Below are 455,363 nucleotides of genomic sequence, written 5' to 3'. Positions count from 1 at the left end.
ACGATCCAGGAGATGAGCCTGCAGATCTCGGCCGCTGCCGAGCAGCAAAGTGCCGTGGCCGACGAAATCAATCGCAGCATCGTCAGCGTACGGGATGTGGCTGACCAGTCGGCGGTTGCCAGTGAAGAGAGTGCAGCTGCGACGGTTGAGTTGGCGTCACTGGGGCAGGACTTGCAGCGAATGACGGCGCATTTTCGCACTTGATTTTTGGAACGATGAATCTGCAGCGATTTCGAATATTCAAGCGTCGCAGGGCTAGCGTTGGGGCGTGGTGAGCAGGTGACTCGGTTCAACAGCAGTTTTTTACCTATAGTCAGGGAAGGTTACAACCCGTTATCAGGGGGTGTCATGACCGAATTTCCAGAATCATTCACGTCACGCGGAGGCTGCGAGGGCTGTAAGGACAAAAGCGTGCCGGACATGGATTTCGCCTTCGCTTTTCAGCCCATTGTGGATGTGCGTGATCAAACGATTTTTGCCCATGAGGCCTTGGTTCGCGGCCTGAAAGGCGAGGGCGCCTTGTCAGTGCTGGAGCAGGTCGACGATCAAAACCGTTACCGATTTGATCAACTGTGTCGAGTACGGGCGATTTCCACGGCGGCTGAGTTAGGGATGACGCAGTTCTTGTCGATCAACTTTTTGCCGAATGCCGTTTACCGTCCGGAAATGTGCATTCGCAGCACGCTGGAAGCGGCGCGTGCTCACGGCTTCCCACTGGAGCGGCTGATCTTCGAGGCGGTGGAGGGCGAGCACGTTGAGAGCAACAAGCATTTGATGAATATCTTGCGCGAGTATCGTGAGTTTGGTTTCAAGACGGCGATCGACGACTTTGGCGCAGGCTATTCCGGCCTTAACTTATTGGCGGATTTCCAGCCGGATCTGATCAAGCTGGATATGGCGCTGATCCGCGATATTCACCGTGACCGAGTTCGCCAGACCATTGTGCGTAACGTGGTGAACATGTGTACCGAGTTGGGCGTGGAGGTGATCGCCGAGGGCATAGAAGTTGCCGAGGAACGAGATTTTCTCGCCGACTGCGGCATCTATTTGATGCAGGGGTACTGGTTCGCCAAGCCCGCTTTCAAATCGCTGGCGCAGATCCCGACAAGTGCGTGGCAGAAGAGATGATCGCTTTCAGCTCGCACTGATCCGCTCGATAACGGGGACCAGCGTTGGACGTTTGTTGCGCCATTCAGCGTTGGTAATCCCCAACAACACCACATCGACCCGAACCCCATCCTTCACCACGTTCTGCCGCCGAACACCTTCAATCTCAAACCCGAACTTCTGGTGCATCTTCACCACTGCCGCATTCATCGCCAACACTTCGCAATTCAGCTTTTCCAGCCCCGCCACGCCAAACGCGTAATCGAGCATCCAGAACTCGACCACACTGCCCAGGCCCTTACCCTGCAACCCGACGTCCAGATAAAACGCCCAATCCGCGCTCTTGTGCAAAACGTTGATCGCATTCAACGAAACAACCCCGACGGCCTGCTCATCCCTGATCACCACAAACACTTGCTGGCGTGGGTTGCCCTGCAACGAGTCCAGCCAGTTGGCATGTTCCGCTTCGCTGATTTCATGCGAGGTGTACATGAATTTGCGCACGTCCGGCTGGTTGCGCAGGGTGCGCACGTGGGCCTGGATGGCGGGACTGGCGTCGGTGAGGGGCAGGAATTGCATGGGGATGTCCTTGTCGGCGGGTAGCGATTCTGAACCGGCGCTGTCGATCAGCAAAGTTTCATCTTGCCGCGTGCGGTGCAGGCCTAGGATGTTGGCACAAGATCGTCGCTGTTCATCCCGAGGGGAATCGTGCCATGAGCGCCAATGTCGTCAAAGTGCTGTTGATTGTTGCTGTGTCGGTGTTGAGTGCCTGTTCGGGCGCGGGTGGCTTGACCACCACCAGTTGTTTCTCCAGCGACTGTCAGTCGCCGGAGGGGCGCAACGCCAATACGTTGAAGTTTGGTGGCAACAGTATCGGCAGCAGTCTCAATCAGTACAGCTCCGGGATGTTGCATGACGATTGAGGATTACTGCGCGGCAGGTACGGCAATCCACTCGCTCAGGGTTTGCTGATATTTGCCGGTGACTTTGCTCAAGTGCAGCCACTGATCGACATACAGTTTCCAGCTGATGTCATCGCGCGGCAGCAAGTAAGCCTTTTCGCCATATTGCATGTACTGATGCGGATTCACCGCGCACAAGCCCGGTTTGAGTTTCTGCTGATACAGCGCTTCCGAGGCGTCGGTGATCATCACGTCGGCCTGGTTGTCGAGCAGTTGCTGGAAGATCGTCACGTTGTCGTGCAGGGCCAGTTGCGCTTTGGGCAGGAAGGCGTGGACGAAGGCTTCGTTGGTGCCGCCGGCGGGTTCGACCAGGCGCACGTTGGGCTGGTTGATCTGTTCGACCGTCTGGTACTTGCTGACATCAGCGCAGCGCACCAGCGGGATCTTGCCGTCGGTGTCGAGGGTGTTGCTGAAGTAGGCTTTTTTCTGCCGTTCGAGCGTCACCGAGATGCCGCCCATGCCGATGTCGCACTTGCCGGCCTGCATGTCCGGCATCAGGGTTTTCCAGGTGGTTTGCACCCATTGCACTTTGACCCCGAGGCTGTCGGCCAGCGAACGGGCCATGGCGATGTCGATGCCTTCGAAGTCGCCGTCGGGGCGTTTGAAGGTGTAGGGCTTATAGTCGCCGGTGGTGCACACGCGCAACTGGCCTTGTTGCTGGATGCTGTCGAGGTGCGACGTGTTTTCCTGCGCTTGAACGGCGGAGGCGAATGTGAGCGCACCGCAAAGGATCATCGTGCTTTTTAGAATTGTCATTGAGATCGGGTTTCCGACAAGGAAGGTGGCCCAGTGTAGTGAAACGCTTTCGTCGGTGTCACCCAGCTCGCACCAGGCGATCTGCCAGATCCCGCGCCTGTTGTGAGGCCAGCAGCCGCGAGTTGCGGTCGAGGTCTTCCCCGAGAATGGTCTTTTCGACGATCAGCGCGTGCACATCAGTGATCCCGACAAATTCGAGCCACGCTTGCATGTAGGGTTTCTGAAAGTCGAACCGCCCGGCGGGCGTGGTCGATTGCGCAGAAAAATCCAGGCCGCGGGCATAGGCAACCACAGCGGTTTTTCCGTGCAGCAACCCTTGCGGGCCAAGCTGCGGGTCGAAGCTGAAGAGGATGTCCTTCTGTGACACCAGGTCGATGTAGTGCTTGAGTTTGTAAGGAATGCTGTAATTCCACAGCGGTACTGACATCACCAGAATGTCGGCACGGTGCAGGTGGGCGGCGAGTGCCTCGAGTTCTTCCCAGACCGTTTGTTGGGCTGGTGTTCGCGCTATTCCGTTGAGTCCTGCGTACTTGGCGTTCATCGCCTCTTCGCCGAACTCCGGCAGTGGCATGCCCCACAGGTCGAGGGTTTCGACGTGTGTCTGCGGATGATGCTGCAGATAGCGATCGATAAAGCTGCGGGCCACTTGCAGTGACGCGGAGCGTTGTTTGCGCGGTGAGCATTCAATGTGCAGAAGGGTGGTCACGATAAGCCTCGGCAGTCGGGGGGAATGCGAGGCATTGCAACATAGCGCGCTTCAAACTATAAATCGTGAATAAATCGGTCATTGATCACGTATCTCACTATGTTTGACGCCCTGTTGCTCAAGACCTTTGTCACCGTTGTCGATGAGGACGGCTTCAGTCGTGCGGCGGAAAAACTGCATCTGACCCAGTCGGCGGTCAGCGGTCATCTGCGCCGACTCGAAGAACAAGTCGGCAAACCGCTGCTCAAGCGCACCACTCGTTCTCAGCAACTCACCGCTGATGGCGAACGCCTGATCGCCTATGCGCGGACGATTCTGGCGTTGAATCGCGATGCCTGGGCGCAGCTCACGGGCACACCGTTTCAGGGGCGGATGCGGATTGGCCTGTCCGAGGATTTTGTCGAGGCGCGTTTGTTGCGCGCGTTGCAGGATTGCGCGGCGCAGCATCCAGGCATGGAGCTCGATGTGCAGGTGAATATTCCGGGAACGCTGCTGGGCCAGATGCAGCAGGGCGATCTGGAGATGGTCATCGGCTCGCAGTGCGAAACCGGCGCATCGGGGCGTTTACTTTGGCAAGAACCGCTGGTGTGGGCGTGGGCCGCACAACCCGTGATTCAACTGCCGACGCCATTGCCGCTGGCGCTGTTTCCTGAGCCGTGTCCGTATCGTGAGGCGGCGCTGACGCGTTTGGCTCAGGCGGGCATTGCTCAGCGTACCGCGATGCTGTGTTCGAGCACCGCCGGGTTGCGCGCGGCGGCATTGTCCGGATTTGCCGTGGCGCCGGTGCCGGCGAGTCAGTTGGGGCAGGGGTTGACGGCGCTCGGCGCGGAACAGGGCTTGCCGGTGTTACCGGATGCGCAGTTCCGCTTGTTTGTCGCGCCTCACGTTGAGCCGCAGATGATCGATGCGCTATCGCAGGTGATCGTCGAGTTTTGCTCGGCGCGGCGGCAGTAATCGCGGCTAGAGGCCGAGGCCTTCCTGCACCGCGAGCAAAAGATTGTTTTCGGTCAGCGCGATGGCATCCAGTTGCTGGCCTGTTTCAATCGACTGCACCCACCAATGGCTTTCACCATGCTCATCCACGGTACGCAGCAGATAGGTGTCCGTGGCTGACGGGATGATTTGCACGCGTCCGGCGCCATCCTCGGTAAACCGCGCAATGGGATCGAATGTCAGGGTTTGATGATTGGCTTCGATCACCAGTTGGTCGATGGCGTAATCGTGGGATTCACCATCGGGTGAGGTTTCGCAAACGTGGGTCGGATTGCGGCGAATCTTCAGGCCGACTTCGATCACCGGTTTCAGCCACTCTTCGATACGGTGGAACAGGCTGTCTACCTGCTTCGGCCAGCAATCGATCTCCAGCGCGGCATCCGCATGCGTGTGCCGGGTTTGCTTGAGTTTGGCGGCGAGTTCGTCTGCTTTACTCATTTCGGATCCCTTGGTTTGATGTCTGCCTGATAATCGTAGACCTTTCAACGGCGTACGGTGTTGCCTTGCGTCATGCGCTTGCAACACAAGCGTGTCGAAATCAGCGCTGGCCAAGTCTGGTCAGGATCGAAAACCACGGACGCAGGCGTCCCAAGGAGCGGGTAGATGAAAAAGCTGTTTACAATTTTGGCAGTGATTGCGCTGACGGTCGGTAGCATCGGTTTGAGTTCGGCGCGCCAATCGCAGTCGAGCAAAGCGCAGGCGGAATCGGTGGCGGGGGTGTTCGATTACTACCTGCTGGCGTTGTCCTGGTCGCCGACCTTTTGCCTTACGCATAAAGATGACTCGCAGTGCACGGGCAAGGGCTATGGCTTCGTGCTGCACGGTTTGTGGCCGCAATACGCCAAGGGTGGCTGGCCGGAATCCTGCCCACCGCTGACCACGCTGAACGCGGCGCAAACCAGCCAGGGCCTGATGCTGTTCCCGACCAAAAAACTGCTCGACCACGAATGGTCCAAGCACGGCACCTGCAGCGGCCTCGGCGCAATGGGCTATCTGGATGAAGCGGACAAAGCCGTGGCGGCGGTGAAAATCCCCGATGAGCTGCAACCGTTCAGCAGTTCCTATTACTTCGAAGCCCAGGAAATTGCCGACCTGTTCCGCAAGGCCAACCCGGGGATTCCGGCCGATGGCATCGCGGTCATTTGCAGCGGCCCGGAGTTGTCGGAAGTGCGCGTGTGCATGGGCAAGGATTTGCAGTTCGGCGCCTGTGGCAAGGGCGTGAAAACCCAATGCCGCGCGGGGGATATCCGGGTGCCGCCGTCGCGCTAACCTGAGCGGTTTCCACGTATCAAAAAGGCGCCCGATCGGGCGCCTTTTTTGGTCTGAAGGTTTGAAGTACCCGGCGAACTCCCGCATGCTTGCGCCCCCGAAAGGATGACCACGTAACATCGCAAGGAGCTGTTCATGAGCGGAAAACCCGCCGCCCGCGTCACCGATCCAACCGCCTGCCCATTGCCGGGACATGGCACCAATCCCATTGTCAGTGGCTCCCCGAATGTGAATTTCGACGGCTTGGCGGCTGCGCGGATGACTGACAAATCCGCCTGCGGCAGCCCGATTACCGGCGCTGTTGCGTCGACGGTGTTCATCAACGGTTTGAACGCCGCGACACTGGACAGCACCGGTGGGCACGGCAACGTCGTCATCGGCGGTTCAGGCACGGTCATCATCGGTGACACGGTGACGTCGGCTCCCTTCAGTGGTTTGCTGCCGATGCCGGTGCATTTCACTGACAGGTTGAAACTGGTCAATGACGTGACCGGCGAGCCCATGCCTGATCATCCTTACGTTATTCAGCGCGCTGACGGGCGTCTGGAACATGGGGTGTCTGACGCGAACGGATTTACTCACCAAGTCAGCTCGCATCTGCCTGAAACCATCAAGTTGTTTTTGGAGGAGTGAGGCATGGCTGCTGAAACGGTAACGTGCGCGAAGGGCAACAATTACAAGCTGCACAAGGAACATGCGCTGACGGACAAGAAGGATGTCAGTGACAAGCCTGTGCCGGTGGAGAGTACCAAGGCGATTGTTCTATTTGTTGGTGGGGCTGGCGACAAAGAGAGTTATTACTTTTCCGGACCGTATAAAAATATCCGAGAGGCATGGGTGACATTTGATGACCGCACCCGAAAGTTGCAAGAGCAGGGTAGATATAAGTCAGATTGGTTGGGCTACAACGAGGTCAGAGGTAAACAGGATATTCAGCGTCATGTCTTGAGCCTTATTCCTTACAAGAGTTGTCCTGTTTATATCGTCGGACATAGCCTCGGTGGATGGAATGGCGCTCATCTGACAAAAATCATGTCGGAATGGGGCTACCGGGTTCAGATGCTGATCACTCTTGATCCGGTAGGAGAGGGGGCTTTGGTTTGGCTGGGGTCGGATATTTATCGCGAGCGACCTGAGCCAATTACCAATGACTGGATAAATATCAAGGCTGCACCCACTCAGAGAGACCCGTCAGATGGGGTGGCTGACTTTGGCGAGAAATGGCTTGTTTCATGCGGTCCCTCGGTGAATGTCAGTGTTGATACGAACCATGCCAATGCATTCGGGCTATTCAATGCGCCCATAGCAGGCAGGAAATCGGCGAGCGACTTCTTGTTTGAATCCATCATGAAGGAGTTTCCGGGTGAATAAGTTTTTACTTTGCGTATTTCTATGTATTTGTTCCGGGTGTGCTAAAGATCATATAAAACCACCTGCGAACTTGGTCTTCCGTTCTGTTGAGAGGGATGATAGTTCGCTTTTGTATGTCATTCGGTATCACTCGGATGTCGATGTCCTTAATCTTTTTGATCGAGGAGAAAGGGTGGGTATGGCTTCAGGCATGCTCGAGTGCGCTTTGTCGGATGACCAAGATTTTTCTATTAAGAAATTTATGCGATTTACTGCATTTGGTGTAATACAACCCGAAAAAGACGTCAGCAGTAAAATGGGGTTCTCCTACTTGACCCGTACATTCATGAGTGAACTTTCAAACGGTGGGGGTTCGCAGCGAGACTTGTCAGCGTCAGAACTAAACCAGCTCCTATCCAACAAACAACAAATCCCCTGCAAAGTCGTCGTCACCGCCTACGGCTACAAACCCTACTACTCCAACACCATGAACATACCCGTCGCGGATCTGCTGCGGGAAATCAACACACCCCGATAACAGAACCAAGGGGGATTTCAGGCAAATCCCCCCGCATCCACGCCCAACTCCCCACGCAAAAACTCCACCAGACCGCGCTGCAACCCGCTCAAAACCCCCTCACGGCTAACCAACGCCAATTCCGTCGGCGCCAGTTCCGGCAAATCCATACACACCTGATGCTCAGGCAACACCGCCGACACTGGCAGCACCGACACCCCCAACCCCGACGCCACTGCCGCTTGAATCCCGGTCAGGCTGTGGCTGCCGAACGCCACCCGCCAAGGTCGCTGAGCAACATCGAGCAAACGAATGGCGCGCTGCCGATACAGGCAGCCTTGCGGAAACAACGCCAACGGCAACACGTCAGTGGAAGAATCAAACTCCGCACCTTTGACCCACACCAGTCGTTCCGGCCAGGTCGCCCACGCCGGGCCGCTGTCGGGTTCGCGTTTGATCAGGGCGATGTCGATGTCGCCGGCATCGAGGCGCTGGCGCAGATCGAGGCTCATGCCGCTGAGGGTTTCCAGCCGCGCTTGCGGATGGCTGCGGGTGAAGCCGGCGAGAATCAGCGCCATGCGCCGCGCGTCGAAGTCTTCCGGCATGCCGATACGGAGGATTTCCAGGTCGAGGTCGCTGGCCAAGGCTTCAGTGGCTTCGGCGGACAGCGCGAGCAAACGGCGCGCGTAGTGAATCAACAATTCGCCGTGCTCGGTGACGGCGACATTCAGCCCGGTACGGTCGCGCAGCAGCAGGGCATGGCCGACCAACTCCTCGAGTTTGCGCACCTGCTGGCTGACCGTCGATTGGGTGCGGTGCACGCGCTCGGCGGCGCGGGTGAAGCTGCCTTCGTCGACCACGCAGACAAAGGTTTTCAGCAATTCCAGGTCCAGCATGGCGATGCTCTCGATAGTGTTTTTTCAACTGACGATTGGCTATTTATTTAATTTCACACTATCACCGGGTGCTCATAAGCTGAAGTCCTCACGACGGAGGATTCGACCAATGACACTCATCCACACTCCGCGCCCGCAGTGGCTGACCTTCGATTGCTACGGCACGTTGATTCAATGGGACGAAGGCCTGAAAGCTGTGGTCGGCGAAATCCTCAGCGAGAAGGGCGAGCATCAGGTCGACGTCGGGCACCTGATTGACGTCTATGACCGCCATGAACATCGCCTCGAACAGACCCCACCGCACCGTTCGTTCCGCGAGCTAAGCACCCTCGGCCTGCAATTGGCCCTGGAAGAATTGGGCTTGCCCAGCCTGCCCGAAGACAGCCAGCGTCTGGCCGCCGCGATCCCGAAAATGCCGCCGTTTGCCGAGGTGATCGAGACCCTGCGTGAATTGAAAGCCATGGGTTTCAAACTGTGCATCGTCTCCAACACCGACGACGACATCATTGCCGGCAACGTCGCGCAACTCGGCGGCCACATCGACCGGGTGATCACCGCGCAACAGGCCGGCGCCTACAAACCGGCACCACGGCTGTTCGACTACGCTCATGAGCAGTTGGGCGTCAGCCGCGCAGATGTGGTGCACATCTGCGCCAGCCCGATGCTCGACCACACGGCGGCGCGGGACATGGGCTTTCGCTGCGTGTGGATCGATCGCGGCACCGGCCGCCAGTTGCTGGCGGACTATCGCCCCGACGCGATCCTCAACCGCCTCGGTCAAGTGTTGCCGCTGTTCAAATCCCTTGGTTGGTAACGGAGAATCGTCATGGCTCACACCCTGACTGCCAGTGCGCCGGCCGCACGCCCGACAGCGCTGAACCTCGACACCGAAGCGATCATCACCGCGCGCAACGAACTCGCAGCGTGCTTTCAACTGGCCGCGCTGCATGGGTTGGAGGAGGGCATCTGCAATCATTTTTCGGCGATGCTGCCGGGGCATGATGATCTGTTTCTGGTCAATCCCTATGGCTACGCCTTCGCCGAAGTCACCGCGCAGAATCTGCTGGTTTGCGACTTCGACGGCAATGTGGTTGAAGGCGAAGGCCATCCGGAAGCCACGGCATCCTATATCCACGCGCGCCTGCACAAACAACTGCCGCGAGTGAAAGTCGCGTTCCACACCCACATGCCTCACGCCACGGCGTTGTGCCTGCTGCAAGGGTCGCCGCTGTTGTGGCTGGGGCAGACCGCGCTGAAGTTCTACGGGCGCACGGCGGTGGACGAGGACTACAACGGCCTGGCGTTGGACGCGTCCGAAGGCGACCGTATCGCCGGGGTCATGGGCGACGCCGACATTCTGTTCCTGAAAAACCACGGCGTGATCGTCGCCGCGCCGACCATCGCCGAAGCCTGGGACGACCTCTATTACCTGGAGCGCGCCGCCCACGTGCAACTGCTTGCGATGGCCACGCAACGCGAGCTGAAACCGGTACCCCACGCCATCGCGCAACTGGCCTATGAGCAGATGCGCGAGGGCGATGCGCAAAGTGCGCAGGCCCACTTGCACAGTGCGATGCGGCGCCTGGCCCTTCACAACTGACTAACCCTAAAGAGGCAATCGAAAATAAATCGGCGAACAGCGATCATCCAAACTCGTTGTGCGCCGATATACCTGGGCGGGACCGGGGCGTTTGCCCCGTAGATTCCGGTGGGCTACGCTCACAAACATAAGGGCTTCCCCGCTGGCGCCCTTGTCGTACCTGCCCAGGACTTGCTTTTGCCTATCCCTATTCACGATCCGCATCAGGCCCCCGGAGGCACCCTTAAACGCCTGCCGCTGCGCAAAGCGGCGGTGCTGTTTATCGTTGCGGTGGGGTTGTGTCTGTCCGGTTTGCTGTACCTGCAACTGGAGCAGTCGCGACGGCAGGATCTGGCGGTGGCGAAAGTGGCGTCGAGCAACCTGACCCGGGCCATGGCGCAGCAGGCCGAGGACACCTTTCTGGCGGCGGACCTGGTGATAACCAGCCTGGTTGACTGGATTCAGGACGACGGTTACGGCGCAGCGCAAAGACCACGGCTGCAGAAAACCTTCGCCCGGCGCGTGCAGCAACTTGATCAGTTGCACGGCATGTTTCTCTTCGACACGCAGGGCCAGTGGGTGATTACCTCGTTCGCCGATCTGCCCCGTGGTCATGGCGTGGCCGATCGCGAGTACTTCAAGTTTCACCAGCAGAACGCCTCGACGCTGGCGCACATCGGCCCGGCGATTCGCAGCCGCGAGAACGGTGAGTGGATCATCCCGATCTCCAAGCGCATCAATGATCACGCCGGCAATTTCCAGGGTGTGCTGCTGGCCGGGATCAAGATGTCGTACTTTGATCGCTTCTTCGAAAGTTTCAGTCTCGATGACCAAGGCATCATGTTTCTCGGCCTGAGCGACGGCACGTTGCTCGCCCGCCGTCCGTTTGATGAAAACCTGATCGGAACGTCGCTGGCGCAAGGGCGGATTTATCGCACGTTGCTGCCTGAGGCGGCGGCCGGCACTGCAATGATCGATTCGGTGGTCGATGGCGTCGTGCGTTTGTACGGTTATCGACGTTTGTCGGCGTATCCGTTAGTGGTGTCGGCGGCGACCTCGCGCGACACGATTCTCGAGGGCTGGTACGCACGCGCATTCCAGTCGAGTGTGATCGTCGCCTTGGTGATTCTCGGCATCGGCCTGTTTGGCTGGGTGTTCATTCATCAGGTGCGCGACGGCGAACGGATCGAGAAAAACCTGCGCAAGGCACAGCGCACGCTGGAGCAGATTGCGACCCACGATAGCCTGACCGGGTTGGCCAATCGACGCTTGTTCGAGCGTTCGCTGGAGGTCGAATTTGCCCGTGGCGCGCGGCAGGTCAGTCCAGTCAGCCTGATCATGCTCGATATCGATTTTTTCAAGCGCTACAACGATGCTTATGGGCATGTGGCGGGGGATCATTGCCTGACTCAGGTTGCTCAGGTGCTGAGGGCCTGCTGCCAGCGCAAGTCTGATCTGGCGGTGCGCTACGGCGGTGAGGAATTTGCAGTGCTGCTGCCGGACACCGATATCAACGGTGCGCTGGCAATTGCCGGGCAGATCCGCCGCAGCGTGATCGACAAGCACATCACCCACAGCGGCTCGCCGACCGGGTATCTGACGGTGAGTCTGGGCTGTTACTCGTTTATTCCGAGCGGCAATGACAGCCTGGAAGTGTTTATCCAGCGCGCCGATGCGGCGTTGTATCAGGCGAAAAATGCCGGGCGCAATCGCGCAGCGGTGTTGTCACTGGACAGCGGTCTGGCCGAGTTGATGCGCTCGGACCGCTAACTCAAACGCTGACACCAACCCTGTGGGAGCGAGCTTGCTCGCGAAAGCGCAGTGTCAGGCGATGAAGATGTTGACCGATCTAACGCCTTCGCGAGCAAGCTCGCTCCCACAGGGATTTTCATTAAGCCAAGATTATGTGAATACCCATACAACCGAGGGTTTTCACCATGGATGGCTCTTGTTCGTTCAGCCGCCAGTGCCACCGCCCGCGCCGCCAGTCCCGCCACCCGCCGAACCGGTGCCGCCGCCAGCCCCGGAACCGGAACCGCTGGCCCCGCCATTGGTGCCAGTTCCGGATCCCATACCCGAAGAACCGCTACCACCCGACGGCGCGCCCGGGGTGTTGTCTGGCGGCGTGGTTGTGCTGGTCGGGCCACCGGATTTGGTGCCGGTGGCGTCAGCGCCATCATTGGCGGCGAAGCTGGCGGCCGATGCCGTGGCCAGCAGGCCGGCGAGCAATAACGAGGTGAGTTTGCGCGTGATCATGATCCGTCTCCAGAAATGGGATGTACCTGATATTGGTCTGACGCGCAGAACCCTTGGTGCCGATTGACTGACGAGTGGTCAGCCGTGAAAACCGAAGTGGCCTCCTGATCTTCTGGAATATTGGCTATTTGCCGAACCGGGTGCGGGGACTAACGTAGCCACACATTCACTTGCTGCCCGGAGCTACCATGAAACCTCGTACCGATTTCTACACCGCATCGCCAGACGCACTGAAAGCGATGATCGCCCTGGAGACTGCGGTTTCGAAGCTGCCGCTGGAAAAGACCCTGATCGAGCTGGTCAAACTGCGCGCTTCGCAGATCAATGGCTGCGCGTTCTGCATCGACATGCACACCACTGATGCGATCAAGGGCGGCGAAACCCCGCGCCGTTTGTTCGCGGTCACCGCTTGGCGTGAAGCGCCGTTCTTCAGCGACCGTGAACGCGCCGCGCTGCTGTGGACTGAATCGCTGACCCAACTGAGCCTGACCCACGCCCCGGACGAAGATTACGACGTGGTCGCCGCGCAGTTCACACCGAAAGAAATGGTCGATTTGACCGTGGCGATCAGCACCATCAACAGCTGGAATCGTTTGGCCGTAGGTTTCCGCAAAATCCCACAAGCCTGAGTAAACACACACAAATCCCTGTAGGAGTGAGCCTGCTCGCGATGGCGATGTGTCAGTCGACATTTGCTTCGCTAACACACCGCTATCGCGAGCAGGCTCACTCCTACAGGAGGAAGTGGATGTCTGCAAAAATAGGCATCAATGCCCATCCGCGCTCGGCGCTGCCGGTGGTTGCACCTTGCGCATCAAGGGCACCATCGCGGTGGCGATGACGAAGCACGCCCCGATCATCAGAAAGGTGTCGCCGTAGGTCTGCGTCTGCGCCTCACGGTAAGTGAGCAGCCACAACTGGCGCAGGCTGGCGGTGACGCCGACGTCGCCGCTCTGGCCCAGCGTTGCAAGGTTGCCACCGACCTGCGCCAGCCACTGATTCATCGCCTCATTGCTGCTGTTCAGATGCTCGGCCAACCGGGTGAAGTGCAGATTGGTGCGGTCATTGAGAATGGTCGCGCACGCCGCAATACCAATCGCCCCGCCGAGATTGCGCATCAGATTGAACAGCCCCGACGCATGCTTGAGGCGTGCCGGTGCCAACCCTCCCAAGGTCAACGTCACCGCTGGCGGCACCGCCAGTTGCTGGGCAATCCCGCGCAACGCTTGCGGCAGCATCAACTCGCCGGCGCCCCAGTCGTGGGTGATCGGGCTGAACTCCCACATCGATATCGCGAACAGACCCAGACCGATCATCATGATCCAGCGCAGGTCCATGCGATTGGCCAGAAAGGCATACAGCGGAATCGCCATGATCTGGAACACGCCGGTGGAGAAAACCGCCAGACCAATGTCCAGCGCGCTGTAGCCGCGTACGCGGCCGAGGAACAGCGGCGTCAGGTAAATCGTCGCGAACAGGCCGATGCCAGTGACGAACGAGAAGAAGCAGCCGAGGGCAAAATTGCGATCCTTGAGTGCGCGCAGATCAACGATCGGATTGGCCACATGCAAGGTGCGGCCAATGAACGCCAATCCTGCCAATCCACTGATCCACGCGGTGGTCAGAATGGTCTGGTCGCTGAACCAGTTCCAGCGCGGACCTTCTTCGAGGGTGTATTCCAGGCAGCCGAGAAACAGCGCAAGAAACACCATGCTCAGATAGTCCGCGCCTTTGAGCAGGGACAATTCCGGCTGGTCGATTTTCACCAGCATCGGCACCGCTACGGCAACGAAAATCCCCGGTACCAGGTTGATGTAGAACAACCAGTGCCACGAGGAAATATCAGTGATCCAGCCACCGATCACCGGCCCCAGTGTCGGCGCCAATGACGCGACCGCGCCGATGGTCGCGGCGGCGATTACCCGTTGTTTGCCGGTGAAGAAAAAGAACGCCGTGGTGAACACCAGCGGGATCATCGAACCACCGAGAAAACCTTGCAGCGCGCGAAAGGCAATCATGCTCTGGATATTCCAGGCAATGCCGCAGAGTAAGCTCGCCAAGGTAAAACCGACCGCCGAAGCGCAGAACAACCAGCGCGTGGAGAACACTCGCGACAGCCAGCCGGACAGCGGAATCACGATGATTTCGGCGATCAGGTAACTGGTCTGCACCCAAGCGGTTTCGTCGGTGCCGGCAGACAGTCCGCCGCCGATATCGCGCAGCGACGCCGAGACGATCTGGATGTCGAGCAACGCGATGAACATGCCGATGCACATGGTCGCGAAGGCGAATACCTTGGTCGCGGTCGCCATGTCCGCCGCGTTGAACGGTTGCGCTGGGGCGGCAACGGTGGTGCTCATGGCGCGACGGCCACGGCGCTGGTTTCCGGTTGCACGCGGGTGTCGACTTCCGCTGTTACCGACAGGCCCGGGCGCAAGTGACCGAGCACGCCGTCAGCTGGATCAAGGAGGATGCGCACTGGCACGCGCTGGACGATTTTGGTGAAGTTGCCAGTGGCGTTTTCCGGCGGCAGCACACTGAATAGCGAGCCGGTGGCGGGGGCGAGGCTGTCGAGGCGACCGTGGAATTCCTGACCGGAAAGCACGTCAGCACGGATGCTAACGCGCTGCCCGGGTTTCATCCGCGCCAGTTGGTCTTCCTTGAAGTTGGCGTCGACCCACAAACCGCTGGCCGGTACCACCGACAACTGTTGCGAACCGGCCTGAGCGTAGGCGCCAACCCGTGCGCGCCGGTTGCCGATCACCCCATCGACCGGTGCGCGCAGTTCGGTGTAGCCGAGGTTCAGTTGCGCCAGATCACGTTCGGCGCGGGCTTGTTGAAGGGCGGCGCGGGCCTGTTGTTTCTGGGTGTCGATCACCGCCAGTTGGCGTTGCGCGGCCAGCAGTTCGGCCTGCGCGCGGGCGCTGAGGGCTTGCGCAGTTTTGAAGGTGGCGTCGGCACGTTGTGCGCTTTCCACGGACACGGCGTTGGTGGTCACCAAGCGTTTGTAGCGTGCGTTGTCATCCCGTGAGCGCGCGGTTTCCGCACCGGCGGCATCGATGCCGGCGCGGGCTTGGCCGATCACCGCTTGTTGCAGTTGTTCGGTGGCGTCGAGGTTGGCCAGCAGCGCTTCTTCGGCGGCAACGGCGCCTTCAGCTTTGGCGAGGTTGGCGCGATAGTCGCGGGCGTCGAGGCGGATCAACACATCGCCGGCCTTCACATGCTGATTGTCGCTGACCAGCACTTCGTCGATGTAACCGGCGACTTTCGGCCCGATCACCGTGACATCACCACCAATATAGGCATCGTCGGTTTCTTCGAGAAAACGCCCGGCGCCCCACCAATGCACGGCGTAGACCCCGGCGAAGATCAACGCGAGCAATCCGGCGCCGGGAAGCAGCAAGCGTTTAAGCAGGGGCGGCTTGGTCTTCACCACAACAGGTTCGAGGGTGGGCATGCTGGTCATGGCGGGTTACCTGCGCAAACGGGCCGTTATTACGGCTGTAATATGACGCAGGTAATATTTAGTCGCAAATGATTTCTGGCGCCGATCGTCAGTTGCTCACTTGAGCCAATGGCCCGGTGTACTGCCGGTCATGGATTTGAAGAAGGCGATGAAGGCGCTGTCGCTGGCAAAACCCGTTTCGAAAGCGCAGTAACTCAGGCTGCGCCCTGTGGCGAGCAATTCCATCGCGCGCATCAAGCGCCACTGCTGGCGCCATTGCTGATAACTCATGCCGGTTTCGCGCTGGAAGATCCGCCCGATGGTACGGTTGCTGGCGCCGATCTGCTGTTCCAGCACTTGCAGTTCCGGAGGCAGTTGTTCGGGCGTTTTCAGCAGTGGCGCCAGGCGCTTGTCCTGAGGTAACGGTAACAGCATCGGTTGCTGCGCCGCTTCGGCGATTTCGCTCAGGCACAGGCCGAGCAGATGGACGAATTTGCCTTGCTGCCAATCGCTGGCGAAATCGGCCAGCGCCATCGGTTCCAGCACCGCACGCAACAACGGGCTGACTTCAATCACGCAGACCTGCTGCGGCAGTGCAGCGCACAGTTCGGGGATCAAGTAGATGGAGCGGTAATCGACACTCTGCTGCATCACCGCGCGATGGCTGACACCCGGCGGAATCCACGCCGCCCGCGACGGCGGCAGCAGACACAATTGCTGCGCCAGGGTGATCCGCGTGCAGCCTTGTCGCGTGTACAGCAGTTGCCCGCGTTGATGACGGTGCAGGCCGGAATCGTGATCACCCAAAGTCGAGGCGAGGCCAATCACCGGTGCCTGAAAGCGATCAGCGTCGAAGGTTGCGTGGGCGTCGAGCCAGGCCATGGGTTGTACGATTTCATCGATAAATTGGCAGGATTCGGATAATACGCCACTCACCGATTCTTAAACTCCTCGGCGGCTTAATGCGAGGAGTGATGAAAAATGAACAACAGACATTTCCTGTGGCTAGCGATTGCGCTGCTGATGTTTCCGCAGATCGCACAAACCCTTTACAGCCCGGCGCTCGGTGATATCGGGCGGGTGTTTAATGTTGGCCCGCAAGCGGCGGCGCAGACGTTGTCGGTGTATTTCCTCGCGTTTGCCGTCGGGGTGGTGGTGTGGGGGCGTTTGTGTGATCGCATTGGTCGGCGCCCGGCAATGCTCGCGGGCTTGGCAATCTATGCAATTGCCACGCTTTTCGGCCTGCGGGTCAGCAGTTTCAACGGCTTGTTACTGGCGCAGATGTTGGCGGCGTTCGGTGCGGCGGTGGGCTCGGTGGTCACGCAAACCGTGTTGCGCGACCGCTTCAAAGGCGCCGAACTTGCGCAGGTGTTTTCGTTGGTGGGCATCGCGCTGGCGGCCAGTCCGGCGATTGGTTTGTTCAGCGGCGCCAGTCTGGTTCAGGTTTTCGGTTATCGCGGTGTGCTTGGCGCGTTGCTGTTGCTGGCAACGCTGCTGTGGCTGTGGAGTTGGTACACCCTGGTGGAAACCCGGACAGCGCCAACCGGCCATGTCGGTTTGTTCGAAACCCTTGGGCGCATGTTGCGTGACTTGGGTATCTGGCGTTCGGCGCTGTGGATCGCGTCGTTCAACGTGGCGCTGTTCAGCTATTACAGCCTCGCTCCGTTCATGTTTCAGCGGCTGGGGGTGGACGCCAGTGTGTTCGGTTACAGCGGCGTGATCCTCGCGCTGGGCTCAGGTTTTGGAGCATGGCTCAACCGGCGTTTATTGACGGCAGGGTTCAAGGTATTGCAGTTGATTCGCCTCGCGGGTGGCATCGCGTTGCTCGGTGGTGTGGGCGTGTGGTCGCTGCAGAACAGTGTCGCGTTCGTCCTGCCGATGTTGCTGGTGGTGTTGGCGTTTGGCTTGGCGATCCCCAATGTTCTCGGTTCGGCACTGGCCGATTACGCTGATCGATTGGGCACCGCCGGGGCGTTATTGGGCTTGCTGTATTACCTGCTGATCGGCACAGGGCTGATGCTTGCGGGCTGGTTTCAAGCTCTCGGGGAAACCCTGATAGTGTGCAGCGCCGTGGCCTTGCTGCTGACAATAAAGCCAGGCAAAGCAATTGTTTAAGAAATGTAAGCGCTGTAGGAAGCGTCTTGCATTTGTGTAGGAGGGCTCCGACTATCACGATCATTGATGACATGGCATTACGCCATTTTATGATCGCAAGGATGTTGCGTGCCGTATCCGTTTCACGCTGTTTTTCGTCGTCGTTCCGCGCTTTGCCCGCTGCTGTCGGCCTTTGTGTTGAGTGTCTGTGCCTCCTCGACTGAAGCGGCCGAACCTGTTGCACCGGGTCAGGAAGTGCTGCGCCAGCAACAACAGCAACAGCGCGATCTGCAACAACTGCAGCTTGAGCAAAGAAAGCGGCAATTGGAGCGCGGCGCATTCGGTCCGGCGCCGGTCACCCCGGCGCTCCCGCAAACGGTCGCCCCCGATGAACGTTGCTGGCCGCTGAGCGGCACGCGCATCGGCGGTGTCACGCTGATCGACAGCGACAAACTCAACGCACGGATCAAACCGCTGCTGGCGCCGTGCATGGGTGTCGGCCAGATCAATCATCTGCTCGCGACTATCACTTCGAGCTACGTCGACAAGGGCTACATCGCCAGCCGCCCGTATCTGCTCAGCGCACCGGCAGCGGGGCAGTCGCTGGATATCCGCGTTGACGAAGGCTACATCGAGTCGATTGAACTGGCCGATCAAAGTCTGCCGGTTTCGTTGGGTGGCGCTTTCCCGGGAATGCTCGGCGAGCCGTTGAACCTGCGTGATCTGGAGCAGGGCCTCGATCAACTCAATCGCTTGCGCTCGATCGATCTCACCGCCGACATCGCCCCCGGCAGCCAGCCCGGCGCCTCGCGAATCATCCTGCGCTCGCGCAGCGCTGCGCCGTCACGCTGGGCCTTGAACGCCGGGATCGACAACCTCGGCAGCGCCAGCACCGGACGCGACCGCGACACCGTCAGCCTGAGTCTCGACAGCCCGCTGCAACTCAACGATTTGTTGAGCATCAGTGCCAGCGACACCCTCAATCAGGGCGACCGCTACAGCCGCAACGCCAGCCTGTATTACGCGATTCCCTACGGCTACTGGACTTACAGCGTGTTCGCCAGCCACGCCGAATATCGCGCGCCATTCAAACTGCCGAGCGTGACCTTGCACAGCACCGGCATCACCGACCAAGTCAGCCTGCGCGCCGACCGTGTGCTATGGCGCGACCAGAGCCGTCAGCTCAGTGCCAACCTGCAACTGGCGCACAAGGATGTCGACAGCTATCTGCAAGACGTTCGCCTCGGTATTCAGAGCCCGACCCTGACGGTGGCCGAGGCCGGGCTCAATCTGTTCTGGCTCGACCGCGCGGTGTGGAACCTCGACGTCAATTACGCCCAGGGCCTGCGCTGGTTTGGCGCCGACGACGATTCTCAGCAGCAGATCAACAATCTGCCCAAGGCGCAGTTCCGCAAGTACCGCGCCGGCCTCAGCCAATGGCGCAACGGTCAACTCGGTGCGCAGGCCTGGCAGTGGCAGAGCCAACTCAATTTGCAGTACAGCCCGGACCCGTTGCCGGCCATCGAACAATTGCTCGGCACCGACGATTCGGCGGTGCGTGGCTATCGCGTCAGCAGTGCCTCCGGCGCCAGCGGCGCGATCTGGCGCAACACCTTGCGCCTGCCGCTGCGCAGTGAGTGGCCGCTGCAGATCACCCCGCGAGTGGGCCTCGACCACGGCTGGATCAAGGCCGATCACGGCGCGCAGGGCCAACGCCTGAGTGGCGCCAGTGTCGGCCTGAATCTGGGCTGGAAGAATCTGCAAGTCGACATCGATTACCAGCGCGCCCTCAACACCCCGAACGGTCTGCAGCACGAGCCTGAAACCTGGCTGATGCGCGTGGGCCTGCAAATCTGAGCAACGCAGTGAACAAACAGCCGTCGGATCTGAGCGCGTCAGCCACGGCCAAGACTAAACGCGCAACGTGATGCCGTACTCACATGGAGACGTTTTTATGCCAGCACACACCTTTGCATTTCATCTTTCGCCTCGGGGCAAATTGCGCTGGGCGATTGCCAGCCTGTTCTTCGCCGTGCACCTGCCGAGCGCGCTCGCCGGTGGTGTAGTGGTCGCACCGGGACCCGGCGGCACCGCGCAATTGCAGACCCAGGGCGGTGTGCCCATCGTCAACATCGTCGCGCCCAACGGTTCGGGCCTGTCGCACAACCAGTTCCTCGACTACAACGTCGACCGTCAGGGCCTGGTGCTGAACAACGCCTTGCAGGCCGGGCAATCGCAACTGGCCGGGCAACTGGCGGCCAACCCGCAACTGCAAGGCCAGGCGGCGAGCGTGATCCTCAATGAAGTGATCAGCCGCAATCCTTCCGCGATCAATGGCGCGCAGGAAATTTTCGGCCGGTCCGCCGATTATGTGCTGGCCAACCCTAACGGCATCTCGGTCAATGGCGGCAGTTTCATCAACACGCCGAACGCCAATCTGCTGGTCGGTCGCCCGGAATTGAATGACGGCAAACTGCAAAGCCTGAATACCCGCGACGCCAGTGGTCAGTTGCAGATTCAAAGCGGTGGGCTGCGCAACGGCGAGGGCTCGATCAACCTGATTGCGCCGCGCATCGACAGCCAGGGCGCGATCAATGCGCGCGATCAATTGAACCTTACGGTCGGGCGCAATCAGGTCGATTACACCAGTGGTCAGGTGAAAACCGTCGACCCCGCCGGCAACACCGGCGATCAACGCATTGATGCCAGCCTGTTCGGCGCGATGCAGGCCGGACGCATCAATATTGTCAGCACCGCCGAAGGCGCAGGCGTGCGGGTGGGCGCGGTGCAAGTGGCCGGGCGTGACGGCGTGCAGATTCGTTCCGCCGGTGACCTCAGTGTCAGCGGTGAAGCCGTGGCCAACAGCCTCGACGTGACCCGCGCCGGTATTCGCAGCAGTCAGGGCGATGTCGCTTTGCACAGCGGCAAGGACCTTACGTTGGCCGCGACTGATGTCAGTGCTCGCGACGTCGCCGTTGACGCGAAACGCAACCTGACCCTATCCACGGTCGAAAGCCGCAAGCTTCAGGAAAAGCGCGAAAACTGGAACAACAGCACCATCGGCATCACTTGGGAAACCTACGACCGCACCCAGACCGACAGTGAATCGCGCCAGCACGGCAGCCAGATTATCGCTAGCCGCGATGCCAAGTTGTCGTCCGGTAAAGACACCGAGCTGAAAGCCGCCAAGGTCGAAGCGGCGAAGACTCTCGATGTGCAAAGCGGCGGTGATCTGCGCTTGACCGCCGCCACTGAAAGCCATACGCAAACCGATCAGGGCAACCACCGCAAACACCTGTGGAAAGCCGATTGGAACAGCAGCAGCGAAGAGCAGCGCAGCGTCACCAGCCAATTGAAGGCCGGTAACATTGCGCTGCAAACCGCCGCGCTGTTGCGCTCCGAAGGCGCAGAGTTGAGCAGCGCCGGCGACGTGCAACTGGCCGGCAAACAGGTGGAAATCACCACTGCCACACGGACCAATCGCAGCAGCGACAACCGTTACTCCGGTGATTTGGTTGGCGGTGGTTTCTTCGGCAAGACCGGCGATGCCGACAAGGGCAAGACCCAGCATCAGGGCAGCAAGGTCAACGCCAGCGGCAAACTGATCGTCAAGGCTGACGACGTGCGCATCAGCGGCAGCCAAGTGCGTGGCGGCACCGACGCCAGCGTGATTAGCGACAAGGGTTCGCTGGTGATCGACGGTGTGCAGGACACCTCGCACAGCAACAACCACGACAAGGACAGCAAGTTCTTTGGCATCAGCAAGGACGAGTCGCGGCAGAACAGCAAAGACAGCAGCACTGTGCGCAGCGAACTGGTGTCCGACAGCAACCTCAAGCTCAAAAGCGCCAAGGACATTGCAGTGGCCGGCTCGACGGTCAAGGCTGACGGGGCGCTGACGGCCGACGCGGCGGGTGACGTCAATGTGCATTCGGCGCAGAACACTCACGACAGCACTGACACCACGCAAACCCGTGGCTTCGAGGCGTACGCCAAAGAGCAAACGCCAGAGCAGTATCGCGCCGGGATTCATTACGAGGACAAACAGCAAACGGTTACTCGCAACGACGTCACCCAGCAGGGCTCCAGCCTCAGCGGTGGCAGTGTGCAGGTGAAGGCGGGCGGTGACGTTACGCTCAAAGGCGCAGAGGTGAAATCCACCGCTGGCGACACGACGTTGAGCGGCCAAAACGTGTCGTTGCTGGCCGAAGCTGACAGTCACAAAACCACCACCGACACCTCCGGCACCGGCGGCGGTTTCTACTACACCGGCGGCCTCGACCGTGCCGGCAGTGGCGTCGATTTCGCCCACAGCACGGCGCAGGATTCGACCAGTAAAACCACCGCGCAAACCAGCAACGTACAGAGCAGCGGCAGCCTGACGATCAATGCCGACAAACTCGCCACTGAAGGCGCGCAACTCAAGGCTGGCACCGGCCTGAATATTGCCGCCAGCGAAGTCGACAATCGCGCGGCCAGCAACACTGACAGCAGCACGCATAGCGAGAGCAACTGGTCGGCGGACATCGGCGCCAACGTCGAGTACAAGGATATCGCCCGGCCGATCGCGGGCGCGGTCAAAGACGTGCTCAACGGCAAGGTGCCGGACAAGGACGCACTGGCCAATCTCGGTCAGCCGAATGTCGGTATCGACGTTGCAGTCGGCCATGGCAGTGCCAGCAAAACCGAGCAAAACAACAACGCTGTGGTCAGCCGTTTTGATGGCGGCACTGTCGATGTGAATACCACCGGCACGCTGCACGACCAAGGCACGCAATACAGCGCCAGCGCCGGCCAAGTGAACATCAGCGCTGACCAACTGCTTGCCGATGCCGCGAGCAACACGCACAACAGCAGCGCTAACGCGGTGGATGCCAAGGTCGACGTGCGCGTCTACACCAAGACCGGCGAAGACGTGAACGTTGCCGGCAGCGGCGCGGGAGGCAGCAGTGCTTCGAGCAAGGACAGTTCCACCGCCGTGGTCGGCGCCTATGCCGGCAGCCAGGGTGTGAACATCAAGGTCGGCGGCGATGCGCAGTTCGCAGGCAGTCGTTTCGATGGCGGGCAGGGCGGTGTGAGCATCAAGACGGGTGGTGATCTGGCGCTGAATCAGGCCAACGACCGGCAGACCAGCAATGACAGCAGCCTGCGCGGCAATGGCTCGCTGACGGTTGGCACCTTGCCGGGCACCGATGGCACCAACGTCGATCTCGGCGCCGGTTTCCAACTCGATCACACCGGCAAGCAAAGCACTGACACGCAGGCCCACGTCGCGAGCATCACTGGTAACGGTCCGGTGCAGTTGAGCAGCGGCGGCAACCAAGTGCAGCAAGGCACGAAGATCGACAGCGCTGGCGCCATCGATTTGCACGCCGACGGCAAGCTCGATCTGCAAGCCGCCACAGACACCCACACCACCACCGGCAGCAACCTCGGCGGCGGCTTGAAGGGTGGCGGCAGCAAAACCAGCAGCGAGAAGAGCCGTGATCAGGGCGGCAATCTGAGCGGCAATTTCAATATCGGTCGGGTCAATGAGGATTCGAAAACCCTCAGCGGTGGCCAGCTCAACAGTCAGAGCGGCATTGTCGTGAGCGGTGATTCGATTCATCTGCAAGGCACGCAAGTCAGCGCACCGAACGTCAGCATTGATGCGCAGAAGGGCGGTTACGTGCAGGAGTCGGCGCAGTCCACTGACCACCGCAATAACTGGAATGTCGCGCTGAATGCCGGTGGCAACCTGAGCAGCAAAACCCCGACCGCCGCTGATGAGAAGGCCAGCAGCGATCACGGTTTCAATGCTGGGGCGAAAGTCGGTGTCGATTACCTGCAAGGCAGCACGCAGCAGAACAGCCAGATCAAGGCTGACAGTGTGGTGTTGAACAGCGCTGGTGATGCACAACTGGCGGGCGCGCGGATCGACGCTAAAGATGTCAGCGGCAAAGTCGCAGGTGATCTGACCGTGGAGAGCCGTCAGGACTCGAGCAACCACGCCAAGGTCGATGTCGATCTGGGCCTGACCGCTAAGAAGAATCCACCGAACGACAAAGATAAGCTCGCCGGCACTGATTACAAACCGACACTGAAAGCGCAGGGTGAGTACGCACACAAGGACAGCGTTGTGCAGGCGTCCGGGATCAGTGCCAGCCAAGGTGTAAACCTTACCGTTGGCGGCGCGACACAACTGACCGGTGCGCGGATTTCGGCGACACAAGGGAAGGTCGATCTGGGTGGTTCGAAGGTCAGCAGCACTGATTTGAGCAACCGGGACTACGGCGTGAACGCGGGCCTTGATCTGCCGCATAAAGCCGAGGAAAACGCACCGAAGGTTTCCCTGGAAAACGGCAACCTGAAAGTCGGCCCTGTCACCCTGAGCGGGCATCTGGACACCCAGACCCTGCAAGCCGGGATGGACGAAAAAGGCTGATCCAATGGCCAGTGGTGGATGCACTTGAACCTGCATTCACCACCCAACCCTGTGGGAGCGAGCCTGCTCGCGAAAGCGTCCGATCAGTCAATGCATTAAGTGACTGATGTACCGCCTTCGCGAGCAAGCTCGCTCCCACATTGTTTTGCGCCAGGCGCTAAATCTCGCGCATCATGCGCGACCTTAAAAACGCCAGGGAGGCAAACAATGAAAACAACATTCATCGCTGTACTCGGTGCTTTGTTGATCACTCAACCATCCGTGTCCTTCGCGGATAACAGCAACGGCAAAAACCTCTATGTGCAGCGCTGCGCTGTATGCCACGGCGCCGATATAAAGGGCACCGGGCCACTGGCGCACAAAAGCAATCCGCCCACACCTGACCTGACAACGTCCGCGTTCAAAAAACGCCTGAATGAATATCCGGGCGTGATTGTGTCGTCGATCATCCTTCGGCCGAACGGCAACCTGATTCCGAAAACGTTGCAGGAGAACGGGGTAAAAATACCGCCGCATGCCTGGAGCGTTAAGGATCTGCGCGATCTGCATGAATACATGAGCGGTGTGATTTCGATAAAACGCTGAGCTGCAGAGGTGACCCGGACAGTCGGTCGAGGAATCCATTGCTTCGGCTTAATGGTAACCATTACTATTCACGCCCCTTTCCTCAGCACGCCACCCATACCCCCATGCGTCCCCGCAGACCCGGCTTTTTCGAGCATTACGAAGAGTTGATCGGCACCTGGACTCGTCGCCTGCGCAATCGCGCGCAGGCCGAGGATCTGGCGCACGACACCTTTGTGCGGGTGCTTGAGTCCGATTCGGCGGCGGTGCAGCAGCCACGGGCGTATTTGCACCAGACCGCGCGCAATATTGCGGTCGACGGTTATCGGCGTGAGGACCGGCGCGGCGCCATGGAGTCGCAGGCCATCGATCACAGTGAGTCGTCGATTGGCGACCCGGAGCATTACATGCAGGCGATCCAGTTGGCCGACTCCATCGAACGGGCGCTCGCCGAGTTGCCGGTCAATTGCCGGAAGATTTTTGTCTGGCAGAAAATCGAAGGCCTGACCCAGGCCGAAATCGCCGAGCGCCTGGGCCTGTCCAAGAACATGGTCGAAAAGTATATGATCCGCACCCTGCGGCATCTGCGCGATCGCCTCGACGGGTTGCAATCGTGAACGTGCGGCATGGCAAAAAGATCGCAGCCTTCGGCAGCTCCTACAGAGGGCTGTGTGTCTTTATATTCCCGGCCAAACAGGACATTCCATGATGGATACGCGTGATTGCGCGTGCGGGCAAACAACGGTGCGCGATGACGCGGCTCGCTGGTTTGTGCGTTTGCAGGAGCCGGCCATTGATGCCGACGAACAGCAGCGCTTCGATGCCTGGCTGAATCAACATCCGCAGCATCGTGACGAATTTCAGTTGCTGCAAGGCTTGTGGTCGGCGGCCGATCTGCTCCCGACGCCACGTCTCAAAGCCCTCGTTGAAACACCGCCAACCCGCCGCGAGCGCCGTCCGATGTTGCGTTATGCCGTGGCCGCCAGTGTGCTGGCGGTGGCGCTCGGGCTGGGACTGTTCAGCGGTTTGAATCATCCGGGCGGTTACCGTGCCGAATTCGCCACAGCGTTGGGCGAGCGTAAACATGTGGCGCTGCCGGACGGTTCGGTGATCGATCTGAACAGCCGCAGCCGTTTGCAGGTGCGCTATGAAAAGGATCGTCGGCTCATCGAGTTGAGCGAAGGCGAGGCGATGTTCAGCGTCGCGCACGATGCCGCGCGACCGTTCGTGGTCGAGGCGGGCAGCGGCAAAGTCACAGTCACCGGCACGCGTTTCGATGTGCGCCGCGATGTCACGCAAACCCGTGTGGCAGTTGAGCAGGGCACAGTGAAAGTGCAGGGGCGTGATGCAGCGGATAATCAGTTCATCAGCCTGACCGCGGGCCTCGGCACTCATGTCGATGCGCAAGGCAAAGTCGCCGCAGCCTATGCAGTCAACCCGACGGAACTGACGGCGTGGCGCAGCGGCAAACTGGTCTTCAATAATGCCAGCCTCAGTGAAGTAGCAGCCGAAGTGTCGCGCTATCGCGATAAACCGCTGACCGTTGCCAACCCTGCCGTGGCCAGTCTGCGCCTGACCAGCGTGTTCAAATCCGACAACACCGACGCCTTGCTCAAAGCCTTGCCGAGCATCCTGCCGGTGGCCGTTCGCAGCCTCGCCGATGGCAGTCAGGAAATAATCGCAAAATAAAATTCAGGTTTTTTTCGAGTTCATCGTCTTCCTGTTCAACTGCAACTGGTTTGCATTAACAGCCGCACACTCTTGCGATCCACAGGAATACGTACGACGTGAAAAACACCCCTGCCAACAACAAAAAATCCCCTTGGTTGCCGCTGGCTCTCGCGTTGGCGGTCAATGCTGCCGTGCCGCTGGCGTTTGCCGGTGAAGCCATTCATATCCGTGCGCAGCCGTTGGGTCAGGCCCTGAGTGAACTGGGCCAGCAAACTGCGCTGCAAGTGTTTTTCAGCCCGGACCTGGTCGCCGGCAAACAGGCCCCGGCGGTCGACGGTGATATCTCCCCGGAGCAGGCCTTGCGCCAATTGCTGCAAGGCAGTGGTCTGGATTATCAGATCAACGAAGGCTCGGTGACGCTGTCGCCGGCCGCAACTTCCGCCGCCGGAAACGGCCCGCTGGAACTGGGCGTGACCGACATCAAGGTGGTCGGCGACTGGCTCGGTGATGCCAACGCCGCCGTGGTGCAGAACCATCCGGGCGCACGTACGGTGATCCGCCGCGAAGCGATGGTCGAGCAGGGCGCGATGAACGTCAGCGACGTGCTCAAGCGTGTGCCGGGTGTGCAGGTGCAGGATTCCAACGGCACCGGCGGCAGCGATATTTCCCTCAACGTCGGCGTACGCGGTCTGACCTCGCGTCTGTCGCCGCGCTCCACCGTGTTGATCGATGGTGTACCGGCAGCGTTCGCCCCGTACGGTCAGCCGCAACTGTCGATGGCGCCGATTTCCTCGGGCAACCTCGACAGCATCGACGTGGTGCGCGGCGCCGGTTCGGTGCGTTATGGGCCGCAGAACGTTGGCGGGGTGATCAACTTCGTCACCCGCGCGATCCCGGAAAAAGCCACCGGTGAAATCGGCACTACGCTGGAAACCACCCGGTACGGTGGCTGGAAGCACATCGACACCGCGTTCCTCGGCGGCACCGCCGACAACGGCATGGGCGTGGCGTTGCTGTATTCCGGCGTCAATGGCAACGGCTACCGCGAGCGCAACAACGGCAACGACATCGACGACGTGCTGCTCAAGACGCACTGGGCGCCGACCGATCAGGACGATTTCAGTCTCAACTTCCACTACTACGACGCCACAGCCGACATGCCCGGCGGCCTGACGCAAAAGCAGTACGACGACAAACCGTATGACTCGGTGCGTGACTACGATCAGTTCACCGGTCGGCGCAAAGACGTGTCGTTCAAGTGGATCCGCCAGATCGACGAGCGCACTCAAGCGGAAATTCTGACGTATTACACCGACAGCTTCCGTGGCAGCACCATCGCCGCTCGCGACCAGAAAACCCTCAGCTCCTACCCGCGCTCGTATTACACGTTGGGCATCGAGCCACGGGTGTCGCGGGTTTTCGATGTCGGCCCGACCACGCAGGAAGTCAGCGTCGGTTATCGCTACCTGAAAGAGGCGATGCACGAGTCGTCGAGCCGTGTGGCGCTGGTCAACAACCAGCCAGTGCTCACGCCGACCTCCGACGGCCATGTGTTTCAGGATCGCACGGGCGGCACCGAGGCCAACTCGGTCTACATCGACAACAAAGTCGACGTCGGCAACTGGACCATCACCCCGGGCATTCGCTTCGAACACATCAGCACCGACTGGCATGACCGCGCTGTGCTCGACACGGCCGGCAAACCGGTGCAGGCGAAAAACCGCAGCATCGAGAGCAACGAACCGTTGCCGGCGCTGAGCGTGATGTATCACCTGTCGGACGCATGGAAACTGTTCGCCAACTACGAAACCTCGTTCGGCAGCCTGCAGTATTTCCAGCTCGGCCAGGGCGGCTCGGGTGATCAGACCGCCAACGGTCTGGAGCCGGAAAAGGCCAAGACCTACGAGATCGGCACGCGCTACAACGATGACGTGTGGGGCGGTGAAGTGACGCTGTTCTACATCGACTTCGACGACGAGCTGCAATACATCAGCAATGACGTGGGCTGGACCAACCTTGGCGCGACCAAGCACCAGGGCATCGAAGCCTCGGTGCACTACGACATGGCGGCACTGGATCCGCGTCTCGATGGCTTGACCGCCAACGCCGGTTTCACTTACACCCGCGCGACTTATGAAGGCGAGATTCCGGGCTTCAAGGGCCGTGATCTGCCGTTCTATTCGCGACAGGTGGCAACCGTCGGTTTGCGTTACGACATTAACCGCTGGACCTACAACCTCGACGGTTTCGCCCAGTCCAAACAGCGCTCGCCGGGTACCGGTGTGAATGCCGACGGCAGTTTCAACGGCAACTACATCACCGAAGGCACAGCGGACGGGCAGTATGGCGACATTCCGGGTTACGTGACCTGGAACGTGCGTGGGGGTTATGACTTCGGGCCGCAGGTGTCGAATTTGAAACTGGGCGCCGGGGTGAAGAACGTCTTCGACAAGCAGTACTTCACCCGCTCCAGCGACAACAACTCGGGGATGTATGTCGGCGCACCGCGTACGTTCTTTGTGCAGGCTAGCGTTGGTTTCTGATAGACCGCATCAACTTCTTCGCGAGCAGGCTCGCTCCCACATGGATCACTGAGATCCTGTGGGAGCGAGCCTGCTCGCGAAGCTTTTAGACTTTAAGAACTTTCCCGCCAATGGCCACCGCCACCAGCAGCACCGCCATCAAGCCAAAAGCAAAACTCAGACTGCTGGCATGCGCGACAAAGCCGATCACCGCCGGACCGGCCAGAATCCCTGCATACCCCAAAGTGGTAATCGCCGGCACCGCGATGCTTTCCGGCATGACGGTCTGCTTGCCCACCGCCGTGTACAGCACCGGCACGATATTCGAGCAGCCAGCGCCGACCAGCGCATAACCGACCAGCGCCGCTTCCCAGCTCGGTGCAAATGTCGCCAGAAACAAACCGGCCGCCGCCAGCAGACCACCAAACAAAATGATCCGCGTGGCACCGACAATCCGCACAATGCGGTCACCCATCAAGCGTCCAGCCGTCATGGTCAATGCAAACGCCGCATAACCCAACCCCGCGTACGCCGTGTCGATCCCGCGTTCCTGCGCCAGAAACACTGCACTCCAGTCCAGCGCCGCGCCTTCAGTGAGAAACACGATGAAGCACATCCCGCCGATAAACAGCACGATGCCGTGCGGGATAGCAAATGCCGGGCCCGAGCTTTCACTGCCGTAGGGCAACATGTGCGGCACGCATTTGAACAATGCCGCGATCAGCACGACGACGACCACCAGCATGGCGGCCAGTGGCGTCAAACCCAGTCCGAGCAAGGCACTGACCCCCGCCGCGCCGACAATCCCGCCCAGACTGAACAAACCGTGGAAGCCCGACATCATGTTCTTGCCGCTGGCGCGTTCGACAATCACCGCTTGCAGGTTCACGGTCGAATCTACCGTGCCCAGGCCGGCACCGAACATGAACAGCGTGGCGATCAGCGCCGGTATCGACGACACCGTCGCCAGTAACGGCAACGCCGCGCAGATCAATAACGTGCCACCGGTGGCGACGCGCCGACAACCGAAGCGCGTGGCCAGAATCCCCGCCAGCGGCATCGCCAGAATCGAACCGACGCCGAGGCACAACAGCAACAACCCCAACGTGCCTTCATCAAGCCCGGCGCGGGCCTTGGCGTACGGCACCAAGGGTGCCCACGCGGCGATGCCGAGCCCGGCGATGAAAAAGGCGATGCGCGTGGACATCTGTTGCAGGCGTCCGGGGACGAAGGTGTCTTGGGGGTTGAGGCTGGTCATATCGATCCTTGGCAAAAAACATCGCGTCCCCGAAGGACAGTGATTCAGCGACGAGGTTCGATCGCCGGCCATTCGGGGAAGTACAGACAACATCCTACCCTGTGGGAACGGAGACTCACCATTAAGCGGTCACGCACATCCCCTGTGGGAGCGAGCCTGCTCGCGAAGGCGCAGTGTCAGCTGAAAAATATATCGACTGACACACTGCATTCGCGAGCAGGCTCGCTCCCACAAGGGATTGCGTTTTACAGTGGCCTTCTTCGGCAACAGGGGACAAACACTGATGACGCAGTTTTACGATGCACGGGGCAATATTTACGGGGTGATTGCGCCGCAGGCACTGCGCGACGCGGGCCTTGCCTTGCCTGCCAGCGCCACCGAATGCGCCTCTTCGCGTCAGTCGTGGAGCGAAGCAGCAATCAAACTTTGCTGCGACTGGCCCGAAGGCCAGCGCCCGGTGAACAGCAAATCCCACCGCAGCGACGGTCTGCTGATCGGTCCGTTCCAGGCGTCGCCGCCGTTCGACGTATTAATCGTCAACACCGACGGCACACTCGCCGAGCGCAGTGGCAACGGCCTGACGATTTTCTCGCAGGCACTGACCGAGCAAGGATTGATGCCGGAGGAGGGTGCGTTGTTGCGCGTGCATCACGACAAGGGTGACGCGGTAGAGACTTCGGTGAAACCGGCCGAAGTCGAAGGTGTTCAAGGCTTTTGGCTTGATCTTGGCCAACCCGGTTTCGGGCCGCGCGCGGTGGCTGCGCAGAACGTCGAAAACGTCGACTTCAATGGGCGAGACGTGAGTCTGGTGAAGCCACTGGCGACACTCGATCCGGCATGGTCACACAGCCAGTTTGTGCGTATCGGCAATCCGCATTGCGTGACGCTGCTGGATGACAGGGCGGCATTGCCGAGCAATCAACAGATGCGTGAGTCACCGCTGAACGAGGGGTTGACCGAAATCGCTTACGCGATCCCCGCCGGCGCCGGTGATCCATGCCCGGCAGGCGTCAATCTGCAATGGGCGGTGCTGGAATCAGCACAGAAAATCCTCGCCCGCGTGTTCGAACGCGGCGAGGGGCCGACGGCGTCTTCTGGCACCAGTGCCAGTGCCGTGGCCTGCGCGGCCTGGCGTGTGGGGTGGGTGGCGGCCGGTGAAGTGCAGGTGGTGATGCCCGGCGGCACGGCGCCGATCCTGCTTGACGCAGAACATGGTCAATTGCGCGGCGTCAGACTGTTTGGCACCGCGCGACGGATGGCGCACTGAAGCACGGAGAACAACTGCCATGCGGTGACTACAGCGGTCCCTGGTGGCGGATCGCTGCAGGCGCGCTGTTTACAGGAAGAACTATTGCGAGCGAATGCTCTGCGTCAGTTGCAGAAACTTGGGAATCACCGCTTCGGGCGCAGGTGTGAAGTCTTTCAGGCCGTCGGTACCTTTCTGGAACGTGAACATCTGCGCCGCGACCAAGGGACTGGCCAGGCCGCCGACATGGGCGATGGCGAACCAGGCGCGATCCTGTTCCTTGGATTCAGGTCGCGGGTCCAGGCGCCAGCCTTCGAGGGTGGTCATGCGCTCGCCGATGTAAAACTTCTCCATGATTTTCGACTTCTTCCAGATTTCGGCGTCATAGCCGGGGCGGTAGTCGGTGTCGTAGGTTCCACGGGTCGGTTTGGTCGGATCGTTTTGTGAGGCATTGATCAAACTCATGATCACGTTTGGTGTACTCGTAAACCGCAAGCTGTTCTTGACGCTGAAACCGGTTTTGCCATCGTCATGGATAAAGCCGTAAGGCATACAGACGCCGGGTCCTTCGGGTACTTGATAGAGGTCGCGGGCTTCGAAGCGGGCGGCGAGATCCTTGATACGTTGCGCGGAGTTTTCGGCGGGTTTGTTCATGTTGAAGTAGAACACCCGGTTGTTGCGCCAGAGCAGGAATTCGTAGGGCGTTTCCTTACTGCCCAGGACATGGGAGTCGGGGATGCCCAGGTCGTGTTCATAGGTTTTGGTCTGTCGTATCTGGTCTTCCAGTTTGCTGATTTCGGATTCCTGGTTTTTGACGATGTCGGCGCTGTATTTCATTCTCTTGATCGTTTCCAGCAGACGCTCGTTGGTTTTGAGATCGTCCTGAAGGATTTTTTTATAGGCTTCGGTTTCGTGAATGATTGCGTTCCGTTGTCGATCAAAGTTTTCGAGTGTAGTGACATCGCTGACTCTGATCGTCATTTCGTCATAGTTGTAGCTGACGTAGTCCCCCACAGCGTGAACGTTCTTCGAAAAAACATGGCCTCCCGCCGATGCAATCTTACTGCGTTCAACCGCGAAGGTTGCCCATTCGAATGATTCTGGCGACTCGAATCTGGTGCGTCCCAGGCATTCCTTGAAGGCGGGCTCAGCAAGGGCTGATTGGTTGCATAGCAGCAGGCTGGCAAAAGAGAAGATGATACGTTTCATGAACTGTGCTCATTTCGATGGGACGTCTCGCTCACACTTGCGATTTGCACGTCGTTCTTTTTGTCTTGGGTGTGAGCAATGATTGTCAGGTTCAAGCCCGAGTCATTGTTTTCGCCCTTGGTCCAGTAAATGGGTAGAGCAGTGATAAACCCTTCAACCCCGATAGGTGCTGGATATGCCTTTACGCCAGCCAAGGTTTTACTTTCCCAAAAGCCTTGCTCATGGGGCAGTGGATCTGAAATCTGACCACCAAGATTCAAATCGCGAGTTGAGCGGTAGGTCCAGGTAGGCCATATGGATGCTGGAAAACCATTCTTGAATTTGCTGGCAGTGGACGATTCGATCACTTGTGAGCGATTGAAATTCCGGGGAATGAAATTGAATGACTTTTCATAGGCCTTCGAATTGTTCGTGGCTTGCTCCTGAATTTTCTTCCACGTTTTTTCTGACGCAGGCTCATCCAGCAAGTCTTTCAAACCTGTAAAGGCTGGCACAGAGCCTTTTTTGGTCTGGCCCATACCAAAATGCTTTTTCCATAAGTCTTTACGTAGCTGATTTATGGTTTTTCCAACTTTTTGAAAGTGTTTGCCATCCAGTTTTGCGTCAGTTGATTCACTGTCCCGAATAATCACCGCCAGCTCTGAATCGCGCGTACCGCACTGGCTGCGGTCGTTGATATTGGCGCTGCCCAGAATCGCCACCCTGTCGTCTGCGATCAACAGTTTGCTATGTACATAAATCTGTTCCGTGACGACTCTATCATCAAGGGTATCCCAGGTTCGAAGGTTCAGCAGGGTCAAATATTTCGACCAGTCCTGCTGTACGTAAACGGGATCTCCATTCGTATCCACCCGCTCAATAATTTTCCCGGCCTCTTCCTTGCTCGCACCCCGATCCATCATGTCCTTCATCGCCATGTGCCGTTGAATGCGTTTGACCAGACTCTGCTCGCCAAACACCAGACTCTGCATGGTCAGGTGAACCTGGTGCATGAGGTTCAGCACATTCAGCGCGCCTTCCGGGTGCACCGGCAAAATCAGGTACACGTGAAACGGACGGTTTTCTGCAATCGCCCGGCCTATGCGGTCGGCCAGCGCCTTGCCGATGCTGTTGGTGAGCTTCTGTTCTTTCCCCAGTTTCTGCGTCAGCCAGCCCTGTGCGTTGGTCTGCCAGATCGTCAGGAAACTTTTGAGAAAGGTGCGGGCCTCTTCGCCGGGCTCCTTGCTAATGGCATTGACTTCTTTCCAGTCGATTTGGGTGAAGTCCTCGTCTTCCAGCGCTTCACGCAATTTGATCCGGGCGACGAAATTCTCGTTCAAAGTGGACGGGTCGCGCAGGCTGGCCATCGGGCCGGACAGTGGCCGGCCTTCCGCCAGTTCGCCCTCATCACCGAAATCGGTCTGGAAGAACTGGTTCTCGATGTAGATGAAGTGCTGGGCGCTGGAAATGGTCTGCAGCATGGCGCGCAGGCAGTTGTCCTGAACGCCGCCAACGTTGAAGCCTTCGGGCAGCGGCAGGTTCACCTTGGCCAGGTTTCGACCCTTGGCTTCCTGAGTGGTCATGGTGGCTGAAGCGCTGCGCAACACCTGCACGCTGACCCCGCCTTGCGCAGTTTGTGGTGGTGTCGGCAGGGTCGGGGCCTGATCGATCCAGACCGGTTTGGGCATTGGCAGCTTCAGGTTGATCTGATTGTTGACGTCTAGGTGGTGGGGCAGGCCGGCGTCCCGGACCAGGGTGTTGACCCACTCCATCAGGGCGACGATGACGGTGGTTTTTTCCAGGCTTTTGATTTCGGCTATGTAGGCCTGTTGTCCGTTCCAGCGGTCGATGAAATTGCGCGACAGGTCGTACACCGACGGCCCTTCGATGCGACTGTGAACGTCCTGCCACGGCATGCGCGGCTGATCCTTGTCCAGCCGGCTGTAATCTGCAGACGCCAGCGGTTGCGGTTCGTGTTTGAGATAGACAAAGGGCTCCCGGTGATTTGCCAGACGGTCTTGCAGCAACGCGTAAAAGTGCCCGAGCAACGAAGTGGTCAATTGGCCGATGTTGTTCAGCCAACCCATTTTCTCCGCCGGCATGGCGTCGTAACCCTTGTCGCAGAACATCGCGACAAGGCGGCCGAGATCGGTCGAATTCGTCCAGTTGTTGATCAGTTCGTAACTCTTCAGGCGCAGCGCGGCTTGCAAGTTGCCGGCGCTGGTTTCCACTTCACGAATCCACACTTGAACCCGACCTTTGAGCGGTTCGGCAAGCGGCAGGCGCGTCCAGTTGTGCTTAATCAGCGCGGTGATATTGCGGATGGCCGCGTCGGTCAGATATTCCTTGGGTCTGGCCAAAGGATCGATGGAGGACGCGTACTCCTTCAGGCTGGCGCCAGCCTTCATCATCCGATCCAGAACGGGCAGGGGAGGGCTGGCGAAGAAGTTCTGAATCGCCGCGCCGACGTTGATCAGGGTATCGCGACGCGGCAACGCTAGTGTGACGTGGGTGCTTTCTGTGCCAATGGTCGTTTCGGCCAGCGGCTTGGACAGGTCGAACAGTGTGCCCAACAGCAGGCCGGCTCGACTGACGTGCTTGTTCATGTCCATCCAGCCCAGATGCGGAATCCCCGGGTTGTACGCGTCATTGCCCTGGCGGTCGCTGGCATCCAGGCTGAAGTTGTTGTCGTCGCGACGCCCATACGCCAGGTCGATACCGCCGACATAACCGATCTTGTTGTCGATCACTACGCACTTCTGGTGGTGGGAAAACGTCGAGCCCAGGCCCTTCATGTCGCTTTGCTGGATGGCCGGTGTACAGAAGGCGCGCGGCACCTTCAGCCCGGCGTTGAGCTGGAAAACCGCGAGCATGGTTTCGAAGTCATGGGTGCCGACGCTTGCCGCCGGACTCAGCCATGGCATGACAAACACTTTCAGTGACGAGTGCGCTTTGAGGGCGTTGTACAAGCACTCCCACAAGGTCTGCTTGCCGTCCAGGGTCACGTCATAGTTTACCTGCCAACCGGTAATGAAAATCGAGGTTTCAGCCTTGGCAATTTCCTTGGCCAGATCCTTGTAGTAGTCCTCGCCAGTGGTGAAAAAACGCACCTTGTTGCCACTGCGTTTGGGGGCGAAGGCGGACGTGTCCTGAATGAAAAAGTCTGGCGCATTGACGGCGGGCAGGGCTTTGCCGGCGGCCGTGTTGATCTGGCTGATTTCTTTGTGGCGAATGCCGTTATAAGGCGTTGCGGAGTCCGTCATGCTCATTCGTCCCTGGTTTGCAACTGGCTGTACAGATCGCCGTCGGCGAGCAGATCCTGTTTGCTGCGTTCACTGTTCGCGGTGCTGATCCGGCCTTTTTTGGCGCTGTCGTGGAAGTCGAGGGCGGCGAGGGCAAAGCGTTCCTTGTCGGCATCCGATGGTTCGTCGTGCAGCGCCACCGGCACCCGTTGCCCGGGATAACACAGCCACAAGGCTCCCTTGGTTGCGTAGGCTTTGGACAATTTCAAGCGCTGCGCATCATCGATATTGACCCGTCCGTCATCGTCAGTCCGACCTTCGAGCAGCGGGGCATCTTCGCCGTCCTGCACGATAGACCAGGCTGTGTGCGCCAACGGGAAACCGTCGTCACCCGGAACATCGGTCAACTTGATGTCGAAGAAATACTCCCTGGGTTCCGGCGGGGGGGCGAGCACGCCGGGTTGGGCGCTGCCGAGCAGGTTGCCGGGCTTGGCTGACGGCGGAGGTACCGGCAGTTTTGGCAGCAGTATCGCAATCCCCGAACCACTTCCCGCCGCGCCCCCGGCATTGATTTTCACCACTGGCCCGATCACGGTGATGCCGCCGCCATCGAGTTTGATGAAGCTGCCGCCGGCCTTGATCGTCAGTTCCGTACCGGCCTCGATGACCATTTTTTCGCCGGCCCTGAGGTGTATTTCCTGGCCGGCGCTGGTCAGTTGGGCGGTGCCGAGTTTGACGTGCTGGTTCTGGCCGACGGTCAGGTGATCGTTGGCTTTGACCTCAACCTTGCGATCGGAAATCGTGGTGCGGTGTTCCTCGGCCTTGAGCTCGGTGTAAGTGTTCTTCACCACCGTGTCGTGGCGTTCATTCCCGACCCGAATCTTCTGGTCATGCTCAACGTTCTCATCCCAATCACGCTGGGCATGAATGTAGATCTGCTCCGCACCTTTCTTGTCTTCAATGCGCAGTTCGTTGTAGCCGCCGCCACCCGGTGAGCTGAGGGTTTTGAACACGCTGCGAGTCTTGTTCGCCGGCAAGGCGTACGGCACCGGGTTTTCCTTGTGGTACAGGCAACCGGTCACCAGCGGTTGGTCGGGGTCGCCTTCGAGAAAGGTGACGAGGACTTCCATGCCGATGCGCGGGATGGAGATGGCGCCGTAGCGGTCGCCGGCCCAGGAGCTGGAGACGCGCAGCCAGCAGCTGGTTTTGTCGTCGGCCTGGCCTTCGCGGTCCCAGTGGAACTGGACTTTGATGCGGCCGTATTGGTCGCAGTGGATTTCTTCGCCTTTGGGGCCGGTGACCATGGCGGTCTGGCTGCCGAGCACGCGCGGTTTCGGGTGTTCGAGGGCCGGACGGTAGAACACGTCCCACGGGGTGGCGAGGAAGGTGTTGCGGTAGCCTTGGTGGAAGTCGTCTTTGTTGTCGGTGGTGTCGCTGGTCACGCCTTCTTCGAGGACTTGCGGCTGTTTGCCTTCGTGGAAGAGTTCAGTGAGCAGCCACAGGTCGTTCCACTCGGTGCGCGGGTGGTCGGACATTTCCATGAAGTGGCCGCTGACCAGTTTGGTCTGGTCGCCGCGACCTTCGGCCTGACGGTAGTCGGCGCGGTGGCGTTCGAGGGCGCGCTGGCTGAGGAACTTGCCACGGGCGCGGTCGATGAAACGGCCCGGGTAGTCGTAGTCTTCGAGGTCCGGTTCGGTGCTCTCGCCATCGGGCTTATAAGCCGCTTCCATTTGCAGACGCGGCTTTTCGAAGTCGTAGTCGCGGCGTGTGGTGCGGCTGGTGCGGGTTTCCAGGCGCAGCTTGAAGCCTTTGATCACCGGTTCTTCGGCGACCATGCCGCTGCCCTGCACGTACGCAGTTGGCTGGCCGAGGTCGGGGAACACGGTCTGGTCGTCACCGAATACCAGCAGGTGGCCTTTGTCGCTGTGCTGGAAGTGGTAGTGAATGCCTTCCTCTTCGCACAGGCGCTGAACGAAATGCAGGTCGGTTTCGTCGTACTGCACGCAGTAGTCGCGATCCGGGCACGGCTGGCTGAGCTGGAAGCTGTAGGCGTTGCCCTTGATGCCGTGTTCTTCGAGGATCAGCGCGATGATTTTCGGCGCCGACATCTGCTGGTAGATGCGCTGGTTGGTGCGGTGATGCAGGTATTGCAGTTGCGGCACCATCGACACTTTGTAGCGGGTCAGGCGCTTGCCGGCATCGCCTTGGGCGACGCGGTAAATCTGGCCGTGGATGCCCGAGCCTTGTGGATCGAATGCGAGAAACGCCTGCTTGTGCAGCAGTTGTTCGAGGTCCAGATCCGGGTTTTCGCTGACCAGTTCGAGGTCGAAACGAAACGGCTGGCTGATGCCTTCGGTGCCGGTGAACGACAGCACTTGCAGGTCGCCGACGTAGTCTTCCACTTTGAGGCTGAAGTGGGTTTCGTTTGCGGGGTTGAACATCTCAGGCTCCTTGAGATTTACGCCGGTCATCCACGGGCGTTTTGCATCGGTCTGGAGAACGCAGACAGGAGCTGGATGTTAAAGGGAAAAAGTTGCGCAAAAAGTTGCGCACATGGGAGGAGGCCCCCGGTCTATAAGGGTAAAAAGGAAGTGATTCAGAATGTTTCTTGGCGATGTGCCATCAGTCAAGCCCGAAAAGAGGTGGTTTTCGGGCTTATTTTGTAGGTTCGTTCAGATCAGTTGCGGGGCAAATTCCACCACCGGCATCTGTCGCTTCATCAAAACCTTGCCGCCGCGAATCGAATACAGCGGCAAGCCCTGACTGCGAATGACCTCGTAATCACTGTCCGCCGACAGAATCAGCAGATTCGCCGGACGCCCCTGTTCCAGGCCATAGCGCTCACCCAGATGCATGGCTTTGGCGCTGTTGTCGGTGACCAGATCCAGCGCACTTTGCAGGTTGCGATAACCGAGCATGTGGCAGATGTGCAGCCCCGCTTCGAGCACCCGCAGGATATTGCCGTTGCCCAGCGGATACCACGGATCGACGATCGAGTCCTGACCGAAACACACGTTCATCCCAGCTTCTAGCAGTTCATTGACGCGAGTGACGCCCCGGCGTTTCGGGAAGTTGTCGAAGCGTCCTTGCAGGTGAATGCTCTCGGTCGGGCAGGAGACAAAACTGATCCCGGAATGGCCCAGCAAACGGAACAGTTTCGCGCAGTAGGCATTGTCGTAAGAACCCATCGCCGTGGTGTGGCTGGCGGTGACGAGGGCGCCCATGTCGCGACTGCGCGCTTCTTCGGCGAGCACTTCGAGGAAGCGCGAATGCGGGTCGTCGGTCTCGTCGCAATGCACGTCGACCAGGCAACCGGTGCGCTCGGCCAGGTCCATCAGGAACTTCACTGAGCTGACGCCCTGATCGCGGGTGTACTCGAAATGCGGAATGCCGCCAACCACGTCCGCGCCCATGCGAATCGCCTCTTCCATCAGTTCGCGACCGTTGCGGAACGACTCGATGCCTTCCTGCGGAAACGCGACGATTTGCAGATCGATGAGGTGGCGGCTTTCCTCGCGCACTTCGAGCATGGCTTTGAGCGCAGTGAGTTGCGGGTCGGTGACGTCGACGTGGGTGCGCACATGCTGAATGCCGTGAGCGGCCAGCGCTTGAATGGTTTTTTTGGCGCGGGCCTTGGTGTCTTCTTCGGTGATGGTGACCTTGCGCTCGCCCCAGCACTCGATGCCTTCGAACAGCGTGCCGCTCATGTTCCAGCGCGGCTCGCCAGCGGTCAGCGTGGCGTCGAGGTGAATGTGCGGTTCGACGAAGGGCGGTACCACCAGATTGCCGCCGGCGTCGAGGTCGTCCGGGCCGAGAGTGGGCGCTTCGGTCTGGCGGGCGATGCTGCGGATCAGACCGTCTTCAAGATGCAATTCGTGCAAACCTTCCTGGTTGCGCAAACGGGCGTTGATGATGTGCATCAGGCGAATCCTTTTTTATAGGTCTTGTAGTGGCGCGGTCGCGCTGCGAGCGCCGAGCACGCCGGTAACGATGACATACGTTAGCGCGGCAGCAGCGATGCCTACCAGCGGCGCGACCCACGGCGAACTGAACGCGGCGACGGTGCCGACCGCGTAAGCCCCGAGCCCCGGCCAGTTGAACGCAGGCAACCGTGCGTCGGCCAGACGTGGATAGTGCCCGCGCCAGCGGTAGAAAAAGTCCGCCATGATCACCCCGCCAATCGGCGGGATCACCGTGCCGAGCAGAATCAGATAGGGCACCAGCATGTCGTACATACCGAGCAGGGCGAGCAGGGTGCCGATCACTGCACCGGCGAGGGTCACGGTTTTGCGTCGGCCGGTGCGCAGCAGGTTGCAACCAGCGACAGCGAAGTTGTAGATGGTGTTGTCCTGGGTGCTCCAGATGTTCAGCAACAGCATGGCCATCGCGGCCATGGCGAAACCTTGCAACAGCAGCACTTCAACCACGTCCGGTTGCTGATAGACGATCGCGCCGTACGCGCCGATCAGCACCATCAGGCCGTTGCCGATGAAAAAACCGATCAGGCTGGCTAGCACCGCGACCCGCGCCGAACGCGAGAAACGTGTCCAGTTGGTCGCTTGCGTCGCGCCACTGACGAAGGTACCGAACACCAGAGTAATCGCCGTCGACCAGTCCAGCGAACCGCTTGGTACGACGCTGAGCAAACCCTCGAAACCGCCAACTTTCACCGTCGCCACCCACATCGACAGCATGAGCAACAACATCATCGCTGGCACGGCGATGTACGAAAGGATTTCCAGCCCGCGATAACCGACGTAAGCGGTGGCGCAGAACATCAGGCCGAACAGCACCATCAAGCCGAGCACCGTGCCTTCGTCGAGATCGAAATATTTACCGATCACGACGGCAGCCGTCGCCGTGCCCCAGGCGTACCAGCCGATCTGGGTGAAACCGAGAATCAGGTCGCTGAGCTTGCTGCCGACTTCGCCGAAGCAGAAACGGCCCATCAGCACTGAGTTGAGGCCGCTTTTGAAGGCGATATAACCCAGGCCCGCTGCATACAGGCCGAGCAGCAGGTTGCCGACGACGATCACCGCCATCATCTCGCCGAAACTGAACGCCACACCGAGCTTGCCGCCGGCGAACATGGTCGCGGTGAAAAACGTGAAGCCCAGTAACACCATCGCCGTGGAGGCGAGGCCTTTACGTGCATGCATCGGCACTTCGCTGAGGGGGTAATCGTTGCCGGGATCGTTCTGCGTCATGGGGCGGTCCTTGCTGGAAGAGAGGAGACGCGGGGGAGGGTTGCAGTGGTCGTGCCAAATGCCGGGTGGCGCGGGTTATGTATAGACGAGCCGCGTCGTTCGGCACGAAAACAGTGCACCTGAATACACCGGAGCCCCAATGTAGGAGCTGCCGAAGGCTGCGATCTTTTGATCTTGTTTTAAAAAGCAAAATCAAAAGATCGCAGCCTTCGGCAGCTCTTACAGGTGGATAGGTGTTGGCTCAGAGGAAGCGCAGCAGGGCGGCAACGATGGCTTCGGGGGCGTCTTCCTGCACGAGGTGGCCGGCGTTGACGATGGCGTGGAATTGCGCGCCGGGGATCATTTGGTGCAATGCGCGGCCACGCTCGATGGGAATCCACTGATCGTCTTCACCCCAGAGAATCTGCACCGGGCAGCGGATCGTCGGGTACAGCGGTTGCGCTTCCAGCGTGTAGCGTTCGTCCATCTGCGCGATCTGCCGATAGAACGCCGCCTGCCCCGGATCACCGAACCACGGTTGCACGTAGGGTGCCAGTTCGTGATCGGCAATCTCTCGGTGGATCGCCCCGCGAATATAGGTCGGTACGATGGCGCGCTGGATGTAATCGGGCAGGCCACTGAACGCTGCTTCATGCTGGCGGACGTGCTGCACGAACGGCGAACCCCATGGCGTCAGCGCCACCGGATCGATCAGCGTGAGGCTGCGGTAGTCCTTGCCGTTGAGCAGGTGTGCACGCAGTACGGTGGCGCCGCCGAAGTCGTGGGCGACAACGTCGGGGTTTGCAATATTCCAATGGTCGAGTAGCTGCGCCAGCAGTTGATTTTGCACGCCGAGGGAGACGTCGGCGTCGGGTTGTTCGGAGCGCCCGTAGCCGAGCAGGTCGAAGTAATGCACACGATGCGTGGCAAAAAAATGCGGCGCGATCCGGTGCCATACGTACGACGAAAACGGCGTGCCATGCACGAACACCAGCGGCGGGCCGTCGCCGTGTACGGCGTAGCGCACCTGTCGGCCGTTGAAGTCAAAGACCTGATCCAGCAGCCAGTTCGTCATGGGCCTGTCCTCTTGGCGGGTGGGAGCCAAAAAGCATAGGCGTAAAAAAACAGCCGCGAAGGCTGTTCTCTATTTCCCAGACAAAACACCAATCCCCCTTCGGCAGCTCCTACGAGGGAGATCTACGTCAGGTTACTCACCGCGATAGATGCAACCGCTGGTGCAGGTCTCGTGAATGCGGATCGCGCTCAGTTCCGGCAGCAACGGCTTCATTTCATTCCAGATGAATTTGGCCAGCACTTCACTGGTCGGGTTTTCCAGACCGGGAATGTCGTTCAGGTAGTTGTGATCGAGACGCTCGTACAGCGGCTTGAAGATTGCTTTTATCTCGGAGAAATCGCGAATCCAGCCAGTGTGCGGATCGAGGTCGCCGCTGAGGTGAAGCGCCACTTTGAACGAGTGACCGTGCAGACGCCCGCACTTGTGGCCGTCCGGGACGTGCGGCAGGCGGTGGGCGGATTCGAAAGTAAATTCCTTGAAGATTTCCACAGTATTTTCGGCTCTGTTCAGATGGCGTTCGCCGCAGCGATTCGGGCAGGCGGCGAGTTTACCAGCTTGTCTTTGGCCGTGCTGACTAAAGGGTCAGCAAGCGCTCGGCGAGGCGACCATTGGCAGTCAGTTCAAGGAATTCGTCACCGAGGCGGCGGCTTTCGTCCATTGCCGCGTGCCAGTATTTCTGCCGGCTCGGCGCATCGCCCATAAAGCGTTTGAAGTCGTTGCGGTCGGGCAGTTTGCCGTAGGGCAGGCGCGCCAGATATTCCTTCGAGGGGGCGAGCAACAGCACGTCCTGCAGGCGCTCCACCGAGGCCTTGCGCCACGGCAGGGTCTTGTCGAACCAGCCGGGAATCACCCGATCAGTGAAGTGCGGATAGAGGACGATGCCGTCACCGCTGTAGGGCAGGTCGAGGTGATAGTCGAGCAGGCCGCCGTCGCGGAAAGTGCCGGCACCGGCGCCGGGCAGATCGCGCACGCCTTCCATGACCATCGGGATCGAACCCGAAGCCAGCAGCGCTTGGCGCAGATTACCGGCATTCAGCGCGACGAAGCGCGACGGGAAGTCGTTCAGCGCATTCACCGGTGGGGCGAGGCGCGGGTCGTGGATGATCAGCCGTTCGAAGTGTCGCGACAGCCGCGCGCGGCCGCGCAAGTTGTCGGCGATCACCGAGCCCAATGCCAGACCGAGGCGACCGCGATGGTCATCGGCCAGACGTCCCTGACTTTTCACCACCATGATGTTCAAGCGGTAATGCGCGTTGTCGAGGATGCTCGCGTCGCGGCCGTCGAGCAGGTCATTGAGCATGCGCTGCGAGCTCTGACTGATCTCGGCCATGGTCACGCCTTTGTTGAAGTTCTGCTCGGCATACAGATGGCCGAGGCGGCGGATGCCTTCGGCGGCGTCCGGCAGGCAAGCGCTGGCGAAACGCCAAGAGCCGACCGAGGCGCCGATCAGCGAACGCTCACGCGGTGCGCTCGGCAGCCATTCGCCGAACAACGCCAGATCCAGCCCCTGAATGCCCAACGCCTTCGGCCCACCGGCGGCACCGGGCAGGGTACCGACGTCGGCGGCGTTCAGGCCTTGCGCACGAATACGCGCCATGGCACGCGGGCCGGCCTTGAGGGTGAGGGCGGGGAATTTGATGTGGATGGCGGTCATACCGGTCTCGATCGTTAGCAAGCGAACAATTATAAGCACATGTTACAAAACCTTGTAGGAGTGAGCCTGCTCGCGATAGCGGTGTGTCATTGAATAATGATCTGTCTGATACACCGCTATCGCGAGCAGGCTCACTCCTACAAGGGGATATGTATTGAGCGGGAGCAATGATGGCAATTCAGTTTCAGTTAAGTTCATCCCGTTAAGGTGCCCACCGTTAAGCAACACATAAAAATACGGAGACACCATGAAAACCCTGACTGCCCTGTCCATTGCCGCGATCATCGGCCTCACTGCCAACACTGTTCACGCCCGCGATCTCGGCCCTGACGAAGCCCTGCGCCTGCGCGACGCTGGTACTATCGTCTCCTTCGAGAAGCTCAACGCCACTGCGCTGGCCAAACACCCGGGTTCGACGATCACCGACACTGAGCTGGAAGAGCAGTACGGCAAGTACATCTACCAGATCGAAATGCGCGATCCGCAGGGGCTGGAGTGGGATCTGGAATTAGACGCGGTGACTGGGCAGGTTCTCAAGGATCATCAGGATACGTAATGAAGGTTAATGTTCGCGCCACCTGCCGCACGGCGTTGGCGCTGGTGATGTGTTGCTCGACGGCCATGGCCCGCGACCTCGGTCCGGACGAAGCCCTGAATCTGCGCAAGCAGGGCGTGATCCTGCCGCTGGAGCAAGTGCTGCAGCAGGCGATGGATCGCTATCCCGGCGCCAAACTGCTGGAAGTCGAGCTGGAAGAAAAACACGACGTCTACATTTATGAAGTCGAGTTGCTCACCGTCGAAGGTGTCGCCCGTGAGCTGCACTTGAAGGCCGATACCGGTGAACTTGTGAAAGACAAGGAAGATTGATCGATGCGTTTGCTATTGGTGGAAGACCACGTACCGTTGGCCGACGAATTGCTCGCCAGCCTGCAGCGACAAGGTTACGCGGTGGATTGGCTGGCCGACGGTCGTGATGCACTGTATCAGGGCAGCAGCGAGCCATATGACCTGATCATTCTCGACCTCGGCCTGCCAGGCGTGCCGGGGCTTGAAGTGCTGGCGCAGTGGCGCGCCGGTGGTTTGGCGATACCGGTGTTGATCCTCACGGCGCGCGATTCCTGGGCCGAGCGCATCGAAGGTCTGAAGGCCGGTGCCGACGATTACCTGACCAAACCGTTCCACCCCGAAGAACTGCAGTTGCGCATTCAGTCGTTGTTGCGCCGCTCCAAAGGCCAGGCCAACCAGCCGACCTTGCAGGCGGCCGGTCTGCATCTGGACGAGGGTCGGCAATGCGTGGTGCGCGACGGCGCCGACATTCAACTGACCGCTGCCGAATTCCGCCTGCTGCGCTATTTCATGCTGCACCCGGAACAGATCCTTTCCAAAAGCCACCTCGCCGAACACCTCTACGACGGTGAGACCGAGCGCGATTCCAACGTCCTCGAAGTGCATGTCAATCACCTGCGTCGCAAGCTCGGCAAAAGCGTGATCGAAACCCGTCGCGGTCAGGGTTACCTGTTCGGCGGAAAAGCTTCGTGAGGTCGATCCAGCGCCGCTTGAGCCTGGGTTTGATCAGCGTAATGGTGGTCGTCGGTGTGGTGGTCGCGCAAACCAGCCTGTGGTTGTTCGAAGTGGGTTTACAGCGTTATCTCGAAGCCGGTCTGCGCAACGACAGCGAAAGTCTGCTAGTGGCATTGGTGCGGGGCCCGCAAGGCCTGCAACTGGATGAGCGGCATCTGTCGCCGGCCTATCAGCGACCGTTTTCCGGGCATTATTTCCGGATCGACTTTGCCGACAGCCATTGGCGTTCGCGCTCGTTGTGGGATCAGGATCTGCCGCTGCTCGACCATCCCGGTCTGCACAGCAATCTGCAACTGGGCCCGGACGGTCAGCAATTGCTGGTGCTGCGTTCAGATTATCGACGCCTGGGCCAATCGATTTCGATCAGCGTCGCGCAGGATTACACGCCGGTGCGCGAGAGTTTTCAGCGCATGCGCCAGATCGGTCTGGGCTTGGGGCTGGCGGCGTTGCTTCTGATTCTGTTCTTGCAGCGCTTGACCGTGCGCCGCGCGTTGAAACCGCTGGAGAAGGCTCGCGAGCAGATCGCGCAATTGCAGCAGGGCCAGCGTTCACAACTCGATGAGCAGGTGCCGGTGGAGCTGGAACCGCTGGTGGCGCAGATCAACCATTTGCTCGCGCACACCGAAGACAGCCTCAAGCGTTCACGCAATGCCCTGGGCAACCTAGGGCATGCGTTGAAAACGCCGTTGGCGGTGTTGTTGAGCCTGGCCTCCAGCGAAAAACTCGATGCCCATCCCGAGTTGCGCAAGGTGCTCAAGGAACAGCTGGAGCAGGTGCAGCAGCGGCTCAATCGCGAGCTCAATCGGGCACGGTTGTCTGGTGATGCGCTGCCCGGTGCGTTGTTCGATTGTGATGCAGAACTGCCAGGGTTGCTGGCGACGTTAAACATGATTCACGGCGAGCATTTGGCGTTGAGTTATGTTGCGCCGGCGGGGTTGCAACTGCCGTGGGATCGGGAGGATTTGCTCGAGTTGCTCGGCAATCTGCTGGACAACGCCTGCAAGTGGGCGGATGCCGAGGTGCGTTTGAGTGTGATCGAACGTACGGATGGCTTTGCGCTGAGCGTGGAAGATGACGGCCCGGGGATTCCCGAAGAACAGCGCGCTCAGGTATTCAGTCGTGGCACGCGGCTGGATGAACAGACCCATGGGCATGGCCTGGGGCTAGGGATTGTCCGCGATATTGTCGAGACCTGGGGCGGGTTGCTGGTGTTGGGCGAGAGTGAGTGGGGTGGGTTGAAGGTGGTGATCGAGTTGCCTCGGCGGTGAGTCTTTGAGAAGCCCCTCACCCTAACCCTCTCCCGGAGGGAGAGGGGACTGACCGAGGTGTATGTTCGAGTTACACCGACCTGAAACACCGAGCCGAACTCAGGTTTTTGAAAGCATCAACGTGACCTGAAAATATCGAGTCGAACTCAGGTTTTGAATGACATGAAGATCAGCTCCCTTTCCCCCTCGCCCCCTTGGGGGAGAGGGCTGGGGTGAGGGGGTAATCCAGCTGACACCCCACAACCTTCAAATCAAACCCGAAACTGATCCATCAAACTCTGCTGCTGATTCGCCAGGCTATTGAGCGACTGACTCACCCGCGCCGACTCATTCGCCTGCCCGGACAACGACTCCGTCACGTCACGAATCGTCGCCACGTTGTTATTGATCTCCTCGGCCACCGCACTCTGCTCTTCAGCGGCACTGGCAATCTGCAGGTTCATGTCGCTGATCACCGTCACCGCATCGCCGATCTGGCGCAGCGCGGTCACGGCTTGGCCAACCTGTTCGACACTGCCCTGAGCCTGACGATGGCTGTTGCCCATCGCCCCGACCACATCCTGTGTACCGCTCTGCAACTGCTCGATGACCTGACGGGTTTCTTCCACGGATTCTTGTGTGCGGCGAGCGAGGTTGCGTACCTCGTCAGCGACCACGGCAAAACCACGGCCAGCCTCACCGGCACGGGCCGCTTCGATCGCGGCGTTGAGCGCCAACAGGTTGGTCTGCTCGGCGATGGCGCGGATTGTTTCCAGCACCGCGCCGATTTTCTCGCTGTTGGCGGAAAGGCCTTCGACCTGCACCATCGCTGCGCTCATGTCAGCGGCGAGGGTGTCGATGCTCGCGGTAGTGCGGTCGATCACCGTCAGGCCCTGACGGGTAGCGCGATCAGCATCCTTGGCCGCTTCGGCAGCTTGTGCAGCGCTGCGGGCGACGTCTTGCGCAGTGGCGCTCATTTCGTGGGACGCAGTGGCGACCTGATCAACCTGACGGTATTGCTGTTCCATACCGGCGCTGGTCTGGGTCGCAATCGCTGAGGACTGATCGGCGGTGTTGCGCGCATCCTGCACCGAGCGTTTCACTTCCGCGATGATCGGCTGCAACTTGTCGAGGAACTTGTTGAACCAACCGGCCAACTGACCGAGTTCGTCCTTTTTGTCATAGGCCAGACGGCGGGTCAGGTCGCCTTCGCCGCTGGCGATGTCTTCGAGCATGTGTGCCACACCGAGGATCGGTTTGGTCACACTGCGCGCCATCAGCCACACCAGCAGCAAGCCGATCAACGCCGCCAGCACGCCAAGGCTCAGTTCGATCAATGTGCCGGAATTATTGCTCGCGTCCAGTTGTTGCTTGAGCGCTTCGGCGCGGCTGACCAGGACCTTTTCCGGTACGTCGAGCAACACGCCCCACGACGGGCCGCCGGGAATCGGCGGGAACGGTGACAGCACTTTCAACTGGCCGTTGCTGTGCAGGCTGCTGACGCTGCTGGTGGAGGCAAGTTTGCTCAGCAGTTCGGCGCCGCTGATTTTGTCGACGGCATCCAGACGCTGACTGAGTTTGCCGGCATCCGGGCTGTAACCGGCGAGCAGGCCGGCGGGGCTGATGATGCTCACGGCGGTCTGGCCGTCATAGAGCTTTTTGCTGGCGCCCTGGCTGATCGCTTGCAGGCTGTTGAGGTTGATGTCGACCGACAGCGAGGCGATGACTTTACCGTTGACCATCAGCGGGAAGACGATGCTGGTCATCAGCACGTTCTGGCCGTCGATCACATAGAAGTAGGGTTCGATCACGCACGGTTTGAGCGTAGCGCGCGGGCAGGTGAACCAGGCGTTCGCGGCTTGACCGCTGGGGCCGGTGCTGGTGTCGGCCATGTCGCTTTCCGGCAGGGCCATCGAGGTGACTTTGCCTGGCGTTGGTTGCGACCAGTACAGGGCGAAACGGCCCTTGTCGTTGCTGCCCAGTTCAGCCTGACCGGCGAACAGTTCATCCTTGCCGTCCAGCGCGTTGGCTTCGAACACCAGCGACAGGCCGAGCAGCTCCGGGTTGGCTTGTAGCGCCGATTTGACCTGGCGAGTCATGTCTTCGCGCAGGTCGAAGGCATCAAGAAAACGCTTCTCGGCCTGCTCGCGCAGGAACAGCACCTGCCGCGAGAAGCCGTGGCCGTATTGATAGGCGTCCATGAACTGCTGGCGAATGCCAGCAGCCTGCACTTCACCTTGCGACTCGATGCGCGCTTGCGCCGACTCGGTGAGCATTTCCATGCTCGAAGCTTTCACCAGTGCAGAACTGTGCTCCATGCGATACAGCGAAAGACCGACCAACAGGGTCACGATACCGGCCAGGCAGAGGCCGGCGAGCAAAGTGATTTTCCATTGGATGGAAAGTTGTCTGAGCGACATGGAGACGTCCTTATTCGATAAATATCTGAGACTTTGCACTGTAACGGCCCAAGAGCAGCTTTCTTGAGCTTCCAGCCGCAAGCTGCAAGTGAAAAAACGCAAAAGCTTGCCGCTTGTGACTTGCAGCTTGCCGCTGCTTCATTCACAGTGCGCGCCCTTCTAATAAGACCCTCTTTGCAAATCCGCCGGTTAAGCTTTGGCGGACTCATTCTGTCTGGCGGTCGGTTTTCCACCGCAGTGTTTTTCGAGGAAGTGAAATGAATGCAGTCATAGCGGCAGTCGGCGTCATGCTGGTGCTCAGCCTGTCCCGCGTGCATGTGGTGATCGCTTTGATCGTTGGCGCGCTGGTTGGCGGCCTGACCGGTGGTCTGGGCATCGAGGCCACGCTCAAGGCGTTCAACAGCGGCCTTGGCGGCGGCGCAACGGTGGCGTTGTCCTACGCGTTGCTCGGCGCTTTCGCTGTGGCGATTGCCAAGTCCGGCCTGGCCCATGCGCTGGCCGACAAGGCGTTGGCGATGGTCGACCGTCAGCACGCAACCGGCGGTGGCAGCGTCAAATGGCTGCTGATCGGCCTGTTGTGGGTGGTGGCGATTGCCTCGCAGAACATTCTGCCGATCCACATTGCGTTCATTCCGCTGCTGGTGCCGCCGCTTCTTTATGTACTGACCAAGCTGCAACTCGACCGCCGCTTGATCGCCTGCGTGATGACGTTCGGTCTGATCACGCCGTACATGTTCCTGCCGGTGGGCTTCGGTAACATCTTCCTTAATGAAATTCTGCTGGCGAATGTTGCGCGCAGCGGCGTCGACATCAGCGGCATCAACGTTACCCACGCCATGGGCATTCCGGCGCTGGGCATGGTCTTCGGCCTGGCGATGGCGTTCATCACTTATCGCAAACGGCGCGTGTACGACCTGGCGAAGATCGAGCAGGTCGAGCAAGTGGCGGTGCAGTACAACCCGCTGAGTCTGATGATTGCCGGTGTGGCGATTGCCGCCGCGTTCATTGTGCAGTTGCTGCTGGACTCGATGATTATCGGGGCGCTGGTCGGTTTTCTGATCTTCTCGGCATCGGGCATCGTCAAGTGGCGTGAGACCGATGACCTCTTCACCGAGGGCATGAAGATGATGGCGATGATCGGTTTCATCATGATCGCCGCGTCCGGATTTGCTGAAGTGATGAAAGCCACCGGAGAGGTGCAGACGCTGGTTGAATCCTCGGCGTCGTGGATCAATCACAGCAAGGGCATCGGTGCACTATTGATGCTGCTGGTCGGGTTGCTGGTGACCATGGGCATCGGTTCGTCGTTTTCCACCGTGCCGATTCTGGCGGCGATTTTCGTGCCGCTGTGCGTGCAACTGGGCTTCAGCCCGATTGCGATCGTGTGCATCGTCGGCACCGCTGGCGCATTGGGTGACGCCGGTTCGCCGGCTTCGGATTCGACGCTGGGCCCGACCTCGGGCCTGAATATCGACGGTCAGCATCATCACATCTGGGACACCGTGGTGCCGACGTTCCTGCACTACAACCTGCCTTTGCTGGCGTTCGGCTGGGTGGCCGCGATGGTTCTTTAAACCCCACGTCTCCCCTGTAGGAGTGAGCCTGCTCGCGATAGCGGTGTATCAGTTGGCAGATGTACTGACAGATACACCGCTATCGCGAGCAGGCTCACTCCTACAGGGGATGGGGTGACCACGGACTCAACTTTTGCTTGCGCGTGCCGTTAAAGCCTTTAACCACGCCAATAAAACCAAAAGAGTGAGCTCCCACAATGCGCCTGAGCCTCAAGGCTAAAGTCCTGTCCCTCGCCGTTCTCCCGGTGTTGCTCTTTGCGCTGGTCATCAGCCTGACCACGCTGTTCATCCTCCAGGAACAGGCGCACAAAGAGGTCGAACAGACCCGCGAGCGCCTGCTCGGCGATGCCAAAGCCACCCTGCAAAGTTATGTCGCCGTGGCCATGACCACGATCAAACCGTTGTACGACGCCGCCGCTGCCGGTGACGTTGATGCGCGGGCGCAGGCGATCAAACTGCTGTCGGGCATTCGCTATGGCAAGGACGGCTACTTCTTCGGCTACGACTCCGAGACCGTGCGCCTGTTCAAGGCCAATGACCCTGAAGGCGTGGGCAAAAGTTTCAAGGACAACCGTGACCCGAACGGCGTTTACGTCAACCGTGGCCTGGTAAGTGTGGCGAAGGACGGCACGCATTATCTGCAATACAGCTCGCCGTTGCCGGGCAATGCGCAGGTGTTGGTGCCGAAACTCGGCTACACCGAATACCTGGCGAAGTGGGACATGGCCGTCGGTACCTCGGTCAACCTCGACGGCATCGAAGCGCAAGTCGCGTTGGTCGAAGCGCAGGTGCAGGAACGCATGCAAGGCGTGGTGCTGAGCATCGTTGGCGTGGCGGTGGTGGTGCTGTTGGTGATCGCGGTGGCGGGAATGCTGCTGGCCAATACCATTTTGCGTCCGTTGACCCTGATGAAAGCCAACCTCGATGACATCGCGGCAGGCGAGGGCGATCTGACCCGTCGACTGAATATCACCAGCCAGGATGAACTGGGTGAACTGGCCGGTTCGTTCAACCGCTTCGTCGACAAGATCCATGGCCTAGTGCGACAGATCACCGAGATGACCACGCAACTCACCGGGCTGGTGACGCAGGTATCCGATCAGGCCCAGCGTTCCGATCAGGCGATGGAGCGTCAGCGCCATGAGACCGATCAGGTCGCCACGGCGATCAACGAGATGTCTGCCGCCGCGCAGGAAGTCGCCAAGAGCGCGCAGAACGCCGCCGTCGCCGCTCAGCAGACCGATGAAGAAGGCCAGAGCGCCAAGCGTGTGGTGGCCGGCAGCATCAAGCAGATTCATGCGTTGGTCGATGACATTCGCAGCAGCGGCGTGTCGCTCGACAGCCTGCAGCAGGACGTGACGTCGATTGTCGGCGTGCTCGGGGTGATTCGTTCGATCGCCGAGCAGACCAACCTGCTGGCGCTGAACGCGGCGATCGAAGCGGCGCGCGCTGGCGAGGCCGGACGCGGCTTTGCCGTGGTGGCGGATGAGGTGCGTGCATTGGCCAGTCGCACGCAGATCAGTACCCAGGAAATTCAGGGCATGATCGATCGTTTGCAGGCGGGTACGCAGCAGGCGGTGGAAGCGATGCGCCGATCCAGCGAGGCGGGTGACGGCACTTCACAGCAAGCCAATCAGGCCGGCGCTTCTCTCGACGCGATGGCATCGTTGATTGCGACGATCAACTCGATGAACGCGCAGATTGCCAGCGCGGCGGAAGAGCAGACGGCGGTGGCCGAAGAGATCAACCGCAGCGTGCATCAGATTGCGGTGGCGGTGGACAGCGTGGCCGATGAAACGCAGTTGGGTGCGCAGACTTCGCGTAGTTTGGCGGAGCTTGGGCAGCGGCTGGGCAAACTCGTCGGCCAGTTCCGGATCTGACAGCCTGAAAAGCCCCTCACCCTAGCCCTCTCCCGGAGGGAGAGGGGACTGATTGGGGGATGCTGTGGAACTCCGCCGACCTGAAGCAGCTTTACCGAATCCATAATCGACTCAATCTTTCAGGTCGATGGATGACCCGAGACACCTCGGTCAGTCCCCTCTCCCCCCGGGAGAGGGCTAGGGTGAGGGGCTCTTGATCTTCAGATTTCAGGGACGATCCCAGTACGGCACTTCACCAAAGCATTCGACAAAGAAATCAATCACCGTCCGCACCTTCACCGACAACCTCCGGCTCCCCGGCCACAACACCGCAATCTGCTGCGGCTCCAGGCTGTTCGACACCTGATAGTCCCCCAGCACCGGCACCAGCGTGCCATCGCGCACCGCTTCACCAATCAACCACGACGGAAACATCACCAGCCCCAAACCCTGTTCAGAGGCCTGGGTGAGGGTGTCGGCGTGGTTGCCGGTGATCTGGCCTTTCACCGAATAGGGCGTCCAGTCCTCACCATCGCGGCGGAAAAACCAGCGCTGCTGGCCGGTCGCGCCTTTGTAGGCCAGGCACTGGTGTTGCGCGAGATCTTCAGGTTTCTGCGGGGAGCCATGAAGTTTGAGATACGCCGGGCTGGCCGCGACCTGAAAGCGATGCGGCGCCAGAATCCGCGCCTGCATGCTCGAGTCGTGCAGCGGGCCGATGCGGAACAGTAAATCCGCACCCTCCTGAAGCGGGTCGACGTAACGGTCAGTCTGCTGGATATCCAGTTGCAGCTTCGGATAACGCGCACATAACTTGCCCAGCCACGGCGTCAGATGGCGCTGGCCGAACACCACGGGGGCGTTGATGCGCACCAGGCCTGTGGGTTCGCTTTGCTGTTCTTGCAACGCCTGTTCGGCTTCCTCCAGTTGCACCAGTACCAACCGCGCGTGGTGACCGAGCATGCGCCCGGCTTCGGTGGGCGTCACTGCGCGAGTGTGGCGGTAGAGCAATTGCTGGTTCAGCGCCTGCTCCATCAATTGAATCTGCCGCGAGATAGAGGAGGGCGCCACGCCTTCACGGCGAGCGACTTCGGAAAAACTGCCGTGATCGAGCACGGCCACAAATAGCCTGAGTGCCTTGAATCCGAGTTCGTTGAGCCCGTGCATGATGCGTCCTGCTGTGCGAATTGCGCAAAAGTGTTGTCCGGATGCTCCCATTTATCGCAAAGCTTCGCCAGCCGATAATCCGCGCCATCGTTTACTTGAGTGGAATGTTGTTTATGCAAACGTTGGATGAGGTGAGCGTTAGCGCGCCGGCGACGAAATCCGGATTGCGCTTGTTGTTGCTGCCGCTGGTGATTCTCGCGGGCATGGGTTTGTCGGTGGAGGCGGGATTGCTCGGGCCGTTGGGTGTTCAGGTGGGGCATCTTTGGGCGACCTTGAGCATCTTTGGTGTGGGCTCGGCGATTCTGTTTTTGCTGCTGTTGTTTGCGGGGCCGCAGAAGGGGCCGGCGCTGACGGATCTGCCGCGCTGGCAGTTGATTGGCGGGTTTCTGGGGCCGATGTATGTGGTGGTGCTGACCCTGGCGACGCCGCATATCGGTATTGCCATGACCATGATCGCGATTCTGTCGGGTCAGGTGGGCAAGAGTGTGTTGATTGACCATTTCGGCTGGTTCGGGGCGACGCGCAAGAAGGTCAATGCCGAGCGGTGGCTGGCGTTGGGGTTGATTGTGGTGGCTTTGGTTTTGATTGCGCGGGGGTGAGTGATGAGTCTGGTTATTTTGTTGGCGGTGGTGGTGTTGGCCGGTGCGGTGTTGAGTGTACAAGCGGCGATCAATGGGCGTTTGGGTGAGAGCGTCGGGGTGTTGCGCAGTAGTCTGCTGACATTCGTTGTCGGTGCGGTTTCGACCGGGTTGTTGATTTTGTTTTTTGAGCCGGCGCATGCGGTGAGTTTGTTGGATGTGCCGAAGTGGCAGTTGACCGGGGCGTTGTTTGGCGTGGTGTACATGATGGTGATGGTCGGGGCGGTGCCGGTGGTGGGGACGGCTGTGGCGACGGTGGCGGTGATTGTCGGGCAGTTGGGGATGGGGATGTTGATTGATAATTTTGGCTGGTTGGGGAATCCGGCGATTGAGCTGTCTGGTTCGCGGATTTTGGCGATGGTGTGTTTGGGGGTGGCTTTGGTGTTTATGTACAGGAGTTCGCGTCAGGCTGGGTGAGTTGAGTGCATATCCGTTGCTGCGGGTGTTGCTGATTAGGGTTCCGCCCTTACGGCGGGTCACTTTTTCCAGACGCCGAAAAAGTAACCAAAAAGGCTTGCTCCTACGTGCGGCCCGCTCGCTGGGGCTCGGGGTTCCTTCGCTGCGGGATCGATCCGGGCGCAGCGTCTCCGGTTTGCTTCGCTGCACCTACTCCCGCTGTGTTTGGCTGCGCCAAACGGTCGCTGCGCTCCCACGCCCGGATCAATCCCTCCACTCAGCCTTCCGATGTCGCCTTACAGATCAAGAGCAGGCGAGCTGACACTCGGCCTATTGAGTGGTGAGGAGCGGGGCGCGTTCGGCTTTTGATTTGCGTTGTTGCTGAGCCTCACCCCAGCCCTCTCCCGAGGGAGAGGGAGCCGATTTTCGGGCGTTTCAAAACCTGAGTTCAACGCGGTATTGCACGTCGGCGTACCTCTACCAAACACCTCTATCAGTCCCCTCTCCCTCTGGGAGAGGGCTAGGGTGAGGGGCTCTTGATCTGGCTCTTGATCTTGCTTCGGCTTTTGATCTTTTGCCCCATCGGCAGGCCGAGCGGAGGTGTTCATCCCGGGGGTTAGGCGCGCAGCGCCGTGCGGCGCAGCCGCACACATCGAGAGGAGGTGCAGCGAAGCAAACCGTAGGCGATGCCCCCGGATGGACACCGTAGCGAGGGAACACTGAGCCTAAGCGAAGTGCCGTACGCCAGGGGCAAAGCCTTTTGCTTACTTTTCGGCGTTTGGAAAAGTGAGTCGCTGTAAGAGCGAAACCGCCAGTGGCAACACCCGCAGCAACGGATATGCCCCCAATCCCCAATCCCCAATCCCCAACAAAATCAAAAGATCGCCGCCTGCGGCAGCTCCTACACTGGATATTACGGCTTGCCCTTCAAGCCCCAGACAACCACCACCCAAGGAGTCTGTCCCATGCCTGATAAAACCTGTGACTGCCCTAAATGCAATTGCAAGCTCGGCGAGCATCCGGTCGTGCGTCATGGCAAGCATTTTTGCTGCGAGGCTTGCGCCCATCATCATGAGAACGGTGCGGAATGTTCAACCAAGGGCTGTAAATGCGCCCACGGATGACGAACGACGCATAAAAAAGTGGAGCCTAATCAGGCTCCACTTCCAGTTTCAGACTTTCATCGTCCATCCGTTCGGTATGACGCACCGTGCCCTGCAGCCTTCGCCCCTCAACCCTGACCACCACGGTTTTCGCCTGATCAAGGTCTTCCGGCAGCGGTGCCGGCACTCGCAACGCGAAGCGAAACGGATCATCTTCGACCGCCTCCAGCCCAACGCGGCAGTCCACGCTTTTGGTGATCCGCCCGAACAGCGTATCGAGGCCGTAGTCCAGATGCGCCGGGCTGATGATGTTGCTCATGGTGCATTCCCCCGAATGATGCCGATCGCCAGGCCGAGCTTAGCTGGTCGGTCGCCACACAACGTTTTCCACGCCGAATTTTTCCGCCATCGGCTTGCTGGTCTTCTGCACCTTTTCCCGACCAAAGCGCGGAATGCGACCGACCCCGGCGTCGCAGCTCGCCCAGTGCCACGCCTCGGCGTTGTCCATCTTGTCCGAGCGGATAATGAACGACTTGGGCGTGCCGTGAAGGGTGTAGTCGATGACATAGAGTTTTGCGTTGTTCATAAAGCCCGTATTCCTCCCTGTGGTAATAGAGGGATCGCGGCGCACCGGGAAAATTCACTCGGATTGTCCGACGGTATCTATCCTTGGCGACGCCGTTTCGCACTGGTTACCATGGCGCTTCCACCAAGCCCAATGAATGCTCGCCATGGCCCTTGCCGCACCGCCCGATCTCAGCGATACCGATGTGCCCGTGCAACCGCTGGCACGCACGTATCCGCGTGGGCTGTTTATCGAGCCGCACGAGCATGTCTGGGGACAGTTGCTGTATGCGATGAGCGGGGTGATGTGGGTCGAGACGCCGCACGAAGCGCTGGTGGTACCGCCGCAGCGCGCGGTGTGGTTGCCGCCGGGGGTGCCGCACGGGATTCGGGTGGTGTCGGATTTGCAGATGCGCAATATCTACCTGCGCCCGGCGCTGGCGGCGACGCTGGATCAGACGGTGCAGGTGATCGAGGTCGGCGGGTTGCTGCGCGAGTTGATTGTCGGGCTGGTGGAGCAGGGCGACAGTGGTGATCCGGCGTATTACGAGGCACTGGTCGGGTTGGCGTTGCTGGAGCTGAAACGCGCAAGGCGTTCGCAGTTGAAGATCCCGATGCCGGACGACTCCGACCGGCGCTTGATGAATCTGTGTCAGGCGGTGATGGCGGCGCCGTCGCTGGAGATTCCATTCGAGCAGCATGCGGAAAATGCCGGGGCCAGCGTGCGCACGCTGGCGCGGTTGTTCAAGGACAGCCTCGGCATGGGCTTCGCCGAGTGGCGGCGGCAGGTGCAACTGGCGACGGCGGTGGCGGAACTGATTCAGGGCGTGGCGGTGAGTGTGATTGCCCGGGAGCTCGGCTACTCGCCCAGCAGTTTCAGTGACATGTTTCGTCGCGAATTGGGTGTCGCCCCCTCGCAATTCATAGTGGAACAGGATTAATCAAACCAGCGCAGATCCAATGTGTGCGAGCCTGCTCGCGAGTGCCGTAGATCAGCTTACTCATCCTTCACTGACACACCGCTTTCGCGAGCAGGCTCGCTCCCACAAGGTTCTGTGGTGTGCATTCGATACTTGTCCGAAATTCAGAAGTCCTTGGCCGATGCTATCCCCGCCGGTTCCCTAAACTCTGCCCATTCCCTTCAAGCGGCGGAGTTACTCCCATGAACTACCTGATTTCGCTGGCCATCGGTCTGGGCGTCGGCCTGTTGTACGGCGCGCTGGATTTCCGTTCTCCGGCGCCCCCGGCCATCGCCCTGGTCGGTTTGCTCGGCATGCTCGCCGGTGAGCAGTTGTGGCCGATGGGCCGGCAACTGGTCGCGGGTTGGTTGTCCTGAATTTCCTCTTTTCCTTCGGTGGATGTCCTCATGAAAGCACTGCAATTCGATAAAACCGGCGACCTGTCTGCCCTGCGCTATATCGAGGTGCCGACCCCGGTGCCCGGCGCTGACGAAGTGCTGGTGCAGATCAAGGCGGCTGGCCTCAACCCCAGCGATGTGAAAAACGTCCTCGGCCGTTTTCCGTACACCACGCTGCCACGGATTCCTGGCCGCGATTTCGCCGGTGTCGTCGTCGAAGGGCCGCAGGGGTTGATCGGTCAGGAAGTCTGGGGCACTGGCCGTGAGCTGGGCTTTTTTGCCGATGGCTCGCACGCCGAGTTCGTCAAACTGCCGGCCAATGGTGTGGCACACAAACCCTCGCACCTGAGTTTCACCCAGGCCGCCAGCCTCGGCGTGCCGTACACGACGGCGTGGGATGCTTTGGAACGCAGTCTGGTAACGGCTGAAACGCGTTTGCTGGTGATCGGCGGTGGGGCGGTAGCGACCGCAGCATTGGCCCTGGCGAAAGTGCGTGGCGCGCAGTTGCTGGCGGCGGCGCGGCGCCCGGAGCAGGTGGCGGATTTGCAGGCTCAGGGTTATCAGACGATTCAGCTGGATAAGCCCGAAGACCTCGGTGCACAGGTCAACGCGGTGTATCGCGGAGGCGCCGATGTGATCTTCGACACCACTGGTTTCTGGCTGCCGGCGTCGGTGGCGGCATTGGCTACCTTCGGCCGGATCGCGATCATCGCGGCTCCGGTGGATGGGCATGTGCAACTGCCGGCGCTGGCCCTGTATCGCAAGGGCGGCTCGGTGGTCGGGATCAATTCGCTGCTGTATGGCGTTGCAGCCTGTGCGGCGATGCTGGAGCAGTTCGGGCGGTTCTTTGATGAAGCCTTGTTGCCGTTGCCGCAAGGGTTGGTCGAGGCGCCGTTGGCCGAAGGCTTGGCGCGCTACGCCGAAGTCAATCAGGGCAGCGGCGACAAGGTCATCCTAATTCCCTGACCCACCGCAAACCCGTGTAGGAGTGAGCCTGCTCGCGATAGCGGTGTATCAGTCACTCATGATTAAACTGACACACCGCTATCGCGAGCAGGCTCACTCCTACAGTAGATCGGTGTGTAGCTCAGGATTGCGGGACGCCGTTTTCCCATGCCGACCAGTTTTTCAAGATGTCCTGCACCAGCGGATTACCCGCGCGATAGAGGTTCTCCAGCGCCGGTACGAAGCCGCCCTGATCGGCGTACTTGAGCAGGTTGTCCACTTCACTGCCGCCCGGCTCAGGACGGTCAAAGTCGGAGCCTGCACGCACCACGGCGAGGCGTTGCACGTCGACCAGACCTTCACGGCTTGCACGCAGCAAGGCCTCATAGGTCGAGTTGTCTTCCTGCTGCGTCGTGCAGTATTCGCCCTTGTTGTCGGTCAGCAGTTTGGTCCAGACCTCGGCCCGTTCGCTCAGGCGCGTGCCGGAAAACCAGGTGTTGCCGGCCAACGTGTCGCAGCGCGTCACCACCGGTGGTTGATTGGCCGGGGCCGACGGATATTTCAGGCGCCACGCCGCCGATTCCTTGCTCTCGCTCAGCTCGACTTTATGGCTCAGGGCGAAGGCCTTGGCCTGCAGTTTCGGGTTGAGTTCAAAGACTTCGGTCTTGTAGTCCAGCGGCGGTTTTTCGTTCGGCCCTTTGGTGTTGATGCCCAGATACCCGGTCGGCCAGCTCGATGGCGCATCGCGCGAATCGATCTCCCATTGCGTGCCGAATTCCACCAGATAATGCGCCCACGCAGCGGTGCCGATGGTCCCGTGTTTCGGGCTGATCCCGGCAATGCCAGCGATCAGGAAGTAACTTTTGCGCAGGTCGAATTTCGGCGACAGCGCCAACGCCAATGTCGAAGCGGCGGCGTTGGTTTGACCCATGCCGGTGGTCAACAGGCAGACCTGCTGCGCGTTGCAGCGGATGCTCGGGTACTCGGCGGACAGGCCCGGCACGCGGATTTCCTGCTTCAACTCCAGGCGATCAATCCAGTTTTGTGCCTCGGGGGCGAACATGGTGATCAGCATGACTTTCGGTTGAATCGGTGCTTCGGCGGCCCACGCGGTAGAGGAGAGCAGGGCCGCGCCGGCCAGGGTCAAACGCATCATTGCTTGCATGGAAAACTCCTTGATTCAGAACTGATAACCGACGCCGGCGTAGTAACCCCAGCCGTTGGAACGCGCACGGAAATTGCCGTCGCCAAAATTCAGCTCGCTGCCGTCTTCCCAGTTGCCGCCGTTGTGGAAATAACGGCCGACCAGGGTGAAGCGCAAGTGGGTGAACGAGTAGAGCAACACGTTGGTCGCCACCGTCGCGTTGGCCGTGCGAGCGGGGTTGTCCTTGTGGATGTCCGAACCGAAATCGAAGTTGGTGAAACCGATGTAGGTCAGTGAGGCACCGTTGCTGAATTTGTCGATCGGCACGATGTACTTGAGCTGCGCGCGGTAGCCGTCCCAGGAATATTCATTGCTGGCGCCGTAGTTTTCCCACTGATAGCGACCGTAGAGGTTGGCCGAAAGGTTGACCCGCGAGTGCGTATCGATGTCGGTGCCGAAACCGCTGTAGAGGGTGTTGGCGCGGTTCTCTTTGCGGCTGCCGTGGTCGTAGATCCAGTCGAACGCTACATACCATTCCTTGAACGGGCCGATGGCCAGGCTGCGGCCGGCGAGGTAATCGATGGAGATGCGCGGTTCGTGCTCCATGAACACCGGTGAGCCGTGATCCCACACGCCTTTGTCATGGCTGTTGCCGATGTTGAAGATCTTCGGGATGTCAACGTAGCCGTACAGTTCGAACGGACCTTTGCGGCCGAAGTACTCGTATTCCAGATAGATGTCATCGGCCGGTTGCGGGCCGAAGCTGATGTCTTTGCTGCCAATCAACATCAAGTCCTGGTTGTACCAGTCAGACAGATAGGCACCTTTTTTCGGCGGGCTGGCTTCCGGGCTGAGCGCTTCGCCCTGGGCGGATTCTTCCTTGGCCGGCGGTTGCGCCAAAGCGCTGTGGCTGAGAACTCCGGTAACGCCGGTCAGTAGCAGGGAAACAGCAAGCGTGCGCGCAAAAGGTGCGCGAAAAGGCGAGGCGGCGTGCATTCAAAGTCCTTTTTTGCGGATTCGAGGCCCGTGTTCCGTGGGCTTGTACGGTTTTGTTACGAAAACCTTGGGATTGACGTTACGCAAACGTTTGCATAAGGCGTACCAAAACCTTCAATGGGCTGAAAAATCTGTCCTTTTTCAGTATTTCCTGATGGATCGGTCAGGCGCGGGTTTGCAGACCCTACAGTTCCCTGTGGGAGCGAGCTTGCTCGCGAAGGCGGGGTATCAGAAAAGTATCCGCAAGCTGACACAACGCATTCGCGAGCAAGCTCGCTCCCACAGTTTTTAACCTCTTCACAGTCAATGACTGCGGGCTGAAACGCCGATTCCAGACCCCTCTAGTATTAAAGTATTAACACCATTTAATCCGTGCCCCATTGCCGGGCGTCTACTAGCGTTGTCCCCAATAACGCGGTTTTGTGATGACCGTCGCAGTCTTGATTCGCGTGTGGAATAAGCACGGTTCTGCGCGCCCTCAAGGAAGAAATTGGCCACGACAAGGAGTAGCCCGTGGAAGCAAGGTTTGGTGTCGCCCTCGTTTCGCGCTTTTCCCCTCTTTCCCTTGCTGTGCACTTGAGCGTTGCCGGGCTGTTGTTCGGCGGGGTCAGCGCACCTGCGTTGGCCACGTGCTCCACGGCGGGTTCAACGGTGACCTGTACCGGTGTGCCCAGCCTGCCGCTGTTTCTCAATAATTTTTCCAGCGCCACCAGTGGCCTGACGGTCAACGTCAACAGTGGGGCGCAGATGAACGCGACCCTCGGCGGCCATGTGATGGACCTGACCGGGGTGAACATCTCCCTGAACAACTCCGGCACTATCGACCCGGCGCTGCTCGGCCTGGTCTCGGTATTGAGCGGCGGTGCATTCATCGGCACTGGCGCGACGAGCACGGTCAGTGTGCTCAACAACGCCAGCGGGATCATCCGTGGTACGGGGATGCTGCTCGGGCTCAACCTGACCAGCATCGACGGCCTGGCCATTGGCGTGAACAACGCCGCGGCCGGCACCACCAGCATCACCAACAACGGCACCATCACCTCGACCGGACTCTCGATCGGCGGCATCACCCTGGCCGACACCCCGGTGATCGGCGTTTACGGCGGCTCGCAGGTCAACATGACCAACAGCAGCACCGGTGTCATCAATGGCCGGATCGCCTTCGAGACCTCGGCGGCAGGCAACACCTTCACCAACGCCGGTGCGATTACCGGCGGCGTGTCGATGGGCGCGGCGAGCACCAACACCTTCACCGCGGTGACCGGCTCCAGCGTCAACGTCGGTGACGGTGTACAGATCAGCGTCGGCCTTGGCGGTTTGATCGGCATCAACCTGACCTTCGCCCCAACCGGTACGGTGGATGGCGGTGCGGGCGGCACCAACAGCCTGATCCTGCAAAACCCGGCTGGCGTCGGCGGCGGTATCACCGGGACTGGCACGGCATCGAGCGCCACCTACATCAACTTCAACAACCTGACCCTCAACAGCGGCACCTGGACCTTGCAGGGGCCACTGGTCAGCGGCGCGACCACGCTCAATGGCGGTATCGCGAATTTCAACAACAACGCCACCTTCGGCAGCGGCGTCATCACCTCCAACGGCGGGATTCTGCAAGCCAGCAATGCCGGGTTGAACATCAGCAATCTGATTTCCCTCGGTGCCGGCGGCGTTACGGTACAAGGCGGCAACGCCACCACCCTGAGCGGGGTGATTTCCGGCAGCGGCGGTTTCACCAAGGCCGGTACCGGTCAGCTAAACCTTAGCGCCGCCAACACCTATCTGGGTAACACCACGCTCAATGGCGGCACGGTGCAGTTGGGCAACAATCAGGCGTTCAGCACCGGCACGCTCAATGTGACCGGCGCGACAACGCTGAGCGCACCGGGCACGATCAGCCTGGCCAACGCCATCAGCCTCGGCGGCACCTTGACCGCCGGCGGCACTGGCGCACTGACCCTCGGCGGTTTGATCAGCGGCAGCAGCGGCCTGACCAAAACCGGTACTGGCAGCCTGACCGTCAGTGGCGCCAATACAGGTTTCACTGGCACCACCACTCTCAGCGCCGGCAGCCTGCTGGTGACCAATAACAACTCGCTCGGTAGCGGCGCGCTGAACACGGCCGCCGGTACCAGTCTCGATAGCACCGCCAACGTAACGCTGGCGAATAACATCGGCATGACCGGCGCGCTCAACGTGCTCGGCAGCAATGCCCTGACCCTTGGCGGCGTATTGTCCGGCACCGGCGGCATCACCAAGTCCGGCAGTGCCAGCCTGACGTTGACCGGCAACAACAGCAACAGCGGCAACACGTTGCTCAATGCCGGCAGCCTGTTGGTGGGCAGCAACACCGCGCTGGGGACCGGCGCGCTGAATGCGGCGGCGGGCACCACGCTGGATGCGACCACGGCGGTGACCCTGGCCAATGCCGTCGCGCTCGCGGGGGGGCTGACCGTTGGTGGCACGCAAGCATTGGGCCTGAGTGGTGTCGTCAGTGGCGCCGGCAATCTAATCAAAAACGGCACCGCCAACCTGAGTCTCAGCGGCAACAACACCTTCTCCGGCGGTACTGCGCTGAATGCCGGCACGTTGATTGTCGGTTCCAATACTGCGCTGGGCACTGGCGCCTTGGCCACGGCGGCGGGTACTACGCTCGACGCCAGCACGGCAGTGGCGCTGACCAACGCGGTCTCCCTCGGCGGCAACCTCAATGTCGGCGGCAGCGCCAACCTGACCCTGGGCGGAATTGTCAGCGGCAGCGGCGGGCTGACCAAGAACGGCGCGGCCAACCTGGTTCTCAACGGCGCCAACACCTTCCTCGGTGCGGTCGCGTTGAACGCGGGCACGATTACGGCGGGTGCCAACGCGGCGCTCGGCAGCGGCAATATCACCGTTGGCGGCGTGGCCACCCTCGACAGCAATGCGGCGGTGACGCTGAACAACGCGGTCATTCTCAACAACAGCCTGGGGATCGGTGGTAGTAACGCGCTGACCCTCGGCGGGGTGATCAGTGGCGCCAGCCAACTGGTGAAAAACGGCGCCGCCAATCTCACTCTTAACGGCACCAACACCTACAGCGGCGGCACCACGCTGAATGCTGGCAGCCTCACCGTCGGCAACGGCGCCGCACTGGGCACTGGCGCGTTGTCGGTGGAAGGTGCGGGCACGCTCAACAGCAGTTCGGCCGTGACCCTGAACAACAACGTGATTCTCAACGCCAACCTCACCGCTGGCGGCGCCAACGCACTGACCCTCGGCGGGGTGATCAGTGGCGGCAACGGTTTGATCAAGACCGGCGCATCGAGCCTGACCCTCAACGGCAACAACACCTACACCGGCACCACCGCGCTGAATGCCGGTTCGCTGGTGGTCGGCTCCAGCACGGCCCTCGGCACCGGCACACTGAACGCCTCGAACGGCACCACCCTTGATGCCAGCACTGCGGCAACGCTGGCCAACAACGTCAACCTCGGCGGCACCCTGACCTTGGGCGGCAGCAATGCGCTGACCTTGGGCGGCGTGGTCGCCGGTATCGGTGGGCTGACCAAGAACGGCGCTGCCGACCTCACCCTCAATGGCGCCAACACTTATTTTGGCAACACCGCGTTGAACACCGGCAAACTGATTGTCGGTAGCAACACCGCGCTGGGTTCCGGTACGTTGAACGCGGCCGCCAACACCACGCTGGACGCCAACACCGCCGTCAGTCTGAACAATGCCGTGGCACTCGCCGGTGCCTTGAATATCGGCGGCACGGCGAATATGACCCTGACCGGTCTGGTCAGCGGCGCCGGCAGTCTGGTGAAAGACGGCGCGGCCAATCTGATTCTCAATGCGGCCAACAATTACCTCGGCGGCACCACGCTGAACGCCGGCACCCTGACCGTCGGCAACAGTTCGGCGCTCGGTTCCGGTGCGCTGACCGTCGCTGGCGCGGCAACGCTGGACAGCAATTCTCCACTGGTCAGCCTCAACAACGCCGTCGCCCTGAATGCGGCGCTTAGCGTTGGCGGCACGCAGAACCTCACCCTCGGCGGTGTCACCAGCGGCACTGGCCAGTTGATCAAGGACGGCGCGGCCAATCTCACCCTCAATGGCAACAACACCTTCAGCGGCGGCACCACGCTCAATGCCGGTACGCTGACCTTGGGCAATGCCAACGGCCTCGGCAGTGGCGGATTGATCGTCGGCGGTGCGGCGACGCTGGATAACAGCGCCTCGTTCGGCATCGGCAACGCCATTACGCTGAATGCCGGACTGACCGTCGCCGGCAACAACGATCTGAGCTTGAACGGCATCATCGACGGCGCTGGCAGCCTGACCAAAAACGGTCTGTCGGATCTGACCCTCGCCGGCAATAACACTTTTACCGGCGCACTGAACATCATCTCGGGCAGCGTCACCACCCTCAACAGCAATGCGCTGGGCAGCACTTCCGGGGTCAACATCAGCGCCGGCGCCGGGCTCAATCTGGGCAGCGACGCCAGCCTCGGCGCGCTGACCGGCAGCGGCAGTGTGCAACTGACCGGCAGCAACACCCTGACCGTCGGCGGTGGCAACGTCACCAGTACCTTTGACGGTGATCTCAGCGGCAGCGGCGGCCTGGTCAAAGTCGGCACCGGCACCTTGAACCTCACTGGCATCAACGGCATTACCGGCAACACCGCGATCAATGGCGGCACCGTCGATCTCAGCGGTTCGCTGGCCAGTGCACAGGTCAACGTCAATACCGGCGGTACGCTGACCGGCACCGGTTCGGCGCTTGGTAGCGTCAACGTCAACAGCGGCGGGCATCTGGCGTTGGCGTCGGGCAATCAACTGTCCGCCGGTGCGCTGACCCTCGCGGCCGGCAGCAATGTCGATGTGGCGTTGGGCACGCCGTCGACCACTTCGCTGATGAACGTCGGCGGCAACCTCACCCTCGACGGCAATCTCAACGTCACCGATGCCGGCGGTTTTGGCGTCGGCGTGTATCGCCTGTTCAACTACACCGGCGCCCTGACCAATCTGGGCCTCGATGTCGCCAGCGTGCCGGTCGGTTATGGTCTCGGCGATCTGCTGGTACAGACCGGCGTGGCCAATCAGATCAACATTCAAGTCTCCGCGCCGAACAGCAACATCCGTTACTGGGACGGCAGCCAGACCATCGCCAACGGTGTGGTCGATGGCGGTAGCGGCACGTGGAATGCGGTCGGCACCAACTGGACCGATGCCAACGGTCTGGTCAACCAGCCGTGGGCGGGTGATTTCGCGGTGTTCCAGGGCACCGCCGGCACGGTGACGGTAAACGGCACGCAGGCATTCACTGGCATGCAGTTCCTCACCGACGGCTACAACGTAATCAACGGTGCAGCGGGGCAACTCACAGCGGTCAACGGCACCGGCGGCACTACTTCGTTGCGCGTTGATCCGGGCGTGACGGCGACCATCAATGCCAATATCGATGGCAGCGGCATCCTTAATAAACTCGACGCCGGCACCCTGGTGCTGGGTGGTGCCAACACTTATACCGGCGGCACGCAACTGGACGGCGGCAAGATCATCGTCGGCAGTAACACCGCGCTCGGCACCGGCACGTTGACGGCGAATGCCGGCACGCAACTGGACAGCAACGCGGCGGTGACACTGGCCAACGCCGCGACGCTGAACGGCAACCTCACCGTGGTCGGCAGCAATGCACTGACCCTCAACGGCGTGATTGGCGGCACGGGTGGTCTGATCAAAACCGGCACGGCGAACCTGACCCTCGGCGGTAACAATGCCTTCCTTGGCCCGGTTGCCTTGAACGCCGGCGGACTGATTCTGGCGTCGAACTCGGCGCTGGGTTCTGGCACGTTGAACGCGGCGGGCGGCACCACGCTGGATGCGAGCACAGCGGTTTCGCTGAACAATGCGGTGAATCTGGCCGGCAACCTCGGCATCGGTGGTACGGCGGATCTGACCCTGGCCGGCACGGTCAACGGCGCTGGCAGCCTGAGCAAAAACGGCGCAGCCAACCTGACCCTCAGCGGCAATAACAACTTCCTCGGCGGCACCACCCTGAACGCCGGCACCCTGACCGCTGGCAGCAACTCGGCACTGGGTCTGGGCAATCTCACCGTAGCTGGCGCCTCGGCGCTCGACAGCAACAGCGCGCTGAGCCTGGGCAACAACGTGGTGCTCAACGCCAACCTGAGCAACACCGGCAGCAACAACCTGACCCTCGCCGGCGTTGTCAGCGGCGCGGGTGGCTTGATCAAGAACGGCGCGTCGAACCTGACACTCAACGGCATCAATACTTACTCCGGCGGTACCACGCTGAATGCCGGCACGCTGACCCTTGGTACGGGCAGCTCTCTGGGCAGCGGCGCGCTGACCGTGGCCGGCGCTTCGACCCTCGACAATTCCGCGCCACTGGTGCTGGCCAACAACCTCAACGTCAATGCCAATCTGGCCCTGGCCGGCAACAACAACCTGACACTCGGCGGTGTCATCGCTGGCGCCGGTACGCTGAGCAAAAACGGTCTGGCCGACGTGACACTGAGTGGCAGCAACACCTTCAGCGGCACCTTCGATGTGCTCGCCGGCAGCCTGACCACGTTGAGTGGCGCGGCACTGGGCAACAACGCCACGGTTAATCTCGCGAGCGGCGCGGCGCTGAATCTCGGTGCTTCGGGCAGCCTTGCCAGCCTCACTGGCAGCGGCACTGCGCTGATCGGCACGGGCAATACGTTGAGCCTTGGCGGCAACAATGTCAGCAGCACCTTCGCCGGCATCCTCAGCGGTGACGGCAGCCTGAGCAAACTCGGCAGCGGCACCCTGACCCTCAGCGGCATCAGCGACCTCACCGGCGATACCAACGTCAACGCCGGCACCCTGCAGGTCAACGGTTCGCTGGCCAGTGGTAACGTGCTGGTCAATAACGGCGGCACGCTCGGTGGCAGCGGCACCTTGAGCGGTGCCGTGACGGTGGCCGATGGCGGTCATCTGGCGGGCGTCACCGGCAGTACGCTGAACGTGAGTTCGCTGCTGTTCAACGGCAATTCAAACTTCGACGTCGGCCTCGGCACCCCGGTGTCCGGTGGCGGCAATGCGCTGGTCAGCGTCGGCGGTAATCTGACACTCGACGGCACCCTCAATGTCAGCGACATCGGTGGTTTCGGCAGCGGTGTCTATCGCCTGATCGACTACACCGGCGGCCTGACCGACAACGGCATGCTCTTCGGCACACTGCCGGGCAGCGTCAGCCCGGGCGATCTGACCCTGCAAACCGCTCTGGCCAATCAGATCAACCTGCTGGTCACCGCACCGGGCGTCACCGTGCAGTTCTGGGACGGCAACCAACTGCTGGCCAACGGTTCGGTCGAAGGCGGCAGCGGCACTTGGAACACTGGCACCACCAACTGGACCGACGTCAACGGCACCACCAATCAGGCCTGGACCAACAACTTTGCGGTGTTTCAGGGCGCGGCCGGTACGGTGACCGTCAATGGCGCGCAAACCATCACCGGCATGCAGTTCGTCACCGATGGCTACAGCCTGGTGAACGGCACGGCGGGCTCGCTGAATCTGGTCAACGGTTCGCTGGGCAATGCCACGGTGCGGGTTGACCCGAACGCCACGGCAACCCTCGGTGTGGCGCTCAATGGCAGCGGCACGCTGGGCAAATACGACAGCGGTACGCTGGTGCTCAACGCGGCCAACGGCTACACCGGCGGCACGGCGCTCAATGGCGGCAAAATCGTGGTTGGCAACAACGCGGCGCTCGGCACTGGTGTGTTGACCGCTGCTGACGGCACGGCGCTGGACAGCAACGCGGCCGTCAGTCTGGGCAACGACGTGGTCGTCAATGGTGGTTTGACCGTTGCCGGCTCCAACGCCTTGACCCTCGGCGGCGTGGTCAGCGGCAGCGGCAGCCTGATCAAGGCCGGCGCATCGAGCCTGACCCTCAACGGCAGCAACACTTACAGCGGTGGTACTCAATTCGCCGGCGGTACGCTGATCCTCGGCAACAACAGTGCACTCAGCAGCGCCGCGCTCAACGTGACCGGCAACGGCACCCTCGACAGCACCTCGGCGCTGCAACTGGCCAACGCCGTCAACCTTGGCGCTCAACTGACCCTGGCCGGTAATCAGAACACCACGTTGATCGGTGCGGTGACCGGCACCGGCAGTCTGCTGAAAAACGGTAGCGGCGATCTCGTCCTCAGTGGCGCCAACACCTACAGCGGCGGCACCACACTGAACGGCGGCACGACGCGCGGTGACACCAGCAGCCTGCAAGGGGCGATCGTCAACAACGCAACGCTGACCTTCGAGCAGAACGCTGACGGCAGCTACACCGGCAACCTCACCGGCGCCGGTACGCTGAACAAAGCCGGCACCGGTGAGCTTCTGCTGGCCGGCAACAACACCTTCACCGGCAACACCTCGGTGCAGGCTGGCAACCTGATCGTCAACGGTGTGCTCAACAGCGCCAGCGTCAACGTTGCCAGCGGCGCGAGCATCGGCGGTGGCGGCCAACTCGGCGGCGCCGTGCAACTGGCCAGCGGTGCGACGCTGGCTGGCGGTGGCACGGCGACGCCGTTGTCGGTCGGTTCGCTGGCGTTGTCCTCGGGAACCAATCTGGACTTCAGTCTCGGCTCGGCGGCCAGTTCGACCACCGTGGTCAACGTCGCCGGCAACCTGACCCTCGACGGTACGCTGAACATCAGCAACGCCGGCGGTTTCGGCACTGGGGTTTATCAACTGTTCAGCTACGGCGGCAGCCTCACCGACAACGGTCTGGTGTATGGCAGCCTGCCGGTGTCGGCGGCCAATCTGACCCTGCAAACCGCCATCGCCAATCAGATCAATCTGCTGGTGCAAGGCACGCCGGGTGAGGTGCAGTTCTGGAACGGTGGCACCACCAATCCCGATGGCAGCATCGGCGGCGGTAGCGGTGTATGGGGCCCAGGCACTAACTGGACCGATCCGAGCGGTACCCAGGCCTTGGCTTCAAATGGTCAGTTCGCGGTGTTCGGTGGCCAGGCCGGTACGGTGACCGTGCAGGGCAATCAGAACTTTACCGGTCTGCAATTTCTCTCCGGCGGCTATAGCCTGGTTCCGGGGGCTGGCGGTACGCTGACGCCGGTCAACGGCACGGACGGCAGCCTCGCGCCAGTGCGGGTCAATGCCGGTGGGAGTGCGGAAATCTCTACGCCACTGGTGGGCACGGGCGGCATCGAGAAACTTGATTCCGGCACGTTGGTATTGAGCGGCGCCAACACTTACAGCGGAGGCACCACCGTCAGCGGCGGTACGTTGATCGGTAATACCACCAGCTTGCAGGGCAACATTCTCAACAACGCTTCGCTGGTGTTCCAACAGAACGTCAATGGTCTGTTCAACGGATCGCTGAGCGGACTTGGCGCGATGCTCAAAAGCGGTACTGGCACCTTGCTGTTGGCCGGTGATAACCCCTTCAGCGGCACGGTCGCGGTCGATCAAGGCGTGCTGCAAGTCGGCAGCCGTGCGGCGCGGGCTTCGCTGGGCGGGCAAGTCACCGTGGCCAATGGGGCGGGGTTGAGCGGTAACGGCAGCGTCGGCTCGGTGGTCAACCACGGTGTGGTGGCTTCTGGCGCCGAGGCTGGAACCCTGAGCGTGGCCGGTAACCTGACCAACGCATCCGACGGTGTGCTGGCACTGACGGTCAGCTCGCCAACCGCAACACCATTGGCAGTCGGGGGCACCGCGGCGTTGGGCGGCGCCTTGCAAGTCAATTCGCTGGCACCGTTCACCGGCAACACCATGTATTCGCTGATCACGGCGGGCGGTGGCGTGAACGGCACCTTCAGCGCTGCGGACCTGCCGCAATACGCGTTCCTTAACAGCGCGCTGGTGTATGACGCTAATGCGGTGAACCTGGTGGTCAGCCGCAACGGCAATTCCTTCGCCGATGTCGCTGCCACCGGCAACCAGTTCCGAACCGCCACCGCGCTGTCGAACAACGGCCCGGCGGGCGCGGCGTTGCAGAACGAGATCGTCAACCTCAGTGTCGCCGGTGCGCGTAATGCCTTCGACAGTCTGTCGGGTGAGATCCACGCCAGCACCGCCAGTGCGATCCTCGAGGATTCGCGTTATGTGCGTGACGCGGTCAACGATCGCATGCGCCAACCGTCATGCAGCGCGGCGGATGATCCACGCCGAGCCCTGGCGCCAAGTGACAACCAATTGAGCAGCAACGGTTGCCACGGCGAAATGGTCGGCTGGGCGCGGGCACTCGGCGCCTGGGGCGAGTCGGATGGCGACAGCAATGCGGCGAAACTTGATCGCAACCTCAGCGGCTTCATGCTCGGCACCGACAAGCAACTCGATGACCAGTGGCGCGTGGGTATGGCCGCCGGTTACACCCGCAGCGATCTCGATGCGCATGATCGTCGCTCGGATGCCACCGTCGAAAGCTACCACCTGGCGGCGTACCTCAACTCGCAGTTCGATGCCCTGGCGGTGCGCCTCGGCGCGGCTTACAGCTGGCACGACATCGAAACCAAACGCAACGTCAGCGTCGGCAGCTACAACGATCGTCTGAAAGCCAACTACGACGCACGCAGCGCCCAGGTGTTCGGTGAAGTCGGTTACGCCATCGACGCGGGCGGCATTGCCCTTGAGCCGTTCGCAGGGCTCGCCTACGTCAACTACGACACTGACAAAGCCAAGGAGAAAGGCGGAGTAGGGCGCCTGGAAGCGGATGCCGATCAAGACATCACCTTCTCGACCCTCGGTGTACGCGCCGGCAAAGTCATCACCCTGGCCAACGGCGGGCAATTCACCCCGCGCGCGGCCATCGGCTGGCGCCATGCCTTTGGTGACACCAAGCCTGACGCTGATCTGACCTTCATCGACGGCGGCGCGTCGTTCAGCACCCAAGGCGTGCCGATCGCCAAGGACAGCGCGATTGTTGAAGCGGGAGTCGACTTCCAGATCAGCCCGACCGGCAAACTCGGGGTTGGCTACTCGGGGCAACTGTCGAACGACAGCAATGACCATGCGATGACCATCAGCTTCAGCCTGGGCTTCTGATTTAGGGTCGAAGCACTTTTAGCCGCCCGTAAGGGCGGTTTTTTTTGCCTGTAAATTCTTTGGCAACCCGATGCGTGTGGTGACTGTTCGATTGCCTTCGCGAGCAGGCTCGCACACAGGGGAATGCGGTGCAAATGTGGGAGCGAGCCTACTCGCGAAGGGGCCGCTCAGTCAGTGCAAAAAACTGCTGGGCCGTGCTCTGCTAGAATCCGCCCCATCAACAGCCTGAGACTCCCCCATGAGCGAGCCGATTCGTCTGACCCAATACAGCCACGGCGCCGGTTGCGGCTGCAAGATTTCCCCGCAGGTGCTGGAAGTGATTCTGGCCGGCAGCGGTGCGCAGAACCTTGATCCGAAACTGTGGGTCGGCAACGCCTCGCGGGATGACGCGGCGGTATACGAGATCGATGCCGAGCGCGGTGTGGTCTCGACCACGGACTTTTTCATGCCGATCGTCGATGACCCGTTCGACTTCGGCCGCATCGCCGCGACCAACGCGATCAGCGACATCTATGCGATGGGCGGTGATCCATTGATGGCGATCGCCATTCTCGGCTGGCCGGTCAATGTGCTGGCCCCGGAAGTGGCGCGTGAAGTGATTCGCGGTGGCCGTGCGGTTTGCGACGCGGCGGGCATTCCACTGGCGGGCGGGCATTCGATCGATGCGCCGGAGCCGATCTTCGGCCTCGCGGTCACCGGTCTGGTCGAGAAGCGCCACATGAAGCGCAACGACACCGCCACCGCCGGTTGCCTGTTGTACCTGACCAAACCGCTGGGCATCGGCATCCTCACCACCGCCGAGAAAAAGGGCAAATTGCGCGCCGCCGACGTCGGCGTGGCCCGCGACTGGATGTGCACCTTGAACAAACCCGGCAGCCGCTTCGGCAAACTCGCCGGCGTTACGGCGATGACCGACGTCACCGGTTTTGGTCTGCTCGGGCATCTGGTGGAAATGGCCGATGGCAGCAAGCTCACCGCGCGCATCGCCTACGACCGGGTGCCGCGTCTGGACAGCGTCGAGTACTACCTCGATCAGGGCTGTGTGCCCGGCGGTACGCTGCGTAATTTCGACAGCTATGCCAGCAAGGTCGGCCGCGTGCAGGAGCTGCATAAGCGCGTGCTCTGCGACCCACAAACCAGCGGTGGTCTGTTGATCGCGGTGACGCCTGAAGGCAATGAAGAATTCCTCGCCGTCGCCGCCGAACTGGGTCTGAACCTGGCGCCAATCGGCGAACTGGTTGAGCGACAGACGAACGCAGTCGAGGTGATTTGATGCTCCGCGACTGCACTGACTACCGAGACATTTTCCTCAACGACCGGCCGCTGATGGATGCCCGCGCGCCGGTCGAGTTTCACAAGGGCGCGTTCCCCGGTGTGATCAACCTGCCGCTGATGAACGACGTCGAACGGCAGAAGATCGGCACCTGCTATAAACAGCACGGTCAGCAGGCTGCCATCGAGTTGGGCCATCAATTGGTGTCGGGCGCGGTGAAAGCCGAGCGTATCGAGGCTTGGGCCGATTTTGCCCGCGCCCATCCTGACGGTTATCTCTATTGTTTTCGTGGTGGCCTGCGCTCGCAGATCACCCAGCAGTGGCTGCGTGACGAAGCCGGCATTGACTATCCGCGTGTCGGCGGCGGCTACAAGGCAATGCGCAACTTCCTTATCGACACCCTTGAGCAGGCCATCGCGCAATGTGATTTCGTACTGCTCGGCGGCATGACCGGCACCGGCAAGACCGAAGTGCTGGTGCAACTGCAAAACGGCCTAGACCTTGAAGGGCACGCCAATCATCGCGGCTCCAGCTTCGGCAAGCGCGCCACCGGGCAGCCGTCGAACATCGACTTTGAAAACCGTCTGGCCATCGACATTCTCAAGAAGCGCGACGCGGGTATCACGCAGTTTGTGCTGGAGGACGAGAGCCGGGTGGTCGGCAGTTGCGCCTTGCCGCTGCCGTTGTATCAGGGCATGCAGCAGTACCCGATGGTCTGGCTGGAAGACAGTTTTGAGGATCGTGTGGAGCGGATCCTGCGCGATTATGTGGTCGATCTGTCGGCGGAGTTCTCTACGGTGCATGGCGAGGAGGGCTTTACGCTGTTTTCTGAACGTCTGCTGGAAAGCCTCAACAACGTGCAGAAGCGCTTGGGTGGCGAGCGCCATCGACGCTTGCTGATTTTGATGGAAGACGCGTTGGCGGCGCAGGGGCGTAGCGGGGCGGTGGACTTGCATCGCGGCTGGATCGAAGGGTTGCTGCGTGAGTATTACGACCCGATGTATGTGTTTCAGCGCGAGAAGAAGGGCGGGCGGATCGAGTTTGCCGGGGAGCGTGGGGCGGTGCTTGAGTATTTGCGTGAGCGGCTGAGCCAGAAAGGTTGAGTTTGTAGCGGCTGGCCTCTTCGCGAGCAGGCTCGCTCCCACAGGGGATTTGTATTTCACGCAGATCCAATGTGGGAGCGAGCCTGCTCGCGAAGGGGCCGGGTCAGGCCACACAAGAATCAGGTCGGGCAGGTTTCCTTGCCATGATCCAGCCCCTGCTTGTAGCTGTGGCTCTGCAGACTGGCCTTGCCGTTGTGCCAGGTCAGGGTCAGTACATACAGCGAGTCAAAATCGTTGCCCGCCCAGTCCTCAGTGATGTTCTGTTTCTCGCCGACCGCTTTGCCAGCCACCTTGTTGATCAACTCCGGCAGATAGCCGTGGGACCACGCGGTGTAAATCGTCGAGTTGTGATACTTGTCTTCCAGCAGCTCGCGGGCCAGATCGCTGGTGTCGTTGGCCGAGAACTCGATGTTCACCGGCAGACCGAGCTTGATCGCGGCAGGGCTGATGGTCATCAGCGGGCGAATGTAGCTGTAGGAGTTGTCCAGCTCACCTTCCTCGACATTGCGTGTCGGGTTGGCGGCGAACACGTAATCGGCCTTGCCGAATTTTTCCGGCAGCAGCGTCGACAGGTCGATGGCGCGGTTCAGGCCCTGGCAGTTGAGCTGGCCGAGACCGCCCTCGGGTTTTTCTGCGTGGCGCAGGAACACCAGGGTCTGGGTGCCATCCGCCGGTTGCGCGCGGCTTTCGCTGGACTCAAGCGACAGAAACAGCGCACTGACGGCCAGCAGGGAAGGCAGGGCCACATACGCACGGTGTTTGAAGCGTTTGGCGAATCGCATAAGGTTCGTCATGAAATAGAAAGTTCTTCAGCAGATTCAATTAAGGCTGACAAACCTTTACACCACGGGCTCCCAGCACCGGGTGTTTTCCCTGTCATGAACGGCTTCCTCTGCAACAAAGGCATAGCTCAGAGTCCCCTGAGGGCCGTTTGGTTCGATCGTCCGAGTGCGCAGCACTCTAACGGCTCCGTTTAGCGGCCTGGTGGCAGGTTAGCGACAGGATGTTGCGGATTTAAGTAGGTGCAACGACGCTGGCAAAAAGAACCCGCGCTAGAGCGTGTGATCCTGGATTATGCTCAGGACTTTAATTTGTGACTGGATGCTTCCCATGACCGATCTGTCCGCGTTCCCGATCACCCAGAAGTGGCCGGCGCAGTACCCTGACTGGATTCAGCTCTATTCCTTGCCGACGCCCAACGGCGTCAAAGTCTCGATCATGCTCGAAGAAATCGGCCTGCCGTACGAGCCGCACAAGGTTGCTTTCGACAGCAATGATCAGCTGTCCGCCGAGTTCCTGTCGCTGAACCCGAACAACAAGATCCCGGCGATCCTCGATCCCCATGGTCCCGAAGATAAGCCGCTGCCGCTGTTCGAGTCCGGTGCGATCCTGATTTACCTGGCCGACAAAAGCGGCCAGTTGCTCGCCCAGGAAGGCGCGCAGCGTTACGAAACCATCCAGTGGTTGATGTTCCAGATGGGCGGCATCGGCCCGATGTTCGGCCAGCTCGGCTTCTTCAACAAATTTGCCGGCAAGGACTACGAAGACAAGCGTCCGCGTGATCGTTATGTCGACGAAAGCAAACGTCTGCTCAAAGTGCTCGACGGTCGGCTCGAGGGCCGTGACTGGATCATGGGCGAGCGCTACACCATCGCCGATATCGCCACGTTCCCATGGGTGCGTAATTTGATCGGGTTTTACGAGGCCGGTGATCTGGTTGGCATCAGCAACTTCCCGAATGTCACCCGGGTGCTTGAGCGATTCCTCGCGCGTCCGGCGGTCATTCGCGGCCTGACCATCCCTTCCTGACACCACACATCCCCCTGTAGGAGCTGCCGAAGGCTGCGACCTTTTGATGTTGATTTTTAAAAGCAAGATCAAAAGATCGCAGCCTTCGGCAGCTCCTACAGGGGATTTGTTGTGTCACAGCGATTATTACACCCCCAGTAATGCACTCTTGATTGATCCAGGTTTGTACCCCAACCCCCGCAAGGCATAAGCTTCGCCCCCTACGACTTTCGTCTCATCTGCCGTTTTCAGGAAAGGCCCCCATGTCCAGTCAGTTCCCCGAAGCACGTCCCCGCCGTCTGCGCCGCAATGCGAGCCTGCGCAGCCTGTTCCAGGAAACCGAATTCAGCCTGAACGATCTGGTCCTGCCGATTTTCGTCGAGGAAGAAATCGATGACTTCGTGCCGATCAAGAGCATGCCCGGGGTGATGCGCATTCCCGAGCGCAAACTGGCCAGCGAAATCGAGCGTTATGCCCGTGCCGGCGTCAAGTCGGTGATGACCTTCGGCGTGTCCCACCATCTGGACAGCAACGGCAGCGACACCTGGCGCGACGACGGTCTGGTCTCGCGCATGTCGCGCATTGCCAAGGATGCCGTGCCGGAGATGATCGTGATGTCCGACACCTGCTTCTGCGAATACACCGATCACGGCCACTGCGGCGTGATGCACAACCATGAAGTCGACAATGACCAGACCCTGATCAACCTCGGCAAACAAGCCGTGGCAGCGGCGCGTGCCGGTGCTGATGTGATCGCGCCGTCGGCGGCGATGGACGGTCAGGTGCGGGCGATTCGCCAGGCACTGGACGCGGCCGGCTTCACCCAGATTCCGATCATGGCCTACTCGACCAAATTTGCTTCGGCACTGTACGGCCCGTTCCGCGAAGCCGGTGGCAGCGCGCTGAAAGGCGACCGCAAAAGCTATCAGATGAACCCGATGAACCGCCGCGAAGCCTTGCGCGAATCACTGCTCGACGAGCAAGAAGGTGCCGACGCGCTGATGGTCAAACCGGCTGGCGCGTACCTCGACATCATCCGCGACATCCGCGAAGCCTCGAACCTGCCGCTGGCGGCGTATCAGGTCAGTGGTGAGTACGCGATGATCAAGTTCGGCGCACAGGCCGGGGCGATCGATGAGGATCGCGTGGTCCGTGAAAGCCTCGGCGCGATCAAGCGCGCGGGTGCGGATCTGATCTTCACTTACTTTGCGATGGATCTGGCGCTGGCCGGGATCTAGATAGCCCGCCGCCAGCACCTAGCGGGCTGGCTTGAGGTTGAAGTTTGTCGGTAGTGTCTGCTCCCCGGCTGCATAAATCCCTGAGTAGGTAGTGCGGCTGGGGGAGCGTTGCTGATGCACACGCAGGTGACAGAGCTTGACACCGGGATACAGGCGAATGTTATCTCGCGACAGATTAATGATCTCGAGTGTCAATCTCGAGGGCTCGCGCTCGCCGAAGGTCGCGGCGATAAAGTTGGAGCCAAAGTTCAGATTCATGCCAATGCGTGCATAGCAGGACAACAGACCCATCTCGGCACATACGTTGTTCCCCAGCCGCAGTCTTTCCACGGACGAGGCGAGGTAAAGCACCCCCGGCTCGAGTACATACCCTTCTGGCGGTATTTGGACTTCGGTGAATAACGCGGCGGTGTCAGTCGAACGGCTATCGATGGTGACAGCGGTCGATTGTCGAACCAGCATTCGGTCGTGCAAGCGCAACAGATAGCTGGAAGAGCGCAGACAATCAGGATTGAAGTCAACTATCTGCAAATCTTCACCATTATGCCCGTTGAGGATGTCGGTATCGCTCCAGACACTCATAGCACTATCTCCGTGGCACTCTCGCACTGCTCGGGATCAAACAGGGCTATATAGTTATCCGGGGCAAGCAGCCAGGTCGAAATTCCAGCGCTGCGGATGATCTGCACCGATGCGCTGTCCATGATGTAATGCCCAGGGTTCTGTGCTTCGAATGATTCTGCGCGCGCTCCGAGATCGGCTATCGGCCATTTTTCGATGCGAGTCGGAGTGGGGAACCCGGCTGAGAAAACCGGAACCTTGGCTTTGAAGACGATCAACTTGTCTGCCGCGATGGCTTGAGCTGCTGCGGCTGCCAAAGTATCGGTGGAGGCATAACGAATGTCTGGATCGACAAAGAAGATCGTTGCGCGGCTGTCCGCCATAACAGCATTCAGCTCGGTGACGGGCACCAGTACTTCATGCACGCTGGCGCCAGATCTGCTGCAGTACGAGAGGAAGACTTTCTGCAGCGTTCGCACGTGATCGGTACCAATCGCTTTCAGCTCGTCAGCGCTGGCATGCATTTCTCTGGCGAAGTTGGTCTGCAGGTGCGAGCCCACTCCGCCGGAAACGATCACCCATTGTTGAGTGTTATCCTGAGATGAAATCAGTTTGAGAAGATCACGGTAAAAGTCGGCGTCGATCCGATAATCGCGGTAGCTTAGCCAGTCGATACTCGAGGTCGACGGCCCCTTCTTGATCATGCCTGCACCGGGCAATTTGATGACGATCGTCATGGCATATAACTCAATTTCTTCATTACGCCAAGTGCACCTGGGGTCAGAAGGTCTGCCTTGAGGTCGGCTATAGGGACAAGTTTGGTCTTGCTGATTTCGCTGCTGTCGAGTTGATAGTCACCATCCGGTAAATCGGCCTTGAAGACAAACCAGAGGTGTCGGTCCGCGTTATGACGGCAGGCATCGTTGAGTTCGAAGGCTGGCGTGATCAGTCGCGGGTTACTCAGGGTTAATCCCAGCTCTTCATAAACTTCCCGTTTGATCGCTTCTACAGGCGTCTCATGGCGGTTCACGTGTCCGGCGACAATGCTGTATTTTTCTTTGTAGAAGGGGTCAGCCTTTTTTATCAGCAGCAACTTGTCGTCTTTTTCAATGATCAATCCTGTGGAGAAATGAGTCACCGAACCATCGGGCGCAAGCACTTCACAGACCTGATCACCTTGCGCAAGAACGTCGGTTACCTTTTCAAGCCTGAGAAAGATGTCGTTGATGATCTTGTCCGAGTCAGCGTCTTTGGCAATGTCCTTGATTCGCGAATGCATTGCTTGCAGTTTCTTCTCCGTCATGCCCCGGCTGCAAAGCCATTGGCACATTTCTTTGACGGCTTGCTCGCCAACGGGTTTGCCTGACGAAGCCTTCAACTCAATGGTCTCGATCTTGCCACTCTGGCGGAAGGCTGCCAGGTCTTTTTGCAGTAACTGGTTATGTTCAGACTCCTTCACATCAACGGCAAACCGATAAAGGTTGTTGGCGTAGGAAAGAGGACCTGGTTGTATCTGCGCGTAGCCTTTTTGCTCCAGTGCCTTGATCTTGACGCCCGGATAACGCTGAGTGAAGAAGTGTAGTTCGATGTTGACTTGGTTCGTCAGCCTGGCAAGTTCGCGAATCGCGCCGAGAATCTTGATCATGCGGCGAACCATATCGGCTTCGACATGAACGCTGTCATCGTCGTTGCATACGAATTGTCCCTTCTGCCGGGTGAAGGCAGGATTTTCATATTCTTGCGTCAGGTCGAGCAGAGACTTATGACTCTGGATATAAGGACTGCAAATATAAAAGTGCAGGGTTTTTATATCTTTCTTGTGATTGGCAACGGTGGTGATGAAGTCCGAGGAGAGCTGCGACGTTGTGGTGAATATGTGCACGACCTCTTTACTGGTTGTTGCCAGTCTCTTGAGGAAATCGTTGTCGGAGGTGAGTTTAAGGTCGTCGCCGGTCACGTATTCTGAGGGAGGAGCAAGTGTGTCGGCAATTTTGTGTATTAGTGGGAAGTCCACGGTGGCCTCCCTGAGAAGATACTTGCGATAAGCCTGCCATTTGGCGGCTTTTTGCGCGAGGACTTTGAAATGTTGAAAGCCAAGAGTCGCGGCCTGCTTGACGTTCTTTTCACCCTGCAGCGTGACTATCATGGCTGCAGAAGATTTAACGGAGAGCTTCTCGATATAGACAGGTGTGATTTCGTCGTTTCTTTTACGTCGAAAAAGCTTCAGCTTTGTCAGTTTCGTTTCGCTGGGGGCGCAGAAAAACTGCTCGGTTTGCCGTTCCCATTGGATGGCGAAGATTCTGCTGATTTTTAGCAGGTATCGCTTGGTGGTCATGTCCCAGACCAGAAGACTAACAATCAACGCGCCAATCAGTTGATAGAAGAAGTCCTGTGTTGGAAATACCAGAACGTAGAAAAATAAAATCAATACTGCAGCGACGAGATATACCAAAATCCCTAGCATGTATCAGTCCTTATAAGGATGTATTTTGCGGTTCTACGATTTTTCAATCAGGCAACATCGCGGGAGTGAACGGCGGTAGACGGTAGCATAATGCTGGCATGCTGAAGTGTCATGCTGAATACGCCATCGAGTTCAAGGAAAGTAAGGTCGGACACCATGCTCCCGAAAGTAGCGTTCGATCACCTTCGGATCCGCACTGTTATCGGCAATCGCCACATAGGTATCCGGGCGCAGCAGGTAAAAACCGTTTCGCCCCAACCCCGCCGTGTCAAACGCCGGCCGCCAGTCGAACACATGCAGCGGCAAGTGATGTTCGTGGCACCAGGCAATCATTTCGTCGCTGGTGTCGCCGTAGACATGCACCTGCCAGCACGGCTGTCTGAGCGATTCGTAATTATCCCCCTCACCATCATGCGCCCACGGCAAACGGTCACCGCCGTGCACGTGGCCGGCTGCGCCCTGGCTCAGCGGCATACCGCGATAGTTGAGGGTGACTTGCGACACAGTGCGAAAAAGGAACTCGCGACTGGCCTCGAACGAGGCCATTTTCGGGATCAGAAACGGTGCCACGCGCATGCGCAGCAAGTCAGCCATGCGCCCCTCGGCGGTGACGAAGCTGAAGACTTTATCGGTGGTCGACACTAATCGGCGGGCGAAGGCAATGCGTTCGGTTTCGTAGCTGTCGAGCAGGCTCGGCTCGGCGGCGCCGCTGAGCACAGCGGCAAGTTTCCACGCCAGATTGATCGCGTCGCCGATGCCGGTGTTCATGCCCTGACCACCCGCCGGGCTGTGCACATGCGCGGCATCGCCGAGCAGAAACGCGCGACCACTGCGAAAATGCTCGGCCACGCGGTGATGCACGCGGTAGGTCGAGAACCAGTGCACATCTTCGATATGCACTTTCAAGTGATCGATGGCACGGCTGCTGACATCGGAAAATTCCAGGGTTTCGGCGCGATCCGCACGTTCATCACGCACGGTGCCGATTAGCCTTGCGCGGCCTTCGCCGGCGAGAGGAAACACGGCGAGAAAGTCCGCTTCATCCAGATCCAGGTGCAATTCGCCGTTCATTGCCGGGCCGCTGGCCTTGACGTCGGCCACGTAGAAAATCTGCTGATAAGTGCCGCCGGGGAAACCGGTGTCGAGGGTTTTGCGCACGACTGAGCGGGCGCCGTCACAGCCGGCCAGATAACAGGCCTGGCAGATTTCCTGCTCGCCATCGGGCAGGCGCAAATGCGCGGTGAGGCCGTCGCCGGTTTCTTCGAAGCTTTCCAGTGTGGTGTCGCGCTCGACCGTGACGCCGTAGTCCTCGAGACGCTCGATCAGCAGCCGTTCGTGTTGATCCTGCGGGAAGATTTCGACGAACGCGTAGGGCGTCAGGCCTGCGCCGATGCGGTTCAGTGGCAACTGCGCGACCGGTTTGCCGTTGACCCAGAAAGTCGCCGCCGCGACCCGATGGCCGTTGCGCACCACTGTGTCGGCGAGGTCCAGTTGCCGGTACAACTCGAGGGTGCGCGCCTGCACCGCCAGGGCCCGCGATGTGGTGCCGGGTGCGGAGGTTTTATCGATGATGCGCACGCGCACGCCGAGTTTGCTCAGCCACAGGGCCAGTACCAGCCCGGTCGGGCCGGCGCCGATGATCAGGACGTCGCTGCGGTTCATGGGCCTGTCCTCCGTTTGCTGTGCAGCAAGTATGGATCAGCAGGCGAGGGTGGCCAGTGGATCGGCCAGACGGAAAAAGGCCCCGTAGTAGTGAGGCCTGTTTTCAGGTGTTCGGCGGGAAGGTTTTGGCGGTAGTGAAATTTACCCCCTCACCCCAGCCCTCCCGAAACGTCGGACCGCCCCCAAGGGGGCGAGGGGGAAAGGTAGCCGATTTGGGGGCTTTTCAGAACCTGAGTTCGACTCGATGGCACACGTCGGTGTACTTCGAAAGAACACCGCAATCAGTCCCCTCTCCCTCCGGGAGAGGGTTAGGCGGGCGGCGTTCCGATGAGGGGCTTTTCAGCCTTAGAAATCAATAGTGCCGGACAACTTCGCCACTCGTGGCTCACCCTGAGTCAGATACCCACCCTGAGCCGATTCCCAATACTTCTTGTTCGCCAGATTCTCTACACCCAGCCGCACGGTCACGTTCTTCTCCGACACCTTGAACGCATAACGCGCACCCGCATCGAAGCGGTTCCAGGTCGGCAGGCTCAGATTGTTCGCCGCATCGGCGTATTGACCGCCGGTGCGCAGCATCCGCGCATTCAGCGCTACGCCTTGCAGGCCCGGCACGTCCCAATCCGCACCAGCGTTGAACTGGAAGGTCGGCACCCCGATCGCACGGTTGCCGTCGTTGGCGCCGTTGAGGGTGTTCTTCAGTTCGGTGTCCATCAGGGTCAGGCCGCTGATCAGGCGCAGGCCCTGGATCGGCTCGCCGAACACGTTCATTTCCACGCCTTTGTTGACCTGCTCGCCTTCACGCACGTAGGTGCAGGTGGTGGGGCTGTTGATTTCGCAGTAACCATCGCTTGGTTGCTCGATGCGATAGACACCCAGGCTCGCGCCGTAAGTGCCCATGTCGACTTTCACCCCGACTTCGGTCTGCTTGGAGCGTTTCGGCGCATAGACTTCGTTGCCGTTGGTCACGCGGAAGCCGCCGGTGCTGGTCGGCGAGGTCGGGCCCTGAGCCAGGCCTTCGATGTGGTTGGCGTAGAACGACACATGTTCCCATGGCTTGAACACCACGCCATACACCGGCGTGGTGATCGACTCGTCGTAGCTCGACTTGCGATCGCCGCTGCCCCAGCTGGCGTAGTTGTAGCCTTGCACCACCAGTTGCTGGCGACGCAGGCCGGCGGTGACCAGCAGGCGATCATCGAAGAAACCGAGGGTGTCGGAAAGCGCGATGCTGCGGTTGAAGGTCTTTCCGGTGATGCCCGGATCATTCAAGTCGCCACCGGCAAAGTTGCCCACAGGCGACGGCGTCTGCACCGGGTGGTAGATGTTGTTGGCGTATTGGGTCAGGTCGAAATCATAGGCGCTGCGCTGCTCGGCCCAGATTCCGGTCAGGCCGAAGTTGAGCTTGTGGCTGATCGCGCCGGTATTGAATTTGCCGTTGAGGCCGGCCATGACGCTGGTGTTGTCTTCATCGTGGGGGACGAACGAACCCGTGGTAAACGACGCGCCGCTGTTGCCAACCAAAGTGGTCGAGTTGTAACGCCCGACTTCGCGGGTGTGCTTGGCGCCGCCGGCCGCGTAGGCGGTCCAGTTGTCGTTCAGGTCGTACTCGGCGCGAAGCATGCCGAAGGTGTCTTCGATGTCGGTGTAGCCCCACTTCGGCGCGTAGTTGGTGTCGGCCGATGGCGCATCCGGAATGTGTGTGGCGGTGCCGAGGTTGACCGAGCTGCGGCCACCGTTGACGCGCTCTTTCTGGTAGGCGAAGTCGCCGGAGACGCGCAGGGCGTCGCCGCGATAGTCGAGGCCGATGGCGAACAGTTTCGAGCGTTGATTCTCGTGATCGATACCGGTGTCACCTTCACGCTGGGCCAGGTTGATCCGGGCGCCAAAGCGGTTGTCTTCACCGAAGCGCTGGCCGATGTCGAAGTGATGACCGATACGGCCTTCGCTGTTGATGTCGGTGGTGTAACGCCGCAGCGGCACGTCGCCGGCGCGCTTCGGTTGCAGGTTGACGCCACCGCCGATGCCGGAACCGGTCGGGGTCACGCCATTGATAAAGGCGTTCGGGCCTTTGAACACTTCCACGCGCTCCAAGGCGTCGGTGGAAATGATCTGCCGTGGCAGCACACCGTAGAGACCGTTATAGGAAATATCGTCGCCGTTGAGCGGCAGTCCGCGAATCATGAAGACCTGCGCCTGGTTGGAGAAACCGGAGGCCTGACGCACCGACGAATCGTTGAGCAGCACGTCGGCGACGTTTTCGGCCTGCTGATCCTGGATCAGTTGTTCGGTATAAGAGGCGGCGCTGAATGGTACGTCCATCATGTCCTGATTGCCGAGCACGCCGAGCTGGCCACCCCGGGCAACCTGACCACCCGCGTAAACCGGGGGCAAGGCGTTGGGCGTCGGGGCTTGAGCATTGACGTTGACGTCGTCCAGCACCAGCGCTTTGGCATCGCCTTCAGCGGCGTGAGCGGTGACAGTCAGGGAGCACAGCAGGGCGAGAAACGTCGGGCGAAACGGGACGGCGAGTCGAGCTGGAGCGGGCATGTATGTACCTGGAGGCGCACGGCCGGTGAGAAAAATAAGGGCGGCGCGGGAACTCCTTGCGCAAATGCGACTCCAGGTGCAAATGATAGGTTTTCTCAGTAACGGTTTGCAATCGGTTTGTCATCACCTCTTCAAAACCCATATTCCTCTGTAGGAGCTGCCGGAGGCTGCGATCTTTTGATCTTGTTTTTTAAAGTCAAAAGATCGCAGCCTGCGGCAGCTCCTACACGGATTGTGTATGGTGGTTCTGGCTTATTGGACTGGATGGAGCAACATGCACAACCCTCGATTACCGATCACGCTCGCCGCATTGCTGGTGCTCGCCGGTTGCGCAGGGCAACGCAGTACCGAGCCGGTACCTCGTGCGCCTGCTGAAGTGAAGGCCGAGATCGTGCGGCTGATGCCGGCCAAGACTGCTGACCGGCAAGGCTGGGCCACCGATATCTACGCCGCGTTTGCCGCGCAGAGCATCAGCCCGACCACGCAAAACCTGTGCTCGGTGCTGGCCGTTGCCGAACAGGAATCCACCTTCCAGGCCGACCCCACCGTGCCCGGCCTGGGCAAGATCGCCCGCGACGAAATCGACCGTCGCGCCGCGAAAGTGCATATCCCCAGCCTGTTGGTCAGCGGCGCATTGCAAGTGCGTTCAACCAACGGCAAGACCTACAGCGAACGCCTGAATGCGGCGCGCAGTGAAAAAGAACTCAGTGGTATTTTCGACGACTTCATCGGCCGGGTGCCGATGGGCCGCACGCTGTTCGGCGGCTTCAACCCGGTGCACACCGGCGGGCCGATGCAGGTCAGCATCGAATTTGCCGAACAGCACGCGAAAGATTATCCGTACCCGGTGGACGGCACGATCCGCCGTGAGGTGTTCAGTCGCCGTGGTGGCATGTATTTCGGTATCGCGCATCTGCTCGGTTATCCGGTGAGTTATCGCGAGCCGCTGTATCGGTTTGCTGATTTCAATGCCGGTTGGTACGCGAGCCGCAATGCTGCGTTTCAGAATGCCGTGAGTCGCGCCTCGGGCATTCCGCTGGCGCTGGATGGCGATCTGATCCGCTACGACTCGATCATGCCCGGCGGCACGGAACTGGCGGTGCGCACCCTCGGCAAGTCATTGGGCATGCGCAACCCGACCATTCGCGATCAACTGGAGAAGGGCAAAACCCTGGAGTTCGAAGAGACCAAGCTCTATCAGCGGGTGTTCGAACTGGCAGAGCAAGCGGAGGGGAAGAAGCTGCCGCGTGCGGTGTTGCCGGGGATCGTGCTGCAGAGTCCGAAGATCACTCGCAAACTCACCACAGCGTGGTTCGCCAAGCGTGTGGACGAGCGCTACAAACGCTGCATGGCCAAGGCGGGATAAAACACACAGACATAAAAAACCCGGCTGAGGGAGCCGGGTTTCTCTGGGGTGTTGCGCTTACAGCCAATCATCAGGCAACGCGACGTTCGATCAGACGATCCGAGCCACCTTCGGCAACGCGACGTTCGATCAGACGATCCGAACCACCTTCGGCAACGCGACGTTCGATCAGACGATCCGAACCACCTTCAGCAACGCGACGTTCCAGCAGACGATCCGAACCACCTTCAGCCACGCGACGTTCGATCAGACGATCCGAACCACCTTCAGCAACGCGACGTTCGATCAGACGATCCGAACCACCTTCAGCAACGCGACGTTCGATCAGACGATCCGAACCACCTTCAGCAACGCGACGTTCGAGCAGACGATCCGAGCCACCTTCAGCCACACGGCTTTCGATCAGTTTGTCCGAGCCGCCTTCGGCGATCATGGTGTGGGCCGGGGTAGCGGCGAAAGCGTTGATAGCGAAGACCGAGAAAGCGATACCGAGAAGAGTCTGGCGTTTCATGATGGTGTGCTCCGGGGTGTTGTTGGTTGGTATGGAGCAGATGTTACGCCCGGGATTTTTTATGAGAACTTCATTGCCGTGATGGTGAACATCGATGCCGATGATGGTAGCCAGGAGCCGCAGAGCAGAGCCTTACAGCACCTTCACAGCGCGCCCGATCGCCTGAATCGGCCCGGTCGGTTTGCCAATCGGCGAGCCATTGGCGCCCTCAAGTGTCAGCTCGAACAGCTGATTGGGTTGCAGCGGCGGCAACTTGTCCAGCGGCACCGATAAAGCCTCGCCTGGCTTGACCAGCCCCAGCGACACCGGCCCCTGCCAGCCGTCAGCCTTGGTCCAGAATTCCAGCGCCTTGTCCGCCGGTACTTCGACCACACCGAGCGGAATCAACTGAATCTCCCGCGAATTGCTCGCCTGAATCACCCAGCCCGGGGCCTTGTCCTGCGGCGCGACCAGCACCACCAGAAAGCTTGGTTTCGGCGTGGTCTGGGTCAGCAGGATCGAGCCCAAAATCAATGTGGCGGCCAGTCCAGCCGCACTCAGCCCGCGCCAGAGCGGCAGCAGATTCCACCATGAGGTCGACGGCGCTTTTAGCGTGAGCCGTTCGAGGCTGCGTTCGATCCGTGGCCACAACAGCGCCGAGGGTTGTTGCGCGGGCGCCAGATCGGTCAACTCCAGCAGACGCCGTTCCCAGGCATCCACCGCTGCACGCAATTCGGGCTCATTCGGCAAGCGCCGTTGCACCTCGATGCGCTGCTCGGCAGTCAATGTGCCGAGCACATATTCGCCAGCCAGTTCATCACGTTCCTGCGCCGATTCGCTGGTCATCCCATGCACTCCCGCAACGCATTGAGGCTGCGCTTGATCCACGCCTTGACCGTGCCCAGCGGCGTGTCGAGGCGCGCGGCAATTTGCGCGTGGCTGTAGCCGTCGACATAGGCATGCAGGATGCAGTGGCGGCGTTGTGGCTCGAGTTGTTCGAGGCAACGATGAATGCGTGCCGAATGCGCATGGGCATCGAATTCGTCAGCATCCCCGACTGTTTCGTGTTCAACGCCGAGCGACGTTTCACGACGGTGATCACGCAGCAGATTCAGCGCCAGATGCCGGGTCACGCTGAATATCCAGCCACGCGCCGAACCGCGCGCAGGGTCAAACCCTGCCGCACCGTTCCAGATCTTGATAAATGCTTCATGGACAACGTCCTCCGCCAGCGCCGTGTCGCGCACCAGGCGCTTGGCCACACCGAGCAGACGCGGGCCTTCCTGCACATACAAATCGCGCAGGGCCGACCGCTCGCCACGGGCACAGGCAGCGAGGCGGGCTTCGTAATCGAATGTGGATTCGGCTAAAGGCATGTCGTGCAATCTAGCTTACATTCCGCAAACATCCAGAACACATAATTCCCCTTGTAGGAGTGAGCCTGCTCGCGATAGCGGTGTGTCAGCAGCATATTCTTCACTGATACACCGCTATCGCGAGCAGGCTCACTCCTACAGGGGATTTGTGGTGTTCCGGAGATCAGTTCGCCGCCCAGAAAATGTAATCAGCCTGATACTTCACCACTTCCTGCTTGCCCTTGTTCGCCGCTGTGCATTCGCTGCCCGGCGCCACGCCGCCCTTGAGTGCGACGCGCTGGATGTAGCTCACGCCGCTCATAGCGCCTTTACCCTCGGCCGGATTGGCCTTGACCAGTTGATAGGGCAGGTTGCCCGGAGTCGACGGCGCGACGGCCAATTGTGTGCCGGTGACCTTCGAACCGTCCTTGGCCTGCCAGGTGGCCGGCGGGCCGAAGTAAGTGCCGACCTGTTTGCCGCTGCGATCATTGAGCACCGCTTTCGGGCCGACGAAGGTCCACTCGGTCTGTCCTGGAGTATTGGCTTTGTCACGGCATTCGTAGGTGATCTCGCCGACCCCGGTGGTCTCCATAGCGATCTTGTGGCCGTCCGGGACTTTGATCGCGTCGGGATAGCTGCTTTGGGCGAAGGTTGAGGCGCTGGCGGTGAGCAAACCGGTGAGGCAGATCAACTGGGTGATGTTCATCAGTATGTTTCTCCGAAAAGGGTAGATCGCTGGCAGCCGAAGAGGGCTGTTACAGGGACTACCCGTGGCGGAGGCGTTTGGATGCAGTGCCTATGAAAAATATTTCAATGACCCACCCCAATCCCTTGTAGGAGTGAGCCTGCTCGCGATGGCGGTGGGTCAGTCAAAACTTATGTCACTGGAATACCGCTATCGCGAGCAGGCTCACTCCTACAGGGTTTTGTGTCGGGCTTGAGGCGGGAGGCGTTCAGGAGTTCCTGGGTGTATGGGTGTTTGGGCGCGGCAAAGATTTCCCGCGACGAACCCTGTTCAACCACCTTGCCATCCTTGATCACCATCAAGTCATGCGCCAACGCATGCACCACCGCCAGATCATGGCTGATAAACAAATAGGTCAGCCCATGTTTGATTTGTAGTTGCCGCAACAACTCCACCACCTGCTTCTGCACTGTGCGATCCAGCGCCGAAGTCGGCTCATCGAGCAGAATCAGCGCCGGTTCCAGCACCAGTGCGCGGGCGATGGAAATGCGTTGGCGCTGGCCACCGGAAAACTCGTGGGGATAACGATGCCGGCTCTGCGGGTCGAGGCCGACTTCCTCCAGCACCCGGATCACCGCCACCTCACGCTCAGCCTCGGTGCCGATACCGTGAGTCAGTAAACCTTCGGCAATGATCTGTTGCACTGACATCCGAGGGCTGAGGCTGCCGAACGGATCCTGGAACACCACTTGAATCTGCCGCCGCAACGGGCGCATCAAGCGCTGATTGAGCAGGCTCAGTTGCTTGTTGCCAAAACGGATATTGCCCTCAGACTCGACCAACCGCAGGATCGCCTGACCCAGCGTCGATTTACCCGAACCCGACTCGCCAACAATCCCCAAAGTCTTGCCCCGTTGCAGGGTGAAACTCACGCCGTCCACCGCTTTGATGTAATCCTGCTGGCGACTGAACAACGCGTTGGGCAACGGGAACCACACCTTTAAATCATCGACTTCAAGCAGGTTGTGATCGTACTCACTGGGCACCGGCGCGCCGCTGGGTTCCGCTTCGATCAACAAACGACTGTAAGGATGCTGCGGCGTCCGAAACAACGCTTCGCAATCGGCCTCCTCGACGATCTCGCCCTGACGCATCACGCACACCCGTTGCGCGATACGTCGCACCAGATTGAGGTCATGGCTGATCAGCAACAGCGACATGCCAAGGCGTTGCTGCAACTCGATCAGCAGCTCAAGAATCTTCTGCTGAACCGTCACATCCAGCGCCGTGGTCGGCTCATCGGCGATCAACAGTTCCGGCTCGTTGGCCAGCGCCATGGCGATCATCACCCGTTGCCGCTGACCGCCGGAGAGCTGATGCGGATAGGCTTTCAAACGCTGCAAAGGTTGGCGAATGCCGACCAGTTCCAGCAGCTCCAATGTCCGTTCGCGTGCGGCGCGGCCCTTCAGACCTTTGTGAATCTCCAGCACTTCGCTGACCTGCTTTTCCACCGTGTGCAACGGATTGAGCGAGGTCATCGGCTCCTGAAAAATCATCGCAATGCGGTTGCCACGCAAGCCGCGCATTTGCTGTTCGCTGGCGTGCAGCAAGTCGACGCCGTTGTAGCGGATCGTGCCGCTGCTGCTGACGTTCTTGCCCGGCAACAAACGCAGAATCGAATGCGCCGTCACCGACTTGCCCGAGCCGGATTCACCGACCAGTGCCAGACATTCGCCACGGCGAATATCGAGGTTCAAACCGTGCACCACTTCCTGCCCGGCGAAGGCCACGCGCAGATCGCGAATTTCAATCAGGTTGTCGTTCATCTCAGCTCCTTGGATCAAACGCATCACGGCAAGCCTCACCGATGAAAACCAACAAAGACAAAATCAGCGCCAAGGCGAAAAACGCCGTCAGCCCCAGCCACGGCGCTTGCAGATTGCGCTTGGCCTGACCGATCAGTTCGCCCAGCGATGCGGTGCCTGCGGGCATGCCGAAACCAAGAAAATCCAGCGCAGTCAGGGTGGCGATGGCGCCGGTGAGAATGAACGGCAGGTAGGTGAGGGTGGAGGTCATCGCGTTGGGCAGGATGTGCCGACACATCAGCTCGTTGTCGGTCAGGCCCAGCGCCCGCGCGGCTTTGACGTATTCCAGATTGCGCCCACGGAGAAACTCGGCGCGCACCACATCGACCAGCGCCAGCCAGGAAAACAGCGCCATGATCCCCAACAACCACCAGAAACTCGGCGAGACAAACCCGGACAGAATGATCAGCAGGTACAGCACCGGCAGCCCCGACCAGATCTCCAGCACCCGTTGCCCGAGCAGGTCGACCCAACCGCCGTAATAACCCTGCAACGCCCCGGCAACGATGCCGATAAACGCACTGATGCCGGTGAGGATCAGCGCGAACAGAATCGAAATTCGCGTGCCGAAAATCACCCGCGCCAGCACATCGCGCGCCTGATCATCGGTGCCCAGCCAATTGCTCGATGACGGCGGACTCGGCGCCGGTTCGCTGAGGTCGTAATTGACTGTGTCGTAGCTGAACGGGATCGGCGGAAACAGCATCCAGCCGCCCTGATCCTCGATCAATTTGTGTACGTAATTGCTGGCGTAATCCGGCTGAAACGGCAGCTCGCCGCCGAAATCGGTTTCCAGGTAATCGCTGAGGATCGGGAAGTAGAAAGCGTCGTGATAACGGATCACCAGCGGCTTGTCGTTGGCGATCAACTCACCGCCAAGGCAAATCAGGCACAGACCGATAAACAGCCACAACGACCAGCGCCCACGCCGATTGGCCTTGAACTGCGCCACACGGCGCTGACCGAGAGGAGAAAGATTGAACATCAGGCAGTCCTCGCCGAGAAGTCGATGCGCGGGTCGAGCAGGGTGTAGCAGAGGTCGCCGATCAGCTTGATCAACAGGCCGAAGAGGGTGAACAGAAACAGCGCGCCGAATACCACCGGATAGTCGCGCGACACCGCCGCTTCGTAGCTCATGCGCCCCAAACCATCGAGGTTGAAGATGGTTTCGATCAGCAGGGAACCGGCAAAAAACACCTCGATCAGCGCCGACGGCACACCGGCCACCACCAACAACATGGCGTTGCGAAACACGTGGCCGTAGAGCACGCGCCTCTCGGTCAGACCCTTGGCCCGGGCGGTGATCACGTACTGGCGGCTGATCTCGTTGAGGAAGCTGTTTTTGGTCAGGATCGTTAGCGTGGCAAAGCCGCCGATCACCAGCGCCGTCACCGGCAACACCAGGTGCCAGAGGTAGTCGCCGACCTTGCCCAGCGTGCTCAGGCTGTCGAAGTTATCCGACACCAGCCCCTGCACCGGAAACCAGTTAACGTAGCTGCCACCGGCAAACACCACGATCAACAGAATCGCGAAGAGGAACGCTGGCATCGCGTAGCCGATGATGATCGCCGTGCTGCTCCAGACATCAAACGCACTGCCGTTCTTGATCGCTTTGCGAATGCCCAGCGGGATCGAAATCAGGTAGGTGATCAACGTCGCCCACAAACCCAGCGACAGCGACACCGGCAACTTCTGCACAATCAGATCGGTGACCTTGGCGCCGCGAAAGAAACTGCTGCCCAGATCCAGCTGCGCGTAGTTTTTCAGCATCAGCCACAGGCGTTCGTGCAGCGGTTTGTCGAAGCCGTAATGGTGTTTGATTTCCTCGATCAGCGCTGGGTCGAGGCCACGGCTGCTACGGCCTGCGCCACCAATCGCGGCCACCTCGCCACCGCCACCCATGCTGGGCCCGCCGAAGCCTTGCAGGCGCGCGATGGCTTGCTCCACCGGCCCACCCGGCGCGGCCTGCACGATGAGGAAATTGACCACCAGAATGCACAGCAGCGTCGGGATGATCAGCAGCAAACGTCGACTCAGATAACGCAGCATGTCACTGGCCCCCCGCGAGCTGAGTGTGCATCTGCTGGGTGGTCAACGCCTTGGCCGATACCTCCCACCAGGTGTTGAGGCCTTCGTCGTAGGCCGGTTGCACCGGCGGCATGCCGAAGCGGTTCTGATACACCGTCGGCGTGCCTTTGGAGTAATAGTTGGGAATCATGTAGTAACCCCATTGCAGCACCCGGTCGAGGGCTCGGGCGTAATGCACCATGGCTTCGCGGCTGTTGGCCTGGACCAGCCCGTCGATCAGTTGATCCACCGCCGGATTGGCCAGCACCATCGAGTTGGAGCTGCCGACTTGCGTGGCACTTTGCGAGGCGTACAGGCTGTACAACTCGCGGCCAGGGGAGACGATCGGATCGCCGCTGCGCGGGAAACTGGTGACGATCATGTCGTAGTCGCGGGCGTTGAGACGGTTGACGTATTGCGCCGAATCGATCCGCCGCAGATTGAGGGTGATGCCGATCTGCGCGAGGGTGCGTTTGAACGGCAACAGCATGCGGTCGAAACCGCCTTGGCCGTCGAGAAAAGTGAAATCCAGCGGCTCACCGGCAGCGTTGACCAGACGATTGTGTTGCGGCGTCCAGCCGGCTTCGGCGAGCAGCTTCAGTGCTTGTAGTTGCTTGTCGCGGATGTAGCCGCTGCCATCGGTTTTCGGTGCCTGATAAACCTCGGTGAAGACCTCGTTGGGAATCTGCCCACGCAAAGGTTCGAGGATCTTCAATTCCTCGGCGTCGGGCAGCGCGGTGGCGGCCATTTCGCTCTTTGGCCAGAAGCTGTTCTGACGCACGTAGAAGCCGCGCATCATCTGTTTGTTGGTCCACTCGAAATCCCACAGCAGGCTGATCGCCTGACGCACGCGGCGATCCTGGAAGATCGGGTTCTGCAGGTTGAACACGAAGCCCTGAGCGGCGGTGGGTTTGTCCGGGGCGAGGATCGACTGTTGCAAGCGACCGTCGCGCAACGCTGGGCTGTCGTAACCGACCACGTAACCGGACGAGGAAAATTCGCGGTTGTAGTCGAACGCACCGGCCTGCAGCAGTTGCCGGGCGACGTCGGTGTCACCGTAGAAATTCACCGTGAGCGTGTCGAAGTTGTACATCCCGCGACTGACCGGCAGGTCCTTGCCCCACCAGTCCGGATCGCGCTGGAAACTGATGCTGCGCCCGGCGTCGACTTTGCTCACCCGGTACGGGCCGCTGCCCAGCGGCGGCTCGAAACCGCCGCCATTGGCGAAGTCGCGGGTTTTCCACCAGTGCTCGGGGACGATGCGCATCGTCGCCAAGTCCAGCGCGAGGGTGCGGTTGAGGTTGTTCTTGAAGGTGAAGCGCACCTGCCGTGGGCCTTCGATTTGCACGTCCTGCACGTCGGCGTATTGCTGGCGATAACTCAGGCTGCCCTTGCTCATCAGCAGGTTGAAGGTGTAGCGCACGTCTTCGGCGGTGATCGGCGTGCCGTCAGCGAAACGTGCTTTTGGATTGAGGGTGAAACGCACCCAGAGTCCATCGGGATCGCGCTCGATCTGTTGCGCGACCAACGCGTAAACGGTGTACGGCTCGTCGAGCGAGCGGAACGCCAGCGGCGAATACACCCAGTCGTTGACCTGCACCACGGAAATACCCTGATCGGCATACGGACTGATGTAGTTGTACTGACCGATCTCCATCGACGCGCGACTGAGCGAACCGCCCTTGGGCGCCTTGGGATCGACGAAATCGAAATGCTCGAAGTTAGCCGGATACTTCGGTGCCTCGCCGTACACCGTCAGCGCATAACTGCCAGCGGCCAGCGCCGAGGTGCCGGTGCACAGCAGCGCACTGCCCAGAAGCAGGCCCGCCATGTTGCGCAAAAAACTCATGCAATCACTCCTCAATTCCTGAATGCACACAGATCAAAACTGTAGGAGTGAGCCTGCTCGCGATGAGGCCAAGTCAGACCCTGCAAGGTTGACTGAAAAAACGCTATCGCGAGCAGGCTCACTCCTACAGGAGTTGCGGTGCTCTTGGTTAGAAGTGGTAAGTCATGCGCGCAAACAAGGTACGCCCCAGCGGATCGGTATAGCGCGGGTCATAGCCGCTCTGGAAGTTATAAGCCTGGTTGGAAAACGGCGGGTTGCGGTCGAACACGTTCTTCATCCCGGCATCGACGTCCAGCACCTTGTTGAAGGTATAGCCGGCCGACAGGTCCCACACCGAATACGACGCCACGCGTGCGTGGGTGTCGCGGTCGTAGTCGTTGTAACCGGTGGTGAAGCGGTTGGTCAGCGCCGCCCGCGCCGCGCCGAAGGTCCAGCTGCCGGTGAGGTTGTGCTTCCAGCGCGCGATCACGCCGTCACCCTGAAAGTCGCCGACCTTGTCGGTGAATGGGCCTTTGATGGTGCTCTGGAAGTCGTACTCGTCAACGTAAGTGCCTTGCAGGCCCAGACCGAACTGACCGTAAGGCGTGTTCGGGAAGCGATAGTCGAGCGACACGTCGACACCGTTGGTTTCGACGATGCCGAGGTTGGCGTTGCCGGTGACGATGTAGTTGAGCGTGCCATCGGCATTGCGCACGAAGCGGTCCGGGTAGGAACCGGCCTGATCAAACACGGTGGACTCCGGGAACGGCTGGATCTGGTTGGAGATGTGAATCCACCAGAAATCCAGACCTACTGACAGGTTGTTGATCGGCTGATAGACGAAGCCGAGGGTCACGTTGCGTGCCTTCTCCGGGGCCAGGTCTTCGTTGCCGCCAATCTGGTTGAGGAACTGCTGACCGCAATCGCGGCCGCCGTTGCCGCCCGGTTGCACCACACCGCCGGTACATAGCACCGGGTCGTTGTAGTAGCCCTGAGTGAAGGTGATGCTGCGCGGCGAATACAGCTCGTACAGCGACGGCGCACGGAAACCTTCGCTATAGGCGCCACGTACCACCAGCTCTTTCAATGGCTGATAACGGAACGAATATTTCGGGTTGGTGGTGCTGCCGAAGTCGCTGTATTTGTCGTGACGCACGGCGGCGGACAGTTCGAGGCTGTCGAGCACCGGCACGTTGATTTCTGCGTAGGCGGCTTTCACGCTGCGGTCGCCTTCGACGCTGCCGGCCGGGTCGATGCCGAGGCTCTGGATGTCGCCGGCGAACGACTCGAAGTCCTGATGGAATTTCTCCTTGCGGTACTCGCCACCCAGCGCCAGACCGGACGGGCCGGCACCGAACCAGTCGCCGATTTCACGACTGATACGACCATCGAAACCGGCTACACGGCCCACAGCAGTCGAATAGGCGCCGTGATATGCCGCGTTGTCGATGTACTGCTGACCAGCGGCCGACTGCGGGCCGAACGGGTTGAGCAAACCGCTGGCCAGACCGTCGATCATTGCCTGATCGCTGACATAGCCACTGGTGACGCTGGAGACGATTTTGTTCTGGTTGTACGAGGCGCCGACGTTGTAATCCCAACCGCCGACCAGACCATCGAAACTGAGCAGGAAGCGCTGGCTGGTATTCTGGTCTTTCGATTCACGCGGGCCGGCAGCGGTTTCGCGCCAGTTCACATCGACCGGTTGCGTCGGGTCGAGGGCGAAATCGGTCGGCGCCGGGGTGATGCCGTTGCCGGGGTAGTAGGGTGACGAGGAATCGAGACTCAGCCCGGTCAGCGGCGCAGGGCCGACGGCGACGGCGTTGTTGTTGCGCGACCAGAAGTATTCGAGGTTGACGTTGTGATCGTCGCCGAGCTTGCCGGTGGTTTTGCCAAAGAACGAAGTCTTCTCGGTTTGCGGCACCAGGTCGATGTATTCGCGGGTGCTGAAACGGCACAAGCCATCGCGGGCGATCAGGTTGGGGCCGTTGCAATTGCTGTTGGCCAACGGGTTGGTGGCGTTGCCGTTCTGGCTGTAGTTACCGGGGAACGCGGTGCCGGAGGTCTGATCGAGGCCGCGACCGGGGGCGTAGTCGGTGGCGAACGAGCGGTCGTTGGCGTCGAGGTTCTGCTGCTTGTTGTAGTTGAACACGCCGAGCACGTTGAAGCGGTCCTCCTCCAGATCGCCGTAGCCCCAACTGGCACTCATGTCTTTGGTTGCACCGCCACCGCTGTGGGTCGGGGTTTCGCCGCCGAGGGTCAACTGGCCGTCGGTCAGGGATTTCTTGGTGATGAAGTTGATCACGCCGCCGATGGCGTCGGTGCCGTACAGGGCCGAGGCGCCGTCGCGCAGCACTTCGACGCGCTCGATGGCGGCAAACGGGATCATGTTCAGATCCACCGCGCCGCCGGCGGAGTTGGTCCCCGACAAGGCGTTGTTGGCCAGACGTCGACCGTTGAGCAGCACCAGCGTCTTGTTCGCGCCGATGCCGCGCATGTCAGCGAACGAGGCGCCGCCAGTCGCCGCGCCGACCGAGCCTGCGCTGTTGTTGATCGACTGGCTGCCAGTGATGCGCTGCACCAGTTCGGCGGTGGTGGTCACGCCTTGTTTGCGCAGCTCATCGGCCTTGAGAATGGTGATCGGCACCGCCGTTTCCGCATCGACCCGGCGAATCGCCGAACCCGTCACTTCCACCCGTTGCAGTTGCGTGGTCGGCGCAACCACCGCCGCAGCCGCCGGGACGCCGGTGTTGTCGTCCTCGGCCGCCTGCACATTCCCGGCGCCCATCCCCATGGCCACCAGATACAACGGAACAAAACGGTGACGAGAAATCGTTGCCACCAAAGGTTTGAGCGTGAAGCGTGGAGTGTTCATCAGCATGGTTATTTCCGACTTTTTAGACGTTATCGAATTGGCCTTGTGAGCCCCTCATTGCTCCGCTATCGGTGATACCGCGTGCGGAAAACCACTTTCTTCAAGCAAGCCGATCCCCTCCGAAGACGCATGGCGTTTTTTCGGTCGGCTGATTGCGACGGGAGTCAGCGAGCGGTGCCGGGTGCGTCTCTCAAGGCGCGCCCGGCACCGCACTCAGTGGGTGGTCATCACCGATATTTTGGTGATGCCCGAGCGTTCGATCGACGCCATGGCCTTGGCCACCTGGCCATAATTGACGGCGGAGTCGGCCTGCAACTGCACGCGGACTTCGGCGTCCTTGGCCTTGACCTCCTTGAGGCTGGCTTCGAGGGACTCCGGGGCCAGCTCGGTTTTCGCCAGATAGAACTTGCCGTCCTGATCGACGCTGACCACCACCGGATCCTTCTTTTCGGCGGGAGCGACGGCGTCGGTTTTCGGCAGGTTGACCTTGATCGCGTTGGTCATCAGCGGTGCGGTGACGATGAACACCACCAGCAGCACGAGCATCACGTCGACCAGCGGCGTGACGTTCATTTCGCTGAGCACTTCATCGCTGTCCTGAGTAGAAAAAGACATCAGCTGGCCTCCCGCACGGCGGCTGTGGTTTTGCTGGCGATCGCCTGACGGCTGATGGAAAACGCACTGCGCGAGGCGAGGGCGTCGAAGTCGTGGGCGAAGTCATCCATGTCTGCCGAAGCGAGTTTCAGGCGGCGCAGGAAGAAGTTGTAAATCAGCACCGCCGGCACCGCGACGGCGATGCCGACACCGGTGGCGATCAGCGCGTGGCCGATCGGCCCGGCGACCGCTTCAAGGCTGGCCGAACCGGTTTCGCCGATGCTTTTCAGCGCTTCCATGATTCCCCACACGGTGCCGAACAGGCCAATGAACGGCGCGGTGCTGCCGATACTGGCGAGGATTGCCTGGCCGTTTTCCAGCGAGCGGCGTTCCTTCTGGATCTGTTGGCGCAGGTTGCGCTCGAGGCGATCCGAACGGTTGATGGTGTGCGCCAATTGCTGCGTGGTGCGCGGCGAATCTTCCACCAGCAGCGCCTCGAAACCGCTGCTGGCGATGCGCGCCAGCGAACCCGGATATTGACTGGCGTGCTCGGCGGCGGTGAGCAGATCCGGCGCGCCCCAGAAGGCTTTTGTGAATTGTTTGTTCTGCGCTTTCTGCCGCAGGTACTGCGCCGACTTGACCAGCAGGATCGCCCAGCTGACCACGGAAAACAGCACCAGACCCCAGAGCACGCCGGGGACAATCATCGAAGACAAATCGTTCATGGTGACACCTCGCTTGCGTTATTCGGTTGTGCGTTGATTGAGCGTTCGGTTATTGCGGCAATTTGAAATCGATGGTCTGCGTGGCGAAGCCGTCGATCGGCGTGTCACCGCGTTTGGCCGGAATGAATTTCCAGTTCTTCACCGCAGCGACGGCGGCGTCATCCAGTTGCGGCTTGCCGCTGGACTTGGTCACCGTCACCGAGCCGGCGCGACCGTTGGCCAGCACCTGAATGCGCAGCACCACGCTGCCTTCCCAGTTGCGCCGCAGCGCCAGCGACGGGTATTCCGGCGGCGGATTGCCAAGGCTGGCGAGACCGGAAATCGCTGCCGACTCCTTGACCGGACCCGGCGCGGCGGCAGGAGCCGGTGGCGCGCTCGGGGTGGCCGGGGCAGCAGGCGCGGCGGGTTGTGCCGGAGCGGGTGGAGCTTTCGGCTGCTCGACCTTTTTCACCGGTTTCGGCTTCTCGACCGGTTTCGGTTTTTCGATCGGCTTGGGTTTCTCCACCGGTTTTGGCGGTGGCTTGACCGCGTCCTCGTCTTCCACCGGTTGTTCAGGCTCCGGCGGTGGTGGCGGAGGAGGCGGAGGCGGCGGTTCTGGGGTGGGTGGTGCCGGTGGCGTCGGGCTGGTCAGCTCGACGGTCATTTCCGGAATCTGCGGTGGCGTTGGCAATGGCTCTGTTTTGGATTGCTGGAGAAACCACCAAGCGCCGCCATGTATCAGCGCCGACACAGCCACCAGCAACACCATCTGCTGTTTGTTCAGCCCGCCAGGTTGCGACGTATTGGCTTTAAACGCCGGCCTGCCCGGTGGCGGCGGAATTGGCGCTTCCCGCAACGGCCCCGGCAGGGTTCTGTGCTTTACCGCATCGTTCATTAAAGCTCCCTCGGGTTGATGAAGGGCAATAAGGTGCCGTCCGAACATCCAGGAGATGTTCGAGTGGGTGGGTGCAACTTTCTTCAAGGTGAGCAGAAGCCGATAGTTGAACTATCCGGTAACAAGGCTTTTGCAAACTTACTGGCTTAGCGCCATCGACTTCGAGTGTTCATTAGCCATTCCCTGGTTGTTCTTCTATTGCTTAAGACAACGTTCGGTGTCTCATGCTTGTTACACATAGCAACCGCTGTGCCATATGTTGCTGAAATGTAGAGTGCGTATTTCATGAGTGTTACCCATGTCGCATTTATATAAGTTTTACCCTTGTCGTGGTTTTTCCATGGCGCGCAGATTGCCGTTACTCCAGTCGAGGGAGCTTTTTCACAGGCGAGTCAGGCTGTGCGCCACATCACGCTGATCGGCGGGATAGAGCGGCGGCTTGGCTTGCGGCCAGGGCACTTGCTGGTGCGCGGCGGACTGAATTGGTGCGGGTCAATGTTTTAGCGGCTCACGGGGCATGTTCCTTGTTGTTGGTTAAATTAAATCAGTGTTTGAAGTACTGAATAGTTCAAACCCGTGGAGCAGTTTTGGTGCACTTGCAATGGCGTTGAAAGTTATTGTTCGACAATCCTGCTATCGCTCAATGCGTACTGCGTTTGCGTAGTAAATGTCCGAGTCTTATTTAAAAAATAAATAGCACGATGCCGTCGGCCAATAACTCATTGCCGAACGCAGTGCGCTGTCTAGGTGTCAGGTAATAAAGTAAGTGTGAAGGCAGCCGGGACTGTTCGGATGAACTCGGCGGCGAACGGATAAATGCAAAGAGGCTGTGATGCGGCAGAGCGTTTGAAGATTCACGCGGTGAACTCCTGTTGCCAGCTCGGATACGCGAACTTTTGGTTCGGTATCGCACCTTACAAGAACGCGGATAACGTTCGATGATTGCTCTTGGTGCGGGATGGGCACCGCAAGCGCTGTTTTGCGAGGTTTGAATTCGCAAGTCGCGAGTGCATGGGAAAACCGTGCCAAAACCGATACACAGGCAGATTTTTTCTACACCCACGCTACAGCCATCTACCCTGTGGCAATGGTCTTTTCGGGGGGATTGGATATGTACCAGCTCTACGGGCACAGGAATTCAGGCGCAGCCGCCATCGAAGCGGCGCTGGAGCTGTGCCAGATCGCTTACCGTTTCATCGATATCGAAGCCAGCAGCGAAGCCGCCGAGGCGCTGGCCCAGCTCAATCCACTCAAGCAGATACCGACCTTGCAACTGCCCGACGGCAGCGCCATCACCGAAAGCGCGGCAATCCTGATTCATCTGGGCCTGACGTTTCCCAAGTCCGGCCTGCTGCCAGCCAAGGCGAATGATCGTGATCAGGCGATTCGCGGTCTGGTCTACATCGTCAGCAACTGTTACGCGGCGATCGGCGTCATCGATTATCCGGAGCGCTGGCTGCTGATGCCCGATGACGCCTCGCGGCAGAATCTGGTCGCCGGCGCGCGTGAGCGTTTGCACTGGAATTGGGAGGTGTTTGCCGACCAGTTTTCCGCCGAGTTGTATCTGGATGACGAAACGCCGGGGGCGCTGGATGTGCTGGCGGCGGTGGTGACGCGCTGGGCGGGCAGCCGCGAGCATTTGCGCCAGACGCGGCCGGGGTTTTATGCGTGGTTGCAACGGATTGACCGGCATCCGGTGCTGGCACCGGTGTTTGCCCGGCACTGGCCGTCCTGAACACACCACAGATTCAAATGTAGGAGTGAGCCTGCTCGCGATAGCGGTTTGTCAGCCACCTTGTTTTTAGCTGACAGAACGCCATCGCGAGCAGGCTCACTCCTACAGGGGGGCGGTGGTGTCTTTGGGATTTATTCCCCGCGAATGTACTGCTCCAGCTGTTTGATCAGCTCCGCCTGTTCGGCAATCGCTTCCTTGACCAGGTCACCGATCGACAGCAAGCCGATCAGCTTGCCGTTCTCCACCACCGGCAAGTGCCGCAGGCGTTTGTCGGACATGATGCCCAGGCAGGTGTCGACGGTTTGATGAGTGTCCACGGTGATCACGTTCGCCACCATGATGTCGCGCACCGGTGTGCCCACGGATGAGCGGCCATGCAGCACTAGTTTGCGCGCGTAGTCGCGTTCGCTGATGATGCCGACCACTTTATCGTCTTCGACCACCAGCAAGGCGCCGACGTTTTTCTCGGCCATCTTCATCAGCGCTTCGAGCACCATGTGATCAGGTTTGATCTGGTGCACTTCCTGATTTTTCTGATCTTTGAGCTTGAGCAGTTGGGCGACGGTCTTCATGGCGGTTACTCAGGTGTTGTCGTTGTTCTCCAAGCATCGTAGACGCAAGCGCGCAGGGCAAGGTGGCAAAGCGGCAGATAACACGCAAAAAACGTCATTCGCCGGTTTTTTCCGTGGTTGGCGCCGATTTATCGTCAGGGTCATCCCGGGCAATGCCGCGTAGAATGCCTCTCTGATTCAATTCCTGAGGTTGCAGTGGTGGATTTACCGCAGGGCTTCGTCCTGACCCGACATTGGCGCGATACCCCGGCCGGCACCGAAGTCGAGTTCTGGCTGGCGACCGACGCCGGGCCGCGCCGTGTGCGCCTGCCGCATCAGCCGTCGGTGGCGTTTATCCCCGCCGAGCAGCGCGCAGCGGCCGAATGCCTGCTGCACGACGAAAAGAACGTCGAACTGCGCCCGCTGGCCCTGCAGGATTTCGAGCATCGCCCGGTGCTCGGTCTGTATTGTCAGCAACACGGCCAATTGATGCGCCTGGAAACCGCGCTCAACCGCAACAGTGTCGACGTCTTCGAAGCCGACGTGCGCCCGCCGGAGCGCTACCTGATGGAGCGCTTTATCACCGCGCCGGTGCGGTTCAGTGGCACGCCCGATGCCGACGGCGTATTGCTCAACGCCCAGCTCAAACCTGACCCCGATTATCGACCGAAACTACGGCTGGTTTCGCTGGACATCGAAACCACCGAAACCGGCGAGCTGTACTCCATCGCCCTCGAAGGCTGCGGCGAGCGTCAGGTGTACATGCTCGGTGCGCCGAACGGCGACGCCAGCATCGTCGACTTCGACCTCGAATACTGCGACTCACGCACGGTCATTCTGAAGAAGCTCAACGACTGGTTTGCCCGGCACGACCCCGACGCGATCATCGGCTGGAACGTCGTGCAGTTCGATCTGCGCATCCTCCACGAACACGCGCGGCGCCTCGGCGTGCCGCTGAAGATCGGCCGTGGCGGCGAGGAGATGCAATGGCGCGAACACGGCAGCCGCAATCACTACTTCGCCTCGGCGGCGGGGCGGCTGATCATCGATGGCATCGAATCCCTGCGTTCGGCGACCTGGAGTTTCCCCTCGTTCAGTCTGGAAAACGTCGCCCAGACCCTGCTCGGCGAAGGCAAAGCCATCGACAACCCGTACCAGCGCATGGACGAAATCAACCGCATGTTCGCCGAGGACAAACCGGCGCTGGCCAAGTACAACCTCAAGGACTGCGAACTGGTCACGCGGATCTTCGCCAAGACCCAATTGCTGACCTTCCTGCTGGAGCGCGCCAGCGTCACCGGATTGCCGGCGGACAGAAGCGGCGGCTCGGTCGCCGCGTTCACACATTTGTACATGCCGTTGATGCATCGCCAGGGTTTTGTTGCGCCGAACCTCGGCACCAATCCGCCACAGGCCAGTCCCGGCGGTTTCGTCATGGACTCGCAGCCGGGCCTGTATGAGTCGGTGCTGGTGCTCGATTACAAGAGTCTGTATCCGTCGATCATCCGCACCTTTCTGATCGACCCGGTCGGCCTGATCGAAGGTTTGCAGCACCCTGATGACGCTGACTCGGTGCCGGGCTTCCGTGGCGCGCGGTTCTCGCGCACTCGCCATTGTTTGCCGTCGATTGTCTCGCGCGTTGCCGAGGGTCGTGAGACCGCCAAGCGCGAACACAACGCACCTTTGTCGCAAGCGCTGAAAATCATCATGAACGCCTTCTACGGCGTGCTCGGTTCCAGTGGTTGCCGCTTTTTCGATACGCGGCTGGCGTCATCGATCACCCTGCGCGGTCACGAGATCATGCTGCGCACGCGCAAGCTGATCGAAGAGCAGGGCCACGCGGTGATCTACGGCGACACCGACTCGACCTTCGTGTGGCTGCGTCGTCCGCACGGGCAGGAAGAAGCGGCGGCCATTGGTCATGCGTTGGTCCAACACGTCAACGATTGGTGGCGCGCGCATGTGCGTGATGAATATGGCCTGGAGAGCGCCCTCGAACTGCAGTTCGAAATTCACTACAAACGCTTTCTGATGCCGACCATTCGCGGCGCGGAGGAGGGCAGCAAGAAACGTTATGCCGGGCTCGTCACCCGTGCCGATGGCAGCGATGAAATGGTCTACAAAGGCCTGGAAACCGTACGCACCGATTGGTCGCTGTTGGCCCGGCAATTCCAGCAGGAACTCTACGAACGGATTTTCCAGCGCAAGCCTTATCAGGATTATGTGCGCGACTACGTGCGCAAAACCCTCGCCGGTGAATTCGATGATCGCCTGGTCTACCGCAAACGCCTGCGCCGCACCCTTGACGACTACGAACGCAATGTCCCGCCGCACGTGCGCGCGGCGCGGTTGGCCGACGACTACAACGCGCAACACGGGCGGCCACGGCAATACCAGAACGGTGGCTGGATCAGCTATGTCATCACCCTGGCCGGCCCGGAACCGCTGGAAGTGCGCCGTGCGGCCATCGACTACGACCACTACATCACCCGGCAACTGCAACCCGTCGCGGATGCGATTCTGCCGTTTGTCGACGACGATTTCTCAACCCTGATCGGTGGGCAACTGGGCCTGTTTTGAGTCGAGCAACTGCAGTGTCCATTCATCGAGAATACCGTGGAAGTAGCGTTCCAACGCCTGATTGAACACGCTGTCTTCCGCGCAAAACTGAGCGAACAGCGTCATCGAGGAATGAAATTTCAGGTCATCGGGATGGCCGAAAATCTCCGCGATCGAGCGCTGTTGCACCTTCAGCACTAACTGCGTGCAGGTACGCAGGCGCGCGCCGAGCAGCTCGTGGGCCAGATAGGCCCGGGCTTCCTCGGCTGAACCGATGGCGAAGCGCCGGGACATTTCGCTGCCGCCCAGACCGGCTAATTGCGGGAAGACAAACCACATCCAGTGGCTGCGTTTGCGGCCCTCATCGAGTTCGCGTTGCACGCGTTCGAACACCGGGTCCTGGGCCTGGACAAAACGTTGCAGGTTGAACGGGTCGTACTGATCAGTGCTTCTCATCGCGAAGCCCTCGCCAGCCGCTGGCTCAAACCATGGCCAGCCGCTGCTTGCGTTGTGGCGCTTGAAACGCCTGGTCCAGCGCCGCCAGATCCCCGGCCTCCAGTTGCAGTTGCGGGGCTTGTGCATTGAGTTGCACGTGCTCCGGTCGCACAGCCTTGGGAATCGCAATCACACCATCCTGACGCAGAATCCACGCCAGCGAAACCTGCGCGGGGGTTACACCGTGACGAGCGGCAATGTCTTTCAATACAGGCTCGGCGAGCATGGCACCGCCTTGGCCGATTGGACAGTAGGCCATCAGCGGCATGCGTTGGTGTTGGCACCACGGCAGCAGATCGAATTCGATGCCGCGCTCTTCGAGGTTGTAGAGCACCTGATTGGTCGCGCAGGCTGAACTGGAGAGCTCTTCGAGATCGTCGACATCGAAATTCGACACACCCCAACGGCCGATCTTGCCGTCCTCGCGCAGGCGTTCGAAGGCCTCGACGGTTTCTTCCAGCGGATACTGGCCGCGCCAATGCAACAGATAGAGGTCGATGTAATCGGTGTCGAGCCGCCGCAGACTGCGCTCGCAGGCCTGCGGGATGCCTTTGCGGCTGGCGTTGTGCGGGTAGACCTTGCTCACCAGAAATACCTGATCGCGCAGGCCGGCAATGGCTTCGCCGACCACGGTTTCGGCACCGCCCTCGGCGTACATTTCGGCGCTGTCGATCAGGGTCATGCCCAGCTCTATCCCCGTGCGCAGCGCCGCCACTTCACGCTTGTGCGCCGAGCGATCTTCACCCATGCGCCAAGTGCCTTGGCCAATGATCGGAACCTGGACGCCGGCCAGTTCGAGGGTACGCATGCAAACCTCCTTGCTGAATGTGTCTATACCTTTTAGTGGGCAGCAGGATAGCTCAGGGGTTCAAAAAGCAAAGAGATCGCCGCGTGCCGCAGCTACAGGGGAACGATCAACTGTAGGAGCTGCGGCACGCTGCGATCTTTTGATCTTCGTTTTTACTTGGCGGAGAACTTCAACACCACGGCGTGGCTGTAAGTCTGCCCCGGATCAAGCCGAGTACTCGGGAAGTCCGGCTGATTCGGCGAATCCGGATAGTGCTGAGTCTCCAGGGTAAACGCGCCCCAATGCGGATACACCTTGCCACCCTTGCCCTTGACCGTGCCGTCGAGGAAGTTGCTGGTATAGAACTGCACACCCGGCTCCGTGGTGAACAACTGCAGCACACGACCGGACTGCGGGTCACTCACCTCAGTCGCTACTTTGCCGATATCGCCCTTGGTATCCAGCGCCCAGTTGAAATCAAACCCACCCTGTTTCGGCTCGGCGAATTTCAATTGCGGATGATCAGCCTTGATGTGCGTACCGATCGCGGTCGGTTTACTGAAGTCCATCGGCGTGCCGGCCACGGGCGCCAGTTCGCCGGTCGGGATCAGTTTGGCGGTGACCGGGGTGTAATGGCTGGCGTGCAGGGTGGCGACCTGTTTGAGGATGTCGCCATTGCCGGCGCCGGCGAGGTTGAAGTAGCTGTGGTTGGTCAGGTTGAGCACGGTCGGTTTGTCGGTGCTGGCCTTGTAGTCGATGCGCAGTTCGTTGTTGTCGGTGAGGCGATAGGTCACCTCAGTGGTGAGGTTGCCGGGGAAGCCCATTTCACCGTCGGCCGAGAGATAGGTCAGGGTCACCCCGACTGAATCCTTGTCCTTGGTTTCCTGGGCTTTCCAGACTTTCTTGTCGAAGCCCAGCGTGCCGCCGTGCAGCGCGTTGGTCTTGTCGTTCTGCGGCACTTGATAGCGCTTGCCGTCGAGTTCGAACGCGCCTTCGGCGAGGCGATTGCCGAAGCGGCCGATGGTCGCGCCGAAATAGGCGGTGCCTTTCTGGTAGCCCTGCACATCATCGAAGCCGAGCACGACGTCGTCGAACTTGCCGTGCTTGTCCGCGACTTTCAACGATTGCAGGGTCGCGCCGTAGGTGATGACGGTGGCTTGCATGCCGTGGCTGTTGCGCAGGATGTATTGCTCGACGGGCGTGCCGTCATTGGTTTTGCCGAAGGCTTTGTGTTCGGCGCTGAGGCCGGCCGCGTTCGCGGAGAGGGTGGCGATCATCAGGGACAGTCCGAGGCCGGAGAGCAGGTGACGGGATTGAAGCATGGTTGACCTTCCTTTTTGTTGTTGTTTTCAAATTGCTGCTGATGCTGTGTAGGAGCTGCCGAAGGCTCGGGCCGCGTTCGGACGATCTGTTGATCTTGGCTCTAAAAACAAAGTCAAAAGATCGCAGCCTGCGGCAGCTCCTACAGAATAACTAGTCATGCTATTTGTATGCGCAGTGAAGATTTATAGTCGATTAATCGTTTATTTCAACAATAAAGACAGACTAATTGGTTGGGCAGGCATTGCCGAAGGTCGGCTGGTCGTGCGCACCACTGCACTTTTTCGCAATCAGCGGCTCTATCCATGGCCAGGATGCGGTGACTCCCGCCGCACAGGAATGTGCCTGTTCGAGATTTATGCCGAGAGTTTTTGCCCTGATCACTGCTTTTTTCCGCCGCCCGTGCCTGTTGCTGGCGTGTTTGTCGTCGCTGCTGTTCAGCGGTTGCAGCCACCAGGACGGCAACGGCTTCTTCAATCAGATGCGTGAAGGGAAGCCGCAGGAGTTCCTGCAGACCAGCGTCGACCGCATGGCCACGCTGGCGATGCGCGACAACCTCAGCAGCCTCTATCGCTTGCAAGCCAAGCTGTACCTGCGCAACCCGGACGAGCTGCGCAAGTCAGGCTTTCTCAACATCCATGCGGCCGTGAAACAGGTACGCCAGGCCATTGAGCAGCAACAACCGCTGCCGGTGCTTGGCGGGCGCAAGGATCTGGCCGCGCTCAGCTATGCGATGAGCCCGGAGTTTCTCGGTGACCGCGTCGGCGCGTTCATCTATGCCATCGGCAGCATGCTGGTCACCGCCCATGGCAATCGCACCGAGTTCTATATGACGGACGCGATCAACCCGACGTTCGTTCACAACGCCGCACGCAATATCGAAAAAGCCACGTGGATCTTGTCCCAGCGACAGAACAAGGAAGGTCAGCCGCTGCTGTTTTCCAATGAGATCTCGGAGGAGGGCAGCAACCTGAGCTTCGCCACCGAGTTCGGCAAAATCGTTGCGCGACTGGACCTGATCACGCAGATGCTTGATGAGCGTTACCGGCGGATCGGCCTTAACTACGCGCAGAGTTTGCTGTTCCTGAATTTCTTGCCGGTGCAATAACCACCGCGATGGTCTGCAAACACCTTTCCCCTGTAGGAGCTGTCGAAGGCTGCGATCTTTTGATCTCGCTGTTTATAAGGTCAAAAGATCGCAGCCTTCGGCAGCTCCACAGGGATTTGGTGTTGTGTCAGTCCTTACGGTGTGGGTGGCGTGGCACGGGGATAAGTTGTATACAATCATCCGCCATAGTTGAGTCAAAAGGAGCAGCCCCCGTCATGACCGACCCCGCCAGCGCCGATTTCAGCCGCGTCGACCGCACCGTCCGCGCGGACAAACTGCCCTATGCCGCGTTGCTGGCGTTTGCCATGACCGGGTTCATCGCCATCCTCACCGAAACCCTGCCCGCCGGGCTGCTGCCGCAAATAGGTGCCGGCCTCAATGTCAGCGAAGTGCTCGCCGGGCAATTGGTGACGCTGTATGCATTGGGTTCGATTGTCGCGGCGATTCCGCTGACCGTCGCCACGCGTGGCTGGCCTCGGCGCCGGGTTTTATTGATGACGGTCGGCGGGTTTCTGCTGTTCAACACCGTCACCACGTTCTCCAGCCATTACGGCCTGACCCTGGTCTCGCGCTTCCTCGCCGGGATGGCGGCGGGGTTGTCGTGGGGGATCATGGCCGGTTATGCGCGCGGCATCGTGCCGGTGCATCAACAGGGGCGGGCGCTGGCGATTGCCATGCTCGGTACGCCGGTGGCGCTGTCACTGGGCACGCCGGCAGGGACGTGGCTGGGCAATCTGATCGGCTGGCGTGCGTCGTTCGGGATCATGTCGGCGCTGGCTCTGGTGCTGGCGGCGTGGATTTTCATTGCGGTGCCGGATCGTCCGGGGCAAACCAGCGAGGAGCGTCTGCCGCTGCTTGAATCGCTGCGCCTGCCGGGGGTGCGGCCGGTGTTATTTGTTGTGCTGACGTGGATGCTCGGACACAACATTCTCTACACCTACATCGCACCGTTTCTGATGCAGGCCGGGCTGGCTGACCGGGTCGATCTGGTGCTGCTGGTGTTTGGCCTGTGTTCGCTGGTGGGAATCTGGATTATTGGCATGCTGGTGGATCGCTGGTTGCGCTGGCTGACGTTGATCAGCCTTGCGGTGTTTGCGTTGACCGCACTGGTGTTGGCGTTGGCAGCGCCGTCGCCGCTGGTCATTTACGCCTGCATGGCGGTGTGGGGCTTGTCGTTTGGCGGCTCGGCAACCTTATTGCTCACCTCTGCGGCCGACTCTGCTGGCGATCACGTTGACGTGGTGCAGGCGATGCTCACCACTTCGTGGAACGTGGCGATCGCCGGGGGTGGGTTGTTTGGTGGCTTGTTGCTCGATCGGGCCGGGGCGATGTCGTTCCCGTGGGCGCTGCTGATTCTGTCGCTGATTGCCCTGGCCACGGTGTGGATCAACAAAAACCACAGCTTCAAGCCAGGCCGGCGAGTGCATTGATCTAAGGCTCACCAAAAATCCCCTGTAGGAGTGAGCCTGCTCGCGATAGCGGTCTATCAGTGACGAACTCAGTGACTGAAACACCGCTATCGCGAGCAGGCTCACTCCTACAGTAAAGCGGTGGTGAGTTCGATATGGCATAACGATAGACCGCATCGATATATGTGGTTATAAGAAAAATCGCTATGCTGCGGGCCAGATTTTTCCTGTCGTTTTTCTGGACGGTTTAATGGAATTGGCAAATTTCGGCCTGGTGATTGCCGGGCTGGTGGTGGGTTTTATTGTCGGCATGACCGGTGTCGGCGGTGGTTCGTTGATGACGCCGATCCTGCTGTGGTTCGGCATCAACCCGGCAACGGCGGTGGGCACTGACCTGTTGTACGCCGCCATTACCAAATCCAGCGGCGTCCTCGTTCACCGCAAGAACAAAAACATCGACTGGGCCATCACCGGTTGGCTGACCCTCGGCAGCGTGCCGGCGGTGGCCATGACCTTGTGGTTCCTCAGCACCCTGCACACCGCGCCGGACGCGATGAACGCCATCATCAAACAGGCGCTGGGCTTCGTCCTGTTCGCCACGGCGCTGGCGATCTTCTTCAAGAAGCGCTTGCTCGAATTCGCCCACAAACGCGCCGGCGGCAATTACAACCCGAGTGGTTCACGGTTGAACATGATGACCGTCATCACCGGTCTGATCCTCGGCACCATGGTCGCCCTGACCTCGATCGGTGCGGGCGCCCTCGGTACTGTTGCGCTGTTTATCCTCTATCCGTTGCTGCCAACCCGCCGTCTGGTCGGCACCGAAATCGCTCACGCCGTGCCGCTGACCCTGGTCGCAGGTCTCGGTCACGCGAGCATGGGCAATATGGATTGGGGTGTGCTGGGCTTCTTGCTGGTCGGCTCGCTGCCAGGCATCTGGCTCGGCAGCCACCTTACCGGTCGTATCTCCGATGAAGTGCTGCGCCCGTGCCTGGCGACGATGCTGGTGCTGATCGGTTACAAACTGGCGTTCTGATCCGACTTCAATTTCTGCAACGGAACATCAAGCTGTGGCGAGGGAGTAAGCGCCCTCGCCATACGGGTCAGCGTTGGAAGGTGTATTTCATCACCGTCACCGGCAAATCGTCGTAGACCAGCTCTTCAACCACCTCCCAACCCAGTCGTGCATACAGCGACTGCGATGTGTCGGTGTACAGATGCAACTCCCGCACACCCAACGCCGCCGCTTCTGCAACCACTCGATTAACCAGTTGCGAAGCAATCCCGCGACCGCGTTCCTCAGCCTTGACGTAAACCCCCGCCAGCCATGGCGTCAGATTTGGGCGCAGCTTCAGATCACTTTCGATCAACAGCGCGCCGCCCAGCAGTCGCGAACCCTCTAGCGCTACCACAACACTCGGCACTGCACCTTTGCCGCAAGACTCGCGCATGTGTTCGATACGGTCCTCGACGGTTTGCCCGGGACGAAACTCGCCCCATTCCTGAAAGTTGAGCGTGGCCAGTTCTTCGATCAATTCGGGGTGATCGCACAGGTAATCGATGTGCATGCGGGTGAACTCCATTTCATGGGCAGAACCGCCACCCTAATGCGGTCATAAAAGGTAATCAAATCCGCGTTGCGATCACCTCGGATATGTTGCGCAATGTCGCGCCTGTCCTAAGCTTCTGACTAGGCGGAAGATATTTGCCGGGTTGTCCCGGAACAATCGCCACGATGCGCAATCATTAGAGCGTGGATATCAAAAGGAGATGCGCATGCTCATCAGGTCATTGACCCTGACACTCTTGCTGGCGATTGCCGGCCCCTTGTTCGCCGCTGACAACGATTCGCCCATCGCCGGGGACATGGGCCGCGCCCGACCGCTGATCGTGATCGCACAAAGCACCGTCGACCCCGTGTGGGTAGCCCTGAAAAAGTCGCTGGAGGATCCCGCCAACAAAAAGGGCGTCACCGACCGCAACATCAAGGTCTACACCATCCTCAACATGTCCGGCCAGCTCGACGGCAAGGACATGGGTCAGCAAGACACCATGGCGCTGCTGCGCTCGCTGAAGCTCGGTGCCGGGGCATACCCGAAGGTGTTCCTAGTGGGCAAGGACGGCGAGACCAAACTCTCGGCGTCGGGGGATGAAGCGAAAGCGGTGGATTTGAAGAAGATCTTCGACACCATCGATGCCATGCCGATGGCTGAGAAGGAAGCGGCCGCTGCGGCTCAAGCGCCAGTTGCTGCTACGCCGGAACCAGCAAAAGGCGCGAAGAACGCCAAACCCACCAAGCCTGCAAAACCAGCCAAGCCGCCAGAAATGCCGGATGACTGATCGCACACTCACTGAATAAAACGCGTCCCCTGTAGGAGTGAGCCTGCTCGCGATAGCGGTGTATCAGTCACCATCAGCGTTGACTGATACACCGCTATCGCGAGCAGGCTCACTCCTACAATGTTTATTGCGTTGCCAGCAGATTTGCGGACACCGACGCCCTCACCGCAACTTGTCTACCCACGGCTATCGCCCTCATCAAGCAGGTAAACCAGCACACCTTTGGTATCACCTACGACCAGTGGAGAATGCGTGGTCAACACGAACTGGCAATTGGGAAAGGTCGTGCTTAATTGCGCAATCAGACCGAGCTGCCATTGCGGATCCATGCGCAATTCCACCTCGTCGATCAGAACAATGCCGTCACCATGCAGCGGGTTGTCCATCGATGGATTCATCATCGCCAGACGCCTGGCCATGTCACCCACCAACGCAATCATCGACTTTTCGCCAAGCGAGAGCTGAGTGACATTGAATGTCGCGCCATGCTTTTCGATTGCCATATGCAGATGCGGCTTGCGTTGCACGCGCAGGTTAGTGAAATCCGGCATGAACGCAGTCAGAGCCGAACGAACGGCAGTCAATTGGCGATCGCGAGTGGAGGCTTTCACATTGGCCAGGGTTTTCCATACGTCGCTGTCAGTACCGAATTTTTCCGCCATTTCGGCCAGTGCGGTATCGGAAATCCCGCCTTCGTTTTCGCTGTCCTCGCGTTCACGGAACCATTCGAAAAAACTGCGAAAATCGGCACCCCCGTGAAAATTGGTGTCGTAGCCGTCGAGTTGATCGACGGCTTGTTTGCTGCTGATTTTCAGCGGGACTTCTACAACGCAACGTTCGGCCGGGTAATAAGCGATCAGCGGGAGTGAGGCGCTATCGTCGGCGGTGAGTTGAGTGCGGTAGTGGTCTGCAAGCAGTCTGACGTCGTTTAAATATTCACGGCCCGAGACAGCACCTTCCTGGCGACTTCGGGCAGCGCCCCATACGAACAATTCGTTTTCGGAACCCGCATCACTGTCAACAGCGCGCGGGTGCGAAACGTCGTTGATGCCAATCGAAAGGACGGCTCCTGAGGCGCCGTTGCGAATATCTTCATCGACAAGGTATTTGCCATTGCCTTTATTGGAGCGAATTTTTGCGATCAGCCAGCTCAGACAAATATTCAGGGATTTCAGAATGGTGGTTTTTCCGCTGCCGTTGTTTCCCACCAGCACCGTGATGTTCGAGCGGTGTGTCAGGGTAGGGGCAAACTGAATATCCATGTCGCCAAAGTGTCCGACATCCGCAAGCTTCAAACTTTTGATTTCCATCATTGCGCCCTTCGAATGGCTGTTTTTTGCCCGACGCCATCCTCGTCCAAAGATTGACTCGATGCAGTGTAGATACAACAAATTCATTCGCTAGCACAAAGTCGTTGCAGCATATGCCGGCCGAAATGTCTTACACAAAGCTCCTTCAGACCCCGCAGATTTTTCCTGCAAGTCGCGGCGGCGGTGGTGAACTGGTGGGTTTGGGGGAGGAGGGATAGTCTTCTTTGGCCGCTGCAAAACACAGTGGTCGGGTGTGGAAGTCCGGTGTTGGTCGTGAGCGCATGTGCGCCTGTGAACACATGTTGGCGGTTTTTATGCCAACATTGTTTGCTTATGGCAGCTATGCGCAGGAGCACTCTCGAGTGCACCGGGTCTCTCGACCTCCCCGGACTTCCACCCCTGCGCAAAGCTGCCACCCTCTCGTGGAAGTGAGTTTGGCAGTTTTTTCTCCCATGTTTAGAGGTCATTTACTTATGAAAAAACCAACGCCAAACCCTCCCGAATCCCCTATGGATTCAGGATCCTTCGACGCCAACAACCCCCGCTTACGCAATCCGCATCACCCCGATCCCATCAGCCATCTCTTCACCATCCTCCCCGATATCGATACGCCCACGCTGCTCTGCCACGCTTGTGAAACCCTCGCTTCACTGAACGTTCTGACCACTGACCTGGCCGATGAGCTCCAAGGCTCGCCGCGCAGTCTCGCCTTGTCGATTCAGCAGTTGGCAATCCTCGGCGAGTTGCTGGTCAACCGCGCGCTGGACAATCTCGACCCACCAGCGGCGACGCAACATTAAACAGGGAGGTTCAAACATGGCTCGATACATACCCATAACCGGCATCGACTGCACCATTCCCTGCCTGCTGATCGACCGCGAAGCACCGGTGGATGTGCTGCATGGCACGGCGGCTTACCGTTTGCGCTGTGTGACGCAGTTGATGGAGACACTGACGTTGGGTGACGGCAAGGGACATGATGCCTTGCTGCTACAGGATTTCGCCCGGGTGATGGCGATCCCGTTGCGTGACAGTTGCGACTTGATGGATGTCATCGGCTGGAAGTTGCAGGCACAGCTTTAAAGACAAAAGATCGCAGCCTGCGGCAGCTCCTACAGGATCGGATTTTCACTCGGTCAATGTAGGAGCTGCCGCAGGCTGCGATCTTTTGATTTTCAGTCAGCAACAGCGCTAAGAATGTTGTGGGCGATCTTCACCCGCTCAGGAATCGGGAAGTTCTTGTTGGCCATGATCACGATGCCAATGTCTTGGCTCGGCACAAACGCCACGTAAGTCCCGAAACCACCGGTAGAGCCAGTCTTGTTGATCAACACGTCATGCGGTTGCGGTTGCGGCGGATTCAGCCACTGCACCTTGTGTGCCTGCATGGCCATTTCCGTCGAGTTGCCCGCCAGCAAACGATCGAGGCTGATCGGGTAGCGGTACATTTCCCAACCCAGGCCTTGGGTCATGTCGCCGACGGTGTAGTAACCGGTGTGGGTGTTGGCGATGGTTTTTTGCAGGGACGCTTCAAGCGTTTCAGGTTTCAGGTTGGCCTGTACGTAACGCAGCATGTCCACCGCGCTGGTTTTCACGCCATAGGCTTGTGCATCCAGCGCGCCGGGCGTGACGCGCACCGGTTTGCCGTTTTTGTCATAGCCCTGCGCATACAGCTCCATTTGCGCGGCAGGCACGCTGAGGTAGGTGTGCTGCAAACCGAGTTTAGGCAGCAGAGTTTGTGTCATCGCCTGATCAAACGGTTGGCCGAGGCTTTTCGCGGCCAGATAACCGAACAGGCCCAGACTCGGGTTGGAGTACTGGCGATGGCTGCCGGCGGGATATACCAGTTTCCACTGTTGGAAATAGCCGAGCATCTTGTCAGACGAATCCGAGTCGTCCGGGAATTGCAGCGGCAAACCGCCGGCACTGTAGGTGCCCAATTGCAGCACGCTGATGTTGTCGAAGGCGCTGCCTTTCAGATCAGGCCAGAGTTGGCTGGCCTTGGCCGACAGATCGAGTTTGCCAGTCGCCTGGGCGTACCCGGCGAGGGTAGCGGTGAAGGTTTTGCTCACCGAGCCGATTTCGAACAGTGTGTTTTCGCTGACTTTTTGCCCGGTGTCTTGGCTGGCGACGCCGTAGTTAAAGTAATGCGCCTTGCCGTTGATGGTCAGCGCAACGCTCAGGCCGGGAATGTTCTGCTGCTGCATCACGGGCGTTACCGCGTTGTTGACCAATGCTTGCAGCTGCACAGCGTCGGGCGCAGCGGCTAGGCAGGATGTGGCACCGAAAAACAGGCCGAAAGCGGCGCAGGAAATGACTTTGCTCGATTGAATGGATGGCATGAATGAACCACTCTCCATGAGTGTTGATAGCGTTATCCCGCTACACTACGGGCGATTTCTGTGTTGGGCGACTGATCAGCGCCGCCAATTTAGTCAGCTCGATGCCAATCGACAAACGACGAAAACTCGCACGAGCCATTAGAAAAATTTTGGACTGGGCATGATTCGACCGCAATTGCCGCTCAACGCACTGCGCGCCTTTGAAGCCTCCGCGCGCCATTTGAGCTTCACTCGCGCGGCCGTGGAGCTGTGCGTCACCCAGGCTGCCGTCAGCCATCAGGTCAAAAGCCTGGAAGCGCAACTCAACGTCACCCTGTTCAAACGCCTGCCCCGTGGGCTGATGCTGACCAGCGAGGGCGAAACTTTGTTGCCGGTACTGAGCACGTCGTTCGATCACATCGCGCAGATCCTCGAACGCCTCGCTGGCGGACAGTATCGCGAAATGCTGACCGTTGGCGCGGTGGGTACGTTCGCCGTGGGCTGGCTGTTGCCGAGGCTGGCGGACTTCCGTTCGAAACATCCGCTCATAGATTTGCGCCTGTCGACCAACAACAATCGCGTGGATGTCGCGGCAGAAGGGCTGGATTACGCGATCCGCTTTGGCGCCGGGGCGTGGCATGGCATTGAGGCGACGCGTTTGCTTGATGCGCCGCTGTCGGTGTTGTGTGTGCCGGAGATCGCTCGGCAATTGCATTCGCCGGGGGATTTGTTGCAGCAGACGTTGTTGCGTTCCTATCGCACCGATGAATGGCCGGAGTGGTTTCAGGCTGCCGGGTTGGCGACTCAGGCTGCACCGCCGCAGAGCATCGTTTTTGATTCGTCGCTGGCGATGATGGAGGTCGCTTTGCAGGGTAGCGGGGTGGCATTGGCGCCGCCGCTGATGTTCGCCCGGCAACTGGCGGCAGAGGCGATATGTCAGCCGTTTGCGATTGAGATTACGACGGGGAGTTACTGGTTGACGCGGTTGCAGTCGCGCCCTGAAACGACGGCGATGACAGCGTTCAAAACCTGGCTGCTGCAAATCTCTGGTTAATGCAAAACCCTTGTAGGAGTGAGCCTGCTCACGATAGCGATGCGTCAGTCAACATTTACATCAACTGACACACCGCTATCGCGAGCAGGCTCACTCCTACAGGGACCGTGGTGGATTGGAGATCAGGTTCAGCGCACCAGACACGGCCGCTTGTTATCGAACTTCCACCCAGGAATCAGAAACTGCATCGCCACGCTGTCATCGCGTGCGCCGAGGCCCATGCCTTTATATAGCTCGTGAGCCTTGGCCACCTGATCCATATCCAGCTCGACACCCAGCCCCGGTTTTTTCGGCACTTGGACCAGACCGTCGACAATTTGCAGCGGTGCTTTGGTCAGGCGCTGTCCGTCCTGCCAGATCCAATGAGTGTCGATCGCGGTGATCTCCCCCGGCGCAGCAGCGGCGACATGGGTGAACATCGCCAAGGAAATATCGAAGTGATTGTTGGAATGCGAACCCCAGGTCAGGCCCCATTCATGGCACATCTGCGCCACGCGCACCGAACCCTGCATGGTCCAGAAGTGCGGGTCGGCCAGTGGAATGTCCACCGACTGCAACTGGATCGCATGACCCATTTCGCGCCAGTCCGTGGCGATCATGTTGGTGGCGGTTTTCAGCCCGGTGGCGCGGCGGAACTCAGCCATCACTTCGCGACCGGAATAACCGTTTTCCGCACCACACGGGTCTTCGGCGTAGGCGAGCACCTGATGCTGATCGCGGCACAAACGAATAGCTTCTTTGAGTGACCACGCACCGTTCGGATCAAGGGTGATGCGCGCCTCGGGAAAGCGTTCGGCCAGCGCTGTGACGGCTTCGATTTCGGCATCGCCGCTGAGCACGCCGCCCTTGAGTTTGAAGTCCTTGAAACCGTATTTCGCGTGGGCCGCTTCGGCGAGGCGCACCACGGCTTCGGCGGTCATGGCCTTCTCGTGACGTACGCGGAACCAGTCGTTGTCGGCGTCTGGTTCGCTGCGGTAGGCGAGGTCGGTTTCGCGCTGATCACCGACGTAAAACAGATAACCGAGCATCTTCACTTCATCGCGTTGCAGACCTTCGCCAAGCAATGCCGCCACCGGTACATCGAGATGCTGACCGAGCAGATCGAGCAGGGCGGCTTCGAGACCGGTAACGGCGTGAATGGTGATGCGCAAATCGAAGGTTTGCAGACCACGACCGCCGGCATCGCGGTCGGCGAAGGTCTGGCGCACTTGGTTGAGGATTTTCTGCCAGGTGCCGATCGGGCTGCCGACTACCAGACTGCGTGCATCTTCGAGGGTCTGGCGAATGCGCTCGCCACCGGGCACCTCGCCGACGCCGGTGTGGCCGGCGTTGTCCTTGAGGATAACGATGTTGCGGGTGAAAAACGGCCCGTGGGCGCCGCTCAGGTTGAGCAGCATGCCGTCGTGACCGGCCACCGGGATGACTTGCATATCGGTGATGATCGGGGCTTTGGCGATGTCGTGTGCAGTCATGGTTTTTATCCTTCTTATTCGCAATCTTTAAAATGGACGTCAGGCGTGCTTTGGCGCGGCATCGGCCACGGCGATATCAGCAGCAGGTTTCGGTGTGGTGCGTGCGAAGAAGACGATGATCGCGGCGATGATTGAGGTCGCGGCCAGGCCATAGAGGCCGCCCTGAATCGAGCCGGTGTGTTCTTCGAGCAGACCAAACGTGGTCGGCGCGACGAAGCCGCCTAGGTTGCCCACCGAGTTGATCAGCGCGATCACCGCCGCAGCGATGCGCGCATCCAGATAGGCCTGCGGAATCGGCCAGAACAGTGACGAAGCGGATTTGAAGCCCAGCGCGGCAAAACAGATCGCGACGAAAGCGAAGATCGGCCCGCCGGTGGTCGACATGAACATCCCCGCAGCGGCGATCAACAGGGCGGTGGCGACCCACGCCTGCTGGTGTTTCCACTTGGCCGAGAACGAGGCGAAGGCGTACATGCCGATGATCGACAGCAACCACGGAATCGAGTTGAACAAACCGACCTGGAAGTCGCTCATCTCACCCATTTTTTTGATGATGCTCGGCAGCCAGAATGTAGCGGCGTAGATGGTCAGTTGAATGAAGAAGTAGATCAGGCAGAACAGGATGATCTGGCGATCTTTGAGCAGTTTGCCCATCGATGGCCGGATCGGTGTCGCGGCTTCGCGGGCTTTCTGTTCCGCGTCGATGGCATTGACCAGTGCGTCCTGCTCGGCGCGGCTCAGCCATTTCGCGTCGTGGGGTTTGGCGTCGAGCCAGAACCAGACGAACACGCACAGGCCCACCGAGAACATCCCTTCAATGAAGTACATCCATTGCCAGCCGTGCATGCCCAGCCCGTTGATCTGCAGGAGCAGGCCGGACAACGGGCCGGAGATCAACGAAGCCACGGCGGAGCCGCTGAGGAAGATCGCAATCGCTTTGCCGCGTTCGGCGCCGGGCAGCCAACGGGTGAAGTAGTAGATCACCCCAGGAAAGAACCCGGCCTCGGCCACGCCGAGCAAAAAGCGCAATACGTAGAAGTGGGTTTCGTTCTGGATGAACGCCATGCCGGCGGCGACCAGGCCCCAGGTGAACATGATGCGGGTCAGCCAGATGCGTGCGCCGACTTTCTGCAGCAGCATGTTGGAGGGTACTTCGAACAGTGCGTAACCGATGAAGAACAGACCGGCGCCGAAGCCGTATGCGGCGGCACCGATGCCGAGGTCGTGTTCCATGTGGGTGCGGACGAAACCGATGTTCACCCGGTCAATGTAATTGACGATGAACATGATCACAAAGAGCGGCAGGACGTGGCGTTTCACTTTCGAGATGGCCGACGCGAGTGTCGAATCGACGCCCTCGTTCATCCCGGAGACGGAGGTTTTCACTTGGTTTTCTCCCACTGATTATTTTTATGCGGGGTAGGGCGGGTGCTGCGTTGTTGATAGACATCATACAACTGAGATTTTTTGTCCTACAAGTGGGGAGGGCCGATTAATTTTATCTGGAAGGTCGGTTTCTTATGCTTTTTGGTATTCTAGCCTTGCGCTTATTGGGTTTTATACTTTGGGGAGCGCGATAAATTTCCCCTGCTGCGCACGAGTAATTTTCAAGGAATCCTGATCTTCTCCGATTTATTTGAATGTTGTCATACAAGTTGAGGCGCTAGAATCAATCCCGTCAGCCAGCCTCGCAATGCTACGATCGGCAAGCCCCGATCACCGGAACCGACCATGCAAGAAGATATCGACGCTCCTGCTCGCAAACGTGCGCACAACCTCGCCCATGACTTGGTGGAGAAGCTCACCCAGAGCATCCTGCTCGGTCAGCTGACGCCCGGCGATAAACTGCCCTCGGAAAACTCCATCGTTCAGGAACACGGCGTCAGCCGCACGGTGGTGCGTGAGGCGATTTCCAAATTGCAGGCTTCGGGACTGGTGGAGACGCGCCACGGCATCGGCACGTTCGTCATCGAGCGCGCGCCGGAGCAGGGCTTGCGCCTGAATGTCGATACCGCGCTCGGCGTGCGCAGCATTCTGGAATTGCGTCTGGGCCTGGAAACCCAAGCGGCGGCGTTGGCAGCGCAACGTCGCACGGAGCCGCAATTGCTGCAAATGCGTCAGGCGCTCGACGACTATCAAAGTCTGCTGGATAACAACGACAGTTGTGTCGAGGCGGATCGACGCTTTCATCTGCTGATTGCAGAAGCCACGGGTAACGTCTGTTTCAGCGAGATCATGCAGCACCTGGGCAGTGCGATGATCCCGCGTAACCGGATCAATGCTGCTGAACGTGGCGCGGCGGATTTGAGCAAGCTCGGGCAACTGGCCCATCTGGAGCACGAGGCGATTCTGAACGCGATCAAGCGTCAGGATGCGGATGCCGCGCGCGCTGCAATGTGGCTGCACCTGACCAACAGCCGCGACCGCTTTTCCGCGCGGGGTTGAGCGCCGCTCGTCTGTTCGATAGCACGCCGCCAACCGGCCTGATTCCAAGTTGTACGGCCCGGGTTTTCCGGACCTCCTTGGTGAGGTGTGTCATGGCTAATGATTTGCTGTTTCAGGGCGGTGTGCTGCCGACCGATCCGACCCGGCCGCTGCCTGGTACCGATGAACCGACCTTGGCCGATCACGATGCACCGATGGGAATGCCCCCCGGGCGTGATCCGCTGAGCGATGCTGATCGTCCCGAAGACTGGCAGGATCCGGCGGCTGATGACGATGTACCGCCGGCGGATGAGCCGACGCCGTTGTCCGATGATCGGCGCTGAACCTTGGTTTTGCGCTGGATTTACCGGCCCTTTCGCGAGCAGGCTCGCTCCCACATTGGAACGCATTTCCCTGTGGGAGCGAGCCTGCTCGCGAAGACGGCATACGCTTCAGAACAGATTTCAGATCAGACCCCGGCAGCCCTAACCACCCCAACCCGCCGCTCCAGATTCAACGCCAACACACTGATCAACACCACCACCGATCCCGCCAGCACCAGTAACGTCGGCCGCTCAGCCAAACCAACCGACGCAATCGCCATCGCCGTCGGCGGTATCAGATACAACGTCATTGTCGCCCGACTCAGATCCACATGCTTGAGCACAAAGCCCCAGGCCAGATAGGCCAGCGCACTGGGAAATACGCCCAATGCCAACACCGCCCCTTGCGCCCGCAGCGGCGCATTCAGCACAGCTTGACCCAGCCCAGGCAGATAGATCAGCAGCATCAACGTCCCCGACCACACCGCATAACAGGCCAGGCTGAAGCCGTCGTATCGCCGCGCATGATGTTTTTGCAGGGCGAAGTAAACGCTCCATGACACCGCCGCCAACAGGATCAGCAGGGCATGCGCATCAATGTCGCCCAAGCCCTTGTCGCCGCTGACTACGATCACCACGCCAACAAAACCGAGCAACACACAACCCCAACGCCAGGCGCTGACCTGATCCTTGAACACGAACCGCGCCAGCAGCGTGCTGAACAGCGGACTCGATTGCGCCAACACACTGGAAGCCCCGGCACTGACGCTTTGCTGGCCGATGTTCAGCGCGACATGATGCAGGCTCACGGCGAAGAAACCCAAAGCGAACAACAGCGGCACATCACGCAGGTGTGGCAGGCGAACGCCTTTGAAGGCAGCAATCAGCGCCATGAACAGCGAGGCCAACAGAAACCGCAGCAACGCCAGATGTCCGGGAACGTAGGCTTGCAGACCAATGTGAATGCCGGTCGGTGAATAGGCCCAGCAACCGACGACAAATGCCATCGCCAGGAGGATTTTCAACGGGGAAGGGTGCGGCATGATCGGGCGCTCGGTGGTGTTGATACGCCGAGTATCCGGGTGCCCGATCATTCGCCACAACTGACTTATACTGCGCTGAATGCTCACTCAGAGTGATTGGTATGGAACTGGCACAAATCCGTATGTTCAAGACTGTGGCCGAGGTCGGCAGCATCGCCCGGGCGGCGGAAAAGCTGTTCTGCGTGCCGTCGAACATCACCGCGCGGATCAAGGCACTTGAGGCCGAGTTGGGCGTTGCACTGTTTCTGCGTGAGGGTCGCGGGTTGCGCATCAGCCCGGCGGGGCAGACGTTTCTGGTCTATGCGGAAAAGATTCTGGCGCTGACCGTCGAGGCCAAACGCGCAGTCGATCCTTCGGCCGAGCCGTCCGGGCCGTTGCGTATCGGCGCGATCGAATCCTCGGCGACCGGGCGCTTGCCGCGCTTGCTGGCGAAATTTCACCAGCGCTATCCGCAGGTGGCGCTGGAACTCACCACGGGCACTTGGGGGCAATTGCTCGACGACACCGTCAGCCATCGTCTCGACGGGGCGATTGTCGCGGTGGATGTCGAGCGTTCGCAGCTCAAGCGCACGCCGATGTATCGCGAAGAGCTGTTGTTGATCGCGTCGACCTCGTTTGGGCCGGTACGCGGCATCGATGATCTGCAGGACAAAACCGTGTTCATGTGGCCGCAGGGTTGTCCGTATCGCGCGGCGCTGGAGCATTGGTTGTTGCGTCAGGGCCAGGCGTTGCCGATTGTCAGTCTGGCCAGTTATGGCGCGATTGTCGGGTGTGTGAGTGCCGGGGCGGGGGTGGCACTGGTGCCCAAGGGCGTGTTTGAGCAGTACGCGAAAGGGGCCGGGTGTGTGGGGTATGAATTCCCGGAGCTGACGGCCGTCGACAACTTGTTTTACTGGCATGAAAACGCCGGGGTGCATCCGGCGCGGGAGGCGTTTGTGGCGATGTTGCGGGAGGAGTTTGTTGCTTGACAAAGGCTACCCTCATCGGAACGCCGCCCGCCCAGCCCTCTCCCAAAGGGAGAGGGGGCCGACCGAGGTGTCTCGGGTTATACGCCGACCTGAACAATCGAGTCGATTATGGATTCAGCCAAGCTGTACGACCGAGTCGATTATGGATTCAGCCAAGTCCAGTGTGCTTGATCGGAAGAGTTCATTATGGATTCGGCGCAGTACGTTCAGGTCGGTGGATCTCTCCAATATCCCCCAATCAGTCCCCTCTCCCTCTGGGAGAGGGCTAGGGTGAGGGGCTTCTCAGGCACCCCGCAGATCCCGCATCAACAACCCAAACCGCAAATCCACCCCCTCCGGAATCGGCACATAAACCGTATGCCCATCCCCCGGCGCCACCTCGATCGCCTCACCCTTGAGGCTCTGCAACTCATGCAAATCAAAATGAAAATTGCCTGCGGGCGTCATCAATTCCAGATGATCACCCAGTGCAAAGCGATTCTTCACCTTGACCTCAGCCAGCCGATCCCGTCGCTCCCCCGTCAGCTCACCCACGAACTGCTGACGCTCCGAAACCGAGCTGCCATTCTGATAATTCTGATACTCGTCATGCACATGCCGACGCAGAAAACCCTCGGTGTAGCCACGCTGCGCAAGTGACTCCAAGTCCGTCATCAGGCTGCGATCAAACTCACGCCCGGCCACAGCATCATCTATCGCCCTTCGATACACCTGCGTGGTGCGTGCGCAATAGAAGTGCGATTTGGTTCGGCCCTCGATCTTCAATGAATGCACGCCCATGCGCGTCAGGCGCTCGACGTGTTGCACCGCGCGCAGGTCCTTGGCGTTCATGATGTAGGTGCCGTGCTCGTCTTCGAAAGCGGGCATCAATTCATCGGGGCGGTTGGCTTCCTGTAACAGGAACACCTGATCGGTCGGCGCGCCGAGGCCCAGGGTCGGCTCGGGCTGAAAGGTCTGAACGATTTCGCCTAGCTGATTTTCCGTGGCCTCTTGCGCCGAGTATTTCCAGCGACAGGCGTTGGTGCAGGTGCCCTGATTGGCATCGCGCTTGTTCATATAGCCCGAGAGCAGACAGCGCCCGGAATAGGCCATGCACAGCGCGCCGTGAACGAACACTTCCAGCTCCATGTCCGGCACCTGTTCGCGGATCTCGCCGATTTCTTCCAGCGACAATTCCCGCGACAGGATGATCCGGCTCACACCCTGCTGCTGCCAGAACTCGACACTCGCCCAGTTCACCGTATTGGCCTGCACCGAGAGGTGAATCGGCATCTGCGGAAAGTGCCGACGCACCAGCATGATCAGCCCCGGGTCGGACATGATCAGCGCATCCGGCGCCATCCCGATGACCGGCGCCAGATCCTTGAGGAAAGTCTTCAGCTTGGCGTTGTGCGGCGCGATGTTGACCACCACGTAGAAGCGCTTGCCCTTTGCCTGGGCCTCACCAATGCCCAGCGCGAGGTTGGCGTGATCGAACTCGTTGTTGCGCACCCGCAGGCTATAACGCGGCTGGCCCGCGTAGACCGCATCGGCGCCATAGGCGAAGGCGTAGCGCATGTTTTTCAGGGTACCGGCGGGGGCGAGCAGTTCGGGTGCGGCGAGGATCGAGGTCATGGCGGTGTCGGTCGCAAAAGCGCGGCAAGGTAAGTCAGATGCGGCGAGGGTTTGTTGATCTGGATCTATGCTCCATGAATAAAGATGGCACTCGTGCACGCCGCGGCTGACTAAGGAGCGGGGCGTGCATGACGCCTGACTGACATGGACCGGACATGAACGAAAAGAGTCTTCAATTCAAATCCCTGACCGTGCTGCTGGTGCTGGTCACGGTGGCCTTCATCTGGATCCTGTTGCCGTTCTACGGTGCGGTGTTCTGGGCGGTGATCCTCGGCATCCTGTTTGCGCCGATGCAACGCAAGTTGCAGGCGAAATTCGGCTGGCAACGCAACCTGACCTCGCTGTGCACGTTGAGCATCTGTCTGGTCATCGCGATTCTGCCGGTGATCATCGTCAGCGTGTTGCTGGTGCAGGAAGGGGCGACGGTTTACAAGAATATCGAAAGTGGTGAGCTGGACATTGCCGCGTACCTGGCGCAATTCAAGCACAGCTTGCCGCCGTACTTTCAGCACTTGCTTGACCGCTTCGGCATGGGCGAACTCAATGGCCTGCGCGAGAAAATCGTCAAATCGGCAATGCAGGGCAGCCAGGTGCTGGCCAGCCAGGCATTCAGTTTTGGTCAGGGCACATTCGAATTCGTGGTGAGTTTTTTCATCATGCTGTATTTGCTGTTTTTCTTTCTGCGTGACGGCGCCGAACTGGCGCGCAAGGTGCGCACTGCCGTGCCACTGGAGGAAGGTCACAAGCGGCGCTTGCAGTTGAAGTTCAACCGCGTGGTACGGGCGACGGTGAAGGGCAATCTCGTAGTCGCGGTGACTCAAGGCGCGCTGGGCGGAGCGATTTTCTGGTTTCTCGACATCCCCAGCGCATTGCTGTGGGCGGTCTTGATGGGGTTTCTGTCGTTGCTGCCAGCGGTCGGCGCGGGGATCGTCTGGGCGCCGGTGGCGGTGTATTTCCTGCTCAGCGGGATGATCTGGCAAGGCGTGGTGCTGGGCCTGTTCGGGGTATTTGTGATTGGGCTGGTGGACAACGTGCTACGGCCGATTCTGGTGGGCAAGGACACCAAAATGCCCGATTACCTGATTCTGATCTCGACCCTGGGTGGTCTGGCGGTATTCGGCCTGAATGGCTTTGTGATCGGGCCGCTGATCGCCGCGCTGTTCATGTCGAGTTGGGCGCTGTTCGCCGAGACCAAGCCCAAGGTGCAACTGCCTTAAGCGTGAAAAGGCTCGCTGACGAGTTTTTGCGACAGTGCCTGCGCGGCGGGCAATGAGGTCAGCGGGCCGCTGATGGCTTCGCCGTCGCGCATCAGATACCAGCAGGCGAGCAAGCCCGATGCCCTGAGCGAGGCGGGAACAGCGCTACCGATAACGGACATGATTTGAACCTGAGCCATGACGAGTACCTCCATCTAACAATGGAGCTACCTTAGAGATTCGTCGCTTCTACGGACAATCAACGCTTTCGATAGTGGTCATTGATGCCATTGAGGCTTCAGTCGACCACTTGATCGAGCATGTGCATGACTTCGCGTTCGTTGAGCAAACCTTTGTGCACCAGATTCTCCGCCAGCAGCGAAAGAAACTTGGCGCAGCGATGGCCTTCCAGGTGCTTGAGTTCGGTCAGCGCGCTGTACACCTTGCTGGAGGTGCACAGACCGACAATGCGGTGCGGGTTTTGTGTTGGCATACAGTCGTCCTTGTTGTTATCAACCTGTTGTTTACGGACGGATTCAGATTGCGGTTCCGTCATGACAAATAAATGACCGTTTTATGGAAAAGTACATTACGGTCAATCAATCATGCCGACTTTAGCCGGTGAAACTGTCCTCACAGCGACCTTGGCGAGATTTTTTCAGACGTTGGCCGACCAACGGTCATAAAAAAGCCCCGCTATAAAAGCGGGGCTCTGTGTTTCGGTTACCAGCGTGGGCCACCGTAGTAGCCATGTGGCCGGCCGTAATAACCGCGAGGCGGGCCGTAGTAGACGGGGGCCTGTTGAATGTAAACCGGTTGCTGCACATACACCGGTGCCGGCTGATAGTAGACCGGTGGTGGCGGCTGCTGCACGTAGACCGGTTGCGGCTGAACATAAACCGGCTGTTGTTGCACATACACCGGCCGATCCTGATTGATCAGTGCCGAGCCGATGATGGCCGAGCCGACGATCGCGCCAAACACCGCAGGGCCTTGCCAGCCGTGGCCACCACCGGCTTCTGCCTGACCTGTGACAGCGAGTGCGCCAATCAACAAGGCCAGAATGGGGAGTTTACGAATCATGATAAGTCCTCGGTTCTTCGACCCGGCGGCAGGGCCTGCACCAGGCCCACAGTTGTCGCGGGGATACTTCTAAGACAGCGAAATTCTGAAAATCAGCACAGCCGCTGGGTAAATTTTGTGTAAGGTCTGTACCGGCTTCTTTACCGGGCCGTGCAAGGGCCACAGAACACGTTTAAAACAGGCCTCTATGATCGTTCAGAACCCGATGGGCTGGCTAATCCCGTCTATCCGAAAGTGCGTTTGAAGGAGAAGTTTCATGCAGATGAACCCGAACAAAGACACCCAGCTGTGCATGTCCCTGTCAGGGCGGCCAGGCAATTTCGGTCTGCGTTTTCATAACCATTTGTATGAGCAGTTGGGCCTGAATTTCTACTACAAGGCGTTCAGCAGCCAGGACCTGACCGGCGCAGTCGGCGGCATTCGCGCCTTGGGCATTCGCGGTTGCGGCGTGTCGATGCCGTTCAAGGAAGCGTGCATTGCGCTGGTCGATGAACTGGGTGCGTCGGCGGCGGCGATCCAGTCGATCAACACCATCGTCAACACCAACGGCCATCTCAAGGCTTACAACACCGATTACATTGCTATCGAGCAGTTGCTGAAAACCCACGCGGTGCCCAAGGAGTCGACCTTCGCCCTGCGTGGCAGCGGCGGCATGGCCAAAGCGGTGGCCAGCGCCTTGCGCGATGGCGGTTATAAAAACGGTTCGATCGTCGCCCGTAACGAGCGCGCCGGGCGTGCATTGGCGGATTCGCTGGGTTATCGCTGGCAGGCGGAACTGGGCGAGGAGCGCCCGCAGATGCTGATCAATGTGACGCCGGTGGGTATGGACGGGGGGCCGGAGGCGGGGCAGTTGGCGTTTGCGCCTGAAGTTATTGCAGCGGCCGAGACGGTTTTTGATGTGGTGGCGATTCCGTCGGAAACTCCGCTGATCGTGCGCGCTCGGGCCGAAGGTAAAAAGGTGATTACCGGGCTGGAAGTCATCGCGATCCAGGCGCTGGAGCAGTTTGTGCTGTACACAGGCGTTCGGCCGAATGAAGAGCAGTTTGCGGCGGCGGTAGCGTTTGCCCGGAGCTGATTCTTTGTTTTTGCGTTGATCTGGCGGGCCTCTTCGCGAGCAAGCTCGCTCCCACAGTTGAATTTTTGTCATACACAGATTGTGTGTTCGCTGTAGATTCCCTGTGGGAGCGAGCCTGCTCGCGAAGGATGCGACGCGGTTTCACGCCGGCCATCAATGCCTATACTGCCTCCCCAGCAAGCACAGACTTGCCCACCACAAAAACCGTGACCGAGGCTCCCCATGCACCCACCTATTCTCAACCTGCATCAGGTCGAACTCGAACCCCTGCCCGAAGCCCTGGCCCCGGAAGGCGAAACCGCCGGGCGCTATCAGCAGCGCATGGCCCGTATCGGCCAGCAATTGGGATCGCAAAAACTCGGTTATCGCCTATATGCGCTACCACCGGGCATGCGTGGCAGCCCGTTTCACAGCCATCGGGTCAATGAGGAGATGTTCTACGTGGTGGCCGGGGAGGGCGAGGTGCGTCTTGGCGCCGAGCGTTTTCCGATTCGCCAAGGTGATGTGATCGCCTGTCCGCCGGGTGGGCCGGAGCAGGCGCATCAGATCATCAATACCAGCTCGGGCGAATTGCGATATCTGGCCGTGAGTACACAGCAGCAGCCGGAAATTTGCGAATACCCGGATTCGAACAAGTACGCGGTGATGGATAACTTTCAGGTGGATGCCGAAGGTAATACTTCAGGCTTTGTCGCTGTGGCGCGGCAGAAGGATGGCGTTGATTACTGGGATGGTGAATAACCCCAGGATCTGAAACCTGATGAATAACCCCTGTGGGGGCGAGCTTGCTCGCGAATAGGCCGTGTCAGTTACATCATCGTTGGATGACACACCGCATTCGCGAGCAAGCTCGCTCCCACAATAAAACGGTGGTGGCTATTCCAGACGGGCCAGGCGTTCTTCCAGTGCCGCGATCCGCGCCTCCAGCTCTTCGATGCGTTCAACCGAAACGCCACTGCTTGCACCGCGATCCGAAGGATTCTGCCGCGCCGCCATGATCACCTCGATATCCGCTGGATCACCCAGCGCATGGGTGTAACGATCTTCACGTTGCCCGGCCTGGCGCGGAATCAACACGGCCAACCCCCGCGCAATCAAACGCTCAAGCTGATGCACCACCTGCTCGGTGTCTTCAAATTCATGCATGCGCCCACTGCGGGTCAGCAGTTCATTGATGGTCTGCGGGCCGCGCAGAAACATCAATCCGCTGAGAATCACCTGCGCCGGCACCAGCTCCAGCGCCTTGTCGACCTTGTGCTCCCAGCGGTCGGCGCGACTGCCCATCACCAGCTTGGCGAAACCGCGACCTTCGAGCGCGCGCAAACTCTGGCCGACCTGACCCTGAGTCAGGTTCATCACCGGTTCGCGGCTGGTTTTCTGATTGCACGCCGTGACCAGTGCATTTAGGGTCAGCGGATAGGTTTCCGGGCTGGTCGCCTGTTTCTCGATCAACGAGCCGAGGATGCGGATTTCCGCGGCGTTGAGCCGTGGCTCGTCGAAGGTGGATTCTGGTTCTGTGGTCATCGCGCGTTCCCTCTGCAGTCGAAGGCGCCTAGCCTAATCCTTGCCAAACAAAAGGCAAGCCGTGTGGTCATCAAGCATGGCTATAATCGCCTCCTTGTTCCACCCAGCCACCACACGAGACTGCCATGACCATTTCCCTGTACGCCGCATCCGTCCCGGTTTTTCAACAAATGCTCAACGCTTTGAGCGATGTACTGAAAAAGGCTGAAGCCCACGCCACCGAGAAAAACATCGACCCGAACGCGTTCCTGCAGGCTCGTCTGTACCCGGACATGTTCCCGCTGACCCGTCAGGTACAGATCGCCGTGGACTTCGCTAAAGGCGTTTCCTCGCGTCTGGCTGAAGTCGAAGTGCCGAAGTACGACGATACCGAAACCACCTTCGCCGAGCTGCAAGCCCTGATTGCCAAGGTGCTGGCCTACATTGGCGAGATCAAGCCAGAGCAGATCGATGGCAAGGAAGGCATCGAAATCGTTACTCGTCCGGGCACCCCAAAGGAAAAACGCTTCAGCGGTCAGGCTTACCTGCTGACTTACGGTCTGCCGCAGTTCTTCTTCCACGTCACCACCACTTATGCGTTGCTGCGTCATAACGGTGTTGAAGTGGGCAAGCGTGATTACATGGGCGCGTTCTAAAAAGTCAAAGCCCTCACCCTAGCCCTCTCCCAGAGGGAGAGGGGACTGACCGCGTTGTTGGTTCGGGATACGCTGACCTGATCTATCGAGTCGAACTCAAGACTTGAAGGCGACGAAGATCGGCTCCCTTTCCCCCTCGCCCCCCTTGGGGGGAGAGGGTTGGGGTGAGGGGGGAAAGATCTCAGCCACAAAAAAGCCCGCCCGGGTTCACACCTCGGCGGGCTTTTCATTGCGGCAATTGTTACGCAGTGCGCTGGGCTTTTGCTTCTTCCCCCAGGCACGCCGCTGCGGTAAACAACACATCAGTCGACGAGTTCAGCGCCGTCTCTGCCGAATCCTGCAGCACCCCAATAATGAAACCGACCGCCACCACCTGCATGGCAATCTCGCTCGGAATGCCAAACAGGCTGCACGCCAACGGAATCAACAGCAACGAACCACCGGCCACACCCGAAGCGCCACAGGCACAAATCGCGGCGACAACGCTGAGCAGAATCGCGGTAGGAATGTCCACGGCAATACCCAATGTGTGCACGGCAGCCAGCGTCAATACGGTAATGGTGATCGCCGCACCGGCCATGTTGATGGTCGCGCCCAGCGGGATCGACACCGAATAGGTGTCTTCATGCAGACCTAGGCGTTTGCTCAATTCCAGATTCACCGGAATATTCGCTGCCGAACTGCGGGTGAAGAACGCGGTGATGCCGCTTTCACGCAGGCACTTGAGGGTCAGCGGGTACGGGTTGCGACGCAGCTTCCAGAACACGATCAGCGGGTTCATCACCAGCGCCACGAACAGCATGCAACCGAGCAGCACGGCCAGCAGGTGCGCATAACCGATCAGCGCGCCGAAGCCCGAAGTCGCCAGCGTCGAAGCGACCAGACCGAAAATACCCAGCGGTGCAAAGCGAATCACCACACGCACGATCAAGGTCACGCCGTTGGACAGATCACCGAGCACTTCGCGGGTGGTGTCGCCAGCATGGCGAATCGCGACGCCCATGCCGATTGCCCACGCCAGAATGCCAATGAAGTTGGCGTTGATGAGTGCATTCACCGGGTTATCCACGACGCTCAGCAACAGGCTCTGCAACACTTCGGCAATGCCACCTGGCGCGGTCACCGCGACGTTATCGGTGGACAGCACCAGATGCGACGGGAACGCCATGCTCGCGACCACGGCCACCACTGCTGCGGCGAAGGTGCCCAGCAGATAGAGGAACAGAATCGGGCGGATGTGGGTTTCCTGGCCGTGTTTGTGGTTGGCAATGGAAGCCATCACCAGCACGAACACCAGGATCGGTGCGACAGCTTTCAACGCCGACACGAACACTTTGCCGATGAACGCGGTGTCTTTTGCCAGTTGCGGGGCAAACATCGCCAAGGCAATACCGGCGATCAGGCCGATGAGGATCTGTGTGACCAGGCTCAGGTTCTTGAGGCGGTGCAGTAGAGAAGGGGATGAAGCAGTCATAGCGGCATCTCTGATTTTTTATAGGGTGCAGGGGTTGCGTGATAGCGATGGCAAAACGGGGGCAGACCACCGCCACGCACCGAAAGTGTTGAGGCGACATCAACGCCATTAAACCGGCCGCTGAACAGGTTGTACGTTTTTCAGGGCGCGGACTTTATCACAGCGTAGGCCTTATCCTTCAGGCCTGTGACGATCTGCCACCGGAGTTGTCGGCAAGATAGACAGGTTTGGGCAAGTCAGCCCGGACACACTCTGTTAAGATTGCGCATCCTTATTTTCAAATTTCGCCAGCGGGCCTCCGGGTCAACGCTGGTGTCGTCGTTTTGCTGGAGTTGCGCATGCTGTTGCCCATTCTTCTGTTGTCCGCCGCCGGGTTCACGGTGCTGACCACGGAATTCGTCATCGTCGGCCTGTTGCCGGCGATTGCCCGAGACCTTGAAGTCACCATCCCACAGGCCGGGTTGCTGGTGACGCTGTTCGCTTTTACCGTGGCCATGTTCGGGCCTTTCCTGACCGCATATTTCGCCCGCTTCGAGCGGCGCAAGCTGTTTATCAGCATCCTGATCATGTTTGGTCTGGCCAATACCGTGGCGGCGCTGGCGCCAAACATCTGGGTGATGGCGATTGCCCGGTTGATCCCGGCGCTCGGTCTGCCGGTGTTCTGGGCTTTGGCCAGTGAAACGGCAGTGGACATCGTCGGTCCGGATTTCGCCGGCCGCGCGATCGCCAAAATCGGTTTCGGCATCGTCTGTGCGACGGTGTTTGGCATCCCGGTCGGCACGCTGATTTCTGACGCGTTCGGCTGGCGCAGTGCCTTTGGCATTCTTGCGGTCATCGCTTTTGCCAAAGCCTTGCTGCTATTTGTTTACCTGCCGAAAACCAGTCTGCACCAGCATCAGGTCAGCTTCCGTTCGCAATTCAAGATCCTGCGCAGCCCGTTGATGATTGGCCATATCCTGCTGTCGATTCTGGTGTTCAGCGGTATGTTCACCGCTTACACCTATCTGGCCGACATTCTTGAGCGCCTCGCCGGTTTCAACGGCACTGTGGTGGGTTGGTGCCTGATGGCCTTCGGTGCGGTCGGGCTGATCGGCAACTCGCTGGGCGGTCGTGCGGTGGACCGCCATCCGCTGGGGGCGTCGGTGTTGTTCTGTGCGTTCATGATTGCCGGCATGGTCTCGCTGGTACCGAATATTCACTCACCGCTGGGGCTGGCAGTGGCGATGGGGATCTGGGGCATTACCCAGGCTGCGTTGTTCCTGGTCAGCCACGTGCGGCTGATGAAAGCCGCGCCAGAAGCGCCGGCGTTTGCCGCCTCGTTGAACATCGCTGGGGCCAATCTGGGCATCGGTCTGGGCGCTATCGTCGGAGGCCGGGTCATCGACAGCGCGGGTCTGGGCTTCCTCGGCTTTGCCGCCGCCGGATTCATCTTGCTCTCGGTGTTCCTCGCCATGGTGCTGATGACGCTCAAGCCGCGCGAAATGTGCGCCGAGGCCTCATAACGCGGTAAACAGCTCGCGTCGGGCACCTTCGGTAATCGCAACGATGCCGGGGTGCTTGACCTTGCGCTCCACCGAAATGGCATAGAACGACTCGGTCACCGCATCGGTCTGACCAATCAGCTCGACGCCGTACTGGCGCCTCACCTCATCGGCAATCACGCTCGGGCCAATAAAAATCCCGCTGCCGGATTGGCCGAAGGCCTGCATCAACGCACTGTCATCAAACTCGCCGACGATTTGCGGCTGAATCTGCTGTTCGGCAAACCAGCGCTGCAAGCGACTGCGTACCACGGTTTCCGCGCCGGGAATCAATAGTGGCGCGCCGTGCAGGCTGCGCGGGAAATCCTGACCGTATCTGGCTGCCAGTTCCGGGGTGGCGAAGAAACTGATCCCGCATTCGCCGAGCTTCTGGCTGTAGCCTTTGATGTCGAGGTGCGAGGGCATCGGGCTGTCGGAGATCACCAGGTCCAGACGCTGGATGGCCAGATCGGCGAGCAACCGTTCCAGTTTGTCTTCGCGGCAGGTGATGCGCAGCGGTTCATTCAGCTCCATGGTCGGCGCGATCAGGCGATAGACGATGGATTTCGGCACTACGTCGGCGACGCCGACGCGGAACAGGATCTGCTGTTCATTGGGTTGTGCGCGCAGCATCAGTTCCAGTTCGCCGCCGAGCTGGAACATCTGCTCGGCGTAGGGTAGGGCTTGTCGGCCAGCCTCGGTCAATTCCAGTTGCCGGCCGACTCGTCTGAATAACTCGATGCCATACGTCTGTTCGAGCAGAGAAATCTGCCCGCTGATGGTTTGTGGGGTCAGATTCAGTTGCTCGCAGGCGCGCACGATGCTGCCGGTCTTGGCTACGACCCAGAAGTAATGCAGTTGTCGGTAATTGAGCATGACGGTCTACAGTTCGTGAAAACCGAAGTATAGCCGCTAAAAATACGAATTTTCCTGAAGTGTTGATCTCCCTAGAATGCCCAGCCATCGACGGCCGGTCTGTGAGCCTGTCTGTTCATTCGAAGGAAACCTTATGAAATACACAATCCCAGCATTGATGTTTACGTCTTTACTGCTTTTGGCCGGTTGCGATCAGGCCGAGAAAAGCGCCCAGCAATTGATGGGCAAAGCGGCCGAAAGCGCCAAGCAAGCTATCGACGACACGCACAAGGCCGCCGAACAAGCCCTGAGTGATGCCACTGGCGGACTGATCGAGAAAAAAGAAACACCGGAAAAAGACTCGGAACAATCCGAATCTTCCTCCAAGACCATCTAATTCGTCTTACACAGAGTCAGGACTGACCCATGGAATATCTGTTACAGCTCGCCGCCAGCCCCACCGCTTGGGTTGCTTTGGCCACATTGGTGGTGATGGAAATCGTGCTCGGCATCGATAACCTGATCTTTATCTCGATCCTGACCAACAAGCTGCCTAAGCAATATCAGCAGAAGGCGCGCCGCATCGGTATCGGCATGGCGTTGATCCTGCGTCTAGCGCTGTTGAGCACCATCGCCTTCATCGTGCAACTGACTGCGCCGGTGATCGAAATCCTGGGTCAGGCGTTCTCCTGGAAGGACATGATCCTGATTGCCGGTGGTCTGTTCCTGGTCTGGAAAGCCACGACCGAGATCCATCACAGCATGGATCCGGCACCGGAAGATCCAAAGTCGGCGACCTCGACGGTTACCCTCGGTTTTGCCGCTGCCATTGGCCAGATCCTGATGCTCGACATGGTGTTCTCGATCGACAGCATCATTACCGCGGTCGGCATGACTGAACACTTGCCGATCATGATCATCGCGGTGGTGGTGTCGGTACTGGTGATGCTGTTCGCTGCTGAGCCGCTCGCCAAGTTCATCAACGACAACCCGACTGTGGTGATGCTGGCCCTGGGCTTCCTGATCATGATTGGTATGACCTTGATCGCTGAAGGCTTTGGCGCCCACGTACCGAAAGGTTATGTGTATGCGGCGATGGCGTTCTCGGCTTCGATTGAAGTCCTGAACATGATGTCGCGTCGGGCGAAGCAGAAGAAGCTGGCTGAGCAGGTGTAACCGCCAGTAAGCCAAAACGGCCGCTTGAACTCAGTTCAAGCGGCCTTTTTTCATTTCGGGTTTTCTATATCCGGTAAAACCAGCCCCTCACCCCAGCCCTCTCCCGAGGGAGAGGGAGCCGATCTGTGTAGTTTTCGAACCTGAGTTCGGCTCGATATTTCAGGTCGGCGTAACTCGAAAAGACAACCTGATCAGTCCCCTCTCCCTCTGGGAGAGGGCTAGGGTGAGGGGCTTTTCGCTTTTGACGTTAATCCTCAATGCGAATGCGCAGTCGCGTGGCGTACCCGGTGCTCCTCGGCTTTCTCAACCGCAGCAGGCTGCACCGAATGGTGATGGTGGCGCCGCGAAATCCGCAGCACCCCCCACAACATGGCGGCAGCCACGGCCAGCCAGCCGGCAATCAACATCACAATAGTCATGGTCAGGCTCATCAGTGCCTCCTCTTCGCCCTGCATCGGGCGCCCACTTTTTCAATTCGCTCTGTTTCAGTGACAGTCTAGACAATGGGGTGTTTCAGGCTATTGACCAAAGGTCGCTGGTGACCAATCAGTTTGCTCTATGCAATTGATGGGTCTGCCGCTTAAGGCTATACCGCAGCCTGGCGCGGCCCTATGATCGCAGGCGTTGCCGGAACACGATGACCGGCGTCTGAACAGAGAGTAACGATGGTGCAGGTATTTTCTCGAATTCGTGTGGCGCTGCTGCTGGCCGGGTGCGCGGCCATGTTGGCCGGGTGTGCAGGCAGTGTCGCGCCTGAGGTCAAGCGTCTGCCGGAGCGGGTCGAACTCAGCGGCACGTTCTATCGCGGAGAAGCCAACCAGAGCGGACCGCAAGTACTGGCCAGCCTGCTTTCGCAGCAGGGCATCGTGATCACCCCGGGCTTGCTGGAAAAACCACTGCATCTGCCGGGTGCCGAAGACAAATTGCAGCAGAACCTGCAGAACCTTGCCCGTGAGTACGGCATGGTGGTTTATCCGCTGGACAGCAACCTGCCAGCGCTGTTGACCCAAGTGGCGGCGGGTTATCCGGTGATGGTCCGGTTCAGCGAGGGCTCGGCATTCTGGGCCGAGCCGCGTTACGCGATCCTGTCCGGTTATGACCGCAACAAACAGAAGGTTCTGCTGCGCGCCGGCATGAACCGCCGCGAATTGATGAGTTTCAGTTCCTTTGAGTCGGCGCTGGAAAAGTCTGGTGGCTGGGCCGTGCTGATTCAGAAACCGTCGCAGATTCCTGCTGCCGTCGACCGGCAACGCTGGCTCAAAGCGGCCGATGAACTGGCCCAGGCCGGTCAGGAAAACGAAGCGGCGCAGGCGAAGAAAGCGCTGGCCGCCCACTGAGTCTCCGTTCGTCATTTGCCGGGCACGACTTCGCCCGGCACGCCTCTTACCTTTATAGCCCGTCGTTTGCGGGTGAATCAGGAGGCGAACATGACAGATCCCCAATCCCCGAAAGGCCCACATTCTTCCGAGCACTCTTCGGGTCATGATCTGGGCTTTGATCCGGATTCGCCGGATCTTGATGATCCGCAAGTCGATCCCGTCGGCCCTGCGAAAGCCCCCAAAGACGTGAAGCCCGGCGAAGACGACAAGCAACCGGCCAAGCCGTATGACCCGTTAGCCAATCTGAAACCTTGATGTGAGGTGCGTATGAGTACCGATTCAAGCTTCGATGACCAAAAACCGGACAGCGTACCTACGACGGCGGAGCCAGAGGTTGATCCGGTGCTGGACCCGGACAGCCCGCTGCGTGACCCGATGGCTCGGCCTAATGTGCTGACACCCGAGCCTGCACGGGATCCGAGTGCAGGCGATGGCATTCCCGATGACGACAAGATGCCGCTGCCCAATGACTGATCCGCAGATGAAAAAAAGCCCCGAGGATTCGGGGCTTTTTCTTGTGCGACGGGTTACTTGGAGGCTTCAACCACGCCGCTCTGGCGCGACTTGAGGTTTTTCTCGGCCTTGTATTGCTGAGCCACTGCAGGAACGTTGGCACTCCTGCCAGTTTCCACCCAGCTGCGAATACGGCTGGCATCGGCAAAGTGGGTGTACTTGCCGAACGCGTCGAGAATCACCAAAGCAACCGGGCGATTGCCCATTTTCGTCACCAGCACCAGGCAATGCCCGGCGGGGTTGGTGAAGCCGGTTTTGGTGATCTTGATGTCCCAGTCGGCTTTATTGACCAAGTGATCGGTATTACGGAAACCCAGGGTGTAGTTGGGTTTGCGGAACGACACGGTCTTTTCCTTGGTGGTGGTGAGTTCGCTGAGAAGCGGATACTTATGCGCGGCCACCAGCAGCTTGCTCAGGTCGCGGGCGGTGGAAACGTTACGCTCCGACAGGCCTGTCGGCTCAACGAAGTGCGTACTGGTCATGCCCAATGCCTTGGCCTTGGCGTTCATCGCTGCGATAAACGCGGCGTAGCCCCCCGGGTAGTGATGCGCGAGGCTGGCGGCGGCGCGGTTTTCCGAGGACATCAGGGCGATCAGCAGCATCTCGCGGCGCGGCAGCTCACTTTTCAGTTTGACTCGGGAGAACACACCGCGCATTTCCGGTGTGTTACTGATATCGACATTGATCCATTCGTCCATGTTCTGCCGGGCTTCAACCACTACCAGTCCGGTCATCAACTTGCTGACAGAAGCGATCGGCACGATCACGTCAGGGTTGCTGGAGTAGATGACTTTGTTGGTCTGCATATCCATGAGCAGGGCGCTGCCGGAGGCGATCTTCAGGCTCGAAGCGTCACGTGGGGCAGCGGTGGTTTCCGCAGCGTTGATCGTTGGCGTGATGAAAGTGCCTGAAACTGCAAAAAACAGGCTCAGAATCGAAAGACGAATTTTCACGCGGGCGAACTCATAAAAGTTGGATATTCCGTTAGTTTGTAACGGGTTATTTCTTCAAAGCGTCGCATTCTAGAAGTATGGCTGAAGATCTGTCGATGGTTGTTTGAGTGACCTGAAAATCTCGTGAAAAGGCCTGTAAAAAGAGGGGTTTCCGGCGAACGGTTACAGTTTTTTCTCAGGCATGAAAAAACCCGCGCAAGGCGGGTTTTTCTTATTGCTGAAAGTACCGATCAGGCGTGCAGGGTTTCCGCCGCATACAGGGTGTTTTCCAGCAGGCAAGCGCGGGTCATCGGACCGACGCCACCCGGCACTGGAGTGATCCAGCCAGCGCGGGGCAGGGCGGTTTCGTAAACAACGTCACCGACCAGTTTGCCGTCGTCCTGACGGTTGATACCGACGTCGATCACGATCGCGCCTTCTTTGATCCACTCGCCTTTGACCAGACCCGGCTTGCCGGCGGCCACCACCACCAGATCGGCACGACCGACATGTCCGGCCAGATCTTTGGTGAAACGGTGAGTCACGGTCACGGTGCAACCGGCCAACAACAACTCCATCGCCATCGGGCGACCGACGATGTTGGAGGCGCCGACAACCACTGCGTCCATACCGTAAAGATCAGCGCCAGTGCTTTCCAGCAGCGTCATGATGCCTTTGGGGGTGCATGGACGCAGTAGCGGAATGCGCTGGGCCAGGCGGCCGACGTTATAAGGGTGGAAACCGTCGACATCTTTGTCCGGGCGGATACGCTCCAGCAGTTTGGAGGCGTCCAGATGCTCGGGCAACGGCAGTTGAAGCAGGATGCCGTCGATTGCAGGGTCGTCGTTGAGGCGATCGATCAGATCGGTCAGCGCGTCTTGCGTGGTGTCGGAGGGCAGGTCGTAGGCTTGAGAGAGGAAGCCAACCTCTTCACAGTCTTTACGCTTGTGCGAGACATAAACCTGAGAGGCAGGATCGCTGCCGACCAGGATCACCGCGAGGCCGGGAGTGCGCAGGCCTTGCTGGCGACGCTCGGCAACTCGTTGGGCGATCTGCTGGCGCAGGCTGGCGGCGATCGATTTGCCGTCGATTAGTTGTGCAGTCATTGCGCGTGATTAACCATCGAGAGGGGAAAAAATGAGAACGCATTCTCGCATGTCGAGCGGTGAGGGCAAAGGCGCTTGGTCAGCAAATTCCTCTAACTCCTTTAATTAAATGAATTTTTTTCAAAAAGGATTTGACGACCTTTGGAGCGCTCTATACTATTCGTCGCACTTGTCGGGCACAGCCTAGCACTGGTTAAGAAGGTGAAGCGGAATCAAGGTTCTGCAACACTGGAAAGCACTTAGTTTGTAGTCCTTTAAGAGTACAGATTAATAAGGCGCCCGTAGCTCAGCTGGATAGAGCATCCGCCTTCTAAGCGGATGGTCGCAGGTTCGAGTCCTGCCGGGTGCGCCATTAGGCAGCTTTGGCACAAGTAACGCGATATGGTGGGCGTAGCTCAGTTGGTAGAGCACGGGATTGTGACTCCCGTTGTCGTGGGTTCGATCCCCATCGTCCACCCCATATTTCGAAAGGCGCCAGATGTAACAGTCTGGCGCCTTTGCTTTAAAGCTTCACCTGCGGATGTGGTGGAATTGGTAGACACACTGGATTTAGGTTCCAGCGCCGCGAGGCGTAAGAGTTCGAGTCTCTTCATCCGCACCAATTAAAGCTTCATTCATGTCTTCGGGCTGGTGAGGTTTCAACAAAGAAGTTGTTTGGCTTTTTTGTTACGCAATATGGTGGGCGTAGCTCAGTTGGTAGAGCACGGGATTGTGACTCCCGTTGTCGTGGGTTCGATCCCCATCGTCCACCCCATATTTCGAAAGGCGCCAGATTTAACAGTCTGGCGCCTTTTTTGTTTTGCGGTTTTGAAAACCGGCATGGCCGGTTTCCGGACGCAGGAGTAGGGCGCTTCGTCGTATTTATGTTGCTCGATGATGCTGCACTGCTCGCCGGGCTTGCTTGCAAGAACGGCCGTCAGGGAGTGATTGGCAGTCTCTTCTATATATAGAAGCGGTTGGCGCAGAGCCCTGGCGTGATTGGTTGTATTCGCCTGTGGGGCGCGCTGCATTGGTGTAGCGGCCCCGATAAAATGCCTGCTGTTTTTTTACCCGTTTTCAGTAGGGTGACTTCTTGAGTTTGACCCACTAGAATGCATGCCCTTGATTCTGGGGTCGGAAACGGCCGGCTAACGTCTGTGCAACGAGGAATATCCATGCAAGTTTCTGTTGAAAATACTACTGCTCTCGAGCGCCGCATGAGCGTCACCGTGCCGGCTGAGCGCATCGAGACTCAGGTCAACAAGCGTCTGCAGCAGACCGCCCAAAAGGCCAAGATTGCTGGCTTCCGTCCAGGCAAAGTGCCAATGAGCGAAATCAAGCGCCGTTTCGGTGCTGATGCTCGTCAGGAAGCTGTAGGCGACGTGATCCAGTCCTCCTTCTACGAAGCTGTGGTTGAGCAGAAGCTGAACCCGGCTGGTTCGCCTTCGATCGAGCCTAAGTCGCTCGAAGCTGGCAAAGACCTGGAATATGTTGCCGTATTCGAAGTGTTCCCTGAGTTCACCGTTGCCGGTTTCGACGGCATCACCGTTGAGCGCCTGAGCGCTGACGTGGCTGACGCTGACCTGGATAAAATGCTCGACATCCTGCGCAAGCAGAACACCCGTTTTGAAGTGGCCGATCGCGCTGCCCAGAACGAAGACCAACTGAACATCGATTTCGTTGGCAAGGTTGACGGCGAAGTATTCGCTGGCGGCTCCGCCAAAGGCACTCAGCTGGTACTGGGTTCCGGCCGCATGATCCCGGGCTTCGAAGAAGGCCTGGTTGGCGCTAAAGCCGGTGAAGAGCGCGTTCTGAACCTGACCTTCCCAGAGGACTATCAGAACCTGGACCTGGCTGGCAAAACCGCTGAGTTCACCGTGACCGTCAACACTGTTTCCGAGCCTAAGCTGCCAGAGCTGAACGAAGAGTTCTTCGCTCAATTCGGTATCAAGGAAAGCGGCATCGACGGTTTCCGCACCGAAGTTCGCAAGAACATGGAGCGTGAACTGCGTCAGGCGATCAAATCCAAGGTCAAGAATCAGGTAATGGACGGTCTGCTGGCCACCAACCCGATCGAAGTGCCTAAGGCCCTGCTGTCCAACGAAGTTGACCGTCTGCGCGTGCAGGCTGTTCAGCAGTTCGGCGGCAACATCAAGCCTGATCAACTGCCGGCCGAGCTGTTCGAAGAGCAAGCCAAGCGCCGCGTTGTGCTGGGTCTGATCGTTGCTGAAGTGGTCAAGCAATTCGACCTGAAGCCTGACGAAGCTCGCGTTCGCGAAATGATTCAGGAAATGGCTTCGGCTTATCAAGAGCCTGAGCAGGTTGTGTCGTGGTACTACAAAAACGAGCAGCAACTGAACGAAGTGCGTTCGGTTGTGCTGGAAGAACAAGTTGTGGATACTGTTCTGCAGAAAGCTAGTGTGACCGACAAAGCGGTCTCTTACGAAGAAGCAGTCAAGCCGGTAGAAGCACCAACAGCCGACTGATTGATTTTGCGTTAAGAAGTACACACCATAAGCCAGCTCTCGAGCTGGCTTATGCGTATTCAAGACATAACTATTTGGGAGCGACTGCAGAGCATGTTCCGTAATTCTTATATTCAGCAGAACTCTGATATCCAGGCCGCCGGCGGCCTGGTCCCGATGGTTGTCGAGCAATCTGCTCGTGGCGAACGCGCCTATGACATCTATTCGCGCCTGCTCAAGGAGCGAGTGATCTTTCTGGTTGGTCCGGTAGAGGACTACATGGCCAACCTGATCTGCGCGCAACTGCTGTTCCTTGAAGCGGAAAACCCGGACAAGGACATCCATCTCTATATCAACTCTCCGGGCGGTTCGGTGACTGCAGGCATGTCGATCTACGACACCATGCAGTTCATCAAACCGAACGTGTCGACCACCTGCATCGGCCAGGCCTGCAGCATGGGTGCATTCCTGCTGACCGCAGGTGCCCCGGGCAAGCGTTTCTGCCTGCCGAACTCGCGCGTGATGATTCACCAGCCACTGGGCGGTTTTCAGGGCCAGGCGTCGGACATCGAAATCCACGCCAAGGAAATCCTCTTCATTCGCGAGCGTCTGAACACGCTGATGGCCAAGCACAGCGGGCGTACTCTGGAAGAAATCGAGCGCGATACCAATCGCGACAACTTCATGAGTGCAGAAGCTGCGAAGGAATATGGCCTGATCGACGAAGTGATCAACCAGCGCCCAGCTTAAAATAAGCAGCTCAAAATAGGCTTGGTCGGCTTGTCTGATCAGCGGCGGGCTTGAAAAAGCCCGCAATAGCCTTCATCTTGTGTTGCAAGCCTATCGGATTTGGATCGAACGAATGACTGACACCCGCAACGGCGAGGACAACGGCAAGCTGCTCTATTGCTCCTTCTGTGGCAAAAGCCAGCATGAAGTGCGCAAATTGATTGCCGGCCCCTCGGTCTTTATCTGCGACGAGTGCGTCGACCTGTGCAATGACATCATCCGTGAGGAGGTGCAGGAAGCCCAGGCCGAAAGCAGCGCGCATAAATTGCCTTCGCCTAAAGAAATCAGCGGCATCCTTGACCAGTACGTGATTGGTCAGGAGCGTGCGAAAAAGGTTTTGGCCGTAGCGGTGTACAACCACTACAAACGCCTGAACCAGCGTGACAAAAAGGCTGACGACGTCGAACTCGGCAAAAGCAACATCCTGCTGATCGGCCCGACAGGCTCCGGTAAAACCCTGCTGGCCGAAACACTGGCCCGCTTGCTGAACGTTCCGTTCACCATTGCCGACGCAACCACCCTCACCGAGGCAGGTTACGTGGGTGAAGATGTCGAGAACATCATTCAGAAGCTGCTGCAGAAGTGCGATTACGACGTAGAAAAAGCCCAGATGGGTATTGTCTACATCGATGAAATCGACAAGATTTCCCGCAAGTCCGACAACCCGTCGATCACCCGGGACGTTTCCGGTGAAGGCGTGCAACAGGCCTTGCTGAAGTTGATCGAAGGCACGGTCGCTTCCGTACCGCCGCAAGGTGGTCGCAAGCACCCGCAGCAGGAATTCCTGCAGGTCGACACCCGTAACATCCTGTTCATCTGCGGTGGTGCGTTCTCCGGTCTGGAAAAGGTTATTCAAAACCGTTCCACCAAGGGCGGCATCGGCTTCAACGCAGAAGTGCGCAGCAAGGAAGAAGGCAAGAAAGTCGGTGAATCCCTGCGTGAAGTCGAGCCTGACGATCTGGTCAAGTTCGGTCTGATCCCGGAATTCGTCGGTCGTTTGCCGGTCCTGGCGACACTGGACGAGCTCGACGAGGCTGCGCTGATGCAGATTCTCACCGAGCCGAAAAATGCTCTGACCAAACAGTATGCCAAGCTGTTCGAGATGGAAGGCGTGGATCTGGAGTTCCGCACAGACGCGCTGAAATCGGTCGCCAAGCGTGCCCTGGAACGTAAAACCGGTGCCCGTGGCCTGCGCTCGATTCTCGAAGGTGTGCTGCTCGATACGATGTATGAAATCCCCTCGCAGTCCGAGGTGAGCAAAGTCGTGATCGATGAAAGCGTGATCGAAGGCAAGTCCAAGCCACTGTATATCTACGAAAACAGTGAGCCGACAGCCAAGGCAGCGCCGGACGCGTAAGTGTCTAGTCTGCTGGAATAAAGAAGGGGCCTTCGGGCCTCTTTTTTTTTATGTCATTTTTTACATCCGCTTTGCGCTTGTTTTTTTTCAAGGCAGCCCCCATCTTGGTTTCAAGCTCAATTCCATCTGATTACGGCCATATGGCCGCCGTAGAGGCGAAATCATGAAGACAACCATCGAATTGCCTCTCCTGCCATTGCGTGATGTCGTGGTTTATCCGCACATGGTTATCCCGCTGTTCGTGGGGCGCGAGAAATCCATCGAAGCCCTCGAGGCCGCGATGACGGGCGACAAGCAGATCTTGCTGCTGGCCCAGAGAAACCCGGCTGACGATGATCCCGGTGAAGACGCTCTCTATCGCGTAGGTACCATCGCTACTGTTCTACAGCTTCTGAAGCTGCCTGACGGCACCGTCAAGGTTCTGGTCGAGGGTGAGCAGCGCGGCACCGTCGAGCGCTTCAGCGAAGTTGACGGCCACTGCCGTGCCGAAGTGTCGCTGATCGAAGAAGTCGATGCCGCCGAGCGCGAATCTGAAGTGTTCGTGCGCACACTGCTGTCGCAATTCGAACAATATGTACAGCTGGGCAAAAAAGTCCCGGCTGAAGTCCTGTCGTCGCTCAACAGCATCGATGAGCCGGGCCGCCTGGTCGACACCATGGCGGCGCACATGGCGCTGAAAATCGAGCAGAAGCAGGAAATTCTCGAAATCATCGACCTGTCGGCTCGTGTCGAGCACGTTCTGGCGTTGCTGGATGCCGAGATCGACCTGCTGCAAGTTGAAAAACGCATTCGTGGTCGTGTCAAAAAGCAAATGGAGCGCAGTCAGCGCGAGTACTACCTGAATGAGCAGATGAAGGCCATTCAGAAAGAACTCGGCGACAGCGACGAAGGCCACAACGAAATCGAAGACCTGAAAAAGCGTATCGACGCTGCCGGTCTGCCGAAAGACGCGTTGGCCAAAGCCACGGCCGAGCTGAACAAGCTCAAGCAAATGTCGCCGATGTCCGCTGAGGCCACCGTGGTGCGCTCGTACATCGACTGGCTGGTGCAGGTGCCGTGGAAGGCGCAGAGCAAGGTACGTCTGGACCTGGCGCGTGCAGAAGACATTCTCGATGCCGATCACTACGGTCTCGAAGAGGTCAAGGAACGTATCCTTGAATACCTCGCCGTGCAAAAACGCGTGAAGAAAATCCGTGGCCCGGTGTTGTGCCTGGTCGGTCCTCCGGGCGTAGGTAAAACCTCGCTGGCAGAGTCGATCGCACATGCTACCAACCGCAAATTCGTGCGCATGGCCCTCGGTGGCGTGCGTGATGAAGCGGAAATTCGCGGTCACCGTCGGACTTACATCGGTTCGATGCCGGGAAGATTGATTCAAAAGATGACAAAAGTGGGTGTGCGCAACCCGCTGTTCCTGCTCGATGAAATCGACAAAATGGGCAGCGACATGCGTGGTGACCCGGCGTCGGCGTTGCTGGAAGTGCTCGATCCAGAGCAGAACCACAACTTCAACGACCACTATCTGGAAGTCGATTACGACCTTTCCGATGTGATGTTCCTGTGCACCTCGAACTCGATGAACATTCCGCCGGCACTGCTCGACCGGATGGAAGTCATCCGTCTGCCGGGCTACACCGAAGACGAGAAGATCAACATCGCCGTCAAATACCTCTCGCCAAAACAGATCGCCGCCAATGGTCTGAAGAAAGGCGAGCTGGAATTCGACGCTGAAGCGATCCGCGACATCATCCGTTACTACACCCGTGAAGCCGGTGTGCGTGGCCTCGAACGTCAGATCGCCAAGGTCTGCCGCAAGGCCGTTAAAGAGCATGCGCTGGAAAAACGCTTCTCGGTGAAAGTGACAGCTGACTTGCTGGAACACTTCCTCGGTGTGCGCAAATTCCGCTACGGTCTGGCCGAGCAACAGGATCAGATCGGTCAGGTGACCGGCCTTGCCTGGACTCAGGTTGGTGGTGAATTGCTGACCATCGAAGCCGCTGTTGTGCCGGGCAAAGGGCAATTGATCAAGACCGGTTCGCTGGGCGACGTGATGGTCGAATCGATCACTGCCGCACTGACCGTTGTCCGCAGTCGTGCCAAGAGCCTGGGTATTCCCCTGGACTTCCACGAGAAGCGCGACACGCACATCCACATGCCGGAAGGGGCGACCCCGAAGGACGGCCCTAGCGCTGGTGTGGGCATGTGCACGGCGCTAGTGTCGGCATTGACCGGTATTCCGGTGCGCGCTGATGTGGCCATGACTGGCGAAATTACTTTGCGTGGTCAGGTGCTGGCGATTGGTGGTCTGAAGGAAAAACTGCTGGCGGCTCACCGCGGCGGAATCAAGATCGTGATTATTCCGGAAGAGAACGTGCGTGATCTGAAGGAGATTCCTGACAATATCAAGCAGGATCTGCAGATTAAACCGGTTAAATGGATTGACGAGGTCCTGCAAATTGCGCTGCAATACGCGCCGGAGCCCTTGCCGGATGTGGCTCCGGAGATAGTTGCCAAGGAAGAAAAACGTGAGTCTGACTCTAAGGAAAGAATTAGCACGCATTAATACGCTTTTGCCTGGGGGGCTTCCTTGACAGTTTTTTAGAGCCCTTGTTATAAAGCGGCTCTTAAGTGTCTGTAGGCCATTCAGCACTCGTTTTTGCTTTCACCAAAAAACTTAGAATCATCTCAAAATAGATATAAGGGGACTTAGAGTGAACAAGTCGGAACTGATTGATGCTATCGCTGCATCCGCTGATATCCCGAAAGCTGCTGCTGGCCGTGCGCTGGACGCTGTAATCGAATCCGTCACTGGCGCTCTGAAGGCTGGCGACTCCGTTGTTCTGGTTGGTTTCGGTACTTTCTCCGTGACGGATCGTCCGGCTCGTACTGGTCGTAACCCGCAGACCGGCAAGACTCTGGAAATCCCGGCTGCCAAGAAGCCAGGTTTCAAAGCCGGTAAAGCACTGAAAGAAGCTGTTAACTAAGTTTTCAGGTTTTTACCCATCCGGGTCGGGGTCATGCCTGACTTGGCAGCGGAGCGGTAGAGCAGGTCGCTGAAACAGTGGCCTGTAACGCCGGGATCGAGGGTTCGAGCCCTGTCCGCTCCGCCAGTTACGAGAAGGCGCATCCTCGGATGCGCCTTTCTTCTATCCGGATTCTACCCACGCTCCACGGTTGCCTAATTTTGAAGTTCAACCGTTTCTGGGGGACGCATGCTGCAGAATATCAGGGACAATTCACAAGGCTGGATTGCCAAGACCATTATCGGGGTCATCGTTGCACTGATGGCTCTGACCGGTTTCGACGCCATTTTCCAGGCCACGACTCACAAGAATGAGGCGGCCAAGGTCAACGGTGATGAAATCAGCCAGAACGAGCTGAGCCAGGCCGTTGACATGCAACGCCGTCAGCTGATGCAACAGCTGGGCAAGGACTTCGATGCTTCCTTGCTCGACGAGAAAATGCTGCGCGAATCGGCCCTCAAGGGTCTGATCGATCGCAAGCTGCTGCTGCAAGGCGCCGAACAAGCGAAGTTCGCTTTCTCCGAAGGTGCACTGGATCAAGTGATCCTGCAGACTCCTGAATTCCAGGTGGACGGCAAGTTCAGCTCCGAGCGTTTCGACCAGGTAATCCGTCAACTGGGTTACAGCCGTATGCAATTCCGCCAGATGCTGGTTCAGGAAATGCTCATCGGCCAACTGCGCGCCGGTGTGGCGGGCAGCGGTTTCGTCACCGACGCCGAAGTGCTGGCATTTGCCCGTCTGGAAAAACAGACCCGCGATTTCGCCACCTTGAACGTCAAGGCTGATCCGGCTGCGGTCAAACTGACCGACGAAGAGGTCAAGGCTTACTACGACGAACACGCCAAGGAGTTCATGACTCCGGACCAAGTGATCATCGATTACGTAGAGCTGAAGAAGTCTTCGTTCTTCGATCAGGTTGCCGTGAAAGACGAAGACCTGCAGGCGGCGTATCAGAAAGAGATCGCCAATCTGTCGGAACAGCGTCGTGCCGCGCACATTCTGATCGAAGTGAACGACAAGACCACCGAGGCTCAGGCCAAAGCGAAGATCGACGAAGTCCAGGCGCGTCTGGCCAAGGGCGAGAAGTTCGAAGCGCTGGCCAAAGAGTTCTCGCAGGATCCGGGTTCGGCCAACAATGGCGGTGATCTCGGTTACGCAGGTCCTGGCGTTTACGACCCTGCGTTCGAAAAAGCCCTGTACTCGCTGTCGAAAGACCAGGTGTCCGAGCCGATTCGTACTGACTTCGGTTACCACTTGATCAAGCTGTTGGGTGTCGAAGCGCCTGAAGTGCCGACCCTGGCCAGCCTGAAAGACAAGCTCACCCGCGAGCTGAAAGCCGCGCAGGTCGAGCAGCGTTTTGTCGAGGCGACCAAGCAACTGGAAGACTCGGCGTTCGAAGCGTCTGACCTGGCTCAGCCAGCGGCGGATCTGAAACTGACCGTGCACACTTCCAAGCCGTTCGGCCGTGAAGGTGGCGAAGGTGTTGCGGCCAACCGTGCCGTTGTGACCGCTGCGTTCAGCACTGAAGTGATCGACGAAGGTGCCAACAGCACCGCCATCGAGCTGGATCCGGAAACCGTGATCGTGCTGCGTTCCAAGGAGCACCTGAAACCTGCGCAACTGCCGCTGGAAAGCGTGAATGCGGCGATCCGCACTCAGCTGACCAAAGAGCACGCCAGCGCGGCTGCCAAGACCAAGGCGGAGAAGCTGATTGCTGATCTGCGTGATGGCAAGGCGCCGTTGGACAAGGCAGTTGAGGGTCAGAACTGGAAAACCACTGAAGCGGCCACCCGTGGTCAGGAAGGTGTTGATCCGGCGGTGCTGCAAGCGTTGTTCCGTATGCCGAAGCCGGCTGCCAAGGACAAGCCGACGTTCACCAGCGTGACCCTGCCGGACGGTAGTTTGATGATCGTGCGTCTGAACGGCGTTAACGAAGCGGCTGCGCCGACGGATGAAGAGAAGGTTCAGTACCGTCGCTTCCTTGCTTCGCGTGAGGGGCAGCAGGACTTTGCGGCGTATCGCAAGCAGTTGGAAGCTCAGGCTGAGATCAAGCGTTTTTGATGTCTGATTGAGTTGTCATGTGAAAGCCCCGGCCTGTATAGGTCGGGGCTTTTTTTTTGGCGTTGGGCGCCGGGGCGTGGCGGCCTTTGGGCCGACCATGTGCTTGGGGTTTTGGGGGGATATCCGTTGCTGCGGGTGTTGCTGATCAGGGTTCCGCCCTTACGGCGGGTCACTTTTTCCAGACGCCGAAAAAGTAACCAAAAAGGCTTGCCCTGACGTTCGGCCCGCTCGCTGGGGCTCGGGGTTCCTTCGCTCCGGGATTGATCCGGGGGGGCATCGCCTACGGTTTGCTTCGCTGCACCTCCTCTCGATGTGTTCGACTTCGTCGAACGGTCGCTGCGCTCCCACCCCCGGATCAATCCCTCCACTCAGCCTGCCGACGGGCCTTCAGATCAAGATCAAGAGCTGCAGCCGAGCTAACGCTCATCCTGTTGAGTGGGGCGGCTTTGCCGCGTGGGCCGCACACAAATTAAAACGTGGGAGCGAGCCTTCTCGCGAAGGCGGCCTGACAGCCGACCAACCTTCTGTCAGATGTACTCAATCCAACTGTAGGAGCGAGCCTGCTCGCGAAGGCGGCCTGAAAGCCAACCAATTTTCTATCTGATGTAATCAATCCAACTGTGGGAGCGAGCCTGCTCGCGATGGCGGCCTGTCAATCGACCGGTCTCATTCGGCTCTTGGAAAACCATGTCTCCGAGCTTTGATCGCTACTGACAGGGTCAGTCCCAGCAATCCTGCAACAATCCACGGAAAAGCTCCCACCCCAAGGTTCCCCAGCAACAAACCTCCCACCAATCCACCACCTGCAATCCCGACATTCCACAGCGTAACCAACATCGATTGCGCCGTATCGGCAGCCTCTTTCGCGGTTTTCGCCGAGGCGGTTTGCAGCAGCGATGGCATTGCACCAAACGCGAGTCCCCACACAGCGGTGGCGATGTACACCACGCTCGGCGATTCGCGCCACAGGCCCAGTGCTATTGCGGACAGCAGGAACAGTCCGGCACTGATCAACACCAGTTCGCGCAGCCAGCGGTCAATCAGGCTGCCGACGATCCACAGGCTCAGCACTGAAGCGAGGCCGAATACCAGCAGCACGCGGTCGACGTTGGCATCAAGTCCGGAAGGCTGCAGGAACGGCGCGATGTAGGTGTACAGCAAGTTGTGCGCAATGACGTAGGTGAGGGTGACGAACAATACCGATCGCACGCCAGGCAAGGTAAACACCTGACGCAGTGGTATGCGTTTTCCCACGCGTTCACCGGCGAAGTCTGGTACTTGCCAGCGTACCCAGATCACCAGCACAACGGTCAGCGCGGTCATGATGGCGAAGCTCAGGCGCCAGCCGACCAGGGTGCCGAGCAGGGTGCCTGCGGGTATTCCCAGCGACAGCGCCAGTGGCGCGCCGAGCATGGCTACGGTGATGGCGCGGCCCTGCAGGTGCGGGGCGACCATACGGCTTGCGTATCCCGCCAGCAGAGCCCAAAGCAAACCAGCAAATATCCCGGCGATAAAGCGTGCGATCAGGGTGAGCCAGTACCACTCCGACAGGGCGGTGATGCTGTTGGCGATGGCAAAGCCGCCGATAGCGGAAAGCAACAGCGGTCGGCGTCGCCAGCCTCGAGTGGCGATTGTCAGCGGTATCGCCGCGAGGATCGAGCCGATCGCATACAGCGTGACCAATTGCCCGATCAGTGCCTGGGACACATTCAGGCCGCTGCTCATCTGCGGTAACAGGCCGGCGGGCATGGCTTCGGTCATGACCGTAATGAATCCGGCGGTGGCCAGTGCCAGCAGCGCACCGAGGGGTAACTGTTCGCGGTGAGAGACGGGGTGTTCAACTGTGAGGCAACTGAGTTGTGTGTCATTCATGAGCCGGCATCCATGTGCAATGTTGACGAAGAGCACAGGATATGGCGCTGCACATCGGTGAAAAACGGGTTAAGGTTCCGAACATATCGGACACGGATGTCAGCAATGGGAGGTTGGTATGGATAGCCTTGGCAGTATTTCGGTGTTTGTGCAGGTGGCCGAGACGCGCAGTTTCACTGAGGCTGGCCGACTGCAAGGGGTGTCATCGTCGGCGGTGGGCAAAAGTATTGCGCGGCTGGAAGCGCGACTCGGCGTGCGCCTGTTTCAGCGCACCACTCGCAGTGTCACGCTGACCAGTGAAGGGGCGCTGTTTCTGGAGCGCTGTCGCAAAATTCTCGCGGAGGTCGAGGCGGCAGAGTTCGAGTTATGTGACGCGGCTGCGAAACCCCATGGTAAGTTGCGTATCAGTCTGCCGCAGGTGCATGGCCTGGTGATGCCGGTCATGAACGAGTTCATGGCCTTGTACCCGCAGATCGAGCTGGATCTGGATTTGACCGATCGCATGGTCGACGTGGTTGAAGAAGGTTTCGACGCGGTGATCCGCACCGGCAAGCCACGGGATTCGCGACTGATGGCGCGAGCGTTGGGCGAGTTTCACATGGTGCTGGTAGCCAGTCCGGCTTATCTGGCGCAACGCGGTGTGCCGCAGACGCCCGCCGATCTGGCGGATCATGCGTGCCTTCGGCATACGTTTCATGCCACCGGCAAACTGGAAACCTGGCCGCTGATTCGCGCGGAGAGTGCCGCAGAGCCGACGTTGCCGACGCGGTTGGTCAGTACGTCGATTGAGGCGGTAAGCCACGCGGCGCTGGCCGGCATGGGCATTGCCTGTCTGCCGGATTTCATGACCCGTGAGGCCGAGGCGCAAGGCCGCTTGCGTCGCGTGCTTGATACACATCTTGAACACACCGGTCAGTTCTGGGTCCTATGGCCATCGAGTCGTCACGCCACGGCGAAATTGCGGGTGTTCATCGATCATCTGGCGTTGCGACTTTTTCCCGCAACTGACGGTCGATAGAGTTGTAACTGCTTTAAGACACTAATCCATGCGCAGCGCGGCAGCGATCTGTTGCACAATACGCCCCGGACTGTTTTCTCTCAGGATGTTCAATGTTGATTTCCACTCCCATGCGTGTAGTCGGGTTGGCGCTGTTGTTGACCGCTGTTGCCGGCTGTTCGAAAGACAAGCCGATGTATGAGCATGAGAACTTCGATGACTCCGGTACGTTTTCGCGCAATTACCCGGTGACCGACTCGGTCAGTTGCGAAGCGGCTCGCCGTGCGTTGCTCAGCCAAGGCTACATCATTACCAGCAGCGACCCGAAACTGGTCAGCGGCCACAAGAGTTTCCAGCAAACCGGCGACACCCACATGGAGATCAGCTTCAACGTGGTTTGCGCCGATGACGGCAGCGCCGGGCACCATGCGACGATGTTTGCCAACGCCTTGCAGGATCGTTACGCGCTGAAGAAGACCAACAACTCGGCCAGCCTCGGCGTGGGTGTATTGGGTTCGGTGTCGATGCCGATCGGCTCGTCGGACGATTCGATGGTCAAGGTGGCCAGCGAGACGGTGACCGCGCAGAAGTTCTATGAGCGTTTCTTTACCCTGGTCGAGCAGTTCCTGCCGGCAGATGCGAAGAAAGCCGCGCATATCGAAGAGAAACCGAAAGCTGACCTGGGTGTGCCTGAGGTGAAGGCTGCGCCGGCAGCGCTGGCGCCAACGCCGACTCCGGCGGCCGAACCTGCAGCAACGCCGGCCCCGGCTGCAGAACCGGCGCCAGCACCTGCCGAGACCGCGCCAGTAACGTCGGAACCGGTCGCTCCACCGGCAGAGGCCGCGCCGATCACCCCGGCGCCGAGCGCAGAACCTGCACCCGCGACCGAAACCATCACGCCACCGGCCAATCCGGACATCCCGCCGCCATCCGAGCCGATTCCGGCGATGCCAGCGTCCGGCCAGTAAACCAGCCTCAACGCCGCCCCTGTGGGAGCGAGCCTGCTCGCGAAGACGGACTTTCAGTCACCTGTGTGCTGAATGGTCCGACGCCTTCGCGAGCCGGCTCGCTCCCACAGTGGTTTATGGGTTGCCTCAAATTTCGTTACATTCCCCGGACAAAAGTCCCGCGATAAATTCCTGACCGTCTGCTACGTTTTATTCATGAAGGCCGGGTTTCACTTTTCCTTCACACGAGCACGTTAAGCTCGAGGCACTGGGCATTTGCTCAGGCCCATTCAAGAGAGCAGCAGGGGGATTACGCGATGGATGAATATCAAGAAGAGCTGCTCGAATACCACGCCTTTGAGCTGGATCCTCTGGAGCCCGCCGAAGACGCCACCGAGCTGTAAGCGTCAGGCGGATTTACGATGGCTGCGACGGAATTCGCCGGGCGTCTGACCGCTCCAGCGTTTGAAGGCTCGCTGGAACGCTTCGGCTGAAGCAAAGCCCAGCAAGTAGGCGATTTCGCCGAAGGCCAGTTCAGTATCGCGGATGTAGGTCATCGCCAAGTCCCGACGCGTGTCGTTGAGGATCGCGCGAAATTGCGTGCCTTCCTCGGCCAGTTTGCGCCGCAACGTCCAGGTCGGCAGCTTCAGACGTGCCGCCACTTCTTCCAGGTCGGGTTCCCGGCCACCATTGAGCAACGGCCCCAACAGCTGAGTGATGCGTTCACGCAGGCTGCGGGTTCGGGTCAATTGTTCCAGCTCCCGTTCACACAGTTGCAGCAGATGCCGCCAGGTACTCGGGCAATGCTCGGGATTACGCTGTGCGAGGCTGTCGAGGTTCAGGCGCAGCTGATTGCGTTCGGCGCCGAACTGGATCGGGCAATCCCCCAGTACGCTGTAAGCCTCACGGTAATCCGGCGCTTCGAATTCGATATCGATGCGTTCGGCGCGCAACGGCTCGCGGCTGACACTGGAGAGCTGATGCAGCCACCCGGCGATGATCGAGTCCACGACGAAGCGGTTATAGGCGTTGTACGGGCTGATCGAATAGAACCGCAGCCACGCGCCATTGGCATCTTCGTGAAAACTGGACTGGCCACGGTAGTTGGAGCCGTACAGCGCCTCGAAACGGATCAGACAGCGCGCGGCTTCGCGCACGGTCGGCGCTTGTGCTGCAGTGACACCGGCCAGCCCGGCCTGGCTCAGGCGGCTGAGCTGGCCCATGCGCAAGCCCAGCGCCGAATTGCCGGTCAACTGAATCGCCGCGTGGCCCAGACGCATGTAGCGCGGAATCGACAAGCGTGCCCCGGCCTCAGCCAACCGTGCAGCGTCCAGGCCATATTGCTCCAGCAGTGGCTGCGGATCGGCGGCATGACTGCGCACCGCATCGGCGAGGCTGTGCACAAAGCCCACCGACAAATCCCCAAGGCGCATCGGCAGCGGCTTCATGGCTTACAACCAGATGTTCAGCAAACGCGCGCCACGGGCCTCGCCATCGGCGAACTGCTGACCGTTGCTGCTGAGGAAACTCTGACCGGAACTGGCCTTGTCCCAGAACTGCCCGCGCAAGAACACACTGACGCCGGCAATCGCTCGACTGCTCGGCGGTTGTGCAGTCAGCGTCAGCCGATGCCAGGCCTGTCCTTCGGTGACTTCACCGGGTTTGAGGCTGATCGAGCCCGGTGTACTTGAACCTTTATAGCCGCGCCACGGTTGATTCCACGCACCCTGGCCGAACACTTGCGCCGGCACCGCGACCAATTGGGCGTCTTGCTCGTCGAGTGTGCGGTAGTTGTCCGGATACCAACTGTCACTGCCAATCAGCACGCCGAGGCGTCCGGCCGGGGTGTCGACCACGTTGATCTGGTGTTTATCCGCGCCTTCGATCACTTCACGCTGATCAAACACCGGGTGCATCTGCCGCTGCGGCTGGCCAAGCGGCACGCCGTCACGGCCAAACACCACGCTGCTGTTGAACAGCGCACCGCTGCCGGGTTTGAGTTGGCCATCGCGGATGCTCGGCTCCGGCAGCACGATTGAGCCGGCCACCAGCGTCACGTGAAACTCCTTGGCCAGACCACCGAACAGTGTCTGGTAATCCTTGGCCATCGCCTTGGATTTCATGCGCAGGTACGCGTCGTTGAGGCGGTCGCTGCCGTTGGCGCTGAGCCAGGCACGGGCGAACAACAACGGATTGCTCGCCGCCAGCCAGTTCATCGCCTCGGCGAGGGACGGCGCCTGGTACAACTCGTCTTTCTCGCCGCTGAGCAGCAACCAGGTGCCGACGTTCTCTGGCAACACCACCACGGTTTTCTCACTCAGCAGACCTTGATCCTGGGCCTGCTGCAAATACGCCGCGAGTTTGCGGTGCAAGCGTTCGGGGCTTTGATAGTCAGTGGGGAACAGTTCGGGCTGGATGCCCAGCAGATTGCCACGGTCGCCGGGCGTGCCCTGATCAACTGCCACGTTTATACGTAAGTCTGACAGGTAATGCCCCGCCGGCCGGTCCGCCGCCCACATGGCGTAGGTGGTCAGGGCGGCGACGAGGGCCATGGAAAAGAACAGGTACAAAAGTTTGCGCATGAAAACCAACAACTACCGGGTACAGGGTATGGCGACTAGGGTAGGGCCCATGGACCGGGTTGCCAAGGGGCACTGCGCATTTGGATCAATAAGTTGTCAGTTACGGTCATTGAGTGACAGCGATGCGACTCTTAGTCTGTGGCACATGACTGACGGGGGCCGCAGAGCGCCCGCAACTTTTCCGTGATTGCTCGTTGTGGAGTTACCGATGACCGCCGCTCATTACCCGCACCTGTTGGCCCCGCTGGACCTGGGTTTCACCACGCTGCGCAACCGTACCCTGATGGGCTCGATGCACACGGGCCTGGAAGAAAAACCGGGCGGTTTCGAGCGGATGGCGGCGTACTTCGCCGAACGTGCGCTTGGTGGTGTCGGTCTGATGGTCACCGGCGGTATCGGCCCGAATGACGAGGGTGGCGTGTACTCTGGCGCGGCCAAGCTGACCACCGAGGAAGAGGCGCTCAAGCACCGCATCGTTACCCGCGCGGTGCACGAGGCGGGCGGCAAGATTTGCATGCAGATCCTTCACGCCGGGCGTTATGCCTACAGCCCGAAACAGGTCGCACCGAGTGCGATTCAGGCACCGATCAATCCGTTCAAGCCCAAAGAGCTGGACGAGGAAGGCATCGAGAAGCAGATCAGCGATTTCGTTACCTGTTCGGTACTGGCGCAGACCGCCGAGTATGACGGCGTCGAGATCATGGGGTCGGAAGGTTATTTCATTAACCAGTTCCTCGCTGCGCACACCAACCACCGCACCGACCGTTGGGGCGGCAGCTACGAAAACCGCATGCGCCTGCCGGTGGAAATCGTTCGTCGCGTTCGCGAAGCGGTCGGCCCGAACTTCATCATCATTTTCCGTCTGTCGATGCTCGATCTGGTCGAGGGCGGCAGCACCTGGGACGAGATCGTCACCCTGGCCAAAGCCATCGAGCAGGCCGGTGCGACTATCATCAACACCGGTATCGGCTGGCACGAAGCGCGAATTCCAACCATCGCCACCAAAGTACCGCGCGCGGCGTTCAGCAAGGTCACGGCCAAGTTGCGTGGCTCGGTGAAGATCCCGTTGATCACCACCAACCGCATCAACACCCCGGAAATCGCCGAGCAGATTCTTGCCGAAGGCGATGCCGACATGGTTTCGATGGCGCGGCCGTTCCTCGCCGACCCGGACTTCGTCAACAAGGCTGCCGAAGGTCGCGCTGACGAAATCAACACCTGCATCGGTTGCAATCAGGCGTGCCTCGATCACACCTTCGGCGGCAAGCTGACCAGTTGCCTGGTCAACCCGCGTGCCTGCCACGAAACCGAACTCAATTATCTGCCGGTGCAGCAGATCAAGAAAATCGCTGTGGTTGGCGCCGGCCCTGCCGGTTTGTCTGCTGCGACCGTGGCTGCCGAACGTGGCCATCAGGTGACGTTGTTCGATTCGGCCAGCGAAATCGGCGGTCAGTTCAACATCGCCAAACGCGTGCCTGGCAAGGAAGAATTCTTCGAAACCCTGCGTTACTTCAAACGCAAACTGCAGACCACTCACGTTGAGGTGTGCCTGAACACCCGCGTCGATGTGGCGAAACTGGTTGACGGCGGTTACGACGAAATCATCCTCGCCACCGGCATTGCGCCGCGTCTGCCGGCGATTCCGGGCGTAGAGAACGCCAAGGTGTTGAGCTACATCGACGTGATCCTTGAGCGCAAACCGGTTGGCAAACGCGTGGCGGTAATCGGCGCCGGCGGCATCGGTTTCGACGTCTCGGAATTCCTCGTTCACCAAGGCGTAGCGACCAGTCAGGATCGTGCCGCGTTCTGGAAAGAGTGGGGCATCGATACGCAACTGGAAGCACGCGGTGGCGTTGCCGGGATCAAAGCCGCACCGCATGCACCGGCCCGCGAAGTATTCCTGTTGCAGCGCAAGAAAACCAAGGTTGGCGATGGCTTGGGCAAAACCACCGGCTGGATTCATCGGACCGGTCTGAAGAACAAGCAGGTGCAGATGCTCAACAGCGTCGAATATCTGAGCATCGATGACCAAGGCCTGCACATCCGCATCGGCGAAACCGGCGAGCCGCAAGTGCTGGTGGTGGACAACATCGTGATTTGTGCGGGGCAGGATCCGCTGCGCGAACTGCATGATGGTCTGGTTGAAGCGGGGCAGAATGTGCACCTGATCGGTGGTGCCGATGTCGCGGCCGAACTGGATGCCAAGCGTGCGATCAACCAAGGCTCGCGCTTGGCGGCTGAGCTATAAAAAACGCCGCTTAACCTGTGGGAGCGAGCCTGCTCGCGAAAGCGCAGTGTCAGCCAATACACATGTCGACTGACACGACGCCTTCGCGAGCAGGCTCGCTCCCACAAGGGTTGTGTTGTTCACAGATTCGGTGAGCACCACAAACCAATGTAGGAGTGAGCCTGCTCGCGATGGCGGCTTGTGAGCGACTAGAATGCTGGCTCTGTCCAGATCGAATCGCCGCCCATGCTTTTGTCTCCCTCCGATTGGCTACCCCAGGCCCCCCTCGAATACCTCCATCTGGACTGGCTGACCGCCGCCGGTATTGAAGTCGCCATCCTGCGCCTCGATCAGATCGACCCGCTGATCAGTGGCAACAAATGGTTCAAACTCGTCGAACACCTCAAAGCCGCCGATCGTGCGGGTGCCGAAGGCATCATCAGCCTCGGCGGTGCGCATTCCAATCATCTGCACGCGTTGGCGGCAGCGGGGAAACGGTTGGGGTTCAAAACCGTGGGCCTGTTGCGCGGACATGCGCTGGACACACCGACGGTGCGGGATCTGCAGGCGTTCGGCATGCAATTGCACTGGTTGGGTTATGGCGGTTATCGCGCGCGAAACGAGCCGGGGTTCTGGGAGCCATGGCACGAGTTGTATCCGCAACTGCATGCCGTGCCCGAGGGCGGTGGTGGTTTACCGGGTGCGCTCGGCTGTGCCGCGATCAAGGAACAGGTGCAAGCGCAATTGCCCACGCTCGGTTGGAGCGACTATCACGGATGGTGGCTGGCTTGTGGCACCGGAACGACACTCGCCGGGCTGGTTCTCGCCGAGGCCGGTGCGCATCCGGTCTATGGCGCGTTGGCGGTACCAGAGGATCACGGCGTGGCGACGCAGGTCGAGTCGATTGTTCAGGAAGCCGGACTGGCCACTGCCGACTATGAGCTGATCGACGCCAGCCGTGGCGGTTTTGCCAAGGTTGATCCGACGTTGCTTGAATTCATCGAACAAACCGAGCAGACCAGCGGCATTCCTCTGGAGCCGCTGTACACCGGCAAAGCGTTGCTGGCGCTCAAACAGCAGGTCGAGGCAGGCAAGTTCACATCCGGCACGCGGCTGATCGTCATTCATACCGGTGGCTTGCAGGGCCGACGCGGTTTTATCGCCAGCCCCTGACGATCAACCGCGCTTGGGCATCATCCGCAGCAGCGTGTTATCGCGCACAACATAATGGTGATAGATCCCCGCCAGCGCATGCAGGCCGATCAACCAGTAGCCGATCGTGGCAATGAGCACATGCCAGCCCTCAACCTGTTTGGCGAAATCCTTGTTCTCCGCAACCAGCAGCGGCAGATCAAAGCCATAGAACATCACCTGATGCCCTTCGGCACTGGTAATCAGCCAGCCGAGAATCGGCATGCTGATCATGAACAGGTACAACGCCCAGTGCATCAGCCGCGCCAGTACGGTTTGCCATTGCGGTGAGGCGGGAAAGATTTTCGGCGCCGGGCCAATGCTGCGCGCGAGCAGGCGAAACCATACCAGCACAAACACGGTCAGGCCGAGCATGTAGTGCACTTCGCGGATCAGCGTGCGCCCGCCACTGCCTTTGGGAAAGAGGCCGCGCAACTCCATGCTGGCGTAGACCAGTACCAGCAGGACCAGCATCAGCCAGTGCAACAGGACCGACACGGTGCTGTAGCGGGATTCGGAACTTGTCCACGGCATACGGTGTTTCCTCACAGATCAGGGTCAAAACGGCCGTTCTTGTGCGACGGCATGCTTTAACTGTAATCCGCTTTGGCAGATTTGCCTGAGGCTGATCGGATTTTCAATGCCCTGAATCAGGGCTTTGCCAATAAAAAACGCCAGCGTCGTGCAGACGCTGGCGTTTTTGTTGGCAGCAAGCGGCAGGGATCAGCTCGATTGCGGCATCTCACCGTTGGCCAAGCGCTTGTTGATGTCGGCGATCACTTCCGGCAAATCGGTGATGGTGTCGATCATGTAGTGCGGGCGCGAGCCTTCGAACAGTGCGTGAATGCGCTTGCGCTCGCTGGCCAGTTCATCGCTGCCCAAAGCGCGGAAACCGGCGTAATCCAGACCCAGCGCATTGCCCGAGCAAATCAGCGCCACCGTCCACATCCCGGCGCGGCGACCTTCAAGGATGCCTGGCACGGTGTCGTCGATCTTCACGCAGGCGCCGACGTCGTCGATGCCCAGCGCGATCACGTTGGCCAATGCCTGGGCCGGCCATGGACGGCCGTTCGGCACTTCGTCGGTGGCGACCACATGGTCAGCGACGTAGCCGTTGGTGGCGGCCAGCTCGACGACCTTGTCCATCACCTGTTTCGGATAACCGGAGCAGGAACCGATCTTGATCCCTTGCTGGCGCAGGTTGGCGATGGTTTCCAAGGCGCCGGGAATCAGCGCCGAATGCTCAGCGATCTTCTCGATCTGCAGCGGCATGAAGCGGTTGTAGATCGCGGTGACGTCGTCATCGGTCGGCGTGCGGCCGAACGCCTTGCGATAACGCTCGGCCACTTGTGGCTGATCGCAGAGGGTGCGGATGTGGTCCCACTTGCCCATGCCCATCGGGCCACGGGCTTCTTCGATAGAGACCTGCACGTCGAATTCGGCGAAGGCTTCGACGAAAATCTGCGTCGGCGCGAACGAGCCGAAATCGACCACGGTGCCGGCCCAGTCGAGGATCGCGGCTTGCAGCTTGTTTGGATTGATGTAGTTCATGGCAATCAAATTCCTGAGTTGAAATGCAATTCAAACTGTAGGAGTGAGCCTGCTCGCGATAGCGGTTGATCATTCAACATCTTTGTTGACTGGCACGGCCTCATCGCGAGCAGGCTCACTCCTACAGGGGATTTGTGTTTGGGCTTAGATTTCGAGGACTTCCATCTCGCGCAGCACTTCGCCGACCGCCGCCACGGCCTGGCGCATTTCGTCCGGGCTGACATGGCCGATGCAGCCGACACGGAAGGTTTCGACCTGAGTCAATTTGCCGGGATAGAGGATGTAACCCTTAGCCTTGACCCGTTCGTAGAAATCCTTGAACTGATAACGCGGATCTTGCGGCGCATGGAACGTGGCAATGATCGGTGCCTGAATCGCTGCCGGCAGGAAGCTGCGCAACCCGAGTTTGCCCATCTCTTCCATCAACGCCTGACAGTTGGCGGCATAACGCGCATGCCGCGCGGGCAGGCCACCTTCTTCGTTGTATTGCAGCAGCGCTTCGTGCAGCGCCGCGACCACGTGGGTCGGCGGGGTGAAGCGCCATTGCCCGGTTTTCATCATATAGGCGTGCTGGTCGAACAGGTCCATTGCCAACGAATGCGAATTACCGGCGGCAGCGGCCAATGACTCTTTGCGAGCAAACACGAAGCCCATCCCCGGTACGCCTTCCAGACACTTGCCGGAAGCGGCGATCAGTGCGTCGAACGGCACTTTCTGCGCATCCACTGGCAAGGCGCCGAAGGAACTCATGGCGTCGATGATCAAGCGTTTTCCGTGTTGCTCAACGACCTGAGCAATCTCCGCCAGCGGGTTAAGAATGCCGGTGCTGGTCTCGCAATGAATCAACGCAACGTGGGTAATGTTGCTATCGGCGCGCAACAAACGATCGACGTCAGCGGCGGTGGTCGGTTCGTCTTCAGCGGTTTCGAAGGTGCTGAACGAGCGGCCGAGTACTTCGCAGATCTTCGCCAGACGCTTGCCGTAGGCGCCGTTGATCAGCACCAGCACTTTGCCGTCACGTGGCACCAAGGTGCCGATCGCCGCTTCAACGGCGAAGGTGCCGCTGCCCTGCAATGGCACGCAGTGGTGAGTGGCGGCGCCGTTGAGGATCGCCAGCAATTGTTCGCAAAGGTTGGCGGTCAGTTGATTGAAACGGTCATCCCATGACCCCCAGTCGACCATCATCGCCTGGCGGGTGCGGGCCGAAGTGGTCAACGGGCCGGGAGTGAGCAGGATGGGTTCGGCGATACTCATTCGTTTGTCCTCGGATTGCGCTGTGGGATGAAGCTACGAGGCATACGTTGCAATTCGCCGTTGCATCAATCAAATTGTTTGTTGTTATGCCAGCCATCAGTGAGAGTTATTCATGAACCTGTTTCAGCTCCGCGCGTTCGACGCCGTGGCCCGTGAAGGCAGCTTCACCCGCGCCGCCGCGCGCTTGTTCATCAGTCAGCCGGCAGTCACCGGGCATATCAAGTCGTTGGAAGAGCACTACCAGATCACCCTGTTGCGGCGCACCGCACGACGGGTGGAACTGACCGAGGAGGGCACCAGACTCGCGGCGATCACCCGCGCGATGTTTGGCCTGGCGGAAGAGGCGCAGACGATGCTCGAGGCCAACCGGCAACTGTTGACCGGACGGCTGGAAGTGGCGGCGGACGGGCCGCACATGGTCATGCCGATGCTCGCCAGCCTGCGCGTGCGGTATCCGGGGATCACGGTGAATCTGCGCTTGGGCAATGCCCAGGAAACCCTGGCGGCGTTGTTGTCGGAACACGCGGATGTGGCGGTGTTGACCGAAGTGGAGCCGCGCAAAGGCCTGCATCTGCAAGCACTGAGCGAATCGCGGATCTGCGCGTTGGTGCCGGCGGGGCACCCTTGGGCAGTGCGTGCCGGGGAAGTGAAGCTCAAGGAGCTCGATCAAGTGATCATGGTCTTGCGTGAGCCGAGTTCGATCACCCGGCGTACGTTTGATGACGCCTGTGAGCAGGCGTCGATCCATCCGCGCGTGTTGCTGGAACTGGACAGCCGTGAGGCGGTGACCGAGGCCGTCGCGGCCGAGTTGGGTGTTGGTGTGGTGTCATCGGTTGAGGTCAGCCATGACCCGCGGGTGGTGGCAATTCCGATCGCCGGGGCAGGGTTGGTCAATCGGCACATGATCGGCTGCATGGAGCGGCGTCGGGAGTTGCGCTTGATTCAGGCATTCTTTGGCCTGGCGCCGGTCTGATACACCGTGGCGCTCCATTCGCGAGCAGGCTCGCTCCCACAGGGGATATGCATTCCAAATGTGGGAGCGAGCTTGCTCGCGAAGGGGCCATCACGGTTCACACAAGACTCTGGCGAACCATATCGAGAAACGTCGCCACCACCCGCCGCGAACTCTGTTCACGCAAACACACCAGCGTCTCCGTCAGCCGTCGTGTGCAGTCGACAATCGGCAACGCACACACCCGTGAATCCGCGCCAAACTCTGCTGCCGAAACAACACCGACACCAATCCCGACCACCACCGCCTCACGCGCCGCTTCCCGGCCCTCGACCTGAATCGCCGGGCGAATGCGAAATCCGGCCCGGGCCATTTCCTCTTCCAGCGTCTGCCTTGTCACCGAGCCGTGTTCACGCAACACCAGCGGCGTGTCATCCAGGTCTTGCAGGCAAATCGATTCACGCTTGGCCCATGGATGATTGCGCGAAACGAACGCCACCATCGGATCATTGCGCAGCGGCACACAGAGCAAGCGTTCATCACTGACATCACGCCCGAGCAGGGCCAAATCCGCCTGATAGTTGAACAGGCGAAACAGCGATTCATCGGTATTACCGGTTTCGATCTTCACGCTGATCCCCGGATAGCGCTCGCAGAACCGCGCGATCTGCGGCAGCACGTGCACTGGCGCATCCACTGCCAGAATCAGGCTGCCGGTCTGCAAGGCCTGAGATTCCTGCAGCAACTCCTGCGCTTCGGCTTCAATCACAAACAGACGCTGGGTGATCGCCAGCAAGCGCTCGCCCAAGTCAGTCAGGCGCACGGAACGTTTATTGCGGTGAAACAGCAAAACGCCGAAACGCTCTTCGAGTTTGCGCACTTGGTCGGATATCGCCGGTTGCGTGAGAAAAAGGCGCTCGGCGGCTTTGGTGAAGCTTCCATGCACGGCCACGGCGTGGAAGGCTTTGAGTTGGGCGTGAGACACCGACATGAAGTCACCTGATCGATAAGTCAGTAACAAGCTGAGCTTATGTGTGAAATACGATAAATCGATTTTATTTATTAAACAGTAATTGCTTTGATCGGCTCACGCCATCGCTGACTGCCCGCTCGGGCAGCACGGTGGCCATGAGCCTGAGCGTGCAACAACAGGACTCATCTGACCGATATCGCCGTAGGGACGGGGTGATATCGCAGTGCTCAACAATAAAAACACAGGCGTTTTGCTTAACGATTCTGCCGGCACACTCACACCCTGAGGTCAGAACCACCATGAACAAGCACATCGGCACCATTGCGCGTTGGCGCGTGCAGATTTTCGCGATTACCTGGCTGGCGTACGCCGCTTTCTACTTCACCCGCAAAGCGTTTTCGGTGGCCAAACTGGGCATCGCCGAAGATCCCACCTTCATGCTCGACAAGATGGCCATGGCCAACCTCGATGCGATCTATCTGGCGGCTTATGCCCTCGGTCAATTCACCTGGGGCATGCTTGCCGACCGCTTTGGCCCGCGAGTTGTAGTGCTCGGTGGTTTGTTGATTTCCGCAGCCGCGGCGTTGGTGATGGGCAGTTACGCCACGTTGCCGATCTTCGCTACGTGCATGTTGATTCAGGGCCTGGCGCAGTCCACCGGATGGTCGGGATTGTGCAAAAACCTTGGCAGTTTCTTCCCCTCCCAGCAGCGCGGGCGGGTGCTTGGCCTATGGAGTTCCTGCTACGCGTTTGGTGGTCTGGTGGCGTCGCCATTTGCCGGCTGGTGGGCGTATACCTTGATGGGAACCTGGCACGCGGCGTTCATTTCCAGCGCCGTGGTGGTTGCCGTGGTCGCGGTGTTGTTCTTTATCTTCCAGCGCAACAAGCCGGAAGACGTCGGCTTGCCGGCGGTCGAGCCGGAACCTGAATTGACGGCGGAAGAAACCGAAGCCAACAGCAAGCTCAGCGTCTGGGAGCCCTTGAAGGAAATCCTGCGTAACCGCACGGTGCTGGTGTTGGGCCTGGCGTATTTCATGTTGAAACCGGCGCGTTACGCGATTCTGTTGTGGGGGCCGGTGATTGTCTTTGAACAGATGCCGAGTGTCGGCAAGGTCGGCGCGGCGATCATTCCCACGTCCTTCGAACTGGCCGGGTTGCTCGGGCCGATCCTGATTGGCCTGGCCTCGGACAAACTCTTCGGTGCCCGGCGCATGCCGGCCTGCGTATTGAGCCTGTTGGCGCTGACCGTGACGCTGGCGCTGTTCATGGCGGCGTTGCAGAGCGGCAGTGTGTTGCTGGTGGTCGCATTGTTGTTTGTCATGGGCCTGACCCTGTACGGCCCGGATTCAATGATCAGCGGTGCCGCCGCGATCGACTTCGGCAAAGCCAAGGCCGGTGCCACGGCGGCTGGTTTCGTCAACGGCTGTGGCTCGGTCGGCGCGGTACTCGGTGGTTTGCTGCCGGGTTACTTCGATTCGGTGACGGTGTTCATCGTCTTCGCCGGTTGCGCGCTGTTCTCGGCGCTGGTGCTGATTCCGCACTGGAACAGCCGTCCGGTTGGCGTGATGGAACCGCGTGCCTCGATCCCCAATTGCCCGCTGACGATCAAACCCCTGCGTTCCTGAAACCCTTTGCCTCGCGGCCTGCTGCGGCGCTCGCGGCAGGCTGGGTCGTGGCCATCTGACTTGGAGAAACCCCATGAGACCGTTTTGGCTGGAGCAGGCCTTGCAGGCCGACAACTCGCAAACCTGCCCGCCGCTGCACGGCGAAATCCGCACCGACGTGTGCATCGTTGGCGGCGGCTACACCGGGTTGTGGACGGCAATCATGCTCAAGCAACAGAACCCCGAACTTGATGTGTTGCTGATCGAGGCGGACATCTGCGGCGCCGGCGCCAGTGGGCGCAACGGTGGTTGTGCGCTGTCGTGGTCGGCGAAGTATTTCACCCTTGAGCGCCTGTTTGGCGTCGAGGAAGCGGTACGTCTGGTCAAGGAGTCGGAGCGCAGCATCCATGCGATCGGCGAGTTCTGTGAGCAGTACGGCGTCGACGCCGACTACCGCCTCGACGGCACGCTGTACACCGCGACCAACCGCGCGCAAGTCGGCTCGACCGATGCGGTGATTGCCGCACTGGAACGTAATGGCATCAACTCGTTCACTCAGCGTCCAGTCGCTGATGTACAGCGCATGGCTGGTTCGAGCAAGCATCTGGAAGGCTGGTTCTCGCCGGCAGCGGCGAGTGTGCAGCCGGGCAAACTGGTGCGTGGCCTGCGTCGGGTGGCGCTGCAACTGGGTGTGAACATTCACGAAAACACCGCGATGACCGGGCTGGAAGAAGGGCGTCCGGCACGCTTGCAGACGCCGACTGGCACGGTGATCGCCGATCGCGTGGTGCTGGCGATGAATGCCTGGATGGCCCGTGCTTTTCCGCAGTTCGAACGCAGCGTGGCGATTGTCTCCAGCGACATGCTGATCACCGAACCGCGCCCGGAGCTGTTGCAGGAAATCGGTTTGACCAGCGGCGTGACAGTGCTCGATTCGCGGATTTTCGTGCACTACTACCACAACACCCCGGACGGTCGGATCATGCTCGGAAAAGGTGGCAATACCTTCGCGTTTGGCGGGCGCATGCTGCCGGTGTTCGATCAGCCATCGCCGTATGCCGGCCTGCTGAAAAACAGCCTCGCGGACTTTTTTCCGGCGTTTGCCGATGTGAAAGTCGATGCCACCTGGAACGGGCCGTCGGATCGTTCGGTCACCGGCTTGCCGTTCTTTGGCCAGATGAGCAGCGCCGGCAATGTGTTTTACGGTTTCGGCTATTCGGGCAGCGGCGTCGGCCCGTGCCACATGGGCGGGCAGATTCTCGCTTCACTGGTGCAAGGCCTGGACAACCCGTGGACGCGCTCGCCGCTGGTCAACGGGCCGCTGGGCTATTTCCCGCCGGAGCCGATCCGCTACCTCGGTTCACTGATGGTGCGCAACGCTATCCGCCGCAAGGAGCGCGCCGAGGATCATGGGCGACGACCTCGGCATCTCGACGTGCGCCTGGCCAAATTCGCCGCCGCGGCGGGTAAGGCCGACAAAGCCTGAGCGCTTTTTGCTGATGTACAAAGGGATCAGCGGGCGTCGCTGTTGAGCAGCCAGTCGAGCAACAAGCTGCTATCGCGTGCAGGCGGTGGTTCGCGAGGCGTGGGGTTGCGCGAGTTGCCCAGACACAGGATCGGTCGATCCGGGTCGCTGTCGAGGAAACTCACCCACACTTCGCTGCCGGCGCAGGGCAGTTCATCCAGTGCGATTCGACCATTGGCTCGCGTCATGGCGATGGGTAACCAGATCGCGTCGTCATCAAGTGTTTGCGGGTGTTCCGAAGGCCACAGCCTGACGGCGACTCGACCCTGCTCATCGAGTTGTGCCGGTTGCCCGGCAGGCCCGAACACCTGCGCCAGGTGATATCCGGCAATGCCGGGGCGGGTTTGTCTAAGCGCGGGACGAAAATCGGTTGACCAGGGCTGGGCAGTGAAATCGTTGTGGTAGCGGTGCAGGGCAGGGTTCGGGTCAAGAATCGACGGATGCTCGCCGTGATGGCGGATCGACGTGAGCCGCCATTGTTCGTTGAAGTGGCTGATCGGATGCGCCGACACTTGCAGCAGATGGCCACTGAGCAAACCGACCCGATCACTGCGGCCATTTATCGTGCGGTGCTGGCAGCGTTGCCGTTCCAAATGCCGACGGCTGCGTTGTTCGTGGTGACGTTGCTCGAGAGAAGGTATTGGCGGCAGGGGATTTACCGTGATGTGGTTGGCGGCATCGACGCTGATCGCCTGTTGCCCTCGATTACGCACGGCATGCAGCGTGGCGATGGGGGCTGCGTGGTGATGCTGGTACAGCGCACTGACGCTGGGTGAGGGCGTTTGTTCGCCGGCCTTGAACGCAAGTAGCACCGGCACTTGTGGCAGGCTCAGGCTGTCATCGGCAAACACGACAACGTGGCCGTCCATTCGGTGTTCGAAGTGATAGTGGATGCCTTCCTCCTCGCAAAGCCTGTGCAGCAGCGCCAGATCACTTTCTTCGTACTGAATGCAAAACGGCCGGATCGGGTATTGCCCGACGCTCATTTCAATCCGGTAGCTATCAACGGGCAGGGCATTTCCCTTGAGCAATTGCTGGAGAATCTGCGGCACGCTGCGTTGCACAAACACGCGGCGCTTGTTCGGCTGGGCGAGCTTTTGCAGACGTGGCACTACGGTCAGTCGATAGCCGATCCGATGCGTGCCGCGATGTTCGCAACTGACACTGTCGATCACGCCGTGAATCCCATGCTGGTCGTCCAGGCGAAGAAATGCCGGTTGATGCAGGAAGGTGCCCGGCGCCACGGCGGGGGCCAGGCCGATCAGTTCGATGTCGAAACGGTAGGGCTGGTTGAGTGCTTCCTCGCCATGAAAACGCACCACCGGCAGGCACAGGCCGCTGTCGGTCAGGGTCAGGGTAAAAGGACTTTCCTTGTCATTGAGCATTCGAACAGGCTCTGTCAGGCAATACGGGCCTGAGAGGGTACGAAACCACAGCGCTGAATGGTCATGTCAAAGGTGTTTTTCAGAATCCCCCTACAAGCACTGGTGAAGATGTCGATTCTGCATTGTGTTTTTTTGGTCGATTGCCGACTTTAGGCCGTATAAACTTGGCGCCACGCGTCGGCCAATAGATGTCTCGGCGCCACAGATCAAGAGAGTGAGTAATGGGCGCACAGTGGAAGGTTAAACACAAAGAAGCGGCAGCCAACGCCAAGGGCAAGATCTTCGGCAAACTGGTGAAGGAAATCACCATCGCTGCCCGCAACGGTGCCGATACCACCACCAACGCACACCTGCGTCTGGTGGTCGAACAGGCCAAGAAAGCCTCGATGCCAAAAGAAACCCTGGATCGCGCGATCAAGAAAGGCGCCGGTCTGCTGGGTGAAACCGTGCAATACCATCGCGTGACCTACGAAGGGTTCGCCCCGCACCAGGTGCCGCTGATCGTCGAGTGCGTGACCGACAACATCAACCGTACCGTCGCCGAAATCCGCGTGGCGTTCCGTAAAGGCCAACTGGGGGCTTCCGGCTCCGTGGCCTGGGACTTCAACCACGTCGGCATGATCGAAGCTTCGCCGGACACCCCGGCCGCCGATCCGGAAATGGCCGCCATCGAAGCCGGTGCTCAGGATTTCGAGCCGGGCGAAGACGGCGCAACGCTGTTCCTGACCGATCCTACCGATCTGGATGCGGTGCAGAAAGCGCTGCCAGAGCAAGGCTTCACCGTGCTGTCGGCGAAACTCGGCTACCAGCCGAAGAACCCGGTCAGCGGTTTGAGCGACGAGCAAATGGCTGAGGTTGAAGCGTTCCTCGAAGGCCTCGACAACCATGATGACGTGCAGGACATGTTTGTCGGCCTGGCGGGCTGATCGGCTGCGTCAGTGATGGCCTCATTGCTAGCAGGCTAGATCCCACAGGGGATTTGTGAACGCCACAGATCCAGTGTGGGAGCTAGCCTGCTAGCGATTGACCGCGCAGCGGTCACAGATCTTCAAGTTGCTTCATGACCTCTCCGAATCCCGGCCGCGCCAGCACCTCCGCCTGGCAGCAACGCCGCTCCAGCTCTTCAAGCACCGCACGCAGTTCATCACTCAACCCCGAGTCGATGCGCGCCAGCAACTCACCCAGCAGAATCCCGAACGCACGTACTTCGATACGTTGCAGCGCGCGCGTTTGCGCCGTGTCGGCAATCGCATGGAACGAAGCCCCGCCAAAATCCCCAAGCAGGCAATCGCCGCGCTCGTTCAACAGGATGTTGTGCCCGTAGAGATCACCGTGGGTGATGCCTTGCTGATGCAGATGCTCCGCTGCCGAAGCGATGCCTTTGGCAATGTTCAGCGCAACCTCGGCGCCGAATCGGCAATCATCGGCGTACACATCGCGCGAGCAGGACGCCAGGCTTGGCAGGTCGGCGAGGTTATGGAAGGACGGATCGATCAGTTGCATCACCAAGCCTTGCTGGCCGTCGGGATGGCCACTGATGCGCCCCTCGATGCGGATCAGATTGGGATGCAGGCCGGCGGTGATACAGGCATTCATTTCGTGCAGCGGCGAGCCATCGCTGGTCATTTCACCTTTGTACAACTTCACCGCAACCGACGTCACTGAGCCATCGTCGCGTTGCCAGCTCGCCCGGGAAATCACTCCCGAGGCACCTTCACCCAACCGCTGTTCCAGACGCAGTGCCGACCAAAGGATTTGCGGCGTCGCCTCCAGCGCGGCGGCGTCTGCCTCGGTTTCCAGCGGGTTACCGGCGTAGGCCAGCCAGGTCAGGCTCGGCAGCGCGAGCAGCCACTGCGGCAGTTCGGTCAGGCGGTTGGCGGAAATGCGCAGCAACTCAAGTCGATGGCAGTTGCTCAGTGAAGGCGGCAGCGCTTGCAGACGATTGCCGGAGAGCATGAGCTTTTGCAGGGCCGGGCGCTCACCGAGTTCGCTCGGCAGGCTTTCGATGCAGTTGTCGGTCAGGATCAGCCAGCGCAACGCGGGTGGCAGAGCGCTGCCGGGTACGTTGACGATGCGGTTGGCCTTGAAGCCGATCATCGTCAGGGCAGCGCACTGGCCGAGGCAGGCCGGCAGTTCGGTGAACGGGTTGTCGGAGCAGAACAGCACGCGCAGGCGTGTCAGACGGTGCAAGTCATCCGGTAGGCTGCTCAGAGCGTTGCCGCTGAGGTTGAGGATTTCCAGGGTGTCGGCCAGCTCGAAAATCTCGGTCGGAAACTCGGTCAGTCCACAGGACAGATCCAGCCGCGTGATGCCCGACAACTCGCCGGCGCGCAATTGAGCAAGGGTGTGCATGTTGGGTGTTCGCTATTGATCAGGGGCGCGCCGCTGGGGCGCTGGGAATGGGCGACATGATAACGGCAAAGCCCGGGATTGAATTGTATAGGCGGCGAAACTTCAGTTGCCCTTGGTGGGAGCGAGCCTGCTCGCGAAGGCGGAGTGTCAGAAGCTGATGTTTTGACTGATAGGGCGCTTTCGCGAGCAAGCTCGCTCCCACAGGGGCAGTGTGGTCAGTCGTCGTTGTGCATCTCTTGCAACTGCCCCAATCGGCTGCGCGTACGTGCCAGGTCAATGGCGTGGCCGTCGAGGCTTTCGCGCAAGGGCAGGCGACCAATCAACGTCAGGTGCTTGTCCTGGTCGTACAGCACGTCGATCAGGTTGATGAAGCGTTGTTGCGCGGCGATTGAGCACTCCGCCAGTTCCGGTAGATCGTCAATGATCCAGCGGTCGAAACGTCGGCACAGCTCCAGATAATCCATGACCGCCGTTGGCTGTTCACACAGATCGTTGAAGGTAAAACCGACACTTCGCTCTTTATACCAGCGAGCCCGAATCTGCCGGGTGCCGACGGTTAGTGCAACGCCCGGAGCATCCGCAGGCGGCAGCTCCAGAGTGGCACGTTGCGCTGGCGTGGCTGGCCACACGTAATGCCCCTGAGTGAATATCTGCTGCGCAGAGTGGCGCGTGTGACTGCGGTAATCGTGCGGCCCGCCGACTTCCATCACCTGCATGTGCGTATTGATCAGCTCGATCACCGGTTTGAAGCGGGCGTGATAGAGCGGATTGGGCAGCAGGCCTTCCGGCGCATAGTTGGAGGTCACCAGCAGCAGAATCCGCCGTTTGAACAATGCTTTGAACAGCCGGGTGATGAGCATGGCATCGCCGATGTCATGCACATGAAACTCGTCGAAACACAGCACCCGACAATCCTCCAGCAATTCGTCGAGGGTCACTTCGAGGGCATCGTCCTGCTCGCGATGGCTGAACATGCCCTGATGCAATTGCGCGAAAAACTGATGGAAATGCAGGCGCCGTTTCTGGGTGATCGGCAAGGCCTGAAAGAAACCATCGAGCAACCAGCTCTTGCCGCGTCCGACGGCGCCGAACAGATAGAGGCTTGGCGCAGTTCGGCCGCTTGCGCCCAACAACAGGCTGGCCTGCTGCGCCATGCAATCGATGACGCGCTGCTGGCTATGGCTGAGGGTGTAACCCTGACTGCTGGCCTTGTGCCGGAAGTAATCATGGATCGACTGGGCGCTGGCGTCATGCCCGACACTGGCCGGCAAACCCTTGCCCAACCAATGGCGCAACGCCGGCCAGCGCTGGATCAGTCGCGATCGTTTCGGCAGATGGGCAGGCACTGTGGGCGTCTCCGTGATCGTCAAAACCGGCTCCCGGGAGCGCGGCGACACAGTGTAACCAGACGCCGACCTGGCCAGCCACCGCGACGATTCGACAGTGGGCGGTTATTGGACAAAATCGTACGGCACGTACAGCTATTTTTAGCGACTTGGCCCGACCACTTGCCAACCTTTCGAAACATATCCCGGGCGATCCCTGGATCCAATCGACTGGCGGAATCGTCGACCGTTGCTAACCTCAATCACAGAAACGACGTCGCAAGTGATCACTGACAAGGAACGGCGCAGTGAATGTACATGTGGTCATGGGCCTGCTGGGAGCACTCTTTGCACCTGTTCATGCGGCAGATCTTCAAGTCGAAGTGCGCGTCGATGTGCAACGCGGCTGCCAGTTGATCGGCCAGCAGCGTGGCGCCGGCATTGAGCAACTGGGTGTGCTCGACTTTGGCAGCACCGCACGCCTCGATGATCCCGCCGGGCCGTTGGCTGCCGCGTTGACCAATCAGCGCCTGCCACGGCTGGAGTGCAACCCCGACACGCCGTACCAGATGCGTGTTGATGGCGGTTTGCATGGCGGTGTCGGTGAAGTCCGCTACATGACCGGTTCGGTCGGCAGCAAACCGATTCCGTATCGCTTGTATCAGGACGCGGCGCGCCGGGTGCCGCTGGTGGTGGATGTGCCGGTCAGCGGGCGGGTGCCGGACAGCGGCACGGTGGAATTACCGCTGTACGCGCGCATCGAGCGATTGGCTGAGGTGCCGCGAGTCAGCCGATATTCGGATCTGGTCAAGGTGACGGTCACCTGGTGATCGTGGTTTCAAGGCAGCCGATGGACACGGGTGTGCAAGGAAGGCGTTCGATGATGAGCGCGGAGATCAAGTCAACGCGAAGGAGCAGGGACGGGCGCAATGACAGGCAAACACTGGATGGTAGTGGCGGCAGGTACGCTGGCATTGCTCGCAGACGAGGCGCAAGCGGCGGTCAGTGGGCAGATCAACGCGCGGCTGATCCTGATTGCAGGCTGCGAAGTCACCAACACCAGCACCCCCGACAGCCCGGTCAGCGCCCTCGGCACCCTCGATTTTGGCCTTCAGGGACCCACCTGGAACGCGCCGATCAAGGCCAGTCTGGATGGCGACAGCAGCGGCAAACTCAATGTCGCCTGCAACCCTTCGGTCACCGGCTTCACCGTCACCATTGACGGCGGCGCCCACGGTGACGGCAACACCCGGCGCCTGAGCAACGGCCGCCAGACCATTCCCTATCAGCTGTTTGTCGATCCCTCCGGCGCTCGGAGCTACAGCATCGGCCAGCAACACAATTTCGCTGTCACCAGCGCTGCGCAGATACCCATTCCGGTATTCGGCTCGGTGGTGGCGAATACCCGCGCGGTGTCGGCAGGGGTCTATACCGACACCCTGACGGTGACGCTCGACTGGTAAACCCGTAGAGGACGGACACCATGCATACGTTTGCATCAAGGATAGGTTTGTCGTTGCTTGGCCTGGCGCTGGTTTCCAGTGCCAACGCCGCCACCACGGTCACTGGCCAGATCACCTCCAGCCTGATTCTGATCAGCAGTTGTCAGGTCAACGGCGCTGGCGGTTCCACCGGGCTGAACTTCGGTGCGTTGAACTTCGGCACCGCCAACAGCCTGTTCACCACGGCCACCGGGCAAGTGCTGGGCGGTGGCGGCGGGGCACTGTCGATTCTCTGTTCCAGTGGCACCACGCCGACGGTCAAGGTGCGCGCCGGTTCCCATGACGGCATGTCGCCGGGCGGCACGCGAGCGTTGTACGACGGTGTCGCCAATTACGTGCCGTACGACTTGTACACCGATGCCGGGCACTCGCAACTGCTGGCGATCGACGGGACGATCAATCTCGCCGCCAGCACCGGTGTCGCGCAGACGGTGAACCTCTACGGTCAGGCGGTGGGCAAGGCCGGTTTGCCGGCGGGGACTTACACCGACACCGTCGCTGTTGAACTGACGTTCTGATGCCATGCGCCGCCATGGCTGTGCCGCGCTGCTCCTGCTCTGTGCCGGCAGTGCGCCGCTGCCGCTGACCGCAGCGACGAGCCAGAGCTTTCAGGTCAGCGCCACGGTCACTGCCGGGTGTCTGGTGGTGGGCGGGGTGTCGAATTATGGCGGGCTGAACTTCGGTTCACGTTCGGCGCTGGCCACCGGTACCGTGCAGGTCGCGCTGACCGGTGGAGTGCAATTGCAATGCACGCCGGGCGTAACGCTGAGTATGAGCGTCGATGGTGGCCAGTACAACAGCAGCGGCCGGCACATGCAGGTCAACAGCGGCAGCGCGCGGGTAGCGTATGCACTGTTTCGTGATGCGGCTTACAGCCAGAGCCTGGGCATTGGCCAGAGTGTGGCGGTGGCTTACAGCGATGCGAACAACATCAGCCTGCCGATTTACGGTCAGGTGCAATTGCCGGGCAATCAGCCTGGGGGGACGTACAGCGACGTGTTGCAGGTGCAACTGTCGTGGTAAGGCGAAGTTGAATGGCCGACAAGGAGCAGTTTTATGGGGGCAGTTAGGTCACGGCATTCTTTCGTGCGCTGTGTGATGTGGACGATGGTCATGCTTGGGGCAAGCCAGGCACACGCGGCGAGTTCGGTGCTGATCTGGCCGATCGATCCGGTGCTGGAGGCTGATCAACAGGCCAGTGCGCTGTGGCTGGAAAACCGCGGCAGCGAAACCGCCAATCTGCAGATCCGCGTGTTCGGCTGGAGCCAGAGTGGTTTCGCCGAGCAATACCAGAACCAGCGCGACGTGATCGGCAGCCCACCGGTGGCGAAAATCGAACCGGGACAGAAACAACTGGTGCGTCTGACCCGCACCAAGGACGTACCGCCGGGCCAGGAACTGGCCTACCGGATCATCATCGACGAAATTCCTTCCGCACAACCCGCGACCGCTGACGGCGGCAAAACCGCCGCAGCGATCCGCTTCCAGATGCGTTATTCGGTGCCGCTGTTTGCCTATGGCGCCGGGTTATGGAGCAAAGAGGACAGCAGCCGTGCGCGTGATCCCAAGGGCGTTGGCCTGCCGCAGTTGAGCTGGCGCACGGTGGCAGTGGATGGCAAGCCTTATGTCGAAGTGCGCAATCAGGGCGCGGTGCATGCGCGGTTGACCGACGTGGCGATCAAGCAGGCCGGGCAGAGCAAGCCATTGGCCGAAGGGTTGTTGGGTTATGTGCTGCCCGGCGCGGTGATGCGCTGGCCGGCACCGGGGCCGTTGGCCGGTGATTCGGCGTTGCAGGTACGAGTAAATGGCGCGGCACAGGTGCAGAGCATCACGCCCGCCAAGTGAGTGAGTCGTAGCGCGGGCATCTGGCGTCGACGCAAGCGGTATCAGGAGGATTCAGTCCATTGACGGACGTAAAACGCGTATGAACCCAGGACGGGTTCGCCGTATTCAGCGTCCGTTGTGGCTCATCACCGGCGCGTGTTGCCTGATGTTCATTCAACCATCCGGGGCCGGTGATCTGCCGCCGCCACCCAGCGGCATGGAGGCCGTGAGTGATGCACAGTTGTTTCTGGAACTGGTGGTCAACCAGATGAATACCGGGCGCGTAGTGGCGGTGCAGCAGCGCGACGGGCGCTTGTTTTTGCCAGCGACGGCGTTGCGCGAAACCGGCATGAAACTGCCTGACAGCCTCGGCGCCGAGGTCGATCTCGACAGTCTGGCGGGGCTGCACAGTGACTACGACAGTGTTGGTCAACGCTTGCTGCTGGACGTGCCGCCGGACTGGCTGCCGGAACAATTCATCGGCAATCGTCAGGCTTACCCGCGCACCCCGGCGCTGAGCAGTTTCGGCGCGCTGTTCAACTATGACCTGTACCTCAATGACACCGACGATGCCGGCACTTATCTGGCGGCGTGGAACGAAGTGCGGCTGTTCGACAGTTGGGGCACGCTGTCCAACACCGGGCAATACCGGCAAACCTTGTCCAGTGATTCACTCAACACGCTGGACAACGGCTACTTGCGATACGACACCACCTGGCGTTACTCCGACGACGAGCGAATGCTCACCTACGAGGCCGGTGACGTCATCAGCGGTGCTTTGCCGTGGAGCAGTTCGGTGCGTCTGGGCGGCGTGCAGTTTTCTCGGGACTTTGCCGTACGCCCGGATCTGGTGACCTATCCATTACCGCAATTTGCCGGTGAAGCGGCGGTGCCGTCCTCGGTGGATCTGTTTATCAATGGCTACAAGTCCAGCAGCGCAGATTTACAGCCCGGACCGTACACGCTGACCAATATTCCGTTCATCAACGGTGCGGGCGAAGCCGTCGTAGTGACCACTGATGCGCTCGGTCGGCAGGTCTCGACCACGGTGCCGTTCTATGTCACCAGCACTTTGCTGCAAAAAGGCTTGAGCGATTTTTCCGTGGCCGCCGGTACGCTGCGCCGCGACTATGGTTTGAAGGATTTCAACTACGGCCCGGGAGTCACCTCCGGCAGCCTGCGCTATGGCTTCAGCGACAGTTTCACCCTGGAAAGCCATGCCGAAGCGGCCGATTCGCTGACACTGGGCGGCCTCGGCGGCAATTGGCAGCTCGGTAACTTCGGTGTACTCAACAGCGCTGTGAGTCAAAGCCGTTTCGACGGCGAGGGCGGTCAGCAATTAAGCCTGGGCTATCAGTACAGCAACCAGCGTTTCAGCTTTTCCTATCAGCGGCTGCAACGTCATGATCAATACGCCGATCTGAGCGTGGTCGACAGCCCGTACATCAGTCTTAGCCGGCGCAGCGAGCAAGCGACCCTGAGCCTTAACCTCGAACGATGGGGCAGTCTCGGCGCGGGTTATTTCGATGTGCGCGCGGCGGACGATTCGCGCACGCGGCTGCTCAACCTCAGCTGGAGCAAACCGTTGTGGCGCAACAGCAGTTTCTACTTGTCGGCCAACCGTGAGATCGGCGACAGCAACTGGGCGGTGCAGGCGCAACTGGTGATTCCGTTCGATTTGCGCGGCAGCCTGGCGATCAGCAGTGATCGCGGTAAAACCGGGCAGAGCCAGCAGCGAGTCAACTACAGCCGCGCGGTGCCGACCGAGGGCGGCGTGGGTTTCAATCTGGGTTACGCCAAGGGTGACGGCGCTGATTATCGTCAGGCCGACGTCACCTGGCGTCTGCAATCCGTCCAGTTGCAGGCCGGTGTCTACGGCACTTCCGACGCCGAAACCCGTTGGGCCGATGCCAGTGGTTCACTGGTGTGGATGGACCGTCAGGTGTTTGCTGCCAACCGCATCGACGACGCCTTTGTGGTAGTCAGCACCGATGGCTTTGCCGACATTCCGGTGCGCTACGAAAACCAGCAGGTCGGCCAGACCGACAAGAACGGGCATTTGCTGGTGCCGTGGAGCAGCGCTTATTACCGCGGCAAGTATGAAATCGATCCCCTTAATCTGCCGGCCAACGTGCGCAGCCCCAACGTCGAACAACGCATTGCCGTGCGCCGAGGCAGCGGTTATCTGCTGGAGTTTCCGCTGAGTCGGGTGATTGCCGCGAGCATCGTTCTGGTCGATGCGCAGCAGCGCGAGTTGCCACTGGGCGCGGGCGTGCTGCACGAGCAAAGTGGCGCGCGGACGGTGGTTGGCTGGGACGGGCTGGTCTATCTGGAAAACCTGCAGGCGCAGAACTCGCTGCAAGTGACGCTGGCCGACGGCAAAACCTGTCAGGCGCAGTTCAGTGTCGATCTGAATCAGGATCAGGTGCCGTTGATTGGCCCGCTGGTGTGTCAATGATCCGCGCGCGCTTGCTTCTGTTGCTGGCGCTGATGTTGCCGGCGGCGGTGCAGGCTGCGTGTTCGGTAGTCAGCACCACGCCGGCGGCGTTCGGTATGCTCAGTTCGATCGCCGTGCGCACGACTTCGCAACCCAGTTCCACACTGAATGCCGGTTTGAGTTGCACCGGTTCGTTGCTGTCCCTGCTGACCAGCAACGACCACTTCTGGGGCACCGTTTCATCGACCCAGAGTGGTTTGGTCGGGCCGACCGGCGATGTCATCAATTACACGATCTACGCCAATAACAGCACCAGTTACCCGCTGACGCGCGGCACGGCCTATGACTTTGCGCGCAACGGCATCATCGATGCTCTGGGCCTGCTCAACGGTACGACGCCGAAAACCGTGCCGCTCTATCTCGGTACAACCATTGGCAGCAACGTCGCCGCCGGGGTGTATACCGAGACCCTGAGCATTTTCTGGAGCTGGAATTACTGTTCGGGGATCGGCATCGGTGCCATCTGCCTCGGGCGCGATATTGCCAACGGCACGACCTCGCTGACGGTGAATCTGACGGTGTCCAACGACTGCACGATTACCGCGCCGAACATTGCCTTCGGCAGCGCGCCGGTGGTCAGCGCTTTTACGCCGGTGACCGGACAGACGATCAATCTGGCCTGCACCAAGGGCAGCGCTTACACCGTGGGATTGAGCGACGGGCAGAACGCGGTGAGTGTCGGCGGGCGGCGACGGATGATTTCCGGGAGCAATTATCTGGCCTACGATATTTTCAAAAGCGCCGGTACCACGCGCTGGGGCAGTGTCGGCACGGCACGGCGGGCGAGTACCGATGCCGAGGTCAATCCGGGTAACGGGTTGGGCACGGGCAGCCAGATTTTCAACTACAACGCGAAAATCTACACCGACCAGACCACGCCGCCGGCGGGCACTTATCTGGACAATGTGGTGCTCGACGTGGGTTTCTGAGCTGACACTATCCTTTGTAGGAGCTATCGAGTGAAACGAGGCTGCGATCTTTTGATCTTGCCCTTAAGAACAAGATCAAAAGATCGCAGCGTGCCGCAGCTCCTACATAGAACAGCGGTGTTTTCAGAATTGCAGCGATTGCTTGAGCTGTTGCGCCGCCGGCGTATCGACCGGGCTGACCATGGCGTAGTTGTACCCGCCGCCCGACCAGTATTCGGCCTGCAAGTCGCCATCACTGCGACTTCCACGGGGCAAAAAGGTGTTCTTCGGTCCCGGCGGGCGTACGTAAAAGCTCACCTTATGCCCGCTGCCATCTTCATACATGACCATCGCCGCCGGACCTTCGTCAGTGCTGAGCAGACGGCCGCTGACCGGTTCATACCCGGCCGCCTTCAGATCAGGCAAGCGACTGGCCCGGGTGAAATAGCGGTCGAGCCAGCGTTGCATGTCGCCGTCGCTGTCGACTTTGTAATCCGCTGGCAGCATGCCTTGCTGAGCAATCAAGCGATAAGCCTGCAAGGCGTCGGTCATCGGCAGCATTGTCGAGCGCACGAGGGTCATTTCCCGCACCTGCCAGCCACTGAAGCCGCCGACGCTGACCGCGATCAGCAACACCGCGGCGCTGGCCAGATGACGACGTGACTGACGCTGGCGGCGCTGGCGGATCATCGCCGGATCAAGCGCTGGATTGGCCGGTTGCTGCAACGCGCCGCTTAGTGCCGCGCGCAATTGCTGGGCATCCTGTTGCCAGGCGCGAACCTGCGCCGCTTCATCCGGGTGACTGGCCAACCAGGTCTCCAGCACACGCCGGTCGGCGTCGCTGAGCTGGTGGTCGACATAGGCGTGCAGGTCACGCTCGTTGGGAGGCAGGCTGATCATTTGAGTATCCGCAAAGAAGGGCTGCTGATTTCGCCGTCGCTGAGTTGGCGCAAGGCCTGACGGGCACGGGACAGGCGCGACATCACGGTGCCGATCGGGGCGCCGAGAATCTCGGCGACCTCTTTATAGGAAAGGCCTTCCACCGAAACCATCAGCAGCAGGGCGCGCTGTTCGCTGGGCAGACGGTCGAAGGCTTGCAGGGTCGACTGGGCGATGACGGTACGCTCCACCGAAGGTTCGGCATCGTCGCGACCGGTGAAAAACTCGAGCATGCGCGCATAGCGTCGCGAGCGGCGATGGGCGTCGAGAAACTGTCGATAGAGGATCGCAAACAGCCAGGCGCGCAAGTCGCCGTCGGCGCGTTTATCACCCCAACTCGACAGCGCCCGCTCAAGGCTGGCCTGCACCAGATCGTCGGCGCTGCTGCTGTTGCGTGTCAGTGACACGGCAAAGCGGCGCAATCTGGGAATGATTTCTCTCAACTGTTCGTCGAATTCGCTCATGAAATTCTGCTAGTCACTACGCTGTGGACTAGGGAGACGCCCGCCGTTGGAGGTTATTCCACGTTCGGAAAAATAAATACCGTCGTGTGGAATAAACCCGGACGAGGCGCGTCTTGCTGATTCTTCCTACTTGTGGCCGATGGCCCTGGAGTTTTTCATGGTTGATCGTTCATCACCCGATTCGGCAACGCCCGGCGGGCCGCAGCGCCCGCCACTGAGTGCGGCGAGCCTGATTCTGCGTCTGGGCGGCATTGCCGTGGTAGTCGCTGCTGTGGCCGGGGCGTTTGCCTACGTTCACGGTAGCTTTGACCCACAACGGCTGACGCCAAAAGCGCTGGTCGATGTGCTGGAGAAGAACAACGGCGTGCATCCCGGGTTTCGCCGCAACCACGCCAAAGGCGTGTGCGTGATCGGGCATTTCGAGAGCAGTGGTGAGGCGCGGGTGTTTTCCACTGCGCAGGTGTTCAACGAGCCGCAAACTCCGGTGGTCGGGCGCTTTGCGCTGCCCGCGGGCAATCCCTATGCGCCGGACAGCAGCGTGCCGATTCGCAGTCTGGCGCTGCGTTTCACCCAGGCCAATGGGCAGCAGTGGCGCACCGGGATGAACAGCATGCCGGTGTTCCCGGTCGGTACGCCTGAGGCGTTTTATCAATTGCAGCAGGCGCAGTCGCCGGATCCGGCCACTGGTAAACCTGATCCGAGCAAGGTCCCGGCATTCTTTGCCTCGCACCCGGAAGCCGTGCCGTTTCTGACCTGGGTGAAAACCGCCAAACCCTCGGCCAGTTATGCCACTGAAACTTACAACAGCGTCAATGCGTTTTATCTGGTCGACGCCAGCGGTAAAAAACAGGCCGTACGCTGGAGCATGACGCCGTTGGCAAGGGACGCTGCGGGCGCCAGTGCACCTGAGGGCGGCGATTTTCTCGAGAAGGATCTGGTGCAACGATTGGCGTCCGCGCCGCTGCGTTTTCAGTTGAATATCACCCTGGCCAACCCTGAGGATCCGGTGAACGACGCCAGCAAGACCTGGCCAGCCGGGCGCAGAGTGTTGAACGCCGGCACGCTGGTGCTGGAGAAAACCCAGCCGCAACTGAGCGGCGAATGCCGTGATATCAACTACGACCCGTTGGTGTTGCCGGCCGGGATTCAAGGCTCCGACGACCCGTTACTCGCGGCCCGTTCCGCCGGTTACGCCGATTCCTATCTGCGTCGCACCAGCGAAGTCAGCCAGTTGCCCGCTGCCAAACAGGAGGCTCGTCCATGAGAACCCAACCGACGCATTTCGCCCTGTTGGCGCGGCTGCTGCATTGGCTGATGGCACTGATGATCATTGCCATGCTGTTTATCGGTGCCGGCATGGTCACCTCGGTTTCCGAGCGGCATGAATGGCTGATCCATCTACACAAACCGCTGGGCATCGCGATACTGGCGCTGGTGATTGTGCGTTTGCTCGTGCGGCTGACCACGCGCCAGCCACCGTTGCCAGCGGATCTCCCGGGCTGGCAGGTGCTGGCGGCCAAGGCTTCGCATCTGCTGTTGTATGCGTTGATGCTGGTGTTGCCGTTGCTGGGCTGGGCGATGATCAGCGCTTCGGGTGAACCGGTGATGCTCAGCACATCGTTGCAGTTGCCATCGATCGTTCCGGCCGACGCGCAGCTATTCGCGTTTCTGCGCAAGGCTCACGGGTATCTGGCCTATCTGTTGTTCCTGACGGTGCTGTTGCATCTGGCGGCGGCGCTGTTTCATGGCTGGATTCGCCGCGACGAGGTGCTCGACAGCATGTTGCGCGGTCGCGATCGCGGCTAACCCGTTTGCGTGGCGCATCGAGCCGGTGCGCCGCTTTTCAGGGTCAGCCACCAGTACGCCAGCGCCACTGCGTTGATGCTGGCGCCGAGCAGACACACGCCGATCCAGCCGGCCCACGCGTAAATCGCGGTCGAGCCGATGGAGCCGAGTGCGCTGCCGATCGAGTAGAACAGCATGTAACCGGCGGTGAGACGGCTTTGCGCTTCGGGACGCACGCTGTAGATCATGCTCTGGCTGGTGACGTGCACGGCTTGCAAACCCAGATCGAGGGTTATCACGCCGAGCAGCAAGGCCCACAGCGAGGATTGAGTGAGGGCGATCGGCAGCCACGAGGCGAGCATCAGCAACAGCGAAAGACCGCTGACCCATTGCCCGAGACCGCGATCCGCCAGATGCCCGGCCCGTGCGGCGGCCAGCGCACCGGCGGCACCGGCCAGCCCGAACAGTCCGATTTCACTGTGCGACAAGGACAGTGGCGGCGCGGCCAGCGGCAACACCATCGGCGTCCACAGCACCATCGCGCTGGCGAAGGTCAGCAGGGCAAGGATTGCGCGATGGCGCAGCACTGGTTCTTCTTTGAACAAACTGAAAACCGAGGCGATCAGTGCAATGTAGCCAGTCGCCGGTTGTGGCGATTCATGCTTGGGTAGAACTCGAAACAGCAGCAACGCCATCACCAGGGTCAGCCCGGCTGATAGAAAGTAGATCGCTCGCCATCCGGCCAGATCGGCCATGCCGCCGGCGACCGTGCGTGCCAGCAAGATGCCGACGACGATACCGCTGGTGACCACACCGACCACGCGCCCGCGTTGTGTAGGGATCGCCAGTGTGGCGGCGTAAGCCACCAACACCTGCGTCACTACGGCGAGCAGCCCCGTCAACGTCATGCCGAGCAACAGCCAGACACTGCTGGGCGCCAGCGCGATCATCAACAAGGACGCTGCCGACAGCAGGGTTTGAGTGACGATCAATCGGCGTCGATTGAGCAGATCGCCGAGGGGCACCAGTAACACCAGGCCGATGCCGTAGCCGATTTGCGTCAGGGTTATGACGATGCCGATGGTCGCCGGCGACATCGCAAACGCCTCGGCCATGGCGTCCAGCAATGGCTGTGCGTAATACACATTGCCTACGGCCAGACCGCAGGCCACAGAGAAAAGCAAAACGGCGCTGCTTTTGAGAGGTTTCATATCCCGCATCCTTTTAGGTTTCAAAATAAAACCTCGATCACGGTATTGATTCAGGTTTTATTTTGCAACCTGTTTGCGCGAAAGTACGAATGGCAGAAAGCAAAAGATCGCAGACAAGCTGCGATCTTTTCAGGGAGGGAGGAGGTTATCAGCGCAGGGTATCGACCATGTCAGCGATGGTCGTCAGCACATCTTTGCCCAACTGTTTTGAGCGCTTGCCCGACCACCCGGTTACTTTGTCGGGATGGTCGTCGTGATCCTTGAACGGCATCTCCAGAGTCAACGACAGGCAGTCGTATTTCTGCCCGACGCTGTTGCACGCCAGGGTCATGTTGGCCTGGCCCGGTTCGTCGCGGGTGTAGCCGTGCTTGGTCTGGAAGTCTTTGGTGGTGTGTTTCAAGTGGCTGCGGAAATGCTCTTCGAGCTTTTCGATACGCGGCGTGTAACCCGGATTGCCTTCGCAACCGGCGGTGAACACGTGAGGGATTTCTTCGTCACCATGTACGTCGAGGAACAGATCGACGCCATACTTTTCCATCTGCTGTTGTACGAAAAGTACCTCGGGGCTGATGTCCTGACTGGCGTTCTGCCAGGCGCGATTCAAGTCCTGGCCCATCGCGTTGGTGCGCAAGTGTCCATGGAACGCACCGTCGGGATTCATGTTCGGCACCAGGTACAAATCAGCGCTTGCCAGCAGTTTGTTCAGCACAGGATCGTCGTGTCTTTCCAAGCGTTCGATCACGCCTTCCATAAACCATTCGGCCATGTGTTCGCCCGGATGCTGTTGAGCAATGATCCAGACTTTGCGCTGGCCTTCGGCGCCGCTGCCTTTACGCAGCAACTGAATATCGCGACCTTCGATACTCTTGCCGGTCGCCAGCAATTCGGTGCCGGCCTTGCTCAGGGCCTGGTCGATCAGCCAGTCGTGACGGCCACGGCTATAGGGTTCGAAGTAGGCGAACCAGGCGTGGGTTTGCTCGGCTTCGAGGCAAAAGCGCAGGCTGTCACCTTCAAAGCTGGTTGGAATGCGGAACCAGTTGACGTGGTCGTAGGAGGCGACCGCCTGATAGCCAGTCCAGGCTTTGTTATAGGAAGATTGACTCGCGTTGACCAGGCGAAACCAGTGCTCCTGATGAACATGCAGACCGCTGGCCTTGAAGTGGAACCACTGAAAATGGGCGCTGCGTGTGTCCGGGCGAATGGCCAGGACCGGATTGAGCGGGTTGCTGATGTCGATGACTTGGATGTTGCCGCTGTCGAAGTTGGCGCTGATGTCGAACGAAGATTTGGCCACGGTCATAATCGATTCCTGAATATGATTTTTATGGCCGTTACTTTACACGCAGGCAGGGCTGAAACCGAGGGGAATTGCGGGGTGTGGCGGGGGGCGTCCTCCATGACGCGCAAGCAGCTTAGAGACTGTGCGATTGATTCTCAAGTGCTAATTGTCATTAGTTTGCCCCAATGTGGCGGGGCCCGGCTTGCCAAGCGATATTCTTTTGATATTATCCGCGCCATCGAATTTGCAGCACTTAAAGACTTCATTAGCCTGAAGACACAAGCCCGAAAAACGGGCAAAAAAAGACCCGGCAAAAAGCCGGGTCAAAAACCGTGATTAGCCTGATGAGGAGATAGTCCAGAAGACCGACCTAAGGTCTCTGGTCCATCGACTGATCTCGCGACCAGCTGCATGCAATAATAATCATTATCATTTGCAAGTCAAATGTTTTTATCTGCGCGATGGGGAAATTCTTTCCCGCCCGCCCGCCCGCCCGCGCTCGCGTTCCTCTCAGGCTTCATTGCCATCGAGCGAATGGTCAACCATCGCCCGCGCCATATCCACCATGTGCACCACTGAAAATGCCAGATCGCGACTCGCGCCTTGCAGGTTTTCGGCTGCCTTGAACGCAGTGGCTGCCGCACAGCGCAGCAGGTCCGAGGCGTGCACCAGAGCTTCTTCGCCACTGAGATGGCGCCTGACATCGAAAAAACGCTCGTCGACCTCCGGTTCTGACACAGCTGGTTTCAAGTAATAGTCCAGAGCTCGCTGCGCTGCCGCATTGCCCTGGGGAGAGGTGAAGTTGGTGTCCATTTGCAGGTCGGGCAAGTCTTTGCTGCTGATATTCATGATGAAGAAGCACTCCTTGGGCGATTGAAAATCCGTGCTTTCAGAATAGTACTCTGTGTAGTTGTGACCAGAATTTAAATACTACAATATGTGTTTTGCTGGCCGAAGGCGTCGACGTAAGGTGCTGCACATGGATAAATGGATTGAGTTGGTCAAGGCCAAGATGAGTGAGCTCAAAATCACTCAAACAGAGCTCGGAGAGCGCGTCGGCATGTCCCAGGGCGGGATCGGCCATTGGCTGAACAAGCGTCGCGAACCCGGCATCACTGAAATGAACCGCGTGCTGCAGGCGCTGGGCATGGATTTCCTTGAAGTGGTGTTGGTGATCCGGGAACCGCAAATAACACCTGACGACGACATGCCGCTGGCGCAGAAGTACAACCCGTACTTCCGTTACCCGGTCAGCGATTGGCAAACGACCTGCGAGGTTCGCGAAAGCGATCCGGCGTCCTACACGAAGGCATCAGGCAAGCAGCGTTTCGAACTGACGGATTACCACGCGCGAGGCCCGGCGTTCTGGCTGACGGTGACGGGCGATTCGATGACCGCTCCCAGTGGCCAGAGCATCGCCGAAGGCATGCTGATTCTGGTCGACCCGGCGGCCGAAGCGGTGCCCGGCAAACTGGTGATCGCCCAGTGGCCCGACAGCGCTGAGGCGATTTTTCGCAAACTCGACGAAGAGGGCGGCCAGCGTTACCTGGTGCCGCTCAATCCGACCTGGCCGAAAGCCCTACTGACCGATGAGTGTCGAATCATCGGTGTTGTGGTTCAGGCAACGGCGCGTTACTAGTCAGATCGATCCTCGCCTGGCGTAGGATCGATCTCCCGTTCACACTGCTTCCAGTTCAACCAAAGCGCTGCCTTCGCCGACCATTTCGCCTTCCTGGCAATACAGCGCTTTGATCACCCCGGCATGCGGCGCACGGATGCTGTGTTCCATCTTCATTGCTTCCAGCACCACCAGTTGTGCACCGGCCTCGACCGATTGCCCAGCCTCGACCAGCACACGGACAATGCTGCCGTTCATTGGCGCGGTCAGTCCGCCCTCATGGCTGTGACTGGCTTCGACGGCGCTGATCGGGTCGTACGTTTCGATGCGCCGCAACTCGCCTTCCCATTGCAGGTACAGAGAATCGCCCTGGCGGATGGCACGTAACGTACGACGAACGCCGTCGTGTTCGACGATGAGTGCTTCGCCGGACAGTCTGGTCTGATCATCGGTACTCAGCGTCAGCGCTCGATCCTGCCCCTCGCAGCTCAAATGCAGGGTGATTTCTCGTGGCAGACCCGCACGCAGTCCGGTGTTGACAGACCATGGTGAAGCAGGATCATCCTGACGCGCCAATTGCGCCAGACTCTGCGCCACGGCCTGCGCCGCCGCGTTCCAGAACGCATCGCTCAACGTGCCCGGAGCAGGCAGCAATTGCTCCTGATAACGCGGAATAAACCCGGTATCCAGTTCCGCTGCCGCAAACGCCGGGTGCGCGATGATCCGCCGCAAGAAGTTGATGTTGGTTTTCAATCCGCCAATCGCAAACTCGTCGAGCATGCTCAACAAGCGCAACCGGGCCTGTTCGCGATCCTCGCCCCAGGCAATCAGCTTGCCGAGCATCGGGTCGTAGAACGGCGAAATCTCATCGCCTTCCTCAACCCCGCTATCGACTCGACGCCCGGGCCCTTCATCGGACTCGCGATACAAATCCAAACGTCCGGTTGCCGGCAGAAAGTCATTTGAAGGATCTTCGGCATACAAGCGCACTTCAATTGCATGGCCGTTAAGCGGCACCTGTTCCTGAGTGATCGGCAACGCTTCACCGCGGGCAACGCGGATTTGCCAAGCAACCAGATCCAGGCCGGTGATGGCCTCGGTCACCGGGTGCTCCACCTGCAGGCGCGTGTTCATCTCCATAAAGAAGAATTCGCCCCGCGCATCCAGCAAAAACTCCACCGTACCGGCGCCGACATAACCGATTGCCTGCGCCGAACGCACCGCCGCTTCGCCCATCGCCCGACGCAGTTCCGGGGACAGGCCCGGTGCCGGCGCTTCTTCGACGACTTTCTGGTGACGGCGCTGAATCGAGCAGTCACGCTCATTCAGATACAAGCAGTTGCCATGCTGATCGGCGAACACCTGAATTTCCACATGACGCGGTTTCAGCAGATATTTTTCCACCAGCATCCGCGAATCGCCAAACGACGACTGCGCTTCACGCTGGGCCGAGGCGAGGGCTTCGGCCAATTGGCTGACGTCCTCGACGACTTTCATGCCCTTGCCGCCACCGCCGGCCGTGGCTTTGAGCAGCACCGGATAACCGATGCGTTCGCAGGCATCGCGGAAGGTCTCGAGATCCTGGGCTTCGCCGTGATAACCCGGCACCAGTGGCACGCCGGCAGTTTCCATCAGCGCTTTGGCGGCGGACTTGCTGCCCATCGCATCAATGGCCGAGGCCGGCGGGCCGAGGAAAATCAAACCGGCCGCTTCAATGGCGCGAGCGAATCCGGCATTTTCCGAGAGAAACCCGTAACCCGGATGAATCGCCTGCGCGCCACTGGCCTTGGCCGCCGCGATCAGTTTGTCGATTTGCAGATAACTGTCGGCCGCTTTGCTACCACCGAGATCGACGCGAACGTCCGCTTCACGGCTGTGCCGCGCTTCACGGTCGGTGGCGCTGTGCACGGCGACCGTGGTCAGGCCCAGCGCTTTGGCGGTGCGCATTACGCGGCAAGCAATTTCGCCACGGTTGGCCACCAGCAGAGTGGTGATAACAGGTGCGCTCATCAACGCGGCTCCTTGGTGGTGGTTGCGGCTTGCCAGCTCGGCGGACGTTTTTGCAGAAAAGCGCGCAGACCTTCCTGGCCTTCCGGGCTGACGCGGATGCGGGCGATGGCGTTCTCGGTGTAGCGGCGCAGCGCCGGGGTCAGCGCGCCGTTGCCGACTTCACGCAGCAAATCCTTGCTGGCGCGCATCGCGGCGGGGCTGTTGAGCAGCAGGTTGTTGGTCCACTGTTCGACTTGCTGATCCAGTTCAGCGGCCGGATAGCTGTCGGACAACAAACCGATTTCCCGCGCACGCTGACCGCCAAAACGTTCGGCGGTCAGCGCATAACGCCGCGCAGCGCGCTCGCCAATCGCTTGCACCACAAACGGACTGATGACTGCCGGCGCCAGACCAATTCGCACTTCCGACAGGCAGAATTGCGCATCATCGGCGCCAATCGCCATGTCGCAGCAACTGATCAACCCCAGCGCGCCACCGAATGCTGCGCCTTGAACGACGGCCACGGTCGGGATTTTCAGTTTGGCGAGGTTGTACATCAGCTCCGCGAGTTCGCGGGCGTCGTCGAGGTTGGTGTGGTAATCGAGTTCGGCCGATTGCTGCATCCACGCCAGATCGGCGCCGGCACTGAAGTGCTTGCCACGGCCACGCACCAGCAGGAAACGCAGGCTGGCATCACTGGCGACCTTGTCGAGTGCGAGGATCAGCTCGCGGATCATCTCGGCGTTGAACGCGTTGTTCTTTTCCGCGCGGTTGAGCCACAGCGTCGCGAAACCCCGTGGGTCGTTTTGCAGTTCGAGGGTGTTGAAATCACTCATGAGATTCTCCCGATCACATCCGGAACACGCCGAAGCGGCTCGGTTCGATTGGCGCGTTCAGCGACGCGGACAAGGCCAGGGCCAGCACATCGCGGGTCTGCGCCGGGTCGATGACGCCGTCGTCCCACAGCCGAGCGCTGGAATAGTAGGGGTGACCCTGCTCTTCGTACTGGTCGAGGATCGGTTGTTTGATCTCTGTTTCTTGCTCGGCACTGAAGTTTTGGCCACTGCGTTCAGCCTGTTCACGCTTGACCTGCACCAACACGCCCGCCGCCTGTTCGGCACCCATCACGCCGATTCGCGCGTTTGGCCACATCCACAGGAAACGCGGATCGTATGCGCGCCCGCACATGCCGTAGTTCCCGGCACCAAAGCTGCCGCCGATGATCACGGTGAATTTCGGCACTTTCGCGCAAGCCACGGCGGTTACCAGTTTGGCGCCATGTTTTGCGATACCGCCGGCCTCGTATTTCTGGCCGACCATGAAACCGGTGATGTTCTGCAAAAACAGCAGCGGAATACCGCGCTGGCAGGCCAGTTCGATAAAGTGCGCACCTTTCTGTGCGGCTTCGGCGAAGAGAATGCCGTTGTTCGCCAGAATCGCGATCGGGTAACCGTGCAGATGCGCAAAGCCACACACCAGCGTGGTGCCGAACAAAGCCTTGAATTCATCGAACACCGAACCGTCGACCAGTCGCGCAATCACTTCGCGCACATCGAACGGCTGCTTGGCATCGGCGGAAACCACGCCATATAACTCGTCAGCGGCGTACAGCGGCGCAATCGGCGTACGTTGCTGCACTTCACCGAGCTTGCGCCAGTTGAGGTTGGCGACGCTGCGGCGGGCGAGGGCGAGGGCATGTTCGTCGCTCTCGGCGTAATGGTCGGCGACCCCGGAAATCTTGCAGTGCACATCGGCGCCGCCCAGATCTTCGGCGCTGACCACTTCGCCGGTCGCAGCTTTCACCAGCGGCGGGCCGGCGAGGAAAATCGTCGCCTGATTGCGCACCATGATTGCTTCGTCGGCCATCGCCGGCACATAAGCACCACCCGCAGTGCAAGAGCCCATGACCACGGCAATCTGCGGAATGCCCATTGCGCTCATGTTGGCCTGGTTGAAGAAGATCCGCCCGAAATGCTCGCGATCCGGAAACACTTCGTCCTGACGCGGCAGGTTGGCGCCGCCGGAGTCCACCAGATAAATACATGGCAGACGATTCTGCTGAGCGATGGTTTGTGCGCGCAGGTGTTTCTTCACGGTCAGCGGATAATACGAACCACCCTTAACCGTCGCATCGTTGGCGACGATCATGCATTCGACGCCTTCTACCCGACCGATCCCGGCAATCACACCGGCAGCCGGCACGTCTTCGCCATATACGGCGTGGGCGGCAAGTTGGCTGATTTCGAGAAACGGCGAGCCCGGATCGAGCAAGCGATTGATGCGCTCACGCGGCAGCAATTTGCCGCGCGAGGTGTGACGTTCCTGAGCTTTCGCGCCGCCACCCTGCGCCACTTGGGCGAGCAGCGTGTGCAGGGCGTCGACCTGTTTGAGCATCGCCGCGCTGTTGGCAGCGAACTCCGCTGAACGGGGATTGAGCTGAGTGTGCAGAATCATGGCTTACTCCGTAAGCAGCTACGAGTTGCAAGCTTGGAGCGGCAAGTTAAAGCTGTTCTCTTGCAGCTTGAAACTTGCAGCTCGCCGCTGACGAAATTCATTTCGTTTCGTTGAACAGTTCGCGACCGATCAGCATGCGACGGATCTCACTGGTGCCGGCGCCGATTTCGTACAGCTTGGCGTCACGCAGCAAGCGGCCAGCCGGGAATTCATTGATGTAACCGTTACCGCCGAGAATCTGGATCGCGTCGAGGGCCATTTGTGTGGCGCGTTCGGCGGTGTAGAGGATCACCCCGGCGGCATCCTTGCGGGTGGTTTCGCCGCGTTCGCAAGCTTGGGCGACTGCATAGAGGTAGGCGCGGCTGGCGTTGAGTTGGGTGTACATGTCGGCGACTTTGCCCTGGATCAGCTGGAATTCGCCGATGCTCTGGCCGAACTGTTTGCGGTCGTGGATGTACGGCACGATCAGGTCCATGCACGACTGCATGATCCCGGTCGGGCCGCCGGACAGTACGACGCGTTCGTAATCGAGGCCGCTCATCAGCACTTTCACGCCGCCGTTGAGCACGCCGAGGATGTTTTCTTCCGGCACTTCAACGTCATCGAAAAACAGTTCGCAGGTGTTGGAGCCGCGCATGCCGAGTTTGTCGAACTTGTTGCTGCGGCTGAAGCCTGTCCAGTCGCGCTCGACGATGAAGGCGGTGATGCCGTGCGCGCCTTTTTCCAGTTCGGTCTTGGCGTAGATCACGTAGGTGTTGGCGTCTGGGCCGTTGGTGATCCAGGTTTTGCTGCCATTAAGGACGTAACGGTCGCCGCGTTTGTCCGCGCGCAATTTCATCGAGACCACGTCAGAACCGGCATTCGGTTCGCTCATCGCCAATGCGCCGACGTGCTCGCCGCTGATCAGCTTCGGCAGGTATTTGCTTTTCTGTTCGTGGTTACCGTTGCGGTTGATCTGGTTGACGCAGAGGTTGGAATGCGCGCCATAAGACAGCGCCACCGAAGCCGAACCGCGACTGATTTCTTCCATCGCCACCACGTGCGCCAGGTAACCCAGGCCCGCGCCGCCGTACTCTTCCGGCACGGTGATGCCGAGCAGGCCCATGTCACCGAACTTGCGCCACATGTCGGCAGGGAACAGGTTGTCGCTGTCGATCTGCGCGGCGCGCGGAGCGATCTCCTTGGCGACAAAGGACTGAACCTGATCGCGCAGCATGTCGATGGTTTCACCGAGGGCGAAGTTCAGGGATGGGTAGCTCATGGGTCACCTTTTGGCTTTTTTGTAGGGTGGGGAGGGCAGTCACTTGGCTCTCACCTTTACGTTAACGTAAGCCTGTGACGGATGGCTGTCAATCGCCCTTTACGTTAACGGCAACTTGAGCGAGAGTAGGGGCCGTTCAAGATTGAAACGGAGCAGGCCTTGTGGGAGCGAGCCTGCTCGCGAAAGCGTCAGATCAGGCAACATGGATGTTGAATCCGCTGGCCTCTTCGCGAGCAGGCTCGTTCCCACAGGGTTAAATCCGGCAAAACCCACTAATAAAGACAATAGGGGTCGTCATGGATCAACCCAGTGCAAACCCGCAGCGCAGCTACACCCGTGGTTCACAGGACAAAGCTTTGCTGGCGATGACCATCGGGCAGAAGTTCGATCACACGGCCGCGCAATACCCCGACGGTGAAGCGCTGGTGGTGCGCCATCAGCAGCTGCGCTATTCCTGGCGACAACTGGCCGACGCAGTCGATCTGCACGCCAGAGCGCTGCTGGCTTTGGGTTTGCAGGTCGGCGATCGCCTCGGTATCTGGGCGCCGAACTGCGCGCAGTGGTGCATCACTCAATTCGCCACGGCGAAAATCGGCGTGATACTGGTTAACGTCAACCCGGCCTATCGCAGCTCTGAACTCGAATACGTACTCAAACAATCCGGCTGCCAATGGCTGGTCTGCGCCGGGGCGTTCAAGTCCTCCAATTACCACGGCATGTTGCAGGGACTGGTGCCGGAACTGGCCGAGCAACCCATCGGCCAATTGCGCAGCGAACGCCTCCCCGAACTGCGTGGGGTAATCAGCCTTGACGCGCAACCACCGTCAGGTTTTCTGCCGTGGTCGCAACTGGCCGATCTGGCCACCAGAATCTCTCCCGATCAACTACACGAATGCAGCGACAGTCTGCACTTCGATCAGCCGGTGAACATCCAGTACACCTCCGGCACCACCGGTTTCCCCAAAGGCGCAACCCTCAGCCACTACAACATCCTCAATAACGGTTACATGGTCGGTGAAAGCATCGGCCTGACCCCGAGCGATCGCCTGGTGATCCCGGTGCCGCTGTACCACTGCTTCGGCATGGTCATGGGCAACCTCGGCTGCATCACCCACGGCAGCACGATGATTTACCCCAACGACGCGTTCGATCCATTGCTGACCCTGCAAACCGTCGCCGAAGAAAAAGCCACCGGCCTTTATGGCGTACCGACCATGTTCATCGCCATGCTCGACCAGCCGCAACGCGGCGAATTCGATCTGTCGAGCCTGCGCACCGGCATCATGGCCGGTGCGACGTGCCCGATCGAAGTGATGCGTCGGGTCATCAGCGAGATGCACATGAGCGAAGTGCAGATCGCCTACGGCATGACCGAAACCAGCCCGGTGTCGCTGCAAACCGGTCCGAACGATGAGCTGGAGTTACGCGTGACAACCGTCGGCCGCACCCAGCCACAGCTGGAAAGCAAGATCATCGACGAGGCCGGCAACCTCGTGCTGCGCGGCACCATCGGCGAACTGTGCACCCGTGGCTACAGCGTGATGCTCGGCTACTGGAGCAATCCGCAGGCCACCGCTGAAGCCATCGATGAGGCGGGCTGGATGCACACCGGAGACCTGGCGAGCATGAACGAGGAGGGTTACGTCAACATCGCCGGGCGTAACAAAGACATGATCATCCGTGGTGGCGAGAACATTTATCCGCGTGAGCTGGAAGAGTTTTTCTTCACCCATCCGGCGGTGGCGGACGTTCAGGTGATTGGCATTCCGTGCTCGCGTTACGGCGAGGAGATTGTCGCCTGGATCAAATTCCACCCTGGTCACAACGCTTCCGAACTGGAGCTGCAAACCTGGTGCAAGGAGCGCATCGCGCACTTCAAGACGCCACGGCACTTCAAATTCGTTGAAGAGTTTCCGATGACGGTCACGGGCAAGATTCAGAAATTCAGGATGCGTGAGATCAGTATCGAAGAGCTGCGCGAAAAGCAGGCCTGACACAAAACTTAATGTGATGACAATCTAATGTGGGAGCGAGCCTGCTCGCGAATGCAGTGTGTCATTCAGCGCAGATGTGTCTGATACACCGCTTTCGCGAGCAGGCTCGCTCCCACAGGGATTAGCGGTGTTGGAAAGAGGAATCACAGAAAGCACAAAGGGGAGCCGAAGCTCCCCTTTAATTTTGTCGTCGCGTGCTCTTTTTTATTATTGAGGGTCGGTCTGTTGTTGTTTTTGGCAACCGTGGCCCTTTACCGCTGTTTTTGGCGACCCCCATCCGGGGTCAAGAGCAAACGTATTTTTTTGAGCGCTGATCTGCTTTCTCGCTAAGCGATCCAACCGATTCGGGAGCTACCTGAAGGTAGTTTTATTGTTCTCTGCCCGGTTGCGGGTCACTCCTGAGAGCACCCTGAAAAGCACACCTTCTCCAAAAAAATCTGTTAGCTGCGTCTCTGCCGTGTTGTTTTTGTTATGTCAGAGTCGGTACGTCTTATTTTTATTGGTTTGCTGCTTTTTATTCTTGTTATGCCATAGAGATAGCAGAAGCCGTGCCAACTTTTAAAAATCCTTATAAATCAATGATTTGGAGATTTCAGTAAATTTTCACTCCAGCGAAACCAGACAATTTGTTTCCGTGTTACTCGCTTAAACCCACATTCCGGACACAGCGGTAACACCTTGTTCCCTCACTGTGCGCTGCGAGCCTTGGCCACGCGCGAACCGCTCGGGCGGCCGAGCACCGCGCTGATCTGCTGACCCGCAGCAATCAAGGCGTCCAGGTCGATACCGGTCTCGATGCCGAGGCCGTTGAGCAGGTACACCACATCTTCGGTAGCAACGTTACCGCTCGCGCCTTTGGCGTACGGGCAGCCGCCGAGGCCCGCGATAGAGCTGTCGAACACCGAAATGCCTTCGAGCAGGCTGGCATAGATATTGGCCATGGCCTGGCCGTAAGTGTCGTGGAAATGCCCGGCGAGCTTGTCCCGTGGCACCTGCGCCGAAACCACTTCAAACAAGCGGCGAGTCGCGCCCGCAGTGCCAGTGCCGATGGTGTCGCCCAGCGAGACTTCATAGCAGCCCATCGCATACAACTCGCGCGCGACCATCGCCACTTTCTCCGGCGCGACCGTGCCTTCGTACGGGCAACCGAGCACGCAGGACACGTAACCGCGCACGGTAACGCCGTGCTGTTTCGCCGCTTCCATGATCGGCGCAAAGCGCGCCAGGCTTTCGCTGATCGAGCAGTTGATGTTGCGTTGCGAGAAGGCTTCGGAGGCCGCGGCGAACACCGCGACTTCCCTGACCCCAGCGGCTATGGCGTCTTCGAAGCCGCGCAGGTTTGGCGCCAGTGCACCGTAGGTCACGCCGGGTTTGCGCTGGATTTGTGCGAACACCTCGGCAGAACCGGCCATTTGCGGTACCCATTTCGGCGAAACGAAACTGCCGACTTCTATATAGCCGAGACCGGCGGCGCTGAGGGCGTCGACCAGTTGCACCTTGTCGGCAACGCTGATCGGTTGGGCTTCGTTCTGCAGGCCATCGCGCGGGCCGACTTCGATCAGGCGTACTTGGGAGGGGAGGGACATGGCGGTTGACCTGTTGTAGTTATCTGAAATCTGCGGATATCCCCCTGTGGGAGCGAGCCTGCTCGCGAATGCGCCGGGTCAATCACCATAGATGTCGAATGACAAATTGCATTCGCGAGCAGGCTCGCTCCCACAGGGGATGGGGTTGTTACTGAATGGCCTGCTGGCTCTTGAGCGTCTGCTCCAACGCCTGCACGCAGCGCTCTTCAGCGGTATCGAGTTCCAGCTTCATCTGTTCGATATCCAGCAACTGCTGCTCCAGCTGCTCGCGGCGCTCGGCGATTTTCGCCAGCATGCTGTTGAGCTGTTTGGTGTTACCGCTGGAGGGGTCGTAAAGCTCGATCAGTTCGCGGCATTCGGCCAGCGAGAAGCCGATGCGTTTGCCACGCAGGATCAGCTTCAGGCTGACCTTGTCGCGTGGCGAATAGATACGTTCCTGGCCACGGCGCTCAGGACTGAGCAGGCCTTGCTCTTCATAAAAGCGGATCGCCCGGGTGGTGATGTCCAGCTCGCGGGCGAGGTCGGAGATGCTGTAAGTCTGGCTGCTCATGGAAGCGCTCGGAAAAAGGTCTTGGCGCTAAGCTAATGGCAGGTTGACGTTTACGTCAAGCAAGAAAAAGATCGTAGCCTGCGGCAGCTCCTACACCGATCTCTGTAGGAGCTCCCGCAGGCTGCGATCTTTTGATCTTTCCTTACACCACCTGCTTATCGAGCTTCTTCTCCTGTGCCGTCACCTGCTGGCACAACTCGATCATTTGCTCGCGCATCCAGCGATTCGCCGGATCCTGGTCAGTGCTTTCATGCCAATACAGGTGCGTCTCCACGGGCGGCACATCATTCACCGGCAAATTAAACGCCTGCAACTCATGTCGACGGGCAAAGCGCTCCGGCACGGTCATGACCATGTCGGTCTGCTGCATCACCTGTGACGCCATCAAGTAATGCTGCGAACGCAGGGCAATCTTGCGCTGAATACCCATTTTGCCCAGCGCCAGATCGACATAACCCAGACCACTGCGGCGGCTGGAAATGTGGATATGCGTCAGCGACAAATAATCATCCAGCGAGAGCTTTTCCTTGCCCGCCATCGGATGACCCTTGCGCATCGCACACACGTAACGGTCTTCCATCAGCTTGACATGACGCACCTGCGGGTCGGTGTTAAGTGGCGCATCCACGGCAAAATCCAGACGCCCGGCCGCCAGTTCCTTGGTGGTCTCCCGACGTTTTGACAGAAAACTTTCGATGATCACGGTCGGCGCCAAGCGGCGCAGGCGCTGGAACAGCGGCGGCAGAATTACCGCTTCGGTGAGGTCGGTCATGCTGATGCGGTAGGTCTTGACCGCCTGCGCCGGGTTGAAAATGCGGCTTTCCTGAACCGACACACGCAGCAGCGACAAAGCGTTGCGCACCGGGCCGATGATGTTCTGCGCCATCGGCGTCGGCACCATGCCCTGAGCGGTACGCACGAACAGCGGGTCGTTGAAGGTCTCGCGCAACCGCGCCAAGGCGTTGGACACCGCCGGCTGAGTGATGCCGACAATCTGCCCGGCGCGGGTCAGGTTGGCTTCGGTATAGATCGCGTCGAAGACGATGAAAAGGTTGAGGTCGACCTTACTCAGATTCATAACGCGGCTTCTCTTGTTATTTAGGGCGGTGTTTTAGGGGCTGGCAATCAGCCGATCATATATCGGTGATGAATGTTTATACACGCCGAGAATAGGCTAGGTAAATTATCAACGCTGTTCTAGCATCGATTGCATGACTTAAACAACCTCTGCCCAAGAAGGTAATTGATCATGGATTTCGCTTATTCGCCCAAGGTGCAAGAACTGCGTGAGCGCGTGACCGCGTTCATGGACACTTACGTTTACCCGGCCGAAGCCGTGTTCGAGCGCCAGGTTGCCGAAGGCGATCGGTGGCAGCCGACGGCGATCATGGAAGAGCTCAAAGCCAAGGCCAAGGCCGAAGGCCTGTGGAATCTGTTTCTGCCGGAATCGGAGCTCGGTGCCGGTCTGACCAACCTTGAATACGCGCCGCTCGCGGAAATCATGGGCCGCTCGCTGCTCGGCCCCGAGCCGTTCAACTGCTCGGCGCCGGACACCGGCAACATGGAAGTGCTGGTGCGCTACGCCAACGAAGAACAGAAACAACGCTGGCTCGAACCACTGCTGCGCGGCGAGATCCGCTCGGCGTTCGCCATGACCGAACCTGACGTAGCCTCGTCCGACGCCACCAACATGGCCGCCCGCGCCGAGCGCAATGGTGACGAGTGGGTGATCAACGGCAAAAAATGGTGGACCTCCGGTGCTTGCGATCCGCGCTGCAAGATCCTCATCTTCATGGGCCTGAGCAATCCCGATGCACCGCGTCATGCGCAGCACTCGATGATCCTTGTGCCAGTCGACACCCCCGGCGTGAAGATTGTCCGTCCGTTGCCGGTGTTCGGTTACGACGATGCGCCACACGGCCACGCCGAAGTACTGTTCGACAACGTGCGCGTGCCGTATGAAAACGTCCTGTTGGGTGAAGGACGCGGCTTTGAAATTGCCCAGGGTCGTCTTGGCCCAGGCCGGATTCACCACTGCATGCGTTCGATCGGCATGGCCGAACGTGCATTGGAATTGATGTGCAAACGCTCGGTGAGCCGCACGGCATTCGGCAAACCGCTGGCGCGTCTGGGCGGTAACGTCGACAAGATCGCCGACTCGCGGATGGAGATCGACATGGCGCGCCTGCTGACGTTGAAAGCGGCATACATGATGGACACCGTCGGTAACAAAGTGGCGAAAAGCGAGATTGCGCAGATCAAGGTAGTCGCGCCGAACGTCGCGCTGCGAGTGATCGATCGGGCGATCCAGATGCATGGCGGCGCCGGGGTATCGAACGATTTCCCGCTGGCGTACATGTACGCCATGCAACGCACCCTGCGCCTGGCCGACGGCCCGGACGAAGTGCATCGTGCGGCAATCGGCAAGTTCGAGATCGGCAAGTATGTGCCGAAGGAAATGCTGCGTAGCGGTCATTAAGACCGCGTCGCCTGCTTCGCGAGCAAGCTCGCTCCCACATTAAAGCGCATTCCAAATGGAAGAATGCGATCCCTGTGGGAGCGAGCTTGCTCGCGAAGGGGTCGGCCCATTCAGTACATAACCATCAGGCTCAATACACCCAAACCTCAACCCGCCGATTCTTGATCCTGCCCTCATCCACATTGTTCGCCGCCACCGGCATCAACGCGCCAAAGCCGCGAACCTCACGCAGAACCAGGCCGTTCTTCACCAGCTCCCGGCGCACCGCCATCGCGCGCAGCTTCGACAGCAGGTCCGCGCGTGCGGGGTCATCCTTGGCATCACCAAACCCGACCAATGTCACCGCGCGTTCAGTTTTGTCCCGCCGCTTTATATAGTCGATCACCCGCGCCAGATCCTGACGCGCTTTGTTATCCAGACTCGCGCTGCCTTCTTCAAAACGGAAGTTCACCGTCAGACGCTGGGCGTGGCGGCTGAGTGATTGATAACCCTCGGGCATCAACGCGTTCGGCGCGACGCTCATAGCGTGCACGGTCTGGCTGATAAAACCGTTGGCGGCGACAATCGCCTGACCCTGACGACTTTGCGCAAATGTCACCAACGCCTTCGCCCAAGGATTGTTACTGTCGGGTGGCAGATAGAAGAACAAGCGCCGCGACAGTGGATAGTCCTCGGTGGCGATCAGACTGTTCAGAGGCAACATCGATTGCGATGCGCCATCGGCGATGGCCACGGCTTTGGCCTGACGCACGTAGGGCAAACCGATGAAGCCGATGCCCTGTGGATCCGCGCTGACGGCGTCGGACAGTTGCTCGCTGGACTCAAACCTTTTCGCGTTGCTGCTCAGACTTTTCCCACGACGGCTGAGGACCAGTTCTTTAAACGTGTCGTAGGTGCCGGATTGATCATCGCGCGCATATAAATGAATCGCACCGCCACGCCCGCCAAGGTCTTCCCAGGTTTTCACTTCGCCACTGAAGATCCGCGCCAGTTGCTCGGTGTCCAGTTGTTGGAGGGGATTGTCGGGATGAAGAATGATCGCCAGGCCATCGATGGCGATGACTTGTTCGGCGGCGGGGCTTTTCAGATCGCCCAGTGATTGCAGGGTCTGCAACTCACTGTCCTTGATCTCGCGGGAAGACGCGGCCAGGTCGGCGCTGGCGTTTTTCAACGCGGTAAAACCGGTGCTGGAACCGTGCGCGGCCACTTCCACGACCACGCGTTTGCCTTGGGCGGTCTGGCCGACGATGCGCAGTTCGTTGGCCGTGTCCGGGGTTTCGCGGTGGATTTTCAGCAAACCCTGCTCTTGCAGCAACCCTTCGACCAGCGCCGGGCCGAGTTCGGCGCCGATGGTGTTGGAGCCTTGAATACGCAGCGCCGGGCCGTTTTCAGGAAGGGGCAGGGCAGCGGCAGAAACCGTCAGCCACGCACTCAAGAGAAAAACGCACAGAACACGCAGGGTCATGCCGGCACCGGATCAAGCCAAGGGGATTGCCGGGGAGATTAAGTCAGGCGCATGACCGAAAGATGACAGCTATCCAATGTAGGAGTGAGCCTGCTCGCGATAGCGGTGTACCGGTCAACATTTATGTCGACTGATTCACCGCTATCGCGAGCAGGCTCACTCCTACAGGTATTGCGTAAGGCTTGGGATCAGCTGAGTTCAAGCCAGATCGGCGCATGATCGGACGGCTTTTCCATTCCGCGCAATTCATAGTCAACACCGGCGGCTTTGACTCGCGGCAACAAACCATGTGACGCCAGAATCACATCGATGCGCAGGCCACGCTTCGGCTCATCTTCAAAGCCACGGCTGCGGTAATCGAACCAACTGAACATGTCGGTCACGTCCGGGTTCAGGTGACGATAACTGTCGGTCAAACCCCAGTTCTTCAGGCGTGCCATCCACTCGCGCTCTTCCGGCAGGAAGCTGCATTTACCGGTTTTCAGCCAGCGCTTCATGTTGTCCGGGCCGATGCCAATGTCACAGTCTTCCGGGGAAATGTTTACATCGCCCATCACCACCACGGGCTGTTCATTGTGAAACTGGCTTTCCAGCAGCGCTTGCAGATCGCTGTAGAAACGCTGCTTGGCGGGGAATTTGGTTGGATGGTCGCGGCTTTCGCCTTGGGGGAAATAGCCGTTCATGATGGTCACCGGCACACCATTGGCGTCGGCGAAGGTACCCCAGATAAAGCGACGCTGAGCGTCTTCTTCGTCGGTGGCGAAACCTTTGTGGATGGCGATGGGCGCCTTGCGCGAGAGCATGGCCACGCCGTAATGGCCTTTCTGGCCGTGGAAATACACGTGGTAGCCGAGGGCGCGGACTTCTTCGAGCGGGAACTGGTCGTCGTGGACCTTGGTTTCCTGCAGGCCGATCACGTCCGGCTGGTGTTTTTCGATCAGCGCTGCCAGCTGATGCGGACGGGCGCGCAGTCCGTTGATGTTGAAGGAAACGATCTTCATGGTCGGCAGTCCTGGCAAAAGGGCGATGCTAGCTGACATGGGGGAGATGGGCCAGTGTGGGAGAAATCATTTTGGTCTGTGGGATTTGTGTTGCGGGTAAGTGCCTCTTCGCGAGCAAGCTCGCTCCCACAGGGGAACGCGATCGAAATGTGGGAGCGAGCTTGCTCGCGAAGAGGTCGGCAAAATCGATGAAGATCCAAGGTTGGTCTATACCTGTGGGGAACCACGCCACCCGCAAAAGGTTCGTACCAACAAGAGCGCCGCCATTTGAACGCGCCCCGGGGAGATTCACCGTCATGCCTGAAACCCAGACCGCCATCGCCGACATTCATATGCTCGACCGCGGTTATTCCCGCGAAGCCCGCTCGCTGCTCTATCAGGCCTATCGCCACGAGCCGACCTTCGGCTATCTGTTCGAAGCCGAACGCCCCGGCTACGAACAGCGCGTGCGGGCGACGGTGCGGGAGCTGGTCAAACAACACTTTCTGCAGGATCTGCCCGCCATCGGCCTGCTGGTCAACGACCGTCTGATCGGCATCGCCCTGATCGCGCCGCCGCAACGCCGTCTGGGCATCACCGAAAGTTGGGCGTGGCGTTTGCGCATGGTGCTCAGCACCGGTTTCCGCTGCACCCGCCGTTATCTGGAATACCATGATGCCGTTGCTGCCTGCGTGCCCAGCGATTCGGTGCACATGCTGCCGTTGCTGGGCATTCACCCACAATTTCAGGGCAAGCACTTTGGCGAGCAACTGCTGACCGCCGTGCACAACTGGTGCGCGGTGGATGAAACGTCGCAGGGCGTGGTGCTCGACACCGGCAACCCGCGTTACCTGGAATTCTATAAAAGGCAGGGTTACGAGGAGATCGGCGAGGTTGCCGTCGGGCCGGTGCGTGAACACGTATTTTTCCACGCCAATCCGCAGGTGTTACAAACTGCAACAGCATGACAATCGAACTTCTTGGGAAATTTCCTGTTCTATCACGCTCCCAAGCCCGTGATAGCATCCGCGCCTATGAAGTTTCCAGGAAGATTTACCAGTGGCGTGCTCGTGCTGTTAACCAGCTGCGCGGCGCTGGCGCAAAGTGAATTGGATGTGCGGATCAAACCGTCCAACGATGAACTCAAGGCCAATATAGAAGGCTATATCGGCAGCCTCGGCGATCGTGACGAAGAAGCCCTGCAGCGCTTCAGTCGCGGTGCCGAAGAGCAGGCGCGCAAAGCGGCCCAGGCGTTGGGCTACTACCAGCCGCAGATCGAAAGTGACGTCAAGGGCGGCGACAAGCCGCGCCTGGTGTTGAACATCGATCCCGGCGAGCCGATTCATCTGCGCAACGTCACCATTCGTGTCGACGGCCCGGCTGCCTCCCTCAAATCTTTTCGTGTACCGAAAAGCGACGCGCTCAAGTCCGGTGCGGTGCTCAACCATGGCCGTTACGAAGACGCCAAAAGACTTATTCAGAATCAGGCCTCGCGCTTCGGTTTTTTCAGTGGCCATTTCACCCGTCAAAAACTTATGGTCGACCCGCGCGCCGGGGTGGCCGACATCGAACTGATCTACGACAGCGGCCCGCGTTATGCGCTGGGCAAAGTCAAATTCGAAGGTGATACGCCGTTCGACGAAGACCTGCTGCAACGCATGGTGCCGTTCAAGGAAGGCGAGCCGTACGACTCCGAGCTGATCGCCGAACTCAATCGCGACCTGCAATCGAGCGGCTATTTCGAAGGCGTGCGCGTCGATGCCGCACCGACGACAGCGAAAAATGACGTGATCCCGGTGGACGTCAAACTCGACACGCGCAAGCCACGGACCATGGGCCTGGGCCTCGGTTATTCGACCGACGTCGGCCCGCGCATCAAAGCCAACTGGACGCGCCATTGGGTCAACCCGCAAGGCGACAGCTACGGTTGGGAAGCCGAACTCTCGGCGCCACGGCAAAACGTCGGGCTGTTCTACGACATCCCGCTTGACCCGCCGCTGACCGACAAACTGCGTTGGGCCGGCGGTTATCAGTTCGAAGACATCGACGGTTCCGACACGCTCAGCAAACTGCTGACCTTCGGCCCGGAATGGCACAGCAAATTGCCGAGCGGCTGGCAGCGGGTGATTTCGCTGAAATGGCAGCGTGAAGAATATGAACTCGGCGATGACTCCGGCCTGAGCACCTTGCTGATGCCCGGCATCAGTTACTCGTACCTGAAAAGCGACAACCGCATCGACCCGCACAACGGCTATCGCCTGAGCTTCGAAAGCAAAGTGGCGAAGGAAGGCCTCGGCTCGGACAACAACCTTCTGTATGGCACCGCGCTGGTCAAAGGCCTGACCACGGTGTTCGACAAACATCGCTTGCTCGGTCGCGTGCAGGTCGGCGGTAGCGCCACCAACGGCTACAACTCGGTGCCGCCGTCGCTGCGCTTCTTTGCCGGTGGCGATCAGAGCGTGCGCGGTTACGATTACCAGAGTCTGTCGCCGAAAAACTCCGATGGCGACCGAATCGGCGGCCGTTACATGGTCGCTGGCAGCGTCGAGTATCAATACTCGATCGCCGAAAAATGGCGCGTGGCGACGTTCGTCGACCAGGGCAACTCCTTCAACAAACTCGAACTGCCGAACCTCAAGACCGGGGTCGGCATTGGTGTGCGCTGGGTCTCGCCGGTGGGGCCGATCCGCCTCGACCTGGCCCACGCACTCGACGACGATGGCGGCATCCGGCTGCACTTTTCCATGGGGCCTGAGCTGTGAAGCGTGGTTTGAAAATTACGGCGCTGACGCTGCTGGCGCTGGTGTTGTTGATTGTATTGAGCGTCACCGCCGTACTCGGCACGGCGGCTGGCAGCCGTTGGGTACTGGGCCTTGTGCCGGGGCTCAGCGTCGAGAATTTCCAGGGGCGCCTTGGCGGGCAATGGAGCGCCGATCATCTGTTGTGGCAGCAGGACAGCAGTCGCGTCGAACTGAACCAGGCAATCTTCGCCTGGTCGCCGCTGTGCCTGACGCGCATGACCCTGTGCATCGAACAGCTCAAGGCTGATCAGGTCATTCTGCAATTCCCGCCGAGCGAAGAAACCACCGAAAGCGGCCCGATCAAATTGCCGGATCTGCAATTGCCGGTGGCCATCGAGCTGGGCGACGTACAGGTCGGCAGCCTGTTGTTCAACGGCAGCGAACAGCTCAAGGGCTTGCAACTGGCGGCGCACTGGACCGCCCAGGGCATGCAGATCGACAGCGTGAAATTGCAGCGCGACGACCTCAGCCTGAACCTGTCCGGCACACTCACGCCGACCGGCAACTGGCCGCTGAACATCGCCGGTGACCTGACATTGCCGTCGCCGGGCACGGGGCTGTGGGCGCTGGCGTTGAAGATCGACGGCGACCTGTTGAAAACCCTCAACCTGCACGCCGACAGTCGTGGTTACCTCGACGGCCAGTTGAGTGGTGAATTGCAACCGCTGGCGGAAAACCTGCCAGCCAAGGTGCGCATCACTAGCGAGGCGTTCAAACCGAGCGCCGACCTGCCCGACACCCTGCAACTCAATCAATTGCTGTTGACGGGTGAAGGCGACCTGAAAAACGGTTACCAGCTCAACGGCAACGCCACGCTGCCCGCCGACAAAGGCCCAGTGGCGCTGCTGCTCCAAGGCAAAGTCGACGCCAGCGGCGCGCAGATCGCCGGCCTTGATCTGACAGCCAACGACAAACAAAGCCTGAAACTCACCGGTAGCGTCGACTGGAGTAAAGGCCTCAGCGCCCAAGCCAAAATCAACTGGCAGGACTTTCCGTGGCATCGGCTCTACAACGAAATCGACGAACCTGAGGTCGCTTTGCGCACCTTCACCGGCGAAGTCTCCTACACCGATGGTCAGTACCTCGGCAACTTCGCCGCCGCACTGGATGGCCCGGCGGGCGCGTTTACCCTGAGCAGTCCGTTCAGCGGCAGCCTGAAACAGGTCGCCTTGCCGCAACTGAAAATGGAAGCCGGGCAGGGCAAGGCTGAAGGCCATGTGAATGTGCAGTTCGCCGACGGTATCGCCTGGGACACCGCGCTGGAACTGTCGGCGCTCAACCCGGCGTACTGGGTCGCCGAATTGCCGGGCACGTTAGCTGGACCGCTGAAAAGCCAAGGCGAAATGAAAAACGAACGCCTGAGCCTCACCGCCGACCTCGACTTGAAAGGCAAATTGCGTGGGCAACCGGCGATCCTCCAGGCCAAGGCTGATGGCGCTGGCGAACAGTGGAATCTGAATGCCCTGCAAATCCGTCTCGGCGACAACAGCATCAGCGGCAAGGGCAGTCTGCAACAGAAACTCACCGGGCAGATTGATATCAAGCTGTCGCGTCTGGCTCAGCTCTGGCCGCAACTGCGCGGGCAGGTCAACGGGCAGGTCAATGTCGCCGGCACGTTGAAAGCACCGCAGGGCAAACTCGACCTGCAAGGTTCGCAACTGGCCTTCCAGGACAATCGCCTGCAAAGCCTCAACCTCGACGCCACCCTCGACAGTGCGCAACGGGCGAAGATCGATCTGAAAGGTGCCGGCATTCAGGCCGGTGACACTTCATTGGGCACGCTGACTGCCAGCGCTCAGGGCGACATCAAGAACCAGAAACTCAACCTCGACCTGATCGGGCCGAAGCTGAAACTAGCCCTCGGTCTGGATGGCAATCTGGACAAGGGCAACTGGCGTGGTCGTCTGGCCAGTGGCGATATTCAGGCGGGTGGCCAGGATTGGAAACTGCAAAGCCCGGCCAAGCTCGAACGTCTGGCCGACGGTAAAATCAACTTCGGTGCGCATTGCTGGATGTCCGGCAATGCCAGCCTGTGCGGTGAAGATCAGCGCCTGATGCCAGAGCCGAAACTGCGCTACCACCTCAAGCAATTCCCGATCGAAAGTCTGGCGCAATGGTTGCCGAAAGACTTCGCCTGGCAAGGCAAACTCAACGCCGATCTGCAACTGGATCTGCCGGCCAGCGGCCCGAATGGCGTGGTCAGCATCGACGCCAGTGGCGGCACCTTGCGTATGCGAGAGAAAGATCAGTGGCTGGATTTCCCCTACCAGACACTGAAACTGACCAGCAAACTCACCCCGAAACGCGTCGACACCGAACTCAACTTCGTCGGCGGCAAACTCGGCGAGTTGCTGGTGCAGGCGCAGCTCAATCCGCTGCCAAAAAACAAACCGCTGAGCGGCTCGTTCCGTCTGAGTGGGCTGGATCTGTCGGTGGCGCGGCCGTTTGTGCCAATGGTCGAGAAGCTCACCGGGCGCCTGAACGGCAGCGGGACGATTTCCGGCGGATTGCTCGCGCCTTTGGTCAACGGCACTGTGCAACTCAGCGACGGCGAAGTGTCCGGCGCCGAGTTGCCGATGGAGCTGCAGAACCTGCAACTCACCGCCCTGATTGCCGGCGAATCGGTACGCCTCGACGGCGGCTGGAAGAGTGGCAAGAGCGGGCAGGGCAGCCTGAACGGTAACGTAGCCTGGGGTCAGGCGCTGGTTGTCGATCTGGCGCTGAAAGGTACGCAATTGCCGGTCACCGTCGAGCCGTACGCGAAACTTGAAGTGGCGCCGGACCTGAAGATTTCCATGGCTGGCGACGAACTGAAAATCGCCGGCAAAGTGCAGGTGCCCAAAGGTGAAATCACCGTGCGTGAACTGCCGCCGTCAACGGTGAAAGTCTCCGATGACACGATCATCGTCGGGGCGCAGACCGAAGAGGGCAAACCGCCGATGGCCATGAAGATGGACATCGACGTGGTGGTCGGCGAAGACAAACTCGCCTTCGCCGGATTTGGTCTGACCGCCAACGTGCAAGGTCACGTGCACATCGGCGACAACATGGACACCCGTGGCGAGCTGTGGCTTAACGACGGTCGCTACAGTGCTTACGGTCAGCGCCTGCAAGTGCGGCGTGCGCGTCTGTTGTTCGCCGGCCCCCTCGATCAGCCGTATCTGGACATCGAAGCGATCCGCCAGACCGACGACGTGATCGCCGGTATTCGCCTGAGCGGCAGCGCCGAACAGCCGACCACGCAGATCTTCTCCGAGCCGGCGATGAGTCAGGAGCAGGCGCTGTCCTATCTGGTCCTCGGGCGACCGCTGAGCACCAACGGCGAAGACAACAACATGCTCGCGCAAGCGGCGTTGGGTCTGGGCTTGATGGGCAGCTCCGGAGTCACCAGCAGCCTGGCCAAGGATCTGGGAATTCAGGACTTCCAGCTCGATACCGCAGGCAGCGGCGATGCCACCAGTGTTGTGGCCAGCGGCAATATTACTGAGAAGCTCAGTTTGCGTTATGGCGTTGGCGTGTTTGAACCAGCCAGCACCATTGCGCTGCGCTATAAGCTGAGCAAGAAGGTTTACGTCGAAGCGGCCAGTGGCGTGGCCAGTTCGCTGGATATTTTCTACAAGCGCGATTTCTAGATCGCGCTTTCTCCTGAACCGAGTCGCTTCAATCGCTGGCAAGCCAGCTCCCACAAGCTTCTGTGGCGTACATGATTGTTGTGTGCGCCAAGGACTTTGTGGGAGCTGGCTTGCCAGCGATGGCGTCTTCTCAGTCAGCCACTGGCGCGCGGCACACCAGGGAGGCCCGCTCGTAGTTCAACGCCTTGTCCCGCTCGGGCAGTGCATACGACGCCTCGCAGCGCTGGCCTTGCCAATTGATGGTCAGGGTGCCGGCGTCGTCCGCGACCAGCGCCAGTGCCTTGCCGCTCGGGTCGGAGATCGCCAGTTGTTTGCCGGCGGCGTCCTCCAGTGCGGCGCCAAACGGGATCGGCTGGTGGTGCGCGTCGAACAGAGAAAACTGCACCCGGCGTCCGGTTTTGCTCGCGTAGCGCGCTAGCACCACGGCACCACGGCGCGGTACCACTTGCTGGGTGGCGTTTTCAATTTCAAAGTCGCCGCCCAGGTCGCGGGTGTCGAGGCTGATCCAGTTGACCCGATACGGCTGCGCATTGGACACCACAGCGAATCCATTACCGGCGGTTTTCGCGCCCGAGAAACTGGCAATCTTCACGTCTTTGACACCGTCGACCTGCGCCAGCGCAAAAGTCTCACCGACGGTCTGCCCCAGGTTGATCCCGCCCGCGTGGCCGACAATCGATCCGGCCACGTTGAGACTCTGCGAGTTGTAGCCACGGCCCTGACTGTAGCCGGCGCTGATGTCCATCACTGGGGTTCGCGTGCTGAGGTTGGCCGACCCCGTACTGCCGCCGGTGCGACTGTTGCCTCCCTGCACTGAGTAATAGGTGTCGCTGTCTTCGGACAGGTAACCGTTGATGCCGACCTGGGTGCTGCTGTCATCTTTCTGCGTGCTGGCCGAAACGAACGCTCGCGGCGCGCGGGGCTTTGAGCCCAGCGGAAACGACACTGAGAGATTGAACAAAGTGTCGTTGTTCGCCGGGCCGTAGTTGCCGACATCCTTGGTGTAAGTCGCGCTGAGGTTGTAGCTGACGTCAGCCCAATAATTGCTGTAACCGGCCGACAGGCTCTGCGAACCGCCGCGGCCCCAATAGCGCTGATCACTGGCGTTGAGGTAGATGCTGCCGAACTGCTGATTGCGCCCCAGGCTCTGGTTGACAGTGAGGTCGGTGCGGGTTTTCGAGTTGCCGCTACGCTGCTCACCCTCACGGCTTAGCTCTTCGACGTGTTCGCTCAAGGTGCGATAGCCCTCGGTCGAATAGCGATAAGCGGCGAGGGTGAAGTTGGTGTCAGTACCGGTAAAGGTCTTGGCGTACAACGCGCGCAGGCTGTTGCCCTTGAGCGTCTGGCCGAAGGTGCGACTGCTGGAGTGGGTCAGATCGAGCGAGATCGCCCCGATGGCAGTGTTGCGACCGGCGCCGATCGACAGTGCCTGAAAATCCTCGGTGGCCTGAGTGCCGACAATCGCCGACAGGTTACTGCTGACGCCATAAGCCACGGTGCTGCTGATAAATTCCGGCGTTTGCTGGTCATCGCTGTTGCTGTTGTAGCGGCCCGCCGAAACGCTGTACTTCAACTGGCCTTCGCGCACCATGATCGGCAGGCTTGAAAAAGCCTGCACCGTGACCCGGCGCCGGCCATCGGCTTCGATTACGGTGATTTCCAGATCGCCGTTGGAGCCGCTGGGGTAAATGTCGCTGATCTCGAACGGCCCGGGCGGTACGTTGGCGGTGTACAGAATGTAATTGTTCTGGCGAATCTCTACCGTGGCGCTGGATTGCGCAATGCCGCGAATCACCGGCGCATAGCCGCGCTCACTGTCGGCGCGCATGCCGTCGTCGGAGGCCAGTTTCAGGCCGCGATAACGCACGCTGTCGAACAGGTCGGCGTCGGAGAAAATATCCCCGGCACTGAACTGGCCCTTCAGCGCGGTGACGTCATGTTGCAGGTAGCTGCGGTTACTCTTGAACGTACTTGGCTGGCCGGTGCTGCTGTTGAAGTTCGACTCGTTACGCAGGCGCCAGCCGCCAAGGTTTATGCCGTTGCGCAGGCCGACGTTATTGGCAATCGTGGTCTGGGCATCGGTGCTGTTGCGGTTGCTGCTCACCTGATAATTGATGAACGCTGCGGGTACGCCTTCGTCCCACAGCGCCGGATCGACATAACCACGGCGGCCACGCTCCATGGCACTTTGCGGCACGCTGACCAGCAAACGCAGGCGCGGCACGTCATAGCGCACGGTGGCATGATCGATCAGCGCTGGCAGGTCGAGGCAGGCATCCGCATCGGCGACGTCGAGTTTGCCGCTGGCTTGCAGCTTGCCAATATCCACGCCCAGTTGCTTGAGCATGTCCAGAGTCAGACAGGCTTGGACCTTGTGACTGTCGGGGAGACGCCGAAAGGCGATATCGCGGCGGCCCACCAGCATATCGTTGCCATACAGATCGACCCGGTAAGTGCCGGGGAGCACGCGGCTGCCGGCGAGCAGCGATTGCAGGTCGATGGCAGACGTCGCGCCTTGCAGAAACGAGGTATTGAATTGCTCTTCGGCGTCAGCCAGACAGGTTGTGCTGAAGACCAGAGCAACCGAAAACGGTGCCAGGCCATCGCGCTTGAATAAAAACATGCAGGAACCCTATATCACCTCCGATACGAACTAACGGAGCGAAGAGAAATACAGTGAAAGTGCGGCTGTTAAAGCAGCACGCGAGTCATGGCGATTCTTTATCCAGGCTGGCGCTTACTGCGGCGCTGCCGGAAAGTTGCGCGACATAACGGTCTCTGGCGCCGTAGTCGTTGATGCTGCTGAACAACAGGCGCGGGGAACCTGCCGTGTGAAGTTGTTTGAGAACAAACTCTTTTTCTTCGCCAGGGGCGATCATCATCGAGTCGAACGGATGCTCGCGTGTGGCGCCGGATTGCACAGTGATGTCGGCAATCGAGACGTGATAAACCCCGGGATTACTCACCACCAGTACGCTCTTGCCGGCGCGCTCGGTCAGTCGCCAGGTCAGCTCGGTCGGGGCCTGATAAGCGTTGTTGTTCAGGCCGCCAGGGCGGAAGAACACCTTGATCCGTTGGCGCACCGCCAGTTGCAGGGTGTTCGCGGTTTTCGCCGACTGCGGGATCTCCTGCACGTTCAACCACACCACCGACTCGCGGTCTTTGGGCATACCGGTGCCTTCGTAGATGACCCGCAGAATCTGTTGTTCTCCGTCGCTGACGCGCACCAGCGGTGGAGTGACGGCAAAGGGCACAGAGGCTTCGTCGCTGTCGGTATCGACCCAGGACTGAATCAACACGTCTGCACCGCTGTTGCGCACGGTGATGCCGGCTTCTTTGTGCTTGCCGTCGAATATCAGTCGAGTGCTGCTCAGGGAAATGCCAGCCATGGCCTGATTGACGGCGAGCAGGCCCAGAAGGCCGACGCAAAGGGACAGGGAAGGACGTAAAAACATGAAGAATTACCGCGCAGAGTGAAAGAAAGTGCGGGACCGTTCGGCCCCGCACAGTGCTCGATGAATCGCGCGATTTATTCGTATTGCAGGGTGAACGGCAGGGTCGCGTCGCCACGGCCGGCAACGGCCAGTTTCGGATCGACGGTGGTCACGTAGGCGGCCGAGAATTTCAGCGTGGTGTTGCTGTCCTGCAGGGTGTTTTCGATGCGCGCGGTAGTCGGCGAAGTCAGGTCGATTACTGCACCGTTGGCATCAAGCAAGGCGATACCGATACCTTTTGCCGAGCCCAGGCCGTCGATCAGTTTCAAGACCTTGGTGCCGGTTTCGATACCCGAGCCTGCGCCCTTGGTTGGTTCGAAGATCATTGCCACTTTGGTGCCAGCGTTGCAGTTGATCTTCATGTCGAAGTTCTCGACGCTCAGCGTGCCGTTGCCTTTTGGCGCGGTGGCGGTGCCCATGTCCTTGATCGACACTTCGCCCATGTTCACCGAAATGGTCTTGTCCTTGCCGGCGCCTTCGACCGAGCAGGCATCGTTGTTGATGGTGCCGGTGAAGTTGATGGTGCCGCTGCCAGCCTTGGTAGGCACAACCGGATCGGCCGCCAGGACATTAGCGGCAGCGAAGATCGACAGGGCGAGAAGCGTGCGAGACAGCTTTTTCATGTTGCTTTTCCATTGGTGGGGTAAAGACAACACGATAAAACCCGGTTGGGCGCTGCAACATCAGACAATCCCTAGAAACCAGCAAGTTGCGAGGGGCAACAGTCTGTCAATTGAACAAGTTGCGTTCGATGCAGTAAGTCAGCAGCTCCTGATCACTGCTGACATCCAGTTTGCGCATGGCCGAAATCTTCTGCGTGCTGATTGTCTTTGCACTTCGATTCAGACCTCGGGCGATTTCATTGACGCCTTGCCCCTGAACAAACAAGCGCAGGATTTCATGTTCCTTGGGCGATAGACGGGAGAAACGTTCATCGAGATCGGCGCCATCGTCCAGCACCGAAGTCGGCGTCGTTCGATGGCCGCTTATGCGCTTGCCCTTGGCGATGGTTTTGAGCGCCACTTCTATTTCAACGTGCAACTGGCTTTTCTGAATGACTGCAAGTACGCCGAGTTCTTGCAGGCGGGTCAGGATCAACGGGTTGGAAATCATGGTCAGCACCAGCACCCGCACTGCGGGAAAGTGTCGGGTCACGTACTCCACCAGTTTCAGGCCATCACCGTAGGGCGAGTCACCGGGCATGTTGAAGTCGGTGATCAGCAGATCCACCGGTTGTGACCTCAGCAGCTTGATCAAACCATCGGAACACACGGCCTCGCCGACTACGCTGAAGCGCCGGTCGCGCTCGACCAGTTCCCGCACCCCCAGCAGGACGATGGGATGATCATCGGCGATGACAACGTTGAAGGTTTCCATGAGTGCTTTATCCAGAGTGAAATTATTCAAGGGCGTCGAGCAGGTCAGTCAGGCGCGCCAGTTGTTGACGAACCTCTACGGCCAGCGCGGGAGTCACCGACATGCCGGTCAGGCGGCATTCCAGTGCAACGAAAGCTTGGGCCAGCGCCTCGACCTGCACCGCACCCAACGCACCGGCCATGCTGTGCAGTTGCTGCGCGACGCTGTTGGCGTCGGCGGCATCCAGCGCGCTGAGGGTGGTCTGAATATCCTTGTGCAGTGTCGAGACAAACAGCTCGCGCATCTTCGGCGATAGCGCTGGCGGGATGTCAGCGACCTGCGCGATCGGAATCTGGCAGTGGCTTTGCAGTTGCGCGCGCAGCGTCGCCAGGTTCAGCGGTTTGACCAACCATGCGTTCATACCCACAGCGGCGCAGCGTTCGCCTTCTTCGCGCAAGGCGTTGGCGGTAACACCGATGATCGGCAGCGTTGCATCCTGTTCGCGCAAGGCTGTGGTCAGCTCATAGCCGTTCATGATCGGCATGTTGACGTCGGTCAGCAGCATATCGAAGCGCCCCGGCGCCCATCGCTCCAGCGCCTGTTCGCCGTTGGTAGTGACAACCACCGAGCAGCCTAGTGCCTCCAGTTGTTCCTGGATGACCGCTGCGTTGATCACATTATCCTCGGCCACCAGCACGCGCAGGTTCAGTGCTCGGGTATTTTCCTGCTGCTCGGGTACGCGCCGCTGATGGGCGTCGTGCCTTGCCAGCGCGATCGCCCAGCCAATCGCGCGCACATCGTCGGCATCGACCTGCCAGCCGCTGCCGCTGATCTGTGCCGGGTTGGGGCCGCCCGGTATTGCGACGATTCGCTGGCCATCGAAAACCGTGGCGTGGGTCAGCGGCGCAAGATCCACCAGCAGCGCGGAAGACGACGGCAACTCGTGCGTCACCAGACGGCAATCCAGACCAAAGCGGTGCAGCCAGCCGAGCAGATGCTGCGCCAGTTCGGCGACCGGTGCGCGCACGTAAACGGCGGCGCTGCCGGCCTCGAAGGCCGGGCAATCGGCGAGCCTGCCCGGCGCGCAATCCAGCGCCAGTTGCAGGTTGAAGCGACTGCCCAGGCCCGGTTCGCTGACCACATTCAACTCGCCATGCATCAACTCGCACAGCCATTTGCAAATGGCCAGACCGAGACCCGCACCGGCATGACTATCGGCTTCATTGACTTGATAGAAAGGGTCGAACAATTGCTCTTGCTGTGCCTGGGAAATACCCACGCCGGAATCGCTGACCTGCCACTGCACCTCGGCGCGGCCGCCAGTGCTTTGCAGCACCACAACGCGCACCACAACGCGCCCGTTATCGGTGAACTTGATCGCGTTGCTCAGCAGGTTGTTGAGGATCTGGCGAATGCGTTGCGCATCACCGAGCAGTTGATCCGGCAATGCCGCATCAATGCAGGCGTACAGTTGCAGACCTTTGCCTCGGGCAAACGCGCCGTAGCTGCGCACCACGTCTTCGGTCAGCTCCAGCGGGCAGAACGGCTGAAGCTCAAGGTTCATCTGCCCGGCCTCGATTTTCGACACATCCAGCACGTCGCTGATCAGTTTGAACAGGCTGGCGGACGAGCGCTGAATGGTTTCCAGATAGGCCTGCTGACGCGGCGCGAGATCGGTCAGGCCAAGCAGTTCCAGGGTGCCGAGCACGCCATACAGCGGCGTGCGGATTTCATGGCTCATGGTTGCCAGAAAACGGCTTTTTGCCTGATTGGCCGAATCGGCCGCCTGACGGGCGACTTCCAGTGCCGCTGCATCTTCGACATGGCGGGTGACATCGTGCAGCGCACACAGCCACGCGTCCTGGCCCTGATAACGGGTGGCGATGAAGGCCACGTGCAAATGCCGGCCGTCGATCTCAAGCTCCGCGTGGCCATGGCCGGTCGCGCCTTGTTGTTCGAGCAGGCTGATCAATTCCTGGGTGTCGTGCCATTGCTGGGCGCGCTGGTTTTCCAGCAAGACCTGATGATCACGACGGCTGATCACGCACAGGCCGGTCGGTGCGGTATCGATGACCGCACGGCTGAACGCTTCACTTTCGGCGATGCTTGCGTGGGCACTTTGTGCGGGCAAAATCACCCGTTGCGCGTACCAGCGATTCAGCGCTCGGCCACTGCCGAGCACTACCAGCACCAAGCCCAGCAGACACAGCAATGGCCATAATGCGTAATCGAGAAAACTCTGCACGCTGATCACATAGATCGCCGTCCAGTGCCGTTCACCGGGGCTGCTCAGCTTGAACACCAGACCGTCGCGGGTCAGGTTTGCGCCTTCATTGAGCACCCGATCAGGCTTGAGTTCGCCGATCAACACTGTGCCGCTGGGCGTGATCAGGGTGAAGTCATCGTAGATCGACCATTTCATCAAACGCTCGATATTGTTGACTTGCGAGAGCTTCAGCAGCGAGCCGAGCACTACCCAGGAATTCGCCCCTTCAATGGTCAGCGTCGGTTTGCTCAGGTTGATCCGTACATAAGCGAGCAGGCTCGGCGTCACGTTGTCGTCCGCAGCGAACGGGTAGGGCGCCCACTGCACTTGCGCTGAAGTCTGCGCGCGCCGTTGCAGATTCTTCTGGGTCATGATCTCGACGAAGGTGCTGATTTGCGTTGGCCCCGCACCTCGCAGACGACCGGCGGCGGGCACGGCGATATCGAAATTGTCCGGGCCGTTGAGCAGGATCACCTGCGGCGACTGGTAATGCGAGGCCGCCCAGAAGGCGCTGTAATACGCTGCCAGATAGCTGCCGAGGGCAAACACCTTGGGGTGTTGGCTGGGAGCGATTCGCTCGGGGTCGATCTTGACGCTGAATGGCAGCGAGAACGGCAGCCCACGGCCTTCATAAATGTTCGGCCCTTCTTCGGGCAAACGCTTTTGCACCACCGGCGGCGCCACGGTTTCCGGGAAGTACTCGCCCTTGTCGCTGGCCCGTGAGATATCGCCGAGAAACGCTTCCTGCTCGCGAATGTTTTCCATCAGCCGGGCGAAGTGGAACTGCATGGTATCGCGCTGTTCTTCGACCATGCGCTGCACGCCGAGATAGCTGATGCCCAGCAACAGCAAAACCAGCGCGCCGAGGATCAGCAAGCCCTTGTTCAGGCGCAGTGAACTGCTGGCGAGTTTTTCCAGCAAGGCATTGGGATGCGGCATCAACACGCCCGGTCAAAGAAAGTGATTACGCGAGTGAACATGGATGGCCTCGATGGCAAGTGGTGATTGTCCACTGCATTGTGCCGGTCACCAGACATTCGCCGGGCCGTCGTGGCTGAGCAACTGCTGGAACTGCTCCGAAGACACTGCGTGGGAAATCAGGAAACCCTGAACCTGAGTGCAGTCGATCTTACGCAACAGAGCAAGTTCTTGCGCGGTTTCCACGCCTTCGGCCACCACCGTCAGGCCCAGTTGCCGACCCAGGGTGACGATGCTGGTCAGCGCTTGCGCCAGTTCGGCGTTGCTGTTGCAACCCTGGACCAGTGCACGGTCGATTTTCAGCTCGGTAAACGGCGCCGACACCAGGTTCATGTAGGCGCTGTAGCCTTTGCCGAAATCATCCTGAGACAAGCCGAAACCCTTGATCCGCAAGCGACAGGCTCCGGCGTAGAAATTGCTGATGTCGTCGGGCACCGAGCATTCCATCAGCTCGAAACAGATCCGCGCCGGCAGACCGTTGTGTTGCAGGACAAAGGCGAGGATGCGATCGGGCAGGTCGTGGCTGTTGAGCAAGTGCGTGGGCAGATTGATCGACACCGGAATGTCATAGCCTTGCTGGCGCCATATTGCCTGGGCGGCAATCGCCTGTTCCAGCATGCGCCAGAGCAGATGTTCTTCAAGGTCGTGGGCGATCAGCACCGGCAGAAATAACCCCGGTAACAACATGCCATGTTCGGGGTGCACCCAGCGCACCAGTGCTTCGGCGGCGACGATGCGGCCATTGTCCAGCGCCTTCTTGGGTTGAAACCAGGCTTGCAGCTCACCGTTGTCCAGCGCGCGCAAAATGCTCTGCCGATCAATACCGGTATGCGCGGCAACAGGCGCGTCCTGACGCAACGCCTGCAACTGCTCGATCAGGCAGTGCAATGCCGCGCTGTTGACCGGTTTGGAAATCAGCCCGATGACCTTCACCTGCAGATTGCTCGCCACCAGGCTCGCACCCATCAGCATGCGCCGCGAGGCGGCGCTCATGATCGCCAGTGCCGGGCGCGATTTCTGCATCGCGAGGCCCTGAATGAACTGCACGCCGTCCATGCCCGGCATCAACAGATCGGTAAGCACCAGATCGAATTCGCGATTTTGCAGGCGGTGCAGGGCTTCTTCGCCGTCCCGGGCAAATTCCAGATCGAACACGCCCAGCGCATTGAACAGGTTCTGCAAGTACAGATGCTGAAATGGGTGATCTTCGACAATCAGTAGGCTAGAGGACTTCATCGGCGACTCGTTGGTAGGGAGCCAGTGCGGTCGACAAGGCTCGCAACGTGAAAGGTTTGATCAGGCAGTGATTCATGCCGGCGGCCAGGCACAACGCCTCTTCACCGCGCAGGGCGTTGGCGGTGGCGCCGATGATCGGCGTGGTGCAGCCCAGGTGTCGCAGGGCCTTGGCCAGTTCGTAGCCGTTGAGATGTGGCATGTTCACGTCAGTCAGGACGACATCGAAGCTGTCGTCCTGCCAGAGTGACAAGGCTTCTTCGCCATCGCTGGCCAACGTCACCGTGCAGCCCAGTTCCTGCAATTGGTCACGCAGGATCAGTTGGTTGATCGCATTGTCTTCGGCGACGAGGATGTGCAGGTGTAACGCCGCCAGCACCTGGGTTTGAGCGGGGTGTTGATGCTCGATGACGGGACCGCCCTGCGCTTGGCACACCGCCTGGCGGATCGCGGCCAGATCGTTCAGGTTGACGAGCCAGCCGTCGCCTTTGCTCAGCGACTCCCACGCGCCATCGCCGCTCGCCAGAATACGTGGCCCTGCCCAGCGCAGTTCTCGGCGCTGTTCCATCGGCGCAGGCCACAACTCAAGCAACACGCCATCGTCGGCACCGTCGTGGCTGGCCGGTGCGCCGATATGCGGCAGAGCGCCCCAGCGGCGCAACCAGCCAGCGAGGCTTTCGGCCAGCTCGCGCACTGGCGACACCACGTAAACGGTATCGGCCGCGAGCTTCGCCTTGCCCTCAGGCTGCGCATTACCCGAGCGCTGCTCCAGCGGCAAGGTCAGGGAAAAACTGCTGCCCAGCCCCGGCTCGCTGACCATGCGCAGGGTGCCATCCATCAGATGGGTCAGGCGCAGGCAAATCGGCAGGCCCAGCCCGGTACCGGCAACCTCATGGCTGTTGCCTTGGGTCTGGTAGAACGGTTCGAAGATGAAGGCCTGATCCGCGTGGGCAATCCCGCGCCCGGTGTCCGAGACCTGCCATTGCACGCAAACGCGTTCGCCTTCGCGGGTCAGCACTTTGACCCGCAACACCACGCGCCCGGAATCGGTGAATTTGACCGCGTTACTCAACAGATTATTGAGGATCTGCCGTAAGCGACTGACATCGCCGATCAAGCTGTCGGGCAATTGCGGGTCAAAGCAGGCGTACAGCTGCAAGCCTTTGCTCTGTGCCGCCGCCGCGTATCCTTGAACGGCTTCTTGGGCGAGCGCCACGACGGAAAAATCACTCAGTTCCAGCGCCAATTGCCCGGCCTCGATTTTCGACACATCGAGCACGTCGCAGATCAATTGCAGCAGGGTCGCCGACGATCCTTCGATCGCTCGCAAGTAACCTTTCTGCTGAGCGTCGAGCCGGGTCCGAGCGAGCAACTCCAGAGTGCCGAGCACGCCATACAGCGGCGTGCGGATTTCGTGGCTCATGGTCGCCAGAAACAGGGTTTTCGCTTCGTTGGCGGCATCGGCCGACTGGCGCGCCTGCTCCAGCGCCGCTTCGATCTGTCGGCGTGCGCTGATGTCGCTGAAGGCGCAAAGCAACACGTCTTCGCCCTTGTAGCGGGTCGGCGCGCAGCTCAGGTACAGGTGGCGACCGTCGGCGGTCTCGAAGTAGTCGGTCAGGCATGGCGCGTTTTCCGCGAATGCAGCCCGGATCCAGCCGGGGCCGAGTTGTTCGCTGCAGGCGCCCAGCCATTGCTGCGCGAGGGTATTTTCCAGCACCACTTGAGCATCGCTGCGGCGTAATACGCAGAGCGCCACTGGCGCGGTCTGGATCACGTCGCGGCTGAACAGCTCACTTTCGACCAACGCTTGAATGCGTTGCAGGGTCGGCATGATGAAGCGATGTTCCAGACGCCGGATCAGCAGCCAGACCAAGCTGATACTGGCCACGCAGAAGGCCAGCGCGCCAAGCATCTGTGGCCACAACGCCCACAACACTGCGAGCAAGTCGATGGAATAGGTCAACTGCCAGTCCGACGATTTCAGCTGTTTGCGCAACACCAATTGCTCGGGCAGCCAGCCGTCTCCGACGAAGCCGAAGAAATCCTGTTGGCGCAACAGCGGCAGATCCTGCCCGGGCGGCGGCTTGTGGCTGTTGCTGAAGAGTGGCATGCCTTGCGAGTTGAACATGGTGAACTCGCCGGCGCTATGGTCGCTCAATGCGCTGGAGACTTCGCGGTCGTCCATTTCCAGACCGAGCCAGCCGGAATCGAGGTCGCGATCATCCAGACGAATAAAAATGTACAGCTGCGAGTGCCCTTGCGAATTGTGGGTCAGCCAGATTTCTTTGAGGGCGCTGGTGTTGTCACGCTTGAGGGTTTCCAGGCGATCAAGCATCGCACGCGGAAAATCGCCGGCCATGGGCGTCGTGTTGTACAGACGCCAGACCTGCACCTTGGCGCCGCTGCTGACGTAGAGCAGGTTCAGTTTGCGCGCCTGCAGGTAGTCGCGCATGCGCTGGGTCAGCCAGATGCTCCATTGCTTGCCCGGGGGTTGTCCGAGCAACAGTCGAATTTCCTCTTCGGACAGCGGCGCGCTTAACGCAGTCTGCCGAGTCGCCGACAAACTCAGGCTTTCCAGCAGCGCCTCGCGCGTAGTGAAAAACGTATGCGCCTCGGCAATGGCGCTGCTCATGTAGCTGCGCCGCTGGGAGATCTCATTGTTGAAGGTGAACAGCAGAAAGCTGTACACGCCACCGAGGATGCCCACCAGCAACACCCACGCAAAAATGCGCAACAAACGTCGCGCAGCATGGGGCGTGGACAGGACCGGGCTGATCTGGTGGAGGTAATTCTTCAATCGCATGCCGGCACAGTAGGGGTGGCCGGGGGCGGCGAAAATCAGACGATTCTTAAAGACTTCACAAGTAATTGACGATGAAAGTCACTTCGGTATTGGCGCTGCCCGCGCTGAGTTCTTCATTGCCCAGGCGGTAATAAGCGGCTGACAACGGGATCTTGAAGTTGAGCCCGGTGGTGTTGAAAGCATCGAACGGGTAGGTCGTGTCGAAAGCGATCGGCTGGCCCGCTTCATTCATCACTTGCAGGCCGATGCCTTTGGCGGTGGACCCGGCATTCAGTGCGACGATGCCCTTGGTCGCGTCGATCACTGGCGTGTTGGCCTTGAGCGAATAGGTGACTTTCTTGATGCCGGTCTGGCATTGGTTCAGGGCGATATCGAAGCGCACCGTGCGCGGCTTGGCGCCGGCTTCGCGAAATTCATGAAGTTGATAATCGTCGCCCATGGCCACCGGGACGGAAGGTGTCTCGCAGGAGGCGGCGTTCAGTACGATGGGGTTCATCAGGTTGAGTTTTTTCAGGATCAGATCATCGTCCTGCAGGCTGCCCAGATACCCCGCATCGATGTTGACTTTCGACGCCAGCTCGCCGGTCTTGACGATTTCCAGGCGCACCGAGTTTGCACCGAAGCCATAGCTGGTGTTGGGCGCGATGGCCTGCGGCGCTGATTGGTAGCGGTCTAGCGCGGCAAACCAGACCCGGTAGGAAAGCCCGCTTTTGCCTAACGGAAAAAGAGTTTCCGTACCGCTGGCGGTGCCTAACTTCGGATTCATCAGAATGCCGAACATGGACGTCTTTGAGCAGCTCCAGATGTGAGCGGTCGACTGCACGGTGTCCTGATAAACCACGGTGCCATTGGGTGTGTCGGCAGGAATGGTCAGGGTTGAACTGGCCAGGCTGGCGCCGAAGTTGAGCGTGTCGAGTTTTGAGTCGACTACCACACAACTGCCGGCCATCGCGTTCGAAGCGCAGGCAAACAGAGTGACTGCGATAGAGAGCAGGAGCGGGCGGTGGAGTTTGAAACGCTTCATTAGTAGGGCTTTACGTGTCGGCCGATGAGCGGCGTACGTTAGCCACGGCACTCGAGCCTGGACATCAGGCGATTCCTAGAATGCGGTCGCCCATGCAACACAAAAACCCACTCCACTGGTCAACTAACTACCAAGCCTCCTAACTATTGCGTTGACATTCGCTGCCTAGGCAGTAACATCTCGACATACATTCACTGCCTAGGCAGTTATTAGGTGAGCAAATGAAGCATTTCACCCCGGACGAATTCAAACATTGCCATCTCGGCCTGTTGCTTGGCCGTGCTGCGCTGCTCAAGGACCGGATCATCGACACCCACATGGAACCCCACGGAATCACCGCCGCGCAGTTCAAGGTGTTGATCATCATGGCCCAGTTCGGCGTCGATACCCCGGCCGAACTGTGCCGGCACTTGTCGCTGGACAGCGGTTCGATGACGCGCATGCTCGATCGTCTGGAGCAGAAAGGTTTTCTGGCTCGCCAGCGCAGCGAAGGCGATCGCCGTCAGGTGCAACTCAAGCTGACCGAGCAAGGCCAGCAACTGGCCGATCGCCTGCCGCACATCGGCGCCGATGCGATGAATGAACTGGCCGGCGCCGTCACTCCGGACGAGTTGAAGACCCTGGAATACATCCTCAAGAAAATTCTGCTGGCAGCCGGTGACCCGATCACCATCCAGCGCTTAGGTGAACACAATGAGCGGTAAAACCTTGCGCAGCAGCCTGACGCTGGTGCTGTCGGCGATGATCCTCGCCGGTTGCGCCAACTACAGTGGCCTCGACACTCAAGGCAAAAGCCTTGATGCGAAAAGCCTGAAAGTCGGCCAATCCCTCAACGGCGTGACCCTGTCGCCAGCCGCATGGCCGAAAAGCGATTGGTGGACCAGCCTTGGCGATCCGCAACTCGACGGTCTGATTCGTGAAGCGCTGCACGACAGCCCGGACATGCAGATCGCCGCAGCGCGCGCCCATCAGGCCAGCGCCGCCGCGTATGCCGCCGATGCCGAACGTTATCCGACCCTCGACGCCAGCGCCGGCATCAGCCGTTCGCGTCTGGCCAAGGATCAAGACCCGCGAGGGCAGGGCGATGCCTACGCCACCGTGCGGAACGTCAGCGCCGGTTTCAATTACAACTTCGACCTGTGGGGCGGTCAGCGTGATGCCTGGGAAGCCGCACTCGGTCAGGCCCGCGCCGCTGAAGTTGATCGTCAGGCTGCGCAGTTGACGCTTGCTGCCGATGTCGCTCGTGCCTACAGCGATCTCGGTCAGGCGCACATCGTTTATGACCTCGCGAATGAAGACCTCAAGCGCACCAGGCAGATGCTCGATTTGAGCCAGCGTCGCCTGAGTTCAGGGATCGATAGCCAGTACCAGTTTCAGCAAACGCAAAGTCTGGAAGCCAGTTCCGAAGCCAGCCTGATCGACGCAGAAAAACGCCTGAACAGCGCCAAGATCGCCTTGGCCGTACTGCTCGGCAAAGGCCCGGATCGCGGCAACGAAATCGCCCGACCGAAAGTCCTGCAAGCCAGCGCTGTCGCCGTGCCGTCGGTATTGCCAGCGGAATTGCTCGGTCGTCGCCCGGATCTGGTCGCTGCGCGCTGGCGCGTCGAAGCGGCGAGCAAAGACATCGACTCGGCGAAAACCCGCTTCTATCCCAACTTGAATCTCACGGCTTCGGCCGGTGCCGAATCCTTGTTGGGTGATGCGATGTTCGGTTCCGCCAGTCGCTTCTTCAATATTGCCCCGACCATTTCGGTGCCGATCTTCGACGGCGGACGCCTGCGCGCCAACCTCGATGCGCGTGACGCCGATTACGATCTGGCGGTGGCGCAGTACAACAAAAGTCTGGTGAAAGCCCTGGGCGATGTCAGTGACACGATCAACCAGTTGCGTGACATCGGCCGGCAGATCGGTGCGCAGCAACACGCCACCGACATTGCTCAGGATTCTTACAACACCGTCGTCCAGCGTTACGGTTCCGGCATCGGCAACTACCTGGACGTGCTCAGCATTGAGCAGCAATTGCTGCAGGCCCAGCGTCAACTGGCCAACTTCAATGCCGAGCAGATCGACCTGTCGATTCAACTGATGCAAGCGCTGGGCGGCGGCTTCCAGGGGCAAACCCTGACCGCAGCCAACGCCACTCCAGCCACGCCGCACAACTAATTCAAGGTACTTGTCATGGCCACTGCCGAAAACACCCAAGCTCAAGGCAACACCCCGGACACCGGCAACCCGCGCAAACGCAAAGTCATGCTGCTGGTGCTGGCCGTTGTCGTTGCACTCGCCTGCGCCGGCGTCTGGGCGTATCACGAGTTCATCGGGCGCTTTAACGAAAGCACCGACGACGCCTACGTCAACGGCAACGTTGTGGAAATCACCCCGTTGGTCACCGGCACGGTGGTCAGCATCGGTGCTGACGATGGTGATCTGGTTCACGAAGGTCAGGTGCTGATCAACTTCGACCCCAACGATGCCGAAGTCGGTCTGCAAAGCGCCCAGGCGAAACTGGCGCGCACTGTGCGTCAGGTGCGCGGCTTGTACAGCAACGTTGATGGCATGAAAGCCCAGGTCAATGCGCAACAGGCCGAAGTGCAGAAAGCCCAGGACAACTACAACCGCCGGAAAAACCTCGCGCAGGGCGGGGCGATTTCCCAGGAAGAACTGTCCCACGCTCGCGACGACCTGACCTCGGCGCAAAACGCCCTGGCCAACGCCAAACAGCAACTGAAAACCACCAGCGCACTGGTCGATGACACCGTGGTCTCGTCGCATCCAGACGTGATGTCGGCCGCTGCCGACCTGCGTCAGGCGTACCTGACCAATGCCCGCAGCACCTTGATCGCGCCGGTTACCGGTTACGTGGCCAAGCGCACCGTGCAACTCGGTCAGCGTGTGCAGCCGGGCACGGCGTTGATGGCGGTGATTCCGCTGGATCAGCTGTGGATCGACGCCAATTTCAAAGAAACCCAACTGCGTGACATGCGCATCGGTCAGCCGGTCGATATCGAATCCGATATCTACGGCAGCGACGTGAAATACAGCGGCACCGTCGACAGCCTCGGCGCCGGCACCGGTAGTGCGTTTGCCTTGCTGCCAGCGCAGAACGCCACCGGCAACTGGATCAAGATCGTCCAGCGAGTGCCGGTGCGTATCCACATCAACGCCGAAGAACTGGCCAAGCATCCGCTGCGCGTTGGCCTGTCGACCAACGTTGAAGTGAATCTGCATGACCAGAGCGGCCCGGTGCTCGCACAGCAGCCACCGCAGAAAGCGTCGTTCAGCACCAACGTCTACGACCGCCAACTGGCCGAAGCCGACGCGATGATTGCGCAGCTGATCCACGACAACAGCGCTGCGGTGAGCAAAACCGCGCAACGCTGACCTGCACTGACCTTGTAGGAGTGAGCCTGCTCGCGATAACGGTGTATCTGTCGAGGAAATTGGGTCTGACACACCGCTATCGCGAGCAGGCTCACTCCTACAGGGCTGCGGCGACCATCAGGTTTCATAGGATTCACAATGAGCAATAACGCCTCTTTCACGCCGCCCAGCCTGTTGCTCAGCACCATCGGCCTGTCGCTGGCGACGTTCATGCAAGTGCTCGACACCACCATCGCCAACGTGGCGCTGCCGACCATATCCGGCAACCTCGGGGTGAGTTCGGAGCAGGGCACTTGGGTGATTACCTCGTTCGCCGTGAGCAACGCGATTGCGCTGCCGCTGACCGGTTGGCTCAGCCGCCGTTTCGGCGAGGTGAAGCTGTTTCTCTGGGCCGCCATTCTGTTTGTGCTGGCCTCGTTTCTCTGCGGTATCTCCACGTCGATGCCGGAACTGATTGGCTTTCGCGTGCTGCAAGGTCTGGTGGCCGGGCCGCTGTACCCGATGACACAAACCCTGTTGATCGCCGTCTATCCGCCCGCCAGGCGAGGCATGGCCCTGGCGTTACTGGCGATGGTCACGGTGGTCGCGCCGATTGCCGGGCCGATTCTCGGTGGCTGGATTACCGACAGCTACAGCTGGCCGTGGATCTTCTTCATCAACGTGCCGATCGGGATTTTTGCGGTGATGGTGGTGCGTTCGCAACTGGCCAAACGTCCGGTGGAAACCAGCCGTCAACCGATGGATTACGTCGGCCTGATCACGCTGATCATTGGCGTCGGCGCGTTGCAGGTGATCCTCGACAAAGGCAATGACCTGGATTGGTTTGAGTCGAACTTCATCATCATCGGCGCGGCGATTTCGGTGATCGCGCTGGCGGTGTTTGTCATCTGGGAAATGACCGACCAGCATCCGGTGGTGAATCTGCGGCTGTTTGCCTATCGCAACTTCCGCATCGGCACGCTGGTGTTGGTGCTGGGTTACGCCGGATTCTTCGGCATCAACCTAATCCTCCCGCAATGGTTGCAGACGCAGATGGGTTACACCGCGACCTGGGCCGGCTTGGCCGTGGCGCCGATCGGCATTCTGCCGGTGCTGCTGTCGCCGTTTGTCGGCAAGTACGCGAACAAGTTCGACCTGCGCTTGCTGGCCGGGCTGGCGTTTCTGGCGATTGGTCTGAGTTGCTTCATGCGGGCGGGATTCACCAATGAAGTCGATTTCCAGCACATCGCGCTGGTGCAGTTGTTCATGGGTATTGGTGTGGCGCTGTTCTTTATGCCGACCTTGAGCATCCTCATGTCGGACCTGCCGCCGAGCCAGATTGCCGATGGTGCCGGTCTTGCCACATTCTTGCGGACGCTGGGCGGTAGCTTTGCGGCATCGCTGACCACGTGGATCTGGATTCGTCGGGCCGATCAGCATCATGCGTATATGAGTGAGAGCATCAGTACCTTTGAGCCGGCGACGCGCGAGACTTTGAATCATTTGGGCGGGGCGAGCCAGTCGGCGTATGCGCAGATGGATCAGATTTTGACGAGCCAGGCGTACATGCTCTCCACCGTGGATTACTTCACGCTGTTGGGCTGGGGTTTTATGGGTTTGATTCTGATTGTGTGGCTGGCGAAGCCGCCGTTTGCCGCGAAGGCAGGGCCTGCTGCTTCCGGGCATTAAGGTCAAGAGCCCCTCACCCTAGCCCTCTCCCGGAGGGAGAGGGGACTGACCGAGTTGACTGTTTGAGGTACACCGACTTGCGATACCGAGTTGAACTCAGGTTTTGAACTGCATGCGGTCAGCTCCCTTTCCCCCTCGCCCCCCAGGGGGAGAGGGCTGGGGTGAGGGGGTAACGATCTTCAGCCGTGCGGCAAAGCCAGCGGCGGGGCGAAGTCGAACGGCGCCAACGCGTAGCCGCTCTCATCCACCTGCAACGCCCACCCCTGACGATCCCAATCCCCCAGCACAATCCGCTTCGCCGCTTGCTCACCGAGCTGCAACTTGTGAATCGCCGGGCGGTGAGTGTGTCCGTGAATCAGGGTTTTCACGCCATATTCCTGCATGATTCGCGGAATCTCCTCCGGCGTGACATCGACAATGTCATTAGCCTTCATCCGCGTCTGCGCCTTGCTCTCGCTGCGCAACTTGCGCGCCAGTTTGTGGCGGCTGCTCAAGGGCAGATTGCGCAGGATAAACAGCGTGACCGGATTGCGCAGATAACGCCGCAGCTTCATATAGCCGACATCGCGGGTGCACAGGCTGTCGCCGTGCATCAACAGCACCGGCTCGCCGTAAAACTGCACGACACTCGGGTCCTTCAACAACGTACAGCCGGCCTGCTTGCAGAAGGCCTTGCCGAGCATGAAGTCGCGATTGCCGTGCATCAGAAAAATCGCCGTGCCGCTGTCGCTCAATTCGCGCAGGGCCTGGCAGATGGAACGCTGGAAAGGCGTCATGGCGTCGTCGCCAATCCACGCTTCGAAGAAGTCGCCAAGAATGTACAACGCACTCGCCGAGCGGGCGCGTCCGGCGAGCAAATCCAGAAACGCCCGGGTAATGTCCGGGCGCTCCTCTTCCAGATGCAAGTCTGAAATCAGCAATATCACGCTTCGATGATCTCGGCTTTCTCGATGATCACGTCGTCTGCTGGTACGTCCTGGTGGCCGGCCTTGGAAGTGGTCGACACGCCTTTGATCTTGTCGACAACGTCGGTACCGGCGGTCACTTTACCGAATACTGCGTAGCCCCAGCCTTGCACGTTCTTGCCGCTGTGGTTAAGGAAAGTGTTGTCGGCAACGTTGATGAAGAACTGCGCGGACGCCGAATGCGGCTCCATGGTGCGGGCCATGGCAACGGTGTATTTCTCGTTGGAAAGACCGTTGTCGGCTTCGTTCTGGATGCTTGGACGCTTGTCTTTCTTTTCCTTCATGCCTGGCTCGAAACCGCCGCCCTGGATCATGAAGTTACCGATGACGCGGTGGAAAACGGTGTTTTCGTAGTGACCGGCGTTGACGTACTCGATGAAGTTGGCGACGGTGATCGGCGCCTTTTCAGCGTTCAGTTCGATGACGATGTCGCCATGATTGGTGGTCAATTTAACTTGAGTCATGATCGCTACTCTTTATAAGGAATTCGTGGGCAATGGGACATTTGCGCCCGTTACCGGTTCAGCCCGTGGGCCAAGGTGCGCAGTTTAGCGTGACAGGCGCGAATTTCGAGGCTGTTTTTCCAAATCCCTGCGATTAAATGCGCTCCTTTATAGGCCGTGCTCTGTCAGCCCCTTGACAGCATCGGCTATGATAGCGGCTTTGTTTTGTCTGGCCCCCTCTGCGGCCGCGCACATGTAAGTCAAGGATCCTATGAGCAAGCCCACTGTCGACCCTACCTCGAATGCCAAGTCCGGCCCTGCCGTGCCGGTCAATTTCCTGCGGCCGATCATCCAGGCAGACCTGGACTCGGGCAAGCACACCCAGATCGTTACCCGTTTCCCGCCTGAGCCCAACGGCTACCTGCACATCGGTCACGCCAAGTCGATCTGCGTGAACTTCGGCCTGGCCCAGGAGTTCGGCGGCGTTACGCACTTGCGTTTCGACGACACCAACCCGGCCAAGGAAGACCAGGAATACATCGACGCGATCGAAAGCGACGTCAAATGGCTGGGCTTCGAATGGTCCGGCGAAGTGCGCTACGCCTCACAGTATTTTGACCAGTTGCACGACTGGGCCGTCGAGCTGATCAAGGCCGGCAAGGCCTACGTTGACGACCTGACCCCAGAGCAAGCCAAGGAATACCGTGGCAGCCTGACCGAGCCGGGCAAGAACAGCCCGTTCCGCGACCGTTCGGTTGAAGAGAACCTCGACTGGTTCGCCCGGATGCGCGCCGGTGAATTCCCGGACGGCGCCCGCGTGCTGCGCGCGAAGATCGACATGGCTTCGCCGAACATGAACCTGCGCGACCCGATCATGTATCGCATTCGCCACGCGCATCACCACCAGACCGGCGACAAGTGGTGCATCTATCCGAACTACGACTTCACCCACGGTCAGTCGGACGCCATCGAAGGCATCACCCACTCGATCTGCACCCTCGAGTTCGAAAGCCATCGTCCGCTGTACGAGTGGTTCCTCGACGCATTGCCAGTGCCTGCGCACCCGCGTCAGTACGAGTTCAGCCGTCTGAACCTCAACTACACCATCACCAGCAAGCGCAAGCTCAAACAGCTGGTCGATGAAAAGCACGTGCATGGCTGGGACGATCCGCGCATGTCCACGCTGTCGGGCTTCCGCCGCCGTGGCTACACGCCGAAATCGATCCGCAACTTCTGCGAAATGGTCGGCACCAACCGTTCCGACGGCGTGGTCGACTTCGGCATGCTCGAATTCAGCATCCGTGACGACCTCGACCACACCGCACCGCGCGCCATGTGCGTGCTGCGTCCGCTGAAAGTCGTCATCACCAACTACCCGGAAGGCCAGGTCGAAAACCTCGAACTGCCGCGCCACCCGAAAGAAGACATGGGCGTGCGCGCGCTGCCATTCGCTCGGGAAATCTACATCGACCGTGACGACTTCATGGAAGAGCCGCCGAAGGGCTACAAGCGCCTGGAACCGGCCGGTGAAGTGCGTCTGCGCGGCAGCTACGTGATCCGTGCCGACGAAGCGATCAAGGACGCCGACGGCAACATCGTCGAACTGCGTTGCTCGTACGATCCGGAAACCCTGGGCAAGAACCCTGAAGGCCGCAAGGTCAAAGGCGTGATCCACTGGGTGCCGGCTGCCGCCAGCGTCGAGTGCGAAGTGCGTCTGTACGATCGTCTGTTCCGCTCTCCGAACCCTGAGAAGGCCGAAGACAGCGCGAGTTTCCTCGACAACATCAACCCTGATTCGCTGCAGGTACTCACCGGTTGTCGTGCCGAGCCATCGCTTGGCACTGCACAGCCGGAAGACCGTTTCCAGTTCGAGCGCGAAGGCTACTTCGTCGCTGATTTGAAGGACTCGAAACCAGGTCAGCCGGTATTCAACCGTACCGTGACCCTGCGTGATTCGTGGGGCCAGTGATTCAGCGTCAAGGGAAATAACGTGCTAACGATCTACAACACGCTCACCAAGAGCAAAGAAGTCTTCAAGCCGCTCGATGGCAACAAGGTGCGCATGTACGTCTGCGGGATGACCGTGTACGACTACTGCCACCTTGGCCACGGCCGCAGCATGGTCGCGTTCGACCTGGTGACCCGCTGGTTGCGGTTCAGCGGTTACGACCTGACCTACGTGCGCAATATCACCGACATCGACGACAAGATCATCAACCGCGCCAACGAGAACGGTGAGTCGTTCGAAGCGTTGACCGAGCGCATGATCGCCGCGATGCACGAAGACGAAGCGCGCCTGAACATCAAGAAGCCGGACATGGAACCGCGCGCCACGGATCACATTCCGGGCATGCACGCCATGATCCAGACCTTGATCGACAAGGGTTACGCCTACGCCCCGGGCAATGGCGACGTGTACTACCGCGTCGCCAACTTCATGGGCTACGGCAAGCTGTCGCGCAAGAAGATTGAAGACCTGCGCATCGGCGCGCGGATCGAAGTTGACGAGTCGAAACAGGACCCGCTCGACTTCGTGCTGTGGAAAGCCGCCAAACCGGGTGAGCCGAGCTGGGAATCGCCATGGGGCGCCGGGCGTCCGGGCTGGCACATCGAATGCTCGGTGATGTCTACCTGCTGCCTCGGCGAGACTTTCGACATTCATGGCGGCGGCAGCGATCTGGAGTTCCCGCACCACGAAAACGAAATCGCCCAGAGCGAAGCGGCCACCGGCAAGACCTACGCCAACGCGTGGATGCATTGCGGCATGATTCGCATCAATGGCGAGAAGATGTCCAAGTCCTTGAACAACTTCTTCACCATTCGCGACGTGCTGGAAAAGTACCACCCGGAAGTCGTGCGTTACCTGCTGGTGTCGAGCCACTACCGCAGCGCGATCAACTACTCGGAAGACAACCTCAAGGACGCCAAAGGCGCACTCGAGCGTTTCTACCACGCGTTGAAAGGCCTGCCGACTGTAGCGCCGGCTGGCGGCGAAGCCTTCGTCGAGCGTTTCACCACGGTGATGAACGACGACTTCGGCACGCCGGAAGCCTGCGCGGTGCTGTTCGAGATGGTGCGTGAGATCAACCGTCTGCGTGAGAGCGATCTTGATGCGGCGGCAGGTCTGGCGGCGCGTCTGAAAGAGCTGGCGAGTGTGCTGGGTGTGTTGCAGCTGGAGGCGGATGACTTCCTGCAGGCGGGCGCTGAAGGGCGTGTCGATGCGGCTGAGGTTGATGCGCTGATTGCGGCGCGTCTGGCGGCACGTGCGGGTAAGGATTGGGCTGAGTCGGATCGGATTCGTGATCAGCTCACGGCGATGGGCGTTGTGCTGGAAGACGGCAAGGGTGGGACTACCTGGCGTCTGGCTGATTGAGATCAGGGACGCGGAGCGTCCCGGGCTGCATTCCCACGCGGAGCGTGGGAACGATCAACAAAACCCGCCGTGTGCGGGTTTTTGTTTGGCTGCGAAGAAGAGCCCCTCACCCTAACCCTCTCCCAGAGGGAGAGGGGACTAAATGGGGGATGCTCAAGAAATACGCCGACCTGAGCGATGTTTGCCGAATCCATAATCAACTCGGTTTTTTCAGGTCGATGCACAACGCCAGACACCTCGGTCAGCTCCCTCTACCTCCGGGAGAGGGCTGGGGTGAGGGGTGCGTGTCAAAGAGATACGCCGACTTGAACCTGCTTCGAATCCATAATCGACTGGTTTTTTCAGGTCGATGCACAACGCCAGACACCTCGGTCAGCTCCCTCTCCCTCTGGGAGAGGGCTGGGGTGAGGGTTGCTTTTGACGTTCGCGTAGGTCTTGATGTCGGCAACGCGTTCAGCCGGATGCTGAGCGGCGACGATTATGGAATGGAGACACCATGGCTAATCACTATCGCGAACTGCTGACAACCCCAGGTGCCACGGGGTTAGTGCTCGCGAGCTCTATCGCGCGATTACCGCAAGCAATGATCGGCATCGGCATCATCACCATGCTGGTCCAGCAAACCGGTGTGTACTGGCTGGCCGGCACCGTCGCCGGGACGTTCACCCTGGCCAATGCACTGCTCGGCCCGTACATCTCCAGACTGGTCGATCAACATGGCCAGAGCCGCGTGCTGCCCGTCGTCACGGCGTTCAGCATTGCCATGCTGCTGGCGCTGATCACCGCCGTCTACTTGCGCGCACCTGCCGCACTGCTGTTTGTTCTGGCGGCATTGGCGGGGACGATGCCGAGCATGCCGTCGATGATCCGTGCGCGGTGGACGCAATTGTTCCGGGGCAAGCCGCAGTTGCACACGGCGTTCTCGCTGGACACGGTCCTCACCGAAATGGCCTACATCGTCGGCCCGCCACTGGCGATCGGTTTGAGCGTGAGTTTCTTTGCCGAAGCCGGGCCACTGGTTGCAGTCGGGCTGTTGGCCTTCGGGGTGACGGCGTTTCTCCTGCAACGCCAGACTGAACCTAAAGTTGTCGTGGGCCACGCCAGCCACAGTGGTTCAACTCTGCTGATTCCCGGCGTTCGCACCATTGTCCTCGCGTTGTTGGCGATGGGGGTCATTGGCGGAGCAATCGATGTCGCCGTCGTGGCGTTCGCCAATGCGCAAGGCTGGCCAGCCTCCGCAACCTTCATCCTCGCCGCCTATGCGTTTGGCTCACTGGTCGCGGGCCTGACCTTCGGTGCAATGAGGGTTTCGCTGGCGATCGAAAAACAGTTCCTGATCGGGATCCTGGTCACGGCGTTCACCGGCGTGTTGCCGATTTTTGCAGCGGACGTTTATGTCCTGTCAGCGACGCTGTTTATTGCCGGGATTTCGTTTGCGCCAACGATGGTCGTGGTCATGAAGCTGGGAACGATCATCATCCCGCCATCGCGGATCACCGAAGGGCTGACGTGGATGACCACGGGTATCAGCATCGGCGTTGCGCTGGGCGGCATGCTCGCGGGGTTGGTCATTGATGGCTGGGGTGCACGGGCCGGGTTCGGTGTGGCGATTGGCGCTGGGATCATGATGGTGGTTGTTGTACTGGTGGGGCTGCGCACATTGGAGGCGGCTTCGGTTGCGCATGTTGAGCCGGAATTTTCGCCCTCACCCTAGCCCTCTCCCCCAGGAGAGGGGACTGAATGGGGGATGTTCGAGAGATACACCGACTTGAACGTGATGCTCTGAATCCATAATCGACTGGTTTTTTCAGGTCGATGTCCAGCGCCAGACACCTCGGTCGGCTCCCTCTCCTGGGGGAGAGGGCTGGGGTGAGGGGAACGGGATTCACTCAACCTTCAATCTGCCGCAACCGCTTATAAAGCGTATTCCGACTCACCCCCAACCGCCGAGCCAAATGCGAAATATTCCCCCCGGAAGCCTTCAACTCCCGGTTCAACGCCTCCACATCATTCAAATCAACCGCCAACGGCGCCGCGCTCTCCACCGGCTCCATCTCCAGATCAACAAAAAAATCATCCGGCAAATGCTCAAGCCTCACCGGCTGCTCCTCAGCCATCGCCAACGCCACCTGCATCACGCTACTCACCTGACGCAAATTCCCCGGCCAAGGATGACGGCTGAACAACTCCAGCACCTCCTGGCTCAACCCCGCCCACTGCGTCGGTTCACGATGCTGCTCCCACAACCGCTTGAACAACGCCTCCTTATCACTGCGCTCCCGCAGCGGCGGCAGCTCCAGCGTCAGTCCACCAATGCGGTAATACAAATCCTCACGAAACCGTCCCAATTGCACTTGTTCGCGCAAGGAACGGTTAGTCGCCGAGATAATCCGCAAATCCACCGGGAACAACTCGCTACTGCCCACCGGTTGCACGCAACGCTCCTGCAACACCCGCAACAACCGCGCCTGAGTCGGCAATGGCATATCGCCAATCTCGTCGAGAAACAGCGTGCCTTTATCCGCCTTGCGAATCAGCCCGATACTGCCTTTCTGATTCGCGCCGGTGAACGCACCTTTCTCGTAGCCAAATAACTCGGATTCGACAAGTTCGGCGGGGATCGCCGCGCAGTTGACGGCAATGAACGCCTGTTTGCTACGTGAACTGGCCTGATGCAGGGCTTTGACGAAAACTTCCTTGCCGACCCCGGTTTCGCCATGGATCAGCAGCGGAATGTCTTTCTCCAGTAACCGCTCAGCCTGACGCACGGCTTTTTCCACGCGACTGTCGCCGAAGTGCAGGGTGTTGAGACTGATGGCAGTGGGCGCGGCGGTTTTAGGTTCAGCAGCAAAAACGCGCGGCTGAACCGACGCCTGCTTCGGCCGCTTCAACAAACACTGAAAACGGTTACGCCCGGACGTCTGCAAGGCAAACGGCAACCCGTCCGGCTGGTTGATCAACTCCAGCAGCGACACTTTGAACAGGCTCTCAACGCTTACCCGCGACAAACGCACACCGAGCAGATTGTCCGCCCGGCGGTTGGCCGACAACACCTGCCCACTCTCATCGAAAATCAACAACCCCGCCCACTGACTGTCGAGGTTGTTCAACCCGGTGTTGAAGGTAAGTTGAAAGTGCTGGCCATGGAACAGGTTGAGGATCAGCCGGTTCTCCACGGTCTGGCTCATCATCTTGACCATGCCCAAAGTGTGCGAGGGCGGCAGATAGCTGTCGCTGGACACATCAAGCACCGCGATGACTTTGCGCTCGGCGTCGAAAATCGGCGCGGCGGAACCGGTCATGAAACGGTTGGCCTTGAGAAAGTGTTCATCGTGTTCGATGTGCACCGCTTGTTCACACGCCAGCGCCGTGCCGATCGCGTTGGTGCCGCTGGTGCGCTCGACCCAACTCGCACCGGCCTGAAACCCCCGCGCCAGATTCGGCTCGATAAAGCGTTGCGTGCCCCACGAGGTCAGGACCTGGCCCTGATTGTCGGCGAGCATGATCAGGCAGTTGGAGTTGCTGAGGATGTTTTCGTAATAGGGCAGGACTTCCTGGTGCGTGGTCTGCACCAGCGAATGATGACTGTCGAGCAGCTGCGCGATGCTAGCGGCGGGCAGTTGATCGAAGGCCGGCGTGCTTTGGTGGTCGAGACCGAACGCGCGGCAACGTTGCCAGGAAGTCTGGACGATCGCGTCGTGGGACAGCGGCGGGGCAGGTGCGGCCATGGCAGTGGGCCTCTGATGCAGCGATTTTTATTGTTGTTATGAACCCGATCTTCGAAACCTGCACAGATCCCCTGTAGGAGTGAGCCTGCTCGCGATAGCGGTGTGTCAGACATGTTTGCATCGACTGACACACCGCTATCGCGAGCAGGCTCACTCCTACAATGGATCTTCCGTGTTTACGAGATCGGGCAAAAAGCGTTCATAGAGTGTTGTTCACTATTGTTCATTGTCAATCGCCCGACTGTTCAAATGTGTTCAGCAATGAACGCCTGTTCCCCACTGTTTCAACGATTTTCACGCCAAATCAACCACTTGCCATTTCTGGCACGAAACTCGCTCCCGTGCACAGGTCGCTTGACTCCAATAATAAAAAGGCCGAGCCATGTCACTCACCCTGGAGCACGTCAGCCGCACCGTCGAGGGCCAGACCTGGATCGACGATGCGTGCCTGAAATTCGAACCCGGTTCGTTCAACGTTTTGCTCGGCCGCACCCTGTCCGGCAAAACCAGCCTCATGCGTTTAATGGCCGGTCTGGACAAACCGGACAGCGGCCGCATCCTGATGAACGGCGTCGACGTCACCCAGCGCCCGGTGCGGTTGCGCAACGTGTCGATGGTCTATCAGCAGTTCATCAATTACCCGACCATGACCGTGTTCGAGAACATCGCCTCGCCACTGCGTCAGGCCGGTGTCTCGAAAGAGATCATCCACAGCAAAGTGCAAGAAACCGCGAAGATGCTGCGCATCGAGAAGTTTCTGCAACGCTATCCGCTGGAGCTGTCCGGCGGCCAACAGCAACGCACCGCCATGGCCCGCGCACTGGTCAAGGATGCCGAGCTGATCCTCTTCGATGAGCCGCTGGTCAACCTCGACTACAAACTGCGCGAAGAATTGCGTCAGGAAATGCGCGAGCTGTTCAAGGCGCGCCACACCATCGCCATTTATGCCACCACCGAACCCAACGAAGCGCTGGCACTCGGCGGCACCACGACGATTCTTCACGAGGGCCGGGTGATTCAAAGTGGCCCGTCGACCTCGGTGTATCACCAGCCGCAAACCGTGCTCGCTGCCGAATTATTCTCCGAGCCACCGATCAACCTGATGCCCGGGCGCATCGCCGGCAACGAAGTCAGTTTCGCCAATTTTGTGCACTTCCCGTTGAACGTCGATCTGCGCCCGGTGGGCGAGGGCGAGTTCCGCTTCGGCGTGCGCCCCAGCCACATCTCGCTGGTGCCGAGCAACGATGACGACCTCGAACTGGCCGTCACTGTCGAAGTCGCCGAGATCAGCGGCTCGGAAACCTTCCTGCATGTGCGCAACGAGCATTTCCTGCTGGTGCTGCACTTGCCCGGCGTTCATGAATACGACGTCGATGCGCCGATCCGCATCTATATCCCGACCCACAAACTGTTTGTTTTCGATGCGCAGGGCCGTCTGGTGCAAGCACCGGGCCGGCGTGTCGCGAGGGTTGCCTGATGGCCGAAATCCGTTTGCAGCACCTCGCCCACAGCTACAGCAAAACCCCGAGCGGCGCCGAGGACTATGCGATCCGCGAGATGGATCACGTCTGGGAGCAGGGCGGCGCCTATGCCTTGCTCGGGCCATCGGGTTGCGGCAAGTCGACTTTGCTCAACATCATCTCCGGACTGCTCAGCCCCTCGCAGGGCCATGTGTTGTTCGACGGCAAAGCGGTCAACGACCTGACGCCGGAGAAGCGCAACATCGCCCAGGTTTTCCAGTTTCCGGTGGTGTACGACACCATGACCGTGTTCGACAACCTCGCTTTCCCCCTGCGAAATCAGGGCATGGCCGAGGCGAAAGTGCACAGCAAGGTGCAGGAAATTGCCGAAGTCCTCGACCTGCAAAACCTCCTGAGCAAGAAGGCGCGCAACCTCACCGCTGACGAAAAACAGAAAGTCTCGATGGGCCGGGGTCTGGTCCGCGACGACGTTTCGGCGATCCTCTTCGACGAACCGCTGACGGTGATCGACCCGCACCTGAAATGGAAATTGCGACGCAAGCTCAAGCAGATCCACGAGCAGTTCAACATCACCATGGTCTACGTCACCCACGATCAACTGGAGGCCTCGACCTTCGCCGACAAGATTGCGGTGATGTACGGCGGTCAGATCGTCCAGTTCGGCACACCACGGGAATTGTTCGAGCGGCCGAGCCACACCTTTGTCGGCTATTTCATCGGCAGCCCCGGGATGAACCTGATCGACGTGCAGCCGCAACCCGGTGGCGTCGGTTTCGCCTCGACGCACCTGCCGCTGTCCGACGCCATGCAGCGCCATATCGAACACGGTCAGTGGAAGAATCTGAAGGTCGGCATCCGCCCGGAGTTTATTCATGTGTGGGACGAGCCGTTTGATGACGCGATGCAGGCCAGGGTCGTACACGTCGAAGACCTCGGCACCTACAAGATCATGACCCTCGACCTCGACGGCGCACCGTTGAAAGTACGTTTGGCGGAAGACAAACCGGTGCCACAGGGCATCGCGTACATCAGTTTCCCGGCGCAGTGGCTGATGGTCTATGCCGATGAGTTTCTGCTCGAAGCCGACGATGAGGTGCAGCCATGAACAAGGTGCAGAACAACAAGGCCTGGTGGCTGGTGTTGCCGGTGTTCCTGCTGGTGGCGTTCAGTGCGGTGATCCCGATGATGACCGTGGTCAACTATTCGGTGCAGGACATCTTCGACCAGTCCAGCCGCTACTTTGTCGGCGCTGACTGGTACAAACAAGTGCTGCTCGATCCACGTCTGCACGATTCATTGCTGCGTCAGTTCATCTACTCGGCCTGCGTGTTGCTGATCGAAATTCCTTTGGGCATTGCCGTCGCGCTGACCATGCCGACCAAGGGTCGCTGGTCGTCGGTGGTGCTGATCATTCTGGCGATTCCGCTGCTGATCCCATGGAACGTGGTCGGCACCATCTGGCAGATTTTCGGCCGTGCCGACATTGGTCTGCTCGGTTCCAGCCTCAACGCAATGGGCATCAGCTACAACTACGCGGCCAACACCATGGACGCCTGGGTGACGGTGCTGGTGATGGACGTCTGGCACTGGACTTCATTGGTGGCGCTGCTGTGCTTCTCCGGTTTGCGCGCGATTCCCGACGTGTATTACCAAGCGGCGCGCATCGATCGGGCCTCAGCCTGGGCGGTGTTCAGGCACATTCAGTTGCCCAAGCTGAAGAGCGTGCTGCTGATCGCGGTGATGCTGCGCTTCATGGACAGTTTCATGATCTACACCGAGCCGTTCGTGCTCACCGGCGGCGGGCCGGGTAACGCCACGACCTTCTTGAGTCAGACGTTGACCCAGATGGCCGTAGGGCAATTCGACCTCGGTCCGGCAGCGGCGTTTTCGCTGGTGTACTTCCTGATCATCCTGTTGGTGTCCTGGCTGTTCTACACCGCCATGACGCACTCCGACGCCAACCGCTGAGGCCCGGCCATGAGCAAAAGAAAGCTTATTCCGTTGCTGGTGTACATCCTTTTCCTACTGGTGCCGATCTACTGGCTGCTGAACATGTCGTTCAAGAGCAACACCGAAATCCTCGGCGGTCTGACGCTTTTCCCACAGGCCTTTACGCTGGCGAACTACAAAGTGATCTTTACCGATCCGAGCTGGTACACCGGTTATCTGAACTCGCTGTATTACGTCAGCCTGAACACGGTGATCTCGCTGAGCGTGGCGCTGCCGGCGGCCTATGCGTTTTCGCGTTATCGCTTTCTCGGCGACAAGCACCTGTTCTTCTGGCTGCTGACCAACCGCATGGCGCCGCCAGCGGTGTTTCTGCTGCCGTTCTTTCAGTTGTATTCGTCGATTGGCCTGTTCGACACGCATATCGCCGTGGCTTTGGCGCATTGCCTGTTTAACGTGCCGCTAGCGGTGTGGATTCTCGAAGGATTTATGTCCGGCGTGCCGAAAGAAATCGACGAAACTGCCTACATCGACGGCTACAGTTTCCCCAAGTTCTTCGTGAAGATTTTCATCCCGCTGATCGGCTCGGGTATCGGCGTCACGGCGTTTTTCTGCTTCATGTTTTCCTGGGTCGAACTGCTGCTCGCGCGCACGTTGACCTCGGTAAACGCCAAGCCGATCGCGGCGGTGATGACGCGCACGGTATCCGCTTCGGGTATTGATTGGGGCGTGCTGGCGGCGGCGGGGGTGTTGACCATTCTGCCGGGCATGCTGGTGATCTGGTTTGTTCGCAACCACGTGGCCAAGGGCTTTGCCCTCGGTCGGGTCTGAGGAGCTGATGATGGAATGGATGAGTTGGACCACCCCGACAGCCGCATTCTTCATCGTCATCGGCCTGATTCTGGTCGGCATGACCACTTGGGAATTGCGCTCGCCGAGCATCCTGCGGCGAGGTTTTCTGCCGATTGCCACCACCCGTGGCGATCGTTTGTTTATCGGTCTTCTCGGCAGCGCCTACCTGCATTTGCTGGTGATCGGCGCCACCGACTGGAGCATCTGGGTGGCGTCCGCGTTGTCCCTGGTGTGGCTGTTGGCTGTGATGCGTTGGGGCTAGTCGAGTCGTTCGGCAACGCGGCTCCACAACTTAAACAGGAGGTCTCTATGTTCGACAAAAACAATAAGCTGCGACATAGCATTTCATTGGCAGCCATGCTGGCACTCAGCGGTTTGAGCGCATCCGCCTGGGCCGATGCCTACGAGGACGCGGCGAAAAAATGGATCGGCAGTGAATTCAAACCGTCGACCCTGACGGCCGAGCAGCAACTCGAAGAGTTGAAGTGGTTCATCAAGGCCGCCGAGCCGTTTCGCGGCATGGACATCAAGGTCGTTTCCGAGACCCTGACCACCCACGAATACGAGTCGAAAGTGCTGGCCAAGGCGTTCAGCGAAATCACCGGGATCAAGCTCACCCACGACCTGCTGCAAGAAGGCGACGTGGTCGAGAAAATGCAGACGGTGATGCAGTCGGACAAGAACATCTATGACGGCTGGGTCAACGACTCGGACCTGATCGGTACGCACTTTCGCTACGGCAAGACCGAATCGATCACTGACCTGATGGCCAACGAAGGCAAGAACTTCACCTCGCCGACGCTCGACATCAAGGACTTCATCGGCATCTCCTTCACCACCGCGCCGGACGGCAAGATCTATCAACTGCCTGACCAGCAATTCGCCAACCTCTATTGGTTCCGCGCCGACTGGTTCGAACGTGCCGATCTGAAAGCCAAGTTCAAGGAAAAGTACGGCTACGAATTGGGCGTGCCGGTGAACTGGTCGGCCTATGAAGAAATCGCCAAATTCTTCAGCGAAGACGTCAAGGAAATCGACGGCAAACGCGTGTACGGGCACATGGACTACGGCAAGAAAGACCCGTCGCTGGGCTGGCGCTTCACCGATGCCTGGTTCTCCATGGCCGGTGGCGGCGACAAAGGCATTCCGAATGGCTTGCCGGTGGACGAGTGGGGGATTCGCGTCGAGGACTGCCACCCGGTCGGCTCCAGCGTGACCCGAGGCGGTGACACCAACGGCCCGGCGGCGGTGTTCGCCACCACCAAATATGTCGACTGGTTGAAGAAGTACGCGCCACCGGAAGCGGCGGGCATGACCTTCTCCGAGTCCGGCCCGGTGCCGTCGCAGGGCAACATTGCGCAGCAAATCTTCTGGTACACCGCGTTCACCGCCGACATGACCAAACCGGGCCTGCCGGTGGTCAACGCCGACGGCACACCGAAATGGCGCATGGCGCCATCGCCGCGCGGGCCGTATTGGGAAGAGGGCATGAAGCTTGGGTATCAGGACGTGGGTTCGTGGACGTTTATGAAGTCCACGCCTGAGAAACAGAAACTGGCAGCGTGGCTGTATGCGCAGTTTGTGACCTCGAAAACTGTCTCGTTGAAGAAAACCATCGTCGGCCTGACGCCGATTCGCGAGTCGGACATCAACTCGCAAGCGATGACCGATCTGGCGCCGAAGCTCGGTGGTCTGGTCGAGTTCTACCGCAGCCCGGCCCGCGTGCAATGGACCCCGACCGGCACCAACGTGCCGGACTATCCGCGTCTGGCGCAACTATGGTGGAGCCACATCGCCGAAGCGGCTAGCGGCGAGAAGACCCCGCAACAGGCGCTGGATGGTTTGGCCAAGGATCAGGACGCGATAATGACCCGCCTCGAACGCTCCAAGGCCCAGGCTGTTTGTGCACCGAAGATGAATCCGGAGCGCGATGCCCAGTACTGGTTTGATCAACCGGGCGCACCGAAACCGAAACTGGCCAACGAGAAGCCGAAAGGCGAGACCGTGAGCTACAACGAACTGCTGAAATCCTGGGCGGATGCGCGTAAGTGATAGGGGAACTGTGAAAGGCGAACGGCACCGGAAGGTGCCGTTTTTGTTGGTGCCGCTGCGATTGCTATCGCGAGCAGGCTCACTCCCACAGAGGTTCGCGGCGTACACCGCATCTGTGAACGACACAAAAACCTGTAGGAGTGAGCCTGCTCGCGATAGCGGTGTGTCAGACGAAAAAGATATCGACCGACCCGCCGCCATCATTGATGTGTGCCGGTACTGGATGTGTCTTGATCAGACCAGAACAGCCAGATCTGTGTAACGAGCAACCAAAGCATCAGCCGTGAGCAACTTCATCGGCTCGGTCATTGCTGTGGCGATGATAATGCGGTCAAACGGATCGCGATGATGGTGCTCAAGATCCTTCACGGCGATGGCGTGCTCTGCAGTCACTGGCAGTTCGATAAAGCCACTGTCGAGACAATATTGGCGGACTTCTTCCAGATCAACATTCAGCTTGCCGAGCCCGACCTTGATTGCCATTTCCCAGAAAGTGGCGGCGCTGATGTAGATTTCGGCGGCGTTCTCAATCAATTTTCTGGCTTTGCCGGACAATCTGGCGTCATCACTGAGCGTCCAGAGCAAAATGTGCGTGTCGAGCAGAAGCCTCATGCTTGAGTGCCCTCAAATGTATCAAGCATGTCATCGGGCAGTGGTGAGTCGAAATCGTCGGGCAACACCAGTTTGCCTTTCATTGCGCCAATACGCTGAGCGCTGGGTTTTCCTACGGGAACGAGGCGAGCCATCGCCCGCCCATGCTTGGCAATCGTGATGACTTGGCCAGCAGCGGCATCATCGACGAGTTTGGATAAATTGTTTTTGGCTTCAGCCAGCGGAACGATGATCATCAGCTCACCCCTGTATTCTGGACAAATATAGCCAGAATATTTCAACGCTGCCAAACCATAGACTTCTTCAGCCCATTCGCAAACGATATCCCTGTTCATTTTTAGCCTCTCGTCGGTATTCCATCTGCCAAGGCCTCCACCATAGAGCTATCTACTCAAAACTGGCTGTAGGACAAAACGGAGGTTGCGGCGAGAGCTTTCGGCGTTTGTGTGGGGACGGGAGCAAATCGGTAAAAAATCGTACAAAAATGTCGACTGACCCACCGCCATCGCAAGCGGGCGAAGGCCTGCAGGTTTCAGTGGTGCCCACAAACCTGAGTACCCCGCAAATCACTGTGGGAGCTTGCCTGCAAGCGAAGGGGCCATTGTCGGCACCGCAGGAAACCCAAGCCGGAACACGGTCATCGCACCCGGCAAACTCTTCACCTCCGCCACGCCCTGATGCAGGCTCATGATCGAACGGACGATGGCCAGTCCCAACCCGGTGCTGCCCTGCGAGCGCGAGCGGCTGCTGTCGACGCGGTAGAAGCGGTCGAACAGATGTGGCAAATGCTGCGCTTCAATCCCGGCGCCGGGGTTGCTGACCAGCAGGGAGGCCTGCGTCGCACTCTGTTCAATCAGCAGCGTCACGGTTTTTCCGTTCGGGCAATGGCGCAGCGCGTTGGACAGCAGATTGGAAATCGCCCGCTGAATCATCAGCCGATCGCCCATCACCGTCGCACTGCCAACGACATTCAAATGAATGTTCTTATCCTGCGCCGACAACGAAAACATCTCGGCCACTTTCGCGACTTCAACCTCCAGCGCCACCGCTTCAAACGGTGCCAGCGCCGACGGATGACTGACCTGCGCCAGAAACAGCATGTCCGAAACAATCCGCGCCACGCGCTCCAGCTCCTCGGTGCACGACACCAGCACATCTTTGTATTCCTCAACCGAGCGCTCGCGCGACAGCGTGACCTGCGCCTTGCCCATCAGATTGTTGATCGGCGTGCGCAACTCATGCGCCAGGTCATCAGAGAACTGCGACAACTGCTGCACCCCGGCGTCCAGCCGATGCAGCATGAAGTTGATGCCCTGCGCCAGTTCACTCAGTTCCTGCGGCATGTTCACCACGGACAGCCGGTGTTCCAGATCCTGGGTCGAGACCATCGCCGCCACTTTGCGAAACTCGCGCAGCGGCGCCAAACCACGCTGCACCGCGCCCCACGCGGTCAGGCCGATAAACACCAGCAACAACGGCAAGGCAATCAGCGTCGAGCGCAGATACGCGCTGAGCAAAGCCTGATCATGGGCATTGTCCATCGACAGCAGCACCGGCACGCTGTTGCCGTCCTTGAGACGAATCAGCTTGGACACGGTGAGGAATTTCGCCCCTTCGGCATCGATGCTGTCGGAGTAAGTCAATTGATCAGTGGTCGAGCGCACCGCTTTCAATTCAACTCGTGGATCGGTCAAACCGCTGCCGGATTTGAGCAGCGGCGAGCGCAGGTTCAAGCGGTCATAAATCGTCAACGTCAGGTTGTCATGGCCCATGACCTGATCGAGCAAAATGTGCGGCTTGCCGCTGATCTCATTGGCATCGACGTACAGCGACAAGCTGTGTTCGACCTGCGCCATCTTCTTTTCGAGACTGTCGCGCGACAGCGCATTGAGCTCATGGGTCAACGCGAAATAGGCAAGGATCGCCAGGAACACCACCAGCAGCGCGCCGAGAATACTCACCGTCAAACCGAGACGCATCGACAGGCTGGAGGGCTTCATTCCCGTGCCTCCAGCACGTAGCCGACACCGCGCAGGGTGTGAATCAGTTTGCTGTTGAACGGGTCGTCGATCTTCGCCCGCAAACGGCGGATCGACACCTCGACCACATTGGTGTCGCAGTCGAAATTCATGTCCCACACCAGCGAGATGATCTGCGTGCGCGTCAGCACTTCGCCGGACTGGCGCATCAGCAAATGCAGCAGGGCGAACTCCTTGGTGGTCAGGTCAATACGCTGCGCGCCGCGAAACGCGCGATGGCGGCCCGGATCGAGTTCCAGATCAGCGACTTTCAGGACCTGCGGCACCGGGATGTTTTCGCTGCGACGCATCAAGGTGCGCACCCGCGCCAGCAGTTCGGGAAACTCGAACGGCTTGACCAGATAATCGTCGGCGCCCAGATCGAGGCCACGAATCTTGTCGGCCAGACGCCCGCGCGCGGTGAGCATCATCACCCGTGTGGAGTGGGTGCGACGCAGTTGTTCCAGCACGCCCCAACCATCGAGTTCCGGCAGGTTCACGTCGAGAATAATCAGGTCATAGGCCTGCTGTTGCGCCAAGTGTAAACCATCGGCGCCGGTGGCGGCGTGGTCAACGACATAGCCACTTTCGGTCAAACCCTGATGCAAGTATTCGGCAGCTTTAAGCTCGTCCTCGACGACAAGGATTCGCATGATCTTTCACCACTTTTATTTAATGGGTATTTAATTACAAAAGGCCCTCACCCTAACCCTCTCCCAGAAGGAGAGGGGACTGAGCGTGGGATATTTCGGAACTACGCCGACGTGAAAAAACCTCACTGAATCCATAATCGATTTGATGTAACAGGTCGATGGAAAGTGTCAGACACCTCGGTCGGCTCCCTCTCCCTCCGGGAGAGAGCTGGGGTGAGGGGAGGCGGCACAATAAAGGTTGTAGCGGCTACAGGGTCAACGATCAAACGCTCTAAACCAGTGATCTGCGACAGTCGGTCGCAGCGCGAGCCGCAAAAATCCCATGACTTCGATTCACACAAGTGCAATTCAGCAGATAACTAACGCGCATTTGTTTCGATGTATTTCGATAACGCCGCCAGCACTTCGCATCCTAGAACAAAACAACTTCGGCAAACCGTGGATAACGGATTTGTAATGTTCCAGTCACCTTGTCGATAAGTTCAAAACCCTACCGTGGCGGCATCCGAGATTCTTGAATAAAGGAAGTCTTCCATTGCCCGGTTTAATAAAACTGACGGCGCAATCACGCCTGAAAAAAACAGTCAGCGGCCTGGTGTTGTTGGCCAGCGCCGGCCTTGCAAACGCATCGACCCTGACGCTGGACCAAGCCCTGCAAAGCGCCTTCACCGGCAACCCGGAACTGGCCGCTGCGCAGTGGGAAATCGGCATCGCCGAAGGTGACCGCCAACAGGCCGGCCTGATCCCCAACCCTGAAGTGTCGTGGGAAGCCGAAGACACCCGCCGTGACTCACGCACCACCACGGTCATGCTCAGTCAGCCGATCGAACTGGGCGGCAAACGCGGCGCACGCATCGATGTCGCCAGCCGTGCGCAGGATGCTGCCGGCATCGAACTGGAGCGCAAACGCAATGCATTGCGCGCCGATGTGATTCAGGCGTTCAACAGCGCCCAAACCGCGCAGCAACGCTTGCAGCTGTCCCGGCAATCCCTGCAATTGGCCGAGCACGGTTTGCGTGTGGCGCAGGGGCGAATCGAGGCGGGTAAGTCGTCGCCGGTCGAAGGTACTCGAGCACAAGTGCAACTTTCGGAAGTGCGCTTGGAGCTGAGCCGCGCCGAACGCGATCAGGCCACTGCCTATCAGCAGTTGGCGCAGGTCATGGGCGCACCGTTGCCGACGTCGGCCAAGGTGCAGGCACCCACGCAAAGCATGCCGGCCGTTCCTCCACCGACACGATTGCTCGAGCGCTTGAACGAGACCGCCGAACTGCGTCTGGCCAAACTGCAGATCGATCAGCGTGAAGCATCGTTGGGCCTGGAAAAGTCCCAGCGCATTCCCGACCTCACCGTGAGCATCGGCAGCCAATACAGCGAAACCGAGCGCGAACGCGTCAACGTCGTCGGGCTGTCGATGCCGATTCCGCTGTTCAACCGCAATCAGGGCAATGTGCTCGCGGCCGCGCGCCGCACCGATCAGGCGCGGGATCTGCGCAACGCCACCGAGCTGCGATTGCGCACGGAAGTCCAGACCAGCCTTGAGCAATGGCAGACCGCCAACGGCGAAGTCACTGCGTTCAACCAGACCATCCTGCCCGCCGCGCAAAGTGCGGTCGACAGCGCCACACGCGGATTCGAAATGGGCAAGTTCGGCTTCCTCGATGTGCTCGATGCGCAACGAACATTGATCAGCGCTCGTAGCCAGTACATCCAGGCCGTCAGCGAAGCCACCGACGCCCGCGTACGCATCGAACGGATCTTCGGCGACCTCAGCGTCGGCCGTTGAATTTCACTTTTCAGACAACTGCGCGATGGCTCGGCGCAGAGGAGTTTCCATGGATAAAAAATTGATGATTGTCGCGGTGGCGACGTTGGCGCTGGGCATTGGTATCGGCTCGCAGTGGTCAGGTAACGCAAGCATCGACGCGCATGCCGACGAGACTTCTGAGCATGCCGATCACGCCGAAGAAGGTGCAGCGGCTGAACATGCCGAAGAAGGCCACATCGAATTGAGTGCCGAGCAAATCACTGCCGCCGGCATTCAACTTGCCGAAGCAAAGCCGCAAAACATCAGTCTTGGCCTGCCGTTCCCCGGCGAAGTGCGCTTCGACGAAGACCGCACCGCCCACGTTGTACCGCGCGTTCCGGGCGTGGTCGAGACGGTGGCGATCAACCTCGGGCAAACGGTGAAGAAGGGTCAGTTACTGGCGGTGATCGCCAGTCAGCAGATCTCCGATCAACGCAGCGAACAAGCCGCCGCGCAGCGTCGCCTGGCGTTGGCGCGCACCACCTACGAGCGTGAGAAAAAGCTCTGGCAGGACAAGATTTCCGCCGAGCAGGATTTCCTCCAGGCGCGCCAGGCACTGCAAGAGGCGGAAATCGCCGTGAGCAATGCGCGGCAAAAGATCAGCGTGCTCAGCGGCAGCGTGGTCGCCACCGGCGGCAATCGCTACGAATTGCGCGCGCCGTTCGATGGCGTGGTGGTGGAAAAACACCTGACGCCGGGCGAGGTCGTTGATGAAAGCACAGCGGCGTTCACCCTCTCGGATCTGTCGCGAGTGTGGGTAACGTTCGGCGTTTCACCGAAGGATCTGAACAAGGTTCAAGTAGGCAAAGCGGTCACCGTCAGCGCCCCGGAACTCAACGCAGAAGTGGTCGGCAGCGTGGCTTACGTCGGCAGCTTGCTCGGCGAACAAACCCGCACCGCGACCGTCCGCGTCACCCTGGAAAACCCGCAAGGCTCGTGGCGTCCCGGCCTGTTCGTCACCGCGCTGGTCGCTACCGACAGCCGCGAAGCGATAGTCGCCGTACCGGAATCCGCGATCCAGACCGTCGAGGACAAACCCACGGTTTTCGTGCGTACCGACGACGGTTTCGAAGCCCGGGCAGTAGAGCTGGGCAGCCGCGCCGCCGGCCATGTGGAAATCACTCAAGGGCTGGAACCGGGCGCGCAAGTCGCCAGCGCCGGCAGCTTCGTCCTCAAGTCGGAACTGGGCAAAGCCTCAGCCGAGCACAGCCACTGATCCGGAAGACTCCCATGTTCGAACGCCTGATCCAGTTTGCCATCGAGCAGCGCATCATTGTGCTGCTCGCCGTTCTGCTCATGGCCGGCCTCGGCATCGCCAGTTATCAAAAACTGCCGATCGACGCCGTGCCGGACATCACCAACGTCCAGGTGCAAATCAACACCGGCGCCGCCGGGTTCTCGCCGCTGGAAACCGAGCAGCGCATCACCTTTCCGATTGAAACCGCGATGGCCGGTTTGCCGGCACTGGAGCAGACCCGTTCGCTGTCGCGCTCGGGGCTGTCGCAGGTCACGGTGATCTTCAAGGACGGCACTGACCTGTTCTTCGCCCGCCAATTGGTCAACGAGCGTTTGCAGATCGCCAAGGAGCAATTGCCCGAAGGCGCCGAAGCGGTGATGGGGCCGATTTCCACCGGCCTCGGCGAGATCTTTTTATGGACAGTGGAAGCCAAGGAGGGCGCACTCAAGGACGACGGCACAGCCTACACGCCGACCGACCTGCGGGTGATTCAGGACTGGATCATCAAGCCGCAATTGCGCAACGTGCCCGGTGTCGCCGAGATCAACACTATCGGCGGTTTCGCCAAGGAATATCAGATCGCTCCGGACCCGAAACGCCTGGCCGGATACAAGCTGACCCTCACCGATCTGGTCACCGCGCTGGAGCGCAACAACGCCAACGTCGGCGCCGGTTACATCGAGCGCAGCGGCGAGCAATTGCTGATTCGCGCGCCGGGCCAAGTGGCGAGCACCGAGGACATCGCCAACATTGTCATGGCCAACGTTGACGGCACGCCGATCCGGGTGAAGAACGTCGCCAGCGTGGAAATCGGCCGCGAATTGCGCAGTGGCGCGGCCACGGAAAACGGCCGCGAAGTAGTGCTCGGCACGGTGTTCATGCTGATCGGCGAGAACAGCCGCACAGTTTCGCAAGCGGTCGCCAGCAAGCTCGAACAGATCAACAAATCCTTGCCGCAAGGCGTGATCGCGGTGCCTGTGTACGACCGCACGCACCTGGTCGACAAAGCCATTGCCACGGTGAAAAAGAACCTCATCGAAGGCGCGATTCTGGTGATCGCGATTCTGTTTCTGTTCCTCGGCAACATCCGCGCGGCGCTGATTACCGCGATGGTGATTCCGCTGTCGATGCTGTTCACCTTCACCGGGATGTTCAGCAACAAGGTCAGCGCCAACTTGATGAGCCTCGGCGCGCTGGACTTCGGCATCATCGTCGACGGTGCGGTGGTGATCGTTGAAAACACCCTGCGTCGACTGGCCCATGCGCAGCAGCATCACGGCCGTTTGCTGACCCGTGCCGAGCGTTTCAAGGAAGTCTTTGCCGCAGCGAAAGAGGCGCGGAGACCACTGATTTTCGGGCAGTTGATCATCATGGTCGTGTACCTGCCGATTTTCGCCTTGAGTGGCGTCGAAGGGAAAATGTTTCACCCGATGGCGTTTACCGTGGTGATTGCTTTGCTTGGCGCGATGTTGCTTTCCGTCACGTTCGTGCCAGCGGCGATTGCGTTGTTCGTCACGGGCAAGGTCAAGGAAGAAGAGGGCGCGGTGATGCGTGGCGCACGTCGCGTGTATGCGCCGGCGCTGGCCTGGGTCATGTCCCATCGCGCAATCGCAGTGGGCGCGGCGTTGGGCGTGATCGTGCTTAGCGGCGTGCTTACTAGCCGCATGGGCAGCGAGTTTGTACCGAGCCTCAGCGAAGGTGATTTTGCTTTGCAAGCGTTGCGTGTGCCGGGCACCAGCCTGACGCAATCGGTGGATATGCAGCAGCGGTTGGAGACGTTGATTTTGGCGAAAGTGCCGGAAGTCGAACGTGTTTTTGCTCGCACCGGCACCGCCGAAATCGCCTCCGACCCGATGCCGCCGAATATCTCCGACAGCTACGTGATGCTCAAACCCAAGGAACAGTGGCCGGATCCAGGCAAGTCCCGCGAAACCCTGATGGCCGAACTGCAAGCTTCCGCCGCGACGTTGCCGGGCAGCAACTATGAACTGTCGCAGCCGATTCAACTGCGCTTCAACGAACTGATTTCCGGCGTGCGCAGTGATGTCGCGGTGAAGGTGTTCGGTGATGACATGGACGTGCTCAATGCCACCGCTGCGAAAATCGCTGCTGCCATGCAAAAGGTCAACGGCGCATCCGAAGTGAAGGTCGAGCAAACTACCGGGCTGCCGGTGCTGACTATCAACATTGATCGCGATAAAGCCGCGCGCTACTGGCTCAACGTCGGTGATGTGCAGGACACCATTGCCGTGGCAGTGGGCGGGCGTCAGGCCGGGACGTTGTATGAGGGCGACCGGCGTTTCGATATGGTTGTGCGGTTGTCCGATGCCATGCGCAAGGACATCGACGGCTTGTCGGCACTGCTGATCCCGGTGCCGGCACTGAGTGGCGCTGCGAATCAGATCGGCTTCGTCGCGCTGCAAGACGTCGCCAGCCTCGACCTGGTGCTCGGCCCGAATCAGGTCAGCCGTGAGAACGGCAAGCGTCTGGTGATCGTCAGCGCCAACGTGCGTGGGCGTGACATTGGTTCGTTTGTCAGCGAGGCCGGTGAGGTGATCGAGCGTGATGTGCAAGTCCCGGCCGGTTACTGGACCAGTTGGGGCGGCCAGTTTGAACAACTGCAATCGGCGGCCAAGCGTTTGCAGATTGTCGTGCCAGTGGCGCTGCTGCTGGTGTTCGGCTTGTTGTTCATGATGTTCAACAACCTCAAGGACGGCTTGCTGGTGTTTACCGGGATTCCGTTTGCCTTGACCGGTGGGGTCATGGCGTTGTGGTTGCGGGATATTCCGCTGTCGATTTCGGCGGGGGTCGGGTTTATCGCGTTGTCCGGGGTGGCGGTGTTGAACGGCTTGGTGATGATTGCGTTTATTCGTAATTTGCGCGAGGAGGGGCGGTCGCTTTCGGATGCCATTCACGAAGGTGCGCTGACGCGTTTGCGACCTGTGTTGATGACGGCGTTGGTGGCTTCGCTGGGCTTTATTCCGATGGCGCTTGCGACCGGCACAGGTGCGGAGGTGCAGCGACCACTGGCAACCGTGGTGATCGGCGGAATCCTGTCCTCCACGATCCTCACGCTGCTGATCTTGCCGGCGCTCTACCAACTCGCCCATCGCCGGGAAGAAGACACCGTTCCAACTAAATAGGTAATCCCCTCTGTAGGAGTGAGCCTGATCGCGATAGCGGTCTATCAGGCAGATCTACATTGACTGACCCACCGCTATCGCGAGCAGGCTCACTCCTACAGGTTTTGTGTTCGACTTCAGAAGTGTGTCCGGGAGATAACGGATATGTAATTTCCCCGCCACCGTGACGATAGGTTCGGATTGTTACCTTGATCCCGTCAGTTACTTAAACGAGGAATCAAAGATGAAAATCGTACAGATGGGTACTTTTGTTGTGGCGTTGGCGATCTCTTCCGTGGCCTTGGCCGAAGGCGGTGGCGACCGCACTTTCGAACGGATGATGACCAGCAACGACCGCTCCATGGAGTTGTTCGTCGCCAAGGAAAAAGCCGCTGGCAACCCGGTTGTCGTCAACGACAAGAAAGACGACAAAACCCGCGATCTGTAAGCCTGCTGCACCTGAACAAGCCCTTCATCGCGCATCGATGCCGGGCTTTTTTTTCAAGCCCGGACGGGAAGGAAATGGATATGAACATGCTCAAGTGGATCGCGTTCGTCGGCGTAATGGCGATGTCTGCGAATGTGCTGGCCGAAGGCGGTGGTGACCGCACCTTTGAACGCGCGCTCAGCGCCAACAGCAAAGCCATGGAACAGTACGCCGCCAACCAGGGCAAAGCGCCGCCGGCGGTGAAGGATTACGAATACGGAATGAAGCTGGACGTGGTCAAAGTGGTGAGTGTGGTGAAGCCGCAGCCTGCGTGCAAAGTGGTGCCCACCGCGATGACCTACGAGGACTCCAAAGGTCAGATCAATACCATCAAGTACAACGTGATGGGCGTGTGCCGAAACGGCGGGAGCTGAATCCGCCACGCCAGAACGCGGCCCCGTGTAGGAGCTGCCGAAGGCTGCGATCTTTTGACTTTGATTCTAAAGATCAAGATCAAAAGATCGCAGCCTTCGGCAGCTCCTTGTATGTTGCCCTCACACCAGTCAATTGAGATCTAAGCTCGCTGGTGCGGACATACGAAGATGTGTTTCTGGGGGAGACCGATCGCTCCTAAAGGCAGGACTTGCTCCTGACCTTGTCTGTAGAGAGGTCCCCCCGCCTCATTGCCCACCACGAAGAGTATCGAGAAGCCGACAAGTCGGACTTCGCATTACAAGGTTGCAGTGGCATGAAGTTCGAGGTCAGGGGAACCAGGATGCATTTCTAACCCAGTTCACTCGGAGTTGAAAGCATGAGCATGCATGTCGGTTTGGATGTGGGGTCTCGCACGACCGCCATGGGCTGGCGCAACGACGGCCGTTTTGCAGGGGCCTGCAACATCGACCAAACACCCGCCGGGCGCAAAGCAGCGGTCAACAGGTTGCTCGAGCTCAAGCCTTTATCCGTAGTGATGGAGGCCACCGGCATCTATTACCTGGATTTGGCCATGGAGCTCACCGCGGCGGGTTTGCCCGTTTCGGTTATCAACCCGAAGAGCTTTCATAACTTTGCCAAGCTGATGCTGAAAAACAGCAAAACCGATGCGATCGATGCCCAGTTGCTAGCCGAATACGGCGAACGCATGAGCCCAAAATTGTGGACGCCGCCCACGACCATACAGTTGGAACTGCGGGCTATCGGAAGGCATATCAATCGTTTGACGTGTCATCGCACCCGAGCCAAGAACGAGCTGCATGCGCTGAAAGCTACTCAAACAACCGTGAAAATGCTGATTGAAGACGAAGAAGAAGCCATTGAAGCTTTTGACAAGCGAATCGAGCGTTTCAGGCTCGCAGGTCGGGCGCTGATCGACAACTGCCCGACGCTAAGCGCCCAGTTTGGGCACATGATCGCAGCGCCGGGCATGGGCGAAATTTCAGTATTTGCGGCACTGGCTGAATTGACGACCTTGCCAGTGACACTTAAGTCCGCGCAGGTCAGCCGACATGCAGGACTCGATGTGCGGCTTACGCAATCAGGTACCAGCATCGATAAACCTGGGCGGATAAGTAAGGGCGGAAACACCTACCTACGTTCAGCGATGTACATGCCAGCGCTGACTGCCATACGTTGCGACAGCAACGTGAAAGCCTTTTACGAAGCGTTGATCGGGCGAGGGAAGAGAAAGATGCAGGCTATCGTCGCCGTCATGCGCAAATACCTGACCGGCTTGTGGGCCTGCATGCGAGCCGGCGAAGATTTCAATACGGCCAAGCTTTTTTGCGCAAAAGATCTCGCAAAAGCTTGACCGTGAACAGAGTATCTACAGGGGTCGAATTGCAATATCACGATGCGTATTTCAATTCGTGATGTTTAAAGGTTGTGTGGGAAGTGCGGAACCTTCCCACAATGTTTTCAGGTTGTCCGTCGGACGTCAGCTCTCTAGCCTGTGGGGGTCGCTGCCAATTCAGCGATCGGGATTGGAACCCCGTGGCTTTACAGAAAGCGAAAGCACTTTTCATGACGTATGCTTGCACACCTTTGATGGTATGCAGTTCGTTATGGCAGCTGTGCGCGGGAGACTTCGAGTCTGTCGGGTTTTCTGTTCCCCGGGTTCCAACCTGCGTACAGCTGCCACCCTTTCGATTGGAACCGAATGGGCCAGCTCCACTTTCAGAACAGAAGATGAACCTTATGAAAAAGCCAACCCCAAATCCCCCCGAAGCAGACGCAATCCCCGACGCCAACTCAACATCCCCCTACGCCTCCGTCGACACCCGAAAACTCCACGAAGCCGCCGACCGCGCCCTCGACTTCTACCTCAAACCCTCAGCCGCCATCATGTCCGCACCGTACATCCCCAACCAGATGTTCCTGGTCAATCCCAAAGCCGACACCGAATCACTACTGGCCAACGCCAGCGAATCCCTGGCCTCGGCCACGGTGATGCTCGGTGACTTCGCCGCATTGCTGGGCGGCACCCATCGCAAGACCCTGCTGGGTATCGCGCAGGTGGTCATGCTCGGTGAACTGGCGGTGAACAAAGCGCTGGATAACGTGGAGGTCACGACGTAGGCAAAGGTCCTTTGGCGAGGATCTCTTTCTCGCCAGACTAAATAAAATGACCGTGTATCTGAAAGCTATACGCGTATATGCATTAGCTACACGGTCGGTATAGAATCGACTCCGAAGCTGCTCACATGGCTTCGCACCTCAAACGTTAGATCTCACGTTAAGAGCATGGCCTAAACCTCTCCGGGCCACTCAAGGAGTCAGAAAATGAAAAGTAAACAAAAGCTGATGTGCTAACGCCATAAGGAGGCTCCAGTTCCAACATCACCTACCCAGATGGGAAACAGAACAAATGTCCACAACTGAAAGCGTTGAAAAATCCAAACCCGTTCCAATCAACATGAGAGCGGACGAAAAGAAACGTAATCTGATCGATTTGGCAGCCGCCATGTCTGGTCGTGATCGCACAAGTTTTATCCTGGAAGCTGCCTGCCAAAAAGCTGAAGAGGTGATTCTGGATAAACGACTGTTCCTTCTCGACGACAGCGCATTTGATGCATTCGAACAGGCTATTGAAGCCAATCCGGCTCGAGGTAACGAATGCCTGCACCAACTGCTCGCACGTCCAAAACGTTGGAGTTGACCGCCCCCGAGAAGCTCAACGACCTACACGAGCTCAATGCTTTCGATTCTGGTGAGGTGACCATTGACCATTACCTGCAGAGGAAGGCGCGAAAAGCCCAATCCACCAAGCAGGCTGTTGTGTACGTCAGTTGCCTCAAAGGCACGTCGAATGTGATGGCCTATTACACTCTCTCCAGCGGATCAGTCGCCCGTGCCAGCGTCATGCCGAAGAGCAGTCAACGCAATTCGCCCAGTGTCCATCCGGTAACTCTATTGGGGCGTATGGGGGTAACGCGCGAAGCTCAGGGCCAAGGTTTCGCTGTCGATTTACTGCAAGATGCGATTGAAAGAGCCCTCAACGCGTCTCAGTCGATCGGATCCAGCGCAATAATTGTTCATCCCTTGAATGATCGGCTGTCGAGCTTTTATATCAAGTACGCGGGATTCATTCCGTGCCCCGACATTTCCCCTATAACCCTGATGCTGCCTCTACGCTAAAGCTTGGCTTTCAGCTACCCGCTAGGTTGTCTTGATAGCGGGTTGATTATGTCGCGACCGCAGCGCAAAAAAAGGCGCCCCGAAGGACGCCAAAAGATTCACCTCTTACCAAAGGAGCAAGGAGCTTCTAAAGGTGAATTTGCATCAACCGCGCAATCAAAGAATCGCCAACGGATACTCGACAATCACCCGCACTTCATCCAGATCCGACTCGAACGCCGTGGCGCGTGTCGTCGCCTGGCGCAAGCGCAGTGACAGGTCTTTCATCGAACCGCTTTGCACCACGTATTTGACTTCGATGTCGCGCTCCCAACGTTTCTGATCGGTCAGCGGATTGCCCTCGGCATCGCGGCGCATGTACACGGCGTTGGCGTTGGAATAGTCGGCGTCGGTGCCGCGCGCGTAACGGGTCATGAACGACAAACCGGGTACGCCATAAGTGCTCATGTCGAGGTCATAACGCACCATCCACGAGCGTTCTTTCGGCGAGTTGAAATCGCTGTACTGGATCGAGTTGTCGAGGAAGATCGAGTCGGACTGGCGCAGGTAATCGAAGTCGTCATTGCCGTTATTGCGTTGGTGGGAGAGGGCGACCGAATGGGCGCCGAGTTTTACGCCGACACGGCCGCTCCAGATGTTGTTGTCGAACTCGCCGAGCAGTTGTTTGCCTTCATCGACGGCTTTGTAATAGTTCAGACCACCGAACAGCGACAGGTCGTCCGAGAGCGGATACGTCCAGGCAGTGCCGGCGTAATACTGATTCCACGCATCCTTGAGACGGCTGGAGTACAGGCTGAAACTGAGATTCTTGTTCAGCACATAATCGCCGCCGCCATACGCGATCCACGGCGAATTGACCGGCCCGGCGTAGAATGTGGCGAAGTTCTCGCGCATGTCGCTGGACGCCGGCTGGCTCATCGCATGCAATCGACCGCCCTGCACCGACAGACCTTCAATGCTGGTGTTGCTCGCCGTCACCCCGCGAAAGCTCTCCGGCAACAAGCGCGAGTCACCCGCCGCAACCACCGGATTGGCCGGGAACACATCGCCAATCCTCACCACCGTATCGAACGCCCGAATTTTCGCAGCGCCACCGACCTTGGTGTATTCGTCCCGCGCTTCGCCGTCGCTGTTGACCGGCAATACATCAAACGAACTGCGCCCGCCATTACGGCCGTCACCTGTGTCGAGTTTCAGTCCGATCATCGCAAACGCATCAACCCCGACCCCGACGGTGCCTTGGGTGAAACCGGATTCGAACTTGCTGATCACCGCATGCGACCAGGCTTCGGAATAACCTTTGCCGGTGGGGCTGGACTGGCCATTGCGATGATCACGATTGAAGTAGAAGTTGCGGTTGAGCAGTGTCAGGCTGCTGCCTTCGACAAAGCCTTCAGGCTTGTCTTCTGCAAACACCATGGACGGCCCGGCGCTGACCACCACCGCTAAAGCGGCCATCGATATTTTTGTAGGGTTAACCATCAAACACTCCTTGGGTTCGGCAGAACGGGAACGTGCTTCGGCGTGGGTTTTATTGTTCGACGGGGCAGGGCCCGCCGGCATGGTCGCCGGGTCACATCGTTGCAAGCTGCGGATAACGCCAAGGTGATGAGGGAATTACAATTTCGTCATGTGGTTATATGAATTGAGTGAACGCCACACAAAACTGTGGGAGCGAGCCTGCTCCGGGCGGCGTTCCGACGAAAGCGGAGTGTCAGCCAATCAAGATGTTGAAAGTGCCTACGCCATCGCGAGCAGGCTCACTCCCACAGTAGTCTGAGTGAGTCTGATAGGTCGCATGAGTGCAGATGTGGCTTTTTATCGTTCGAAGGTATCCAGCAAACCGTGTGATAGAGAGGCATCAGTTTCGGCGGGAAGTATGAGTTTGCCCTTCGTGTCGCCGATCCGTTTTACACGCGTCTTCTTCAATGTGATTTTGCCTTGGCGTTCTCTGGCTATCGCACCAATGCCATCCATCAACTCTGAAAAAATATCCCGCTTCATGGTTCGTGGATCTCCACTTGATAGGTGATCCTCAAATTTAACTACAAATGTCTTCTACGGAATGTCAGCCGTTGCTCACGGGTTTGCAGGCAAATTCCTAAAAAGGGGGGAGCGTAGTAAGTCAAAAGATCGCACAAAAACAAAAACGGCACCCGAAGGTGCCGTTTTCATTTCTAGCCAGCCAAGCTATCAGCCCGCCAGACCCGCCTGCTGAACCAGTGTCAGCAATGGCTGCGGGTACACACCCAGGAAGAACGCGACCAGGGCGATGGCCAGCAGCATCACGCCGCCTGCCTTCTGTTCCCAGTGCAGCTGGGCGTCGTGGCGACGCAGGTTTGGCTCGATCAGGTACAAGGTGACCATCACGCGCAGGTAGTAGAAGACGCCGATGGCGCTGCCCAGCACCAGCGAGCCGACCAGCCACCATTGATGCGATTCAACACCGGTAGCGATGATGTAGAACTTGCCGATGAAGCCTGCAGTCAGCGGGATACCGGCCAGCGACAGCATCATCACGGTCAGCACGGCGGTCAGGTACGGACGGCGCCAGAACAGGCCGCGGTATTCGTACAGGGCATCCGCGTCACGGCCGTTGTACGGCGAGGACATCAGGGTGATCACGCCGAAGGCGCCGAGGCTGGTGATCACATAAGTCACCAGGTACACGCCGATGGCTTCCACCGCCAGACCCTTGCTCGCCACCAGCGCGATCAGCAGGTAGCCGAAGTGCGCGATGGACGAGTAACCGAGCAGACGCTTGAGGTTGCTCTGGGTCAGGGCCAGCAGGTTACCGAACAGGATCGAGGCGATGGCGATGACGGTCAGCACGTCGCTCAGTACGCCACTGCTGGCGGCAGGGGAGATCTGGAACAGACGCACCATCACTGCAAACACCGCAACCTTGGAAGCGGTCGCGAGGAACGCCGCCACCGGTGCCGGAGCACCTTCGTAGACATCCGGCGTCCACAGGTGGAACGGTACCAGCGAGAGCTTGAACGCCAGACCGATCAGCATCATGCCCAGACCCAGTTGCGCCAGCGAGCTAGGCAGGCCAGTCGCAGCCAGAGCCTGACCGATACCGACGAAGCTCAGCGAACCCGAGTCGGCGTACAGCAGCGCCATACCGAACAACAGGAACGCGGAACCAGCGGCCGACAGCACCATGTATTTGATGCCGGCTTCCAGCGAACGCTTGTTGAAGAAGGCGTAAGCCACCAGACCGTAGACCGGTACCGAGAGCAGTTCCAGACCGATGAACAAACCGGCCAGGTGCTGCGCGCTGACCAGAACCAGACCACCGGCGGCGGCCATCAGGATCAGCAGGTAGAGTTCTTCACGGTTGCCCGGGTAACCCGAACCGCCATCGCCCAGATAGGCGTGGGCGAGGGTGACACAGGCGAGGGTGGCGACCAGGATCAGCGCCATGTACAGGCAAGCGAACGTGTCGATTTGCAGCAGTGGAGTCACGGCCAGAGGCGCGACTTTCAGGGCTGGGAGGATCGACAGCAAGGCCAGGTTCAGACCGGCGACCGAGATCAGGAAAGTCTGCGAGTGGTTGCGGCGCCAGGCGATTGCCAGCATCACCACAATAATGGTGAGGCTGGTGATCAACAGTGGCGCAAGCGCAATAAAGTGTTGAATCGTGAATTCCATAGCGCTCTTACCGGGCCGAAGCGAGTTGAGTGAAGGCGGTGCCGAGCCACTGCTGAACGCCATGCATCGTGGCGGCAGAAGTGTCGAGGAACGGTTGCGGGTAGACGCCGATGTAGATCAGCAACACCGCAAGGCCCAGCACCATGATCAGTTCGCGAGCGTCCATACCGTGCAGGATCGAATCCGATTTCGCCGGACCGAAGTAGGCACGGTGGATCATGATCAGCGAGTAGACCGAACCGAACACCAGACCGGAGGTGGCAATCGCAGTGATCCACGGCCAGCTGGCGAAGGAGCCGATCAGGATCAGGAACTCACCGACAAAGTTACCGGTACCTGGCAGACCCAGCGAAGCGGCTGCAAAGAACAGGCTGATTGCTGGCAGGTAAGCGATACGCGACCACACACCGCCCATCTCACGCATGTCACGAGTGTGCAAACGCTCGTACAACTGACCGCTGAGGATAAACAGTGCCGCCGCCGACACACCGTGCGCGAGCATCTGGATCACTGCACCTTGCAGGGCCAGTTGGCTGCCGGAGTAGATGCCGATCAACACGAAACCCATGTGGGAAACGGACGAGAAGGCGATCAGACGCTTGATGTCGGTTTGTGCGAAAGCGAGGAACGCACCGTAGAAGATCCCGACCAGACCGAGGGTCATGGCGATCGGCGCAAACTCGGCCGAAGCGTTCGGGAACAATGGCAGGGCGAAACGCAGCAGACCGTAGGCAGCGGTTTTCAGCAAGATACCGGCGAGGTCGACGGAACCGGCAGTCGGCGCCTGGGCGTGGGCATCAGGCAACCACGAGTGGAACGGTACGACCGGCAGCTTGACCGCGAAGGCGATGAAGAAGCCGAGCATCAGGATGTACTCGGTGGTCATCGACATCTTGGTTTTCAACAGGTCGGCGTAGTTGAAGGTAATCACGCCAGTGTTGTTGAAGTTGACCAGCACCAGACCGAGGATCGCCACCAGCATGATCAGGCCGGACGCCTGAGTGAAGATGAAGAACTTGGTCGCCGCGTAGATCCGGGTTTTCTTGCCGTCCGAAGAACTGTGACCCCAGAGCGCGATGAGGAAGTACATCGGCACCAGCATCATTTCCCAGAAGAAGAAGAACATGAACAGGTCGAGGGCGAGGAACACGCCGACAACGCCGCCCAGGATCCACATCAGGTTCAGGTGGAAGAAGCCAACGTGACGTTGAATCTCTTTCCACGAGCAGAGTACCGAGAGGATACCCAGCAGACCGGTCAGCAGAATCATCAACAGCGACAGGCCGTCGAGGGCCAGGTGCACGTTGATGCCGAAGCGCTGGATCCAGACATGCTTGAACTCAAGCGCCCAGGTCGGATCGGCGCCAGGCGCCGGGGCAAATGAATAGTCACCGTGGGCCCACAGCCAGAGGCCGAGGGCGAGTTCCAGGGTCATGGTCAACAGCGCAATCCAGCGAGGGAGGGTAGCGCCGAAGCGCTCACCCATCCAGCACAGCAGGCCGCCGATGAAGGGGATCAGGATTAGCCAAGGCAGAATCATGACGGGCTCGTTTCCTTTCGCAAATTCGCAAGGTTCATATCAGACCGCTACCAGCACGATGGCGCCAATGACCAGCACGGCACCAGCAGCCATCGAAGCAGCGTACCAACGCAGTTGACCGGTCTCGGTGCGGCTCAGGGCGGTGTGACCACCCTTGGCCATACGCGGGATCAGACCGATGGTCTGGTCGAGCGGGTCTTTGCGCAGTACGTGGCTGATCGCCAGGTAAGGCTTGACGAACAGTTTGTCGTAGATCCAGTCGAAGCCCCAGGCAGCGAACCACCAGGCCGAAAGGAAACGGCCGATGCCGCTGTTGGCGATGGCCGTGACGAAGCGACGCTTGCCGAGGAACAGCAGCGCTGCCAGCAGGATACCGGCCAGGGCGATGGCGCCCGAGGCGATTTCCAGACTGTGCTTGGCTTCGCCACCGGCATGGCCAACGCTTTCTGGCAGCACGCCGTGCAGTGGCGGAACGATCATCGCGCCAATGGCGGTGGACAATACGATCAGCACCGACAACGGCAGCCAGTGAGCGATGCCGTGACCGGCGTGGGCTTCGGTCTTGGCTTCACCGTGGAACGTGATGAAGATCAGGCGGAAGGTGTACAGCGACGTCATGAACGCGCCGACCAGACCTGCGTAAAGCAGACCGTGGTTGCCGCTGGCGAACGCTTCCCAAAGGATTTCGTCCTTGGAGTAGAAGCCGGCGGTGACCAGAGGCAGAGCAGCCAGTGCCGCGCCGCCGACGATGAAGCTGGCGTAGGCCAGTGGCAGTTTTTTCCACAGACCGCCCATCTTGAAGATGTTCTGCTCGTGGTGGCAGGCAACGATCACCGCACCGGAAGCAAGGAACAGCAAGGCCTTGAAGAAGGCGTGGGTCATCAGGTGGAAAATCGCGCCATCCCATGCACCAACGCCCAGCGCCAGGAACATGTAGCCGATCTGGCTCATGGTCGAGTAGGCGAGGATACGTTTGATGTCGGTCTGAACCAGAGCGGCGAAACCAGCGAGCACCAGCGTCACACCACCAACGATGCCGACCAAGTGCAGGATTTCCGGCGCCAGGGTGAACAGACCGTGGGTACGGGCGATCAGGTAAACACCGGCAGTAACCATGGTTGCGGCGTGGATCAGTGCCGACACCGGGGTCGGGCCGGCCATCGCGTCCGCGAGCCAGGTTTGCAGCGGCAGTTGTGCCGATTTACCGACCGCACCACCCAGCAGCATCAGCGTTGCCAGCGTGATCCAGAAGTCGCCGACCTGGAATTTCTGCGGTGCCAGCACCAGCAGTTCCTGGATATTCAACGTGCCCACTTGCTGGAACAGGATGAACAGGCCGATGGCCATGAACACGTCGCCGATCCGGGTCACGATGAAAGCCTTGAGTGCGGCGTTACCGTTGTTGCGGTTGCTGTAGTAGAAACCGATCAACAGGTACGAGCACAGGCCCACGCCTTCCCAGCCGAAGTACAGGAACAACAGGTTATCGCCGAGCACCAGGAACAGCATGCTGGCGATAAACAGGTTGGTGTACGAGAAGAAGCGCGAGTAGCCCGCTTCACCGCGCATGTACCAGGACGCGAACAGGTGGATCAGGAAACCCACGCCAACGACCACGCCAAGCATGGTGATCGACAGGCCGTCAACGTAGAGGGCGAAGTCAGGCTTGAAGCCTTCGACCGCCATCCACTTCCACAGCACCAGGGTGTAGTGACCGCCTTCGGGAGGTGCGACGTTGAATTGCCAGATGACGTAGGCGGCGACGATCGCCGACAAGCCAATGGAACCCACGCCGATCAGCGCCGAGAGGTTTTCCGACCAGCGTCCACGGGAGAACGACAGCAGCAGGAAACCGATCAGAGGGAATACGAAAGTCAGAAAGATCAGGTTCATCCGCGCATCTCACTGGCAGCGTCGATATCGAGCGTGTGGAAGCGGCGATACAGTTGCAGCAGGATCGCCAGACCAATACTGGCCTCGGCGGCTGCAAGGCTGATCACCAGGATGAACATGATCTGTCCATCCGGCTGGCCCCAACGGGCGCCTGCAACAATGAACGCCAGTGCAGAGGCGTTCATCATTACTTCCAGACTCATCAACACGAACAAAATGTTGCGGCGGACCATCAGGCCGACCAGACCAAGGCAGAACAGGATGCCGGCAACCGCCAGACCATGTTCGAGAGGGATAGCAGGCATGTCTTACTCCTTCGCCTCGTTACGGCCCAAATGGAACGCCGTGACGGCTGCAGCAAGCAGCAGCATCGAGGCGAGTTCGACCACCAGCAGGTACGGGCCGAACAGGCTGATGCCCACGGCTTTCGCGTCTACGGTGGTGTGGCCGATGGCTTGGCCGCTCTGGTGAGCGAACAGCACATACAGCAGTTCGGCCAGCAGCAGCGCGGCGAGAATCACCGGGCCGGCCCAGATGCCGGGCTTGAGCCAGACGCGTTCTTGCTGAACCGAGGCCGGGCCGAGGTTGAGCATCATCACCACGAACACGAACAGCACCATGATGGCGCCGGCGTAGGCGATCACTTCCAGCACGCCGGCGAACGGTGCGCCGAGTGCGAAGAAGGTCATGGCCACGGCGATCAACGAGATGATCAGGTAGAGCAGGGCGTGCACAGGGTTGGTGTTGGTGACTACGCGAAGCGTGGACACAACAGCGATACCCGATGCGAAATAGAAAGCGAATTCCATCGTTCTTCCTTAAGGCAGCAAGCTCTTCACGTTGATCGGTTCGGCTTCGTTCTGCGCGGAGCCTTTCGGCTTGCCAGCGATTGCCATACCTGCAACACGATAGAAGTTGTAATCAGGGTTTTTGCCGGGGCCGGAGATCAACAGATCTTCTTTCTCGTACACCAGGTCCTGACGTTTGAACTCGGCCATCTCGAAATCCGGAGTCAACTGGATTGCGGTGGTCGGACAGGCTTCCTCGCAGAGACCGCAGAAAATGCAGCGCGAGAAGTTGATACGGAAGAAGTCCGGGTACCAGCGACCGTCTTCGGTTTCCGCTTTCTGCAGCGAGATGCAACCCACCGGGCAAGCCACGGCGCAGAGGTTGCAGGCCACGCAACGCTCTTCGCCATCGGGGTCACGGGTCAGGACGATGCGACCACGGTAGCGTGGTGGCAGGTAGACCGCTTCTTCCGGGTATTGCAGGGTGTCGCGCTTGCGAAAGCCATGGCCGAAGACCATGACCAGGCTGCGCAACTGGGTACCAGTACCCTTAACGATGTCGCCAATATATTTGAACATGGGTCAAATCCTCACTGAACCGCGACTGCAGGCGTGTTCCACAACACGACCGCAGCGGTCACCAGCAAATTGATCAGGGTCAGTGGCAGGCAGAATTTCCAGCTGAAATCCATCACCTGGTCATAACGCGGACGCGGAATGGAAGCGCGCAGCAGGATGAACAGCATGATGAAGAACGCGGTCTTCAGTGCGAACCAGACGAAGGCCAGTTGCGGCAGAATGCCGAACGGACCGTGCCAGCCACCGAAGAACAGGGTGACCAGCAGCGCCGAGATCAGGATGATGCCGATGTATTCACCTACGAAGAACATGCCCCATTTCATACCGGCGTATTCAATGTGGTAACCGTCGGCCAGTTCCTGTTCCGCTTCCGGCTGGTCGAACGGGTGACGGTGAGTCACGGCGACGCCGGCGATGAAGAAGGTACAGAAGCCGAAGAACTGCGGAATGATGAACCACAGGTTCTGCGCCTGGTACTCGACGATGTCGCGCATGTTGAACGAGCCGACCTGGACCACGATGCCCATCAGGGCCAGGCCCATGAACACTTCGTAGGACACGGTCTGTGCCGAAGCACGCAAGCTGCCGAGCAGGGCGAACTTGTTGTTACTCGACCAGCCGGCGAACAGCACCGCGTAGACCGACAGACCGGCCATGGCGAAGAAGAACAGCAGGCCGATGTTCAGATCCGCGACGCCCCAGGTCGGGGTGATCGGGATGATCGCAAAGGCGATCAGCAGGGCGGACATGGCCACCACCGGCGCCAAAGTGAAGATCACTTTGTCGGCAAACGGCGGGGTCCAGTCTTCCTTGAAGAACATCTTCAGCATGTCGGCGGCGATCTGGAACATACCAAACGGGCCAACGCGGTTCGGACCGTAACGGTCCTGCCACCAGCCCAGCAGGCGACGTTCGACAAAGCTGAGCAACGCGCCTGCCACCACAACGGCCAGCAAAATCACGATGGCTTTGACGACCGAGAGGATCACATCGATCACTTCAGGGGTGAACCAGGTCATTGCGCTGCCTCCTGCAGACCGTCGACGGATACGCCGGCGAATGCCGGTGGAATGCCGGCGATGCCCGCAGGCAATGCCACCAGACCTGCGCCCAGTTCTTCATTGATACGCAGCGGCAGACGCAGGGTCTGACCGGCCACGTTCAGGCTCAGCAGGGCACCGTCATTGACGCCCAGACGATCCGCTTCCGACTTGGCCAGAGCCACGTACGGAGCCGGAATGCGCTCTTGAACCGGTGCGGCTTTCGAAGAGTTCTCTTCGCTGCCGAACAAGTGGAAGAACGGCACGGCTTGCCAGGTGCCCGGCGCCGGGTTGAACGCACGTGGTGCTGCAGCGAACCAGTTCAGCGAATCGCCAGTGCTTTCGATCAGGCGGGTGCCCGGGTCGCCAGCACGGATGTGACCGCCGACTTCGTCCTGGAACTTGTTCCACGCTTGTGGCGAGTTCCAGCCCGGCGACCATGCAAATGGCACCTGCTGACGCGGTTCGGCAGAGCCCGAATAACCTTCCATGGAGAAGGCGAACGCGGTGTCTTTGTCTTGCGGGGTGCGTGGTTCGTGAACGCTGATGTCGGCGCGCATCGCGGTGCGACCGGAATAACGCAGCGGCTCACGCGCCAGTTTCAGACCCTTGATGCGGAACGCCGCCGATGGTGCAGCGTCGACGATACGCGCCAGTTGCTCGGTGCTCGAAGCAACGGCAGCGGTGACGTGGTCGAGTTGCGTCCAGTCGATCGGCTGGTTCAGCAGGGTCGCGCGCAGGGCGTGCAGCCAGCGCCAGCCTTCGTGAACCAGAATGCTCGCATCCATGTATTGCGGGTCGAAAACCTGGAAGAAGCGCTGGGCGCGACCTTCCTGGCTGACCAAAGTACCGTCGCCTTCAGCGAAGCTTGCGGCTGGCAGCACCAGGTGCGCGCGGTCGCTGGTAGCCGTCTTCTGATGGTCAGCAACGATCACCACTTGCGCAGCGTTCAGTGCAGCATCGACCTTGTCTTTGGCGGTGCGGGTGTACAGATCGTTTTCCAGCACAACGATCGCGTCAGCCTTACCGTCGATGACGGCTTGCAGCGCCGCATCCACCGATTCGCCACCGAGCATGGCCAGACCAAGGCTGTTGGCTTCCGGCACGATCAGGCTGATCGAACCGTTTTTCTCGCGCAGCTTTAGGGCCTTGGCGATGTTGGCAGCGGCTTCGATCAAGGCTTTGGAGCCCAGCGAAGTACCGGCGATGATCAGCGGACGTTTGGCAGCGAGCAGGGCGTCAGCAATACGCTGAGCCAGTTCCAGTGCTTCGGCGTCCAGACCTTCAACGGCCGGCGCGCTGGCGTCCAGTGCGTGAGCAACGGCGAAACCGATGCGTGCCAAGTCATCCGGAGCAGCGTGTACGCATTCTTCAGCGATGTCGTCGAGCTTGGTTTCAGCCAGGCTGGCGATGAACAGCGGGTTCAGCGCGTGCTGACCGATGTTCTTCACGGCGGCGTCGAGCCAAGGCTGAACGCGCATGGCTTCGGCCATGTCTTCAGCTTTGCCCTTGACCGATTGACGCAGGGACAGCGCCACACGGGCGGCGGTCTGGGTCAGGTCTTCACCGAGGACGAAAATCGCATCGTGGTCTTCGATGTCGCGCATGTTCGGCACAGGCAACGGGCTGTCTTTCAGCACTTGCAGGACCAGACGGATGCGCTCCAGTTCGGACGCTTCGATACCCGAGTAGAAGTGCTCGGCGCCGACCAGTTCGCGCAACGCATAGTTGCTTTCGAGGCTGGCGCGCGGCGAACCGATACCGACGATGTTGCGACCGCGCAGCAGGTCAGCGGCTTTATCCAGCGCGGCATCCAGACCGAGCTTGGTGCCGTCGGCCAGCAGCGGCTGACGTGGACGGTCGGTACGGTTGACGTAGCCATAACCGAAACGGCCACGGTCGCACAGGAAGTACTGGTTCACCGAACCGTTGAAACGGTTTTCGATGCGACGCAGTTCGCCGTAACGCTCGCCCGGGGAGATGTTGCAACCGCTCGAGCAGCCATGGCAGATGCTCGGCGCGAACTGCATGTCCCACTTACGGTTGTAGCGCTCGGAGTGAGTCTTGTCGGTGAACACACCGGTCGGGCAGACCTCGGTGAGGTTGCCGGAGAACTCGCTTTCGAGGGTGCCGTCTTCAACGCGACCGAAGTACACGTTGTCGTGGGCGCCGAACACACCGAGGTCGGTGCCGCCAGCGTAATCCTTGTAGAAGCGCACGCAGCGATAGCAAGCGATGCAGCGGTTCATTTCGTGGGAAATGAACGGGCCCAGTTGCTGGTTCTGGTGGGTGCGTTTGGTGAAGCGATAACGGCGCTCGTTGTGGCCGGTCATCACTGTCATGTCTTGCAGGTGGCAATGACCGCCTTCTTCGCACACAGGGCAGTCGTGCGGGTGGTTGGTCATCAGCCATTCAACAACACTGGCGCGGAACGCTTTGGATTCTTCATCTTCGATGGAGATCCAGGTGTTGTCGGTGGCCGGGGTCATGCAGGACATGACGATGCGACCACGGGTGTCGTTCTCGTCGGTGTACTGCTTGACCGCGCACTGGCGGCAGGCCCCGACGCTACCAAGCGCGGGGTGCCAGCAGAAATAAGGGATGTCGAGGCCCAGCGACAGACATGCCTGTAACAGGTTGTCTGCCCCGTCGACTTCGAGCGCTTTGCCGTCTACGTGGATAGTGGCCATGGTTCAAAGGTCTTCGTTGGCCCGGTGTCAGCGGGCGTGGCTAATGGAATCTTGTTATCCGTCCGAATCCAGTCAGCCCCGAAAGGCGTCATCGGACGAAAGGCGAAGGGCACGGACCCTTCGCCTTTTTAAGCGTTTACGCGCCGATTACGATCGGCCTTGCCAGAGGCGGGACGGCGGCGCTGACTGGCGCGATACCGGCTTCGAACTCTGGACGGAAGTATTTGATGGCGCTGCCCAACGGCTCCACGGCACCCGGTGCGTGAGCACAGAAGGTTTTGCCCGGGCCGAGGAAGTTGACCAGACCCAGCAGGGTCTCGATGTCGCCTGGCTGACCGCGGCCTTGTTCGATGGCCATCAAGAGCTTGACGCTCCATGGCAGACCATCACGGCACGGGGTGCAGAAACCGCACGACTCGCGAGCGAAGAACTGCTCCATGTTGCGCAGCAAGGAGACCATGTTGACGCTGTCGTCCACCGCCATGGCCAGGCCGGTACCCATACGGGTGCCCACTTTGGCGATGCCGCCGGCGTACATTTGTGCGTCGAGGTGTTCAGGCAGGAGGAAACCGGTACCGGCGCCACCTGGCTGCCAGGCCTTGAGTTTGAAACCGTCGCGCATGCCGCCGGCGTAGTCTTCGAACAACTCGCGACCGGTGACGCCGAATGGCAGTTCCCACAGGCCCGGGTTTTTGACTTTGCCGGAGAAGCCCATGAGCTTGGTGCCCATGTCTTCGCTGCCTTCGCGGGCCAACGATTTGTACCAGTCAACACCGTCGGCAATGATCGCCGGCACGTTGCACAGGGTTTCGACGTTGTTCACGCAGGTCGGCTTGCCCCACACGCCGACGGCGGCAGGGAAGGGCGGCTTTGAGCGCGGGTTGGCGCGGCGGCCTTCGAGGGAGTTGATCAGCGCGGTTTCTTCACCGCAGATGTAGCGCCCGGCGCCGGTGTGGACGAACAACTCGAAATCGAAGCCGCTGCCCAGAATGTTTTTGCCCAGCAGGCCAGCAGCCTTGGCTTCTTCCACGGCACGGTTGAGGTGCTTGGCGGCGGTGGTGTATTCGCCACGCAGGAAGATGTAGCCACGGTAGGTTTTCAGCGCGCGAGCACTGATCAGCATGCCTTCGATCAGCAGATGGGGCAGTTGCTCCATCAGCATGCGGTCTTTCCAGGTGTTCGGCTCCATTTCATCCGCGTTGCACAGCAGGTAGCGGATGTTGATGGATTCGTCTTTGGGCATCAGGCCCCACTTCACGCCAGTGGGGAAACCTGCACCGCCGCGACCTTTGAGGCCGGCGTCTTTCACGGTCTGGACGATAGCGTCCTGATCCATGTCGGCGAAGGCTTTGCGCGCAGCAGCGTAACCGTTCTTGGCCTGGTACTCGTCGAGCCACACGGCTTCGCCGTCGTCACGCAGACGCCAGGTCAGCGGGTGAGTCTCGGCCGAACGCTGAATGCGGTTGGCAGGACCGAAAGATGTCAGGGTCATACGTAGCCCTCGAGCAGTTTGGCGACGCCAGCAGGCTGCACATCACCAAAGGTGTCGTCGTCGATCATCAGCGCCGGTGCCTTGTCGCAGTTACCGAGGCAGCAGACAGGCAGCAGGGTGAAACGACCGTCGGTGGTGGTCTGACCCAGGCCGATGCCCAGATTGTTCTGGATTTCGCTGACCACCGACTCGTGGCCGCCGATGTAGCAGACCATGCTGTCGCAGACGCGAATGATGTGACGGCCAACCGGCTGACGAAAAATCTGGCTATAGAACGTCGCCACACCTTCAACGTCGCTGGCCGGGATGCCAAGGATCTCGCCGATCGCGTACAAGGCGCCATCCGGCACCCAGCCGCGTTCTTTCTGAACGATCTTCAGGGCTTCGATCGACGCCGCGCGCGGGTCTTCGTAGTGATGCAGCTCGTGCTCGATGGCCGAGCGCTCGGTTTCACTGAGGGTGAAACGGTCTGTCTGGATAAGCGTGCTGTTCATGCTTAGCGGTCCACGTCGGCCATAACGAAATCGATACTACCCAGGTACGCAATCATGTCCGCGACCATGCTGCCTTTGATCACCGAAGGGATCTGTTGCAGATGCGGGAAGCTTGGAGTGCGGATCCGGGTACGGTAGCTCATGGTGCCGCCGTCGCTCGTCAGGTAATAACTGTTGATGCCCTTGGTCGCTTCGATCATCTGGAAGGATTCGTTGGCCGGCATGACCGGGCCCCAAGAAACTTGCAGGAAGTGCGTGATCAAGGTTTCGATGTGCTGCAGCGTGCGCTCTTTCGGCGGCGGCGTGGTCAGCGGGTGATCCGCCTTGTACGGGCCTTCCGGCATGTTGCGCATGCACTGGTCAATGATCTTGATGCTTTGGCGCATCTCTTCGACGCGAACCATGCAGCGGTCGTAGGCATCGCCATTGGCGGCCAGCGGCACTTCGAACTCGAAGTTCTCGTAGCCGGAGTACGGACGCGCTTTACGCAGGTCGAAATCGCAACCGGTCGAACGCAGGCCAGCACCGGTGACGCCCCATTCCAGGGCTTCTTTGGTGTTGTACTGGGCGACGCCAATGGTACGACCCTTGAGGATGCTGTTCTGCAGGGCAGCCTTGGTGTATTCGTCGAGGCGTTTTGGCAGCCATTCAACGAAGTCTTTCACCAGTTTTTCCCAGCCGCGCGGCAGGTCGTGGGCAACACCACCGATGCGGTACCAGGCCGGGTGCAGACGGAAACCGGTAATGGCTTCAATCACCGTGTACGCCTTCTGGCGGTCGGTGAAGGTGAAGAACACCGGGGTCATCGCACCAACGTCCTGGATGTAAGTCCCGAGGAACAGCAGGTGGCTGGTGATTCGGAAGAACTCGGCCATCATGATGCGGATGACGTCGACCTTCTCAGGCACCTTGATGCCGGCCAGCTTCTCGACCGAGAGCACGTACGGCAGGTTGTTCATCACGCCGCCGAGGTAATCGATACGGTCGGTGTACGGGATGAAGCTGTGCCACGACTGACGCTCGGCCATCTTCTCGGCACCACGGTGGTGGTAACCGATGTCCGGCACGCAGTCGACGATCTCTTCACCGTCCAGTTGCAGAATGATGCGGAATGCACCGTGCGCCGAAGGGTGGTTCGGGCCGAGGTTGAGGAACATGTAGTCCTCGTTCGGGCCGGAACGCTTCATGCCCCAGTCTTCCGGACGGAAACGCGCGGCTTCTTCCTCGAGCTGTTGCTTGGCGAGGTTGAGGCTGTACGGATCGAATTCGGTGGCGCGCGCCGGGAAGTCCTTGCGCAGCGGGTGACCTTCCCAGGTCGGCGGCATCATGATGCGCGACAGGTGCGGGTGACCTTTGAAGTCGATACCGAACATGTCCCAGACTTCACGCTCGTACCAGTTGGCGTTCGGCCAGATGCTGGTGACGGTCGGCAAGCTGAGGTCGCTCTCGGACAAGGCGACCTTGATCATCACGTCACTATTACGCTCCAGCGACATGAGGTGATAGAACACGGTGAACTCGGCGTCGCTCGGCAGCCCTTGACGCTTGGTGCGCAGACGCTCGTCCACGCCGTGCAGGTCATAGAGCATGACGTACGGCTTGGGCAGGTTACGCAGGAAGGTCAGGACCTCGACGAGTCTGGCACGCGCCACCCACAGCACCGGCATGCCGGTGCGGGTCGGCTGAGCGGTGAACGCTTCGGCGCCAAAACGATTGTTCAATTCAACGACCACATCCTGGTCGTCTGCCTTATAAGGCGGGATGTACAGAGCGCTGCCTGTAGTCATGGTTATTTTTTCGCTTTCGGTCAACGTAAAGAATGAAGCCAGCTTCTCGTTTCTTTTTCAGAACAGATCTGGATCAGACTTCGTCAGGGCTGCGCAGGTTGGTGACTGCGATTCGCTGTTCGCGGCGCTGTTCCTTCTGCGAAGGCATGTCGGCGCGATAAACGCCTTGATCACCAACGACCCAGGAAAGCGGACGACGCTCCTTGCCGATCGATTCCTGCAACAGCATCAAGCCTTGCAGAAATGCTTCCGGACGAGGAGGGCAGCCAGGTACGTAGACGTCCACGGGCAGGAACTTGTCCACCCCTTGAACCACAGAGTAGATGTCGTACATGCCACCGGAGTTAGCGCACGAACCCATGGAGATAACCCACTTCGGTTCGAGCATCTGCTCGTAGAGACGCTGGATGATCGGCGCCATCTTGATGAAGCAGGTGCCGGCGATAACCATGAAGTCGGCCTGACGCGGCGATGCCCGGATAACTTCGGCGCCAAAGCGCGCGATGTCGTGGGGCGCCGTGAAGGCGGTGGTCATTTCCACGTAGCAGCACGACAAGCCGAAGTTGTACGGCCACAGGGAGTTCTTGCGTCCCCAGTTGACCGCGCCACTCAGCACGTCTTCCAGCTTGCCCATGAAAATGTTTTTGTGGACTTGATCTTCTAACGGATCGGAAACGGTTTCCCGTTCGCCAATCGGATACTGCTCGTTAGGAGCATCGGGGTCGATCCTGGTGAGATTGTATTGCATTGCCAAAGCCTCATTGTTTCAGCTTCGCCTGCCGCTTGCGACGAGCTTCCGGAGCCCAGTCAAGGGCGCCCACTCGGAACAGGTAGACAAGACCTGCCAACAGAATTGCTATGAAAACGAGAGCTTCGACGAATCCGGTCCAGCCGCTTTCGCGGACGGACACAGACCATGCAAAGAGAAAGAGGGCTTCGATATCGAAGATCACGAAGAGCATCGCGACCAGATAGAATTTGGCTGAGAGCCGCAAGCGGGCGCCACCGGTAGGTAGCATGCCGGACTCGAACGGTTCGTTTTTGCTGCGACCCCAGGCTTTTGACCCGAGGAGGCTGGAGACGCCAAGCATGAAGGCACACAGGCCGACGACACCCAGAAGGAAAATGGCAAAGCCCCAGTTGTGGGCCATGAGTCCTGTCGCTTCGGGCATGCTGGTAATCCTTAACAGAGAGCAAAGGTCTCTGAGCTTGATAAAGAAATAGGCAGTGACGATATGTCGCAGCAATCAATCGCGCTGATTTTATGGCTAAACACCCTGCAAGTAAAATTCCTATAGCGAAATTATTTATTGGAATAAGGACATAGCGCATCTCCAATGCCCTGCAGCCCATGCGTTGCGGGCATTAGGCGGGTTTATGCAAATAATGTTTTGTAGGGAATGTAACGAACATAGTTGTGGCTAAATGATAATTGATATCGTTTGGAGTGTATTTGCAACTGTTGAGCGGGTCGTTAGTTGGGAAGTTGTCTTACTTGCGCGTTACTGCAAGTAGCGACGGCGCCCGTTTTAGCGGATTTTTCTGACGGATGTACCGCGCTGGATCAATGTTTTCTCCGAACGACGCCGATCCCTGTAGGAGTGAGCCTGCTCGCGATAGCGGTGGTTCAGTCACCGCTGCGCAAACTGACCCACGGCTATCGCGAGCAGGCTCACTCCTACAGGGATTTTTGGTGTTCATTAAATCGGGGCAAAAAAAACGCCCCGAACCAGTCGGGGCGTCAGTTTTGCGGCTCTGCGGTTAGCTTTCTATACGATCCGCAGAGGCCGTTTGCTCAGCGAAGCCGAATCAGTGGAACTGTTCTTCTTCAGTCGAACCGGTCAGTGCGGTTACCGAGGACGAGCCACCTTGAATCACGGTGGTCATGTCGTCGAAGTAGCCGGTGCCCACTTCCTGCTGGTGCGCCACGAAGGTGTAACCCTTGGCGGCGTCAGCGAATTCCTGCTCCTGCAGTTTCACGTAGGCAGTCATGTCGTTGCGGGCGTAGTCATGCGCCAGGTTGAACATGCTGTGCCACATGTTGTGAATGCCGGCCAGGGTGATGAACTGGTGCTTGTAACCCATGGCGGACAGTTCGCGCTGGAACTTGGCGATGGTCGCGTCGTCGAGGTTTTTCTTCCAGTTGAAGGACGGCGAGCAGTTGTACGACAGCAGTTGGTCCGGGTATTCCTTTTTGATCGCTTCGGCGAAACGACGAGCCTCGTCCAGATCCGGCTTGGCGGTTTCGCACCAGATCAGGTCGGCGTATGGCGCGTAAGCCAGGCCACGGGCGATGGCTTGATCCAGACCGGCACGGACCTTGTAGAAACCTTCCTGAGTGCGCTCGCCAGTCACGAACGGCTGGTCGTACGGGTCGCAATCGGAAGTCAGCAGGTCAGCAGCGTTGGCGTCGGTACGGGCCAGAATGATGGTCGGGGTACCGGCAACGTCAGCAGCCAGACGAGCAGCGGTCAGCTTCTGTACGGCTTCCTGAGTAGGAACCAGTACTTTACCGCCCATGTGACCGCATTTTTTCACGGAAGCCAGTTGGTCTTCGAAGTGAACGCCGGCGGCGCCTGCTTCGATCATGCTCTTCATCAGCTCGTAGGCGTTCAGCACGCCGCCGAAACCGGCTTCGGCGTCAGCCACGATCGGCGCGAAGTAGTCGATGTAGCCATCGTCGCCCGGGTTCTTGCCGGCTTTCCACTGGATCTGGTCAGCACGACGGAACGAGTTGTTGATGCGCTTGACCACGGTTGGAACCGAATCCACCGGGTACAGCGACTGGTCCGGGTACATGGATTCTGCGGAGTTGTTGTCCGCAGCCACTTGCCAGCCCGACAGGTAGATCGCCTGGATACCGGCTTTAACCTGCTGAACAGCCTGGCCGCCGGTCAGGGCGCCCATGCAGTTGACGAAATCTTTCTCAGGACGGAAGGACGGCTTGGCACCCTGGGTGACCAGGTTCCACAGCTTGTCGGCGCCCATTTTTGCAAAGGTGTGCTCAGGTTGAACCGAGCCACGCAGACGGACGACGTCAGCAGCGGAGTAAGTGCGTGTCACGCCTTTCCAGCGCGGGTTTTCAGCCCAGTCTTTTTCGAGGGCTGCAATTTGCTGTTCGCGTGTCAGTGCCATGGAGATAAACCTCGTCGCGTCTTTTATGAAAAGTTGTTCTGCGGTGGAAAATTCCTGCGCTCGCTGACCAGAAGCTTAGGTGGTCAAGTCGGATTCGGCGGGGTAGGCGACGGGATGAACGATGGGCTCGAGGGGAAGTGAGCAGGTAGTGGCGGACTGTGGGCGCATTCGGGCGTCGTGGGCCTCTATACGTTCTACAGTGTGAAGCCGGGTTACCTAAATACGCTTCCGTCCCTCGGGACAACTTCGTTCCAGTCGGCAACCTCGTCAAACACACCTTGTGGGCGGTACAGACACGAAGCGGTTCGCGGGGTAGGTGCGAACATCGCTTCGAAGGCCCTTGCCAGGGCCTCTGATTAGCGGGAGCGAGGCCATCATGCCTTCGCTTTTTTACCCCGTCAAACGTTTTGTAGTGCTTTTTTTAAAGCACTACATCTTTCGTCTAATACGACTAATCAGTCAGTTTTCGGTGCTTTAGTCCAATGCGTCGACTTTCACTCGCAAGGTCATGTCATCCCGGCCTTGAGTCGAGTAGCTGCGGGTCAGGCCCTGTTTATCGGCCTGGGTCTGGCGATTGACGCCGGCGAGGGTGATCCACTCGCCGAGGCGCCCGCTGACAGTTGTGTCGGTGCTTTGCACGTTCACTACATCGGGACGTTCCTGGCTCATGCGGTCACGGTTGGTACTGATCGCCAGGTGAACGATGTCGCCGGTGACGCTGGCGGTGACGTAGAAACCTTGGGTGACGTTGCGGTATTGCGTCTGGCTGTTGTAACCGCCGTAGGAATCGCTCTGAACATTGGTGATTGGCACACTTTGCCCGACTTGAATCAGCGCCGGCATGCCATCGGTGGCTTGCACCTGTTGCACGCCGCCTTCACGGCTGATGGTGCTGCGGCTGATGATGCGGGTTTGACTTGGCTGGGCGCCATTGACCGAATAACCCTCGTCGCCCCGACCATTGTTTTCGTTGGTGTCGACGCTGATCAGCAGGCGCTTGGGCGCGGTGTCGAGTTGGGTAATCAGTGCCTTGAGTTCCTGAATCTTGTCCGGTTCGGCCTTGATGATCAGTTGGTTGCCGTAGGCGCTGACCTGGCCGTCCTTGCCGAGGAAGTCTTGTGCCATCGGCAGCATGTCGGCGCTGGTGCGGTAATTGAGAGGCACGATTTCTGTGGCTGCCATCACCGAAAAACTGCAACCGAGCAGCAGGGTGGTGAGCAGGGTGCGTAGGGACATGTCCGTTATCTCCGCTTTCGAAAGGCTTGATATTGCCAGTTTGTCGGCCTTGGGTGGGGCAAGTTGAATCGTAGACAGCAAAACGCCCCGGCATCGGCTGATGTCGGGGCGTTTTGTGGTGTGCTTGCTGGTCTCTTCGCGAGCAGGCTCGCTCCCACATTGAATCTCTGCCTGACACAAATATCGTATCCGCTGGAGATCCCTTGTGGGAGCGAGCCTGCTCGCGAAAGCCGCACCTCGGTTTCAGGCCGAATGGCGAACCATGTCGACATGCGGAATCCCGGCTTCAAGGAATTCCTCGCTGACTAGGCTAAACCCCAAGCGCTCATAGAACGCCGTGGCTTGCACCTGAGCACTGAGCATTTGCTGCTTCAATCCACGTTCTTCAGCTTCAGCAATGACCGCTTGCATCAGCGCATCACCGACCTTCATCCCGCGCCAGTCTTTCAGTACTGAAACCCGGCCAATGTGCCCATCGGGCAACAGGCGCGCAGTACCAATCGGAAAGTCGCCTTCAAACGCCAGAAAATGCACGGCGGTCGCGTCGTCCGCGTCCCATTCCAACTCAGGTGGCACCGATTGTTCGGCGATGAACACCGTTTCACGAATGCGCCGGATCTCGGCGATGTCCTTCTGCCAGTCTGCGACACGTACGCGAATCTTATTCATCGGCGAACCCCAGGCTCCCTTGCTTGACCAGCTGGCACAGCAGGCCGCAAGCGTCTTCGTCGTTCAGCCACTCACCGAGGTTGTCGGTGTGCAGGGCGTCGGCGGCGCAGATCAGCTTCAACAGCTCGCGCAGCTTGCCCGGCAGATAACGGCTCTGGCCGCTGGCGAACAGCAGCAGGTCGTCATCGACTTCCGACCAGGCCAGGCGCGCGCTCGGGTTGCGGATCAGTACGGCGCCATCCTGCAGGGCGGCGAGGAAGTCTTCTTCTTCGATTTCTTCCGGGCCGGCCACCAGTTCCGGGTAGCGCGGCTCGGTCATGTACTGGCCGAACCAGGTCAGCAGCAGGCGCTCGTCGCTCATGTGCTCGGCGAGCAGGGCTTTCAGGCGATCCAGTGCATCGTGTTGAATCTGATGCGGATCAGCCGCTGGTTGTGCGTCGGCATCGGTGTAGCGCTCTTCGTCAGTCAGGAACTGGCTGAGGAAGTCGGTGAAGTGGGTCAGTACTTCGGAAGCGCTCGGCGCACGGAAGCCAACCGAGTAAGTCATGCAGTTGTCGACCGCGACACCGCAATGGGCCAGACGCGGCGGCAGGTAGAGCATGTCGCCCGGCTCCAGGACCCACTCTTCGCTCTCGTGAAATTCAGCGAGGATGCGCAGATCGGCGTGTTGCAGCAGCGGGCTTTCGGAATCGCACATCTGGCCGATTTTCCAGTTGCGCTTGCCGTGGCCTTGCAGCAGGAACACGTCGTAGTTATCGAAGTGCGGACCGACGCTGCCACCCGGAGCGGCGAAGCTGATCATCACGTCGTCGACGCGCCAGCTCGGCAGGAAACGGAAGTTTTCCAGCAGCTCGCTGACTTCCGGTACGAATTGGTCGACGGCTTGAACCAGCAGGGTCCACTCTTTTTCCGGCAACTTGCTGAATTCGTCTTCAGCGAACGGGCCCCGACGCAGTTCCCATGGACGCTCGCCGTGCTCGATCACCAGGCGCGACTCGACTTCTTCTTCCAGAGCCAGGCCGGCCAGTTCGTCGGCGTCGATCGGGCTTTCGAAGTCAGGAATCGCCTGGCGGATCAGCAGTGGCTTTTTCTGCCAGTAGTCGCGCAGGAACTCGCGCGCCGTGATGCCACCCAGAAGTTGAAGAGGAATATCGGGATTCATATGTAACCTATTGAAAAAAAGCACTTTTCATACGGGAATAAAAACGCCCGGCGCGGCCGGGCGTCTCAAACGGATCAAGCGGTCGATCAGATGCGTTTGGCTTGCGCTACAGCGTTGCCGATGTAGTTGGCCGGGGTCAGTTGCTTGAGCTCGGCTTTCGCTTGCGCTGGCATGTCCAGGCCGTCGATGAAAGTCTGCAACGCTTCAGGGCTGATGCCCTTGCCGCGAGTCAGTTCTTTCAGCTTCTCGTACGGGTTTTCGATGTTGTAGCGGCGCATCACGGTCTGGATCGGCTCAGCCAGCACTTCCCAGCAAGCGTCGAGGTCAGCGGCAATCTTCTGCTCGTTGAGCTCCAGTTTGCTGATGCCTTTAAGGCTGGCTTCGTAGGCGATCACGCTGTGGGCGAAGCCGACACCGAGGTTGCGCAGGACGGTGGAGTCGGTCAGGTCGCGCTGCCAGCGGGAGATCGGCAGTTTGCTCGCCAGGTGCTGGAACAGTGCGTTGGCGATACCGAGGTTGCCTTCGGAGTTTTCGAAGTCGATCGGGTTGACCTTGTGCGGCATGGTCGACGAACCGATTTCGCCAGCGATGGTGCGCTGTTTGAAATAACCCAGGGAGATGTAGCCCCAGATATCACGGTCGAAGTCGATCAGGATGGTGTTGAAGCGCGCGATCGCGTCGAACAGCTCGGCGATGTAGTCGTGCGGTTCGATCTGCGTGGTGTACGGGTTGAAACCCAGACCCAGCTCGTCTTCGATGAAGGCGCGGGCGTTGGCTTCCCAGTCGATCTGCGGGTAGGCCGACAGGTGCGCGTTGTAGTTGCCGACGGCGCCGTTGATCTTGCCCAGCAGCGGCACGGCAGCGACCTGAGTGATCTGACGCTCGAGACGGTAAACCACGTTCGCCAGCTCTTTACCCAAAGTAGTCGGGGAGGCCGGTTGACCGTGGGTGCGCGACAGCATTGGCACGTCAGCGAAACGGATGGCCAGTTCGCGGATCGCGTTGGCGGTCTGGCGCATCAGCGGCAGCATCACGTCGTCACGGCCTTCGCGCAGCATCAGGGCGTGGGACAGGTTGTTGATGTCTTCGCTGGTGCAGGCAAAGTGGATGAACTCGCTGACCTTGGCCAGCTCCGGCAGCTTGGCCGCCTGCTCTTTGAGCAGGTATTCGATCGCTTTGACGTCGTGGTTGGTGGTGCGCTCGATCTCTTTGACGCGCTCGGCGTGCTCCAGCGAGAAGTTTTCAGCCAGTTCATTGAGAACGGCGTTGGCCTCGGCGGAGAAGGCTGGCACTTCAGGGATACCAGCGTGGGCGGCCAGGCGCTGGAGCCAGCGCACTTCAACCAGAACGCGGGCACGGATAAGACCGTACTCGCTGAAAATCGGGCGCAGGGCCTGGGTTTTGCCGGCGTAGCGGCCGTCAACAGGGGAAACCGCAGTGAGCGAAGAAAGCTGCATGGGGTGTTCTCGGACAGTCGGGCAACGAAATGGGGCGCGTATCATACATGAAAAAATCCGCCGGTCCGTTGCCAACTGACCGGCGTATTACGCGTTACAGACTACAAAACTTTTATTGCAGGGCGAATTACTCGCTGCGCATCAACGGATACAGCTCTTTGAGCAGCTTGCGCCGGCTGATCACCAACTGCCAGCGATGGCCGCCGAGCTGCCGCCATAGACGCGCTGAACGAATGCCGGCAAGCAGCAGGGCGCGGATCTTCGAGGCATTGCTCGGCTGTTGCAGATTGCGCATGTCGCCATGCACCTGAATGCGCTGGCGCAGGGTGCTCAGGGTGTCCTGATACAGGGCGCCGCAAGCCGCGACCACGTTTTCGTGGGCCGGGCCGAAATGCTCGACTTGCGACTGAATCTGCGGCAAGCGCTTGCCGATGGTGTCGAGCATGTCGTTGCGCTTGGCCAGTTGACGCTCCAAACCCAGCATCGACAGCGCATAACGCAACGGCTCGCGCTGCAACGTGCTCGGGTCGCGTTCGAGGGCGCCGATCAGTGCGCGGTAGCCCTCGCGCAGATTAAGGTCATCGCCGCCGTACACGTCCAGCGTGTCCTTCGGGTCGCGCACCAGCAGACTGCCGAGCATGCAGGTCAGACCGGCCTCGCTGGTCTGGCCGGTTTTGGCGATCCGGTCGACCAGCACGGCGGCGAGAAACACCCCGCCGAGGGCCGTCAGTTGCTCCTGAGTCGGGCTCATGCCTGGCCGCTCCATGGCTCGGCGACTTCGATCACGCCGCCACCGAGGCAGATTTCACCGTCGTAGAACACCACGGACTGGCCCGGCGTCACCGCGCGTTGCGGTTCGTCGAACACGGCGCGGTAACCGTTGGCGGTTTTTTCCAGGGTGCAGGCCTGATCGCTCTGGCGATAACGCACTTTGGCGGTCAGGTGCAGCGGCTGGCTCAGGTTGATCGGGTTGACCCAATAGATTTCCGAAGCGAGCAGGGCGCCGGAGAACAGCCACGGATGGTTGTTGCCCTGGCCGACGATCAACTCGTTGGTGTCGAGATCCTTGCGCAGCACGTACCACGGCTCGTCGCCGGCGTCTTTCAAGCCGCCGATGCCGAGGCCCTGGCGCTGACCGATGGTGTGATACATCAAACCGTGGTGACGGCCGATGACCTCGCCTTCGGTGGTCTTGATTTCGCCCGGTTGCGCTGGCAGGTATTGCTTGAGGAAATCGCTGAAACGACGCTCGCCGATGAAGCAGATCCCGGTGGAATCCTTCTTCTTCGCGGTGGCCAGCTCGTATTTCTCGGCAATTGCGCGCACTTCCGGCTTTTCCAGTTCACCGACCGGGAACAGGGTCTTGGCGATCTGTTCGCCGCCTACGGCGTGCAGGAAGTAGCTCTGATCCTTGTTCGGATCGAGGCCTTTGAGCAGTTCGGTGCGGCCATCGATGTCGCGGCGGCGCACGTAGTGGCCGGTGGCGATCAGGTCGGCGCCGAGCATCATGGCGTAGTCGAGGAACGCCTTGAACTTGATCTCGCGGTTGCAGAGGATGTCCGGGTTCGGCGTACGTCCGGCCTTGTACTCGGCCAAAAAGTGCTCGAACACGTTGTCCCAGTACTCGGCGGCGAAGTTGGCGGTGTGCAGCTTGATGCCGATCTTGTCGCAGACAGCCTGAGCATCCGCCAGGTCGTCCATGGCGGTGCAGTATTCCGTTCCGTCGTCTTCTTCCCAGTTCTTCATGAACAGGCCTTCCACTTCAAAGCCCTGCTCGATCAGCAGGAGAGCGGAAACGGAAGAGTCCACGCCGCCGGACATGCCGACAATGACGCGCTTCTTGGATGTGTCAGAAGGGGCTGGATCACGCATAGGGATTCAATGAGTGTCTTGAAAAAGGACGCGATTCTAGCAGGCTCGCGGCCTCAAGGCTAAAGAGAAGGGCGGATCAGTTCGAGGCTGAAGTGATGGCCGGCCAGATAATCGTCGATGCAACGGATGATCAGCTCGCTGCGCCAGTTGTCGCGCTGAGTCATTAATTCGTCACGGGTCAGCCACTTGGCGCGGACGATGCCGTCGTCGAGCTGGTAATCCGGATGATGTTTGATGGCTTTGGCGCTGAAACACACGCGTTGGTAGGTCACGCCGTTGCTCGGCGCGGTGTACAGGTAAATGCCGATAACGCCGATGGGTTCGACGTCCCAGCCGGTTTCTTCGAGGGTTTCGCGTACGGCGGCGTCGATCAGGGTTTCGTCTGGGTCGAGATGTCCGGCGGGCTGGTTGAGCACATTGCGCCCGGCCTTGTGTTCCTCGACCATCAGGAAGCGACCGTTGTCCTCGACGATAGTGGCGACGGTGATGTGGGGGAGCCATTCCATAGGATGTCCTCAAATATAGAATTGAAACCCAATCCCCCCTGTGGGAGCGAGCAGGCTCGCTCCCACAGGGGAATTGTGTGAGCTCTGGAAACACAAACCCCGGCACAGGGCCGGGGTTCGTTTACAGCGCTACAACCTTAAACCAGCGCAGCAATCGCCGCGTTGAGGGTTGCGCTTGGGCGCATGGCCTTGCTGATCAGCTCGGCATTGGCGTGGTAGTAACCGCCGATGTCGACTGGCTTGCCCTGAACGGCGTTGAGTTCGGCAACGATGGTTGCTTCGTTCTCGGTCAGGGTTTTTGCCAGAGTCGCGAACTGCGCTTGCAGTGCAGCGTCTTCAGTCTGGGCAGCCAGGGCCTGAGCCCAGTACATCGCCAGATAGAAGTGGCTGCCGCGGTTGTCGATGTTGCCGACTTTGCGCGATGGCGACTTGTTGTTGTCGAGGAACTGACCAGTGGCCTGATCCAGAGTCTTCGACAGCACCAGCGCTTTCGGGTTGTTGTAGTTCATACCCAGATGCTCGAGGGATGCTGCCAGTGCGAGGAACTCGCCCAGCGAATCCCAGCGCAGGAAGTTCTCTTCAACCAGTTGCTGCACGTGCTTAGGAGCCGAACCGCCGGCGCCGGTTTCGAACAGGCCACCGCCGTTCATCAGCGGCACGATCGACAGCATCTTGGCGCTGGTGCCCAGTTCCATGATCGGGAACAGGTCGGTCAGGTAGTCGCGCAGTACGTTGCCGGTCACCGAAATGGTGTCCTTGCCTTCGCGGGTGCGCTGCAGGGTGTACTTCATCGCGTCGACCGGCGCCATGATCTGGATGTCCAGACCGGTGGTGTCGTGATCCTTCAGGTAAGCCTGAACCTTCTCGATCACTACGCCATCGTGAGCGCGCATTGGGTCCAGCCAGAAGATCGCTGGAGTTGCGCTTGCGCGAGCACGGTTGACGGCCAGTTTGACCCAATCCTGGATCGGCGCGTCTTTGGTCTGGCACATGCGGAAGATGTCGCCGGCTTCAACAGCCTGTTCCATCAGCAGGTTGCCCTTGCTGTCGGTGACGCGAACCACGCCATCAGCCTTGATCTGGAAAGTCTTGTCGTGCGAGCCGTACTCTTCGGCTTTCTTCGCCATCAGGCCAACGTTTGGCACGCTGCCCATGGTGGTCGGGTCGAAAGCGCCATTGGCTTTGCAATCTTCGATCACGGCCTGGTAGATGGTCGCGTAGCAACGATCCGGGATCACAGCCTTGGTGTCGTGCAGCTGACCGTCGGTGCCCCACATCTTGCCGGAGTCACGGATCATTGCTGGCATCGAGGCGTCGACGATAACGTCGCTCGGCACGTGCAGGTTGGTGATGCCTTTGTCGGAGTTGACCATCGCCAGCGATGGGCGAGCAGCGTAGACGGCGGCCATGTCAGCTTCGATCTGTGCTTGCTGCTCAGCCGGCAAGGCTTTGATGCGCGCGTACAGATCGCCGATGCCGTTGTTCAGGTTGAAGCCGATCTCGGCCAGCACGTCAGCGTGCTTGGTCAGTGCGTCTTTGTAGAACTCGGCAACGATCTGGCCGAACATGATCGGGTCGGAGACCTTCATCATGGTCGCTTTCAGGTGCACCGAGAGCAGCACGCCTTGAGCCTTGGCGCTTTCGATTTCAGCAGCGATGAACGCGCGCAGGGCGTTTTTGCTCATCACGGCGCAGTCGAGGATCTCGCCGGCCTGAACGGTGGTTTTTTCTTTCAGAACGGTAGCGGTACCGTCCTTGGCGATCAGTTCGATCTTCACGGCGTCAGCGGCGTCGATCAGAGCAGCTTTTTCGCTGCCGTAGAAATCGCCGGTGCTCATGTGAGCGACGTGGGACTTGGAGTCTTTGGCCCAGGCGCCCATTTTGTGCGGGTGCTTGCGCGCATAGTTCTTCACCGACAGCGGTGCGCGACGGTCGGAGTTGCCTTCACGCAGAACCGGGTTCACGGCGCTGCCCTTGACCTTGTCGTAACGCGCCTTGGCGTCTTTGTCGGCGTCGCTGGTCACGGTTTCCGGGTAGTCCGGCAGGTTGTAACCCTGAGCTTGCAGCTCTTTGATCGCGGCTTGCAGCTGTGGCACCGAAGCGCTGATGTTCGGCAGCTTGATGATATTGGCTTCAGGCGTAACGGCCAGGTCGCCCAGTTCGGCGAGGTGGTCGGCTACGGCTTTGTCGCCCAGTTGCTCGGGGAAGCTGGCCAGAATGCGCGCTGCAAGAGAGATATCGCGGGTTTCCACGGCGATATCGGCCGAGGCGGTGTAAGCCTCGATGATCGGCAGCAGGGAATAGGTGGCGAGGGCTGGAGCTTCGTCGGTGAAGGTATAGATGATCTTCGAGCGGGTGGGCATATTCGGATTAACTCTCTCTTCTTTGCTAAAGCGTGCGCAGAAACTCGAGGGGCGCCGGGTAAGCGCGTTCGTTCAAAGTCATCCATGAACCGAATGTCGAGATTCTTCGCGGTGATGTTGGGTGCATCAGTAGAGCGTCAAGCAGTCGGACTGCGGTAACAACCCGACCAATCAGGCGGAAAGTCTCGTGCTAGAGAGGCCAGCCGTCGTGACCCTGTGGTCAGCGGGCGGCATTATACATAGGTAGCTGGCAATCTGCCGATGGTTCATATGCAACGATTCTCGTCCATTGGTCTAAAGGTCGCAGGGCAGGGTGGGGCGTAGAGTCGTCGCGAATGCTTGAGTTTGGCGCTTTTCCCTTTGCTTTCAGGCTTGTACGAAACGAGATGTAGCCGCGCCACGAACAGAGGGTTTGCGTGTTGATTTAACTGGGTTACGCTCGAACCAAGCCAGATGTTCAATCCAAACAATGGAGTTCAGCATGGGTTACAAGAAGATTCAGGTTCCAGCCGTCGGCGACAAAATCTCCGTCAATGCAGACCATTCTCTCAATGTTCCTGATAACCCGATCATCCCCTTCATCGAAGGTGACGGCATTGGTGTCGACATCAGTCCGGTGATGATCAAGGTTGTCGATGCTGCAGTTCAAAAGGCATACGGCGGTAAACGCAAGATTTCCTGGATGGAAGTCTACGCCGGGGAAAAAGCCACTCAGGTTTACGATCAGGACACCTGGCTGCCTCAGGAAACCCTCGATGCAGTCAAGGATTACGTGGTTTCCATCAAAGGCCCGCTGACCACCCCGGTCGGTGGTGGCATCCGCTCGCTGAACGTGGCCCTGCGTCAGCAACTCGACCTGTACGTCTGCCTGCGCCCGGTGCGCTGGTTCGAAGGCGTGCCGAGCCCGGTGAAAAAGCCTGGCGATGTGGACATGACCATTTTTCGCGAGAACTCCGAAGACATCTACGCGGGCATCGAGTGGAAGGCCGGTTCGCCGGAAGCCACCAAAGTCATCAAATTCCTTAAAGAAGAAATGGGCGTCACCAAGATCCGTTTCGACGAAAACTGCGGCATCGGCGTCAAGCCGGTTTCGCTGGAAGGCACCAAGCGTCTGGCACGCAAGGCTCTGCAATATGTGGTCGATAACGACCGCGATTCGCTGACCATCGTGCACAAAGGCAACATCATGAAGTTCACCGAAGGTGCCTTCAAAGAGTGGGCCTACGAAGTGGCCGCTGAAGAATTCGGCGCGACCCTGCTCGACGGCGGCCCGTGGATGCAGTTCAAGAACCCGAAAACCGGCAAGAACGTTGTGGTCAAGGACGCTATCGCTGACGCTATGCTCCAGCAGATCCTGTTGCGCCCGGCCGAGTACGATGTGATTGCGACCCTGAACCTGAACGGCGACTACCTCTCCGATGCTCTGGCGGCGGAAGTGGGCGGTATCGGTATCGCGCCGGGCGCCAACCTGTCCGACACCGTGGCGATGTTCGAAGCCACCCACGGTACGGCGCCGAAGTACGCCGGCAAGGATCAGGTCAACCCGGGTTCGCTGATTCTCTCGGCTGAGATGATGCTCCGCCATATGGGCTGGACCGAAGCGGCGGATCTGATCATCAAGGGCACCAACGGCGCTATTTCGGCCAAGACTGTGACCTATGACTTCGAACGTCTGATGGACGGGGCCAAGCTGGTTTCGTCTTCGGGCTTCGGGGATGCGTTGATTTCGCATATGTAAAACGCGGGCACATAAAAACCGCCTGATTCTTCATTGAGTCAGGCGGTTTTTTATTGCTTGGGATATTCAGGTGAAGATCAGTCAGCTCACGCTTTGGCAGTTGCGGCGGCAGCGGCAGCGGCAGCGGCAGCGCCAAAAGCAGCACTCTCAGCGGGGCTGGATGGTTCAATGATGACGTTTGTGATTTTTAGGGCATGCAGCCCCTTGGGGCCTTGAACAATCTCAAAACTCACCATTTGTCCAGCCTTGAGGGTTTTATACCCGTCCATCTCAATGGCGGAGTAGTGAGCAAAGAAATCGATCTCTTTGTCATCCTCATCGCGGCCTTCGCGGGCGTCGGTATTGATAAAGCCGAATCCCTTGGCATTGTTGAACCATTTCACCTTGCCGACAGCCATGCTCAAATCCCTCTGCAACAGACTCCATCGCTGGAGTATCATCCAATTCATCCGCAATCTTATTCGTTAAAAGAATTGACTCCGCGGATCTTTTTTACCCACTGTGGGTTCTATTGGTTGTAACACCGTTTTCCCGATAGTCAAGGTGACCGGGCAGTCGGAGTTGAAAACGTGGACAACCGCCCCCACCACTGTATTTGCACAACTGACGAACCTTTCTTTCCATGCATGCAATCAGCCAGATTCGACTAACATTCAATCAGGATCGCCCGCTTCTCCAAAAGGATCTTCCAGAGGAGCACGACGACGATTCGGCAGGCGTTGCTGTTCAGGAAGCAAAGCCTGCGTTACAGGCGCCGCCGATGTACAAGGTGGTTTTGTTTAATGATGACTACACACCGATGGATTTCGTCGTCGAAGTGCTCGAGGTGTTTTTTAACCTGAATCGCGAGCTGGCGACCAAGGTCATGCTGGCCGTTCACACAGAAGGACGGGCAGTATGTGGAGTGTTTACCCGCGACATCGCCGAGACAAAGGCCATGCAGGTCAACCAGTACGCCAGGGAAAGCCAGCATCCGCTACTCTGTGAAATCGAGAAGGACGGTTAATCGCCGACCACTTGGGTATGAGGTGAAGCTATGTTAAACCGCGAGCTCGAAGTCACCCTCAATCTAGCCTTCAAGGAGGCTCGTTCGAAACGTCATGAATTCATGACCGTCGAACACCTTTTGCTGGCCCTATTGGACAATGAGGCTGCCGCCACCGTTTTGCGTGCCTGCGGCGCAAACCTCGACAAACTCAAGCATGACCTGCAGGAGTTCATCGACTCCACCACGCCATTGATCCCCGTTCATGACGAAGATCGCGAAACCCAGCCAACACTGGGCTTCCAGCGTGTACTGCAACGTGCTGTTTTCCACGTACAGAGCTCGGGCAAACGCGAAGTAACCGGCGCCAACGTGCTGGTTGCCATCTTCAGTGAGCAAGAGAGTCAGGCAGTGTTCCTGCTGAAACAGCAGAGCGTTGCGCGCATCGATGTCGTCAACTACATCGCTCACGGCATTTCCAAAGTGCCGGGGCATGGCGATCACTCTGAAGGTGAACAAGATATGCAGGACGACGAGGGCGGTGAGTCTTCTTCTTCAGGCAATCCTCTGGATGCTTATGCCAGCAACCTCAACGAACTCGCGCGTCAGGGTCGAATAGATCCGCTGGTCGGCCGTGAGTCGGAAGTCGAGCGTGTCGCGCAGATTCTCGCGCGTCGGCGCAAAAACAATCCGCTGCTGGTCGGTGAAGCAGGCGTGGGTAAAACCGCGATTGCCGAAGGTCTGGCCAAGCGCATTGTCGACAATCAGGTTCCGGATCTGCTGGCCGGCAGTGTTGTTTATTCGCTTGATCTCGGTGCTCTGCTCGCGGGTACCAAGTATCGCGGTGATTTCGAGAAGCGTTTCAAAGCGCTGCTCAATGAACTGAAAAAGCGTCCGCAAGCCATTCTGTTCATCGACGAGATCCACACCATTATTGGTGCGGGTGCTGCGTCGGGCGGGGTCATGGACGCTTCGAATCTGCTTAAGCCGCTGCTGTCGTCTGGCGACATTCGTTGCATCGGTTCGACCACGTTCCAGGAGTTTCGCGGCATCTTCGAGAAGGATCGTGCCTTGGCGCGTCGCTTCCAGAAGGTCGATGTCGTCGAGCCATCGGTGGAAGACACCATTGGTATCCTGCGCGGCCTGAAAGGGCGTTTCGAACAACACCACAACATCGAATACAGCGACGAAGCGCTGCGTGCCGCTGCTGAACTGGCATCGCGCTATATCAATGACCGACACATGCCGGATAAAGCCATTGACGTTATTGACGAGGCGGGCGCGTATCAGCGCCTGCAACCGGTCGAGAAGCGCGCCAAGCGTATCGAAGTGCCGCACGTCGAAGACATCGTCGCGAAAATCGCGCGGATTCCGCCTAAGCACGTCACCAGCTCCGACAAAGAGCTGCTGCGTAACCTGGAGCGTGACCTGAAACTGACGGTGTTTGGTCAGGACGCGGCGATCGATTCGCTGTCGACTGCGATCAAACTATCGCGTGCCGGCCTGAAATCGCCTGACAAACCAGTCGGTTCGTTCTTGTTCGCAGGTCCGACCGGTGTCGGTAAAACCGAGGCCGCGCGGCAACTGGCCAAGGCGTTGGGGATCGAACTGGTTCGCTTCGACATGTCCGAGTACATGGAGCGTCACACCGTATCTCGTCTGATCGGTGCGCCTCCTGGGTATGTTGGTTTCGATCAGGGCGGTCTGTTGACCGAAGCGATCACCAAACAGCCGCACTGCGTATTGCTCCTCGATGAAATCGAGAAGGCGCATCCGGAAGTCTTCAACCTGCTGCTGCAGGTGATGGACCACGGTACGCTGACCGACAACAACGGGCGCAAGGCGGACTTCCGCAACGTGATTGTGATCATGACCACCAACGCTGGTGCCGAAACGGCGGCGCGTGCTTCGATCGGTTTCACCCATCAGGACCACTCGTCTGATGCGATGGAAGTGATCAAGAAGAGCTTCACGCCGGAGTTCCGCAACCGTCTGGACACCATTATCCAGTTTGGTCGCCTCAGTCATGAGGTCATCAAAAGCGTGGTGGACAAGTTCCTTACCGAGCTTCAGGCGCAGCTGGAAGACAAGCGTGTGCTGCTTGAGGTCACCGACGCGGCGCGCAGTTGGCTGGCGGCGGGTGGTTATGACTCGGCGATGGGCGCACGTCCGATGGCGCGTCTGATCCAGGACAAGATCAAGCGTCCGTTGGCGGAGGAGATTCTGTTTGGCGAGCTGGCCGAGCATGGCGGTGTGGTGCACATCGACATCAAGGATGGTGAGTTGACGTTTGACTTCGAGACTACCGCTGAGATGGCCTGATGGCTTGATGTAGATTGGAAAGGCGCCTTCGGGCGCCTTTTTGTTGTCTGGGTTTTTTGGTGAATATCCGTTGCTGCGGTGATGGCTTATTACGGTTTCGCCCTTACGGCGACTCACTTTTTTTCAAACGCCAAAAAAAGTAAGCAAAAAACGCTTGCTCCTACGTGCGGCCCGCTCGCTGGGGCTCGGGGTTCCTTCACTGCGGGATTGATCCGGGCGCAGCGCCTACGGTTTGCTTCGCTGCACCTCCTCTCGCTGTGTTTGGCTGCGCCAAACGGTCGCTGCGCTCCCACGCCCGGATCAATCCCTCCACTCAGCCTTCCGACGTCGCCTTACAGATCAAAAGCTGCAGCCGAGCTAACGCTCATCCTGTGAGTGGTGAAGGGCGCTGTGTGGTCGGCTTTGGATTTGTGGTGGATTTTCCCCTCACCCCAGCCCTCTCCCGAGGGAGAGGGGGCCGATTTGTGAGCCTTTCAGAATCTGAGTTCAACGCGATATCGCATGTCGGCGTGCCTCCCCCAAACACCGCGATCAGTCCCCTCTCCCTCCGGGAGAGGGCTAGGGTGAGGGGCTCTTGATCTGGCTTTGGCTTTTGATGTGGCTTTGGCTCTTGATCTTTTGCCCCATCGGCAGGCCGAGCGTAGGTGTTCATCCGGGGGTAGGCGCGCAGCGCCGTGCGGCGCAGCCGCATACATCGAGAGGAGGTGCAGCGAAGCAAACCGTAGGCGATGCCCCCGGATGGACACCGTAGCGAGGGAACACTGAGCCTCAGCGAGGTGCCGTACGCCGGGGCAAAGCCTTTTGGGTTACCTTTTCGGCGTTTGGAAAAGGTGACTCGCTGTAAGAGCGAAACCGCCAGCGGCCGCACCCAAAAAAACGGATATACACACAAAACCAACAAAGCGCAGACACAAAAACGCCCGGCATAAACCGGGCGTTCTGTATTGACTTGATTAACGAGCGCGGTAAGTAATGCGCCCTTTGCTCAAGTCATAGGGCGTCAGCTCGACGCGCACTTTGTCACCGGTAAGAATACGAATGTAGTTCTTGCGCATCTTGCCGGAAATATGCGCGGTTACGACGTGCCCATTTTCCAACTCCACACGAAACATGGTGTTGGGCAGGGTGTCGACGACAGTGCCTTCCATTTCGAAGCTGTCTTCTTTCGACATGCAGTAAAGCCCTCGGTATCCAATGAATGGCCCGGTGCAACTGCGCCAGGCAAAAGCGGCGTGCATTGTGCCCGAAAAATGGGGTTTACGCCAAGGGGTTTACGGCTTGGGTTTAGTTGAGGATGACCCAGCGCTGATTAATCAGCAATTCGATGGGCCGATATTGCGTCTTGTAGTTCATCTTTTTGCAGTTCTTGATCCAATAACCAAGGTACACCGCCTCAAGCCCGAGACGCTGTGCCTCGGCGATTTGCCAGAGGATGGCAAATCGGCCAAGACTGCGGCGCTCTTCGTCGGGTTCGTAAAAGGTGTAAACCGCCGACAAACCGTTCGGCAGCAAATCGGTCACCGCCACGGCGAGCAACCGTCCGTCGAGTCGGAACTCGTAAAAACGCGAGAAGGGCAGATCGCGTACCAGAAAAGTCGAGAATTGATCACGACTCGGCGGGTACATATCGCCGTCAGCGTGGCGTTGTTCGATGTAGCGCTGGTACAGATCGAAATATTCTTCGCTGAACTGCGGTTTGGCCGGGCGCACCTGCAAATCCGCGTTGCGCTTGAAAATCCGCTTCTGCTGACGATTAGGTGTGAACTGCGCCACCGGAATGCGCGCAGGCACGCACGCATTGCAGTTCTGGCAATGCGGGCGATACAGATGATCGCCACTGCGGCGAAAGCCCATTTCCGACAGGTCTGCGTAGACATGCACATCCATGGGCTGACTCGGATCGAGAAACAGGGTCGTGGCCTGCTCCTCGGGCAGATAACTGCAAGAGTGAGGCTGAGTGGCATAGAACTTCAAGCGCGCCAACTCGGTCATGATCAACCCTCGGGATAAGCTGGTGAATTAAGTGTAAGCCACGCGCGCAAAAGTCGCTCAGCAAACCCAGGTGGCACGATTGGGTTGATCCAGGTGATTTGCCAGATAGTCGGCGAATTGCTGGCGAGGAATCGCCCGCGCGCCAAGGCTGTGCAGATGATCGGTCGGCATCTGGCAATCGATCAGCACGAATCCCGAGTCTTGCAGATGGCGCACCAGGGTGGCAAAGCCGAATTTGGAGGCGTTGTCGGCGCGGCTGAACATCGATTCGCCGAAAAACAGTTGGCCCATCGCCAGGCCGTACAGGCCGCCGACCAGTTCGCCCTGATCCCAGACTTCCACGGAATGGGCGAAGCCGCGACGATGCAGTTCAATGTAGGCGTCCTGCATGGCTTCGGTGATCCAGGTGCCGTCGGCGTAATCCCTGGGCGCGGCGCAGGCGCGGATCACGGCGTCGAAGTCCTGATCGAAGGTCACTTGATAGCGTTCCTGGCGCAGCAATTTGCCGAGGCTGCGCGAGACATGCAGTTCGTCGGGAAACAACACAGTGCGCGGATCCGGAGACCACCAGAGAATCGGTTGGCCCTCGGAAAACCACGGAAAGCAGCCATGGCGGTAAGCCTGGATCAAACGATCAGCCGACAGGTCGCCACCGGCGGCGAGTAATCCGTTAGGGTCGCGCATGGCCTTTTCCAGGGGCGGAAAAGTCAGGGAATTACGTTGTAACCAAGTCAGCATGGCATCCAGGCTTGCAGAAGGGGAGGGCGGTGCGGGCTTTTTAGCCCGCGATAAAGTGTGCCGTTAAATGACAGGAATGTCGTCCAGATACTTCTCGGCATCGAGCGCGGCCATGCAGCCGGCACCTGCTGACGTCACCGCCTGGCGGTAAACGTGGTCGGCCACGTCGCCGGCGGCGAACACCCCGGGAATCTCGGTGGACGTAGCGTCACCGTCGCTGCCACCCTTGACCAGCAAGTACCCATCGCGCATTGGCAGCTGTCCTTGAAACAGATCAGTGTTGGGCTTGTGACCAATGGCAATGAATACGCCGGCCAGCGCCAGTTCAGCGGTTTCGCCGGTGTGGCTGTCGCGCAGTCGCGCGCCGGTGACGCCGCTGGCATCGCCCAGCACTTCGTCGAGATTCTGGTTCCAGTGCAGGCGCACGTTGCCGTTGGCGGCTTTCTCGAACAGTTTGTCCTGAAGGATTTTCTCCGAGCGAAGTTTGTCGCGGCGGTGGATCAGGTGTACCTCCTTGGCGATGTTCGACAGGTACAGAGCTTCCTCAACCGCCGTATTGCCGCCGCCGACTACCGCCACCACCTGATTGCGATAGAAAAAGCCGTCACAGGTCGCGCAGGCGGAAACACCTTTACCAGCGAAGGCTTCTTCCGAGGGCAGCCCCAGGTATTGCGCCGAGGCGCCGGTGGCAATGATCAGCGCATCGCAGGTGTAAGTGCCGCTGTCGCCGACAAGCTCGAACGGGCGCTGCTGCAACTTGGCGGTGTGGATGTGGTCGTAAACGATCTCTGTAGCAAAGCGTTCGGCGTGCTTCTGCATGCGCTCCATCAACACCGGGCCAGTGAGGCCTTCGACGTCGCCGGGCCAGTTGTCGACTTCAACGGTGGTGGTGAGCTGGCCACCTGCCTGCAGGCCGGTAATGACCACGGGTTTGAGGTTGGCGCGGGCGGCATACACGGCAGCACTGTAGCCGGCCGGACCGGAGCCGAGGATGATCAGGCGTGAATGCTTCGCTACGTTCATCAAATACACCTCATAAGCCTTTGTCACAAAAGGTAATGCATGCTCAAATTGAGTCGCGGGTTCTGTGTGCTTGACTATGCTCAGTCTTGGGGTTTGAAGCATGGCATCAGACGCACAAACCCGTACAATGCCGGGCTGTTACAGAATATTCGCGGTGCGCTGTGTTTATAAAAAGCGCGACGCAGTGTTAAAAGTAGTCTCAGTTGCGCTCGTTCACTTTTTTACCTGCCTGGATTGGGCAGTTTTTTATCGTCATTCAATAGATGGACGCGCCTCGGGCGCAGGAAAAGAAGCGTTTTGAAGAAATCCACCGAAGCACCAAAAACAGTCGTTCCGCTCTGGCGTCAACAATTGCACTACCGGCTCAAGGAAGGTGCACTGATCGCCATCGGCGCCTTGTGCCTGTTCCTGATGATGGCTTTGCTGACCTACGGCAAGGACGATCCCGGCTGGAGCCACAACAGCAAGATCGACGACGTACAGAATTTCGGCGGCCCGGCGGGCTCCTACAGCGCCGACATCCTGTTCATGGTGCTGGGTTACTTCGCCTACATCTTCCCGTTGTTGCTGGCGGTCAAGGCCTACCAGATCTTCCGTCAGCGTCATGAGCCGTGGCAGTGGAGCGGCTGGCTGTTTTCCTGGCGCCTGATCGGTCTGGTGTTTCTGGTGCTGTCCGGCGCTGCGCTGGCGCATCTGCACTTTCACGCGGCTTCGGGTCTGCCGGCGGGTGCCGGTGGTGCACTGGGCGAGAGCCTCGGCAATCTGGCGAAGAACGCGCTGAACATTCAGGGCAGCACGCTGTTGTTCATTGCGTTGTTCCTGTTTGGCCTGACGGTGTTCACCGACCTGTCGTGGTTCAAAGTGATGGACATCACCGGCAAGATCACCCTCGACCTGTTCGAGCTGTTCCAGGGTGCGCTCAATCGCTGGTGGGCGGCGCGTACCGAGCGCAAACAACTGGTCGCGCAACTGCGTGAAGTCGACGATCGCGTTCACGACGTGGTCGCGCCGACGGTCACCGACAAGCGTGAGCAGGCCAAAGTCAAAGAACGCCTGATCGAACGTGAGCAAGCCCTGAGCAAGCACATGTCCGATCGCGAGAAACAAGTGCCGCCGGTTATCGCCCCGGCCCCGGCCAAAGCGCCCGAGCCAAGCAAGCGCGTGCAGAAAGAGAAACAGGTGCCGTTGTTCGTCGACAGCGCCGTGGAAGGCACCTTGCCGCCGATCTCGATTCTCGATCCTGCAGAAAAGAAACAACTCAATTACTCACCGGAATCCCTGGCGGCGGTCGGCCACTTGCTGGAGATCAAGCTCAAGGAGTTCGGTGTCGAGGTCACGGTGGATTCGATCCACCCGGGCCCGGTGATTACCCGTTACGAAATTCAGCCTGCCGCCGGCGTCAAAGTCAGCCGCATCGCCAACCTGGCGAAAGACCTCGCGCGTTCGCTGGCCGTGACCAGTGTGCGGGTGGTAGAAGTGATTCCGGGCAAGACCACCGTCGGTATAGAGATTCCCAACGAAGACCGGCAGATCGTGCGCTTCTCCGAAGTGCTGTCGACGCCCGAGTACGACAACTTCAAATCGCCGGTCACCCTGGCACTCGGTCACGACATCGGCGGTAAGCCAGTGATTACTGACCTGGCGAAGATGCCGCACTTGCTGGTGGCCGGTACGACCGGTTCCGGTAAGTCGGTGGGTGTGAACGCGATGATCCTGTCGATCCTGTTCAAGTCCGGCCCGGAAGACGCCAAGCTGATCATGATCGACCCGAAGATGCTGGAACTGTCGATTTACGAAGGCATTCCGCACCTGCTGTGCCCGGTCGTGACCGACATGAAGGACGCCGCCAACGCCCTGCGCTGGAGCGTCGCCGAGATGGAGCGCCGCTACAAGCTGATGGCGAAAATGGGCGTGCGCAACCTGTCTGGCTTCAACGCCAAGGTCAAGGAGGCGCAGGACGCCGGCGAGCCGTTGAGCGATCCGCTGTACAAGCGCGAAAGCATTCACGATGAAGCGCCGCTGCTGCAGAAGCTGCCGACCATCGTGGTGGTGGTCGACGAATTCGCCGACATGATGATGATCGTCGGCAAGAAAGTTGAAGAGCTGATCGCCCGTATTGCGCAGAAGGCGCGTGCGGCGGGTATTCACTTGATCCTTGCGACCCAGCGGCCGTCGGTGGACGTGATCACCGGTCTGATCAAGGCCAACATCCCGACGCGTATGGCGTTCCAGGTGTCGAGCAAGATCGACTCGCGAACCATCATCGACCAGGGCGGCGCTGAACAACTGCTCGGCCACGGTGACATGCTCTACATGCCGCCGGGCACCAGCCTGCCGATCCGGGTTCACGGTGCGTTCGTATCCGACGATGAAGTACACCGTGTGGTCGAAGCGTGGAAACTGCGCGGCGCTCCGGAATACAACGACGACATCCTCAACGGTGTCGAAGAAGCCGGCAGCGGTTTTGAAGGCAGCAGCGGTGGCGGCGACGGCGATGATCCGGAAGCCGACGCGCTGTATGACGAAGCGGTACAGTTCGTACTCGAAAGCCGTCGTGCCTCGATTTCTGCGGTACAGCGCAAGCTGAAAATCGGCTACAACCGCGCCGCACGGATGATCGAAGCCATGGAAATGGCCGGGGTCGTCACCTCGATGAACACCAACGGTTCCCGTGAAGTCCTGGCCCCGGGCCCGGTACGCGACTGATTGCAAACGCAAGAGGCGGGACAATGATGTGCCGCCGCTCTCCCAACGAGTATTCAAGAGGACTCCCATGCGTCTTATCCGCATGCTGCTGCCAATACTGGCGCTGACCACTCTCACGGCCCACGCCGATGACAAGGACGTGGCGCGTCTGACCCAATTGCTGGAAACATCCAAGACCCTGAGCGCGAACTTCTCGCAGCTGACGCTCGACGGCGGCGGCACACAGTTGCAGGAAACCACCGGCGACATGACCCTGCAGCGTCCGGGCCTGTTCTACTGGCACACCAATGCGCCAGCCGAGCAGACCATGGTTTCCGATGGCAAGAAAGTCACCCTGTGGGACCCGGATCTGGAACAGGCCACGATCAAGAAACTCGACGAGCGTCTGACCCAGACCCCGGCGCTGCTGCTGTCCGGTGATGTATCGAAGATCAGCCAGAGCTTCGCCATCAGCGCGAAAGAGGCGGGCGGTGTGATCGACTTCACCCTCAAGCCGAAAACCAACGACACCTTGTTCGACAGCCTGCGTCTGTCGTTCCGCAACGGTCTGCTTAACGATATGCAACTGATCGACAGCGTCGGCCAGCGCACCAACATCCTGTTTACCGGGGTCAAGGCCAACGAGCCGGTGTCGCCGTCCAAGTTCAAGTTCGACATCCCCAAGGGTGCCGACGTGATCCAGGAATAAACGCAATAACCTGTGGGAGCGAGCCTGCTCGCGAATGCGGTGTATCAGTCACCATTAATGTTGAATGGACCATTGCATTCGCGAGCAGGCTCGCTCCCACAGGGATTGTTGTCCCCAGTGAGGTTTCATAGGTAGTGATGGATCTGTTTCGCAGTGCACCGATTGCCCAGCCACTGGCCGCGCGTTTGCGGGCGACCAATCTGGATGAGTACGTCGGTCAGGAGCACGTGCTCGCTCGCGGCAAGCCTCTGCGTGAGGCGCTGGAGCAGGGTGCCCTGCATTCGATGATCTTCTGGGGTCCGCCGGGCGTGGGTAAAACCACCCTCGCGCGGTTACTCGCGGAAGTCTCCGATGCGCATTTCGAAACGGTCTCGGCGGTGCTCGCCGGGGTCAAGGAAATCCGTCAGGCCGTTGAAATCGCCAAGCAGCAGGCCGGCCAGTACGGCAAGCGCACGATTCTGTTCGTCGATGAAGTGCATCGTTTCAATAAGTCTCAGCAGGATGCGTTTCTGCCGTACGTTGAAGACGGCACGCTGATCTTCATCGGCGCCACCACCGAAAACCCTTCGTTCGAACTCAACAACGCCTTGTTGTCGCGTGCCCGCGTCTACGTGCTGAAAAGCCTCGATGAAGCGGCGCTGCGTAAGCTGGTGCACCGTGCGCTCACCGAAGAACGTGGTTTGGGCAAGCGCAACCTGACGCTGAACGACGAAGGCTTCCAGATGTTGCTGTCCGCCGCCGATGGCGATGGCCGGCGTCTGCTCAATCTGCTGGAAAACGCCTCGGATCTGGCTGAAGACAACAGCGAAATCGGCACCGAGTTGCTGCAAAGTCTGCTCGGCGATACCCGTCGACGTTTCGACAAGGGTGGCGAAGCGTTTTACGACCAGATATCTGCACTGCACAAATCGGTGCGTGGCTCCAACCCTGACGGCGCGCTGTACTGGTTTGCGCGGATGATCGACGGTGGTTGCGATCCGCTGTACCTGGCCCGACGCGTGGTACGCATGGCCAGCGAAGACATCGGCAACGCCGACCCGCGCGCCCTCAGTCTGTGCCTCGCGGCGTGGGAAGTGCAGGAACGTCTCGGCAGCCCGGAAGGCGAGCTGGCGGTGGCGCAGGCCATCACCTATCTGGCCTGCGCGCCGAAAAGTAACGCCGTGTACATGGGTTTCAAAACCGCCTTGCGCGCCGCTGCCGAAAACGGCTCGCTGGAAGTACCGCTGCACTTGCGCAACGCACCGACCAAACTGATGAAACAATTGGGCTACGGCGACGAGTACCGCTACGCCCATGATGAGCCGGACGCTTACGCCGCCGGCGAAGACTATTTCCCGGAAGAGCTCGACCCAATCCCGTTCTACCAACCGGTGCCGCGCGGCCTGGAGTTGAAGATCGGCGAGAAGCTCAACCATCTCGCCCAACTCGACCGTTTAAGCCCTCGGCAGCGGAGAAAATAATGGTTCCACTGATCATTGCGGTCTCCGTCGGCGGCATGGCCGGCACCTTGTTGCGCTTCGCCACCGGCAATTGGATCAACGCCAATTGGCCGCGGCACTTCTATACCGCGACGCTGGCCGTTAATATCGTGGGCTGTCTGTTGATTGGCGTGTTGTACGGCCTGTTTTTGATACGCCCGGAAGTACCGATCGAGGTACGTGCCGGGTTGATGGTCGGCTTCCTCGGGGGGCTGACGACTTTTTCATCCTTTTCACTGGATACGGTGCGCCTGCTGGAAAGCGGGCAAGTTCCGCTGGCCCTGGGCTACGCGGCGCTCAGCGTATTCGGCGGGCTGCTCGCGACGTGGGCTGGCCTGTCTTTGACCAAACTTTGATAACGAGAAACCGACATGCTCGATTCCAAACTGTTACGTAGCAACCTTCAGGACGTAGCGGACCGCCTGGCTTCCCGTGGCTTTGCCCTGGATACCGCGCGCATCGAAGCGCTGGAAGAACAGCGCAAGACCGTCCAGACCCGCACCGAAGCACTGCAGGCTGAGCGTAACGCGCGTTCCAAATCCATCGGTCAGGCCAAGCAGCGCGGCGAAGACATCGCGCCGTTGATGGCGGACGTCGAGCGCATGGCGGGCGAACTGAGTGCCGGTAAAGTCGAGCTGGATGCGATCCAGACCGAACTGGATTCGATCCTGCTCGGCATCCCGAACCTGCCACACGAATCCGTGCCGGTCGGCAAAGACGAAGACGACAACGTCGAAGTGCGCCGCTGGGGCACGCCGACCGCTTTCGACTTCGAAGTGAAAGACCACGTGGCGCTGGGCGAGAAGTTCGGCTGGCTGGACTTTGAAACCGCCGCCAAACTTTCCGGCGCGCGTTTCGCCCTGTTGCGTGGCCCGATCGCGCGTCTGCATCGCGCACTGGCGCAGTTCATGATCAATCTGCACGTCAACGAGCACGGCTACGAAGAGGCGTACACGCCTTATCTGGTTCAGGCCCCGGCGCTGCAAGGCACCGGTCAACTACCGAAGTTCGAAGAAGACCTGTTCAAGATCGCCCGCGAAGGCGAAGCCGATCTGTACCTGATCCCGACCGCTGAAGTGTCGCTGACCAACATCGTTGCTGGCGAAATCGTCGATTCGAAACTGCTGCCGATCAAGTTCGTCGCCCACACGCCGTGCTTCCGCAGCGAAGCCGGTGCGTCGGGTCGCGACACGCGCGGCATGATCCGTCAGCACCAGTTCGACAAAGTTGAAATGGTGCAGATCGTCGAGCCGTCGACCTCGATGGAAGCGCTGGAAGGTCTGACCGCCAACGCCGAAAAGGTTCTGCAACTGCTCGGTCTGCCTTATCGCACCCTGGCGCTGTGCACCGGCGACATGGGCTTCAGCGCGGTCAAGACCTACGATCTGGAAGTGTGGATCCCGAGCCAGGACAAGTACCGCGAGATCTCGTCGTGCTCGAACTGTGGCGACTTCCAGGCCCGTCGTATGCAAGCGCGTTTCCGTAACCCGGAAACCGGTAAACCTGAGCTGGTGCACACCCTGAACGGTTCCGGTCTGGCCGTCGGCCGTACGCTGGTTGCTGTGCTGGAAAACTACCAGCAGGCTGACGGCTCGATCCGGGTGCCGGACGTGCTCAAACCGTACATGGGTGGCCTTGAGGTCATCGGCTAAATGAAATATCTGCCGCTGTTTCACAACCTGCGCGGCAGTCGTGTGTTGGTCGTCGGTGGGGGGGAAATTGCCTTGCGCAAATCCCGCCTGCTGGCCGATGCCGGTGCGCTGCTGCGGGTGGTCGCACCTGAAATCGAATCGCAACTGCGTGAACTGGTCGTCGCCTCTGGCGGCGAATGCCTGTTACGCGGTTACGTTGAAGCGGATCTCGACGGTTGCGGGCTGATTATTGCCGCTACCGACGATGAGATGCTGAACGCACAAGTCTCCACCGATGCTCACAAGCGTTGCGTGCCGGTCAACGTGGTCGACGCGCCGGCCTTGTGCAGCGTGATCTTCCCGGCGATCGTCGATCGCTCGCCGCTGATCATTGCGGTGTCCAGCGGCGGCGATGCGCCGGTGCTGGCGCGTTTGATCCGGGCCAAGATCGAAACATGGATTCCCTCGACTTACGGTCAGTTGGCCGGACTCGCCGCGCGTTTCCGTAATCAGGTGAAAAGCCTGTTTCCGGATGTGCAGCAGCGTCGTGGTTTCTGGGAAGACGTGTTTCAGGGGCCGATTGCTGATCGCCAGCTTGCCGGGCAGGGCGCTGAAGCCGAGCGTCTGTTGCAGGCCAAAATTGATGGCGAAGCCATGGTCACCACCGGCGAGGTGTATCTGGTTGGCGCGGGCCCGGGCGATCCGGATCTGCTGACCTTCAAGGCGTTGCGTCTGATGCAGCAAGCCGACGTGGTGTTGTACGACCGCTTGGTCGCGCCAGCGATTCTTGAACTGTGCCGTCGTGATGCCGAGCGGGTCTACGTCGGCAAACGTCGTGCTGATCACGCCGTGCCGCAGGATCAGATCAACCAGCAACTGGTTAATCTGGCCAAGGCCGGCAAGCGCGTGGTGCGGTTGAAGGGCGGTGATCCGTTCATCTTCGGCCGTGGTGGCGAAGAGATCGAAGAACTGGCCGCTCACGGCATTCCGTTTCAGGTGGTCCCGGGAATTACGGCGGCCAGCGGTTGCGCGGCGTATGCCGGGATTCCGCTGACCCATCGCGATCATGCGCAGTCGGTGCGGTTTGTCACCGGGCATTTGAAGGACGGTTCCACCGATCTGCCATGGGCCGACCTTGTCGCGCCGGCGCAGACGCTGGTGTTCTACATGGGCCTGGTCGGCTTGCCGGTCATTTGCGAGCAACTGATCAAGCACGGTCGTTCAGCGGATACTCCGGCGGCGTTGATTCAGCAGGGCACCACGGTCAATCAGCGCGTCTTTACCGGCACGCTGGCCGATCTGCCACGACTGGTGGCGGAGCACGAAGTGCATGCGCCGACACTGGTGATCGTGGGAGAAGTGGTGCAACTGCGCGAGAAACTGGCGTGGTTCGAAGGGGCTCAGGCGCAGGTCTGAAAAACCGAGTCGCCCCATTCGCGAGCAAGCTCGCTCCCACAGGGGATTTGTGAACGACACATATCCAGTGTGGGAGCGAGCTTGCTCGCGAAGAGGCCTTCCAAAACCCTATAACTCTCAACCTTTTCGCCAAACCCCTTTGCCGCTCAACCGCGCTCGATCATGGGCCACAGTGAAATCCTGCGCCGGCCCCTTCGGCACAACACCCGTCGGGTTGATCGTCTTGTGACTGCCGTAGTAGTGGTTCTTGATGTGCTGGAAATCCACCGTCTCGGCAATTCCCGGGAACTGATACACCTCACGCAGCCAGTTCGACAGATTCGGGTAATCGGCAATCCGCCGCAGGTTGCACTTGAAGTGCCCGTGATACACCGCGTCGAAACGAATCATCGTGGTGAACAGGCGGATGTCCGCTTCGGTCAGGTATTCCCCCGACAAGTAGCGATTGGCACCCAGAAGACGCTCCAGATAATCCAGCTCGGCAAACACCTCATCGAACGCTTCTTCATAAGCCTGTTGCGACGTCGCAAAGCCGGCGCGGTACACGCCGTTGTTCACGGCCGGGTAGATTCGCTCGTTCAACACGTCGATTTCACTGCGTAATGGTGCCGGGTAGAAATCCAGATCATTGCCGGTCAACTCATCGAACGCACTGTTGAACATGCGGATGATTTCCGCCGATTCATTGCTGACGATGCGCTTGAGCTTTTTGTCCCACAGCACCGGTACGGTGACGCGCCCGGTGTAATCGGCAGTGTCGGCGGTGTAGCGCTGATGCATGAATTCAAAGCCATCAAGCTTGTCGCCCGTCGAGCCAAGTGCTCTGTCGAAGGTCCAGCCGTTCTCCAGCATCAACCAACTGACCACCGAAACGTCGATCAGATTTTCCAGACCTTTGAGCTTGCGCAGGATCAGCGTGCGATGCGCCCATGGACAGGCGAGAGAAACGTAGAGGTGATAGCGTCCGGCTTCCGCGGCATAACCGCCTTCACCGCTCGGGCCAGGCTGGCCATCAGCGGTGACCCAGTTGCGGCGTTTTGCCTGTTCACGCTGGAACGCGCCGTCCTTGCTGCTTTCGTACCACTTGTCCTGCCAGTGGCCATCGACGAGTAAACCCATGATCAAGACTCCGTAAACCAATAATCTTTGGAGTCGAGTCTATTCCGATGAGTTCGAACAAAAAGCGCAAAGATCGGGCGTGAATGATCGGTTAAATCGATTTGTTCCGCGCGGCCCAGTACTGCTCGGCGGTTGTGAAAGCTTGCTCACGGTTTTGACCTAGGCCGCGCAAGGCCAGCGCCATGGTCGCAATCAGGGCCATTTGCGGGTAACTGTCAACCACCTCGCCACGCCACACGGCTTTCAGATGTTCAACGTTCAAGGTCGCGGGTTTGACGTGGCGCTGCGCCGACAACTGAGGCCATTCCTCGTCCCAGCTCTCGCCACCGGTGGTGCCGTAGAGGTGACTGTCGGCATCCGGGTTGATCTCGATTTCGCCGCCGTCGCCCTTGACCACAATCGCCGTGTCGCCAAGCAAACCACTGGCATCGCGATGCACTGCCTGATAGCCAGGATGGAAAATGCTCTGCAGCCCACAACGCGCGCCCAATGGATTGAGAATCCGTGCCAGCGAATGAATCGGCGAACGCAGGCCGAGGGTGTTGCGCAGGTCGATCATCTTTTGCAGTTGCGGAGCCCAGTCCACCAGCGGCATGAACGCCAGCCCGCCGTTGTCCAGTGCCGTGCCGACCTGTTGCCAGGTGCGGCACAACGGAATGTTCAACTCGACGAGCAATTGCTCGCTGTACAGACGCCCGGCCGTGTGTGCGCCGCCGCCGTGCATGAAGATGCGCATGCCATTTTGCGCCAGGCATTTGGCTGCCAGCAGATACCACGGTAGATGGCGCTTCTTGCCGGCATAGGTCGGCCAGTCCAGATCGACGTTCAGCGCCGGTGCCTGCAAGCGTTCGCGCAGCGCTTCGGTGAAACCGGCCATCTCCTCGGCGCTTTCTTCCTTGTGCCGCAGCAACATCAGGAACGCGCCGAGCTGGGTGTCCTCAACCTTGTCGTCGAGCACCAGGCCCATGGCTTCGCGGGCCTCTTCGCGGGTCAGGTCGCGCGCGCCGCGTTTGCCCTTGCCGAGAATGCGCACGAATTGAGCGAACGGGTGTTCAGCAGGTGTTTCGAGGGTCAGCGCTGGAAAGTCGGTCATAAGCAATTCGTCGGTTTGGGCAGGCCCGCCAGTTTCGCGGCGAGTTTGGCAGGGGTGCCTTTGAACAGTCGGTTCAGGTGCAGGCTGTTGCCTTTGTCCGGGCCGAGTTTCAACGCGGTGTACTTGATCAACGGGCGGGTGGCCGGGGACAACTGGAATTCGGCGTAGAAGCTGCGCAGCAGTTCGAGGACTTCCCAGTGTTCGGGCGTCAAATCGATGCCTTCGGCGGCGGCGAGGGCGCTGGCGACATCAGCCGACCAGTCACTCAGATCGACGAGAAAGCCGTCCTTGTCCAGTTCGATGGCGCGGGCGCCGACGGTCATGGAGTTCATAGCCAGCTGTTGACCTTGTCGTGGTGGATCGACAGTTCGACGAAGGCCGGATAATCAATGGCCTCGACCCAGTCCGGCACTGCGATGGCGCGCGCCTGTGCATCTTCGACCAGAACGAACAATTTGATCTGGCGGCTTTGCAAAGCGCTAAACGGTGCGGTGCCCGCTTGCAATGCATAGACCGCGTCGCCGGACAGCAGCAAGGCATCAGTACTGCCGATCAGGCGCAGGCAACTGGTCAGACGATCGTCGCCAAAAGGGGAGTGAGACAACACATGCAAAGTCGACATCAGAGGGTGATCACCTGGTCGTAACGGTCGATAAGGGCGATGATTTGCTCGGCGGCGAGCGGCTGCGCTTCGTCCAGCGACAGATTGTTCAGTCCGCGAGTGCTGGCGCTGTCGGCGCAATAGAACAGCTCTTCGACCCCAAACATCGGCAGCGCCTGCAGGTTGGCGCTGAGGTCTTTCTGCTGCAGGGCCTTGGCGTTTTGCCCGGCGCTGAGTTGCAGCACGCCGTCATCGAGAAACAGCAAACCGATCGGTAGATCGAACGCGCCGCCGGCCAGCACAATGTCCAGTGCTTCGCGGGCACCGGGGCCAGACCATGGCGATTGGCGGCTGATGAGCAACAGGGATTTAGCCATCTCACGCACCTCCGAAGCAGATCAGGCGATCGGCATCTTGTACTGCGTCATGCAACTGGCCGAGACCGGACAATTCCCACGGCGCACTGACGGAGACGGCGTCACGCTGATAGCGCTTGGCTTCTTCAGCATTCAGCGCACCACGGCGCAGGGCCGCAGCTATGCACACCACACCGTCCAGCTTCTGTTCGCTGATGAAGGTGCGCCATTGTTTGGGCAGGTCGAGTTCGTCCTGCGGCGTGACCACCGCATCGGAAGCGTTATAAACGCCATCCTGATAGAAAAACAGCCGGACAATCTCATGCCCGCCGGCCAGCGCAGCCTGCGCAAACAGCAGGGCGCGGCGCGAGGAGGGCGCATGGGCGGCGGAAAACAGCGCGATGGCGAACTTCATGACGGACTCGATCAGCAAAACTGCGGCCATGATAAAGCTTTATCGCGACAGCCGCGAAACCTTGTAGGCCTTCGCCTGCTCGCGATAGCGGTCTGTCAGCTGGTGAAGATGAAGTATGTGCCGGCGCCTTCGCGAGCAGGCTCGCTCCTTGAGAGACTTTTGTTGTCCTCGGTTAGCGCGGCATATAGCCCAGTTGCCAGCGCCGCGGGATTTTCAGCGAGAGCAGCCCGATCATCGCCGCCAGAAACCCGCTGACAAACATCGCCTTCAGTCCCAAATGATGTTCCAGCACCGCCCCCAGAATCGCGCCGATAAACATCCCGCTCCAGGGCACCAGTTGCACTCGCCAGCCGCTGCGCCGCTCGCCGAGCATCCAGCGACCCAATCCACGGCCGAACCGCGACAACGCGCCAGTCACGTAAGTCAGTCCGACCGGCAAGCCATTCACTTCTTCGACCGCCGCGTTGAGCATGCCCATCGCAATGATTGCCGCCATCAGCGCTGGCAGTTGTGTGTCGAATGGCCAGACAGCCGCCGCGCACAGCAGGGTGGCGATACACAGCAGCAGCGGCAGCGCTCGTCTTCCACCGAAACGTGCGACAACGACTCCCAGGGCATTACCGACGATAAAAGTCGCGACGAGGATCAACAGACGTGCGGTCAACCCGACGTCGCCATCGCTGATCGCCACGGCGAGTCGGGTGGTATTGCCGCTCATGAACGAGACGAAGTCGCCGCTGGCCATAAAGCCGATGGCGTCGGTCATCCCGGCCAGTACCGAGAGGCTGGCAACCAGCGCCAGACCCACCCGTCCACGCCACTTTTGCGTGTGCAGATGGCCGGGGCTGGCGCGGTGAGTCGAGGCGGATGGGAGCATGAGTGGCGGTGTCCTTTCGCGGCGGTTACGGTTCTATGCCATACAGATCGTAATATTCCAGCCAATCCATTCCGGCCATCTCCGCGACTTCACGATGTACGTCCAAGCGCTGCGCCTGATACTCCTCAGGTGAATCAGCGGTCAGTTGCAAGGTCAACTCCCAGGCGAACAACCCGAGACTTTCTGCCTCGGCCTCAAACGCTTCATGCAGTCGTTCTTCGCGATACTGCGCTTGAGTTTCACCCTTGGCCTGAGCCAGCAACGGGTTGAGGTGATCGAGGGTTTCGCGCAGTTCGGGACGCGCGTCGAGAAATATTTTCAGAGCATGTTCATGTCGCTGGTCGGTAGGCGCCATGGGTTTTCCTTGTGAGGCTGATGACCTTAGGTTGCCGCAGCGGCTTGCGCGTGTCGCGCTATAAATGCAGTAAAGCAGAACGATTTCTGCTGCTGCGGTGATACAGTCTGCTTTTTTCTGAATGAGCGAATGCAATGCGAATTCTGATGGTGGCGCTGGCAGCGATGCTGCTGGCCGGTTGCGCCGGTTCGGTGATGGACGATGCTCGCACCAAAGCCCCCTATAAAGTACTGACTTCGGACAAAGCCGAGAAAGTCGTCGCCCAGTGTGTGCAGTTCGGCTGGCAGGACGAAGCGGTGTTCGGCGTGGATGCGGCAGCATATCTGGAACCGCGCAAATCGGGCGGGACGACGGTGTATACCCGTTCGGCGGAGTCGTTTGTCGACGTGATCACTGAAGCTTCCGGCACGACGCTGAATTACTACGCGCAGAAGGATGACTTTGTCGCCAAGCGCCGGTTGGCGGCGTTGGCGACCTGCCTCTGATCATGTGTTGACGCGGCTGTCGGCATCGTCGGAACGCCGCCCGGAGCAGGCACACTCCTACAGTGGAATGCATTCCAAATGTGGGAGCGAGCCTGCTCGCGAAGGGGCCGGTACATTCAACCTAAAAGTCGCTTCTGGAAAAAATGCCGTTTGTGCCCCGGCGGATAATCGACGATTTCCCCAAACTGGCTATACCCCAGCTTCTTGTAGAACTCTGGCGCCTGAAAGTCGAACGTGTCGAGCCATGCGCCAATGCAGCCTTTTTCCCGCGCCAGCTCTTCGGCCATGTGCATCAGCTTCGAGCCAATTCCCTGGCCCCGGCCTGCTTCAGGCACTGACAGTAAATCAATGAACAACCACTGGCAGACCAGTCGGCCATAAAGTCCGCCCAGAATCTTGTCGTGATCATCGCGCACCAGCAGGGTGAGCGGCTCTGATACCGCGATCCCGGCCTTGGCCACGTTATAGGCATGCAGGGGCGCCAGAATGGCCTGGCGTTCTTCTTCTGTGGAATGTTGCGAGAGCTCGATGCGCAAGTTCATGCAGGACTTCCTTGTGGTTTGAATCCGCAGCCTATCCTGCCCGACGCCTGTCTTCCAAGCCCTGCCTCAACCCGGTGGAACTGCCGCTCTCACGTCGGGGTCTAGCCTTTACAGCGTCATTCCAGCACGCGGTTGATGAGGATCCCCCATGAATATTTTCGAAGCCCTTCGCGAAAGCCATGACCGCCAGCGTACTTACGCCGAAAACCTGATCAAGACCAGCGGTGACACCCCGGAGCGGGTTGAGGCTTATAAGTTGTTGAAAGCCGAATTGCAGGCCCACGAAACGGCCGAAGAGCGTCACTTCTACATTCCGTTGATGGAGCTTGATGACGGTGTCGATCTGAGCCGCCATGCCATCTCGGAACACCATGAAATGGACGAGATGATGGAAGAACTCGACGAGACCGAGATGTCCAGTCCGGCGTGGTTGGCAACCGCGAAGAAGCTGTCGGACAAGGTTCATCATCATTTGAAAGAAGAAGAGCAGAAGTTCTTCCAGATGGCCGGCAAATTGCTCAACGAAAAACAGAAAGTACAACTCGCCGGACAATACGAAAAGGAGTTCCAGGCACAGTTGCCATGAGTACTGAATGGCAGTTTTTGCAGCATTGGCGTGTAATCTTTTGGCGTCGTCTCGGGTGGGCGTTATCGTATTGACTGTATATCCATCCAGTATTTGCGGTGTTTTCACGTTTTGAAGCCGCCGACTGCGACAAAACCGCCGATGGACAAAAAATCCGTCTCCGTTAGCTTGAAGGCCTCTCCTCGGAATGGAGAGTTCTTAAATCAACGGAGTGAAAAAAATGAATCAACCACAAACCCAAACCCAACTGCGACACGGTCGTGTCATTTCCCCTGCAAGCCGCGGTGCGGTAGCGATCGAGCAAGGATTGCTCGGCGCTTGGCAGGTCAACGAAATGGAAGGCGGGAAGAATTTCCCGGCACTGGCAGCGGGGCCGTTTCCGGCGCCTTACCAGAGTGATTCGGACAGTGTCACGCCACCGGCCGATGGCTACATTCTTAGCGGTGGCAAGAGCGATGCCCGTGATTGCGTTAACTTCACCAATGACGAAATGAGCAAAAAACTCGCTCGTCCGTTCACTTGGCCGCTGCTCAATGTCACCCCGGGACAAACCCTCGAAATCAAATGGGAATACACCGCGCCGCACACCACTCGCGGCTATCGCTGGCTGATCACCAAGGACGGTTGGGACCCGAAACAGCGTATTACCCGCGCGCAATTGGAAGCCCAACCGTTCTTCGAGGACTTCTACACTCAGGTGCCGTATTACAGCTACCCGAATGAGCTGAAGGCCAAGGTCAATCACGCGGTGAAACTACCGGCCAACAAGACGGGCCATCACGTGATCGTACTGATGTGGATCGTCGCCAACACCGGCAACGCCTTCTATCAGGCCTTCGACGTCGACTTCAAATAACGGCGCTGTGTCGTCAAATCCACACGTTCTGAAGGATTAGAACATGTCAAAAATCGACTTTTCTTTAATGCAAAATCCGGCGAGCGATGCCGCCTCGCTGATGCCGAGCATTGCCGGCAAAAAAATCCTTATGGGCTTCTGGCACAACTGGCCAGCGGGGCCGAGCGATGGTTATCGCCAGGGTCGCTTTGCCAGCCTCTCGCTGGAGGAAGTGCCCAAGGAGTACAACGTCGTTGCAGTAGCCTTCATGAAGGGCAGCGGCATTCCGACCTTCAAGCCGTTCAACGTTTCCGATGCCGAGTTCCGCCGCCAGGTCGGCGTGCTCAACAGTCAGGGGCGGGCGGTACTGATTTCCCTCGGCGGCGCCGACGCGCATATCGAGTTGCGCAGCGGTCAGGAACAACCGCTGGCCAATGAAATCATCCGTCTGGTGGAAATCTACGGCTTCGACGGGCTGGACATCGATCTTGAACAGAGCGCGATTGACTTCGCTGCCAACAAGACGGTCCTGCCGGCCGCGCTGAAACTGGTCAAGGATCACTACGCAGGCCTGGGCAAGCACTTCATCATCAGCATGGCCCCGGAGTTTCCATACCTGACCAGCACCGGAAAATACCTGAGCTACCTGCAGGCACTGGAAGGCTACTACGACTTCATCGCCCCGCAGTTCTACAACCAGGGCGGTGACGGGGTCTGGGTGCCGGAAGCCAACAACGGCGCGGGTGCATGGATTGCGCAGAACAACGATGCGCTGAAGGAGGATTTCCTTTTCTACCTGACCGAAAGCCTCGTGACCGGTACTCGCGGCTTTACCAGAATTCCGGCGGACAAGTTCGTCATCGGCCTGCCGGCCAACAACGATGCGGCGGCCACCGGTTATGTGATCGACAAAACCGTGGTCGGGAATGTCCTCAAGCGTCTGGCGATCAAGGGGATACCGATCAAAGGCTTGATGACCTGGTCGGTGAACTGGGACAACGGCACCAGCAAGGATGGCGTGCCGTACAACTGGGAATTCAGTCGGCGTTATGGGCCGTTGATTCACGGGGTTCCTGCCGCCAAGCAGGCTGTCGGTGACATGCAATCGCTCATCGCTCGTTAGTTGCAAATAAAGAAGCCCGGTAGCGCTGCCGGGCTTTTTTTGTTCGTGCAATTATTCGACCATGGCAGCTTACTCAGGAAACAGGATCAGGCGTCATGTCCAACACAGCCGAGCGGGTCAATATCGTCGACACTCAGGTGTTGTCCCATGATTGGTATCTGCTGAAGAAAATCACCTTCGACTATCACCGCAACAACGGCGAGTGGCAGCGTCAGACCCGTGAGGTTTACGACCGTGGTAACGGTGCGGCGATTTTGTTGTTCAACCGCGAGCAGCGCACGGTGGTGCTGACCCGGCAGTTCCGTTTACCGGTGTTCGTCAATGGCCATGATGGTTTGCTGATCGAGGTGGCGGCCGGATTGCTCGAAGGCGCGGCGCCGGAGCAGCGAATTCGCGATGAAGCCGAGGAAGAGACCGGTTATCGCGTGCACGATGTGAAGAAGGTATTCGAGGCTTACATGAGCCCCGGCTCGGTGACCGAAAAGCTGCACTTTTTCATTGCCGAATACGATGCGGCGTGGAAAGTCAGCGATGGTGGTGGTCTGGAAGAGGAGACTGAAGAACTGGAAGTGCTGGAATGGGCATTCGATGACGCGCTGGCGGCGTTTCAGCGCGGTGAGATCTGCGACGCCAAGACCATCATGCTGTTGCAATATGCGGCGATGAATAACCTGTTCGGCGTTTGATTCAGAACAGATCCCCGGTTTTGCCAACCGTCGACCAGTCGCCACCTTCAAGTGTCAGTAAGCGCTCTTTCGCCTCGAGCCCACCGGCAAACCCGGTGAGTTTCCCCGAGGCGCCGATCACCCGATGACACGGCGCCACAATGGAAATCGGGTTGCGTCCGTTGGCGGCGCCTACTGCCCGCACGGCGCTGGGATTGCCGATCAGTTCGGCAATCTGGCTGTAGGTGCGTGTCTCGCCAAATGGAATGGTCAGCAGCGCCGCCCAGACCTTTTTCTGAAAATCCGTGCCGGCGAAATCCAGTTCCAGATCAAAACAGTCACGCGTCCCGGAAAAATACTCTTCAAGTTGTCGAGCCGTTCGAATCAGGATCGGATTGTCGGGTGCCTCACTCATCGGCCCGAGGCGCACGCGGTTCGGTTTGTCGTTTTCCCAGAGGATGGCCGCCAGTCGTGAGCCGTTCGCGACCAGCTTCAGCTCGCCGACGGGCGAGGGCAGGGTGATGAACGTGTAAGGCATGACGGCAGGCTCCGGATCAGGGCGGCAACAGCGCCCAGCATACTGCCTGATCGGGGAGGCGCAATACGCAAAGCCGACCATACTGCTTGGTGCTCTTGACGCGTTCCTCCCCTCTGTTTTGCACAGACCCTGAAAACAAAAAAAGAGATCGACTCATGAAGTACGAACCTTTGGCCAAATCGCTGATAGCGACCTCACTGGCACTCAGCTGTCTCATGGCTCACGCGGCGTCAGTCGCACCGGTTGCCGCCGAAAACGGCATGGTGGTCACCGCGCAACATCTGGCCACCCATGTGGGCGTCGACGTATTGAAAAGTGGCGGCAATGCCGTCGATGCGGCGGTCGCCGTGGGTTACGCACTGGCGGTGGTTTATCCCGCAGCCGGCAACCTCGGTGGTGGCGGCTTTATGACCATTCAACTGGCGGACGGGCGCAAGACCTTCCTCGATTTTCGTGAAAAAGCACCGTTGGCAGCGACGGCCAACATGTACCTCGACAAGGAAGGCAACGTCATTCCCGATTTGAGTACGCGTGGTCACTTGGCGGTGGGTGTGCCCGGCACGGTCTCCGGCATGGAACTGGCGCTGAGCAAATACGGGACCAAACCGCGCAAGGAGATGATTGCCCCGGCGATCAAACTGGCGGAAGACGGTTTCGAACTGGAGCAGGGTGACGTCGAGTTGCTGGAGTACGCCACCGACGTGTTCAAGAAGGACATGCGCGATTCCGGCTCGATCTTCCTCAGCAAAGGCGAGCCGATGCATGTCGGGCAGAAACTGGTGCAGAAGGACCTCGGCAAGACCCTGCGGAGCATTTCCGAAAAAGGCGCCGACGGCTTCTATAAAGGCTGGGTCGCGGATGCGATCGTCACCTCGAGTCAGGCCAACAAAGGCATCATCACCCAGGCCGACCTCGACAAATACAAGACCCGCGAACTGGCGCCGGTGGAATGCGACTACCGTGGCTATCACGTGGTCTCGGCGCCACCGCCAAGCTCCGGCGGCGTGGTGATCTGCCAGATCATGAACATCCTCGAAGGCTATCCGATGAAGGATCTGGGCTTTCATTCGGCTCAGGGCATGCACTATCAGATCGAAGCCATGCGCCACGCGTATGTCGATCGCAACAGCTACCTCGGCGATCCGGATTTCGTCAAAAACCCGATCGAGCACCTGCTGGACAAGAACTACGCGACCAAACTGCGCGATGCCATCCAGCCGCAAAAAGCTGGCGTGTCGGCTGAGCTGAAACCCGGCGTAGCGCCCCATGAAGGCAGCAACACCACCCACTATTCGATCGTCGACAAGTGGGGCAATGCAGTGTCGGTGACTTACACCCTCAACGACTGGTTCGGCGCGGGCGTGATGGCGAGCAAGACCGGGGTAATCCTCAACGATGAAATGGACGACTTCACCTCCAAGGTCGGCGTGCCGAACATGTACGGTCTGGTGCAGGGCGAAGCCAATGCGATAGCGCCGGGCAAGGCACCGCTGTCATCGATGAGCCCGACCATCGTCACCAAGGACGGCAAAGTGGTGATGGTGGTTGGCACACCGGGTGGCAGCCGCATCATTACGGCGACTTTGCTGACCATGCTCAACGTCATCGACTACGGCATGGGCCTTCAGGAAGCGGTCGATGCACCGCGCTTCCACCAGCAGTGGATGCCGGAGGAAACCAACCTCGAAGACTTCGCCGCCAGCCCGGACACGCGCAAGATCCTCGAGAGCTGGGGACACAAGTTTGCCGGGCCGCAGGACGCCAACCACATCGCCGCAATTCTGGTCGGCGCACCGTCGCTGGGGGGTAAACCGGTCGGCAAAAACCGTTTCTACGGCGCCAATGATCCGCGCCGTAACACAGGCTTGTCACTGGGTTACTGAGGGGCGTAAAAAGGGGGCGGGCTTACGTCCGCCCCTGTCTCAAGGACTGATCAAGGAAGGCTCATCATGACCACCGCGTTATTGATCATCGACGTCCAGCGCGCCCTCTGCTCGGGCGAATACCAGTGCTACGACATTCACCGGGTGATCGACACCATTAACGGTTTAAGCGTCCGGGCGCGCAAGGCTGGCGTGCCGGTGGTGCTGATTCAGCATGAAGAGAAGGAAAGCCCGTTGGCCCATGGCGCCGAAGGCTGGCAACTGGCCGAAGGCCTTGAGACATCGGCTGAAGACCTTCGTGTGCGCAAGACCACCCCGGATTCGTTCTACCAGACCGACTTGCGCAAACTGCTGCCGAGCGAAGATTTCGAAAAACTGGTCATCTGCGGCCTGCAAACCGATTACTGCGTCAACGCCACCGTGCGTCAGGCTCACCAACTGGGTTATGACGTGGTGCTTGTGGCCGACGCCCATTCTACTGTCGACAACGGCAACATGAGCGCCGAAGACATCATTGCCGAACACAATAAGGATCTGGCGCACCTGACCGGCGCTACTGGCCGCATCGACGTCAAACCCGCAGCCGACATCACGTTCTGACCACCCACACAAAACCCTGTGGGAGCGAGCCAGCTCGCGAAGGCAGTATGTCAGTCGACATTGATCGTGGCTGATCCACCGCTTTCGCGAGCAGGCTCGCTCCCACAGTGATTGCTAAACCCTGATTGCGATGCACATCAGGGATTTTCGCTGGCTGCACTGGCATACTGCGCGCCGTCCGAAGAATGGAATCTCTCGATGTTCGCTCTCTCCCTGCGTCATGCCTTGCTGCTGACCGCCCTTGCGTTTGCCGCTGTCACCCAGGCCAGCAGTTTCGATTGCGCCAGCGCTGCCAGCAAGACTGAAAAAGCCATTTGCGCCGATCCGGATCTCTCGCGACTCGACGAGCAACTCGCGGTGCGCTGGCGTTCCACCCTGAACAAGGCTGCGGACCCGAAAGCGCTTAAAGCGGATCAGCGAGGGTGGCTTAAGCAACGTAATCAATGTGACGATCTTGCTCCCTGTTTACGCCGGCAGTACCTGATGCGTCTCACTGCTCTTGAATACATGGTCAAACCGTTTTCCTGGGACGCCACTTGGCAGCTGATTCCCTGGGGAGTTTCGGAAGGGGCAGAAATCACCACCAGGCGCCAGGATGCTTCTCACATCGCCTTCGACATTTCAGCAGCGAACGGTTCCCACTCGGGTGAACTGGAAGGCGTCGCAACGATAGAGGGGACGCAGGCCCGTTACGAGCAGGGAGAGTGTGTTTTAACCTTCAAGGCCCTGAACGGGGTGATGGATGTGGCACAGGATGGCGCTGATTTCGATTGCGGCGCCGGAATGGGCGTTTACTACGGTGGACGGTATGTTTCATCGAAGCAAACAGTCCTGGTCGACTATGATTTGCTCACGCTGGGTGTGGCACAAACGCAGCGGGAAAACGAAGTGTTGCACACGCTGCTTAAGGGCGACTATCAGACGCTACTGCAAAACTGCGGCTTGAAGATGGACGGTGAGTCCTCTGAAGACGTGCCGAACAGTGAGGTCAGCAACTATTGGGTCCGGGGATTGCCGTCGAGCAACGCGGCGATTGTCATGCGTGCACCGAATGAGCAGTTCTGGATCATAGTCCTGGTGCCCCAGGCTGGGGGTAAAACCCTCGCGCGTTACTACACGAATGTTGCGCAATGGAAAGGGCGCATGCCGGACGTCCTGCAAGCCTGGTATGCAAGTAAAGGCGGGGAAGGCTATATGCCTCTGGATTTCATGCTCTGACCCGCATCAATTCTGCTGGCGTCCGAGGGGCTGTGAAACCACGGCCCCTCAAGTCGCAAACAAAACCCCACGAATCTCGCCTGTGCGCGGCGCTACGACCACGCCCTCCAGCACCATCCGCGTGATCGTCTGCGCCGCTGTTTGATAATCCTCATCCTGCGGCACTTCGCGCCCCATGATCTGGCCCATCTGCCAGCCAATGTTGGTGTACGTGCGCGTCGCCGACCAGATAAACAACATCAAATGTTCAGGATCCACTGGCGCCAGCAAACCGCGCTCGATCCAGCTGCGCAGGCATTCAACATTGCGCCGCGCTTCGGCATGCAGCAGATCGCGGCACTCGTCCGGCAACTGTCGACCGCCGAGCAGCAGCTCGCCGCTGAACACCTTGGCAATCGCTGGATGCTCGCGGGCAATCCGGATCCGCGCCGCGACGTAAGCGCGCAGCCCCGTCAGCGGATCATCGCTTTCCCGCAGCACTGCCGAGGCCTCCAGCAGTGGCTCGACAAACCCCAGCAGCACTTTGCCGTAGAGGTTTTCCTTGGTCTGAAAGTAGTAATACAGATTGGCCTTGGGCACGCCGGCACGCGCGGCGATATCGCGGGTCTGGGTGGCGTCGAAGCCGTTGACGGCAAACTCTTCGCTGGCGGCGGCGAGGATCAACTGCTCGTTGCGTACGCGGATGGCTCTCATGGAAACGGAGACTGAATAGACGGCATGAAAAGGTTCTGGCGATTTTGGTTTCGCAATATACAAAACTATATAGCGGTGAAGCCAGCACACTTGACGGACAGCGCTATGCTGTTTCGATCATTGATTGGAAACGGAGCGGGGACATGACCCTTCAGGTACTGCGGGCCGACGTCACCCACCTGGATGCGGTGGCGCAGTTGTTCGACGCCTACCGAGGCTTTTATAAGCAGCCGTCGAACCTTGAGCAATCGCGCGCCTTCATCGCCGAGCGCATGGCCGGCGACGAATCAGCGATTTTTCTCGCTCAGGATGAAAACGGCGAAGCGCTGGGATTCGTGCAGTTATACCCGATGTTTTCGTCCATCGATGCTCACCGCACGTGGCTGCTCAGCGATCTGTTCACCGCACCTGCCGCCCGTGGACGCGGGGTTGGTCGACTGCTGATGAACACTGCGCGGGATTTTGCATCAGAGACGGGCGCCAAAGGACTGATGCTCGAAACCGCAACCGACAACTTTACCGCGCAGGGGCTGTATGAATCATTGGGTTATGTCCGCGATACGGGTTACTACACCTATTTGCTCGATTTGCGTCAGGGCTGAACAGCCGCCATCAGCATTTGCTCGATCTGCGCCAATTCCCAGGTACTGAGCAAACTCACCGGATCGGTGCCGTAACGCTGCCAGCGCTCTAGCGAGCCTTCTTGTCCATCGCCGTTGCGGGCGCATTCACAGTGGTGTAACCGCCCACCTTCAAAATCCAGCAGCAACAGCCAGCCTTCAATATCGACCGCGACCAGCCCGGCCTCGGCTGGCCGCTCGCAGACTTTGAAAGCGAGCACACCCAGCGCAGCCTCACGCAGACGCTGGCAGACCTCGCGGGCGCTCAGAAATGCAGACATGTTCAACTCAACGGTTACAGGAGCGCGTCAGCATAAAGCCCGAACCCACAAGTGTCAGCGTTCACTGGCCCGATCCGCGACAATTCCGTAACATCCGCAACCCTCTTTTTCCCGAACACCTGCAGCCGCGCTCGGTGGCTGCTCGATAGGTAAGCCATGAAACCGATTCGTCTGCGCGCTGATGTCCTGGCCGGACTCACCACCTCGTTTGCCCTGTTGCCCGAATGCATTGCGTTCGCGCTGGTGGCCCACCTCAATCCGCTGATGGGCCTGTACGGCGCCTTCATTATCTGCACGCTGACGGCGTTGTTCGGCGGGCGGCCGGGCATGGTCTCCGGCGCGGCGGGTTCGATGGCCGTGGTCATCGTCGCGCTGGTGGTGCAGCACGGCGTGCAGTATTTGCTGGCGACGGTGTTGCTTGGCGGTTTGATCATGATGGCGTTCGGGCTGCTGCGCCTGGGCAAACTGGTGCGCATGGTGCCGCATCCGGTGATGCTCGGTTTCGTCAACGGGCTGGCGATCATCATTGCTTTGGCGCAACTGGAGCATTTCAAGAGCGGTGAAGACTGGCTCAGCGGTACGCCGCTGTACCTGATGACCGGGCTGGTGGCGCTGACCATGGCCATCGTCTACATCCTGCCGCGCCTGACCCGCGCGGTGCCGCCGGCGCTGGTGGCGATCCTCGGCGTCGGTCTGTTGGTCTACCTGTTCGGCCTGCCGACCCGCACCCTTGGCGACATGGCGCACATTGCCGGTGGCTTGCCGACTTTCGCATTGCCGGACATCCCGTGGAATCTTGAAACCCTGCGCATCATCGCGCCTTACGCGATTCTGATGGCGCTGGTCGGTCTGCTGGAAACTCTGTTGACGTTGAATCTCACCGATGAAATCACTGAAACCCGTGGCTATCCGGATCGCGAGTGTGTGGCGCTCGGTGCGGCCAATGTGGTCTCGGGTGCGTTCGGCGGTATGGGCGGGTGCGCGATGATCGGCCAGACCGTGATCAACCTCAGTTCCGGCGGGCGCGGGCGTTTGTCTGGCGTGGTCGCTGGCGTGCTGATTCTGTTGTTTATCCTGTTTCTGTCGCCGCTGATTGAGCGTATTCCTTTGGCGGCGCTGGTGGGTGTGATGTTTGTGGTGTCGCAGCAGACTTTTGCCTGGGCGTCGTTGCGGGTGGTGAACAAAGTGCCGCTTAACGATGTGCTGGTGATCATTGCTGTGACCACTATCACGGTGTTCACTGATCTGGCCACCGCTGTGCTCTGCGGAATTATCATTGCCGCGCTTAACTTTGCCTGGCAGCAGGCCCGCGAGTTGTACGCTGATGAGCATCTGGAGGCTGATGGCAGTAAGCTTTATCGTCTGCATGGCACGTTGTTTTTTGCCTCGACTGCGCCGTTTCTCAATCAGTTCGATCCGGCTAATGATCCGGCTCGGGTGACTTTGGATTGTCGGCATTTGAGTTTTGTCGATTATTCGGCGATTGCGGCGTTGAGGACTTTGCGCGAGCGTTATGCCAAGGCGGGGAAGCATTTGCAGGTGTTTCATTTGTCCGAGCGGTGCAAGAAATTGCTGAAGCGGGCGGGTGAGGTGCATCACTGATTATCTGGTTTACTGGGTGCATATCCGTTGCTGCGGGTGTTGCTGATTAGGGTTCCGCCCTTACGGCGGGTCACTTTTTCCAGACGCCGAAAAAGTAACCAAAAAGGCTTGCTCCTACGTGCGGCCCGCTCGCTGGGGCTCGGGGTTCCTTCGCTCCGGGATCCCTCCGGGCGCAGCGCCTACGGTTTGCTTCGCTGCACCTCCTCTCGCTGTGTTTGGCTTCGCCAAACGGTCGCTGCGCTCCCACGCCCGGATGAATCCCTCCACTCAGCCTTCCGACGTCGCCCGTGGATCAAGATCAAGAGCTGCAGCCGAGCTAACGCTCATCCTGTTGAGTGGGACGGCTTTGCCGCTTGGGTTGTACGCACGTTAAAACTGTGGGAGTGAGCCTGCTCGCGAAGGCGGCCTGCCAGCCGACCAATCTCTTGCTGATGTACCCGATCCAACTGTAGGAGTGAGCCTGCTCGCGATAGCGGTGTGTCACTCAAAGATGCTTTGAATGACACACCGCTATTGCGAGCAGGTCAGCTCCAACAGGTTTTGTGTGGCCGGATTCAGATGGCGGGGAAGTCAATGTCGGTCAGCGCCGCGTTGTTCAGGTAGTTGGTCAGGCTCTGCACGGCCACCAGTGCAATCACTTCAATGATCTTCACGTCGTCGATGCCGGCAGCGCGGGCGGCGGCGATTTGTGCATCGCTCAAATGGCCGCGACTTTCGGTCAACTGGCGGGCGAGGGTGGCGTAGGCGTTGAGTTCGCCTTGGCGGGCGGCGACGATGTCTTGCGCCGAGAGCCCGGCCTTGCCGGCAAACAAGGTGTGGGCCGCCAGGCAATAGTCGCAACCGTTGACCTGTGAGGTGGCGAGGTACACCGCTTCTTTTTCCTGGGCGCTCAGCGAGGTTTTGCCGAGGATCGCCGAGGCTTGCACGTAGGTTTCGAGGGCCACCGGCGCTTTGGCCAGGGTGGTGAAGACGTTGGGCAGGAAACCGATTTTCTTTTTCACGCCTTCCAGCACAGGGCGGCTGGCGTCGGCGGCGGTTTCGAGGCTGATTGCGTGGATGCGGCTCATGGTGATGCTCCGAGAGTCCGGTGCGTAGTGCGCCGGGGATGGAGGTCATGTTATTGAGTGAGGCTGGTGGATTGGCGGCAAATCGTCGAGGATATACGGCAGATCGTCCAGATATGCCCTTGGAGTCGTCCATGGATCGCCTTTCAACATTGCTCAGCCATTTCGGTGTGACTGCCGGCACTTTTCACAGCGGCACGTTCTGCGGCGTCGCGGTTCATGAAAATGAACCGGTCGGCCATGTGCATTTGTTGCAGGCCGGCGAGTTACTGCTCAAGCCGGGTAGCGAGCGCGAGGTCCGCCTCAGTGAACCGTCACTGATCTTCTTCCCCAGACCCTTCGCCCATCGCATGTTTGCTGACGAAGCCATGGACACTCAGGTGGTTTGCGCAACGCTGACGTTCGATGGCGGCTCCGGCAATGCACTGGCGGCGGCACTGCCGGATTATCTGGTGCTGAAGCTGACGGACATTCCGGAGCTGGGCAACACCGTGGAATGGCTGTTCAAGGAAGCGTTCGAAGGGCATTGCGGGCGCGTGGCGGTGATGGATCGACTGTTCGAACTGCTGGTGATCCTGCTGTTGCGGCATTTGATCAGCAGTCGCGAGCAACAACCGGGGATGATCGCCGGGCTGGCTGATCCGCGTCTGTCGCGTGCCTTGAACTCGATGCACGAGGAACCGCAAAAGCCATGGAGCGTGGCGGATCTGGCCTCGGTCGCCAACATGTCCCGCGCCGGATTTGCCGAGCAGTTTCGCCGGGTCGTCGGGCAGACTCCGGCCGATTATCTGCTGAGCTGGCGGGTCAGCCTGGCGCAGAAGCGCCTGCGTGAAGGCAAGCCGATTGCGCTGATTGCCGAGGAGGTCGGTTACGAAAGTCCTTCGGCGCTGGCCCGGGCGTTTCGGCGCAAGACCGGGCTCAGCCCTCGCGAGTGGAAGGCCGGCGCCTGAGGATCATTTGGCGAATTTCTTCGCCCCGGCCACACAGAGGATTACGCCCAACGTCACCGCGAGCATGCCGAGGCTGACGTGTTCATGCAGCAGCGTCGCCGCTAGCGCCAAGCCGAAAAACGGTTGCAGTAATTGCAACTGACCGACCGCGGCAATCCCGCCCTGAGCCAGGCCGCGATACCAGAACACAAAGCCGATCAGCATGCTGAACAACGACACATAGCCCAGACACACCCACGCCGACAGGCTGATCGTGCTGAACGAGGCGGGTGCCAGCCACAGACTCAAAACCGCCATCACCGGTAGCGACAGCACCAGTGCCCAGCAAATCACCTGCCAGCCGCCGAGGCTGCGCGACAGTTTCGCGCCTTCGGCATAGCCGAGGCCGCAGGCCAGAATCGCCGCCAGCATCAGTAGATCGCCGGTGGGCGAGGCAGTCAGACCTTGCGCGAGGGCGAAGCCGACCACCAGCGCGCTGCCAAGAATCGAGAACATCCAGAACACCGGTCGCGGCCGCTCACCGCCGCGCAGCACGGCAAAAATCGCCGTGGCCAGCGGCAGTAAACCAACAAACACAATCGAATGTGCTGACGTCACGTGTTGCAGCGCCAGTGCGGTCAGCAGGGGAAAGCCGAGCACTACGCCCAGCGCGACAATCAACAGCGACAGCCACTGATCGCGCGCCGGACGCCGTTCGCGAAACAGCCACAACAGCGCCGCCGCCAAGACCCCGGCGATGGCCGCTCGAACCACCGTGAGAAACACCGGATCGAACTCCAGCACCGCCAGACGCGTGGCCGGCAGCGAACCGCTGAAGATCACTACGCCGATAAAACCGTTGATCCAGCCACTGGTTTTTTCCAGTGCCGGGGTCGTCAGATTCGAAGTCCTTTCCATCACGTTCACGCTCGGAAGTGGGTTGCATTGCAGCCATGCTAGAGCCGAGAATCAGCACAATCAAAGAATTGTCATGGATACATCCGGCATGCCACGTTCTCGCTACAAGACAATCGTTGACGCCTATGCGGCAGACATTCGCTCGGGGCAGTTGCCGCCAGGTACGCGGCTACCGACCCACCGGCAACTGGCTGCTGAGAAAGGGCTGGCACTGGTCACGGCCTCGCGGGTGTACGCGGAGCTGGAGGCGATGGGCCTGGTCAGCGGTGAGACCGGGCGCGGCACGTTTGTCCGCGAAACCTCGCTGGCGCCGGGGCAGGGCATCGATCAGAAACAGGTGGCGGTCGGCATGATCGACCTTAACTTCAACTACCCGTCGCTGCCCGTTCAGGCCGATTTGTTGCGCAGCGCGTTGCGCCAACTGGCGTTGTCGGGTGATCTGGAGGCGTTGCTGCGCTACCAGCCGCACGCCGGTCGTGCCCACGAGCGTGCGTCCGTCGCTCGGCATCTGCTGACGCGCGGGGTGAACGTGGAGGCCGAGCAAGTGCTGATCGTCAACGGCGCCCAGCAAGGTCTGGCGGTGACGCTGATGGCGCTGCTCAAACCCGGCGATGTGATTGCCGCCGACGCGCTGACCTATTCCGGCTTTAAAGTGCTGGCCGAAGCGCTGCATCTGGAAGTCGTGGCGATTCCGTTCAGTGATCAGGGGCCGGATCTCGCCGCGCTGGACAAACTCTGCCGCAGCCGCTCGGTGCGTGCCGTGTACAGCATGCCGACCTTGCACAATCCGCTGGGTTGGGTGATGCCGTTTGCGCAACGCGAGCAGTTGGTCGCGATCGCCCGTCGGCATGATCTGACCCTCATCGAAGACGCTGCCTACGCGTTTCTGGTGGAAAACCCACCCCCGGCGTTAGTCGATCTGGCGCCGGAGCGCACGGTGTATGTCTCGGGCCTGTCGAAAAACATCGCCACCGGCTTGCGCGTCGGTTTCATCGCTGCACCGACAGAGACCGTGGCGGCGCTTGAACGCATCATCCGCGCCACGACCTGGAACACGCCCGGGATCATGACCGCGATTGCCTGCGGCTGGCTCGACGATGGCACGGTGACGCTGCTGGAAGAACAAAAACGCAACGACGCCAAGGTGCGGCAAGCGTTGGCGGCCGAGTTGCTCAAGGGACTACCGAGCATTGGTCATCCAGCGTCGTATTTCTTGTGGCTACCGCTGCCGGAAGACGTGCGCGCCGATCAGATTGTCGTCGAGCTGATGCACGAACAGATTTCCGTCACCACTGCCGAACCGTTCTCGGTGTCAGGCCATGTACCGCACGCGATCCGCCTGGCGCTGGGTTCAGTAGAGCTGGAGGTGTTGCGCCAAGCGTTGATCAAAATCAGAAAGATCATTGGCGCTTACCTGTAAAAACAAAATGCTACCCTTGCGCCGCCCGATGCAGACCGATCCGGAGCCCTCGATGAAAAACACCGCTGCACTGTCACTCGCCCTGATGCTCGCCACCAGCCTGTTCACTACGTTCAGCCATGCCGCGGGCGACCCCGAAGCCGGCGCGAAAATCTTCCCGCGCCTGTGTGGCGGCTGCCATCAGGTCGGCGAATCGGCCCGCCCGGGGTTTGGCCCGCAACTCAATGGCATCATCGGCCGGCCCGCCGGGACGTCAGCGAATTACGTGTATTCCGATGCGATGAAGAACTCAGGCGTGACCTGGGATCGCGAAACGTTGATCGCTTATCTGAAGGATCCGAAAGGCGTCGTGCCCGGTACGCGGATGATTTTCTGGGGGCTGAGTGATGAGGAAAAACTCGAGAACCTGTTGGCTTATCTTCAGACCTTCTCGCAATAACGGCAGGAGCTGCCGAAGTCCCTGATTGAAAATGACATGAGAAAGCTCTTCGGCGTTGTTGCTGCTTTCAAGGATCCCACCATGAAATTTTTGCTATTGGTAACACCGCTGTTGCTTGCCACAGGACTGGCCTACGCCGGCATTCCTATGTTCAACGCCACGTGCCCTGGCAAGATCGAAGTGCATGCCGATGAAGGCGGGCCGATCTACATCAATGGTAAGGAAGGCCAGTTGAAGAAATTCAACGACAACTACTTCGAAGCCAAAGGCTCGGGTGTGACCATTTCTCTGAGCATCAATCCTGATGGTTCGCCGGCGGTTTCATACACCGGAAAGAACAGGGCCAACGGGGTTTGCGAAGTGAAGAAGGGCTGATCACGCCACCTGATTGCGACCCGCTGCCTTGGCCTGATACAGCTGTTGATCGGCGCGCTTGATCAGTGCGTTGTGGCTGTTGTCGGCCGGATCCGCCAGGCCGACGCCGATGCTCACCGTCACATTTCCGACCGCAGGGAAATCGGCCTTGGCTATCGCCGCGCGAATCTTCTCGGCGACCACTTCCGGGGTGTCGGGTTGGGCGATTTCCGGCAACAGCACAGCGAACTCTTCGCCGCCGTAACGGGCGACGAAATCGGTGGTGCGCAGGCTGCTCTGAATCAACTGCGCCAACTGTTGCAGCACCTCATCGCCCACCGCGTGACCGTGCGTGTCATTGATTCGCTTGAAGTGATCGGCATCGATCAGCAGCAGGGAAAACGGGCGTCCGGTGCGGCGGAACAGCAGTGTGTATTCGGTGAGTTTCTCGTCGAAACGGCGCCGGTTGTACACGCCGGTAAGGCCATCGTGAGTCGCCAGACTCAACAGTTCGGCGTTGGCCTGCGTCAGCGCTGCGGTGCGTTGCGCCACCGTGGCTTCCAGCGAGGCATTGGCCTCTTGCAGTTCACGCTCCTTGCCGAGCAGTGATTGCGTCATCGCATCGATGGACTGGCCGAGTTGGGCAATTTCCCGCACCGGGTGTTGCAGCGGGAATTGCGCGCCGGGCTCTTTGTTCTGGACCTTGCGGGCCGAACGGGCGAGCTGTTCGATCGGGCGGCTGAGGTACAGCGCCAGGTAATAGGCCACCAGCCCGAACAGCACCGCTGCGACCACACCGAGGATCAGCAATTTGTACATCAGCAGGCGCGCCGGTTGCAGCGCGGTTTCCAATGGCTGGCGCACGGCAATCGACCACGACAGCGCCGTACTCGATGGCGTCGGTACGGTGACCATGCTGGTGAGGAAGCCGTTACCCGCCGTCCAGTCCTGCAATTTCGAATCCGTCGCCGCCAGTTGCTGGCCCATCAGTGCTTCGGGATAGAGAATCTTGCCATCGTGATCGATGATCAACGCTTCAATATCCGGCATTGAGTTTTTATGCGCAAACGCCGCTGACTCAACAATGCGCGTCACCCAACTCCAATGTGCGTGGGCGCCCAGTACACCAATCACCTGACCGTCGGCGTTGTGGATCGGCGCGGCGAAATCGATGAAACGCAGCGGCTCACCGTTCGGCAGCGCCGGGAGCATTTTCGCCAGCAGCACCGCTTCATGAGGGTCGCCGGTGTACTCACTGCGTAACCCGGCCTGGAACCACGGCCGTTGTTGCACCGACAGGCCGACCAGCAAGTCGTTCACCGCTTGATGCACCTTGCCCTCGGCATCGGTGACGCCCATCCACGCATACTCGGTGCGCGCTTGGGTGCGCAGTTGCATCGATTTGAGAATGGCCGGGTTGTCCAGATCGCCACGCTCCAGATGCGGCGCACGGCTGAGCAGATACACCTCCAACTGGCGTTCGCGTAGTTGTTCACCCAACAACGACGCGGCCGAACGCGCGGTGTTGAGCAAGGCATTGCCGCTGGCCTGCTTCATCTGTTCGGTGGCGATGTGGCCAACGTAGAAGCCCACGCTGAGCAGCGTCAGCAGGGACAAACCGGCAAACCAAAGGGTGAGGTGGCTACGCAGACTGGCTTTGAGCATGGGCGAGGTCTGTTTTGGAGTTGTGGCCGCATGGTATGCGCAATGGGCGGTGGGTGACCAGTCGGGGAATGGAGGGTTGCGGGCAGGAAAAAGCCCGGCTGATCAGGCCGGGCTTTTTCTTGGGTTTGCGATGAAGCCGTTGAGTTATGCGACGCGGCGTTCGATCAGGCGATCAGAACCACCTTCGGCAACACGGCGTTCGATCAGACGATCGGAACCACCTTCGGCGACGCGGCGTTCGATCAGGCGATCAGAACCACCTTCGGCAACACGGCGTTCGATCAGACGATCGGAACCACCTTCGGCGACGCGGCGTTCGATCAGGCGATCAGAACCACCTTCGGCAACACGGCGTTCGATCAGACGATCGGAACCACCTTCGGCGACGCGGCGTTCGATCAGGCGATCAGAACCACCTTCGGCAACACGGCGTTCGAGCAGGCGATCGGAACCACCTTCAGCAACGCGGCGTTCGAGCAGGCGATCGGAACCACCCTCAGCAACACGACTTTCAATCAACTTGTCCGGGCCGCCTTCAGCGACCTGGGTGTGTGCCGGGGTGGCGGCAAAAGCGTTAATGGCGAAAACCGAAAAAGCGATGCTGAGAAGGGTCTGGCGTTTCATGATCGTGTGCTCCAAGGGGTAGTTGTTTGTCTGGAGCCGATGTTACGCCGTGGATTTTTTATGAGAACTTCATTGCCGTGATGGTGAACATCGACCGCAATGATGGTTCACCAATCCCCTGTAGGAGCTGCCGTAGGCTGCGATCCTTTGATCTTTCTCAGAGCGACTTCGCCGCCCGAACACACAGTTCACCGGTAGCTCGCGTCAGAGCCAGTTCATGCAGCGCGTCGTGGCTCAGCCCGCTGCGCGCCTTGGCCAGCCACACCGAGCAATTCGCATCATGGCGATACGGTGCGAAATCGGCGTATTGCTGCAACAGCCGGGTTTGCAGCTCATCCAGACGCGGGCGAATCTGCTTGCCCAGGTCGGGGCGCGGAGTGTCCGGCGCGGCACCCGCCGCCTGCCATTGCGAAAGCAAACCGTACTGCACCAGTTTGTTCGCCTCCATTTGCGCGGCAATCAGTTGCGCCACCTCTTCCGGGTCGAGCTTGTGCTCGGCGGCCAGCGCGCGGGCATTGGCGATGACCTGCGCCTCACGCGGGCTGTCCTGAATCGGCTTGCCGCTGTCCCATTTGGTCAGCGCGACGAGGTCGCCGATGTTCAGGCGCTCGTTGAGTGTTTCCAGCAACGGCTTCAAAGTTTCCGCGGGCGCGGCAGCGGCAGCGTGAGCGCTGGTGGCGAGCAGGGCGAGTAGGCTGGCGGTCAACAGATTGGCAAAGTGCGGCATGGACAGAGCCTCAATGAGAGCAATAAAAGTGGCCAGTTGTTTACCACAGCTCTGAACCGACACCTACAGATCCGTGTCAATTACACAGGCGTGGGCACCGGCAATAAACATCGATTTGAAATGTTAATTGCGCCCCGCGTGCAACTCGCCGAAGCTATCCTTCATCAGCCCTCCCGCCGTTCGAGATGGACCTCTATTCAATGCAAGCCGTCGCCCAACGCCCCCTCTGGCACACCTACCTGCTGTTCCTCGCGCCGATGGTACTGTCGAACTTTCTGCAATCGATGTCGGGCACGGTCAACAGCATCTACATCGGCCAGATGCTCGGCACCCAGGCGTTGGCGGCGGTGTCGGGGATGTTTCCCATCGTGTTCTTCTTTATCGCACTGGTGATCGGCCTCGGCGCGGGCGCCGGTGTGTTGATCGGTCAGGCGTGGGGCGCGCGTGAACCGCACATGGTCAAGGCGATTGCCGGGGCGACGCTGTTGCTGGGCGTGTTGATCGGCCTGGTAGCCGCAGTATTGGGCAGCGTGTTTGCGCGACAGGCATTGGCGGGGTTGGGGACGCCGGCGGATGTGCTCGACGATGCAGTGGCGTATGCCCATGTGATGATGTGGATCTTGCCGTCGCTGCTGGTGTTTGTGTTGTTCACGCAACTGTTGCGCGGGGTCAGCGATACGCTGTCGCCGTTGCTGGCGCTGATGGTCTCGACCTGTGTCGGGCTGGCCCTGACCCCGGCGCTGATTCGCGGCTGGTTCGGCCTGCCGCAACTGGGCATTCAGAGTGCGGCGTACGCGGGGTTGGCCGGCAACCTGGCGGCAATGGCATGGCTGGCGTGGCGCTTGATTCGCAAGGGTCATCCGCTGGCGCCGGACCGCGAGTTCTTCGCTGCGCTGCGCCTCGACGGAGCGATTCTCGGCAAGGTGTTGCGGATCGGTCTGCCGACCGGCGTGCAGATGATTGTGCTGTCGCTGTCGGAGCTGGTGATTCTGGCGCTGGTCAACCAGCACGGATCGCAAGCGACGGCGGCCTATGGCGCGGTGACGCAGATCGTCAACTATGTGCAGTTCCCGGCTCTGTCGATTGCAATCACCGCGTCGATCCTCGGTGCGCAGGCCATCGGCGCCGGGCGACTGGAGCGCATGGGGCCGATTCTGCGCACCGGGCTGCTGATCAACGTGTGCCTGACCGGCGGTTTGATTGTGCTCGGCTACCTGTTGTCGCACTGGTTGCTGGGGCTGTTCCTGACCGAGGACTCGACCCGGGCGATGGCTGAGCATCTGCTGCACATCATGTTGTGGAGTCTGTTGGTGTTCGGCTTCCAGGCAATCATCGGCGGGATCATGCGCGCCAGCGGCACGGTGTTGGTGCCGGTGGTGATTGCGATCATTTGCGTGGTCGGCGTGCAACTGCCAGCGGCTTACTGGCTGGATGGAAAGTACGGTTTACAAGGTGTATGGATGGCGTTTCCGGTGGCGTATCTGGGCATGCTGGTGCTGCAGACCTTGTATTACAAACTGGTCTGGCAGCATCAGAAGATCGAGCGTCTGGTCTAGGCGCTGGCGTAACAGTCGGATGTTTGCTTAAGTCAATCGAGGCCCTCGACGGCTGGTCCCGCCCGGAGAATCCCATGTCGATCCGATTGCTGCTGGCTGCCGCGTGTTCGCTGTGCGTCGTCTCTGCCACACAGGCCGTTGAATACTCGCGGGTCAATACCAACGCCAGTCAGATCAGCTTTACCTACAACCAGATGGGCTCGCCGATGTACGGCACCTTCGGCAAGTTCGAATCGACGCTGGACTTCGACACCGACAACCTCGCCAACGCCCATGCCACGTTGCATATCGACCTCAACAGCATCGATGCCGGCAGCGAAGACGCCAACACCGAACTGGTGAAACCGGCGTGGTTCGACACCGAAAAATTCCCCGTGGCGGTGTTCGAATCCCGGCGTTTCACCCAAGTGGCCGAGCGCCGCTACCTGATCGACGGACAGCTTACCCTCAAGGGCATTACCCGCGAAGTGCAAGTACCGGTGGAATTGAAACCGGGCAGCGACATCGGCATTTTCGACGGTGAGCTGATACTCAAGCGCGACGAGTTCGGCCTCGGCGCGGGGGAGTGGGCGGACACCGTGGTGTCCAAGGACATCGCCATCAAATTCAAAGTGGTGGCGCCGCAGCAGTGACCTCGCCAGTCAATAAAACCGATCCTGTTCTTTCATTGCCTGAATCTGCCAGAACGTCCTGCCCGAGATCAGCAGAAACAGCAGCGCGAGCAGCACGCCGCCGGTCATGATGTAGAAGCTCGTACGGTAACCCTGCAACTGGCTGGCGATGCAGCTTTTATCCGGCATCCACGGCGACACCAGCAGGGTGATCGGGCCATCGACTTCATACTGGGTATGCTCGACGTAGCGTTCGTCGGCATGTTGCCCTTCATGGGTCTGGCCTTGGGCATCGGTGTATTGATAGTGAATGACCTTGCCATTGGCGTTCATTGGAATCCGTTCCAGTGCCGTGACGCTGCCACGGGTTTCCACACCATTGAAACTCAGCGCCCCATATAGCATGCCGGACTTGTGAGCCATTGCAGCGAGCAGCAGCACCACGCAGCAAGCAACGGTGAGCATGACGATACGGTTGTAGAGGTGATCCTTGGCAGCTTCGCGTGGGTAATACATGGCCGATCCCTGGTGGTGACATTGGTAGGAGACCGTTACATCGGCGCTCGGAAAAGGAACTTTAGACGTCCGCCGGGCCGGTCACGGTATGATGTCGCGGTTCGTCGACCGCTGCGGTTGTCGGCAACGCTTTTTACCGTCGGAGTTCGTCATGCCACGCATCACCCACTACAAATCCCCATGCCCCGAAAGCGTCAACAGTCAGATTCTGCAACTGGTCGTCGACTACCTGACCGATATCAGCGCGGTTGGCCTCGGCCCGAGCAACCTGCTGTACAACGTCTATCAGTACGCAGTCGGCTATGAGGTGCATCTGTATCTGGAAGCGTTGAATGGCGAGAAGGGCACCGACGTCGAGTTGCTGGTTGCCACCGACGAGGATGATCCGGAGCAAGTCATTGGTTTTCTGTTGTACCTGCCAGTGCAGGGCGATTGGGAGGCGTGCAGCGTCGCCTATATGGCGGTGCGCGAAGGGCATCGGCGTCAGGGTGTGGCGCGGGCGCTGATCGGCGAAATGGTCGGGCGTTATCCCCACGCGGAACTGGCCTGCACGGTCGGCAAAGTCCCGTACTTCGAAGCGCTGGGTTTTGAGGTCATTGGCCAGCGTGAAACGCAGGTATTGATGAGCACCCGGCATTATCGCAGCAACGGTCTGCGCGGATTTATCGACACCACACCGATTTACCGGTCGCTGGAAGTGCAGCAGATCCACACCTATCTGCTGCAGAAAAACGGCAAGCGCGCGATGCTCGACGCCGAGAAACAGCGTGACCGACACCTCGATCAGACTACTCGTCATGTCGAGGAGTTTGTCCGCCAGCGCCTGACCGTGCACTGACCTCACATCTCTGAAAAAGCCCTTGCTGTGAATGCCGCAGCAAGGGCTTTTTTGTGTCCCCGATTCAGCCGAGTTTGACGTTCATGGTGATCCGCGCCGTGAACACTTTTTTGCCCTCGGTATCGTGAATGTCCACGGTGACGATCTTGTCGCCTTCGCTCTGCCAATCCACGCCTTCACCACTGGCCACCGCCGTCACATCGGTTTTTGCCTTGGCCAGATATTCCACGGTCATGCCTTTGGGAATCCAGCGTGCGCCGGCCGGGATCGACACATCGGTCATCATCCCGGCGGCGAGTTCTGCCGCGTTGCACATGGCAATCGCATGTACGGTGCCGAGGTGGTTGGTGATCTCACGGCGAAACGGCACTTGTACCGTCGCCGAGTTCGCGCGCAGCTCGGTCACCAGCGGGTTGATGGTGCTGAAGTACGGCGCGACCTGGCAGGCCATCTGGCTGAACGCTTGCGGGCCTGCGCTATTGAACATGCTGAGAAACTGACTCATGGAAACGCCTCGCGGAAAGTGATTTTGCAGAATTATGTTCCGTTACAGAATAATATTCTGTAACGGAACGGTATTCTGTCTGCGGGAAATCTGTCAACCTGTGCGTGTTTTTTCCATGGGCACGACGTGTGTCTTTCAATCCCGATTTTCAGGCAGTGAGCCGCATGGACACCGCAGATCTACTTGAACGCAGCTACCCCGGCCGCCGTGCCGAACTCAAGCGCGATATCTTTCGCAAGGCGCTGAGCCTGTTCAACGAGCAGGGGATCGAAGCCACCACCATCGAGATGATTCGCGCCGAGTGCGACACGAGTGTCGGGGCGATCTATCACCATTTTGGCAACAAGGAGGGCTTGGTCGCCGCGTTGTTTTTCACCGCGCTGGAGGATCAGGCGCGCCTGCGCGATGCGTATCTGGATGCAGCGCAAACCACCGAGGAAGGTGTGCAGGCGCTGGTGTTCAGTTACGTCGATTGGGTCGAGCGTCAACCCGAATGGGCGCGTTTCCAGTACCACGCGCGGTTTGCCGTGACCAAAGGGCCATTCAAGGACGAACTGGCCGAGCGCAACAAAACGCGCAATCTGCGTCTGCGCGACTGGCTGGCCGAATCGGGGCGCGCTGCCGAACTCAAGGCCTTGCCCGCCGAACTGTTGCCGTCGTTGATCATCGGTCAGGCCGACAGTTACTGCCGCGCCTGGTTAGCGGGGCGGGTGAAGGGCAGCCCGGCGGATTATCGCGAGTTGCTGGCACAAGCGGCCTGGCGCTCGATTCGCGTCGATGCGCTGCCGGACTGCTGATTTACGCAGACAAAAAAAGAGCCTCAAAGCTCTTTGATGGGGAGGAAGTAGAGCCCTCGAGGCTCAAGATGCGCATGAAGCAAGGCACGGGCTTGATTGGGGTTCAGAGCACCCGTGCCTACGCAGCGCTCGATAGAGCGGAGCCACTGCGTGATTCCATCGTAGGAGTGTGCAAGTGACGGCTCAAGTACCGCCAGTCGCCCGGGCGGCGGCGCGAACCTGGCACCCAAATACTGACGTGATCCTGCGTAGGAGTGAGCCTGCTCGCGATGGCGGTGGGTCAGTCAAATCAGCTTCAACTGACAAACCGCCATCGCGAGCAGGCTCACTCCTACAGGGGAACAGCGGTGTTAGCGCGAGCCGGGCCAGCCTGATTTTTCGAGGGCTGCGAGCAGGGTGTTGGCATCGAGTCCCGGCACCGAATGCCCATTACCTTCGGTGCTGTCACTGGCCAGCAAGGCATTGATGATCGCCTCTTCAACCGCCTCGGTCGCGGCCAGAAACAGCTCGCTGATGTGGTCGTTATTGACCATGCGCAAGCCGTCACAGGTCGGCGCGCCTTTGCCTTCGTAGGCAGCGGGCGGCACGTGAGCGTTGCCGGTTGCGAAGGCGATGAAAATGTCGCCGCTGTGATCCTCGTTGCCACCGCCGGTGCGCGCCAGACCGAGGCTCGCACGCTGCGCCAGCCGCGTGCACTGGTGCGGCAACAGCGGCGCGTCGGTGGCCAGGCAGACGACAATCGAACCCATGCCCGGATGCGGCAATGAGGCGCGCAGGAACGGCGAATCCTTCTGTTCCATATAGCGCCCGACCGGATAGCCATCGACCCGCAACTCACTGCGAATACCGTGATTAGCCTGCACGATCGCGCCGACGGTCCAGCCACCCTGAGCATCGCTCAAACGCCGCGACGCGGTGCCGATGCCACCCTTGAATTCATGACAGATCATGCCGCTGCCACCGCCGACCGCGCCCTCTGCCACGGGACCGGCGACGGCCGCGCTCAACGCTTCGGCGACGTGTTCAGGCTGGACATGAAAACCGTTGATGTCGTTGAGCAAGCCGTCAAAGGTTTCCAGTACCACCGGCATGTTCCAGTAGAGGCGACCGTCGTCGGGTTGCTGTTGGCGATCCAGTGCAATCAATGCATCGCGCACCACGCCAAGGCTGTGGGTGTTGGTGAAGGCAATCGGGCTGGTCAGCAGCCCCGCCTCGCGAATCCATTCAAGCCCGGTGGCGTCACCATTGCCGTTGAGCACATGCACGCCGGCAAAACACGGTTGCTGATTGGTCGAGCCCGGGCGCGGTTCGATCAGCGTGACGCCGGTGCAGATGTCCCGCCCGGTGCGGCTGCGCCCGCGCACATTGCTGTGGCCGACGCGCACGCCGGGCACGTCGGTGATGGCGTTGAACGGGCCGGGCGGCAGCTGGCCGATGCGGATGTTGAGGTCACGGGCACGAGGTTTCATTGATTTCTGTCTCTCTAAAAAATGCAGGGTTGTTCACCGCCCCTGTGGGAGCGAGCCTGCTCGCGAATGCGTCGGCACTTTCAACACATCAGTGCCTGACCCACCGCTTTCGCGAGCAGGCTCGCTCCCACAGGGTTTTGTGGAATGTTCAAAAAGGGATTACTGGCCGTTCTTGACCTTGCTCCACACCCGCGTACGCACGCGCTCGGTGGCTTTCGGCAACGGCTCAAGGGTGTACAGCGTGGCCATCGCTGCGGCGGAGGGATAAACCGCCGGGTTGTCCCGCGTGGCCTCTGCAACTAGCGCAGTCGCCGCGCGGTTGCCATTGGGGTACGACAGATGATCACTGACCGGCGCGATCACTTCGGGCCGCAGCAGATAGTCGATAAACGCCAGACCCTGAGGACGATTCGGCGCGTCCTTGAGCAGCACCAGCGTGTCGAACCACACCGGCGCGCCTTCCTTGGGCAGGCTGTAGGCGATCTTCATGCCGTTGTTGGCCTGCTCGGCATTGGTCTTGGCTTCCAGCATGGCCCCCGACCAACCCACCGCCACGCAAATGTTGCCGTTGGACAGGTCGCTGATGAATTTCGACGAGTTGAAGTAGGCGATATGCGGACGCAATTTCAGCAGCAGCGCTTCGGCTTTTTTATAGTCTTCAGGATCGGTGCTGTTCGGTGGCAAGCCGAGATAGTGCAGGGCGACCGGCAGCATCTCCGACGGCGAATCGAGCATCGCCACACCGCACTGGCCGAGTTTGGCGAGGTTGGCTTCGTTGAACACCAGATCCCACGAATCCACCGGCGCCTTGTCGCCCAGCGCCGCGCGCACCTTGTCGACGTTGTAGCCGATGCCGTTGGTGCCCCACAGATACGGCACGGCGTATTGATTGCCGGGATCGTTGTTGGCCAGTTTCGCCAACAAGTCGCTGTCGAGATTCTTCCAGCCCGGCAGTTGCTCGCGCGGCAGCGGGGCGAGGGCGCCGGCCTTGATCAGCGTCGGCAGGCTGAAGTTGCTAGCCACCACCACGTCGTAGCCGCTGCGGCTGGTCATCAGTTTGCCTTCGAGGACTTCGGCACTGTCGAAGGTGTCGTAGACCGGCTGGATACCGCTGTCGCGCTGGAAATCGTGGAGGGTGTTCGGGCCGATGTAGTCGTACCAGTTGTAGACGTGCACGCTCGGCGCGTCGGCGGCCATGGCGATCGAGCCGGCGCCAATACCGGCCAGCAGGCCCAGTTTAATGCTGAGGTTGATACAGCCACGGTGACCACGCATGATGCGGCACTCCTGGCCTGTGCAGGCCGGTGATGAACAGGAGTGCTCAGCCTATCCGGCCGGTCACGCCTGACCCATTCCCATCATGGGTTACTCAAAAGGGGTAGTGCGTGGACGCGTTGCTGCAGGAGTTGCCAGTGCATCAAAGCCTGGCGCGGGTATTTGCCGGTGTCGGTCAGGCTGGTTTCTGGCGTGCGCTGGTGGACACCTTGCGATTGCTGGTGCCGCTGGACAATGCGCTGGTGGCGCTGATGAAAGCCGGGCAGGCGCCGCAGTTGCTGATCGACTTCGACAGCAGCGGACGCGCCGACGAGCAGGAAGAATTGGCCGGCTACAGCGCCGGGATGTACCTGCTCGATCCGTTTTACCAAACCGCGTCGACCGGCATTGCCGACGGCTTGCACAGCCTGGCCTCGGTGGCCCCGGACCAGTTTCTGCACAGCGAGTACTACCAGAGCTACTTTCGCTCGGTGGTCGGTGAAGACGAGTTGCAGTTCATGGTCAACGTCGGGGGCGGCGTACTCGGTTTGTCATTGGGCCGCTCGACGCCGTTCGATATGGCCGAGCAGGGCAGGCTTCTGTGCGTGCGTGACTGGGTGTTGGCGGCGATGCGTCGGCATGTGCAGTTGCTGCCGCCGCAGGGCGCGGTGGCGGAGGCGGTGGTTGGTGATCTGGCGGCGTTGCTCGACCGCTTCGATGCGCGGCTTACGGTGCGCGAGGTCGATACGGCGCGGCTGATTTTGCAGGGTTTCTCCAGCAAGGCGATGGCCCAGCAGATGGGCATCTCGCCGGAGACGGTCAAGGTGCATCGGCGCAATCTGTATCACAAGCTCAATGTCACCGGGCATGGCGAGTTGTTTGCGCTGGTGCTGCGCCCACCAACTCCCTGATTCACCACAATCCCCCCTGTAGGAGTGAGCCTGCTCGCGATAGCGGTGTGTCAGTCAAATAAGTGTTATCTGACAGACCGCTATCGCGAGCAGGCTCACTCCTACAAGGGGATCTTCGGGGTGTCAGGGAGTGCGGTGGAAGACCAGGGCCTTGAGGCCGCTTTGAGGATCTATGTCGGGAAACTCCGGCGGATTTTCCAGCCGCTCTACAAAACGCAGACTCGGCGCTTCCTGCGTCACGCCCTCAATCAGAAAGTCCGAACCGAACGCCGGATCATTCATGCACGCCAGCACCGTGCCTTGCGCCGTAAGCAATTCTGGCAAACGACGCAGCACGCGCTGGTAATCCTTGGTCAGCAGGAAACTGCCTTTCTGGAACGACGGCGGATCGATGATCACCAGGTCATACGGGCCGCTGTTGATCACCTTGCCCCAGGACTTGAACAGGTCGTGGCCGAGGAAACTGACTTTGCTCAAGTCATGGCCGTTCAAGCGATGGTTGTCGCGGCCCCGGCTCAGCGCGGCGCGGGACATGTCCAGATTGACCACATGGCTGGCGCCGCCCTCGATGGCCGCCACGGAAAAACCGCAGGTGTAGGCAAACAGATTGAGGATGCGTTTGCCGTCGGCCTGTTCGCGCACCCAGTTGCGCCCGTAACGCATGTCGAGAAACAGCCCGGCGTTCTGTTTGCGCCCCAGATCGACGCGATACTGCAAGCCGCCCTCGACGATGCTCATTTCGTCGATCTCTTCACCCAGCAGCCATTCGGCAGTGCTCTGTGGCAAATAGCGATGCTGGATCAACAGCGTGTGCGCGCCGGACTGTTTCCATTCGGCGGAACCGCTGAGGCCCAGCAGCAACGCTTTGAGATCGTCCAGTTGCTCAGGTGCCGGTTCCTTGAACAGCGACACCAGCACCACGCCTTGCAGCCAGTCCACGGTCAACTGCTCCAGCCCGGCCCAGCAGCGTCCGCGCCCGTGGAACAGGCGACGGGTTTCGCTCGGTGCGGCCGCGAGGGCCGGCAGCAGATGGGCGTGGAGGGTGGCGAGGGCTTCAGGGTTCATCGGTCAGGATCGGCAAGCAAAAGGGCCGGCATTTTAACCACAAATACGCCGCTGCGAACGATTGCCGCTGACGGGCAAAAATACCGTTTCGCAAAAGAGCTGTATCAAAAATGAATTTCTGCAGAGCCCGCTGCTCATACCAGTTAAGCAGCGGATTCAAGCCGCTAAATCGTTAATGCAATTCAGGGAGTGCAGTTCCATGTGCCCAACACCGACGGCGGACGCGCACCTTCCTGACGGATTGATTCTGGTGGTTGAGGATGATCCGTTGATTCTGGAGTTTCTCTGCGAAATTCTTCAGGAGGAAGGTTTCAAGGTCGAGCCGCAGACCAGTGCCGACGCCGCATCACTGTACCTTGAGAAACACGCCGCGAACGTGGCGTTGCTACTGACCGACATCACCATGCCCGGCACCCTCAATGGTGCTGATCTGGCCAATCTGGTTGGCGACCGCTGGCCGGAAAAACCGGTGATGGTCATGTCCGGTTATGAAACGCCCGAGACCTCCGGGGTCAAGCATTCGGTGGCGTTCATCAAAAAGCCGTGGGCCATTGGTCAATTGCTCGACTGCGTCGACAGCGCCTTCAAATCCAAGGTGCCGCGTCTGCACTGACGCTGGGTGGAACGGGCGGGCAAGTGCTACATTGCCCGCCCGGTCTTTTGCCAGAGGATGCGACCCTTTGTCTGCTCACGATGCTGTATTTGATCGCGCGTTCGGCGCGTTTCTGTTCGACATGGACGGCACCGTCCTCAACTCGATTGCCGCCGCTGAGCGAATCTGGTCAGCCTGGGCCGTGCGCCATGGCGTCGATGTGGAGACCTTTTTGCCGACCATTCATGGCGTGCGCGCCATCGATACCATCACCCGTCTGAACCTGCCGGGGGTGGATGCCGAGGCGCAAGCGGCGTTCATTACCGAGGCGGAAATCGGAGATGTTGAAGGCATTGTCGAGATTCCCGGCGCGGCGAAATTTCTCAATAGCCTGCCCGCTGATCGCTGGGCGATGGTGACCTCGGCGCCACGGGATCTCGCCTTGCGGCGCATGGCGGCGGCGGGGATTCCAGAGCCGGCGGTGATGATCACCGCTGAAGATGTGCAGGCGGGTAAGCCCGACCCGGCCGGCTATTTACTGGCGGCCAAGCGACTGGGGCTGGACGCGCGTGATTGCCTGATTTTCGAAGACGCCACCGTCGGTATTCAGGCGGCTGAAGCCGCCGGTGCGCCGCTGATGATCATCACCACCACACATCAGCATCCGCTGGAAACGGTTCATGCGACGTTGGCCAGTTATGCTGACATCCGCGTCGCAGTCGACAGCAACGGCCTGCACCTGCAACGCAACTGACACCCCCCAATCCCTTGTAGGAGTGAGCCTGCTCGCGATAGCGGTCTTTCAGTCAAATAAGTGTTGCCTGACACACCGCTATCGCGAGCAGGCTCACTCCTACAGGGGGACGGTGTTCGCAAATCAGTAAACCCCCGGCACCAAACGCCAACTCCGCGCGCAATAAGCCTCGTACTCCGCCCCAAACTGCGCACGCAGCAGGGCTTCTTCCGAATGAATCCGGGCAATCAACGGGATCAGTGTCAGCGCTGCCAGCATCAGTCCGACCACCGAACGAAAAGCCAGCGCCCAGCCCACGGCATTGACCACCAGCCCCAGATAACTCGGATTGCGCAGGTGTTGATAGATGCCATCGGTCACCAATCGGTGCCCCGGCTGAATCGCCACCAACCCACTGAACCGCCGCCCCAGCACAAACACCGGCCACAGCCGCAGCGCGCCGCCGATGATAAACAGCAAAGCGCCGAGCCAGCGCACACCTTCACCGCCTACCGTCCAGAAATTCACCCGGTCGCAGTAAGCCGGCAGAAAACCACTGACCAGCCCGATCACACCGAACGCCGGAATCACCCAGCGATTGGCGCGATCTTCACGCTCGCCAGCGCTCAGGTTGACCTCACTGAACAGCGAAGCAATCACCATCGCCACCGTCGCCAATGCCACGATCACCAGCGAACCGTGGGAAAAGAACATCGCCACACCACCAATGCCCCACACCGCCAGGCCGAGGTAGGCAAGTGTGGCGAGTACCGCAACGACGGTCATTTGTGCGGACATTCTCATGGTCAACTCACGGCTGGATGCTGATCCGTTGAGTGTAGATCCACCGCAAAACCTGTGGGAACGAGCTTGCTCGCGAAGGGGCCTGTCAGTCAGCGGCTATCTCACCGTCAGTCAGAACTTTTCGGAAGGTCTCCACCAATGGCCGCAAATTGATCCGGTGCCACGCCGCCCACAATGGCGTGGTCAACGTCAGCCATGGCAGTTCACGCAACACCACACCCGGCGGTGCGTTATGGCTCAAACCTTTCTGAATCATCGCAATCCCCAACCCCGACGCCACCAGCCCCAGCGCAGTAAACGGTTCAGTCGCCTGCATGCGCACATCCGGAGTAAATCCTGCACGGATGCAGGCGCTGACAAACTGATCGTTGGCATCCTGTCGCGGCTGCACGCCGATCCATTCCTGATCGGCCAGATCCTCGGGACTCAACGCCGCTTGCTGGGCCAGCGGATGATGCTCCGGCAACGCCAAGAGCATCGGGTCATCGAGCACCTGAAAGCTCAGCAGATCCGGATCGTCATCGGTCGGCGGCTCACTCACCAAGGCGATATCGAGACTACGCTGTCGCAGGCCCTCCAGTTGCTCGGCGGAGCTGAGGTTGTACAACGCGACGTGGACGCTGGGCCGATCCACGCGCAACACGCGCAAGGCATTGGGCAGGACGCCGGCGTGCATGGCGTTTTCGATATAGCCGATGCACAAGCCGCCTTCTTCGCCACGGCCCAGACGTTTGCCGAGGGATTCCAGGCGATTGGCGTGGGTCAGCAGGGCGCGGGTTTCGGCGAGGAAGGTCTGGCCGTCGCGTGTCAGGCGAATGCGTTGCTGGCTGCGTTCGAACAGGGTCAGGCCCAATCGTTCTTCAAGCTGGGCGATCTGTCGGCTCAGCGGCGACTGGGAAATATGCAGCCGTTCGGCGGCGCGGCCGACGTGTTCTTCCTCGGCGACCACAACGAAGTAGCGCAATTGGCGGATGTCGATCATGTCAGACCTGTAGGGACTCAAGTGCTGCGCATTATGTCTTGGACGGTCTCGGTGTCGCAATCTAGGATCTGCTCAACGGTCACCCAGACCCAGAACCTATTGAGGAAAAACCCATGAGCTTAAAAGACAAACTCCCCGGCCAACTGGGCTTCGGCACCGCGCCACTGGGCAACATGTTCCGCGCCATCCCGGAAGCCGAAGCGCAAGCCACCGTGCATGCTGCGTGGGATGCCGGCGTGCGTTACTTCGATACCGCGCCGTTCTACGGTTCCGGTCTGTCGGAGATCCGCCTCGGTGAAGCGCTCAAGCAATACAAACGCGATGACTATGTGCTCAGCAGCAAGGTCGGCAGGGTGATTCTCGATGAAGTTGAAGACGCCGCCGCCCGTGATCTCGGCGAGAAGAGCGGGGTATTCGAACACGGTCGGCCGAACAAGATCGTCAACGACTACAGCGCCGACGCAACCTTGCGTTCGATCGAAGATAGCCTCAAACGCCTGCAAACCGATCGCCTCGACATCGTCTGGGTGCACGACATCGCGCAGGACTTCTATGGCGATCAATGGCTGGAATACTTCAACCAGGCCCGCACCGGCGCATTCAAAGTCCTCACCCGGTTGCGCGAAGAAGGCGTGATCAAGGGCTGGGGCCTGGGCGTAAACAAAGTCGAACCGTGCGAACTGACCCTCGACCTCAGCGAAGCGCAACCGGATGGTTTTTTGTTGGCCGGTCGCTACACGCTGCTCGACCACGAACGTCCGTTGCAACGCCTGATGGATTCGGCCCGAGCGCAGAACGTCGAAATCGTTGTCGGTGGCCCTTATAGCTCGGGAATCCTGGCCGGTGGCTCGCACTTCGAATACCAGCAGGCCAGCCCTGAGGTCATCGCCAAAGTGGAGCAGATCAAACGCATCGCCGCCGCTTACCACGTCGATATCAAAGCCGCTGCGCTACAGTTCTCGCTGGCCAATCCCGCTGTTGCGGCGGTCATTCCTGGCGCCAGCAAACCCGGCCGAATTGCTGAAGATGTCGCGGCGTTGTCGGCAATCATTCCTGCCGGTTTCTGGCAGGCGATGCGCGACGCCAAACTGGTTTCCGAACGTGCACCATTGCCAATCGATGAGGTGAAAGCATGAAGATTGATCTGAGTGGGAAACTGGCCATCGTCAGCGGCAGCACCGCCGGCATTGGTCTGGGCATCAGCCAGTCGCTGGCCGAATCCGGCGCCACGGTGGTGGTCATCGGTCGCGACACGGCCAAAGTTGAACAGGCGTTGGCGAGTATTCGCGAGAAAGTCCCGGGTGCGCAGTTGCGTGGTTTGGCTGCCGATCTGGGCACCGCGGAGGGCGCGCAGAAGCTGTTCGCCGCTGAACCGCGCGCGGACATTCTGGTGAACAACCTCGGTATCTTCGACGCCGTTGATTTCTTCGAAGCGCCGGACAGCGAGTGGACGCGTTTCTATGAGGTCAACGTGATTTCCGGCGTACGTCTGGCGCGGCATTACGTGCCGGCGATGGTTGAGCAGGGCTGGGGCCGGGTGATCTTCCTGTCCTCGGAATCCGGCGTCGCCACGCCGGCCGACATGATCAATTACGGCGTGACCAAAAGCGCCAATCTGGCGGTGTCCCACGGTCTGGCCAAACGTCTGGCTGGCACCGGGGTGACGGTCAATGCGATCCTGCCGGGGCCGACCTTCACCGATGGCCTGCAAGACATGCTCAAGGATGCCGCCGCCGAATCCGGGCGCAACCTGCGCGATGAAGCCGACGCCTTCGTGCTCAAGGCCCGTCCGACTTCGATTATCCAGCGTGTCGCGGATGTTGAAGAGGTCGCGCATCTGGTGACCTACATTGCTTCGCCGCTGTCCTCGGCCACCACTGGCGCCGCGTTGCGCGTCGATGGCGGCGTGGTCGACAGCCTGACGATCTGAATTTCCGAGAGAGACGTTTATTTATGCCTACAGCATCAGCAACCATCGATATCCCGGCCTCGGCCGATCAGGTCTGGCAATTGATCGGCGGCTTCAACACGCTGCCCGATTGGCTGCCCTTTATTCCCAACAGTGAACTGAGCGACGGTGGGCGCGTGCGCACCTTGCAAACCGCTGACGGCGCTGTGGTGGTAGAGCGTCTGCAAGCGTTCGACAACGCCGCGAAAACCTACAGCTATTCGATTGAACAGGCGCCGTTCCCGGCCACTGATTATCTGGCGACGATCAAGGTCGAAGCCCAAGGGCAGGGCGCACGGGTGACGTGGTCGGGGCGCTTCAACGCCAAAGGCGTGAGCGATGAGGAGGTGGTGGCGCTGTTCAGCGGCATCTACCAGGGTGGACTCGAAGCACTCCGAGCCAATTACCCAACCTGAAGAACACCACGATCCAATGTAGGAGTGAGCCTGCTCGCGATGGCGTCGTGTCAGTCGATATCTTTTTTGACTGACACGACGCCATCGCGAGCAGGCTCACTCCTACAGGTTGTGCATTTCAAATATAAAAGGTCAGGAATTCTCGATCAGGCTCTGCCGGCAATCGAGCACCAGTTTCGCCCCGCCCAGATCACTGCTGCCGACTTCAAGACTGAAGCCATGCAAACTGACAATCGCCGCGACAATCGACAGCCCCAAACCAAAGCCACCCTGCGGCTGCCCACCCTCGGCGCGATAGAAACGCTGGAACACCGCCTCACGCTCAGCCTCGGGAATCCCCGGTCCTGAGTCGTGCACCTCGATCCGCGTCTGTCCACCCGCGTTGACCCCACGCAACATCACCGTGCCGCCCGGCGGCGTGAACTTGATCGAGTTGCTCAGCAAATTCGCCAACGCCTCGAACAGCAATGCCCGATCACCGTTCAGCGCCGGTAATGTTTCCGGCATGTTCAAATCGAAACGCAGCTCGCCTTCCTCGGCCAGCGGCAGGTAAAACTCATGCAGTTCTTCCAGCAATTGCACCGGGTCGAGTTCGACAAAGCCTGAGCGGCGCTGGCGATCTTCCAGTTCGGAAATCCGTAGCAAACCGCGAAACCGCGCCATCAGCGTATCCGCTTCCGCCAGCACCAGATCCAGTTGCGCCGCCTCCTGCGAACCTTCGCCGGCCTGTTGCTGCATGCGATACAACTGCGCGCGCAGGCGCGTCAGCGGGGTACGCAAATCATGGGCGATGTTGTCGCAGACGCCTTTGACTTCATTCATCAAACGCTCGATGCGCTCCAGCATGGCGTTGACGATAGCGGCGAGCATATCCAGTTCGTCGCGGCGATTGGACAGCGGTAATCGATGAGTCAGATCGCCGGCGACAATCGCCTGGGCGCTGTCCTGAATCGCGCGAATTCGCCGCAACGGTCGGCGCCGCAGCAAATGCCACCCGGCAATCCCCGGCAAAATCGTCAGCGACACGCCCCAGAACAACGCATGCAAAATGATCCGCGTGACGGCGAACAGCGAGCCGTTGTCGCGCAGCAACACCAGCCAGCGACCGTCGCGGGTTTGCGTGGCGACCGCGTCGCAGCTGTCATTGGGCAGGGTCGGGTCATCGGAGTCGGCGCAGTCGGCGAGCATGTGGATCTTGCCGTCCAGCGGTAGGCCCTCGGGGATCTGCTGCAAGGCACCGCCGAGGTAAACGCCGTCGGCATCGAACAAGCCATAGGCGTCGATGCCGCGAATATCGAAAGTCATGCTGGCGGCGAGGGCGTCTTCCAGTTGCTCGCCGCGAAAGTGCGAAAACAGATGCTGACGTTGCATCAGCGAATGTTTGGCGAGGTTGTCGAGGTAGCCGGAAACCTCGTAATACATGACCCCCATGAGGATCGCGCTCCAGGCCACGAACAGCGAACTGTACAGCGCCAGCAAGCGGCTGCTGGAGGAGCGCCAGCCGTCAGACGGGTTCGGCAATGACATAACCCGAGCCCCGTACCGTGCGGATCAACGGAACGTTGCCCACCGCGTCGATCTTCTTGCGCAGACGGCCGATATGCACGTCGATGAGGTTGGTGCCCGGGTCGAAGTGATAACCCCAGACTTCCTCGAAAATCATCATCCGCGAAAGGATCTGGCCGCTGTTGCGCATCAGGAATTCGAGCAGCTTGTATTCGGTCGGCAATAGCGTCAGCACCTGTTCGGCACGGCGCGCTTCGTGGCTGATCAAGTCCAGTTCGAGGTCGGCCACCTGCAAGGTTGTCGCCTGAGTCGCGCCGCTGTTCTGCCGACGCAGCAACACTTCAACCCGTGCGGCCATTTCATCGGTGGCGAACGGTTTGGTCAGGTAGTCATCACCGCCAGCGCGCAAGCCGCGTACGCGTTCGTCAACATCGGAGAGGGCGCTGATCATCAGGATCGGTGTGGCCACGCCCATGGTGCGCAGGGTGGTGACGATGGCCAGACCATCGAGTTCGGGCAGCATGCGGTCGAGGGTGATCAGGTCGTAGTTGCCGCTCACGGCGCGGTCGAGGCCTTCGCGGCCATTGTCGACCCAGTCGACTTCCAGCCCGTGGCTGCTCAGTTCGGCGACGATTTCCCGCGCAGTCACGGCGTCGTCTTCGATGGTCAAGATACGAGTCATAGGCAGGCCTGCTGATCGGTTCAAACGGAATGGCAGCATTTTGCCAAGAAATTGCGCTGACGCTTTAAATTAACTTTCATGTTGACCTGTCACAAACGCAAATTTCGAGCGCTATTGGTATTCGAGGCCAATGCATAAAACCCGCTCTTATTCGGGCCTTGTTGCAATTTGCATGGTCCTAGGAAGTTCATTCTTTCTAACTGATTGAAACTGAAGGGTTTATTTATTTTTCGCGACTGGCACGGTCACTGCAATTCCTCTGATGACGAGTTGTAACACCATTTTTCATGCCTGGAGCAGAACAACAATGAATAGATCCCCTGATGGGTTTTATCCCGCCGTTGAAGAGTCGAGCAGCGTTTCGGGCGTGTCCTGGGGCGCGATTTTCGCCGGTGCTGCGGCTGCCGCTGCACTGTCGATGATTTTGGTTTTGCTCGGGTTCGGTTTGGGTTTCTCTGCCGTTTCACCGTGGGCCGGAGAGGGCGTAAGCGCCAAGGGCCTGGGCATTTCTACGATAGTCTGGCTGGCGGCGACGCAAATCATCGCTTCCGGCATGGGTGGCTACATCGCCGGTCGCCTGCGGGTGAAGTGGGCGAACATGCACGGTGACGAGGTGTATTTCCGCGACACCGCCCACGGCTTCCTTGCCTGGTGTGTGGCTACATTGGTTACCGCAGTGCTGGTGGTCGGCTCGGTCAGCAGCGTCATCAGTGGTGGTGTGCAGGCAGGTGCCAGTGTGGCCGGCGGTGCAGCCAGCGCGATGACCCAAGCGGCCGGCTCTGCTGCAGCGAACACCGACAGCAATCAGTACGGTTACTACATCGACAGCCTGTTCCGTGATGACCGTCCGGCCTCCGTCAGCGATGACGCAGCGCATGGTGCGGTGGCCCGTATTTTCGCGCAAAGCCTGGCCAATGGTCAGTTGAGTGCCGAAGACCGTACCTACCTGGCGCAGCTGGTCGCACAGCGGACCAACCTGACTCAGGCCGATGCCGAGCGCCGCGTCGATGAGATCTACGCGCGCACTCAGAAAGCCCTGGCCGACGCCAAGCTGAAAGCTCAACAAGCCGCCGACACCGCTGCGAAAGTCGCTGCCTGGACCTCGCTGTGGATGTTCATCTCGCTGTTGGCCGGTGCGTTCTTCGCCAGCCTCGCGGCTACTTACGGCGGTCGTCGCCGGGATGCCGTCGAGTACGTAGAAGTCGACACCTACACCACGACCACTCCAGTCCGTTAAACAAGGAGCATGACCATGCGCTCACTTCTGCTGTTTTTCCTCGGCGTACCGATCCCGATCATCATCCTGATCGCCCTGTTCGTGCACTGATTGCTCCATTGAGGCCCATGCCTCGGCCGCTTCCACCTTCGGGTGGAAGCGGCTTTTTGCTTTCTGCGGGGCCAACGGCGAGAATCGCCGCCGGAAGTGGATTGGCCGCTTTTACCTCTCTTTAAGGATGAACACGTTGGACAAGAAGGAAATCAAACGCCAGTTGGTGGAAATGCTCGAAGCCGGGCGCTCGAAAACCGAAACGTTCAAAGCGTTGTCGGGCGGTGCGGTCAAAGATCGCGTGTTGGCAGCCTGGATCGGCGGGCGTCCGGATCCGGCCCTTAGAGAAAAGCATTCACTCAAAGTCACCCTGCTGGTTGTGTTGACCTGCATTCAGGCATTGATCGGCGCAGTCTTCGGTTTCTTCCTGTTCTATGACGCCAGCGCCGGCCTGGCACTGACCATGCTGCTGATCGCAGGCGGCATTCCGCTGTTGTTTGCATGGGGTTTCTACAAGAACGTGGCGGCGGCTTACACCGTTTACGTCCTCCTCACCATCAGTCAGGTTTCACGCATGTTCAAGGGCTATGAGGAAGATCCGCTGTCGACCGTGATTGCCGTCGGCATCACCCTGGCCATTGTGTTCTACGCCGCGTGGATCAAATCCCTGCTGTTCCCGGACTTGGGTTTCATTGGCGCGAAGAAGATCAAAGGGCAGTTCGTCTTCTCCAACTGATCGTTGGACAATCCAATCGTTTTCACTGGCCTGGATCAATATTTACTGCGGCGAGATCGCCTAACGTAAATGATCCCGGCCTTTGCTGAGGTATGAACTACAGTGCTTCTCGCGCACCTCTGTTGCGCTGACGAAGTACGCGTCGACGCCCCAATCACAGCAACAACAAACGCGTCGACACGCTGTAGTGCAGCAAGGAGCTGACACCACCTCAACCGAACTTTCACGGATGAACATCGCAATGCACTGCCAAGAAAGAACTTTCGATATCCAGCCGTTGGCGCAGGCGGACATGACCGTCCACATCAACGGTCAAGCGGTCACCGCCGCCATCGGCGAAACCGTACTCAGCGTTATTCAATCACTCGGCGTACGCCAGATTGCCCGCAACGATCACGATCAGATTACCGGCGCCTATTGCGGCATGGGCGTTTGCCAGTGCTGTCTGGTGAAAATCAATGGCCGGCACAAACGCCGGGCCTGCCAGACCGTGGTGCGTGATGGCATGCAGATCGAAACCCAGGTCAACCGCATCACCGAGCAGGAGGTGATCGTATGAGCCTGCAACCGGTCATCGTCGGCGGCGGCCCGGCGGGGATGGCGGCGGCCATCGAACTGGCGCGCCACGGTGTGCGCTGCACCTTGCTCGAAGAAGCTTCGCGGCTCGGCGGCGTGGTCTATCGCGGGCCGCTGCGAGATGGCGTGCAACTGGATTATCTCGGCCCGCGCTACTCCGAAGCGCTGGGCAAACTGCACGGTGATTTTCAGGAACAGTCCGGGCTGATCGACGTGCGCCTCAACCATCGTGTGGTCGGCGCCGAAGGCACCCGCGCCTTGGTGGTGCTCGATGGCGACGAGCAACTGCACGAGATCGAGTATTCGCAGTTGCTGTTGGCTGCCGGTTGCCATGAACGCAGCGTGCCGTTTCCGGGCTGGACCTTGCCGGGGGTGATCATGCTCGGCGGTCTGCAACTGCAGATCAAAAGTGGTGTGGTCAAGCCGCAAGGGCCGGTGATCATCGCCGGCACCGGGCCGTTGCTGCCGCTGGTGGCGACACAACTGCATGCCGCAGGCGTCAGCGTCGCGGGCGTGTATGAAGCTTGCGCGTTCGGCAAAATCGCCCGCGAAAGTCTGGCGCTGCTGAACAAGCCGCAGTTGTTTCTCGACGGTTTGAGCATGCTCGCCTACCTGAAACTGCACGGCATCTCGATGAACTATGGCTGGGGCGTGGTCGAGGCCCACGGCGAGGGCGAGCTGAAAAGCGTCAGCGTCGCGCCGTACTCGGCCACTTGGGAACCGGACATGAGCCGCGTCGAGCGCTTCGAAGCCAAGACCCTGGCGGTCGGTTACGGCTTTATTCCACGCACGCAACTGAGTCAGCAGATGGGCCTGGACCACGGCTTCAGCAACGACGGTTATCTGCGCGCCAATGCGAATGTCTGGCAGCAAAGCAACGAACCGCACGTGCATTTGGCCGGTGACATGGGCGGGATTCGCGGCGGTGAAGCGGCGATGCTCGCCGGCAAGATCGCCGCGACCTCGATTCTCCTGCAACGCGGCGTGCTCGAAGAGGAATTGGCGCGGGTTCGCCGCGACCGCTACTTGAGCAAACTCAAAGCCATCGTGCGCTTTCGCGCCGCCGTCGATCGCTACACCGAACGCGGCGTCGGCCAGACCGCATTGCCCGCCGCCGACACGGTGATCTGCCGTTGCGAGCACGCCACCCGCGCCGACATCGACCTGGCGCTGGAGCAGGGCGTGCAAGACATCGCCAGCCTGAAAATGCGCACCCGCGTGAGCATGGGCGATTGCCAGGGGCGCATGTGCGTCGGCTACTGCAGCGATCGCTTGCGTCAGGCTACCGGGCGCAAGGACGTCGGTTGGCTGCGCCCGCGTTTCCCGATCGATCCGATTCCTTTTTCCGCGTTCCAGTCCGTCGGCACGGAGACCGCTGCCCATGAGTAAGTTCTATGACGTGATCATTGCCGGCGGCGGCGTGATCGGGGCGTCCTGCGCCTATCAATTGTCCAAACGCAAAAACCTCAAAGTGGCGCTGATCGATGCCAAACGCCCGGGCAACGCGACCCGAGCCTCGGCCGGTGGTTTGTGGGCGATCGGTGAGTCGGTCGGCCTCGGCTGCGGGGTGATTTTCTTCCGCATGATGTCGGCCAACCGCAAGCGCGAAACCCAAGGCGCGGCGGTGGCGGTGGACGCGAGCACGCCGCATATTCTGCCGGAGTCGTTTTTCGATTTTGCCCTGCAGTCCAACGCCCTGTACCCGGCGTTGCACCGAGAGCTGAAAGACAATCACGGCATGGATTTCAAGTTCGAAAAGACCGGGTTGAAATTTGTCATCTATGACGACGAAGACCGGCTCTACGCTGAGCACATCGTCGGCTGCATTCCGCACCTGGCCGATCAGGTGCGCTGGCTCGATCAGGCGGCGCTGCGCGAGGCTGAACCGGGCGTCAGCCATGAAGCACGCGGAGCGCTGGAGTTTCTCTGCGACCATCAGGTCAGCCCGTTCCGCCTCGCCGACGCCTACATGGAAGGCGCGCGGCAGAACGGCATCGACATCTTCGTCAACACCAACGTCACCGGTGTGTTGCACCATGGCAGCCGCGTGACCGGTGTGCAGACGGCCGAGGAGGGCGTGTTCCACTGCAAGACGCTGATCAACGCCGGCGGTGCCTGGGCGGCGGATCTGAGCGAGTGGGCGACGGGGATTCGCATCCCGGTGAAACCAGTGAAGGGCCAGATTCTGCTCACCGAGCGCATGCCGAAAATCCTCAACGGCTGCCTGACCACCAGCGACTGCTACGTGGCACAGAAAGACAACGGCGAGATACTGATCGGCAGTACCACCGAAGACAAAGGCTTCGACGTCACCACCACCTACCCGGAAATCGCCGGGCTGGTACAGGGCGCAGTGCGCTGTCTGCCGGAACTTAAAGACGTCAATCTGAAACGCACGTGGGCAGGTTTGCGTCCGGGCTCGCCGGATGAGTTGCCGATACTCGGGCCGATGCGTGGGGTGGAGGGTTATCTGAATGCCTGCGGGCACTTCCGCACCGGGATTTTGACCTCGGCGATTACTGGTGTGTTGCTGGATAAACTGGTCAACGATGAACCGCTGCCGCTGGACATCACGCCGTTTCTGGCGGATCGGTTTGCAGCAGCCCCAGTCAAGCAGGAGCGCACGCTAGAACCTGCTTGACACAGATCCCCTGTAGGAGTGAGCCTGCTCGCGATAGCAATCTGTCAGTAATGAATAAGTCGACTGACACACCGCCATCGCGAGCAGGCTCACTCCTACAGGTTTTGTGCGGGGCTCAGGATTTGCGCGATTCTTCTTCGAGTTGGTCGGATTCGAACAACCGCGCCAGTTCCGCACGGGCTTCCTGGGCGGTTTGCAGGACTTTGGCCGCGTCGTCGTAGATCGCGTGTTGTGCCTCCAGCACCTGTTCGTCGTGATGCTTGAAGCGCTTGATCCGCGCATCAGCCTGGGCCTGGGTCAGACCAAGTCCCACCAACGTACGCCGGCTCATCTCCAGACTTGAGTAATACGTCTCACGAATCGCCTCCGCGCCAACATCCACCAAGCGATGCACGTGCTGACGGTTACGGGCCCGGGCGATGATCTTCATGTGCGGATACAGCTTGCGCACCACCTCGGCGGTCTTGATGTTGGTCTCCGGATCATCCGTGGCAATCACGAAATATTCCGCCTCGCCGACCTTAGCCGCATTGAGGATTTCCGGACGCATCGGGTCGCCGTAGAACACCGGCACACCGCCAAAGCTGCGCGACAGTTCAATGGTTTCCACCGACGTGTCCAGCGCAACGAATTTGATGTTCTGCGCCCGCAGAATCCGCGCGACGATCTGGCCCATCCGGCCCATGCCAGCGATCACTACACGCGGGGTGTCAGTGTCGATCTCACGGTATTTTTCCGGCACTTCCACCGGCTGCACTTTTGGACTGACCAGCCGCGCACAGATCAACAGCAACAACGGCGTCACCGCCATCGACAGGGTGATGGTCAGCACCAGCAGGTCATACAGACGCGGCTCAAACAGGCCCTGATCACGACCGATCTTGAACACCACAAAAGCGAACTCACCACCGGCCGCCAATACGATACCGAGGCGGATCGCACTGACCTTGTTCAAGCCACCGGCCAGACGCCCGACGACGAACAGCAGCGGCAATTTCAACCCGATCAACAGCAGCGTCAGCCCCAGCACGGTGATCGGCGCACTCAGCAGCAAACTGAGGTTGGCGCCCATGCCGACGCTGATGAAAAACAGCCCGAGCAGCAGACCTTTGAACGGTTCGATCTGCGCTTCCAGTTCATGGCGATATTCCGAATCCGCCAACAGCAGACCGGCAAGAAACGCCCCCAGTGCCATCGACACACCGACCAGATCCATCAACCACGCCGTGCCAATTACCACCAGCAACGCCGTAGCCGTCGACACTTCCGGCAAACCGGTTTTCGCCACTACGCGGAACACTGGCCGCAACAGATATCGCCCACCGACCACGACCACGGCGATACCGCCGAGCACTTGCAACGCATGGTTCAGGCTTTCCGCGTTACTGGTGTCGTGAGCACCACCCGCCAGCATCGGCACCAGTGCGATCAACGGGATCGCGGCGATGTCCTGAAACAGCAGAATCGCGAACGCCAGTCGCCCATGGGGGCTGGTTAGTTCTTTGCGCTCGGCCAGACTTTGCAGACCGAATGCCGTCGAGGACAGTGCCAGACCAAGACCCAGCACAATCGCGCTGTTCAGTGGTTGACCAAACACCGACAGCGCCAGCACGCCGATCACTGAAGCGGTCAGCAGCACCTGCGCCAGACCGACGCCGAACACCGATTTACGCATCACCCACAAGCGTCGCGGCGACAGCTCAAGCCCAATGATGAACAGCAGCAACACCACACCCAACTCGGAAATGTGCGCCACGCTCTGCGGGTTGCCGATCAGTCCCAAAACCGAAGGGCCGATAATCACCCCGGCAAACAGATAACCGAGCACGGCGCCCAGTTGCAGACGTTTGGCCAAAGGCACGGTGAGCACGGCCGCGAACAGAAACACGACGGCGGCTTGCAACAGATTGCCTTCATGGGGCATGGGGGGACTCCTGACAACGGTACGGCGGGGGTGACAAGGATAAGGGCTGAATCGATTCAAGATCCACAGAAGATCCCTGTAGGAGTGAGCCTGCTCGCGATAGCGGTGTGTCAGCCACACATGAGTCGACTGATCCACCGCTATCGCGAGCAGGCTCACTCCTACAGGGGATCTTCATCATTTCTGTAATATCTGGCATCAATTGGTTACATTTATAGCCTAAGCAAATCAATCCCCCGAGTCCCGCCATGGCCATCAACTTCGACCTCAACGATCTGCAAGCCTTCCGCGCCGTGGTCGAGCAGGGCAGTTTCCGCAAGGCCGCCGACACCGTGCGTCTTTCGCAACCGGCGTTGAGCCGGCGCATCGAAAAGCTCGAAGACGCCCTCGGCGTCAAACTCTTCGAACGCACCACACGCAAGGTCAGTCTGACTCAGGCCGGACGCGGCTTCATGCCCAGTGTCGAGCGTTTGCTCGATGATCTGGATGTCGCGTTGCTGGGCATCAGCGAAGTCGCTTCGACGCGCCTGGGCCATGTCACCGTCGCCTGTGTGCCCTCGGCGGCCTACTACTTCATGCCCCGCGTGGTCGCGCGCTATCACCAGCAATTCCCACGGATCAAAGTCAAAGTGCTCGACTCCAGCGCGCACGATGTGTTGAGTGCGGTGGTCAATGGCGAGGCGGATTTCGGCTTGAGTTTTCTCGGCACGCAGGATGCCAAAGTCGAGTTCGAACCGCTTGTGCAGGAGTGCTACGTCGTCGCCTGTCGCCGCGATCATCCGTTGGCCGAACGCAGCAGTGTGAGCTGGGATGAGTTCTATCAGCAGGATTACATCTCGCTCGACAAGACCTCCGGCAACCGCTTTTTGCTCGATCAAGCGTTGAGCACGGTGGTGCCGCAGCGTTCGAGCATCTGCGAAACCCGGCATGTGACGACGATGATCGGTCTGGTGGAGGCGGGGTTGGGCGTGGCGGCGGTGCCGCTGATGGCGATGCCTGGGCCGGATCATCCGATCCTGACGCGGGTGCCGCTAACCGACCCGCAAGTGATGCGCAGTGTCGGCATCATCAAGCGCCGGGGTCGTACGCTGACCCCGGCGGCACTGGAACTGGAGCGGCTGGTGGTGGAAATGAAAGTCCAGCCGCCAACGATCAGCGCTTGACCGAATCCAGGCCGGTGGCCTGCACGTCAGCTTGCGCGGCCGGCGCGGCGAGGTAGGCGAGCAAGGCTTTCGCCTCTTCTGGATGCTGCGCGCCGACCGGAATCCCGGCGGCAAAACGCGTCACCGACTGTACCGATTCCGGAATCTTCGCGACGAAACTCACCCCTGGCACCGGCAGCAATTCGCTGACCTGCTGGAAGCCCAATTGATAGTCGCCATTGGCAACCACCGAGCCGACCGGAATTTTCGGGATCATTTTTGCCTTCGGCTTCAGCTGATCTTCGATGCCCAGTTTCTTGAACAACTGCTGCTCGATGTACACGCCGCTGGCGCTGTCGGAGTAGGCCACCGACTGTGCGTCGAGCAGGGTTTTCTTCAGGCCGTCGACGCTGCTGATGTCCGGTTTCGGCGCGCCTTCGCGCACCACCAGGCCGATCCGCGAATCGGCCAGCTCAACGCGCGAGGCCGGGTCGACTTTGCCTTGCTTGATCAGGTCATCGAGGGCATAGCCGACCATGATCACCACGTCGGCGTGTTCACCGCGCGCGAGGCGATTGGGGATCGCCTCGGGTGCTTTGCCCATCGACGGACCGAGGCTGGTGGTCAGTGTGTTGCCGGAGGCGGAGGCGAATTTCGGGCCGAGGATTTTGTAGGCGGCGGTGAAGCCGCCGGAAGTCATCACGCTCAATTCTTCGGCCTGGGCCGCGAGGTTGAACGCGAGACCGGCGAGCAGGGCGGTGACAGTAAACAGTTTTTTCATGGCGAGTTTTCCTCAGGCCGCGACAGGTTGCAGACGACCACCGGCACGGCGGTACAGATAAAGAGTGGCGCACAAAGCGCAGAGCGCGCCGATGCTCATCCAGTAACCCGGTGCGGCTTTGTCGCCGGTGTACTGAATCAGGAAGGTCGACATCGCCGGAGTGAAACCACCGAAAATGGCGGTGGCCAGGCTGTAGGCGAGGGAGAAACCGGCAACGCGAACCTCGACCGGCATGATCTCGGTGAGCGCCGGAATCATCGCGCCGTTGTACAAGCCGTAGATAAACGACAGCCACAACAGCGACAGCAACATGTGGCTGAAACTCGGCGACTGCACCAGATACGACAGCGCCGGGTAGGTGGTAGCCAGAGCCAGCAGCGACATGGCGATCAGCACCGGACGACGGCCGATACGGTCGGACAACAGGCCGCCAATCGGCAGCCAGAAGAAGTTCGACACACCGACCAGCAGCGTCACCAACAGCGCATCGGAGGTGCTCAGGTGCAGCACGGTTTTGCCGAAGGTCGGCGCGTACACGGTGATCAGGTAAAACGCGGTGGTGGTCAGCGCGACCATCAACATGCCGCCGAGTACCACGCCCCAGTTCTGGCCGAGGGTGCGGAACACTTCGCCCATGCTCGGGCGGTGTTTGCGTGCGGCGAATTCTTCGGTTTCCTCCAGGTTACGGCGCAGGAAAAAGATGAACGGCACGATCATGCAGCCGACGAAAAACGGAATCCGCCAGCCCCAATCGGCCACCACCTCCGGCGCCATCCACGCGTTCAGCGCATAGCCCAAAGCAGCGGCGACAATGATCGCCACCTGCTGACTGGCCGACTGCCAAGCGGTGAAGAAACCTTTGCGACCCGGCGTGGCGATCTCAGCGAGATACACCGACACACCGCCCAATTCCGCCCCGGCCGAGAAGCCTTGCAGCAAGCGCCCGATCAACACCAACGCCGGTGCAAACAGGCCGATGCTTTCGTATCCGGGCACCAGCACAATCAGGATCGTGCCGCTGGCCATGATCGACAGCGTGACGATCAAACCTTTGCGCCGGCCGACATCATCGATGTACGCACCGAGCACGATGGCGCCCAGCGGACGCATCAAAAAGCCTGCGCCGAATACGGCAAAGGTCATCATCAGAGAAGCGAATTCACTGCTCGCCGGGAAAAACACTGCCGCGATCTGCGTGGCGTAGAAGCCGAACAGAAAGAAATCGAACTGTTCGAGGAAGTTGCCCGAGGTCACCCGGAAAATGGCACCGGCCCGCGAGCCGTTGTGAGGGATTGAGGCTGTCATAGAAAAGTACTCCACCGCTTTTATGACGTGCGCGACGGGAGGGCGGCGCACGGTTTTTATTGAGGCGGATGGTGGCGCAGGTGTAACGAGATGTTAATTGCATTATTGGCATGGATTGATGTGCAAAGTGGATCAATCCAGAGTCGCCCTGACTAAACCTGTGGGAGCGAGCCTGCTCACGAAAGCGGTGGTCCAGGCAATGAAGATGTCGAATGTGCCGGCCCCTTCGCGAGCAAGCTCGCTCCCACAGGTTCTGCGGCGTGCTCTCTGATTTTGGCAACGCCCTGAAATCTTGTGTGAGCTAGCTTGCCAGCGATGGCGGCCTTACAGACATCTACAATCCCCAACCAGTCCAAACAAAAAAACAAGGAATGATTCCCGAACCCGGCAGTCCGAGTTCAGGTAGCACACATCTCAGGAGGTTCACCGATGAACAGCAAAACCCTAATCGCCAGCCTGGCCCTCGTCGCCGGCATCGCCGGGATCAGCCCACTTGTTCAAGCGGCGCAAACCTCAAATGAACAGGCCGTGCAGTCGCCGACCAGCGACCGCGAGTTGAAGGTCAACGACCGGGCGCCTGAAATGTATCAGCGCAATGAAAAGGCCCTGCAAAACTGGAAAGCCAAAGGCCTGAAAGCACCGATCGAGCAGGCCCAGTGGGTGCAGATCAACGACAAGTACGTGATGGTGATGATTACCAACGGGACAATTGTCGAGATGCAACCGGTGGAGCGTTAAATCCGGTCTTTCCACCAGCCATGGATGGCTGGCTGTTCACCGTTCGCCTTTATAACAACTCTCCCTTGTCCCAGAGCATTACCAGATTCTCAGGTGCCTGGTCTTCGGGCACTTTGAGCAGCATTTTCTTCGAGTGATAACTCACTTCGATTTGATAAAAGCGCTCATCCCCACGGCCGGATTCGCTGCTGTCCAGGGGCAGGCAACCCTCCAACACCGAGCAGATCCTTGAGCGTTGGCTGATGTCGCATTGCGCGAATTCGATTTCTCGCGGTCGGGTCAGGCTATGAATCGCCGCCACGCCACCCTGGCGGGATACGCGTACTACGGATTTGTCGTCCAGTTCAGGCAGCGTTTTCATACAACCTCCTCAGTTATTTCCACGCCAACCTGCGCCCATGCTTGTTGCACTGCACCGACTTCGTTGGCGCCAAAGCGCTGGCCTGCATGTTCGACCGTCAACTGGGCGAACCCGGCAAACGTTGCGTCCTGGCTCAAGCGGTTATCGCAAAGCGTGTCGTACCAGATTCGTCCGGCCTTTTCCCAAGCGAAGCCGCCAAACGCTCGGGCTGCCAGATAAAATGCGCGGTTGGGAATGCCGGAATTGATATGCACGCCGCCATTGTCTTCGCTGGTGATGACGAATTTGCGCATATGATCCGGTTGCGGATCCTTGCCCAGCAACGGGTCGTCATACGCCGTTCCGGGGTGCGACATCGAGCGCAGGCCCTTGCCCTGGATCTTCGGCATCAGCAGGTCGGCACCGATCAACCAGTCTGCCTGTTCGGCTGTCTGGCCGAGCGTGTATTGCTTGGTCAAGACGCCGAACACATCCGAGAGCGACTCGTTCAACGCGCCGGACTGGTTAGCATAAATCAGCCCGGCCTCGCTTTCGGTCACACCGTGGGCCAGTTCATGGCCGATGACGTCGAGCGAGCGCGTAAAGCGTTGGAAGATTTCGCCATCACCGTCGCCGAACACCATTTGGGCGCCATTCCAGAAAGCGTTTTCGTAACCCTGGCCGTAATGCACGCTGCCGATCAGGGCAAAGCCCTGATTGTCGATCGAGTCGCGACCGAACACTTTCCAGAAGAAATCATAGCTGGCGCCCAGCGCGTCGTAAGCCTCGTCGACCGCCGCATCGCCACTCGGCGGTTGACCCTCAAGCCGCACGATCTTGCCCGGCAGGAGCATTTTGTTCTGCGCATCATGCACGCTGCGTTCGGCCAGACCGGGCTTGCTCTTCTCGGGCAGGATCGCCCGTGCCGGCGGTTGCGCGGGAGCACCTGGATTGGGCAACAGGCTGCGTACATGGTTGAGCGTGAGCATCGCTGCCGTACGCTGCGGCGTTGAACCATGAGCGATGATGCGGTTGAGGATGTAGGGTGGAATAAAACTGCGCAGTAGTGAGTCGGTCATCAGAGCTTCCCTGGCTTAATACGATGTCGATAAACATGTGAGCGATGGCGCGTGTTTCGGTTCCATGGATTGCCATCGGCAGCGGATTCTGCGAAAAACGCCATCCGCGCCCGATCGGGCCAACCGTAAAGAGTCCACGAACATGACCAATGAACTACAGGTAATCGATCTTCAGATCGGCGAAGGCAAAGCCGCCGTCAAAGGCGCGCTGATCACCACCCAATACACGGGCTGGCTGGAAGACGGCAGCGAGTTCGATTCTTCCTACAGCCGTGGCAAACCTTTTCAGTGCGTGATTGGCACCGGGCGGGTGATCAAGGGTTGGGATCAGGGCTTGATGGGGATGCAGGTGGGGGGCAAACGTAAATTGCTGGTGCCGGCGCATCTGGGGTATGGCGAGCGGACGATGGGCAAGATCCCGCCGAATTCGAATCTGGTGTTTGAGATTGAGTTGTTGGAAGTGCTTACGCGGGAGGATTGAGTTGAGCAGGGTCTGCTTTGGCCGTGAGAGGGGCGATGCCCCCTCATCATTTTTTTGTACAAAATGTTGGCGACGAGTCAGCTTTGTATCAGGCCCATTGCAGCGGTTGACCCAAAGGGAAACAGATGTCTACCTGCAGCTTTGCTGCGGCTGACAAATTGACCAGCGCATCCAAAGAGAACTTGTCGATTTTTCCATTGAGCACATCGTTAAGCCGTGGCTGGGTAATTCCCAAGCGTTTGGCTGCTTCTTTTTGAGGAAGCTCCCAAGCTCGAATGGTCTCGCAAAGCGTGCGCATCAGTTTAGCCCGCAGACGCATATTGGCGGCATCCTGCGGCGTGTCTTCCAGTGCATCCCAGACACTTGAATAGCGCTGGGAAAGATTTTGATGATCCATCATGGTCTACCTTATTTCCTGGTATCTGGCGCGTGCCAGTTCGATATCTCGCGTTTCAGTTTTGCGCGTGGTCTTGTGCATGGCGTGCAGCACATAGATCGCTTCAGGTCGGCTGACCACGTAGAACACTCGAAACGCCCCTGAGTCCTCGGTGATTCTGATTTCGTTGACGCCCCGTCCGACCGTTTTCATTGGCCGCCAATCAAACGGTTCGTCGCCCTGCTGCAAGAGATCCAACTGAAACCCCGCTGCTCTGCGGGCATCGGGTGGGAATTCTTTCAGATCTTTAAGCGCACTCCCGACAAACCTCACATCCTTGTGTCTTGGCATCGACTTCTCCTTGTTGATAGGAAAAGCGTAATCGCCCGGTTGGAATCGTGATGCAGCGTTGTGTTGCAAGGAATGGCGGAAAGAACTTTAATAACAGGTTATATCAGAACGGATATAAATCAAGCGAGGATTGCAGTTATAGATATCCGTCGGCAGAAAGAACGCCATCGAGAGCAGGCTCGCTCCCACATTGGATCGGCGGTGTACTCAAATACCATGAGCCACCGCAGATCTAGTGTGGGAGCGAGCCTGCTCGCGAAGAACGATCACGCGGTCAATCAGGCCGCGTGCGACATCTCGGCCAGTGTGTCGGCCACGGTTCTTTGCAGTGAGGGGAACCGGCGGGTTACGCGGCGCAATGCGGGTAGCACGGCGTCGATTTCCAGTTCATCGAGTTGGGGAAGGGCGGTGACGGCGGAGGCGACGATGGATTCGCGTTCGCTTTCGAACAGCACCAGGCAGGCGTTCTGTGCCCAGCGTCCGTCCCGCTCATTGAAGCCCATGGCCACCAGTGCCGCGACGACTTGTGCATCGGTTTTGTTGGACATGTTTATTGCCTCAGGGCGAGTTCGATTTTGTCGAGGGCGCGGTTGACCGCGAGTTCGCCGAGCATGACCACTTGCTGGATGCCAAGCACGGTGTTGCGGTAGGGCGAGTCGAGCAGGGCGGCGAAGTCGCTGAGCATGATGCTGGCCGAGGCCATGGATTCGCAGGCGTGGGCCATGAGGTCTTCGGCGCCGGTGTTCGGGTCGACGAGGAACATGGTGCTGGGTCTGCGCGGTGGTGATGGCGGTGTGGGTTTCAGGTAATGATCGAGGGCGCGTTCGGCGGCTTCGTGGAGTTTTCTGGAGCCCGGTGTGGAATAGGGGGACGTTGGATTTGGATCGACTTCCGCTTCTGTTTCGGGCGGATTCGGCGTTATTTTGAACATATGCTAGGAAACCTCAATGAGGCTGACACCGTTTGCGACTAAACATTGGGTGGCAGCTATACGCAGGTTAGTCGACCGGCCTCCTAGCTAAACCGGCGCGCTCGAAAGCGCCCTGCGCATAGCCGCCATTGAGTGCAGGCATGGAAATGCCAGACTGAATAACAGCTTGCTAGCTAGAGATGACACCGAGCGACTAAACCCGATCACTGAACATTCCGTGACGCGAACCAAGTTACCGGCAGCCCCCAAGCCGCACAAGCCGGCGGATTCTGGCGTAGTTGTAGGCAAAGGCGCAAGGCGCTGTAGCCTTGTGGCTGATGTCTAAATGATGCTGCGTTTGACTGGGCGACTTCGCGAGCAGGCTCGCTCCCACCTTTGAAATGCGTACCCCCTGTGGGAGCGAGCTTGCTCGCGAAGGCGCCTTCAAAATCACCTCAGGATTCAACCCTCACACCCCGCCCAAACCGCTCCCGATACACCGACGGCGGCACCCCCACCACCCCACGAAACGCCACACGAAAACTCTCCACCGACCGATAACCACAACGCTCGGCAATCTGCTCGGTATTGTCCGGCGTACTCTCCAGCAACTCCCGCGCCCGCGCCAACCGTTCATGCTGCAACCACGCCTTGGGCGACTGCCCGCTAGCCTCGGTAAACCGCCGCAGAAACGTACGCTCACTCATCGCCGCTTCACTGGCCAGATCGCGCACCTCCAGCGGTTCATGCAAACGCTCGCGCGCCCATTGCATCACCCGCGACAGATCATTGCGCGGGGTAGGGCTGACTGGTGTCGGAATGAACTGCGCCTGACCGCCAGTACGTTGCGGCGACATCACCAGACGCCGCGCCACCGAGTTGGCGACTTGCGTGCCGAAGTCCCGTGCCACCAGATGCAGGCAGGCATCGATCCCGGCCGCGCTGCCGGCCGAAGTGATCAACTGACCGGAATCGACGTAAAGCACATCGGCATCGACAGCAATCGCCGGGAAGCGCTGCGCCAGTTCCGCCGTGTACCGCCAATGGGTGGTGGCGCCGTGGCCGTCGAGCAGGCCGGTGGCCGCCAGCACAAATACACCGGAACAGATCGACAGTAATCGCGCACCTCGGGCATGGGCCTGGCACAGCGCGTCGATCAATGCTGGAGGCACCGGCGCACTGCGATCGCGCCAGCCGGGAATGATGATGGTGCGCGCTTCGGCCAACAATTCCAGACCGCCATCGGCCAGCACCTGAATCCCGCCCAAGGCGCGCATCGGGCCTTGATCGACCGCCGCAATGGCGTGGGTGTACCACGGGAAATCGAACTCCGGCCGGGTCAGGCCGAAGACCTCCACGGCGATGCCGAACTCGAATGTGCAGAGGCCGTCGTAGGCCAGAATTGCGACCAGACCTGGTGATGTCGGCATTTGGCGGAAAATTCCCGGTGAGTGTCTTGTGCGCCACTGTAGCCGCAAGCGACCGCTCGATAAAGTCTGTTCACACCCGTTCAGATAAAGGAGCAACACCCATGGTCAGTCTGGTTCGCGACATCCCTGCCGCTACGTCGGCGATTGCCCTGATGCACTTCAGCAATCGTCTGACCTTCGAGACCGATTGTTCTGACGTGTTCAGCAGCCAGGAGGCCGGCGAGATCGATTTTGTCTTGGTCGATGTCCGTGGGCCGCTGGCCTTTGAGCGCGGGCATGTATCGGGCGCGATCAATATCCCGAACCGTTTGCTGACGGCGGCGGAACTGGCGAGTTACCCGAAAACCACGCTGTTCGTGGTCTATTGCGCCGGCCCGCACTGCAACGGCGCGAACAAGGCAGCGGTGAAACTGGCGGCGCTGGGGTATCCGGTCAAGGAGATGATCGGCGGCGTTACCGGATGGCTGGATGAAGGCTTTCAACTGAGCGTTGAGCAAGTCGGCAAAACCGCCATCGGCTGCGAATGCTGACGTCCGTTTAAGAGAATTCCTGAGCAAAAAAAGCGCTTGTCCTACAGCCTTTGCACCACGACGGCGCACCCGTTGACCCCGGTCAATCGGTGCGCCGATCTTTCGTAAGTATTTGTCGCTTAAACACAATTTACCCTGTGCGCGCCGCCATAGACTGCCGGCCACTTCGGTTTTTGTAGCCAATTGGCCATGACCGAACGCTGAATCGAAAGCTGCCAATAAAAGCCTCCGCACACAGGAGTTATAAATGAAGAAGCTAGTGATGTTCGGTGCCCTGGCACTGTCGATGTTGTCCCTGACCGCTGTGGCCGAAGACGCCAAGCCGATCCGCATCGGTATCGAAGCCGGTTACCCGCCATTCTCGATGAAAACCCCTGACGGCAAACTCACCGGTTTCGACGTCGATATCGGCGATGCGCTGTGCGCGCAGATGAAAGTCAAATGCACTTGGGTCGAGCAGGAATTCGATGGCCTGATCCCGGCGCTGAAAGTGAAGAAGATCGACGCGATTCTGTCGTCGATGACCATCACCGATGACCGTAAGAAAAACGTCGATTTCACCATCAAGTACTACCACACCCCGGCGCGCTTCGTGATGAAGGAAGGCTCGGGCGTGAAAGACCCGCTGACCGAACTCAAAGGCAAGAAAGTCGGTGTGCTGCGTGCCAGTACCCACGACCGTTACGCCACTGAAGTGTTGGTGCCAGCCGGGATCGACCTGGTGCGTTACGGCTCACAGCAGGAAGCCAACCTCGACATGGTTTCCGGGCGTATCGACGCGATGCTGGCCGACTCGGTCAACCTCAGCGACGGTTTCCTGAAAACCGACGCCGGCAAAGGCTTCGAATTCGTTGGCCCGACCTACGAAGACGCCAAGTACTTCGGCGGTGGCGCCGGCATTGCGGTGCGCAAGGGCGATACCGCGCTGGCCGAGCAATTCAACAAAGCCATCACCGAAATCCGCGCCAATGGCGAGTACAAGAAAGTCCAGGACAAATACTTCGACTTTGATGTGTACGGCCATTAATACGCCGTAGAAAAAAGTGGCCCCGTTTGCGCGGTGGCCACTTTTTTTGCGCTCTAATTGTGGTGAGACCCTTGTAGGCCTTCGCCTGCTCGCGATAGCGGTGTGTCATTCAATGAATGTGTTGGCTGACCCACCGCTATCGCGAGCAGGCTCACTCCTACAGGGGATCTTTGTGATCCAGATATTGAGGAGTTACCCATGCAACGCATCGACCATGTTCTGCCCTGGAGCCATTTGGGCAGCGAACGCTCGCTCAGCGTGTTTCGCTATGGCGCGGGCACCCGCAAGGTGTACATCCAGGCCAGCCTGCACGCCGATGAACTGCCGGGCATGCGCACCGCGTGGGAGCTCAAGCAGCGCTTCAATGAACTCGAGCAGCAAGGCCGTTTGCAAGGCGTGATCGAATTGGTGCCGGTGGCCAACCCGATCGGCCTCGATCAACACCTGCAAGGCGCGCACATGGGCCGCTTCGAACTGGGCAGCGGCAAGAACTTCAACCGTGCCTTCGTCGAACTCAGCGCACCGGTCGGGGCGTTGATCGGTGAACGTCTGGGCGCGGACGCCGAGGCCAACGTTGCGCTGATCCGCCAAACCATGGGCCAGGTGTTCGATGAGCTGCCGGCCCCGGCCTCGCAACTGGAAGCGTTGCATCGTTTGTTGCTGCGCCATGCCTGCGATGCCGACATCACCCTCGATTTGCATTGTGATTTCGACGCGGCGATTCACTTGTACGCGCTGCCGCAGCACTGGCCTCAGTGGCAATCGCTGGCGGCACGTTTGAAGGCTGGCGTGGCGCTGCTGTGTGAAGATTCCGGCGGCAGTTCGTTCGATGAGTCCTGCTCGACGCCGTGGCTGCGTCTGGCGCGGGCGTTCCCGAATGCCGCGATTCCAGCAGCGAACCTGGCGACCACGCTGGAACTGGGCAGCATGGGCGACACCCGGGTCGATCAGGCGCAGGCCAATTGTGAAGCGATTCTCGGTTTTCTCGCGGAGCAGGGGTTCATCAGCGGCGAGTGGCCGGCGGCGCCGAGCGAGTGCTGTGAAGGTCTGCCGTTCGAGGGCACTGAATACCTGTTTGCGCCGCACCATGGCGTGGTGAGTTTCCTGCGCAATGCTGGTGAGTGGGTGGAGCAGGGCGATGCGCTGTTTGAAGTGGTGGATCCGTTGCAGGATCGCGTGACCACCGTGCGTGCAGGCACCAGTGGCGTGTTGTTTGCGCTGGATCGCGGGCGCTACACCGAGCCGGGGATCTGGCAAGCGAAAGTGGCGGGGCGGGTGGCGTTTCGGACGGGCAAATTGACCAACGACTGACCGGATCTCCGTTGGGGCTAATGGCCTCATCGCGAGCAGGCTCACTCCTACAGGGGAACGCATTCCAAATGTAGGAGTGAGCCTGCTCGCGATGGCGGCATCAGCAACACCACCGAATTTGGATCCTCGGCCGAGGATGTTAGGCTCCCCCCGAACCCGACACTCCGTGAAGGAAGGCTCTATGTTGAAGGTCTTTGCTCTCTTGACCCTGCTGGCGTCCAGCGCTGTGCAGGCGCAAACCACGCTGCAATCCGATCTGCCGCTCAAGTACATCGAGCAGGTGCACGCTGACGCCGAGGCGCGTCCGCTGGTGATTTTCCTGCACGGTTACGGCAGTAACGAGGCCGACCTGATTGGTATGAAATTCCAGCTCCCGAAGCAATACAACTACCTGTCGGTGCAGGCGCCGCTGTCGTTGGGTGAAGGGCGCTACCAATGGTTTCGCAAGAAAGGCGAAGGCGCCTACAACGGCGAGACCGATGATCTGAAGGTCAGTGGCCAGAAACTTCGCGACTTTATCGCGCAAGCGGCGAAGAAATATCACACCACCCCGAGCAAGGTGTTCCTGATCGGCTTCAGTCAGGGCGCGATGATGACCTACGAGGTCGGGCTGCGGCCGCCAGTGGCGGTCGGCGGGATCGCCGCGTTGAGCGGGCGTTTGTTGCCGGTGTTGAAGAGTGAACTCAAGGCCGAACAGCAGCCGTTGCCACTGAGCATCTTCATCGGCCACGGCACGGCCGATGATCCGGTGCCGTATAAAAACGGCACTGAGGCAAATGCGCAACTACAGAAACTGGGCTACAAACCGCAGTTCCATGCCTATCCCGGCGTCGGCCACAGTATCAGTGCGGCCGAGCTGCGCGACTTGAACGGCTGGTTGCAGCAGCTCAATCCTTGAGGATGGTTTTCACCAAGGCATCGTGACCCCTCTTGTCGCTGGCGCGGGAGATCACCTGCACCAGCGCCATCTTCGTGCCGGAGCCGGCCATTAGCGTGGTGTTGAGGGTCTGGCCACCGCCCTGGGTCGCAGTGCTGTCGACCTGACGAAGGCCAAGGCCGGTGCCTTTCTGGGTCAGGCTTTTTTCGCTGAGTTTGTTGAAATCCGGCAAGGCCTTGCGCTGATCTTCGATGAAGCTCGACACGCTGCCGTCGAGGAACTGGCCGTCGTTGTCCTTGACGTGCTGGCCTTCGGGGATCTTGTTTTCAGCGGTAATGACCACGGTTTTTGTGGCCTCGTTGGTGTACATCGTGCCCGTGGTCCCGCTCGGGCTGGTCGGCAGCGGGTCGGCGACGAAACCTTTTGGCAGCACAAAGGTGAACTTGCCCTCGAGCATCGAGACTTTCTCGGTGCCGGCATTTTTCTTGGCCGCTTGCGCGTGGAGGGCGCCGAAACCGGCGAGGGCAGCCACCAGCAGGACGACGGCTTTTTTGCTCAACAATGACATGTGAATCTCCGGTGGATGGTCGCGCGAGGCGGGCGATCATCCCACGGAGGGGGGCGGGCGTTCCAGCGCGAATCATCCGAGCGGTTACTGCGCCTGCGCTTTCGCCAACGGACGGGCCAACAGGCGTTTGGTCACGCCGAGCATGGCCACCGACACTGCCACACCGATGGCGAATCCACCCAGCCCCATGCTTGGCAAGGTCAGCGCCGAGACCAGACAAAATGCCGAGAACGAATACATGCCGGTCGCCGTCGCTCGTAACAATGCGGCGGTAAATGCCGGGCCGCGCGTTTGTTGCGAGAACACCGCCATCACACTGCCGAGTACCGGGAACACCGCGAGCAAACCGCTCCAGCGCTCGCCGACGGTGCTGGCAAGCATCGTCACCACCAGCGTCAATGCGGCACCAGCGATCATCCGCCAGATCAGCTTGTCCGACTTCGGCGCCGGGCCGTTCAACACCGGTTGCACCGTGGGAAACAGGTATGGCGATGCCAGCAGCGCAATTGCCGCCGCCGCCACGGAAAACGGCAGTGACGCCGGGATCAGCGACAACACCCACGCAATGATGGCCCACACCGACAGCGATGCCGCCAACGCCAACGGCCAGTTCGCCCGTTGCGCGACCTGCGCGTAGGTGATGCAGAACGCAATCATCGCGAACATCGCCGATAACGCCGCCACCGCCGACTGCGCTGCAAACGCTGAGCCCTGTTCGATGGCGAGGAAAAACAGAATCGGCCCGACCACCACCGGCAATCCCGACAGCCACCCGGCCACGCTCGGCCCCCAGCGTTTGCCCGCCAGGGAAATCAGCAGCAGAAAACCGGGAATCAGCAGCAGTTTGAGGATCAGCACGCAGGAGTCTCCATCCGTTGAAGGTTCGCCACGTTAGCATTGTCGATCGGCGATTGCTGCCTATGTGCGCAGTTTTTGTATACAAAGTTCCAGCGACGATACCCGGCTATGCTTTGACTATCAGGGCTTGCCGGAGTCGATGCCGCGATGAACAGAACACCGAAGGTGTTGCGGGGATGCTGCGGCATCGGCTTGTGGGCGCTATTGCTGACGCCAACCTGGGCCAATTGGCAGGACGCCGTGCCCGGCGCGCAGATCATTGGCACCGGCGATTACAGCGTGTTCGGTTTCGATGTCTACAACGCGCGCCTGTGGAGTGCTGCGCGGCCCTTGGTCGACGGTCAGCCGTTTGCGCTGGAGTTGATCTACCGCCGCAGCATTTCCCGCGACGACCTGGTCAAGGCCAGCGTCGACGAAATCAAACGCCTGGCCGATGGCCGCGTCAGCCCGGCGCAATTGGCCGGTTGGCAGATCCAGATGCAGCAATCGTTCGTCGATGTGCAGGCCGGCACGCGGATTACCGGCGTGTATCTGCCTGGGCAGGGCGCGCGGTTTTTTGTCGGTCAGCAGTTGCAGCATGAGATTGATGACCCGCTGTTTGCCCGCGCGTTTTTCGATATCTGGCTGGATCCGCGCACGCGCAGTCCGGAGTTGCGCGAACAGTTGTTGGGGGTGAGTCGATAGATTCTTTTGCGCTTCAAGGCTGTGGCGGAAACCTCTAAGCTGCGTCTTTCCGACTTGTTTCTGGATGTGTGCGTGAAATTCAGTTTGCCCAAAATCGCCACCGCGCCGTTTTGCCCGCCGGAAGTGGCTGGTAGTGTTGCGGTTGACCCTAATGCCGCGTTCTTCAAACGCGTGCTGCGTTTTGCCGGTCCCGGGTTGCTGGTGTCGATCGGCTACATGGATCCGGGCAACTGGGCCACCGCGATCGAGGCCGGTTCACGCTTTGGCTACAGCCTGTTGTTTGTGGTGTTGCTGGCGAGTCTGGCGGGCATGGTCGTGCAATGTCTGTGTTCGCGGCTGGGCATCGCCACCGGGCGCGATCTGGCGCAACTGTCCCGCGAGCGCTACAGCACGCCGACTGCACGGCTGCAGTGGGTGCTGGCGGAAATCTCGATCATCGCCACCGATCTGGCCGAAGTGCTCGGCTGCGCATTGGCGTTCCACTTGCTGCTTGGCTGTTCGCTGACCTTCGGCATTGCCCTGACGGCGTTCGATACCTTGCTGGTGCTGGCGCTGCAAAATCGCGGTTTCCGCAGGCTTGAGGCGATCATGCTGGTGTTGGTCGCAACCATCGGCGTGTGTTTCTTCGTTGAACTGCTGCTGATCAAACCCTACTGGCCTGACGTCGCCCAAGGTTTCAAACCGTCGCTGGCGGCGATTGGTGAAGCGGCGCCGTTGTACCTGGCGATCGGTATTCTCGGCGCGACGGTGATGCCGCATAACCTGTATCTGCATACCTCGATCGTGCAGACGCGGATGATCGGCAAGGACCTCGCAAGCAAGCAGGACGCGGTGAAACTGGCGCGCATCGACACCATCGGTTCGCTGGCGCTGGCGTTGCTGGTCAATGCGGCGATCCTGATCCTCGCGGCGGCAGCGTTTCACCAGTCCGGGCACACCGACGTGGTGGACATTCAGGACGCCTACCACTTGCTCGACCCACTGGTGGGCGGTGCGCTGGCCAGCGTGTTGTTCGGCGTCGCGTTGCTCGCATCGGGGCAGAGTTCGACCTTCACCGGCACCATCGCCGGCCAGGTGATCATGGAGGGGTACCTGAACCTGCGGATCCCCTGCTGGCAGCGGCGCTTGATCACTCGCGGGCTGGCGTTGATTCCAGCGTTTATCGGCGTGTGGCTGATGGGCGATAACGCGATTGGCAAGTTGCTGGTGCTGAGTCAGGTGGTGTTGAGTCTGCAGTTGCCGTTTGCCCTGTACCCATTGATCCGCATGACCAATGATAAAAAGCTGATGGGGCCGTTTGTGAACCGCTGGCCAACCCAGGTATTGGCGTGGGGGTTGTTTGTGGTGATCAGCGGCGCTAACAGCTGGCTGATTTTGCAGTGGGCGGTTTGAGCCAGCATTTGTAGTGACTGGGCTGGCCTCTTCGCGAGCAGGCTCGCTCCCACATTAGTTATCGGGTGACCACAATAGTGTGCACACCCGATAACCCTGTGGGAGCGAGCCTGCTCGCGAAGACGGAGTATCAGGCGCCGACGTCGCTGAATATTGGAATGCGCCCATTGAGCGAGGGCTTGTAGTGCCAGTTCAGGCGATTCAGATCGGTGCCGTTTTTGAGTACTTCCCTCACCGTCGTCCCGGCAATACTCATCGCCAACGCTTGCCCCGGACAATGGTGCCGACCACTGCCAAAACTGAAACTGCGGCGATTGGCGCGCTGCGGCAGAAACTGCTCCGGCTGTTCGTTGAGCGCTGGATCACGATTGGCCGAGGCCAGCAGCACCAGAATCGCGTCGCCTGCTTCGACCCGCACACCGGCGATCTCACAGGACGCGGCGACAAAGCGTCGGGTGTTCTGCACCGGCGGGTCGAAGCGCTGGACTTCGTTGAGCAGTGCTTCGATGGATTCGCCGCGTAACGCCGGCTGACGACGTAACGCCAACAGCGTGTTGCCGATCAGTCCGGCGCAGGCTTCGAACGTCTGCGAACAGAGGCCGATCAGGTTGGCGATCAGGGTTTCTTCATGCCCGGTAAAGCGCTGCTGGAACGCGCTGAACAAATCGCTGGCGGGTTCGGCGAGCAGTTCGTTGAAGTAGCCGCGCAGGTGTTCGGCCGCCGCATCTGCTGCGGCCAGTTGCAGGTCATTGCTCAACGGCGACAGGCAGGCGACGAAGTCCGCCGTCAGTTCACTGACCACCCGCGCCTGCGCCGGCGTGAATCCCAAAAGCGCCGCGACCACGCACACCGGGCCACGAAACATTGCCTTGTACACTCCGTCGGCGTCCGCTGTGATCAGCCGCGCGGCGACCAAAGCATTGATTGGTTCAAGGTCCAGCGCTGCCAGCTCAGGCTCGATGGCCGAACGCGGACAGCGCTGGCGTTCACCGTCATTCATGCGCATCAGTTGGCCAAAGACTTTGCCGGCCATGCCTTTTGCAATCGCTTTGGGTACGGGTTCTTGCGCCGGACGCACGCGGCAATCGGCGTGGGCCAACACCGCACACACCGCACGGGCGCTGCTGGCGACCCACAGTTTCAGATCCGGATAAAACGTCAGTCCACCTGCTGCGCGCAGTTCCGCGTAGTAGGGATAAGGGTCGGCATGCGTTGCGGCGCTGATCGGGTTCATGGTTTGCATCCTTGTCGGCGGGGAAAGTGTTGCTACTATCTCCACTGCGCAACGACGATGATTCGTCCGGGAGCGAACTATGCACGCAGAACATCAAGACATCGGCGTTTCCCAAGTGGCCGCCGCCATAGCCGAACCGGCGCGAACGAAAATCCTCTGTTCACTGATGGACGGCCACGCCCGCACCAGCACGGAGCTGGCGACGATCGCCGAAGTCAGCGCCTCGACCGCCAGTGTGCACCTGGCGAAACTCAAGGATCTGGCTTTGGTGCGCCTGCATGTGCAGGGCCGTCATCGTTATTACAGCCTCGCCGATCAGCGCGTGGCGCAGGCGCTGGAAGCGTTGATGGTGATTGGCCAGAACGCCGCGCCGAGGTTCAAGGCGCATACGCCGGATCGCCTGCAATTCGCCCGCACTTGCTACGACCACATGGCCGGGACCCTGGCGGTGTTGTTGCATGACCGTTTGATCGAGGGCGGTTGGTTGGTGGCGACCGACGAGCAGGCGTATCGCTTGAGTGAAAGTGGCGAGACGTTGTTTATTGGATTGGGCATCGAAGTGCAGGATTTGACGACCCTGCGCCGCAAGTTTGCCTGCCCGTGCCTGGACTGGAGCATGCGCCGGCCGCATCTCGGTGGTTCGCTGGGGGCGGCGCTGTTGCAGACCGCGTTGAAGCGCAAGTGGGTGACACAGGATCTGGACAGTCGGGCGTTGGCGTTGACGGCGCTGGGGCGCAAGGAGATCGGTTCGCGGTTTGGCGTTGAGTGGCCGGTAGACGGGCAGATCAAAAGATCGCAGCCTGCGGCAGCTCCTACGGGAATCGTGTACACCCGATAAACCTCGACCCTACCCAATCCATGTAGGAACTGCCGAAGGCTGCGATCTTTTGATTTTCAGCTTCTGACCGACGAGGGGCGCATTTGCCACCTTGTATCACCGCAGTCGACCCTATACTGTATATGCAAACAGTATAGAGCCCGCGCCATGCAAATCATCGACAAGCTGAGCATCCTCGCCGACGCCGCCAAGTACGACGCCTCCTGCGCGAGCAGCGGCGCGCCCAAGCGCAGCTCCGAGGGCAAGAGCGGGTTGGGATCGACCGATGGCATGGGCATCTGCCACAGCTACACGCCGGACGGCCGTTGCGTGTCGTTGTTGAAGATTCTGCTGACCAACTTCTGTCTTTACGACTGCCAGTACTGCGTCAACCGCCGCTCCAGCGATGTACCCCGCGCACGCTTCACTCCTGAGGAAGTCGTCGCGCTGACCATGGATTTCTACCGGCGCAACTGCGTCAGCGGGCTGTTTCTCAGCTCTGGCATTATTCGCTCGGCGGACTACACCATGGAGCAACTGGTGCGGGTGGCGAAGCTGCTGCGCGAAGAACATGAGTTTCGCGGCTACATCCATCTCAAGACCATTCCCGAAGCCGATCCGGCATTGATCGAAGAGGCGGGGCGCTACGCTGATCGCCTGAGCGTCAACATCGAGCTGCCGACCGATGCCAGCCTGCAAGTGTTGGCGCCGGAGAAGGACATCACTTCGATCAAACAGGCGATGAACACCATCTACACCGGCGTGCAGACCGTGTTGAACGAACCGCGCTCGGCGAAGTTCGCCCCGGCCGGGCAGAGCACACAGTTGATTGTCGGCGCCGACGACACCGACGACAGCACCATCCTCCACAGCGCCCAGGCCTTGTACGGCAATTTCCGTTTGCGCCGGGTCTACTATTCGGCCTTCAGCCCGATCCCCGACAGCCCGAAAAGCGTGCCGCTGGCCGCGCCGCCGCTGATGCGTGAGCACCGTTTGTATCAGGCCGATTTTCTCTTGCGCAGTTATGGCTACAGCGCCGATGAGTTGCTCAAGGGCCCGGGCAATCTGGCGCTGGACATCGACCCGAAACTGGCCTGGGCGCTGCAGAATCGTGAAGTGTTCCCGCTGGATCTGAACCGTGCCGAAGCTTCCCTGATTGCGCGTATTCCCGGTATCGGCCTGCGCACCACCGAGCGTCTGGTCGAGCTGCGCCGCCAGCGGCGCATCCGTTACGAAGACGTTGCGCGCATGCGCTGTGTGCTGGCCAAGGCCAAGCCGTTCATCATCACCAGCGACTATCACCCGCAGCAGGCCGAGGTCACCAGCCATTTGCTCTATCAGCAACTGCGCGACCGGCCAACGCCGCAGCAGATGGGGCTGTGGGGATGATCAATCTCGATTGCGATGATCTGTTCGACACTTGGCGCCAGCAGGCGCGCTGGCTGCTGAGCCACGAAGTCGATCCGAGTCTGGTGAGTTGGGCTACGCAAGGCGTGGCTGATCTGTTTGCCAGTGATGAGCCGGTGCCTGAAGGGCAGGGGCCGTTTCAGGCACGTATTCCGCGAGCGCTGCTCGACACGCTGGAACAGGCCTCGCGCTATCGCGGCGATCAACGCTGGAGCCTGTTGTATGAAGTGTTGTGGCGCGTCAGCCATGGCGACCGCACGGCGATGATGGCCGGGGACAAACTCGGCAGCGAGTTGCAGCGACGGATCAAACAAGTCAATCGCGAAGCCCATCATCTGCATGCATTTGTGCGCTTCATCGAACGCCCGTTATCCAGCGCGGGTCCGCAATATGTGGCGTGGCATGAGCCGGCCCACGACATTCTGCACAGCGCCAGCGAGCACTTCATCGGGCGAATGGGCCTCCATCGCTGGTTGATCGCCACCCCGCGTGACGGGGTCTATTACGATGGCGAGCAACTGATCCATCAACGGCAATGCCCGGTGGAATGGCAGGAGTTGGCGCAGAATGTCGATGATCCTCATGGTGATCTGTGGCTGACTTATTACAGCCACATCTTTAATCCAGCGCGGTTGAACGAGAAGGTCATGCAGGGGCATTTGCCGGCGCGGTTCTGGAAGAATCTGCCGGAGGGGGAGTTGATTCCCGGGTTGATTACGCAGGCGCGGATGGGCAAGCAGCAGAATGGGCAGGCGAGTGGGATTGCTGATCGACTTGGTAAACGGATTGCCTTGAAGAGCGAAAAGCCTACCCTCACCCCAGCCCTCTCCCGGAGGGAGAGGGGGCCGACCGAGGTGTTCTCGCGTACTACATCGACCTGAACGATCAAGTCGAACTCAGGTTTTGAAAAGCACAAAAATCGGCTCCCTTTCCCCCTCGCCCCCTGGGGGAGAGGGCTGGGGTTGAGGGGGGAAAATCTCAAGCACGCCACAAATACTGCGCCAAACGCCATAAAAAAAGCCCCCACCAATCACTCGGTGGAGGGCTTTTCTATATCAGCAGCCGTCAGATCAAACCTTGACGATCCAGCCTGCTGGCGCTTCGATGTCGCCGGTCTGTACGCCAGTCAGCTCTTTGTAGAGCTTCTGGGTCACCGGGCCGACTTCGGTTTCACTGTGGAACACATGCAGATGGTCGTTGTAGCTGATCCCACCGATCGGGGTGATCACCGCAGCAGTACCGCAAGCGCCGGCTTCTTTGAAGTCCGACAGTTTGTCGATCAGTACGTCGCCTTCAACCACTTCCAGGCCCAGACGCGATTTCGCCAGTTCGATCAGCGACAGGCGGGTGATGCCTGGCAGAACGGACGGCGAGTTCGGGGTGATGAACTTGTTGTCGTGGGTGATCCCGAAGAAGTTGGCCGAGCCGACTTCTTCGATCTTGGTGTGGGTCATCGGGTCCAGGTAGATCGCGTCGGCAAAGTTGGCTTTCTTCGCTTTCGAGCCCGGCATCAGGCTGGCAGCGTAGTTGCCACCGACCTTGGCAGCGCCGGTCCCTTGTGGGGCGGCGCGGTCGTAGCTGGAGATCTGGAAGTTATGCGGGGTCAGGCCGCCCTTGAAGTAGGCGCCGACCGGGATGCAGAAGATCGAGAAGATGAACTCGGGTGCAGTGCGCACGCCGATGTTGTCACCGACACCGATCACGAACGGACGCAGGTACAGCGCGCCGCCAGTGCCGTATGGCGGGATGAAACGCTCGTTGGCACGAACCACTTCTTTACAGGCTTCGATGAACTGCTCGGTGTCGACCGTCGGCATCAGCAGACGCGCGCAGCTGCGCTGCATGCGCAGGGCATTCTGGTCGGGGCGGAACAGGTTGATCGATCCGTCCTTGCAACGATAGGCCTTCATTCCTTCGAAGCACTGCTGGCCATAGTGAAGGGCTGTCGAGCCTTCGCTGATGTGCAGCACGTTATCTTCGGTCAGGGTGCCTTTGTCCCACTCGCCATCGCGAAAGTACGACAGATAGCGTTTGTCGGTCTTGATGTAGTCAAAACCCAGCTTGTCCCAATTGATGCTTTCGTTACCCATGACACCCTCTATCACTGAACAACCGTCGAAACGGTTCAAGGCTTCTGACGTTTTTTGGATGGGCACAACAATACTTCATTCTTGAGCGGTTTCGCAGCCCGGACGATGGGGGGATAAGCAGATTTATTAGCCTGCTTATGAAAAATCGTCTTTCATCGCTGAAAAGATCGCAGCCTGCGGCAGCTCCTACGGAATCGGCGAACCTCTGTAGGAGCTGCCGAAGGCTGCGATCTTTTGATCTTCAAAGGTGCAACGCATGCCCCAAAGCACGCAACGCCGCTTCCTGCACCGCTTCACCCAGGGTCGGATGCGCATGAATGGTGCCGCCGATGTCTTCCAGCCGCGCGCCCATTTCCAGGCTTTGCGCAAACGCCGTCGACAATTCGGAAACCCCGACGCCCACAGCCTGCCAGCCAACAATCACATGGTTATCGCGACGAGCGACCACACGCACGAAGCCGCTTTTCGACTCCAGCGTCATCGCCCGGCCATTGGCGGCGAACGGGAAACTGGAAACAATGCAGTCCAGACCTGCAGCCTTGGCCTCGTCCGGGGGTTTGCCGACCACCACCAGTTCCGGGTCGGTGAAGCACACAGCAGCAATCGCTGTCGGGTTGAACTCGCGGGTCTTGCCGCTGATCAACTCGGCAACCATTTCGCCTTGAGCCATGGCGCGGTGGGCCAGCATCGGTTCGCCGCTCAAATCGCCAATCGCGTAAACGTTGCGCATGCTGGTCTGGCAGCGGCTGTCGATCTTGATCGCCGAGCCATTCATGTCCAGATTCAGCGCTTCGAGGTTCCAGCCCTGGGTATTCGGTTTGCGACCAACGGCTACCAGCACCTGATCGGTTTCCAGATTCAGGGTTTCGCCTTCTGGATCGCGCACCTGCAAAGTACCGTCGAATCCCAGCACGCTGTGGTTGAGGTACAGCTTCACGCCCAGTTGCTTCAGCGCGTCATGCACCGGTTGCGTCAGTTCAGCGTCGTAGGCCGGCAGGATGCGATCCTGCGCCTCGACCACACTGACTTCAGCGCCAAGCTTGCGATAAGCAATGCCCAGTTCCAGACCAATGTACCCACCGCCAACCACCACCAGACGTTTCGGCACGGATTTCGGCGCCAGTGCTTCGGTGGAAGAGATGATCGGCCCGCCAATCGGCAGGATCGGCAGATTGACGCTGGTCGAACCGGTGGCCAGCACCAAGTGCTCGCACTGGATGCGCGTGTCGCCAACGTCAACGGTTTTGCCGTCGATGACTTTGGCCCAGCCATTGATGACCTGAACCTTGTTCTTTTTCAGCAAAGCAGCGACGCCGGTGGTCAGGCGATCAACGATGCCGTCCTTCCACTCGACGCTTTTGCTGATGTCGAGGCTCGGCGCGGAAACGCTGATGCCCAACGCCGAATGCTGGCTGTGATGCCGGGTCTGGTGAAACTGCTCAGCCACATGGATCAGCGCTTTCGACGGGATGCAGCCAATGTTCAGGCAGGTGCCGCCGAGCGATTGGCCTTCGACCAGAATCGTCGAAATGCCCAGTTGCCCGGCGCGGATCGCCGTGACATAACCGCCGGGGCCGCCGCCGATGATCAACAGCGTAGTGTTCAGAGATTGCATGCGCGCCTTACTCCACAAACAAAGTGGCAGGTTGTTCGATCAAGCCACGAATGGCCTGGATGAAGAGCGCCGCGTCCATGCCGTCGACCACGCGGTGATCGAAGGAACTGGAGAGGTTCATCATCTTGCGGATCACCACCTGGCCTTTGACGACCATTGGCCGTTCGACGATTTTGTTCACACCGACGATCGCCACTTCCGGCAGGTTCAACACTGGCGTGCTGACGATGCCGCCCAGCGCACCGAGGCTGGTCAGGGTGATGGTCGAGCCGGACAATTCATCGCGGCTGGCCTTGCCGTTACGCGCGGCGTTGGCCAAACGCGAGATTTCCGTGGCGCTGTCCCACAGGCTGCGCGCCTCGGCGTGACGCACCACCGGCACCATCAGGCCGACGTCGCTTTGCGTGGCGACGCCGACATGCACCGCACCGAGGCGGGTGATGACCTGCGCTTCATCGTCGTAACGGGCGTTCATTTGCGGGAAGTCGCGCAGGGCGACGACCAGCGCACGGACGAGGAACGGCAGCAAGGTCAACTTGCCACGGCTGGCGCCGTGTTTTTCATTCAAATGCGCGCGCAGTTCTTCGATGGCAGTGACGTCGATTTCTTCGACATAGCTGAAGTGTGCGGCACGCTGCGTGGCGTCCTGCATACGCTGGGCGATCTTTCGGCGCATGCCAATGACTTGAATCTGTTCTTCGTCGTTGCGCTGGGCGTAAGCGGCGGCAACCGGCGCCGCGGCATTCGACTGACCTTGCGCGAGATAAGCCTCAAGGTCTTCGTGCAACACACGACCGGCCGGGCCGGAACCGCGCACCAGACGCAATTGAATGCCCAAATCCAATGCATGTTTGCGTACGGCCGGCGAGGCCAGCGGACGCTCATCCGCTTCGCGGGCAACCATCGGGCCTTGGCAAACCGCAGCCGGACGCGGTGCGGCTGGAGCAGGTTTGCTCTCAACAACGGTTTCAACTTTCGGCGCAACCGGTGCTTCTTTAACAGGCGCAGGTGCGGCGGACTCTTTCAAGTTACCGGCACCTTCAACCTCAATGCTGATCAGCACGCTGCCAACCGCCATCACTTCACCCGGCTGACCACCAAGCGCAATCACCTTGCCATGCACGGGCGAGGGAATATCGACCATCGCCTTGTCGGTCATCACATCCGCCAGCACCTGATCTTCAACCACCAGATCGCCAACCTTGACGTGCCACTGCGACAGTTCTACTTCTGCGATGCCTTCGCCGATGTCCGGCATCTTGATAACGTGCGTGCCCATTCAGACCTCCATGACCCGTTTCAACGCCGCACCCACTCGGGACGGCCCTGGGAAATACGCCCACTCCTGCGCGTGCGGGTAGGGGGTGTCCCAACCGGTGACGCGTTCGATCGGCGCTTCCAGGTGATGGAAGCAATGCTCTTGCACCAGCGACACCAGTTCGGCGCCGAAACCGCAGGTGCGGGTGGCTTCGTGAACAACCACGCAGCGGCCGGTTTTCTTCACCGACTTGACGATGGTTTCCAGGTCCAGCGGCCACAGGCTGCGCAGGTCGATGACTTCGGCGTCAACGCCGGACTCTTCGGCCGCGACTTGCGAGACATAAACGGTGGTGCCGTAAGTCAGCACGGTCACGTCCTTGCCCGGACGCGTGATCGCAGCAACGTCCAGCGGCACGGTGTAGTAACCGTCCGGGACCTGGGCTTGCGGGTGTTTCGACCACGGCGTTACCGGGCGGTCGTGGTGGCCGTCGAACGGGCCGTTGTACAGGCGTTTCGGCTCAAGAAAGATCACTGGGTCATCGTTTTCGATGGAGGCGATCAGCAAGCCTTTGGCGTCATACGGGTTGGACGGCATCACGGTGCGCAAGCCGCACACCTGGGTGAACATTGCCTCGATGCTCTGGCTGTGGGTCTGGCCACCGTAGATACCGCCGCCGCAAGGCATGCGCAGGGTCATTGGAGCGGTGAACTCGCCGGCCGAGCGATAACGCAGGCGCGCAGCTTCCGAAATAATCTGGTCGGAGGCGGGGTAGACGTAGTCGGCGAACTGAATCTCGGCGACCGGACGCAAACCGTAAGCGCCCATGCCGACGGCCACGCCGACGATGCCGCTTTCCGAGATAGGTGCGTCGAATACCCGCGAGGTGCCGTACTTGGTCTGCAGTCCTTCGGTGCAACGGAACACGCCGCCGAAGTAGCCAACGTCCTGACCGAACACGACGACGTTGTCATCACGCTCAAGCATCACATCCATGGCCGAGCGCAGGGCCTGGATCATGGTCATGGTGGTCGTGGTCATGGCGGTTTCCAACTGGATATTGTTGTTGTGATCGTTCATGTCAGATCCCCAACTGCTGACGCTGGCGCTTCAAGTGCTCCGGCATCTCTTTGTAGACGTCTTCGAACATGGTCGCGGCGCTTGGAATCTGGCCGCCGGCGAGGGTGCCGTACTGTTCGGCCTGTTTTTGCGCGGCAATCACTTCGGCTTCAAGCTCGGCGCTGACGGCAGCGTGCTCTTCGTCCGACCAGTGGCCGACCTTGATCAGGTGCTGTTTGAGACGGGCAATCGGGTCGCCGAGCGGGAAGTGGCTCCAGTCATCGGCAGGACGGTATTTCGACGGATCGTCGGAGGTCGAGTGCGGGCCGGCGCGGTAGGTGACCCATTCGATCATGGTCGGGCCAAGGTTGCGGCGGGCGCGTTCGGCAGCCCAGGCAGAAGCGGCGTAGACCGCGTAGAAGTCGTTGCCATCCACGCGTAGCGAGGCGATGCCGCAACCAACACCGCGTCCGGCGAAGGTGGTGGCTTCACCACCGGCGATGGCCTGGAAGGTCGAAATCGCCCATTGGTTGTTGACCACATTGAGGATCACCGGCGCGCGATAAACGTGGGCGAAGGTGAGGGCGGTGTGGAAGTCCGATTCGGCGGTGGCGCCGTCACCGATCCACGCCGAGGCGATTTTGGTGTCGCCCTTGATCGCCGAGGCCATGCCCCAGCCCACGCCCTGAATGAACTGGGTGGCGAGGTTGCCGGAAATGGTGAAGAATCCGGCGTCCTTGACCGAGTACATGATCGGTAACTGGCGGCCTTTGAGCGGATCGCGCTCGTTGGACAGCAGTTGGCAGATCAGGTCGACCAGTGGCACTTCGCGGGCCATCAGGATGCTTTGCTGGCGGTAGGTCGGAAAGCACATGTCGTCGATGTTCAAGGCCAGCGCCTGAGCACTGCCGATGGCTTCTTCGCCGAGGCTTTGCATGTAGAACGACATTTTTTTCTGACGCTGGGCGACCACCATGCGGTTGTCGTAGATGCGCGTCTTGAGCATGGCGCGCATGCCTTTACGCAGGATCTCGACTGGTACGTTTTCAGCCCAAGGGCCGAGGGCGTTGCCCTGATCGTCGAGCACACGAATCAGCCCACGCGCCAGGTCGGCGGTGTCGGCGGGTTCGACGTCGATGGAAGGTTTGCGCACCGTACCGGCATCGGTCAGATGCAGGTAGGAAAAATCGGTTTTGCAGCCTGGACGGCCCGAGGGTTCAGGGACGTGCAGGCGCAGCGGTTCATACGCTTGGGTCATGGCTTCTACGCTCGATCTTGTGAATTTCTTGTAGTGAGCTGGCAGTCATTCTTCGGTAGAAGAAATCTTGTCCTACAACAATCATAGGCCCGGGCAAGAAGAATATTTATCTCTGTTTCATTGCGCTGGAGATCATTTGCAGATAGAAATTCTGCATAAACAAAAAAAACAGGTGGTTTTGTCTCATGCGCAAACTGGACCGTACCGACATCGGCATTCTCAACAGCCTTCAGGAGAACGCGCGCATCACCAACGCCGACCTCGCGCGCTCGGTAAACCTGTCGCCGACGCCGTGCTTCAATCGGGTCAAGGCAATGGAAGAATTGGGCCTGATCCGCGAGCAGGTCACGCTGCTGGATGCTGATCTGCTGGGATTGCACGTGAACGTGTTCATTCACGTCAGCCTGGAGAAACAGGTCGAGGAAGCGCTGCAGCATTTCGAGGAAGCCATCTCCGATCGCCCGGAGGTGATGGAGTGCTACCTGATGGCCGGAGACCCGGATTACCTTATCCGGGTCCTGGTGCCGACCATTCAGTCGCTCGAACGCTTCATGATGGACTTCCTGACCAAAGTTCCGGGTGTGGCGAACATTCGGTCAAGCTTCGCGCTCAAGCAGGTGCGCTACAAGACCGCGCTGCCGTTGCCGATCAATGGTTTGATTCTGGGGGCGTGATCGCGGTGCCAGCACTACTGAAGTCATACCGATAATCAAGTGCCGCAGTGTCGAGGGCCTGGCTAATCTTCCAGGTCTGTTGCCAAGGGGCAGGTTCGATGTCCGGATGAAAGATCATTGTGGCCTCGAGCATGCCGTTGGGTGCGTTTTCGGCAAATGATATGACTTCTTCGGCAGGGTGCTGGCGCTTCCACCTTTCCCACAGATAATCGAGATGACAGTGGTGGAGGAAGAATATCGGGTCGTTTGGTGACGCGGCCGTGCCCATGTTGCCGCCGACCCACGAATGCACGTTGTTGTGCATCCGCTCCATCTGGTTTTCCCAACCTTCGGGTTCGGACCAGTAGGGTGTGCGGTTCATGACTGACTCGATTTCCTGCACGGTGGGCAGTGGCGAACCCGCTGCGCCGAAATTGCGCCTCAGCGCCGCAATCCCTTCGTCACCATCCCAGACCTTGATGCCAAAGACCTGCCCCTCGAAAGCAAATGGCCCGATGGTTACGCGCTGTTCAAACCGCGCATCGCCATCCCTGCCCATGAAATCATCGACGAATGGGTTGTCCGCGCCGCTCATGCTCCAGTTCCAGTACGGTAGGGTAATGCCGGGGTCGTTGGCTGCGGCTTGCAGTTCCCGCTCGAATTGGCGAATCAGGATGCGGTGCCAGGGGAAAAACAGCGGATTGCGATGGGGGTTGGGGAAAATCGGATTGCCCTGTCCCATGGAGTTCTTGTGAATCTGTACAAAGTCATCGTAGCGATACTGCTGACCAGGTCGCAGGATACTGGGGGTTTGATTTTTCAGGATCAGGATGGCCCTGATGAACGCGTTTTTCTGTGCCACGGTCATGTCACGGTGATTACGACGAATATCCATATTGCGAAAACTCCATTGAATGTTTGCCCAATGGAGTCTGCTCGCTTACGGGATTTTCACCAGTTCATCACCCTCGACAGCGTTCGTAGGAAAAATAATCCGGCAACGGCCCTAGCGGTTTTTTCCTATAGCGAATTGAGCGGAATCTTCAGGTAAACCACACCGTTGTCCTCCGCCGCTGGCAGATTCCCCGCTCGCACATTTACCTGAATCGCCGGCAGCAACAGCGTCGGCATGCCCAGCCCGGCATCGCGCTTGGTGCGCATGTCGACGAACGCTGCCTGATCAATCCCGTCATGCACATGAATATTGTGTTTGCGTTGTTCGCCGACCGTGGTCTGGCACTGTGAGGCGCGACCTTCGGGCGGATAATCGTGGCAAACGTAGAGTTTCACACTGGCCGGGAAGGCCAGCAGCTTTTGGATCGAATTGAACAACTGATGGGCGTTGCCGCCGGGAAAGTCGCAGCGCGCCGTGCCGACATCGGGCATGAACAATGTGTCGCCGACCAGAATCTGCTCGCCATCGATCAGATAAGCCACGTCCGCCGGGGTGTGGCCGGGGACGTGCAGGGCCGTGGCCTTGAGGTTGCCGATGCGAAATGACTCGTTCGGCGCAAGCAGATGATCGAACTGTGAGCCGTCGACGCAAAACTCCGGCTCCAGATTGAACAGTGCCTTGAACACGTTCTGCACTTTGCTGATCGATTCACCGATGGCGATTTTGCCACCCAGTTCCCGGCGCAGGTAAGGCGCGGCGGACAGGTGATCGGCGTGGGCATGGGTTTCCAGCAGCCACTGCACCTGCAAATTGTGGGCGCGAACGAAGGCGATGATTTTGTCGGCCTGGGCGGTGCAGGTGCGTCCGGCAGCGCCGTCGTAATCGAGCACCGGATCAACGATCGCACACTGCCCGCCATCCACTTCATAGACCACATAGCTGTAGGTCGAAGAGGCGGGGTCGAGGAAAGCTTCAATCTGCGCGGGCATGGACACCAACCTGAACAAGGGAAATGGGTTGCAACACTTTATCTAAAAACATAATGTTCGCAGCTTAAGTGACCTTGAAGGCATCGTGCAAATGCAATCCAGTCTGACCGAATGTGAAGTCGCCCAGCTGCGCGCCTCGGCCTCCAAGGCCTGTGCGCTGCTCAAGGCCATGGCCAATGAGGATCGCCTGCTGATCCTGTGTCAACTGACCCAAGGCGAACGCAATGTCGGCGAACTGGAAAAAATGACCGGTGTGCGCCAGCCGACGCTGTCCCAGCAATTGGGCATCCTGCGCGATGAAGGGCTGGTCGCGACCCGTCGTGAAGGCAAGTACATTTTCTACGGCCTCGCCAGTCCGGAGGTCATCCAGGTGATGAAAACCCTCTCCGGGTTGTATTGCGGAGCCGTGCTGAAAAGTCTGGGTCATCAATAAATGCCAGCCAACACGCTATCCCATGTAGGAGTGAGCCTGCTCGCGATAGCGGTGGGTCAGCCAACATCCTTATTGACTGACACACCGCTATCGCGAGCAGGCTCACTCCTACAATGGATTTGTGTGAAGGCTGAGAAATCCTTGCGTGCAGCAAAAGGAACAAGCAATGAACGATCAACACTGGGGCCCATCCATCAGTGCGGACATCGTGGTCATCGGCGGCGGTACGGCCGGTATCGGTTTTGTCGCCAGCCTGCTCAAGCGTGATCCGGCGCTGAAAGTTACCGTGATCGAACCCAGCGCCCAGCATTACTACCAACCGGCGTGGACGCTGGTCGGCGGTGGTGCCTTTGATGTGAAAGACACGGCCCGGGCCATGAACAAGGTCATGCCAAAGCAAGCGAACTGGCTGCAAGCGGCGGTCACCGCAATCGACCCCGACAAACGCCAACTCACCCTCAACGATCAACGCTCGGTCAGCTATCAAAACCTGATTGTCTGCCCCGGCCTGCGTCTGGCCTGGGAGAAGATCGAAGGCTTGCAGGAAAGCCTTGGCCAGCACGGTGTCACCTCCAACTACAGCTACCAGCACGCGCAATACACCTGGGATCAGGTGCAGAAACTGCGCAGCGGCAAAGCGCTGTTCACTCAACCGGCGATGCCGATCAAATGCGCCGGCGCGCCGCAAAAGGCGCTGTACCTGTCCTGCGATCACTGGCGTAAAAACGGTGCGCTGAATAATATCAATGTCGAATTCAACTTGGCCGGCGCCGCGCTGTTCGGTGTGGCGACGTTCGTCCCGCCGTTGATGAAGTACATCGAAAAATACAACGCGCAGCTGGCGTTCAACTCGAATCTGGTCAAGGTCGACGGCCCGGCGAAAACCGCGTGGTTCGAGATCAAGGACGCTGAAGGCAACGTCACCCGTGAGGCGAAAACCTTCGATCTGCTCCACGTCGTGCCGCCGCAGATCTCGCCGGACTTCATCGCCCAAAGTCCTCTCTCCGATGCCGCCGGCTGGTGCGAGGTCAACCCGCACAGCCTGCAACATCCGCGCTTTCCCGAGGTGTTCGGACTCGGTGATATCTGTGGCACCAGTAACGCGAAAACCGCCGCAGCGGTGCGCAAGCAAGTCGTGGTGGTGGCGGAAAACCTGCTGGCCCTACGCAAGCAACAACCGCTGCCGCTGAAGTACGACGGCTATGGTTCCTGCCCGCTAACGGTGGAGAAGGGCAAGGTGATCCTTGCCGAGTTCGGATACGCCGGCAAGTTGCTGCCGACCTTTCCACTGGACCCGACGGTGGCGCGGCGTTCGGCATGGTTTCTCAAGGCGACGCTGCTGCCGTGGTTCTACTGGAACGGCATGCTCAAGGGCCGCGAGTGGCTGACACGTGTGTCCAAGGTCGACTGAGAAAACCCTATGTTGCTGGCAAGTCTGTTTGGCGTGGTGATGGGGTTGGTCCTCGGTTTGACCGGGGCCGGCGGTGGCATTCTGGCGGTGCCGGCGCTGGTGCTCGGGCTTGGCTGGACGATGACGCAGGCAGCGCCGGTGGCGTTGTTTGCGGTCGGCAGTGCGGCGGCGGTCGGTGCCATCGACGGTTTGCGTCATGGCCTGGTGCGCTATCGCGCGGCGCTGTTGATTGCGGCGTTGGGCGCAGTGTTTTCGCCGTTGGGCATTTACTTCGCGCACCAGTTGTCGGAGAAAATCCTGATGGTCCTGTTCAGCCTGCTGATGGTCATGGTGGCCTGGCGCATGTTGCGCCGTGAGCGTCAGCAGGAGGGGCCGAGCGATCACGGGCATGCCAGTTGGGGCCAGAAGAATTGCATGCTCAATGAACAAACCGGGCGGTTTGACTGGACCGCCAAGTGCACCGCAACCCTGGCTGCTTTGGGCGCGATTACCGGGGTGGTCTCCGGATTGCTCGGTGTGGGTGGCGGTTTTCTGATCGTGCCGGCGTTCAAGCAACTGACCGACGTGCAGATGCGCGGGATTGTCGCGACGTCGTTGATGGTGATCAGTCTGATCTCGGCGATCGGGGTGGTCGGCTCGTTTCATGCCGGTGTGCGGATTGACGGGCAGGGCGCGGCGTTTATCGTCGCCAGCATTGTCGGCATGATCATCGGGCGCAAGCTCTGTGCGCGGGTGCCGGCGCGGGCGTTGCAGGCGGGGTTTGCCAGTGTGTGTCTCGTGGTGGCGGGGTATATGTTGTTGCGGGCGTGAGGTTCAAAAGAAATCGCAGCCCATCAAGGGCTGCGATCTTTTTATCGGCTTACAACACCAGATGCGGCAACCACAGCGACAGTGCCGGCACGTAAGTCACCAACATCAACACCAGGAACAGCACCGCGTAAAACGGCAGCAGCGCCTTCACGGTGCTCTCGATACTGACCTTGCCCACCGCCGAACCGACAAACAACACCGCACCCACCGGCGGCGTTATCAATCCGATCCCAAGGTTCACCAGCATGATCATGCCGAACTGCACCGGGTCAACACCAATGCCGAGAATCACCGGCATCAGGATCGGCGTCAGAATCAGGATCAGCGGCGCCATGTCCATCACCGTGCCGAGCAACAGCAGCATGACGTTGATGCACATCAGGATCACGTAGCGGTTGTCCGACAGGGTCAGAAACGCCGTGGTGATCTTCGCCGGAATTTGCATCAGGGTCATGATGTAACCGAAGCTCGCCGCGAAACCGATCAGGATCATCACGATCGAAATCGTCCGCACCGTACGGTGCATCAGTTTCGGCAGTTCGCTCCACTTGTAGTCGCGGTAGATGAACATGGTGACGAAGAATGACCAGAGCACGGCGATGGCCGCCGATTCGGTCGCGGTGAAGATGCCGGACAGGATGCCGCCGAGGATGATCACCATCGCCATCATGCCCCAGAGGGCTTCGCCGACGATTTTCAACGCCTGGCGCATCGGGATCACTTCACCCTTGGGGTAGTTGCGTTTTTTCGCGAAGATCAGGCACAGCACCATCAGGCAGGCGCTCATCAGCAAGCCCGGAACGATGCCCGCCATGAACAGTGAGGCAATCGAAACCGTGCCACCGGCGGCCAGGGAGTAAAGCACCGAGTTATGGCTTGGCGGGGTCAGCAGGGCTTGCACCGAACCGCTGACGGTCACGGCGGTGGAGAAATCCCGTGGATAGCCCTTGCGTTCCATTTCCGGGATCAGCACCGAACCCACCGACGCGGTGTCCGCCACCGACGAACCGGAGATCGCGCCGAAGAACGTCGACGCGACAATGTTGACCAGTGACAGACCACCGCGGACAAAACCCACCAGCACCCCGGCACACGCCACCAATCGACGCGACATGCCACCCTCGGCCATGATCGCACCGGCCAGCACGAAGAACGGAATGGCCAGCAGCGAGAATTTGTTCACCCCCGAGGCGACCTGAATCATCACCGCCTGGAACGGAATGTCGATCCACCACGCACCGATCAGCGCGGCGGCGCCCAGCGCGTAGGCGACTGGCATACCGATCAGGATCAATACGATAAAACTGCCCAGCAGTATCAGAGCGTCCATTAAGCGGCACCTTCACTTTCTTCAACCAGGTCGAACTGCACGACCCGCCGTTTGCTCTGGTCACCGAGCAAGAGTTTTTCCAGCACGAAAATCAGCGTCAGCAGGCCGCCCACGGGAATCGGCAAGTAGGTCACGCCAACCCGCAGATCGGGCAGGGCCGCCATGAACTGATTCCAGGTGGACATGCACAGCTTGGCGCCCCAGATCGTCATGAAGATGCAGATCGCCGCCATGAGCAGTTGGGAAAAAATCGCCGCCGCGCTTCTCAACTGCGGCGGCATGCGGTCGGTGAGCATGGCCACAGCCATGTGTGCGCCGGCGCGGTAACTGGCGGCGGCGCCGATAAAGGTAAACACCATCATCAGCAGGATCGCCGTGGGCTCGGGCCAGCTCGAACCGGTGCCCAGGACGTAGCGGGCGAACACGCCCCAGGGAATCATCAGGGAAATCGCCAGGACGGAAAGGCCGGCGACCCAGATGCACGTCATGTAGATCTTGTCGTTGATACGCAGCAGTAGATTCTTCATCGGGTTCCACCGTAACCGGGCGCGCCGCAGTCATCGGGCGCACCGGGCCTTGTTCATGAGGACGGAGCGGGAGGCGTTACTGAACGGCTTCGATTTTCTTGATCAGGTCGGCATACTTCGCGCCGTACTTTTCCCGTACCGGGGCGGTGGCGTCGTAGAAGGGCTTCTTGTCGACCTCGATGAACTCGACGCCGGCGGCCTTGAGTTTTTCTTCACTGGCAGCGGACTTCTTGTCCCACAGCACGCGCTCTTCGGCCTGGGCAGCCTTGGCGGCTGTCTTGACCAGCGCCTGTTGATCCGGCGTCAGTTTTTCCCAGGTGATTTTCGACATCACGATCGGCTCTGGCAGGATCAGGTGACCCGTGAGGCTGTAGTACTTCGCATTCTGGAAGTGGTTGTGTTCGAGCAGGGTCGGCGGGTTGTTTTCCGCGCCGTCGATCACGCCGGTCTGCAGGGCGCTGAAAATTTCACCGGTGTCCATCGCGATGCCGTTGCCGCCCATGGCGTTCATCATGTCGATGAACATCGGGTTGCCTTGCACGCGGATTTTCATACCCTTGAGGTCTTCGAGCTTGCGCACCGGTTTCTTGGTGTAGACGTTGCGCGTGCCGCCGTCCATCCAGGCCAGGGCCACCAGGCCGAATTCGGAATTGGTGATTTTGTCGAGGATTTCGTCGCCCACTGCGCCGTCGATGACGTTACGCATGTGTTGATGATCGCGGAAGATGAACGGCATGTTGAACACGTTCACGTCTGGAACGACAGGGCCGACGATGCCCAGGCTGACGCGAGACAGCTGTACGGCGCCGACTTGCATCTGCTCGATGACTTCCTTTTCGGAGCCCAGCACACCGCCGGGAAAGTATTGGAAGGTCAGCTCGCCGTTGGTCTCCTTGGTCAGGGTCTTGCCCATGTTTTCTTCGGCCACCACGGTTGGATAACCGGCGGGATGAATGTCAGCGAATTTGAGTTGCAGTGCCTGAGCGGCGCCAGTGAAGGTAAACATCAGCGGGAGTGCAGCGGCCAGCAAGGTGCGTTTGAAGTTCATGGGGGTGAGTCTCCAGTCTTGTTATTTTTGTGTTCAAGGCGCAGCGGTGCAGCAGAGGGGGGTGTTACAGCAAATCGTTGAACAGCGGCTCCGGCAGGCCTTTGACGTTGAGGTTCAGGGCGAACACGCCGCCTGCGAGAGATTGCGGGTCGTGATCGTCGCCGGGACGAATCGAGGTCACGAACAGGGTGTCCATCCGGCTGCCGCCGAAGGCGCACATGGTCGGTTTTTTCACCGGGACTGCCAGCGAGAAGTCGAGTCGGCCGTCCGGTGCGAAACGGTGAATGAGGCCGGCGTCATTGGCGCAGATCCAGTAGAAACCTTCGGCGTCCACGGCGGCGCCATCGGGGCGACCGGGGAAGTGGTTCATGTCGACGAAAACCCGGCGATTCGATGGTGTGCCGGTGTCAGTGTCGTAATCGAACGCCCAGATCAACTGCACATCGGGGTGCGAATCGGACAGGTACATGGTTTTGCCGTCGGGGCTGAAACCGAGGCCGTTGGGCACGATGAAACCGTCGAGCTGCGCTTCGATCACGTCAGACTGCCCGGCGCCGTAACGATAGAGCCGGCCCTCGGGCGCATTCAGGCCCATGTTCAACACCATGCTGCCGGCCCAGAAGCGGCCCTGACGGTCGCAGCGGCCATCGTTGAGGCGCATGTCTTCGCGGCTGTGTGCGACGCTGGCGAGCCGCTCACTGTCGAGGCTGCCGTCGCTGTGCGGGTGCAGATGAAAGAAGCCGCTTTCCATTCCGGCCACCCAGCCGCCACGGTGGTGGCGGGCGATGCAGGCGAGCATTTCCGGGGTTTTCCAGGCATGCACATGGCCCGTGTCAGCGCTCCAGCGTTGCAGGCCGCCGTTGGGAATATCGACCCAGTACAGCGCGTTTTCCTCTGCCACCCAGACCGGGCTTTCGCCCACGGCGTTGCGGGCATCGACGATCAATTCGGCTTGCATACTCATTCCTTTGCGTCGTTGTCAGGGAGATCAGTCGCCGAACGGTCCGGCCGCGACAAACGCGCCGCCCTGATAGATCCGCGCCGGGTCATAGGCGGCCGGCATCGGTTGTGCCTCGACTTTTTCGCGGAACACTTCGGAGCTGTCCTTCGCTTCGAACCCGAGGTGGCTGGCGAAGCGGTTGTCCCACCAGACGTCCTTGTTGGCGGACATGCCATAAACCACGGTGTGGCCGACGTTTGGCGTATACAGCGCGCGTTCGAGCAATTGCGTGAGGTCGTCGAAGCTCAGCCAGGTGTGCATCATTCGGCGGTTCTGCGGCTCGGGAAACGAGGAGCCGATGCGGATGCTGACGGTCTCGATGCCGTAGCGATCGAAGTAGAAACTGGCCATGTCTTCGCCGTAGGACTTGGACAAGCCGTAGTAACCATCGGGGCGCCGTGCGGAGCTGGCGTCGAGCGATTCGTCCTGTTTGTAGAAGCCGATGACATGGTTGGAGCTGGCGAAGATCACCCGCTTCACGCCATGCCGGCGCGCAGCTTCATAGATGTGAAACACACCGCTGATGTTGGCGCCGAGGATTTCTTCGAACGGCCGCTCCACGGAGACACCGCCGAAATGCAGGATCGCGTCGACGCCCTCGACCAGTTGGTGTACGGCGTGTTTGTCGGCGAGGTCGCAGACCACGATTTCTTCGCGATCATCGACGGCTGGGGCGAGGGCGGCGATGTCCGACAGGCGCAGGACATTGGCGTAAGGGCGCATACGTTCGCGCAGGACTTTGCCCAGGCCACCGGCAGCGCCGGTCAGCAGCAGGCGATTGAATGGAGCGCGGGGAGTAGAGGTAGACGTCATGGCAATCCCTGGACACATTGTTATTAGGTTTGTTGTAGGTTGTCGTATGACTGCGCTGAAGTATCGGTAGGGTTTCCGGAACTTGTCAACGCGACTTTTGGCGTAGATGACGGAAGGTGAAACAGTTTTTTCCTCCGGGCGATCTCGCCTTGCAATGCAATCCCCTGTAGGAGTGAGCCTGCTCGCGATTGCGGTGTATCAGTCGAAGAGGATGTCGTCTGACACATCGCTATCGCGAGCAGGCTCACTCCTACAGGGGGCGTACTTGCCGACGAATTACAACAACGAAATCGGATAACTGATAAAGATCCGGTTCTCGTCAAACTCGTTGGTGCTGAAGTCCCGGCGAATCGTCGCGTTGCGCCATTTCACGTTGAGATTTTTCAGCGGGCCGCTCTGCACGGTGTAGGCCAGTTCCGACTCGCGGCCCCATTCCTTGCCGTCATTGGTGGTGGCGGTGTGCACGTTGTCGCCGCTGATGTAGCGGTTCATCAGGGTCAGGCCCGGAACACCGAGGGCGACGAAGTTGTAGTCGTGGCGCAACTGCCAGGAACGTTCCTTGGCGTTGTCATAACTGGCGTTGTAGCTGTCGTTGGCGAGGGTGCCGCCGCTGGTGCCGTTGACCCGCATCCAGGCGTCGTCGCCGCTGAGTTTTTGCAGGCCAACGTAGAAGGTGTTGCCGCCATATTTGGCCGAGAGCATGGCGAACGCGGTCTTGTTGTCGAGTTCGCCGGCCTGGGCGCTGCCATCTTCCTTGCCGGTGAAGAAACCGAGGTTGGCGCCCAGCGTCCAGTCGCCCAACGGCTGGCTGTGGCTGAGATTGAAATACTGCTGCTGGTAGATGTCCGTGAGTTCGGCGTACCAAACGCCGACCAGGGTGCGTTTGTCGTTGAAGGTGTATTCGCCACCGCCGAAGTTGAAGCGGTCGGAAGTGAACGCGCCACGGCCGTTCATTGACATGTCTTCCATGCTCGCGTCGTTGCGCGGGCTGTTGCCACGGAACTGGCCGCCGTAGACGGTCAGGCCATTGATCTCGGTGGAAGTGATCTGGCCGCCACGAAAAGTTTGCGGGAGGGAGCGGCCATCGTCGGAGCGCAGGATCGGCAGCACCGGCATCCATTCGCCGACCTTCAGTTCGGTCTTCGAGACCTTGGCTTTCAGCGCTACGCCGAGGCGCCCGAAGTTGTCGGCCGGACGCCCGTCATCGTGGATCGGCAACAGTTGCGTGCCGCCCGTGCCTTTGCCGCCATCGAGCTTCTGCGAATACATCCCCAGCAGATCAAGGCCGAAACCGACGGTGCCCTGAGTGAAGCCGGATTTGGCATCAAGGATGAAGTTCTGCGTCCACTCCTCAGCCTTGCCCTGCGGGTTGGCCGGGTTGACGAAGTTGCGGTTGAAGTAGGCGTTGCGCAGGTTCAGCGTGGCTTTGCTGTCGTCGAGAAAACCTTCGGCTTCGGCGCTCATCGGTATGGCGAGGGCGAGGCTGCTGCAGCCGATCAGACTTAAAGCGGTACGCGGGCGGGTGACGGAAAGACGGGAAGGGCGGACGGAACTGCAGACGAGTGTGCTCACTGTGACGCTCCCTGTTTCGTTTGTTGTTTTTATTATTTGTTATACGTCGTCGTACAACATGGGTGCGGATATTTCCTAGGTTTCCCGGGAATGTCAACAGCAAGTTGTGCGATGACTTCGGTCATCACACAGAACCCTTGTAGGAGTGAGCCTGCTCGCGATAGCGGTGTATCAGTCGACATTTCCATCATTGATACAACGCGATCGCGAGCAGGCTCACTCCTACAAGGGATCTGTGTTGTCCATGGGATGTGTGTTGCAGGTGAATTTGCGGCAAACTTCACCCACCTTCCGCACAAGGCTTTTCCATGGATCAATACGCCCCGCGCAACTGGCAGCCCCACGAAAAGCCCAGTCTGCCCGGTTCCCCCTCGACGCCGTTGCACTCCAATCCCAAGCGTCTGGCCTATGCGCTGGTCGGTTTGCTGGTGGCGGTGACCGGTGGCTTGGGCAACTCGCTGGTGGTTGCCAACTTGCCTTATCTGCAAGGTGCACTCGGCGCGACCACGGCGGAAATGGCCTGGTTACCGGCGGCGTACGTGATGACCAACGTGTCGATGAACCTGCTGCTGGTGAAGTTTCGCCAGCAGTTTGGTTTGCGCGCGTTCACCGAAGTGTTTCTGGTGCTGTACGCGCTGGTGACCTTCGGCCATCTGTTCGTCAACGATCTGAATTCGGCGGTGGCGGTGCGGGCGGCCCACGGCATGGTCGGCGCGGCGCTGAGTTCGCTGGGCCTGTATTACATGGTTCAGGCGTTCCCGGCGAAGTGGCGGCTGAAGGCGCTGGTGCTCGGCCTCGGCACGTCACAACTGGCGTTGCCATTGGCGCGATTATTTTCCGAAGATTTGCTGCAGATCGCCGAATGGCGCGGCTTGTACCTGTTCGAACTGGGCATGGCGTTGCTGTCGCTAGGCTGCGTATTGCTGCTCAAATTACCGCCCGGCGACCGTTTCAAAACCTTCGAAATACTCGACTTTCTCACCTTCGCCATTCTCGCCACTGGCGTGGCGCTGCTGTGTGCGGTGTTGTCGCTGGGGCGGATTGACTGGTGGCTGGAGTCGGACTGGATTGGCGTCGCTCTGGCATCGTCCATCGCGCTGATTATTGCCGGTCTGGCCATCGAACATAACCGCAGCAACCCGCTGCTGATGACCCGTTGGCTGGGCAGCGGGACGATGATCCGGCTGGCGCTGGCGGTGACCCTGATTCGCATGGTCACCTCGGAGCAGTCCACCGGTGCGGTCGGTTTCATGCAGAACCTGAACATGGGCTACGAGCAGTTGCACAGCCTGTATGTGGTGATGCTGATCGGCAGCGTCGCGGGTTTGGTGACCAGCGCACTGACGATCGACCCCAAACACCTGCTGATGCCGTTGATTATCTCGCTGGGTCTGATGGCCACCGGGTCAGTGATGGACAGTTTTTCCAACAACCTGACGCGCCCGGAAAACCTCTACTTCAGTCAGTTCCTGCTGGCCTTCGGCAGCACGTTTTTCCTTGGCCCGACCATGGTCTTCGGCACCCGTAACGTGTTGACCAATCCGCGCAATCTGGTGAGCTTTTCGGTGCTGTTCGGGATCTGCAACAACCTCGGCGGCCTGCTCGGTGCGGCACTTCTGGGCACGTTTCAGATCGTCCGGGAAAAATTTCATTCCAGTCAAATCGTTGAGCACCTGACGCTGTCTGACCCTTTGGTGGCTGCGCGCGTGCAGAGCGGCGGCTCGGCGTACGGATCGCTGTTGGCCGACCCGAGTCTGCGCAACCTTGCGGGTATTCGCAGCTTGGCCAACGCCGCCACCCGTGAGGCCAACGTGCTGGCCTACAACGATGTGTTCATGCTGATCTCCGTGATTGCGGTGCTGACCATGATCTGGCTGTCCATTCGTGCGCTGTGGCTGATGAGCACCACCAAAGCCGTCGCCCCTGCGCCATCCACACCTTCGAGCGGTGCCACTTCTTCATGACCGAACCGACCACCACAACCACCAATGCCATTGCCGCCACGCCCGAAGGTGTGGCGCCACCGTCATCGCCGAACACCGAGCCACGCTCGCTGCGGGTGCGGATTATTTCCTCGCTGGGCTTCGCGGCGATTGCCATCGTTGGCGTGCTGATCGTGCTGTATGCCTGGCAATTGCCGCCGTTCAGCAGTGCGGTCGAGACCACCGAAAACGCTCTGATTCGTGGCCAGGTGACGATCATCGGCCCGCAGCTCGCCGGTTATGTCTATGAAGTGCCGGTGCAGGATTTCCAGTACGTGAAGGCTGGCGATTTGTTGGTGCGTCTGGACGATCGCATCTATCAGCAGCGCCTCGATCAGGCGCTGGCGCAACTGGCGGTGCAGAAGGCCGCGCTGGCCAACGTGGTGCAGCAACGCAACAGCGCCGAGGCCACAATCAAATTGCGTCAGGCCGTGCAGGCCGACAGCGAAGCGCAGTTGCGCAAAAGCGAGGCTGATCTGCGACGGAATCAGGAATTGGTGCGTGACGGTTCGGTGTCCAAGCGTGAGATGGATGTAGCGCTGGCGGCGAATGCGCAAAGCATTGCAGCGGTGGCCCAGGCCAAGGCCAATCTGGAAATCGCCCGCCAGGATCTGCAAACGGTAATCGTCAATCGCGGCTCGCTGGAAGCCGCAGTGGCCAGCGCCGAAGCAGCGGTGCAACTGGCGCGGATCGACTTGTCGAACACGCGCATCGTCGCCCCGCGTGACGGTCAGCTCGGGCAGATCGGCGTGCGCCTCGGCGCCTACGTCAATTCCGGGGCGCAGTTGATGGCGTTGGTGCCGAACCAGAAATGGGTGATCGCCAACATGAAGGAAACCCAGATGGACAACGTCCGCGTCGGGCAACCGGTGCGCTTCACCGTCGATGCGCTGAACCACCGCAAATTCACCGGGCATGTGCAGCATATTTCGCCGGGGACGGGCTCGGAATTTGCCCTGTTGCAGGCGGATAACGCCACCGGCAACTTCGTCAAAATTGCTCAGCGCGTGCCGGTGCGGATCACCATTGATGCGGATCAGCAGGAAGAGGAGCGGTTACGGCCGGGGATGTCAGTTGTCGTCAGCATCGACACCGCCGCTGGAGACACCCAACCTCACTGATCAACAGATAACCCTGTGGGAGCTGGCTTGCCAGCGATGACGTCGGCATATCCGAAATATCTGTTCCTGACACACCGCCATCGCTGGCAAGCCAGCTCCCACAGGGGGATCGTGTTTCAGGTTGTGATCATCGGCGGTAGCGTGCCGAGCAGGGATACGGCGGCTACGGCACCAATGCCGAGTAACCATTCCAGTATCACACTGCGCCTGAGCGCGCCCATCCGCTGTTCGCAATCATCAATGCGCAAGCGATTGAACAGCGCCAATCCGAGCATGGCCAACACCAGCAGCGCCTTGACCAGCAGAATCAACGCAAATCCGCTGAACAATGGCGTCGGCCACCACTGGCCAGTCAGCACGCGCACATTGATCAAACCGGTGATCAGCAGCCCCGCGACCAAGGCATAACCGACTCCGCTGAAGCGCTGCAAAACTTCACGCATCGGCTCCGTCGGCTGACGCAGAATCAGCACCAGCAACAACAACCCGCCCAGCCACGCCGCCACGCAGGTCAGATGAACGATCTGGTTGAGAATCAGCAGTTGCCCGTTCAAACCATCGAGCATCGCGCCATGTCCGACCGGAGCGAGAGTCGCCAGCAGCAGGGCACTCAAGCCAAGTCGCAACCGCATGCTTGAACGCCAAGGTGTGAACAGCAACGCCAACAGCACAGCATTGATCAGCAGATGCCAACGCCACACTTGACCAAAAAACGTATGGCCCAGCACCAGCGCAACCGTGTCCGGATCAAACGCCGCCGCTGCCGAACCGGCCATGCTCGCGGTAATCAGCAGCGCCCAGACAATCCCGCTGACCAGCGCTACAGCGCTCAGCCAACGCGCCAGTCGCGCCAGGTGCCGGTCCACTTGCAGCGCTTCATCCTTGAGCAGCAACGGCCTGAAGAGCCAGGTCCCGAACAGCATCAACACCACGATGAAATGCACAAAGCGGCACAGCACCAGCGTTTCACTCATGAATTACTGGCCCACCTTGAACTGATAGGCGCCTTCGCTTTTGTGCGTATCGACCGACACCGCGTGCCATTCGACTTTGTACTCGCCGGCGCTCAGCGGAGCGTCGGGGGTGACGATCAGGGTTTTCTTGTCGCCTTCGGTGGTCAGCGGTTTGATCGCGACCGGTGCGCCATCCTTGGTCACGGTGACTTTGGTGAAAGTGGCCTCGACACCTTCGGAAAAGGTCAGACGCAAATCGGCCGGGGCGGCGACGGTGCTGTCGGCGGCCGGGGTCTGGCTTTTCAGGTGGGCGTGGGCGAATACCGAAGATGCGGCGAACAGCGAAGCGAGCAGGGCAGTGGTGGTCAGGACGTTCTTGAACAGCATCGCGAATACCTCTGAGGCAGGAGTGAAGAAGCGTCAGTTTAGCCATCCGCTGACGCCAGTACGAAGTTTTGTTTGCAGCGGTCGCCCGCGGAGCAGAGCGGATGCTAGTCTTGGGCAACGCTGTTGTCAGGGAGCCCTCATGGGCAATCACAAGATCGAGATTCGTCGCAGTAACGTCGAGAAAATCCTCCTGGCGGCGGAAAAAGTCTTCGCCGAAAAAGGCTTTGGCGGCACGGCCATGGCCGACATCGCCGCTGAAGTGCAACTGCCGCGTTCCAATCTGCATTACTACTTCTCAACCAAGAGCGAGCTGTACAGCGCAGTGCTGTTCGACCTGTTGGAAGTGTGGAAGCAGGACGCGCTGTGCTTCGAGATGTTCGATGACCCGCGCGTGGTGCTGAGCAGCTACATCCGCGCCAAGATGAACCACTCACGCAGTCGCCCGTACGGCTCGAAAGTCTGGGCCAACGAAATCATCCACGGCGCGCCAACCTTGGGTGAGGCGCTGGATGTCAGCCTGTATGACTGGGCGAAGATGAAGGAAGCGAAAATTCGCCAGTGGGTCGAGGACAAGCGGATTCTGCCGGTGGAGCCGTCGAGTCTGCTGTACATGATCTGGGCGTCGACGCAGCACTATGCTGACTTTGATCATCAGGTGAATATTCTGAATGAGCACCAGCCGTTGTCGGACATGCAGTTTGAGCGGGCGGTGCAGACGGTGACGAGTGTGATCTTGCGTGGGATCGGGTTGGAACCCTAAAAGCAAAAGCTGACCCTCACCCCAGCCCTCTCCCGGAGGGAGAGGGGGCCGACCGTGGTGTCTTGCGAGTTACATCGACCTGAAGAACCGAGTCGATTGCGGATTCAAAGCAAATCGTTCACGTCGGTGGATTTCTGAAGCATCCCCCAATCAGTCCCCTCTCCCTTTGGGAGAGGGTTAGGGGGAGGGGGCTGTTGGATCAGTCGGCGATCTAGACCGCAACGTGATACGGATTGCGCGGATCATGATTCCAGTCCAGAAACGGCTTGCCAGTCTCCATCGGCACCATCTCGATGCAATCCGCCACCGGACAAGTGATCTGGCACAAGTTACAACCCACACACTCCTCATCAATCACTTCATATTTATGCGTGCCGTCCGCCTGCTTGAGACTGCCAATCGCCTGGTGTGAAGTGTCCTCACAAGCAATGTGGCAACGCCCGCAACCAATGCACGCGTCCTGATCAATCTTGGCGATCACCTGATAGTTGATATCGAGGTACTTCCAGTCGGTGGTATTGCCCACCGCACGCCCGGAAAACTCGGCAATGTTGGCGTAACCCTGACTGTCCATCCACCGCGACAGCCCGTCCTTCATCTCCTCGACAATCCGAAAACCATGCAGCATCGCCGCCGTGCACACCTGCACTGCGCCGCTGCCCAGCGCCATGAATTCCGCCGCATCGCGCCAACTGCCGATGCCGCCAATGCCACAGATCGGCAAGCCCTGGGTCTGCGGATCGCGGGCAATCTCGGCGACCATGTTCAGCGCAATTGGCTTCACCGCCGAACCGCAATAACCGCCATGGGTGCTTTTGCTGCCGACGGTGGGCAGGGCGACCATGTGTTCCAGGTCGACGCTGGTGATCGAGTTGATCGTATTGATCAGCGACACCGCATCGGCGCCACCACGATGGGCCGCGCGGGCGGCCACGCGGATGTCAGTGATGTTCGGCGTCAGTTTGACGATCACCGGCAGCGAGCAATAGGTCTTGCACCAGCGCGTGACTTGCTCGACATACTCCGGCACCTGACCGACCGCCGCACCCATGCCGCGCTCAGGCATGCCGTGTGGGCAGCCGAAGTTCAGCTCGATGCCGTCAGCACCAGTGGCTTCCACCAGCGGCAGGATGTGTTTCCACGATTCCTCAACGCACGGCACCATCAGCGAGACGATCAGCGCGCGATCCGGCCAGTCCTTCTTCACCTGAGTGATTTCGCGCAGGTTGATTTCCAGCGAGCGGTCGGTGATCAACTCGATGTTATTGATGCCGAGCACTTCACGGTTGTTGCCGTAGTGCGCCGAATAACGCGACGAGACGTTGACCGCCGCCGGATCCTCTCCGAGGGTTTTCCAGACCACGCCGCCCCAGCCCGCCTCGAAAGCGCGGACGACATTGTAGGCTTTGTCGGTCGGCGGCGCAGAGGCCAGCCAGAACGGATTTGGCGCTTTGATGCCAGCGAAGACTATCGACAGATCGGCCATTTACGCAGCCTCCACGTTAAGCATCAGTTGAGCGTTGATCGCCTCGGCGGCGCGTTTGCCGTGCTGCACGGCTTGCACGGTGAGGTCCTGATCGAGGCTGGTGCAGTCGCCGCCGGCATACACGCCGGGGATACTGGTGCGCAGGTTTTCGTCGACCTGAATGCGCTCGCCCTGGCGCTTGAGTTCGCGGGCCAACGGGTCGGCGAGGGCGCTGCCATCAAAAGCTTGGCCGATGGCTTTGAAGATCGCATCGGCGGCCAGTTCGAAGGTCTCGCCGGTGGTTTGCAGACGACCGTCGACCAGATCGGTGCGGGCGAAACGCATGCCGCGCACATGGCCCTGAGCGTCGAGCAAGACTTCTTCCGGTTGTGCCCAGGTCAGCAGGCGCACCTGATTGGCTTTGGCGATGTCCTGTTCATGGCCGGTGGCGCCCATGTCCTCCGCGCCGCGGCGATACACCAGATTCACATCGCGTGCACCGAGGCGGGCCATTTGCACGGCCATGTCGATCGCCGTGTTGCCAGCGCCGAGGACGATGCAGCGTTCGGCCAGTGGCAGTTGCGTGAGGTCATCGGCCTGGCGCAGTTCGCGGATGTAATCGGTGGCGGCGAGCAGGCCCGGCGCATCCTCGTGAGGCAGGCCGAGTTGCTTGCTGGCGTTGAGACCGAGGCCGAGGAACACCGCGTCGAACTGCAGATGCAGTTCGCTGAGGGTCAGATTCTCGCCCAGCTTCTGCCCATGACGAATCTCGATGCCGCCTATCTGCAGGAGAAAATCCAGTTCCTTTTGTGCGTAGTCGTCGACCAGTTTGTATTTGGCGATCCCGTACTCATTGAGGCCGCCAGCCTTCTCCCGTGCTTCGAAAATCACCACGTCATGCCCGTGCATTGCGCTGCGATGCGCACAGGACAAACCGGCAGGACCGGCGCCGACTACGGCAATTCGTTTGCCGGTGGCGGCGGCGCGCTGGAACGGGTGTTCGGTGAAGTGTGCATTGTCCACAGCGTAGCGTTGCAGCAGGCCGATCAGCACCGGCGCGCACTCCTGAGCGTTGTTGCGCACGCAGGCTTGCTGGCAGAGGATTTCGGTTGGACAGACTCGGGCGCAACTGCCACCAAGGATATTCGCCGAGAGAATTTTCTGCGCGGCACCGGGGACGTTGTCCTGATGAATGTTGCGGATGAACGACGGGATGTCGATCTCGCTCGGGCATGCATTCACGCACGGCGCGTCATAGCAATACAGGCAGCGCGAGGCTTCCAGATGCGCTTGGCGATCGTTGAGCGGCGGCGCCAGATCGGTGAAATGCCCGGCGAGGGCGGCCGCGCTTTCGTGCGGGTGGGGGAGATGGTTCAGGGTCTCGATCACGGTTTTGTGCCTCACGGTTATTGAGGTTCTCTGCCTCTATCGGGCAGTGGTTTTTGTGTTGTTTGAACTGACGCCATCGCGAGCAGGCTCACTCCTACAGGTGTACGCATTCCAAATGTAGGAGTGAGCCTGCTCGCGATGAGGCCGAAGGCCTGGATTTCAGCGTTTCACAGCAACTGGCTTATGTTGCTCAGCCCGCTTGCTCAGCAAATCAAACACCGCCGGATACGCCGGCCGTTCGATATACCGCCCGGCACCGCGCTCGGCGCGCAGGTCGCCATCAGCCCAGACCACCCGGCCCTGGCTGACGGTATGGCTCGGCACGCCGCGTACGGTCTTGCCTTCGAAGATGTTGAAGTCCACCTGCTGATGGTGGGTCTTGGCGGAAATGGTCCGGGTGCCTTGCGGATCCCACAGCACCAGATCGGCATCGGCGCCAACGCGAATCGCGCCTTTGCGCGGATAGAGATTGAAAATCTTCGCGGTGTTGGTGGAGGTGAGGGCGACGAAATCCTGCATCGACAAACGACCACTATTGACACCTTCGTCCCACAACACCGCCATGCGATCTTCGATACCGGCGGTGCCGTTGGGAATCTTGCTGAAGTCATCGCGCCCGGCGGCTTTCTGCTCGGCGCAGAAGCAGCAGTGGTCAGTCGCGGTGGTGTGTAGATTGCCGTTTTGCAATCCGTGCCACAGCGCTTCCTGATGACCGCGCGGACGGAACGGCGGGCTCATCACATAACCGGCAGCGGTCTGCCAGTCCGGGTGTTGATAGACGCTGTCGTCGAGCAGCAAATGCCCGGCGAGCACTTCGCCGTACACCGGTTGGCCCTTGCTGCGCGCATAGGTGATTTCGTCGAGGGCTTCTTTGGTCGAAACGTGCACCAGATACAACGGTGTGCCAATGGTTTCGGCGATCCGAATCGCCCGGCTCGCCGCTTCACCTTCAACCTGCGACGGACGCGACAGCGGATGCGCCTCCGGCCCGGTGATGCCTTGCGCCATCAACTTGCGTTGCAGGTGATAGACCAACTCGCCGTTTTCTGCGTGCACGGTCGGCACCGCGCCGAGTTCCAGGCAACGCTCGAAGCTCGCCACCAGCGTGTCATCGGCGGCCATGATCGCGTTCTTGTAGGCCATGAAATGCTTGAAGCTGTTGATGCCGTGATGGCTGACCAGCTCGGCCATTTCCTCGCGCACCTGCTCACTCCACCAGGTGATGGCGACGTGGAAGCCATAGTCGGAAGCCGACTTTTCCGCCCAGCCGCGCCACTGATGAAAGGCTTCCATCAACGACTGCTGCGGATTGGGAATCACGAAATCGATGATCGACGTGGTGCCGCCGGCCAGACCGGCCGCCGTACCACTGTAGAAATCCTCACTGGCCACGGTGCCCATGAACGGTAGTTGCATGTGCGTGTGCGGATCGATGCCGCCGGGCATCAGGTATTGGCCGCTGCCGTCGAGCACTTCGGCGCCGGCGGGAATATCAAGGTTTTCACCAATGGCTTTGATCACACCGTCGGCGCAATAGACGTCGGCGCGATAACTTTCATCATGGGTAACAACGGTGGCGCCACGGATCAACAGAGACATTCCGAGTTCCTCGCAGGCATTGACCGACTTGTGTCGGTTCTAGATGTTTTATTGATGTACAGCGTTGCAGGGTGTATTCCTGTCAACGCTGTCAGGAATAGAAACTAGTCGCAGATTTGCAATAGAGCAAGATTATTTTTTATAAGCTTATGACATTTTTAACTGTTTGAAAAATAACGATAAAAACAGAAAATCACCAAAATGGTGAGGCTGCTCACCATTTTGACGCACTTGACAGGATGGAAATATGAGCAAGATTTCCTATGTGAAATCAGCCGCTTGAAGTTGAGCTGCGGTTGCTCGCTCACGATGAAAATAAATGCAGTGCACCAGATTGAGTCCTGTCTGTTCGGACAACTTGGCAAGTGTTTAGCCTGAGCACCCAGACAAGTTTCCGCGAACTCATCCGGTGAATAATTAAAACTGATGAATATCAGAAAGTTGCAAAGCGTTTGAAGCACGGCCCTAGCGCCAAGCGGTTCACCCGGCACGTTTATTGATGCCGCCGCTGACACCATGGCCGGTGCACGAAAGTTGTCAGTTCCTCCGGCCATCGTCCGGCTCGCACCCTCGTGTGTCAGCCGCCTGATGAGCAAAAAAATAATCAGAAGAACAGTGGAGCGGCCATGCAACAGAACAGATCGCAAGTGACCGAGCGCGACGGCTTGTTCGAACTCGAAGCCGGCAGTGACGTCCTCGACAGTCCCCGTTACAACCACGACATGGCACCGACCAAGGTGCGCGAACGAACCTGGAACAAATGGCACATCACCGCGCTGTGGGTCGGCATGTCGATCTGCGTGCCGACCTACACCCTCGGCGGCGTGCTCACCGCCTACTTTGGCCTGACCGTCGGCGAAGCGTTGCTGGCGATTCTGTTCGCCAACGTCATCGTGCTGATTCCGCTCACGCTCAACGCCTTTCCCGGCACCAAGTACGGCATCCCGTTTCCGGTGTTGCTGCGCTCATCGTTCGGCATCCTCGGTTCCAACGTGCCGTGTCTGATTCGCGCGCTGGTGGCGTGTGGCTGGTTCGGTATTCAAACAATGTTTGGCGGGTTGGCGATTCACCTGTTCCTCGGCTCGGTGTTCGAGGGCTGGAAATCCCTCGGCGGCACGGGGGAGGTGATCGGTTTCATGGTGTTCTGGGCGCTGAACCTGTGGGTGGTGATTCGCGGCGCCGAGTCGATCAAGTGGCTGGAAACCTTGTCGGCGCCGCTGTTGGTGGCGGTCGGCATCGGCCTGCTGGTGTGGGCGATGCCCAATGTGTCGATGACCGAACTGCTGGCGATTCCAGCGAAACGTCCGGAAGGCGCCAGTGTGGTCAGTTACTTCGCGGCCGGGCTAACCGCAATGGTCGGTTTCTGGGCGACGTTGTCGCTGAACATTCCCGACTTCAGCCGCTACGCCAAAAGCCAGAAAGATCAGATTCTGGGGCAGATTTTCGGCCTGCCGCTGACGATGTTTCTGTTCGCTTCGCTCGGCGTGATCATGACCGCCGCTTCGGTGAAACTCGTCGGTGTGACCGTCTCCGATCCGGTCACTCTGATCGGGCATATCCAGAGCCCGGTGTGGGTCGCGGTGGCCATGGCGTTGATCATCATCGCCACGCTGTCGACTAACACCGCCGCCAACATTGTTTCGCCGACCAATGATTTCCAGAACATCGCGCCCAAGGTCATCAACCGCACCAAAGCGGTGTTGCTGACCGGGTTTGTCGGGCTGGTATTGATGGGCCATGAGCTGCTGAAAAAACTCGGTTTGATTGTCTCCGATGTCAGCCTGGAAACCGTGTATTCCAATTGGCTGCTCGGTTATTCGAGCCTGCTCGGGCCGATTGCCGGGATCATGGTGGTGGACTATTTCCTGATCAAGAAACAGCAACTGGACCTCGCCGGGTTGTACCGCGATGACGTCTACCCAGCGTGGAATTGGGCGGGGTTTCTCGCGTTCGGTGTGCCGGTGGTGCTGACCTTGCTGTCGCTGGGCAGCGATGCATTCAGCTGGTTTTACAGCTATGGCTGGTTCACCGGCTCGGCGCTGGGCGGGATTATTTATTACGGGTTGTGCGTGATGCGTGCGCAGCCTTCTGCAGTTAAGTCGGCGGTGTAGCGGATGGCCTCTTCGCGAGCGGGCTCGCTCCCACATTTGGAATGCATTTTCCCTGTGGGAGCGAGCCTGCTCGCGAATGCGATCTACCAGACACCAGAGCAATATCCATAAGAAAAGCAGCCTGAGGAGATCCCCATGAACGCAGCCGCAGACGTTCTGCAATCAACCCATCAGCACATCAACCGCGATCGCTTGTGGGCGTCGCTCATGGAACTGGCCAAACTCGGCGCCACGGTCAAGGGCGGGGTCTGTCGCCTCGCCCTCACTGACCTCGACCGCCAGGCCCGCGACCTGTTCGTGCAATGGTGCAAGGACGCCGGATGCAGCGTCACGGTCGATGCCGTCGGCAACATCTTCGCCCGCCGCCCCGGGCGCAATCCCAGCCTGCCACCGGTAATGACCGGCAGCCACATCGACACCCAACCCACCGGTGGAAAATTCGATGGTTGCTTCGGCGTACTGGCCGGTGTCGAAGTGCTGCGCACGCTCAACGACCTCGGTGTGGAAACCGAAGCGCCGCTGGAAGTGGTGGTCTGGACCAACGAAGAAGGCTCGCGCTTCGCCCCGTGCATGATGGGCTCGGGCGTGTTCGCCGAGAAATTCACCCTCGAAGAAACCCTCGCCAAAGTCGATGCCGATGGCGTCACCGTTGGCGAAGCGCTGAATGCCATCGGCTACGCCGGTCCGCGTAAAGTCAGCGGGCACAAGGTCGGTGCCTATTTCGAGGCGCACATCGAACAAGGCCCGATCCTCGAAGACGAACAGAAAACCATCGGCGTGGTGCTCGGCGCGCTGGGGCAGAAGTGGTTCGACCTGAAGCTGCGCGGCGTCGAAGCGCATGCCGGCCCGACGCCGATGCACCTGCGTAAAGATGCGCTGGTCGGCGCCTCAGTGATCGTCGGCGCCGTCAACCGCGCCGCCCTCGGTCATCAACCCCACGCCTGCGGCACCGTCGGTTGTCTGCAGGCCTATCCCGGTTCGCGCAACGTCATTCCCGGCGAAGTGCGCATGACTCTCGATTTCCGTCACCTGGAACCGGCGCGCCTCGACTCGATGATTGCCGAAGTGAAGCACGTCATCGACGCCACTTGCGAAGAACACGGTCTGACTTACGAACTGACCCCGACCGCGGACTTCCCGCCGCTGTACTTCGAAAAAGGCTGTGTGGAAGCGGTGCGCAGCGCAGCAAAAGGGCTTGGCTTGTCGAATATGGACATCGTCAGCGGCGCCGGCCATGACGCGATTTTTCTCGCCGAACTCGGCCCGGCCGGAATGATTTTCGTGCCGTGCGAAGGCGGCATCAGCCACAACGAAATCGAGAACGCCGCGCCGGATGATCTGGCGGCCGGGTGCGCGGTGTTGCTGCGCGCAATGCTGGCGGCTTCGGCGATGGTCGCGGGAGGACAGCGGGCGGCTTGAAGATCAAAAGATCGTAGCCTTCGGCAACTCCTACAGGGAAACCATAAATCCAGTGTAGGAGCTGCCGAAGGCTGCGATCTTTTTGCCGTCACCACAGCGTCATGAAAATGTGATGGACCGCGATAGCCGTTGTATCGCCGTCAATATTGCGCAAGGAAAACCTGAAACCGGGGCTTGTGCGACCAATCACTGCGCACCAAACAGCATCGTCCAGTAAACCCCTTCATCACTGCGCGCCTCACTGGCAAACCCGGCGCCGACCTGGGTGAACATCGGGTTCATCAGGTTGGCGCAATGCCCGGGGCTGGCCAGCCATCCGGCCATGGCCTTGCCCGGCGAACTCTGTCCGGCGGCAATGTTTTCGCCGATTTGCCGACCACGATAGCCGGCCGCGCGGGCGCGATCGGCGGGCAGGTCGCCGTCCGGATCGCGGTGGGCGAAGTAGTTGCCGTAAGCCATGGCTTTGCTGTGCCCCTGCGCGGCGGCGCCTAGCGCGGCGTTCCAGCTCAGTGGCCGGGCGGCGGCGAAGCGTTGGCGTCCGCACATCCGTGGCCGGGCACGCGCGGCGTTGACCTCAGCGAGCAAGGCCTTGCCGACGCTGCGGTTATCGCCAACGCGGCTGTCGAGCACCGGTTGCGCCAACACCACTTGCCACTCATTGCGCGAACGACTGACACCGATGTCGGCGTAGCTCGCATCCAGCAGCGCGGCGCAGTGCTCGTCTTGCAGCAGGTCGAAAGCCTCTTCGGCGTCCTCGGCCCCGACCACACGAATACTGCGCACCGCGATGGCGGAATAGCCGGACGACTTCAACGCTTCACGCATGCCCCCGGCGTAGCGATAGCCGATCGGCAAAGCCAGGTTCGACTTCAGCGCCAGCGGCGCCAGGCGTTGCGCCGGACGTCGGTCGCAACGTTGTGGATGGGCGCGATAGTCGTTGATGGCGGCCACCAGTTGCCGCTCCGCACCGGCATGGGCGGTTGCAGCGAACAGCGGCGAAAGGATCAGCAGGCACAGCGAAACCAAGCGAGACGAGCGAACGGCGTGGCGCATGAGACGGGCAGCTCTGAAGGAGGACAGCGCAAAGTTGAGTGAACCGCAGAACGCGGCGCGGATAGGACTGGAGAATCGGGACTTGGTTCAGCGATTCAACACATCCTCCATCCACTGCAAATACTGCGCACGATCCGAGATCGAGTTATGCCCCGAATCCGGCACCACTCTGAGCAGTGCCACGCCTTGCGGGAAGTTCTCCAGCAAACGCTGGGTGCTGGCGCGCGGGATCACCTCGTCGTCACTGGCCGCCAGCAGCAACGTCGGCACGCGGATATGTGCGGCGTATTTGCCGGATTCGAAACGATCCTTGAGCAACCACTGCACCGGCACCCACGGGTATTGCCGTGTCGCGATTTCTTCGAGGCTGTTGTAAGGCGTCACCAGAATCAGCTGTTGCACCGGCCGTTGGCTGGCCAGACGCACGGCGACGCCCGATCCCAGGCTGCGGCCAATGAGCGAAACCTGCGGGTGGCTGGCGTACACCTGATCGAACAGCGCCAGGGCATCCTCGGCAATCGCCGCTTCGGACGGTGAACCACTGCTGCCACCAAAGCCGCGATAGTTGAGCAGATACACCGCGTATTCGGGAAACGCCTCGGCAAACTCCGGCAGATTGCGTGACACATCCTCGGCATTGCCGCCGAAATAGATCAGCGCCCGTGGCCCGACCCTCTCGCGGGTGACCACTGAAACCTGCGCATCCGGCATCGACAGGGTCAGTTGTGAATCGGCGCTGGTGACGGCATTGGGCTGCGGAAAATAGATCAGCGAGCGCTGAAAAAAGAACAGCGCCGCGCACAGCACCAGGTACACGGCAACGATCAATGCGACGAGTGACATCAGGGTTCGGGACATTCGGCTACTTTTAACGGTGTGTGAAGGATCGCTGTCGCAGTGTAGTCCAGCCCTGCAATCGGCCGCTCATGCACATAACCGGCAACAGATCCACGCAGCAGGGGAACCAGCATGAGCCACACTGAGGGTTACTCCCGTCGCCGATTGCTCACGCTGGCTGCCGGGGTTTCGGCGGTCTTCACCTTTGATCGGGCGTTAGCCACCGCGACAATGCCCGCGACCACCGGAGGCCACGCCATGCAGACCCGCGCCATCCCGTCCAGCTCCGAATTGCTACCCATCGTGGGCTTGGGCACCTATCGCGGTTTCGATGTCGCCCCCGGTGATCCGGCCTATCGGCAACTACCGGCGGTGCTCGATGAACTGTTCACCAAGGGCGGAACGCTGATCGACAGTTCACCGATGTATGGCCGGGCAGAGGAAACCACCGGTGAACTGCTGTCGATCCACGAACCGCGTTCGCCGGCGTTTCTGGCCACCAAGGTGTGGACGCGCGGACGCGAGGAGGGCATTGCGCAGATGGAGCAATCGTTCAGCCTGCTGCGCACCGAACGCATCGATCTGATGCAGATCCACAACCTGCTCGACTGGCAAACCCACCTGCCAACCCTGCGTGAATGGAAAGCCCAAGGGCGCATCCGTTACATCGGTATCACCCATTACACGCCCTCGGCCTACGAGGAAGTCGAAGCGGTGCTGAAGGCCGAACAACTGGATTTTCTGCAAATCAATTACGCCCTCGATGACCGTGGCGTGGAAAAACGTATTTTGCCTTTGTGCCGCGAACGCGGCGTCGCAGTGATCTGTAATCGGCCGTTTGGTGGCGGGGGACTGCTGGCGCGGCTTAGAGGGAAACCGTTGCCTGGCTGGGTGTCGGATGTGCAGGTCAACAGTTGGCCGCAACTGGCATTGAAGTTTCTGCTCTCGCATTCGGCGGTGACTTGCGTGATCCCGGGCACAGGCAATCCACGTTACATGGCCGACAACGCCAAGGCCGGGTTCGGGCCGATGCTCACCGATGCGCAGCGGCATCAGTTGATTGCGTTGCTGGGTTAATCGATCTCGTGGACGGCGCTCAACCGCGATAGCGCAACGCCTCCAGCAACAACGCAAACGCCGGCGCAGCCTGACGTCGGCTCGGGTAATACAGGTGATACCCGGCAAACGTCGGGCACCAGTCTTCCAGCACTTGTCGCAAACGGCCGTCGGCCAGATAGGGTGCAACGATGTTTTCCGGGATGTAACTCAGGCCGAAACCGTCCAGCGCAGCATCGAGCAGCGGGTAGACGCCGTTCAGGGTGATCTGCCCGGAGACCCGCACTTTCAGGCTTTCGCCATCCTTCTCGAATTCCCAGCTGTACAACCCGCCGTTGGTCGGCAGGCGCAGGTTGTTGCAGGCTTGATCGGTCAGATCCCGTGGCGTTTGCGGCGCGGTTCGTTTGGCGAAATAGGCAGGTGAGCCGACCACCGCCATGCGCATGTCGGGGCCGATGCGGGTGGCGATCATGCCTTGCGCGACGTCTTCGCCCAGGCGCACGCCGGCGTCGAAACCTTGCCCGGCGATGTCGACGAAACCATAGTCGCAGCTGACTTCGACGCTGATGTCCGGATACTTGGGCAGAAACTCCTTGAGCACCGGGCGCAGCAGCCAGTCCAGCGAATGGTCGGTGGCGTTGAGGCGGATCTTGCCCGCCGGGGTGTCGCGCAGGTTGCTCAGCGCCGCGAGTTCCAGTTCGATCTCTTCGAAGCGTGGGCCGATGGTTTGCAGCAGGTGTTCGCCGGCCTCGGTCGGCGAAACGCTGCGGGTAGTGCGAGTCAGCAGGCGCAAGCCCAACCGCGCTTCGAGGGCGCGGATGGTATGGCTCAGTGCCGATTGCGAAACGCCGAGTTTGGCCGCGGCTTTGGTGAAGCTGCGCTCGCGGGCGACGGCGAGGAAGGCGAGCAGGTCGGTGGCGTTTTCCCGAAGCATTGATGAGTGTCCTGCATAAGTTTTTTCGAATTCTAGTCGATTATCAGAAGAGTGCGGCTGGGTAAAGTAGTGGCATTGATTATCTGGAGGAATTGCCATGAACCCGATTGCCGCTTCTGCGTTGACCCTTTCCCTGTTGGCGGGTGAGGTACAGGCCAATGAAAACCCACGTGTGACGGTCACGCCCAATGGCTCGCAACCTTCGGCCAAAGGCCCGGCGGACTGGTTCACGGGCACGGTCCGCGTCGATGCGCCGTTCAAAGGCACAGACGAGGCGCGGGTCAGTGGTGCGACGGTGACGTTTGAGCCGGGCGCGCGTACCGCGTGGCATACGCATCCGTTGGGACAGACCTTGATCGTCACGGCCGGTTCCGGTTTTGTGCAGGAGTGGGGGCAGCCGGTGCGTGAGATTCGTCCTGGGGATACGGTGTGGATTTCGCCGGGGGCCAAGCATTGGCATGGGGCGGCGTCGACCACGGCGATGACGCATATCGCGATTGCTGAAGTGCTCGATGGCAAGGTGGTGGAGTGGATGGAGCAGGTGAGTGCCGAGCAATATCCGCGATCCGAGTGAAGCGCTTCCCTCACCCCAGCCCTCCCGAAACGTCGGACCGCTCGTAGGGAAAGGGGGCCGACCGCAGTGTCTTGCGTCATACATCGACCTGAAATGGCTGTGTCGATTATGGATTCACAACAGGACGTTCAAGTCGGTGAAATTCTCCAGTTTCCCTCACCCCAGCCCTCTCCCAGAGGGAGAGGGAGCCGACCGAGGTGTCTGGCGTTATCCATCGACCTGAAAGTGCTCTATCGATTATGGATTCACAGCAGGACGTTCAAGTCGGTGCAGCTCCTGAATATCCCCCAATCGGTTCCCTCTCCCTCTGGGAGAGGGCTAGGGTGAGGGGCTTTTAACGGGTCATCACATCATCTCCGGCAACGACGACAAGATCTTGTCCAGCGTAACCGGATACTCCCGCACCCTAGCCCCCGTGGCGTTGTAAATCGCATTAGCCACCGCCGCACTAACCCCGCAAATCCCCAGTTCACCAACACCCTTGGCCTTCATCGGCGAAGACACCGGATCGGTCTCATCAAGGAAAATCACCTCCTGATGCGGTATGTCGGCATGCACCGGCACCTCATACCCGGCCAGATCATGATTGACGAAAAACCCTAGCGTCTTGTCCACCGCCAACTCTTCCATCAACGCCGCACCGACGCCCATGGTCATCGCGCCGATCACCTGACTGCGCGCCGCTTTCGGGTTGAGAATCCGCCCGGCCGCGCACACCGCCAACATGCGGCGCACCCGCACTTCACCGGTCGCCGCATCCACCGCAACCTCAACGAAATGCGCACCAAAGGTCGACTGCTGATACTGCTCGGCCAGGTCGGCAAATTCGATGCTGTCCTCAGCCACCACAACGCCGTCCTGCGCAGCGTTGCGCATCGGCAGGCTCTTGTCGCCGAGCCGCACCTGACCGTCGACAAACTCCGCCTGATCCGCCGCCATGCCCAACTTGCCAGCCACCGCCTCACGCAGTTTCATGCACGCGGCGTATACCCCGGCGGTCGAGCAGTTGGCGCCGAATTGCCCACCGGAGCCTGCCGACACCGGAAAGCTCGAATCGCCCAGATGCACGCTCACATCCTTCAAGCCAACGCCCATCATTTCGGCTGCCGTCTGCGCGATGATCGTGTAACTGCCGGTGCCGATATCCGTCATGTCGGTTTCCACCGTGATCTTGCCGTCGCGCTCCAACCGCACCCGCGCACCGGACTTGACCAGCAGGTTGTTGCGGATCGCCGCCGCGACCCCCATGCCAATCAGCCAGCGACCTTCGCGACGTGTACCCGGCTGCGCATTGCGCTGGCTCCAGCCGAACTTGTCGGCGCCGGTCCGAAGGCACTCGATCAGGCGCCGCTGCGAGAACGGTCGCTCGGTTTTCACCGGATCGACCTGAGTGTCGTTGAGAATGCGGAACTGCACCGGATCAAGTTTGAGCTGCTCGGCCATTTCGTCCATGGCAATTTCCAGGACCATCAGCCCCGGGGTTTCACCGGGTGCGCGCATGGCGTTGCCTTCGGGCAGATCCAGCGGCGCGAGGCGCATGCTGACCAAGCGATTTTCAGCCGCGTACAGCAACTGGCTTGGTTGCGCCGCGACTTCGACTTTGCCTTCCGCCAGATTGCCCGACCAGCCTTCGTGAGCGATCGCGGTGAGTTTGCCCTCCGCTGTCGCGCCCATGCGAATGCGCTGAATCGTCGCCGGACGGTGAGTGGTGTTGTTGGCGATCTGCGGGCGGGCGAGGGCGACCTTCACCGGCCTGCCAGCCATGCGCGCACCGAGGGCGGCGAGGATCGCATCGGCGCGCACGAATAGTTTGCCGCCGAAACCACCGCCAATGTACGGCGACATCAGCCGGACTTTTTCCTTGGGCAGACCGAGGGTGGTGGCGATGTCGCCGACGCTCCACGCGATCATCTGATTCGAGGTCCACAAGGTCAGTTGATCGCCTTTCCACGCCGCCAGCGTGGCGTGCGGTTCCATCATCGCGTGGGACTGATCCGGCGTGGTGTAGGTCTGGTCGAACTGCACTGGCGCGGCGGCGAACGCTTTGGCGAAATCACCGTGGCTGACGTCGGGCAATTCGTCTTTCGGCTCGACGCCTTGGTCTCGCACGCTGGCCAGCTCGAATTCGCCCTTGGCCGCGACGTAGTCGACTTTGACCATTTGCGCAGCCGCCCGGGCTTGCTCGAACGTCTCGGCAACCACCAGCGCAACCGCCTGGTGATAGTGCTGAATCTCCGGCCCGGCCAATAAATGCGCAGCGTTGTATTTGCCCTTGCCGAGCTTGCCGGCGTTGGCAGCGGTAACAATGGCGAGCACGCCGGGCGCGGCTTTCGCCTGTTCAAGATCAATGTTGTTGATGCGGCCCTTGGCGATGGCCGAGCCGACCATGACACCGTAAGCCTGATTTGCCACCGCCTCATGTTGCTCGTAGGCGTAGGGTGCCTGCCCGCTGGTTTTCAACGGGCCTTCGATGCGGTCGGTGGGCTGGCCGATGACCTTCAACTGGTCGATCGGGTTGGTGGTGGCGGGCGTGTCGAATTTCATGCTTCATCCCTCGCTTGCGCCAACACCGAACCGAGCGTGCGCTCGACCAGGGTCAGTTTGAATTGGTTGTCGTGGGTCGGCGTGGCACCGTCGAGCAGACGTGCGCTGACGGCTTTGGCGCCTTGCGGCAGCAATGCTTCTGCGGCTTCAACCCGCCATGGTTTCGGCGCGATACCGCCGACGGCGATGCGTCCGCTGCCGTCCTTTTGCAGGATCAGACCGACCGATACCAGCGCAAACGCATAGGAGGAGCGATCACGCACTTTGTGATAAACGTGAGTTCCGCCGAGCGGTGCGGGCAATGTCACCGAGGTGATGAACTCGCCAGGCGTGAGGCTGGTTTCAATGTTCGGCGTGGTGCCGGGCAACTGATGAAAGTCGGCCATCGCAATGCTGCGGGTCGTGCCGTCGGGTTTCACCGTTTCAATCTGCGCATCGAGGGCACGCATGGCAATTGCCATGTCACTCGGGTGCGTCGCGATGCACGCGTCGCTGACGCCGATGATGCCCAGTTGCCGACTGACCCCGGCAATCGCTGCACAACCGCTGCCGGGTTGGCGTTTGTTGCAGGCCTGATTGGTGTCGTAGAAGTACGGGCAGCGCGTGCGTTGCAGCAGGTTGCCGGCGGTGCTCGCCATGTTGCGCAACTGCCCGGAGGCCCCGGCGAGCAAAGCGCGGGAGAGCAGGGCGTAGTCTTTTCTGATGCGCGCGTCGGCCGCCAGATCGGTGTTGCGCACCAGCGCGCCGATGCGCAAGCCGCCTTCAGGCGTGGCTTCGATCTGGTCCAGGCCAAGGTGATTGACGTCGATCAGGTGCATTGGGGTTTCGATGTCGAGTTTCATCAAGTCCAGCAGGTTGGTGCCGCCAGCGATGAAGCGTGCGCCTTCGACCTGTGCGGCTTGCGCAGCGGCAGCGGCGGGGGAGTCGGCGCGGCTGTAATTGAACGGTCTCATGCCGGCACCTCCGCGACTTCGGTGATGGCTTCAATGATGTTCGAGTAAGCGCCGCAGCGGCAGATATTGCCGCTCATGCGTTCCTGAAATTCGCTGGCGATCAACTGCGGCGCCTCGGTGAGGCTTTCACTGACGTGGCTGGGGATGCCATCGCGGATTTCCTTGATCACCGCCACTGCCGAGCAGATCTGCCCCGGTGTGCAATAGCCGCACTGATAGCCGTCATGCTTGATGAACGCGGCCTGCATCGGGTGCAGATTGTCCGGCATGCCGAGGCCTTCGATGGTCGTAATCTCGCTGCCTTCATGCATCACCGCCAGGGTCAGGCATGAGTTGATGCGTCGGCCATCAGCGATCACCGTGCAGGCGCCACACTGGCCGTGGTCGCAGCCTTTTTTGCTGCCGGTCAGGTGCAGGTGCTCGCGTAGGGCGTCAAGCAGGGTGGTGCGGGTGTCGACGTCAAGCGCACGCGGCTTGCCGTTGACGTTGATTGTCACTTTGCTCATGGCCGGTTGCTCCAGATTGGCCGCGTAGGCCTTGAGGCTGATAAACGGCGGCATCGCGAAGGCTGTGGCGGTCACGGCGCCGAGGATCAGAAATCCGCGTCGGGAAATCGTCATGGTTCGATTCCTTTTCTCTCTTCATCAGGGCAGCAGGGTCGTGGATGGCCCAAGCGGGCAGCCAGCGTCATCGCCGGTCTCGTTAAGAAGTGACTGCCGGAAAGAGGAAAAGGTTTTGTCGGATTTTCGCTATAGAGTTATGCGTGTGACTCATCAATCGACGGTACGACACAATCCCCTGTAGGAGTGAGCCTGCTCGCGATAGCGATAGACCAGTGAGCGATGTGGTGACTGACACACCGCTATCGCGAGCAGGCTCACTCCTACAAGGATCTGCGCTGTAACCACCATTTCACTAACAACCTGAACCCTGTGGGAGCGAGCAGGCTCGCTCCCACATTGGATATGTGTCCGGCCGGACTAATGCCCGCCAACCACCATCGAGGTAAACGGCGCCACATACGCCTGCAACGTCACCAGCCCGCCGACCAGAATCGCCAGCACAATCGAGTGGAAGAACACATAGCGCAGAATCTCGCCTTCATGCCCGTACCAGCGGGTCGCGGTGGAGGCGACGACGATCGATTGCGCATCGACCATTTTGCCCATCACCCCGCCAGAGCTGTTCGCTGCCGCCATCAGTACCGGACTGATCCCGAGCTGTTCCGAGGTGACCCGCTGCAAGCCGCCAAACAACACGTTCGACGCGGTATCCGAACCGGTCAACGCCACACCCAGCCAACCAAGCAACGTGCCGAACATCGGATAAAAAATCCCCGTCGCCGCAAAGGCCAGACCCATGGTCGCGTCGAGTCCCGAGTAGCGCGTGAGAAACCCCAGCGCCAGCATCGCGGCAATGGTGATCAACGAAAACCGCACCACCCACAGCGTGCGCAGGTACTGCTTGATCAGTTGTGGAATCGAATAGCCCATCAGCAAACCGCCGACAATTGCTGCAAGCAAAATCCCGCTGCCGGTGGCGGTGAGCCAGGTGAATTTGTACACCGCTTCTTCCGCTTTCGGCGCGGCAACCACCGGCGGGACTTTCTCGATTTGAAGGTGCAGCGTGGTAAAGGTCACTGCCGGGGCGAAAATCGGGTTGGCCTCGCGCAGCGGTTTGCCTGCGGGATCAAGCTTGGCTGACTGGGTGACGGGATCAATCGCCGGGCGGGTGTCGAACATATTCTTGAAGCCCTGGGTGCCCCAGGCGAAGACGAACACGGTGAGGATGATCCACGGCATCCACGCGCGCATCACCGCCGGGCGCGCCTGGTCACTAAACGCGGCGCTGGCAGTGATTTTTTCTTCATCGACCTTGGAGTTGTCTACGCGCCCCGAAAGAGCTGCCGAGGTGTGAATGGTCGCCGGTTTCCACACCTTCAGGAACAGCGTCAGACAGGCCATGGAAATCAGCGCGGCGATCACGTCCACCAGCATTGGCCCGTGGTAGTTCGATACCAGAAATTGCGGGATCGCGAAGCTGACGCCGGCTACCAGAATCGCCGGCCAGATCTCGAGCATCTTGCGCCACCCGGCAAACGCCCAGATCAACCAGAACGGCACCAGCACCGAGAAAAACGGCAACTGCCGACCGACCATCATCGACAGTTCCATTTCATCCAGCCCGGTGACTTTGGCCAGCGTGATGATCGGCGTGCCTAGCGCGCCGAATGCGACTGGCGCGGTGTTGGCGATCAGCGCCAGACCGGACGCGGCCAGCGGCGAAAAACCGAGACCGATCAGAATCGCCCCGGTCACCGCCACCGGCGTGCCGAACCCGGCCGCGCCTTCGAAAAACGCACCGAAGCAGAACGCGATCAGCAGCAACTGCAAGCGGCGATCATCGGTGATGCGCGCAAGGGAATCCTGCAGCACTTTGAACGAGCCGTTCTCGGTGGTCAGACGATGCAGAAAAATGATGTTGAGGACGATCCAGCCGATCGGCAACAAGCCATTGGCCGCGCCAAACAACGCCGCTGAGCCAGCCATGCTCGCCGGCATGCCGAAGGCGAAAATCGAAATCAGCAGGGCGGACGCCAGAGCAAGCAGCGCCGCCAAGTGCGCCTTGACGTGAAAGAACGCCAGCGCCGCGAGCATCACCACCACCGGTACAGCGGCCATGAGCGTGGAGATCACCGGGTTGCCGAACGGGTCGTAAATTTGCTGCCAGACCATGGTCCACCTCTGCTTGTTGTTATTGAGGGCGCAGATCCATTGCGTGGGGCTAGGTTGCAAGGAGTATAGGTGGCATTTCGCCGCCGTTCGGGCAGCGCGGGCGGAGCGACAAACGGTCGCTAGTGGCCACTGAATCAACGCTGATTTGCCCGGTCGTATCTGCGGCTGCGCGCACCGCGTCCCGAAGGCGCGGGCAGCGTGGCCGATTCCGTCGTCAAGACCTTGGTTTTAGGGAAGTGTTGAATGAAGCGCGCAACAACGATGCTGCTGACCGTGACCGCCGCCGTATTGCTCGGCGGCTGTGTGGCGGATTTTGATGATGACCACCGTCATGGCCGGCACTACGACCGCGATCATGGCCGCAATTACGACCATGACCGGCGCTGGGATGATCGCGACGATCGCCGCGACGGGCGTCGTTACTACCGTGATCGGGATGATGACTGATTGAACAAAAAGAGGGCGTTCCCGAAAAAGGAACACCCTCTGTCATTAGCCCTCAATTAAAAGTGAGCGCTCGCCCGGACGCTGGATCGCGCAGGCACAGAGGCCTCGATGTCCAGCAAATGGGTGGCGAGAATGTCGCTCAGAAAACGGAACTGATCGTTGATGCCGACCACTTCATTACTGAAATGATTAGTGGCGGCGGGCATCAACAGATCTTCGAAATCTTCGTTGAACACCAGTGCCTGAGCCTTGTGCGACACGGCGTGCTGGTCGTAATAGTTGCTGCCGAACACCGGGAAACTCACGGAGAGTGTGACGTGGGTGTGAATCATGTTGTGAACTCCTCGTTGTGTTTCGGATGGCTTAATCGTGCCTTTGATGGGCGGTGGGCGGAAGGCAATCGTGGCGATGGTGAATATCGATGGCAGTGATGGTTGGGGATTTGGGGTGTTGCTGATGGCCCCTTCGCGAGCAGGCTCGCTCCCACGTTGAAACGCATTCCCCTGTGGGAGCGAGCCTGCTCGCGAAGGCGCCAGACCAGCCAAAACCGGACAAACGGCCCTGCGCACGCACCTATACTCAAATCTGCTTCCGCCCTTTTAAAGGAAACCGCCACCGTGAACCCGCGTGCGTTGCTCGTCGCCGCACTGTTGTTGCTGGCCGGCTGCGCCAACTCGGCGCGGGCGCCGGTGTTGGCGCCGCAGGCCGTGTTTGTCTCGCCGGCCACCTGGCAGCAGATCGACCGGGAAATCGTCAACGCCTCGCAGCAATCCACCGAACAAGTCAAAGTCTTTGCCCGTGGTTCGATGGAACATTGGCGCACTCGGGTCTATCAGCAAACTGAAGAAAATTTCATCCCGTGGTTCAGCAGCTACTGGACCCAGGAATGGCTATCGATGAAGGTCAGCTGGTACACGATCAATGCCGGTGGCGAACAGGACGCATCGGCCAAGCGGTTGGCGGCGTATCTGCTTGAGCAATATCAGAAAAGGGTGCTGGCACCAGTGGCGGTGGAGGTCGATCCGGACGCGATTCTCGGCCAGGCGACGGCGTTCTATGCGCAACTGATGGCCCAGCAGATGCCGCTCATCGCCCAGCGCCATGGTGTGCCCGTTGGTCAGCTCAATGGGCATTTGCAGAAAGTCCCGGCCATTGCGCTTGGCCCGCCGTCGGCGCGGGATGCTTCGTTGTATCAGGTCATCAGTACCGAGCCGCTGAACACGCTGCCGGCCTACGCCGCGCTGATCGACAAGATCCACACCGAGGGCGGCGCCAAGGGTATTGCCTCGACGGATGCCGGCATGGCGCCGGTGGCCAAACGCGCCAGTCAGCGGATGGAAGCGGAAATGGCCCCGCGCGGGGCTGCCAGTGCGGTGGCCGCTGCTGCCGGGAAACTGGCCGGTGGCCTGATCTCGGCTGGTGTTGCGGGTATTCGCGCGATTATCCAGGCCAATGACCGCCCCGACAGCGAAGCGTTGATCCGCAGCAGTCTGGGCAGCACCTTCGACAAGGCCTGGCTGAAACTGGTGCAGAACCCGACAACCGGGGTGATGGCCGGCACGCTGCACATGGCCGCACAGGTCGAGCGCAATCTGGGTGCGGGCGATGAACCGTCGGTCGGGCTGGGCGTGAACCGTGTCGAATGGCAGCCGCCGCAATCGACCAATCAGCAGATCGAACCCAACGTGCAAGGAGAGTGATCATGGCTTACATCGATATTTTCGTAGCGCCGGTGCCGACTGCCAATCGTGAGCAGTACAAAAAGCACGCCGAAATTGCCGCCGTACTGTTCAAGGAGTACGGCGCCCTGAGCGTTGCTGAATGCTGGGGAGATGACGTGCCGGACGGCAAGCTCACCTCGTTCCCGATGGCGGTGAAGCTCAAGGAAGGCGAAACCGTCGCCTCGGGCTGGCTGATCTGGCCGGACAAAGCCACCCGGGATGCCGGCATGGCAAAGATGATGGAGGACCCGCGCATGCAGCCCGATTTGAACCCGATGCCGTTCGATGGCCAGCGGATGATCTACGGCGGCTTCCAATACCTCATCGAGCCCTGAGGCCACCGCAAATCTATTGTAGGAGTGAGCCTGCTCGCGATAGCGGTGGGTCTGTCAATGAAGCATTGAATGTGCAAACGCCATCGCGAGCAGGCTCACTCCTACAGGTACGGTGTTCACTCGGCAGAGGGGGTGATACGGCAGCTTTTGCGGTTGCGAATCTGCTCGTCAGTCGGGCGTTCGCGGACGAATTCGAAACGCGGTTCACCCTCGCTGTAATGCACCAGCCAGCCCCATTCCAGTTCACTTTCATCCTGCCCGGGATGCGGTGGTCGCGCCCACCACGGTTCTTTGCTGAGGATCGCGCGCATGGCGGCCTCCGGTTGATGGCAATCCTTGAACTATAGCTGCCTGTCGCGAGTCGTCAGATCAGGCTGTGTAGAATCCGGCGGATCACGGTGAACAGGGGAGCAGGGCCATGACCGATGAGACAAAGCGACTGTTTTTCGCCCTCGATTGCCCGTCTGCGCAACGCAAGGCGATTGCTCAATGGCGAGGGGAGTTGGGTTTGCGCACCGGTAAGCCGGTGCCGGCGGACAACTTTCATCTGACGTTGCTGTTTCTCGGCGCGGTGCCATTGGCGCAGATCAATGAAGTCTGCGAAGCCGCCGGGCAAGTGCGCACACCGGGTGAGGTGTTGAAGATTTCGCTGGATCACTTGCAGGTCTGGCACCGCGCCGGGGTGTTGTCACTGGCGCCCGAGCAGGCGCCACAAGCGTTGCTGCGGCTGGTCTACGCATTGGAGCAGGCGATGTTGCCGTTTGGCTTTGAAGAGACGCCACGCGAGTTTCGCCCGCACCTGACGCTGGCCCGTGAGTACCGTGCTCCGGAGCCGGAATCCGCTACGCCGCCGGAGTTTTTTCTGCGTGCCGAACGCTTCGCCTTGTTTGAATCACACAAGGGACGCTATCGGATTCTGCAAGACTGGCCGCTGATTTGAGCGCACAAAAAAAGGCGCCCGAAGGCGCCTGAGAATTCACCTGAACCGAGGGAGCCAGGTGAGGCCGTTCATAGCAGGGTGCAGCGGTGGTAAGGCGCTGCGTGAACGGGAAATCATAAATTTTTCTGTCACAACACCAAACCACTGTAGGAGTGAGCCTGCTCGCGATGAGGCCAGTACACTCAGCATCAGCGCTGCCTGACACACCGCCATCGCGAGCAGGCTCACTCCTACATTTGGAGCTTTGGTGGGCTTACTTACCGAGTTTCACCCGGGTCCAGCCGCGGGTCATGATCCGCTGTGTGGCAATCGGCTGATCCGGCACCGCATACAGCGTCGCCATCACCGCTTGCGACGGATACGAACCCGGGTCGTTGCGGATCGCTTCATCCACCAATGGCGTAGCCGCCGCGTTGGCGTTGCTGTAGCCGTTGCTGTTGGTGATCTCGGCGATGATGTCCGGACGCATCAGAAAATCCATGAACAGGTAAGCGTTCTCGACGTTAGCGGCATCGCGCGGGATCGCGACCATGTCGTAGAAGCTGCCGGCACCCTCCTTGGGAATGCTGTAGTCGATCACCACGTTGTTGCCCGATTCCACCGCGCGGGCCTTGGCTTGCAGCACATCACCGGAGTAGCCGACCGCCACGCAGATGTTGCCGTTGGCCAGATCCGAGATGTATTTCGAGGAATGGAAGTACGCCACGTTCGGACGAATCTTCATGAACAGCGCCTCGGCTTCCTTGATGTGCGCGGTGTCCCTGTCGTTCACCGGGTAACCCAGATAGTGCAGGGCGGCCGGGATCATTTCGGTCGGCGAGTCGAGGAAACTGATGCCGCAGGCTTTGAGTTTTTCAGCGTTTTCCGGTTTGAACAGCAAGTCCCAGGAATTGGTCGGGGCGTTGGCGCCGAGCACTTCCTTGACCTTGGCCGGGTTGAAGCCGATGCCGATCGAGCCCCACATGTACGGGAACGCGTGGGCGTTGTCCGGATCACTGGCGGCGGCGTTTTTCAGCAGCACCGGGTTGAGATTCTTCCAGTTCGGCAGCTTGGATTTGTCCAGCGTCTGATAGACGCCGGCCTTGATCTGCTTGGCCAGGAAACTGTTCGACGGGACGACCAGGTCGTAGCCGGATTTGCCCGCCAGCAAACGCGCCTCAAGGGTCTCGTTGCTGTCGAAGACGTCGTAGGTCACGCGGATGCCGGTCTCGTCTTCGAACTTCTTGACGGTGTCCGGCGCGATGTAATCGGACCAGTTGTAAACGCGCAGCACCTTGTCGTTGGCCTGAGCGCCCATGACCATTGCGCCCATTAAGGACAGTGTCAGCAGAGTCCTGCCAAACATTTTCATCGGTACAACTCCATTGTTTTTATTCACGTTGCGCAAAGCCCCCTCACCCTCTCCCAGGGGGAGAGGGGACTGACCGAGGGGCTGACTACATTTGTGTAGGAGCTGTCGAGTGAAACGAGGCTGCGATCTTTTGATCTTTCACATCAAGATCAAAAGATCGCAGCGTGCCGCAGCTCCTACCGGTCAAGCGGTGGCGGCTTGTTGCGGTTGTTGCCACGACTCATTCGCCGTCTGATCCATCGCTTCCTGAATCGCCCGCTTGCGGTTGGCTTCTGCCTTGCGGCCGAAGTACCAGACCAGGAACGTCACCAGCGACACCGCCAGCAGAATCAGGCTGGCCACCGCGTTGATCTCAGGCTTCACGCCCAGACGCACCGCCGAGAACACTTCCATCGGCAACGTCGTCGAACCTGGTCCGGAAACGAAGCTGGCCAACACCAAGTCATCCAGCGACAAGGCGAACGACATCATCCCGCCCGCCGCCAGCGACGGCGCGATCATTGGAATGGTGATCAGGAAAAACACCTTGAACGGCTTCGCACCGAGATCCATCGCCGCTTCTTCGATCGACAGATCCAGCTCACGAAGGCGGGCGGAGACTACCACCGCCACATAAGCGGCACAAAACGTGGTGTGGGCGATCCAGATCGTGACGATGCCACGCTCCTGCGGCCAGCCGATCAACTGCGCCATCGCCACGAACAGCAGCAACAGCGACAGACCGGTGATCACCTCAGGCATCACCAACGGCGCAGTGACCAGACCACCAAACAGCGTGCGACCCTTGAAGCGTGTCACACGCGTCAGCACGAAAGCGGCGAGGGTGCCCAACGCGACTGCAGCAATCGCGGTGTAGCAGGCGATTTCCAGCGAGCGCACCACCGAGCCCATCAGTTGCGTGTTGTCGAGCAAGCCGACATACCACTTCACCGACCAGCCGCCCCAGACTGTCACTAGTTTCGAGGCGTTGAACGAGTAGATCACCAGAATCAGCATCGGCAGATAAATGAACATCAGGCCGAAGATCAGCATGAACTTGGAAAAACCGAAGCGTTTCATCCCCGTGCCTCCATCTCTTTGGCCTGGCTGCGGTTGAACAGCAGAATCGGCACAATCAGGATCAACAGCATCACCACCGCCAGCGCAGACGCCACCGGCCAGTCGCGGTTATTGAAGAACTCTTGCCACAGCACGCGACCGATCATCAGCGTCTCCGGGCCACCCAACAGTTCTGGAATCACGAACTCGCCGACCACCGGAATGAACACCAGCATGCAGCCGGCAATAATGCCGTTCTTGGCCAGTGGCACGGTGATTTTCCAGAAGTTGTTGAAGTTGCTCGAACCCAGATCCTGCGCGGCTTCCAGCAGGCTGCCATCGTGCTTGACGAGGTTGGCGTACAGCGGCAACACCATGAATGGCAGGTAGGCGTAGACCACGCCGATATACACGGCCGTGTTGGTGTTGAGGATCTCGATCGGGTGATCGGTCAGCCCCGTCCACATCAGAAACGCGTTGAGCAAACCGTTGTTGCTGAGGATGCCCATCCATGCGTAAACGCGGATCAGGATCGCGGTCCAGGTCGGCATCATGATCAACAGCAGCAGGACGTTTTGCGTTTCCTTGCCGGTCTTGGTGATCGCGTAGGCCATCGGGAAACCGATCAACAGGCACATCATCGTGCTCAGCGCCGCGACTTTCAGCGAGCCTAGGTAGGCCGATAGGTACAGCTCGTCTTCGCCGAGCATGGTGTAGTTGCCGATGTTGAGCATCAGCTGGAATTTCTGTTCGGCGTAGGTGTAGATCTCCGAGTAGGGCGGGATCGACAGCGCGGCTTCCGAGAAGCTGATCTTCATCACCAGAAAGAACGGCAGCATGAAGAACAGGAACAGCCAGATGAACGGAATGCCGATCACCAGTTTTCGCCCGCTGGGCACCAGGCGCAGGAATTGCTGATTGAAGGTTCTCATGAGCGCAGTACCACGCCGCTGTCGTCTTCCCACCAGACGTAGACTTTGTCGTCCCAGGTCGGCCGCGCGCCACGGCGTTCGGCGTTGGCCATGAACGACTGGACGATTTTGCCGCCGGGCAATTCGACGTAGAACACCGAGTGACCGCCGAGGTAGGCGATGTCATGCACCTTGCCTTCGGACCAGTTGTAGCGAAATTCCGGCTTGGTCGTGCTGACGAGCATTTTTTCCGGACGGATCGCGTAGGTGACCGACTTGTCCTGCACCGAAGTGCTGACACCGTGACCGACGTAGATCTTCTGTTCCAGGTCCGGGCTGTGGATGATCGCGTGACCTTCAAGGTCTTCCACCACGGTGCCGTCGAAGGCGTTCACGTTGCCGATGAATTCGCAGACCATGCGGCTGACCGGCGCTTCATAAATGTCGATCGGGCTGCCGATCTGCGCGATCCAACCCAGGTGCATGATTGCGATGCGCTCGGCCATGGTCATGGCCTCTTCCTGGTCGTGGGTCACCATCACGCAGGTCACGCCGACGCGTTCGATGATCTGCACGAGTTCCAGTTGCATCTGCGAACGCAGCTTTTTATCCAGCGCACCCATTGGCTCGTCGAGCAGCAACAGCTTCGGGCGCTTGGCCAGCGAGCGGGCGAGGGCGACGCGCTGACGCTGACCACCGGACAACTGATGCGGGCGGCGTTTGGCGTATTGGGTCATGTGGACAAGGCGCAGCATTTCATCGACGCGGGCATCGATTTCGCTGGCCGGCAAACGGTCTTGCTTGAGGCCGAAGGCGATGTTCTGCGCAACGGTCATGTGTGGGAACAGCGCGTAGGACTGGAACATCATGTTGATCGGCCGCTCGTACGGCGGCATGTCGGTGATGTCCACGCCGTCGAGCAGAATCCGCCCTTCAGTCGGGCGCTCGAAACCGGCGAGCATGCGCAGCAGGGTCGATTTGCCCGAACCGGAGCCACCGAGCAGGGCAAAGATTTCGCCCTGATGGATCTCCAGGGACACATCGTCCACTGCCACGGTTTCGTCGAACTTCTTGGTGACACGATCGACTTTCACCAGCACCTTTTTCGGTTGCTGATGACCTTCAAGTGCCTTCCTGTAAGTGCTGGAGGCGTTTGCCATGTGAAACTCCCAACAGGTTTCGTTCGCCTGGCCAATGTGGCCGGGCTTAAGTGGATTGCAAGCCTGCAAGCGCAATCTCAGTCATTACACATCCCCTGTAGGAGTGAGCCTGCTCGCGATGAGGCCATGTCAGTCGACATCTCTGTTGACTGGTCTATTGCTATCGCGAGCAGGCTCACTCCTACAGGGGAATTGCGCATGCCTGACTGACCTTGCACTGCCGAGGGCTTGGTCGGCGCCGCCGTCCTGGCTGCCTGGGTCGTACTTGTTGTTATCACGGGTGTTGCTGTTCACGAATGACGGATGTGCGCAGGCACACCCGACATTCATGGGGGCAGTAAATCGTTACGTATGCTTGGGTTGGATCAGCGCTGATTGCGCCGCGCCGCCCGTTGCCGGCAAGCCGCGCCGAATGCCTGGAAAATCTTCAGGTAGTTCGGGTTATCGAGCACTTGCCATTCCGGGTGCCATTGCACGCCGAGGGCGAAGGTCGGGCTGTGTTCGACCGAGACCGCCTCAATCAAACCGTCCGGCGCCACCGCTTCGGCCCGCAGGCCGGGGGCGAGGCGATCGATGCCCTGGCTGTGAATCGAGTTGACCTGGAACTCGCCCGGCAACTCCAGCGCCTCAAACACGCCGCCGCTCAAAACCGTCACCGCATGGGCCGGTGCGTATTGCACGGCCACATCAGGGCTGTCGGCTTCACGGTGATCGAGCATGCCCGGCAGCTCATGCACCTTCTGATGCAGGCTGCCGCCGAACGCCACGTTCATTTCCTGGAAACCACGGCAGATGCCGAGCACCGGAACGCCCGCCGCGATGGCTGCACGCAATAAAGGAAGGGTGGTGGCATCCCGCGCCGGATCGTGATCCGTGCCGGGGGCGCTGGCCGGGCCTTGATAGTGGAAAGGTTCCACGTTCGAGGGCGAGCCGGTCAGCAGCAGACCGTCGAGTTGACCGAGCAGGTCATCGATTTCAGTCAGGTTGCCAAGGGAAGGAATGACCACTGGCAGCCCGTTGGCGCCAACGCTGACAGCACGTACGTACTTGTCGCCGCTGATGTGATAGGGGTGCAGGCCAATTTGTTTGACGCACGCAGTAACGCCGATCAATGGCTTGAATGCCATTTTTATTCACCTCGAAGTTTGACACTTGAACGAGCTTTTCCGGAGCTTAGCCTCGTTGATTTTAATTAACAACTGCCATGTAAAAAATTCTAAACGCCGTTCATCAAATCTTCATGATTCCCGGGCCTAAGACCCCTGTGTTGGCACGCAAGCGTTAAAAAAAGCCCGAAAAATAAACCCTGAGCGGCCATCTGTTCGCTATTGACTTCACTTTGCCGTTCGGGTTGACTGGCTCGGCGAAACAGCAGTGAACATAATAATTAACAGCTAAATAGGTGCATCATGTCGGTCCCTCTGCGTACCGTTCAACTCAACGAAGCAAACGCATTCCTTAAGAAATATCCTGAGGTTTTGTACGTCGACCTTCTGATTGCGGATATGAACGGTGTGGTGCGCGGCAAGCGCATCGAACGCACCAGTCTTCATAAGGTTTACGAGAAAGGCATCAACCTGCCGGCCTCGCTTTTCGCCCTCGACATCAATGGCTCCACGGTGGAAAGCACCGGCCTGGGTCTGGACATCGGCGACGCTGACCGCATTTGCTATCCGATCCCCGGCACGCTGAGCATCGAGCCGTGGCAGAAGCGTCCCACCGCACAACTTCTAATGACCATGCACGAAATCGAAGGCCAGCCGTTCTTCGCTGACCCGCGTGAAGTGCTGGCCAACGTCGTGCGCAAATTCGACGACCTCGGCTTGACCATCTGCGCGGCATTCGAACTCGAGTTCTATCTGATCGACCAGGACAACGTGAACGGCCGTCCGCAATCGCCACGCTCGCCAGTCTCCGGCAAGCGTCCGGTGTCGACTCAGGTGTACCTGATCGACGACCTCGACGAATACGTCGACTGCCTGCAAGACATCCTCGAAGGCGCGAAAGAGCAGGGCATCCCGGCTGACGCGATCGTCAAGGAAAGCGCCCCGGCGCAGTTCGAAGTCAACCTGCATCACGTCTCCGACCCGATCAAGGCGTGCGACTACGCCGTCCTGCTCAAGCGTCTGGTGAAGAACATCGCCTACGACCACGAGATGGACACCACCTTCATGGCCAAGCCGTATCCGGGCCAGGCGGGCAACGGTCTGCACGTACACATTTCGATCCTGGACAAAGAAGGCAACAACATCTTCGCCAGCGAGGATCCCGAGCAGAACGCCGCACTGCGTCACGCGATCGGCGGTGTGCTGGAGACCCTGCCTGCGCAAATGGCGTTCCTCTGCCCGAACGTCAACTCGTACCGCCGCTTTGGCGCGCAGTTCTACGTACCGAACTCGCCGAGCTGGGGCATCGACAACCGCACCGTTGCGGTCCGTGTGCCAACCGGTTCGGCCGACGCTGTGCGTATCGAGCATCGCGTCGCCGGTGCCGATGCCAACCCGTACTTGCTGATGGCTTCGGTGCTGGCCGGTATTCACCACGGTCTGACCAATCAGATCGAGCCGGGCGCTCCGGTGGAAGGCAACAGCTACGAGCAGAACGAACAGAGCCTGCCGAACAACCTGCGCGACGCACTGCGCGAACTGGACGACAGCGAAGTCATGGCCCGCTACATCGACCCGATGTACATCGACGTGTTTGTCGCTTGTAAGGAGAGCGAGTTGGCCGAGTTTGAGAACTCGATTTCTGACCTTGAGTACAACTGGTATCTGCATACGGTGTGATTAGCTGAGGCCCTCAAAAGCCGAAGAGCCCCTCACCCTAACCCTCTCCCGGAGGGAGAGGGGACTGACCCGGGGATGCTTGGGAAATCCTGCGACCTGAACCTGCTTTACCGAATCCATAATCGACTCGGTCGTTCAGGTCGGTGTAACTCCCGAGACAACTCGATCGGTCCCCTCTACCCCTGGGAGAGGGCTAGGGTGAGGGCAGCCACCTCAAGCCAGACATCGCAACCAGACAGCCCCCCAATTCCCCCCTTGTCGAGCCACAACAATGACAACGACCCGCAACGACTGGGAACAACGCTTCCAGTCCCTGACCATCGAAGCCCGCGCGTTCATCAACGGTGAATACCGCCCGGCCATCAGTGGCGACACCTTCGAATGCCTGAGCCCCGTCGACGGCCGTTTCCTCGCCTCCGTGGCCAGCACCGACGAAGCCGACGCCAACCTCGCTGTTGAAGTCGCGCGCCAGTCTTTTGAATCCGGCGTGTGGGCGAAAAAAGCCCCGGCCGAGCGCAAGCGCATCCTGATCCGCTTCGCCGATCTGATCCTGCAGAACCAGGAAGAACTGGCGCTGCTGGAAACCCTCGACATGGGTAAACCGATCAGCGATTCGATGAGCATCGACATCCCGGCGACCGCCAACGCGATCCGCTGGAGCGCCGAAGCCATCGACAAGATCTACGACGAAGTCGCCGCCACCCCGCACGATCAACTCGGCCTCGTCACCCGCGAGCCATCCGGCGTGGTCGCGGCCATCGTGCCGTGGAACTTCCCGCTGATCATGGCCAGCTGGAAATTCGCCCCGGCGCTGGCAGCAGGCAACTCGTTCATTCTGAAACCTTCGGAAAAATCGCCACTGACCGCAATCCGCATCGCTCAACTTGCGCTGGATGCCGGCATTCCGAAAGGCGTGTTCAACGTTCTGCCAGGCTTCGGCCATACCGTCGGCAAGGCGCTGGCGTTGCACATGGACGTCGACGTGCTGGCCTTCACCGGCTCCACAGCGATTGCCAAACAGCTGATGATTTATGCCGGCCAAAGCAACATGAAACGCGTCTGGCTCGAAGCAGGGGGCAAGAGCCCGAACGTGGTGTTTGCCGACGCACCGGACTTGCGCGCGGCAGCACAAGCGGCGGCCGGCGCCATTGCCTTCAACCAGGGCGAAGTGTGCACTGCGGGTTCACGTCTGCTGGTTGAGCGTTCGATCCGCGAGCAGTTCATTCCACTGCTGGTGGAAGCGCTGCAAGCGTGGAAACCCGGTCACTCACTCGATCCGGCAACCACCGTCGGTGCCGTGGTCGATCAGCGTCAACTCGACAACGTGCTGCGCTACATCAGCATCGGTCGCGAGCAAGGCGCCGAGCTGATTGCTGGCGGTCAACGCACCCTTGAAGAAACCGGCGGCCTCTATGTGCAACCGGCGCTGTTCGACGGCGTGACCAATGCGATGACCATCGCCCAGGAAGAAATCTTTGGCCCAGTGCTGTCGCTGATCACCTTCGACACCGCCGAAGAAGCGCTGCAGATCGCCAACGACAGCATCTTCGGCCTCGCCGCCGGCGTCTGGACCAGCAACCTCAGCAAGGCGCACACCTTCGCTCGTGGCCTGCGTGCCGGCAGCGTCTGGGTCAACCAGTACGACGGCGGCGACATGACCGCACCGTTCGGTGGCTTCAAACAATCGGGCAACGGCCGCGATAAATCGCTGCACGCGTTCGACAAGTACACCGAGCTGAAAGCGACCTGGATCAAGCTCTGACTCTATTACAGCGGTGGTCGCCGTTTATTGGCGACCCTCGGAGAAACGTATGAAACAGCAACACGTAAACAGCTACTACGCCGCCACCCGCAACGAAGTTATCGACTTTCCGGTTCTGGAAGAGTCGGTCGAGTGCGATGTCTGCATCATCGGCGCCGGTTACACCGGCCTGTCCTCGGCGCTGTTCCTCACCGAAGCCGGCTACAAAGTGACGGTGCTGGAAGCGGCGAAAGTCGGCTACGGCGCCAGCGGTCGCAATGGCGGTCAACTGGTCAACTCGTACAGCCGTGACGTCGACGTGATCGAAGAGCGTTACGGCGACAAGACCGCGGAAATCCTCGGCAGCATGATCTTCGAAGGCGCCGACATCATCCGTTCGCGCATCAAGGAATACGACATCCAATGCGACTACCGCCCGGGCGGCATTTTCGCAGCGATGAACAAGAAACAACTCAACAGTCTGGCTGAGCAGAAGCGTGGCTGGGAACGTTACGGCAACCGCAATCTGAAGATGCTCGACGCGGCTGACATCCGTCGCGAAGTCGGCTCCGACGCTTACGTTGGTGGCCTGCTGGATATGCAGGGTGGTCACGTTCATCCGTTGAACCTGGCGCTCGGTGAAGCTGCGGCGATTACGCGTTTGGGTGGCAAAATCTACGAGCAGTCGGCTGCCGTGGAAATCAAATACGGCGAACCCAACATCGTGCGCACCGCCAAAGGCCAGGTCCGCGCCAAGTACCTGCTGATCGCCGGCAACGCCTACCTGCCGCAAGGTCTCGACAACCGCGTGACCGCGAAAAGCATGCCGTGCGGCTCGCAGATCGTCGTCACCGAACCGCTGACCGAGAAGCAGGCGCGCAGCCTGATCACCAACAACTACTGCGTCGAAGACTGCAACTACCTGCTGGATTACTACCGTCTGACTGCCGACAACCGTCTGCTTTACGGCGGCGGCGTGGTCTACGGCGCGCGGGAACCGGACGACATCGAACAACTGATCCGCCCGAAGATCCTCAAGACCTTCCCGCAGCTCAAAGACGTCAAGATCGACTACCGCTGGACCGGCAACTTCCTGCTGACCATGTCCCGCATGCCGCAATTCGGCCGTATCGAGAAAAACGCTTACTACATGCAAGGCTACAGCGGCCACGGCGTCACCTGCTCGCACCTGGCCGGCAAACTGATCTCGGAAATGATCCGCGGCGACGCCGAACGCTTCGACGCGTTCGCCTCCTTGCCACACATGCCAATGCTCGGCGGCCGGACCTTCTCCGCGCCACTGACCGCCCTCGGCGCCGTCTATTACTCGCTGCGCGACCGCTTCGGCCTCTAGTTACCTCCCCGGCGGCGGCCCAAGACCCCGCCGGTTTTTTTACCTGCCAGTACATGCACCATCAATCCGACTGGAACACCAAAGATCAAATTGTAGGAGTGAGCCTGCTCGCGATGAGGCCAGCCCAGCCACCATCCCTTCCACAGAAACACCACAAACCCTGTGGGAGCGAGCTTGCTCGCGAAGGCGGTCATCCAGTCAAAAATAATGGTGAATGTGCCACCCAATCGCGAGCAGGCTCACTCCTACAGGTCCGCATTACCAAGGCAAGAAGGACTTTTACCCCACCGTCCATCGAACCTGCTGAGCAACACCGGCAAACGTGATTTAATAGCCGCCTTTCACGGTTCCGGGACACGGGAGCAACGTGATCCGCGCCCCTCGCGCGGCACCCGCCACCCACCCCCATTACCCGTGGGTCTGCGCGAGAACCGCCGAGCGGCGATCAGGCAAGGCAAAAACAGGCGAGGAAGCGGAGTGTAGGGCCCTACATGAGCATTCTGAGCCTGTTTTTAACGCAGCATGATCGTCGCGCAGGCAGTTTTCGCGCAGAGCCTAAGTACTTCTCACATAAGGCAGTCATGGATACGGGTTCTCGACTCAAACTAGTACGCGAAAGCTACAAACTCTCCCAGCGCGAGCTGGCCCGGCGTAGCGGCGTGACCAATGCCACCATCTCCCTGATCGAACAGAATCGCGTCAGCCCCTCCGTCAGCTCACTGAAAAAGCTGCTCGAAGGCATACCGATGTCCCTGGCCGACTTCTTCACCTTCGACCAACCCCCGCGCGAACACCAATACGTCTTCCGCGCCAACGAACAGCCTGATCTTGGCCGCCACGGCTTGCGACTGCTGCTGATCGGCGCCTCGGTGCCGAGTCGGCAGATGCGCTTGCTGCGTGAGCAATACGCACCGGGCGCTAGTTCGGGGGAAGAGCCGATTGTGCATGCTGAGGGCGAGGAGTGCGGGTTGGTGACGCGTGGCACGGTGGAGTTGACCGTGGATGGGTCGGTGAGTGTGTTGAATGCGGGGGATGGGTATTACTTCCCGACCACGCTGCCACATAAGTTCCGGAATATCGGGGCGGATGAGGCTGAGATTATTAGTGCGAATACGCCGGCGAATTTTTGATGATGTTGGGGGGCAGCGGGCGGTAATAAAAAAGGCGACTATCTAAGTTGCCTTTTTTAGATCTGTTGTTGACTGTTGTGGTTTTTATGTTTTTTTAAATCTGAATGTCATGAGTGATTGCTTATATGATGTGGCGATGTGGTTTGTAATTGGGTGTTTTGGTAGGATTTCAAGTATTTTTAGCAGGTTGGATATTACGGTTTCTCTGCTCCATTCGATGAAGCTCTGCTGGTCTAATATGTAAATCCAAGAAGTGTATGCGATTGTATCGTTGGTTAGAATTTTTTTGACAAATAATTCATTGATTGCTTTGGGGAATTTTTTTACACTGTTGTCGTCATTAAGTAATAGTTCTTCTGATTTGATGTGGATTGTTTCATTGCGAAGTTGAATTAGCCTTTGAAGGTCCTTGAAAGCTTCGTCTTCCCCTTTATTCCACTTATTTGGTGTTAGATAATTTATTAGGTGTTCATATTTTTTTGTCGGCGACTCTCTCTCGATACCTTCGAGGAATGTCATTAGCTTAAGTTCGTCTTCCTGTATGAATTCCATTGGCGCGTTCGCTTGCAAGGCAATCCCGCCTCTAAATGATTGAGTTGTGTTATCTTTTTTGAATAGTGTGCTGGGTTGGGTGAATGATCTCGGCTTATTGATTGCTGCATAGAAGCTTTTAATGTCTTGCAGAAAGGCCTCGGTGATCATTGCACAAATTATAAGATGTATTAGTCCATCTTTACTTTCTAGTTTTTCGGTTTTCTCAAGCAATATTATTCCATGAAATGGTAGTGACAGCATTATCGAGTCTCTCGCGTTATCGGGTTGTTTAGGTCATGACCAGTGGTTGTAAATGTTTCTTACTTGATTGGCCCAAAATGTCAGCCGTTGTAGAGGGTTTCTACTTCCGTCATATAAGCCCAGTTGTTCAGCTATCGAGAAAAAACCCTCTCCAGGGGTATTGTCATCCCCCCGGTGCACTATTAATGCCGTAAGCATTGGGCGCCCGGACTTATATTCGTGGATAGCAATGGCAGTTAACATTGTTGCAATTTCATCTCTGTGTTCTGATATGTCCATTGAAAGGCCAAGTAATGGAGATACATCGCTATAGGCTGCGAGTTGGTTGGTTCTAGCTAATGTAGTTAGTGTTGTGTATAGAATGCTGTTCATTTTTTTGGGCCGCGTGGAGTGGTGGTATTTTAGGTTTTATACCAATATTTCTAGTTTTCTTTTCTTAAATGACGTAATGACCCGGGAATGCCAGTCTTTTATTATTTTTGTTGTTTCTACGTCTTTGACGCATCTGTTGAGCGTTCCTTGGGGTTGAGGAAGTCTTCGATCATCTAATTCCCAGTCAAGTACTCGAATAGGTCTGCGATTTTTAATCCAGCCAAATTCTGTTTCTTCTTTTTTTACTTCGTACCAACCACCGATAACTTGCACGAGCGCTACCAGTTTGGCGCCATTCTTAATTGCGATAATGTCATTTACATTCATTTTTGTGCGAAAGTCATCAATGGTGCCTTTACCGTCGTCCCAGTTTCCGAGGCCTATTATTTTTTTATGCTCGAGTATTTCAAAAACGTACTCGTCAGCGAAGGATTTTTCATTGGGATGTATTTGCATATGCCAGTATGTGATGCTCATGTTTAAATCCTTTTTTGAGCGTTTGGTGTTTTTTATGATGTGCATGATTGAGGTCATGCTGCGCGGTGTCAGAGTGCCATTAAGTTCTCTTCCTTGAAAGGGGCGGTGAGACTAAAGTCGGATGCCTCCTGCGCGCGGCTTGTCACTATGTAAATATTAGGAATTGAATTTTTGGAGGGCAAAAAACCTATTTCACAATTGGCGCATCGAACGCTCTCTGTTCAATCACCCGAAACACATCATTGACATCCTGTACCAGGATTCTAGCGATATTGGTGATGGTTTTGATGTCGTGTTAAGCATGATCGGGGGCGCGGATGCAGGTGATGAGGTCGAGGTATTGAGGGCGGCGTTGAGGCGTTCGGCGGCGCAGGCGTGGCGTGTCACTTCTGAGGGCTGCGAAACCCATTGCTGACTACGGTCAGCGACAGGCTCACTTTGGGCAGCAATTCCGGCAGCCACAACTGACCTGTAGGACGTGAAACCCGTACCAGTGGCGAGGGGGCTTGCTCCCGCTTAGCGGCGCTGTCGTCGCAATCCGGGGCGTGCGGTATGTCTGGGAGAAAGGGACTATCCGGTCTCGGGGCAGCTTCGCAACCCCGCGGGAGCACGCTCTCTCGCCAAATGGGGTGTTTTCCTACGAAGTTTTCAGATATCGAAATTGGGCGAATCTACCGGGCGATAACCATTCGTCCGACACACCGCACGTTCGCCGCACACCTTCTTCCAATGCTGTAACTCCCCACGCAAAGGAAGAGACACCATGCTGAACCATAAAATCGCGGTGTTAACCCTCGCGGCGTTGCTGTCCGGCAGTTCGCTTTATGCGATTGCGGCCGGCGAGACGTCCACCCCAACGGCAAACGACGGCACCAGCCAGACGCGTGACCCGGCGTCCCCTGCCACCAATGCCGACCCGGATGCCGATTCGCTGCCCAAGGGTGGTGATGGTGGCAAGACCGACAATGGGCCGGTGCCTTCTGCCTCAAAGCCCAGCCCAGCGGGTCAACCGTCCGGTAGCAGCAGTGGTGGTAATGGCGGTGGTTAATGGAACTCGCGCACTAAAAAGCCCGGTCTTTTTGAGCCGGGCTTTTCTTTGCCTGTCGCGAACGCAGATATCAGGCGTTCACTTCGCCTTCCACTGCCCGCCACCATTCTCACAATCAATCCGCGCCTGAGCTAAATGCTCCACGTCGTAGTGATACGTGGTCACTTGCGCGTTCTCGGGGATGTTTAATGCCTTGGCGTTCTTGTCCTTGCTGGTGGAATGCGGGTTGGCTAGGGATTCCTGGGTGATCGTGGCGATACACGTTGCCTGATAGTGGTCTGCGCAGTGTTCGACCTTGGTTTTAGTGCTGCTGAGCATGTCTTTGCTTTCGTTGCTGCACGACCAGTCGATTGAGTTCACCGGCATGCCTTCGTATTCATAACAACTGTGGGTTTCCACCGCTGGCACCGAGGCGCTGGAGGATTGGGTCTGGACGTCGCAGCCTTCGGCCATGACGCAGGTGGGGATGACGGCGAAGCTGGCGATCAGAAGCAGGAAGCGAATGTTCATCGGGGTTTCCTCTCCAATGGCGCCGTGTCTGATCGAGGATTTGGCGCTGATACAGTTTCGAGATTGTGCGGAGGAGGGAGGTTCCATCGGGTTTTTGATTTGCTCCCGAGGCGTACACTGCGAAACAATCGGAAATATTCAGCGCCCAAGGATTGGAACATTGCCCATGATCGAAATTGGCAGCCGCAACAACGCGCCCCCCTCGCAGCATCCATTTCACGACATCTACCTGTTTCACATTGACCCTGCAAAGCCAGACACGCCTTTCTGTTTCGAGCAGTCGATGTCCGGCGGGCATATGGAGCATGGCGGTGCGCGGTGGTTGGCGCTGGATGAGCTGGACGCCTGGCCCGGTGAATGGCGTAAGCATCTGAACAAAGCTGATTGCGCCTGGGTTGCCGAATTGATCGATACCCATCCGAAAGCCGATCAGGCAACCTTGGTGTCGCTGATCCTTCAGCGTCACTCTGGGCCAGCCAAACCAATCGGAAGGCTTAAGGCAATCGGCAACTGGCTCAAACGCAACATCCATGTCGGCGGCCGCTACGGCGTCTAACCCTCGGAGACTCCCATGACCCAGGCCCTCGAACGCGCTATCGCCATCGCCGCCACGGCCCACGCCGGGCAGGTCGACAAGGGCGGTGAGCCGTACATTCTGCATCCGCTGAAAGTCATGTTGCGCATGACCACATTGGAAGAACGCATCGTCGCTGTGCTGCACGATGTGGTTGAGGATTGCGGTGTCAGCGTCGATGACTTGCGCAAGGAAGGTTTCAGCGAAGAAGTGCTGACTGCGATCGAGTCGGTGACCAAAGTGCCGGGCGAATCCTATGAAGACTTCGTTGACCGCGCCGCGCAGAACCCGATCGGGCGGGTGGTGAAACTGGCGGATCTGGAAGAGAACAGCGACCTGTCGCGGATTGCTTCGCCAAGTTGGGAAGATCTCGAACGAATCGAAAAATACCGCCGCGCGATTGGCCGGTTGCGCGGGTAAAAACAAATAAATCCCCTGTAGGAGCTGCCGAAGGCTGCGATCTTTTGATCTTGCTTTTAAAAACAAAAGTCAAAAGATCGCAGCCTTCGGCAGCTCCTACACGGGTTGTGGTGTGTCAGGTAAATAGCCAGGAAGGCGACTATGAAATCCATTCTCTGTTTGTTGATTGCCGCCGGTTTCGGCGCGCTGTTGCAGTTCGAAGGTGTGCCCCACGGTTTGTTGTTGGGCTCGATTGTCGTTACTGCATTGTTCGCCAGTAAAACCGGTATCGCCCCGGCAACTCCTTATGGACTTGGCTACATCCAGGTCACGCTGGGCATCGCTACCGGGCTGATGTTCGAGGCGTGGGACAGCGAGACAGCTTCGACAATGTTGCCGAGCCTCGGTGTGTTGCTGATCTGCCTGACCGTGCAGATCGCGTTGGCCGGATGGTGGCTGACACGCGGCGCAGGCTGGAATCGCACCGATGCGCTGTTGGCGGTTTATCCCGGTGCGCTGGCGGCGGTGTTTGATTTGCTCGAATCGGAAAAGGCGTCGAGCAAGGTCATCATCGTGCACTTGATGCGTTTGCTGTTGATCACGGTGTTGGTGAGTTTCCTGATTCCCGGCCAAGCGGCCATCGCGGTTGCCGACGGCGATCCTTTGACGACGGGCATGGCGCTGACCGCGCTTTCGGTAATCGCATTGAGCGTACTGCTCGGACGCTTGCTGCTGGTGATCGGCGTACCGGCGCCGTTCATGCTCACCGCGATCATCATCACGGCGGTATTTGTGAAAGTGGGATGGTTGCACGGTTTTCACATGCCGGATTGGAGTTTGAATCTGGCGGCGCTGATTCTCGGCGTGCGGATCGGCTCAAGGTTTCAGGGGCTTGGCTTCGCGGAACTGGGACGTCACGGGCGCACCGCGTTGGTCTCGGTCGGTTTGATGATTGTGGTCGCGGCGGTGTTTGCGGAAGTGGCGGCGCGGTGGTTGGGCAGTGATCCGCTGTCGCTGTGGCTGGCGTATATGCCCGGGGCGATTGAGACGATTGCGATTGTCGCGTTTGGTGGCGGGCTGAATGTGGTGTTTATCCTGACGCATCATTTGAGCCGGATGGTGTTGCTGCATTTTGCACCGGCGTTGTTGGTGCAGGTGCGGCGGGTGCGGGAGGAAACCTGACTCGAGCTGATGCCAATGTGTTGCGGTGTGTCAGTTAGATCCAACCCCCTCACCCCAGCCCTCTCCCCCAAAGGGGGCGAGGGGAAAGGGAGCCGATCTCGGTGCCTTTCAAAAGCTGAGTTCAGCTCGAGATATCAGGTCGGTGTAACTCGAACATCCAACGCGGTCGGCTCCCTCTCCCTCCGGGAGAGGGCTGGGGTGAGGGCAATGCGGCGCTAGCGGATGTGTGCGTCGAAGCCTTCGCTATCCGGCGCGATATCGCTCTTCAACGTCAAAGCGGGGATTTCGTATTCGCCGGCATTCTGCTGCCGAAACCCGATCGGCCGGGCACTCCACAACTCATCCAGCCGCCGCCCCAACTCATCACAAGTCTCGGCATACCGCGCCGCATCCATCCGACTGGTCCGATACACCACAAACGGTGGCACCACTTCAAAACCGGGGTAGTACAAAATCCCGTGTTGAATCGGAAACAACAAATCATCAATCGGCCCGTTGATCCCACGCGGTGCGTAGTGCGATTCCCAGCCGCCGGTGGTAACCATCAACATCGCCCGTTTGCCTTTCATTTTCCCTTCGCCATAACGCTCGCCCCAACGACTGTCCGAGTGTTCGCCGACGCCATAGGCAAAACCGTAGGCGTATACCCGATCGACCCAACCTTTGAGAATCGCCGGCATGGTGAACCACCACAGTGGAAACTGCAGGATCAGCGCATCCGCCCAGAGTAGTTTCTCCTGCTCACGGGCGATGTCGGCAGCCTGAGTGCCTTCGGCGTAGGCGACTTTCGAGTCGAGCGAGGCGTGGAACGGTTTCGTCGCATCGCGCTGCGGGGCGTCGTCGGCGTCGAGGGTGGCTTTCCAGTTCATTGCATAGAGGTCGGAGACCTGCACGGTGTGACCGGCGGCTTGCAGGCGCTGGACGCTGAAGTCGCGCAGCGAGCCGTTGAGGGAGGTCGGTTCTGGATGGGCGTAAACGAGTAAGACGTTCATGTTGAAGCTCCGTTAGCTGAGTGACTGCAGGATCGGCGTTCAACCGGTATATTGGAAATGAATGTCTGATATGTCTGGTATAGCCATGAATAATTTGAGACGGCTGGATATCAACCTGCTGCTGACCCTCGACGTACTGCTGGCGGAGCACAACGTCACCCGCGCAGCGCAGCGCCTGAACCTGTCGCAGCCGTCGGTGAGCGTGCATCTGGCAAAGTTGCGCGACATCTTTGCTGATCCGCTGTTGTTGCCTGGGCCGCGCGGAATGCGCCCGACGGCGCGCGCTGATGAATTGCGTGAGCCGTTGCGCGAGGCGCTGGAGGCGTTGGAGAGGGCGGTGGCGCCGGCCAGCGCGTTCGACCCGGCGCTGGCGACCCACACCTGGAAAATCGCCGCGACCGATTACGGCGAGTCGACGGTGGTGTTGCCGGCGCTGAGCGGCTTGCGCGAACAGGCGCCGGGCACGCGTCTGGCGGTGATCGATCTGACGCCGGCGCATTTGGTTAAACAGGCCGAGCAGGGCGTCTTCGATCTGGCGCTGCACATCAGCGAAGACGCGCCGCCGGAGTTGCATCGACGGCCGCTGTTCACCGAGCGTTATGTGCTGGCCGGTAGAGTCGGGCATCCAGGTTTGATGCAGGCGCCGAGCCGCGAACAGTTCTGCGCGCTGGAGCACGTGATGGTGTCGCGCGAGGGCGGGGGCTTTTTCGGGGTGACCGACCGGGCGTTGGCCGATGTCGGGCTGATGAGAAAAGTGGTGTTGTCGGTGCCGCACTTTCTGACGGCGATGTCGGTGTTGGCCAGCACCGATCTGGTGGCGATGCTGCCGTCACGCCTGGTGCGTGACAACCCGGCGTTGCAAGCGGTCGACGCGCCGCTGGAAGTACCCGGTTACGAGATGGCGATGTTCTGGGGTGAACGCTCGCATCGCGATCCGGCGCACAAATGGCTGCGCGAGCATTTGCTGGCGTCGGTCTGAGGCGCTGTCAGGCGTGGCCGAGGGCAATCGCAAACGACACGACGATCATGCACGCAAACGCAAAATTGAGATTCATGAGGTGTTCATCCTGAGCCTTTTAGAAGTGGGGCCATTCTGAACTGATTGAAAGCAAAGAAAAAATTCGCCTTGTTGATTCCAATGATCGAAACAATTGATACCCCGCCAGTTTGTGTTTGTTGAAGCCTTTCGCTATTCTCGCGAAACCTGCAAATACAAGCACAAACAGGCATAACCATGCACGATCACTCCGCGGCCGAACTGCCATCCCTGCGCCGACAGAAAATCCTTTTGCTCCTCGAACGTGACGGCAAGGTCATGGCGTCGGAGTTGAGCCAGCACTTTGCAGTCTCCGAAGACACCATCCGCCGCGACCTCGCCGAACTGGACAACGCCGGGCTGGTGCAGCGCGTGCACGGCGGGGCGCTGCCGCGTCCGAAGGACTCCGGCAAGGATTACTTCACGCGGCTGGACGAGACGGATGAGGTGAAAATTCGCCTGGCGCAACGGGCCGCGCAGGAGATTGATGACGGGCAGATTGTGCTGTTCGATTCCGGCTCGACCACGTTGCAGGTGGCGCGGTCGCTGCGTGCCGATATCAGCATCACGGCGGTGACCGCTTCGCCGATGACGGCGATTGCCTTGTCTGAATTCAATGCTGTGAAAGTGATTCTCGCCGGCGGCCAGTTGAACCCGAGAACGATGGCGGCGGGCGGGCATGAGGCGCTGCGGCTGCTGGCCGGGATCAGGGCGGATCTGGCGATTACCGGGGTGTGTGCGATTCATCCGGAAGTGGGGATTACCTCGCTGCATTTTGATGAAGTGCCGGTGAAGCAGGCGATGCTCGATGGCGCCGCGCGGGTGATTGCGGTGACTTCGGCGGACAAGTTGGGAGCGGTGGAACCGTTTGTGGTGGCGCCGTGTTCGCGCCTGCATACGCTGATTACCGAGCGGCATGTGGCGTCGGGGAGTGTCGAGGATTATCGGCGGTTGGGGATTGTGGTCGAGCAGTTGGCGGATTGAGCTTTTGCGGTGGTTTTGATGGCCCCTTCGCGAGCAAGCTCGCTCCCACAATGGATCTTCGGTGAATCGATAACCTGTAGGAGCTGCCGAAGGCTGCGATCTTTTGATTTTGATTCTTAAAAACAAGATCAAAAGATCGCAGCCTTCGGCAGCTCCTACAACTGGAGGGTGTGTCAGCGAAGTCGCTCAAGCATCTGGTAGTACCACATCCCGGCAGCCAGCAACGGATTGCCGAGCAAATCCCCCATCGGCACACGAATATGCTGGCACTGGGCAAACGTATCGAACTGCTCCATCTGCCCGGTGATCGCGCGGCCCATGATTTCACCCATGATGTGCGTCGTCGCGATGCCGTGCCCCGAATAGCCTTGGCAGTACCAGACGTTGTCCGAGAGCTTGCCCAGCTGCGGGATGCGGTTGATGACGATGCCCATCGCGCAGCTCCACTGGTAATCGATCTGCACACCTTTGAGCGCCGGAAAGGTTTGCTCGATGCACGGGCGCAGCTCGGCAGCGATGTCCCGTGAATCCTTGCCGCTGTAGTTGGCGCCGCCACCAAACAACAGGCGGCCGTCGGCAGTGAGGCGGTAGTAGTCGAGGACGAAACGGCAGTCGTAGACGGCCAGATCTTCCGGGTTGATCTGCTTGGCCAGATCGCCGAGCGGCGCAGTGGTGACGATGCCGCCCATGGCCGGAAAAATCTTGCCCTTGAGCTGCCCCGGTTCGAGCTTGTGATAGACGTCGCCAGCGAGCATCACCTGATAGGCATCGATTTGCCCGTGGGCCGTTCTCACCCCAGGCGTAGCGCCGTGAATGATCTCCAGCACTTCGCTGTTTTCAAAGATCAGCGCGCCAAGACTTTCCGCCGCCCGCGCTTCACCGATGCACAGGTTGAGCGGGTGCAGATGCATGTTGCGCGTATTCTTGATTGCGCCGTGGTAGAGATCGCTTTGCAGCAGATCGCGCACCTGACTGCGGTCGAGCAGACTGACCTCATCGCCCAATCCCCGCCGCACGGCTTCTTCGTAATCCTTGCGCAAGTCAGTCATGTGACTGGGCTTGTACGCCGCGTGTAAATGGCCGTGTTTGAGGTCGCATTGAATGCCGTATTTCTCGACCCGTTGCTGGATGATTTCATGCCCGCGCCAGCGCAGGTGCCAGATGAAGTCATCGACCTCGTCGCCGAGTTTCGGACGCATCTGTTTGCGCATTGCGCCGTCGCCGGAAAGGCTGCCGGTAACTTGTCCGCCGTTGCGCCCGGTGGCGCCCCAGCCGATCTTGTGGCTTTCGACGATGGCGACTTTCAGGCCTTTTTCGGCGAGTTCGACGGCAGTGGCGACGCCGGTGAAACCGCCGCCGATGATCACCACGTCGACCTTGTGCCGGCCTTGCAGGGTCGGGTAGTCGGTGTCCTGGTTGAGGGTGGCGGTGTAGTAGGAATTGCAGCGTTCGGTCATGTCAGTGTCCACACGAATTCTTAGGTTGTACGCGGTCCCTTGTAGGAGTGAGCCTGCTCGCGATAGCGGTGTGTCATTCACAGATGGTTTGACTGACATGGCCTCATCGCGAGCAGGCTCACTCCTACAGGGGGTAGGGGGGAGTCTTCAGGCCTCGGTGAGATACCAGCGCCAATCCTGCTCACCCACCTCGGCCATGAACTGCCGATACTCGGCACGCTTCACCGCCAGATACACCCCGAGAAATTCCTGTCCTAACGCATCCCGTGCCCACACCGAATTCTCCAGCGCCTGCAGCGACGTCAGCCAATCGGTCGGCAACAATTCCTTCGCCTGCGCATAACCATTGCCTTCAACCGGCGCACCCGGATCAAGGTCTTCACGAATGCCGCGATGAATCCCGGCAAGGATCGCTGCCGCGGCCAGATACGGGTTGGCATCGGCGCCGCAGATGCGGTGTTCGATGTGCCGGGTATTGGCCGGGCCGCCCGGAACGCGCAGGCTGACGGTGCGATTGTCGACGCCCCAGGTCGGCGCCAGAGGCGCGTAGCTGTTGGCCTGGAAGCGTCGATACGAGTTGGCGTTCGGGCAGAACAGCAGCAATGAATCGAGTAGCGAGGCGAGCATGCCGCCAATTGCTGTGCGCAGCAGCGGTGTGCCGGCCGGGTCTTCCGAGGCGAACAGATTATGCCCCGCGCCATCGGCCAGACTCACGTGCATGTGCATGCCGGTGCCGGCCAGGTCATCGAACGGCTTGGCCATGAACGTCGCCTGCATGCCGTGCTTGTGGGCGATGGCCTTGACCAGACGTTTGTAGCGCACCGCCTGATCCATCGCCTCCAGCGCATCGCCATGTTCGAGGGTAATTTCCACCTGACCCGGCGCGTACTCGGAGATCGCCGTGCGCGCCGGAATACCGTGCAGTTTGCAGGCGTTGTAGAGGTCGGCGAGGAACGGTTCGATCTGTTCCAGCTCACGCAAACCGTAGACCTGGGTGTGTCGCGGTCGACCACCGTCCGCGTCCAGTGCCGGTTGCGGGCGGCCGTTGTGATCGCGTTTGGCGTCGAGCAGGTAGAACTCCAGTTCGCAGGCCATCACCGGGTAATAACCCTCGGCCTTGAGGCCGTCTATGACTTTGATCAGCAAGTGCCGGGGGTCGGCGATGCTGGCGGGCATGCCCTCGGTCGGGTGCATGCTCACCTGCACGGCGGCGGTCGGAATCTTGCGCCACGGCAGGCGCACCAGACTGCCTTCCAGCGGATAGGCGCGGCAGTCGATATCGCCGACATCCCAGACCAGACCGGAGTTTTCGACGTCTTCGCCCTGCACGGTCAGACCGAGGATGGTGCTGGGTAGCGGCCGACCGCTTTGGTACACGGCGAGCAGTTCTTCGCGGTGCAACAGCTTGCCGCGTGGCACGCCGTTGGCGTCGAGAATGAACAACTCGATCATGTCGATATCGGGGTTCTGTTCAAGGAACAGGCGTGCGTCTTCGATGGCTGCGAATTTCATAATCAATCACTCACGATGGCGCCGCACAGGCGCGCAGATTCGGGCCGGACACGACGCGGCAATAGGCGTGGCTGTCCTGGCCGGGATATCAAGAAGCAGGGGGCTGTCGCGGTTTTTTAACGGGCGCGATCAGACAGACCGGGCGATATCCGGCGGGCGTGCGGAGTGACGCAGCTTGGAACGGCGCAGGGCCATGGGGAGATTGACGATACGATTCATACGCCGCCCCTGTGAGAGAGGGCGCGCAGGGTAGAGACGTTCAACGATTCTGCTTGTTGTGGTGACGTACTCATAACGCGTGTTTCCGTTGGCGGAAAACGTCGGTGGCGGGCTGACCCCGCCGACCGGTGTGCCCGGATAGTAAGGGGGAATTCGCGGGCGTGTAAACGGGAGATTCACAGGCCAGGTTCAGCGCATCAGGTGAAAGCCCAGCCCGGCGAGGGCGCAAACGATCAACACACTGAACACGCCGCGTTTGAAAACGAACAGCGCCAGCGCCGCTGCAACCGCCAACATCAGCGAAAACACATCCAGCGCCCCGGCGAACCCGTTTGGCCACAACACGTGATAAGCGAAAAAACACGCCAGGTTCACAATCACCCCGACCACGGCAGCGGTGATCGCCGTCAGCGGTGCGGTGAACTTCAGTTCGTTGTGCGTCGATTCCACCAACGGCCCGCCGGCGAGGATGAACAGAAACGAGGGCAGGAAGGTGAACCAGGTCACCAACGTTGCCGCCAGCGCCCCGGCGGCAAAGGCATGTTCGGGGCCGAACGCCGGTTGCACATAGGCGCCAACGAAACCGACGAACGCCACCACCATGATCAGCGGGCCGGGTGTGGTTTCACCGAGGGCGAGGCCGTCGATCATCTGCGTCGGCGTCAACCAGCCGTAATGCCCGACGGCGCCCTGATAGACGTAAGGCAGCACCGCGTAAGCGCCACCAAAGGTAAGCAGCGCGGCTTTGGTGAAGAACCAGGCCATTTGTGTGAAGGTGCCGTCCCAGCCGAACAATGCTGTCAACAACGCCATCGGTAAACACCAGAGCACCGCACCGATCAACCCTAGGCGCAGCAGCTTCGGCAGGCTGAAACGGGCGTGTTCCGGCGCCGGCGTATCGTCGTCGATCAATGCCGGGCCGAAGGATTTCTCGCTGTTGCGCGCACCACCGTTGCTGAACCGCTGAGGGGCGAAACGTCCTCCCAGATAGCCGATCAACGCAGCCCCGAGGACGATCAAGGGGAAGGGCACGTTGAAGGCGAAAATCGCCACGAACGAGGCGCCGGCAATCGTCCATAGCCAGGCGTTCTTCAATGCACGCGAGCCGATGCGATGCGCGGCGTGCAGGACAATCGCGGTGATCGCCGGTTTGATCCCGTAAAACACCCCGGCCACTGCTGGCACGTCACCGAAGGCGATGTACAGCCAGGACAACGCGATCAGAATGAACAATGACGGCAACACAAACAGCGCACCGGCGATGACACCGCCCCAGGTGCGATGCAGCAGCCAGCCGATGTACGTCGCCAGTTGCTGAGCCTCGGGGCCGGGCAGCAACATGCAGTAGTTGAGCGCGTGCAGGAAACGTTTTTCGGAAATCCAGCGCCGGCGCTCGACCAGCTCCTGATGCATGATCGCGATCTGCCCGGCCGGGCCGCCGAAACCGATGCAGCCGAGTTTTAGCCAGAAGCGCCAAGCCTGGCGCAGGGTGACGGGATCGGGGCGGGGCAGGTTGTTCGGCGCTGTGCTCAAGCGAGACTCCGGAGTTGGGTCCTGGCGGAGTGGCTATCTAATCAGACTTTCAACCCTCACCCCAGCCCTCTCCCAAAGGGAGAGGGAGCCGACCGAGGTGTCTGGCGTTATCCATCGACCTGAAAGATCGAGTCGATTATGGATTCAGAGCCAATCTTTCAAGTCGATGAATCTCTCCGATATCCCCCAATCAGTTCCCTCTCCCTCTGGGAGAGGGCTAGGGTGAGGGGCTTTTGCTCTTCAGGCATGTGCCAGACTCCAACGCAACGCCGCATCCCGATCGCTTTCCCGGCCCTCGACCCAGCGAGAACCCTCAGGCGTACTCTCACGTTTCCAGAACGGCGCACGGGTCTTGAGCACGTCCATGATGAACGCGCACGCCTCGAACGCCATATGCCGATGCTTGCTGCTAACCCCGACAAACACGATCGGCTCACTCACCGCCAACGCGCCGACCCGATGCACAATCTCCACCCCCAACAGCGGCCAGCGCTCACGGGCTTCTTCCGCGATCTGCTCGAGGGCTTTTTCGGTCATGCCCGGATAGTGCTCAAGAAACATTTCATTCACGCTCTGACCAATATTCAGATCACGCACATAACCAATGAAATTCACCACCGCGCCCACCCGTGGATTGCGCGCGTGCAGATCGGCCGTCAACTGGCCGACGTCGAAGCTTTTGTGCTGGACTCGAATAGCCATTGATCAACCCCCGGTCACTGGCGGAAAAAACGCGATCTCATCGAAATCTTCAATCGCCTGACTCGGCTGACACAGCTCCTGATTCAGCGCGCACATCAGATTCCCGGCACCGAGCACATCGCGCCACAGATCGCCTCGCTGCATAAGCATTTGCCGCACATCTTCAACGCTGCCCAATGCATCAGTCAGCGGAATTTTTTCACCACCCAGATTGAGCCGGTCACGGTAGCTGGCGAAGTAGTTGATCAGGATCATTGCGTGTCCTCCCATTGAAAGTGACCGGAACGGCCACCCTGTTTACTGAGCAGGCGGATGTCGCCAATGACCATCGCCCGATCTACCGCTTTGCACATGTCGTAAATGGTCAGCGCGGCGACGCTGGCGGCGGTCAACGCTTCGAGTTCGACGCCGGTCTGGCCGGTCAGGCGGCAGGTGCTGTTGATCTGCACGCGATCCGGTTCACAAGCCTTGAATTCGACGTGAATCGAACTGAGCAACAGCGCATGGCACAGCGGAATCAGTTCGTGAGTGCGCTTGGCAGCTTGTATCCCGGCGATCCGCGCCACCGCGAAGACATCGCCTTTCGGGTGCCCGTTGGCCTGGATCATCTTTAAGGTTTCCGGGCGCATCTGCACCCAGGCTTGCGCCGTGGCTTCGCGGCGGGTCGCGGCTTTATCGCTGACGTCGACCATGTTGGCGCGGCCCTGATCGTCGAGGTGGGTGAGGGTGTCGCTCATGCGGAATACTCCTGGATCGGGCTGTAAATTCGCGGGGCGTTGCGGTGCGGCACATGGATCAGATTGAGTCGATGCTTGAGTGCCCACCGCACAGTCAAAGCGGTTGGCGCGGACAGACTGACGAGGGTGCCGAGGCGCGCACGCACGGCTTTGTGAATCAGTTCGAGGCTGCAACGGCTGGTGACCACGACGAAGCCTTCAGCCGCATCGATGGCGTCGATCTGCATCGCGCCGATCAGCTTGTCGAGGGCGTTGTGGCGGCCGATGTCTTCGCGGCACAGCAGCGCTTCACTGTCGACGTCGAAATACAGCGCGGCGTGCAGAGCACCGCTGCTGCGCGCCAGTTGTTGAGCGGCTTCGATGCGTTGGCGGATGCCGTCGAAATGCTCGGCCGGCGGTAGCGGTGAAGGTTGCAGGATCTGCAGTTGCGGCAGCGCCTGCTCCAGTGCTTCAACGCCACAGATGCCGCAACCGCTGGTGCCCGTCATTTGCCGCCGGTGATCCTTCAAGGCCCAGAACGCCCGGCTGGAAATCTGCACTTTGGCCTGACAGGCCTGATCGAAATGCGTGAGGCGGATGTCGTAGATCTCGTCGACGCTGTCGATGATCGCGTTGCTCAGGCTGAAGCCACGAATGAAGTCTTCGAGGTTGCCGGGCGAGACCATCATCACCGCTTGGCTCAAGCCGTTGTAGCTGATGGCGAGAGCGATTTCCGCGGCCAGCGCGGCGTGGGAGATGGCGGCGTCGGGCAGGTATTCGCGAAACACCACCTGCGCCGGTTGCGGTGCTGGGGCGTTGGGTTCGGTAGTGGATTCTGTGAGGGTTTCGACGTGGCAGAGCATCTGAAAAGTCCCGAGGCGCTGAAGAGTGTTCAGGCTACGGGGGCGTTAAAAGTGCGTCCAATCGCTTGTTCTTATGTGGTGATTGCTTTGCTCGATCAACCAAAATATGTGTTGTCGGGTCAGGCCCCATCGCGAGCAGGCTCACTCCTACATTTGGAATGCGTTCCCCTGTAGGAGTGAGCCTGCTCGCGATGAGGGCCTGATATACGACATCAATTATTCGGCGGTCACCTCAACCCCAAACAACTTCCGCGCCTCGGCAAAACACTTCTCGGCAATCGCCGAGCGCGGCTCGGTCTTGCGCATCACCAGCCCCAGCGGCGCCAGCACGCTGGCATCCGGCAACTGCATGAACGACAGGTGTTCGATCGGCTCTTCCAGGCCACTGTCCAGCGGCATGATCGCGCAGCAGAAGCCCTGGTGAATCGCCTGCAACAGCTGATAAGTCGAGTCGCTTTCCATGATCGGCTGCGGGCTGAGCCCACGGCTGCGGAAGCTCAAATCGATGGATTTACGGTAATGCATGCCGGCGGTGATCATCCCCAGCGGCAGTTCGGCGGCGTCTTCCCAGCTCATTTCCGTGCCTTCGAACTGGAAGTGGCGGTTGTCGTAGAGCAGGCCGACGCGGGTTTCGCCGATCTCGAAAAACTCGAAATAGTTCGGGTTGACGTGGTCCAGGTAGCACACGCCGAGATCAAGCTGATTGTTGCCCAGCCCGGCAATGATCTCGTCGGAACTGAGCGACGACAGGCTGAACTTCAACTCCGGATACGTCCCCGACAACCCCTGAATGTAATTGACCGGATTGAAGCTGCTCAGCGGCACCAGACCCAGACGCAAGCTACCGACCAATTGCCCGCGACACGCCGCCGCTTCGGCGAACAGACCGTCGTGAGCCGCGAGCAAGGTGCGCGCCCAGGCCAGCACGCGTTCGCCAGCCTGGGTGAAACCTTCAAAGCGCTGGCCACGGTTGACCAGCACCAGATCCAGCTCATCTTCGAGATTGCGCAGGCGCATCGACAACGTCGGCTGGGTGATGTGGCAGCGTGCGGCGGCCTGGCCGAAGTGGCGGGTTTCGTCCAGCGCGATCAGGAACTTGAGTTGTTTGATGTCCACGATGGCACCTGCTCGATGGGGATTTTTTGATTGAGTATTGACGCGGATGCGCGAGACGCACGAAAAGCGCAGGGTGCGACGATCTCATCTGAACGATTGTTCGTCCAATCGGAAGTATTTAAGGCACTATCGATCAGCTCTATCAGGGCCGGTTTTTCTGGCCTTGAGCAACCTGAAAGGCACCGATAGAGCCGGTCGATAATGTGGTTGGCGAGAGTGATTAGACAGTACTCATAAGCGGCACTTAGGCTGCTCGGCAATGTTGATTGACTGCTGCCGGAGAACTGCCATGAGCGCCAAAGCCGATGCCCTGTTTGTCCCCCTGAATATTGCCGTACTGACGGTCAGCGATACGCGCGATTACGCCAGCGATACGTCGGGCCAATTGCTGGTCAGTCGGTTGCTTGAGGCCGGGCACACCTTGAGCGAGCGCAACTTGCTCAAGGACGATCTGTACAAAATCCGCGCTCAGGTAGCGAACTGGATTGCCGACGAAGGCATTCAGGTGGTGCTGGTCACCGGCGGCACCGGGTTCACCGGTCGCGACAGCACGCCGGAAGCGGTGGCCTGCCTGTTCGATAAGCAGATCGATGGTTTTGGCGAACTGTTCCGGGCAATTTCGATTCTGGATATCGGCACCTCCACTGTGCAAAGTCGCGCGCTGGCCGGGCTGTCGAACGGCACGCTGGTGTGCTGCCTGCCGGGTTCGACCGGTGCGTGCCGCACGGCGTGGGAAGGCATTCTTGCCGAACAACTGGATAACCGTCATCGCCCGTGCAATTTCGTCCCGCACCTAAAAGCCGTGCAAGCCTGCGGGCCACGCGGATGAGCAAAGCACCGTTGATGCCGGTCGAAGATGCCCTCGACCAATTGCTCGGCATGGCCAACGAGCAACGTCTGGCCGACAGCGAACTGCTGGCGCTCGACGATGCGCGTGGGCGGGTGCTGGCCAGTGATCTGGTGGCGACACTCGACTTGCCGCCGTGGCCGAACAGCGCCATGGATGGATACGCGCTCAATCTCAGCGATCTGCACCGACAGCCGTTGAAGGTCTCGCAAAAGGTTTACGCCGGGCAGGCACCGGACACGTTGCTGCCCGGCACCTGCGCACGGATCTTTACCGGCGCACCGCTGCCGCCCGGCGCCACCTGCGTCGAGATGCAGGAGAACGTCGAAGTGCTGGAGGACGGTCGCGTGCGCTTCTTGCAGCCGCTGAAGGCGGGGCAGAACATCCGCGCGCAAGGTCAGGAAAATCGCGTCGGCGATATCCTGCTGCGCGCCGGCAAACGCCTTGGACCGTTCGAACTGGCGGTCGCCGCCGGGCAAGGGCTGGCGCACCTGCACGTGGTGCGTCGCCCGCGTGTGGCACTGCTGTCGACCGGTGATGAACTGGTCGAACCGGGCCAGCCACTGCGCCCCGGCAGCATCTACAACAGCAACCGCGTGTTGCTCGGCCACTGGTTGCGGGAGCTGGGCTGCGAAGTGATCGACGCCGGCATCCTCCCGGATCGCCCGGCGCAGACGCGGCTCAAGCTTGAGCAATTGCAAGTGAGTGCGGATCTGATTCTGACTACCGGTGGCGTGTCTGCCGGTGATGCCGATTGCCTCGGACAGGTGCTGCGCGACAGCGGCAAACCGCTGTTGTGGAAACTGGCGATCAAGCCTGGCAAACCGTTGACGGTCGGGCATTTCGGCACGGTGCCAGTGATTGGTCTGCCGGGCAATCCGACTTCGGCGCTGGTAACGTTTGGCTTATTGGCGCGGCCGTATCTACTGCGCATACAAGGCGTTCAAGATGTCATGCCGCTGAGTTTCACAGTCAATGCAGGTTTCGACTGGCACAAGGCGGGCGGTCGTCGTGAATATCTGCGGGTGAGGCTTGAAGCGGGGCGTGCTGTGCTTTATCCCAATCAAAGCTCCGGCGTCCTGCTCGGCGCAACCTGGGCCGATGGCCTGGTAGAAATCCCCGAAAACAGCACGCACAACCTCGGCGACCCGCTGCGCTTCATCCCGTTCAACGAACTCTTCTAAACCGACAACACAAATCAAAACTTTGGGCGAGCTTGCTCGCGAAGGCGGAGTGTCAGTTGACATCGATGTTGGCTGACAGGGCCCCTTCGCGAGCAGGCTCCCACAATGGCTTTATGGCGGTCATCAATATCCGGGTGTAAATGCAAAACCTGTAGGAGTGAGCCTGCTCGCGAAGGCGGAGTGTCAGTCGACGAAGATGTTGACTGGGCCGGCCCCTTCGCGAGCAGGCTCACTCCTACAATGGTTTTGTGGTGGTCAACAATATCCGCGGTGTACGCAAAACCTGTGGGAGCGAGCCTGCTCGCGAAGGCGGAGTGTCAGTCGACATTGGTGTTGGCTTATACGGCCTCTTCGCGAGCAAGCTCGCTCCCACAGGTTTTCGGGGTGTCTGCAGAGCTGAGGGTCAACTTAGCACATAGTCCACCGGCTTCAGCGCCGGCGGTACTTCGGCGCCCAGTTCGGCGAGGATGTCACGTTCGATGGTGCGCACAAGTGCATCGGTGGGCAGGTCGTTTTCGTCGCGGCCGAAGGGGTCTTCCAGTTCATCGGCTATCGCATCCAGGCCAAAAAACGTATAGCTGACAATCGCCGTGAACAACGGTGTCAGCCAGCCCAGCGGCTCGGCCATGGCAAACGGCAGCAGGATGCAAAACAGGTAGATCGTGCGGTGCAACAACAGTGTGTAAGGAAACGGCAGCGGCGTGGTTTTGATCCGTTCGCACACCGCTTGCGCCTGGATCAGGCTGGTCAGGTGATTGGCCAATAGCATGTAGCGCCATTCAGTCAGCTCACCGTTCTGATGCAGATCGGAACACTGCTGGCCGACCGTCTGCAAAATGCGCCCGCTGTAATCCGGCGTCTGCGGATCGGGTTTCGGCATGACCCATTGGCTGCTGGCGTCCGCTTCGCTTTCCTTGCGCAGCCGCGCATTCAGCGCATGAGCAAAGCCACACAGATTGAGCAGCAACGGCTTGCGCTCAGCCGATTCACGGATCACATGGGTTTCACGAATCACCGAGCGAATGTGCACGATCACTTCGCCCCAGGCCTTGCGCGCCTCGTACCAGCGGTCATAACAGGCGTTGTTGCGAAAATTCATGAAGATCGACAGCGACAAACCCAACAACGTAAACGGCGTGGCGTTGACCTTGGTGAAGTTGCTCGGATGAAGGATTTCCACCAGCACGATGGCCGAAGCCAGCAGGGTGACCATCAGCGTGCGCATGGCGATGCGCTTGGCGATCGAACCCTTGAGGGTGAAGAGAATGGCGAACTGGTTGACCTTGGGTCTGATGATCATGCTGTGCTGTTCCGATAACCGATGAAACTGGCGGGATCAGCCGCCGGTCATGTTCATGAAGCGCACAACCTGAACATCGTCGTTCACTTCGAAATTATGTCGATACGGCTTGAGCTTCATCGCCTCGACAATAGCTTTCTCCAGCCGCTGCGGTTGCCCCGGATGGGCGCGCAGCACCGCTTTCAGATCTACCGAATGCTCGTTACCCAGACACAGTAGCAGGCGCCCTTCAACGGTGAGGCGTACGCGGTTGCAGTTGCCACAAAAGTTGTGGCTGTGCGGCGAGATAAAACCGAGGCGAATCTCCGGCGCCTCGGCCAATCGCCAGTAGCGCGACGGACCTTGAGTCGATTCCGCCGAGTCGATCAAGGTGTAGCGTTCGGCAATCTTTTCCCGCACTTGCGCGCTGGAGAAAAACGACTCGGCGCGACTGTGTTCGCTGATGATCCCCAGCGGCATCTCTTCGATGAAAGAGACGTCGAGCTGCCGATCAATGGCGAAACTGACCAGATCGTTGATCTCCTGATCATTACGGCCCTGCATCACCACCACGTTGAGTTTAGTGCGGGTAAAACCGGCCTCGCGCGCGGCATCGATGCCGTTGATCACCTGCGCCAGATCGCCGGTGCGGGTCATCTGTTTGAAGCGCTGCGGATCGAGGCTGTCGAGACTGATATTCAGGCGTTTGACCCCGGCGTCGAACAGCTGCGCAGCGAGTTTGCCCAGTTGCGAGCCGTTGGTGGTCATGCACAGTTCGCGCAGACCGGGCAGGGCGGCGATCTGCTCACACAACTTGACCACGCCCGGACGGATCAGCGGCTCGCCACCGGTAAGGCGAATCTTGCGCGTACCGAGCGCTACAAAGCTCTGCGCCAGTTGATAGATCTCTTCCAGGGTCAGAACTTGCTGGCGTGGCAGGAACTGCATGTCTTCGGCCATGCAATAGACGCAGCGGAAGTCGCAGCGGTCGGTCACCGACATGCGCAGATAGTCGACGCGGCGGTTGTAACCATCGATCAAGACACGCTCAGACATGACAGCCTCGCAGGAATGAAAACCACTGTGGAAGGGGTTTGGTCAGCGCAGATTATGAGCAACTTTCAGTGCTGTCCAATCACTGTTAATGAACAGCTGATTGATGCCGTCGATGATGAATTATTTTTCGCCGAAAGTTGCTCCGTTAGTTTCGCAAGGCCCCGTAAATAAAGGGTTTTTAGCCGTGATAGATGCTTTCGATAAGGCAGTCATTAATAGCGATTAGACAATGTTTTGTAACGGTTAATATCCTTGCCCCGGCAAACCCAACGACCACTTTGCAACCTTGAAAGTCGGCCGTCGCTGTTTAACCGAATCAGGTTCATGCCTGTGTGCATCGTCATGGAGAAGTCCCATGTCACAAGTCGACCGTTACAAACCCTACAAAGGCGCCGCTGCCGGTTGGGGCGCTGTCATCAGCCTGACAAAAAGCTGGCTGGGCAGTGAAAACGCCCTGAAAAACATTCGGGCCATGCTCAAGACTAACCAGAACGGCGGCTTCGACTGCCCGGGTTGTGCCTGGGGCGAGGCGCCCGGCGCGAGCATGTTGAAGTTCTGCGAAAACGGCGCGAAAGCGGTGAACTGGGAAGCGACCGGGCGTTTGGTCGACCCGGCGTTCTTCAACAAGTACACGGTGTCGAGCCTGGCCGAGCAGAGCGACTACTGGCTGGAATATCAGGGCCGCCTGACCCACCCGATGCGCTACGACGCGCGGGTCGACCGCTATGTGGAAATCAGTTGGGCAGACGCTTTTGCGCTGATCGCTGATCACCTGAAAAACCTTGATTCGCCGCATGAGGCCGAGTTCTACACCTCCGGACGTGCGAGCAACGAAGCGGCGTTTCTCTATCAATTGTTCGTGCGTGCATTCGGCACCAACAATTTCCCCGACTGCTCGAACATGTGCCACGAAGCGAGTGCGGTGAGCATGATCGAAACCCTTGGCGTCGGCAAAGGCACCGTGGTTTACGAGGACCTGCATCACGCCGATGCGATTTTTGTGATCGGCCAGAACCCCGGCACCAACCATCCGCGCATGCTCGAACCGCTGCGTGAAGCGGTAAAGCGCGGCGCCCAAGTGGTCTGTATCAATCCGCTGAAAGAGCGTGGCCTGGAGCGTTTCCAGAACCCGCAGAACCCGCTGGAAATGCTCAGCAACGGCTGGGAAGCGACCAACACCGCGTATTTCCGCCCGGCGCTGGGCGGCGACATGGCGATGATTCGCGGCATGGTCAAATTCCTCCTGCAGTGGGAACGCGAAGCTCAGGCCGCTGGTGGCGAACCGGTGTTCGATCACGCGTTCATCGCCGAGCACACCACAGGCCTCGACAGCTATCTGGCTGAAGTCGAGGCAACCAGCTGGGAGCACATTCTCGAGCAGTCCGGCGTGCCGCTGCATGACATCGAACTGGCCGCGCGCATGTATGGCCGCGCCAAGAGCGTGATCATGTGCTGGGCCATGGGCCTGACCCAACACGTGCACTCGGTGGCGACCTTGCAGGAAGTCATCAACCTGCAACTGCTGCGCGGCAACGTCGGCCGTCCGGGCGCAGGTCTGTCGCCGGTTCGCGGCCACAGTAACGTGCAGGGCGACCGCACCATGGGCATCAACGAACTGGCGCCGAAAGACTTGATGGACGCGCTGGAAAAGCGTTTCAACTTCGACGTGCCGCGCATGCACGGGCACAACACCGTCATGGCGATCGGCGCCATGGAGCGTGGCGAAGCCAAGGTGTTCATCGGTCTGGGCGGCAACTTCGCCCAAGCCACGCCGGACACCCCACGCACCCACGCGGCCATGCGCAAACTCGACCTGACCGTGCACATTGCGACCAAGCTCAACCGCAGCCACTTGGTGACGGGTCGCGACGCGCTGATTCTGCCGTGCCTCGGGCGTACCGACATCGATATCCAGGCCGAAGGTCCGCAAGGCGTGACTGTTGAAGACACCTTCAGCATGGTGCATTTGTCGTTCGGTCAGTTGAAGCCGAAGTCGGCGCACTTGAAGTCCGAGCCAGCGATTATTGCCGGGATCGCCGCCGCGACGTTGGGCAAGCACCCGATCGATTGGGAGTGGGTGGTGGGCGACTACGGGCGCATCCGCAACCTGATTGCCGACGTGATCCCGGGCTTCGAGAACTTCAATGAAAAACTGTTGATTCCGGGTGGTTTCCACCTCGGCAACGACGCCTCGGATCGGGTCTGGAACACCGCTAGCGGCAAGGCCCAGTTCACCCCGTGCGTGCTACCGGAGCACTTGATCAGCGAGGGCGTGCGCAACCTGCCGGTCAAGCCGCATCTGATCCTGCAAACCATGCGTTCCCACGATCAGTACAACACCACGCTGTATGGCCTCGATGACCGTTATCGCGGGGTTTACGGCATGCGCGAAGTGATCTTTGCCAACGAGCAGGACATCCAGCGCTTGGGCTTCGAACCGGGGCAGAAGGTCGATCTGGTGGCGCTGTGGGATGACGAACGTGAACGTCGGGTCAGCGGTTTTACCTTGATCGCCTACGACATTCCAGCAGGGCAAGCAGCGGCGTATTACCCGGAGACTAACCCTCTGGTACCGCTGGAAAGCTACGGCGACCGAACCTACACGCCGACTTCCAAATTCGTGGCGATCCGCCTCGAAGCCGCGAAGGTCAGCAACCTGATCCCGTCGTCGGTGGCGTAAACCGCCACTCATAAAAACATTGGCAATTTGACTGGCTGCAGGCGTTCGCGTCTGGCGGTGGCCCGGGTTCGTGCTGCCGCTTTTCAGCCTGGATGAGGACATCATCATGTTCAATCTGGAGGCACTGGACCTGGCGCGACTCCAATTCGCGTTCACGGTTTCGTTCCACATTATTTTCCCGGCGATCACCATTGGCCTGGCGAGTTTCCTCGCGGTACTCGAAGGCCTGTGGCTGAAAACCCGCAACGACACGTACCGCGATCTCTACCATTTCTGGTCGAAGATTTTTGCGGTCAACTTTGGCATGGGCGTGGTTTCGGGGCTGGTCATGGCGTACCAGTTCGGCACCAACTGGAGCGGTTTCTCGGATTTTGCCGGGAGCATCACCGGGCCGTTACTGACCTATGAAGTGCTGACCGCATTCTTCCTTGAGGCCGGGTTCCTCGGGGTGATGCTGTTTGGCTGGAATCGCGTCGGCCGTGGCTTGCACTTCTTCGCCACGGTGATGGTCGCGATCGGTACGTTGATTTCGACGTTCTGGATTCTCGCGTCGAACAGCTGGATGCAGACGCCACAGGGCTTCGAGATTGTCGATGGTCGGGTGATGCCACTGGACTGGCTGGCGATTGTGTTCAACCCGTCGTTTCCGTTCCGTCTGGCGCACATGGCGATTGCCGCGTTCGTCACTACGTCGTTCTTCGTCGGTGCGTCGGCAGCCTGGCATTTACTGCGCGGCAACAACACCGCGCCAGTGCGCAAGATGTTTTCCATGGCGTTGTGGATGGCGTTGATCGTGGCGCCGATTCAGGCGGTGGTCGGTGACGCTCACGGGTTGAACACGCTGGAGCATCAACCGGCGAAGATTGCCGCCATCGAAGGCCACTGGGAAAACGCCGACAACGGGCCGACGCCGCTGGTGCTGTTCGGCATTCCTGATATGCAAGCGGAGAAGACCAGATATGCGTTGGAGATTCCCTGTCTCGGCAGCCTGATCCTCACCCACAGCCTCGATAAGCAGATCCCGGCGCTGAAGAGCTTCCCGAAAGAAGACCGGCCGAATTCGACCGTGATTTTCTGGAGCTTTCGCGTCATGGCCGGGTTGGGGATGTTGATGATTCTCGTGGGTTTGCTCGGTCTGGCGTTGCGCCGGGGCGGCAAGCTTTACCGGCATCGAGGCTTCCAGCGTCTGGTGTTGTTGATGGGGCCGAGCGGCTTGATTGCGCTGCTGGCCGGTTGGATCACCACGGAAGTCGGGCGTCAGCCGTGGGTGGTGTATGGCTTGCTGCGCACCCACGACGCGGCGTCGCATCACTCGGTGGCGCAGATGAGCACCTCGCTGGCGTTGTTCGTGGTGATCTATTTCACGGTGTTCAGCGTGGGCATCGGCTACATGATGAAACTGGTGAAAAAAGGTCCGCAGCCGCACCACGAACATCCGCCTGCGGGCGATGAATTGCAGACGCTGCGTCGACCGATTTCAGCGGCTATCGCCCCTATGAAGGAGCATTGAGTCATGGCTATTCAAGGTATCGATCTCTCGTTGATCTGGGGAGTGATCATCGCCTTCGGGGTGATGATGTACGTGATCATGGACGGCTTCGATCTGGGCCTGGGAATCCTGTTTCCACTGATCCCGGATGAGCAGGAACGCGATGTGATGATGAACACCGTGGCGCCGGTGTGGGACGGTAACGAGACGTGGCTGGTGCTCGGCGGCGCGGCGTTGTATGGCGCGTTTCCGCTGGCGTACGGGGTGATTCTCGAGGCGTTGTATCTGCCGCTGATCCTGATGCTTTGCGGGTTGATTTTCCGCGGCGTGGCGTTTGAGTTTCGCTTCAAATCCTCGCCGCAAAAACGCCATTGGTGGGACAAGGCGTTTATCGGTGGTTCGTTGCTGGCGACGTTCTCCCAGGGCGTGGTGATTGGCGCGTACGTGTCCGGGATTCCGGTGGTTGATCGGCAGTTTGCCGGTGGCGGTCTGGACTGGTTGGCGCCGTTTCCGCTGGTGTGTGGCGTGGGGCTGGTGGTGGCGTATGCGTTGCTCGGCAGCACCTGGTTGCTGGTCAAGACCGAAGGGATGCTGGAGTCGCGGATGCGTCTGTTCACCCGGCCGCTGGCCTTGCTGTTGATGGCGATGGTGCTAGTGATTGGCGTGTGGACGCTGCAACTGCATCCGGAACTGGCAACGCGTTGGTCAACCCACGGGCATCTGCAGGTGTTTGCCGGGTTGGTGGTGTTGGCGTTGCTGGCGCTGTTCGGGTTGCTGCGCACGTTGCGTCAGCGGCATACGCATTGGCCGTTCGTGTTTACGCTGGTGCTGATGTTGCTCGGTTACATCGGCCTGGCACTGAGCATCTGGCCGAACATCATCCCGCCGTCGGTGAGCATCTGGGCCGCCGCGTCACCGCCTTCGAGCCAGTTGTTCGCGCTGATTGGCGCACTGTTCATCCTGCCGGTGATCCTGATGTACACCTTCTGGAGCTACTACGTATTCCGCGGCAAAGTGAGGATTGGCGATGGCTACCATTGATTCGCGCGAAGTGAAAAACAGTCGCTGGTACAAGCGGCTGGGGTGGCTATTGTTGATCTGGCTCGGCAGTGTGGTGTCGCTGGCGGTGGTCGCCAGTCTGCTGAAACTGGCGATGTATGCGGCGGGGATGAGGACCCATTGACCATAAAAAACCGGAGCATGGCTCCGGTTTTTTATTGCCGCCGATCTTGAGGTCACTGACTACCCCCTGTAGGCCTTCGCCTGCTCGCGAAGGCGGCAGGTCAGACAACATTGGTGTTGAATGTAATGGCCTCTTCGCGAGCAGGCTCGCTCCCACAGGTGTTGTGGTGTTTTTGCGATTGGGCTTACTGGGCGCCGAACATCGCGGTCCAGTAGATGCCGGCACTGCTTTTCGGGTCGGTCGCGTAGGCGGCGCCGAGTTCCTGGTATTGCGGGTTCATCAGGTTGGCGCAGTGGCCGGGGCTGGTGAGCCAGCCTTCGACGACTTTGTGCACGGTGTCTTGGCCGGCGGCGATGTTTTCGCCGACCAGTTGCCCGCTGTAACCGGCCAGTTCCGCGCGATCGCCCGGGGTGCGGCCGTCACGGTCCTTGTGATCGAAGTAATTGTTGTTGGCCATATCGCGGCTGTGATCCTGGGCGATCGTGCCCAGTGTCGCGTTCCAGGCCAGCGGTGCGGCAGCGGCGAACGCCTGACCGCCACACTGACGCGCCTGACTGCGGGCGACGTTGAGTTCACTGAGCAATTTCTGCCCCTCACTTTGCGCATCACCGAGCTTGGCCGACAGCAGCGGCCGCGCCAGGACAATGCGCCAGTCACGGTCGTCGCGGCTGACACCGACATCGACAAACTGCGGATCCAGCACCACCTGACAGAAACTTTCCTGAATCGCCTTCATCGCCGACGCCGCATCACGCGGGCCGTTGAGCGTGATCGCCTGCACATTGACCATCGGATAACTGGCGCTGGCCATGGCTTGCTGAAGATCGACAGCACCGGTGGCACGTAATCTCAGCCGTGGATCAGCCGACAGTGGTGACAGTTCATTCGATGCCTGCGATCCGCAACGCTGAGGTTGGCTGCGGTAGCTGTTGATCGACTCGATCAATTGCGACTCATCGCCGGCCAGCGCCGGGATGGCAAACACAACGCCCACGGACAACGCGGCAAGACGCAAAACAGATGGCATGAAGCGCATGGAAATCTCCCTTGAGCTGAATGCGCCCATGATGCGCGAAAGGCCCCCGGTGAGTGCAATGTCTTTTTTCTTCATTCAGCGGTTTTCCTGCGCAACTTTGCCTCTGGATTTGCCGTCTACACTCACCGAAGGCCCCGGAAACCGGGTGTCTCCCCGACGTAATACCTTGCCCGACTCGGGCGCTGCCGGAAGAACAGACATGGGATTGAAAGGCTGGGCGGGTTGTCTCGTATTCACCCTGTTGGCAGGCTCTGCATGGGCCACCGATCAGGCCCCGATCAAAGCGAAGGCTGAAGAAAAAGCCCAAGTGCTGGAAGAAAAAGCGGCGGACAAAGTCAGCGCCGCACCGGCACCGAAAACCGAAGCGATCACCCCGACCGAAGTGCAAGCGGTCGATCCGGCCGGCGCGGCGCCGCTGGACGATCCGATCACTTGCCTGGCGCGCAGTATCTACTGGGAAGCCAAAGGCAAGGACACGCCGGAAATGGAAGCCGTGGCCAGTGTGGTGATGAATCGTCTCGGCCACGAAGGCTTTCCCGACACGGTCTGCGCTGTCGTCAAACAAGGCTCGGAAAGCAAGAGCTGCCAGTTTTCCTGGTGGTGCGACGGCAAGCCGGATCAGGTCAAGGAAGATGCCGAATACACGCTGGCCAAGGATATTGCCCGCAAAGCGCTGAACCGCCAGCTCAAGGATCGCACCAACGGCGCGCTGTATTTCCACGACCGCAATGTGCATCCGAGCTGGGCCAAGGAATACCGCAAGACCGCCGAAACGAAAAAATTCCTCTTCTATAAACCAGCAGGTGGCGATGCGCGTTAAGCGCAGACCTGCCGTACACAATCGCGCAACCAGCGATGCGCCGGGTCAGCGTCCATGCGCGGATGCCAGAGCATCGACACGCTGATGTCCGGCATCGCAAAGGGCAGGGCGAAACTGTGCAGGCCCGTGCGCAGTTTGCTGGTATGACGCTGCGGGACCGTGGCGATCAGCTCTGATTCACGCACCAGCGTCAGCGCCGCCGAGAATCCACCGAATGAAGTGACGATGTCCCGCGTCAGTCCGAACGCGAGTAAGGCTTCGTCGACCGGGCCACTGCTGCGCCCGCGTCGGGAGATCAGAATGTGCTCGCCGCCGGCAAAGCGCTTGCTGGTGATTTTTCCCGTGCTCAAGGGATGCCCCTCACGCACCACACCAATCCACTGATCCTGAAACAGGATGCGGCTGTGCAGCGTCGGGTCGGTGCTGTCATCGACCACGCCGGTTTCCAGATCGACGCGGCCCTCGCGCAGCGGCGTGCTGTCCTTGTCGGCTTTCTGCACAAAACGCAGACGCACACCAGGCGCCTCTTCGGCGATACGCGCGAGCAGGGCGGCGGCGAAGGTTTCGACAAAGCCGTCGGTGTTGCGCAGGGTGAAGGTGCGTTGCAACCGGCTGGGGTCGAGCACTTCGGCTGGCCGTAAAACCGCTTCGGCGTCCTGCACCAACAGACTGACTCGCTCGCGCAACTCCAATGCACGCGGCGTTGGCACCAGGCCCCGCCCCGCGCGCACCAGCAACGGATCACCGGTGGTTTCGCGCAGACGGGCGAGGGCGCGACTCATGGCCGAAGGGCTCAATCGCAGGCATTTCGCGGCACGGACGACGCTGCCTTCGCGCAGCAAGACGTCGAGGGTGATCAGCAGGTTCAGATCCGGAGTGCTCATGATATGGCGTTCTGTGCAGGTATCGAGTGCAAAGCATGCGTCTTGCGCCGTGTGTTGTCGAGGCTCAGGCTATGGCGAATCACCTTTGCGTTGCGAGCCGACCATGCCCCGAGAACCCTTGAGCACTCCCGCCCGATGGGCACTGACCAGTCTGGCTCTGTCGATGTTGATGCCGTCGCTGGACACCAGCATCGCCAATGCTGGGCTGCCGATTCTGGCGACGGCGTTTGAAGCGACATTTCAACAGGTGCAGTGGATCGTGCTGGCTTACCTGTTGGCGATCACCACGCTGATCGTCAGTGTCGGACGTCTGGGCGATGGCTTCGGTCGACGTCGACTGCTGTTGATCGGGATCGGCATTTTCACCAGCGCCTCGTTGGCTTGCGCATTGGCTCCGGGACTGGGCTGGCTGATTGGCGCGCGGGCGGTGCAAGGCGTTGGCGCGGCGATCATGTTCGCCTTGACGGTGGCGCTGGTGTCAGAAGCCGTGCCCAAATCGCGGGCGGGTAGCGCGATGGGGTTGCTGGCGACGATGTCGGCGACGGGCACCAGTCTCGGGCCGTCGCTGGGCGGGCTGTTGATGACGCATGTCGGCTGGCAGGCGATATTTTTACTCAACGTGCCATTGGGTTTGCTCAATATTTGGCTGGTGTACCGCTTTTTGCCAGCGGATCGGGTAACAGGGTTGCGCGCAGCGTTCGATTATTCTGGCAGCGCAGTGTTGGTGCTGACGCTGGCGGCCTATGCGCTGGCAATGACGCTTGAAGGTTTGATGTTGCCATTGCTGCTGGCCAGCCTGTGCGGCGCAGGATTGTTCATCGGGGTCGAGATGAAGGCCAAGTCGCCGCTGATTTGCTTGTCACTGTTCAGCGATCCTCGACTGAGCGGTAGCCTGACGCTGACGTTGCTGGTGACGACGGTGATGATGACCACGCTGGTGGTCGGACCGTTTTACCTCAGCCGTGGATTGGGTCTGAGCAATGCTGCGGTTGGCCTGGCGTTATCGGTCGGGCCATTGCTGTCTGCGTTTGGTGGTGTACCTGCGGGACGTTTGGTGGATCGCTTCGGCGCGCGACGGATCGTGCCGGGTGCGTTGCTCGGGATTGCCTGCGGTTGCAGCTTGTTGGCGCTGTTGCCGATGAGTCTGGGGCTGCCCGCCTATTTGCTGCCGATTGCCGTAGTCGCCGTCGGTTATGCGCTGTTTCAGGCGGCGAACAACACCGGGTTGATGGCCGGAGTTCGTCAGGAGCGACGCGGTGTAGTCTCGGCGATGCTCGGGCTGGCGCGCAACCTCGGCTTGATCACGGGGGCAGCGGTGATGGGCGCGGTGTTTGCGCTGGCGGCGGGGGATCCGACACAGGCGCCGGCTACGGCGATTGCCAGCGGATTGCACATCACTTTTGGCGTCGCGGTGGCGTTGATGCTCATGGCGTTGATCATCAACCGAGCGCAGTTCAACTGTAGGAGCGAGCCTGCTCGCGAAGAGGCCGGCACAGCCAATATCTCCGGTGACTGACACTGCGCTTTCGCGAGCAGGCACAGCCAATATCTCCGGTGACTGACACTGCGCTTTCGCGAGCAGGCTCGCTCCTACAGGGGGTTGTGGTGTGTTGGCGATTTATGTTGATTGCCGGGCGGGGAAGAACAGTTCGAAGCAGGTGACGCCATCGGCACTGCTGGCGCTGTAGCGGCCCTGATGCAACTGCATGATGGTCGCGACAATCGACAAGCCCAGCCCATTCGATTGCGCCGAGCGCTCACGGGATTGATCAACGCGGTAGAAGCGTTCGAACAGTCGCGCCAGATGTTCCGGCGCAATGGTCGCGCCGTGGTTTCTTACCCGTAAATAACTGCCATCCGCTTCGGCAGTCGCTTCCACCTGCACCGTCGAATTCGCCGCGCCGTACTTGATCGCATTGGCGCACAGATTGGCCAACGCGCGCCTTAACAGCATCGGCTCGGCCCAGATCACACCGCTGCCGCGCGCCTCGATACATACACCGACATCCGCTGCCAGCCCTTCAAAGTAATCGGCAATGCGCTGCATTTCATCCGCCGCGTCCAGCTCCTGGCGCTGGCTCAGGGCACTGGCCGGATCGGTACGGGCGAGAAACAGCATGTTGTCGAGCATCCGCGTCAAACGTTCGAGCTCTTCAACATTGGAAGCGAGCAATTGCTGATAGGCCTCGATGCTGCGGTTCTGCTGCAGCGCAACCTGGGTTTCGCCAAGCAGATTGTTGATCGGCGTGCGCAACTCGTGGGCCATGTCGGTGGACACCTGACTCAACTGTGCAAAGCCCTTGGCGAGTCGATCAAGCATGGCATTAAAGGCTTCGATCATTGGCTGCAATTCTCGCGGCGCACCGCTGCTGGCA

The 455,363-nt window shown here is 59.6% G+C and carries 414 protein-coding genes, 4 tRNA genes and 1 pseudogene (2 of these 419 running past the window's edge); 200 read left to right on the top strand and 219 right to left on the bottom strand.

The window, feature by feature from the left end; all coding sequences use genetic code 11:
• A protein-coding gene (locus PspR84_RS19410; RefSeq protein ID WP_160058785.1) for a methyl-accepting chemotaxis protein crosses the window boundary here: on the top strand, positions 1 to 204 show its final stretch. The gene continues 1,731 nt to the left of window position 1, outside the view; only the last 204 of its 1,935 coding nucleotides appear in the window; its start codon lies off the left edge, out of view; the stop codon is at positions 202 to 204.
• Between the two features lie 144 nt (positions 205 to 348).
• The gene (locus PspR84_RS19405) at positions 349 to 1,128 is read left to right on the top strand and encodes an EAL domain-containing protein (RefSeq protein WP_160058784.1); all 780 of its coding nucleotides are present in this window, start codon (positions 349 to 351) and stop codon (positions 1,126 to 1,128) included.
• A 6-nt stretch (positions 1,129 to 1,134) separates the two neighbouring features.
• Here the strand turns inward: PspR84_RS19405 and pseH are convergent, their stop codons facing one another.
• Positions 1,135 to 1,686, bottom strand: a complete 552-nt coding sequence (gene pseH / locus PspR84_RS19400) for a UDP-4-amino-4,6-dideoxy-N-acetyl-beta-L-altrosamine N-acetyltransferase (protein WP_160058783.1) — start codon at positions 1,684 to 1,686, stop codon at positions 1,135 to 1,137.
• A gap of 134 nt (positions 1,687 to 1,820) precedes the next feature.
• On the opposite strand from pseH, the gene PspR84_RS19395 reads away from it, so the two are divergent.
• Positions 1,821 to 2,030, top strand: coding sequence for a hypothetical protein (locus tag PspR84_RS19395; RefSeq protein WP_160058782.1), 210 nt, complete (start codon positions 1,821 to 1,823; stop codon positions 2,028 to 2,030).
• A 3-nt stretch (positions 2,031 to 2,033) separates the two neighbouring features.
• Here the strand turns inward: PspR84_RS19395 and PspR84_RS19390 are convergent, their stop codons facing one another.
• Positions 2,034 to 2,825: a transporter substrate-binding domain-containing protein gene (locus PspR84_RS19390; protein WP_160058781.1), complete on the bottom strand. Its 792-nt coding sequence runs from the start codon at positions 2,823 to 2,825 to the stop codon at positions 2,034 to 2,036.
• A 58-nt stretch (positions 2,826 to 2,883) separates the two neighbouring features.
• Positions 2,884 to 3,531 carry an NAD(P)H-dependent oxidoreductase gene (locus PspR84_RS19385; protein WP_160058780.1) on the bottom strand — a complete coding sequence of 216 codons (648 nt, stop codon included), beginning with the start codon at positions 3,529 to 3,531 and terminating at the stop codon, positions 2,884 to 2,886.
• Between the two features lie 99 nt (positions 3,532 to 3,630).
• Between PspR84_RS19385 and PspR84_RS19380 the strand changes: the two genes are divergently transcribed.
• The gene (locus PspR84_RS19380; protein ID WP_160058779.1) at positions 3,631 to 4,485 is read left to right on the top strand and encodes a LysR family transcriptional regulator; all 855 of its coding nucleotides are present in this window, start codon (positions 3,631 to 3,633) and stop codon (positions 4,483 to 4,485) included.
• A 6-nt stretch (positions 4,486 to 4,491) separates the two neighbouring features.
• On the opposite strand, the gene PspR84_RS19375 is transcribed toward PspR84_RS19380, so the two are convergent.
• Positions 4,492 to 4,962 carry a hypothetical protein gene (locus tag PspR84_RS19375; RefSeq protein WP_160058778.1) on the bottom strand — a complete coding sequence of 157 codons (471 nt, stop codon included), beginning with the start codon at positions 4,960 to 4,962 and terminating at the stop codon, positions 4,492 to 4,494.
• 165 nt (positions 4,963 to 5,127) lie between these two features.
• Between PspR84_RS19375 and PspR84_RS19370 the strand changes: the two genes are divergently transcribed.
• The 4 genes from PspR84_RS19370 (at position 5,128) to PspR84_RS19355 (ending at position 7,681) form a co-directional block, all read left to right on the top strand.
• Positions 5,128 to 5,793, top strand: a complete 666-nt coding sequence (locus tag PspR84_RS19370; protein WP_160058777.1) for a ribonuclease T2 — start codon at positions 5,128 to 5,130, stop codon at positions 5,791 to 5,793.
• 135 nt (positions 5,794 to 5,928) lie between these two features.
• Positions 5,929 to 6,426: a PAAR domain-containing protein gene (locus PspR84_RS19365; RefSeq protein WP_150811783.1), complete on the top strand. Its 498-nt coding sequence runs from the start codon at positions 5,929 to 5,931 to the stop codon at positions 6,424 to 6,426.
• A gap of 3 nt (positions 6,427 to 6,429) precedes the next feature.
• A complete protein-coding gene (locus PspR84_RS19360) occupies positions 6,430 to 7,164 on the top strand; it encodes an alpha/beta hydrolase (RefSeq protein ID WP_160058776.1) in 735 nt (244 codons plus the stop codon).
• A complete protein-coding gene (locus PspR84_RS19355; RefSeq protein ID WP_160058775.1) occupies positions 7,157 to 7,681 on the top strand; it encodes a hypothetical protein in 525 nt (174 codons plus the stop codon). The genes PspR84_RS19360 and PspR84_RS19355 overlap by 8 nt, the downstream gene beginning before the upstream one ends.
• Before the next feature lie 17 nt (positions 7,682 to 7,698).
• On the opposite strand, the gene PspR84_RS19350 is transcribed toward PspR84_RS19355, so the two are convergent.
• Entirely contained in the window at positions 7,699 to 8,556 is an 858-nt protein-coding gene (locus PspR84_RS19350; protein WP_160058774.1) for a LysR substrate-binding domain-containing protein, read from the bottom strand.
• A 109-nt stretch (positions 8,557 to 8,665) separates the two neighbouring features.
• Between PspR84_RS19350 and PspR84_RS19345 the strand changes: the two genes are divergently transcribed.
• The 3 genes from PspR84_RS19345 (at position 8,666) to PspR84_RS19335 (ending at position 11,905) form a co-directional block, all read left to right on the top strand.
• The gene (locus PspR84_RS19345; protein WP_160058773.1) at positions 8,666 to 9,370 is read left to right on the top strand and encodes a haloacid dehalogenase type II; all 705 of its coding nucleotides are present in this window, start codon (positions 8,666 to 8,668) and stop codon (positions 9,368 to 9,370) included.
• Between the two features lie 12 nt (positions 9,371 to 9,382).
• Complete coding sequence (locus PspR84_RS19340) at positions 9,383 to 10,156, top strand: aldolase (RefSeq protein ID WP_160058772.1); 774 nt, start codon at positions 9,383 to 9,385, stop codon at positions 10,154 to 10,156.
• A gap of 177 nt (positions 10,157 to 10,333) precedes the next feature.
• On the top strand, positions 10,334 to 11,905 hold the full coding sequence (locus PspR84_RS19335; protein ID WP_160058771.1) for a diguanylate cyclase: 1,572 nt from the start codon (positions 10,334 to 10,336) through the stop codon (positions 11,903 to 11,905).
• 186 nt (positions 11,906 to 12,091) lie between these two features.
• Here the strand turns inward: PspR84_RS19335 and PspR84_RS19330 are convergent, their stop codons facing one another.
• Positions 12,092 to 12,391 (bottom strand): hypothetical protein, encoded by a 300-nt coding sequence (locus tag PspR84_RS19330; protein WP_077573787.1) that lies wholly within the window; start codon positions 12,389 to 12,391, stop codon positions 12,092 to 12,094.
• A 188-nt stretch (positions 12,392 to 12,579) separates the two neighbouring features.
• Here PspR84_RS19330 and PspR84_RS19325 point away from each other — a divergent pair, with 188 nt between their 5' ends.
• Positions 12,580 to 13,020: a carboxymuconolactone decarboxylase family protein gene (locus PspR84_RS19325; protein WP_160058770.1), complete on the top strand. Its 441-nt coding sequence runs from the start codon at positions 12,580 to 12,582 to the stop codon at positions 13,018 to 13,020.
• Positions 13,021 to 13,158: 138 nt separating this feature from the next.
• Here the strand turns inward: PspR84_RS19325 and PspR84_RS19320 are convergent, their stop codons facing one another.
• The 3 genes from PspR84_RS19320 to PspR84_RS19310 form a co-directional block, all read right to left on the bottom strand.
• Entirely contained in the window at positions 13,159 to 14,751 is a 1,593-nt protein-coding gene (locus PspR84_RS19320; RefSeq protein WP_160058769.1) for a DHA2 family efflux MFS transporter permease subunit, read from the bottom strand.
• A complete protein-coding gene (locus PspR84_RS19315; protein WP_160058768.1) occupies positions 14,748 to 15,857 on the bottom strand; it encodes an HlyD family secretion protein in 1,110 nt (369 codons plus the stop codon). Before PspR84_RS19315 ends, PspR84_RS19320 begins: the two co-directional genes overlap by 4 nt.
• A gap of 96 nt (positions 15,858 to 15,953) precedes the next feature.
• The gene (locus tag PspR84_RS19310; RefSeq protein WP_160060115.1) at positions 15,954 to 16,718 is read right to left on the bottom strand and encodes a helix-turn-helix transcriptional regulator; all 765 of its coding nucleotides are present in this window, start codon (positions 16,716 to 16,718) and stop codon (positions 15,954 to 15,956) included.
• Between the two features lie 99 nt (positions 16,719 to 16,817).
• On the opposite strand from PspR84_RS19310, the gene PspR84_RS19305 reads away from it, so the two are divergent.
• The 7 genes from PspR84_RS19305 (at position 16,818) to PspR84_RS19275 (ending at position 29,132) form a co-directional block, all read left to right on the top strand.
• Entirely contained in the window at positions 16,818 to 17,951 is a 1,134-nt protein-coding gene (locus tag PspR84_RS19305) for an MFS transporter (RefSeq protein ID WP_160058767.1), read from the top strand.
• 108 nt (positions 17,952 to 18,059) lie between these two features.
• A complete protein-coding gene (locus PspR84_RS19300; protein ID WP_160058766.1) occupies positions 18,060 to 19,787 on the top strand; it encodes a ShlB/FhaC/HecB family hemolysin secretion/activation protein in 1,728 nt (575 codons plus the stop codon).
• A gap of 97 nt (positions 19,788 to 19,884) precedes the next feature.
• A complete protein-coding gene (locus PspR84_RS19295; protein ID WP_160058765.1) occupies positions 19,885 to 24,354 on the top strand; it encodes a hemagglutinin repeat-containing protein in 4,470 nt (1,489 codons plus the stop codon).
• 207 nt (positions 24,355 to 24,561) lie between these two features.
• Positions 24,562 to 24,939: a c-type cytochrome gene (locus PspR84_RS19290; protein ID WP_160058764.1), complete on the top strand. Its 378-nt coding sequence runs from the start codon at positions 24,562 to 24,564 to the stop codon at positions 24,937 to 24,939.
• A 104-nt stretch (positions 24,940 to 25,043) separates the two neighbouring features.
• Positions 25,044 to 25,535: a sigma-70 family RNA polymerase sigma factor gene (locus PspR84_RS19285; protein WP_160058763.1), complete on the top strand. Its 492-nt coding sequence runs from the start codon at positions 25,044 to 25,046 to the stop codon at positions 25,533 to 25,535.
• Between the two features lie 88 nt (positions 25,536 to 25,623).
• A complete protein-coding gene (locus tag PspR84_RS19280) occupies positions 25,624 to 26,607 on the top strand; it encodes a FecR family protein (protein ID WP_160058762.1) in 984 nt (327 codons plus the stop codon).
• Positions 26,608 to 26,705: 98 nt separating this feature from the next.
• Positions 26,706 to 29,132, top strand: coding sequence for a TonB-dependent receptor (locus PspR84_RS19275; RefSeq protein WP_160058761.1), 2,427 nt, complete (start codon positions 26,706 to 26,708; stop codon positions 29,130 to 29,132).
• Positions 29,133 to 29,217: 85 nt separating this feature from the next.
• On the opposite strand, the gene PspR84_RS19270 is transcribed toward PspR84_RS19275, so the two are convergent.
• Positions 29,218 to 30,369, bottom strand: a complete 1,152-nt coding sequence (locus tag PspR84_RS19270; protein ID WP_160058760.1) for an MFS transporter — start codon at positions 30,367 to 30,369, stop codon at positions 29,218 to 29,220.
• A gap of 283 nt (positions 30,370 to 30,652) precedes the next feature.
• Here PspR84_RS19270 and PspR84_RS19265 point away from each other — a divergent pair, with 283 nt between their 5' ends.
• Positions 30,653 to 31,636: a diaminopimelate epimerase gene (locus PspR84_RS19265; RefSeq protein ID WP_160058759.1), complete on the top strand. Its 984-nt coding sequence runs from the start codon at positions 30,653 to 30,655 to the stop codon at positions 31,634 to 31,636.
• An 81-nt stretch (positions 31,637 to 31,717) separates the two neighbouring features.
• Here the strand turns inward: PspR84_RS19265 and PspR84_RS29700 are convergent, their stop codons facing one another.
• The 8 genes from PspR84_RS29700 to PspR84_RS19225 all read right to left on the bottom strand — a co-directional run bounded on the left by PspR84_RS29700 (position 31,718) and on the right by PspR84_RS19225 (position 43,960).
• Positions 31,718 to 32,824: a hypothetical protein gene (locus PspR84_RS29700; protein ID WP_160058758.1), complete on the bottom strand. Its 1,107-nt coding sequence runs from the start codon at positions 32,822 to 32,824 to the stop codon at positions 31,718 to 31,720.
• Positions 32,821 to 36,072, bottom strand: a complete 3,252-nt coding sequence (locus tag PspR84_RS19255) for a phospholipase D-like domain-containing protein (RefSeq protein ID WP_160058757.1) — start codon at positions 36,070 to 36,072, stop codon at positions 32,821 to 32,823. Before PspR84_RS19255 ends, PspR84_RS29700 begins: the two co-directional genes overlap by 4 nt.
• On the bottom strand, positions 36,069 to 38,486 hold the full coding sequence (gene tssI / locus PspR84_RS19250) for a type VI secretion system tip protein TssI/VgrG (RefSeq protein WP_160058756.1): 2,418 nt from the start codon (positions 38,484 to 38,486) through the stop codon (positions 36,069 to 36,071). The genes PspR84_RS19255 and tssI (PspR84_RS19250) overlap by 4 nt, the downstream gene beginning before the upstream one ends.
• 231 nt (positions 38,487 to 38,717) lie before the next feature.
• Positions 38,718 to 39,965 (bottom strand): cytosine deaminase, encoded by a 1,248-nt coding sequence (gene codA, locus PspR84_RS19245; protein ID WP_160058755.1) that lies wholly within the window; start codon positions 39,963 to 39,965, stop codon positions 38,718 to 38,720.
• A gap of 15 nt (positions 39,966 to 39,980) precedes the next feature.
• Positions 39,981 to 41,252, bottom strand: coding sequence for a cytosine permease (gene codB, locus PspR84_RS19240; protein ID WP_160058754.1), 1,272 nt, complete (start codon positions 41,250 to 41,252; stop codon positions 39,981 to 39,983).
• A 241-nt stretch (positions 41,253 to 41,493) separates the two neighbouring features.
• A complete protein-coding gene (locus PspR84_RS19235) occupies positions 41,494 to 42,306 on the bottom strand; it encodes an alpha/beta hydrolase (RefSeq protein ID WP_160058753.1) in 813 nt (270 codons plus the stop codon).
• 132 nt (positions 42,307 to 42,438) lie between these two features.
• Complete coding sequence (queD, locus tag PspR84_RS19230; protein ID WP_007915588.1) at positions 42,439 to 42,795, bottom strand: 6-carboxytetrahydropterin synthase QueD; 357 nt, start codon at positions 42,793 to 42,795, stop codon at positions 42,439 to 42,441.
• An 85-nt stretch (positions 42,796 to 42,880) separates the two neighbouring features.
• Positions 42,881 to 43,960: a patatin-like phospholipase family protein gene (locus tag PspR84_RS19225; RefSeq protein WP_007915589.1), complete on the bottom strand. Its 1,080-nt coding sequence runs from the start codon at positions 43,958 to 43,960 to the stop codon at positions 42,881 to 42,883.
• A 247-nt stretch (positions 43,961 to 44,207) separates the two neighbouring features.
• Here PspR84_RS19225 and PspR84_RS19220 point away from each other — a divergent pair, with 247 nt between their 5' ends.
• Genes PspR84_RS19220 through PspR84_RS19205 form a run of 4 tightly spaced genes read left to right on the top strand, consistent with a single transcriptional unit; the run spans position 44,208 to position 46,809 of the window.
• The gene (locus PspR84_RS19220) at positions 44,208 to 44,516 is read left to right on the top strand and encodes a PepSY domain-containing protein (protein WP_160058752.1); all 309 of its coding nucleotides are present in this window, start codon (positions 44,208 to 44,210) and stop codon (positions 44,514 to 44,516) included.
• Entirely contained in the window at positions 44,516 to 44,827 is a 312-nt protein-coding gene (locus tag PspR84_RS19215) for a PepSY domain-containing protein (protein WP_160058751.1), read from the top strand. The genes PspR84_RS19220 and PspR84_RS19215 overlap by 1 nt, the downstream gene beginning before the upstream one ends.
• 3 nt (positions 44,828 to 44,830) lie before the next feature.
• Positions 44,831 to 45,499: a response regulator transcription factor gene (locus PspR84_RS19210; RefSeq protein WP_160058750.1), complete on the top strand. Its 669-nt coding sequence runs from the start codon at positions 44,831 to 44,833 to the stop codon at positions 45,497 to 45,499.
• Positions 45,496 to 46,809, top strand: coding sequence for a sensor histidine kinase (locus PspR84_RS19205; protein ID WP_160058749.1), 1,314 nt, complete (start codon positions 45,496 to 45,498; stop codon positions 46,807 to 46,809). Before PspR84_RS19210 ends, PspR84_RS19205 begins: the two co-directional genes overlap by 4 nt.
• Positions 46,810 to 47,060: 251 nt before the next feature.
• On the opposite strand, the gene PspR84_RS19200 is transcribed toward PspR84_RS19205, so the two are convergent.
• Positions 47,061 to 49,208: a methyl-accepting chemotaxis protein gene (locus tag PspR84_RS19200; protein WP_160058748.1), complete on the bottom strand. Its 2,148-nt coding sequence runs from the start codon at positions 49,206 to 49,208 to the stop codon at positions 47,061 to 47,063.
• Positions 49,209 to 49,271: 63 nt separating this feature from the next.
• Here PspR84_RS19200 and PspR84_RS19195 point away from each other — a divergent pair, with 63 nt between their 5' ends.
• The 3 genes from PspR84_RS19195 to PspR84_RS19185 all read left to right on the top strand — a co-directional run bounded on the left by PspR84_RS19195 (position 49,272) and on the right by PspR84_RS19185 (position 52,662).
• Entirely contained in the window at positions 49,272 to 49,469 is a 198-nt protein-coding gene (locus PspR84_RS19195) for a hypothetical protein (RefSeq protein WP_160058747.1), read from the top strand.
• Positions 49,466 to 50,782 carry a Na+/H+ antiporter NhaC family protein gene (locus PspR84_RS19190; RefSeq protein WP_160058746.1) on the top strand — a complete coding sequence of 439 codons (1,317 nt, stop codon included), beginning with the start codon at positions 49,466 to 49,468 and terminating at the stop codon, positions 50,780 to 50,782. Before PspR84_RS19195 ends, PspR84_RS19190 begins: the two co-directional genes overlap by 4 nt.
• 197 nt (positions 50,783 to 50,979) lie before the next feature.
• Positions 50,980 to 52,662: a methyl-accepting chemotaxis protein gene (locus PspR84_RS19185; RefSeq protein WP_160058745.1), complete on the top strand. Its 1,683-nt coding sequence runs from the start codon at positions 50,980 to 50,982 to the stop codon at positions 52,660 to 52,662.
• A gap of 207 nt (positions 52,663 to 52,869) precedes the next feature.
• On the opposite strand, the gene PspR84_RS19180 is transcribed toward PspR84_RS19185, so the two are convergent.
• Positions 52,870 to 53,805, bottom strand: a complete 936-nt coding sequence (locus PspR84_RS19180; protein WP_160058744.1) for a LysR family transcriptional regulator — start codon at positions 53,803 to 53,805, stop codon at positions 52,870 to 52,872.
• A gap of 113 nt (positions 53,806 to 53,918) precedes the next feature.
• On the opposite strand from PspR84_RS19180, the gene PspR84_RS19175 reads away from it, so the two are divergent.
• The 3 genes from PspR84_RS19175 (at position 53,919) to PspR84_RS19165 (ending at position 55,963) form a co-directional block, all read left to right on the top strand.
• Positions 53,919 to 54,404 carry a DMT family transporter gene (locus PspR84_RS19175; protein ID WP_016987941.1) on the top strand — a complete coding sequence of 162 codons (486 nt, stop codon included), beginning with the start codon at positions 53,919 to 53,921 and terminating at the stop codon, positions 54,402 to 54,404.
• Between the two features lie 3 nt (positions 54,405 to 54,407).
• Positions 54,408 to 54,860 carry a DMT family transporter gene (locus PspR84_RS19170; RefSeq protein WP_095114263.1) on the top strand — a complete coding sequence of 151 codons (453 nt, stop codon included), beginning with the start codon at positions 54,408 to 54,410 and terminating at the stop codon, positions 54,858 to 54,860.
• A 944-nt stretch (positions 54,861 to 55,804) separates the two neighbouring features.
• Positions 55,805 to 55,963, top strand: coding sequence for a metallothionein (locus PspR84_RS19165; protein WP_160058743.1), 159 nt, complete (start codon positions 55,805 to 55,807; stop codon positions 55,961 to 55,963).
• A 25-nt stretch (positions 55,964 to 55,988) separates the two neighbouring features.
• Here the strand turns inward: PspR84_RS19165 and PspR84_RS19160 are convergent, their stop codons facing one another.
• Complete coding sequence (locus PspR84_RS19160) at positions 55,989 to 56,261, bottom strand: hypothetical protein (protein WP_160058742.1); 273 nt, start codon at positions 56,259 to 56,261, stop codon at positions 55,989 to 55,991.
• 39 nt (positions 56,262 to 56,300) lie between these two features.
• The gene (locus PspR84_RS19155; protein ID WP_034154602.1) at positions 56,301 to 56,528 is read right to left on the bottom strand and encodes a DUF6555 family protein; all 228 of its coding nucleotides are present in this window, start codon (positions 56,526 to 56,528) and stop codon (positions 56,301 to 56,303) included.
• Positions 56,529 to 56,664: 136 nt separating this feature from the next.
• On the opposite strand from PspR84_RS19155, the gene PspR84_RS19150 reads away from it, so the two are divergent.
• The 3 genes from PspR84_RS19150 (at position 56,665) to PspR84_RS19140 (ending at position 58,829) form a co-directional block, all read left to right on the top strand.
• The gene (locus tag PspR84_RS19150) at positions 56,665 to 57,447 is read left to right on the top strand and encodes a helix-turn-helix transcriptional regulator (protein ID WP_160058741.1); all 783 of its coding nucleotides are present in this window, start codon (positions 56,665 to 56,667) and stop codon (positions 57,445 to 57,447) included.
• A gap of 221 nt (positions 57,448 to 57,668) precedes the next feature.
• On the top strand, positions 57,669 to 57,842 hold the full coding sequence (locus PspR84_RS19145; RefSeq protein ID WP_007969534.1) for a DUF1427 family protein: 174 nt from the start codon (positions 57,669 to 57,671) through the stop codon (positions 57,840 to 57,842).
• 30 nt (positions 57,843 to 57,872) lie between these two features.
• Positions 57,873 to 58,829, top strand: a complete 957-nt coding sequence (locus PspR84_RS19140; RefSeq protein WP_160058740.1) for a zinc-binding alcohol dehydrogenase family protein — start codon at positions 57,873 to 57,875, stop codon at positions 58,827 to 58,829.
• 121 nt (positions 58,830 to 58,950) lie between these two features.
• Here PspR84_RS19140 and PspR84_RS19135 read toward each other — a convergent pair whose 3' ends face one another.
• Positions 58,951 to 59,973, bottom strand: coding sequence for a purine nucleoside permease (locus tag PspR84_RS19135; RefSeq protein WP_160058739.1), 1,023 nt, complete (start codon positions 59,971 to 59,973; stop codon positions 58,951 to 58,953).
• Positions 59,974 to 59,988: 15 nt separating this feature from the next.
• The gene (locus PspR84_RS19130; RefSeq protein WP_160058738.1) at positions 59,989 to 60,948 is read right to left on the bottom strand and encodes a nucleoside-specific channel-forming protein Tsx; all 960 of its coding nucleotides are present in this window, start codon (positions 60,946 to 60,948) and stop codon (positions 59,989 to 59,991) included.
• A gap of 513 nt (positions 60,949 to 61,461) precedes the next feature.
• Between PspR84_RS19130 and PspR84_RS19125 the strand changes: the two genes are divergently transcribed.
• The 3 genes from PspR84_RS19125 to mnmH all read left to right on the top strand — a co-directional run bounded on the left by PspR84_RS19125 (position 61,462) and on the right by mnmH (position 74,361).
• Entirely contained in the window at positions 61,462 to 71,985 is a 10,524-nt protein-coding gene (locus tag PspR84_RS19125) for an autotransporter-associated beta strand repeat-containing protein (protein ID WP_160058737.1), read from the top strand.
• Between the two features lie 238 nt (positions 71,986 to 72,223).
• A complete protein-coding gene (gene selD / locus PspR84_RS19120; protein WP_150795782.1) occupies positions 72,224 to 73,258 on the top strand; it encodes a selenide, water dikinase SelD in 1,035 nt (344 codons plus the stop codon).
• Positions 73,258 to 74,361 carry a tRNA 2-selenouridine(34) synthase MnmH gene (gene mnmH, locus PspR84_RS19115; protein WP_160058736.1) on the top strand — a complete coding sequence of 368 codons (1,104 nt, stop codon included), beginning with the start codon at positions 73,258 to 73,260 and terminating at the stop codon, positions 74,359 to 74,361. The genes selD and mnmH overlap by 1 nt, the downstream gene beginning before the upstream one ends.
• A 119-nt stretch (positions 74,362 to 74,480) precedes the next feature.
• Here mnmH and PspR84_RS19110 read toward each other — a convergent pair whose 3' ends face one another.
• The gene (locus tag PspR84_RS19110; RefSeq protein ID WP_016985322.1) at positions 74,481 to 75,155 is read right to left on the bottom strand and encodes a hypothetical protein; all 675 of its coding nucleotides are present in this window, start codon (positions 75,153 to 75,155) and stop codon (positions 74,481 to 74,483) included.
• A 316-nt stretch (positions 75,156 to 75,471) separates the two neighbouring features.
• Here PspR84_RS19110 and PspR84_RS19105 point away from each other — a divergent pair, with 316 nt between their 5' ends.
• Positions 75,472 to 76,170: a glutathione binding-like protein gene (locus PspR84_RS19105; protein WP_160058735.1), complete on the top strand. Its 699-nt coding sequence runs from the start codon at positions 75,472 to 75,474 to the stop codon at positions 76,168 to 76,170.
• A gap of 242 nt (positions 76,171 to 76,412) precedes the next feature.
• Positions 76,413 to 77,387, top strand: coding sequence for a porphobilinogen synthase (gene hemB, locus PspR84_RS19100; protein ID WP_160058734.1), 975 nt, complete (start codon positions 76,413 to 76,415; stop codon positions 77,385 to 77,387).
• An 18-nt stretch (positions 77,388 to 77,405) separates the two neighbouring features.
• Here hemB and PspR84_RS19095 read toward each other — a convergent pair whose 3' ends face one another.
• The 5 genes from PspR84_RS19095 to PspR84_RS19075 form a co-directional block, all read right to left on the bottom strand.
• Positions 77,406 to 77,969 carry a dCTP deaminase gene (locus tag PspR84_RS19095; RefSeq protein ID WP_160058733.1) on the bottom strand — a complete coding sequence of 188 codons (564 nt, stop codon included), beginning with the start codon at positions 77,967 to 77,969 and terminating at the stop codon, positions 77,406 to 77,408.
• The gene (locus PspR84_RS19090; protein ID WP_160058732.1) at positions 77,966 to 78,685 is read right to left on the bottom strand and encodes a hypothetical protein; all 720 of its coding nucleotides are present in this window, start codon (positions 78,683 to 78,685) and stop codon (positions 77,966 to 77,968) included. Before PspR84_RS19090 ends, PspR84_RS19095 begins: the two co-directional genes overlap by 4 nt.
• Positions 78,682 to 80,412, bottom strand: a complete 1,731-nt coding sequence (locus PspR84_RS19085; RefSeq protein WP_160058731.1) for an NUDIX domain-containing protein — start codon at positions 80,410 to 80,412, stop codon at positions 78,682 to 78,684. Before PspR84_RS19085 ends, PspR84_RS19090 begins: the two co-directional genes overlap by 4 nt.
• 132 nt (positions 80,413 to 80,544) lie before the next feature.
• Entirely contained in the window at positions 80,545 to 82,074 is a 1,530-nt protein-coding gene (locus PspR84_RS19080; protein ID WP_160058730.1) for an FAD-dependent oxidoreductase, read from the bottom strand.
• Positions 82,075 to 82,419: 345 nt separating this feature from the next.
• A complete protein-coding gene (locus tag PspR84_RS19075; RefSeq protein ID WP_160058729.1) occupies positions 82,420 to 84,624 on the bottom strand; it encodes a TonB-dependent siderophore receptor in 2,205 nt (734 codons plus the stop codon).
• 274 nt (positions 84,625 to 84,898) lie between these two features.
• Between PspR84_RS19075 and PspR84_RS19070 the strand changes: the two genes are divergently transcribed.
• Positions 84,899 to 85,990, top strand: a complete 1,092-nt coding sequence (locus tag PspR84_RS19070; protein WP_160058728.1) for a DUF1615 domain-containing protein — start codon at positions 84,899 to 84,901, stop codon at positions 85,988 to 85,990.
• Positions 85,991 to 86,060: 70 nt separating this feature from the next.
• Here PspR84_RS19070 and PspR84_RS19065 read toward each other — a convergent pair whose 3' ends face one another.
• The 12 genes from PspR84_RS19065 to PspR84_RS19010 all read right to left on the bottom strand — a co-directional run bounded on the left by PspR84_RS19065 (position 86,061) and on the right by PspR84_RS19010 (position 99,348).
• Positions 86,061 to 86,501 carry a phage infection protein gene (locus tag PspR84_RS19065; RefSeq protein WP_160058727.1) on the bottom strand — a complete coding sequence of 147 codons (441 nt, stop codon included), beginning with the start codon at positions 86,499 to 86,501 and terminating at the stop codon, positions 86,061 to 86,063.
• Positions 86,502 to 86,633: 132 nt separating this feature from the next.
• Positions 86,634 to 87,326, bottom strand: a complete 693-nt coding sequence (locus tag PspR84_RS19060; RefSeq protein WP_160058726.1) for an anti-sigma factor — start codon at positions 87,324 to 87,326, stop codon at positions 86,634 to 86,636.
• Positions 87,323 to 87,856, bottom strand: coding sequence for a sigma-70 family RNA polymerase sigma factor (locus PspR84_RS19055; protein ID WP_160058725.1), 534 nt, complete (start codon positions 87,854 to 87,856; stop codon positions 87,323 to 87,325). The genes PspR84_RS19060 and PspR84_RS19055 overlap by 4 nt, the downstream gene beginning before the upstream one ends.
• A 163-nt stretch (positions 87,857 to 88,019) precedes the next feature.
• Positions 88,020 to 88,541, bottom strand: coding sequence for a DUF3455 domain-containing protein (locus PspR84_RS19050; RefSeq protein ID WP_160058724.1), 522 nt, complete (start codon positions 88,539 to 88,541; stop codon positions 88,020 to 88,022).
• A 170-nt stretch (positions 88,542 to 88,711) separates the two neighbouring features.
• Positions 88,712 to 90,346, bottom strand: a complete 1,635-nt coding sequence (locus PspR84_RS19045) for an ABC transporter ATP-binding protein (protein WP_160058723.1) — start codon at positions 90,344 to 90,346, stop codon at positions 88,712 to 88,714.
• Between the two features lies 1 nt (position 90,347).
• On the bottom strand, positions 90,348 to 91,370 hold the full coding sequence (locus PspR84_RS19040; RefSeq protein ID WP_160058722.1) for an ABC transporter permease: 1,023 nt from the start codon (positions 91,368 to 91,370) through the stop codon (positions 90,348 to 90,350).
• A complete protein-coding gene (yejB, locus tag PspR84_RS19035) occupies positions 91,370 to 92,434 on the bottom strand; it encodes a microcin C ABC transporter permease YejB (protein WP_160058721.1) in 1,065 nt (354 codons plus the stop codon). Before yejB ends, PspR84_RS19040 begins: the two co-directional genes overlap by 1 nt.
• Position 92,435: 1 nt before the next feature.
• Positions 92,436 to 94,301, bottom strand: a complete 1,866-nt coding sequence (locus PspR84_RS19030; protein ID WP_160058720.1) for an extracellular solute-binding protein — start codon at positions 94,299 to 94,301, stop codon at positions 92,436 to 92,438.
• A 148-nt stretch (positions 94,302 to 94,449) separates the two neighbouring features.
• Positions 94,450 to 97,161 (bottom strand): TonB-dependent receptor, encoded by a 2,712-nt coding sequence (locus tag PspR84_RS19025; protein ID WP_174244464.1) that lies wholly within the window; start codon positions 97,159 to 97,161, stop codon positions 94,450 to 94,452.
• Positions 97,162 to 97,368: 207 nt separating this feature from the next.
• Positions 97,369 to 97,770, bottom strand: coding sequence for a biopolymer transporter ExbD (locus tag PspR84_RS19020; protein ID WP_007918272.1), 402 nt, complete (start codon positions 97,768 to 97,770; stop codon positions 97,369 to 97,371).
• Complete coding sequence (locus PspR84_RS19015; RefSeq protein WP_007918273.1) at positions 97,770 to 98,474, bottom strand: MotA/TolQ/ExbB proton channel family protein; 705 nt, start codon at positions 98,472 to 98,474, stop codon at positions 97,770 to 97,772. The genes PspR84_RS19020 and PspR84_RS19015 overlap by 1 nt, the downstream gene beginning before the upstream one ends.
• Positions 98,475 to 98,523: 49 nt before the next feature.
• Positions 98,524 to 99,348: an energy transducer TonB gene (locus PspR84_RS19010; protein WP_160058719.1), complete on the bottom strand. Its 825-nt coding sequence runs from the start codon at positions 99,346 to 99,348 to the stop codon at positions 98,524 to 98,526.
• A 1,111-nt stretch (positions 99,349 to 100,459) separates the two neighbouring features.
• Between PspR84_RS19010 and PspR84_RS19005 the strand changes: the two genes are divergently transcribed.
• Positions 100,460 to 101,083, top strand: a complete 624-nt coding sequence (locus tag PspR84_RS19005) for a glutathione S-transferase N-terminal domain-containing protein (RefSeq protein WP_160058718.1) — start codon at positions 100,460 to 100,462, stop codon at positions 101,081 to 101,083.
• A 131-nt stretch (positions 101,084 to 101,214) separates the two neighbouring features.
• Here the strand turns inward: PspR84_RS19005 and PspR84_RS19000 are convergent, their stop codons facing one another.
• Positions 101,215 to 101,655, bottom strand: coding sequence for a CBS domain-containing protein (locus PspR84_RS19000; protein ID WP_008084932.1), 441 nt, complete (start codon positions 101,653 to 101,655; stop codon positions 101,215 to 101,217).
• A 198-nt stretch (positions 101,656 to 101,853) separates the two neighbouring features.
• On the opposite strand from PspR84_RS19000, the gene PspR84_RS18995 reads away from it, so the two are divergent.
• Positions 101,854 to 104,214, top strand: coding sequence for a DNA polymerase II (locus PspR84_RS18995; RefSeq protein ID WP_174244463.1), 2,361 nt, complete (start codon positions 101,854 to 101,856; stop codon positions 104,212 to 104,214).
• Here PspR84_RS18995 and PspR84_RS18990 read toward each other — a convergent pair.
• The 3 genes from PspR84_RS18990 to PspR84_RS18980 form a co-directional block, all read right to left on the bottom strand.
• Positions 104,179 to 104,649 (bottom strand): DUF1810 domain-containing protein, encoded by a 471-nt coding sequence (locus PspR84_RS18990; RefSeq protein ID WP_160058716.1) that lies wholly within the window; start codon positions 104,647 to 104,649, stop codon positions 104,179 to 104,181. The two genes, PspR84_RS18995 and PspR84_RS18990, sit on opposite strands and share 36 nt — an antisense overlap.
• 25 nt (positions 104,650 to 104,674) lie before the next feature.
• Positions 104,675 to 105,496 (bottom strand): aldo/keto reductase, encoded by an 822-nt coding sequence (locus PspR84_RS18985; RefSeq protein ID WP_160058715.1) that lies wholly within the window; start codon positions 105,494 to 105,496, stop codon positions 104,675 to 104,677.
• A 152-nt stretch (positions 105,497 to 105,648) separates the two neighbouring features.
• On the bottom strand, positions 105,649 to 106,797 hold the full coding sequence (locus PspR84_RS18980; protein WP_160058714.1) for an aldose epimerase family protein: 1,149 nt from the start codon (positions 106,795 to 106,797) through the stop codon (positions 105,649 to 105,651).
• Positions 106,798 to 107,153: 356 nt separating this feature from the next.
• Between PspR84_RS18980 and PspR84_RS18975 the strand changes: the two genes are divergently transcribed.
• The 3 genes from PspR84_RS18975 (at position 107,154) to PspR84_RS18965 (ending at position 110,348) form a co-directional block, all read left to right on the top strand.
• Positions 107,154 to 107,903 carry a hypothetical protein gene (locus PspR84_RS18975; protein WP_160058713.1) on the top strand — a complete coding sequence of 250 codons (750 nt, stop codon included), beginning with the start codon at positions 107,154 to 107,156 and terminating at the stop codon, positions 107,901 to 107,903.
• A 215-nt stretch (positions 107,904 to 108,118) separates the two neighbouring features.
• Positions 108,119 to 109,333: an MFS transporter gene (locus PspR84_RS18970; RefSeq protein ID WP_160058712.1), complete on the top strand. Its 1,215-nt coding sequence runs from the start codon at positions 108,119 to 108,121 to the stop codon at positions 109,331 to 109,333.
• 229 nt (positions 109,334 to 109,562) lie between these two features.
• Positions 109,563 to 110,348 (top strand): sulfite exporter TauE/SafE family protein, encoded by a 786-nt coding sequence (locus tag PspR84_RS18965; protein ID WP_150652239.1) that lies wholly within the window; start codon positions 109,563 to 109,565, stop codon positions 110,346 to 110,348.
• Positions 110,349 to 110,415: 67 nt separating this feature from the next.
• Here the strand turns inward: PspR84_RS18965 and PspR84_RS18960 are convergent, their stop codons facing one another.
• The gene (locus tag PspR84_RS18960) at positions 110,416 to 110,880 is read right to left on the bottom strand and encodes a GNAT family N-acetyltransferase (RefSeq protein ID WP_160058711.1); all 465 of its coding nucleotides are present in this window, start codon (positions 110,878 to 110,880) and stop codon (positions 110,416 to 110,418) included.
• A gap of 208 nt (positions 110,881 to 111,088) precedes the next feature.
• On the opposite strand from PspR84_RS18960, the gene PspR84_RS18955 reads away from it, so the two are divergent.
• On the top strand, positions 111,089 to 111,652 hold the full coding sequence (locus PspR84_RS18955) for a DUF4174 domain-containing protein (RefSeq protein ID WP_095114544.1): 564 nt from the start codon (positions 111,089 to 111,091) through the stop codon (positions 111,650 to 111,652).
• Between the two features lie 176 nt (positions 111,653 to 111,828).
• Here the strand turns inward: PspR84_RS18955 and PspR84_RS18950 are convergent, their stop codons facing one another.
• Positions 111,829 to 113,049 carry an AAA family ATPase gene (locus PspR84_RS18950; RefSeq protein ID WP_238785147.1) on the bottom strand — a complete coding sequence of 407 codons (1,221 nt, stop codon included), beginning with the start codon at positions 113,047 to 113,049 and terminating at the stop codon, positions 111,829 to 111,831.
• Positions 113,050 to 113,435: 386 nt separating this feature from the next.
• On the opposite strand from PspR84_RS18950, the gene PspR84_RS18945 reads away from it, so the two are divergent.
• Positions 113,436 to 113,762, top strand: coding sequence for a DUF6124 family protein (locus PspR84_RS18945; protein ID WP_160058710.1), 327 nt, complete (start codon positions 113,436 to 113,438; stop codon positions 113,760 to 113,762).
• A gap of 16 nt (positions 113,763 to 113,778) precedes the next feature.
• A complete protein-coding gene (locus PspR84_RS18940) occupies positions 113,779 to 114,045 on the top strand; it encodes a hypothetical protein (RefSeq protein ID WP_160058709.1) in 267 nt (88 codons plus the stop codon).
• A 92-nt stretch (positions 114,046 to 114,137) separates the two neighbouring features.
• Here PspR84_RS18940 and ampC read toward each other — a convergent pair whose 3' ends face one another.
• A complete protein-coding gene (gene ampC, locus PspR84_RS18935) occupies positions 114,138 to 115,304 on the bottom strand; it encodes a class C beta-lactamase (RefSeq protein WP_160058708.1) in 1,167 nt (388 codons plus the stop codon).
• Between the two features lie 160 nt (positions 115,305 to 115,464).
• On the opposite strand from ampC, the gene PspR84_RS18930 reads away from it, so the two are divergent.
• Positions 115,465 to 116,337 (top strand): LysR family transcriptional regulator, encoded by an 873-nt coding sequence (locus PspR84_RS18930; protein ID WP_160058707.1) that lies wholly within the window; start codon positions 115,465 to 115,467, stop codon positions 116,335 to 116,337.
• 128 nt (positions 116,338 to 116,465) lie between these two features.
• On the opposite strand, the gene gudD is transcribed toward PspR84_RS18930, so the two are convergent.
• Both gudD and PspR84_RS18920 read right to left on the bottom strand, forming a co-directional pair.
• Positions 116,466 to 117,809, bottom strand: a complete 1,344-nt coding sequence (gene gudD, locus PspR84_RS18925; RefSeq protein ID WP_160058706.1) for a glucarate dehydratase — start codon at positions 117,807 to 117,809, stop codon at positions 116,466 to 116,468.
• Positions 117,810 to 117,848: 39 nt separating this feature from the next.
• Positions 117,849 to 119,195, bottom strand: coding sequence for an MFS transporter (locus PspR84_RS18920; protein WP_160058705.1), 1,347 nt, complete (start codon positions 119,193 to 119,195; stop codon positions 117,849 to 117,851).
• Between the two features lie 345 nt (positions 119,196 to 119,540).
• On the opposite strand from PspR84_RS18920, the gene PspR84_RS18915 reads away from it, so the two are divergent.
• Positions 119,541 to 120,254 carry an FCD domain-containing protein gene (locus PspR84_RS18915; protein ID WP_160058704.1) on the top strand — a complete coding sequence of 238 codons (714 nt, stop codon included), beginning with the start codon at positions 119,541 to 119,543 and terminating at the stop codon, positions 120,252 to 120,254.
• A gap of 92 nt (positions 120,255 to 120,346) precedes the next feature.
• Complete coding sequence (locus tag PspR84_RS18910) at positions 120,347 to 120,577, top strand: hypothetical protein (protein ID WP_160058703.1); 231 nt, start codon at positions 120,347 to 120,349, stop codon at positions 120,575 to 120,577.
• Positions 120,578 to 120,702: 125 nt separating this feature from the next.
• On the opposite strand, the gene PspR84_RS18905 is transcribed toward PspR84_RS18910, so the two are convergent.
• Entirely contained in the window at positions 120,703 to 121,599 is an 897-nt protein-coding gene (locus tag PspR84_RS18905) for a DMT family transporter (protein ID WP_174244462.1), read from the bottom strand.
• Positions 121,600 to 121,700: 101 nt separating this feature from the next.
• Here PspR84_RS18905 and PspR84_RS18900 point away from each other — a divergent pair, with 101 nt between their 5' ends.
• A complete protein-coding gene (locus PspR84_RS18900) occupies positions 121,701 to 122,567 on the top strand; it encodes a LysR substrate-binding domain-containing protein (protein WP_160058701.1) in 867 nt (288 codons plus the stop codon).
• Positions 122,568 to 122,849: 282 nt separating this feature from the next.
• On the opposite strand, the gene yegQ is transcribed toward PspR84_RS18900, so the two are convergent.
• Entirely contained in the window at positions 122,850 to 124,181 is a 1,332-nt protein-coding gene (yegQ, locus tag PspR84_RS18895; RefSeq protein ID WP_160058700.1) for a tRNA 5-hydroxyuridine modification protein YegQ, read from the bottom strand.
• 155 nt (positions 124,182 to 124,336) lie between these two features.
• On the opposite strand from yegQ, the gene PspR84_RS18890 reads away from it, so the two are divergent.
• The gene (locus tag PspR84_RS18890) at positions 124,337 to 125,398 is read left to right on the top strand and encodes an AI-2E family transporter (protein WP_160058699.1); all 1,062 of its coding nucleotides are present in this window, start codon (positions 124,337 to 124,339) and stop codon (positions 125,396 to 125,398) included.
• Here the strand turns inward: PspR84_RS18890 and PspR84_RS18885 are convergent.
• The 3 genes from PspR84_RS18885 to PspR84_RS18875 all read right to left on the bottom strand — a co-directional run bounded on the left by PspR84_RS18885 (position 125,395) and on the right by PspR84_RS18875 (position 126,460).
• Positions 125,395 to 125,577, bottom strand: a complete 183-nt coding sequence (locus tag PspR84_RS18885; protein ID WP_123450964.1) for a hypothetical protein — start codon at positions 125,575 to 125,577, stop codon at positions 125,395 to 125,397. The genes PspR84_RS18890 and PspR84_RS18885 overlap by 4 nt on opposite strands.
• A gap of 98 nt (positions 125,578 to 125,675) precedes the next feature.
• Positions 125,676 to 125,870, bottom strand: coding sequence for a hypothetical protein (locus tag PspR84_RS18880; protein ID WP_016984641.1), 195 nt, complete (start codon positions 125,868 to 125,870; stop codon positions 125,676 to 125,678).
• A gap of 230 nt (positions 125,871 to 126,100) precedes the next feature.
• Positions 126,101 to 126,460: a hypothetical protein gene (locus PspR84_RS18875; protein WP_007917357.1), complete on the bottom strand. Its 360-nt coding sequence runs from the start codon at positions 126,458 to 126,460 to the stop codon at positions 126,101 to 126,103.
• A 256-nt stretch (positions 126,461 to 126,716) separates the two neighbouring features.
• Here PspR84_RS18875 and PspR84_RS18870 point away from each other — a divergent pair, with 256 nt between their 5' ends.
• Together PspR84_RS18870 and PspR84_RS18865 are read left to right on the top strand one after the other, a co-directional pair.
• Positions 126,717 to 127,535 (top strand): shikimate 5-dehydrogenase, encoded by an 819-nt coding sequence (locus PspR84_RS18870; protein ID WP_160058698.1) that lies wholly within the window; start codon positions 126,717 to 126,719, stop codon positions 127,533 to 127,535.
• A gap of 222 nt (positions 127,536 to 127,757) precedes the next feature.
• Entirely contained in the window at positions 127,758 to 128,276 is a 519-nt protein-coding gene (locus PspR84_RS18865) for a cupin domain-containing protein (protein WP_160058697.1), read from the top strand.
• A gap of 135 nt (positions 128,277 to 128,411) precedes the next feature.
• Here the strand turns inward: PspR84_RS18865 and PspR84_RS18860 are convergent, their stop codons facing one another.
• Positions 128,412 to 129,059 (bottom strand): DUF480 domain-containing protein, encoded by a 648-nt coding sequence (locus tag PspR84_RS18860; protein ID WP_160058696.1) that lies wholly within the window; start codon positions 129,057 to 129,059, stop codon positions 128,412 to 128,414.
• Between the two features lie 125 nt (positions 129,060 to 129,184).
• Between PspR84_RS18860 and PspR84_RS18855 the strand changes: the two genes are divergently transcribed.
• A complete protein-coding gene (locus PspR84_RS18855) occupies positions 129,185 to 129,694 on the top strand; it encodes a DUF1993 domain-containing protein (RefSeq protein ID WP_034154670.1) in 510 nt (169 codons plus the stop codon).
• 241 nt (positions 129,695 to 129,935) lie between these two features.
• Here the strand turns inward: PspR84_RS18855 and sstT are convergent, their stop codons facing one another.
• Positions 129,936 to 131,168 (bottom strand): serine/threonine transporter SstT, encoded by a 1,233-nt coding sequence (gene sstT / locus PspR84_RS18850; protein ID WP_160058695.1) that lies wholly within the window; start codon positions 131,166 to 131,168, stop codon positions 129,936 to 129,938.
• 338 nt (positions 131,169 to 131,506) lie between these two features.
• Here sstT and PspR84_RS18845 point away from each other — a divergent pair, with 338 nt between their 5' ends.
• On the top strand, positions 131,507 to 132,670 hold the full coding sequence (locus PspR84_RS18845; protein WP_160041035.1) for an MFS transporter: 1,164 nt from the start codon (positions 131,507 to 131,509) through the stop codon (positions 132,668 to 132,670).
• Here PspR84_RS18845 and nhaR read toward each other — a convergent pair.
• Positions 132,665 to 133,564 carry a transcriptional activator NhaR gene (gene nhaR, locus PspR84_RS18840; protein ID WP_160058694.1) on the bottom strand — a complete coding sequence of 300 codons (900 nt, stop codon included), beginning with the start codon at positions 133,562 to 133,564 and terminating at the stop codon, positions 132,665 to 132,667. The two genes, PspR84_RS18845 and nhaR, sit on opposite strands and share 6 nt — an antisense overlap.
• A 133-nt stretch (positions 133,565 to 133,697) precedes the next feature.
• Here nhaR and PspR84_RS18835 point away from each other — a divergent pair, with 133 nt between their 5' ends.
• Both PspR84_RS18835 and PspR84_RS18830 read left to right on the top strand, forming a co-directional pair.
• Positions 133,698 to 133,940: a hypothetical protein gene (locus tag PspR84_RS18835; protein ID WP_160058693.1), complete on the top strand. Its 243-nt coding sequence runs from the start codon at positions 133,698 to 133,700 to the stop codon at positions 133,938 to 133,940.
• Between the two features lie 29 nt (positions 133,941 to 133,969).
• A complete protein-coding gene (locus tag PspR84_RS18830) occupies positions 133,970 to 134,719 on the top strand; it encodes a TerC family protein (RefSeq protein ID WP_016986876.1) in 750 nt (249 codons plus the stop codon).
• A gap of 254 nt (positions 134,720 to 134,973) precedes the next feature.
• Here the strand turns inward: PspR84_RS18830 and PspR84_RS29500 are convergent, their stop codons facing one another.
• The gene (locus PspR84_RS29500; protein ID WP_174244461.1) at positions 134,974 to 135,150 is read right to left on the bottom strand and encodes a hypothetical protein; all 177 of its coding nucleotides are present in this window, start codon (positions 135,148 to 135,150) and stop codon (positions 134,974 to 134,976) included.
• A 234-nt stretch (positions 135,151 to 135,384) separates the two neighbouring features.
• On the opposite strand from PspR84_RS29500, the gene PspR84_RS18825 reads away from it, so the two are divergent.
• The 3 genes from PspR84_RS18825 (at position 135,385) to PspR84_RS18815 (ending at position 136,572) form a co-directional block, all read left to right on the top strand.
• The gene (locus PspR84_RS18825; RefSeq protein WP_160058692.1) at positions 135,385 to 136,056 is read left to right on the top strand and encodes a peptidase C39 family protein; all 672 of its coding nucleotides are present in this window, start codon (positions 135,385 to 135,387) and stop codon (positions 136,054 to 136,056) included.
• A 90-nt stretch (positions 136,057 to 136,146) separates the two neighbouring features.
• Entirely contained in the window at positions 136,147 to 136,353 is a 207-nt protein-coding gene (locus tag PspR84_RS18820) for a DUF6021 family protein (RefSeq protein WP_077573693.1), read from the top strand.
• 12 nt (positions 136,354 to 136,365) lie between these two features.
• The gene (locus tag PspR84_RS18815) at positions 136,366 to 136,572 is read left to right on the top strand and encodes a hypothetical protein (protein ID WP_160058691.1); all 207 of its coding nucleotides are present in this window, start codon (positions 136,366 to 136,368) and stop codon (positions 136,570 to 136,572) included.
• A gap of 53 nt (positions 136,573 to 136,625) precedes the next feature.
• Here PspR84_RS18815 and pbpG read toward each other — a convergent pair whose 3' ends face one another.
• Positions 136,626 to 137,564, bottom strand: coding sequence for a D-alanyl-D-alanine endopeptidase (pbpG, locus tag PspR84_RS18810; protein WP_150693856.1), 939 nt, complete (start codon positions 137,562 to 137,564; stop codon positions 136,626 to 136,628).
• Positions 137,565 to 137,794: 230 nt separating this feature from the next.
• Positions 137,795 to 138,649, bottom strand: coding sequence for a bifunctional methylenetetrahydrofolate dehydrogenase/methenyltetrahydrofolate cyclohydrolase FolD (gene folD, locus PspR84_RS18805; RefSeq protein ID WP_038362797.1), 855 nt, complete (start codon positions 138,647 to 138,649; stop codon positions 137,795 to 137,797).
• A gap of 275 nt (positions 138,650 to 138,924) precedes the next feature.
• On the opposite strand from folD, the gene PspR84_RS18800 reads away from it, so the two are divergent.
• The 10 genes from PspR84_RS18800 to PspR84_RS18755 all read left to right on the top strand — a co-directional run bounded on the left by PspR84_RS18800 (position 138,925) and on the right by PspR84_RS18755 (position 148,320).
• A tRNA-Arg gene (locus PspR84_RS18800) sits at positions 138,925 to 139,001 on the top strand.
• Positions 139,002 to 139,033: 32 nt separating this feature from the next.
• Positions 139,034 to 139,109: transfer RNA gene (locus PspR84_RS18795), tRNA-His, on the top strand.
• A gap of 56 nt (positions 139,110 to 139,165) precedes the next feature.
• Positions 139,166 to 139,250: transfer RNA gene (locus PspR84_RS18790), tRNA-Leu, on the top strand.
• 77 nt (positions 139,251 to 139,327) lie between these two features.
• Positions 139,328 to 139,403: transfer RNA gene (locus tag PspR84_RS18785), tRNA-His, on the top strand.
• 400 nt (positions 139,404 to 139,803) lie between these two features.
• Positions 139,804 to 141,114 carry a trigger factor gene (tig, locus tag PspR84_RS18780; RefSeq protein WP_007917329.1) on the top strand — a complete coding sequence of 437 codons (1,311 nt, stop codon included), beginning with the start codon at positions 139,804 to 139,806 and terminating at the stop codon, positions 141,112 to 141,114.
• A gap of 93 nt (positions 141,115 to 141,207) precedes the next feature.
• Positions 141,208 to 141,843 carry an ATP-dependent Clp endopeptidase proteolytic subunit ClpP gene (clpP, locus tag PspR84_RS18775; RefSeq protein WP_007951559.1) on the top strand — a complete coding sequence of 212 codons (636 nt, stop codon included), beginning with the start codon at positions 141,208 to 141,210 and terminating at the stop codon, positions 141,841 to 141,843.
• A 112-nt stretch (positions 141,844 to 141,955) separates the two neighbouring features.
• The gene (gene clpX, locus PspR84_RS18770) at positions 141,956 to 143,239 is read left to right on the top strand and encodes an ATP-dependent Clp protease ATP-binding subunit ClpX (RefSeq protein WP_003223632.1); all 1,284 of its coding nucleotides are present in this window, start codon (positions 141,956 to 141,958) and stop codon (positions 143,237 to 143,239) included.
• Positions 143,240 to 143,402: 163 nt separating this feature from the next.
• Positions 143,403 to 145,799, top strand: coding sequence for an endopeptidase La (gene lon, locus PspR84_RS18765; protein ID WP_160058690.1), 2,397 nt, complete (start codon positions 143,403 to 143,405; stop codon positions 145,797 to 145,799).
• A gap of 148 nt (positions 145,800 to 145,947) precedes the next feature.
• Entirely contained in the window at positions 145,948 to 146,220 is a 273-nt protein-coding gene (locus PspR84_RS18760; RefSeq protein WP_003183171.1) for an HU family DNA-binding protein, read from the top strand.
• Positions 146,221 to 146,448: 228 nt separating this feature from the next.
• On the top strand, positions 146,449 to 148,320 hold the full coding sequence (locus PspR84_RS18755; RefSeq protein ID WP_160058689.1) for a SurA N-terminal domain-containing protein: 1,872 nt from the start codon (positions 146,449 to 146,451) through the stop codon (positions 148,318 to 148,320).
• A gap of 666 nt (positions 148,321 to 148,986) precedes the next feature.
• Here PspR84_RS18755 and PspR84_RS18750 read toward each other — a convergent pair.
• Complete coding sequence (locus tag PspR84_RS18750) at positions 148,987 to 150,192, bottom strand: MFS transporter (protein ID WP_160058688.1); 1,206 nt, start codon at positions 150,190 to 150,192, stop codon at positions 148,987 to 148,989.
• Between the two features lie 118 nt (positions 150,193 to 150,310).
• Between PspR84_RS18750 and PspR84_RS18745 the strand changes: the two genes are divergently transcribed.
• Both PspR84_RS18745 and PspR84_RS18740 read left to right on the top strand, forming a co-directional pair.
• Positions 150,311 to 151,210 carry a LysR family transcriptional regulator gene (locus tag PspR84_RS18745; RefSeq protein ID WP_160058687.1) on the top strand — a complete coding sequence of 300 codons (900 nt, stop codon included), beginning with the start codon at positions 150,311 to 150,313 and terminating at the stop codon, positions 151,208 to 151,210.
• Between the two features lie 92 nt (positions 151,211 to 151,302).
• Entirely contained in the window at positions 151,303 to 152,157 is an 855-nt protein-coding gene (locus tag PspR84_RS18740; RefSeq protein WP_016983898.1) for a DUF2242 domain-containing protein, read from the top strand.
• 386 nt (positions 152,158 to 152,543) lie between these two features.
• Here the strand turns inward: PspR84_RS18740 and PspR84_RS18735 are convergent, their stop codons facing one another.
• Complete coding sequence (locus PspR84_RS18735; RefSeq protein WP_160058686.1) at positions 152,544 to 153,584, bottom strand: AraC family transcriptional regulator; 1,041 nt, start codon at positions 153,582 to 153,584, stop codon at positions 152,544 to 152,546.
• A gap of 3 nt (positions 153,585 to 153,587) precedes the next feature.
• Positions 153,588 to 154,718: a carbon-nitrogen hydrolase family protein gene (locus tag PspR84_RS18730; RefSeq protein WP_160058685.1), complete on the bottom strand. Its 1,131-nt coding sequence runs from the start codon at positions 154,716 to 154,718 to the stop codon at positions 153,588 to 153,590.
• A gap of 208 nt (positions 154,719 to 154,926) precedes the next feature.
• Here PspR84_RS18730 and PspR84_RS18725 point away from each other — a divergent pair, with 208 nt between their 5' ends.
• Positions 154,927 to 156,966: an NADPH-dependent 2,4-dienoyl-CoA reductase gene (locus tag PspR84_RS18725; RefSeq protein ID WP_160058684.1), complete on the top strand. Its 2,040-nt coding sequence runs from the start codon at positions 154,927 to 154,929 to the stop codon at positions 156,964 to 156,966.
• Between the two features lie 225 nt (positions 156,967 to 157,191).
• Positions 157,192 to 158,118 carry a pyridoxal-phosphate dependent enzyme gene (locus PspR84_RS18720; protein WP_160058683.1) on the top strand — a complete coding sequence of 309 codons (927 nt, stop codon included), beginning with the start codon at positions 157,192 to 157,194 and terminating at the stop codon, positions 158,116 to 158,118.
• 3 nt (positions 158,119 to 158,121) lie between these two features.
• On the opposite strand, the gene PspR84_RS18715 is transcribed toward PspR84_RS18720, so the two are convergent.
• From PspR84_RS18715 to PspR84_RS18705, 3 genes are all read right to left on the bottom strand, one after another.
• Entirely contained in the window at positions 158,122 to 158,670 is a 549-nt protein-coding gene (locus PspR84_RS18715) for a cytochrome b (protein ID WP_038362764.1), read from the bottom strand.
• Positions 158,671 to 158,859: 189 nt separating this feature from the next.
• A complete protein-coding gene (phnX, locus tag PspR84_RS18710; RefSeq protein ID WP_160058682.1) occupies positions 158,860 to 159,687 on the bottom strand; it encodes a phosphonoacetaldehyde hydrolase in 828 nt (275 codons plus the stop codon).
• A gap of 144 nt (positions 159,688 to 159,831) precedes the next feature.
• The gene (locus PspR84_RS18705; RefSeq protein ID WP_160058681.1) at positions 159,832 to 160,941 is read right to left on the bottom strand and encodes a 2-aminoethylphosphonate--pyruvate transaminase; all 1,110 of its coding nucleotides are present in this window, start codon (positions 160,939 to 160,941) and stop codon (positions 159,832 to 159,834) included.
• Positions 160,942 to 161,053: 112 nt separating this feature from the next.
• Between PspR84_RS18705 and PspR84_RS18700 the strand changes: the two genes are divergently transcribed.
• Positions 161,054 to 161,914, top strand: a complete 861-nt coding sequence (locus PspR84_RS18700; RefSeq protein WP_160058680.1) for a LysR substrate-binding domain-containing protein — start codon at positions 161,054 to 161,056, stop codon at positions 161,912 to 161,914.
• 97 nt (positions 161,915 to 162,011) lie between these two features.
• Here the strand turns inward: PspR84_RS18700 and PspR84_RS18695 are convergent, their stop codons facing one another.
• A complete protein-coding gene (locus tag PspR84_RS18695) occupies positions 162,012 to 162,884 on the bottom strand; it encodes a LysR family transcriptional regulator (protein WP_160058679.1) in 873 nt (290 codons plus the stop codon).
• A 281-nt stretch (positions 162,885 to 163,165) separates the two neighbouring features.
• Here PspR84_RS18695 and PspR84_RS18690 point away from each other — a divergent pair, with 281 nt between their 5' ends.
• Positions 163,166 to 164,491 (top strand): MFS transporter, encoded by a 1,326-nt coding sequence (locus PspR84_RS18690; RefSeq protein ID WP_095118172.1) that lies wholly within the window; start codon positions 163,166 to 163,168, stop codon positions 164,489 to 164,491.
• 73 nt (positions 164,492 to 164,564) lie between these two features.
• Entirely contained in the window at positions 164,565 to 165,956 is a 1,392-nt protein-coding gene (locus PspR84_RS18685) for an FAD-dependent oxidoreductase (protein WP_160058678.1), read from the top strand.
• A 26-nt stretch (positions 165,957 to 165,982) separates the two neighbouring features.
• Here the strand turns inward: PspR84_RS18685 and tssI (PspR84_RS18680) are convergent, their stop codons facing one another.
• Positions 165,983 to 167,380, bottom strand: a complete 1,398-nt coding sequence (tssI, locus tag PspR84_RS18680; protein ID WP_160058677.1) for a type VI secretion system tip protein TssI/VgrG — start codon at positions 167,378 to 167,380, stop codon at positions 165,983 to 165,985.
• Between the two features lie 221 nt (positions 167,381 to 167,601).
• Between tssI (PspR84_RS18680) and PspR84_RS18675 the strand changes: the two genes are divergently transcribed.
• Positions 167,602 to 168,306 (top strand): YebC/PmpR family DNA-binding transcriptional regulator, encoded by a 705-nt coding sequence (locus PspR84_RS18675; RefSeq protein ID WP_160058676.1) that lies wholly within the window; start codon positions 167,602 to 167,604, stop codon positions 168,304 to 168,306.
• Between the two features lie 112 nt (positions 168,307 to 168,418).
• Here the strand turns inward: PspR84_RS18675 and PspR84_RS18670 are convergent, their stop codons facing one another.
• Entirely contained in the window at positions 168,419 to 169,732 is a 1,314-nt protein-coding gene (locus PspR84_RS18670; protein WP_160058675.1) for a leucine-rich repeat-containing protein kinase family protein, read from the bottom strand.
• Between the two features lie 215 nt (positions 169,733 to 169,947).
• The gene (gene zapE, locus PspR84_RS18665) at positions 169,948 to 171,078 is read right to left on the bottom strand and encodes a cell division protein ZapE (RefSeq protein ID WP_160058674.1); all 1,131 of its coding nucleotides are present in this window, start codon (positions 171,076 to 171,078) and stop codon (positions 169,948 to 169,950) included.
• Positions 171,079 to 171,365: 287 nt separating this feature from the next.
• On the opposite strand from zapE, the gene PspR84_RS18660 reads away from it, so the two are divergent.
• The 7 genes from PspR84_RS18660 to PspR84_RS18630 all read left to right on the top strand — a co-directional run bounded on the left by PspR84_RS18660 (position 171,366) and on the right by PspR84_RS18630 (position 177,809).
• On the top strand, positions 171,366 to 171,887 hold the full coding sequence (locus PspR84_RS18660) for a spore coat U domain-containing protein (protein ID WP_160058673.1): 522 nt from the start codon (positions 171,366 to 171,368) through the stop codon (positions 171,885 to 171,887).
• A gap of 99 nt (positions 171,888 to 171,986) precedes the next feature.
• Complete coding sequence (locus PspR84_RS18655; protein ID WP_160058672.1) at positions 171,987 to 172,520, top strand: spore coat U domain-containing protein; 534 nt, start codon at positions 171,987 to 171,989, stop codon at positions 172,518 to 172,520.
• A gap of 20 nt (positions 172,521 to 172,540) precedes the next feature.
• Complete coding sequence (locus PspR84_RS18650) at positions 172,541 to 173,077, top strand: spore coat protein U domain-containing protein (protein ID WP_160058671.1); 537 nt, start codon at positions 172,541 to 172,543, stop codon at positions 173,075 to 173,077.
• Between the two features lie 4 nt (positions 173,078 to 173,081).
• Positions 173,082 to 173,582 carry a spore coat U domain-containing protein gene (locus PspR84_RS18645; RefSeq protein WP_160058670.1) on the top strand — a complete coding sequence of 167 codons (501 nt, stop codon included), beginning with the start codon at positions 173,082 to 173,084 and terminating at the stop codon, positions 173,580 to 173,582.
• Positions 173,583 to 173,615: 33 nt separating this feature from the next.
• Positions 173,616 to 174,404 carry a molecular chaperone gene (locus PspR84_RS18640; RefSeq protein WP_160058669.1) on the top strand — a complete coding sequence of 263 codons (789 nt, stop codon included), beginning with the start codon at positions 173,616 to 173,618 and terminating at the stop codon, positions 174,402 to 174,404.
• Positions 174,405 to 174,483: 79 nt separating this feature from the next.
• Positions 174,484 to 176,841, top strand: a complete 2,358-nt coding sequence (locus PspR84_RS18635; RefSeq protein WP_160058668.1) for a fimbria/pilus outer membrane usher protein — start codon at positions 174,484 to 174,486, stop codon at positions 176,839 to 176,841.
• Positions 176,838 to 177,809 (top strand): spore coat U domain-containing protein, encoded by a 972-nt coding sequence (locus PspR84_RS18630; RefSeq protein WP_160058667.1) that lies wholly within the window; start codon positions 176,838 to 176,840, stop codon positions 177,807 to 177,809. The genes PspR84_RS18635 and PspR84_RS18630 overlap by 4 nt, the downstream gene beginning before the upstream one ends.
• A 123-nt stretch (positions 177,810 to 177,932) precedes the next feature.
• Here the strand turns inward: PspR84_RS18630 and PspR84_RS18625 are convergent, their stop codons facing one another.
• Positions 177,933 to 178,688 carry an anti-sigma factor gene (locus tag PspR84_RS18625; RefSeq protein ID WP_160058666.1) on the bottom strand — a complete coding sequence of 252 codons (756 nt, stop codon included), beginning with the start codon at positions 178,686 to 178,688 and terminating at the stop codon, positions 177,933 to 177,935.
• Positions 178,685 to 179,191 (bottom strand): sigma-70 family RNA polymerase sigma factor, encoded by a 507-nt coding sequence (locus tag PspR84_RS18620; protein ID WP_038362727.1) that lies wholly within the window; start codon positions 179,189 to 179,191, stop codon positions 178,685 to 178,687. Before PspR84_RS18620 ends, PspR84_RS18625 begins: the two co-directional genes overlap by 4 nt.
• Before the next feature lie 157 nt (positions 179,192 to 179,348).
• Between PspR84_RS18620 and PspR84_RS18615 the strand changes: the two genes are divergently transcribed.
• Both PspR84_RS18615 and PspR84_RS18610 read left to right on the top strand, forming a co-directional pair.
• On the top strand, positions 179,349 to 180,455 hold the full coding sequence (locus PspR84_RS18615; protein ID WP_160058665.1) for a catalase family peroxidase: 1,107 nt from the start codon (positions 179,349 to 179,351) through the stop codon (positions 180,453 to 180,455).
• Entirely contained in the window at positions 180,452 to 180,997 is a 546-nt protein-coding gene (locus tag PspR84_RS18610; RefSeq protein ID WP_160058664.1) for a cytochrome b, read from the top strand. Before PspR84_RS18615 ends, PspR84_RS18610 begins: the two co-directional genes overlap by 4 nt.
• Here the strand turns inward: PspR84_RS18610 and PspR84_RS18605 are convergent.
• Positions 180,994 to 182,187 (bottom strand): MFS transporter, encoded by a 1,194-nt coding sequence (locus PspR84_RS18605; protein ID WP_160058663.1) that lies wholly within the window; start codon positions 182,185 to 182,187, stop codon positions 180,994 to 180,996. The genes PspR84_RS18610 and PspR84_RS18605 overlap by 4 nt on opposite strands.
• A gap of 148 nt (positions 182,188 to 182,335) precedes the next feature.
• A complete protein-coding gene (locus tag PspR84_RS18600) occupies positions 182,336 to 183,487 on the bottom strand; it encodes a M14-type cytosolic carboxypeptidase (RefSeq protein ID WP_160058662.1) in 1,152 nt (383 codons plus the stop codon).
• Positions 183,488 to 183,583: 96 nt separating this feature from the next.
• On the opposite strand from PspR84_RS18600, the gene PspR84_RS18595 reads away from it, so the two are divergent.
• Positions 183,584 to 183,802: a hypothetical protein gene (locus PspR84_RS18595; RefSeq protein WP_160058661.1), complete on the top strand. Its 219-nt coding sequence runs from the start codon at positions 183,584 to 183,586 to the stop codon at positions 183,800 to 183,802.
• 174 nt (positions 183,803 to 183,976) lie between these two features.
• On the opposite strand, the gene PspR84_RS18590 is transcribed toward PspR84_RS18595, so the two are convergent.
• Positions 183,977 to 184,315 (bottom strand): DUF3077 domain-containing protein, encoded by a 339-nt coding sequence (locus PspR84_RS18590; RefSeq protein ID WP_160058660.1) that lies wholly within the window; start codon positions 184,313 to 184,315, stop codon positions 183,977 to 183,979.
• Positions 184,316 to 184,445: 130 nt separating this feature from the next.
• On the opposite strand from PspR84_RS18590, the gene PspR84_RS18585 reads away from it, so the two are divergent.
• On the top strand, positions 184,446 to 185,105 hold the full coding sequence (locus PspR84_RS18585) for a S24 family peptidase (RefSeq protein ID WP_160058659.1): 660 nt from the start codon (positions 184,446 to 184,448) through the stop codon (positions 185,103 to 185,105).
• A gap of 39 nt (positions 185,106 to 185,144) precedes the next feature.
• On the opposite strand, the gene PspR84_RS18580 is transcribed toward PspR84_RS18585, so the two are convergent.
• The 4 genes from PspR84_RS18580 to PspR84_RS18565 form a co-directional block, all read right to left on the bottom strand.
• Positions 185,145 to 187,094 (bottom strand): acetyl/propionyl/methylcrotonyl-CoA carboxylase subunit alpha, encoded by a 1,950-nt coding sequence (locus tag PspR84_RS18580; RefSeq protein WP_160058658.1) that lies wholly within the window; start codon positions 187,092 to 187,094, stop codon positions 185,145 to 185,147.
• The gene (locus tag PspR84_RS18575) at positions 187,094 to 187,909 is read right to left on the bottom strand and encodes a gamma-carboxygeranoyl-CoA hydratase (RefSeq protein WP_160058657.1); all 816 of its coding nucleotides are present in this window, start codon (positions 187,907 to 187,909) and stop codon (positions 187,094 to 187,096) included. The genes PspR84_RS18580 and PspR84_RS18575 overlap by 1 nt, the downstream gene beginning before the upstream one ends.
• Positions 187,910 to 187,922: 13 nt before the next feature.
• The gene (locus PspR84_RS18570) at positions 187,923 to 189,527 is read right to left on the bottom strand and encodes a carboxyl transferase domain-containing protein (protein WP_160058656.1); all 1,605 of its coding nucleotides are present in this window, start codon (positions 189,525 to 189,527) and stop codon (positions 187,923 to 187,925) included.
• Positions 189,528 to 189,624: 97 nt separating this feature from the next.
• Complete coding sequence (locus PspR84_RS18565) at positions 189,625 to 190,788, bottom strand: isovaleryl-CoA dehydrogenase (RefSeq protein WP_160058655.1); 1,164 nt, start codon at positions 190,786 to 190,788, stop codon at positions 189,625 to 189,627.
• Positions 190,789 to 191,084: 296 nt separating this feature from the next.
• On the opposite strand from PspR84_RS18565, the gene PspR84_RS18560 reads away from it, so the two are divergent.
• Entirely contained in the window at positions 191,085 to 192,782 is a 1,698-nt protein-coding gene (locus PspR84_RS18560; protein ID WP_160058654.1) for an AMP-binding protein, read from the top strand.
• A 686-nt stretch (positions 192,783 to 193,468) separates the two neighbouring features.
• Here PspR84_RS18560 and PspR84_RS18555 read toward each other — a convergent pair.
• From PspR84_RS18555 to PspR84_RS18545, 3 genes are all read right to left on the bottom strand, one after another.
• Positions 193,469 to 194,368, bottom strand: coding sequence for a hydroxymethylglutaryl-CoA lyase (locus tag PspR84_RS18555; RefSeq protein ID WP_160058653.1), 900 nt, complete (start codon positions 194,366 to 194,368; stop codon positions 193,469 to 193,471).
• Positions 194,369 to 194,516: 148 nt separating this feature from the next.
• Positions 194,517 to 194,918: a MerR family DNA-binding transcriptional regulator gene (locus tag PspR84_RS18550; protein WP_160058652.1), complete on the bottom strand. Its 402-nt coding sequence runs from the start codon at positions 194,916 to 194,918 to the stop codon at positions 194,517 to 194,519.
• 142 nt (positions 194,919 to 195,060) lie between these two features.
• Positions 195,061 to 195,996 carry a LysR family transcriptional regulator gene (locus PspR84_RS18545; RefSeq protein WP_007917233.1) on the bottom strand — a complete coding sequence of 312 codons (936 nt, stop codon included), beginning with the start codon at positions 195,994 to 195,996 and terminating at the stop codon, positions 195,061 to 195,063.
• A gap of 171 nt (positions 195,997 to 196,167) precedes the next feature.
• On the opposite strand from PspR84_RS18545, the gene PspR84_RS18540 reads away from it, so the two are divergent.
• Entirely contained in the window at positions 196,168 to 197,397 is a 1,230-nt protein-coding gene (locus PspR84_RS18540; protein ID WP_160058651.1) for an acyl-CoA dehydrogenase, read from the top strand.
• Positions 197,398 to 197,527: 130 nt separating this feature from the next.
• On the opposite strand, the gene PspR84_RS18535 is transcribed toward PspR84_RS18540, so the two are convergent.
• Both PspR84_RS18535 and xthA read right to left on the bottom strand, forming a co-directional pair.
• Positions 197,528 to 198,862 carry a phosphate ABC transporter substrate-binding/OmpA family protein gene (locus PspR84_RS18535; RefSeq protein ID WP_160058650.1) on the bottom strand — a complete coding sequence of 445 codons (1,335 nt, stop codon included), beginning with the start codon at positions 198,860 to 198,862 and terminating at the stop codon, positions 197,528 to 197,530.
• 188 nt (positions 198,863 to 199,050) lie between these two features.
• Complete coding sequence (gene xthA / locus PspR84_RS18530) at positions 199,051 to 199,863, bottom strand: exodeoxyribonuclease III (RefSeq protein WP_160058649.1); 813 nt, start codon at positions 199,861 to 199,863, stop codon at positions 199,051 to 199,053.
• A 296-nt stretch (positions 199,864 to 200,159) separates the two neighbouring features.
• Here xthA and PspR84_RS18525 point away from each other — a divergent pair, with 296 nt between their 5' ends.
• The 3 genes from PspR84_RS18525 (at position 200,160) to PspR84_RS18515 (ending at position 206,275) form a co-directional block, all read left to right on the top strand.
• Positions 200,160 to 200,810: a GNAT family N-acetyltransferase gene (locus tag PspR84_RS18525; protein ID WP_007912451.1), complete on the top strand. Its 651-nt coding sequence runs from the start codon at positions 200,160 to 200,162 to the stop codon at positions 200,808 to 200,810.
• Between the two features lie 66 nt (positions 200,811 to 200,876).
• Positions 200,877 to 202,604 carry an autotransporter assembly complex family protein gene (locus tag PspR84_RS18520; RefSeq protein ID WP_160058648.1) on the top strand — a complete coding sequence of 576 codons (1,728 nt, stop codon included), beginning with the start codon at positions 200,877 to 200,879 and terminating at the stop codon, positions 202,602 to 202,604.
• On the top strand, positions 202,601 to 206,275 hold the full coding sequence (locus PspR84_RS18515) for a translocation/assembly module TamB domain-containing protein (protein ID WP_160058647.1): 3,675 nt from the start codon (positions 202,601 to 202,603) through the stop codon (positions 206,273 to 206,275). Before PspR84_RS18520 ends, PspR84_RS18515 begins: the two co-directional genes overlap by 4 nt.
• Positions 206,276 to 206,405: 130 nt before the next feature.
• On the opposite strand, the gene PspR84_RS18510 is transcribed toward PspR84_RS18515, so the two are convergent.
• The 8 genes from PspR84_RS18510 to PspR84_RS18475 all read right to left on the bottom strand — a co-directional run bounded on the left by PspR84_RS18510 (position 206,406) and on the right by PspR84_RS18475 (position 219,429).
• A complete protein-coding gene (locus PspR84_RS18510) occupies positions 206,406 to 208,898 on the bottom strand; it encodes a fimbria/pilus outer membrane usher protein (protein WP_116030166.1) in 2,493 nt (830 codons plus the stop codon).
• Positions 208,899 to 208,983: 85 nt separating this feature from the next.
• A complete protein-coding gene (locus PspR84_RS18505) occupies positions 208,984 to 209,730 on the bottom strand; it encodes a molecular chaperone (RefSeq protein ID WP_116030165.1) in 747 nt (248 codons plus the stop codon).
• 74 nt (positions 209,731 to 209,804) lie between these two features.
• Positions 209,805 to 210,392, bottom strand: coding sequence for a fimbrial protein (locus PspR84_RS18500; protein ID WP_116030164.1), 588 nt, complete (start codon positions 210,390 to 210,392; stop codon positions 209,805 to 209,807).
• Positions 210,393 to 210,498: 106 nt separating this feature from the next.
• Positions 210,499 to 211,146 carry a response regulator gene (locus tag PspR84_RS18495; RefSeq protein ID WP_160058646.1) on the bottom strand — a complete coding sequence of 216 codons (648 nt, stop codon included), beginning with the start codon at positions 211,144 to 211,146 and terminating at the stop codon, positions 210,499 to 210,501.
• Between the two features lie 22 nt (positions 211,147 to 211,168).
• The gene (locus PspR84_RS18490) at positions 211,169 to 214,330 is read right to left on the bottom strand and encodes a hybrid sensor histidine kinase/response regulator (RefSeq protein ID WP_160040989.1); all 3,162 of its coding nucleotides are present in this window, start codon (positions 214,328 to 214,330) and stop codon (positions 211,169 to 211,171) included.
• An 87-nt stretch (positions 214,331 to 214,417) separates the two neighbouring features.
• Positions 214,418 to 215,605 (bottom strand): EAL domain-containing response regulator, encoded by a 1,188-nt coding sequence (locus PspR84_RS18485; RefSeq protein ID WP_116030161.1) that lies wholly within the window; start codon positions 215,603 to 215,605, stop codon positions 214,418 to 214,420.
• Positions 215,592 to 218,405 (bottom strand): ATP-binding protein, encoded by a 2,814-nt coding sequence (locus tag PspR84_RS18480; protein WP_116030160.1) that lies wholly within the window; start codon positions 218,403 to 218,405, stop codon positions 215,592 to 215,594. Before PspR84_RS18480 ends, PspR84_RS18485 begins: the two co-directional genes overlap by 14 nt.
• Before the next feature lie 55 nt (positions 218,406 to 218,460).
• Positions 218,461 to 219,429, bottom strand: a complete 969-nt coding sequence (locus tag PspR84_RS18475; RefSeq protein ID WP_150774795.1) for a fimbrial protein — start codon at positions 219,427 to 219,429, stop codon at positions 218,461 to 218,463.
• 221 nt (positions 219,430 to 219,650) lie between these two features.
• On the opposite strand from PspR84_RS18475, the gene PspR84_RS18470 reads away from it, so the two are divergent.
• The 4 genes from PspR84_RS18470 (at position 219,651) to PspR84_RS18455 (ending at position 224,478) form a co-directional block, all read left to right on the top strand.
• A complete protein-coding gene (locus tag PspR84_RS18470) occupies positions 219,651 to 220,133 on the top strand; it encodes a MarR family transcriptional regulator (RefSeq protein ID WP_077573642.1) in 483 nt (160 codons plus the stop codon).
• Positions 220,123 to 221,592, top strand: a complete 1,470-nt coding sequence (locus PspR84_RS18465; protein WP_160058645.1) for an efflux transporter outer membrane subunit — start codon at positions 220,123 to 220,125, stop codon at positions 221,590 to 221,592. Before PspR84_RS18470 ends, PspR84_RS18465 begins: the two co-directional genes overlap by 11 nt.
• Before the next feature lie 15 nt (positions 221,593 to 221,607).
• A complete protein-coding gene (locus PspR84_RS18460) occupies positions 221,608 to 222,810 on the top strand; it encodes an HlyD family efflux transporter periplasmic adaptor subunit (protein ID WP_008082123.1) in 1,203 nt (400 codons plus the stop codon).
• A 138-nt stretch (positions 222,811 to 222,948) separates the two neighbouring features.
• The gene (locus PspR84_RS18455; RefSeq protein ID WP_160058644.1) at positions 222,949 to 224,478 is read left to right on the top strand and encodes a DHA2 family efflux MFS transporter permease subunit; all 1,530 of its coding nucleotides are present in this window, start codon (positions 222,949 to 222,951) and stop codon (positions 224,476 to 224,478) included.
• A gap of 179 nt (positions 224,479 to 224,657) precedes the next feature.
• Here the strand turns inward: PspR84_RS18455 and lpxH are convergent, their stop codons facing one another.
• Both lpxH and PspR84_RS18445 read right to left on the bottom strand, forming a co-directional pair.
• Entirely contained in the window at positions 224,658 to 225,404 is a 747-nt protein-coding gene (gene lpxH, locus PspR84_RS18450) for a UDP-2,3-diacylglucosamine diphosphatase (protein WP_160058643.1), read from the bottom strand.
• Complete coding sequence (locus PspR84_RS18445; protein ID WP_095118204.1) at positions 225,401 to 225,907, bottom strand: peptidylprolyl isomerase; 507 nt, start codon at positions 225,905 to 225,907, stop codon at positions 225,401 to 225,403. The genes lpxH and PspR84_RS18445 overlap by 4 nt, the downstream gene beginning before the upstream one ends.
• Positions 225,908 to 226,157: 250 nt before the next feature.
• Between PspR84_RS18445 and PspR84_RS18440 the strand changes: the two genes are divergently transcribed.
• The 3 genes from PspR84_RS18440 to PspR84_RS18430 all read left to right on the top strand — a co-directional run bounded on the left by PspR84_RS18440 (position 226,158) and on the right by PspR84_RS18430 (position 230,973).
• On the top strand, positions 226,158 to 227,855 hold the full coding sequence (locus PspR84_RS18440) for a glutamine--tRNA ligase/YqeY domain fusion protein (protein ID WP_160058642.1): 1,698 nt from the start codon (positions 226,158 to 226,160) through the stop codon (positions 227,853 to 227,855).
• Positions 227,856 to 227,876: 21 nt separating this feature from the next.
• Positions 227,877 to 229,259, top strand: coding sequence for a cysteine--tRNA ligase (cysS, locus tag PspR84_RS18435; RefSeq protein WP_160058641.1), 1,383 nt, complete (start codon positions 227,877 to 227,879; stop codon positions 229,257 to 229,259).
• A 496-nt stretch (positions 229,260 to 229,755) separates the two neighbouring features.
• On the top strand, positions 229,756 to 230,973 hold the full coding sequence (locus PspR84_RS18430; protein ID WP_160058640.1) for an MFS transporter: 1,218 nt from the start codon (positions 229,756 to 229,758) through the stop codon (positions 230,971 to 230,973).
• A 175-nt stretch (positions 230,974 to 231,148) separates the two neighbouring features.
• On the opposite strand, the gene PspR84_RS18425 is transcribed toward PspR84_RS18430, so the two are convergent.
• On the bottom strand, positions 231,149 to 232,987 hold the full coding sequence (locus PspR84_RS18425; protein ID WP_160058639.1) for a sigma-54-dependent Fis family transcriptional regulator: 1,839 nt from the start codon (positions 232,985 to 232,987) through the stop codon (positions 231,149 to 231,151).
• Between the two features lie 382 nt (positions 232,988 to 233,369).
• On the opposite strand from PspR84_RS18425, the gene PspR84_RS18420 reads away from it, so the two are divergent.
• From PspR84_RS18420 to PspR84_RS18395, 6 genes are read left to right on the top strand one after another with little or no spacing between them, the layout of a single operon-like run.
• On the top strand, positions 233,370 to 234,464 hold the full coding sequence (locus tag PspR84_RS18420; protein WP_007912480.1) for an ABC transporter ATP-binding protein: 1,095 nt from the start codon (positions 233,370 to 233,372) through the stop codon (positions 234,462 to 234,464).
• Positions 234,464 to 235,573, top strand: coding sequence for an ABC transporter ATP-binding protein (locus PspR84_RS18415; RefSeq protein WP_137219214.1), 1,110 nt, complete (start codon positions 234,464 to 234,466; stop codon positions 235,571 to 235,573). The genes PspR84_RS18420 and PspR84_RS18415 overlap by 1 nt, the downstream gene beginning before the upstream one ends.
• Positions 235,570 to 236,436 carry a sugar ABC transporter permease gene (locus PspR84_RS18410; protein ID WP_007912484.1) on the top strand — a complete coding sequence of 289 codons (867 nt, stop codon included), beginning with the start codon at positions 235,570 to 235,572 and terminating at the stop codon, positions 236,434 to 236,436. Before PspR84_RS18415 ends, PspR84_RS18410 begins: the two co-directional genes overlap by 4 nt.
• Before the next feature lie 9 nt (positions 236,437 to 236,445).
• The gene (locus tag PspR84_RS18405; RefSeq protein WP_090284391.1) at positions 236,446 to 237,246 is read left to right on the top strand and encodes a carbohydrate ABC transporter permease; all 801 of its coding nucleotides are present in this window, start codon (positions 236,446 to 236,448) and stop codon (positions 237,244 to 237,246) included.
• A 10-nt stretch (positions 237,247 to 237,256) separates the two neighbouring features.
• Positions 237,257 to 237,529, top strand: a complete 273-nt coding sequence (locus PspR84_RS18400; RefSeq protein WP_007912485.1) for a DUF2160 domain-containing protein — start codon at positions 237,257 to 237,259, stop codon at positions 237,527 to 237,529.
• A 47-nt stretch (positions 237,530 to 237,576) separates the two neighbouring features.
• Entirely contained in the window at positions 237,577 to 239,319 is a 1,743-nt protein-coding gene (locus PspR84_RS18395) for an ABC transporter substrate-binding protein (RefSeq protein WP_160058638.1), read from the top strand.
• 234 nt (positions 239,320 to 239,553) lie between these two features.
• On the opposite strand, the gene PspR84_RS18390 is transcribed toward PspR84_RS18395, so the two are convergent.
• From PspR84_RS18390 to PspR84_RS18375, 4 genes are all read right to left on the bottom strand, one after another.
• Positions 239,554 to 239,931 (bottom strand): type II toxin-antitoxin system VapC family toxin, encoded by a 378-nt coding sequence (locus tag PspR84_RS18390; protein ID WP_102901289.1) that lies wholly within the window; start codon positions 239,929 to 239,931, stop codon positions 239,554 to 239,556.
• The gene (locus tag PspR84_RS18385) at positions 239,928 to 240,266 is read right to left on the bottom strand and encodes a type II toxin-antitoxin system prevent-host-death family antitoxin (protein ID WP_224790125.1); all 339 of its coding nucleotides are present in this window, start codon (positions 240,264 to 240,266) and stop codon (positions 239,928 to 239,930) included. The genes PspR84_RS18390 and PspR84_RS18385 overlap by 4 nt, the downstream gene beginning before the upstream one ends.
• A gap of 231 nt (positions 240,267 to 240,497) precedes the next feature.
• Positions 240,498 to 241,931, bottom strand: coding sequence for a heavy metal sensor histidine kinase (locus PspR84_RS18380; protein ID WP_160058637.1), 1,434 nt, complete (start codon positions 241,929 to 241,931; stop codon positions 240,498 to 240,500).
• Entirely contained in the window at positions 241,928 to 242,602 is a 675-nt protein-coding gene (locus tag PspR84_RS18375; protein ID WP_160058636.1) for a heavy metal response regulator transcription factor, read from the bottom strand. Before PspR84_RS18375 ends, PspR84_RS18380 begins: the two co-directional genes overlap by 4 nt.
• Before the next feature lie 535 nt (positions 242,603 to 243,137).
• Between PspR84_RS18375 and PspR84_RS18370 the strand changes: the two genes are divergently transcribed.
• The 9 genes from PspR84_RS18370 (at position 243,138) to PspR84_RS18330 (ending at position 252,825) form a co-directional block, all read left to right on the top strand.
• Positions 243,138 to 244,385, top strand: a complete 1,248-nt coding sequence (locus tag PspR84_RS18370; protein WP_160058635.1) for a TolC family protein — start codon at positions 243,138 to 243,140, stop codon at positions 244,383 to 244,385.
• A 49-nt stretch (positions 244,386 to 244,434) separates the two neighbouring features.
• Positions 244,435 to 245,622 carry an efflux RND transporter periplasmic adaptor subunit gene (locus PspR84_RS18365; RefSeq protein ID WP_160058634.1) on the top strand — a complete coding sequence of 396 codons (1,188 nt, stop codon included), beginning with the start codon at positions 244,435 to 244,437 and terminating at the stop codon, positions 245,620 to 245,622.
• Between the two features lie 14 nt (positions 245,623 to 245,636).
• Positions 245,637 to 248,786: a CusA/CzcA family heavy metal efflux RND transporter gene (locus PspR84_RS18360; RefSeq protein ID WP_160058633.1), complete on the top strand. Its 3,150-nt coding sequence runs from the start codon at positions 245,637 to 245,639 to the stop codon at positions 248,784 to 248,786.
• A 223-nt stretch (positions 248,787 to 249,009) separates the two neighbouring features.
• Positions 249,010 to 249,213 (top strand): co-regulatory protein PtrA N-terminal domain-containing protein, encoded by a 204-nt coding sequence (locus PspR84_RS18355; RefSeq protein WP_160058632.1) that lies wholly within the window; start codon positions 249,010 to 249,012, stop codon positions 249,211 to 249,213.
• A gap of 80 nt (positions 249,214 to 249,293) precedes the next feature.
• The gene (locus PspR84_RS18350; protein ID WP_160058631.1) at positions 249,294 to 249,626 is read left to right on the top strand and encodes a DUF2790 domain-containing protein; all 333 of its coding nucleotides are present in this window, start codon (positions 249,294 to 249,296) and stop codon (positions 249,624 to 249,626) included.
• A 377-nt stretch (positions 249,627 to 250,003) separates the two neighbouring features.
• Positions 250,004 to 250,999, top strand: coding sequence for an IS110 family transposase (locus PspR84_RS18345; protein WP_160057007.1), 996 nt, complete (start codon positions 250,004 to 250,006; stop codon positions 250,997 to 250,999).
• Positions 251,000 to 251,385: 386 nt separating this feature from the next.
• Positions 251,386 to 251,766: a DUF6124 family protein gene (locus PspR84_RS18340; protein ID WP_160058630.1), complete on the top strand. Its 381-nt coding sequence runs from the start codon at positions 251,386 to 251,388 to the stop codon at positions 251,764 to 251,766.
• Positions 251,767 to 252,055: 289 nt separating this feature from the next.
• Positions 252,056 to 252,346 (top strand): DUF1778 domain-containing protein, encoded by a 291-nt coding sequence (locus tag PspR84_RS18335; RefSeq protein ID WP_041073246.1) that lies wholly within the window; start codon positions 252,056 to 252,058, stop codon positions 252,344 to 252,346.
• Positions 252,304 to 252,825: a hypothetical protein gene (locus PspR84_RS18330; RefSeq protein ID WP_160058629.1), complete on the top strand. Its 522-nt coding sequence runs from the start codon at positions 252,304 to 252,306 to the stop codon at positions 252,823 to 252,825. Before PspR84_RS18335 ends, PspR84_RS18330 begins: the two co-directional genes overlap by 43 nt.
• A gap of 156 nt (positions 252,826 to 252,981) precedes the next feature.
• Here PspR84_RS18330 and PspR84_RS18325 read toward each other — a convergent pair whose 3' ends face one another.
• From PspR84_RS18325 to PspR84_RS18210, 24 genes are all read right to left on the bottom strand, one after another.
• The gene (locus PspR84_RS18325; protein ID WP_160058628.1) at positions 252,982 to 254,307 is read right to left on the bottom strand and encodes an OprD family porin; all 1,326 of its coding nucleotides are present in this window, start codon (positions 254,305 to 254,307) and stop codon (positions 252,982 to 252,984) included.
• A gap of 336 nt (positions 254,308 to 254,643) precedes the next feature.
• Positions 254,644 to 254,829, bottom strand: a complete 186-nt coding sequence (locus tag PspR84_RS18320; RefSeq protein ID WP_095118218.1) for a hypothetical protein — start codon at positions 254,827 to 254,829, stop codon at positions 254,644 to 254,646.
• A gap of 189 nt (positions 254,830 to 255,018) precedes the next feature.
• Positions 255,019 to 256,482: an NADH-quinone oxidoreductase subunit NuoN gene (nuoN, locus tag PspR84_RS18315; RefSeq protein WP_007920173.1), complete on the bottom strand. Its 1,464-nt coding sequence runs from the start codon at positions 256,480 to 256,482 to the stop codon at positions 255,019 to 255,021.
• A gap of 7 nt (positions 256,483 to 256,489) precedes the next feature.
• Complete coding sequence (gene nuoM, locus PspR84_RS18310; protein WP_160058627.1) at positions 256,490 to 258,022, bottom strand: NADH-quinone oxidoreductase subunit M; 1,533 nt, start codon at positions 258,020 to 258,022, stop codon at positions 256,490 to 256,492.
• A gap of 39 nt (positions 258,023 to 258,061) precedes the next feature.
• Positions 258,062 to 259,915 carry an NADH-quinone oxidoreductase subunit L gene (gene nuoL / locus PspR84_RS18305; RefSeq protein WP_038362640.1) on the bottom strand — a complete coding sequence of 618 codons (1,854 nt, stop codon included), beginning with the start codon at positions 259,913 to 259,915 and terminating at the stop codon, positions 258,062 to 258,064.
• On the bottom strand, positions 259,912 to 260,220 hold the full coding sequence (gene nuoK, locus PspR84_RS18300; RefSeq protein WP_003223790.1) for an NADH-quinone oxidoreductase subunit NuoK: 309 nt from the start codon (positions 260,218 to 260,220) through the stop codon (positions 259,912 to 259,914). Before nuoK ends, nuoL begins: the two co-directional genes overlap by 4 nt.
• A 3-nt stretch (positions 260,221 to 260,223) precedes the next feature.
• Positions 260,224 to 260,724: an NADH-quinone oxidoreductase subunit J gene (gene nuoJ, locus PspR84_RS18295; protein ID WP_007920176.1), complete on the bottom strand. Its 501-nt coding sequence runs from the start codon at positions 260,722 to 260,724 to the stop codon at positions 260,224 to 260,226.
• A gap of 9 nt (positions 260,725 to 260,733) precedes the next feature.
• On the bottom strand, positions 260,734 to 261,282 hold the full coding sequence (gene nuoI / locus PspR84_RS18290) for an NADH-quinone oxidoreductase subunit NuoI (RefSeq protein WP_007920177.1): 549 nt from the start codon (positions 261,280 to 261,282) through the stop codon (positions 260,734 to 260,736).
• Positions 261,283 to 261,293: 11 nt separating this feature from the next.
• Positions 261,294 to 262,301 (bottom strand): NADH-quinone oxidoreductase subunit NuoH, encoded by a 1,008-nt coding sequence (gene nuoH, locus PspR84_RS18285; protein WP_007920179.1) that lies wholly within the window; start codon positions 262,299 to 262,301, stop codon positions 261,294 to 261,296.
• Complete coding sequence (gene nuoG / locus PspR84_RS18280; RefSeq protein WP_160058626.1) at positions 262,298 to 265,012, bottom strand: NADH-quinone oxidoreductase subunit NuoG; 2,715 nt, start codon at positions 265,010 to 265,012, stop codon at positions 262,298 to 262,300. Before nuoG ends, nuoH begins: the two co-directional genes overlap by 4 nt.
• Before the next feature lie 136 nt (positions 265,013 to 265,148).
• The gene (gene nuoF / locus PspR84_RS18275) at positions 265,149 to 266,504 is read right to left on the bottom strand and encodes an NADH-quinone oxidoreductase subunit NuoF (RefSeq protein WP_007920184.1); all 1,356 of its coding nucleotides are present in this window, start codon (positions 266,502 to 266,504) and stop codon (positions 265,149 to 265,151) included.
• A complete protein-coding gene (gene nuoE / locus PspR84_RS18270; RefSeq protein WP_007920186.1) occupies positions 266,501 to 266,998 on the bottom strand; it encodes an NADH-quinone oxidoreductase subunit NuoE in 498 nt (165 codons plus the stop codon). The genes nuoF and nuoE overlap by 4 nt, the downstream gene beginning before the upstream one ends.
• A gap of 2 nt (positions 266,999 to 267,000) precedes the next feature.
• Positions 267,001 to 268,785 carry an NADH-quinone oxidoreductase subunit C/D gene (nuoC, locus tag PspR84_RS18265; protein ID WP_160058625.1) on the bottom strand — a complete coding sequence of 595 codons (1,785 nt, stop codon included), beginning with the start codon at positions 268,783 to 268,785 and terminating at the stop codon, positions 267,001 to 267,003.
• Positions 268,786 to 268,858: 73 nt separating this feature from the next.
• Positions 268,859 to 269,533, bottom strand: a complete 675-nt coding sequence (locus tag PspR84_RS18260; RefSeq protein ID WP_053121628.1) for an NADH-quinone oxidoreductase subunit B — start codon at positions 269,531 to 269,533, stop codon at positions 268,859 to 268,861.
• A gap of 10 nt (positions 269,534 to 269,543) precedes the next feature.
• Positions 269,544 to 269,957 carry an NADH-quinone oxidoreductase subunit A gene (locus PspR84_RS18255; protein WP_003223812.1) on the bottom strand — a complete coding sequence of 138 codons (414 nt, stop codon included), beginning with the start codon at positions 269,955 to 269,957 and terminating at the stop codon, positions 269,544 to 269,546.
• A 637-nt stretch (positions 269,958 to 270,594) separates the two neighbouring features.
• Positions 270,595 to 271,920 carry an isocitrate lyase gene (aceA, locus tag PspR84_RS18250; protein WP_007920195.1) on the bottom strand — a complete coding sequence of 442 codons (1,326 nt, stop codon included), beginning with the start codon at positions 271,918 to 271,920 and terminating at the stop codon, positions 270,595 to 270,597.
• A gap of 474 nt (positions 271,921 to 272,394) precedes the next feature.
• Positions 272,395 to 273,156 (bottom strand): secretin N-terminal domain-containing protein, encoded by a 762-nt coding sequence (locus PspR84_RS18245; protein WP_160058624.1) that lies wholly within the window; start codon positions 273,154 to 273,156, stop codon positions 272,395 to 272,397.
• Positions 273,157 to 273,399: 243 nt separating this feature from the next.
• On the bottom strand, positions 273,400 to 273,825 hold the full coding sequence (locus tag PspR84_RS18240; RefSeq protein ID WP_034155132.1) for a GNAT family N-acetyltransferase: 426 nt from the start codon (positions 273,823 to 273,825) through the stop codon (positions 273,400 to 273,402).
• Positions 273,818 to 274,987, bottom strand: a complete 1,170-nt coding sequence (locus PspR84_RS18235) for a cupin domain-containing protein (RefSeq protein WP_160058623.1) — start codon at positions 274,985 to 274,987, stop codon at positions 273,818 to 273,820. Before PspR84_RS18235 ends, PspR84_RS18240 begins: the two co-directional genes overlap by 8 nt.
• Before the next feature lie 86 nt (positions 274,988 to 275,073).
• The gene (purB, locus tag PspR84_RS18230; protein WP_160058622.1) at positions 275,074 to 276,444 is read right to left on the bottom strand and encodes an adenylosuccinate lyase; all 1,371 of its coding nucleotides are present in this window, start codon (positions 276,442 to 276,444) and stop codon (positions 275,074 to 275,076) included.
• A 127-nt stretch (positions 276,445 to 276,571) separates the two neighbouring features.
• Complete coding sequence (hflD, locus tag PspR84_RS18225) at positions 276,572 to 277,195, bottom strand: high frequency lysogenization protein HflD (protein WP_038362633.1); 624 nt, start codon at positions 277,193 to 277,195, stop codon at positions 276,572 to 276,574.
• Positions 277,192 to 278,316 (bottom strand): tRNA 2-thiouridine(34) synthase MnmA, encoded by a 1,125-nt coding sequence (gene mnmA, locus PspR84_RS18220; protein ID WP_160058621.1) that lies wholly within the window; start codon positions 278,314 to 278,316, stop codon positions 277,192 to 277,194. Before mnmA ends, hflD begins: the two co-directional genes overlap by 4 nt.
• A gap of 59 nt (positions 278,317 to 278,375) precedes the next feature.
• A complete protein-coding gene (locus PspR84_RS18215; protein ID WP_160058620.1) occupies positions 278,376 to 278,822 on the bottom strand; it encodes an NUDIX hydrolase in 447 nt (148 codons plus the stop codon).
• A 137-nt stretch (positions 278,823 to 278,959) separates the two neighbouring features.
• Complete coding sequence (locus PspR84_RS18210) at positions 278,960 to 281,185, bottom strand: NADP-dependent isocitrate dehydrogenase (protein ID WP_160058619.1); 2,226 nt, start codon at positions 281,183 to 281,185, stop codon at positions 278,960 to 278,962.
• 481 nt (positions 281,186 to 281,666) lie between these two features.
• Here PspR84_RS18210 and icd point away from each other — a divergent pair, with 481 nt between their 5' ends.
• The gene (gene icd, locus PspR84_RS18205) at positions 281,667 to 282,923 is read left to right on the top strand and encodes an NADP-dependent isocitrate dehydrogenase (protein ID WP_042559856.1); all 1,257 of its coding nucleotides are present in this window, start codon (positions 281,667 to 281,669) and stop codon (positions 282,921 to 282,923) included.
• A gap of 86 nt (positions 282,924 to 283,009) precedes the next feature.
• Here icd and PspR84_RS29800 read toward each other — a convergent pair whose 3' ends face one another.
• On the bottom strand, positions 283,010 to 283,321 hold the full coding sequence (locus PspR84_RS29800) for a cold shock domain-containing protein (RefSeq protein ID WP_160058618.1): 312 nt from the start codon (positions 283,319 to 283,321) through the stop codon (positions 283,010 to 283,012).
• 224 nt (positions 283,322 to 283,545) lie between these two features.
• Here PspR84_RS29800 and clpS point away from each other — a divergent pair, with 224 nt between their 5' ends.
• Positions 283,546 to 283,929, top strand: a complete 384-nt coding sequence (clpS, locus tag PspR84_RS18195) for an ATP-dependent Clp protease adapter ClpS (RefSeq protein WP_016987405.1) — start codon at positions 283,546 to 283,548, stop codon at positions 283,927 to 283,929.
• A 30-nt stretch (positions 283,930 to 283,959) separates the two neighbouring features.
• Positions 283,960 to 286,230 (top strand): ATP-dependent Clp protease ATP-binding subunit ClpA, encoded by a 2,271-nt coding sequence (gene clpA / locus PspR84_RS18190; RefSeq protein WP_007920210.1) that lies wholly within the window; start codon positions 283,960 to 283,962, stop codon positions 286,228 to 286,230.
• A 953-nt stretch (positions 286,231 to 287,183) separates the two neighbouring features.
• On the opposite strand, the gene infA is transcribed toward clpA, so the two are convergent.
• The 4 genes from infA to trxB form a co-directional block, all read right to left on the bottom strand.
• A complete protein-coding gene (gene infA, locus PspR84_RS18185) occupies positions 287,184 to 287,402 on the bottom strand; it encodes a translation initiation factor IF-1 (RefSeq protein WP_002553999.1) in 219 nt (72 codons plus the stop codon).
• Positions 287,403 to 287,514: 112 nt separating this feature from the next.
• Positions 287,515 to 288,222 carry an arginyltransferase gene (locus PspR84_RS18180; RefSeq protein WP_016987044.1) on the bottom strand — a complete coding sequence of 236 codons (708 nt, stop codon included), beginning with the start codon at positions 288,220 to 288,222 and terminating at the stop codon, positions 287,515 to 287,517.
• A 57-nt stretch (positions 288,223 to 288,279) separates the two neighbouring features.
• The gene (gene aat / locus PspR84_RS18175) at positions 288,280 to 288,960 is read right to left on the bottom strand and encodes a leucyl/phenylalanyl-tRNA--protein transferase (protein ID WP_160058617.1); all 681 of its coding nucleotides are present in this window, start codon (positions 288,958 to 288,960) and stop codon (positions 288,280 to 288,282) included.
• Between the two features lie 63 nt (positions 288,961 to 289,023).
• Positions 289,024 to 289,983 carry a thioredoxin-disulfide reductase gene (gene trxB, locus PspR84_RS18170; RefSeq protein ID WP_160058616.1) on the bottom strand — a complete coding sequence of 320 codons (960 nt, stop codon included), beginning with the start codon at positions 289,981 to 289,983 and terminating at the stop codon, positions 289,024 to 289,026.
• Positions 289,984 to 290,280: 297 nt separating this feature from the next.
• Between trxB and PspR84_RS18165 the strand changes: the two genes are divergently transcribed.
• The 6 genes from PspR84_RS18165 (at position 290,281) to cysG (ending at position 297,902) form a co-directional block, all read left to right on the top strand.
• The gene (locus PspR84_RS18165) at positions 290,281 to 292,689 is read left to right on the top strand and encodes a DNA translocase FtsK (RefSeq protein ID WP_123594191.1); all 2,409 of its coding nucleotides are present in this window, start codon (positions 290,281 to 290,283) and stop codon (positions 292,687 to 292,689) included.
• A 67-nt stretch (positions 292,690 to 292,756) separates the two neighbouring features.
• The gene (lolA, locus tag PspR84_RS18160; protein ID WP_160058615.1) at positions 292,757 to 293,377 is read left to right on the top strand and encodes an outer membrane lipoprotein chaperone LolA; all 621 of its coding nucleotides are present in this window, start codon (positions 292,757 to 292,759) and stop codon (positions 293,375 to 293,377) included.
• Positions 293,378 to 293,514: 137 nt separating this feature from the next.
• Positions 293,515 to 294,837, top strand: coding sequence for a replication-associated recombination protein A (locus PspR84_RS18155; RefSeq protein WP_034155144.1), 1,323 nt, complete (start codon positions 293,515 to 293,517; stop codon positions 294,835 to 294,837).
• Positions 294,837 to 295,211, top strand: a complete 375-nt coding sequence (gene crcB, locus PspR84_RS18150) for a fluoride efflux transporter CrcB (protein ID WP_160058614.1) — start codon at positions 294,837 to 294,839, stop codon at positions 295,209 to 295,211. The genes PspR84_RS18155 and crcB overlap by 1 nt, the downstream gene beginning before the upstream one ends.
• 15 nt (positions 295,212 to 295,226) lie before the next feature.
• Positions 295,227 to 296,507, top strand: coding sequence for a serine--tRNA ligase (gene serS, locus PspR84_RS18145; protein WP_007908080.1), 1,281 nt, complete (start codon positions 295,227 to 295,229; stop codon positions 296,505 to 296,507).
• Entirely contained in the window at positions 296,508 to 297,902 is a 1,395-nt protein-coding gene (gene cysG, locus PspR84_RS18140) for a siroheme synthase CysG (RefSeq protein WP_160058613.1), read from the top strand.
• A 117-nt stretch (positions 297,903 to 298,019) separates the two neighbouring features.
• On the opposite strand, the gene PspR84_RS18135 is transcribed toward cysG, so the two are convergent.
• The 8 genes from PspR84_RS18135 to PspR84_RS18100 form a co-directional block, all read right to left on the bottom strand.
• Positions 298,020 to 299,021 (bottom strand): glutathione S-transferase family protein, encoded by a 1,002-nt coding sequence (locus PspR84_RS18135; protein ID WP_160058612.1) that lies wholly within the window; start codon positions 299,019 to 299,021, stop codon positions 298,020 to 298,022.
• A 91-nt stretch (positions 299,022 to 299,112) separates the two neighbouring features.
• Positions 299,113 to 300,114 carry a glycosyl transferase family protein gene (locus tag PspR84_RS18130; protein WP_160058611.1) on the bottom strand — a complete coding sequence of 334 codons (1,002 nt, stop codon included), beginning with the start codon at positions 300,112 to 300,114 and terminating at the stop codon, positions 299,113 to 299,115.
• On the bottom strand, positions 300,111 to 300,446 hold the full coding sequence (locus tag PspR84_RS18125; protein WP_160058610.1) for a TusE/DsrC/DsvC family sulfur relay protein: 336 nt from the start codon (positions 300,444 to 300,446) through the stop codon (positions 300,111 to 300,113). The genes PspR84_RS18130 and PspR84_RS18125 overlap by 4 nt, the downstream gene beginning before the upstream one ends.
• Complete coding sequence (gene tusB / locus PspR84_RS18120) at positions 300,443 to 300,736, bottom strand: sulfurtransferase complex subunit TusB (RefSeq protein ID WP_160058609.1); 294 nt, start codon at positions 300,734 to 300,736, stop codon at positions 300,443 to 300,445. The genes PspR84_RS18125 and tusB overlap by 4 nt, the downstream gene beginning before the upstream one ends.
• The gene (gene tusC / locus PspR84_RS18115) at positions 300,736 to 301,092 is read right to left on the bottom strand and encodes a sulfurtransferase complex subunit TusC (RefSeq protein WP_160058608.1); all 357 of its coding nucleotides are present in this window, start codon (positions 301,090 to 301,092) and stop codon (positions 300,736 to 300,738) included. Before tusC ends, tusB begins: the two co-directional genes overlap by 1 nt.
• A 1-nt stretch (position 301,093) precedes the next feature.
• The gene (tusD, locus tag PspR84_RS18110) at positions 301,094 to 301,486 is read right to left on the bottom strand and encodes a sulfurtransferase complex subunit TusD (RefSeq protein ID WP_160058607.1); all 393 of its coding nucleotides are present in this window, start codon (positions 301,484 to 301,486) and stop codon (positions 301,094 to 301,096) included.
• A 172-nt stretch (positions 301,487 to 301,658) separates the two neighbouring features.
• Entirely contained in the window at positions 301,659 to 302,363 is a 705-nt protein-coding gene (locus tag PspR84_RS18105) for a YoaK family protein (protein WP_160058606.1), read from the bottom strand.
• A gap of 25 nt (positions 302,364 to 302,388) precedes the next feature.
• On the bottom strand, positions 302,389 to 302,718 hold the full coding sequence (locus tag PspR84_RS18100; RefSeq protein ID WP_160058605.1) for a DUF6388 family protein: 330 nt from the start codon (positions 302,716 to 302,718) through the stop codon (positions 302,389 to 302,391).
• 134 nt (positions 302,719 to 302,852) lie between these two features.
• On the opposite strand from PspR84_RS18100, the gene PspR84_RS18095 reads away from it, so the two are divergent.
• Positions 302,853 to 303,203 (top strand): hypothetical protein, encoded by a 351-nt coding sequence (locus PspR84_RS18095; protein ID WP_160058604.1) that lies wholly within the window; start codon positions 302,853 to 302,855, stop codon positions 303,201 to 303,203.
• 116 nt (positions 303,204 to 303,319) lie between these two features.
• Here PspR84_RS18095 and PspR84_RS18090 read toward each other — a convergent pair whose 3' ends face one another.
• On the bottom strand, positions 303,320 to 303,745 hold the full coding sequence (locus tag PspR84_RS18090) for a GNAT family N-acetyltransferase (RefSeq protein WP_160058603.1): 426 nt from the start codon (positions 303,743 to 303,745) through the stop codon (positions 303,320 to 303,322).
• Positions 303,746 to 303,893: 148 nt separating this feature from the next.
• Between PspR84_RS18090 and PspR84_RS18085 the strand changes: the two genes are divergently transcribed.
• From PspR84_RS18085 to PspR84_RS18070, 4 genes are all read left to right on the top strand, one after another.
• Positions 303,894 to 304,331, top strand: a complete 438-nt coding sequence (locus PspR84_RS18085; protein ID WP_160058602.1) for a hemerythrin domain-containing protein — start codon at positions 303,894 to 303,896, stop codon at positions 304,329 to 304,331.
• Positions 304,332 to 304,551: 220 nt separating this feature from the next.
• The gene (locus tag PspR84_RS18080; protein WP_160058601.1) at positions 304,552 to 305,187 is read left to right on the top strand and encodes a lytic polysaccharide monooxygenase auxiliary activity family 9 protein; all 636 of its coding nucleotides are present in this window, start codon (positions 304,552 to 304,554) and stop codon (positions 305,185 to 305,187) included.
• Between the two features lie 43 nt (positions 305,188 to 305,230).
• Positions 305,231 to 306,289: a chitinase gene (locus PspR84_RS18075; protein WP_160058600.1), complete on the top strand. Its 1,059-nt coding sequence runs from the start codon at positions 305,231 to 305,233 to the stop codon at positions 306,287 to 306,289.
• A gap of 95 nt (positions 306,290 to 306,384) precedes the next feature.
• Positions 306,385 to 306,975: an NUDIX domain-containing protein gene (locus tag PspR84_RS18070; protein WP_160058599.1), complete on the top strand. Its 591-nt coding sequence runs from the start codon at positions 306,385 to 306,387 to the stop codon at positions 306,973 to 306,975.
• 1 nt (position 306,976) lies between these two features.
• Here the strand turns inward: PspR84_RS18070 and PspR84_RS18065 are convergent, their stop codons facing one another.
• Entirely contained in the window at positions 306,977 to 307,492 is a 516-nt protein-coding gene (locus tag PspR84_RS18065) for a methylated-DNA--[protein]-cysteine S-methyltransferase (RefSeq protein ID WP_160058598.1), read from the bottom strand.
• A 155-nt stretch (positions 307,493 to 307,647) separates the two neighbouring features.
• On the opposite strand from PspR84_RS18065, the gene ggt reads away from it, so the two are divergent.
• The 3 genes from ggt (at position 307,648) to PspR84_RS18050 (ending at position 311,193) form a co-directional block, all read left to right on the top strand.
• The gene (gene ggt, locus PspR84_RS18060; RefSeq protein WP_160058597.1) at positions 307,648 to 309,375 is read left to right on the top strand and encodes a gamma-glutamyltransferase; all 1,728 of its coding nucleotides are present in this window, start codon (positions 307,648 to 307,650) and stop codon (positions 309,373 to 309,375) included.
• A 66-nt stretch (positions 309,376 to 309,441) separates the two neighbouring features.
• Positions 309,442 to 309,975 carry a cysteine hydrolase family protein gene (locus PspR84_RS18055; RefSeq protein WP_160058596.1) on the top strand — a complete coding sequence of 178 codons (534 nt, stop codon included), beginning with the start codon at positions 309,442 to 309,444 and terminating at the stop codon, positions 309,973 to 309,975.
• 198 nt (positions 309,976 to 310,173) lie between these two features.
• Complete coding sequence (locus tag PspR84_RS18050) at positions 310,174 to 311,193, top strand: lysozyme inhibitor LprI family protein (protein WP_160058595.1); 1,020 nt, start codon at positions 310,174 to 310,176, stop codon at positions 311,191 to 311,193.
• A gap of 48 nt (positions 311,194 to 311,241) precedes the next feature.
• Here the strand turns inward: PspR84_RS18050 and PspR84_RS18045 are convergent, their stop codons facing one another.
• On the bottom strand, positions 311,242 to 311,886 hold the full coding sequence (locus tag PspR84_RS18045) for a TetR/AcrR family transcriptional regulator (protein ID WP_160058594.1): 645 nt from the start codon (positions 311,884 to 311,886) through the stop codon (positions 311,242 to 311,244).
• Positions 311,887 to 312,029: 143 nt separating this feature from the next.
• On the opposite strand from PspR84_RS18045, the gene PspR84_RS18040 reads away from it, so the two are divergent.
• Positions 312,030 to 312,488 (top strand): GNAT family N-acetyltransferase, encoded by a 459-nt coding sequence (locus tag PspR84_RS18040; protein ID WP_160058593.1) that lies wholly within the window; start codon positions 312,030 to 312,032, stop codon positions 312,486 to 312,488.
• On the opposite strand, the gene PspR84_RS18035 is transcribed toward PspR84_RS18040, so the two are convergent.
• Positions 312,479 to 312,787 carry a hypothetical protein gene (locus tag PspR84_RS18035; protein ID WP_160058592.1) on the bottom strand — a complete coding sequence of 103 codons (309 nt, stop codon included), beginning with the start codon at positions 312,785 to 312,787 and terminating at the stop codon, positions 312,479 to 312,481. The genes PspR84_RS18040 and PspR84_RS18035 overlap by 10 nt on opposite strands.
• Positions 312,788 to 312,943: 156 nt before the next feature.
• Between PspR84_RS18035 and PspR84_RS18030 the strand changes: the two genes are divergently transcribed.
• Positions 312,944 to 314,389, top strand: coding sequence for a SulP family inorganic anion transporter (locus tag PspR84_RS18030; RefSeq protein ID WP_160058591.1), 1,446 nt, complete (start codon positions 312,944 to 312,946; stop codon positions 314,387 to 314,389).
• Positions 314,390 to 314,943: 554 nt separating this feature from the next.
• On the opposite strand, the gene PspR84_RS18025 is transcribed toward PspR84_RS18030, so the two are convergent.
• Positions 314,944 to 315,456 carry a carboxymuconolactone decarboxylase family protein gene (locus PspR84_RS18025; protein ID WP_160058590.1) on the bottom strand — a complete coding sequence of 171 codons (513 nt, stop codon included), beginning with the start codon at positions 315,454 to 315,456 and terminating at the stop codon, positions 314,944 to 314,946.
• Between the two features lie 131 nt (positions 315,457 to 315,587).
• Between PspR84_RS18025 and PspR84_RS18020 the strand changes: the two genes are divergently transcribed.
• The gene (locus PspR84_RS18020; protein WP_160058589.1) at positions 315,588 to 316,403 is read left to right on the top strand and encodes an AraC family transcriptional regulator; all 816 of its coding nucleotides are present in this window, start codon (positions 315,588 to 315,590) and stop codon (positions 316,401 to 316,403) included.
• 3 nt (positions 316,404 to 316,406) lie between these two features.
• On the opposite strand, the gene PspR84_RS18015 is transcribed toward PspR84_RS18020, so the two are convergent.
• A complete protein-coding gene (locus tag PspR84_RS18015; RefSeq protein WP_160058588.1) occupies positions 316,407 to 317,300 on the bottom strand; it encodes a DMT family transporter in 894 nt (297 codons plus the stop codon).
• Positions 317,301 to 317,388: 88 nt separating this feature from the next.
• Between PspR84_RS18015 and PspR84_RS18010 the strand changes: the two genes are divergently transcribed.
• The 3 genes from PspR84_RS18010 to PspR84_RS18000 all read left to right on the top strand — a co-directional run bounded on the left by PspR84_RS18010 (position 317,389) and on the right by PspR84_RS18000 (position 319,534).
• A complete protein-coding gene (locus PspR84_RS18010) occupies positions 317,389 to 318,720 on the top strand; it encodes a PLP-dependent aminotransferase family protein (protein ID WP_160058587.1) in 1,332 nt (443 codons plus the stop codon).
• 52 nt (positions 318,721 to 318,772) lie between these two features.
• Positions 318,773 to 319,159, top strand: coding sequence for a cytochrome c family protein (locus tag PspR84_RS18005; RefSeq protein ID WP_160058586.1), 387 nt, complete (start codon positions 318,773 to 318,775; stop codon positions 319,157 to 319,159).
• Between the two features lie 81 nt (positions 319,160 to 319,240).
• Complete coding sequence (locus PspR84_RS18000) at positions 319,241 to 319,534, top strand: hypothetical protein (RefSeq protein ID WP_160058585.1); 294 nt, start codon at positions 319,241 to 319,243, stop codon at positions 319,532 to 319,534.
• Here the strand turns inward: PspR84_RS18000 and PspR84_RS17995 are convergent, their stop codons facing one another.
• The 3 genes from PspR84_RS17995 to PspR84_RS17985 form a co-directional block, all read right to left on the bottom strand.
• Positions 319,535 to 321,178, bottom strand: a complete 1,644-nt coding sequence (locus PspR84_RS17995) for a sensor domain-containing diguanylate cyclase (RefSeq protein ID WP_160058584.1) — start codon at positions 321,176 to 321,178, stop codon at positions 319,535 to 319,537. It lies immediately after the preceding gene.
• 144 nt (positions 321,179 to 321,322) lie between these two features.
• Positions 321,323 to 321,802: a phage infection protein gene (locus PspR84_RS17990; RefSeq protein WP_160058583.1), complete on the bottom strand. Its 480-nt coding sequence runs from the start codon at positions 321,800 to 321,802 to the stop codon at positions 321,323 to 321,325.
• Positions 321,803 to 321,959: 157 nt separating this feature from the next.
• The gene (locus PspR84_RS17985) at positions 321,960 to 322,529 is read right to left on the bottom strand and encodes a chorismate mutase (protein WP_160058582.1); all 570 of its coding nucleotides are present in this window, start codon (positions 322,527 to 322,529) and stop codon (positions 321,960 to 321,962) included.
• A gap of 200 nt (positions 322,530 to 322,729) precedes the next feature.
• On the opposite strand from PspR84_RS17985, the gene PspR84_RS17980 reads away from it, so the two are divergent.
• Both PspR84_RS17980 and PspR84_RS17975 read left to right on the top strand, forming a co-directional pair.
• Complete coding sequence (locus tag PspR84_RS17980) at positions 322,730 to 324,085, top strand: MATE family efflux transporter (protein WP_160058581.1); 1,356 nt, start codon at positions 322,730 to 322,732, stop codon at positions 324,083 to 324,085.
• Positions 324,086 to 324,159: 74 nt separating this feature from the next.
• Positions 324,160 to 324,717 carry a YceI family protein gene (locus PspR84_RS17975; protein WP_160058580.1) on the top strand — a complete coding sequence of 186 codons (558 nt, stop codon included), beginning with the start codon at positions 324,160 to 324,162 and terminating at the stop codon, positions 324,715 to 324,717.
• 9 nt (positions 324,718 to 324,726) lie between these two features.
• On the opposite strand, the gene PspR84_RS17970 is transcribed toward PspR84_RS17975, so the two are convergent.
• Complete coding sequence (locus tag PspR84_RS17970) at positions 324,727 to 325,212, bottom strand: DUF3592 domain-containing protein (RefSeq protein ID WP_160058579.1); 486 nt, start codon at positions 325,210 to 325,212, stop codon at positions 324,727 to 324,729.
• 151 nt (positions 325,213 to 325,363) lie between these two features.
• Between PspR84_RS17970 and PspR84_RS17965 the strand changes: the two genes are divergently transcribed.
• Positions 325,364 to 326,050 (top strand): GNAT family N-acetyltransferase, encoded by a 687-nt coding sequence (locus tag PspR84_RS17965; RefSeq protein ID WP_160058578.1) that lies wholly within the window; start codon positions 325,364 to 325,366, stop codon positions 326,048 to 326,050.
• A gap of 64 nt (positions 326,051 to 326,114) precedes the next feature.
• Here the strand turns inward: PspR84_RS17965 and PspR84_RS17960 are convergent, their stop codons facing one another.
• Complete coding sequence (locus tag PspR84_RS17960; RefSeq protein WP_160058577.1) at positions 326,115 to 326,555, bottom strand: hotdog fold domain-containing protein; 441 nt, start codon at positions 326,553 to 326,555, stop codon at positions 326,115 to 326,117.
• A gap of 164 nt (positions 326,556 to 326,719) precedes the next feature.
• Between PspR84_RS17960 and PspR84_RS17955 the strand changes: the two genes are divergently transcribed.
• Complete coding sequence (locus tag PspR84_RS17955) at positions 326,720 to 327,352, top strand: TetR/AcrR family transcriptional regulator (RefSeq protein WP_150750786.1); 633 nt, start codon at positions 326,720 to 326,722, stop codon at positions 327,350 to 327,352.
• A 350-nt stretch (positions 327,353 to 327,702) separates the two neighbouring features.
• On the opposite strand, the gene PspR84_RS17950 is transcribed toward PspR84_RS17955, so the two are convergent.
• Both PspR84_RS17950 and PspR84_RS17945 read right to left on the bottom strand, forming a co-directional pair.
• Positions 327,703 to 328,821, bottom strand: a complete 1,119-nt coding sequence (locus PspR84_RS17950) for a P1 family peptidase (RefSeq protein ID WP_160058576.1) — start codon at positions 328,819 to 328,821, stop codon at positions 327,703 to 327,705.
• A gap of 159 nt (positions 328,822 to 328,980) precedes the next feature.
• A complete protein-coding gene (locus PspR84_RS17945) occupies positions 328,981 to 330,096 on the bottom strand; it encodes a polyamine ABC transporter substrate-binding protein (RefSeq protein ID WP_160058575.1) in 1,116 nt (371 codons plus the stop codon).
• A gap of 110 nt (positions 330,097 to 330,206) precedes the next feature.
• Here PspR84_RS17945 and PspR84_RS17940 point away from each other — a divergent pair, with 110 nt between their 5' ends.
• On the top strand, positions 330,207 to 330,986 hold the full coding sequence (locus tag PspR84_RS17940) for a helix-turn-helix transcriptional regulator (RefSeq protein ID WP_160058574.1): 780 nt from the start codon (positions 330,207 to 330,209) through the stop codon (positions 330,984 to 330,986).
• 123 nt (positions 330,987 to 331,109) lie between these two features.
• Here PspR84_RS17940 and PspR84_RS17935 read toward each other — a convergent pair whose 3' ends face one another.
• Entirely contained in the window at positions 331,110 to 332,051 is a 942-nt protein-coding gene (locus tag PspR84_RS17935) for a class I SAM-dependent methyltransferase (RefSeq protein WP_160058573.1), read from the bottom strand.
• Between the two features lie 199 nt (positions 332,052 to 332,250).
• On the opposite strand from PspR84_RS17935, the gene PspR84_RS17930 reads away from it, so the two are divergent.
• Both PspR84_RS17930 and PspR84_RS17925 read left to right on the top strand, forming a co-directional pair.
• Positions 332,251 to 332,664 carry a response regulator gene (locus PspR84_RS17930; protein ID WP_160058572.1) on the top strand — a complete coding sequence of 138 codons (414 nt, stop codon included), beginning with the start codon at positions 332,251 to 332,253 and terminating at the stop codon, positions 332,662 to 332,664.
• A gap of 67 nt (positions 332,665 to 332,731) precedes the next feature.
• Positions 332,732 to 333,397: an HAD family hydrolase gene (locus PspR84_RS17925; RefSeq protein ID WP_160058571.1), complete on the top strand. Its 666-nt coding sequence runs from the start codon at positions 332,732 to 332,734 to the stop codon at positions 333,395 to 333,397.
• Between the two features lie 123 nt (positions 333,398 to 333,520).
• On the opposite strand, the gene PspR84_RS17920 is transcribed toward PspR84_RS17925, so the two are convergent.
• The gene (locus PspR84_RS17920; RefSeq protein WP_160058570.1) at positions 333,521 to 334,180 is read right to left on the bottom strand and encodes an isoprenylcysteine carboxylmethyltransferase family protein; all 660 of its coding nucleotides are present in this window, start codon (positions 334,178 to 334,180) and stop codon (positions 333,521 to 333,523) included.
• 85 nt (positions 334,181 to 334,265) lie between these two features.
• Positions 334,266 to 335,162 (bottom strand): LysR substrate-binding domain-containing protein, encoded by an 897-nt coding sequence (locus PspR84_RS17915; protein ID WP_160058569.1) that lies wholly within the window; start codon positions 335,160 to 335,162, stop codon positions 334,266 to 334,268.
• A gap of 113 nt (positions 335,163 to 335,275) precedes the next feature.
• Between PspR84_RS17915 and PspR84_RS17910 the strand changes: the two genes are divergently transcribed.
• The 3 genes from PspR84_RS17910 to PspR84_RS17900 are packed head-to-tail and all read left to right on the top strand — an operon-like array spanning position 335,276 to position 337,526.
• Positions 335,276 to 336,298: an aldo/keto reductase gene (locus tag PspR84_RS17910; RefSeq protein WP_160058568.1), complete on the top strand. Its 1,023-nt coding sequence runs from the start codon at positions 335,276 to 335,278 to the stop codon at positions 336,296 to 336,298.
• Positions 336,295 to 337,092 carry an SDR family oxidoreductase gene (locus PspR84_RS17905; protein WP_160058567.1) on the top strand — a complete coding sequence of 266 codons (798 nt, stop codon included), beginning with the start codon at positions 336,295 to 336,297 and terminating at the stop codon, positions 337,090 to 337,092. Before PspR84_RS17910 ends, PspR84_RS17905 begins: the two co-directional genes overlap by 4 nt.
• Before the next feature lie 23 nt (positions 337,093 to 337,115).
• Positions 337,116 to 337,526, top strand: a complete 411-nt coding sequence (locus PspR84_RS17900) for an SRPBCC family protein (protein ID WP_160058566.1) — start codon at positions 337,116 to 337,118, stop codon at positions 337,524 to 337,526.
• A gap of 132 nt (positions 337,527 to 337,658) precedes the next feature.
• Here the strand turns inward: PspR84_RS17900 and PspR84_RS17895 are convergent, their stop codons facing one another.
• Both PspR84_RS17895 and PspR84_RS17890 read right to left on the bottom strand, forming a co-directional pair.
• A complete protein-coding gene (locus PspR84_RS17895) occupies positions 337,659 to 339,053 on the bottom strand; it encodes a HAMP domain-containing sensor histidine kinase (RefSeq protein ID WP_160058565.1) in 1,395 nt (464 codons plus the stop codon).
• A complete protein-coding gene (locus tag PspR84_RS17890) occupies positions 339,031 to 339,714 on the bottom strand; it encodes a response regulator transcription factor (RefSeq protein WP_123594222.1) in 684 nt (227 codons plus the stop codon). The genes PspR84_RS17895 and PspR84_RS17890 overlap by 23 nt, the downstream gene beginning before the upstream one ends.
• Before the next feature lie 307 nt (positions 339,715 to 340,021).
• On the opposite strand from PspR84_RS17890, the gene PspR84_RS17885 reads away from it, so the two are divergent.
• The 5 genes from PspR84_RS17885 (at position 340,022) to hcnC (ending at position 344,934) form a co-directional block, all read left to right on the top strand.
• Positions 340,022 to 340,951 (top strand): membrane protein, encoded by a 930-nt coding sequence (locus PspR84_RS17885; protein WP_007914999.1) that lies wholly within the window; start codon positions 340,022 to 340,024, stop codon positions 340,949 to 340,951.
• Positions 340,952 to 341,177: 226 nt separating this feature from the next.
• On the top strand, positions 341,178 to 341,717 hold the full coding sequence (locus PspR84_RS17880; protein ID WP_122598663.1) for a hypothetical protein: 540 nt from the start codon (positions 341,178 to 341,180) through the stop codon (positions 341,715 to 341,717).
• Positions 341,718 to 341,958: 241 nt separating this feature from the next.
• Entirely contained in the window at positions 341,959 to 342,276 is a 318-nt protein-coding gene (gene hcnA, locus PspR84_RS17875; protein WP_160058564.1) for a cyanide-forming glycine dehydrogenase subunit HcnA, read from the top strand.
• Positions 342,273 to 343,682, top strand: coding sequence for a cyanide-forming glycine dehydrogenase subunit HcnB (gene hcnB, locus PspR84_RS17870; RefSeq protein WP_160058563.1), 1,410 nt, complete (start codon positions 342,273 to 342,275; stop codon positions 343,680 to 343,682). Before hcnA ends, hcnB begins: the two co-directional genes overlap by 4 nt.
• Positions 343,675 to 344,934 carry a cyanide-forming glycine dehydrogenase subunit HcnC gene (gene hcnC / locus PspR84_RS17865; protein ID WP_160058562.1) on the top strand — a complete coding sequence of 420 codons (1,260 nt, stop codon included), beginning with the start codon at positions 343,675 to 343,677 and terminating at the stop codon, positions 344,932 to 344,934. The genes hcnB and hcnC overlap by 8 nt, the downstream gene beginning before the upstream one ends.
• 115 nt (positions 344,935 to 345,049) lie before the next feature.
• Here hcnC and PspR84_RS17860 read toward each other — a convergent pair whose 3' ends face one another.
• Positions 345,050 to 346,858 (bottom strand): monovalent cation:proton antiporter-2 (CPA2) family protein, encoded by a 1,809-nt coding sequence (locus tag PspR84_RS17860; RefSeq protein WP_160058561.1) that lies wholly within the window; start codon positions 346,856 to 346,858, stop codon positions 345,050 to 345,052.
• Between the two features lie 248 nt (positions 346,859 to 347,106).
• On the opposite strand from PspR84_RS17860, the gene PspR84_RS17855 reads away from it, so the two are divergent.
• Entirely contained in the window at positions 347,107 to 348,021 is a 915-nt protein-coding gene (locus PspR84_RS17855; RefSeq protein ID WP_160058560.1) for a LysR family transcriptional regulator, read from the top strand.
• Here the strand turns inward: PspR84_RS17855 and PspR84_RS17850 are convergent.
• Entirely contained in the window at positions 348,011 to 348,781 is a 771-nt protein-coding gene (locus tag PspR84_RS17850; RefSeq protein WP_160058559.1) for a substrate-binding domain-containing protein, read from the bottom strand. The two genes, PspR84_RS17855 and PspR84_RS17850, sit on opposite strands and share 11 nt — an antisense overlap.
• Positions 348,782 to 348,793: 12 nt before the next feature.
• Complete coding sequence (locus tag PspR84_RS17845) at positions 348,794 to 350,086, bottom strand: MFS transporter (RefSeq protein WP_160058558.1); 1,293 nt, start codon at positions 350,084 to 350,086, stop codon at positions 348,794 to 348,796.
• A gap of 429 nt (positions 350,087 to 350,515) precedes the next feature.
• On the opposite strand from PspR84_RS17845, the gene PspR84_RS17840 reads away from it, so the two are divergent.
• A complete protein-coding gene (locus tag PspR84_RS17840) occupies positions 350,516 to 350,824 on the top strand; it encodes an RcnB family protein (RefSeq protein WP_160058557.1) in 309 nt (102 codons plus the stop codon).
• A gap of 49 nt (positions 350,825 to 350,873) precedes the next feature.
• On the opposite strand, the gene PspR84_RS17835 is transcribed toward PspR84_RS17840, so the two are convergent.
• Both PspR84_RS17835 and PspR84_RS17830 read right to left on the bottom strand, forming a co-directional pair.
• Positions 350,874 to 351,185 carry a protealysin inhibitor emfourin gene (locus PspR84_RS17835; protein ID WP_160058556.1) on the bottom strand — a complete coding sequence of 104 codons (312 nt, stop codon included), beginning with the start codon at positions 351,183 to 351,185 and terminating at the stop codon, positions 350,874 to 350,876.
• On the bottom strand, positions 351,182 to 352,243 hold the full coding sequence (locus tag PspR84_RS17830) for a M4 family metallopeptidase (protein WP_160058555.1): 1,062 nt from the start codon (positions 352,241 to 352,243) through the stop codon (positions 351,182 to 351,184). The genes PspR84_RS17835 and PspR84_RS17830 overlap by 4 nt, the downstream gene beginning before the upstream one ends.
• A gap of 142 nt (positions 352,244 to 352,385) precedes the next feature.
• Here PspR84_RS17830 and PspR84_RS17825 point away from each other — a divergent pair, with 142 nt between their 5' ends.
• Entirely contained in the window at positions 352,386 to 352,724 is a 339-nt protein-coding gene (locus PspR84_RS17825) for an FKBP-type peptidyl-prolyl cis-trans isomerase (RefSeq protein ID WP_160058554.1), read from the top strand.
• Positions 352,725 to 352,812: 88 nt separating this feature from the next.
• Here the strand turns inward: PspR84_RS17825 and PspR84_RS17820 are convergent, their stop codons facing one another.
• From PspR84_RS17820 to ftrA, 5 genes are all read right to left on the bottom strand, one after another.
• On the bottom strand, positions 352,813 to 353,124 hold the full coding sequence (locus PspR84_RS17820) for an XRE family transcriptional regulator (RefSeq protein ID WP_160058553.1): 312 nt from the start codon (positions 353,122 to 353,124) through the stop codon (positions 352,813 to 352,815).
• Between the two features lie 3 nt (positions 353,125 to 353,127).
• Entirely contained in the window at positions 353,128 to 353,451 is a 324-nt protein-coding gene (locus PspR84_RS17815; protein ID WP_160058552.1) for a type II toxin-antitoxin system RelE/ParE family toxin, read from the bottom strand.
• Positions 353,452 to 353,729: 278 nt separating this feature from the next.
• Positions 353,730 to 353,999, bottom strand: coding sequence for a hypothetical protein (locus PspR84_RS17810; protein ID WP_160058551.1), 270 nt, complete (start codon positions 353,997 to 353,999; stop codon positions 353,730 to 353,732).
• Positions 354,000 to 354,001: 2 nt separating this feature from the next.
• The gene (locus PspR84_RS17805) at positions 354,002 to 354,382 is read right to left on the bottom strand and encodes a DUF6124 family protein (RefSeq protein WP_160058550.1); all 381 of its coding nucleotides are present in this window, start codon (positions 354,380 to 354,382) and stop codon (positions 354,002 to 354,004) included.
• A 434-nt stretch (positions 354,383 to 354,816) separates the two neighbouring features.
• The gene (ftrA, locus tag PspR84_RS17800; RefSeq protein WP_160058549.1) at positions 354,817 to 355,791 is read right to left on the bottom strand and encodes a transcriptional regulator FtrA; all 975 of its coding nucleotides are present in this window, start codon (positions 355,789 to 355,791) and stop codon (positions 354,817 to 354,819) included.
• A 101-nt stretch (positions 355,792 to 355,892) separates the two neighbouring features.
• Here ftrA and PspR84_RS17795 point away from each other — a divergent pair, with 101 nt between their 5' ends.
• The 4 genes from PspR84_RS17795 (at position 355,893) to PspR84_RS17780 (ending at position 359,557) form a co-directional block, all read left to right on the top strand.
• Positions 355,893 to 356,321 (top strand): rhodanese-like domain-containing protein, encoded by a 429-nt coding sequence (locus PspR84_RS17795; RefSeq protein ID WP_160058548.1) that lies wholly within the window; start codon positions 355,893 to 355,895, stop codon positions 356,319 to 356,321.
• Between the two features lie 247 nt (positions 356,322 to 356,568).
• The gene (locus PspR84_RS17790) at positions 356,569 to 357,348 is read left to right on the top strand and encodes an ABC transporter substrate-binding protein (RefSeq protein WP_016775210.1); all 780 of its coding nucleotides are present in this window, start codon (positions 356,569 to 356,571) and stop codon (positions 357,346 to 357,348) included.
• A 198-nt stretch (positions 357,349 to 357,546) separates the two neighbouring features.
• On the top strand, positions 357,547 to 358,659 hold the full coding sequence (locus PspR84_RS17785; protein WP_160058547.1) for a M14 family metallopeptidase: 1,113 nt from the start codon (positions 357,547 to 357,549) through the stop codon (positions 358,657 to 358,659).
• 181 nt (positions 358,660 to 358,840) lie between these two features.
• Positions 358,841 to 359,557: a prolyl oligopeptidase family serine peptidase gene (locus PspR84_RS17780; protein ID WP_160058546.1), complete on the top strand. Its 717-nt coding sequence runs from the start codon at positions 358,841 to 358,843 to the stop codon at positions 359,555 to 359,557.
• Here PspR84_RS17780 and PspR84_RS17775 read toward each other — a convergent pair.
• A complete protein-coding gene (locus PspR84_RS17775; RefSeq protein ID WP_160058545.1) occupies positions 359,547 to 360,104 on the bottom strand; it encodes a hypothetical protein in 558 nt (185 codons plus the stop codon). The genes PspR84_RS17780 and PspR84_RS17775 overlap by 11 nt on opposite strands.
• An 84-nt stretch (positions 360,105 to 360,188) precedes the next feature.
• Positions 360,189 to 360,962 (bottom strand): hypothetical protein, encoded by a 774-nt coding sequence (locus PspR84_RS17770; protein WP_160058544.1) that lies wholly within the window; start codon positions 360,960 to 360,962, stop codon positions 360,189 to 360,191.
• Between the two features lie 147 nt (positions 360,963 to 361,109).
• On the opposite strand from PspR84_RS17770, the gene PspR84_RS17765 reads away from it, so the two are divergent.
• A complete protein-coding gene (locus PspR84_RS17765) occupies positions 361,110 to 361,646 on the top strand; it encodes a chalcone isomerase family protein (RefSeq protein WP_123594251.1) in 537 nt (178 codons plus the stop codon).
• 72 nt (positions 361,647 to 361,718) lie between these two features.
• Positions 361,719 to 363,038 (top strand): Nramp family divalent metal transporter, encoded by a 1,320-nt coding sequence (locus PspR84_RS17760; protein ID WP_160058543.1) that lies wholly within the window; start codon positions 361,719 to 361,721, stop codon positions 363,036 to 363,038.
• Between the two features lie 130 nt (positions 363,039 to 363,168).
• Here the strand turns inward: PspR84_RS17760 and PspR84_RS17755 are convergent, their stop codons facing one another.
• Positions 363,169 to 364,272, bottom strand: a complete 1,104-nt coding sequence (locus tag PspR84_RS17755; protein ID WP_160058542.1) for a cytochrome P450 — start codon at positions 364,270 to 364,272, stop codon at positions 363,169 to 363,171.
• A 79-nt stretch (positions 364,273 to 364,351) separates the two neighbouring features.
• Here PspR84_RS17755 and PspR84_RS17750 point away from each other — a divergent pair, with 79 nt between their 5' ends.
• The 3 genes from PspR84_RS17750 to PspR84_RS17740 all read left to right on the top strand — a co-directional run bounded on the left by PspR84_RS17750 (position 364,352) and on the right by PspR84_RS17740 (position 367,377).
• On the top strand, positions 364,352 to 365,110 hold the full coding sequence (locus tag PspR84_RS17750) for a helix-turn-helix transcriptional regulator (protein WP_160058541.1): 759 nt from the start codon (positions 364,352 to 364,354) through the stop codon (positions 365,108 to 365,110).
• Between the two features lie 147 nt (positions 365,111 to 365,257).
• Positions 365,258 to 366,478 (top strand): putative DNA modification/repair radical SAM protein, encoded by a 1,221-nt coding sequence (locus tag PspR84_RS17745; protein WP_160058540.1) that lies wholly within the window; start codon positions 365,258 to 365,260, stop codon positions 366,476 to 366,478.
• Positions 366,475 to 367,377, top strand: a complete 903-nt coding sequence (locus PspR84_RS17740; RefSeq protein ID WP_238785144.1) for a TIGR03915 family putative DNA repair protein — start codon at positions 366,475 to 366,477, stop codon at positions 367,375 to 367,377. Before PspR84_RS17745 ends, PspR84_RS17740 begins: the two co-directional genes overlap by 4 nt.
• Before the next feature lie 189 nt (positions 367,378 to 367,566).
• Here PspR84_RS17740 and PspR84_RS17735 read toward each other — a convergent pair whose 3' ends face one another.
• From PspR84_RS17735 to PspR84_RS17715, 5 genes are all read right to left on the bottom strand, one after another.
• Positions 367,567 to 368,586: a branched-chain amino acid aminotransferase gene (locus PspR84_RS17735; RefSeq protein ID WP_053121443.1), complete on the bottom strand. Its 1,020-nt coding sequence runs from the start codon at positions 368,584 to 368,586 to the stop codon at positions 367,567 to 367,569.
• 241 nt (positions 368,587 to 368,827) lie between these two features.
• Entirely contained in the window at positions 368,828 to 370,201 is a 1,374-nt protein-coding gene (lpdA, locus tag PspR84_RS17730; protein ID WP_160058539.1) for a dihydrolipoyl dehydrogenase, read from the bottom strand.
• Between the two features lie 7 nt (positions 370,202 to 370,208).
• Positions 370,209 to 371,480: a dihydrolipoamide acetyltransferase family protein gene (locus PspR84_RS17725; RefSeq protein ID WP_160058538.1), complete on the bottom strand. Its 1,272-nt coding sequence runs from the start codon at positions 371,478 to 371,480 to the stop codon at positions 370,209 to 370,211.
• Positions 371,481 to 372,539: an alpha-ketoacid dehydrogenase subunit beta gene (locus PspR84_RS17720; RefSeq protein ID WP_003224000.1), complete on the bottom strand. Its 1,059-nt coding sequence runs from the start codon at positions 372,537 to 372,539 to the stop codon at positions 371,481 to 371,483. It lies immediately after the preceding gene.
• 1 nt (position 372,540) lies between these two features.
• Complete coding sequence (locus PspR84_RS17715; protein WP_160058537.1) at positions 372,541 to 373,776, bottom strand: 3-methyl-2-oxobutanoate dehydrogenase (2-methylpropanoyl-transferring) subunit alpha; 1,236 nt, start codon at positions 373,774 to 373,776, stop codon at positions 372,541 to 372,543.
• 185 nt (positions 373,777 to 373,961) lie between these two features.
• On the opposite strand from PspR84_RS17715, the gene bkdR reads away from it, so the two are divergent.
• Positions 373,962 to 374,450: a Bkd operon transcriptional regulator BkdR gene (gene bkdR / locus PspR84_RS17710; protein WP_160058536.1), complete on the top strand. Its 489-nt coding sequence runs from the start codon at positions 373,962 to 373,964 to the stop codon at positions 374,448 to 374,450.
• On the opposite strand, the gene PspR84_RS17705 is transcribed toward bkdR, so the two are convergent.
• Together PspR84_RS17705 and PspR84_RS17700 are read right to left on the bottom strand one after the other, a co-directional pair.
• Positions 374,425 to 375,324, bottom strand: coding sequence for a tyrosinase family protein (locus PspR84_RS17705; protein ID WP_160058535.1), 900 nt, complete (start codon positions 375,322 to 375,324; stop codon positions 374,425 to 374,427). The genes bkdR and PspR84_RS17705 overlap by 26 nt on opposite strands.
• A gap of 125 nt (positions 375,325 to 375,449) precedes the next feature.
• A complete protein-coding gene (locus PspR84_RS17700; protein WP_160058534.1) occupies positions 375,450 to 376,313 on the bottom strand; it encodes an MBL fold metallo-hydrolase in 864 nt (287 codons plus the stop codon).
• A 91-nt stretch (positions 376,314 to 376,404) separates the two neighbouring features.
• Between PspR84_RS17700 and PspR84_RS17695 the strand changes: the two genes are divergently transcribed.
• The 3 genes from PspR84_RS17695 (at position 376,405) to PspR84_RS17685 (ending at position 378,967) form a co-directional block, all read left to right on the top strand.
• Positions 376,405 to 376,746, top strand: a complete 342-nt coding sequence (locus PspR84_RS17695) for a metalloregulator ArsR/SmtB family transcription factor (protein ID WP_007915092.1) — start codon at positions 376,405 to 376,407, stop codon at positions 376,744 to 376,746.
• Between the two features lie 166 nt (positions 376,747 to 376,912).
• The gene (locus tag PspR84_RS17690) at positions 376,913 to 378,157 is read left to right on the top strand and encodes an FAD/NAD(P)-binding oxidoreductase (RefSeq protein ID WP_160058533.1); all 1,245 of its coding nucleotides are present in this window, start codon (positions 376,913 to 376,915) and stop codon (positions 378,155 to 378,157) included.
• A 9-nt stretch (positions 378,158 to 378,166) separates the two neighbouring features.
• The gene (locus tag PspR84_RS17685) at positions 378,167 to 378,967 is read left to right on the top strand and encodes a sulfite exporter TauE/SafE family protein (protein WP_160058532.1); all 801 of its coding nucleotides are present in this window, start codon (positions 378,167 to 378,169) and stop codon (positions 378,965 to 378,967) included.
• Positions 378,968 to 379,016: 49 nt separating this feature from the next.
• On the opposite strand, the gene PspR84_RS17680 is transcribed toward PspR84_RS17685, so the two are convergent.
• From PspR84_RS17680 to PspR84_RS17655, 6 genes are all read right to left on the bottom strand, one after another.
• Positions 379,017 to 380,297 carry a TRAP transporter large permease gene (locus PspR84_RS17680; protein WP_160058531.1) on the bottom strand — a complete coding sequence of 427 codons (1,281 nt, stop codon included), beginning with the start codon at positions 380,295 to 380,297 and terminating at the stop codon, positions 379,017 to 379,019.
• Positions 380,297 to 380,824 (bottom strand): TRAP transporter small permease, encoded by a 528-nt coding sequence (locus PspR84_RS17675; RefSeq protein WP_038365548.1) that lies wholly within the window; start codon positions 380,822 to 380,824, stop codon positions 380,297 to 380,299. The genes PspR84_RS17680 and PspR84_RS17675 overlap by 1 nt, the downstream gene beginning before the upstream one ends.
• 76 nt (positions 380,825 to 380,900) lie before the next feature.
• Positions 380,901 to 381,872: a TRAP transporter substrate-binding protein gene (locus tag PspR84_RS17670; RefSeq protein ID WP_095118327.1), complete on the bottom strand. Its 972-nt coding sequence runs from the start codon at positions 381,870 to 381,872 to the stop codon at positions 380,901 to 380,903.
• Between the two features lie 64 nt (positions 381,873 to 381,936).
• Positions 381,937 to 382,830: an SMP-30/gluconolactonase/LRE family protein gene (locus tag PspR84_RS17665; RefSeq protein ID WP_160058530.1), complete on the bottom strand. Its 894-nt coding sequence runs from the start codon at positions 382,828 to 382,830 to the stop codon at positions 381,937 to 381,939.
• Between the two features lie 30 nt (positions 382,831 to 382,860).
• Positions 382,861 to 383,685, bottom strand: a complete 825-nt coding sequence (locus tag PspR84_RS17660) for an NAD(P)-dependent oxidoreductase (protein ID WP_160058529.1) — start codon at positions 383,683 to 383,685, stop codon at positions 382,861 to 382,863.
• 276 nt (positions 383,686 to 383,961) lie between these two features.
• On the bottom strand, positions 383,962 to 385,257 hold the full coding sequence (locus tag PspR84_RS17655) for an OprD family porin (RefSeq protein ID WP_160058528.1): 1,296 nt from the start codon (positions 385,255 to 385,257) through the stop codon (positions 383,962 to 383,964).
• 308 nt (positions 385,258 to 385,565) lie between these two features.
• On the opposite strand from PspR84_RS17655, the gene PspR84_RS17650 reads away from it, so the two are divergent.
• Both PspR84_RS17650 and PspR84_RS17645 read left to right on the top strand, forming a co-directional pair.
• On the top strand, positions 385,566 to 387,221 hold the full coding sequence (locus PspR84_RS17650) for an MFS transporter (protein ID WP_160058527.1): 1,656 nt from the start codon (positions 385,566 to 385,568) through the stop codon (positions 387,219 to 387,221).
• Complete coding sequence (locus PspR84_RS17645; protein WP_160058526.1) at positions 387,218 to 388,360, top strand: HlyD family secretion protein; 1,143 nt, start codon at positions 387,218 to 387,220, stop codon at positions 388,358 to 388,360. Before PspR84_RS17650 ends, PspR84_RS17645 begins: the two co-directional genes overlap by 4 nt.
• 116 nt (positions 388,361 to 388,476) lie before the next feature.
• Here PspR84_RS17645 and copD read toward each other — a convergent pair whose 3' ends face one another.
• Together copD and copC are read right to left on the bottom strand one after the other, a co-directional pair.
• On the bottom strand, positions 388,477 to 389,334 hold the full coding sequence (copD, locus tag PspR84_RS17640) for a copper homeostasis membrane protein CopD (RefSeq protein WP_160058525.1): 858 nt from the start codon (positions 389,332 to 389,334) through the stop codon (positions 388,477 to 388,479).
• Positions 389,335 to 389,337: 3 nt separating this feature from the next.
• Entirely contained in the window at positions 389,338 to 389,700 is a 363-nt protein-coding gene (copC, locus tag PspR84_RS17635) for a copper homeostasis periplasmic binding protein CopC (protein WP_160058524.1), read from the bottom strand.
• A 139-nt stretch (positions 389,701 to 389,839) separates the two neighbouring features.
• Here copC and PspR84_RS17630 point away from each other — a divergent pair, with 139 nt between their 5' ends.
• Positions 389,840 to 390,460, top strand: coding sequence for a TetR/AcrR family transcriptional regulator (locus PspR84_RS17630; RefSeq protein WP_038365564.1), 621 nt, complete (start codon positions 389,840 to 389,842; stop codon positions 390,458 to 390,460).
• Between the two features lie 211 nt (positions 390,461 to 390,671).
• On the opposite strand, the gene preA is transcribed toward PspR84_RS17630, so the two are convergent.
• From preA to hydA, 3 genes are all read right to left on the bottom strand, one after another.
• Positions 390,672 to 391,946 (bottom strand): NAD-dependent dihydropyrimidine dehydrogenase subunit PreA, encoded by a 1,275-nt coding sequence (gene preA, locus PspR84_RS17625; protein WP_077573438.1) that lies wholly within the window; start codon positions 391,944 to 391,946, stop codon positions 390,672 to 390,674.
• The gene (locus PspR84_RS17620) at positions 391,947 to 393,314 is read right to left on the bottom strand and encodes an NAD(P)-dependent oxidoreductase (protein ID WP_160058523.1); all 1,368 of its coding nucleotides are present in this window, start codon (positions 393,312 to 393,314) and stop codon (positions 391,947 to 391,949) included. It lies immediately after the preceding gene.
• Between the two features lie 159 nt (positions 393,315 to 393,473).
• Positions 393,474 to 394,913, bottom strand: a complete 1,440-nt coding sequence (gene hydA / locus PspR84_RS17615) for a dihydropyrimidinase (protein ID WP_122843432.1) — start codon at positions 394,911 to 394,913, stop codon at positions 393,474 to 393,476.
• Positions 394,914 to 395,539: 626 nt separating this feature from the next.
• Between hydA and PspR84_RS17610 the strand changes: the two genes are divergently transcribed.
• Entirely contained in the window at positions 395,540 to 397,024 is a 1,485-nt protein-coding gene (locus tag PspR84_RS17610; RefSeq protein WP_160058522.1) for an NCS1 family nucleobase:cation symporter-1, read from the top strand.
• A gap of 135 nt (positions 397,025 to 397,159) precedes the next feature.
• Positions 397,160 to 398,443, top strand: coding sequence for a Zn-dependent hydrolase (locus PspR84_RS17605; protein ID WP_160058521.1), 1,284 nt, complete (start codon positions 397,160 to 397,162; stop codon positions 398,441 to 398,443).
• 186 nt (positions 398,444 to 398,629) lie between these two features.
• Here PspR84_RS17605 and PspR84_RS17600 read toward each other — a convergent pair whose 3' ends face one another.
• Positions 398,630 to 399,496, bottom strand: coding sequence for a CAP domain-containing protein (locus PspR84_RS17600; RefSeq protein ID WP_150694003.1), 867 nt, complete (start codon positions 399,494 to 399,496; stop codon positions 398,630 to 398,632).
• A gap of 87 nt (positions 399,497 to 399,583) precedes the next feature.
• Entirely contained in the window at positions 399,584 to 400,354 is a 771-nt protein-coding gene (locus PspR84_RS17595; protein WP_160058520.1) for an alpha/beta fold hydrolase, read from the bottom strand.
• A gap of 111 nt (positions 400,355 to 400,465) precedes the next feature.
• Here PspR84_RS17595 and PspR84_RS17590 point away from each other — a divergent pair, with 111 nt between their 5' ends.
• The gene (locus tag PspR84_RS17590) at positions 400,466 to 401,410 is read left to right on the top strand and encodes an aldo/keto reductase (protein ID WP_174244460.1); all 945 of its coding nucleotides are present in this window, start codon (positions 400,466 to 400,468) and stop codon (positions 401,408 to 401,410) included.
• 19 nt (positions 401,411 to 401,429) lie between these two features.
• Here PspR84_RS17590 and PspR84_RS17585 read toward each other — a convergent pair whose 3' ends face one another.
• Positions 401,430 to 402,323 carry a LysR family transcriptional regulator gene (locus tag PspR84_RS17585; protein WP_160058519.1) on the bottom strand — a complete coding sequence of 298 codons (894 nt, stop codon included), beginning with the start codon at positions 402,321 to 402,323 and terminating at the stop codon, positions 401,430 to 401,432.
• 97 nt (positions 402,324 to 402,420) lie between these two features.
• Between PspR84_RS17585 and PspR84_RS17580 the strand changes: the two genes are divergently transcribed.
• Entirely contained in the window at positions 402,421 to 402,897 is a 477-nt protein-coding gene (locus PspR84_RS17580; RefSeq protein ID WP_160058518.1) for a cupin domain-containing protein, read from the top strand.
• 345 nt (positions 402,898 to 403,242) lie between these two features.
• On the opposite strand, the gene paoC is transcribed toward PspR84_RS17580, so the two are convergent.
• The 4 genes from paoC to PspR84_RS17560 all read right to left on the bottom strand — a co-directional run bounded on the left by paoC (position 403,243) and on the right by PspR84_RS17560 (position 409,129).
• Entirely contained in the window at positions 403,243 to 405,441 is a 2,199-nt protein-coding gene (paoC, locus tag PspR84_RS17575; protein WP_160058517.1) for an aldehyde oxidoreductase molybdenum-binding subunit PaoC, read from the bottom strand.
• Positions 405,438 to 406,394, bottom strand: coding sequence for a xanthine dehydrogenase family protein subunit M (locus PspR84_RS17570; protein ID WP_160058516.1), 957 nt, complete (start codon positions 406,392 to 406,394; stop codon positions 405,438 to 405,440). Before PspR84_RS17570 ends, paoC begins: the two co-directional genes overlap by 4 nt.
• Complete coding sequence (gene paoA, locus PspR84_RS17565) at positions 406,391 to 407,014, bottom strand: aldehyde dehydrogenase iron-sulfur subunit PaoA (RefSeq protein ID WP_160058515.1); 624 nt, start codon at positions 407,012 to 407,014, stop codon at positions 406,391 to 406,393. The genes PspR84_RS17570 and paoA overlap by 4 nt, the downstream gene beginning before the upstream one ends.
• Positions 407,015 to 407,374: 360 nt before the next feature.
• On the bottom strand, positions 407,375 to 409,129 hold the full coding sequence (locus PspR84_RS17560; RefSeq protein WP_007950206.1) for an L-lactate permease: 1,755 nt from the start codon (positions 409,127 to 409,129) through the stop codon (positions 407,375 to 407,377).
• A 243-nt stretch (positions 409,130 to 409,372) separates the two neighbouring features.
• Between PspR84_RS17560 and PspR84_RS17555 the strand changes: the two genes are divergently transcribed.
• Positions 409,373 to 409,576, top strand: coding sequence for a hypothetical protein (locus PspR84_RS17555; protein ID WP_007918829.1), 204 nt, complete (start codon positions 409,373 to 409,375; stop codon positions 409,574 to 409,576).
• Positions 409,577 to 409,632: 56 nt separating this feature from the next.
• Here PspR84_RS17555 and PspR84_RS17550 read toward each other — a convergent pair whose 3' ends face one another.
• Positions 409,633 to 409,908: a hypothetical protein gene (locus tag PspR84_RS17550; protein WP_150750841.1), complete on the bottom strand. Its 276-nt coding sequence runs from the start codon at positions 409,906 to 409,908 to the stop codon at positions 409,633 to 409,635.
• 285 nt (positions 409,909 to 410,193) lie between these two features.
• On the opposite strand from PspR84_RS17550, the gene PspR84_RS17545 reads away from it, so the two are divergent.
• Both PspR84_RS17545 and PspR84_RS17540 read left to right on the top strand, forming a co-directional pair.
• On the top strand, positions 410,194 to 411,276 hold the full coding sequence (locus PspR84_RS17545) for a hypothetical protein (protein WP_160058514.1): 1,083 nt from the start codon (positions 410,194 to 410,196) through the stop codon (positions 411,274 to 411,276).
• 2 nt (positions 411,277 to 411,278) lie between these two features.
• The gene (locus tag PspR84_RS17540; protein WP_160058513.1) at positions 411,279 to 411,632 is read left to right on the top strand and encodes a DUF1428 domain-containing protein; all 354 of its coding nucleotides are present in this window, start codon (positions 411,279 to 411,281) and stop codon (positions 411,630 to 411,632) included.
• Between the two features lie 116 nt (positions 411,633 to 411,748).
• Here the strand turns inward: PspR84_RS17540 and PspR84_RS17535 are convergent, their stop codons facing one another.
• Positions 411,749 to 411,943 carry a hypothetical protein gene (locus PspR84_RS17535; protein ID WP_160058512.1) on the bottom strand — a complete coding sequence of 65 codons (195 nt, stop codon included), beginning with the start codon at positions 411,941 to 411,943 and terminating at the stop codon, positions 411,749 to 411,751.
• A 107-nt stretch (positions 411,944 to 412,050) separates the two neighbouring features.
• Between PspR84_RS17535 and thpR the strand changes: the two genes are divergently transcribed.
• Positions 412,051 to 412,572: an RNA 2',3'-cyclic phosphodiesterase gene (gene thpR, locus PspR84_RS17530; protein ID WP_160058511.1), complete on the top strand. Its 522-nt coding sequence runs from the start codon at positions 412,051 to 412,053 to the stop codon at positions 412,570 to 412,572.
• A 253-nt stretch (positions 412,573 to 412,825) separates the two neighbouring features.
• Here thpR and PspR84_RS17525 read toward each other — a convergent pair whose 3' ends face one another.
• From PspR84_RS17525 to PspR84_RS17505, 5 genes are all read right to left on the bottom strand, one after another.
• Positions 412,826 to 413,923, bottom strand: coding sequence for a polyamine ABC transporter substrate-binding protein (locus tag PspR84_RS17525; RefSeq protein WP_123594281.1), 1,098 nt, complete (start codon positions 413,921 to 413,923; stop codon positions 412,826 to 412,828).
• Positions 413,924 to 414,106: 183 nt separating this feature from the next.
• On the bottom strand, positions 414,107 to 414,982 hold the full coding sequence (locus tag PspR84_RS17520) for an ABC transporter permease subunit (protein WP_034155531.1): 876 nt from the start codon (positions 414,980 to 414,982) through the stop codon (positions 414,107 to 414,109).
• Complete coding sequence (locus tag PspR84_RS17515) at positions 414,979 to 415,893, bottom strand: ABC transporter permease subunit (RefSeq protein ID WP_034155532.1); 915 nt, start codon at positions 415,891 to 415,893, stop codon at positions 414,979 to 414,981. The genes PspR84_RS17520 and PspR84_RS17515 overlap by 4 nt, the downstream gene beginning before the upstream one ends.
• Positions 415,890 to 417,032 carry a polyamine ABC transporter ATP-binding protein gene (gene potA, locus PspR84_RS17510; RefSeq protein WP_160058510.1) on the bottom strand — a complete coding sequence of 381 codons (1,143 nt, stop codon included), beginning with the start codon at positions 417,030 to 417,032 and terminating at the stop codon, positions 415,890 to 415,892. The genes PspR84_RS17515 and potA overlap by 4 nt, the downstream gene beginning before the upstream one ends.
• Positions 417,033 to 417,397: 365 nt before the next feature.
• Entirely contained in the window at positions 417,398 to 418,159 is a 762-nt protein-coding gene (locus PspR84_RS17505; RefSeq protein ID WP_160058509.1) for a gamma-glutamyl-gamma-aminobutyrate hydrolase family protein, read from the bottom strand.
• Between the two features lie 282 nt (positions 418,160 to 418,441).
• Between PspR84_RS17505 and PspR84_RS17500 the strand changes: the two genes are divergently transcribed.
• The 4 genes from PspR84_RS17500 (at position 418,442) to PspR84_RS17485 (ending at position 424,043) form a co-directional block, all read left to right on the top strand.
• A complete protein-coding gene (locus PspR84_RS17500) occupies positions 418,442 to 419,818 on the top strand; it encodes a glutamine synthetase family protein (protein WP_007918694.1) in 1,377 nt (458 codons plus the stop codon).
• Positions 419,819 to 420,089: 271 nt separating this feature from the next.
• Positions 420,090 to 421,580: an aldehyde dehydrogenase gene (locus tag PspR84_RS17495; RefSeq protein ID WP_064389317.1), complete on the top strand. Its 1,491-nt coding sequence runs from the start codon at positions 420,090 to 420,092 to the stop codon at positions 421,578 to 421,580.
• A 49-nt stretch (positions 421,581 to 421,629) separates the two neighbouring features.
• Complete coding sequence (locus PspR84_RS17490; RefSeq protein ID WP_160058508.1) at positions 421,630 to 422,913, top strand: FAD-binding oxidoreductase; 1,284 nt, start codon at positions 421,630 to 421,632, stop codon at positions 422,911 to 422,913.
• A 581-nt stretch (positions 422,914 to 423,494) separates the two neighbouring features.
• A complete protein-coding gene (locus PspR84_RS17485; RefSeq protein ID WP_007950154.1) occupies positions 423,495 to 424,043 on the top strand; it encodes a cupin domain-containing protein in 549 nt (182 codons plus the stop codon).
• An 84-nt stretch (positions 424,044 to 424,127) separates the two neighbouring features.
• Here the strand turns inward: PspR84_RS17485 and PspR84_RS17480 are convergent, their stop codons facing one another.
• From PspR84_RS17480 to PspR84_RS29690, 3 genes and pseudogenes are all read right to left on the bottom strand, one after another.
• On the bottom strand, positions 424,128 to 424,808 hold the full coding sequence (locus tag PspR84_RS17480) for a hypothetical protein (RefSeq protein ID WP_160058507.1): 681 nt from the start codon (positions 424,806 to 424,808) through the stop codon (positions 424,128 to 424,130).
• Positions 424,809 to 425,246: 438 nt separating this feature from the next.
• Positions 425,247 to 425,687: a pyruvate kinase gene (locus tag PspR84_RS17475; protein ID WP_160058506.1), complete on the bottom strand. Its 441-nt coding sequence runs from the start codon at positions 425,685 to 425,687 to the stop codon at positions 425,247 to 425,249.
• Positions 425,688 to 425,874: 187 nt separating this feature from the next.
• Positions 425,875 to 426,065 (bottom strand): annotated as a pseudogene (locus PspR84_RS29690) (fructose-bisphosphate aldolase); the annotation flags it as partial.
• A gap of 385 nt (positions 426,066 to 426,450) precedes the next feature.
• On the opposite strand from PspR84_RS29690, the gene PspR84_RS17470 reads away from it, so the two are divergent.
• Entirely contained in the window at positions 426,451 to 426,735 is a 285-nt protein-coding gene (locus tag PspR84_RS17470; protein ID WP_160058505.1) for a hypothetical protein, read from the top strand.
• 78 nt (positions 426,736 to 426,813) lie between these two features.
• Here PspR84_RS17470 and PspR84_RS17465 read toward each other — a convergent pair whose 3' ends face one another.
• Entirely contained in the window at positions 426,814 to 427,245 is a 432-nt protein-coding gene (locus PspR84_RS17465; protein ID WP_160058504.1) for a hypothetical protein, read from the bottom strand.
• Positions 427,246 to 427,411: 166 nt separating this feature from the next.
• On the opposite strand from PspR84_RS17465, the gene PspR84_RS17460 reads away from it, so the two are divergent.
• From PspR84_RS17460 to PspR84_RS17450, 3 genes are all read left to right on the top strand, one after another.
• Entirely contained in the window at positions 427,412 to 427,801 is a 390-nt protein-coding gene (locus PspR84_RS17460) for a hypothetical protein (RefSeq protein ID WP_160058503.1), read from the top strand.
• A gap of 15 nt (positions 427,802 to 427,816) precedes the next feature.
• Positions 427,817 to 428,239 carry an HD domain-containing protein gene (locus PspR84_RS17455; protein WP_160058502.1) on the top strand — a complete coding sequence of 141 codons (423 nt, stop codon included), beginning with the start codon at positions 427,817 to 427,819 and terminating at the stop codon, positions 428,237 to 428,239.
• Between the two features lie 141 nt (positions 428,240 to 428,380).
• Positions 428,381 to 429,400 carry an AbrB family transcriptional regulator gene (locus tag PspR84_RS17450; protein ID WP_160058501.1) on the top strand — a complete coding sequence of 340 codons (1,020 nt, stop codon included), beginning with the start codon at positions 428,381 to 428,383 and terminating at the stop codon, positions 429,398 to 429,400.
• 215 nt (positions 429,401 to 429,615) lie between these two features.
• On the opposite strand, the gene PspR84_RS17445 is transcribed toward PspR84_RS17450, so the two are convergent.
• Entirely contained in the window at positions 429,616 to 430,392 is a 777-nt protein-coding gene (locus tag PspR84_RS17445; protein ID WP_160058500.1) for an NAD(P)H-dependent oxidoreductase, read from the bottom strand.
• Positions 430,393 to 430,477: 85 nt separating this feature from the next.
• On the opposite strand from PspR84_RS17445, the gene PspR84_RS17440 reads away from it, so the two are divergent.
• Together PspR84_RS17440 and PspR84_RS17435 are read left to right on the top strand one after the other, a co-directional pair.
• Entirely contained in the window at positions 430,478 to 431,371 is an 894-nt protein-coding gene (locus PspR84_RS17440) for a LysR family transcriptional regulator (RefSeq protein ID WP_174244459.1), read from the top strand.
• Positions 431,372 to 431,626: 255 nt separating this feature from the next.
• Positions 431,627 to 432,412: a DeoR/GlpR family DNA-binding transcription regulator gene (locus tag PspR84_RS17435; RefSeq protein ID WP_160058498.1), complete on the top strand. Its 786-nt coding sequence runs from the start codon at positions 431,627 to 431,629 to the stop codon at positions 432,410 to 432,412.
• Positions 432,413 to 432,585: 173 nt separating this feature from the next.
• On the opposite strand, the gene PspR84_RS17430 is transcribed toward PspR84_RS17435, so the two are convergent.
• The 8 genes from PspR84_RS17430 to PspR84_RS17395 form a co-directional block, all read right to left on the bottom strand.
• Entirely contained in the window at positions 432,586 to 433,869 is a 1,284-nt protein-coding gene (locus tag PspR84_RS17430) for an FAD-binding oxidoreductase (RefSeq protein WP_160058497.1), read from the bottom strand.
• 147 nt (positions 433,870 to 434,016) lie between these two features.
• Positions 434,017 to 435,381: a glutamine synthetase family protein gene (locus PspR84_RS17425; protein ID WP_160058496.1), complete on the bottom strand. Its 1,365-nt coding sequence runs from the start codon at positions 435,379 to 435,381 to the stop codon at positions 434,017 to 434,019.
• Positions 435,382 to 435,789: 408 nt separating this feature from the next.
• Positions 435,790 to 437,133: a chromate efflux transporter gene (gene chrA / locus PspR84_RS17420; protein WP_160058495.1), complete on the bottom strand. Its 1,344-nt coding sequence runs from the start codon at positions 437,131 to 437,133 to the stop codon at positions 435,790 to 435,792.
• 240 nt (positions 437,134 to 437,373) lie between these two features.
• On the bottom strand, positions 437,374 to 437,835 hold the full coding sequence (moaE, locus tag PspR84_RS17415) for a molybdopterin synthase catalytic subunit MoaE (RefSeq protein WP_160058494.1): 462 nt from the start codon (positions 437,833 to 437,835) through the stop codon (positions 437,374 to 437,376).
• Between the two features lie 3 nt (positions 437,836 to 437,838).
• A complete protein-coding gene (locus PspR84_RS17410) occupies positions 437,839 to 438,090 on the bottom strand; it encodes a MoaD/ThiS family protein (RefSeq protein WP_160058493.1) in 252 nt (83 codons plus the stop codon).
• Positions 438,087 to 438,572, bottom strand: a complete 486-nt coding sequence (moaC, locus tag PspR84_RS17405; protein ID WP_160058492.1) for a cyclic pyranopterin monophosphate synthase MoaC — start codon at positions 438,570 to 438,572, stop codon at positions 438,087 to 438,089. Before moaC ends, PspR84_RS17410 begins: the two co-directional genes overlap by 4 nt.
• The gene (fdhD, locus tag PspR84_RS17400) at positions 438,569 to 439,414 is read right to left on the bottom strand and encodes a formate dehydrogenase accessory sulfurtransferase FdhD (protein ID WP_160058491.1); all 846 of its coding nucleotides are present in this window, start codon (positions 439,412 to 439,414) and stop codon (positions 438,569 to 438,571) included. The genes moaC and fdhD overlap by 4 nt, the downstream gene beginning before the upstream one ends.
• 216 nt (positions 439,415 to 439,630) lie before the next feature.
• Positions 439,631 to 440,530 carry a LysR family transcriptional regulator gene (locus PspR84_RS17395; RefSeq protein ID WP_160058489.1) on the bottom strand — a complete coding sequence of 300 codons (900 nt, stop codon included), beginning with the start codon at positions 440,528 to 440,530 and terminating at the stop codon, positions 439,631 to 439,633.
• Between the two features lie 289 nt (positions 440,531 to 440,819).
• On the opposite strand from PspR84_RS17395, the gene moaB reads away from it, so the two are divergent.
• A complete protein-coding gene (gene moaB / locus PspR84_RS17390; protein WP_160058487.1) occupies positions 440,820 to 441,359 on the top strand; it encodes a molybdenum cofactor biosynthesis protein B in 540 nt (179 codons plus the stop codon).
• On the top strand, positions 441,356 to 442,561 hold the full coding sequence (gene glp, locus PspR84_RS17385) for a gephyrin-like molybdotransferase Glp (RefSeq protein WP_160058485.1): 1,206 nt from the start codon (positions 441,356 to 441,358) through the stop codon (positions 442,559 to 442,561). Before moaB ends, glp begins: the two co-directional genes overlap by 4 nt.
• A 403-nt stretch (positions 442,562 to 442,964) precedes the next feature.
• On the opposite strand, the gene PspR84_RS17380 is transcribed toward glp, so the two are convergent.
• Both PspR84_RS17380 and moaA read right to left on the bottom strand, forming a co-directional pair.
• Complete coding sequence (locus PspR84_RS17380; RefSeq protein ID WP_160058483.1) at positions 442,965 to 443,861, bottom strand: bestrophin family protein; 897 nt, start codon at positions 443,859 to 443,861, stop codon at positions 442,965 to 442,967.
• A 36-nt stretch (positions 443,862 to 443,897) separates the two neighbouring features.
• The gene (moaA, locus tag PspR84_RS17375) at positions 443,898 to 444,896 is read right to left on the bottom strand and encodes a GTP 3',8-cyclase MoaA (protein WP_160058481.1); all 999 of its coding nucleotides are present in this window, start codon (positions 444,894 to 444,896) and stop codon (positions 443,898 to 443,900) included.
• Positions 444,897 to 445,251: 355 nt separating this feature from the next.
• Between moaA and PspR84_RS17370 the strand changes: the two genes are divergently transcribed.
• From PspR84_RS17370 to PspR84_RS17355, 4 genes are all read left to right on the top strand, one after another.
• Entirely contained in the window at positions 445,252 to 447,576 is a 2,325-nt protein-coding gene (locus PspR84_RS17370; protein ID WP_160058479.1) for an FdhF/YdeP family oxidoreductase, read from the top strand.
• Positions 447,577 to 447,682: 106 nt separating this feature from the next.
• Positions 447,683 to 449,086 carry a cytochrome ubiquinol oxidase subunit I gene (locus PspR84_RS17365; protein WP_160058477.1) on the top strand — a complete coding sequence of 468 codons (1,404 nt, stop codon included), beginning with the start codon at positions 447,683 to 447,685 and terminating at the stop codon, positions 449,084 to 449,086.
• A gap of 3 nt (positions 449,087 to 449,089) precedes the next feature.
• Positions 449,090 to 450,106 (top strand): cytochrome d ubiquinol oxidase subunit II, encoded by a 1,017-nt coding sequence (cydB, locus tag PspR84_RS17360; RefSeq protein ID WP_160058475.1) that lies wholly within the window; start codon positions 449,090 to 449,092, stop codon positions 450,104 to 450,106.
• Positions 450,093 to 450,248 (top strand): DUF2474 domain-containing protein, encoded by a 156-nt coding sequence (locus tag PspR84_RS17355; RefSeq protein WP_080762077.1) that lies wholly within the window; start codon positions 450,093 to 450,095, stop codon positions 450,246 to 450,248. Before cydB ends, PspR84_RS17355 begins: the two co-directional genes overlap by 14 nt.
• A gap of 184 nt (positions 450,249 to 450,432) precedes the next feature.
• Here the strand turns inward: PspR84_RS17355 and PspR84_RS17350 are convergent, their stop codons facing one another.
• A complete protein-coding gene (locus tag PspR84_RS17350; protein WP_160058473.1) occupies positions 450,433 to 451,284 on the bottom strand; it encodes a CAP domain-containing protein in 852 nt (283 codons plus the stop codon).
• Positions 451,285 to 451,483: 199 nt separating this feature from the next.
• Here PspR84_RS17350 and PspR84_RS17345 point away from each other — a divergent pair, with 199 nt between their 5' ends.
• Complete coding sequence (locus PspR84_RS17345) at positions 451,484 to 452,104, top strand: cell wall hydrolase (protein WP_160058471.1); 621 nt, start codon at positions 451,484 to 451,486, stop codon at positions 452,102 to 452,104.
• On the opposite strand, the gene PspR84_RS17340 is transcribed toward PspR84_RS17345, so the two are convergent.
• Positions 452,101 to 452,988, bottom strand: coding sequence for a LysR family transcriptional regulator (locus PspR84_RS17340; protein WP_160058469.1), 888 nt, complete (start codon positions 452,986 to 452,988; stop codon positions 452,101 to 452,103). The two genes, PspR84_RS17345 and PspR84_RS17340, sit on opposite strands and share 4 nt — an antisense overlap.
• A 103-nt stretch (positions 452,989 to 453,091) precedes the next feature.
• Between PspR84_RS17340 and PspR84_RS17335 the strand changes: the two genes are divergently transcribed.
• Entirely contained in the window at positions 453,092 to 454,504 is a 1,413-nt protein-coding gene (locus PspR84_RS17335) for an MFS transporter (RefSeq protein WP_160058467.1), read from the top strand.
• 102 nt (positions 454,505 to 454,606) lie between these two features.
• Here PspR84_RS17335 and PspR84_RS17330 read toward each other — a convergent pair whose 3' ends face one another.
• Positions 454,607 to 455,363 carry the 3' portion of a heavy metal sensor histidine kinase gene (locus tag PspR84_RS17330; RefSeq protein WP_160058465.1) on the bottom strand. 647 nt of this gene lie beyond the right edge of the window, so the window shows 757 of its 1,404 coding nt (coding positions 648-1,404); its start codon lies off the right edge, out of view — the gene reads right to left on this strand; the stop codon is at positions 454,607 to 454,609.

It is taken from the genome of Pseudomonas sp. R84 (assembly GCF_009834515.1).
In the GTDB taxonomy this organism is placed as follows: domain Bacteria; phylum Pseudomonadota; class Gammaproteobacteria; order Pseudomonadales; family Pseudomonadaceae; genus Aquipseudomonas.
The sequence above is the reverse complement of the archived record's forward strand: the minus strand, read 5'-3'. Positions and strand labels throughout refer to the sequence as shown.

Excerpts from the sequence above, each read along its gene's own strand:
- PspR84_RS19405 (WP_160058784.1), top strand. The coding sequence starts at position 349 with ATGACCGAATTTCCAGAATCATTCACGTCACGCGGAGGCTGCGAGGGC.
- pseH (WP_160058783.1), bottom strand. The coding sequence starts at position 1,686 with ATGCAATTCCTGCCCCTCACCGACGCCAGTCCCGCCATCCAGGCCCAC.
- PspR84_RS19395 (WP_160058782.1), top strand. The coding sequence starts at position 1,821 with ATGAGCGCCAATGTCGTCAAAGTGCTGTTGATTGTTGCTGTGTCGGTG.
- PspR84_RS19390 (WP_160058781.1), bottom strand. The coding sequence starts at position 2,825 with ATGACAATTCTAAAAAGCACGATGATCCTTTGCGGTGCGCTCACATTC.
- PspR84_RS19380 (WP_160058779.1), top strand. The coding sequence starts at position 3,631 with ATGTTTGACGCCCTGTTGCTCAAGACCTTTGTCACCGTTGTCGATGAG.
- PspR84_RS19375 (WP_160058778.1), bottom strand. The coding sequence starts at position 4,962 with ATGAGTAAAGCAGACGAACTCGCCGCCAAACTCAAGCAAACCCGGCAC.
- PspR84_RS19370 (WP_160058777.1), top strand. The coding sequence starts at position 5,128 with ATGAAAAAGCTGTTTACAATTTTGGCAGTGATTGCGCTGACGGTCGGT.
- PspR84_RS19365 (WP_150811783.1), top strand. The coding sequence starts at position 5,929 with ATGAGCGGAAAACCCGCCGCCCGCGTCACCGATCCAACCGCCTGCCCA.
- PspR84_RS19360 (WP_160058776.1), top strand. The coding sequence starts at position 6,430 with ATGGCTGCTGAAACGGTAACGTGCGCGAAGGGCAACAATTACAAGCTG.
- PspR84_RS19350 (WP_160058774.1), bottom strand. The coding sequence starts at position 8,556 with ATGCTGGACCTGGAATTGCTGAAAACCTTTGTCTGCGTGGTCGACGAA.
- PspR84_RS19345 (WP_160058773.1), top strand. The coding sequence starts at position 8,666 with ATGACACTCATCCACACTCCGCGCCCGCAGTGGCTGACCTTCGATTGC.
- PspR84_RS19340 (WP_160058772.1), top strand. The coding sequence starts at position 9,383 with ATGGCTCACACCCTGACTGCCAGTGCGCCGGCCGCACGCCCGACAGCG.
- PspR84_RS19330 (WP_077573787.1), bottom strand. The coding sequence starts at position 12,391 with ATGATCACGCGCAAACTCACCTCGTTATTGCTCGCCGGCCTGCTGGCC.
- PspR84_RS19325 (WP_160058770.1), top strand. The coding sequence starts at position 12,580 with ATGAAACCTCGTACCGATTTCTACACCGCATCGCCAGACGCACTGAAA.
- PspR84_RS19320 (WP_160058769.1), bottom strand. The coding sequence starts at position 14,751 with ATGAGCACCACCGTTGCCGCCCCAGCGCAACCGTTCAACGCGGCGGAC.
- PspR84_RS19315 (WP_160058768.1), bottom strand. The coding sequence starts at position 15,857 with ATGACCAGCATGCCCACCCTCGAACCTGTTGTGGTGAAGACCAAGCCG.
- PspR84_RS19310 (WP_160060115.1), bottom strand. The coding sequence starts at position 16,718 with ATGGCCTGGCTCGACGCCCACGCAACCTTCGACGCTGATCGCTTTCAG.
- PspR84_RS19305 (WP_160058767.1), top strand. The coding sequence starts at position 16,818 with ATGAACAACAGACATTTCCTGTGGCTAGCGATTGCGCTGCTGATGTTT.
- PspR84_RS19295 (WP_160058765.1), top strand. The coding sequence starts at position 19,885 with ATGCCAGCACACACCTTTGCATTTCATCTTTCGCCTCGGGGCAAATTG.
- PspR84_RS19290 (WP_160058764.1), top strand. The coding sequence starts at position 24,562 with ATGAAAACAACATTCATCGCTGTACTCGGTGCTTTGTTGATCACTCAA.
- PspR84_RS19285 (WP_160058763.1), top strand. The coding sequence starts at position 25,044 with ATGCGTCCCCGCAGACCCGGCTTTTTCGAGCATTACGAAGAGTTGATC.
- PspR84_RS19280 (WP_160058762.1), top strand. The coding sequence starts at position 25,624 with ATGATGGATACGCGTGATTGCGCGTGCGGGCAAACAACGGTGCGCGAT.
- PspR84_RS19270 (WP_160058760.1), bottom strand. The coding sequence starts at position 30,369 with ATGACCAGCCTCAACCCCCAAGACACCTTCGTCCCCGGACGCCTGCAA.
- PspR84_RS19265 (WP_160058759.1), top strand. The coding sequence starts at position 30,653 with ATGACGCAGTTTTACGATGCACGGGGCAATATTTACGGGGTGATTGCG.
- PspR84_RS29700 (WP_160058758.1), bottom strand. The coding sequence starts at position 32,824 with ATGAAACGTATCATCTTCTCTTTTGCCAGCCTGCTGCTATGCAACCAA.
- PspR84_RS19255 (WP_160058757.1), bottom strand. The coding sequence starts at position 36,072 with ATGAGCATGACGGACTCCGCAACGCCTTATAACGGCATTCGCCACAAA.
- tssI (WP_160058756.1), bottom strand. The coding sequence starts at position 38,486 with ATGTTCAACCCCGCAAACGAAACCCACTTCAGCCTCAAAGTGGAAGAC.
- codA (WP_160058755.1), bottom strand. The coding sequence starts at position 39,965 with ATGCACATCATCAACGCCCGTTTGCGCAACCAGGAAGGTTTGCACGAA.
- codB (WP_160058754.1), bottom strand. The coding sequence starts at position 41,252 with ATGACGCAGAACGATCCCGGCAACGATTACCCCCTCAGCGAAGTGCCG.
- PspR84_RS19235 (WP_160058753.1), bottom strand. The coding sequence starts at position 42,306 with ATGACGAACTGGCTGCTGGATCAGGTCTTTGACTTCAACGGCCGACAG.
- PspR84_RS19225 (WP_007915589.1), bottom strand. The coding sequence starts at position 43,960 with ATGACCGCCATCCACATCAAATTCCCCGCCCTCACCCTCAAGGCCGGC.
- PspR84_RS19220 (WP_160058752.1), top strand. The coding sequence starts at position 44,208 with ATGAAAACCCTGACTGCCCTGTCCATTGCCGCGATCATCGGCCTCACT.
- PspR84_RS19215 (WP_160058751.1), top strand. The coding sequence starts at position 44,516 with ATGAAGGTTAATGTTCGCGCCACCTGCCGCACGGCGTTGGCGCTGGTG.
- PspR84_RS19210 (WP_160058750.1), top strand. The coding sequence starts at position 44,831 with ATGCGTTTGCTATTGGTGGAAGACCACGTACCGTTGGCCGACGAATTG.
- PspR84_RS19200 (WP_160058748.1), bottom strand. The coding sequence starts at position 49,208 with ATGTCGCTCAGACAACTTTCCATCCAATGGAAAATCACTTTGCTCGCC.
- PspR84_RS19190 (WP_160058746.1), top strand. The coding sequence starts at position 49,466 with ATGAATGCAGTCATAGCGGCAGTCGGCGTCATGCTGGTGCTCAGCCTG.
- PspR84_RS19185 (WP_160058745.1), top strand. The coding sequence starts at position 50,980 with ATGCGCCTGAGCCTCAAGGCTAAAGTCCTGTCCCTCGCCGTTCTCCCG.
- PspR84_RS19180 (WP_160058744.1), bottom strand. The coding sequence starts at position 53,805 with ATGCACGGGCTCAACGAACTCGGATTCAAGGCACTCAGGCTATTTGTG.
- PspR84_RS19175 (WP_016987941.1), top strand. The coding sequence starts at position 53,919 with ATGCAAACGTTGGATGAGGTGAGCGTTAGCGCGCCGGCGACGAAATCC.
- PspR84_RS19170 (WP_095114263.1), top strand. The coding sequence starts at position 54,408 with ATGAGTCTGGTTATTTTGTTGGCGGTGGTGGTGTTGGCCGGTGCGGTG.
- PspR84_RS19165 (WP_160058743.1), top strand. The coding sequence starts at position 55,805 with ATGCCTGATAAAACCTGTGACTGCCCTAAATGCAATTGCAAGCTCGGC.
- PspR84_RS19160 (WP_160058742.1), bottom strand. The coding sequence starts at position 56,261 with ATGAGCAACATCATCAGCCCGGCGCATCTGGACTACGGCCTCGATACG.
- PspR84_RS19155 (WP_034154602.1), bottom strand. The coding sequence starts at position 56,528 with ATGAACAACGCAAAACTCTATGTCATCGACTACACCCTTCACGGCACG.
- PspR84_RS19150 (WP_160058741.1), top strand. The coding sequence starts at position 56,665 with ATGCTCGCCATGGCCCTTGCCGCACCGCCCGATCTCAGCGATACCGAT.
- PspR84_RS19145 (WP_007969534.1), top strand. The coding sequence starts at position 57,669 with ATGAACTACCTGATTTCGCTGGCCATCGGTCTGGGCGTCGGCCTGTTG.
- PspR84_RS19140 (WP_160058740.1), top strand. The coding sequence starts at position 57,873 with ATGAAAGCACTGCAATTCGATAAAACCGGCGACCTGTCTGCCCTGCGC.
- PspR84_RS19135 (WP_160058739.1), bottom strand. The coding sequence starts at position 59,973 with ATGCAAGCAATGATGCGTTTGACCCTGGCCGGCGCGGCCCTGCTCTCC.
- PspR84_RS19130 (WP_160058738.1), bottom strand. The coding sequence starts at position 60,948 with ATGCACGCCGCCTCGCCTTTTCGCGCACCTTTTGCGCGCACGCTTGCT.
- selD (WP_150795782.1), top strand. The coding sequence starts at position 72,224 with ATGAGCGAGCCGATTCGTCTGACCCAATACAGCCACGGCGCCGGTTGC.
- mnmH (WP_160058736.1), top strand. The coding sequence starts at position 73,258 with ATGCTCCGCGACTGCACTGACTACCGAGACATTTTCCTCAACGACCGG.
- PspR84_RS19110 (WP_016985322.1), bottom strand. The coding sequence starts at position 75,155 with ATGACGAACCTTATGCGATTCGCCAAACGCTTCAAACACCGTGCGTAT.
- PspR84_RS19105 (WP_160058735.1), top strand. The coding sequence starts at position 75,472 with ATGACCGATCTGTCCGCGTTCCCGATCACCCAGAAGTGGCCGGCGCAG.
- hemB (WP_160058734.1), top strand. The coding sequence starts at position 76,413 with ATGTCCAGTCAGTTCCCCGAAGCACGTCCCCGCCGTCTGCGCCGCAAT.
- PspR84_RS19095 (WP_160058733.1), bottom strand. The coding sequence starts at position 77,969 with ATGAGTGTCTGGAGCGATACCGACATCCTCAACGGGCATAATGGTGAA.
- PspR84_RS19090 (WP_160058732.1), bottom strand. The coding sequence starts at position 78,685 with ATGACGATCGTCATCAAATTGCCCGGTGCAGGCATGATCAAGAAGGGG.
- PspR84_RS19085 (WP_160058731.1), bottom strand. The coding sequence starts at position 80,412 with ATGCTAGGGATTTTGGTATATCTCGTCGCTGCAGTATTGATTTTATTT.
- PspR84_RS19080 (WP_160058730.1), bottom strand. The coding sequence starts at position 82,074 with ATGAACCGCAGCGACGTCCTGATCATCGGCGCCGGCCCGACCGGGCTG.
- PspR84_RS19075 (WP_160058729.1), bottom strand. The coding sequence starts at position 84,624 with ATGCCCGCTCCAGCTCGACTCGCCGTCCCGTTTCGCCCGACGTTTCTC.
- PspR84_RS19070 (WP_160058728.1), top strand. The coding sequence starts at position 84,899 with ATGCACAACCCTCGATTACCGATCACGCTCGCCGCATTGCTGGTGCTC.
- PspR84_RS19065 (WP_160058727.1), bottom strand. The coding sequence starts at position 86,501 with ATGAAACGCCAGACTCTTCTCGGTATCGCTTTCTCGGTCTTCGCTATC.
- PspR84_RS19060 (WP_160058726.1), bottom strand. The coding sequence starts at position 87,326 with ATGACCAGCGAATCGGCGCAGGAACGTGATGAACTGGCTGGCGAATAT.
- PspR84_RS19055 (WP_160058725.1), bottom strand. The coding sequence starts at position 87,856 with ATGCCTTTAGCCGAATCCACATTCGATTACGAAGCCCGCCTCGCTGCC.
- PspR84_RS19050 (WP_160058724.1), bottom strand. The coding sequence starts at position 88,541 with ATGAACATCACCCAGTTGATCTGCCTCACCGGTTTGCTCACCGCCAGC.
- PspR84_RS19045 (WP_160058723.1), bottom strand. The coding sequence starts at position 90,346 with ATGAACGACAACCTGATTGAAATTCGCGATCTGCGCGTGGCCTTCGCC.
- PspR84_RS19040 (WP_160058722.1), bottom strand. The coding sequence starts at position 91,370 with ATGTTCAATCTTTCTCCTCTCGGTCAGCGCCGTGTGGCGCAGTTCAAG.
- yejB (WP_160058721.1), bottom strand. The coding sequence starts at position 92,434 with ATGCTGCGTTATCTGAGTCGACGTTTGCTGCTGATCATCCCGACGCTG.
- PspR84_RS19030 (WP_160058720.1), bottom strand. The coding sequence starts at position 94,301 with ATGAGTTTTTTGCGCAACATGGCGGGCCTGCTTCTGGGCAGTGCGCTG.
- PspR84_RS19025 (WP_174244464.1), bottom strand. The coding sequence starts at position 97,161 with ATGCTGATGAACACTCCACGCTTCACGCTCAAACCTTTGGTGGCAACG.
- PspR84_RS19020 (WP_007918272.1), bottom strand. The coding sequence starts at position 97,770 with ATGTCTTTTTCTACTCAGGACAGCGATGAAGTGCTCAGCGAAATGAAC.
- PspR84_RS19015 (WP_007918273.1), bottom strand. The coding sequence starts at position 98,474 with ATGAACGATTTGTCTTCGATGATTGTCCCCGGCGTGCTCTGGGGTCTG.
- PspR84_RS19010 (WP_160058719.1), bottom strand. The coding sequence starts at position 99,348 with ATGAACGATGCGGTAAAGCACAGAACCCTGCCGGGGCCGTTGCGGGAA.
- PspR84_RS19005 (WP_160058718.1), top strand. The coding sequence starts at position 100,460 with ATGTACCAGCTCTACGGGCACAGGAATTCAGGCGCAGCCGCCATCGAA.
- PspR84_RS19000 (WP_008084932.1), bottom strand. The coding sequence starts at position 101,655 with ATGAAGACCGTCGCCCAACTGCTCAAGCTCAAAGATCAGAAAAATCAG.
- PspR84_RS18990 (WP_160058716.1), bottom strand. The coding sequence starts at position 104,649 with ATGAGAAGCACTGATCAGTACGACCCGTTCAACCTGCAACGTTTTGTC.
- PspR84_RS18985 (WP_160058715.1), bottom strand. The coding sequence starts at position 105,496 with ATGCGTACCCTCGAACTGGCCGGCGTCCAGGTTCCGATCATTGGCCAA.
- PspR84_RS18980 (WP_160058714.1), bottom strand. The coding sequence starts at position 106,797 with ATGCTTCAATCCCGTCACCTGCTCTCCGGCCTCGGACTGTCCCTGATG.
- PspR84_RS18975 (WP_160058713.1), top strand. The coding sequence starts at position 107,154 with ATGCCGAGAGTTTTTGCCCTGATCACTGCTTTTTTCCGCCGCCCGTGC.
- PspR84_RS18970 (WP_160058712.1), top strand. The coding sequence starts at position 108,119 with ATGACCGACCCCGCCAGCGCCGATTTCAGCCGCGTCGACCGCACCGTC.
- PspR84_RS18965 (WP_150652239.1), top strand. The coding sequence starts at position 109,563 with ATGGAATTGGCAAATTTCGGCCTGGTGATTGCCGGGCTGGTGGTGGGT.
- PspR84_RS18960 (WP_160058711.1), bottom strand. The coding sequence starts at position 110,880 with ATGCACATCGATTACCTGTGCGATCACCCCGAATTGATCGAAGAACTG.
- PspR84_RS18955 (WP_095114544.1), top strand. The coding sequence starts at position 111,089 with ATGCTCATCAGGTCATTGACCCTGACACTCTTGCTGGCGATTGCCGGC.
- PspR84_RS18950 (WP_238785147.1), bottom strand. The coding sequence starts at position 113,049 with ATGAATTTGTTGTATCTACACTGCATCGAGTCAATCTTTGGACGAGGA.
- PspR84_RS18945 (WP_160058710.1), top strand. The coding sequence starts at position 113,436 with ATGAAAAAACCAACGCCAAACCCTCCCGAATCCCCTATGGATTCAGGA.
- PspR84_RS18940 (WP_160058709.1), top strand. The coding sequence starts at position 113,779 with ATGGCTCGATACATACCCATAACCGGCATCGACTGCACCATTCCCTGC.
- ampC (WP_160058708.1), bottom strand. The coding sequence starts at position 115,304 with ATGCCATCCATTCAATCGAGCAAAGTCATTTCCTGCGCCGCTTTCGGC.
- PspR84_RS18930 (WP_160058707.1), top strand. The coding sequence starts at position 115,465 with ATGATTCGACCGCAATTGCCGCTCAACGCACTGCGCGCCTTTGAAGCC.
- gudD (WP_160058706.1), bottom strand. The coding sequence starts at position 117,809 with ATGACTGCACACGACATCGCCAAAGCCCCGATCATCACCGATATGCAA.
- PspR84_RS18915 (WP_160058704.1), top strand. The coding sequence starts at position 119,541 with ATGCAAGAAGATATCGACGCTCCTGCTCGCAAACGTGCGCACAACCTC.
- PspR84_RS18910 (WP_160058703.1), top strand. The coding sequence starts at position 120,347 with ATGGCTAATGATTTGCTGTTTCAGGGCGGTGTGCTGCCGACCGATCCG.
- PspR84_RS18905 (WP_174244462.1), bottom strand. The coding sequence starts at position 121,599 with ATGCCGCACCCTTCCCCGTTGAAAATCCTCCTGGCGATGGCATTTGTC.
- PspR84_RS18900 (WP_160058701.1), top strand. The coding sequence starts at position 121,701 with ATGGAACTGGCACAAATCCGTATGTTCAAGACTGTGGCCGAGGTCGGC.
- yegQ (WP_160058700.1), bottom strand. The coding sequence starts at position 124,181 with ATGACCTCGATCCTCGCCGCACCCGAACTGCTCGCCCCCGCCGGTACC.
- PspR84_RS18890 (WP_160058699.1), top strand. The coding sequence starts at position 124,337 with ATGAACGAAAAGAGTCTTCAATTCAAATCCCTGACCGTGCTGCTGGTG.
- PspR84_RS18885 (WP_123450964.1), bottom strand. The coding sequence starts at position 125,577 with ATGGCTCAGGTTCAAATCATGTCCGTTATCGGTAGCGCTGTTCCCGCC.
- PspR84_RS18880 (WP_016984641.1), bottom strand. The coding sequence starts at position 125,870 with ATGCCAACACAAAACCCGCACCGCATTGTCGGTCTGTGCACCTCCAGC.
- PspR84_RS18875 (WP_007917357.1), bottom strand. The coding sequence starts at position 126,460 with ATGATTCGTAAACTCCCCATTCTGGCCTTGTTGATTGGCGCACTCGCT.
- PspR84_RS18870 (WP_160058698.1), top strand. The coding sequence starts at position 126,717 with ATGCAGATGAACCCGAACAAAGACACCCAGCTGTGCATGTCCCTGTCA.
- PspR84_RS18865 (WP_160058697.1), top strand. The coding sequence starts at position 127,758 with ATGCACCCACCTATTCTCAACCTGCATCAGGTCGAACTCGAACCCCTG.
- PspR84_RS18860 (WP_160058696.1), bottom strand. The coding sequence starts at position 129,059 with ATGACCACAGAACCAGAATCCACCTTCGACGAGCCACGGCTCAACGCC.
- PspR84_RS18855 (WP_034154670.1), top strand. The coding sequence starts at position 129,185 with ATGACCATTTCCCTGTACGCCGCATCCGTCCCGGTTTTTCAACAAATG.
- sstT (WP_160058695.1), bottom strand. The coding sequence starts at position 131,168 with ATGACTGCTTCATCCCCTTCTCTACTGCACCGCCTCAAGAACCTGAGC.
- PspR84_RS18845 (WP_160041035.1), top strand. The coding sequence starts at position 131,507 with ATGCTGTTGCCCATTCTTCTGTTGTCCGCCGCCGGGTTCACGGTGCTG.
- nhaR (WP_160058694.1), bottom strand. The coding sequence starts at position 133,564 with ATGCTCAATTACCGACAACTGCATTACTTCTGGGTCGTAGCCAAGACC.
- PspR84_RS18835 (WP_160058693.1), top strand. The coding sequence starts at position 133,698 with ATGAAATACACAATCCCAGCATTGATGTTTACGTCTTTACTGCTTTTG.
- PspR84_RS18830 (WP_016986876.1), top strand. The coding sequence starts at position 133,970 with ATGGAATATCTGTTACAGCTCGCCGCCAGCCCCACCGCTTGGGTTGCT.
- PspR84_RS29500 (WP_174244461.1), bottom strand. The coding sequence starts at position 135,150 with ATGAGCCTGACCATGACTATTGTGATGTTGATTGCCGGCTGGCTGGCC.
- PspR84_RS18825 (WP_160058692.1), top strand. The coding sequence starts at position 135,385 with ATGGTGCAGGTATTTTCTCGAATTCGTGTGGCGCTGCTGCTGGCCGGG.
- PspR84_RS18820 (WP_077573693.1), top strand. The coding sequence starts at position 136,147 with ATGACAGATCCCCAATCCCCGAAAGGCCCACATTCTTCCGAGCACTCT.
- PspR84_RS18815 (WP_160058691.1), top strand. The coding sequence starts at position 136,366 with ATGAGTACCGATTCAAGCTTCGATGACCAAAAACCGGACAGCGTACCT.
- folD (WP_038362797.1), bottom strand. The coding sequence starts at position 138,649 with ATGACTGCACAACTAATCGACGGCAAATCGATCGCCGCCAGCCTGCGC.
- tig (WP_007917329.1), top strand. The coding sequence starts at position 139,804 with ATGCAAGTTTCTGTTGAAAATACTACTGCTCTCGAGCGCCGCATGAGC.
- clpP (WP_007951559.1), top strand. The coding sequence starts at position 141,208 with ATGTTCCGTAATTCTTATATTCAGCAGAACTCTGATATCCAGGCCGCC.
- clpX (WP_003223632.1), top strand. The coding sequence starts at position 141,956 with ATGACTGACACCCGCAACGGCGAGGACAACGGCAAGCTGCTCTATTGC.
- lon (WP_160058690.1), top strand. The coding sequence starts at position 143,403 with ATGAAGACAACCATCGAATTGCCTCTCCTGCCATTGCGTGATGTCGTG.
- PspR84_RS18755 (WP_160058689.1), top strand. The coding sequence starts at position 146,449 with ATGCTGCAGAATATCAGGGACAATTCACAAGGCTGGATTGCCAAGACC.
- PspR84_RS18750 (WP_160058688.1), bottom strand. The coding sequence starts at position 150,192 with ATGAATGACACACAACTCAGTTGCCTCACAGTTGAACACCCCGTCTCT.
- PspR84_RS18745 (WP_160058687.1), top strand. The coding sequence starts at position 150,311 with ATGGATAGCCTTGGCAGTATTTCGGTGTTTGTGCAGGTGGCCGAGACG.
- PspR84_RS18740 (WP_016983898.1), top strand. The coding sequence starts at position 151,303 with ATGTTGATTTCCACTCCCATGCGTGTAGTCGGGTTGGCGCTGTTGTTG.
- PspR84_RS18735 (WP_160058686.1), bottom strand. The coding sequence starts at position 153,584 with ATGAAGCCGCTGCCGATGCGCCTTGGGGATTTGTCGGTGGGCTTTGTG.
- PspR84_RS18730 (WP_160058685.1), bottom strand. The coding sequence starts at position 154,718 with ATGCGCAAACTTTTGTACCTGTTCTTTTCCATGGCCCTCGTCGCCGCC.
- PspR84_RS18725 (WP_160058684.1), top strand. The coding sequence starts at position 154,927 with ATGACCGCCGCTCATTACCCGCACCTGTTGGCCCCGCTGGACCTGGGT.
- PspR84_RS18720 (WP_160058683.1), top strand. The coding sequence starts at position 157,192 with ATGCTTTTGTCTCCCTCCGATTGGCTACCCCAGGCCCCCCTCGAATAC.
- PspR84_RS18715 (WP_038362764.1), bottom strand. The coding sequence starts at position 158,670 with ATGCCGTGGACAAGTTCCGAATCCCGCTACAGCACCGTGTCGGTCCTG.
- phnX (WP_160058682.1), bottom strand. The coding sequence starts at position 159,687 with ATGAACTACATCAATCCAAACAAGCTGCAAGCCGCGATCCTCGACTGG.
- PspR84_RS18705 (WP_160058681.1), bottom strand. The coding sequence starts at position 160,941 with ATGAGTATCGCCGAACCCATCCTGCTCACTCCCGGCCCGTTGACCACT.
- PspR84_RS18700 (WP_160058680.1), top strand. The coding sequence starts at position 161,054 with ATGAACCTGTTTCAGCTCCGCGCGTTCGACGCCGTGGCCCGTGAAGGC.
- PspR84_RS18695 (WP_160058679.1), bottom strand. The coding sequence starts at position 162,884 with ATGTCGGTGTCTCACGCCCAACTCAAAGCCTTCCACGCCGTGGCCGTG.
- PspR84_RS18690 (WP_095118172.1), top strand. The coding sequence starts at position 163,166 with ATGAACAAGCACATCGGCACCATTGCGCGTTGGCGCGTGCAGATTTTC.
- PspR84_RS18685 (WP_160058678.1), top strand. The coding sequence starts at position 164,565 with ATGAGACCGTTTTGGCTGGAGCAGGCCTTGCAGGCCGACAACTCGCAA.
- tssI (WP_160058677.1), bottom strand. The coding sequence starts at position 167,380 with ATGCTCAATGACAAGGAAAGTCCTTTTACCCTGACCCTGACCGACAGC.
- PspR84_RS18675 (WP_160058676.1), top strand. The coding sequence starts at position 167,602 with ATGGGCGCACAGTGGAAGGTTAAACACAAAGAAGCGGCAGCCAACGCC.
- PspR84_RS18670 (WP_160058675.1), bottom strand. The coding sequence starts at position 169,732 with ATGCACACCCTTGCTCAATTGCGCGCCGGCGAGTTGTCGGGCATCACG.
- PspR84_RS18655 (WP_160058672.1), top strand. The coding sequence starts at position 171,987 with ATGACAGGCAAACACTGGATGGTAGTGGCGGCAGGTACGCTGGCATTG.
- PspR84_RS18650 (WP_160058671.1), top strand. The coding sequence starts at position 172,541 with ATGCATACGTTTGCATCAAGGATAGGTTTGTCGTTGCTTGGCCTGGCG.
- PspR84_RS18645 (WP_160058670.1), top strand. The coding sequence starts at position 173,082 with ATGCGCCGCCATGGCTGTGCCGCGCTGCTCCTGCTCTGTGCCGGCAGT.
- PspR84_RS18640 (WP_160058669.1), top strand. The coding sequence starts at position 173,616 with ATGGGGGCAGTTAGGTCACGGCATTCTTTCGTGCGCTGTGTGATGTGG.
- PspR84_RS18635 (WP_160058668.1), top strand. The coding sequence starts at position 174,484 with ATGAACCCAGGACGGGTTCGCCGTATTCAGCGTCCGTTGTGGCTCATC.
- PspR84_RS18630 (WP_160058667.1), top strand. The coding sequence starts at position 176,838 with ATGATCCGCGCGCGCTTGCTTCTGTTGCTGGCGCTGATGTTGCCGGCG.
- PspR84_RS18625 (WP_160058666.1), bottom strand. The coding sequence starts at position 178,688 with ATGATCAGCCTGCCTCCCAACGAGCGTGACCTGCACGCCTATGTCGAC.
- PspR84_RS18620 (WP_038362727.1), bottom strand. The coding sequence starts at position 179,191 with ATGAGCGAATTCGACGAACAGTTGAGAGAAATCATTCCCAGATTGCGC.
- PspR84_RS18615 (WP_160058665.1), top strand. The coding sequence starts at position 179,349 with ATGGTTGATCGTTCATCACCCGATTCGGCAACGCCCGGCGGGCCGCAG.
- PspR84_RS18610 (WP_160058664.1), top strand. The coding sequence starts at position 180,452 with ATGAGAACCCAACCGACGCATTTCGCCCTGTTGGCGCGGCTGCTGCAT.
- PspR84_RS18605 (WP_160058663.1), bottom strand. The coding sequence starts at position 182,187 with ATGAAACCTCTCAAAAGCAGCGCCGTTTTGCTTTTCTCTGTGGCCTGC.
- PspR84_RS18600 (WP_160058662.1), bottom strand. The coding sequence starts at position 183,487 with ATGACCGTGGCCAAATCTTCGTTCGACATCAGCGCCAACTTCGACAGC.
- PspR84_RS18595 (WP_160058661.1), top strand. The coding sequence starts at position 183,584 with ATGACGCGCAAGCAGCTTAGAGACTGTGCGATTGATTCTCAAGTGCTA.
- PspR84_RS18590 (WP_160058660.1), bottom strand. The coding sequence starts at position 184,315 with ATGAATATCAGCAGCAAAGACTTGCCCGACCTGCAAATGGACACCAAC.
- PspR84_RS18585 (WP_160058659.1), top strand. The coding sequence starts at position 184,446 with ATGGATAAATGGATTGAGTTGGTCAAGGCCAAGATGAGTGAGCTCAAA.
- PspR84_RS18580 (WP_160058658.1), bottom strand. The coding sequence starts at position 187,094 with ATGAGCGCACCTGTTATCACCACTCTGCTGGTGGCCAACCGTGGCGAA.
- PspR84_RS18575 (WP_160058657.1), bottom strand. The coding sequence starts at position 187,909 with ATGAGTGATTTCAACACCCTCGAACTGCAAAACGACCCACGGGGTTTC.
- PspR84_RS18570 (WP_160058656.1), bottom strand. The coding sequence starts at position 189,527 with ATGATTCTGCACACTCAGCTCAATCCCCGTTCAGCGGAGTTCGCTGCC.
- PspR84_RS18565 (WP_160058655.1), bottom strand. The coding sequence starts at position 190,788 with ATGAGCTACCCATCCCTGAACTTCGCCCTCGGTGAAACCATCGACATG.
- PspR84_RS18560 (WP_160058654.1), top strand. The coding sequence starts at position 191,085 with ATGGATCAACCCAGTGCAAACCCGCAGCGCAGCTACACCCGTGGTTCA.
- PspR84_RS18555 (WP_160058653.1), bottom strand. The coding sequence starts at position 194,368 with ATGTCCCTCCCCTCCCAAGTACGCCTGATCGAAGTCGGCCCGCGCGAT.
- PspR84_RS18550 (WP_160058652.1), bottom strand. The coding sequence starts at position 194,918 with ATGAGCAGCCAGACTTACAGCATCTCCGACCTCGCCCGCGAGCTGGAC.
- PspR84_RS18545 (WP_007917233.1), bottom strand. The coding sequence starts at position 195,996 with ATGAATCTGAGTAAGGTCGACCTCAACCTTTTCATCGTCTTCGACGCG.
- PspR84_RS18540 (WP_160058651.1), top strand. The coding sequence starts at position 196,168 with ATGGATTTCGCTTATTCGCCCAAGGTGCAAGAACTGCGTGAGCGCGTG.
- PspR84_RS18535 (WP_160058650.1), bottom strand. The coding sequence starts at position 198,862 with ATGACCCTGCGTGTTCTGTGCGTTTTTCTCTTGAGTGCGTGGCTGACG.
- xthA (WP_160058649.1), bottom strand. The coding sequence starts at position 199,863 with ATGAAGATCGTTTCCTTCAACATCAACGGACTGCGCGCCCGTCCGCAT.
- PspR84_RS18525 (WP_007912451.1), top strand. The coding sequence starts at position 200,160 with ATGCCTGAAACCCAGACCGCCATCGCCGACATTCATATGCTCGACCGC.
- PspR84_RS18520 (WP_160058648.1), top strand. The coding sequence starts at position 200,877 with ATGAAGTTTCCAGGAAGATTTACCAGTGGCGTGCTCGTGCTGTTAACC.
- PspR84_RS18510 (WP_116030166.1), bottom strand. The coding sequence starts at position 208,898 with ATGTTTTTATTCAAGCGCGATGGCCTGGCACCGTTTTCGGTTGCTCTG.
- PspR84_RS18505 (WP_116030165.1), bottom strand. The coding sequence starts at position 209,730 with ATGTTTTTACGTCCTTCCCTGTCCCTTTGCGTCGGCCTTCTGGGCCTG.
- PspR84_RS18500 (WP_116030164.1), bottom strand. The coding sequence starts at position 210,392 with ATGAAAAAGCTGTCTCGCACGCTTCTCGCCCTGTCGATCTTCGCTGCC.
- PspR84_RS18495 (WP_160058646.1), bottom strand. The coding sequence starts at position 211,146 with ATGGAAACCTTCAACGTTGTCATCGCCGATGATCATCCCATCGTCCTG.
- PspR84_RS18490 (WP_160040989.1), bottom strand. The coding sequence starts at position 214,330 with ATGCCGCATCCCAATGCCTTGCTGGAAAAACTCGCCAGCAGTTCACTG.
- PspR84_RS18485 (WP_116030161.1), bottom strand. The coding sequence starts at position 215,605 with ATGAAGTCCTCTAGCCTACTGATTGTCGAAGATCACCCATTTCAGCAT.
- PspR84_RS18480 (WP_116030160.1), bottom strand. The coding sequence starts at position 218,405 with ATGCGATTGAAGAATTACCTCCACCAGATCAGCCCGGTCCTGTCCACG.
- PspR84_RS18475 (WP_150774795.1), bottom strand. The coding sequence starts at position 219,429 with ATGAAGCGTTTCAAACTCCACCGCCCGCTCCTGCTCTCTATCGCAGTC.
- PspR84_RS18470 (WP_077573642.1), top strand. The coding sequence starts at position 219,651 with ATGAAGCATTTCACCCCGGACGAATTCAAACATTGCCATCTCGGCCTG.
- PspR84_RS18465 (WP_160058645.1), top strand. The coding sequence starts at position 220,123 with ATGAGCGGTAAAACCTTGCGCAGCAGCCTGACGCTGGTGCTGTCGGCG.
- PspR84_RS18460 (WP_008082123.1), top strand. The coding sequence starts at position 221,608 with ATGGCCACTGCCGAAAACACCCAAGCTCAAGGCAACACCCCGGACACC.
- PspR84_RS18455 (WP_160058644.1), top strand. The coding sequence starts at position 222,949 with ATGAGCAATAACGCCTCTTTCACGCCGCCCAGCCTGTTGCTCAGCACC.
- PspR84_RS18445 (WP_095118204.1), bottom strand. The coding sequence starts at position 225,907 with ATGACTCAAGTTAAATTGACCACCAATCATGGCGACATCGTCATCGAA.
- PspR84_RS18440 (WP_160058642.1), top strand. The coding sequence starts at position 226,158 with ATGAGCAAGCCCACTGTCGACCCTACCTCGAATGCCAAGTCCGGCCCT.
- PspR84_RS18430 (WP_160058640.1), top strand. The coding sequence starts at position 229,756 with ATGGCTAATCACTATCGCGAACTGCTGACAACCCCAGGTGCCACGGGG.
- PspR84_RS18425 (WP_160058639.1), bottom strand. The coding sequence starts at position 232,987 with ATGGCCGCACCTGCCCCGCCGCTGTCCCACGACGCGATCGTCCAGACT.
- PspR84_RS18420 (WP_007912480.1), top strand. The coding sequence starts at position 233,370 with ATGTCACTCACCCTGGAGCACGTCAGCCGCACCGTCGAGGGCCAGACC.
- PspR84_RS18415 (WP_137219214.1), top strand. The coding sequence starts at position 234,464 with ATGGCCGAAATCCGTTTGCAGCACCTCGCCCACAGCTACAGCAAAACC.
- PspR84_RS18410 (WP_007912484.1), top strand. The coding sequence starts at position 235,570 with ATGAACAAGGTGCAGAACAACAAGGCCTGGTGGCTGGTGTTGCCGGTG.
- PspR84_RS18405 (WP_090284391.1), top strand. The coding sequence starts at position 236,446 with ATGAGCAAAAGAAAGCTTATTCCGTTGCTGGTGTACATCCTTTTCCTA.
- PspR84_RS18400 (WP_007912485.1), top strand. The coding sequence starts at position 237,257 with ATGGAATGGATGAGTTGGACCACCCCGACAGCCGCATTCTTCATCGTC.
- PspR84_RS18395 (WP_160058638.1), top strand. The coding sequence starts at position 237,577 with ATGTTCGACAAAAACAATAAGCTGCGACATAGCATTTCATTGGCAGCC.
- PspR84_RS18390 (WP_102901289.1), bottom strand. The coding sequence starts at position 239,931 with ATGAGGCTTCTGCTCGACACGCACATTTTGCTCTGGACGCTCAGTGAT.
- PspR84_RS18385 (WP_224790125.1), bottom strand. The coding sequence starts at position 240,266 with ATGAACAGGGATATCGTTTGCGAATGGGCTGAAGAAGTCTATGGTTTG.
- PspR84_RS18380 (WP_160058637.1), bottom strand. The coding sequence starts at position 241,931 with ATGAAGCCCTCCAGCCTGTCGATGCGTCTCGGTTTGACGGTGAGTATT.
- PspR84_RS18375 (WP_160058636.1), bottom strand. The coding sequence starts at position 242,602 with ATGCGAATCCTTGTCGTCGAGGACGAGCTTAAAGCTGCCGAATACTTG.
- PspR84_RS18365 (WP_160058634.1), top strand. The coding sequence starts at position 244,435 with ATGGATAAAAAATTGATGATTGTCGCGGTGGCGACGTTGGCGCTGGGC.
- PspR84_RS18360 (WP_160058633.1), top strand. The coding sequence starts at position 245,637 with ATGTTCGAACGCCTGATCCAGTTTGCCATCGAGCAGCGCATCATTGTG.
- PspR84_RS18355 (WP_160058632.1), top strand. The coding sequence starts at position 249,010 with ATGAAAATCGTACAGATGGGTACTTTTGTTGTGGCGTTGGCGATCTCT.
- PspR84_RS18350 (WP_160058631.1), top strand. The coding sequence starts at position 249,294 with ATGAACATGCTCAAGTGGATCGCGTTCGTCGGCGTAATGGCGATGTCT.
- PspR84_RS18345 (WP_160057007.1), top strand. The coding sequence starts at position 250,004 with ATGAGCATGCATGTCGGTTTGGATGTGGGGTCTCGCACGACCGCCATG.
- PspR84_RS18340 (WP_160058630.1), top strand. The coding sequence starts at position 251,386 with ATGAAAAAGCCAACCCCAAATCCCCCCGAAGCAGACGCAATCCCCGAC.
- PspR84_RS18335 (WP_041073246.1), top strand. The coding sequence starts at position 252,056 with ATGTCCACAACTGAAAGCGTTGAAAAATCCAAACCCGTTCCAATCAAC.
- PspR84_RS18330 (WP_160058629.1), top strand. The coding sequence starts at position 252,304 with ATGCCTGCACCAACTGCTCGCACGTCCAAAACGTTGGAGTTGACCGCC.
- PspR84_RS18325 (WP_160058628.1), bottom strand. The coding sequence starts at position 254,307 with ATGGTTAACCCTACAAAAATATCGATGGCCGCTTTAGCGGTGGTGGTC.
- PspR84_RS18320 (WP_095118218.1), bottom strand. The coding sequence starts at position 254,829 with ATGAAGCGGGATATTTTTTCAGAGTTGATGGATGGCATTGGTGCGATA.
- nuoN (WP_007920173.1), bottom strand. The coding sequence starts at position 256,482 with ATGGAATTCACGATTCAACACTTTATTGCGCTTGCGCCACTGTTGATC.
- nuoM (WP_160058627.1), bottom strand. The coding sequence starts at position 258,022 with ATGATTCTGCCTTGGCTAATCCTGATCCCCTTCATCGGCGGCCTGCTG.
- nuoL (WP_038362640.1), bottom strand. The coding sequence starts at position 259,915 with ATGAACCTGATCTTTCTGACTTTCGTATTCCCTCTGATCGGTTTCCTG.
- nuoK (WP_003223790.1), bottom strand. The coding sequence starts at position 260,220 with ATGCCTGCTATCCCTCTCGAACATGGTCTGGCGGTTGCCGGCATCCTG.
- nuoJ (WP_007920176.1), bottom strand. The coding sequence starts at position 260,724 with ATGGAATTCGCTTTCTATTTCGCATCGGGTATCGCTGTTGTGTCCACG.
- nuoI (WP_007920177.1), bottom strand. The coding sequence starts at position 261,282 with ATGTTCAAATATATTGGCGACATCGTTAAGGGTACTGGTACCCAGTTG.
- nuoH (WP_007920179.1), bottom strand. The coding sequence starts at position 262,301 with ATGACCTGGTTCACCCCTGAAGTGATCGATGTGATCCTCTCGGTCGTC.
- nuoG (WP_160058626.1), bottom strand. The coding sequence starts at position 265,012 with ATGGCCACTATCCACGTAGACGGCAAAGCGCTCGAAGTCGACGGGGCA.
- nuoF (WP_007920184.1), bottom strand. The coding sequence starts at position 266,504 with ATGACCCTGACATCTTTCGGTCCTGCCAACCGCATTCAGCGTTCGGCC.
- nuoE (WP_007920186.1), bottom strand. The coding sequence starts at position 266,998 with ATGAACAGCACGCTTATCCAGACAGACCGTTTCACCCTCAGTGAAACC.
- nuoC (WP_160058625.1), bottom strand. The coding sequence starts at position 268,785 with ATGACTACAGGCAGCGCTCTGTACATCCCGCCTTATAAGGCAGACGAC.
- PspR84_RS18260 (WP_053121628.1), bottom strand. The coding sequence starts at position 269,533 with ATGCAATACAATCTCACCAGGATCGACCCCGATGCTCCTAACGAGCAG.
- PspR84_RS18255 (WP_003223812.1), bottom strand. The coding sequence starts at position 269,957 with ATGCCCGAAGCGACAGGACTCATGGCCCACAACTGGGGCTTTGCCATT.
- aceA (WP_007920195.1), bottom strand. The coding sequence starts at position 271,920 with ATGGCACTGACACGCGAACAGCAAATTGCAGCCCTCGAAAAAGACTGG.
- PspR84_RS18245 (WP_160058624.1), bottom strand. The coding sequence starts at position 273,156 with ATGTCCCTACGCACCCTGCTCACCACCCTGCTGCTCGGTTGCAGTTTT.
- PspR84_RS18240 (WP_034155132.1), bottom strand. The coding sequence starts at position 273,825 with ATGAATAAGATTCGCGTACGTGTCGCAGACTGGCAGAAGGACATCGCC.
- PspR84_RS18235 (WP_160058623.1), bottom strand. The coding sequence starts at position 274,987 with ATGAATCCCGATATTCCTCTTCAACTTCTGGGTGGCATCACGGCGCGC.
- purB (WP_160058622.1), bottom strand. The coding sequence starts at position 276,444 with ATGCAGCTTTCTTCGCTCACTGCGGTTTCCCCTGTTGACGGCCGCTAC.
- hflD (WP_038362633.1), bottom strand. The coding sequence starts at position 277,195 with ATGAGCCCGACTCAGGAGCAACTGACGGCCCTCGGCGGGGTGTTTCTC.
- mnmA (WP_160058621.1), bottom strand. The coding sequence starts at position 278,316 with ATGCGTGATCCAGCCCCTTCTGACACATCCAAGAAGCGCGTCATTGTC.
- PspR84_RS18215 (WP_160058620.1), bottom strand. The coding sequence starts at position 278,822 with ATGGAATGGCTCCCCCACATCACCGTCGCCACTATCGTCGAGGACAAC.
- PspR84_RS18210 (WP_160058619.1), bottom strand. The coding sequence starts at position 281,185 with ATGCCCACCCGCTCGAAGATCATCTATACCTTCACCGACGAAGCTCCA.
- icd (WP_042559856.1), top strand. The coding sequence starts at position 281,667 with ATGGGTTACAAGAAGATTCAGGTTCCAGCCGTCGGCGACAAAATCTCC.
- PspR84_RS29800 (WP_160058618.1), bottom strand. The coding sequence starts at position 283,321 with ATGGCTGTCGGCAAGGTGAAATGGTTCAACAATGCCAAGGGATTCGGC.
- clpS (WP_016987405.1), top strand. The coding sequence starts at position 283,546 with ATGCATGCAATCAGCCAGATTCGACTAACATTCAATCAGGATCGCCCG.
- clpA (WP_007920210.1), top strand. The coding sequence starts at position 283,960 with ATGTTAAACCGCGAGCTCGAAGTCACCCTCAATCTAGCCTTCAAGGAG.
- infA (WP_002553999.1), bottom strand. The coding sequence starts at position 287,402 with ATGTCGAAAGAAGACAGCTTCGAAATGGAAGGCACTGTCGTCGACACC.
- PspR84_RS18180 (WP_016987044.1), bottom strand. The coding sequence starts at position 288,222 with ATGACCGAGTTGGCGCGCTTGAAGTTCTATGCCACTCAGCCTCACTCT.
- aat (WP_160058617.1), bottom strand. The coding sequence starts at position 288,960 with ATGCTGACTTGGTTACAACGTAATTCCCTGACTTTTCCGCCCCTGGAA.
- trxB (WP_160058616.1), bottom strand. The coding sequence starts at position 289,983 with ATGAACGTAGCGAAGCATTCACGCCTGATCATCCTCGGCTCCGGTCCG.
- lolA (WP_160058615.1), top strand. The coding sequence starts at position 292,757 with ATGCGTCTTATCCGCATGCTGCTGCCAATACTGGCGCTGACCACTCTC.
- PspR84_RS18155 (WP_034155144.1), top strand. The coding sequence starts at position 293,515 with ATGGATCTGTTTCGCAGTGCACCGATTGCCCAGCCACTGGCCGCGCGT.
- crcB (WP_160058614.1), top strand. The coding sequence starts at position 294,837 with ATGGTTCCACTGATCATTGCGGTCTCCGTCGGCGGCATGGCCGGCACC.
- serS (WP_007908080.1), top strand. The coding sequence starts at position 295,227 with ATGCTCGATTCCAAACTGTTACGTAGCAACCTTCAGGACGTAGCGGAC.
- cysG (WP_160058613.1), top strand. The coding sequence starts at position 296,508 with ATGAAATATCTGCCGCTGTTTCACAACCTGCGCGGCAGTCGTGTGTTG.
- PspR84_RS18135 (WP_160058612.1), bottom strand. The coding sequence starts at position 299,021 with ATGGGTTTACTCGTCGATGGCCACTGGCAGGACAAGTGGTACGAAAGC.
- PspR84_RS18130 (WP_160058611.1), bottom strand. The coding sequence starts at position 300,114 with ATGACCGACTTTCCAGCGCTGACCCTCGAAACACCTGCTGAACACCCG.
- PspR84_RS18125 (WP_160058610.1), bottom strand. The coding sequence starts at position 300,446 with ATGAACTCCATGACCGTCGGCGCCCGCGCCATCGAACTGGACAAGGAC.
- tusB (WP_160058609.1), bottom strand. The coding sequence starts at position 300,736 with ATGTCGACTTTGCATGTGTTGTCTCACTCCCCTTTTGGCGACGATCGT.
- tusC (WP_160058608.1), bottom strand. The coding sequence starts at position 301,092 with ATGGCTAAATCCCTGTTGCTCATCAGCCGCCAATCGCCATGGTCTGGC.
- tusD (WP_160058607.1), bottom strand. The coding sequence starts at position 301,486 with ATGAAGTTCGCCATCGCGCTGTTTTCCGCCGCCCATGCGCCCTCCTCG.
- PspR84_RS18105 (WP_160058606.1), bottom strand. The coding sequence starts at position 302,363 with ATGCTCCCATCCGCCTCGACTCACCGCGCCAGCCCCGGCCATCTGCAC.
- PspR84_RS18100 (WP_160058605.1), bottom strand. The coding sequence starts at position 302,718 with ATGGCGCCTACCGACCAGCGACATGAACATGCTCTGAAAATATTTCTC.
- PspR84_RS18095 (WP_160058604.1), top strand. The coding sequence starts at position 302,853 with ATGCGAATTCTGATGGTGGCGCTGGCAGCGATGCTGCTGGCCGGTTGC.
- PspR84_RS18090 (WP_160058603.1), bottom strand. The coding sequence starts at position 303,745 with ATGAACTTGCGCATCGAGCTCTCGCAACATTCCACAGAAGAAGAACGC.
- PspR84_RS18085 (WP_160058602.1), top strand. The coding sequence starts at position 303,894 with ATGAATATTTTCGAAGCCCTTCGCGAAAGCCATGACCGCCAGCGTACT.
- PspR84_RS18080 (WP_160058601.1), top strand. The coding sequence starts at position 304,552 with ATGAATCAACCACAAACCCAAACCCAACTGCGACACGGTCGTGTCATT.
- PspR84_RS18075 (WP_160058600.1), top strand. The coding sequence starts at position 305,231 with ATGTCAAAAATCGACTTTTCTTTAATGCAAAATCCGGCGAGCGATGCC.
- PspR84_RS18070 (WP_160058599.1), top strand. The coding sequence starts at position 306,385 with ATGTCCAACACAGCCGAGCGGGTCAATATCGTCGACACTCAGGTGTTG.
- PspR84_RS18065 (WP_160058598.1), bottom strand. The coding sequence starts at position 307,492 with ATGCCTTACACGTTCATCACCCTGCCCTCGCCCGTCGGCGAGCTGAAG.
- ggt (WP_160058597.1), top strand. The coding sequence starts at position 307,648 with ATGAAGTACGAACCTTTGGCCAAATCGCTGATAGCGACCTCACTGGCA.
- PspR84_RS18055 (WP_160058596.1), top strand. The coding sequence starts at position 309,442 with ATGACCACCGCGTTATTGATCATCGACGTCCAGCGCGCCCTCTGCTCG.
- PspR84_RS18050 (WP_160058595.1), top strand. The coding sequence starts at position 310,174 with ATGTTCGCTCTCTCCCTGCGTCATGCCTTGCTGCTGACCGCCCTTGCG.
- PspR84_RS18045 (WP_160058594.1), bottom strand. The coding sequence starts at position 311,886 with ATGAGAGCCATCCGCGTACGCAACGAGCAGTTGATCCTCGCCGCCGCC.
- PspR84_RS18040 (WP_160058593.1), top strand. The coding sequence starts at position 312,030 with ATGACCCTTCAGGTACTGCGGGCCGACGTCACCCACCTGGATGCGGTG.
- PspR84_RS18035 (WP_160058592.1), bottom strand. The coding sequence starts at position 312,787 with ATGTCTGCATTTCTGAGCGCCCGCGAGGTCTGCCAGCGTCTGCGTGAG.
- PspR84_RS18030 (WP_160058591.1), top strand. The coding sequence starts at position 312,944 with ATGAAACCGATTCGTCTGCGCGCTGATGTCCTGGCCGGACTCACCACC.
- PspR84_RS18025 (WP_160058590.1), bottom strand. The coding sequence starts at position 315,456 with ATGAGCCGCATCCACGCAATCAGCCTCGAAACCGCCGCCGACGCCAGC.
- PspR84_RS18020 (WP_160058589.1), top strand. The coding sequence starts at position 315,588 with ATGGATCGCCTTTCAACATTGCTCAGCCATTTCGGTGTGACTGCCGGC.
- PspR84_RS18015 (WP_160058588.1), bottom strand. The coding sequence starts at position 317,300 with ATGGAAAGGACTTCGAATCTGACGACCCCGGCACTGGAAAAAACCAGT.
- PspR84_RS18010 (WP_160058587.1), top strand. The coding sequence starts at position 317,389 with ATGCCACGTTCTCGCTACAAGACAATCGTTGACGCCTATGCGGCAGAC.
- PspR84_RS18005 (WP_160058586.1), top strand. The coding sequence starts at position 318,773 with ATGAAAAACACCGCTGCACTGTCACTCGCCCTGATGCTCGCCACCAGC.
- PspR84_RS18000 (WP_160058585.1), top strand. The coding sequence starts at position 319,241 with ATGAAATTTTTGCTATTGGTAACACCGCTGTTGCTTGCCACAGGACTG.
- PspR84_RS17995 (WP_160058584.1), bottom strand. The coding sequence starts at position 321,178 with ATGCTCAAAGCCAGTCTGCGTAGCCACCTCACCCTTTGGTTTGCCGGT.
- PspR84_RS17990 (WP_160058583.1), bottom strand. The coding sequence starts at position 321,802 with ATGAAACGCCAGACCCTTCTCAGCATCGCTTTTTCGGTTTTCGCCATT.
- PspR84_RS17985 (WP_160058582.1), bottom strand. The coding sequence starts at position 322,529 with ATGCCGCACTTTGCCAATCTGTTGACCGCCAGCCTACTCGCCCTGCTC.
- PspR84_RS17980 (WP_160058581.1), top strand. The coding sequence starts at position 322,730 with ATGCAAGCCGTCGCCCAACGCCCCCTCTGGCACACCTACCTGCTGTTC.
- PspR84_RS17975 (WP_160058580.1), top strand. The coding sequence starts at position 324,160 with ATGTCGATCCGATTGCTGCTGGCTGCCGCGTGTTCGCTGTGCGTCGTC.
- PspR84_RS17970 (WP_160058579.1), bottom strand. The coding sequence starts at position 325,212 with ATGTATTACCCACGCGAAGCTGCCAAGGATCACCTCTACAACCGTATC.
- PspR84_RS17965 (WP_160058578.1), top strand. The coding sequence starts at position 325,364 with ATGCCACGCATCACCCACTACAAATCCCCATGCCCCGAAAGCGTCAAC.
- PspR84_RS17960 (WP_160058577.1), bottom strand. The coding sequence starts at position 326,555 with ATGAGTCAGTTTCTCAGCATGTTCAATAGCGCAGGCCCGCAAGCGTTC.
- PspR84_RS17955 (WP_150750786.1), top strand. The coding sequence starts at position 326,720 with ATGGACACCGCAGATCTACTTGAACGCAGCTACCCCGGCCGCCGTGCC.
- PspR84_RS17950 (WP_160058576.1), bottom strand. The coding sequence starts at position 328,821 with ATGAAACCTCGTGCCCGTGACCTCAACATCCGCATCGGCCAGCTGCCG.
- PspR84_RS17945 (WP_160058575.1), bottom strand. The coding sequence starts at position 330,096 with ATGCGTGGTCACCGTGGCTGTATCAACCTCAGCATTAAACTGGGCCTG.
- PspR84_RS17935 (WP_160058573.1), bottom strand. The coding sequence starts at position 332,051 with ATGAACCCTGAAGCCCTCGCCACCCTCCACGCCCATCTGCTGCCGGCC.
- PspR84_RS17930 (WP_160058572.1), top strand. The coding sequence starts at position 332,251 with ATGTGCCCAACACCGACGGCGGACGCGCACCTTCCTGACGGATTGATT.
- PspR84_RS17920 (WP_160058570.1), bottom strand. The coding sequence starts at position 334,180 with ATGAGAATGTCCGCACAAATGACCGTCGTTGCGGTACTCGCCACACTT.
- PspR84_RS17915 (WP_160058569.1), bottom strand. The coding sequence starts at position 335,162 with ATGATCGACATCCGCCAATTGCGCTACTTCGTTGTGGTCGCCGAGGAA.
- PspR84_RS17910 (WP_160058568.1), top strand. The coding sequence starts at position 335,276 with ATGAGCTTAAAAGACAAACTCCCCGGCCAACTGGGCTTCGGCACCGCG.
- PspR84_RS17905 (WP_160058567.1), top strand. The coding sequence starts at position 336,295 with ATGAAGATTGATCTGAGTGGGAAACTGGCCATCGTCAGCGGCAGCACC.
- PspR84_RS17900 (WP_160058566.1), top strand. The coding sequence starts at position 337,116 with ATGCCTACAGCATCAGCAACCATCGATATCCCGGCCTCGGCCGATCAG.
- PspR84_RS17895 (WP_160058565.1), bottom strand. The coding sequence starts at position 339,053 with ATGTCATTGCCGAACCCGTCTGACGGCTGGCGCTCCTCCAGCAGCCGC.
- PspR84_RS17890 (WP_123594222.1), bottom strand. The coding sequence starts at position 339,714 with ATGACTCGTATCTTGACCATCGAAGACGACGCCGTGACTGCGCGGGAA.
- PspR84_RS17885 (WP_007914999.1), top strand. The coding sequence starts at position 340,022 with ATGAATAGATCCCCTGATGGGTTTTATCCCGCCGTTGAAGAGTCGAGC.
- hcnA (WP_160058564.1), top strand. The coding sequence starts at position 341,959 with ATGCACTGCCAAGAAAGAACTTTCGATATCCAGCCGTTGGCGCAGGCG.
- hcnB (WP_160058563.1), top strand. The coding sequence starts at position 342,273 with ATGAGCCTGCAACCGGTCATCGTCGGCGGCGGCCCGGCGGGGATGGCG.
- hcnC (WP_160058562.1), top strand. The coding sequence starts at position 343,675 with ATGAGTAAGTTCTATGACGTGATCATTGCCGGCGGCGGCGTGATCGGG.
- PspR84_RS17860 (WP_160058561.1), bottom strand. The coding sequence starts at position 346,858 with ATGCCCCATGAAGGCAATCTGTTGCAAGCCGCCGTCGTGTTTCTGTTC.
- PspR84_RS17855 (WP_160058560.1), top strand. The coding sequence starts at position 347,107 with ATGGCCATCAACTTCGACCTCAACGATCTGCAAGCCTTCCGCGCCGTG.
- PspR84_RS17850 (WP_160058559.1), bottom strand. The coding sequence starts at position 348,781 with ATGAAAAAACTGTTTACTGTCACCGCCCTGCTCGCCGGTCTCGCGTTC.
- PspR84_RS17845 (WP_160058558.1), bottom strand. The coding sequence starts at position 350,086 with ATGACAGCCTCAATCCCTCACAACGGCTCGCGGGCCGGTGCCATTTTC.
- PspR84_RS17840 (WP_160058557.1), top strand. The coding sequence starts at position 350,516 with ATGAACAGCAAAACCCTAATCGCCAGCCTGGCCCTCGTCGCCGGCATC.
- PspR84_RS17835 (WP_160058556.1), bottom strand. The coding sequence starts at position 351,185 with ATGAAAACGCTGCCTGAACTGGACGACAAATCCGTAGTACGCGTATCC.
- PspR84_RS17830 (WP_160058555.1), bottom strand. The coding sequence starts at position 352,243 with ATGACCGACTCACTACTGCGCAGTTTTATTCCACCCTACATCCTCAAC.
- PspR84_RS17825 (WP_160058554.1), top strand. The coding sequence starts at position 352,386 with ATGACCAATGAACTACAGGTAATCGATCTTCAGATCGGCGAAGGCAAA.
- PspR84_RS17820 (WP_160058553.1), bottom strand. The coding sequence starts at position 353,124 with ATGATGGATCATCAAAATCTTTCCCAGCGCTATTCAAGTGTCTGGGAT.
- PspR84_RS17815 (WP_160058552.1), bottom strand. The coding sequence starts at position 353,451 with ATGCCAAGACACAAGGATGTGAGGTTTGTCGGGAGTGCGCTTAAAGAT.
- PspR84_RS17810 (WP_160058551.1), bottom strand. The coding sequence starts at position 353,999 with ATGTCCAACAAAACCGATGCACAAGTCGTCGCGGCACTGGTGGCCATG.
- PspR84_RS17805 (WP_160058550.1), bottom strand. The coding sequence starts at position 354,382 with ATGTTCAAAATAACGCCGAATCCGCCCGAAACAGAAGCGGAAGTCGAT.
- ftrA (WP_160058549.1), bottom strand. The coding sequence starts at position 355,791 with ATGCCGACATCACCAGGTCTGGTCGCAATTCTGGCCTACGACGGCCTC.
- PspR84_RS17795 (WP_160058548.1), top strand. The coding sequence starts at position 355,893 with ATGGTCAGTCTGGTTCGCGACATCCCTGCCGCTACGTCGGCGATTGCC.
- PspR84_RS17790 (WP_016775210.1), top strand. The coding sequence starts at position 356,569 with ATGAAGAAGCTAGTGATGTTCGGTGCCCTGGCACTGTCGATGTTGTCC.
- PspR84_RS17785 (WP_160058547.1), top strand. The coding sequence starts at position 357,547 with ATGCAACGCATCGACCATGTTCTGCCCTGGAGCCATTTGGGCAGCGAA.
- PspR84_RS17780 (WP_160058546.1), top strand. The coding sequence starts at position 358,841 with ATGTTGAAGGTCTTTGCTCTCTTGACCCTGCTGGCGTCCAGCGCTGTG.
- PspR84_RS17775 (WP_160058545.1), bottom strand. The coding sequence starts at position 360,104 with ATGTCATTGTTGAGCAAAAAAGCCGTCGTCCTGCTGGTGGCTGCCCTC.
- PspR84_RS17765 (WP_123594251.1), top strand. The coding sequence starts at position 361,110 with ATGAACAGAACACCGAAGGTGTTGCGGGGATGCTGCGGCATCGGCTTG.
- PspR84_RS17755 (WP_160058542.1), bottom strand. The coding sequence starts at position 364,272 with ATGAACCCGATCAGCGCCGCAACGCATGCCGACCCTTATCCCTACTAC.
- PspR84_RS17750 (WP_160058541.1), top strand. The coding sequence starts at position 364,352 with ATGCACGCAGAACATCAAGACATCGGCGTTTCCCAAGTGGCCGCCGCC.
- PspR84_RS17745 (WP_160058540.1), top strand. The coding sequence starts at position 365,258 with ATGCAAATCATCGACAAGCTGAGCATCCTCGCCGACGCCGCCAAGTAC.
- PspR84_RS17740 (WP_238785144.1), top strand. The coding sequence starts at position 366,475 with ATGATCAATCTCGATTGCGATGATCTGTTCGACACTTGGCGCCAGCAG.
- PspR84_RS17735 (WP_053121443.1), bottom strand. The coding sequence starts at position 368,586 with ATGGGTAACGAAAGCATCAATTGGGACAAGCTGGGTTTTGACTACATC.
- lpdA (WP_160058539.1), bottom strand. The coding sequence starts at position 370,201 with ATGCAATCTCTGAACACTACGCTGTTGATCATCGGCGGCGGCCCCGGC.
- PspR84_RS17725 (WP_160058538.1), bottom strand. The coding sequence starts at position 371,480 with ATGGGCACGCACGTTATCAAGATGCCGGACATCGGCGAAGGCATCGCA.
- PspR84_RS17720 (WP_003224000.1), bottom strand. The coding sequence starts at position 372,539 with ATGAACGATCACAACAACAATATCCAGTTGGAAACCGCCATGACCACG.
- PspR84_RS17715 (WP_160058537.1), bottom strand. The coding sequence starts at position 373,776 with ATGACCCAAGCGTATGAACCGCTGCGCCTGCACGTCCCTGAACCCTCG.
- bkdR (WP_160058536.1), top strand. The coding sequence starts at position 373,962 with ATGCGCAAACTGGACCGTACCGACATCGGCATTCTCAACAGCCTTCAG.
- PspR84_RS17705 (WP_160058535.1), bottom strand. The coding sequence starts at position 375,324 with ATGGATATTCGTCGTAATCACCGTGACATGACCGTGGCACAGAAAAAC.
- PspR84_RS17700 (WP_160058534.1), bottom strand. The coding sequence starts at position 376,313 with ATGCCCGCGCAGATTGAAGCTTTCCTCGACCCCGCCTCTTCGACCTAC.
- PspR84_RS17695 (WP_007915092.1), top strand. The coding sequence starts at position 376,405 with ATGCAATCCAGTCTGACCGAATGTGAAGTCGCCCAGCTGCGCGCCTCG.
- PspR84_RS17690 (WP_160058533.1), top strand. The coding sequence starts at position 376,913 with ATGAACGATCAACACTGGGGCCCATCCATCAGTGCGGACATCGTGGTC.
- PspR84_RS17685 (WP_160058532.1), top strand. The coding sequence starts at position 378,167 with ATGTTGCTGGCAAGTCTGTTTGGCGTGGTGATGGGGTTGGTCCTCGGT.
- PspR84_RS17680 (WP_160058531.1), bottom strand. The coding sequence starts at position 380,297 with ATGGACGCTCTGATACTGCTGGGCAGTTTTATCGTATTGATCCTGATC.
- PspR84_RS17675 (WP_038365548.1), bottom strand. The coding sequence starts at position 380,824 with ATGAAGAATCTACTGCTGCGTATCAACGACAAGATCTACATGACGTGC.
- PspR84_RS17670 (WP_095118327.1), bottom strand. The coding sequence starts at position 381,872 with ATGAACTTCAAACGCACCTTGCTGGCCGCTGCACTCCCGCTGATGTTT.
- PspR84_RS17665 (WP_160058530.1), bottom strand. The coding sequence starts at position 382,830 with ATGCAAGCCGAATTGATCGTCGATGCCCGCAACGCCGTGGGCGAAAGC.
- PspR84_RS17660 (WP_160058529.1), bottom strand. The coding sequence starts at position 383,685 with ATGACGTCTACCTCTACTCCCCGCGCTCCATTCAATCGCCTGCTGCTG.
- PspR84_RS17650 (WP_160058527.1), top strand. The coding sequence starts at position 385,566 with ATGGATCAATACGCCCCGCGCAACTGGCAGCCCCACGAAAAGCCCAGT.
- PspR84_RS17645 (WP_160058526.1), top strand. The coding sequence starts at position 387,218 with ATGACCGAACCGACCACCACAACCACCAATGCCATTGCCGCCACGCCC.
- copD (WP_160058525.1), bottom strand. The coding sequence starts at position 389,334 with ATGAGTGAAACGCTGGTGCTGTGCCGCTTTGTGCATTTCATCGTGGTG.
- copC (WP_160058524.1), bottom strand. The coding sequence starts at position 389,700 with ATGCTGTTCAAGAACGTCCTGACCACCACTGCCCTGCTCGCTTCGCTG.
- PspR84_RS17630 (WP_038365564.1), top strand. The coding sequence starts at position 389,840 with ATGGGCAATCACAAGATCGAGATTCGTCGCAGTAACGTCGAGAAAATC.
- preA (WP_077573438.1), bottom strand. The coding sequence starts at position 391,946 with ATGGCCGATCTGTCGATAGTCTTCGCTGGCATCAAAGCGCCAAATCCG.
- hydA (WP_122843432.1), bottom strand. The coding sequence starts at position 394,913 with ATGTCTCTGTTGATCCGTGGCGCCACCGTTGTTACCCATGATGAAAGT.
- PspR84_RS17610 (WP_160058522.1), top strand. The coding sequence starts at position 395,540 with ATGCAACAGAACAGATCGCAAGTGACCGAGCGCGACGGCTTGTTCGAA.
- PspR84_RS17605 (WP_160058521.1), top strand. The coding sequence starts at position 397,160 with ATGAACGCAGCCGCAGACGTTCTGCAATCAACCCATCAGCACATCAAC.
- PspR84_RS17600 (WP_150694003.1), bottom strand. The coding sequence starts at position 399,496 with ATGCGCCACGCCGTTCGCTCGTCTCGCTTGGTTTCGCTGTGCCTGCTG.
- PspR84_RS17595 (WP_160058520.1), bottom strand. The coding sequence starts at position 400,354 with ATGTCCCGAACCCTGATGTCACTCGTCGCATTGATCGTTGCCGTGTAC.
- PspR84_RS17590 (WP_174244460.1), top strand. The coding sequence starts at position 400,466 with ATGAGCCACACTGAGGGTTACTCCCGTCGCCGATTGCTCACGCTGGCT.
- PspR84_RS17585 (WP_160058519.1), bottom strand. The coding sequence starts at position 402,323 with ATGCTTCGGGAAAACGCCACCGACCTGCTCGCCTTCCTCGCCGTCGCC.
- PspR84_RS17580 (WP_160058518.1), top strand. The coding sequence starts at position 402,421 with ATGAACCCGATTGCCGCTTCTGCGTTGACCCTTTCCCTGTTGGCGGGT.
- paoC (WP_160058517.1), bottom strand. The coding sequence starts at position 405,441 with ATGAAATTCGACACGCCCGCCACCACCAACCCGATCGACCAGTTGAAG.
- PspR84_RS17570 (WP_160058516.1), bottom strand. The coding sequence starts at position 406,394 with ATGAGACCGTTCAATTACAGCCGCGCCGACTCCCCCGCCGCTGCCGCT.
- paoA (WP_160058515.1), bottom strand. The coding sequence starts at position 407,014 with ATGACGATTTCCCGACGCGGATTTCTGATCCTCGGCGCCGTGACCGCC.
- PspR84_RS17560 (WP_007950206.1), bottom strand. The coding sequence starts at position 409,129 with ATGGTCTGGCAGCAAATTTACGACCCGTTCGGCAACCCGGTGATCTCC.
- PspR84_RS17555 (WP_007918829.1), top strand. The coding sequence starts at position 409,373 with ATGAAGCGCGCAACAACGATGCTGCTGACCGTGACCGCCGCCGTATTG.
- PspR84_RS17550 (WP_150750841.1), bottom strand. The coding sequence starts at position 409,908 with ATGATTCACACCCACGTCACACTCTCCGTGAGTTTCCCGGTGTTCGGC.
- PspR84_RS17540 (WP_160058513.1), top strand. The coding sequence starts at position 411,279 with ATGGCTTACATCGATATTTTCGTAGCGCCGGTGCCGACTGCCAATCGT.
- PspR84_RS17535 (WP_160058512.1), bottom strand. The coding sequence starts at position 411,943 with ATGCGCGCGATCCTCAGCAAAGAACCGTGGTGGGCGCGACCACCGCAT.
- thpR (WP_160058511.1), top strand. The coding sequence starts at position 412,051 with ATGACCGATGAGACAAAGCGACTGTTTTTCGCCCTCGATTGCCCGTCT.
- PspR84_RS17525 (WP_123594281.1), bottom strand. The coding sequence starts at position 413,923 with ATGAAAATGTTTGGCAGGACTCTGCTGACACTGTCCTTAATGGGCGCA.
- PspR84_RS17520 (WP_034155531.1), bottom strand. The coding sequence starts at position 414,982 with ATGAAACGCTTCGGTTTTTCCAAGTTCATGCTGATCTTCGGCCTGATG.
- PspR84_RS17515 (WP_034155532.1), bottom strand. The coding sequence starts at position 415,893 with ATGAGAACCTTCAATCAGCAATTCCTGCGCCTGGTGCCCAGCGGGCGA.
- potA (WP_160058510.1), bottom strand. The coding sequence starts at position 417,032 with ATGGCAAACGCCTCCAGCACTTACAGGAAGGCACTTGAAGGTCATCAG.
- PspR84_RS17505 (WP_160058509.1), bottom strand. The coding sequence starts at position 418,159 with ATGGCATTCAAGCCATTGATCGGCGTTACTGCGTGCGTCAAACAAATT.
- PspR84_RS17500 (WP_007918694.1), top strand. The coding sequence starts at position 418,442 with ATGTCGGTCCCTCTGCGTACCGTTCAACTCAACGAAGCAAACGCATTC.
- PspR84_RS17495 (WP_064389317.1), top strand. The coding sequence starts at position 420,090 with ATGACAACGACCCGCAACGACTGGGAACAACGCTTCCAGTCCCTGACC.
- PspR84_RS17490 (WP_160058508.1), top strand. The coding sequence starts at position 421,630 with ATGAAACAGCAACACGTAAACAGCTACTACGCCGCCACCCGCAACGAA.
- PspR84_RS17485 (WP_007950154.1), top strand. The coding sequence starts at position 423,495 with ATGGATACGGGTTCTCGACTCAAACTAGTACGCGAAAGCTACAAACTC.
- PspR84_RS17475 (WP_160058506.1), bottom strand. The coding sequence starts at position 425,687 with ATGAGCATCACATACTGGCATATGCAAATACATCCCAATGAAAAATCC.
- PspR84_RS17470 (WP_160058505.1), top strand. The coding sequence starts at position 426,451 with ATGCTGAACCATAAAATCGCGGTGTTAACCCTCGCGGCGTTGCTGTCC.
- PspR84_RS17465 (WP_160058504.1), bottom strand. The coding sequence starts at position 427,245 with ATGAACATTCGCTTCCTGCTTCTGATCGCCAGCTTCGCCGTCATCCCC.
- PspR84_RS17460 (WP_160058503.1), top strand. The coding sequence starts at position 427,412 with ATGATCGAAATTGGCAGCCGCAACAACGCGCCCCCCTCGCAGCATCCA.
- PspR84_RS17455 (WP_160058502.1), top strand. The coding sequence starts at position 427,817 with ATGACCCAGGCCCTCGAACGCGCTATCGCCATCGCCGCCACGGCCCAC.
- PspR84_RS17450 (WP_160058501.1), top strand. The coding sequence starts at position 428,381 with ATGAAATCCATTCTCTGTTTGTTGATTGCCGCCGGTTTCGGCGCGCTG.
- PspR84_RS17445 (WP_160058500.1), bottom strand. The coding sequence starts at position 430,392 with ATGAACGTCTTACTCGTTTACGCCCATCCAGAACCGACCTCCCTCAAC.
- PspR84_RS17440 (WP_174244459.1), top strand. The coding sequence starts at position 430,478 with ATGAATAATTTGAGACGGCTGGATATCAACCTGCTGCTGACCCTCGAC.
- PspR84_RS17435 (WP_160058498.1), top strand. The coding sequence starts at position 431,627 with ATGCACGATCACTCCGCGGCCGAACTGCCATCCCTGCGCCGACAGAAA.
- PspR84_RS17430 (WP_160058497.1), bottom strand. The coding sequence starts at position 433,869 with ATGACCGAACGCTGCAATTCCTACTACACCGCCACCCTCAACCAGGAC.
- PspR84_RS17425 (WP_160058496.1), bottom strand. The coding sequence starts at position 435,381 with ATGAAATTCGCAGCCATCGAAGACGCACGCCTGTTCCTTGAACAGAAC.
- moaE (WP_160058494.1), bottom strand. The coding sequence starts at position 437,835 with ATGGCTATTCGAGTCCAGCACAAAAGCTTCGACGTCGGCCAGTTGACG.
- PspR84_RS17410 (WP_160058493.1), bottom strand. The coding sequence starts at position 438,090 with ATGATCCTGATCAACTACTTCGCCAGCTACCGTGACCGGCTCAATCTG.
- moaC (WP_160058492.1), bottom strand. The coding sequence starts at position 438,572 with ATGAGCGACACCCTCACCCACCTCGACGATCAGGGCCGCGCCAACATG.
- fdhD (WP_160058491.1), bottom strand. The coding sequence starts at position 439,414 with ATGCTCTGCCACGTCGAAACCCTCACAGAATCCACTACCGAACCCAAC.
- moaB (WP_160058487.1), top strand. The coding sequence starts at position 440,820 with ATGAGCGCCAAAGCCGATGCCCTGTTTGTCCCCCTGAATATTGCCGTA.
- glp (WP_160058485.1), top strand. The coding sequence starts at position 441,356 with ATGAGCAAAGCACCGTTGATGCCGGTCGAAGATGCCCTCGACCAATTG.
- PspR84_RS17380 (WP_160058483.1), bottom strand. The coding sequence starts at position 443,861 with ATGATCATCAGACCCAAGGTCAACCAGTTCGCCATTCTCTTCACCCTC.
- moaA (WP_160058481.1), bottom strand. The coding sequence starts at position 444,896 with ATGTCTGAGCGTGTCTTGATCGATGGTTACAACCGCCGCGTCGACTAT.
- PspR84_RS17370 (WP_160058479.1), top strand. The coding sequence starts at position 445,252 with ATGTCACAAGTCGACCGTTACAAACCCTACAAAGGCGCCGCTGCCGGT.
- PspR84_RS17365 (WP_160058477.1), top strand. The coding sequence starts at position 447,683 with ATGTTCAATCTGGAGGCACTGGACCTGGCGCGACTCCAATTCGCGTTC.
- cydB (WP_160058475.1), top strand. The coding sequence starts at position 449,090 with ATGGCTATTCAAGGTATCGATCTCTCGTTGATCTGGGGAGTGATCATC.
- PspR84_RS17355 (WP_080762077.1), top strand. The coding sequence starts at position 450,093 with ATGGCTACCATTGATTCGCGCGAAGTGAAAAACAGTCGCTGGTACAAG.
- PspR84_RS17350 (WP_160058473.1), bottom strand. The coding sequence starts at position 451,284 with ATGCGCTTCATGCCATCTGTTTTGCGTCTTGCCGCGTTGTCCGTGGGC.
- PspR84_RS17345 (WP_160058471.1), top strand. The coding sequence starts at position 451,484 with ATGGGATTGAAAGGCTGGGCGGGTTGTCTCGTATTCACCCTGTTGGCA.
- PspR84_RS17340 (WP_160058469.1), bottom strand. The coding sequence starts at position 452,988 with ATGAGCACTCCGGATCTGAACCTGCTGATCACCCTCGACGTCTTGCTG.
- PspR84_RS17335 (WP_160058467.1), top strand. The coding sequence starts at position 453,092 with ATGCCCCGAGAACCCTTGAGCACTCCCGCCCGATGGGCACTGACCAGT.